410 protein-coding genes, 12 tRNA genes, 6 pseudogenes and 2 riboswitches (2 of these 430 only partly in view) are annotated in these 451,329 nt (G+C 72.6%); of the genes and pseudogenes, 264 read left to right on the top strand and 164 right to left on the bottom strand.

Features of this window, described 5'->3' with window-relative positions; genetic code table 11:
• Both BS75_RS34520 and BS75_RS34525 read left to right on the top strand, forming a co-directional pair.
• Positions 1 to 241: the 3' portion of a YciI family protein gene (locus BS75_RS34520; RefSeq protein WP_034091030.1), read on the top strand. 119 nt of this gene lie to the left of the window's left edge; 241 of the gene's 360 nt are visible here — the last part of the coding sequence; the start codon falls outside the window, past its left edge; it ends in the stop codon at positions 239 to 241.
• Positions 242 to 275: 34 nt separating this feature from the next.
• Positions 276 to 1,559, top strand: coding sequence for an RNA polymerase sigma factor (locus BS75_RS34525; RefSeq protein WP_034091031.1), 1,284 nt, complete (start codon positions 276 to 278; stop codon positions 1,557 to 1,559).
• On the opposite strand, the gene BS75_RS34530 is transcribed toward BS75_RS34525, so the two are convergent.
• Positions 1,556 to 1,945 (bottom strand): PIN domain-containing protein, encoded by a 390-nt coding sequence (locus tag BS75_RS34530; protein WP_034091032.1) that lies wholly within the window; start codon positions 1,943 to 1,945, stop codon positions 1,556 to 1,558. The two genes, BS75_RS34525 and BS75_RS34530, sit on opposite strands and share 4 nt — an antisense overlap.
• Complete coding sequence (locus BS75_RS34535) at positions 1,942 to 2,238, bottom strand: hypothetical protein (protein WP_034091033.1); 297 nt, start codon at positions 2,236 to 2,238, stop codon at positions 1,942 to 1,944. Before BS75_RS34535 ends, BS75_RS34530 begins: the two co-directional genes overlap by 4 nt.
• A gap of 161 nt (positions 2,239 to 2,399) precedes the next feature.
• On the opposite strand from BS75_RS34535, the gene nagB reads away from it, so the two are divergent.
• The gene (gene nagB / locus BS75_RS34540) at positions 2,400 to 3,182 is read left to right on the top strand and encodes a glucosamine-6-phosphate deaminase (protein ID WP_034091034.1); all 783 of its coding nucleotides are present in this window, start codon (positions 2,400 to 2,402) and stop codon (positions 3,180 to 3,182) included.
• A gap of 30 nt (positions 3,183 to 3,212) precedes the next feature.
• Here nagB and BS75_RS34545 read toward each other — a convergent pair whose 3' ends face one another.
• Positions 3,213 to 4,034 (bottom strand): universal stress protein, encoded by an 822-nt coding sequence (locus BS75_RS34545; RefSeq protein WP_034091035.1) that lies wholly within the window; start codon positions 4,032 to 4,034, stop codon positions 3,213 to 3,215.
• A gap of 245 nt (positions 4,035 to 4,279) precedes the next feature.
• Between BS75_RS34545 and BS75_RS34550 the strand changes: the two genes are divergently transcribed.
• The 3 genes from BS75_RS34550 (at position 4,280) to BS75_RS34560 (ending at position 5,803) form a co-directional block, all read left to right on the top strand.
• Complete coding sequence (locus BS75_RS34550) at positions 4,280 to 4,975, top strand: TIGR00266 family protein (protein WP_034091036.1); 696 nt, start codon at positions 4,280 to 4,282, stop codon at positions 4,973 to 4,975.
• Between the two features lie 109 nt (positions 4,976 to 5,084).
• The gene (locus BS75_RS34555) at positions 5,085 to 5,456 is read left to right on the top strand and encodes a hypothetical protein (RefSeq protein WP_034091037.1); all 372 of its coding nucleotides are present in this window, start codon (positions 5,085 to 5,087) and stop codon (positions 5,454 to 5,456) included.
• Positions 5,456 to 5,803: an ArsR/SmtB family transcription factor gene (locus tag BS75_RS34560; RefSeq protein ID WP_034091038.1), complete on the top strand. Its 348-nt coding sequence runs from the start codon at positions 5,456 to 5,458 to the stop codon at positions 5,801 to 5,803. The genes BS75_RS34555 and BS75_RS34560 overlap by 1 nt, the downstream gene beginning before the upstream one ends.
• A gap of 13 nt (positions 5,804 to 5,816) precedes the next feature.
• Here the strand turns inward: BS75_RS34560 and BS75_RS34565 are convergent, their stop codons facing one another.
• From BS75_RS34565 to BS75_RS34575, 3 genes are all read right to left on the bottom strand, one after another.
• Complete coding sequence (locus tag BS75_RS34565) at positions 5,817 to 6,098, bottom strand: DUF6295 family protein (RefSeq protein WP_034091039.1); 282 nt, start codon at positions 6,096 to 6,098, stop codon at positions 5,817 to 5,819.
• Positions 6,099 to 6,135: 37 nt separating this feature from the next.
• Positions 6,136 to 6,876 carry a dienelactone hydrolase family protein gene (locus tag BS75_RS34570; protein ID WP_034091040.1) on the bottom strand — a complete coding sequence of 247 codons (741 nt, stop codon included), beginning with the start codon at positions 6,874 to 6,876 and terminating at the stop codon, positions 6,136 to 6,138.
• 76 nt (positions 6,877 to 6,952) lie between these two features.
• Complete coding sequence (locus tag BS75_RS34575; protein ID WP_081982925.1) at positions 6,953 to 8,590, bottom strand: MDR family MFS transporter; 1,638 nt, start codon at positions 8,588 to 8,590, stop codon at positions 6,953 to 6,955.
• Positions 8,591 to 8,831: 241 nt separating this feature from the next.
• On the opposite strand from BS75_RS34575, the gene BS75_RS34580 reads away from it, so the two are divergent.
• The 7 genes from BS75_RS34580 (at position 8,832) to BS75_RS34610 (ending at position 20,852) form a co-directional block, all read left to right on the top strand.
• Positions 8,832 to 9,845 (top strand): LacI family DNA-binding transcriptional regulator, encoded by a 1,014-nt coding sequence (locus BS75_RS34580; RefSeq protein ID WP_034091041.1) that lies wholly within the window; start codon positions 8,832 to 8,834, stop codon positions 9,843 to 9,845.
• Positions 9,846 to 10,079: 234 nt separating this feature from the next.
• Positions 10,080 to 11,474: an ABC transporter substrate-binding protein gene (locus BS75_RS34585; RefSeq protein ID WP_034091042.1), complete on the top strand. Its 1,395-nt coding sequence runs from the start codon at positions 10,080 to 10,082 to the stop codon at positions 11,472 to 11,474.
• 96 nt (positions 11,475 to 11,570) lie between these two features.
• Positions 11,571 to 12,536 carry a carbohydrate ABC transporter permease gene (locus BS75_RS34590; RefSeq protein WP_034091043.1) on the top strand — a complete coding sequence of 322 codons (966 nt, stop codon included), beginning with the start codon at positions 11,571 to 11,573 and terminating at the stop codon, positions 12,534 to 12,536.
• 6 nt (positions 12,537 to 12,542) lie between these two features.
• The gene (locus BS75_RS34595; protein ID WP_034091044.1) at positions 12,543 to 13,436 is read left to right on the top strand and encodes a carbohydrate ABC transporter permease; all 894 of its coding nucleotides are present in this window, start codon (positions 12,543 to 12,545) and stop codon (positions 13,434 to 13,436) included.
• A gap of 72 nt (positions 13,437 to 13,508) precedes the next feature.
• Complete coding sequence (locus tag BS75_RS34600; protein ID WP_034091045.1) at positions 13,509 to 15,146, top strand: glycoside hydrolase family 13 protein; 1,638 nt, start codon at positions 13,509 to 13,511, stop codon at positions 15,144 to 15,146.
• A 112-nt stretch (positions 15,147 to 15,258) separates the two neighbouring features.
• Positions 15,259 to 18,948 (top strand): discoidin domain-containing protein, encoded by a 3,690-nt coding sequence (locus tag BS75_RS50990; RefSeq protein ID WP_042437106.1) that lies wholly within the window; start codon positions 15,259 to 15,261, stop codon positions 18,946 to 18,948.
• Positions 18,949 to 19,034: 86 nt separating this feature from the next.
• Positions 19,035 to 20,852, top strand: coding sequence for a glycosyl hydrolase family 28-related protein (locus BS75_RS34610; RefSeq protein WP_042437107.1), 1,818 nt, complete (start codon positions 19,035 to 19,037; stop codon positions 20,850 to 20,852).
• A gap of 76 nt (positions 20,853 to 20,928) precedes the next feature.
• Here BS75_RS34610 and BS75_RS34615 read toward each other — a convergent pair whose 3' ends face one another.
• Positions 20,929 to 21,345: a type II toxin-antitoxin system VapC family toxin gene (locus BS75_RS34615; protein WP_231607982.1), complete on the bottom strand. Its 417-nt coding sequence runs from the start codon at positions 21,343 to 21,345 to the stop codon at positions 20,929 to 20,931.
• A 523-nt stretch (positions 21,346 to 21,868) separates the two neighbouring features.
• Between BS75_RS34615 and BS75_RS34620 the strand changes: the two genes are divergently transcribed.
• The 10 genes from BS75_RS34620 (at position 21,869) to BS75_RS34665 (ending at position 33,276) form a co-directional block, all read left to right on the top strand.
• Positions 21,869 to 23,548 carry an ABC transporter substrate-binding protein gene (locus BS75_RS34620; RefSeq protein ID WP_034091048.1) on the top strand — a complete coding sequence of 560 codons (1,680 nt, stop codon included), beginning with the start codon at positions 21,869 to 21,871 and terminating at the stop codon, positions 23,546 to 23,548.
• 69 nt (positions 23,549 to 23,617) lie between these two features.
• A complete protein-coding gene (locus tag BS75_RS34625; protein WP_034091049.1) occupies positions 23,618 to 24,604 on the top strand; it encodes an ABC transporter permease in 987 nt (328 codons plus the stop codon).
• Between the two features lie 8 nt (positions 24,605 to 24,612).
• Positions 24,613 to 25,473: an ABC transporter permease gene (locus tag BS75_RS34630; protein ID WP_034091050.1), complete on the top strand. Its 861-nt coding sequence runs from the start codon at positions 24,613 to 24,615 to the stop codon at positions 25,471 to 25,473.
• A complete protein-coding gene (locus BS75_RS34635; RefSeq protein WP_042437108.1) occupies positions 25,460 to 26,482 on the top strand; it encodes an ABC transporter ATP-binding protein in 1,023 nt (340 codons plus the stop codon). Before BS75_RS34630 ends, BS75_RS34635 begins: the two co-directional genes overlap by 14 nt.
• Entirely contained in the window at positions 26,479 to 27,558 is a 1,080-nt protein-coding gene (locus BS75_RS34640; RefSeq protein ID WP_081982929.1) for an ABC transporter ATP-binding protein, read from the top strand. The genes BS75_RS34635 and BS75_RS34640 overlap by 4 nt, the downstream gene beginning before the upstream one ends.
• Positions 27,555 to 28,811 carry a 6-phospho-beta-glucosidase gene (locus BS75_RS34645; protein WP_034091051.1) on the top strand — a complete coding sequence of 419 codons (1,257 nt, stop codon included), beginning with the start codon at positions 27,555 to 27,557 and terminating at the stop codon, positions 28,809 to 28,811. Before BS75_RS34640 ends, BS75_RS34645 begins: the two co-directional genes overlap by 4 nt.
• Positions 28,802 to 29,779, top strand: coding sequence for an N-acetylglucosamine kinase (locus BS75_RS34650; RefSeq protein WP_034091052.1), 978 nt, complete (start codon positions 28,802 to 28,804; stop codon positions 29,777 to 29,779). Before BS75_RS34645 ends, BS75_RS34650 begins: the two co-directional genes overlap by 10 nt.
• Before the next feature lie 122 nt (positions 29,780 to 29,901).
• Complete coding sequence (locus BS75_RS34655) at positions 29,902 to 30,588, top strand: response regulator transcription factor (RefSeq protein WP_034091053.1); 687 nt, start codon at positions 29,902 to 29,904, stop codon at positions 30,586 to 30,588.
• A 110-nt stretch (positions 30,589 to 30,698) separates the two neighbouring features.
• Positions 30,699 to 32,804, top strand: a complete 2,106-nt coding sequence (locus BS75_RS34660; RefSeq protein WP_052070079.1) for a sensor histidine kinase — start codon at positions 30,699 to 30,701, stop codon at positions 32,802 to 32,804.
• A gap of 157 nt (positions 32,805 to 32,961) precedes the next feature.
• The gene (locus BS75_RS34665) at positions 32,962 to 33,276 is read left to right on the top strand and encodes a hypothetical protein (protein ID WP_034091054.1); all 315 of its coding nucleotides are present in this window, start codon (positions 32,962 to 32,964) and stop codon (positions 33,274 to 33,276) included.
• 88 nt (positions 33,277 to 33,364) lie between these two features.
• On the opposite strand, the gene BS75_RS34670 is transcribed toward BS75_RS34665, so the two are convergent.
• The 5 genes from BS75_RS34670 to asnB are packed head-to-tail and all read right to left on the bottom strand — an operon-like array spanning position 33,365 to position 40,691.
• Complete coding sequence (locus BS75_RS34670) at positions 33,365 to 35,206, bottom strand: multicopper oxidase family protein (RefSeq protein WP_042437109.1); 1,842 nt, start codon at positions 35,204 to 35,206, stop codon at positions 33,365 to 33,367.
• Positions 35,203 to 36,399: an MFS transporter gene (locus BS75_RS34675; protein ID WP_034094380.1), complete on the bottom strand. Its 1,197-nt coding sequence runs from the start codon at positions 36,397 to 36,399 to the stop codon at positions 35,203 to 35,205. The genes BS75_RS34670 and BS75_RS34675 overlap by 4 nt, the downstream gene beginning before the upstream one ends.
• Positions 36,396 to 37,826, bottom strand: coding sequence for a dihydroorotase (locus BS75_RS34680; RefSeq protein ID WP_034091055.1), 1,431 nt, complete (start codon positions 37,824 to 37,826; stop codon positions 36,396 to 36,398). The genes BS75_RS34675 and BS75_RS34680 overlap by 4 nt, the downstream gene beginning before the upstream one ends.
• Positions 37,816 to 38,850, bottom strand: coding sequence for a PrpF domain-containing protein (locus tag BS75_RS34685; protein WP_042437110.1), 1,035 nt, complete (start codon positions 38,848 to 38,850; stop codon positions 37,816 to 37,818). The genes BS75_RS34680 and BS75_RS34685 overlap by 11 nt, the downstream gene beginning before the upstream one ends.
• Positions 38,847 to 40,691 carry an asparagine synthase (glutamine-hydrolyzing) gene (asnB, locus tag BS75_RS34690; RefSeq protein ID WP_034091056.1) on the bottom strand — a complete coding sequence of 615 codons (1,845 nt, stop codon included), beginning with the start codon at positions 40,689 to 40,691 and terminating at the stop codon, positions 38,847 to 38,849. Before asnB ends, BS75_RS34685 begins: the two co-directional genes overlap by 4 nt.
• Before the next feature lie 328 nt (positions 40,692 to 41,019).
• On the opposite strand from asnB, the gene ppk2 reads away from it, so the two are divergent.
• The gene (ppk2, locus tag BS75_RS34695) at positions 41,020 to 41,802 is read left to right on the top strand and encodes a polyphosphate kinase 2 (protein ID WP_034094382.1); all 783 of its coding nucleotides are present in this window, start codon (positions 41,020 to 41,022) and stop codon (positions 41,800 to 41,802) included.
• Between the two features lie 16 nt (positions 41,803 to 41,818).
• Here ppk2 and BS75_RS34700 read toward each other — a convergent pair whose 3' ends face one another.
• The 3 genes from BS75_RS34700 to BS75_RS34710 form a co-directional block, all read right to left on the bottom strand.
• Complete coding sequence (locus BS75_RS34700; protein ID WP_034091057.1) at positions 41,819 to 42,421, bottom strand: DUF998 domain-containing protein; 603 nt, start codon at positions 42,419 to 42,421, stop codon at positions 41,819 to 41,821.
• A 63-nt stretch (positions 42,422 to 42,484) separates the two neighbouring features.
• Positions 42,485 to 43,180, bottom strand: coding sequence for a response regulator (locus BS75_RS34705; protein ID WP_034091058.1), 696 nt, complete (start codon positions 43,178 to 43,180; stop codon positions 42,485 to 42,487).
• Positions 43,177 to 44,472, bottom strand: a complete 1,296-nt coding sequence (locus BS75_RS34710) for a sensor histidine kinase (RefSeq protein WP_081982933.1) — start codon at positions 44,470 to 44,472, stop codon at positions 43,177 to 43,179. Before BS75_RS34710 ends, BS75_RS34705 begins: the two co-directional genes overlap by 4 nt.
• Before the next feature lie 343 nt (positions 44,473 to 44,815).
• On the opposite strand from BS75_RS34710, the gene BS75_RS34715 reads away from it, so the two are divergent.
• The 3 genes from BS75_RS34715 to BS75_RS51710 all read left to right on the top strand — a co-directional run bounded on the left by BS75_RS34715 (position 44,816) and on the right by BS75_RS51710 (position 47,486).
• A complete protein-coding gene (locus BS75_RS34715) occupies positions 44,816 to 46,165 on the top strand; it encodes an erythromycin esterase family protein (protein ID WP_231607983.1) in 1,350 nt (449 codons plus the stop codon).
• 265 nt (positions 46,166 to 46,430) lie between these two features.
• Positions 46,431 to 47,186, top strand: coding sequence for an SGNH/GDSL hydrolase family protein (locus tag BS75_RS34720; RefSeq protein ID WP_042437157.1), 756 nt, complete (start codon positions 46,431 to 46,433; stop codon positions 47,184 to 47,186).
• Positions 47,187 to 47,360: 174 nt separating this feature from the next.
• Positions 47,361 to 47,486, top strand: a complete 126-nt coding sequence (locus BS75_RS51710) for a hypothetical protein (protein ID WP_269330727.1) — start codon at positions 47,361 to 47,363, stop codon at positions 47,484 to 47,486.
• A gap of 19 nt (positions 47,487 to 47,505) precedes the next feature.
• On the opposite strand, the gene meaB is transcribed toward BS75_RS51710, so the two are convergent.
• The 5 genes from meaB to BS75_RS34745 all read right to left on the bottom strand — a co-directional run bounded on the left by meaB (position 47,506) and on the right by BS75_RS34745 (position 54,248).
• Positions 47,506 to 48,489, bottom strand: coding sequence for a methylmalonyl Co-A mutase-associated GTPase MeaB (meaB, locus tag BS75_RS34725; RefSeq protein ID WP_034091060.1), 984 nt, complete (start codon positions 48,487 to 48,489; stop codon positions 47,506 to 47,508).
• Positions 48,489 to 50,762, bottom strand: coding sequence for a methylmalonyl-CoA mutase (gene scpA / locus BS75_RS34730; protein WP_034091061.1), 2,274 nt, complete (start codon positions 50,760 to 50,762; stop codon positions 48,489 to 48,491). Before scpA ends, meaB begins: the two co-directional genes overlap by 1 nt.
• Complete coding sequence (locus BS75_RS34735) at positions 50,759 to 52,627, bottom strand: methylmalonyl-CoA mutase subunit beta (RefSeq protein ID WP_034091062.1); 1,869 nt, start codon at positions 52,625 to 52,627, stop codon at positions 50,759 to 50,761. The genes scpA and BS75_RS34735 overlap by 4 nt, the downstream gene beginning before the upstream one ends.
• A gap of 144 nt (positions 52,628 to 52,771) precedes the next feature.
• The gene (locus tag BS75_RS34740) at positions 52,772 to 53,443 is read right to left on the bottom strand and encodes a zinc ribbon domain-containing protein (protein ID WP_034091063.1); all 672 of its coding nucleotides are present in this window, start codon (positions 53,441 to 53,443) and stop codon (positions 52,772 to 52,774) included.
• A 268-nt stretch (positions 53,444 to 53,711) separates the two neighbouring features.
• Positions 53,712 to 54,248 carry a hypothetical protein gene (locus BS75_RS34745; RefSeq protein ID WP_042437111.1) on the bottom strand — a complete coding sequence of 179 codons (537 nt, stop codon included), beginning with the start codon at positions 54,246 to 54,248 and terminating at the stop codon, positions 53,712 to 53,714.
• Positions 54,249 to 54,430: 182 nt separating this feature from the next.
• On the opposite strand from BS75_RS34745, the gene BS75_RS34750 reads away from it, so the two are divergent.
• The 3 genes from BS75_RS34750 (at position 54,431) to BS75_RS34760 (ending at position 57,234) form a co-directional block, all read left to right on the top strand.
• On the top strand, positions 54,431 to 55,618 hold the full coding sequence (locus tag BS75_RS34750) for a sensor histidine kinase (RefSeq protein WP_152645642.1): 1,188 nt from the start codon (positions 54,431 to 54,433) through the stop codon (positions 55,616 to 55,618).
• Positions 55,615 to 56,325 (top strand): response regulator transcription factor, encoded by a 711-nt coding sequence (locus BS75_RS34755; RefSeq protein ID WP_034091064.1) that lies wholly within the window; start codon positions 55,615 to 55,617, stop codon positions 56,323 to 56,325. The genes BS75_RS34750 and BS75_RS34755 overlap by 4 nt, the downstream gene beginning before the upstream one ends.
• A gap of 96 nt (positions 56,326 to 56,421) precedes the next feature.
• Positions 56,422 to 57,234 (top strand): heavy metal-binding domain-containing protein, encoded by an 813-nt coding sequence (locus BS75_RS34760; RefSeq protein ID WP_034091065.1) that lies wholly within the window; start codon positions 56,422 to 56,424, stop codon positions 57,232 to 57,234.
• Between the two features lie 241 nt (positions 57,235 to 57,475).
• Here the strand turns inward: BS75_RS34760 and BS75_RS34765 are convergent, their stop codons facing one another.
• A complete protein-coding gene (locus BS75_RS34765) occupies positions 57,476 to 57,763 on the bottom strand; it encodes a hypothetical protein (RefSeq protein WP_034091066.1) in 288 nt (95 codons plus the stop codon).
• Positions 57,764 to 57,957: 194 nt separating this feature from the next.
• Between BS75_RS34765 and BS75_RS34770 the strand changes: the two genes are divergently transcribed.
• Positions 57,958 to 59,082, top strand: coding sequence for a Scr1 family TA system antitoxin-like transcriptional regulator (locus BS75_RS34770; protein WP_034091067.1), 1,125 nt, complete (start codon positions 57,958 to 57,960; stop codon positions 59,080 to 59,082).
• On the opposite strand, the gene BS75_RS47240 is transcribed toward BS75_RS34770, so the two are convergent.
• The 8 genes from BS75_RS47240 to BS75_RS45165 form a co-directional block, all read right to left on the bottom strand.
• The gene (locus BS75_RS47240; RefSeq protein WP_197091990.1) at positions 59,069 to 59,359 is read right to left on the bottom strand and encodes a hypothetical protein; all 291 of its coding nucleotides are present in this window, start codon (positions 59,357 to 59,359) and stop codon (positions 59,069 to 59,071) included. The two genes, BS75_RS34770 and BS75_RS47240, sit on opposite strands and share 14 nt — an antisense overlap.
• 135 nt (positions 59,360 to 59,494) lie before the next feature.
• A complete protein-coding gene (locus BS75_RS34775; RefSeq protein ID WP_231607984.1) occupies positions 59,495 to 60,334 on the bottom strand; it encodes a helix-turn-helix domain-containing protein in 840 nt (279 codons plus the stop codon).
• Positions 60,327 to 60,866, bottom strand: coding sequence for a DUF6879 family protein (locus tag BS75_RS34780; protein WP_034091069.1), 540 nt, complete (start codon positions 60,864 to 60,866; stop codon positions 60,327 to 60,329). The genes BS75_RS34775 and BS75_RS34780 overlap by 8 nt, the downstream gene beginning before the upstream one ends.
• Positions 60,863 to 60,988 (bottom strand): hypothetical protein, encoded by a 126-nt coding sequence (locus tag BS75_RS51715; RefSeq protein WP_267970414.1) that lies wholly within the window; start codon positions 60,986 to 60,988, stop codon positions 60,863 to 60,865. The genes BS75_RS34780 and BS75_RS51715 overlap by 4 nt, the downstream gene beginning before the upstream one ends.
• A gap of 411 nt (positions 60,989 to 61,399) precedes the next feature.
• Positions 61,400 to 61,984 carry a G/U mismatch-specific DNA glycosylase gene (gene mug / locus BS75_RS34790; protein ID WP_042437159.1) on the bottom strand — a complete coding sequence of 195 codons (585 nt, stop codon included), beginning with the start codon at positions 61,982 to 61,984 and terminating at the stop codon, positions 61,400 to 61,402.
• A gap of 101 nt (positions 61,985 to 62,085) precedes the next feature.
• Positions 62,086 to 62,862: a hypothetical protein gene (locus tag BS75_RS34795; RefSeq protein ID WP_034091070.1), complete on the bottom strand. Its 777-nt coding sequence runs from the start codon at positions 62,860 to 62,862 to the stop codon at positions 62,086 to 62,088.
• Positions 62,859 to 63,530 (bottom strand): RNA polymerase sigma factor, encoded by a 672-nt coding sequence (locus BS75_RS34800; RefSeq protein WP_081982939.1) that lies wholly within the window; start codon positions 63,528 to 63,530, stop codon positions 62,859 to 62,861. Before BS75_RS34800 ends, BS75_RS34795 begins: the two co-directional genes overlap by 4 nt.
• A gap of 112 nt (positions 63,531 to 63,642) precedes the next feature.
• A complete protein-coding gene (locus BS75_RS45165) occupies positions 63,643 to 64,737 on the bottom strand; it encodes a hypothetical protein (protein ID WP_052070082.1) in 1,095 nt (364 codons plus the stop codon).
• A gap of 270 nt (positions 64,738 to 65,007) precedes the next feature.
• Here BS75_RS45165 and BS75_RS34810 point away from each other — a divergent pair, with 270 nt between their 5' ends.
• The 5 genes from BS75_RS34810 (at position 65,008) to BS75_RS34830 (ending at position 69,791) form a co-directional block, all read left to right on the top strand.
• Entirely contained in the window at positions 65,008 to 65,856 is an 849-nt protein-coding gene (locus BS75_RS34810; RefSeq protein ID WP_034091071.1) for an ABC transporter ATP-binding protein, read from the top strand.
• On the top strand, positions 65,853 to 66,719 hold the full coding sequence (locus BS75_RS34815) for an ABC transporter permease (RefSeq protein WP_231607986.1): 867 nt from the start codon (positions 65,853 to 65,855) through the stop codon (positions 66,717 to 66,719). Before BS75_RS34810 ends, BS75_RS34815 begins: the two co-directional genes overlap by 4 nt.
• Positions 66,716 to 67,915, top strand: coding sequence for a sensor histidine kinase (locus BS75_RS45170; RefSeq protein ID WP_052070084.1), 1,200 nt, complete (start codon positions 66,716 to 66,718; stop codon positions 67,913 to 67,915). The genes BS75_RS34815 and BS75_RS45170 overlap by 4 nt, the downstream gene beginning before the upstream one ends.
• A complete protein-coding gene (locus BS75_RS34825; RefSeq protein ID WP_269330728.1) occupies positions 67,912 to 68,586 on the top strand; it encodes a response regulator transcription factor in 675 nt (224 codons plus the stop codon). The genes BS75_RS45170 and BS75_RS34825 overlap by 4 nt, the downstream gene beginning before the upstream one ends.
• A 176-nt stretch (positions 68,587 to 68,762) precedes the next feature.
• Positions 68,763 to 69,791 (top strand): LacI family DNA-binding transcriptional regulator, encoded by a 1,029-nt coding sequence (locus tag BS75_RS34830; RefSeq protein ID WP_034094393.1) that lies wholly within the window; start codon positions 68,763 to 68,765, stop codon positions 69,789 to 69,791.
• Positions 69,792 to 69,834: 43 nt separating this feature from the next.
• Here the strand turns inward: BS75_RS34830 and BS75_RS34835 are convergent, their stop codons facing one another.
• Positions 69,835 to 71,361, bottom strand: coding sequence for a carbohydrate-binding protein (locus BS75_RS34835; protein ID WP_034091072.1), 1,527 nt, complete (start codon positions 71,359 to 71,361; stop codon positions 69,835 to 69,837).
• Positions 71,362 to 71,780: 419 nt separating this feature from the next.
• On the opposite strand from BS75_RS34835, the gene BS75_RS45175 reads away from it, so the two are divergent.
• Positions 71,781 to 74,771, top strand: a complete 2,991-nt coding sequence (locus BS75_RS45175) for a glycoside hydrolase family 9 protein (RefSeq protein WP_081982942.1) — start codon at positions 71,781 to 71,783, stop codon at positions 74,769 to 74,771.
• A gap of 67 nt (positions 74,772 to 74,838) precedes the next feature.
• Here the strand turns inward: BS75_RS45175 and BS75_RS34850 are convergent, their stop codons facing one another.
• Entirely contained in the window at positions 74,839 to 75,696 is an 858-nt protein-coding gene (locus BS75_RS34850; RefSeq protein ID WP_042437112.1) for an ABC transporter ATP-binding protein, read from the bottom strand.
• Positions 75,693 to 76,391 carry a FadR/GntR family transcriptional regulator gene (locus BS75_RS34855; protein WP_034091073.1) on the bottom strand — a complete coding sequence of 233 codons (699 nt, stop codon included), beginning with the start codon at positions 76,389 to 76,391 and terminating at the stop codon, positions 75,693 to 75,695. Before BS75_RS34855 ends, BS75_RS34850 begins: the two co-directional genes overlap by 4 nt.
• Before the next feature lie 203 nt (positions 76,392 to 76,594).
• On the opposite strand from BS75_RS34855, the gene BS75_RS34860 reads away from it, so the two are divergent.
• From BS75_RS34860 to BS75_RS34870, 3 genes are all read left to right on the top strand, one after another.
• Positions 76,595 to 77,503 carry an alkaline phosphatase family protein gene (locus BS75_RS34860; protein ID WP_081982944.1) on the top strand — a complete coding sequence of 303 codons (909 nt, stop codon included), beginning with the start codon at positions 76,595 to 76,597 and terminating at the stop codon, positions 77,501 to 77,503.
• Between the two features lie 12 nt (positions 77,504 to 77,515).
• Positions 77,516 to 78,721, top strand: a complete 1,206-nt coding sequence (locus tag BS75_RS34865; RefSeq protein WP_052070088.1) for an EfeM/EfeO family lipoprotein — start codon at positions 77,516 to 77,518, stop codon at positions 78,719 to 78,721.
• A 93-nt stretch (positions 78,722 to 78,814) separates the two neighbouring features.
• Positions 78,815 to 80,044, top strand: a complete 1,230-nt coding sequence (locus BS75_RS34870; protein WP_034091074.1) for a Dyp-type peroxidase — start codon at positions 78,815 to 78,817, stop codon at positions 80,042 to 80,044.
• Between the two features lie 7 nt (positions 80,045 to 80,051).
• Here BS75_RS34870 and BS75_RS34875 read toward each other — a convergent pair whose 3' ends face one another.
• Entirely contained in the window at positions 80,052 to 81,206 is a 1,155-nt protein-coding gene (locus BS75_RS34875; RefSeq protein ID WP_052070090.1) for a glycoside hydrolase family 18 protein, read from the bottom strand.
• A 279-nt stretch (positions 81,207 to 81,485) separates the two neighbouring features.
• Between BS75_RS34875 and BS75_RS34880 the strand changes: the two genes are divergently transcribed.
• The 3 genes from BS75_RS34880 (at position 81,486) to BS75_RS47245 (ending at position 84,577) form a co-directional block, all read left to right on the top strand.
• A complete protein-coding gene (locus BS75_RS34880) occupies positions 81,486 to 82,979 on the top strand; it encodes an APC family permease (RefSeq protein ID WP_052070092.1) in 1,494 nt (497 codons plus the stop codon).
• A 33-nt stretch (positions 82,980 to 83,012) separates the two neighbouring features.
• On the top strand, positions 83,013 to 83,528 hold the full coding sequence (locus BS75_RS34885; RefSeq protein WP_034091075.1) for a GNAT family N-acetyltransferase: 516 nt from the start codon (positions 83,013 to 83,015) through the stop codon (positions 83,526 to 83,528).
• Between the two features lie 101 nt (positions 83,529 to 83,629).
• On the top strand, positions 83,630 to 84,577 hold the full coding sequence (locus BS75_RS47245) for a hypothetical protein (protein ID WP_081982946.1): 948 nt from the start codon (positions 83,630 to 83,632) through the stop codon (positions 84,575 to 84,577).
• On the opposite strand, the gene BS75_RS34895 is transcribed toward BS75_RS47245, so the two are convergent.
• Positions 84,548 to 84,620, bottom strand: a tRNA-Trp gene (locus tag BS75_RS34895). The genes BS75_RS47245 and BS75_RS34895 overlap by 30 nt on opposite strands.
• Before the next feature lie 81 nt (positions 84,621 to 84,701).
• Here BS75_RS34895 and BS75_RS34900 point away from each other — a divergent pair.
• Both BS75_RS34900 and BS75_RS34905 read left to right on the top strand, forming a co-directional pair.
• Complete coding sequence (locus BS75_RS34900; RefSeq protein ID WP_034091077.1) at positions 84,702 to 86,105, top strand: vWA domain-containing protein; 1,404 nt, start codon at positions 84,702 to 84,704, stop codon at positions 86,103 to 86,105.
• Between the two features lie 59 nt (positions 86,106 to 86,164).
• Positions 86,165 to 87,955: an AAA family ATPase gene (locus BS75_RS34905; protein WP_081983438.1), complete on the top strand. Its 1,791-nt coding sequence runs from the start codon at positions 86,165 to 86,167 to the stop codon at positions 87,953 to 87,955.
• Here the strand turns inward: BS75_RS34905 and BS75_RS34910 are convergent.
• The 5 genes and pseudogenes from BS75_RS34910 to BS75_RS50995 form a co-directional block, all read right to left on the bottom strand.
• Positions 87,927 to 89,327, bottom strand: a complete 1,401-nt coding sequence (locus BS75_RS34910) for an SDR family oxidoreductase (RefSeq protein WP_034091078.1) — start codon at positions 89,325 to 89,327, stop codon at positions 87,927 to 87,929. The two genes, BS75_RS34905 and BS75_RS34910, sit on opposite strands and share 29 nt — an antisense overlap.
• Positions 89,328 to 89,359: 32 nt before the next feature.
• A tRNA-Glu gene (locus BS75_RS34915) sits at positions 89,360 to 89,435 on the bottom strand.
• A gap of 34 nt (positions 89,436 to 89,469) precedes the next feature.
• Positions 89,470 to 89,542, bottom strand: a tRNA-Ala gene (locus BS75_RS34920).
• Positions 89,543 to 89,574: 32 nt separating this feature from the next.
• A tRNA-Gly gene (locus BS75_RS34925) sits at positions 89,575 to 89,654 on the bottom strand.
• A 172-nt stretch (positions 89,655 to 89,826) separates the two neighbouring features.
• A pseudogene (locus BS75_RS50995) lies at positions 89,827 to 90,048 on the bottom strand (P1 family peptidase); the annotation flags it as partial.
• A 108-nt stretch (positions 90,049 to 90,156) separates the two neighbouring features.
• Between BS75_RS50995 and BS75_RS34935 the strand changes: the two are divergent.
• Positions 90,157 to 90,657 carry a DinB family protein gene (locus BS75_RS34935; RefSeq protein WP_034091080.1) on the top strand — a complete coding sequence of 167 codons (501 nt, stop codon included), beginning with the start codon at positions 90,157 to 90,159 and terminating at the stop codon, positions 90,655 to 90,657.
• A 24-nt stretch (positions 90,658 to 90,681) separates the two neighbouring features.
• Here BS75_RS34935 and BS75_RS34940 read toward each other — a convergent pair whose 3' ends face one another.
• The 3 genes from BS75_RS34940 to BS75_RS34950 all read right to left on the bottom strand — a co-directional run bounded on the left by BS75_RS34940 (position 90,682) and on the right by BS75_RS34950 (position 93,014).
• On the bottom strand, positions 90,682 to 91,443 hold the full coding sequence (locus BS75_RS34940; RefSeq protein WP_052070094.1) for a class F sortase: 762 nt from the start codon (positions 91,441 to 91,443) through the stop codon (positions 90,682 to 90,684).
• Positions 91,444 to 91,447: 4 nt separating this feature from the next.
• Positions 91,448 to 91,774 carry a hypothetical protein gene (locus tag BS75_RS45695; RefSeq protein ID WP_042437115.1) on the bottom strand — a complete coding sequence of 109 codons (327 nt, stop codon included), beginning with the start codon at positions 91,772 to 91,774 and terminating at the stop codon, positions 91,448 to 91,450.
• Between the two features lie 283 nt (positions 91,775 to 92,057).
• On the bottom strand, positions 92,058 to 93,014 hold the full coding sequence (locus BS75_RS34950) for an esterase/lipase family protein (protein WP_042437116.1): 957 nt from the start codon (positions 93,012 to 93,014) through the stop codon (positions 92,058 to 92,060).
• A 368-nt stretch (positions 93,015 to 93,382) separates the two neighbouring features.
• Between BS75_RS34950 and BS75_RS34955 the strand changes: the two genes are divergently transcribed.
• The gene (locus tag BS75_RS34955; RefSeq protein ID WP_034091081.1) at positions 93,383 to 94,582 is read left to right on the top strand and encodes a helix-turn-helix domain-containing protein; all 1,200 of its coding nucleotides are present in this window, start codon (positions 93,383 to 93,385) and stop codon (positions 94,580 to 94,582) included.
• A gap of 64 nt (positions 94,583 to 94,646) precedes the next feature.
• Here BS75_RS34955 and BS75_RS34960 read toward each other — a convergent pair whose 3' ends face one another.
• Both BS75_RS34960 and BS75_RS34965 read right to left on the bottom strand, forming a co-directional pair.
• Positions 94,647 to 96,293 carry an AMP-binding protein gene (locus BS75_RS34960; protein ID WP_034091082.1) on the bottom strand — a complete coding sequence of 549 codons (1,647 nt, stop codon included), beginning with the start codon at positions 96,291 to 96,293 and terminating at the stop codon, positions 94,647 to 94,649.
• A 164-nt stretch (positions 96,294 to 96,457) separates the two neighbouring features.
• Positions 96,458 to 97,819, bottom strand: coding sequence for an alginate lyase family protein (locus BS75_RS34965; RefSeq protein WP_081982948.1), 1,362 nt, complete (start codon positions 97,817 to 97,819; stop codon positions 96,458 to 96,460).
• 241 nt (positions 97,820 to 98,060) lie between these two features.
• On the opposite strand from BS75_RS34965, the gene BS75_RS34970 reads away from it, so the two are divergent.
• The 5 genes from BS75_RS34970 to pgi all read left to right on the top strand — a co-directional run bounded on the left by BS75_RS34970 (position 98,061) and on the right by pgi (position 103,716).
• Positions 98,061 to 98,134, top strand: a tRNA-Met gene (locus BS75_RS34970).
• Positions 98,135 to 98,306: 172 nt separating this feature from the next.
• Entirely contained in the window at positions 98,307 to 99,857 is a 1,551-nt protein-coding gene (locus BS75_RS34975) for a DEAD/DEAH box helicase (RefSeq protein WP_042437118.1), read from the top strand.
• Between the two features lie 367 nt (positions 99,858 to 100,224).
• Positions 100,225 to 100,830: a response regulator gene (locus BS75_RS34980; protein WP_081983439.1), complete on the top strand. Its 606-nt coding sequence runs from the start codon at positions 100,225 to 100,227 to the stop codon at positions 100,828 to 100,830.
• Positions 100,827 to 101,984 (top strand): sensor histidine kinase, encoded by a 1,158-nt coding sequence (locus BS75_RS34985; protein WP_052070095.1) that lies wholly within the window; start codon positions 100,827 to 100,829, stop codon positions 101,982 to 101,984. The genes BS75_RS34980 and BS75_RS34985 overlap by 4 nt, the downstream gene beginning before the upstream one ends.
• A 70-nt stretch (positions 101,985 to 102,054) precedes the next feature.
• Positions 102,055 to 103,716, top strand: coding sequence for a glucose-6-phosphate isomerase (gene pgi, locus BS75_RS34990; RefSeq protein WP_034091083.1), 1,662 nt, complete (start codon positions 102,055 to 102,057; stop codon positions 103,714 to 103,716).
• 36 nt (positions 103,717 to 103,752) lie between these two features.
• Here the strand turns inward: pgi and BS75_RS34995 are convergent, their stop codons facing one another.
• The gene (locus tag BS75_RS34995) at positions 103,753 to 104,562 is read right to left on the bottom strand and encodes an SDR family NAD(P)-dependent oxidoreductase (protein ID WP_034091084.1); all 810 of its coding nucleotides are present in this window, start codon (positions 104,560 to 104,562) and stop codon (positions 103,753 to 103,755) included.
• Between the two features lie 128 nt (positions 104,563 to 104,690).
• Between BS75_RS34995 and BS75_RS35000 the strand changes: the two genes are divergently transcribed.
• Positions 104,691 to 105,578: a thioesterase family protein gene (locus BS75_RS35000; protein WP_034094409.1), complete on the top strand. Its 888-nt coding sequence runs from the start codon at positions 104,691 to 104,693 to the stop codon at positions 105,576 to 105,578.
• 38 nt (positions 105,579 to 105,616) lie between these two features.
• Here BS75_RS35000 and BS75_RS35005 read toward each other — a convergent pair whose 3' ends face one another.
• The 3 genes from BS75_RS35005 to BS75_RS35015 are packed head-to-tail and all read right to left on the bottom strand — an operon-like array spanning position 105,617 to position 106,750.
• A complete protein-coding gene (locus BS75_RS35005) occupies positions 105,617 to 105,838 on the bottom strand; it encodes a hypothetical protein (protein ID WP_034091085.1) in 222 nt (73 codons plus the stop codon).
• A 38-nt stretch (positions 105,839 to 105,876) separates the two neighbouring features.
• Positions 105,877 to 106,218, bottom strand: a complete 342-nt coding sequence (locus BS75_RS35010) for a hypothetical protein (RefSeq protein ID WP_034091086.1) — start codon at positions 106,216 to 106,218, stop codon at positions 105,877 to 105,879.
• A 40-nt stretch (positions 106,219 to 106,258) separates the two neighbouring features.
• Positions 106,259 to 106,750, bottom strand: coding sequence for a GNAT family N-acetyltransferase (locus tag BS75_RS35015; protein ID WP_034091087.1), 492 nt, complete (start codon positions 106,748 to 106,750; stop codon positions 106,259 to 106,261).
• Positions 106,751 to 106,938: 188 nt separating this feature from the next.
• On the opposite strand from BS75_RS35015, the gene BS75_RS35020 reads away from it, so the two are divergent.
• A complete protein-coding gene (locus tag BS75_RS35020; protein WP_034094410.1) occupies positions 106,939 to 109,404 on the top strand; it encodes a Tex family protein in 2,466 nt (821 codons plus the stop codon).
• A 207-nt stretch (positions 109,405 to 109,611) separates the two neighbouring features.
• Here the strand turns inward: BS75_RS35020 and BS75_RS35025 are convergent, their stop codons facing one another.
• The 6 genes and pseudogenes from BS75_RS35025 to BS75_RS35050 all read right to left on the bottom strand — a co-directional run bounded on the left by BS75_RS35025 (position 109,612) and on the right by BS75_RS35050 (position 119,668).
• Positions 109,612 to 110,718, bottom strand: a complete 1,107-nt coding sequence (locus BS75_RS35025; protein ID WP_052070097.1) for an alpha/beta hydrolase — start codon at positions 110,716 to 110,718, stop codon at positions 109,612 to 109,614.
• Between the two features lie 192 nt (positions 110,719 to 110,910).
• Complete coding sequence (locus tag BS75_RS35030) at positions 110,911 to 112,638, bottom strand: glycoside hydrolase family 13 protein (RefSeq protein WP_042437119.1); 1,728 nt, start codon at positions 112,636 to 112,638, stop codon at positions 110,911 to 110,913.
• 86 nt (positions 112,639 to 112,724) lie between these two features.
• Positions 112,725 to 115,762: pseudogene (locus tag BS75_RS43635) on the bottom strand (AAA family ATPase).
• Entirely contained in the window at positions 115,762 to 116,916 is a 1,155-nt protein-coding gene (locus BS75_RS35040; RefSeq protein WP_034094413.1) for an exonuclease SbcCD subunit D, read from the bottom strand. Before BS75_RS35040 ends, BS75_RS43635 begins: the two are co-directional and overlap by 1 nt.
• Before the next feature lie 218 nt (positions 116,917 to 117,134).
• Positions 117,135 to 118,676 carry an MFS transporter gene (locus BS75_RS35045; RefSeq protein WP_042437121.1) on the bottom strand — a complete coding sequence of 514 codons (1,542 nt, stop codon included), beginning with the start codon at positions 118,674 to 118,676 and terminating at the stop codon, positions 117,135 to 117,137.
• Between the two features lie 179 nt (positions 118,677 to 118,855).
• On the bottom strand, positions 118,856 to 119,668 hold the full coding sequence (locus tag BS75_RS35050; RefSeq protein WP_081982950.1) for a MerR family transcriptional regulator: 813 nt from the start codon (positions 119,666 to 119,668) through the stop codon (positions 118,856 to 118,858).
• 82 nt (positions 119,669 to 119,750) lie between these two features.
• Between BS75_RS35050 and BS75_RS35055 the strand changes: the two genes are divergently transcribed.
• Positions 119,751 to 120,041, top strand: coding sequence for a YiaA/YiaB family inner membrane protein (locus BS75_RS35055; protein ID WP_034091088.1), 291 nt, complete (start codon positions 119,751 to 119,753; stop codon positions 120,039 to 120,041).
• A gap of 64 nt (positions 120,042 to 120,105) precedes the next feature.
• On the opposite strand, the gene BS75_RS35060 is transcribed toward BS75_RS35055, so the two are convergent.
• Positions 120,106 to 120,912, bottom strand: a complete 807-nt coding sequence (locus BS75_RS35060) for a G1 family glutamic endopeptidase (protein WP_034091089.1) — start codon at positions 120,910 to 120,912, stop codon at positions 120,106 to 120,108.
• Positions 120,913 to 121,229: 317 nt separating this feature from the next.
• Between BS75_RS35060 and BS75_RS35065 the strand changes: the two genes are divergently transcribed.
• From BS75_RS35065 to BS75_RS35085, 5 genes are all read left to right on the top strand, one after another.
• A complete protein-coding gene (locus BS75_RS35065; RefSeq protein ID WP_231607987.1) occupies positions 121,230 to 122,189 on the top strand; it encodes a hypothetical protein in 960 nt (319 codons plus the stop codon).
• A gap of 174 nt (positions 122,190 to 122,363) precedes the next feature.
• The gene (locus tag BS75_RS35070; protein WP_052070099.1) at positions 122,364 to 124,961 is read left to right on the top strand and encodes a sensor histidine kinase; all 2,598 of its coding nucleotides are present in this window, start codon (positions 122,364 to 122,366) and stop codon (positions 124,959 to 124,961) included.
• Positions 124,945 to 125,364, top strand: coding sequence for a roadblock/LC7 domain-containing protein (locus BS75_RS35075; RefSeq protein WP_034091090.1), 420 nt, complete (start codon positions 124,945 to 124,947; stop codon positions 125,362 to 125,364). The genes BS75_RS35070 and BS75_RS35075 overlap by 17 nt, the downstream gene beginning before the upstream one ends.
• An 11-nt stretch (positions 125,365 to 125,375) precedes the next feature.
• Positions 125,376 to 125,822 carry a DUF742 domain-containing protein gene (locus BS75_RS35080; RefSeq protein ID WP_081982951.1) on the top strand — a complete coding sequence of 149 codons (447 nt, stop codon included), beginning with the start codon at positions 125,376 to 125,378 and terminating at the stop codon, positions 125,820 to 125,822.
• A complete protein-coding gene (locus tag BS75_RS35085) occupies positions 125,803 to 126,426 on the top strand; it encodes a GTP-binding protein (RefSeq protein WP_034091091.1) in 624 nt (207 codons plus the stop codon). Before BS75_RS35080 ends, BS75_RS35085 begins: the two co-directional genes overlap by 20 nt.
• Before the next feature lie 7 nt (positions 126,427 to 126,433).
• Here BS75_RS35085 and BS75_RS35090 read toward each other — a convergent pair whose 3' ends face one another.
• The 3 genes from BS75_RS35090 to BS75_RS35100 form a co-directional block, all read right to left on the bottom strand.
• Positions 126,434 to 127,174 (bottom strand): tyrosine-protein phosphatase, encoded by a 741-nt coding sequence (locus BS75_RS35090; RefSeq protein ID WP_034091092.1) that lies wholly within the window; start codon positions 127,172 to 127,174, stop codon positions 126,434 to 126,436.
• A 48-nt stretch (positions 127,175 to 127,222) separates the two neighbouring features.
• Positions 127,223 to 128,020 carry a lysophospholipid acyltransferase family protein gene (locus tag BS75_RS35095; RefSeq protein ID WP_034091093.1) on the bottom strand — a complete coding sequence of 266 codons (798 nt, stop codon included), beginning with the start codon at positions 128,018 to 128,020 and terminating at the stop codon, positions 127,223 to 127,225.
• Between the two features lie 134 nt (positions 128,021 to 128,154).
• Complete coding sequence (locus tag BS75_RS35100) at positions 128,155 to 128,634, bottom strand: DUF4395 domain-containing protein (protein ID WP_042437123.1); 480 nt, start codon at positions 128,632 to 128,634, stop codon at positions 128,155 to 128,157.
• A gap of 274 nt (positions 128,635 to 128,908) precedes the next feature.
• Between BS75_RS35100 and BS75_RS35105 the strand changes: the two genes are divergently transcribed.
• The 7 genes from BS75_RS35105 (at position 128,909) to BS75_RS35135 (ending at position 135,458) form a co-directional block, all read left to right on the top strand.
• Positions 128,909 to 129,328, top strand: coding sequence for a TlpA family protein disulfide reductase (locus BS75_RS35105; protein WP_034091094.1), 420 nt, complete (start codon positions 128,909 to 128,911; stop codon positions 129,326 to 129,328).
• Between the two features lie 322 nt (positions 129,329 to 129,650).
• Positions 129,651 to 130,436, top strand: a complete 786-nt coding sequence (locus tag BS75_RS35110) for an electron transfer flavoprotein subunit beta/FixA family protein (protein ID WP_081982953.1) — start codon at positions 129,651 to 129,653, stop codon at positions 130,434 to 130,436.
• Between the two features lie 52 nt (positions 130,437 to 130,488).
• The gene (locus BS75_RS35115; RefSeq protein WP_034091096.1) at positions 130,489 to 131,457 is read left to right on the top strand and encodes an electron transfer flavoprotein subunit alpha/FixB family protein; all 969 of its coding nucleotides are present in this window, start codon (positions 130,489 to 130,491) and stop codon (positions 131,455 to 131,457) included.
• A gap of 143 nt (positions 131,458 to 131,600) precedes the next feature.
• Positions 131,601 to 133,034 (top strand): acyl-CoA synthetase, encoded by a 1,434-nt coding sequence (locus BS75_RS35120; protein WP_042437124.1) that lies wholly within the window; start codon positions 131,601 to 131,603, stop codon positions 133,032 to 133,034.
• 89 nt (positions 133,035 to 133,123) lie between these two features.
• Positions 133,124 to 133,297, top strand: coding sequence for a hypothetical protein (locus BS75_RS35125; protein WP_197091991.1), 174 nt, complete (start codon positions 133,124 to 133,126; stop codon positions 133,295 to 133,297).
• A gap of 107 nt (positions 133,298 to 133,404) precedes the next feature.
• Positions 133,405 to 134,376 carry an ROK family protein gene (locus tag BS75_RS35130; protein WP_034091098.1) on the top strand — a complete coding sequence of 324 codons (972 nt, stop codon included), beginning with the start codon at positions 133,405 to 133,407 and terminating at the stop codon, positions 134,374 to 134,376.
• Positions 134,377 to 134,432: 56 nt separating this feature from the next.
• A complete protein-coding gene (locus BS75_RS35135; protein WP_034091099.1) occupies positions 134,433 to 135,458 on the top strand; it encodes an NUDIX hydrolase in 1,026 nt (341 codons plus the stop codon).
• 38 nt (positions 135,459 to 135,496) lie between these two features.
• Here the strand turns inward: BS75_RS35135 and BS75_RS35140 are convergent, their stop codons facing one another.
• Entirely contained in the window at positions 135,497 to 135,865 is a 369-nt protein-coding gene (locus tag BS75_RS35140; RefSeq protein ID WP_034094421.1) for a winged helix-turn-helix transcriptional regulator, read from the bottom strand.
• Positions 135,866 to 135,993: 128 nt separating this feature from the next.
• On the opposite strand from BS75_RS35140, the gene BS75_RS35145 reads away from it, so the two are divergent.
• Positions 135,994 to 136,347: a DoxX family protein gene (locus BS75_RS35145; RefSeq protein ID WP_034091100.1), complete on the top strand. Its 354-nt coding sequence runs from the start codon at positions 135,994 to 135,996 to the stop codon at positions 136,345 to 136,347.
• Here the strand turns inward: BS75_RS35145 and BS75_RS35150 are convergent.
• Positions 136,337 to 136,933 (bottom strand): DUF1990 family protein, encoded by a 597-nt coding sequence (locus BS75_RS35150; protein WP_063771409.1) that lies wholly within the window; start codon positions 136,931 to 136,933, stop codon positions 136,337 to 136,339. The genes BS75_RS35145 and BS75_RS35150 overlap by 11 nt on opposite strands.
• Positions 136,934 to 137,075: 142 nt before the next feature.
• Here BS75_RS35150 and BS75_RS35155 point away from each other — a divergent pair, with 142 nt between their 5' ends.
• The 7 genes from BS75_RS35155 (at position 137,076) to BS75_RS45185 (ending at position 143,981) form a co-directional block, all read left to right on the top strand.
• The gene (locus BS75_RS35155) at positions 137,076 to 137,909 is read left to right on the top strand and encodes a DUF4184 family protein (RefSeq protein WP_042437125.1); all 834 of its coding nucleotides are present in this window, start codon (positions 137,076 to 137,078) and stop codon (positions 137,907 to 137,909) included.
• A gap of 139 nt (positions 137,910 to 138,048) precedes the next feature.
• Positions 138,049 to 139,320: a geranylgeranyl reductase family protein gene (locus BS75_RS35160; protein WP_408022571.1), complete on the top strand. Its 1,272-nt coding sequence runs from the start codon at positions 138,049 to 138,051 to the stop codon at positions 139,318 to 139,320.
• 100 nt (positions 139,321 to 139,420) lie between these two features.
• Positions 139,421 to 140,695: a sensor histidine kinase gene (locus BS75_RS35165; RefSeq protein WP_081982958.1), complete on the top strand. Its 1,275-nt coding sequence runs from the start codon at positions 139,421 to 139,423 to the stop codon at positions 140,693 to 140,695.
• A complete protein-coding gene (locus BS75_RS35170; RefSeq protein WP_034091101.1) occupies positions 140,692 to 141,357 on the top strand; it encodes a response regulator transcription factor in 666 nt (221 codons plus the stop codon). Before BS75_RS35165 ends, BS75_RS35170 begins: the two co-directional genes overlap by 4 nt.
• A 116-nt stretch (positions 141,358 to 141,473) precedes the next feature.
• Entirely contained in the window at positions 141,474 to 142,415 is a 942-nt protein-coding gene (locus tag BS75_RS35175; protein WP_034091102.1) for a DUF389 domain-containing protein, read from the top strand.
• 193 nt (positions 142,416 to 142,608) lie between these two features.
• Positions 142,609 to 143,421, top strand: a complete 813-nt coding sequence (locus BS75_RS35180) for an enoyl-CoA hydratase family protein (protein ID WP_042437126.1) — start codon at positions 142,609 to 142,611, stop codon at positions 143,419 to 143,421.
• A gap of 29 nt (positions 143,422 to 143,450) precedes the next feature.
• Positions 143,451 to 143,981, top strand: a complete 531-nt coding sequence (locus tag BS75_RS45185) for an NUDIX hydrolase (protein WP_052070109.1) — start codon at positions 143,451 to 143,453, stop codon at positions 143,979 to 143,981.
• Positions 143,982 to 144,014: 33 nt separating this feature from the next.
• Here BS75_RS45185 and BS75_RS35190 read toward each other — a convergent pair whose 3' ends face one another.
• The 9 genes and pseudogenes from BS75_RS35190 to BS75_RS47255 form a co-directional block, all read right to left on the bottom strand.
• A complete protein-coding gene (locus tag BS75_RS35190) occupies positions 144,015 to 144,659 on the bottom strand; it encodes a LysE family translocator (RefSeq protein WP_034091103.1) in 645 nt (214 codons plus the stop codon).
• A 94-nt stretch (positions 144,660 to 144,753) separates the two neighbouring features.
• Entirely contained in the window at positions 144,754 to 145,698 is a 945-nt protein-coding gene (locus BS75_RS35195) for a ribose-phosphate diphosphokinase (RefSeq protein WP_034094428.1), read from the bottom strand.
• Between the two features lie 80 nt (positions 145,699 to 145,778).
• A complete protein-coding gene (locus tag BS75_RS35200) occupies positions 145,779 to 145,997 on the bottom strand; it encodes a hypothetical protein (RefSeq protein ID WP_034091104.1) in 219 nt (72 codons plus the stop codon).
• 509 nt (positions 145,998 to 146,506) lie between these two features.
• Complete coding sequence (locus tag BS75_RS35205; protein ID WP_152645643.1) at positions 146,507 to 147,202, bottom strand: phosphotransferase; 696 nt, start codon at positions 147,200 to 147,202, stop codon at positions 146,507 to 146,509.
• Positions 147,203 to 147,383: 181 nt separating this feature from the next.
• On the bottom strand, positions 147,384 to 147,860 hold the full coding sequence (locus BS75_RS35210) for a glycine-rich domain-containing protein (RefSeq protein WP_042437127.1): 477 nt from the start codon (positions 147,858 to 147,860) through the stop codon (positions 147,384 to 147,386).
• 385 nt (positions 147,861 to 148,245) lie between these two features.
• Positions 148,246 to 148,878, bottom strand: coding sequence for a DUF5753 domain-containing protein (locus tag BS75_RS35215; RefSeq protein WP_331281478.1), 633 nt, complete (start codon positions 148,876 to 148,878; stop codon positions 148,246 to 148,248).
• A 12-nt stretch (positions 148,879 to 148,890) separates the two neighbouring features.
• Positions 148,891 to 149,097, bottom strand: a pseudogene (locus BS75_RS52005) (helix-turn-helix domain-containing protein); the annotation flags it as partial.
• A 37-nt stretch (positions 149,098 to 149,134) separates the two neighbouring features.
• Positions 149,135 to 149,683: a DUF6879 family protein gene (locus tag BS75_RS35220; protein WP_034091106.1), complete on the bottom strand. Its 549-nt coding sequence runs from the start codon at positions 149,681 to 149,683 to the stop codon at positions 149,135 to 149,137.
• Complete coding sequence (locus BS75_RS47255; RefSeq protein WP_408022572.1) at positions 149,640 to 149,963, bottom strand: hypothetical protein; 324 nt, start codon at positions 149,961 to 149,963, stop codon at positions 149,640 to 149,642. The genes BS75_RS35220 and BS75_RS47255 overlap by 44 nt, the downstream gene beginning before the upstream one ends.
• A gap of 341 nt (positions 149,964 to 150,304) precedes the next feature.
• On the opposite strand from BS75_RS47255, the gene BS75_RS35225 reads away from it, so the two are divergent.
• Positions 150,305 to 151,159 carry an acyltransferase gene (locus BS75_RS35225; RefSeq protein WP_042437128.1) on the top strand — a complete coding sequence of 285 codons (855 nt, stop codon included), beginning with the start codon at positions 150,305 to 150,307 and terminating at the stop codon, positions 151,157 to 151,159.
• A gap of 16 nt (positions 151,160 to 151,175) precedes the next feature.
• On the opposite strand, the gene BS75_RS35230 is transcribed toward BS75_RS35225, so the two are convergent.
• The 4 genes from BS75_RS35230 to BS75_RS35245 all read right to left on the bottom strand — a co-directional run bounded on the left by BS75_RS35230 (position 151,176) and on the right by BS75_RS35245 (position 154,618).
• Positions 151,176 to 152,006 carry a (2Fe-2S)-binding protein gene (locus BS75_RS35230; RefSeq protein WP_052070115.1) on the bottom strand — a complete coding sequence of 277 codons (831 nt, stop codon included), beginning with the start codon at positions 152,004 to 152,006 and terminating at the stop codon, positions 151,176 to 151,178.
• Positions 152,003 to 152,908, bottom strand: a complete 906-nt coding sequence (locus BS75_RS35235) for a CbtA family protein (protein WP_042437129.1) — start codon at positions 152,906 to 152,908, stop codon at positions 152,003 to 152,005. The genes BS75_RS35230 and BS75_RS35235 overlap by 4 nt, the downstream gene beginning before the upstream one ends.
• A 43-nt stretch (positions 152,909 to 152,951) precedes the next feature.
• Positions 152,952 to 153,200, bottom strand: a complete 249-nt coding sequence (locus tag BS75_RS35240; RefSeq protein ID WP_081982959.1) for a CbtB-domain containing protein — start codon at positions 153,198 to 153,200, stop codon at positions 152,952 to 152,954.
• A 38-nt stretch (positions 153,201 to 153,238) separates the two neighbouring features.
• Positions 153,239 to 153,371: riboswitch (cobalamin riboswitch) on the bottom strand.
• 2 nt (positions 153,372 to 153,373) lie between these two features.
• On the bottom strand, positions 153,374 to 154,618 hold the full coding sequence (locus tag BS75_RS35245; protein WP_034091107.1) for an MFS transporter: 1,245 nt from the start codon (positions 154,616 to 154,618) through the stop codon (positions 153,374 to 153,376).
• 17 nt (positions 154,619 to 154,635) lie between these two features.
• On the opposite strand from BS75_RS35245, the gene BS75_RS35250 reads away from it, so the two are divergent.
• Positions 154,636 to 155,841, top strand: a complete 1,206-nt coding sequence (locus tag BS75_RS35250; RefSeq protein WP_034091108.1) for an ROK family protein — start codon at positions 154,636 to 154,638, stop codon at positions 155,839 to 155,841.
• A 494-nt stretch (positions 155,842 to 156,335) separates the two neighbouring features.
• On the opposite strand, the gene BS75_RS47265 is transcribed toward BS75_RS35250, so the two are convergent.
• Positions 156,336 to 156,956, bottom strand: coding sequence for an ATP-binding protein (locus BS75_RS47265; RefSeq protein ID WP_160312223.1), 621 nt, complete (start codon positions 156,954 to 156,956; stop codon positions 156,336 to 156,338).
• 182 nt (positions 156,957 to 157,138) lie between these two features.
• Here BS75_RS47265 and cds1 point away from each other — a divergent pair, with 182 nt between their 5' ends.
• The gene (gene cds1 / locus BS75_RS35265) at positions 157,139 to 158,236 is read left to right on the top strand and encodes an L-cysteine desulfhydrase Cds1 (protein WP_034091110.1); all 1,098 of its coding nucleotides are present in this window, start codon (positions 157,139 to 157,141) and stop codon (positions 158,234 to 158,236) included.
• A 61-nt stretch (positions 158,237 to 158,297) separates the two neighbouring features.
• Here cds1 and BS75_RS35270 read toward each other — a convergent pair whose 3' ends face one another.
• Together BS75_RS35270 and BS75_RS35275 are read right to left on the bottom strand one after the other, a co-directional pair.
• Complete coding sequence (locus BS75_RS35270; protein WP_042437131.1) at positions 158,298 to 158,792, bottom strand: SRPBCC family protein; 495 nt, start codon at positions 158,790 to 158,792, stop codon at positions 158,298 to 158,300.
• A gap of 47 nt (positions 158,793 to 158,839) precedes the next feature.
• A complete protein-coding gene (locus BS75_RS35275) occupies positions 158,840 to 159,655 on the bottom strand; it encodes a DeoR/GlpR family DNA-binding transcription regulator (RefSeq protein ID WP_034091111.1) in 816 nt (271 codons plus the stop codon).
• 156 nt (positions 159,656 to 159,811) lie between these two features.
• Between BS75_RS35275 and BS75_RS43640 the strand changes: the two genes are divergently transcribed.
• Entirely contained in the window at positions 159,812 to 162,220 is a 2,409-nt protein-coding gene (locus BS75_RS43640) for a hypothetical protein (protein ID WP_042437132.1), read from the top strand.
• Here BS75_RS43640 and BS75_RS35285 read toward each other — a convergent pair.
• From BS75_RS35285 to BS75_RS35305, 5 genes are all read right to left on the bottom strand, one after another.
• Complete coding sequence (locus BS75_RS35285) at positions 162,186 to 164,654, bottom strand: right-handed parallel beta-helix repeat-containing protein (RefSeq protein ID WP_042437133.1); 2,469 nt, start codon at positions 164,652 to 164,654, stop codon at positions 162,186 to 162,188. The genes BS75_RS43640 and BS75_RS35285 overlap by 35 nt on opposite strands.
• 252 nt (positions 164,655 to 164,906) lie before the next feature.
• Positions 164,907 to 165,755, bottom strand: a complete 849-nt coding sequence (locus tag BS75_RS35290; RefSeq protein WP_034091112.1) for an MOSC domain-containing protein — start codon at positions 165,753 to 165,755, stop codon at positions 164,907 to 164,909.
• Between the two features lie 136 nt (positions 165,756 to 165,891).
• Positions 165,892 to 166,437 carry a DUF6643 family protein gene (locus tag BS75_RS35295; RefSeq protein WP_034091113.1) on the bottom strand — a complete coding sequence of 182 codons (546 nt, stop codon included), beginning with the start codon at positions 166,435 to 166,437 and terminating at the stop codon, positions 165,892 to 165,894.
• 322 nt (positions 166,438 to 166,759) lie between these two features.
• A complete protein-coding gene (locus tag BS75_RS35300) occupies positions 166,760 to 167,641 on the bottom strand; it encodes a PAC2 family protein (RefSeq protein ID WP_034091114.1) in 882 nt (293 codons plus the stop codon).
• A 156-nt stretch (positions 167,642 to 167,797) separates the two neighbouring features.
• Entirely contained in the window at positions 167,798 to 168,841 is a 1,044-nt protein-coding gene (locus BS75_RS35305; RefSeq protein WP_034091115.1) for a glycoside hydrolase family 18 protein, read from the bottom strand.
• 102 nt (positions 168,842 to 168,943) lie between these two features.
• Between BS75_RS35305 and metH the strand changes: the two genes are divergently transcribed.
• The 3 genes from metH (at position 168,944) to BS75_RS35320 (ending at position 175,249) form a co-directional block, all read left to right on the top strand.
• Positions 168,944 to 172,501, top strand: coding sequence for a methionine synthase (gene metH, locus BS75_RS35310; protein WP_034091116.1), 3,558 nt, complete (start codon positions 168,944 to 168,946; stop codon positions 172,499 to 172,501).
• A gap of 50 nt (positions 172,502 to 172,551) precedes the next feature.
• On the top strand, positions 172,552 to 173,295 hold the full coding sequence (locus BS75_RS35315; protein ID WP_034091117.1) for an HAD family hydrolase: 744 nt from the start codon (positions 172,552 to 172,554) through the stop codon (positions 173,293 to 173,295).
• 292 nt (positions 173,296 to 173,587) lie between these two features.
• The gene (locus tag BS75_RS35320; RefSeq protein WP_052070120.1) at positions 173,588 to 175,249 is read left to right on the top strand and encodes an ABC transporter substrate-binding protein; all 1,662 of its coding nucleotides are present in this window, start codon (positions 173,588 to 173,590) and stop codon (positions 175,247 to 175,249) included.
• 106 nt (positions 175,250 to 175,355) lie between these two features.
• Here the strand turns inward: BS75_RS35320 and BS75_RS35325 are convergent, their stop codons facing one another.
• Together BS75_RS35325 and BS75_RS35330 are read right to left on the bottom strand one after the other, a co-directional pair.
• On the bottom strand, positions 175,356 to 176,027 hold the full coding sequence (locus BS75_RS35325; protein WP_034091118.1) for a response regulator: 672 nt from the start codon (positions 176,025 to 176,027) through the stop codon (positions 175,356 to 175,358).
• Positions 176,028 to 176,039: 12 nt separating this feature from the next.
• Entirely contained in the window at positions 176,040 to 176,978 is a 939-nt protein-coding gene (locus BS75_RS35330; RefSeq protein WP_034091119.1) for a RecB family exonuclease, read from the bottom strand.
• 192 nt (positions 176,979 to 177,170) lie between these two features.
• On the opposite strand from BS75_RS35330, the gene BS75_RS35335 reads away from it, so the two are divergent.
• The 3 genes from BS75_RS35335 to BS75_RS35345 all read left to right on the top strand — a co-directional run bounded on the left by BS75_RS35335 (position 177,171) and on the right by BS75_RS35345 (position 180,288).
• The gene (locus BS75_RS35335) at positions 177,171 to 178,346 is read left to right on the top strand and encodes a site-2 protease family protein (protein ID WP_331281459.1); all 1,176 of its coding nucleotides are present in this window, start codon (positions 177,171 to 177,173) and stop codon (positions 178,344 to 178,346) included.
• A 78-nt stretch (positions 178,347 to 178,424) separates the two neighbouring features.
• Entirely contained in the window at positions 178,425 to 179,387 is a 963-nt protein-coding gene (locus tag BS75_RS35340) for a tRNA (adenine-N1)-methyltransferase (protein ID WP_152645645.1), read from the top strand.
• A 283-nt stretch (positions 179,388 to 179,670) separates the two neighbouring features.
• On the top strand, positions 179,671 to 180,288 hold the full coding sequence (locus tag BS75_RS35345) for a hypothetical protein (protein ID WP_042437135.1): 618 nt from the start codon (positions 179,671 to 179,673) through the stop codon (positions 180,286 to 180,288).
• A gap of 133 nt (positions 180,289 to 180,421) precedes the next feature.
• Here BS75_RS35345 and BS75_RS35350 read toward each other — a convergent pair whose 3' ends face one another.
• Entirely contained in the window at positions 180,422 to 180,721 is a 300-nt protein-coding gene (locus tag BS75_RS35350; protein ID WP_034091120.1) for a ferredoxin, read from the bottom strand.
• A gap of 285 nt (positions 180,722 to 181,006) precedes the next feature.
• On the opposite strand from BS75_RS35350, the gene arc reads away from it, so the two are divergent.
• From arc to BS75_RS35445, 19 genes are all read left to right on the top strand, one after another.
• A complete protein-coding gene (gene arc / locus BS75_RS35355) occupies positions 181,007 to 182,773 on the top strand; it encodes a proteasome ATPase (protein ID WP_034091121.1) in 1,767 nt (588 codons plus the stop codon).
• 264 nt (positions 182,774 to 183,037) lie between these two features.
• The gene (dop, locus tag BS75_RS35360) at positions 183,038 to 184,549 is read left to right on the top strand and encodes a depupylase/deamidase Dop (protein ID WP_034091122.1); all 1,512 of its coding nucleotides are present in this window, start codon (positions 183,038 to 183,040) and stop codon (positions 184,547 to 184,549) included.
• 267 nt (positions 184,550 to 184,816) lie between these two features.
• Positions 184,817 to 185,035 carry a ubiquitin-like protein Pup gene (locus BS75_RS35365; RefSeq protein WP_030260902.1) on the top strand — a complete coding sequence of 73 codons (219 nt, stop codon included), beginning with the start codon at positions 184,817 to 184,819 and terminating at the stop codon, positions 185,033 to 185,035.
• Between the two features lie 328 nt (positions 185,036 to 185,363).
• Positions 185,364 to 185,684 carry an endonuclease VII domain-containing protein gene (locus tag BS75_RS51005; RefSeq protein ID WP_231607988.1) on the top strand — a complete coding sequence of 107 codons (321 nt, stop codon included), beginning with the start codon at positions 185,364 to 185,366 and terminating at the stop codon, positions 185,682 to 185,684.
• Positions 185,636 to 186,481 carry a proteasome subunit beta gene (gene prcB, locus BS75_RS35375; protein WP_034091124.1) on the top strand — a complete coding sequence of 282 codons (846 nt, stop codon included), beginning with the start codon at positions 185,636 to 185,638 and terminating at the stop codon, positions 186,479 to 186,481. Before BS75_RS51005 ends, prcB begins: the two co-directional genes overlap by 49 nt.
• Before the next feature lie 64 nt (positions 186,482 to 186,545).
• Positions 186,546 to 187,370: a proteasome subunit alpha gene (prcA, locus tag BS75_RS35380; protein ID WP_042437136.1), complete on the top strand. Its 825-nt coding sequence runs from the start codon at positions 186,546 to 186,548 to the stop codon at positions 187,368 to 187,370.
• 154 nt (positions 187,371 to 187,524) lie between these two features.
• The gene (pafA, locus tag BS75_RS35385) at positions 187,525 to 188,886 is read left to right on the top strand and encodes a Pup--protein ligase (protein WP_034091125.1); all 1,362 of its coding nucleotides are present in this window, start codon (positions 187,525 to 187,527) and stop codon (positions 188,884 to 188,886) included.
• 217 nt (positions 188,887 to 189,103) lie between these two features.
• The gene (locus BS75_RS35390; protein WP_042437137.1) at positions 189,104 to 190,093 is read left to right on the top strand and encodes an FKBP-type peptidyl-prolyl cis-trans isomerase; all 990 of its coding nucleotides are present in this window, start codon (positions 189,104 to 189,106) and stop codon (positions 190,091 to 190,093) included.
• Positions 190,094 to 190,150: 57 nt separating this feature from the next.
• The gene (locus BS75_RS35395) at positions 190,151 to 190,522 is read left to right on the top strand and encodes an FKBP-type peptidyl-prolyl cis-trans isomerase (RefSeq protein WP_034091126.1); all 372 of its coding nucleotides are present in this window, start codon (positions 190,151 to 190,153) and stop codon (positions 190,520 to 190,522) included.
• Positions 190,523 to 190,690: 168 nt separating this feature from the next.
• Complete coding sequence (locus BS75_RS35400) at positions 190,691 to 191,698, top strand: helix-turn-helix transcriptional regulator (protein WP_034091127.1); 1,008 nt, start codon at positions 190,691 to 190,693, stop codon at positions 191,696 to 191,698.
• A gap of 26 nt (positions 191,699 to 191,724) precedes the next feature.
• On the top strand, positions 191,725 to 192,651 hold the full coding sequence (locus tag BS75_RS35405; protein ID WP_034094444.1) for a helix-turn-helix transcriptional regulator: 927 nt from the start codon (positions 191,725 to 191,727) through the stop codon (positions 192,649 to 192,651).
• 47 nt (positions 192,652 to 192,698) lie between these two features.
• A complete protein-coding gene (locus tag BS75_RS35410; protein WP_408022573.1) occupies positions 192,699 to 192,890 on the top strand; it encodes a hypothetical protein in 192 nt (63 codons plus the stop codon).
• Positions 192,891 to 192,900: 10 nt separating this feature from the next.
• A complete protein-coding gene (locus BS75_RS35415) occupies positions 192,901 to 193,122 on the top strand; it encodes a hypothetical protein (protein ID WP_034091129.1) in 222 nt (73 codons plus the stop codon).
• A gap of 105 nt (positions 193,123 to 193,227) precedes the next feature.
• Entirely contained in the window at positions 193,228 to 193,512 is a 285-nt protein-coding gene (gene tatA / locus BS75_RS35420) for a Sec-independent protein translocase subunit TatA (RefSeq protein WP_034091130.1), read from the top strand.
• 85 nt (positions 193,513 to 193,597) lie between these two features.
• Positions 193,598 to 194,581, top strand: a complete 984-nt coding sequence (gene tatC / locus BS75_RS35425; protein ID WP_034091131.1) for a twin-arginine translocase subunit TatC — start codon at positions 193,598 to 193,600, stop codon at positions 194,579 to 194,581.
• Between the two features lie 228 nt (positions 194,582 to 194,809).
• A complete protein-coding gene (locus tag BS75_RS35430; RefSeq protein WP_081982962.1) occupies positions 194,810 to 197,755 on the top strand; it encodes a DEAD/DEAH box helicase in 2,946 nt (981 codons plus the stop codon).
• Between the two features lie 144 nt (positions 197,756 to 197,899).
• Positions 197,900 to 198,571: a PadR family transcriptional regulator gene (locus BS75_RS43645; RefSeq protein ID WP_042437170.1), complete on the top strand. Its 672-nt coding sequence runs from the start codon at positions 197,900 to 197,902 to the stop codon at positions 198,569 to 198,571.
• A 191-nt stretch (positions 198,572 to 198,762) separates the two neighbouring features.
• Positions 198,763 to 199,875: an ABC transporter ATP-binding protein gene (locus tag BS75_RS35440; RefSeq protein WP_081982963.1), complete on the top strand. Its 1,113-nt coding sequence runs from the start codon at positions 198,763 to 198,765 to the stop codon at positions 199,873 to 199,875.
• A gap of 80 nt (positions 199,876 to 199,955) precedes the next feature.
• Positions 199,956 to 200,702: an ABC transporter permease gene (locus BS75_RS35445; RefSeq protein WP_034094447.1), complete on the top strand. Its 747-nt coding sequence runs from the start codon at positions 199,956 to 199,958 to the stop codon at positions 200,700 to 200,702.
• Positions 200,703 to 200,764: 62 nt separating this feature from the next.
• Here BS75_RS35445 and BS75_RS35450 read toward each other — a convergent pair whose 3' ends face one another.
• The 3 genes from BS75_RS35450 to BS75_RS35460 all read right to left on the bottom strand — a co-directional run bounded on the left by BS75_RS35450 (position 200,765) and on the right by BS75_RS35460 (position 203,138).
• Positions 200,765 to 201,598: an aldo/keto reductase gene (locus tag BS75_RS35450; protein ID WP_034091132.1), complete on the bottom strand. Its 834-nt coding sequence runs from the start codon at positions 201,596 to 201,598 to the stop codon at positions 200,765 to 200,767.
• Between the two features lie 93 nt (positions 201,599 to 201,691).
• The gene (locus tag BS75_RS35455; RefSeq protein WP_152645658.1) at positions 201,692 to 202,150 is read right to left on the bottom strand and encodes a DUF5709 domain-containing protein; all 459 of its coding nucleotides are present in this window, start codon (positions 202,148 to 202,150) and stop codon (positions 201,692 to 201,694) included.
• Positions 202,151 to 202,319: 169 nt separating this feature from the next.
• Complete coding sequence (locus BS75_RS35460; RefSeq protein WP_081983441.1) at positions 202,320 to 203,138, bottom strand: COG4705 family protein; 819 nt, start codon at positions 203,136 to 203,138, stop codon at positions 202,320 to 202,322.
• 323 nt (positions 203,139 to 203,461) lie between these two features.
• Here BS75_RS35460 and BS75_RS35465 point away from each other — a divergent pair, with 323 nt between their 5' ends.
• From BS75_RS35465 to BS75_RS35475, 3 genes are all read left to right on the top strand, one after another.
• Positions 203,462 to 203,845: a hypothetical protein gene (locus BS75_RS35465; RefSeq protein WP_152645646.1), complete on the top strand. Its 384-nt coding sequence runs from the start codon at positions 203,462 to 203,464 to the stop codon at positions 203,843 to 203,845.
• Positions 203,839 to 204,948, top strand: a complete 1,110-nt coding sequence (locus BS75_RS35470) for a putative hexosyltransferase (protein WP_034091135.1) — start codon at positions 203,839 to 203,841, stop codon at positions 204,946 to 204,948. Before BS75_RS35465 ends, BS75_RS35470 begins: the two co-directional genes overlap by 7 nt.
• A gap of 396 nt (positions 204,949 to 205,344) precedes the next feature.
• Positions 205,345 to 205,554: a hypothetical protein gene (locus tag BS75_RS35475; protein ID WP_034091136.1), complete on the top strand. Its 210-nt coding sequence runs from the start codon at positions 205,345 to 205,347 to the stop codon at positions 205,552 to 205,554.
• Between the two features lie 82 nt (positions 205,555 to 205,636).
• On the opposite strand, the gene BS75_RS35480 is transcribed toward BS75_RS35475, so the two are convergent.
• From BS75_RS35480 to BS75_RS35500, 6 genes are all read right to left on the bottom strand, one after another.
• Positions 205,637 to 205,870, bottom strand: a complete 234-nt coding sequence (locus BS75_RS35480; protein WP_034091137.1) for a hypothetical protein — start codon at positions 205,868 to 205,870, stop codon at positions 205,637 to 205,639.
• Between the two features lie 53 nt (positions 205,871 to 205,923).
• Positions 205,924 to 206,142 carry a dodecin gene (locus tag BS75_RS35485; RefSeq protein ID WP_034091138.1) on the bottom strand — a complete coding sequence of 73 codons (219 nt, stop codon included), beginning with the start codon at positions 206,140 to 206,142 and terminating at the stop codon, positions 205,924 to 205,926.
• 164 nt (positions 206,143 to 206,306) lie between these two features.
• Positions 206,307 to 206,429, bottom strand: a complete 123-nt coding sequence (locus BS75_RS48775) for a phospholipase domain-containing protein (protein WP_156164323.1) — start codon at positions 206,427 to 206,429, stop codon at positions 206,307 to 206,309.
• A 1,057-nt stretch (positions 206,430 to 207,486) separates the two neighbouring features.
• On the bottom strand, positions 207,487 to 208,353 hold the full coding sequence (locus BS75_RS35490) for an SAM-dependent methyltransferase (RefSeq protein ID WP_197091992.1): 867 nt from the start codon (positions 208,351 to 208,353) through the stop codon (positions 207,487 to 207,489).
• A gap of 417 nt (positions 208,354 to 208,770) precedes the next feature.
• Positions 208,771 to 209,034, bottom strand: a complete 264-nt coding sequence (locus BS75_RS35495; RefSeq protein ID WP_034094449.1) for a DUF7848 domain-containing protein — start codon at positions 209,032 to 209,034, stop codon at positions 208,771 to 208,773.
• A gap of 294 nt (positions 209,035 to 209,328) precedes the next feature.
• The gene (locus BS75_RS35500) at positions 209,329 to 209,529 is read right to left on the bottom strand and encodes a hypothetical protein (protein WP_231607989.1); all 201 of its coding nucleotides are present in this window, start codon (positions 209,527 to 209,529) and stop codon (positions 209,329 to 209,331) included.
• Between the two features lie 338 nt (positions 209,530 to 209,867).
• On the opposite strand from BS75_RS35500, the gene BS75_RS35505 reads away from it, so the two are divergent.
• Positions 209,868 to 210,719 (top strand): helix-turn-helix domain-containing protein, encoded by an 852-nt coding sequence (locus BS75_RS35505; protein ID WP_034091141.1) that lies wholly within the window; start codon positions 209,868 to 209,870, stop codon positions 210,717 to 210,719.
• Positions 210,716 to 210,922 carry a DUF397 domain-containing protein gene (locus tag BS75_RS47280; RefSeq protein ID WP_081982966.1) on the top strand — a complete coding sequence of 69 codons (207 nt, stop codon included), beginning with the start codon at positions 210,716 to 210,718 and terminating at the stop codon, positions 210,920 to 210,922. Before BS75_RS35505 ends, BS75_RS47280 begins: the two co-directional genes overlap by 4 nt.
• Before the next feature lie 326 nt (positions 210,923 to 211,248).
• Here BS75_RS47280 and BS75_RS48785 read toward each other — a convergent pair.
• Positions 211,249 to 211,542 (bottom strand): annotated as a pseudogene (locus BS75_RS48785) (alkaline phosphatase family protein); the annotation flags it as partial.
• 31 nt (positions 211,543 to 211,573) lie between these two features.
• Here BS75_RS48785 and BS75_RS35515 point away from each other — a divergent pair.
• On the top strand, positions 211,574 to 212,404 hold the full coding sequence (locus BS75_RS35515) for an AraC family transcriptional regulator (protein WP_042437139.1): 831 nt from the start codon (positions 211,574 to 211,576) through the stop codon (positions 212,402 to 212,404).
• A 50-nt stretch (positions 212,405 to 212,454) separates the two neighbouring features.
• Here BS75_RS35515 and BS75_RS35520 read toward each other — a convergent pair whose 3' ends face one another.
• Positions 212,455 to 213,906 carry an MFS transporter gene (locus tag BS75_RS35520; RefSeq protein WP_081982968.1) on the bottom strand — a complete coding sequence of 484 codons (1,452 nt, stop codon included), beginning with the start codon at positions 213,904 to 213,906 and terminating at the stop codon, positions 212,455 to 212,457.
• Positions 213,907 to 214,155: 249 nt separating this feature from the next.
• On the opposite strand from BS75_RS35520, the gene BS75_RS35525 reads away from it, so the two are divergent.
• Positions 214,156 to 215,100: a helix-turn-helix domain-containing protein gene (locus tag BS75_RS35525; RefSeq protein WP_042437141.1), complete on the top strand. Its 945-nt coding sequence runs from the start codon at positions 214,156 to 214,158 to the stop codon at positions 215,098 to 215,100.
• Positions 215,101 to 215,121: 21 nt separating this feature from the next.
• Here BS75_RS35525 and BS75_RS35530 read toward each other — a convergent pair whose 3' ends face one another.
• A complete protein-coding gene (locus BS75_RS35530) occupies positions 215,122 to 215,901 on the bottom strand; it encodes a YhjD/YihY/BrkB family envelope integrity protein (protein ID WP_042437142.1) in 780 nt (259 codons plus the stop codon).
• A gap of 208 nt (positions 215,902 to 216,109) precedes the next feature.
• Positions 216,110 to 217,021, bottom strand: coding sequence for a DNA-3-methyladenine glycosylase family protein (locus tag BS75_RS35535; RefSeq protein WP_034091144.1), 912 nt, complete (start codon positions 217,019 to 217,021; stop codon positions 216,110 to 216,112).
• 90 nt (positions 217,022 to 217,111) lie between these two features.
• On the opposite strand from BS75_RS35535, the gene BS75_RS35540 reads away from it, so the two are divergent.
• Positions 217,112 to 218,080, top strand: coding sequence for a helix-turn-helix transcriptional regulator (locus BS75_RS35540; RefSeq protein WP_034091145.1), 969 nt, complete (start codon positions 217,112 to 217,114; stop codon positions 218,078 to 218,080).
• 147 nt (positions 218,081 to 218,227) lie between these two features.
• Here the strand turns inward: BS75_RS35540 and BS75_RS35545 are convergent, their stop codons facing one another.
• Positions 218,228 to 218,632 carry a nuclear transport factor 2 family protein gene (locus BS75_RS35545; protein WP_034091146.1) on the bottom strand — a complete coding sequence of 135 codons (405 nt, stop codon included), beginning with the start codon at positions 218,630 to 218,632 and terminating at the stop codon, positions 218,228 to 218,230.
• Between the two features lie 308 nt (positions 218,633 to 218,940).
• On the opposite strand from BS75_RS35545, the gene BS75_RS35550 reads away from it, so the two are divergent.
• The 3 genes from BS75_RS35550 (at position 218,941) to BS75_RS52445 (ending at position 223,293) form a co-directional block, all read left to right on the top strand.
• On the top strand, positions 218,941 to 220,614 hold the full coding sequence (locus BS75_RS35550; RefSeq protein ID WP_052070127.1) for an FAD-binding oxidoreductase: 1,674 nt from the start codon (positions 218,941 to 218,943) through the stop codon (positions 220,612 to 220,614).
• Between the two features lie 35 nt (positions 220,615 to 220,649).
• A complete protein-coding gene (locus BS75_RS35555; protein ID WP_231607990.1) occupies positions 220,650 to 221,189 on the top strand; it encodes an AAA family ATPase in 540 nt (179 codons plus the stop codon).
• A gap of 424 nt (positions 221,190 to 221,613) precedes the next feature.
• Complete coding sequence (locus BS75_RS52445; protein ID WP_034091147.1) at positions 221,614 to 223,293, top strand: carbohydrate binding domain-containing protein; 1,680 nt, start codon at positions 221,614 to 221,616, stop codon at positions 223,291 to 223,293.
• Between the two features lie 191 nt (positions 223,294 to 223,484).
• Here BS75_RS52445 and BS75_RS48790 read toward each other — a convergent pair whose 3' ends face one another.
• Positions 223,485 to 223,682: a hypothetical protein gene (locus BS75_RS48790; protein WP_034091148.1), complete on the bottom strand. Its 198-nt coding sequence runs from the start codon at positions 223,680 to 223,682 to the stop codon at positions 223,485 to 223,487.
• Between the two features lie 95 nt (positions 223,683 to 223,777).
• On the opposite strand from BS75_RS48790, the pseudogene BS75_RS47285 reads away from it, so the two are divergent.
• Both BS75_RS47285 and BS75_RS35570 read left to right on the top strand, forming a co-directional pair.
• A pseudogene (locus BS75_RS47285) lies at positions 223,778 to 223,909 on the top strand (SDR family oxidoreductase); the annotation flags it as partial.
• A gap of 360 nt (positions 223,910 to 224,269) precedes the next feature.
• Positions 224,270 to 225,700 (top strand): ATP-binding protein, encoded by a 1,431-nt coding sequence (locus BS75_RS35570; RefSeq protein WP_034091149.1) that lies wholly within the window; start codon positions 224,270 to 224,272, stop codon positions 225,698 to 225,700.
• 157 nt (positions 225,701 to 225,857) lie between these two features.
• On the opposite strand, the gene BS75_RS35575 is transcribed toward BS75_RS35570, so the two are convergent.
• Positions 225,858 to 226,811, bottom strand: coding sequence for a 5'-3' exonuclease (locus tag BS75_RS35575; protein WP_034091150.1), 954 nt, complete (start codon positions 226,809 to 226,811; stop codon positions 225,858 to 225,860).
• A gap of 65 nt (positions 226,812 to 226,876) precedes the next feature.
• On the opposite strand from BS75_RS35575, the gene BS75_RS35580 reads away from it, so the two are divergent.
• Positions 226,877 to 227,773: an oxidoreductase gene (locus BS75_RS35580; RefSeq protein ID WP_034091151.1), complete on the top strand. Its 897-nt coding sequence runs from the start codon at positions 226,877 to 226,879 to the stop codon at positions 227,771 to 227,773.
• On the opposite strand, the gene BS75_RS35585 is transcribed toward BS75_RS35580, so the two are convergent.
• A complete protein-coding gene (locus tag BS75_RS35585) occupies positions 227,764 to 228,480 on the bottom strand; it encodes a gamma-glutamyl-gamma-aminobutyrate hydrolase family protein (protein ID WP_034091152.1) in 717 nt (238 codons plus the stop codon). The genes BS75_RS35580 and BS75_RS35585 overlap by 10 nt on opposite strands.
• Positions 228,481 to 228,613: 133 nt before the next feature.
• Positions 228,614 to 229,390: a FadR/GntR family transcriptional regulator gene (locus BS75_RS35590; RefSeq protein ID WP_152645650.1), complete on the bottom strand. Its 777-nt coding sequence runs from the start codon at positions 229,388 to 229,390 to the stop codon at positions 228,614 to 228,616.
• Positions 229,391 to 229,471: 81 nt separating this feature from the next.
• Here BS75_RS35590 and BS75_RS35595 point away from each other — a divergent pair, with 81 nt between their 5' ends.
• From BS75_RS35595 to BS75_RS35615, 5 genes are all read left to right on the top strand, one after another.
• Positions 229,472 to 230,833: a glutamine synthetase family protein gene (locus BS75_RS35595; protein ID WP_034091153.1), complete on the top strand. Its 1,362-nt coding sequence runs from the start codon at positions 229,472 to 229,474 to the stop codon at positions 230,831 to 230,833.
• A 5-nt stretch (positions 230,834 to 230,838) separates the two neighbouring features.
• Positions 230,839 to 232,224, top strand: coding sequence for an aldehyde dehydrogenase family protein (locus BS75_RS35600; RefSeq protein ID WP_034091154.1), 1,386 nt, complete (start codon positions 230,839 to 230,841; stop codon positions 232,222 to 232,224).
• 9 nt (positions 232,225 to 232,233) lie between these two features.
• Positions 232,234 to 233,040: a 3-oxoacyl-ACP reductase gene (locus BS75_RS35605; protein ID WP_034091155.1), complete on the top strand. Its 807-nt coding sequence runs from the start codon at positions 232,234 to 232,236 to the stop codon at positions 233,038 to 233,040.
• A 102-nt stretch (positions 233,041 to 233,142) separates the two neighbouring features.
• Entirely contained in the window at positions 233,143 to 233,502 is a 360-nt protein-coding gene (locus tag BS75_RS35610; RefSeq protein ID WP_052070128.1) for a hypothetical protein, read from the top strand.
• A 5-nt stretch (positions 233,503 to 233,507) separates the two neighbouring features.
• On the top strand, positions 233,508 to 234,737 hold the full coding sequence (locus tag BS75_RS35615; protein WP_034091157.1) for a glutathionylspermidine synthase family protein: 1,230 nt from the start codon (positions 233,508 to 233,510) through the stop codon (positions 234,735 to 234,737).
• A 79-nt stretch (positions 234,738 to 234,816) separates the two neighbouring features.
• Here BS75_RS35615 and BS75_RS35620 read toward each other — a convergent pair whose 3' ends face one another.
• Complete coding sequence (locus tag BS75_RS35620; RefSeq protein ID WP_034091158.1) at positions 234,817 to 235,002, bottom strand: hypothetical protein; 186 nt, start codon at positions 235,000 to 235,002, stop codon at positions 234,817 to 234,819.
• A gap of 207 nt (positions 235,003 to 235,209) precedes the next feature.
• Between BS75_RS35620 and BS75_RS45195 the strand changes: the two genes are divergently transcribed.
• Entirely contained in the window at positions 235,210 to 236,163 is a 954-nt protein-coding gene (locus BS75_RS45195; protein ID WP_052070131.1) for a DUF2510 domain-containing protein, read from the top strand.
• 314 nt (positions 236,164 to 236,477) lie between these two features.
• Here the strand turns inward: BS75_RS45195 and BS75_RS35635 are convergent, their stop codons facing one another.
• Positions 236,478 to 237,683 (bottom strand): amino acid deaminase/aldolase, encoded by a 1,206-nt coding sequence (locus BS75_RS35635; protein WP_034094456.1) that lies wholly within the window; start codon positions 237,681 to 237,683, stop codon positions 236,478 to 236,480.
• Between the two features lie 61 nt (positions 237,684 to 237,744).
• The gene (locus BS75_RS35640) at positions 237,745 to 238,734 is read right to left on the bottom strand and encodes a serine hydrolase (RefSeq protein WP_034091161.1); all 990 of its coding nucleotides are present in this window, start codon (positions 238,732 to 238,734) and stop codon (positions 237,745 to 237,747) included.
• Positions 238,735 to 238,867: 133 nt separating this feature from the next.
• Between BS75_RS35640 and BS75_RS35645 the strand changes: the two genes are divergently transcribed.
• Positions 238,868 to 239,623: an SseB family protein gene (locus tag BS75_RS35645; protein ID WP_034091162.1), complete on the top strand. Its 756-nt coding sequence runs from the start codon at positions 238,868 to 238,870 to the stop codon at positions 239,621 to 239,623.
• On the opposite strand, the gene BS75_RS35650 is transcribed toward BS75_RS35645, so the two are convergent.
• On the bottom strand, positions 239,620 to 239,997 hold the full coding sequence (locus BS75_RS35650; protein WP_034091163.1) for a DUF1844 domain-containing protein: 378 nt from the start codon (positions 239,995 to 239,997) through the stop codon (positions 239,620 to 239,622). The genes BS75_RS35645 and BS75_RS35650 overlap by 4 nt on opposite strands.
• A 414-nt stretch (positions 239,998 to 240,411) precedes the next feature.
• Here BS75_RS35650 and infC point away from each other — a divergent pair, with 414 nt between their 5' ends.
• The 7 genes from infC to pheT all read left to right on the top strand — a co-directional run bounded on the left by infC (position 240,412) and on the right by pheT (position 248,152).
• Positions 240,412 to 241,230 carry a translation initiation factor IF-3 gene (infC, locus tag BS75_RS35655; protein ID WP_231607991.1) on the top strand — a complete coding sequence of 273 codons (819 nt, stop codon included), beginning with the start codon at positions 240,412 to 240,414 and terminating at the stop codon, positions 241,228 to 241,230.
• Between the two features lie 118 nt (positions 241,231 to 241,348).
• A complete protein-coding gene (rpmI, locus tag BS75_RS35660) occupies positions 241,349 to 241,543 on the top strand; it encodes a 50S ribosomal protein L35 (protein ID WP_034091165.1) in 195 nt (64 codons plus the stop codon).
• An 82-nt stretch (positions 241,544 to 241,625) separates the two neighbouring features.
• Positions 241,626 to 242,021, top strand: coding sequence for a 50S ribosomal protein L20 (gene rplT, locus BS75_RS35665; RefSeq protein ID WP_034091166.1), 396 nt, complete (start codon positions 241,626 to 241,628; stop codon positions 242,019 to 242,021).
• 164 nt (positions 242,022 to 242,185) lie between these two features.
• Positions 242,186 to 243,049 (top strand): TrmH family RNA methyltransferase, encoded by an 864-nt coding sequence (locus tag BS75_RS35670; protein ID WP_034091167.1) that lies wholly within the window; start codon positions 242,186 to 242,188, stop codon positions 243,047 to 243,049.
• A 37-nt stretch (positions 243,050 to 243,086) separates the two neighbouring features.
• Positions 243,087 to 244,241, top strand: coding sequence for a sensor histidine kinase (locus tag BS75_RS35675; protein ID WP_034091168.1), 1,155 nt, complete (start codon positions 243,087 to 243,089; stop codon positions 244,239 to 244,241).
• A 279-nt stretch (positions 244,242 to 244,520) separates the two neighbouring features.
• Positions 244,521 to 245,630: a phenylalanine--tRNA ligase subunit alpha gene (pheS, locus tag BS75_RS35680; protein ID WP_034091169.1), complete on the top strand. Its 1,110-nt coding sequence runs from the start codon at positions 244,521 to 244,523 to the stop codon at positions 245,628 to 245,630.
• Positions 245,630 to 248,152 carry a phenylalanine--tRNA ligase subunit beta gene (gene pheT / locus BS75_RS35685; protein ID WP_034091170.1) on the top strand — a complete coding sequence of 841 codons (2,523 nt, stop codon included), beginning with the start codon at positions 245,630 to 245,632 and terminating at the stop codon, positions 248,150 to 248,152. The genes pheS and pheT overlap by 1 nt, the downstream gene beginning before the upstream one ends.
• A 110-nt stretch (positions 248,153 to 248,262) precedes the next feature.
• Here the strand turns inward: pheT and BS75_RS35690 are convergent, their stop codons facing one another.
• A complete protein-coding gene (locus tag BS75_RS35690) occupies positions 248,263 to 248,676 on the bottom strand; it encodes an ArsR/SmtB family transcription factor (RefSeq protein ID WP_081982971.1) in 414 nt (137 codons plus the stop codon).
• Between the two features lie 43 nt (positions 248,677 to 248,719).
• Entirely contained in the window at positions 248,720 to 249,526 is an 807-nt protein-coding gene (locus BS75_RS35695; RefSeq protein WP_052070134.1) for a methyltransferase domain-containing protein, read from the bottom strand.
• 11 nt (positions 249,527 to 249,537) lie between these two features.
• Positions 249,538 to 249,617, bottom strand: a riboswitch (ZMP/ZTP riboswitch).
• 132 nt (positions 249,618 to 249,749) lie between these two features.
• On the opposite strand from BS75_RS35695, the gene BS75_RS35700 reads away from it, so the two are divergent.
• Positions 249,750 to 250,601, top strand: coding sequence for a HipA family kinase (locus BS75_RS35700; protein WP_034091171.1), 852 nt, complete (start codon positions 249,750 to 249,752; stop codon positions 250,599 to 250,601).
• 75 nt (positions 250,602 to 250,676) lie between these two features.
• Here the strand turns inward: BS75_RS35700 and BS75_RS49640 are convergent, their stop codons facing one another.
• Both BS75_RS49640 and BS75_RS35710 read right to left on the bottom strand, forming a co-directional pair.
• Positions 250,677 to 251,825, bottom strand: a complete 1,149-nt coding sequence (locus BS75_RS49640) for a hypothetical protein (RefSeq protein ID WP_034091172.1) — start codon at positions 251,823 to 251,825, stop codon at positions 250,677 to 250,679.
• A 188-nt stretch (positions 251,826 to 252,013) separates the two neighbouring features.
• The gene (locus BS75_RS35710; RefSeq protein WP_034091173.1) at positions 252,014 to 252,931 is read right to left on the bottom strand and encodes a S41 family peptidase; all 918 of its coding nucleotides are present in this window, start codon (positions 252,929 to 252,931) and stop codon (positions 252,014 to 252,016) included.
• Positions 252,932 to 252,988: 57 nt separating this feature from the next.
• On the opposite strand from BS75_RS35710, the gene BS75_RS35715 reads away from it, so the two are divergent.
• The 5 genes from BS75_RS35715 to hemC all read left to right on the top strand — a co-directional run bounded on the left by BS75_RS35715 (position 252,989) and on the right by hemC (position 259,827).
• A complete protein-coding gene (locus BS75_RS35715) occupies positions 252,989 to 253,546 on the top strand; it encodes an ArsR/SmtB family transcription factor (protein WP_042437144.1) in 558 nt (185 codons plus the stop codon).
• Positions 253,547 to 253,792: 246 nt separating this feature from the next.
• Entirely contained in the window at positions 253,793 to 257,473 is a 3,681-nt protein-coding gene (locus BS75_RS35720) for a DNA polymerase III subunit alpha (protein WP_034091174.1), read from the top strand.
• Positions 257,470 to 258,540, top strand: a complete 1,071-nt coding sequence (locus tag BS75_RS35725; RefSeq protein WP_081982973.1) for a DNA polymerase Y family protein — start codon at positions 257,470 to 257,472, stop codon at positions 258,538 to 258,540. Before BS75_RS35720 ends, BS75_RS35725 begins: the two co-directional genes overlap by 4 nt.
• Before the next feature lie 65 nt (positions 258,541 to 258,605).
• Entirely contained in the window at positions 258,606 to 258,821 is a 216-nt protein-coding gene (locus tag BS75_RS35730) for a hypothetical protein (protein WP_034091175.1), read from the top strand.
• Between the two features lie 70 nt (positions 258,822 to 258,891).
• On the top strand, positions 258,892 to 259,827 hold the full coding sequence (gene hemC / locus BS75_RS35735; RefSeq protein ID WP_034091176.1) for a hydroxymethylbilane synthase: 936 nt from the start codon (positions 258,892 to 258,894) through the stop codon (positions 259,825 to 259,827).
• A gap of 41 nt (positions 259,828 to 259,868) precedes the next feature.
• Here hemC and BS75_RS35740 read toward each other — a convergent pair whose 3' ends face one another.
• Positions 259,869 to 260,402, bottom strand: a complete 534-nt coding sequence (locus BS75_RS35740) for a hypothetical protein (RefSeq protein ID WP_063771410.1) — start codon at positions 260,400 to 260,402, stop codon at positions 259,869 to 259,871.
• Between the two features lie 77 nt (positions 260,403 to 260,479).
• Here BS75_RS35740 and BS75_RS35745 point away from each other — a divergent pair, with 77 nt between their 5' ends.
• Together BS75_RS35745 and BS75_RS35750 are read left to right on the top strand one after the other, a co-directional pair.
• Positions 260,480 to 260,671 carry a DUF6011 domain-containing protein gene (locus BS75_RS35745; protein WP_034091177.1) on the top strand — a complete coding sequence of 64 codons (192 nt, stop codon included), beginning with the start codon at positions 260,480 to 260,482 and terminating at the stop codon, positions 260,669 to 260,671.
• A gap of 80 nt (positions 260,672 to 260,751) precedes the next feature.
• Positions 260,752 to 260,979: a hypothetical protein gene (locus BS75_RS35750; RefSeq protein WP_034094462.1), complete on the top strand. Its 228-nt coding sequence runs from the start codon at positions 260,752 to 260,754 to the stop codon at positions 260,977 to 260,979.
• Positions 260,980 to 261,021: 42 nt separating this feature from the next.
• On the opposite strand, the gene BS75_RS35755 is transcribed toward BS75_RS35750, so the two are convergent.
• Positions 261,022 to 262,596 carry a TROVE domain-containing protein gene (locus BS75_RS35755; protein WP_034091178.1) on the bottom strand — a complete coding sequence of 525 codons (1,575 nt, stop codon included), beginning with the start codon at positions 262,594 to 262,596 and terminating at the stop codon, positions 261,022 to 261,024.
• 525 nt (positions 262,597 to 263,121) lie between these two features.
• Between BS75_RS35755 and BS75_RS35760 the strand changes: the two genes are divergently transcribed.
• A complete protein-coding gene (locus tag BS75_RS35760) occupies positions 263,122 to 263,391 on the top strand; it encodes a hypothetical protein (protein ID WP_034091179.1) in 270 nt (89 codons plus the stop codon).
• Positions 263,392 to 263,401: 10 nt separating this feature from the next.
• Entirely contained in the window at positions 263,402 to 263,944 is a 543-nt protein-coding gene (locus BS75_RS35765) for a GNAT family N-acetyltransferase (protein WP_052070136.1), read from the top strand.
• A 23-nt stretch (positions 263,945 to 263,967) separates the two neighbouring features.
• Here the strand turns inward: BS75_RS35765 and BS75_RS35770 are convergent, their stop codons facing one another.
• On the bottom strand, positions 263,968 to 264,291 hold the full coding sequence (locus tag BS75_RS35770; protein WP_034091180.1) for a nuclear transport factor 2 family protein: 324 nt from the start codon (positions 264,289 to 264,291) through the stop codon (positions 263,968 to 263,970).
• Positions 264,292 to 264,341: 50 nt separating this feature from the next.
• On the bottom strand, positions 264,342 to 264,665 hold the full coding sequence (cutA, locus tag BS75_RS35775) for a divalent-cation tolerance protein CutA (RefSeq protein ID WP_034091181.1): 324 nt from the start codon (positions 264,663 to 264,665) through the stop codon (positions 264,342 to 264,344).
• A gap of 178 nt (positions 264,666 to 264,843) precedes the next feature.
• Between cutA and BS75_RS48800 the strand changes: the two genes are divergently transcribed.
• Positions 264,844 to 264,984, top strand: a complete 141-nt coding sequence (locus BS75_RS48800) for a hypothetical protein (RefSeq protein WP_156164325.1) — start codon at positions 264,844 to 264,846, stop codon at positions 264,982 to 264,984.
• A 21-nt stretch (positions 264,985 to 265,005) separates the two neighbouring features.
• Here the strand turns inward: BS75_RS48800 and BS75_RS35780 are convergent, their stop codons facing one another.
• Positions 265,006 to 265,863: a 3-hydroxybutyryl-CoA dehydrogenase gene (locus BS75_RS35780; protein ID WP_034091182.1), complete on the bottom strand. Its 858-nt coding sequence runs from the start codon at positions 265,861 to 265,863 to the stop codon at positions 265,006 to 265,008.
• 130 nt (positions 265,864 to 265,993) lie between these two features.
• On the opposite strand from BS75_RS35780, the gene BS75_RS35785 reads away from it, so the two are divergent.
• From BS75_RS35785 to BS75_RS35865, 17 genes are all read left to right on the top strand, one after another.
• A complete protein-coding gene (locus tag BS75_RS35785; protein WP_034091183.1) occupies positions 265,994 to 266,821 on the top strand; it encodes an SDR family NAD(P)-dependent oxidoreductase in 828 nt (275 codons plus the stop codon).
• Between the two features lie 78 nt (positions 266,822 to 266,899).
• Positions 266,900 to 267,928 carry an N-acetyl-gamma-glutamyl-phosphate reductase gene (gene argC, locus BS75_RS35790; protein WP_034091184.1) on the top strand — a complete coding sequence of 343 codons (1,029 nt, stop codon included), beginning with the start codon at positions 266,900 to 266,902 and terminating at the stop codon, positions 267,926 to 267,928.
• On the top strand, positions 267,925 to 269,106 hold the full coding sequence (argJ, locus tag BS75_RS35795; RefSeq protein WP_034091185.1) for a bifunctional glutamate N-acetyltransferase/amino-acid acetyltransferase ArgJ: 1,182 nt from the start codon (positions 267,925 to 267,927) through the stop codon (positions 269,104 to 269,106). Before argC ends, argJ begins: the two co-directional genes overlap by 4 nt.
• 15 nt (positions 269,107 to 269,121) lie before the next feature.
• Positions 269,122 to 270,060 (top strand): acetylglutamate kinase, encoded by a 939-nt coding sequence (gene argB / locus BS75_RS35800; protein ID WP_034091186.1) that lies wholly within the window; start codon positions 269,122 to 269,124, stop codon positions 270,058 to 270,060.
• Positions 270,057 to 271,268, top strand: a complete 1,212-nt coding sequence (locus BS75_RS35805; protein WP_034091187.1) for an acetylornithine transaminase — start codon at positions 270,057 to 270,059, stop codon at positions 271,266 to 271,268. Before argB ends, BS75_RS35805 begins: the two co-directional genes overlap by 4 nt.
• 5 nt (positions 271,269 to 271,273) lie before the next feature.
• Positions 271,274 to 271,810: an arginine repressor gene (locus BS75_RS35810; RefSeq protein WP_042437145.1), complete on the top strand. Its 537-nt coding sequence runs from the start codon at positions 271,274 to 271,276 to the stop codon at positions 271,808 to 271,810.
• 95 nt (positions 271,811 to 271,905) lie between these two features.
• Positions 271,906 to 272,832 (top strand): class I SAM-dependent methyltransferase, encoded by a 927-nt coding sequence (locus tag BS75_RS35815; protein WP_052070138.1) that lies wholly within the window; start codon positions 271,906 to 271,908, stop codon positions 272,830 to 272,832.
• 222 nt (positions 272,833 to 273,054) lie between these two features.
• Complete coding sequence (locus BS75_RS35820) at positions 273,055 to 274,254, top strand: argininosuccinate synthase (RefSeq protein ID WP_034091188.1); 1,200 nt, start codon at positions 273,055 to 273,057, stop codon at positions 274,252 to 274,254.
• A gap of 6 nt (positions 274,255 to 274,260) precedes the next feature.
• Positions 274,261 to 275,688, top strand: a complete 1,428-nt coding sequence (gene argH / locus BS75_RS35825; RefSeq protein ID WP_034091189.1) for an argininosuccinate lyase — start codon at positions 274,261 to 274,263, stop codon at positions 275,686 to 275,688.
• Positions 275,689 to 275,858: 170 nt separating this feature from the next.
• The gene (locus BS75_RS35830; RefSeq protein WP_042437146.1) at positions 275,859 to 276,359 is read left to right on the top strand and encodes an RNA polymerase sigma factor; all 501 of its coding nucleotides are present in this window, start codon (positions 275,859 to 275,861) and stop codon (positions 276,357 to 276,359) included.
• A 359-nt stretch (positions 276,360 to 276,718) separates the two neighbouring features.
• Positions 276,719 to 277,219, top strand: coding sequence for a GNAT family N-acetyltransferase (locus BS75_RS35835; protein WP_034091190.1), 501 nt, complete (start codon positions 276,719 to 276,721; stop codon positions 277,217 to 277,219).
• A gap of 143 nt (positions 277,220 to 277,362) precedes the next feature.
• On the top strand, positions 277,363 to 277,992 hold the full coding sequence (locus BS75_RS35840) for a GNAT family N-acetyltransferase (RefSeq protein WP_034091191.1): 630 nt from the start codon (positions 277,363 to 277,365) through the stop codon (positions 277,990 to 277,992).
• A gap of 64 nt (positions 277,993 to 278,056) precedes the next feature.
• On the top strand, positions 278,057 to 279,367 hold the full coding sequence (gene cbiE / locus BS75_RS35845) for a precorrin-6y C5,15-methyltransferase (decarboxylating) subunit CbiE (RefSeq protein ID WP_063771411.1): 1,311 nt from the start codon (positions 278,057 to 278,059) through the stop codon (positions 279,365 to 279,367).
• 312 nt (positions 279,368 to 279,679) lie between these two features.
• On the top strand, positions 279,680 to 283,357 hold the full coding sequence (cobT, locus tag BS75_RS35850) for a nicotinate-nucleotide--dimethylbenzimidazole phosphoribosyltransferase (RefSeq protein WP_034091192.1): 3,678 nt from the start codon (positions 279,680 to 279,682) through the stop codon (positions 283,355 to 283,357).
• Between the two features lie 110 nt (positions 283,358 to 283,467).
• A complete protein-coding gene (cobA, locus tag BS75_RS35855; RefSeq protein WP_034091193.1) occupies positions 283,468 to 284,700 on the top strand; it encodes a uroporphyrinogen-III C-methyltransferase in 1,233 nt (410 codons plus the stop codon).
• A 23-nt stretch (positions 284,701 to 284,723) separates the two neighbouring features.
• The gene (locus BS75_RS35860) at positions 284,724 to 285,545 is read left to right on the top strand and encodes a TrmH family RNA methyltransferase (protein WP_034091194.1); all 822 of its coding nucleotides are present in this window, start codon (positions 284,724 to 284,726) and stop codon (positions 285,543 to 285,545) included.
• Between the two features lie 100 nt (positions 285,546 to 285,645).
• Positions 285,646 to 285,945, top strand: a complete 300-nt coding sequence (locus BS75_RS35865; protein WP_034091195.1) for a hypothetical protein — start codon at positions 285,646 to 285,648, stop codon at positions 285,943 to 285,945.
• A gap of 67 nt (positions 285,946 to 286,012) precedes the next feature.
• On the opposite strand, the gene BS75_RS47290 is transcribed toward BS75_RS35865, so the two are convergent.
• The 4 genes from BS75_RS47290 to BS75_RS35885 form a co-directional block, all read right to left on the bottom strand.
• A complete protein-coding gene (locus BS75_RS47290; protein WP_231607992.1) occupies positions 286,013 to 288,022 on the bottom strand; it encodes a protein kinase domain-containing protein in 2,010 nt (669 codons plus the stop codon).
• Between the two features lie 171 nt (positions 288,023 to 288,193).
• Complete coding sequence (locus BS75_RS35875) at positions 288,194 to 289,627, bottom strand: wax ester/triacylglycerol synthase family O-acyltransferase (protein WP_231607993.1); 1,434 nt, start codon at positions 289,625 to 289,627, stop codon at positions 288,194 to 288,196.
• A 59-nt stretch (positions 289,628 to 289,686) separates the two neighbouring features.
• Positions 289,687 to 290,928, bottom strand: a complete 1,242-nt coding sequence (locus BS75_RS35880) for a beta-ketoacyl-[acyl-carrier-protein] synthase family protein (RefSeq protein ID WP_034091196.1) — start codon at positions 290,926 to 290,928, stop codon at positions 289,687 to 289,689.
• Positions 290,925 to 291,158 carry an acyl carrier protein gene (locus tag BS75_RS35885; RefSeq protein WP_034091197.1) on the bottom strand — a complete coding sequence of 78 codons (234 nt, stop codon included), beginning with the start codon at positions 291,156 to 291,158 and terminating at the stop codon, positions 290,925 to 290,927. Before BS75_RS35885 ends, BS75_RS35880 begins: the two co-directional genes overlap by 4 nt.
• A 224-nt stretch (positions 291,159 to 291,382) precedes the next feature.
• On the opposite strand from BS75_RS35885, the gene BS75_RS35890 reads away from it, so the two are divergent.
• From BS75_RS35890 to BS75_RS35900, 3 genes are all read left to right on the top strand, one after another.
• Positions 291,383 to 291,904, top strand: a complete 522-nt coding sequence (locus tag BS75_RS35890; protein WP_034091198.1) for an NUDIX domain-containing protein — start codon at positions 291,383 to 291,385, stop codon at positions 291,902 to 291,904.
• A gap of 186 nt (positions 291,905 to 292,090) precedes the next feature.
• Complete coding sequence (locus BS75_RS35895; RefSeq protein WP_034091199.1) at positions 292,091 to 293,662, top strand: prenyltransferase/squalene oxidase repeat-containing protein; 1,572 nt, start codon at positions 292,091 to 292,093, stop codon at positions 293,660 to 293,662.
• 26 nt (positions 293,663 to 293,688) lie between these two features.
• Positions 293,689 to 295,149: a cytochrome P450 gene (locus tag BS75_RS35900; RefSeq protein ID WP_063771437.1), complete on the top strand. Its 1,461-nt coding sequence runs from the start codon at positions 293,689 to 293,691 to the stop codon at positions 295,147 to 295,149.
• 499 nt (positions 295,150 to 295,648) lie between these two features.
• Here BS75_RS35900 and BS75_RS35905 read toward each other — a convergent pair.
• The 5 genes from BS75_RS35905 to BS75_RS35925 form a co-directional block, all read right to left on the bottom strand.
• Positions 295,649 to 295,720: transfer RNA gene (locus BS75_RS35905), tRNA-Val, on the bottom strand.
• A 70-nt stretch (positions 295,721 to 295,790) separates the two neighbouring features.
• A tRNA-Val gene (locus BS75_RS35910) sits at positions 295,791 to 295,862 on the bottom strand.
• Positions 295,863 to 295,891: 29 nt separating this feature from the next.
• A tRNA-Val gene (locus BS75_RS35915) sits at positions 295,892 to 295,963 on the bottom strand.
• A 37-nt stretch (positions 295,964 to 296,000) separates the two neighbouring features.
• Positions 296,001 to 296,071, bottom strand: a tRNA-Cys gene (locus BS75_RS35920).
• Positions 296,072 to 296,106: 35 nt separating this feature from the next.
• Positions 296,107 to 296,178: transfer RNA gene (locus tag BS75_RS35925), tRNA-Gly, on the bottom strand.
• Between the two features lie 304 nt (positions 296,179 to 296,482).
• Here BS75_RS35925 and BS75_RS35930 point away from each other — a divergent pair.
• The 3 genes from BS75_RS35930 to BS75_RS35940 are packed head-to-tail and all read left to right on the top strand — an operon-like array spanning position 296,483 to position 299,246.
• Positions 296,483 to 297,544, top strand: coding sequence for a chorismate-binding protein (locus BS75_RS35930; protein ID WP_231607994.1), 1,062 nt, complete (start codon positions 296,483 to 296,485; stop codon positions 297,542 to 297,544).
• 26 nt (positions 297,545 to 297,570) lie between these two features.
• Positions 297,571 to 298,392 (top strand): aminotransferase class IV, encoded by an 822-nt coding sequence (locus tag BS75_RS35935; RefSeq protein ID WP_034091200.1) that lies wholly within the window; start codon positions 297,571 to 297,573, stop codon positions 298,390 to 298,392.
• A complete protein-coding gene (locus tag BS75_RS35940; protein ID WP_034091201.1) occupies positions 298,392 to 299,246 on the top strand; it encodes a GNAT family N-acetyltransferase in 855 nt (284 codons plus the stop codon). Before BS75_RS35935 ends, BS75_RS35940 begins: the two co-directional genes overlap by 1 nt.
• A 33-nt stretch (positions 299,247 to 299,279) precedes the next feature.
• On the opposite strand, the gene BS75_RS35945 is transcribed toward BS75_RS35940, so the two are convergent.
• Positions 299,280 to 299,771, bottom strand: a complete 492-nt coding sequence (locus BS75_RS35945) for a DsbA family protein (RefSeq protein ID WP_034091202.1) — start codon at positions 299,769 to 299,771, stop codon at positions 299,280 to 299,282.
• Between the two features lie 107 nt (positions 299,772 to 299,878).
• Between BS75_RS35945 and BS75_RS35950 the strand changes: the two genes are divergently transcribed.
• Positions 299,879 to 300,331, top strand: a complete 453-nt coding sequence (locus BS75_RS35950) for a hypothetical protein (RefSeq protein ID WP_152645726.1) — start codon at positions 299,879 to 299,881, stop codon at positions 300,329 to 300,331.
• Here BS75_RS35950 and BS75_RS35955 read toward each other — a convergent pair.
• Together BS75_RS35955 and BS75_RS35960 are read right to left on the bottom strand one after the other, a co-directional pair.
• Positions 300,312 to 300,926, bottom strand: a complete 615-nt coding sequence (locus tag BS75_RS35955) for a CGNR zinc finger domain-containing protein (RefSeq protein WP_042437394.1) — start codon at positions 300,924 to 300,926, stop codon at positions 300,312 to 300,314. The genes BS75_RS35950 and BS75_RS35955 overlap by 20 nt on opposite strands.
• A gap of 222 nt (positions 300,927 to 301,148) precedes the next feature.
• Entirely contained in the window at positions 301,149 to 301,562 is a 414-nt protein-coding gene (locus tag BS75_RS35960; protein ID WP_034091203.1) for an SsgA family sporulation/cell division regulator, read from the bottom strand.
• Positions 301,563 to 301,829: 267 nt separating this feature from the next.
• Between BS75_RS35960 and BS75_RS35965 the strand changes: the two genes are divergently transcribed.
• Together BS75_RS35965 and BS75_RS35970 are read left to right on the top strand one after the other, a co-directional pair.
• Positions 301,830 to 301,901: transfer RNA gene (locus tag BS75_RS35965), tRNA-Val, on the top strand.
• Between the two features lie 145 nt (positions 301,902 to 302,046).
• Positions 302,047 to 302,118, top strand: a tRNA-Val gene (locus BS75_RS35970).
• A gap of 77 nt (positions 302,119 to 302,195) precedes the next feature.
• Here BS75_RS35970 and BS75_RS35975 read toward each other — a convergent pair.
• Positions 302,196 to 302,921, bottom strand: coding sequence for an exonuclease domain-containing protein (locus BS75_RS35975; RefSeq protein WP_034091204.1), 726 nt, complete (start codon positions 302,919 to 302,921; stop codon positions 302,196 to 302,198).
• 180 nt (positions 302,922 to 303,101) lie between these two features.
• Here BS75_RS35975 and BS75_RS35980 point away from each other — a divergent pair, with 180 nt between their 5' ends.
• The 4 genes from BS75_RS35980 (at position 303,102) to BS75_RS35995 (ending at position 307,726) form a co-directional block, all read left to right on the top strand.
• Positions 303,102 to 303,683: a DUF4365 domain-containing protein gene (locus tag BS75_RS35980; protein WP_034091205.1), complete on the top strand. Its 582-nt coding sequence runs from the start codon at positions 303,102 to 303,104 to the stop codon at positions 303,681 to 303,683.
• 37 nt (positions 303,684 to 303,720) lie between these two features.
• Entirely contained in the window at positions 303,721 to 304,947 is a 1,227-nt protein-coding gene (locus BS75_RS35985) for a hypothetical protein (protein ID WP_034091206.1), read from the top strand.
• 92 nt (positions 304,948 to 305,039) lie between these two features.
• The gene (gene thrS / locus BS75_RS35990; RefSeq protein WP_034091207.1) at positions 305,040 to 307,013 is read left to right on the top strand and encodes a threonine--tRNA ligase; all 1,974 of its coding nucleotides are present in this window, start codon (positions 305,040 to 305,042) and stop codon (positions 307,011 to 307,013) included.
• Between the two features lie 143 nt (positions 307,014 to 307,156).
• Positions 307,157 to 307,726, top strand: coding sequence for an HIT family protein (locus BS75_RS35995; RefSeq protein ID WP_034091208.1), 570 nt, complete (start codon positions 307,157 to 307,159; stop codon positions 307,724 to 307,726).
• A gap of 18 nt (positions 307,727 to 307,744) precedes the next feature.
• Here the strand turns inward: BS75_RS35995 and BS75_RS36000 are convergent, their stop codons facing one another.
• On the bottom strand, positions 307,745 to 308,371 hold the full coding sequence (locus BS75_RS36000; protein WP_034091209.1) for a TetR family transcriptional regulator: 627 nt from the start codon (positions 308,369 to 308,371) through the stop codon (positions 307,745 to 307,747).
• A 107-nt stretch (positions 308,372 to 308,478) separates the two neighbouring features.
• On the opposite strand from BS75_RS36000, the gene BS75_RS49645 reads away from it, so the two are divergent.
• Both BS75_RS49645 and BS75_RS36005 read left to right on the top strand, forming a co-directional pair.
• A complete protein-coding gene (locus BS75_RS49645) occupies positions 308,479 to 308,652 on the top strand; it encodes a hypothetical protein (protein WP_169790767.1) in 174 nt (57 codons plus the stop codon).
• 3 nt (positions 308,653 to 308,655) lie between these two features.
• Positions 308,656 to 308,949: a hypothetical protein gene (locus BS75_RS36005; protein WP_034091210.1), complete on the top strand. Its 294-nt coding sequence runs from the start codon at positions 308,656 to 308,658 to the stop codon at positions 308,947 to 308,949.
• A gap of 36 nt (positions 308,950 to 308,985) precedes the next feature.
• On the opposite strand, the gene BS75_RS36010 is transcribed toward BS75_RS36005, so the two are convergent.
• Positions 308,986 to 310,617: a hypothetical protein gene (locus tag BS75_RS36010; RefSeq protein WP_034091211.1), complete on the bottom strand. Its 1,632-nt coding sequence runs from the start codon at positions 310,615 to 310,617 to the stop codon at positions 308,986 to 308,988.
• A gap of 228 nt (positions 310,618 to 310,845) precedes the next feature.
• Between BS75_RS36010 and BS75_RS36015 the strand changes: the two genes are divergently transcribed.
• Positions 310,846 to 311,337 (top strand): thiol-disulfide oxidoreductase DCC family protein, encoded by a 492-nt coding sequence (locus BS75_RS36015; protein WP_081982976.1) that lies wholly within the window; start codon positions 310,846 to 310,848, stop codon positions 311,335 to 311,337.
• Between the two features lie 63 nt (positions 311,338 to 311,400).
• Here the strand turns inward: BS75_RS36015 and BS75_RS43650 are convergent.
• Positions 311,401 to 313,576 (bottom strand): annotated as a pseudogene (locus BS75_RS43650) (elongation factor G-like protein EF-G2).
• A 317-nt stretch (positions 313,577 to 313,893) separates the two neighbouring features.
• Between BS75_RS43650 and pgsA the strand changes: the two are divergent.
• From pgsA to BS75_RS36095, 15 genes are all read left to right on the top strand, one after another.
• The gene (pgsA, locus tag BS75_RS36025) at positions 313,894 to 314,541 is read left to right on the top strand and encodes a phosphatidylinositol phosphate synthase (protein WP_034091212.1); all 648 of its coding nucleotides are present in this window, start codon (positions 313,894 to 313,896) and stop codon (positions 314,539 to 314,541) included.
• The gene (locus BS75_RS36030; protein WP_034091213.1) at positions 314,538 to 315,467 is read left to right on the top strand and encodes a phosphatidylinositol mannoside acyltransferase; all 930 of its coding nucleotides are present in this window, start codon (positions 314,538 to 314,540) and stop codon (positions 315,465 to 315,467) included. Before pgsA ends, BS75_RS36030 begins: the two co-directional genes overlap by 4 nt.
• Entirely contained in the window at positions 315,464 to 316,624 is a 1,161-nt protein-coding gene (locus BS75_RS36035) for a glycosyltransferase family 4 protein (RefSeq protein ID WP_034091214.1), read from the top strand. Before BS75_RS36030 ends, BS75_RS36035 begins: the two co-directional genes overlap by 4 nt.
• A gap of 36 nt (positions 316,625 to 316,660) precedes the next feature.
• Positions 316,661 to 317,185 carry a LemA family protein gene (locus tag BS75_RS36040; protein ID WP_034091215.1) on the top strand — a complete coding sequence of 175 codons (525 nt, stop codon included), beginning with the start codon at positions 316,661 to 316,663 and terminating at the stop codon, positions 317,183 to 317,185.
• Positions 317,186 to 317,357: 172 nt separating this feature from the next.
• Positions 317,358 to 318,272: a pyridoxal 5'-phosphate synthase lyase subunit PdxS gene (gene pdxS / locus BS75_RS36045; RefSeq protein WP_034091216.1), complete on the top strand. Its 915-nt coding sequence runs from the start codon at positions 317,358 to 317,360 to the stop codon at positions 318,270 to 318,272.
• 156 nt (positions 318,273 to 318,428) lie between these two features.
• A complete protein-coding gene (pdxT, locus tag BS75_RS36050; protein ID WP_034091217.1) occupies positions 318,429 to 319,040 on the top strand; it encodes a pyridoxal 5'-phosphate synthase glutaminase subunit PdxT in 612 nt (203 codons plus the stop codon).
• Between the two features lie 80 nt (positions 319,041 to 319,120).
• The gene (locus tag BS75_RS36055) at positions 319,121 to 319,882 is read left to right on the top strand and encodes a YebC/PmpR family DNA-binding transcriptional regulator (protein WP_034091218.1); all 762 of its coding nucleotides are present in this window, start codon (positions 319,121 to 319,123) and stop codon (positions 319,880 to 319,882) included.
• Between the two features lie 153 nt (positions 319,883 to 320,035).
• Positions 320,036 to 320,593 carry a crossover junction endodeoxyribonuclease RuvC gene (ruvC, locus tag BS75_RS36060; RefSeq protein WP_034091219.1) on the top strand — a complete coding sequence of 186 codons (558 nt, stop codon included), beginning with the start codon at positions 320,036 to 320,038 and terminating at the stop codon, positions 320,591 to 320,593.
• Entirely contained in the window at positions 320,590 to 321,204 is a 615-nt protein-coding gene (ruvA, locus tag BS75_RS36065; RefSeq protein ID WP_034091220.1) for a Holliday junction branch migration protein RuvA, read from the top strand. Before ruvC ends, ruvA begins: the two co-directional genes overlap by 4 nt.
• An 87-nt stretch (positions 321,205 to 321,291) precedes the next feature.
• Positions 321,292 to 322,353 carry a Holliday junction branch migration DNA helicase RuvB gene (gene ruvB, locus BS75_RS36070; RefSeq protein ID WP_034091221.1) on the top strand — a complete coding sequence of 354 codons (1,062 nt, stop codon included), beginning with the start codon at positions 321,292 to 321,294 and terminating at the stop codon, positions 322,351 to 322,353.
• A 171-nt stretch (positions 322,354 to 322,524) separates the two neighbouring features.
• Positions 322,525 to 322,983, top strand: coding sequence for a preprotein translocase subunit YajC (gene yajC, locus BS75_RS36075; protein ID WP_042437399.1), 459 nt, complete (start codon positions 322,525 to 322,527; stop codon positions 322,981 to 322,983).
• Between the two features lie 147 nt (positions 322,984 to 323,130).
• Entirely contained in the window at positions 323,131 to 324,951 is a 1,821-nt protein-coding gene (gene secD, locus BS75_RS36080) for a protein translocase subunit SecD (protein WP_034091222.1), read from the top strand.
• Positions 324,952 to 324,955: 4 nt separating this feature from the next.
• Entirely contained in the window at positions 324,956 to 326,110 is a 1,155-nt protein-coding gene (gene secF / locus BS75_RS36085; RefSeq protein ID WP_034091223.1) for a protein translocase subunit SecF, read from the top strand.
• A gap of 110 nt (positions 326,111 to 326,220) precedes the next feature.
• On the top strand, positions 326,221 to 326,766 hold the full coding sequence (locus BS75_RS36090; RefSeq protein WP_034094476.1) for an adenine phosphoribosyltransferase: 546 nt from the start codon (positions 326,221 to 326,223) through the stop codon (positions 326,764 to 326,766).
• 121 nt (positions 326,767 to 326,887) lie between these two features.
• A complete protein-coding gene (locus BS75_RS36095; RefSeq protein ID WP_034091224.1) occupies positions 326,888 to 329,389 on the top strand; it encodes a RelA/SpoT family protein in 2,502 nt (833 codons plus the stop codon).
• A gap of 65 nt (positions 329,390 to 329,454) precedes the next feature.
• Here BS75_RS36095 and BS75_RS36100 read toward each other — a convergent pair whose 3' ends face one another.
• Positions 329,455 to 330,684: a DUF349 domain-containing protein gene (locus tag BS75_RS36100; protein WP_034091225.1), complete on the bottom strand. Its 1,230-nt coding sequence runs from the start codon at positions 330,682 to 330,684 to the stop codon at positions 329,455 to 329,457.
• Positions 330,685 to 330,893: 209 nt separating this feature from the next.
• Entirely contained in the window at positions 330,894 to 331,796 is a 903-nt protein-coding gene (locus tag BS75_RS36105; protein WP_231607995.1) for a peptidylprolyl isomerase, read from the bottom strand.
• A gap of 247 nt (positions 331,797 to 332,043) precedes the next feature.
• Here BS75_RS36105 and BS75_RS36110 point away from each other — a divergent pair, with 247 nt between their 5' ends.
• Genes BS75_RS36110 through aspS form a run of 3 tightly spaced genes read left to right on the top strand, consistent with a single transcriptional unit; the run spans position 332,044 to position 335,788 of the window.
• Positions 332,044 to 332,751 (top strand): MBL fold metallo-hydrolase, encoded by a 708-nt coding sequence (locus tag BS75_RS36110; RefSeq protein ID WP_034091226.1) that lies wholly within the window; start codon positions 332,044 to 332,046, stop codon positions 332,749 to 332,751.
• Between the two features lie 11 nt (positions 332,752 to 332,762).
• The gene (gene hisS, locus BS75_RS36115; RefSeq protein WP_034091227.1) at positions 332,763 to 334,025 is read left to right on the top strand and encodes a histidine--tRNA ligase; all 1,263 of its coding nucleotides are present in this window, start codon (positions 332,763 to 332,765) and stop codon (positions 334,023 to 334,025) included.
• Entirely contained in the window at positions 334,022 to 335,788 is a 1,767-nt protein-coding gene (gene aspS / locus BS75_RS36120; protein ID WP_034091228.1) for an aspartate--tRNA ligase, read from the top strand. The genes hisS and aspS overlap by 4 nt, the downstream gene beginning before the upstream one ends.
• 85 nt (positions 335,789 to 335,873) lie before the next feature.
• Here aspS and BS75_RS36125 read toward each other — a convergent pair whose 3' ends face one another.
• Positions 335,874 to 337,640 (bottom strand): glycoside hydrolase family 35 protein, encoded by a 1,767-nt coding sequence (locus tag BS75_RS36125; RefSeq protein WP_034091229.1) that lies wholly within the window; start codon positions 337,638 to 337,640, stop codon positions 335,874 to 335,876.
• Positions 337,641 to 337,951: 311 nt separating this feature from the next.
• Between BS75_RS36125 and BS75_RS36130 the strand changes: the two genes are divergently transcribed.
• The 3 genes from BS75_RS36130 to BS75_RS36140 all read left to right on the top strand — a co-directional run bounded on the left by BS75_RS36130 (position 337,952) and on the right by BS75_RS36140 (position 341,242).
• Entirely contained in the window at positions 337,952 to 339,265 is a 1,314-nt protein-coding gene (locus tag BS75_RS36130) for an extracellular solute-binding protein (RefSeq protein ID WP_231607996.1), read from the top strand.
• A gap of 118 nt (positions 339,266 to 339,383) precedes the next feature.
• On the top strand, positions 339,384 to 340,331 hold the full coding sequence (locus tag BS75_RS36135) for a carbohydrate ABC transporter permease (protein ID WP_231607997.1): 948 nt from the start codon (positions 339,384 to 339,386) through the stop codon (positions 340,329 to 340,331).
• Entirely contained in the window at positions 340,328 to 341,242 is a 915-nt protein-coding gene (locus BS75_RS36140; protein WP_231607998.1) for a carbohydrate ABC transporter permease, read from the top strand. Before BS75_RS36135 ends, BS75_RS36140 begins: the two co-directional genes overlap by 4 nt.
• Positions 341,243 to 341,427: 185 nt before the next feature.
• Here BS75_RS36140 and BS75_RS36145 read toward each other — a convergent pair whose 3' ends face one another.
• Positions 341,428 to 342,126, bottom strand: coding sequence for a TNT domain-containing protein (locus BS75_RS36145; protein ID WP_197091993.1), 699 nt, complete (start codon positions 342,124 to 342,126; stop codon positions 341,428 to 341,430).
• Between the two features lie 135 nt (positions 342,127 to 342,261).
• On the opposite strand from BS75_RS36145, the gene BS75_RS36150 reads away from it, so the two are divergent.
• Both BS75_RS36150 and rpsD read left to right on the top strand, forming a co-directional pair.
• Positions 342,262 to 343,608, top strand: a complete 1,347-nt coding sequence (locus BS75_RS36150) for a replication-associated recombination protein A (protein WP_034091231.1) — start codon at positions 342,262 to 342,264, stop codon at positions 343,606 to 343,608.
• A gap of 371 nt (positions 343,609 to 343,979) precedes the next feature.
• Positions 343,980 to 344,594: a 30S ribosomal protein S4 gene (gene rpsD, locus BS75_RS36155; protein WP_034091232.1), complete on the top strand. Its 615-nt coding sequence runs from the start codon at positions 343,980 to 343,982 to the stop codon at positions 344,592 to 344,594.
• Positions 344,595 to 344,630: 36 nt separating this feature from the next.
• Here the strand turns inward: rpsD and BS75_RS43655 are convergent, their stop codons facing one another.
• The gene (locus BS75_RS43655; protein WP_052070141.1) at positions 344,631 to 346,799 is read right to left on the bottom strand and encodes an ATP-binding protein; all 2,169 of its coding nucleotides are present in this window, start codon (positions 346,797 to 346,799) and stop codon (positions 344,631 to 344,633) included.
• Positions 346,800 to 347,151: 352 nt separating this feature from the next.
• On the opposite strand from BS75_RS43655, the gene BS75_RS36165 reads away from it, so the two are divergent.
• The 14 genes from BS75_RS36165 (at position 347,152) to BS75_RS36230 (ending at position 361,715) form a co-directional block, all read left to right on the top strand.
• A complete protein-coding gene (locus BS75_RS36165) occupies positions 347,152 to 347,643 on the top strand; it encodes a DUF948 domain-containing protein (protein WP_034091233.1) in 492 nt (163 codons plus the stop codon).
• 405 nt (positions 347,644 to 348,048) lie between these two features.
• A complete protein-coding gene (gene alaS, locus BS75_RS36170; RefSeq protein ID WP_034094481.1) occupies positions 348,049 to 350,730 on the top strand; it encodes an alanine--tRNA ligase in 2,682 nt (893 codons plus the stop codon).
• On the top strand, positions 350,727 to 351,218 hold the full coding sequence (ruvX, locus tag BS75_RS36175; RefSeq protein WP_034091234.1) for a Holliday junction resolvase RuvX: 492 nt from the start codon (positions 350,727 to 350,729) through the stop codon (positions 351,216 to 351,218). Before alaS ends, ruvX begins: the two co-directional genes overlap by 4 nt.
• A 233-nt stretch (positions 351,219 to 351,451) precedes the next feature.
• Positions 351,452 to 353,209, top strand: coding sequence for an endolytic transglycosylase MltG (gene mltG / locus BS75_RS36180; RefSeq protein ID WP_042437400.1), 1,758 nt, complete (start codon positions 351,452 to 351,454; stop codon positions 353,207 to 353,209).
• The gene (locus tag BS75_RS36185) at positions 353,209 to 354,033 is read left to right on the top strand and encodes a shikimate dehydrogenase (protein ID WP_034094483.1); all 825 of its coding nucleotides are present in this window, start codon (positions 353,209 to 353,211) and stop codon (positions 354,031 to 354,033) included. Before mltG ends, BS75_RS36185 begins: the two co-directional genes overlap by 1 nt.
• 118 nt (positions 354,034 to 354,151) lie before the next feature.
• A complete protein-coding gene (gene aroC / locus BS75_RS36190) occupies positions 354,152 to 355,336 on the top strand; it encodes a chorismate synthase (RefSeq protein WP_152645728.1) in 1,185 nt (394 codons plus the stop codon).
• A complete protein-coding gene (locus BS75_RS36195) occupies positions 355,333 to 355,857 on the top strand; it encodes a shikimate kinase (RefSeq protein WP_034091235.1) in 525 nt (174 codons plus the stop codon). Before aroC ends, BS75_RS36195 begins: the two co-directional genes overlap by 4 nt.
• The gene (aroB, locus tag BS75_RS36200; RefSeq protein ID WP_034091236.1) at positions 355,854 to 356,951 is read left to right on the top strand and encodes a 3-dehydroquinate synthase; all 1,098 of its coding nucleotides are present in this window, start codon (positions 355,854 to 355,856) and stop codon (positions 356,949 to 356,951) included. The genes BS75_RS36195 and aroB overlap by 4 nt, the downstream gene beginning before the upstream one ends.
• A complete protein-coding gene (gene aroQ, locus BS75_RS36205) occupies positions 356,948 to 357,400 on the top strand; it encodes a type II 3-dehydroquinate dehydratase (protein WP_231607999.1) in 453 nt (150 codons plus the stop codon). The genes aroB and aroQ overlap by 4 nt, the downstream gene beginning before the upstream one ends.
• 107 nt (positions 357,401 to 357,507) lie before the next feature.
• The gene (locus tag BS75_RS36210) at positions 357,508 to 358,251 is read left to right on the top strand and encodes an AAA family ATPase (protein WP_231608000.1); all 744 of its coding nucleotides are present in this window, start codon (positions 357,508 to 357,510) and stop codon (positions 358,249 to 358,251) included.
• A 79-nt stretch (positions 358,252 to 358,330) separates the two neighbouring features.
• On the top strand, positions 358,331 to 359,389 hold the full coding sequence (locus tag BS75_RS36215) for a M24 family metallopeptidase (RefSeq protein WP_034091237.1): 1,059 nt from the start codon (positions 358,331 to 358,333) through the stop codon (positions 359,387 to 359,389).
• Positions 359,390 to 359,461: 72 nt separating this feature from the next.
• The gene (gene efp / locus BS75_RS36220) at positions 359,462 to 360,028 is read left to right on the top strand and encodes an elongation factor P (RefSeq protein ID WP_034091238.1); all 567 of its coding nucleotides are present in this window, start codon (positions 359,462 to 359,464) and stop codon (positions 360,026 to 360,028) included.
• A 2-nt stretch (positions 360,029 to 360,030) separates the two neighbouring features.
• Positions 360,031 to 360,480: a transcription antitermination factor NusB gene (gene nusB, locus BS75_RS36225; protein WP_034091239.1), complete on the top strand. Its 450-nt coding sequence runs from the start codon at positions 360,031 to 360,033 to the stop codon at positions 360,478 to 360,480.
• A 194-nt stretch (positions 360,481 to 360,674) separates the two neighbouring features.
• Positions 360,675 to 361,715: a hypothetical protein gene (locus tag BS75_RS36230; RefSeq protein WP_034091240.1), complete on the top strand. Its 1,041-nt coding sequence runs from the start codon at positions 360,675 to 360,677 to the stop codon at positions 361,713 to 361,715.
• 85 nt (positions 361,716 to 361,800) lie between these two features.
• Here the strand turns inward: BS75_RS36230 and BS75_RS36235 are convergent, their stop codons facing one another.
• On the bottom strand, positions 361,801 to 363,252 hold the full coding sequence (locus tag BS75_RS36235) for an MFS transporter (protein WP_034091241.1): 1,452 nt from the start codon (positions 363,250 to 363,252) through the stop codon (positions 361,801 to 361,803).
• Positions 363,253 to 363,370: 118 nt separating this feature from the next.
• On the bottom strand, positions 363,371 to 363,736 hold the full coding sequence (locus tag BS75_RS36240; RefSeq protein WP_034091242.1) for a nuclear transport factor 2 family protein: 366 nt from the start codon (positions 363,734 to 363,736) through the stop codon (positions 363,371 to 363,373).
• Positions 363,737 to 363,881: 145 nt separating this feature from the next.
• Between BS75_RS36240 and BS75_RS36245 the strand changes: the two genes are divergently transcribed.
• The gene (locus BS75_RS36245) at positions 363,882 to 366,716 is read left to right on the top strand and encodes a LuxR family transcriptional regulator (RefSeq protein WP_034091243.1); all 2,835 of its coding nucleotides are present in this window, start codon (positions 363,882 to 363,884) and stop codon (positions 366,714 to 366,716) included.
• 211 nt (positions 366,717 to 366,927) lie between these two features.
• Here the strand turns inward: BS75_RS36245 and BS75_RS36250 are convergent, their stop codons facing one another.
• The gene (locus tag BS75_RS36250) at positions 366,928 to 368,082 is read right to left on the bottom strand and encodes a winged helix DNA-binding domain-containing protein (RefSeq protein WP_034091244.1); all 1,155 of its coding nucleotides are present in this window, start codon (positions 368,080 to 368,082) and stop codon (positions 366,928 to 366,930) included.
• A 186-nt stretch (positions 368,083 to 368,268) separates the two neighbouring features.
• Here BS75_RS36250 and BS75_RS36255 point away from each other — a divergent pair, with 186 nt between their 5' ends.
• The 4 genes from BS75_RS36255 to BS75_RS36270 all read left to right on the top strand — a co-directional run bounded on the left by BS75_RS36255 (position 368,269) and on the right by BS75_RS36270 (position 370,412).
• Positions 368,269 to 368,697, top strand: a complete 429-nt coding sequence (locus tag BS75_RS36255) for a type II toxin-antitoxin system Rv0910 family toxin (RefSeq protein ID WP_034091245.1) — start codon at positions 368,269 to 368,271, stop codon at positions 368,695 to 368,697.
• Positions 368,698 to 368,727: 30 nt separating this feature from the next.
• Positions 368,728 to 369,501, top strand: coding sequence for an SDR family NAD(P)-dependent oxidoreductase (locus BS75_RS36260; RefSeq protein WP_034091246.1), 774 nt, complete (start codon positions 368,728 to 368,730; stop codon positions 369,499 to 369,501).
• Positions 369,502 to 369,593: 92 nt separating this feature from the next.
• Positions 369,594 to 369,809, top strand: coding sequence for a toxin-antitoxin system HicB family antitoxin (locus BS75_RS36265; RefSeq protein ID WP_034091247.1), 216 nt, complete (start codon positions 369,594 to 369,596; stop codon positions 369,807 to 369,809).
• Between the two features lie 222 nt (positions 369,810 to 370,031).
• Positions 370,032 to 370,412: a hypothetical protein gene (locus tag BS75_RS36270; RefSeq protein ID WP_034091248.1), complete on the top strand. Its 381-nt coding sequence runs from the start codon at positions 370,032 to 370,034 to the stop codon at positions 370,410 to 370,412.
• A gap of 19 nt (positions 370,413 to 370,431) precedes the next feature.
• Here BS75_RS36270 and BS75_RS36275 read toward each other — a convergent pair whose 3' ends face one another.
• Positions 370,432 to 371,091: a hypothetical protein gene (locus BS75_RS36275; protein ID WP_034091249.1), complete on the bottom strand. Its 660-nt coding sequence runs from the start codon at positions 371,089 to 371,091 to the stop codon at positions 370,432 to 370,434.
• Between the two features lie 795 nt (positions 371,092 to 371,886).
• Between BS75_RS36275 and BS75_RS36280 the strand changes: the two genes are divergently transcribed.
• Positions 371,887 to 373,170 (top strand): polysaccharide deacetylase family protein, encoded by a 1,284-nt coding sequence (locus BS75_RS36280; protein WP_034091250.1) that lies wholly within the window; start codon positions 371,887 to 371,889, stop codon positions 373,168 to 373,170.
• A 28-nt stretch (positions 373,171 to 373,198) separates the two neighbouring features.
• On the opposite strand, the gene BS75_RS36285 is transcribed toward BS75_RS36280, so the two are convergent.
• Positions 373,199 to 373,885, bottom strand: a complete 687-nt coding sequence (locus BS75_RS36285; protein ID WP_034091251.1) for a hypothetical protein — start codon at positions 373,883 to 373,885, stop codon at positions 373,199 to 373,201.
• 309 nt (positions 373,886 to 374,194) lie between these two features.
• Here BS75_RS36285 and BS75_RS36290 point away from each other — a divergent pair, with 309 nt between their 5' ends.
• A complete protein-coding gene (locus BS75_RS36290) occupies positions 374,195 to 375,964 on the top strand; it encodes a phosphatidylglycerol lysyltransferase domain-containing protein (RefSeq protein ID WP_042437403.1) in 1,770 nt (589 codons plus the stop codon).
• A gap of 43 nt (positions 375,965 to 376,007) precedes the next feature.
• Here BS75_RS36290 and BS75_RS36295 read toward each other — a convergent pair whose 3' ends face one another.
• Both BS75_RS36295 and BS75_RS36300 read right to left on the bottom strand, forming a co-directional pair.
• A complete protein-coding gene (locus tag BS75_RS36295) occupies positions 376,008 to 377,243 on the bottom strand; it encodes a sensor histidine kinase (protein ID WP_231608001.1) in 1,236 nt (411 codons plus the stop codon).
• On the bottom strand, positions 377,240 to 377,950 hold the full coding sequence (locus tag BS75_RS36300) for a response regulator (RefSeq protein ID WP_034091252.1): 711 nt from the start codon (positions 377,948 to 377,950) through the stop codon (positions 377,240 to 377,242). Before BS75_RS36300 ends, BS75_RS36295 begins: the two co-directional genes overlap by 4 nt.
• 168 nt (positions 377,951 to 378,118) lie before the next feature.
• Here BS75_RS36300 and BS75_RS36305 point away from each other — a divergent pair, with 168 nt between their 5' ends.
• The 5 genes from BS75_RS36305 (at position 378,119) to BS75_RS36325 (ending at position 383,150) form a co-directional block, all read left to right on the top strand.
• Positions 378,119 to 379,642, top strand: coding sequence for a DUF2079 domain-containing protein (locus BS75_RS36305; protein ID WP_052070144.1), 1,524 nt, complete (start codon positions 378,119 to 378,121; stop codon positions 379,640 to 379,642).
• Positions 379,643 to 379,750: 108 nt separating this feature from the next.
• On the top strand, positions 379,751 to 380,140 hold the full coding sequence (locus BS75_RS36310) for a GntR family transcriptional regulator (RefSeq protein WP_034091253.1): 390 nt from the start codon (positions 379,751 to 379,753) through the stop codon (positions 380,138 to 380,140).
• Positions 380,137 to 381,051, top strand: a complete 915-nt coding sequence (locus tag BS75_RS36315) for an ABC transporter ATP-binding protein (RefSeq protein ID WP_034091254.1) — start codon at positions 380,137 to 380,139, stop codon at positions 381,049 to 381,051. The genes BS75_RS36310 and BS75_RS36315 overlap by 4 nt, the downstream gene beginning before the upstream one ends.
• Positions 381,048 to 382,061, top strand: coding sequence for an ABC transporter permease (locus tag BS75_RS36320; protein WP_034091255.1), 1,014 nt, complete (start codon positions 381,048 to 381,050; stop codon positions 382,059 to 382,061). The genes BS75_RS36315 and BS75_RS36320 overlap by 4 nt, the downstream gene beginning before the upstream one ends.
• A 36-nt stretch (positions 382,062 to 382,097) precedes the next feature.
• The gene (locus tag BS75_RS36325; protein WP_042437405.1) at positions 382,098 to 383,150 is read left to right on the top strand and encodes an ABC transporter permease; all 1,053 of its coding nucleotides are present in this window, start codon (positions 382,098 to 382,100) and stop codon (positions 383,148 to 383,150) included.
• A gap of 9 nt (positions 383,151 to 383,159) precedes the next feature.
• Here BS75_RS36325 and BS75_RS36330 read toward each other — a convergent pair whose 3' ends face one another.
• Complete coding sequence (locus BS75_RS36330) at positions 383,160 to 383,792, bottom strand: pyridoxamine 5'-phosphate oxidase family protein (RefSeq protein ID WP_034091257.1); 633 nt, start codon at positions 383,790 to 383,792, stop codon at positions 383,160 to 383,162.
• 64 nt (positions 383,793 to 383,856) lie between these two features.
• Positions 383,857 to 386,373 carry a DEAD/DEAH box helicase gene (locus BS75_RS36335; RefSeq protein ID WP_034091258.1) on the bottom strand — a complete coding sequence of 839 codons (2,517 nt, stop codon included), beginning with the start codon at positions 386,371 to 386,373 and terminating at the stop codon, positions 383,857 to 383,859.
• 125 nt (positions 386,374 to 386,498) lie between these two features.
• Here BS75_RS36335 and BS75_RS36340 point away from each other — a divergent pair, with 125 nt between their 5' ends.
• The 3 genes from BS75_RS36340 (at position 386,499) to BS75_RS36350 (ending at position 389,475) form a co-directional block, all read left to right on the top strand.
• The gene (locus BS75_RS36340; RefSeq protein WP_063771438.1) at positions 386,499 to 387,902 is read left to right on the top strand and encodes a cytochrome P450 family protein; all 1,404 of its coding nucleotides are present in this window, start codon (positions 386,499 to 386,501) and stop codon (positions 387,900 to 387,902) included.
• A 168-nt stretch (positions 387,903 to 388,070) separates the two neighbouring features.
• Positions 388,071 to 388,838 carry a molybdopterin-dependent oxidoreductase gene (locus tag BS75_RS36345; RefSeq protein WP_034091259.1) on the top strand — a complete coding sequence of 256 codons (768 nt, stop codon included), beginning with the start codon at positions 388,071 to 388,073 and terminating at the stop codon, positions 388,836 to 388,838.
• On the top strand, positions 388,771 to 389,475 hold the full coding sequence (locus BS75_RS36350; protein ID WP_081982979.1) for a cytochrome b/b6 domain-containing protein: 705 nt from the start codon (positions 388,771 to 388,773) through the stop codon (positions 389,473 to 389,475). The genes BS75_RS36345 and BS75_RS36350 overlap by 68 nt, the downstream gene beginning before the upstream one ends.
• A 7-nt stretch (positions 389,476 to 389,482) precedes the next feature.
• Here BS75_RS36350 and BS75_RS36355 read toward each other — a convergent pair whose 3' ends face one another.
• On the bottom strand, positions 389,483 to 390,151 hold the full coding sequence (locus BS75_RS36355; RefSeq protein WP_052070146.1) for a TetR/AcrR family transcriptional regulator: 669 nt from the start codon (positions 390,149 to 390,151) through the stop codon (positions 389,483 to 389,485).
• A gap of 263 nt (positions 390,152 to 390,414) precedes the next feature.
• Here BS75_RS36355 and BS75_RS36360 point away from each other — a divergent pair, with 263 nt between their 5' ends.
• From BS75_RS36360 to BS75_RS36390, 7 genes are all read left to right on the top strand, one after another.
• Positions 390,415 to 392,079, top strand: a complete 1,665-nt coding sequence (locus BS75_RS36360; protein WP_034091262.1) for an amidohydrolase — start codon at positions 390,415 to 390,417, stop codon at positions 392,077 to 392,079.
• A gap of 40 nt (positions 392,080 to 392,119) precedes the next feature.
• Complete coding sequence (locus tag BS75_RS36365; protein ID WP_034091263.1) at positions 392,120 to 393,772, top strand: ABC transporter substrate-binding protein; 1,653 nt, start codon at positions 392,120 to 392,122, stop codon at positions 393,770 to 393,772.
• Positions 393,772 to 394,719, top strand: a complete 948-nt coding sequence (locus tag BS75_RS36370; RefSeq protein ID WP_034091264.1) for an ABC transporter permease — start codon at positions 393,772 to 393,774, stop codon at positions 394,717 to 394,719. Before BS75_RS36365 ends, BS75_RS36370 begins: the two co-directional genes overlap by 1 nt.
• Positions 394,716 to 395,612 carry an ABC transporter permease gene (locus BS75_RS36375; RefSeq protein ID WP_063771439.1) on the top strand — a complete coding sequence of 299 codons (897 nt, stop codon included), beginning with the start codon at positions 394,716 to 394,718 and terminating at the stop codon, positions 395,610 to 395,612. Before BS75_RS36370 ends, BS75_RS36375 begins: the two co-directional genes overlap by 4 nt.
• Positions 395,609 to 396,613 (top strand): ABC transporter ATP-binding protein, encoded by a 1,005-nt coding sequence (locus BS75_RS36380; protein WP_034091265.1) that lies wholly within the window; start codon positions 395,609 to 395,611, stop codon positions 396,611 to 396,613. Before BS75_RS36375 ends, BS75_RS36380 begins: the two co-directional genes overlap by 4 nt.
• Positions 396,610 to 397,449, top strand: coding sequence for an ABC transporter ATP-binding protein (locus BS75_RS36385; RefSeq protein ID WP_081982981.1), 840 nt, complete (start codon positions 396,610 to 396,612; stop codon positions 397,447 to 397,449). Before BS75_RS36380 ends, BS75_RS36385 begins: the two co-directional genes overlap by 4 nt.
• Before the next feature lie 265 nt (positions 397,450 to 397,714).
• Positions 397,715 to 397,987 carry a hypothetical protein gene (locus BS75_RS36390; protein WP_034094493.1) on the top strand — a complete coding sequence of 91 codons (273 nt, stop codon included), beginning with the start codon at positions 397,715 to 397,717 and terminating at the stop codon, positions 397,985 to 397,987.
• A gap of 87 nt (positions 397,988 to 398,074) precedes the next feature.
• On the opposite strand, the gene BS75_RS36395 is transcribed toward BS75_RS36390, so the two are convergent.
• Positions 398,075 to 398,515, bottom strand: a complete 441-nt coding sequence (locus BS75_RS36395; protein ID WP_034091266.1) for a nuclear transport factor 2 family protein — start codon at positions 398,513 to 398,515, stop codon at positions 398,075 to 398,077.
• Positions 398,516 to 398,720: 205 nt separating this feature from the next.
• Here BS75_RS36395 and BS75_RS45200 point away from each other — a divergent pair, with 205 nt between their 5' ends.
• Together BS75_RS45200 and BS75_RS36405 are read left to right on the top strand one after the other, a co-directional pair.
• Positions 398,721 to 399,224 (top strand): hypothetical protein, encoded by a 504-nt coding sequence (locus BS75_RS45200; RefSeq protein WP_052070148.1) that lies wholly within the window; start codon positions 398,721 to 398,723, stop codon positions 399,222 to 399,224.
• Between the two features lie 102 nt (positions 399,225 to 399,326).
• Positions 399,327 to 400,733: a glutamate decarboxylase gene (locus tag BS75_RS36405; RefSeq protein ID WP_034091267.1), complete on the top strand. Its 1,407-nt coding sequence runs from the start codon at positions 399,327 to 399,329 to the stop codon at positions 400,731 to 400,733.
• Between the two features lie 45 nt (positions 400,734 to 400,778).
• On the opposite strand, the gene BS75_RS36410 is transcribed toward BS75_RS36405, so the two are convergent.
• On the bottom strand, positions 400,779 to 401,414 hold the full coding sequence (locus BS75_RS36410) for a TetR/AcrR family transcriptional regulator (protein WP_034091268.1): 636 nt from the start codon (positions 401,412 to 401,414) through the stop codon (positions 400,779 to 400,781).
• 147 nt (positions 401,415 to 401,561) lie between these two features.
• Between BS75_RS36410 and BS75_RS36415 the strand changes: the two genes are divergently transcribed.
• From BS75_RS36415 to BS75_RS36465, 11 genes are all read left to right on the top strand, one after another.
• Complete coding sequence (locus BS75_RS36415) at positions 401,562 to 402,473, top strand: ABC transporter permease (RefSeq protein WP_231608002.1); 912 nt, start codon at positions 401,562 to 401,564, stop codon at positions 402,471 to 402,473.
• A 148-nt stretch (positions 402,474 to 402,621) separates the two neighbouring features.
• Positions 402,622 to 403,419 (top strand): ABC transporter ATP-binding protein, encoded by a 798-nt coding sequence (locus BS75_RS36420; RefSeq protein ID WP_034094496.1) that lies wholly within the window; start codon positions 402,622 to 402,624, stop codon positions 403,417 to 403,419.
• A gap of 261 nt (positions 403,420 to 403,680) precedes the next feature.
• On the top strand, positions 403,681 to 404,565 hold the full coding sequence (gene hpnC, locus BS75_RS36425; RefSeq protein ID WP_408022605.1) for a squalene synthase HpnC: 885 nt from the start codon (positions 403,681 to 403,683) through the stop codon (positions 404,563 to 404,565).
• Between the two features lie 8 nt (positions 404,566 to 404,573).
• Positions 404,574 to 405,485, top strand: coding sequence for a presqualene diphosphate synthase HpnD (gene hpnD / locus BS75_RS36430; RefSeq protein WP_034091270.1), 912 nt, complete (start codon positions 404,574 to 404,576; stop codon positions 405,483 to 405,485).
• A gap of 85 nt (positions 405,486 to 405,570) precedes the next feature.
• Positions 405,571 to 406,929 carry a hydroxysqualene dehydroxylase HpnE gene (gene hpnE, locus BS75_RS36435; RefSeq protein WP_042437406.1) on the top strand — a complete coding sequence of 453 codons (1,359 nt, stop codon included), beginning with the start codon at positions 405,571 to 405,573 and terminating at the stop codon, positions 406,927 to 406,929.
• 90 nt (positions 406,930 to 407,019) lie between these two features.
• Complete coding sequence (locus tag BS75_RS36440; protein ID WP_081982985.1) at positions 407,020 to 408,159, top strand: polyprenyl synthetase family protein; 1,140 nt, start codon at positions 407,020 to 407,022, stop codon at positions 408,157 to 408,159.
• A 4-nt stretch (positions 408,160 to 408,163) separates the two neighbouring features.
• Entirely contained in the window at positions 408,164 to 410,149 is a 1,986-nt protein-coding gene (gene shc / locus BS75_RS36445; protein ID WP_034091271.1) for a squalene--hopene cyclase, read from the top strand.
• The gene (locus tag BS75_RS36450) at positions 410,146 to 410,769 is read left to right on the top strand and encodes a 5'-methylthioadenosine/S-adenosylhomocysteine nucleosidase family protein (protein WP_042437408.1); all 624 of its coding nucleotides are present in this window, start codon (positions 410,146 to 410,148) and stop codon (positions 410,767 to 410,769) included. The genes shc and BS75_RS36450 overlap by 4 nt, the downstream gene beginning before the upstream one ends.
• A gap of 57 nt (positions 410,770 to 410,826) precedes the next feature.
• Positions 410,827 to 411,984, top strand: a complete 1,158-nt coding sequence (gene ispG, locus BS75_RS36455; RefSeq protein ID WP_034091272.1) for a flavodoxin-dependent (E)-4-hydroxy-3-methylbut-2-enyl-diphosphate synthase — start codon at positions 410,827 to 410,829, stop codon at positions 411,982 to 411,984.
• A 66-nt stretch (positions 411,985 to 412,050) separates the two neighbouring features.
• Positions 412,051 to 414,000 carry a 1-deoxy-D-xylulose-5-phosphate synthase gene (gene dxs / locus BS75_RS36460; protein WP_034091273.1) on the top strand — a complete coding sequence of 650 codons (1,950 nt, stop codon included), beginning with the start codon at positions 412,051 to 412,053 and terminating at the stop codon, positions 413,998 to 414,000.
• Positions 413,997 to 415,424 carry an aspartate aminotransferase family protein gene (locus BS75_RS36465; RefSeq protein ID WP_042437409.1) on the top strand — a complete coding sequence of 476 codons (1,428 nt, stop codon included), beginning with the start codon at positions 413,997 to 413,999 and terminating at the stop codon, positions 415,422 to 415,424. Before dxs ends, BS75_RS36465 begins: the two co-directional genes overlap by 4 nt.
• Positions 415,425 to 415,488: 64 nt before the next feature.
• On the opposite strand, the gene BS75_RS36470 is transcribed toward BS75_RS36465, so the two are convergent.
• From BS75_RS36470 to BS75_RS36495, 6 genes are all read right to left on the bottom strand, one after another.
• On the bottom strand, positions 415,489 to 415,863 hold the full coding sequence (locus tag BS75_RS36470) for a hypothetical protein (protein ID WP_034091274.1): 375 nt from the start codon (positions 415,861 to 415,863) through the stop codon (positions 415,489 to 415,491).
• A 436-nt stretch (positions 415,864 to 416,299) separates the two neighbouring features.
• Entirely contained in the window at positions 416,300 to 417,349 is a 1,050-nt protein-coding gene (locus BS75_RS36475) for a phosphatase PAP2 family protein (RefSeq protein WP_152645729.1), read from the bottom strand.
• 360 nt (positions 417,350 to 417,709) lie between these two features.
• The gene (locus BS75_RS36480) at positions 417,710 to 418,474 is read right to left on the bottom strand and encodes an SDR family oxidoreductase (RefSeq protein WP_034091275.1); all 765 of its coding nucleotides are present in this window, start codon (positions 418,472 to 418,474) and stop codon (positions 417,710 to 417,712) included.
• Positions 418,467 to 419,630: an acyl-CoA dehydrogenase family protein gene (locus tag BS75_RS36485; protein WP_042437410.1), complete on the bottom strand. Its 1,164-nt coding sequence runs from the start codon at positions 419,628 to 419,630 to the stop codon at positions 418,467 to 418,469. Before BS75_RS36485 ends, BS75_RS36480 begins: the two co-directional genes overlap by 8 nt.
• Complete coding sequence (locus tag BS75_RS36490) at positions 419,627 to 420,895, bottom strand: acyl-CoA dehydrogenase family protein (RefSeq protein ID WP_034091276.1); 1,269 nt, start codon at positions 420,893 to 420,895, stop codon at positions 419,627 to 419,629. Before BS75_RS36490 ends, BS75_RS36485 begins: the two co-directional genes overlap by 4 nt.
• 126 nt (positions 420,896 to 421,021) lie before the next feature.
• The gene (locus BS75_RS36495) at positions 421,022 to 421,411 is read right to left on the bottom strand and encodes an RNA-binding S4 domain-containing protein (protein ID WP_034091277.1); all 390 of its coding nucleotides are present in this window, start codon (positions 421,409 to 421,411) and stop codon (positions 421,022 to 421,024) included.
• Positions 421,412 to 421,588: 177 nt separating this feature from the next.
• Between BS75_RS36495 and BS75_RS36500 the strand changes: the two genes are divergently transcribed.
• From BS75_RS36500 to BS75_RS36520, 6 genes are all read left to right on the top strand, one after another.
• On the top strand, positions 421,589 to 422,977 hold the full coding sequence (locus BS75_RS36500; protein WP_034091278.1) for a S53 family peptidase: 1,389 nt from the start codon (positions 421,589 to 421,591) through the stop codon (positions 422,975 to 422,977).
• Between the two features lie 375 nt (positions 422,978 to 423,352).
• Positions 423,353 to 423,601 (top strand): DUF6879 family protein, encoded by a 249-nt coding sequence (locus tag BS75_RS36505; protein ID WP_052070153.1) that lies wholly within the window; start codon positions 423,353 to 423,355, stop codon positions 423,599 to 423,601.
• A 20-nt stretch (positions 423,602 to 423,621) separates the two neighbouring features.
• Positions 423,622 to 424,470 carry a helix-turn-helix domain-containing protein gene (locus tag BS75_RS36510; RefSeq protein WP_034091279.1) on the top strand — a complete coding sequence of 283 codons (849 nt, stop codon included), beginning with the start codon at positions 423,622 to 423,624 and terminating at the stop codon, positions 424,468 to 424,470.
• Between the two features lie 86 nt (positions 424,471 to 424,556).
• A complete protein-coding gene (locus BS75_RS36515) occupies positions 424,557 to 424,775 on the top strand; it encodes a hypothetical protein (RefSeq protein WP_034091280.1) in 219 nt (72 codons plus the stop codon).
• A gap of 94 nt (positions 424,776 to 424,869) precedes the next feature.
• Positions 424,870 to 425,004, top strand: a complete 135-nt coding sequence (locus BS75_RS51720; RefSeq protein ID WP_267970426.1) for a hypothetical protein — start codon at positions 424,870 to 424,872, stop codon at positions 425,002 to 425,004.
• 74 nt (positions 425,005 to 425,078) lie between these two features.
• Positions 425,079 to 426,188 (top strand): protein-L-isoaspartate O-methyltransferase family protein, encoded by a 1,110-nt coding sequence (locus BS75_RS36520; protein ID WP_231608003.1) that lies wholly within the window; start codon positions 425,079 to 425,081, stop codon positions 426,186 to 426,188.
• A 169-nt stretch (positions 426,189 to 426,357) separates the two neighbouring features.
• On the opposite strand, the gene fabG is transcribed toward BS75_RS36520, so the two are convergent.
• From fabG to BS75_RS36535, 3 genes are all read right to left on the bottom strand, one after another.
• On the bottom strand, positions 426,358 to 427,119 hold the full coding sequence (fabG, locus tag BS75_RS36525) for a 3-oxoacyl-ACP reductase FabG (RefSeq protein WP_034091282.1): 762 nt from the start codon (positions 427,117 to 427,119) through the stop codon (positions 426,358 to 426,360).
• Positions 427,120 to 427,181: 62 nt separating this feature from the next.
• Positions 427,182 to 428,405 (bottom strand): acyl-CoA dehydrogenase family protein, encoded by a 1,224-nt coding sequence (locus tag BS75_RS36530; RefSeq protein ID WP_034091283.1) that lies wholly within the window; start codon positions 428,403 to 428,405, stop codon positions 427,182 to 427,184.
• Complete coding sequence (locus BS75_RS36535; RefSeq protein WP_034091284.1) at positions 428,405 to 429,472, bottom strand: phosphotransferase family protein; 1,068 nt, start codon at positions 429,470 to 429,472, stop codon at positions 428,405 to 428,407. The genes BS75_RS36530 and BS75_RS36535 overlap by 1 nt, the downstream gene beginning before the upstream one ends.
• 285 nt (positions 429,473 to 429,757) lie before the next feature.
• Here BS75_RS36535 and BS75_RS36540 point away from each other — a divergent pair, with 285 nt between their 5' ends.
• Positions 429,758 to 430,321 (top strand): TetR/AcrR family transcriptional regulator, encoded by a 564-nt coding sequence (locus BS75_RS36540; RefSeq protein WP_042437426.1) that lies wholly within the window; start codon positions 429,758 to 429,760, stop codon positions 430,319 to 430,321.
• 428 nt (positions 430,322 to 430,749) lie between these two features.
• A complete protein-coding gene (locus tag BS75_RS47300) occupies positions 430,750 to 431,592 on the top strand; it encodes a MarR family winged helix-turn-helix transcriptional regulator (protein WP_160312237.1) in 843 nt (280 codons plus the stop codon).
• Between the two features lie 60 nt (positions 431,593 to 431,652).
• Here BS75_RS47300 and BS75_RS36555 read toward each other — a convergent pair whose 3' ends face one another.
• Entirely contained in the window at positions 431,653 to 432,837 is a 1,185-nt protein-coding gene (locus tag BS75_RS36555; RefSeq protein ID WP_034091286.1) for an ROK family transcriptional regulator, read from the bottom strand.
• 338 nt (positions 432,838 to 433,175) lie between these two features.
• On the opposite strand from BS75_RS36555, the gene BS75_RS36560 reads away from it, so the two are divergent.
• On the top strand, positions 433,176 to 434,597 hold the full coding sequence (locus tag BS75_RS36560) for an APC family permease (RefSeq protein ID WP_042437427.1): 1,422 nt from the start codon (positions 433,176 to 433,178) through the stop codon (positions 434,595 to 434,597).
• A gap of 69 nt (positions 434,598 to 434,666) precedes the next feature.
• Positions 434,667 to 434,912, top strand: coding sequence for a hypothetical protein (locus BS75_RS36565; protein WP_034091287.1), 246 nt, complete (start codon positions 434,667 to 434,669; stop codon positions 434,910 to 434,912).
• Between the two features lie 66 nt (positions 434,913 to 434,978).
• On the opposite strand, the gene BS75_RS36570 is transcribed toward BS75_RS36565, so the two are convergent.
• On the bottom strand, positions 434,979 to 435,848 hold the full coding sequence (locus tag BS75_RS36570) for a TrmB family transcriptional regulator (RefSeq protein ID WP_042437411.1): 870 nt from the start codon (positions 435,846 to 435,848) through the stop codon (positions 434,979 to 434,981).
• Positions 435,849 to 436,170: 322 nt separating this feature from the next.
• Between BS75_RS36570 and BS75_RS36575 the strand changes: the two genes are divergently transcribed.
• Both BS75_RS36575 and BS75_RS36580 read left to right on the top strand, forming a co-directional pair.
• Complete coding sequence (locus BS75_RS36575; protein ID WP_042437412.1) at positions 436,171 to 437,778, top strand: MDR family MFS transporter; 1,608 nt, start codon at positions 436,171 to 436,173, stop codon at positions 437,776 to 437,778.
• 164 nt (positions 437,779 to 437,942) lie between these two features.
• The gene (locus BS75_RS36580; RefSeq protein ID WP_160312238.1) at positions 437,943 to 440,222 is read left to right on the top strand and encodes a transglycosylase domain-containing protein; all 2,280 of its coding nucleotides are present in this window, start codon (positions 437,943 to 437,945) and stop codon (positions 440,220 to 440,222) included.
• A gap of 19 nt (positions 440,223 to 440,241) precedes the next feature.
• Here BS75_RS36580 and BS75_RS36585 read toward each other — a convergent pair whose 3' ends face one another.
• Both BS75_RS36585 and hpnH read right to left on the bottom strand, forming a co-directional pair.
• Complete coding sequence (locus tag BS75_RS36585) at positions 440,242 to 441,012, bottom strand: membrane protein (protein ID WP_034091288.1); 771 nt, start codon at positions 441,010 to 441,012, stop codon at positions 440,242 to 440,244.
• Positions 441,013 to 441,127: 115 nt separating this feature from the next.
• Positions 441,128 to 442,132, bottom strand: coding sequence for an adenosyl-hopene transferase HpnH (gene hpnH, locus BS75_RS36590; RefSeq protein WP_034091289.1), 1,005 nt, complete (start codon positions 442,130 to 442,132; stop codon positions 441,128 to 441,130).
• An 80-nt stretch (positions 442,133 to 442,212) separates the two neighbouring features.
• Here hpnH and BS75_RS36595 point away from each other — a divergent pair, with 80 nt between their 5' ends.
• From BS75_RS36595 to def, 4 genes are all read left to right on the top strand, one after another.
• Positions 442,213 to 442,872: a TetR/AcrR family transcriptional regulator gene (locus tag BS75_RS36595; protein ID WP_052070157.1), complete on the top strand. Its 660-nt coding sequence runs from the start codon at positions 442,213 to 442,215 to the stop codon at positions 442,870 to 442,872.
• Positions 442,873 to 442,985: 113 nt separating this feature from the next.
• Complete coding sequence (locus BS75_RS36600) at positions 442,986 to 444,569, top strand: flavin-containing monooxygenase (protein WP_081982990.1); 1,584 nt, start codon at positions 442,986 to 442,988, stop codon at positions 444,567 to 444,569.
• A gap of 65 nt (positions 444,570 to 444,634) precedes the next feature.
• Positions 444,635 to 445,540 (top strand): SDR family oxidoreductase, encoded by a 906-nt coding sequence (locus BS75_RS36605; RefSeq protein WP_034091290.1) that lies wholly within the window; start codon positions 444,635 to 444,637, stop codon positions 445,538 to 445,540.
• An 86-nt stretch (positions 445,541 to 445,626) separates the two neighbouring features.
• Entirely contained in the window at positions 445,627 to 446,295 is a 669-nt protein-coding gene (gene def, locus BS75_RS36610; protein ID WP_169790768.1) for a peptide deformylase, read from the top strand.
• Positions 446,296 to 446,322: 27 nt separating this feature from the next.
• On the opposite strand, the gene BS75_RS36615 is transcribed toward def, so the two are convergent.
• The 3 genes from BS75_RS36615 to BS75_RS36625 form a co-directional block, all read right to left on the bottom strand.
• The gene (locus tag BS75_RS36615; protein ID WP_034091291.1) at positions 446,323 to 448,434 is read right to left on the bottom strand and encodes an FUSC family protein; all 2,112 of its coding nucleotides are present in this window, start codon (positions 448,432 to 448,434) and stop codon (positions 446,323 to 446,325) included.
• Positions 448,435 to 448,502: 68 nt separating this feature from the next.
• Positions 448,503 to 450,536: a CocE/NonD family hydrolase gene (locus BS75_RS36620; protein WP_034091292.1), complete on the bottom strand. Its 2,034-nt coding sequence runs from the start codon at positions 450,534 to 450,536 to the stop codon at positions 448,503 to 448,505.
• Between the two features lie 34 nt (positions 450,537 to 450,570).
• Positions 450,571 to 451,329, bottom strand: partial view of a peptide MFS transporter gene (locus tag BS75_RS36625; protein WP_081982991.1) — the final stretch only. Its footprint extends 777 nt past the window's final position; 759 of the gene's 1,536 nt are visible here — the last part of the coding sequence; the start codon falls outside the window, past its right edge — the gene reads right to left on this strand; its stop codon occupies positions 450,571 to 450,573.

Raw genomic sequence — 451,329 nt, forward strand, 5'->3', positions numbered from 1 at the left:
GGTCATGCTGGACACGGCCGGGCTCACCCCCACCGCGCAGGGCACCAGGCTCACCTGGTCCGGCGGCGAGCTGTCGGTCGTCGACGGCCCCTTCACCGAGACCAAGGAGGTCGTCGGCGGCTACGCGATGATGCAGTGCAAGGACAGGGCCGAGGCCCTCGAATGGACCAAGCGCTTCCTGGAGATCCACCCGGACCACCTCCACATCACCGCGGAGCTGCGGGAGATCGCCGAGATGTAGCGTTGCCGTCCGCTCGGTGATCTGATGGGTGTTTGTGACGGGTACGGGCGGGGCCGCGGCGGCCACAGCGGACGCGGTGGAGGCGGTCTTCCGGATCGAGTCGGCCCGGATCATCGCCGGTGTCGCCCGGATCGTCCGGGACGTCGGCATCGCCGAGGAGCTGGCCCAGGACGCCCTGGTCGCCGCGCTGGAGCAGTGGCCGGTGACGGGCGTCCCGGACCGGCCGGGGGCCTGGCTGATGGCTACGGCCAAGCACCGCGCGATCGACCTGGTGCGCCGCCGGGAGACCTACGCCAGGAAGCTGGCCGAGGTCGGTCGGACGCTGGAGGACGTGCCGCCGCCCGAGCCGCCGGAGCCGGACGACATCGACGACGACCTGCTGCGGCTGATCTTCACCGCCTGCCACCCGGTGCTCTCCGCCGAGGCCCGGGTGGCGCTCACGCTGCGGCTGCTCGGCGGGCTGACCACCGGGGAGATCGCCCGCGCCTGCCTGGTCCCCGAGTCGACCGCGGCCCAGCGGATCGTCCGGGCGAAGCGCGCCCTGGCCCGCGCGGACGTCCCGTTCGAGGTGCCGTCCGGACCCGACCGCGCGGTCAGGCTGGCCTCGGTGCTGGAGGTCGTCTACCTGATCTTCAACGAGGGCTACGCGGCGACCGCCGGTGACGACTGGCTGCGCCCGGCGCTCTGCGAGGACGCGCTGCGGCTGGGCCGGGTGCTGGCCGGACTGATCCCCGAGGAGCCCGAAGTCCAGGGCCTGGTCGCACTGTTGGAGATCCAGGCGTCCCGGACGGCGGCCCGCACCGGCCCGGACGGCGCCCCGGTGCTGCTGGCCGAGCAGAACCGGACCCGCTGGAACCGGATGCTGATCGCCCGTGGCTTCGCGGCCCTGGAGCGGGCCAACGCGGCGGCCTCGGCGGCCGGGACGGCGCCTGGCCCGTACGCCCTGCAGGCCGCGATCGCGGCCTGCCACGCCCAGGCCCTGCGGTACCAGGAGACGGACTGGGCGATGATCGCCGCGCTCTACGGCCGGCTGGCGGCGGTCGCGCGCTCCCCGGTGGTGGAGCTGAACCGGGCGGTGGCGGTCTCGATGGCGGAGGGCCCGGAGGCCGGGCTGGCGCTGGTGGACGCGCTGGCGGCGGAGCCCGCGCTCCGGGGCTACCACCTGCTGCCGAGCGTCCGCGGCGACCTGCTGGCCCGGCTCGGCCGGAGGGCGGAGGCCCGCGCCGAGTTCGACCGCGCCGCGTCGCTGACCCGCAACGAACGCGAACGCGCCCTGCTGCGCGCCCGCGCCGAAGCCTGCGCCGGCCCCGGCGGCTAGGACAGCCCCGGATGGTCGATGCTGATCGCGATGATGCCGGGCGGGTAGTCGTCCTCGCGGTCGGTCAGGATGAATGCGCCGTCGGGGCGGGTGAGCGAGGGCGTGGAGCACTCGATGGCGTGGCAGGTGTCGGGGGAGCCGTGGCCCTCGCGGACGAGTTCGCCGACGGTCAGCGCGGCGACCTGGCCCAGGTCCTCGACGTGCAGGGCGGGCAGGGACAGGGCGTACCGTCCGGCTCCGGCATCGTCCGTCTCGGCCTGGAGCAGACTCAGGGCGGGGACGACGAAGTGCGGCACGGGCGAGGCCGCGGCCTGGTCGACCATCAGGGCCAGGTTGCGGTGGCCGCGGCGGAGGGCCAGCAGTGCGCTTGCGTCCAGGACGATCACGCGGCGTGATCCCCGGTGATCGGGAGCCGCTTGCGGGCCTCGGCGGCGGCGATCCGGTAGACGCGCTCCAGGAGCGGGGGAGCCTGGTCGAACTCCTCGTCGGTGAGGGCGCAGCCGGAGTTCGCGCGGAGGGCGGCCCGGGTGGCGGCGACGCGGGCTGCGAGCTGTTCGGCGGTGGGTTCACGGGCGCTCAGGGCGCCGACGAGCTGCCCGATGGTCATCCCCCGCTCGGCGGCGAGCACGGCAAGGTGGTCGCGGACCTCGGCGGGCACTTGGATCGTGGTGTTGGCCATGACTCGATGCTACAGCTCTGCTGTAGCGGTGGTATAGCGCAGATGTCCGGTGCGTCCCGCGTCGCTGGCGCCGGGGTCGGAGCGGGCGTGAGATGATCTCCGCTGAATGGTAAATTGGTCTATACCACAATGCGGACACTTCAGAACGGCGGGAACTCGGCATGGAAATTGTGATCGTTCCGGACGCGGCCGCCGGTGGCGAGCTCATCGCCTCGGCCATCGCCGGCCTGCTGACCCGCAAGCCCGACGCGCTGCTCGGCGTCGCCACGGGATCGACCCCGCTGCCGATCTACCAGGCGCTGGCCGCCAAGGCGAGCGCCGGTGACGTCGACGTCTCCCGGGCCCGGATCTGCCAGCTGGACGAGTACGTGGGCCTGCCGCCGGGCCACCCCGAGTCCTACCGCTCGGTGGTGCTGCGCGAGGTCGTCGAGCCGCTCGGGCTCTCGGCCTCCTCCTTCATGGGCCCGGACGGCTCCGCCGAGGACATCGCCGCCGCCTGCGCCGACTACGACCGGGCGCTGGCCGGGGCCGGCGGGGTGGACCTGCAGCTGCTGGGCATCGGCACCGACGGGCACATCGGCTTCAACGAGCCCTGCTCCTCGCTGTCCTCGCGCACCCGGATCAAGACCCTGACCGAGCAGACCCGGGTCGACAACGCCCGCTTCTTCGACAGCCTGGACGAGGTCCCGCACCACGTCATCACCCAGGGCATCGGCACCATCCTGGAGGCCCGCCACCTGGTGCTGCTGGCCACCGGAGAGGCCAAGGCCGAGGCCGTGGCGCTCACCGTCGAGGGCCCGCTGGCCGCGGTCGTCCCCGCCTCGGCGCTCCAACTGCACCCGCACGCCACGGTCGTGGTGGACGAGGCGGCGGCGTCCAAGCTCAAGCTGACCGACTACTTCCGGGCGACCTACGCGGCCAAGCCCGCCTGGCAGTCGATCTGACGGGCCCTCGGGGGGTGCCCCGGCAGGGCCTCAGAGGTTGCGGGTGGGGACCACCGCGACCGGGCAGTGGGCCTGGTCCAGCAGGGCGTCGGCCGCGCGGCCGAGCGGGTCGGTCAGCAGCACCCCGCTGAGCTCGCGGCCGACGATCACCAGCTCCGCCGTCCGGGAGAGCTCGACCAGCCACTCGGTCTCGTTCCGCGCCGAGTACTCGGCCTCCACGTCCAGGGCCGGGTGGTCGGCCCGGACGCCGGCCAGGGTCTCCTCCAGCAGCTCCCGGGCCCCGTCCGCGCGCTCGCCCGCGGGGGTGTCGCCGACGACCAGCCGCAGCGGCAGGGAGAGCTGCCGGGCGGCCCTGAGCGCGAAGGACAGCACCTCCGGGACCACGTCGAGCGGGTCGACCCCGGCCAGCACCGTGCCGCCGACCGGGTTCTCGGCCGGCTTGTGGACGACGACCGGGCAGCGGGCGTGGCCGGCCACGGCGCGGCTGACCGAGCCGGCCAGCCAGCCGCGCAGTCCGCTCAGCCCCCGGGTGCCGACCACCAGCAGCGCGGCGTTCCGGGTCTGCCCCGGCAGCACGTGCTTGGGGTCGCCGGCCAGCACCCTGGTGCTCACTTCGAGCTCCGGGGCCACCGCCCTGGCCCGGTGCAGGCCCTCCTCGGTGACCGGGTTGTCCTGCGAGGGCTCCGGGCCCGGTCCGAGCAGCACCCCGGCCAGTCCGGTGTTGTCCTGGACGACGTGCAGGACCTGGAGCGGCGCGCCGGCCCCGGCGGCGGCGCCGGCGGCCCACTCCAGGGCGGCCCAGCCGTCGTCCGAGCCGTCGACGGCGACCAGGAAGGGGTGGAGGGTGTCCATGGGCAGCTCCTGTGCGATCGGGGGCCCGACCGGGCCGACGCACAGCAATATATCGGCTATTGACGATTAATCAGGACATATCGCCTGTCGAATCCACACCCATTCTGTGGATCGAATGCGCGAGCGATACATGTGTGGCTGGAGTGACGGTTGTGACGATAATGTGCTCGGCGGAGGGGCGGCCAAGTCGCCCTTGACCGGGGGTGGTTCGCCCGTTGCGAACCGTTGTGAGAGGGATTTCTCCAATGCAGGTTGAGATCAAGGGCAGCACGCTGCCCGTGCTCGAAATACAGCTGGCCCACAAGGACGCCGTGGTCTCCATGCACGGCGAGCTGTCGTGGATGACCGCCAACGTCCACATGTCGCAGACCATGAAGGGCGGTTCGGGCGGCCTGATGGGCGCCCTCAAGCGGGTCGCCGGCGGCGGCGGGCTGCTGCTCACCAAGTACGAGGCCAAGGACGGCGACGGCCTCGTCGCCTTCGCCTCGAAGGTCCCCGGGCACATCGTGCCGGTGCAGGTCGGCGAGGGCCGGGGCTACCTGGTGCACCGTCACGGCTGGCTGGCCGGGACGCTCGGGGTCAGCGCCAGCGTCGGCCTCCAGCACTCCTTCCGCGGCGGGCTGTGGGGCGGCGACGGCTTCATCCTCCAGCGGCTGGAGGGCCAGGGCACGGCCTGGGTCGAGCTCTCCGGCGAGCTGAACGAGTACCAGCTGGCCCCCGGTCAGGTCATGCTCGCCCACCCCGGGCACGTCGGCATGTTCGAGGACACCGTCAAGTTCAAGATGACCAAGGTGCCCGGCATCGCCAACCGGCACTTCGGCGGCGACGGCTTCCACCTGGTCGCGCTGACCGGCCCGGGCCGGATCTGGCTGCAGAGCATGCCGCTGGCCAACCTGGCCCACGCGCTGGAGCCCTACCTCCCGCAGCCCGACAACGGCTGACGGTCCGTCGGGGCCGGGGCGCGGCAGCGTACACCTGCTGGCTCCGTGAATTGCAGGTATCCGCAATTCATCAGTGCGGTCACCGCGCCGTCGCCTAGCGTCACCGTCCATGGTGAACACAGACATCGCGCTCAAGGAAGTCATGACGATCGAGGGCTCCCTCGGGGCGGCCCTGGTGGACGTGAACAGCGGACTGGCGCTGGGCACCCTCGGCGGCGGCAAGGAGTTCGACCTCAACGCCGCCGCCGCGGGCAACACCGACGTGGTCCGGGCCAAGTACCGGACGATGGAGATGCTCGGGATAGCCGGGACCGTCGAGGACATCCTGATCACCCTCAGCGGCCAGTACCACCTGATCCGCCCGCTGGGCTCGCGCAGCGGCAGCGGCCTCTTCCTCTACCTGGTCCTGGACCGCAAGCGGTCCAACCTGGCCATGGCCCGGCGTCAGCTGGAGCAGGTCGAGGGCAGGCTGGAGGTCTGATGCAGCCTCCGCTCTACCAGCTGAAGGCCGACTTCTTCCGGATGCTGGGGCACCCGGTGCGGATCCGGGTGCTGGAACTGCTGCAGGAGGGCCCGCTGCCGGTGCGCGACCTGCTGGCCGACATCGGCGTCGAACCCTCCAACCTGTCACAGCAGTTGGCCCAGCTGCGGCGGGCCGGCATCGTGGTCTCGCTGCGGCAGGGCTCGACCGTGCGCTACGCGCTGGCCGGGCCCGACGTGGCGGACCTGCTGCGGGCGGCCCGCCGGATCCTGACCGTGCTGCTCGCCGACCGCGAGCAGATGCTGGACCAGCTCCGCCGGTCCGAGGTGGAGCTGGACGCCTCCTGAGCGGCGGCTGCCGCTACCGCTTGCCCTGGTCGACCGAGGCCAGTCCGGGCGGGGCGGAGGCGAGGGCGGCGCGCAGCGCCTCGATCAGCGCCAGTGCGCCCTCCTCGGTCAGTTCCACCGCGACCCGCGCGCCGGGGCCCAGCGCCGGGTTGAGGAAGTCGACGTTGACGGTGTGCTCGTAGGGGGCGTGCTGGGGGTGGTCGACGTAGACCATGGCCCGGGTGAGCGGGAAGTAGCCGTCGGCTCCCTTGCCGCTGCCGGTGATGTCGACCTGTTCGGTCAGATAGGTGCACATGGGGCGGGTCTCCGGGGTGCGGTCGGACGGAAGGGGCTCAGGCGAGGTTGCGGGCGAAGAAGTCCAGCGTCAGCTTCCAGCCCTCGGTGGCCGCGTCCGGGCGGTAGGAGGGGCGGTCCACGGCGAAGAAGGCGTGGCCGGCGCCGGCGAAGGTGTGGAACTCGAACTCCTTGCCGGCCTCGGTCAGCAGCCGCTCCAGCTCGGCCACGGCCTCGGGGGAGGGGTGCTTGTCCTCCTCGCCGAAGAGCCCGAGCAGCGGGCAGGAGAGGTCCTTGGCGAGGTGCCCGATCGGGCCGACCCGCAGCGGGAGGCCCTCCGGGACCGCCTCGGTGACGAAGGCTCCGTAGCAGTCCACCGCCGCCTGGAGGTCCAGGCTGCAGCCGGAGAGGAAGGCCTGGCGGCCGCCCGAGCAGTGGCCGATCACGCCGACCCGGCCGTTGGAGTTCTCCAGCCCGCGCAGGTACGCGGCGGCCCCGGCCACGTCGCCGACCAGCCGCTCGTCCGGGACGCCGCCCAGCGAGCGGGCGGTCGCGGCGGCGTCGTCGGGGGCCGCGCCGGGGGCCTCACGGGTGTAGAGGTTGGGGCAGACCGCGTTGTAGCCCTCGGCGGCGAAGCGGCGGACCATCTCCTTGGTGGCCTTGTCGTAGCCGGGCATGTGGTGGATCACGACGACGCCGCCGCGCGGGGTCCGGTCGAGCGGGGTGGCGCTGTAGGCCTCCAGCTGCGCACCCCCGTCCCCGGTGATGGTCACGGTCTCGGACAGTACCCGGTCGTCCATGGTGGTTCCTCAGGGTTCGTACGGGGAGGGCCCGCAGGGGGTCGGCGGCGCCGGAAGCGAGTATGCACCAGTCCGTTCAGGCCGGGGTGCCGGGGGCGGGCGCGTCGGCCGTGTCGCCGGCGGTGCTGACGACCCCCTCGCCCCCCTCGCCCCCCTCGCCGTCGGCCGGGGGCAGGGCGCCGGAGCGGAGCGGGATCTCCCGGATCAGCCAGGTGACCAGGAAGGTCAGCAGCGCCAGCACCGCGCCGCCGAGCAGCACGCCGTGCAGGCCGTCGGTGACGCCGACCTTGAAGGCGTGGGCGATGGCGGTCGGCATGCCCTTCAGCGCCGAGGGCGGGATGTGCGCCCCGTTGGAGGCCAGGGTGTGCCCGGACGGGCCGAGGCTCCTGGTCAGCGAGGACTGGAGCCGCTGGGTGTAGATGGAGCCGAAGAGCGCGACGCCGAGCGAGCCGCCGACGGTGCGGAACAGCGTCACCGAGCCGCTGGCCGCGCCCATGTTCCGCAGCGGGACGCTGTTCTGGGTGATCAGCATGGTGTTCTGCATCAGGAAGCCCATGCCGGCGCCCAGCGCCACGGTGAGCAGCGAGGCGGTCGCGGTGCCGGTGTCGACCTTCAGTTCGAGCAGCAGCGCCATGCCGATGGTCATCACCGCGCCGCCGACCAGCATCAGCGTGCGGTAGCGGCCGGTCCGGGAGACCGCCTGCCCGGTGGTGATCATCACCGCGAGCATGCCGAACATCAGCGGCAGCAGCAGCAGTCCGCTGGCGGTGGGGGAGGCCCCGCGCACGTACTGGAAGTACTGGGGGAGGAAGTTGATGGCGCCGAACATGGCCGCGCCGACGAGGAAGCTGATGACCTGGGAGACGGTGAAGTTGCGGTCGCGGAACATCGAGGGCGGCAGGATCGGTTCGGCGACCCGGACCTGCGAGCGGACGAAGGCGGCCAGCGAGACGACGCCGACGACGGCGAGGACGGCGATCTCGATCGAGGCCCAGGGGTACTGGGAGCCGCCCCAGGCGGCGATCAGGGTCACCGCGACCACGCCGATGCTGAGCAGGACGGCCCCGAGGTAGTCGATCTTCGCCTCGATCCGGCGCCGGGGCAGGTGCATCCCCAGCCAGGTGACCAGCAGCGCGGCGATGCCGAGCGGGATGTTGATGTAGAAGGCCCAGCGCCAGCTGAGGTGCTCGGTGAGCAGGCCGCCGATCAGCGGGCCGCCGACGAAGGCGACCGGCATCATCCCGCCGATCATGGCCTGGAACCGGCCGCGGTCGCGCGGCGGCACCAGGTCGCCGAGGGTGGCCATGGCGCCGACCATCAGGCCGCCCGCGCCCAGGCCCTGGAGCGCGCGGAAGGCGATCAGCTGGTCCATGTTCTGCGACAGGCCGGTCAGCGCCGAGCCGATCAGGAAGACCACGATGGCGACCATGAACATCGCCTTGCGCCCGTGCAGGTCGCCCAGCTTGCCCCAGACCGGGGTGGTCACCGCGGCGCCGAGGGCGTAGGCGGTGACCACCCAGGAGAGGTGGGCGAGTCCGCCGAGGTCGCCGACGATGGTGGGCAGCGCGGTGCTGACGATCAGGTTGTCGAGCATCGCCATCAGCATGCCGAGCATCAGCCCGATCACCGCGATGTAGACGGCGCGGTCGAGGACGACCGGCGCCTCGGCCGACTCGGCCTCCGTGGACGGGGGCAGCGGCCCGGCTTCGGACATCGAGCTGTTCCTCTCCTGCGGCGACGAGCGACTTACCTGCCGCCCGGCAAGCATTCTTGCCGGTTCGACGGTAGGCCCTATTCTGATCGTCCGTCAATTATCTTTTACTGGGGCTACGGTGTGTCGGGGCAAGGGCCGGATCCGGCCATCCGGGCACCCGCTTGACGGAGTGTGGTCATTTTCTGCTCCCATCTTGCGTCATCATGCAAGCATTTTGCAGACCATGCCGTAGGCTGCGCGTATGACGCGACGACTCGCCGAAGTGGCAAAGAAAGTCGGTGTGAGCGAGGCGACGGTCAGTCGCGTGCTCAACGGCAAACCGGGGGTCTCCCCGTCCACCAGGACGGCGGTGCTGACCGCCCTGGACGTACTCGGGTACGAGCGACCCACCCAGCTGCGCGGGGAGCGCTCGCGGCTGGTCGGGCTGGTCCTGCCCGAACTGCAGAACCCGATCTTCCCGGCCTTCGCCGAGGTGGTCGGCGGGGCGCTGGCCCAGCAGGGCTTCACCCCGGTGCTCTGCACCCAGACCGCCGGCGGGGTCTCCGAGGCGGACTACGTGGAGCTGCTGCTCCAGCAGCACGTCTCCGGCGTGGTCTTCTTCGGCGGCCTCTACGCCCAGGCGGAGTCCCCGCACGACCACTACGAGCGGCTGGCGCAGCGGGGGCTGCCGACGGTGCTGATGAACGCGGCCTTCGACGACCTGGACTTCCCGCAGGTGTCCTGTGACGACGCGGTGGCGGTGGAGCAGGCCATCGGCCACCTGCTCTCGCTCGGGCACCGCCGGATCGGGCTGGTGATGGGCCCGCCGGACCACGTCCCCTCGCGGCGGAAGCTGGGTGCGGCGCGGGCCTTCGCCGCGCGCGCCGGGCTCGACCTGCCGGACGAGTACGTCGAGCACGCGCTGTTCTCGCTGGAGGGCGGCCAGGCGGCCACCGCGCGGCTGCTGCAGCGGGGGGTCACCGGTGTGGTCTGCGCCAGCGACCCGCTGGCGCTGGGCGCGGTCCGGGCCGCGCGCCGGCGCGGCCTGGCGGTGCCGGGGGAGGTCTCGGTGATCGGCTACGACGACTCCTCCTTCATGGCCTGCACCGACCCGCCGCTGACCACCGTGCGGCAGCCGATCGAGGCGATGGGCCGGGCCGCGGTCGACCTGCTGGTCGGCGAGATCGAGGGCGCCCGGGTCACCCACGACGAGGTGCTGTTCGAGCCGGAACTGGTCGTACGCGGTTCCACCGGGCCGGTGGCCCAACAGAACTGACCCCCCGTCGCGCCTGCCGGTGCAGGTCGGCGGCGGTTTCTCCGCCCGCAGGGGCCGGACGGTGACGTCCGGCCCCTTTGTCATGCGGTATCGATCATCTGTAGAAGTTTTGCTGATTCTGGTTCATGTCTTGCGTAGCGCTTCCGCTGTTTGTACGTTGAGCGCCACAGACGACACCTCGGGCATGAGCCATGAGCCACGAGCCGCACTTCTTTCGAGGAAGAGGCCCACACGATGATCAGAAACCGCTACCGCACGCTCGCCGTCCTGACCCTGGCGGGGTGCGTCGGCATCGGCATGACTGCCTGCAGTTCCAGCTCGAACTCCGGCTCCGGGAAGGCCACCAGCGCCAACGGGGTGACCACCATCACCGTCGGCTGCGAGCCGCCCACCACCCAGCCGGCCCAGCGCGACTTCTTCCTCCAGGACATCGCGGACTTCGAGGCGGCCAACCCGAAGATCGTGGTCAAGGGCGACGACACCAACCCCTGCGACACGCCCGCCAAGTTCGACGCGGAGCTGGCCTCCGGCACCGAGGACAACGTCTTCTACACGTACTTCACCGACGTCTCGAACGTGCTGTCCGCCAACCAGGCCGCCGACATCGCGCCCTACGCCTCGCAGATCGCCAACTACAGCAGCATCCTGCCGCAGCTGCTGAACGTGTACCGCAAGGGCGAGAGCAGCAGCGGCGACCTCTACGGCGTCCCGGTGAACAACTACACCGAGGGCCTGGTCTACAACGCGACCCTGTTCAAGCAGGCCGGGATCACCACCCCGCCGAGCACCTGGGCCGAGGTCGAGGCCGACGCCAAGAAGATCAGCGCCCTCGGCAACGGCGACATCGGCTACGCCGACTACAGCGCCGGCGGCACCGGCGGCTGGCACTTCGCCGCCGAGCTGTTCTCCCAGGGCGGCCAGATGGTCAACTCGGCCGGCACCCAGGCCGCCTTCAACAACGCCCAGGGCCTGGCCGTGCTGCAGACGCTGCACCAGATGCGCTTCGTCGACAACGACATGGGCACCAAGCAGGGCTACGTCTGGGCCGACCTGCCGCAGCTGATGAGCACCGGCAAGCTCGGGATGTACGTCGGCGCGCCGGACACCATCACCAACATGCACGCCACGTACAACACGCCGTACACCAACATCGAGATGAGCCCGCTGCCCGGCACCAACGGCCCCTCCGGCACGCTGCTCGGCGGTGACGGCTACATGTTCAACAAGAAGGACACCCCGGCCCAGATCGAGGCCGGCATCAAGTTCCTCAACTTCGAGTTCATGACCCCGGGCGACGGCCAGTTCAACTACGTCCGCAACGCCGGTGCGGGGCAGCCGGTCGGCCTGCCCGAGCCGGACCTGTTCACCGCCGGGTCGGCGGCCGACACCCAGGTCACCACGGACGAGAAGGCCTCGGCCAACATCCCGGTCGGCAACTTCACCGCCTACACCCAGGGTCTGACCAACATGACCCTGAACATCGAGCCGCCGCAGGCGCAGGCCATCTACGCCCAGGGCGACAAGGCGATGTACGCCGTGCTGACCAACCCGAACGCCAACCTCCAGCAGCTGCTGACGACCTTCGCCAACGCCACCAACAGCATCCTCGCCAGCAACTCGAACGGCTGAGTGCTCCTCACCCAGGGCCGCAGTTCGGCACCGTAGCGCCCCGCCGGGAGCACCGGCCCCCGGCGGGGCACCCCGTCCAGCAGGAGAACAGGTCTGATGGCGACCATCGAGACACCCCACTCACCACCCCGCGGCGGCGCCCCGCTGCGCCGGCCGCGCACCGACCCGGACCGCGGCGGCACCCTCCTCCGGGGCCTGCGGCGCAACGGCAGCGCCTACCTCTTCCTGATCGGCGCGCTGCTCTGCTTCGCCGTCTTCTCCTGGTACCCGATGGTCCGGGAGTTCATCCTCAGCTTCCAGAAGGTCAACATCGCCGGGCAGAGCACCGGTTGGGTGGGTTTCGACAACTACCAGCGGATCCTCAAGGACCCCGACTTCCTGGCCGCCTGGAAGGCCACGGCGATCTTCGCCGGTTTCGCCCTGGTCTTCGGCTACGCGGTGCCCTTCGTCATCGCCGTGGTGCTGAACGAACTGCGGCACGCCAAGGCGTACTTCCGGCTGCTGGTGTACCTGCCGGTGATGATGCCGCCGGTGGCCGCGGCCTTCCTCTGGAAGTACTTCTACACCCCGGACAACTCCGGCCTGTTCAACGACCTGATGCACACCCTGCACCTGCCGACCTCGGCCTGGACCCAGTCCTCCTCGCCCACCTTCGCGGTGCTCTGCCTGGTGCTCTTCTCCACCTGGATCAACATGGGCGGCGGGGTGCTGATCTACCTGGCCTCGCTCCAGGGCATCCCCGGCGAGCTCTACGAGGCGGCCGAGATCGACGGGGCCGGCATCCTCAAGCGGGTCTGGCACGTCACCATCCCGCAGACCCGGCTGATCCTCTCGATGATGCTGCTGCTCCAACTGGTCGCCACGATGCAGGTGTTCCTGGAGCCCTTCATCCTCACCGGCGGTTCCAACAGCACCGTCACCGTCGTCTACCTGGTCTACGAGTACGCCTTCAGCTACGGGAACTTCGGGGGCGCCGCCGCGCTCGGGGTGATCCTCTTCGTGGTCCTGGGCATCTTCTCCGGCGCGTACATGTGGCTGTCCGGCCGCGGAAATGAGGACTGAACCGCCATGGCCGTCGCCGAACCGCAGATCCGGACCCTGATCTCGGCCACCCAGCTGGCCCGCCCGCGCAACAAGGTCGTCTACTGGACCGTGCTCTGGACCATGGTCGTGGTCTTCGCCCTGGTCTTCGTCTTCCCGCTGTACTGGATGTTCAGCAGCGGCCTGAAGACCGCCCCCGAGGTGCTGCAGAGCCCGCCCTCGCTGCTGCCGCACCACCCCGAGTTCTCGAACTACCGCACCGCCTGGAACGAGCTCGACATCGGCCGGCTGATGCTCAACACCCTGCTCTACGCCGGGGGAGCACTGGTCTTCCAGCTGATCTTCGACGTCGCCGCCGCCTACGCGCTGTCCAAGCTGCGCCCGGTGCTGGGCAACGTGGTGCTGTTCCTGATGCTGGCCACGCTGATGATCCCGTCGATGGTGCTGATCATCCCGCAGTACCTGACCGCCCTCAGCGTGCCGTTCGTCCACTGGGACCTGCTGAACACCCCGTGGGCGATCTGGCTGCCCTCGGTCGCCAGCGGCTTCAACATCTTCCTGCTGAAACGGTTCTTCGACTCGGTGCCGGAGGACCTGCTCTCCGCCGCGAAGATCGACGGCGCCGGACCGCTGCGGATCCTGTGGTCCATCGTCCTGCCGATCTCCCGGCCGATCCTCGGAGTGGTCGCCATCTTCGCCGGGGTCAACGCCTGGAAGGACTTCCTCTGGCCGTACCTGGTGCAGACCGACACCGCGAAGATGAGCATCAACGTCGGCCTGTTCACCCTCAGCGGCGACGGCATCCCGGAGAACGTCTTCATGGCCGCCCTGGCCATGGCCTGCGTCCCGACGGTCGTCTTCTTCCTGATCTTCCAGCGCAACATCATGTCCGGCCTCACCGCCGGCGGCCTCCGGGGCTGATCCGGCCCGCGCCCCGCAGAGACCGATGACGCAAGCCCCCACCGACGTGAAGTACAACGCCGAGGAGACACCATGTCCGAAATCCGGGCTGATCGCAGCACCGTCGAATGGTGGCGCGGCGCCGCCATCTACCAGGTGTACGTCCGCAGCTTCGCCGACGGCAACGGCGACGGGGTGGGAGACCTCGCCGGCGTCCGCGCCCGGCTCCGCCATCTCGCGGACCTGGGCGTCGACGCCCTGTGGTTCAACCCGTGGTACCCATCGCCGATGGCGGACGGCGGCTACGACGTCACCGACTACCGGAGCATCGACCCGGCCTTCGGCACCCTCGCCGAGGCCGAGAAGCTGATCGCCGAGGCGCTCGACCTGGGCATCCGCACCATCATCGACATCGTCCCGAACCATGTCTCGGACACCCACCGCTGGTTCCGGCAGGCCCTGGCGGCCGGTCCCGGATCGCCCGAGCGCGCCCGCTTCTGGTTCCGCGCCGGACGCGGCGAGCAGGGCGAGCTGCCGCCCAACGACTGGCCCTCCCAGTTCGGCGGCTCCGCCTGGACCCGGATCCCGGACGGGGAGTGGTACCTGCACCGGTTCGCCTCCCAGCAGCCCGACCTCAACTGGGAGCACCCCGAGGTCCGGCAGGAGCACGAGGACGTGCTGCGCTTCTGGTTCGACCGCGGCGCCGCCGGAGTCCGCATCGACTCCGCCGCCGAGGTGGTCAAGGACCCGGCCCTGCCCGACTTCGACCCGGCCACCGACCCGCACCCCTACGTCGACCGCGACGAACTGCACGACATCTACCGGGCCTGGCGCCGACTGGCCGACTCCTACCCGCAGCCGCGCGCGCTGATCGGCGAGGTCTGGCTGCCCGACCACGAGCGCTTCGCCCGCTACCTGCGCCCGGACGAACTGCACACCGCGTTCAACTTCGACTTCCTGGCCTGCCCCTGGGACGCCGACCGGCTCCGCGACTCGATCACCACCACCCTGGCCGTGCACGCCCCGGTCGGCGCCCCCGCCACCTGGGTGCTGGCCAACCACGACGTCACCCGCACCGTCACCCGCTACGGCCGGGCCGACACCGGCTTCGACTTCGCCACCAAGGGCCACGGCATCCCCACCGACCGGGCGCTCGGCACCCGCCGGGCCCGCGCCGCCGCGCTGCTCTCGCTCGCCCTGCCCGGCTCGGTCTACCTCTACCAGGGCGAGGAGCTGGGGCTGCCCGAGGTCGAGGACATCCCGGCCGAGCGGATCGAGGACCCGATGTACCACCGCACCGGCGGCGCCGACCCCGGGCGCGACGGCTGCCGGGTCCCGCTGCCCTGGTCCGGCGACCGGCCCCCCTACGGCTTCAGCCCGGAGGACGCGACCGGCGAGCCCTGGCTGCCGCAGCCGCCGGCCTGGGCCGACCTGTCCGTGGCCGCCGAGGACGGCGTCCCGGACTCGATGCTCACCCTCTACCGCCGCGCCCTCCGGCTGCGCCGGGCCGAACCCGGCCTCGGCGACGGGCCGATGAGCTGGCTGGACGCCGACCCCCGGGTGCTGGCCTTCGCCCGCGGCGCCGACGGCGACCCCGGCTTCGCCTGCGTCGTGAACCTCTCCGACGCCGCTGTGCCGCTGCCGGACCACCAGGACCTGCTGCTCGCCAGCGGTCCGCTGGACGGCGGCACCCTTCCCCCCGATACGGCGGTCTGGCTGCGGACGACCTGACGCGTCCCCAGCCGCACCGCTGACCGCGTCGCCCGCTCGTCATCGAGGGTTGCCGAGCCGGGCGGCGCGGCCCTTTCCCCCACCCAGCACCACCCGTACAGAGGAGTCACCCGTGTTACTCCACCGCGCTCGAACCGGAGCCGCCGGACGTGTCAGAAGAGCGGCGGCGGCCGTCACCGCCACCGCGCTGATGGCCGCAGCCCCACTGCTGGCCGGCCCACTCCTGGGCATACCGGCCACCCAGGCGGCAGCCGCCACCACCCCCGGCGCGGCCGTCCCGTTCACCGAGTACCTGGCGGCCAGTGCTGCGACCAACGGCACCGTGCTGGCCCCGGACTACACCGTCGGGACGCTGGCCTCCGAGGCCACCGGCCGCCAGGCGGTGCAGCTGATCGGCCAGGGCAAGTACCTCACCTTCACCCTCACCGCGCCGGCCAACGCGGTGGACTTCCACTACTCCGTCCCGGACTCCCTGGCCGGCGGCGGCATCACCGAGCCGCTCAGCATGTACGTCAACGGCGCGTTCAGCCAGACGCTGTCGCTGACCTCCCAGTACAGCTGGGAGTACGGCACCCAGGCCACCGAGACCAACACCCCCACGGTCGGCGCGCTCGGCGTGAGCACCCCGCACGACTTCTACAACGACGTCCGGACGATGTTCGGCTCGACCCTGCCGGCCGGGACCAAGGTCACGCTCCAGGTCGACGCGGCCGACACCTCGCCCTGGTACGTCATCAACACCGCCGACTTCGAGCAGGTCGCGGCCCCGATCACGGCCCCGGCCAACTCCATCGACGTCACCCAGGCGCCGTACAACGTGGACGACACCGGGGTCACCGACGTGACCTCGGAGCTCCAGTCCGCGATCAACGCGGCCGAGACCAGCGGCCAGACGGTCTGGCTCCCGCAGGGGACCTACCAGGTCAGCCAGCCGCTGAACGTCAACAAGGTCACCATCGAGGGCGCGGGTGAGTGGTACACCGAACTGACCGGCTCGAACGTCGAGTTCGCCGGCCAGATCGGCAATCCCAGCACCAACGTCAATGTCTCGAACCTCTCCGAGTTCGGCAACGTCAACGTCCGCAACGACGGCGACGGCTCGGTCAACGGGATCAACGGCGGGTTCAGCAACTCGACGTTCTCCAACATGTGGATCCAGAACACCAAGGTCGGTGCGTGGATCGTCGGTCCGTCCACCAACCTGACCATCAACAGCCTGCGGATCCAGGACACCACCGCCGACGGCGTCAACTTCGACGGCGGGGTCACCGACTCCACCGTGGAGAACACCTTCCTGCGCAACACCCAGGACGACGGCCTGGCGATCTGGTCGCAGAACACGGCCGACGCCGACGACACCTTCACCCAGAACACGGTGGACTCGCCCGGAGTGGCCAACAACATCGGCCTCTACGGCGGCACCGACAACACGGTGACCAACAACCTGCTCCAGGACACGGTCACCCGCGGCGGCGGCATCAACGTCGGCAACCGCTACAGCCCGACCCCGCTGGCCGGCACCACCACCATCAGCGGCAACGAGCTGGTGCGCACCGGCCAGTTCGACCCCGGATGGGACTACGGCGTCGGCGCGATCTGGTTCTGGCCGCAGAACGAGTCGCAGAGCGGCACCGTCAACATCTCGAACAACACCATCATCGACAGCCCCTACGAGGCCTTCCAGTTCCAGAACTCCGCCCCGCCGGTCGGCGCCGCGGTCAACACCCAGGGCAGCTCCGGCAACACCATCACCGGGGTCACCCTGACCGACAACACCGTCAACGGCGTCGGCAGCTACGTCCTCCAGGACCAGGCGCCGGGATCGGTCAGCATCTCCGGCCTGGTCGCCACCAATGTCGGCGTGGCCGGCGTGATGGACTGCGGCTCGGGGATGACCGTCACCCAGGGCAGCGGCAACTCCGGCTGGTCGACCACCGCCTGCGGGATGCCGGCCACCTGGCCGCTGATCGCGTACCCCAGCACCACCACCTTCGAGCAGGCGACCGTGGGCACGGCCACGCCGGTCCAGAAGGTCACCGTGATGAACGCGGGCAGCGCCGCCTCCACCCTGGGCGCGATCTCCGCGAGCAGCGGTTTCACCGTCACCAACGACCCGTCCCAGCCCTGCGGCAGCAGCCTGGACGCGACCACCCCCACCGACAGCGGCAACTGGTGCCAGGTCGACGTCTCCTTCACCGCCCCGGCGTCCGGGATCACCACCGGGACGCTGACCATCCCGACCAACCAGCCCGGCAGCCCGACCGTGCTGCAACTGGTCGGGAGCACCGGCGGCACCAATGTGATCACCCCGCCGACCCTCTCGCCCACCGCGCTCTCCTTCGGTGACGAGGCCGTCGGCTCCACCACCCCCGCCCAGACGGTCACCCTGACCAACCCGGGCGCGTCGGCCGTCACCATCGGCTCGATCGCGGTCAACAACTCCTCCTACACCCAGACCGACACCTGCGGCGGCTCGCTCGCCGCCGGGGCCTCCTGCACCATCGCGGTCACCTTCGCGCCGAGCGCCGGCGGCGCCCAGAACGGCACCCTGGCGATCACCAACAGCGGCACCAGCACCCCCATCGGCGCCACCCTCAGCGGCACCGGCGTCACCTCCACCACCAACCTGGCGCAGGGCGCGGCGATGACCGCGAGCAGCAGCACCGGCGGCTTCCCGCCGTCGAACGCCAACGACGGCAACACCAGCACCTACTGGGAGAGCGTCGACGGGACGTTCCCGCAGTGGCTGCAGGCCGACCTGGGCTCGGCCCAGTCGGTGGGCTCGATCACCATGGACCTGCCGCCGTCCACGTCCTGGGCCACCCGGACCCAGACCATGTCGGTCCTCGGCTCGACCGACGGCAGCACCTGGACCACGCTGGCCGGTTCGGCCAACTACACCTTCAACCCGGCGACCGGCAACACGGTCACCGTCCCGCTGCCCACCACGAAGCTGCGCTACCTGCGGCTGAACGTCACGGCGAACACCGGTTGGGACGCGGCGCAGCTCTCCGAGCTGCAGATCTTCCCGGGCGGCGGGAGCAGCGGCGGCGGTGGCGGCACGACCGCGCCCTCGCTGTCGGAGTCGGCCTCCTCGCTGACGTTCGCGGCGCAGACCGTGGGCAGCAGCAGTGCGGCGCAGAGCGTGACGGTCACCAACGGCGGCACCGCCGCCGCGGCGATCAGCTCGGTGGCGGCGACCGGTGACTACACCCAGACCGACACCTGCGGCAGCTCGCTGGCCGTGGGCGCGTCCTGCACGGTCAGCGTGGTCTTCACGCCGACCGCGGCCGGTACCCGTACCGGCACGGTGACGGTCGGCTCCAACGACCCGGCCGGGCCGCTGACCCTGGCGCTGACCGGCACCGGGACCGCGTCCTCGACCACCAACCTGGCGACCGGCGCGACCATGACCGCCTCCGGCTACACCCAGGGCTACGTGCCGTCGAACACCAACGACGGCAACACCAGCACCTACTGGGAGAGCACCGACAACGCGTTCCCGCAGTGGCTGCAGGCCGACCTGGGCTCCACCCAGACGCTCGGGTCGATCACCCTGGACCTCCCGCCGGCCACCGCCTGGGCCACCCGTACCCAGACGCTGTCCGTGCAGGGCTCCACGGACGGCAGCAACTGGACCACCCTGGTCGCCTCGGCCGGCTACACCTTCAACCCGGCGACCGGCAACACCGTCACCATCCAGCTGCCGGGCGGCACCAGCGACCGGTACCTGCGGCTGAACTTCACCGCCAACACCGGATGGCCCGCCGGACAGCTGTCCGAGTTCCAGATCTACAGCTGACCCCTCCCCTTCCCATCGGTCCGGCCGCCCGTCCTCCCCGGCGGGCGGCCGGACCCGTCCCCGTCCCCGAGAGAGGTTCCTTCGCCATGGATTCGTATCTGCTGCGGAGATCGTCCGCCGCACTGGTCTCGGCCGCGATGGCGGCCACCGGGCTCGCCCTGACGTCCCCGGGCGCCGACGCCGTACCCGCCCCGGCGCCGAGCGCGCCGGTCTCGGCCTTCAGCCCCTCCTTCGACGCCGGGGCGAGGATCCCCGGCTTCGCCGAGTACCTGGCGACCGGCCCGAACGCCGGCACCGACGGCTCCGTCATCGGCCCCGACTACACCCAGGGCGACCTGGCCACGGAGGCGGTCGGCCGGGAGGCGGTCCAGCTGACCGCGCCCGGCCAGTACGTCCAGTTCACGCTGGCCCGGAACGCGAACGCCCTCGACCTCGACTACGCGCTGGCCCAGGGCGCCTCCGGCACCCTCTCGGTCTACGTCGACGGCAAGCGGCTGCCCACCGAGCTCGCGCTGACCTCGACCTACAGCTACATCGACACGCCGGACATCTACGGCAGCAGGACCCACCACTTCTACAACGACGTCAGACTGCTGCTCGGCCGGGAGCTGCACGCCGGCGACACGGTGCGGTTCGAGGTCGGCGCACAGGACACCGCCGTGCCCTACACCATCGACCTGGCCGACTTCTACCAGGTCGCCGCCCCGCTCCGGCAGCCTGCGCACTCGCTCTCGGTGCTCAGCGAGGGCGCGGACCCGACCGGGGCCACCGACTCGACCGCGGCCTTCGCGGCGACCGTCGCCGCCGCCGCGGCCGCGCACGAGTCGGTGTGGATCCCGGCCGGGAACTTCGCGATCGACTCGCCGCTCCAGGTCGACCGGGCCACCATCGAGGGCGCGGGGGACTGGTACACCCAGATCCGGTCCGACGAGTTCATCGACAACGCCGCGGCGGTCCCGGGCCCGGTGAACCTGGCGGACTTCGCCATCCTCGGCAGCACGGTCGGCCGCCACGACGACAGCACCGAGAACGCGATCAACGGCTCGCTGGGCACCGGCGCGGTGGTCGACGGGCTGTGGATCCAGAACACCAACGTCGGCTTCTGGCTGCAGTACGGCAACACCGACGTGACCGTGAAGAACAGCGTGGTCCTCGACACCGACGCGGACGGCCTCAACCTCAACGGCAACGCCACCGGGGTCACCGTGAGCGACGACTTCGTCCGCAACACCGGCGACGACGGCCTGGCCATCTGGTCCTACCCGGCGGCCGACGCGCACGACACCTTCGCCTGGGACACGGTCGAGCAGACCAACCTGGCCAACGGCATCGCCGAGTACGGCGGCAGCGACAACACCATCACCCACGACGTGATCGCCGACACCAACGCCCTCGGCAGCGGGCTGACCATCTCCAACGAGCAGTTCGCCGCTCCCGGCTTCACCACGCTCGGCGGCACCATCACCGTCTCGCACAACACGGTGCTGCGGGCCGGCGCGATGAACCCCAACTGGGGGCACCCGATGAGCGCCGTCCAGATCGACGCCTACGACTACGCGATCAGCGGGGTGAAGATCGACTTCCATGACACCAATGTGATCGACAGCCCGTACAGCGCCTTCGAGCTGGTCTCCGGCGACGGCACCGGCCTGCCGGTCGACGGACTGACGATAGACGGCGCCGACGTCCAGAACGTCGGCACCGTGGTCTTCCAGGCCGAGACCGCCGGCACCGCCGGCGTCTCGAACGTCCACGCCACCGGCGTCGGCGTGGCCGGCACGGTCCAGGACCAGTACCCGCCGGCCACCCCGGCCTTCACCTTCGACCTCGGCCCCGGCAACACCGGCTGGGGCCCCACCCCGACCTTGAACTACTTCCCCAACCCGTCCCCGGCCGTCCCGTAGCCGGTCCATTGCTCCGAAGGGGAGGGTGACCGAGCGGAGGATGACCGGACCCCCATCCCGGTCACCCTCCGCTTCTTCATGCCCCGGGTGGGCGCGTTACTGTGATGATCTGGACGAGATCGGACAGCCCCTCGAAATCCTTGGGGTTGGCGGTGCAGAGCGGGAGCCCGTTGGCCGCTGCCGTGGCTGCGATCATCAGGTCGGCACAGCGGCCGCGTGGCTGCCGCCCAATCGCGATCACTGCTGCGCAGATCTGGCCGTACATTCGCGCCGCATCGCGGTCGTACGGGAGGACGTCGAAGGTCGCCTCGACATGTTGAAGGACGGCCATCCGCCTGGCCCGTTTGACGGGATCGTCCGTCGCGTGGGGGCCGTGGGACAGTTCACCGAGGGTGACGGCGGTGACGAGTAGCTCGTCCGGTAGCTCGGACGGGTCGAAGGCTGCCAGCGCGGCAACGATGTCGGTGTCCAGCACTCCCTCGGTGCGAGTCACAGGTCGGTTCCCTACCACGCCGTACCACGTGAATCGGGCTGCTCAAGTCCACCGGGTCGTAGCGGACGGTACGTCTCCGGTGGCGTAGCGCACCTGCTCGATTCGGCGATGCGGAACTGGATCTCGGCAGTGACGACCGGTCGGCGAAGGTGAATGCCGGTACCAGCCGTCGCCTGCGGGTTCGCGGCGCCGGTGGCTGGTTACCGGTGGGTTGGGGGTTCCGGGGGGAGGGTAGCCGGGGGCCTCCCGGTTCGGTGGAGGTCAGGTTCCGTACATGGCCAGGACATCCTCCAGTTGGTACCGACCAAGCCGTCAACACGTTTCTGGCCTGCGATTATGCCTGGATTCGCGGTCCTGGCGGGTGGTTCCCGCGACGCGGGCCGGTCACGTTCCGATACAGAAGCAGATTCCAGCCTCCAGAGCCCTTGACGTGCTGCTGATTTCTCGGGATTCTATGCCTCACCAATCGTTAGGAAACTTAACTATCTATAGGCACGGCACTCCAGGGAGAGGTAAGAGCGTCATGAAGCAAGGCTTCTACAGGAGAAGCGGCAAGATCCTGGGCGTCACCGCGGTCGCCGCATCGATGCTGTTCGTCAGTGCGTGCGGGGGGTCCAGCAGCGGTGCCAAGGGGGGCGGCAGCAACCCGAACGCCATCCTGACCGTCGACAACGAGAGCGGCGGCCTCTGGACGTGCGGGTTCAACCCGTTCAACAGCGCCGTCAGCTTCCTGTCGATGGGTGACATCTACGAGCCGCTGACCTTCGTCAACGCGCTCCAGAACGACAAGACCACGCCGTGGCTCGCCACCGACTACGCGTGGAGCAGCGACTCCAAGACGCTGACCTTCACCATCCGGAACGGGGTGAAGTGGAGCGACGGCACCCCGATGACCGCCGCCGACGTCCTCTTCACCTTCAACGAGCTGAAGAAGTTCCCGGCGCTCGACCTCAACTCGGTCTGGGCCGTGCTCAACTCGGTCACCCAGTCCGGTGACCAGGTCGTCTTCAACTTCAAGTCGGCCGCCACCACCTACTTCTACTACATCGCCGACCAGGTGCCGATCATCCCGCAGCACATCTGGGCCTCGATCAAGGACCCGGTCGGCTACGCCGACCCGAACCCGGTCGGCACCGGCCTGTACGTGGTCAAGCCCTGTACGCCGCAGAACGTGACGCTCAAGCCGAACACGTACTACTGGCAGCCCGGTCTGCCGAAGGTCAAGACCGTCGACTACCCGGCCTTCACCTCGAACGACGCGGCCAACAACTACCTGGCCACCGGCCAGGCCCAGTGGGGCGCCCAGTACATCCCGAACCTGAACAAGTTCTACCTGAGCAAGAGCAAGGACTACCAGTCCTTCCAGCCGCCCATGACTCAGGTCGCGATGTTCCCGAACCTGAAGGACCCGCTGCTCAGCAACGTCACCGTGCGCCAGGCCCTGGCCTACGCCACCGACCGGCAGAGCGCGTCCACGGTCGGCGAGAGCGGCGAGGAGCCCCCCGGCAGCCAGCTCGGCATCGTCACCCAGACCTACCCGCAGTGGATCGACCCCACCGCGCAGTCGAAGGACAACTACACGTACAACCCGGCCAAGGCCGACAGCCTGCTGGAGGGCCTGGGCGCCAAGAAGGGCTCCGACGGCATCTACGTGCTGAACGGCCAGAAGCTGAACTTCACCATCATCAACAACGGTGGGTACAGCGACTGGGTCGCCTCGCTGCAGGAGGTCTCGCAGGGGATGAAGGCGGCCGGCATCGGCCTGACCGTCGACAACCTCTCCCAGGCCGACTGGAACAGCAAGCTGCTGAACGGCCAGTTCCAGCTCGCGTACTACGGCGAGACCGGTGGTCCGAGCCCGTACTACGAGCTGCGCCAGTGGCTGTACTCCACCAACAGCGCCCCCATCGGGCAGCCGGCGGCGACCAACTACGAGCGGTACTCGGACCCGGCGACGGACAAGCTGTTCGACCAGTTCGCGGCCACGACCGACCTGGCCACCCAGAAGTCGATCATGGGTCAGCTCGAAGAGCTCATGCTGAACGACGTTCCGGTCATCCCGGTCACCAACGCGGCCGCCTGGTACCAGTACGACACCAAGAACTTCAGCGGCTGGGTCACCCCGCAGAACCAGTACGCGGTGCCCTCGGTCTGGCAGCTGCCCGACTGGGGCCAGGTGCTGATGCACCTCTCGCCGAAGTAGTCGGTCCGGTCACAGGCCGACCGCTCCGCGCACGCCGCACGTAGCCAAGAGAAGAGAGAGGTCCGCAGGGTGAGATTCCTGCTCCGCCGTCTGGGATTCTTCGTGCTCACCCTGTGGGCCGCCCTCACCGTCAACTTCGCCATCCCGCACCTGCTGCCGGGAAGCCCCGTTGACGCCATGATGGCCAAGTACAAGGGAAAGCTCCACGGAGCCTCCCTCCAGGCCATGGAGGCCGCGCTCGGCCTCAACAAGCACCAGAGCATCCTGGTGCAGTACGTCGACTACATCAAGAACTGCTTCAGTCTGAACTTCGGCGTCTCGTTCGCGCAGTACCCCGCCACCGTCACCAGCGTCGTCGGCCAGGCCATCCCCTGGACGCTCGCGCTGGTCGGGGTGACCACGGTGATCGCCTTCGTGCTGGGCACCGCCATCGGGGCGATGGCCGCGTGGAAGCGCGGCAGCAAGCTCGACAGCATCCTGCCGCCGCTGTTCGTGATCGGCACCGGGCTGCCCTACTTCTGGGTCGGCATCGTCCTGATCATGTTCTTCGCGGACATCCACCAGTGGCTGCCGGGCGCCTTCGGCTACGACAACAGCCTGACCGCGATCGGCTGGAACGGCGCCTTCATCGGCTCCGCCCTCCAGCACGCGATCCTGCCGGCCGTCTCGATCCTGGTGACCTCCGTCGGCGGCTGGGTGCTGACCATGCGCAACACCATGGTCACCACCCTGGCCGAGGACTACATCCGGATGGCCAGGGCCAAGGGCCTGTCCAACTGGCGGATCATGATCGACTACGCGGCCCGCAACTCGATCCTGCCCAACCTGACCGGCTTCGCCATGTCGATGGGCTTCGTGGTCAGCGGCGCCGTCCTGGTCGAGTACGTCTTCGCCTACCCGGGCGTCGGCTACCAGCTCGTCAACGCCGTCACCAATGAGGACTTCCCGGTCATGCAGTGCCTGTTCCTGGCGATCACTGTGGCCGTGCTGATCTCGGTGCTCGTCTCCGACATCGTGACCGCCCTGCTCGACCCCCGCACCCGGTCCGCGAGGTAATCCCACCCATGACATCTCTGCTCAGAGCAATCCGCTACAACGCCAAGGCCACCGTCGGCTGCGTCATCCTGCTGGTCTTCCTGGTCATGGCCGCCGTGCCGAACCTGATCAAGCCGGGCGACCCGGCCACCGACACCCGTGCGATCTCCCTCGGGATGTCGGGCCAGCACTGGCTCGGGACCACCGCCTTCGGTCAGGACATCTGGCTCCAGGTCGTGCACGGGGCCCGCCCCGCGCTGCTGATCGCGGTCATATCCGGCGCGCTGGCCACCGTCTTCTCGGTGCTGGTCGGCGTCTCCGCCGCCTACCTCGGCGGCGTCGCGGACGACATCCTGAACTTCTTCACCGACGTCGTCCTGGTGATGCCGACCCTGCCGCTGGTGATCGTGATCGCCGGCTACTTCAGCAGCCACAGCATCAGCGTCATGATCATCGTGCTGGTGATCACCGGCTGGTCCTTCGGCGCCCGACAACTACGGTCCCAGGCACTGTCGTTGCGCAACCGGGACTTCCTGGAGGCGGCCAAGGTCCGCGGCGAGCGCAGCTCCTACATCATCGTGTGCGAGCTGCTGCCCAACATGACCTCGCTGATCGTCGCCAACTTCCTCGGTGCGGCGCTCTACTCCATCCTGACCGCCTCCGGCCTGGAGTTCCTCGGCCTCGGCGACACCAACTCGTACGACTGGGGCACCATGCTCTACTGGGCGCAGAACAACTCCGCGCTCCAGACCGGCCAGTACGTCTGGGCCATCGCCCCCGGTCTCTGCATCGCCCTCCTCGCCGCCGCGTTCGCCCTGCTGAACAACGCCTTCGACGAGATCAGCAACCCCGCCCTGCGCCCCGTGAGGAGGCTCCGTGTCGCACAGTGACGTCACCGTCCCGTCCAGCGCCGGAAGCACCGAGACGCTCCTTGAGGTCCGCGACCTCACCGTGGAGTACGCCACCGCCACCGGATCCGTGCTCGCGGTCGACAAGGTCAGCTTCGACCTGCACCGGGGCGAGTTCCTCGGCATCGTCGGCGAGTCGGGCTGCGGCAAGTCCACCCTGCTCTTCGGCATCGCGCAGCTGCTCAGCGCGCCGGCCGGGGTCACCGGCGGCAGCGTGAACTTCATGGGCCAGGACCTGGTCAAGATGAACGACAAGCAGCTCCGGGCGGTCCGCTGGGCCCACCTCTCGGTGGTCATGCAGAGCGCGATGAACGCGCTCAACCCGGTCAAGACCATCGCCGCGCAGTTCCGCGACGTGCTGCGGGCGCACAGCTTCGACACCGACATCCCGCAGCGCTCCCGCGAGGTGCTGGAGCTGGTCGGCGTCGACCCGGTGCACCTCAACAGCTACCCGCACCAGCTCTCCGGCGGCATGCGGCAGCGCGCGATGATCGCCATGGCGCTGCTGTTCACCCCCGACCTGATCGTCATGGACGAGCCGACCTCCGCCCTGGACGTCGTCGCCCAGCGCTCGCTGATGGTGCAGATCAAGGAGCTCCAGCGCGAGCTGGGCTTCGCGATCATCTTCGTCACCCACGACATGTCGCTGGTCAGCCACTTCTCCGACCGGCTGATCGTGATGTACGGCGGGCAGATCGCCGAGCTCGGCGAGACCCGCACCGTGTTCGACACCCCGCGCCACCCCTACAGCCGGGGCCTGCTGGAGGCGTTCCCGTCGATCCGCGGCCCCAAGGTGCCGCTGCTCGGCATCCCGGGCACCCCGCCCAACCTGGAGACGCCGCCGCCCGGCTGCCGCTTCGCCCCCCGCTGCCCGGTCGCCATGGACTCCTGCACCGAGGCCGGGCCCGACCTGTACGACGTCGACCAGGTCCTCGTGCGCTGCCTGCTGCACGAGCCCGGGCGCACCAGCAAGGAGGAACTCCCGGCATGAGCGAGCAAGCGAACTCCGCGCGAGCGAACGCCGCCGAGTACGTCGACGGCATCCCGGCCGACCAGGTGCTGCTCCGCGCCAGCGGCCTGACCCGGCACTTCCAGCTCGGCGGCGCCTTCTCCCGGCGCACCCTGCACGCCGTCGACGACGCCGAACTGGTGATCGGCCGCAACGAGATCGTCGCCCTGGCCGGCGAGAGCGGCAGCGGCAAGTCCACCGTCGCCCGGCTGCTGGCCATGGTCTACAAGCCGACCTCCGGCGAGATCACCTTCGAGGGCAAGCCGCTGTCGTCGCTGCACTCCCGCAAGGACCAGCTCGGCTACCGCAGCCAGGCGCCGATGGTGTTCCAGGACCCCTTCAGCTCCATCAACCCGATCTACCGGGTCTCCCACGGCATCCTCCGCAGCCTCAAGCTGCACCGTCCGGAACTGGACAAGGATGCCCGCAACGCCGAGGCCGAGCGGCTGCTGACGATGGTCGGGCTCACCCCCGCCGCCACCTACATGCAGAAGTACCCGTACGAGATGAGCGGCGGGCAGCGCCAGCGCGTCGGCTTCGCCCAGGCGCTCGCCTCCAACCCGAAGCTGATCATCGCGGACGAGCCGGTCTCGATGCTCGACGCCTCGATCCGGATCGGGCTGCTCAACCTGATGGCCGAGCTGCGGGACAAGTCCAACGTCTCGTTCCTCTACATCACCCACGACCTGGCCAGCGCCCGCTACGCGGCCGACCGGCTGGTGGTCATGTACGCCGGGCACATCGTCGAGCAGGGTCCGATCGAGGACATCCTGGCCGAGCCCAAGCACCCCTACACCCAGCTGCTGCTGGCCACCGTGCCCGACCCGCGCGCGCCGCTGGCCGAGCTGGCCGGCGCCGACCGCGGCGAGCCGCCGCGCGTGGTGAACCCGAAGCCGGGCTGCCGCTTCCGCGCCCGCTGCCCGCTCGCCGTCGAGAAGTGCGAGACCGTCACCCCCGAACTGCGGCTGCTCGGCGACCGGCACCAGGTCGCCTGCCACGTCGCGGAGACCGTGACCGGGACCGTCTGGGACCAGAACACCTCCAAGGAATCGGCATGAAACTCACCGTTGTCGGCGGAGGCTCGACATACACCCCGGAACTCGTGGACGGCATCGCCCGGCTGCGCGACCGGCTGCCCGTCACCGAGCTGGTGCTGGTCGACCCGGACGCCTCGCGGCTGCCGCTGGTCGGCGGCGTCGCCACCCGGATCATGGCCGCCCACGGCCACCCGGCGAAGGTCCGCTGGACCACCGACCTGGACGACGGCGTGGCCGGCGCCGGAGCGGTCCTGCTCCAGCTCCGCGTCGGCGGCCAGGCGGCCCGCAACCGGGACGAGACCTGGCCGCTGGAGTGCGGCTGCGTCGGCCAGGAGACCACCGGCGCCGGCGGCCTGGCCAAGGCGCTGCGCACGGTCCCGGTGGTGCTGGACATCGCCGAGCGGGTCCGGGCGCTGGCCGCGCCCGACGCCTGGATCGTCGACTTCACCAACCCGGTCGGCATCGTCACCCGCGCCCTGCTGGACGCCGGCCACCGCGCCGTCGGCCTGTGCAACGTCGCGATCGGCTTCCAGCGGCGCTTCGCCAAGCAGTTCGGCGTCGCCCCCGAGAGCGTCACCATGGACCACTTCGGGCTGAACCACCTGACCTGGATCCGCGGCGTGCAGGTGGACGGCAGGGAGGTGCTGGCGCAGAGCCTGGCCGAGCACGTCGAGGAGATCTCCGAGGAGATCGAGATGCCGGTGCCGCTGATCAAGCAGCTCGGCATGATCCCCTCGTACTACCTGCGCTACTACTACCAGCACGACGTGGTGGTGGAGGAGCTCCGGCACAAGCCGAGCCGCGCCTCGGCCGTCGCCGACATGGAGCGGCAGCTGCTGGAGATGTACGCCGACCCGACCCTGGACCACAAGCCGGAGCTGCTGGCCAAGCGCGGCGGCGCCTTCTACTCCGAGGCCGCCGTCAACCTGCTCGCCTCGCTGGTGGCCGGGACCGGTGACGTCCAGGTCGCCAACGTCCGCAACAACGGCACCATGCCGTTCCTGGCGGACGACGCGGTCATCGAGGTGCCCGCGGTCATCGGCGCGGACGGGGCGGCGCCGCTGCCCATGGCGCCGGTCTCGCCGCTCCAGGCCGGACTGATCGCCCATGTCACGGCCTACGAGCAGCTCGCGCTGGAGGCCGCGGTCCACGGCGGTCGCGGCCGGGTCTTCGAGGCGATGCTCGCCCATCCGCTCATCGGCCAGTACGACCGGGCGGACCGCCTCACCGACCTGCTGCTCAGCGAGAACAAGGACTTCCTGGCGTGGATCTGAAGGAGCTGCCCGCAGTACTGGCCATCGACGGAGGGAACAGCAAGACCGACATCGCCCTGATCGCGGCGGACGGCACCGTCCTCGCGACCGTGCGCGGACCCGGCTCCGGTGCGCCGAACGCGGACACCCTGGCCCCGCTGGTGGCCGAGGTCGCCGCGGCGGCCGGCCTGGACGGGAGCGCTCCCCTCGCCCGGCACATATCGGCCTGCCTGGCCAATGTGGACCTGCCCGAGGAGGAGGAGGCGCTCTCCGCGCAGCTCGCCGAGCGGCCCTGGGCGGAGACCTCGCAGGTGCTCAACGACACCTTCGCGCTGCTCCGTTCGGGCACCCACCGGCCCTGGGGCGTCGCGGTGGTCTGCGGCGCCGGCGTGAACTGCGTCGGTGTCGGCCCGGACGGCCGGACCGCCCGCTTCCTGGCGCTGGGCCACCACACCGGCGACTGGGGCGGCGGGCGCTGGCTGGGCGACGAGATCATGTACTCGGCCATGCGCGCCGAGGACGGCCGGGGTCCGCAGACGCTGCTGCGCGAGCGGGTGCCGGCGTACTTCGGGCTGAAGACCGTCCACGACGTGGCCGTGGCGATCCACGTCGGCGAGGTGACGGACAGCCAGCGGACCACGCTCACCCGGGTGCTGCTGGAGGCCGCCGACCTCGGGGACGCGGTCGCGACCGCGCTGGTCGAGCGGCAGGCCGAGGAGGTGTTCCTGATGGCCAGGTCGGCGCTGGAGCGGCTGGACCTCGCCGGGACGGACGTGGAGGTCGTCCTCGGCGGTGGCATCCTGGCGACCCGGCACCCGCTGCTGACCCAGGGCGTGGAGGCCAGGCTGAAGCAGTACGCGCCGGCCGCGGTGCCCTGCTACGCCGACGTCCCGCCGGTCGCCGGCGCGGCGCTGCTCGGGCTGGACCACCTGGGCGCCCCCGGGGCGGCCCTGGCCCGGCTCCGGGAGTGCTACCGCACGGAGTGGTGACTGACGCCCCGTCCGCCGGCCCCGGTCCGACGCGCACCCGCGCGCCGGACCGGGGCCGGTCCGCGTTCCGGCGCCGAGCCGGTCGCGCACAGTAGTGGTTCGACTACGACTAGTATGGGGCCGTGGAACCCGACGGAGGTCAGCGCAGCGGTGCCGTCCGGGTGGTCATCGTCGACGACCACCCGCTCTTCCGGGAGGGCCTGCGGGCCGCCCTGGGCAGCGCCGCGGACATCGAGGTGGTCGCCGAGGCGGAGACGGTCGCGGCGGCGCTCGCCGTGGTCGCCGAACACCGGCCGGACGTCGTCATCATGGACCTCTCGCTGCCCGACGGCAGCGGCATCGAGGCCACCCGCAGGATCGCCGCGGACCGGCCCGAGCTGCCGGTGCTGATACTCACCATGTCCGACGACGACGCCAGCCTGCTCGGCGCGCTCCAGGAGGGCGCCCGCGGCTACCTGGTCAAGGGCGCGAGCCGGGACGAGGTGCTGCACGCGGTGCGCACCGTCGCCTACGGCGGCGCGGTCTTCGGCCGCGACATCGCGGCCCGGATCTCCGGCCTGGTCGCGGGCGGACGCCGGCTCGACGCGGAGCGGCTCTTCCCGGCGCTGACCGCGCGCGAGGTCGAGGTGCTGGAACTGGTCGCCCGCGGCCTGGACAACCGGCGGATCTCCCGCGAGCTGTACCTCGCCGAGAAGACCGTCCGCAACCACATCTCGCACATCTTCGACAAGCTGCACGTCGCCACCCGCGCCGAGGCGGTCGCCCGCGCCCGGGACGTCGGCCTCGGCGACCGGGACGAGCAGCCGTAACCGGCGACCGCTGCCCGGGACCGCTGCCCCATGCGCCCGGGACGCCGAGCGCGGCACCCTGGAGGGCTCACGAGGAAGCGGAATCCGGCCGATCGGAAGGCGGGGTGGCCATGAGCGCAGCCGAGACCGGGACCGTCCGGGTCGCCCGCTCGCGGGCGTCCGTCCGCGCGGCCTACGTCGCCTGTGCCCTCTCCCTCGCCTCGGTGATGGTCTGGATGGGCCTGGCCTTCGGCGACCTCGGCGGCCCCCGGCTCGCCCAGGTGGACTTCGTGCCCTTCAGCACCCGGATCCTCTTCTCCCTGGGCTGCACGGTCTGCGGGGCGGTCGTCTTCGCCCACCCCTCCGGCGGCCCGGCCGGCGGGCTGCTGCTGGTCGCCGGGACCGGGGACCTGATCGGCGACGCGGGCCCGCCCGCCGCCGTCGCCCTGGGCGCCGGACCCGACATCTGGACCGCCGTCGTCCTCGCCTCGGTGCTCGGCACCGTCCTCTACACCGTCGCGCTCTACGTGCTGCCGCTGCTGCTCCCCACCGGACGACTGCCCCGGGGCCGCCGGGGGCAGGTGCTGGCGGCCCTGATCGCGCTGTGGACGGTGGCCCAGGTCGGCTACGAGTACGGGAGCCTCCCGGAGTGGTACGGCCGCCCCAGCCCGCTGCTGCACGCACCCTGGAGCAGCATCCACGCCGCGATCGCGGTGCCGGTGGGGCCGGTGTTTGCCCAAGTGGCGGTCGGCATCTCGGTGCTGACCACGACGGTGATGCTGGTCCGCTGGCGGCAGGGGAGGGTGTCGCCGCAGCGGACCGGGTGGCTGGGCCGGCCGCTGGCGCCGCTGGCGCTGATGGCACCCTTCCTGGTCTGGGAGTACCTCAACTACGTCTCGTACTTCTTCGACGTCACCGTGCCCTACATCCTGGCCCTCGACTACGTCGCGGTGCTGCTCTGGCCGCTGGGCCTGGGGCTGGTCTTCGTCCGGGACCGCTCCGGGCACCTGGACCGGGCCGGGCGCCGGGCGCTGACGCTGCTGGCGGTGCTGGTGCTGCTGGTGCTCGGATTCACCGCGTTCGCCCTGCTGCTCTCCCGCACGGTGCCGGGCTCGCGCACGCCCGGCGCGCTGGTACTCGGGATCGTGGCGCTGCTGGCCGGGCTGCTGACCCGCACCGTCGGCGGACGGGCGGTCAGCCTGGTCGACCGCTTCTACTACGGCGACCGCGCCGAGCCCTACCGGGTGGTGCGGGAGCTCGCCGAACGGCTGAGCCGGGCGGTGGACCCCGCCGAGGCGCCCCGGCTGCTCTGCGAGACCGTGGTCGACACCCTCCGCTTCCCGGCCGCCCGGGTGCTGGTCAGCACCACCGGCGGCCCCCGGGAGACCGCCGCCCTCGGCAGCGCCCCGCACTACTCGGAGTGGCACCGGTTCGAGCTCTCCTACGAGGGCTCCCCGATCGGGCTGCTGGAGGCCGCCGCGCGGGCCGGCGAGGGCGAACTCGACCAGCAGGACCACGACGTCCTCCGCTTCCTCGCCGACCAGGCCGCCCCGGCCGTGGCCTCGCTCCGGCTCTACCAGGAGCTGCAGGCCAGCCGGGAGCGGATCGTGCTCGCCCGGGAGGAGACCCGCCGGCAGCTCCGCCGCGACCTGCACGACGGGCTGGCCCCCGCGCTCGCCGGGCTGCGGCTGCAGGTCGACACCGCGCAGGCCGGGCTGGGCGAGGAGACGCCCGCCGCCGGGCAGTTGGCCGCGGTCTCGCAGGGGATCGCGGACGCCATCACCGAGCTGCGCCGGATCAACGACGGCCTGGCCCCGGCGATGCTGGACCGGGGCGGGCTCGGCGACTCGCTGCGCCATCTGGCCGGGCAGCTGACCAGTCGGCGACTCGTGGTCGAGGCGGTCTGCGACCCCGACCCGCTGCCGCCGCTGCCGGCCGCGGTCGAGGTCGCGGTCTACCGGATCGCGGCCGAGGCGCTGCACAACGTGGTCCGGCACGCCGGGGCGCGGAACGCCCGGCTCCGGGTGCGGGTGGTCCGGGGCTCGGTGACCGCCGAGATCGGCGACGACGGCGGCGGGATGGGGTCGGGCCCGCCCTCCGGCGGCGGCCTGGGCCTGCGCTCGATGGCGGAGCGCGCGGCGGAGCTCGGCGGGACCCTCAGCGTCCTCGGCAACCCGCTGGCGCAGGGCGCGGGCGTGCTGGTCCGGGCGGTCATCCCGGTCCGCGAGCCGGACTGAGGCCGGAGCGCCGCCGGGCCGTCCGAGCTGCCCGGCCGGGACTGCTTCGGGACGATGTACTCATGTGCCCGGGACGGCGGTCGGCGCAGATTGTTCAGTGTCGGTGCACGACGGACCGCACCGGCAGCCAAGGCGTGCGAGAGACGGGAGCAAACTTATGCTCGGCAACGCCACGAACACATGGAACTGGAGCCGGATCAGTGGCCTCAGCGCCGTCGCCGCGCTCGGCGCGGGCGCGCTGGCCGCGCTCCGCGGCAGCCGGACCAGGCAGGGCGCGGCGGTCGCGACCGCCGGCCCGGAACCGGACATCTGCATCGACGGATCCTGTCCGCCCAGCATGCCGACTCCGCCGCCGGCCACCCTCGACGCCGCGACCGGGGTCCCGGACTCGCCGGACGGCTGCATCGACGGATGGTGCCCGCCCCACCTGCCGACTCCGGTGCCGTTCACCCCCGATGAAGGCAGCAGCTGACACCGGGCAGCGGCCGGCTCCGACGGCAAGGAAGAAGCGCCCCACCGACGGACCTCCCGTCGGTGGGGCGCCGCAGGTCGCCCGGCGGTCAGCCGCCGGCGCCCATGCCGTCCATCCCGCTCGTGTCGTCCATCCCGCTCATGCCGCCCATGCCGTTGTCGACGTCCATCACCACGCCCGGCATCACCGCGAACTCCCGCATCATCCCGGCGTCCTCGTGCTCCAGGATGTGGCAGTGGTACATGTACCGGCCGGAGGCGCCGCGGAACTGCCCGGCGATGGTCACCAGCTGACCGGGCGGGACCCGCATCACGTCCTTCCAGCCGGTGAGCGAGGGATCGATCGGCAGCGGCCCGGTGTGGGCGACGGGCTCGCCGCCGGCCGTGCCGCCGAGCGCGGGGTCGAAGGCGGTGGTGGTGTAGGCGTCGATCGACAGCGGCTGGAAGCGGGTCAGGTGGAGGTGGATCGGGTGCAGGATCCCGCTCAGGTTGAGGATCCGCCACACCTCCCAGCCGTCCTGCCGGATCCGCCAGTTGAGCTGGTCGTCGAAGTGCCGGGCCAGCCGCTTGTAGGTGGTGGTCTTCCCGTCCGCGTCGGTGACCTGGACGATGCCGTCCAGCACCTGCCCCTTGGCCGGGGCCTCCGAGTCCGGGACCACGCCCAGCTCCCAGAGGCCGAGCGTGCCGTCCGGGTCGGCCGCCAGCCCGAGCATCCGGTGCTCGTGGTCGGCCGGGAGCAGCGCGTGGGTGAGCCGGTAGTAGGACGCGGAGAGCTCGGTCGGCAGGGTGAACTCCGGTACCGGCGGCTCGCCGAGGACCCGGAACTGCATCACGTCCGGTTCCGGCAGCCGGCTGGCGGGCAGCGGGGTGCCGAGCACGTAGCCGGCCGGGACCGGGTCGCCCCGGAACGGCGCCGGGGCGGAGTTGACGACCCGCAGCGCCCGGCCCGCGAAGGCGCCGAAGTCGACCAGCAGGTCGGCGCGCTCGGCCGGGGCGAGGGTCAGCCCCTCGGCGGTGAGCGGCAGCGGCGCGCCCAGCAGCCCGCTGTCGGTGCCGATCTGCCAGGCCGCGCCGACGGTGACCTGCTGGTCCTGGTCGTCCAGCAGGTGCAGCCGGTAGGTACGGGAGTTGGAGGCGTTCAGCACCCGGAACCGGTACCAGCCGGGCCGGACCTCCAGGTACGGCCAGATCCGGCCGTTGACCAGGGTGTAGGGCCCGAGGAACGGCAGGGTGCCGGAGGTCTTGTGCAGCAGCTGCCCGGTCAGCCGGCCGAACTCGTCGGTGGCCAGGTTGCGGTCGCAGAGGATCAGCGGGACCTCCTGCCCGCCGGAGGGGAGGTGCAGCCGGTCCTCCTCCTCGTCCCGCAGCAGGTACATCCCGACCAGCCCGGAGAAGACGTTCAGGCTGGTGATGTTCATCGCGTGGTCGTGGTACCAGAGGGTCATCGCCGGCTGGTCGTTCGGGTACTCGGAGAGCTGGGCGTCGCCGTGGAACAGCGCGTTCTCCATCCAGCCGTCGTTGCCGCCGCCGGTCACCGCGCCGTGCAGGTGGGTGACCAGCCAGGCGGGCAGCCCGACCACGCCGGGCACCGGCTGCGCGGCGCCGACGCCGGGGTCGTTCATGGTCAGCGAGGGGTTGCCGGGCGCGTCCGGGAGGTAGGCGTCGACCGCCGGGTAGGGGGTGGTGACGCCGTTGGTCCAGGCCACCCGGATCCGTTGGCCGCGCCGGACCTCGAAGACCGGTCCGGGGAAGCCGCCCTCGTAGGTCCAGAGCGCCGTCGGCGGCAGCTCCGAGTGCAGCTGGCGCTCGGCGGCGAGGGTGCGGACGGTGAAGGTCGGCAGCGGGTCCGCCGGATCGGCGCGCAGCCGGGCCGGGAGCGGCATCGGGTCGGCGAACTTGGTGAGGGTGCTGGTGCCGGCGGTGACGGTCATGGGGTCTCCTCGGTGGTGGTGGGTGCGAGCCGGGACCGGAGCAGCGGCGCGGCGGCGAGCGCCGCGCCGAGCAGGCAGACGCCGGTCCATCCGGCCCGGGCGTAGAGGGCGGCGGAGAGCGCGGAGCCGGTCGCGCCCCCGGCGAAGTAGCAGGTCATGTAGGCGGTGGTGACCCGGCTGTGGGCGGCGGTCGGCAGCCGGGCGTAGATCTGCTGCTGGTTGGCGGTCTGGACGCCGCGCAGCCCGAGGTCGAGCAGCACGGCCCCGGCGGCCAGTGCCACCAGGCTGCCGCGTCCGAGCGCGAGCACCGCGAACGACACGGCCATCAGGGCGGTGGAGCCGGAGCTCGCCCGGCGCGCGTACCCCCGGTCGCACAACCGGCCCGCGGGTTGCGCGAAGACCACCCCGGCCAGCCCGGCCAGCCCGAACAGCCCGATCGCGGCCTCGCCGAAGCCGAACGGCGGGGCCGCCAGCAGGAAGGCGCAGGACGTCCAGAAGGCCGAGAAGGCGGCGAAGGCCAGGAAGCCGTGGGCGCAGCGCAGCCGCAGCGCGGGCTCGCGGAGCAGCAGGAGCAGCGGCCCGGCCAGCAGCGAGCGGTACCGGACCGGTGCGGCTGCGGCTGCGGGCGGGGGCGCCGGGCGCGGCAGTGCGCGGTGCACCAGCAGCGCCGTGCCGGCCAGCAGCACGGCCGCCGCCGCGTAGACCGCGCGCCAGCCGGCCGCCTCGGCCAGCGCCCCGGAGACCACCCGGGCCAGCAGGATGCCGGCGGTCAGCCCGCCCATCACCGTGCCCACCGCCCGGCCGCGTCGGCCGGGACCGGCGCCGGTCGCGGTCAGCGCCACCAGCACCTGGGCCGCCGTCCCGGCCAGCCCGAGCAGCACCACGGCCACCGCCAGCACCCAGAGCGCGGGCGCCAGCGCGGCCAGCGCCGCCGCCGGGGCGGCGAGCAGCAGCAGCGCGGTGGCCAGCCGCCGCCGGTCCCGCCCGTCGCCGAGCGGGACCACCAGCAGCAGCCCGGCGGTGTAGCCGAGCTGACCGGCCGTCACCACCACCGCGGCCGCGGCCGGGCTGGTGCCGAAGGCCGCCGCCAGCGCGGGCAGTAGTGGCTGGGCGTAGTAGATCCCGGCCACGCTCACCCCGCAGGCGACCGCCGTCGCCGCCAGGGCGCCGCGGGCCGAGCCGGTCGCGCTCACGTCCGGACCCGGGGCGCCACCGGTCCGTGCGCGTCGAGCCACTCGCCGTCCGGCGCGCCGAAGGCGGCACCGCCGCCGTCGCCGTGGAGGTCGTAGACGGTCTCGCCGCGACGGGCGGTGAGCAGTACCCGCCCGGTCATGGTCCAGCCCTCGTAGGCGGACCAGCCGCACTTGGAGCGGACGTCCTCCGGGCCGAACATCCAGCGGTGGTCGGCGTCGAAGAGGACGAAGTCGGCGTCCAGTCCCGGCCGCAGCCGGCCCTTGCGGCCGTCCAGGCCGAAGAGCTCGGCCGGCCGGGCCGCCAGCAGCCGGGCCAGGTGCCGGAGATGGGCGTCGGCGTGCTCCTCCGGGGCCCTCCGGCGCAGCCCGGTGTGGACGGCGGTGGCCATCTCCTGGACGCCCGGCAGTCCGGGCGGCGCGTCGGCGGGCGGGCGCAGCTTCTCGGCGCGGCTGTGCGGCGCGTGGTCGCTGCCCAGCGTCGCGGCGTGGCCGTCGAGCACCGCCTGCCACAGCCGGCTCCGGTCGGCGGGCTCCCGGATGGCCGGGCTGAGCCGCACCCTGGCCCCGAGCCGCTGCGTGTCCGCTGCGGTGAAGGAGAGGTGGTGCGGCGTCAGCTCGAAGGTGACCGGCATCCCGACGTGCGCGGCGGCGGTGAGCAGGTCCGCCTCCTCGGCGGTCGAGACGTGCAGCACGTGCACCGCCGTGCCGTGCCGCTCGACCAGCTCCAGCACCCGGGCCACGGCCGAGATCGCCCCGCTGCGGGGACGGTGCCGCTCGTACTCGGCGTAGCAGGTCGGCGCTCCGCGCCAGCGGTCCAGCAGGGCGAAGACCCCGTCGTCCTCGGCGTGCAGCAGCAGTCGCAGCCCGGCCTCGGCGGCGGTGCGGAACACCCGTTCCAGCGCCACCGGGTCGCGCACCACGTTCGGCGCGGTGTGGTGCCCGGCCAGGAAGACCTTGACGCTGGTCGCCTCGCGCGGGCCCACCTCCAGCAGCGGTGACGGGTCGTCACCGGCCACGCCCAGATGGAAGCGGAAGTCCACCAGCGAGGTCCCGGCGATCGACCCGGCCCGGCGGTGCGCCTCCGCGCCGGTGAGCAGCGGCGGCACGGTGTTCGGCATGTCGATCACCGTGGTCACCCCGCCGGCGACGGCGGCGCGGCTCGCGTGCGCCCAGTCCTCCTTGTGGGTCAGCCCCGGGGTGCGGAAGTGGACGTGGGAGTCGATCAGGCCGGGCAGCAGGTGCCGCCCGGCGCCGTCCAGGGTCCGCGCGGCGGGCGGGCACTCGCCCGGCTGCAGCAGCCGGGCGATCCGTCCGTCCGCGACCGCGATCCCGCCCGGGAGCACGCCCTCCGGGGTGACCAGCCGCACCCCGGAGACGACCAGGTCGTAGCGGGGCTCCGGCCGGGGCTCCGGCGTCTCAGCGGACATGGGTGGCCTCCAGGGCGTCGCGCTCCACACCGGCCGGGCCGAGCACCCGGACCTCCTTGTCGCCCAGGCTGACCCAGAGCAGTTCGTCGTCCGGGCCCTCGCCGGTCGCCGTGTACGCCGCCTCGACCCGGCCGGAGGGGGTGTCGACCACCACCCGGCCCGGGGTCGGCGGCTCGCCGTGGGCGCGGAGCAGCCGGTGGGGCACCGTGCCGCGCAGCGCCGACGCGGCGGCCAGGCAGACCGCCCCGGTCAGCGCCAGCGCCGGGTGCCAGCCGCCCACGGTCAGCGCCCGCGCCGCCAGCTGTCCCGGCGCCACCGGCACGATCGCGGCGACCTTGGGGAACGCCCCGTCCACCGGCCAGCCGAGCCGCGCCGCCTGGGTCCGGCGCATCCGCTCCAGCACCGCGTACAGCTCGGTCTGCCCGGCGCGGAACAGGTCCTCGCGGCTGCGCACGCCCAGCTTGGCGGCGTCGACGAACAGGTAGGGGTTGGCCATCCGCATCACCCGGCCGCCGTCGTGCAGCAGCTGGCCGAGCCGGGTGTGCGGCGGGGTGACGAAGTGGGCGGTGAAGACCGCCCGTCCGTCGGCGGCCTCGTCGACCTGGCAGACCACCTGGTCGCCGTTGTTGAGCACCCGGGCCCGGATCCGGTCGCCGACGGAGAGCGCGGGCAGCCGCCCGGCCGCCGCCGCCGCCGTGATCGCCGCGAGCAGCGAGTGCCCGCAGTTGCCGGTGGTGTCGAAGTGGTCCGGTGCGTCCGGCATCGCCTGGACGAACCGGTAGTCCACATCGAACAGCGGGTGTGCGGAGGGCGCCAGCAGCGCCCACTTCAGCACCTCCGCGCCGTCGCCGGCCGGTCCCGCCGTCCGCCGCAGCCGCAGCCGCAGCCGCAGCCGGGTCAGCGCCGCCTCCAGCGCCGCCTCGTCCGAGGGCAGCGCGTCGGCGTCCAGCACCAGCGTCGGTCCGGGCGCGTCCTTCGCCCGCGCGAGCAGCGCGAAGCCGCTCCGCACCATGGTCGTCGTCATGAGGACACCTCCATCAGTTCCCGTGCCTGCGCGGCGGTGCGTCGGCGCCCCACCGCGAACTCCTCGCGCCACAGCTCGAACATCAGCAGCGCCCAGACCGCCAGCGCCAGGCAGTCGGCCGGCCGGGCCCGCTGCGCGGCCAGCAGCCGGTGCACGGCGTTCGGGTCGAGCAGCCCGCCGGCCCGCAGCCGGGCCGGGGACAGCACCTCGGTCGCGTAGGCCGCCAGCGGCGAACCGTCCGCGAGCATCGCCGTGATCGGCAGGGTGAACGGCTGCTTGGGCCGCTCCAGCACGCTGCGCGGCAGCAGCCCGCGCGCCGCGTCGTAGAGCGCGGCCTTGCCCTGCCCGCCCCGCAGCCGCTGCCCGGCGGGCAGGGCGCGGGCGAGCCCGCTGACCGAGCGCTGGCAGAACGGCAGCCGGACCTCGACCGCGTGCGCCATGCTCAGGTGGTCGACCCGGCGCAGGTGGTAGGCGGGCAGCCGGACCTCGGTCTCGAAGTCGGTCAGCACGTCCAGCCGGGACCGGTTGACCGCGTCCTCGCGCAGCCGCTCGGCGATGGCGTCCGAGGCGCTGCCCCGGTCCGCGACGAACGCCCGGTACTCCCGGCTGTAGAGGCGTTCCCGCGCCTCGCGGGGGATCGCGGAGAGGGCGTCCAGGTAGGTCGGGATCCAGGCGTCCGGCGCGGACACGGCCGCGTGCACCCGGCTGTAGCCGGCGAACACCTCGTCCGCCGCGTCGCCGGTCAGCGCGACCTTGAACCCGGCCTGGTGGACCGCCTCGAACAGCCCGTAGGTGCTGAGCGTGATCGGGTCCGCGTTGGGCTGGCCCAGGTGCCAGGCGACCGAGGGCAGCAGCTCCGGGAAGGCGTCGATGTCCAGCTCCACCTGGTGGTGCACGGTGCCTGCCCGCTCCGCCACCTCGCGGGCGAAGTGCCGCTCGTCGTGCGGCCACTCGCCCTTGTAGGCGATGTTGAAGGAGTGGACGGTGTCCGGCTGCTCCCGCGCCATCAGCGCGGTCACCAGGCTGGAGTCGAGCCCGCCGCTGGTCACCGCGCAGACGGGGGCGTCGGCGTTGCGCAGCCGGTCCACCTCGCGGGTCAGCGCCGCCCGCACCCGCTCGCCGGCCGGCTCGCCCTCCCCGCCGGCGTCGTGGGCCCGGTCCGCACGGTCCGCCGTGGCGGGAGCGGTGCGGCGGATCAGCCGCAGGCCCCGGCTGCGCGAGCAGACCGCCGTCGAGCCGGGCGGCAGCACCCGCACCCCGGCGAAGAGGGTCTCCTCGCCGAAGGGGGTCTTGGTCGCGAGGTAGCTGTCCAGCCCCGGCTCCCACAGCTCCGGCCGCACCCGGGCCAGCGCCAGCAGCGCCGGCAGCTCCGAGGCGAAGTGCAGCCGCTTGCCGTCCCAGGTGTAGTAGAGCGGCTTCATCCCGGCGTCGTCGGTCGCCAGCACCAGCGTCGGCTCGGCCCGCAGGTCGATCAGCGCGACCGCGAACATCCCGTCCAGCTGCTCGGCGAAGGCGACCCCGTACTCCTCGTAGAGGGCGGGCAGCACCGCGCCGTCGCAGCGGTCGGCGAAGCGGTGGCCGCGTCCCTCCAGCCGGGTGCGCAGCGCGGCGTGGTTGTAGACCTCACCGTTGAAGACGGCCCTGACCTGCTCGTGGGCGGAGGAGTAGGGCTGGCGTCCGCCGGTCGGGTCGGTGATCGCCAGCCGTTGGCTGCCGAGGCCCCAGCGGGCCCCGAAGGCGACCCGGCTGTCGTCCGGTCCGCCGTGCCGTTGCAGGGCGCCGGCGGCCCGCAGCTCGTGCGGGGAGGCGTCGGCATCGAAATGACCGTGGATTCTGCACATGGTGGCGGACCTTCCGAGAAGTGTCGGCGGAGGTGGAACCCCTCCGATTCCGTAGTCACCAAGCTCCCCGGCCCGGTGTCCCGCCCGCCTGAGACCGCAGTCCCGGTTCCGTCTCGGCGTCGGCCCCCGCCCGTCCCGGGACCGGTGGCTCGGCGCGGGGTGCGCGCGGGGGCCGCTGCGCCTACGGTGGGAGCGGACGGATGATCAGAAACGGAGCCCAGCAGTGGCGGAGAAGCACGGGAAGCCGACGGGGAAGCCCACTGGGAAGCCGAGCGGGAAGCCGAGCGGGAAGAAGGCCGCCCGGGCCGAGGAGGCGCTCCCGCCCAGGTTGCCGAAGAAGCCCTACGAGAAGGAGCTGTTCCGGCTCCAGTCGGAGCTGGTGACCCTCCAGGAGTGGGTCAGGGTCACCGGGGCGCGGGTGGTCGTGGTCTTCGAGGGCCGGGACGCGGCCGGGAAGGGCGGGGCGATCAAGCGGGTCACCGAGTACCTCAGCCCCCGGATCGCCCGGATCGCCGCCCTGCCCGCCCCCACCGAGCGGCAGCGCGGCCAGTGGTACTTCCAGCGCTACGTGGAGCACCTGCCCGCCGCCGGGGAGATCGTGCTGTTCGACCGCAGCTGGTACAACCGGGCCGGGGTCGAGAAGGTCATGGGCTTCTGCAGCTCCGAGGAGTACTACCGGTTCCTCCAGCAGTGCCCGATCTTCGAGCGGATGCTGGTGGGCGACGGCGTCCACCTGCTGAAGTACTGGTTCTCGGTCAGCGACGTCGAGCAGGAGCGCCGCTTCCACGCCCGCCGGGACGACCCGATGCGCCGCTGGAAGCTCTCCCCGATGGACCTGGAGTCGATCACCCGTTGGGAGGACTACTCCCGGGCGAAGGACGAGATGTTCGTCCACACCGACATCCCCGAGGCCCGCTGGAACGTCGTCGAGAGCGAGGACAAGCGCCGGGCCCGGATCAACATGATCTCCCACCTGCTCTCGGCCGTCCCCTACACCGAGATGCCGGCCAAGAAGCTGGAGTTCCCCGAGCGCCCGCCGGCGACCGGCTACCGCCGCCCGCCCCGCGACACCCAGCTCTACGTCCCCGACCACGCGGCGACCCTGGGCTGACCTGCCGCCCGGTGCGTCACCTGCCGTCGGTCGTGGGCTCCGTGCCGAACCGCAGGCAGACGGTCACCACGACGAACGGCCACAGTGACTCCACCGCCGTCACCACGCGTTCGGCGGCCCCGGCGGCGCCGTTGCCGCGCAGTGCGAGCAGGAACCAGAGCGCGCAGAGCACCATCAGCGCACTGGCCAGGCTGGAGAGCCGGGGCCTGAGCACCACCGGCCCGGCCGGGTCCCCGTCGGCGGCCAGCCGTGGCCAGGCCGCTATGGCGACGACTCCCAGCACGGCTGCGACGGTGTGCCGGGTGGTGGTGCCATGGGTCGGCTCGGGGGACAGCGCCACCAGGATCGTGGCCGCTCCGCCGCAGGCCAGCGCGATGCGGCCGGCGAGCGCCACGGACCGCAGGGCGACGGCGGTGGCCGCGTAGCAGACCCCCACCGCGATCATCGCGCCGGTCATCAGCCAGCGGTCGTCGGCGCCGTGGGCGGCCAGGGCGCTGATGGTCTGCCGGGCCGGGTCGTAGCCGCGCTGCTGGAGCGCCCCGGCGATGGCCCAGCCGGCGACCAGCACGACCGGGGCGCATCCCGATGACAGCAGGGCCCACCGGGGAACTGGTTCCATCCCGCCAAGGTAGGCGCGCCTCGGCCGCCCCTGCGGCGTACACGCGGGCCGATCGGCCGAAGCTCACCCGCAGGCGTGCGGTGAGCCTGCGGTGACCAGGCCGGACTCGTAGGCGGCGATCACCGCCTGGGCGCGGTCGCGCACCCGGAGCTTGCCGAAGACGGCCGTGATGTGGTTCTTGACGGTGGAGACGCTGATCTCCATGGCCCGGGCGATCTCGGCGTTGTCCAGGCCGGCGGCGAGCAGGCGCCACACCTCGACCTCGCGGGCCGTCAGGTCGACCGGGCTCCGCACCGGCCCCGGCAGCTGTGGTGGGCGGGGCGCGGTGACGTAGGTGGAGAGCAGCCGGGTGAGCAGCCGGGGCGCCACGGCTGCCTCGCCGGTGTGCACCGTGCGGACCGCGGCGACGAGTTCTTCCGGGGAGACGTCCTTGGGCAGGAAGCCGTAGGCGCCGGCGCGCAGCGCGGCCACCACGTACTCGTCCAGGTCGAAGGTGCTCAGGGCCAGTACCCGGCAGTCGGGCAGCTCGCGGGCCAGGCGCTCGGTGGCCTGGACGCCGTCGAGGACCGGCATCCGGATGTCCATGACCACCACCGAGGGCCGGTGCTGACGGGCGAGTTCGACCGCCTGCTCGCCGTGCTCCGCCTCCGCCACCACGGCCATGCCCGGGGCGGGGGCCAGGATCAGGGCCAGGCCGCGTCGGATCAGCGGCTGGTCGTCGGCGATCAGCACCCTGATCGGTGCTGCGGTCGGTGTCATCCGGACAACTCCTTGCTTTCGAGGCCTTCGAGGCCGCCGACGCCTTCGACGCCTTCGGCCGGGGCCAGCGGCAGGCTGGCCGCGACGCGGAACCCGCCCGCCGGAAGCGGCCCGGCCACCAGGCTGCCGCTCTGCAGCGCGGCCCGCTCCCGCATCCCCAGCAGACCGTACCCGCGTGCCCGGTCCGATCCCGGCGCTGCGACGGCTCCGCCGTGGCCGTGCGCTCCGCCGTCGGCGCGGCCCGGCCGACCGGAACCGTTGTCGGTGACCTCCACGGTCACCGACAACGGCCGGTAGGTCAGTCGGACCCGGGCCCTGGCCGGGCCGGCGTGCTTGCGGGTGTTGGTGAGCGACTCCTGGACGATCCGGAAGACGGTCAGGTCGGTGGTCGGCGGCAGCGGGCGCGCCGGGCCGTGGACGGTGAGCTCGACGGGCAGGCCGGCCAGGCGCGACTCGTCGACGAGCCGTTCGAGGTCGGCGGTGCCGGGCTGCGGCGCGGCCGGGACGTCCTCGTGCTCGTCGTCGGCCCGCAGCACGTCGAGCAGCTGGCGCATCTCGCGCAGCGCCAGGCGTCCGGTGCTCTCCAGCGTCACCAGGGCCTCGCGCACCACCTCGGTGTCGCCGCCCAGGTTGGCCCGGGCGCCCCCGGCCAGCAACTGCATCGTGGTGATCCGGTGGGCCACGATGTCGTGCAACTCCCTTGCGATCCTGCGCCGTTCCTCCGCCACCGCACGCTCCGCCAGCAGCGCGCGCCGGATCTCCAGCTCGCGCTGCCAGCGGTTGAGCACCGCGCCCGTGCCGACCGCCAACGTGCTCGCCAGCAGGCCGCCCAGCAGGTCCTTCCCGTTCACGGGCAGGTGCGGCCCGCAGCCGGTCAGCACGACCAGCGAGGCGGCCAGCCCCGCCGACACGGCGACCGCGAGCGGACGGGACCGGCTGACGGCGAACAGCGCCACCATGACGGTGCAGGGGAAGCGGTCCGACAGCGGCGCGCTCAGGTTCAGCACCAGGCTCACCGCCAGCACCCCGGCCAGGACCGCGAGCGGATGACGGCGCCTGAGCAGCAGCGGCAGCGCCGCCGCCGCGCTGAGCACCAGCCCCGGGACGCTCAACGGCCGGCTGTCGTCCAGGCTGGTCATGGTGTAGCCGAAGAGGTCCATGACGGCGGAACCGGCAGCCACCAGTGCGTCGTTGCGGGTCCAGGGCAAGGAACGGGCGCCAGGCCGGGCGGGGGTCTGCGGTTGGTCGGGTGCCTGCGGTGCGTCCGGCGGCAGTGGTCGGCGCGTCGCCATGCTGGTGGTTCTCCTCTGCGGATCTCTGCGGCGGCCCGCGAACCGGTCCCGGCCCGGTGCGCCGCAGCCGGCGTACGCGAACCATTCTTCCACCGCTCCGCCGGCGGCCACCGGGCCCGCAGGCGGAGCCCGGGGTAGGACCAGGGTCCTGGGTCCGCCCGGCCGGCTGGGCCCGGGACCCCGCCGTGATCTCGTCCTGCGCCCGGACGAGGGGGCGCCGGCCGGGTGATGGACTGGGAACCGGCCGGGAGCCGACCGGGAAACCCCGGCAACTGCCCAGGCCCAGTACGAGATTGCGACCGGCGTCCGGAAGACGTCGGCGTTCGGGTTGAGGAGGATCGGCATGACCGAGAAGATGACCGTGGGGCGCCGCCCGTTGCTGATGGCCGCTGCGGCCACGATGGGTGTGCTGTTGGCTCCCACGGCGGCCTACGCGGCCCAGAAGGCCCCAGCGAAGCCTGGGGGCGAGGACCCGGTCCGCGCCCTCGACCGGGCGGCCCACCCGCTGCGGTCGACGGAACCGGGGCCGGACACGGCCGATCTGCGACCCCTGGGCGCGATGATCGGCGACGCCACGGTGGTGGGCCTGGGCGAGGCCACGCACGGTTCGCACGAGTTCTTCACCCTGAAGGAGCGGGTCTTCCGGTTCCTCGTCGAGGAGAAGGGCTTCACCACCTTCGCCCTGGAGATCGGCTGGCCGTCAGGAGTACTGATCGACGAGTACATCCGGAGCGGGCGGGGGAACGCGCTCCAGATCGTGCAGCAGGCCCTGGGCGGATCGCCGTTCGGGCGCGAGGAGTTCCTGCACCTGGTCGAGTGGATGCGGGAGTACAACCGACGCCGTCCCGGCCGCCCGGTCCGCTTCATGGGCGATGACATCGGCGCTCCCAGGGTGGGTGACGCCTTCTTCGCGCGGGTGACCGGCTACGTCGGCCAGCACTTCCCGAAGCTGCTGTCGCGCTTCAACGAGCTCTACACCGGCCTGCGCCCCCTCGACGACGCCATCGCCTACCTCGGCGGACCGCTGGCCACGCGGCAGCGGCTGGCGGTCAACGCCCAACGGGCGCTGGAGCTGTTGGAGGGCCAACGGGGCCAGGGCGGCGAGGAGTTCGAGTGGACGGTGCAGCACGCCCGGTCCCTCGCCCAGACCGCCGCGTTCCTCTCCCACGACTTCGACGACGCCAAGTCGGTGGATGCCGCCGAGCTCTTCCGCGACCAGCTGATGGCGGAGAACATCGTCTGGTGGCAGCGGCACACCGGTCAGCGGATGCTGCTGTCGGCGCACGACCAGCACGTGGCCTATGTGAGCGCCGACCCCGAGATGTACGCGAAGGTGCAGGGCGCGTTCCTGCGCGAGACGCTCGGCAAGTCCTACCTCGCCATCGGCACCACCTTCGGCCAGGGCTCCTTCCTGTCCGAGGCCACGAGCCTGCAGAGCCCGTGGACGAAGTTCACGGTGGGCGCGGCCGCTCCCGGCAGCAACGAGTACACCCTCGGCCGGGTCCGCCACCACGACTTCTTCCTGGACACCCGCAGCGCCCCGGCCCCGGCCCGTACCTGGCTGGACACCGGCCGTCCGACCCGTCAGATCGGCACCGCGTACCCCTGTCCGCTCGAAACCGTCGCGATCGGCCGGTCCTTCGACCTCCTCTTCCACCTCCACCGGGTCCAGGCGGCCGACATGCTGCCCTGACGCCCCGGATGTCCCGGTACGCGCGTGTCCGGGAGCCCAAGATCGGGTTGCGAATCGGCACCGGGGATGTTGAACATGTGCACGACAGATGAATGCTTTGGATTGGTGGATATGAAGTTGGTCCTACCTCTTTCCTCCACGCGCGGAGCACCCGCTACTTGTCAGTAGCAATCGCCACGAGCGAACGCCACGCCCTTCCCCCACTCCAGCGGAGGCATCCGTGCGCCCTCTTTCTGCCCTGGTGACCGCCGCGGTCGTCGTCACGATGACCGCGACGTCCGTGCTCACCCTCGCCCCCACCGCCAGCGCCGGCACCGGCGGATTCGCCGCGCTCGGCGACTCCTACTCGTCCGGGGTCGGCGCCGGCGACACGTCCGGTGACTGCGTCCAGAGCCCCGACGCCTACGGTCCACTGTGGGACTCGGCGAACAGCCCGTCCTCCTTCGACTTCGCGGCCTGCTCCGGTGCGACCACCAGCGACGTCATCAACAGCCAGGTGCCCACCCTCAGTTCCTCGACCTCGCTGGTCTCGCTCACGGTCGGCGGCGACGACGTCGGCTTCTCCTCGACCATGGAGACCTGCATCCTCGACGGCACCAGCGACTGCGTCAGCGCCGTGGACTCGGACGAGTCGACCGCGCAGTCCATCCTGCCCGGCAACCTCGACGCCACCATCCAGGCGATCAAGGCGGCCGCGCCCAACGCCCACATCGTGATGCTGGACTACCCGGACTTCTACGACCTCTCCGAGTCCTCCGGCTGCGTCGGCCTGAGCACCACCAGCCGCACCGCGATCGACGGCGGCATCAACCTGCTGGACAGCCTGATCCAGAAGGCCGCGAGCAACTACAGCAATGTCACCTTCGCCGATGTGCGCACCAAGTTCGCCGGGCACGAGATCTGTGACAGCAACCCCTGGCTGCACTCGACCAACTTCCTCGACATCGACGAGTCCTACCACCCGACCGCGGCCGGCCAGCAGGACGGCTACCTCCCGGCCCTGAACGCCGCCATCGGCTGACCGGTCCCGCTCCAACCCGGCGACGCGCGGCCCCCGGCACCCCCACCCGCGCGTCGCCGTCCGCGTCCCACCGCGGACGAGTCAGGCCCCTTCACCGGGGCCTGACTCGTTTTCCGCCGCGTCGGCAGGATTCCGAACCTGTCCTGATTCTCAGGACAGGTTCGGAATCCTGCCGTGCTCCTACTGGCCGAGCAGGGCCCGTGGCCCGGGACGGCCTCGTGCTGCAGGACCGCCAACGGCCTGAGCGTCTGCGTGGACGGCAACCCGGCCCGGTGGAGCGCCGACTTCCTCCCCGGCTGAACGCCCGCCCCCGGGGCGGTCAGCCGAACGCGGCCAGCAACTGCTCCGCGGCCAGGCTCGCCGTCAGCGTGCCGGCCCGGACCCGGCGTTCGAGCTCGGGTGCCAACTGCCGGACGTCGGGGTGCTGGTGGAGTCGGGCCAGTAGCTGGTCGTGGACCATCGCCCAGGTCCAGTCGACCTGCTGGTCGCGGCGCTTGGCGGCGAGCGAGCCGTCGGCGTCGAGCAGGGCGCGGTGCTGCTGGAGCCGCTCCCAGAGCACGTCCAGCCCCAGGCCCTCGCGTCCGCTGCAGGTCAGCACCGGGGGCGTCCAGGCGGCCTCGGGGGCGCGCAGCAGGCGCAGCGCGCCGGCGAGTTCGCGGGCGGCGGAGCGGGCGTCCAACTCGTGGGCGCCGTCGGCCTTGTTGACGGCGACCAGGTCGGCGAGTTCCAGCACGCCCTTCTTGATGCCCTGGAGCTGGTCGCCGGTGCGGGCGAGGGTCAGCAGCAGGAAGGAGTCGACCATGTTGGCGACCGTGGTCTCGGACTGGCCGACGCCGACGGTCTCCACCAGCACCACGTCGTAGCCGGCCGCCTCCATCACCACCATGCTCTCCCGGGTCGCCTTGGCGACGCCGCCGAGGGTGCCGGAGGTGGGGGAGGGGCGGACGAAGGCGGCGGGGTCGACGGCCAGCCGCTCCATCCGGGTCTTGTCGCCCAGGATGGAGCCGCCGGTCCGGGTGGAGGACGGGTCGACGGCGAGCACCGCGACCCGGTGGCCCTGCCCGGTGAGCATGGTGCCGAGGCTGTCGATGAAGGTCGACTTACCGACTCCGGGCACGCCGGTGATGCCGATCCGCACCGCGTTGCCGGCCTGCGGCAGCAGCCGGACCAGCAGCTGCTGGGCCAGCGCCCGGTGGTCGGCGCGGGTGGACTCGACCAGGGTGATCGCCCGCGCGATGGTCGCGCGGGAGCCGTCGAGCACCCCCTTCACGTACGCGTCGAGGTCGATGGCGCGCGGTGGCATCAGACCCCTTCGGTGCCGGGGCCCGACTGGCCGGGGTCCGGGTGGCCGAGCTGCGCGGCCAGCTTGCGCAGCAGGTCCCCGGCGGCCTCCGGGATCACCGTGCCCGGGGGGAAGACCGCGGCGGCGCCGGCCTCGTACAGGGCCTCGAAGTCCTGCGGGGGGATGACCCCGCCGACGACGATGGTGATGTCCTCGCGTCCGGCCTCGGCCAGCTCGTGCCGCAGCGCGGGCACCAGGGTGAGGTGACCGGCGGCGAGCGAGGAGACGCCGACGATGTGCACGTCGGCCTCCACCGCCTGCCGGGCGACCTCGGCCGGGGTCTGGAACAGCGGGCCGACGTCGACGTCGAAGCCCAGGTCGGCGAAGCCGGTGGCGATCACCTTCTGGCCCCGGTCGTGGCCGTCCTGGCCCATCTTGGCGACCAGGATGCGCGGACGCCGTCCCTCCGCCTCCTCGAACGCCTCGACCAGCGCGCGGGTCTGCTGCATGGCGCTGGACGCTCCTGCCTCGTCGCGGTACACACCGGTGATGGTACGGATCTGCCCGGCGTGGCGGCCGTAGACCTCCTCCAGGGCGTCCGAGATCTCGCCGACCGTGGCCATCGCGCGGGCCGCGTCGACGGCCAGCGCCAGCAGGTTGCCTTCGAGTCCCTCACCCGACGCGCCGGCGCGGGCGGAGGCGGTGAGCGCGCGCAGCGCGGCCTGGCAGGCCTCCTCGTCGCGCTCGGCCCGCAGCCGCTTCAGCTTCTCGACCTGCTGCGCCCGCACCGAGGAGTTGTCGACCTTGAGGACGTCGATCTGCTCGTCCGTCGCCACCCGGTACTTGTTGACGCCGATGACCGGCTGCCGGCCCGAGTCGATCCGGGCCTGGGTGCGGGCCGCCGCCTCCTCGATCCGCAGCTTGGGGATGCCCGCGTCGATGGCCTTGGCCATGCCGCCGGCCGCCTCGACCTCCTGGATGTGCTGCCAGGCGCGGGTCGCCAGGTCGTGGGTCAGCTTCTCCACGTAGGCGCTGCCGCCCCAGGGGTCGATCACCCGGCAGGTGCCGGACTCCTGCTGCAGCAGCAGCTGGGTGTTGCGGGCGATCCGGGCGGAGAAGTCGGTCGGCAGTGCCAGCGCCTCGTCCAGCGCGTTGGTGTGCAGCGACTGGGTGTGGCCCTGGGTCGCGGCCATCGCCTCGATGCAGGTGCGGGTGACGTTGTTGAAGACGTCCTGCGCCGTCAGCGACCAGCCCGAGGTCTGCGAATGGGTGCGCAGCGACAGCGACTTGGGATTCTTCGGGCCGAACTCCCGCACCAGCTTGGCCCAGAGCAGCCGGGCCGCGCGCAGCTTGGCGACCTCCATGAAGAAGTTCATCCCGATCGCCCAGAAGAACGACAGCCGGGGCGCGAAGGAGTCCACGTCCATCCCGGCCGCGAGCCCGGCCCGCAGGTACTCGACGCCGTCGGCCAGGGTGTAGGCCAGCTCCAGGTCGGCCGTGGCCCCGGCCTCCTGGATGTGGTAGCCGGAGATGGAGATCGAGTTGTAGCGCGGCATCTTCTTCGATGTGTACGCGAAGATGTCGGAGATGATCCGCATCGAGGGCTGCGGCGGGTAGATGTAGGTGTTGCGGACCATGAACTCCTTGAGGATGTCGTTCTGGATGGTCCCCGCCAGCTTCTCCGGGGGCACCCCCTGCTCCTCGGCCGCGACGATGTACAGCGCCAGGACCGGCAGCACCGCGCCGTTCATGGTCATCGACACCGACATCCGGTCCAGCGGGATGCCGTCGAAGAGCTGCCGCATGTCGTAGATGGAGTCGATGGCCACGCCCGCCATGCCGACGTCCCCGGTGACCCTGGGGTGGTCGCTGTCGTAGCCGCGGTGGGTCGGCAGGTCGAAGGCGACCGACAGGCCCTTCTGCCCGGCCGCCAGGTTGCGGCGGTAGAAGGCGTTGGACTCCTCCGCGGTGGAGAAACCGGCGTACTGCCGGACCGTCCACGGCTGGTTGACGTACATCGTCGGGTACGGCCCGCGCAGGTACGGGGCGATGCCGGGGTAGGTGGACAGGAAGTCCACGTCCGCCAGGTCCTCGGCGGTGTACAGCGGCTTGACCGCGATGCCCTCCGGGGTCTCCCAGACCTGCTCGGCGGCGTCCTTGCCGGTCTCCTGCCGCCAGGCCTGCCGCCACTGCCCTTCGGTCGCGGTGCCGCCCCGGCCCTCGTCGCCGTGGTCGCCCACCAGGGCGATCTCACTGAAGTCGGGGATCACGCTGGGATCCGTGTCCGGGGTCATCGCGCCACTCCGCTCTCGTCCAGGGCGGACGTCAGCACCTCGACGGCGTCGCACCCCATGAACACATACCCGTCGACACCGGCCCACGCACCCGGCCGGCCCGCCAGCAGCACCCGGGTCGCGCCCGCAGCGCGCAGCTCCGCCGCCGCGTCGTGCGCCTGCTCGGCGTAGAGCGCGTCGCTGGAGCAGAGGCAGGCGACGGTCGCGCCGCTCCCGGCGAAGCCCGCCGCGCCGCTGCCCGACACCGGCTCCAGGCCGCCCGCCGCGAACAGGTTCGCCGCGAAGGAGGAGCGCCCGGTGTGCGCGGCGGCCGGACCCAGCGTCGCCAGGTAGACCCTCGGCCGCTCGCCGGTCGCCGCCAGCTGCGCGTCCGAACGGGCCCGCAGCGCCTCGTACACCGCCGAGCTGCGCACCTGCGGCAGCCCGCCGCCGAGCGCGGCCGGAGCCGGCTCGCGCACCGGCAGCCGCTCGCCGAGGTTCGGGAACTCGCTCACGCCGGTGATCGGCTCCCGGCGGTGCGCCAGGTCGGCCTCGCGCTGCGCCCAGGTCCCGGCGATCCGGTCCCGGACCAACCCGGACTGCAGCGCCGCGAGTTGGCCGCCGGCCCGCTCGATCTCCTGGAACCAGCTCCAGGCGGCGTGCGCCAGCTCGTCCGTCAACTCCTCGACGTACCAGGAGCCGCCGGCCGGGTCGATCACCCGGGCCAGGTGGGACTCCTCCAGCAGCACCGACTGGGTGTTGCGGGCGATCCGCCGGGCGAAGGCGTCGGGCAGGCCGAGCTCCGCGTCGAAGGGCAGCACGGTCACCGCGTCCGCGCCGCCGACCCCGGCGGCCATGCAGGCCAGCGTGGTCCGCAGCATGTTCACCCACGGGTCGCGGGCGGTCATCATCACGGCCGAGCTCACCGCGTGCTGCCGCTGCGCGGCATTGGCGTCGGAGACGCCGCTGACCCGGGCGACCCGGGCCCACAGCCGGCGCGCCGCGCGCAGCTTGGCGATCGTCAGGAACTGGTCGGCGGTGGCCGCGTAGCGGAACTCCAGCTGGGCGGCGGCCGCGTCGGCGGACAGCCCCGAGGCGGTCAGCCGGCGCAGGTACGCCACCGCCGTCGCCAGCGCGCAGCCCAGCTCCTCGGCGGGCGAGGCGCCGGCCTCGTGGTAGATCGTGGCGTCCACCGTCAGCGCCCGGACGCCGGGCCAGTCGCGGTCGCAGCGCAGCGCCAGCGCGGCGGCCTCCGGCAGCAGTTCCTCGCCGCTGCCGGTACGGGCCAGCAGCCCCAGCGGGTCCGCGCCCAGGCCGCCCCGGGCGTCGCCGGCGGCGACCCCGCGCTCGGCGTACAGCGCGAACAACTCCTCGGCGGCGGCCGGGAACTCCGCCCCGGGGTCCAGCACGACCGAGGCCAGGTCCAGGTACACGCCGCGCAGGGCCTGCGGCAGGTCGGCGACCGGCAGCCCGGCCCGACCCAGGGTCAGCCAGAGGGAGGTGACGCCGTGCTCCAGGTCGGCGAGCACCGCCTCGTTGGCCCGCACCGGGTCCGGGTCGGCGTGCCGCTGCCGGACGTCCCACCCGTCCACGGACGAGCCCTGGGCCCGGCCGCCGCGCACGAACGGCGGCAGGCCCGGGTAGCCGGGGTCGACGCCGCGGCCGTCCCCGGCCGGCGCGTCCTCGGCCGTGTAGAGCGGACGGGCCCGGAGCCCGTCCTGGAGCGCGGTGCTCAGGGCGTCCTCGGCGCGCGCGCCGGTGACCTGCTCGTCGAGGACTCCGGAAGCGGACTTGCGGAGGACGCCTTCGACCAGGCGCTGCCATTGCTCGCGGCTCGCGTCCGGGAAGTCGGCGGCGAGCGGGAGCCCTTCGGGGGGTGCCGTCATGAAGGGAAAGTTAGCGCGCGCCGACGTAGATCAGCAGCATGGCACGACTGTGACCTTGGCCTCTTTGCACTCGGCGCCCTACGGAGTGTCACCGCAGGGCGCCCGTTGGCGTGCGGGAAGCCGGGACAAAGCCGGAGGAAAGCCTCAGCGGCGGGTGCCGCAGTCGGGGCAGAAGGCGGCGGACGGGGGCAGCTCGGCCTGGCAGCCCGTGCAGCTGTCCGGTGCCGCGAGCCGGTGGCCGCAGCCGGGGCAGAACCGGGAGCCGTGGGTCTCGGCCCGGCACTCGGGGCAGACCAGCTGCTGCGCCGACTCGACGTCCACCGCCTGCGCCCGGGTCTCGCCGACGGAGTAGGCCCGCTGGGCGGCCACGTCGTTCAGCCCGCGCTGCCGGGCCGCCGCGACCTCGGCCGCGGTGTCCGGGGCGCAGACCAGGCACAGGCCCTGGGCCGCGTTCCAGCAACTGCCGCAGACATGGCTGGTGCAGCGCGCGCAGCGGTTGAAGTGGCCGGAGGCCTCGGCTATCGCCCGCTTGAAGGCGGCGTCCCGGGACGGGCCCCAGTTGGCGCCGACCAGCCCGTTGATCGCGGTGCTGGCCTCGCTGCCGGTCCGGCCGAGCACGCCCCAGGCGGTCCCGGCCGCCTTGTCGAGCCAACCGGCCATCCGGCCGCTGGTGTACGGCTGGAAGGGGGAGCGCCAGGTGTCGTTGCACCGCTGGCAGGAGAACTCGAACTGGAAGCCGGCGCCGGTCCCGTACTGCTCGGACAGGTCGCGGTGGTTGTTGCTGAAGTGGATCTCGCTGCTGTTGCCGCTGTCCATGCTGTCCATGCTGCGCGTGCCCCCGGGGTGGTCCCAGCCGGTCGGAAAGGGAAGGGACGGTGTGGGTGTGCCAGATGGCGCCTCCGTCCGGGCATAGCGTGACACAGCGAAGTGACAGCTACGAGAGTTCCGCGATGGATCAATTCCGAACTGTTATGCCGGTTCCCGCAGGCCGCCGGGCCGGCGAAAGGGAAACCGCCCCCGGCAGTCGTACGGCCGGGGACGGTGCTTCGTCGGCGAATTGATGTTCTGTCATGTACGAGAGCCGTCACCGGCCGGTGGCGACCGGGGCGGGCGCCTGGGCCGGCTGCCGCTCGGTGACCCGACGCGCCTTGGCGGCGAGCGCCCCGGTGCGGGCCAGCAGCATCGCCACCGACAGGAAGATCAGGGCGTCGGTGAGCGCCCCCACGCCGATCTGGTTGTTCATCATCCAGCGCCCGAGCTGCGCGCTGAAGACGTGGTTCGCGCCGTAGGCGAAGTAGATGCGGGCGCCGATGACCGCCACCCAGATCAGCCCGTACGGCAGGCCGGCCGTCGAGACGGCCGTGCCCGTCTGCTCGTCGCGGCCGACCCGCATCAGCGCGGCGGCGACCACGCCCAGGACCAACCCCGCAGCGGAGGCCGCGACTTCGAGCGCCAGGCCGTTGCCCGACGTGGCCATGGACTTGAGGTAGAACGGGATGATCACCGCTGCCGCGATGAACGGCCGGGCCAGCCGCAGCAGGCCGACCTTGCGGCGGCCGAGGTCGGAGGCCAGCACCATGACGAGGATGACGAGGTTGGGGATCAGCACACTGGCGGTCATGACGAACTCCTGGACGAGGTGGGGCGGGCCGAGGCGGTGTCGCCTTCCTGGTCAAAGCTAGGGAGCGGGCCCCGGCCGGCACGTCCGTCCACGGCTTGACCCCGGGTTGACGCGCCCGTCTCCACCCGGGGTCAACCCGGCGGTCCTGCCCGGTCGGCGGGCGTGCCGGATACCGTGGGACCGTGTCCCCCTCACTCACTGCCCGCTGGGATTCCGTGGTCGTCGGCAATCCGGGCATGCCCGCAACGCTCTACTCCATCCGGATCCTGGTGCTGGTCGTCGTGCTCGGCACGGTTCCGCTCGCCGAACCGCACCTGGGGGTCGGCGCCCGCGGCACCGCCGTCGCCGTCACCCTCGCGGTGTCCGTCGTCAGCGGGATCGTCTGGCTGCTCGTCCAGGAACGCGAGCGGCCGATGATCGCGTCGCTGGCGGTGATGGGGGTGGCCTCGGGCGCCCTCGCCGGGCTGTCCCCGTTCAGCACCGCCGTCGCGGTCGGCTGCGTGGTCACCTCCTCCGCCGCCGTCCGGCTCCCGGCCGAGACCTCGATCGCCATCACGGCGGCGACCGTGGCCTCCTTCCTGTCGGCGGGCCTGGCGGTCGGAACGCCCACCATGGTGCTGCTCGGCTACCCGCTCGGCTTCGCCGGGCTGTGGGCATTCGGCCGGACCCGGCACGCCTACCTGCTCCGGGCGATGCAGGCCGAGCGGACGCTGGTGGAGGCCCGCCGGGCGCACGCGGCCGAGACGCAGGCGGCCGCGCTCGCCGAGCGGGCCAGGATCGCCCGGGAGATCCACGACGTGCTCGCCCATTCGCTCGCGGCGGTCTCGGTGAACCTCCAGGCCGCGGAGGGGCTGCTCGGCGAACTCCCGTCCGGGAGCCCCGAGCTGGCCAAGGCGATCGAGTGCGTCGGCCGGGCCGGGGCGTTCACCAGGCAGGGGCTGGTCGAGGCCCGGCAGGCGATCGTGGCACTGCGCGACGACGCCACCCCGCTCCTCGACCAGGTCTCGACGCTGGCCGAGGAGCGGCACGCGGACGGTGAGGCGGTCGACTTCGGCGTCACCGGCTCACCCCGGCCGGTCCCCACCGAGGCGGGGCTCGCCGCCTACCGGACCGCGCAGGAGGCGCTGACCAACGCCCGGAAGCACGCCCCCGGCCAGCCGGTGCGCCTGGAGCTCGAATTCACGCCGACCGCGATCGCGGTCCGGGTCGCCAACCCGCTACCGCCGGTCGGCGCCGGCGGACCGCTGTCCGCCAGCGGCGCCGGCTACGGGCTCACCGGCCTGCGGGAGCGCGCCGCGCTGGGCGGGGGCACGCTGGTGGCGGGGCCGGTCGACGGCGAGTGGCGGGTATGCCTCAGAATTCCGGCATGAGCAGCGAGAGCGTCGATGGTTCGGATCCGGTGGGCGTGATCGTCGTGGACGACCAGTCCGCCGTGCGCGAGGGGCTGGTGCTGCTGCTCGGCACGCTCTCCGGCATCACCGTGACCGGCCAGGCGGCCGACGGCGAGAGCGCGGTGGAGCTGGTCGCGGCGGTGCACCCGCAGGTCGTGCTCATGGACCTGAACATGCCCGGCTGCGGCGGGGCGGAGGCCACCCGGCGGATCACCGGGGCCCACCCCGACACCCGGGTCGTGGTGCTCACCACCTACGCCGACGACGAGTCCATCATCGGCGCGCTCCAGGCGGGGGCGCTCGGCTACCTGACCAAGGACGCCACCAGGGCGGAGATCGGACGGGCGGTGCTGGCCGCAGCGGCCGGGCAGGCCGTGCTGGACCCGGGCGTCCAGCAGCGGCTGCTGTCCGCCGCCGTACGCGGGGTCCCGTCCCCGGCGGTGCCCGGCCAAGCCGCCCAGGCCGCCGAGGCTGCGGGCGACACCGAGCTCACCCCGCGCGAGGCCGAGGTGCTGGTGCTGATCGCAGCCGGCCAGACCAACCGCGAGATCGCCAGGACCCTCTTCGTCAGCGAGGCGACGGTCAAGACGCACGTCAACCGGATCTTCATGAAGACCGGATCCCGCGACCGCGCCCAGGCCATGCGCTACGCCTTCACCCACGGCCTCGCCCGGCCGACGTCCTGAGCGGGATGCCCGCCGTCCACGGCGACCGGCGCCGGCGCTACGATCGCGCGGTCGTGTCGCCGGTTCGCCGGCTCGGTTCCCAGCAGGAGGCTCCCCATGAGCGCAAAGCCCGGCCCCGCTCCCGTCCAGGTCTCGGAGATCGCACGCGGACGGCTGGACGGCTCCCGGGCCGGCCGCCCCTGCTTCACCTCCGACCTGTCCGTCAACGAATTCGTCCTGGTGACCCAGGCCGGCTTCGAACCGCTGGGCATGGTGATGGGCACCAGCGTCTACCACGTCGGCATACAGACGGCCGGCTGGAAGGTCAGCCAGGAGCTGGGCGTGCTGACCCAGGCCATGTACAACGTGCGCGAACTGGCGATGAGCCGGATGGAGGCCGAGGCGGCGCAGCTCGGCGCGGACGGCGTGGTCGGCGTCGTGCTGCGGCCGATGAACTACGCCTTCCTCGGCGAGGTCATCGAGTACGTCGCCGTCGGCACGGCCGTCCGCGCCACCGACGGCCGGGGCTACCGCGCCCCGGACGGGCGGCCGTTCACCACCAACCTGTCCGGCCAGGACTTCTGGACCCTGTGGCAGCACGGCTGGCTGCCGCGCCGGCTGGTGCTGGGCAACTGCGTCTACCACGTCGCGCACCAGTCGCTCCGGCAGACCATGTCCCAGGTCGGCCAGAACGCCGAGCTGCCGATCTTCACCCAGGCCCTCTACGACGCACGGGAGTTGGCGATGGCCCGGATGCAGTACGAGGGCCAGCAGATGGGCGCGGACGGCATCGTCGGCACCCGGGTCGACGACTTCCAGTACTGGGGCGAGCACGGCATCGAGTTCTTCGCCACGGGCACGGCCGTCAGCCGGATCCGCCCCGACGCGGCCCCGGTCCAGCCCACGCTGACCATGCCCCTCAACGGCTAGCCATCAAGTTCCGCTGGAGATCGGGGCCTCGGGCCGTGGGCGGCGCTGCTGTCGGGACGGCAGGCGTCCGCAGCATCCGCGCAGCGGAGGCAGCGGCACGGGGGGAAGGCGGCACGCAGGCTGCGCGGGCTGCCTTCCGAGCGCGTGACCGGCAACTCCGTGCGTGCGCCCGTCGCCCGGTCCACGCGGTAGACCCGTAAGGTCATCCGCCCGGTCCTGCCCGTCGGGCCGTCGGCAGCGGTCATTCCGTCCGCCCCTGCTCGCCCGAGGCGGCAGCCACCGGCACGTCGTCGGCCGGGCGGCGGGCGCGGTGGTGCGTCTCCAGCAGCTGCGACACCTGGTCGAGCGCGGCCGGCTCGACCACCCCGATCCGAACCCCCCACTCGCCCCGCGCCGACCGCTGCACCGCGCCCGAGGGCACGTCGAACCCGAGCAGCCCCATCGCCGCGAGGAACCGGATCCGCGCCCCGTACGCCGACTGCTCGGGGTCCGTCTCCGACCGGCTGCTTCCTTCGGAATGCTGGGTCATGGTCTGAATTCTCCTTCTGCAAAAGGGAACTGAAAGGCAGGCGGAATCGGGCCCGGCAGGGCTTCAGCATGATTCGGCCGCCGGCGGGGCATCTCCTGAATACGCTCCCGATCGAGTGTCGCGCCGTGACAGGACGGCAACCAAGAAAGTCCTTATGGCAGTTGCAGGTAGGTCATAAGTCGTGGAGGCAGCGCATGGCACGTCGCAAGCCCGAGCAGGACGCCGGCCGCCGAGCTACTGAGCTCTGGGGCGAGGAACTGCGAACCTGGCGGAGGGCCGCCGGCCTCACCCAGGCCCAGTTGGCGGCGGCGATCCACTGCGACCAGTCCTGGATCAGCGACCTGGAGCGGGGAACGAAGGCCGCCGGCCCGCAGGTCGCGGTGCAGCTGGACGAAGTCCTGCACACGGGCGGGGTGCTGCTGCGCACCCTGGAATATCAACGGCGGGAGGTGACTGACTATCACCCGGACTGGTTCCGCTTCTACCGGGGAATGGAGGCCAAGGCCCTACGTATGTGTGAGTGGACTCCCTACATGCTGTCAGGCATGTTGCAGACAGAGGCAGTCATGAGGGACCAGTTCGAGCAGTGGGGTCATAGCCCTTCGCGGGTCTCCGAGCTGACGGAGGCGCGACTGGAGCGTCAGGAGCGACTGTTCGGGGCGGACCCGCTGCAGTTGCTGGTCATCATGGACGAGTCGGTGCTGCGTCGAATCGTGAGCAACCCCCTACTCGGCCCAGGTCAGCTGGCGCACCTCTTACAGCTTTCGCAGCGGCGCAACGTTGCGATCCAGGTGTTCCCCTTCGGTCGCGCGCATCCGGCGGCGACGTCGAGCCTTATGGCTTTCCTTGAACTCCCAAGGGGTGCACGCTGGTTCTACTCCGAGGCCCTGGATCGTGGCTATTGCACCGACGAGCGGGACGAAGTGCGCAAGCACAGCGGACGCTATGATCGGATGAGGTTCTTGTCGCTCTCCGTGACCGAGTCTCGAACTCTGTTTCGCCGCACCTTGGGAGAAATGGTCAACATGTCCAAGCCCGAACCAGTCGGTCACTACGCTGACATGAGCCCTCTCAAGTCCATCGCCTACGCGGACCTGAAGGTCTTCAAGTCCAGCCACTCCACTGACGGCAACGGTGGCTGCGTCGGGGCCTCGCGGACGCACCTCGGCTCCGGGCTGGTGCCGGTCGTCGACACCACGCTCGGCGCGTCCACCCCGATCCTGCCGTTCACCACGGCTGCGTTCGCCTCCTTCGTGGACGCGATCAAGTCCCACGACCCGGCCTTCGCCTTCGGCGAGCAGTACGTCACCCTTTGCTGATCGTTTCAGAACGAGTTGGACCGAACGGATCGGCTGCCCGGTTGAGCAACTGCACCGGCGTCACGTCCGGCTGTTCCTGAGCGTCGGTCATGAGTGCACGCGGTTGGCGCTGGTCCCACAGACCGTAGGTGTGCCGGATGCAGTAGGCGCAGTCCAGGGGGCATCCCTGGACGTGGTTCAGGCTGAGTCCGCTCTTGCGGTACTCGACCACTTCACGGGCTCGTTCGGGTAAGCGGGCAATCTGATCACTGCTGAGCAGCGGTACGAACGTGGGCACATAGTTCTCCCAAGATCCCGAGGGGATGGACGCGGTTTGCCGTCCTGAAAAGGAGAGTAGGGCCCATGGACGTATCAGGACAGAAAGTTTCTCGGTATTTCTAGCAACTCCACGATCGATACAAGGGAGTCGAAATCAGGAGTCATCCTCCGGCGCGAGATCATCGATCACGCGGGTGATGATCGTTCGAGCTGCCCGGCCATAGCTGGCGACGGCGGCGAGCTGGTCGAAGACGCTGCCGTACAGCTCGACCTCTTGCGGCTGGGCAAGGTTCAACTCCGCAGAGAAGGTCTCGACCATCACCAGGTCGTTGTCCAGGAGCCAGAATCCATGAGCGGGTGCAACCACGTATGCCGTCTCGAAACCGATGATGCCGAGCTTCACGTTCGGCAGTGCGGCAAATGAGATCAGCCGGTCAAGCTGACCGAGCATCACGTCTGGAGCGCAGAGCTTATAGCGCAGTGCGGCTTCCGTAAGAATGAAGTGGAACCGCTTGTCACTGCGGTACAAGACCTCCTGGCGTCGTACGCGCTCTGCGACTGCTTCGTTGATGTCGTTGCGCACCTTGAACACGGTGATGCTTTGGGCGAAGCGTGCTCGGGCGTAGTCGGCGGTCTGGAGAAGCCCGGGGATAAAGGTCGCCTCGAACGCACGGTAGAAACGGGTTTTTGCATCAAGCCCAATGAGGTCTTGCTGGTGCTTCTTGAGACCGGTTTTGATCTGCCGTTGCCACTCGGAGTGCTGGCTCTCAAGCGTGTGCAGCGAGGCCAGGAGGGCATCGGCCGTCGCCTCGCTGCCCGTCTCCCGAGTCCAGCCTCGGATGTCTTCATCGGTCGGCGTCTGGTGGCCGTTCTCCAACTTGGAGATCTTGGAGGCCGGCCATGCCAACGACTCCGCAAGCTGTCGCCCGGTCAGGTTGGCCTGCTGGCGTAGCTCGCGGAGTCGTTGACCGAGGGCGAGACGTGCCTCACGCACGCTCGCTACGTCCGTGGTTCTCATCGGTGGCAAAGTCATCCCGTCGTACAGCGTAGTGCCAGGCGGCATCACGCCAGTAGTTGTGCTCCACGATCACGGCGGGGTCTTCGATGATTTCACCGCCCAAGAAGTTCTCGTCATCATCGAAGTGCATCCGCACCAGCTTGCGCGAGTCGAACAGCCAGTAGTCATAGTCCGGCAGTTCGGCCACTTCACCACGGGGCAGGTACCGAATGTCTTCGCCCGCCGCGTTGGTGTGCTGGGAACAGTACAGACCGAAGCGGCTGTAGTCGGTCAGCGGCATACTCACCACGCGCACGCGGGAGATGCGACGCCCCTTGGACGACGCATCACGGATCATGTCCAACCAGTTCTGGAACCAACCCAGTTCTACGGGCTCGCCTGCGACGAACTGACGGAGAGCGGCCGACTCGTGGGGGGACTTGTATTGGTCCCGCGTTTCCAGCCGGAATGCCGTGTGCTCGAAGGTGCGAAAGAGCTGACCGAATTCAGCTCCGACGATGAGGCTCAGTGGTCTCCCTCCTGCTCCATGTAGCGGCGGGCGTAGAACTTGAGCACTTCTTCGGGGATCTCGACCAGCGTCTCGTGGTCCGGCACCGGGCCGACGTCGGCGAGCGCCTGCGGGTCAACCACCTTCCACCCCTGAGCGAGGATAGGTCTTGCGGTCGGTGCGGTCGGTGGCGAACAGGGTAGGCGAGTTGCCTTCCTGGGACTCCGGGTCCTTGCCAAGGATTCGTGCGCGCATGGGCACTCCCTGATTGAAGGTTCGAGAAAGATTCGCGCTCCGCATCGTGCTTGCGGCTGTTCCCAGGAGTCAAGGGCGCGTCCCCCCGGGTCTTCAAAAGCGATCCGAACCAGCCATGATCATATTTGGTCCGACGTGCTGCCTTCGGGGTGTCCCGGGGGCAGGCCAGACAGGCCGACGAGGAAGATCAATTCGTCACTGAGCTTACCGATGAGCTCGCTCGGCCCGCCATGTCTCCGAGGGGATAGTGGGGGGTGCCCAAATGGCCCTCTGATCTGCCAGATGACCCCCTGGAAAGATCAACTTTGGCTCGTGGCCTCCCGCAGCTTGCGGAACTCCTCGGCGATGCCGTCGAGGGTGTAGTGCGCGTTCAGGCCGCTCGGATTGGGCAGGACCCAGACCGCGACGTCGCCCAACGGCTCCTCCTGTCGGCCGACCGACGCGCGCGGCCGGCCGAAGGCGGTCCGGTAGGCGCCGATCCCCAGCACGGCCAGGGCCCTGGGGCGCAGCAGGGCGACCCGTTCGGCGAGTGCCCGGCCGCCCTCGCGGAACTCGTCGGCCGTCAGCTCGTCGGCCTTGGCAGTGGCGCGGGCGACGACATTGGTGATCCCCAGGCCGAGCGCGAGCAGTTCCCCCTGCTCCTCGGGGCGGAACTGCCGGGGGGTGAACCCGGACCTGTGCAGGGCCGGCCAGAAGCGGTTGCCGGGGCGGGCGAAGTGGTGGCCGGTCGCGCCGGACCACAGGCCGGGGTTGATGCCGCAGAAGAGCACCCGAAGCCCTGGCCCACTGACGTCCGCGATGGTCGTGTCATGCGCCAGGGCCAGTTGCTCGGCGCTCGGCCGGAGGCTGGGACCGGTGTTGGTGGTGTTGGTGGTTTTCCGCACCTGCCAAGTCTGGCAGTCCGGCGCCCCGGCGGCGTGACGCGAGGCTGACATGATCGCTCAAGCCCTGCCGCTCCGCCGATGGCAACGCCGGCTGCGGGGACTCAGCCCTGGTTCTCCTGGGCCGCAAGGGGGTTGGTGTAGCTCTGGGCCGGCAGGCAGGTGGGAACGGTGCCGCGCAGCAGTCCGGACTGCCAGTCGCGGAAGGTGTTGCCGGGGGAGGTCCGGGCGAGGGGGAAGTAGAGGTAGAGGGTGTCTCCGGCGGGGATCCCCTCGGGGTTGACCTCAAGCAGGGTGCTCCGGCCCCGGTCGGTGAAGGTCAGCCCGGCCTGCTTGTAGTCGGCGGCGGGGGCGTCGGGCAGGCCCTTGAGGGCGGGGCCGTTGTTGACGACGCTGATGCCGTTGCCGCAGCCGGGGTCGCCGGCGTAGACATGGGCGCGGATGCCCAGTCGGTCCAGGTTGTGCTGGAGGCCGGCGAGGTCGATCTTGCTCTCGGCGTTGACGACGGCCAGCGTCACCACATGGTTGCTGCTCTGCAGGGTGTAGCCGACGGCGGAGATGGTGCCGACCGTGGCGGCGGGGCCGGAGGCCTGGGGGGAGGCCTGTGGGGAGGCGCTGACGGAGTGGCCGGTCAGCGAGGCGATGGCGACGCCGACGGCGGCCAGACCGGCCGGGATCGCGATCCGCAGGGCCAGGGCGCGGCGGCTGCGCGGACGCTTCGCAGGGGCGGGCTGGTTGTGCTCGGCCACGGTCTTCATCAGGTGTTCCTTCAGCAGGAGGTGCCGGCTGGGGGAGAGGTCCGGGTCGGCCGCGGCCGGCAGCAGCCGGGCCAGTACCTCCCGCTCGGCCTGCTCGGACCGGGGCTGGGGGGTGGCGTTCATCGGTGGCTCTCCCTGAGCGTCGTGGCTGCGGAAGCGCAGTCATCCAGTACCTGTCCGCGGGCCGCGCGGCGTTGCAGGTCTCCCTGGGCGGCGGAGGAGGCAGCGGCAGAGGCAGAGGCGGTCGCCGCCAGTTGCTTCTCGGTGAGTGCCTGCAGCCGCTTGCGGGCGCGGGAGAGCCGGGAGCGGATGGTGCCGACCGGCTTGCCCAGGGCCTCGGCGACCGCCGCGTGGTCCAGGCCCTCCCAGACGCACAGCGCGAAGACCTCCCGCTCGGCCGGGCGCAGCTGCTCCAGCGCGGCCTTGGCGGCGGCGAGCTGCGCGGCGTCGGCGATGCGGCCGGCCAGTTCGTCGGCGAAGTCCGGCACCACCTCGGGCGGGGGCAGCTGCGCCACGGCATTGGCGTGGCGGCGGGCGGCGCGGCGGGTGTTGCGCAGGACGTTGGTGGCGATGCCCAGCAGCCACGGCCGCAGGCTCCCGCCTTCGGGCTCCACCCTCGCCCGCAGCCGCCAGGCCTCCAGGAAGGTCAGCGAGACCACGTCCTCGGCGGTGGCCCAGTCCCCGGTGACCCGCACCGCGTACCGGTGGACGGCGCGGCCGTGCTCCTCGAAGATCTGCCCGAACGCTGCCGGACTGCCGGCCCGTACCCCGGCGCGTATCGAAATGCTCATGCCTTGCCCTGTCCGACTCGGCACCGCCGTTGCCGTGACCTGCATCACAGGGGCACGGCAACGGCGTCGGTCAGGCGGTCTCGGTCAGGCGGTCTCGATCAGGGGGTCCCGGTCACGGGGTCTCGATCGCGGTCGGGCCGACGACCGCGCTGAGCGGTGAGGTGTTCCGGTAGATGTCCGTCTCGTCGACCCGATAGTAGTAGGCGACGGTCGGTGAGCCGCTGGCGTCGGTGTACCCGGCCATGTCCGTACTGGCGAGCAGGGTGAAGGGGCCGTTCGGGGAGGTCGAGCGGTAGACGTCGTACTCGCCGCTCCCGGCTCCGTCCCAGTCGATGGTCTCGTTCCCGGAGTAGCCGAACAGCTGGAAGTGGTTCGGCGCCCCCGGCGGGGTGTAGTTCACCGGCTTCAGCAGGGCCGGCGTCACCGGGCTGACATTGCCGCTGGTGTCGTACGCGACGATCGCGTACGAGCTGTTGGGCGCGTAGGTGAAGGCCCCGGACGCGTCGACCCAGCTGCGGGCCAGCGGACTCAGCGTGGCCACCAGGTTGGCCGGCGCGTAGGCGTTCCAGCTCTGGGTGCCCCGGTAGATGCGGTAACCCGCCAGGTCCATCTCGACGTTCGGGGTCCAGCTGAGGCCGACCCGGTTGTCCGCCTCCTCGGGGAAGTGTGCCGCCTTGAACCCGGCCACCGCGTTCGGGGCGACCGTGTCGTAGGCCGCAGGGGCGTAGCCGAGCCGGACGTCCGCTCGGCCCTGGTAGACGGAGTAGTCCAGTTGGACCGTGTGGACGCCCGGGGTGAGGTTCAGGGTGAACCCGGCGCCGTGGTCGCGCTTCACGTCGCTCCACAGGTTGACCCGGCGCACGCCGTCGACGTACAGCCGCAGGCCGTCCTCGCCGGAGACGTTGAAGGCGATCGGGCCGCCGCCGCCGAAGTCGCGCTTCATCGTCCAGCGCGCGGAGAAGTGCCCGTTCGACAGGGCGATCCCGGCCGGGTGGCCGGCGCCCCAGTTGTAGTTCAGCGAGGCGCCCTCGCAGCGGGTCTTCCGCGCGGTTCCCCCCAGCCAGGTGTTCGCGTAGTACTGCGCGAGCCAACTGCCGTTCGCACAGGTCACCGCCGCCGCGTTCGCCGGGGCGGCCGCCGTCATCGGCAGCACCGCCCCGAGGACCACCGATGCCGCCAGTGCGGCCGTACGTGCCTTGCCTGCCATGCCAGTTCCCCCAAGTGCCGGCGGTGATCGAGCCGATGTGCCCGATCATTCGTCATATCCTGATCTTCACAGGGGAGTCAGGGCAAGTCGGTGGTTCACCCACAGCCCGGCGGAACCCCTCGGTCCGCCGGTCTCTTGGTCCGCCGGTCCGTCGGTCCCCTGGTCCGCCGGTCCGCCGGTCCGCCGACCCGGCGTCCACCGTTCGGTTGACGCCGGGGTTCAACCGAACGCCGCTCATGCCGGACCCCTCCGCCGCCGCAGGCTTGAGACATGCCGAACGACACCGCCATCCGGGCCCGAGGGCTGCGGAAGACCTACCAGGACGTCATCGCCGTCGACCATGTCGACCTCGACATCCAGCACGGCGAGATCTTCGCCCTGCTCGGCCCCAACGGGGCCGGCAAGACCACCGTCACCGAGATCCTTGAGGGCTACCGCAACCGCGACGCCGGGGAGCTGAGCGTGCTCGGGACCGACCCGGACCGGGCCGGCGCCGACTGGCGGCAGCGGATCGGGATCGTGCTCCAGAAGAGCGGCGACTTCGACCTGGTGACGGTCGAGGAAGTGCTCCGTGAGTTCGCCCGCTACTACCGCGCCCCGCGCGACCTGGACCAGGTCATCGGCGCGGTCGGCCTCACCGACAAGCGCCACACCCGTACCGGCAAGCTCTCCGGCGGGCAGCGCCGCCGGCTCGACGTCGCCCTCGGCATCCTCGGCAACCCCGAGCTGCTGTTCCTGGACGAGCCCACCACCGGTTTCGACCCGGAGGTCCGCCGACAGTTCTGGGACCTGGTCGCGGGCCTGCGGGACGAGGGCACCACCGTGCTGCTCACCACCCACTACCTCGACGAGGCCGAGCACCTGGCGGACCGGGTCGGGGTGGTCAGCAAGGGCCGGCTGGTCGACGTCGACACCCCCGCCCGGCTGGGCGGACGGCAGGTCGCCATGGCCACCGTGGGCTGGACCGGCCCGGAGGGGCCGACCGAGGTCCGGGTCGCCGACCCGACCCGGACGGTGCTGGAGCTGTCGGCCCGCTTCGGCGGCGAGGTGCCGGGCCTGGTGGTCCGCCGCCCCAGCCTGGAGGACATCTACCTGACCATGATCGGAGAGCAGCCGTGACCATCACCACGACCACCGGCACCAGCACCGCCCCGGGACCGCGCCAGACCGCCGCACCCCGCGCCGCCGCGCCGTCCGTCCTGCGCCTCGGGCTCTCCCGGGGCCTGCTGGAGACCCGCCAGTTCTTCCGCAGCCGGGGCCAGATGTTCTTCACCTTCTCGATGCCGGTGGTGATGCTGCTCCTGCTGTCCGGCATCTACCACGGCAGCTACGGCGACGGGGGCGTCACCACCCAGCAGATCTTCACCACCGGGATGCTGGGCGTCGGGATCATGGGCAGCAGCCTGCAGAGCCTGTCGCTGCAGATCGCCGGCGAGCGGCAGAACGGCACGCTGAAGCGGCTGCGCGGCACGCCGCTGCCGAAGTCCGCGTACTTCATCGGCAAGATGCTGTGCGTGCTGGTGTCCAGCCTCGGCCAGGCGGCCGTGCTGCTGCTCGTCGGGCGGCTCTGCTTCGGGGTGCGGCTGCCGGTGGACGCCGGGCACTGGCTCACCTTCGCCTGGGTCTACGCCCTGGGCGTGGCCGGCTGCTCGATGCTCGGCATCGCCTACAGCAACCTGGTCCGCAGCGCGGACTCCGGCGCGGTGGTGATGCTGCCGATGATGGTGCTCCAGTTCATCTCCGGGGTGTTCGTGATCTTCAGCCAGCTGCCCAAGGGGCTGCAGGTCGCCGCCTCCTTCTTCCCACTGAAGTGGATCTGCCAGGGCATGCGCTCCGCGCTGCTGCCCGAGGCGTACGCCAGGATGGAGCCTGCGGGAAACTGGGAGCCCGGCCGGACCGCCCTGGTCCTGGGCCTGTGGGCGGTCGCGGGGCTGGTGCTGTGCCTGACCACGTTCCGCTGGAAGGGTCGGAACGACGGATGAGTGACGACGGCGCGGGAGACCGCAGCACCACCCGGGAGACCGGCGCGGGCTTCCGGGCGGAGGAGCGGCGCTGGGAGCGCAACCTCTGGTTCCTGTGGCACGGCTGCTTCGCCCTGATGGCCGCGGTCGTCCTGGCCTGCCTGGTCGCGGACCGGGCGCCGGTCCTCGCGTACGTCCTGCTCGCCGCCATCTGCGTGGCCTACGCGGGTCCCTTCCGGGCCGGTCTGTGGCAGGAGGGCGGCTACCACCGGATCGGCTACCTGGTGGTCGCCCTGCCGGCCACCCTGGGACTCGGCTATCTGGACCCGAACGGACTGCTGATCCTCTACGTGGTCTTCCCGCACGTCTTCGCGGTGACCCGGAACGGACGGACGCGGCTGCCGCTGCTGCTCGGCCTCGCGGCCGGCTCGATCGCGGTGGCGCTGCACCACGACAGCCTGGTCGGCGCGCTGGCCGCGGTCCTCTCGGCGCTGCTGATCAGCCTGATCATGGGGGTCTTCACCCAGCTGATGATGCGTGAGGCCGAGCGCCGGGGCGAGCTGATCCGGCAGCTGGAGGTGGTCAGTGCCGAGCGGGACGAGGCCCACCGGCAGGCCGGGGTGCTGGCGGAGCGGGAGCGGCTGTCGCACGAGATCCACGACACCCTCGCCCAGGGCTTCACCAGCCTGCTGATGATCATCCAGGCCGCCGACAGCACCGTCGAGAAGGACCCGGCGACCACCCACGAGCGGTTGGCGCTGGCCGAGCGCACCGCCAGGGAGAGCCTGGCGGAGGCCCGCTCGCTGGTCGCCGCGCTGGCCCCGGCCGCGCTCCAGGGGATGCCGCTGGACCAGGCGATCACCCGGGTCACGGCCCGGATCGGCGAGGAGCTGGGGATCGCCGCCGAGGCGCGGATCCTCGGCACCCCGCGCGAGCTTCCGGCCGACGTCCAGGTGGTGCTGGTGCGGGCGACCCAGGAGTCGCTGGCCAATGTCCGCAAGCACGCCGCCGCCGCGAGCGTGGACGTCCGGCTGCACTACCGCGAGCGCAGCGTGCTGCTGGAGGTCAGCGACGACGGAACGGGGTTCACGGCCGAGTCCGGCGACGGCTCGTTCGGGCTGCGCGGGATGCGCGCCCGGGTGGAGCAGGTGTCGGGCACCCTGGAGGTCCAGAGTGCCCCAGGGGCGGGCACCACCGTGCGAGTGGAGATCCCGTGAGTGCCGCAGAGCCGACCGCCGAAGAGTCGCCCGTGCGCCGGATCAGGCTGCTGCTGGCGGACGACCACCCCGTGGTCCGGGCCGGACTGGCCGGGATGCTGGCCGCCGAGGAGGACCTCGACATCGTCGGCGAGGCGGCGGACGGCGACGCCGCCGTGGTCCTGGCCCGCGAACTGCTGCCGGACGTGGTGCTGATGGACCTGCGGATGCCGGGGACGGACGGGGCGACCGCGACCGCCCGGATCAGCCGGGAGCTGCCGCAGGTCAGGGTGCTGGTGCTGACCACCTACGACACCGACGGCGACATCGTCCGCGCGGTCGAGGCCGGCGCCAGCGGCTACCTGCTCAAGGACACGCCCCGGCGCGAACTCGCGGACGCGGTACGGGCGGCGGCCCGCGGCGAGACGGTGCTGGCGCCCGCCGCCGCGGCCATCCTGCTGACCCGGATGCGGACGCCGGCTCCGGTGCAGCAGCCGCTGACGGCGCGGGAGACCCAGGTGCTGGCGCTGGTGGGGGAGGGGCGCACCAACGCCGACATCGGCCGGGAACTGTTCATCAGCGAGGCCACGGTGAAGACCCATCTGATCCGGATCTTCCAGAAGCTGGGCGTCGACGACCGGACCGCCGCCGTCACCGCCGCGATGCGCGGCGGGCTGCTGCCCCCGGCCTGACCGCGATCTCCGTCCCGCCGGGCCGGTTCCGCTGTGTACGCTGAGCCGGTTCCGTGGACGTGGAATCAGCCGCGAAGGAGGGGTGGGTGGCCGAACGCCGAGTCACCGACGACAGCCGGGCGGGCGGGAGCGCCTCCGTCCGGCGGGGCGGGAACGGGACGCCGGCCCGGCCGACGCTGCAACAGGTCGCCCAGCTGGCCGGGGTGTCCCGGGCGACGGTCTCGCGGGTGGTCAACGGCGGGACCGGGGTCAGGGCCGAGGTCCAGACCCGGGTCCGGCAGGCCGTCGACGAGCTCGGCTACGTGCCCAACCCGGCCGCGCGGACCCTGATGACCCGGCGTCACAACGCCGTGGCCGTGGTGGTGGCCGAGCCCGAGAGCCGGGTCTTCACCGACCCGTTCTTCGCCCGGCAGCTGCGCGGCATCAGCAAGGAGCTGTCCGCCGCCGGGGTGCAGCTGGTGCTGCTGCTGATCGCCGACACCGGCGACTACGCCCAGGTCGGCGCGTACCTCGCGGCCGGGCACGTGGACGGCTCGCTGATCTTCTCGCTGCACAACGACGACCCGCTGCCCGCGATCGTGGACCGGCTCGGACTGCCCACCGTCTTCGGCGGCCGCCCCGGCTGGGTCGGGACCGAGGAGCACCCCGACACCGACGGGGTGCTCTACGTCGACGCCGACAACTTCGGCGGCGCCCGCACCGCCGTCGGGCACCTGGTCGACCGGGGCCGGGAGCGGATCGCGGTGATCACCGGGCCGCTGGACCAGACCTCGGCGCTGGACCGGCTGCGCGGCTACCGCGCGGTGCTGCCCGGCGCCGATCCGCTGCTGGTCGCCGAGGGCGACTTCAGCGCGGTCGGCGGCCGGCGGGCGATGGAGGAGCTGCTCGCCCGCCGACCGGACCTGGACGGGGTCTTCGTCTGCTCGGACCTGATGGCCTCGGGCGCGCTCACCGCGCTGCGCGCCCACGGCCGACGGGTGCCGGAGGACGTCGCCCTGGTCGGCTTCGACGACGTGGAGACCCCGGAGCTCTGGGGCGGGCCCACGCTGACGACGGTCCGTCAGGACATCGAGGGGATGGGCAGCCTGATGGCCAGACTGCTGCTCACCCGGTTGGAGCTGGTGTTCACCGGGAGGTCGGCGGAGGCCGCCGCGATGCGCCCGGTGGTGACCCCGGCCCGGCTGGTCGTCCGCTCGTCCAGCTGAGCCGGGGCCTTCGCGGCCTGCGGGCCGCGGTCGCCCGAAACGGTCAGTTGGCCGGGAAGTCGAAGTAGTGGAGGCTCGCGTAGGGCGGGTTGCCGCCGGCCTGGGAGACGAACTCCAGGTAGACGGTGTGGGTGCCGCTGGTCGCGGCGATATTGGCGGGCACGGTCTCCCAGGACGACCAGCCGCCGGTGTTGCCGACGGCGAAGCTGCCGATGGGCGGGTTCGACGGGTTGTCCAGCACCACGTCGACCAGTCCGCTCACCCCGCCCGCGGCCCCGGAGGCCACTCTGGCGTCGAACTGGGTCGAGCCGCTGCCGAAGTCGATGCCGGGATAGGCGAGGGTGTCGCCGTTGGCCAGTTGGGCGACCTGGTCGCCGTCCACGCCGGCCGGGTTCACGTCCCCGGTGGCCGCCGAGACGGTGACCGAGCCGGTGGCGGAGGAGTAGCAGTCGGCCGAGATCTCCGAGACCGCACTGGTGGCGCAGGCGGTGCCGCCGCCGGGGCCGGAGCCGGTGGGGGAGCTGGTCGGTGAGCTGCTGGCCGTAGCGGTGGGCGTGGGCGTGGGCGTGGGCGTCGGGGTCGGTGTGGGTGTGGGTGTCGGGGACGCCGTGCTGCCGGCGGCCTGCTTCTCGTAGACGGCGAACCAGGCGACGCTCATCCCCGCGCCCGAACTGGTCGCCGCCGTGGGCGAGGTGCAGCCGCAGATCGCGTCCGGGTAGGCGCCGCCGACGGCGACGTTGAAGATGGCGAAGAAGCCGTGGTCCACGGCGGCCTGCCAGGTGGCGACCGGGACCTGGCTCTCGTTGACCGAGAAGGTCTCGTTGCCGTCGAGGTAGAACCGCAGCTGCTCGGCGGAGGTGTCGGTGCGGTCCAGGATCACCGAGTAGGTGTGGTAGCCGGTCTGGCAGCCGGAGCAGGGCAGCAGACCGCTGCCGATCCCGGTGGTCTCGTTGCAGGGGCCGCCCGGGTCCACCCCGCAGTGGAGGGTGGACGAGTGCTCGCTGAGGGCGTTGACGTCCTCCATGATGTCCAGCTCGCCGATGCCGGGCCAGTTGGTCGCGCCGACCGGACGGGCCGCCGCGCCCAGGGCCCAGAAGGCCGGCCAGTAGCCGACGCCGCCGGCCGGGTCCGGCTGCTCGATGGAGGCGCTGAGCTCGACCTCGCCGCCGGGAGGCGCGGCGAAGTCGGTGCGCTGGGTCTCGACCCGGCCCGAGGTCCAGTTGCCGTTGGCGTCCTCGACCGGCTTGATCACCAGGTGCCCGTTGCCGTCCAGGTAGACGTTGCTGGTGGAGGTGGTGTTGCTCTCGACCTCGCCGGTACCCCAGTTGGCGGCCCCGCCCGGGTAGCTGGTGCCGGTGTCGTAGAGCCAGTCGGTGGTGGACAGGGCGCTGCCGGCCGGGCCGCTGAAGTCGTCGCTGAATGCGGTGGTCCAGCCGCTGGGGGCGGCCGGGACGGTGTCGGCCTGGGCGGTGCCGGCGGTGACGGAGAGTCCGAGCAGCCCTGCCAGCGGCAGGGCGAAGGCAGTGATCAGGGCCAGGGTACGGCGGCGCGGAGGGGTGGTTCTGCGCATGGTGGGGGCCTTTCCGGTCCGTGGAATCGATTCGTGAAGTGAAGCCTCGGCCTCGACCGGGTGGCCCTTGGCGTCACTTCGGAGAGGGATGCGGGTGGTGCCGGCGGCGCGGTTCCTCGGAATGTGCGGCTTGAGAGCGCTCTCAAGCCGCACTCGTGGGGGGCTCGGGGGACTCCTTGGAGTTCTGAAGCAGTGTCAGTCCTGGTCGGTGCCAGGTCAATACGGCCGACCGGCTTCAGAGGGTGAAGGCAGGCGGCCGGGTCGGTCGTTTCGTTCGCGGTCCAAGGCGACGGCAAATTTTGTTAAGGAACATGACAAGGCTATTGACGCTGTGTCATGCCAGTCCCTACCGTCCCAAGGGCGAGAACAAGTAAGGAAGTTTAACTAAATCAGCTCGTCGAACCGGAGGAGCCACCCCCATGGATTCACCAACCCGCAGGCAGAGAACACACGGTGACAGCCGGCGCAGCCGGACCCTGTTGGCCGCGGCGCTCGGCGGCGGCCTCGTCCTGGCCTTCGTGCCGGTGGTGGGCGCCCAGGCCGCGACCGCCGGTCAGCTCCGGGTGGACCAGGTCGGCTACGGCACCGGCGACACCAAGATCGCCTACCTGATGGCCGGCTCCTCGCTGTCCGGGGAGACCTACTCGGTCGTCAACTCCTCGGGGGCGACGGTTGCCAGCGGCTCGGTGACCACGACCAGCCGGGGCTCGTGGAACTCGGCCTACCCCGACGTCTACCCGATCGACTTCTCCTCGGTGACCGCGGCCGGCACCTACCACGTCGTCACCAGCGGTTCGTTGAGCCTGACCTCGGACACCTTCCAGATCGAGGCCCCGGCCACGCTCTACACCGGGCTGGTCAATGCCGGGGTCAACTTCTTCCAGAACCAGCGCGACGGCGCCGACGTCATCACCGGCGGCGCGCTCAACCGGCAGCCCTCGCACCTGAACGACGAGAGCGCGACGGTCTACCAGACCCCGGCCTTCATCGCCAACAGCGACGGCGGCACCGGCGACCAGTTCAACGGCAGCCTGACGCCCATCTCCGGTGCGGCCAAGGTCAATGTCGAGGGCGGCTGGTTCGACGCCGGGGACTACCTGAAGTTCACCTTCACCGCCTCCTACGCCGACGACCTGCTCTACTCGGCCGCCCGCGCCCTGGGCGCCGACGCCCCGGCCTCGCTGACCGCCGAGGCGCAGTACGGCACCACCTGGCTGAACAAGATGTGGAACCCCGCCACCAAGACGCTGTTCCTCCAGGTCGGCGTCGGCGCCGGCAACGAGTCCACCACCTACGGCGACCACGACGTCTGGCGGCTCCCCCAGGCCGACGACACCGACTCCGCCTCCACCGACATCTACATCAAGAACCGCCCGGTCTTCGAGGCCGCCGCCCCCGGCGCCAAGATCGACCCGGACGTGGTCGGCCGGGTCGCCGCCGCCTTCGCCTTCGCCGCCCAGGCGGACGCGGCGGCGGGCAACACCAGCGGCGCGACCACCGAACTGGCGGACGCCACCTCGCTCTACGCGATGGCCAACACCAGCCCGAGCGGCACCCTGGAGAGCGCCGACCCCGCGGCCTACTACCCCGAGTCGATCTGGCACGACGCCATGGAGCTCGGCGCCACCGAGATCGCGCTGGCGCAGCAGGACCTCGGCGACGCCTCCTCGGTCTACACCCCGTACCTGACCCAGGCGGCGACCTGGGCCAAGGACTACATCGCCGGCGACTCCGGCCAGGACACGCTGAACCTGTACGACGTCAGCGCCATCGCCCATGCCGACCTGATCACCGCGATCGCCAAGGCGGGGACCCCGTCCGGGCTGGCGGTGACCTCCGCCCAGCTGATCGCCAACCTCAAGGCGCAGGTAGCCTCCGCCGCGACCGTCGCCGCGGCGGACATCTTCCACGAAGGCGGTGACTACACCAACTTCGACGTCGACTCGCACACCTTCGGCTTCATCTCCACCGAGGCGCTCTACCAGAAGGCCAGCGGCGACACCTCGTACGCGGCCTTCGCCGACGAGCAGCGGGACTGGCTGCTCGGCGACAACGCCTGGGGCACCAGCTTCATGGTCGGCGAGGGCACCACCTTCCCCGACTGCATGGGCTCGCAGATCCCCAACATCCTCGGCAACGCCAAGGGCACCGGCCCGATCGACACCGGCGCCGTGGTCAACGGCCCGAACGACCCCTCCAACTTCACCAGCAGCAACCTCGGCGACCTGATGACCGGCATGGTCGACTGCGAGAACGACTCCTTCACCGCCTTCACCGGCCACGGCGGCGAGTACATCGACGACGTCCGCTCCTGGGCCAGCAGCGAGCCCGCGCTCGACATGAGCGGCAGCGCGGTCCTGGCCGGCGCGCTCCAGGCGTCGCTCAGCGGCGGCACCGTGAGCAACGACTTCACCATCGCGGCGGCGCCCGGCTCGTCCACCGTCACGGCCGGCGGCACCGCCGTCACCACGGTGAGCACCGGCATCGCCTCCGGCAGCGCCGAGAACGTGGCGCTGACCGCCTCCGGCGTACCGAGCGGGGTCACCGCCTCCTTCTCGCCGACCTCGGTGGCCTCGGGCGGCTCGTCCACGCTGACCCTGGCCAGCAGCTCCTCGGTGACGGCCGGTTCCTACCCGATCACCATCACCGGGACCGCCGCCTCCGGCAGCCACACCGCGACCTACACCCTGACCGTCAGCAGCGGCACGGCCGGGAACGACTTCTCGATCGCGGCCACGCCGACCTCCGCCTCGGTCACGGCCGGGAGCTCGGCCACCACCACCGTCAGCACCGCCGTCGCCTCGGGCAGCGCCGAGACCGTCGCGCTGACCGCCTCCGGCGCGCCGAGCGGGGTGACCGCGACCTTCTCGCCGACCTCGGTCAGCTCCGGCGGCTCCGCCACGCTGACCCTGGCGACCACCGCCGCGACCACGCCGGGGACCTACCCGGTCACGGTCACCGGGACCGCCGCCTCCGGCAGCCACACCGCGACCTACACCCTGACCGTCACCGCCGCGGCCTCCGGCGGCAACACCTACCTGGCCGCCTCGGCGGCCCTGGCCAACGGCGCCGCCGTGACCAGCTGCACCGCCTGCACCGGCGGCGAGAAGGTCAGCAGCATCGGCGGCGGCAGCGACGGCACCGCGACCTTCACCGGCGTCTCCGAACCCTCCGCCGGCAGCTACACCATGACGGTGTACTACCTGGCGGTCGGCGAGGCCAAGCCGGCCACCGTCACCGTCGACGGCGTCGCCCAGACGGTGAGCTTCCCGGAGACCTCCTCCAGCAGCTACTCCGTCATCGGTAGCTACACCGTCACCGTCAAGCTCAACGCCGGCAGCTCCAACACCGTCGAGTTCTCGGCCGACGGCACCAAGGGCGCACCCGACCTGAGCAAGATCACAGTCTGACGCCCGTCGGAGACCACCGGGCCCGGTCCCGCCACCAGTACGTGGCGGGACCGGGCCCGGTCCGCGCTCAGGCGCCGGTCAGCACGGACCGGCCGGCGGCGGCGCGGGCGGACCAGCGGCCCTCGTCCCGGGTGATCCGGATCGGGTGGTCGAAGCAGGCGCTGACCAGCTCGGTGGTCATGATCTCGTCGACCGGGCCCAGGCCCAGGCACTCGCCCCCGCGCAGCAGCAGGGCATGGGTGGTGCTGGCCGGTAGCTCCTCCAGGTGGTGGGTGACCAGGACGGTGGCCAGGGACGGATGGGCCAGCCGCAACTCGTCCAGCGCGGTCAGCAGTTGCTCGCGGGCCGGAAGGTCGAGGCCGGTGGCGGGCTCGTCCAGCAGCAGCAGTTGCGGGCTGGGCATCAACGCCCGGGCGATCAGCGTCCGTCCGCGCTCGCCCTGGGAGAGGGTGGGCCAGGGGGAGTCGGCCCGGTGACCGATGCCGAGGGTGTCGATCAGCCGCTCCGCCTGGGCGACCTGCTCCGCCGTGGGCCGCCAGCGGGGCGGCAGCTCCACCGAGTTGGTGAGTCCGGTGAGCACCACGCTGCGGACCGGCAGCCGCGAGCGCAGCGGATGACGGGGGTTCACATGGCCTATCCGGGTCCGCAGTTCGCGCAGGTCCACCTGGCCCAGTCGGTGGCCGAGGACCTGCACCTCCCCCCGGCTGGGGTGGTTGGTCGCGCCGAGCAGCGCCAGCAGGGTGCTCTTGCCGGCCCCGTTGGTGCCGAGGACGGCCCAGTGCTCGCCGGGATCGATGGTCAGCGAGATCGAGCGGAGCAGGTGGCGGCCCTCGCGGACCACATCGACGTCGACGGTGCGGAGCAGCGGCGCGCCGGGTGCGGGTGCGGGTGCGGGTGCGGCGTCGCTGTCGGTGGTGGTGCTCAACGCGTGGCCTCCTGGGCGCGGATGTAGTGGATGACGACTTCGAGGTTGTCCAGGGTCGCGGCGGTGGCGGCCGCGGCGTCCCCGGCCTCCAGGGCGGCGAGCAGGTCGAGGTGGGCGCAGGAGGTGTCGGGGAGGCCGGGCTCGTTCTCGATCATCTCGACCAGGGCGGTCCTGAGGATCGGCAGCGCGGCGGTGAACAGGTCGAGCAGTACCGCGTTGCGTGAGAGCTCGACCACGGCGAGGTGGAAGGCGAGGTCGGTGTCGACGAACTCGGCCGCCGCCTGCGGGCTGCGGGCCTGGTGCTCGGCGAGCAGTCGGCCCAGCTCGGCGCGTTCCTCGGGCAGCGAGCGCTCGGCGGCGAGCCTGGCGGCCTCGACCTCCAGTGCCCGGCGGACCTCGTAGACCTCCAGCAGCCGGGCCCGGCGCAGCCGTTCGTCGACGGTGTCGCGGCCGGCGGGGGTCCGGGCCACGAAGGTGCCGACGCCGTGCCGGACGTCCAGCAGCCCGTCGCGGGCCAGCAGCCGGACCGCCTCGCGCACCGAGGAGCGGCCGACGCCCAGCTCCCGCGCCAGTTCGGCCTCGTTGGGCAGTCGGTGGCCGACCTCCCAGCGTCCGCCGGTCAGCGCGGTGCGCAGGGCGGCCTCCACTCGGGGCACCAGCGGCCCGCGGCGCAGCTGCTCCAGTGCGAGCTCCATGTCCACCTCCGGGTCCGAGGCTAGCACTGGTCCTCAGACGTCTGAGGACAGAAATGCCTCATGGGAATACCTCGTGACGATTGCATGACATGTGAAGTTCACCGTCGTATGGTCGACGGGTCGGATCGGCATCACCCGGCGTCACTACGCTCCGCACGTACCGGTGAGAGTTCCCCCCGCCCGCACCGTCCTCTGGAGTCCCCATGCGTCCGATCTCCCGCACGATCTGGTCCCTGGTGTCCGCCACCGCCGTAGCCGCGGTCGGCGTGGTCGCCCTGCAGCCCCACGCCGCGCCCGTCGCGAGCAGCGCACCGGCTGCGCGGATCGCGGCCGGGCTCGCCTCCAGCTCCGTGCCGACCCCCGCGCACGTGGTGATCGTGATGGAGGAGAACCACTCCTACAGCGACGTCATCGGCGACACCACCGACGCCCCGTACATCAACTCGCTGGCGTCCCAGGGTGCGCTGCTGACCTCGTCGTTCGGGGTCACCCACCCCAGCGAGCCCAACTACATGGCGCTGTTCTCCGGCAACACCGACGGGCTGACCGCCGACACCTGCCCGGTCAGCGAGAGCACCAAGGCCAACCTCGGCTCCGAGCTGCTGGCCGCCGGCGACACCTTCAAGGGCTACTCCGAGGGCCTGCCGAAGACCGGCTCCACCACCTGCACCTCCGGCAACTACGCCCGCAAGCACTCGCCGTGGATCAACTTCAGCGCGATCCCCACCTCGGACTCGCTGCCGTTCACCTCCTTCCCCAGCTCCTCGAACTACGCCAGCCTGCCGACGCTGTCGTTCGTGATCCCGAACCTGAACGACGACATGCACAACGGCACCATCGCCGAGGCCGACAGCTGGCTGAAGACCAACATGTCCGCCTACGCGACCTGGGCCAAGGCCAACAACAGCCTGCTCATCGTCACCTGGGACGAGGACGACTACACCGAGAACAACCAGATCCCGACGCTGTTCGTCGGCCAGTCGGTGAAGCCCGGCACGTACGACGAGACCGTCAACCACTACAACGTGCTGGCCACGCTGGAGCAGATGTACGGCCTCACCGAGGTCGGCTCGAGCGCCACCGCCACCCCGATCACCGACATCTGGAACTGAGCAGCCCGCACCATGTGGAACAGAACACTGAGTCGACTGCCCCGCGGGCGACGGCTGCCGCTGCGCACCGTCGCCGCGGCGGCCGTCGTCCTCCTCCTGCTCGGCGGCGGCGCCGTCGCCGCCGAGAGCAGCAGCGGGAGCAGCGCCGCGCCCGTGGTCACCATCGGTGAGCACGGGTGCGGCGCCGTGCTGCCCCGGCCGGTGGCCGGGCACCAGCTGATCGACATCGACGACACCGCGCGCGACCCCGCCCAGGTGTACCTGATCGACCCGCGCGGCGGCGCGGTCTACGCCGAGCTGACCGACCTGCTGCCGGGCGCCACCCGGTCGCTGTCGACCACGATCGGCGCCGGCAGCTACGCCCTGCGCTGCGTGTTCAGCAACGGGGTGGTGCTGACCTCGGGCAGCTGGACGGTCACCGGCAGCGCGGCCGGGGCGGTCCCCGGCATCCAGCCGATGCCGGACCTCGCCCTGGGCGCCCCGGTCGCCGCCTACCGCGCCTACGTCGGCCGCAGCCTGCCCGGACTGCTCGCCGACAGCCGCACCCTGGACGCCGACGTGGCCGCCGGCGACCTGGCCAGGGCCAGGACCGACTGGCTCACCGCCCACCTCGACTACGAGCGGCTCGGCGCGGCCTACAACAGCTTCGGCGACTTCGACGACGAGATCAACGGGATGGCGAGCGGCCTGCCGCTGGGCACCGCCGACCCCTCCTGGACCGGCTTCTTCCGGATCGAGTTCGGCCTCTGGCACGGCCAGTCGGCCGGCGAGTTGCTGCCGCTGACGAAGGGTCTGGTCTCCGCCGTGCAGGGGCTGATCGCCGACTTCCCCAGCGAGGAGGTCGATCCGGGCGACGTGCCGCTGCGCAGCCACGAGATCCTGGAGAACGCGCTGCAGTTCCAGCTCACCGGCATCGCCGACTACGGCAGCGGCACCACCCTGGCCACCCTGTACGCCAACACCCAGGGCACCCAGGCGGTACTGGCCACCATCACCGGACTGATCACGGCGCGCGACCCGCAGCTGCTCGCCTCGATCGACCGGGGGATCGCCACGGTCCAGGGCGAACTGCTCGCCGACCACGCCGACGACGGCGGCTGGGTCCCGCCGTCCGCGCTGCCCCGGGCCCAGCGGCAGCGGCTCGACGGGGACCTCGGCGCGCTGCTCGAAAACCTCTCCAGCATTCCTGACCTGCTCACCGGACGGACCTCCGCATGACCGCCGCCCCGCCCCCGCCGACGCCGCCCCGCCCGGGGCGGCTGCCCCTACGGCGGCGCCGCCGATGCCCCCGCCGCCTCCCGGGCCGCCGGCGTGGCCCGCCGCGCCTTCCTGCGCGGGGCCGCGCTCGGCACCGTCGGCGCGGCCGTGCTCGGAGCCGCCGGGGTCGCCGCCGACCGCGCGGTCGCCGACGGCGGCACCCCGGCCGGGTCGGACCGGAGGATCCCCTTCGAGGGACCGAACCAGGCCGGGATCACCACCCCGCAGCAGGCCGCCGCCACCTTCGTCTCCTTCGACGCCGTCGCCCCGGACCGGGCCGCGCTGACCGAGCTGTTCCAGACCCTGACCGACCGGATCCGCTTCCTGACCAGCGGCGGCACCCCGCCCGACGTCAGCATCGCCTCGGTGCCCTCGGACAGCGCGACGCTCGGCCCGGTCGTCCCCAGCGACGGCCTGACCGTCACCGTCGGCGTCGGGGCCTCGCTCTTCGACGCCCGGTACGGCCTCGCCGCCCGCAAGCCGGCCCGGCTGACCACCATGCCGGTCTTCCCCAACGACGACATGGTCGGCTCCACCGAACTGCACGGCGACATCTCGCTGCAGATCTGCGCGGACTCCAAGGACACGGTGATGCACGCGCTGCGCGACATCGCCAAGCACACCCGCGACGGGATGCAGCTCAACTGGAAGGCCGACGGCTTCCACGCCGCGCCCCGCCCCAGCGGCACCCAGCGCAACCAGCTCGGCTTCAAGGACGGCATCGCCAACCCGGACACCACCGACGCCGCCAGCAACGACGCGCTGATCTGGGCGCGCGGCGGCGTCGGCGGTGAGCCGGCCTGGGCCGAGGGCGGCTCCTACCAGGTGGTCCGGATCATCCGGATGCTGGTCGAGTTCTGGGACCGGGTCTCGCTGCACGAGCAGGAGACGATGATCGGCCGCCGCCGCGACACCGGCGCCCCGCTCGACGGCACCGTCGAGGGCGACATCCCGGACTACGCCAAGGACCCGAACGGCCTCGGCATCCCGCTGACCGCCCATATCCGGCTGGCCAACCCGCGCACCAAGGCCACCGACGACCAGCAGATCCTGCGCCGGGGCTACAACTACGACCGGGGTGTCGACGCCGACGGCAACCTCGACGTCGGGCTGGTCTTCTGCTGCTACCAGCAGGACGTGCTGCGGCAGTTCACCGCCGTGCAGACCCGGCTGATCGACGAGCCGCTGGTGGACTACATCTCGCCGACCGGCGGCGGCTACTTCTTCGCGCTGCCCGGCGTCAGCGGGCCGGAGGACCACCTGGCCTCCGGCCTGCTGGCCTGAGGCCCCGTCAGCCTTCGGCTCCGGGGGTGGGACTGCCGGAGCCGCTGCCGGGCGGCGGGTGCGGCGTCTCGCACTGGGTCGGGTGCGGGGTGGCGCTGACATTGGAGGTCGGCATCGGGACCGGGGGTGTGGTCGCCGCGAAGTCGGCCGCCACCTGGGTGAAGCCGTAGGCGGTCTGCGGGACGCCGCTGCAGTCCCCGGCCCTCCCGTGGCCGGGGTCGGCGGCGGTGCACGGCCGGTCCCGGTCGACCGACCAGAGGGTGAGCCGGTTCATCCCCTGGGCCTTGGCGAAGGCCTCCACGGTCGCGAAGCCGGCGGGGGTCAGTGAGCCCCCGTCCTCCCGGCCGGCCGTGGCGACCAGTCCCTCGTGGGCGTAGGTGACGGCGCGGTCCCAGGGGAAGTCGGCCTCCAACTGGGTGTTGAGGTCCTGCAGGGCGGTGATCTGGGCGGCGGGGCCGGTGAAGCCCGCACCGCCGGTCCGGATCGAGACATTGCCGGGGACCAGGCCGCCCTGCGGGATGTCGGCCAGCGCGGCCGTCCCGTCGCTGGAGAGCCCGGTCGGGCCGCCCGGCAGGGTCACGGTGAAGAAGAGGTCCGGGTACTCCCGCTGGAGGATCCCGGCGGCGTCGATGTCGTTCGCCACCGCGGTCGGGTCCTTCAGTTCGGCCGCGCTCAGGTCGAGGTCGACCGCCGAGGCGTGGACGTACTCGATGGCGTCGAGGTCGGCTGCGGCGGTCGCGGCGGGGGTGCCGCACTCCGCCCCCAGGCTGGTGTCGCCGGTGCTGCCGAAGCTGAGCGCGAGATCGCCGCCGGCCGCGGCGATCTGGTTCAGCGCGGCGCCCAGTGCGGGCGGCGGGGCCGAACCCGGGCCCTGGAGGATGTGGACGCCGTCCCAGCTCGGGTCGCACTGGTGCTGCTTCCTGATCCCCTGGACGGAGGCCAGGTCCACCACCTTCTCGCCGGTGGCGGCCAGCAGCGCGGTGAAGTCCGGGGGAGTGGGGTCCTGTACGTCGTAGTAGGGGGCGGAGGCGTACCAGTTGGCAGCGAACTCGCCCGGCGTGGTGGTGCTCGCCCGGCTGCTGCCGGCGTTGAGCAGCACGCCCCCGATCCCGAGGGCCAGGCAGGCCGCCGCGGCCGGGAAGAACACCGAAGTCTTGCGCATCGCTTCACTCCTGTGGCCCGGTGCGGGCAGTGGGACGGCGGGGCCGTCGGGGGTTCGGCGTGTACACATCCACGGTGGCCCAGGGCCGTTCCGGGGGTCAAGGGTCTAGACCAATGAGGGAGGCCGCCCTCCGCTCCGCCCGGCCCGGCCCGGTGGCCGACCGGGCCGCCGCGGAGGGCTCCTGCAGCGCGCCCCCTTACGGAGCGGCCCGGCTGCGACCACACTCGAAGCGCGTCACCGGACCGGAACCGCCAGGCCGCTCGCGGAAGGACCGCCGGAATGCCCGACTCGACCCCGACCACGACCCCCGTGCCCACCACCGAGGACCCGCCCGGACCAGGGCTGCGGCGGACCCTGACGGTCTGGCAGGCCGTCGGCCTCTCCATGGCGCTGATGGCGCCCAGCATGGCCGTCAACATCAACCCCCAGGCGGCCGAGCCCAGCGTCGGCCGCGCCGTTCCGCTCGCCTTCCTGATCGCCGCCGTCGGCGTGCTGCTGGTCACCTACGTCTTCGTCCGGCTCTGCCAGTACTACCGGCACTCCGGCTCGGTCTACGCCTTCGTCGGCGCGACCCTCGGCCCGCGCACCGGCGTGGTGGCCGGCTGGGGCCTGATCGGCACCTACGTCTTCTACGGCGTCACCACCTCCTCCGTGGTCGGCATCTTCGGCATCTCCTTCCTCCAGCGGATCGGCGCCTGGTCGCACCCGCCCACCGACGCCCCGTTCATCCTCACCGCGATCGTGCTGGTCCTCTCCTGCTGGCTGACCATCTCCTCGGTCCGGCGCGGCACCAATGTGCTGCTCACCGTCGAGGGCGCGACCGTGGCGCTGATCCTCACCGTCAGCGCCGTCGTACTGGTCCGGCTGCTGCTCGGCAACGCCCCGGCCGGGCACCGGTTCACCATGTCGGTCTTCGCGGTCCCGCACGGCACCGCGCCCTCCGCGCTCTTCCTCGGTGTGGTCTTCGGCTTCCTCTCCTTCGCCGGGTTCGAGGCCGCGTCCACCCTCGGCGAGGAGTCGGTCAACCCGAACCGGGACATCCCGCGTGCGATCCTCGGCACCACCCTCTTCGGCGGGGCGTTCTTCGTGGTCGTCACCGCCGTCGAGATGATGGGCTTCGGCACCAACACGGCCGGGACCGGCGCCTTCGGGGCCTCCACCTCGCTGGTCGGCGACCTCGGCGGCAGCTACCTCAGCCCCTGGGTCGGCAATGTGGTCACCCTCGGCGCGACCGTCAGCGCCTTCGGCTGCTGCCTGGCCTGCACCGTCGGCTCGGCCCGGCTGCTGTTCGCGATGAGCAGGGACGGCTTCGGCGAGCACGGCCTCGGCCGGGTCTCCGGGCGCGGCACCCCGGCCCGCGCGGCCGTCGTGATCAGCACCACCATGGCGGTGATCCTCGGCCTGTGCATCACCGCCTTCTCCGCCGTGCCGGAGTCCACCTTCGTCTGGGGCGGCACCATCGGCACGCTGATCCTGCTCGTCGCCTACGGCCTCACCACCATCGGCGCGATCCGGCTGATCTTCGTCCAGCGGCGGATGGCCGTCCCGATGTGGCAGGTGGTGATCCCGCTCGCGGCCCTGGCGCTGCTCGGCTACACCCTCTACCGCAACGTCATCCCCTACCCCTCGTCAGGTCCCGGGCACTGGTTCCCGATCGTCGCCGGCGGCTGGCTGCTGGCCGCGATCGTCGCCGTCCTGCTCGCCCCGGCCACCGCCCGCCGCCTCGGCGGACGCCTCACCGCCTCGGAGGGGCTGCCCGGCGGCCCTGACTGAGGGCCGCCGGTTCCCGTGGCATAGCGTCGGAGGATGGACGAGATCACTACCGAACGCCTCCGCCTCCGGCCGTTGACCAGCTCCGAAGCCGACGTGGACTGGTGGGTGCGGCTGCACGCGGACCCCGAGGTGAACCGCTTCGTCGGGAGCTACACCCGGGAGACGGCCGTCGCCCGGCTGGAGGGCATCGAGTCCCAGTGGGCCACGCGCGGCCACGGCCTGTGCGCGGTCGAACTGCGGGCGACCGGGGAGGCCGTCGGCCGCTGCGGACTGAACTGGTGGGAGCAGTTCGACGAGACCGAGGCCGGCTGGACGTTCGCGCGCGCCCACTGGGGCCACGGCTACGCCACCGAGGCCGCCCGCGCGGTCGTCGACCGGGGCTTCGCCGGGCTCGGCCTGGAGCGGATCACCGCGATGATCCACCACGGCAACAGCGGCTCGGTCGCGGTGGCGGAGCGCCTCGGCTTCACCCGGAGCCGTGAGGACGTGCTCCACGAACGCCCGGTCACGGTCTTCGCGCTGGACCGGGCCACCCACGCGGCGGGCTGACGCTCCGGCGAATCCCGGGTGCGGCCGGTCGGCGGTGATCGCTAGGCTGCGGTGGACAGCGCGGGGTGCGGCGCGGTGAACGGCTGGGGGAGGCACGGGCCATGTCGGTCATGAGGATGCAGGCGACCGGGGAACTGCTGACGCTGGTCGACCCGCGACAGGCGGCCCGCGTCCGGATTCGGCTGGCGGCGGCGGGACACACCCCCACGATGGCGGAGCAGCAGAGTACGTGGCAGCTGCAGTGCACCTTCCAGCAGTCGCCGCCGTCGACCCTGCTGTGGCTGCTGGAGTGCGACGACCCGGTGCTGAACACCGCCCTCTTCCACGTCCGGGCGCTCGGTGACGCCATCCGCCGGGACATCCTGGCCGGGGTGCCCTTCGACTCCGCCCGGACCGAGCCGGTCCCGGTCACCGACGAGCTCCGGGCGGTGGAGCACGGCCGGGGGCGGGACCAGCTGTTCGACCTGCCACCGCAGACCGCCGCCGAGCTGATCCCGAAGCTCCGGGCGGCCGGCGCGGCCCGTCGGCCGAAGACCTGCCGGTCGCTCGCGCGGGCCGTGCCGCGCGCCGAGTGGGGGCTGGTGGCCGAGGCCGACGCGCGGGAGCCGCTGCCCGGCTACGCCCGCTGGGCGCTGGCCTGCCACGTCAACTGCCCGCAGCCGCTGCGCTCCCGCTTCGGCGACCACCCCAAGTTCGCCCACCGGCTGCGGCAGGCCGGGGTCCTGGTCGACGTCGAGGACTACCTGACCGGGCAGTCGGCGGCACGGGCGCTGGTCTCGCTCGGCGCGCTGCTGCGCAGCGACTCCACCCGGGGTCGGCGGGTCCGGGAGGAGTTGACGCTGCTGGTGCGGGAGCAGCTCGGCGGCCACGTCGAGGCCTGGGCCGTGCTGGCCCAGCTGCAGCCGACCTTCAGCGGCACACTGCCCGAGCTGATCGTGACCGCCTCCGCCATCGCCGGTCCGCCGCCGGCGGACGAACTGGAGGAGGACGAAGCGGGGGAGACGTACGGGCGCGAACGGCGGGCCCCGGCGGGAATCGAACCCGCGTGATCCGGTTCTGGAGACCGGTGCGACTGCCTCTGCGCTACAGCCCCGCCGCTCGCGCGGGCGACTCTACCCGTACCCGCTGCACCCGCCGTACTCGCCTCACCCGATTCCGCAGGGGAGCGGTCCGATGACCTTCGACCCGCACCGGGCCCCGCGCCTCCACGTGGTGGACCCCACCGACCGCCGCGCGCTGGAGCGCTGGCAGCCCGCCGCGCCGGCGGTCATCGCCGAGGCGCGACGGCTCAAGGAGGCCGCGCTGCTGGACTTCGGGCTCACCCAGTCCGCCGTCGGCTCCTGGCTCTACGCCAAGTGCCGGCACCAACTGCCCACCACCGCCGTCGACACCGCCGCCGTGGTGGCCTCCGGCGACGGCACCTGCCTGCTGCTCTACAACCCGGACTTCTTCGTCGGCCTGGGCCTGGACGGGGTGAAGTTCGTCCTCTTCCACGAGGCCCGGCACCTGGTCCAGCGCCACCTCCAGTACGAGCCCGAGCTGCAGGCGGACCCGGTCTTCCGGCTGGCGGCCGAGGTGACCATCAACCACGTGGCGCTGCTGCGGCTGGGCCGGAGCGGGTTGCCGCTGCTGGACGGGCGACCGGTCGGGATCGACCCGCGCGAGGTGCACGCCGGCTATCAGCGGGACCTGGCCGCCCAGGGGTTGGAGTCGGTGCCCTACCCGCGCTTCGTGGAGACCGACCACGGCTGCTACGCCGAGCTCCGGCGGATGACCGACCCGCCGGTGGCGGAGCAGGGCTGCATCCACCAGGACGGGGAGGCGGTCCCCGCCGACCAGGAGACGGTGGACGGGGTGGTCTCCGCGGTGCTGCTGAACGCCCTGCTGGCGGGCGTGCGCGGGAACCGGGTGGCGGAGGCGGAGCTGGGCGAACTGATGCGCCGGAGCGAGGGCGGCTCCGAGCGGACCGCCCGGATCTGGGGGCGGCTGGGCGTGGGCGCGCTGCGCGGCGAGACCGCCCGCACCGGACGGGTGGACTGGTGGCAGCGCTGGCTGGTGGACGTCCTCGGGTCGCGGCTGCGCGAGGGCGAGCGGCTGGTCTACCCCAGGAAGCGCGGGGCGATCCTGACCGCGCTCGGCCACGACCCGATGCTCTCCCGGCGCGGGCCGCTCCGGGAGCGGGTGCTGGTGATCGCCCTGGACACCTCCGGCTCGATGCCGCAGTCGGTGGTCGGCTGGCTGACCGGGCTGGTCGGCTCCATCGACGGCGTCCGGGCGCACTGGCTGTCCTTCGACGGCGTGGTCATGCCCTTCCGCCCCGGTGAGCGGGTCCGCGGCGGCGGCGGGACCAGCTTCCAGGCGGTCGCCGACCACATCGAGGGCCGCACCGCCGTCCAGGGCGCCTTCTTCGAGGAGAAGCCGGACGCCGTGATCGTGCTCACCGACGGCTACGCCCCGCACATCACCCCCGCCGAGCCGGACAAGTGGATCTGGCTGATCACCGAGGGCGGCGACGACTGGCCCGAGGTCCACCGGCCGCCGATGGCCTGCCACCGTGTCATGACAGGAGAGCAGTGACCGCCAACCCTCCCGCCCCGGCCAGCGAGCACTCGCGGCTGGAGCGGTTCATCGACGCCATGATCGACCTCGGGCTGACCGGCCAGGTCTTCGGCGAGCACGGCATCGGCAAGACCGCGACCTTCTTCAGCCACATCCCGGCCGCCCGTCCGGACGCCGTCCTGGTCTTCGTCCCGGCGGCCAACCTCACCCCGGACGACCTGCTCGCCAACGCCCCGGTCCGCGACGCCTCCGGCGGGCTGGTGCTCCGTCAGCTGATCATGCGTCAGCTGAAGCCCGGCAGGCCGTTCGTGCTGCTGATCGACGACTCGCTGCAGGCCGGCGAGACCATCCAGTCGCAGCTGATGCAGATCGCCTGCAACTGGACGCTGGGCGAGTACGACCTGCGGGCGCTCGGCTGCATCGGGGTGTTCCTCACCGACAACGAGTCGCTGGCCGAGACCTCGGCCCGGCGCAGCGACCTGGCCATCCTGGACCGGATGACCACCGTCAGGATCGGCGCCAACGACACCTCCTGGCGGGCCGCGCTCGCGGACCGGTTCCCGCAGTGGGACCTGCGGCCGGTGTTCGGGATCTGGGCCGCGCTCACCCCCGCCCTGCGGCAGCTGCTGTCGCCGCGCACCCTGGAGCACGTCCTGGCCAATGCCCGCGAGGGCTTCCCGCTGGTCTGGGGCCTGCCGCTGGTCAACGGCGAGCGGCTGCGGCTGGCCGAGCCCGCCCCGGGCGGCCGGGGCGCGCCCGGGGCCGACCGCACCCACGAGATCCTGGACCGGATCGCCGCCGCGCTCGGCACCGACAACCCGGCCACCGTCGCCGACCCGGTCCGCCGGGTGGTCCGGGCCGCGCTGCGCAACCGCTGGACGGTGCTGCTCCAGGGCCCGCCCGGCTGCGGCAAGACCGAGATCGTCCGGCAGCTGGTCCGGGAGGAGCTCGGACGCGAGCCGCTGTACTACTCGATGCCGGTCACCAATGTCGAGGACCTGTGCGCGCCGGTGCCCACGGCGGACGGAACGCTGGACAACCTGCTCGCCGTCAACTTCACCGGCAGCGAGCCCAAGGCCATCGTCTGGGACGAGTACAACCGTCCCAAGGACAAGGCGGCCTTCGCCAAGCTGATGGAGATCACCCAGGAGTGGTCCCTGGCCGGGCAGCCGATCCAGGGCCTGCGGGGCCAGATCGCCCTGCAGAACCCGCCCTACCACCTGGGCCGCAAGCTCCAGGTGGCCCGCAACAACATCGCCCAGGCGACCAGGTTCACCGCCTCGCTGGTGGTCGACCCGGCGGACATCCCCGCCAACGAGTGGCTGATCGCCCGCTACGGCCCGGTCGCCGAGACCGTGCTGGAGTGGTGGAAGAACGACATCGACGAGGAGGGCCGGGCCTGGATCACCAAGCGGACCCTGGAACGGCTGATCAAGCTGCACGGCCACGGACTGCCACTGGAGATCGGCACCGTCTACCTCGGCGACGGCGAGTACGCCCCGGTCCCGCTCACCGCGCTGACCGACCGGCTCAGCCGGCGCACCGTCACCGGGCTGCGCGAGCTGGCCGCCGACGCGGCGGGCTGGGAGGCCAGGCTGGTGCGCGCGGGCGAGGACTCGACCGAGGGCGGCAACGACACCGACCTGGTGCACCAGGTGATCGCCAACGCCGAGCTGTCACAGCTGCGCAAGCACCGGGCGACCGTGGTCCGGCTGGTGGCCCGGCTGCCCCCGAAGCTGCGCTCGACCTACCTGGTCGGGGCGACCGAGCAGCAGCAGCGCTTCTGGATCGAGGTCTTCGCCGCCATGCCCCGGCACCCCCGGCCCGGTCGGTGGCGCCTCACCAGTCGGCGACCCGGTAGTCCTTGAGGAAGACCCCGGACAGCGGCTCGCCCGCCTCGCCGCGCACGATCGGGTCGTAGACCCGGGCGGCGCCGTCCACCACGTCCAGCGGGGTGCGGAAGCCCTCGTCGGCGATCCGGTCCCGCTTGGGCAGCGGGTTCTCGTCGGTGATCCAGCCGGTGTCCACGCTGGCGAGGTGGACGCCCTGGGCGGCCAGCTGCTCCGCGCTGGTCCGGGTCAGCATGTTCAGTGCGGCCTTGGCCATATTGGTGTGGGGGTGGCCGGCCGTCTTGTTGCGGACCGCGAACCGGCCCTCGACGGCAGTCACATTGACCAGGTAGCGGCGCGGGTACGGGGACGCCAGCAGCAGCGGCAGCAGCCGGTCGCAGAGCAGCGCCGGGGCGATGGCGTTGACCAGGTGGGTCTCCAGCAGCTCGGCCGGGTCGAGCTGCCCCAGCCGGGCCGACCAGGAGTTCTCCGAGGCGGTGTCGGGCAGCAGGCCGGACTCGTCCACGGCGGCCCCGGCCCCGGCCCCGCCCGCGCCGACGGCGGCCGGGAGCAGCAGCCGCCAGTCGCCGGGCGGCGGCAGGACGCGGCCGAGGCGGAAGCCGGGGGCCTCCAGCAGCGCCCGGACCGGGGCCCCGGCCGGCAGCGGCTCGTGCTCGGCCCGGGCCAGCGGCTCGTAGTTGCCGGGCGGACGGCGGACGGTCTGCGCCGCGTTGTTGACCACGATGTCCAGCGGCCTGCCCTCGGCCCGCAACTGCTCGCACAGGCCCAGGACCTGGCGCGGGTCGCGCAGGTCGATGCCGACCACGGTGATCCGGTCCAGCCACTCGGCGCTGCCCGGAGCGGCCCGGAACCGGCGGACGGTGTCCCGGGGGAAGCGGCTGGTGACCATCAGTTCGGCGCCGTCGCGCAGCAGCATCAGCGCCAGCTGGAAGCCGATCTTCACCCGGCCCCCGGTGAGCAGCGCCCGCCGTCCGCGCAGGTCGGTCCTGGCCTCCCGGCGGGCCAGGTTCTCGGCCGCGCAGTCGGGGCAGAGCAGGTGGTAGAAGGCGTCGACCCGGGTGAACGGGGACTTGCAGCTGTAGCAGAGCCGGGGCCTGCGGTAGCTGCCGACCGGCTCCGGCCGCTGGGCCGGCACCGTCAGCGGGGCGTCCATCCGCCGCAGTTCGGCGCCGGTCGCGGTGGCCCGGACCAGCTCGGCCTCGGCCGCGCGGACCGCCGCGCGCCGGTCCTGCCGACGGCGGTGCCGCCCGTCCCGGGCGAAGGAGGAGGCGACCTCCTCGGCCAGCAGCCGCTGCGGGTCGTCCGCAGGCAGCGCGCGCAGCTTGCCGACGGTGCGGTGGAAGGCCTCCCACTCCTCCGCGTCGATCGGACCCGCGTCGGGCTTGGTCACGCTACTGCCGTCCTCGCGCTGCTCTGCTTCGATGGTGAGCCGGGCCGGATTCGAACCGGCGTGGTCCTCGATGAAGTCGAGGTGCGTCTGCCTCTGCGCTACCGGCTCCCGGGGTGACGGTACGACGGGGTGTCCGTCGCTGCCCGGCCGACCGGATTCGAACCGGCGTGCTCCGCGATGCCGTCGCGGCGCGCCTGCCTCTGCGCTACGGCCGGACATTGCCGATGATCCTACCGCGCGGGCGGGGTGGTGCTCGGGCGGCCGGATTCGAACCGGCGTGACCCACTTTGGCAAAGTGGTACGACTGCCTCTGCGCCACACCCGAGCACGCCGCAGTCCATTCCTCGGCCTGCGCCAACGCGCCTCGCGCCGAGAGGAGTTCGCGGCGCCGCTGGTGCGGCGGCGCGGGGGAGCGGTGGCCGTCGCGGCGGCGTCGCCGGGCTATGTCGCCGGAGAAGTGGCCCCCGCTGGTGGTGCCGGTCCGCCCGAGGCCCAGCGGTACCCGGCGGGCCAGGGCCTTGCACTGGCCGGGCAGCAGCGGCGCGTCCGTGCCGACCACGACGATCACCGAGCCGGCCCCGCCGGGGGCGAACCGGTGGGTGTCCTCCATCGGGTCGTCCGCCCGCAGCTCCCGCCCCACCGGGACGCCGCCGACCACGAGTTCGCCATCGCGGTCGGGATGCCGGCCGTCGGCTGCGCCTGCTACTACGCCTACCTCCACCCGCGCCGCGCCGACCGCTGGACGATGCCCGACCCGGTCCGCGAGGAGGACCGGTCCCCGGTCGGGCTCGGGTGAGCCGGCTCGGGTGATCGGCTAGGGTCGCTCCCCGTGACCACCACCCCGCCCTCGTTCGCCAGCGAACGCGAGGCCCTCGGCGCCTTCCTGGACCGGCAGCGGTCCGCCCTGCTCCGCAAGGTGGAGGGGGTCTCCGACGCCGATGCCCGCAGGGTGCCGACGGCGAGCTCGCTGTCCCTGCTGGGACTGCTCAAGCACGCGGCCCTGTGGGAGCGCCGGTGGTTCCAGGTCATCTTCGCCGGGCGGGTCCTCCCCGGGGAGTGGCCCGAGGAGGGCGCGCCGGACCCGGACGAGGAGGACTTCCGGGTCGACGGGCGCGACACCGTGCGGCAGTGGGCGGTCTACTTCGAGGAGCAGGCCGCCCTCTCCCGGGAGATCGCGGCCGGTGCGGAGCTCGACGACTGCTGCGCCCGGCCGGCGCAGGCGCACCGCTCGCTCCGCTGGGTGCTGCTGCACCTGATCGAGGAGACCGCCCGGCACGCCGGCCACGCCGACATCATCCGGGAGACCCTGGACGGAAGCCGGGGCGTCTGACCGCGCCCCGCTCCGGGCGCGGTCTCAGTCCTTCGGCCGCAGGACCGGAGGCTGCACGGCCGGCGCCTGCGGTTCCGGTGCTGCCGCACTCTGTGGTGCCGCATTCTGCGGTGCGATCGCCGGCATCGGCTGGGCCGAGACGAGGTGCGCGAAGACCACGACGTTGCTGGTGTACTCCTGCGTCTTGCGGTCGAAGTGCCCGCCGCAGGTGATCAGGTGCAGCTCGGGCACGGACGCGTCGGAGTAGATCGAGTTGTCGAAACCGGAGCGCGCGATCACCCGGACCGAGTCGACGGTGAACTGCGCGGTGCTGTGGTCGGCCCGCTGGACATCGATGGTGTCCCCGCGCTTGACCGAGCTCAGCGGGTAGAACACGGCCGGGCCGGTGTGGGTGTCGACATGGCCCACGATCAGCGCGGTGCCGACCTCGCCGGGGGTCACCGAACCGTCGTACCAGCCGGCCGTGCCCGGCTTCGAGAACGGCGGGGTGTCGATGGTGCCGTCACTGCGCTGGTCCACCACCATCAGCGGGGCGTGCACGCCGAGACGGGGGATGTCGATGCGCTCCGGAGCGGACTCGGGCAGGCCGTCGACGGAGACGCCGCGGTAGGGACGGACCGCGGGGGAGGGCACGGCCGGCGCCTGGGCCGCGGAGTTCACGGGGGCCGGAGCCGCCGCCGGAGCCGAGTGCTGGCCGCAGCCACTCAGGCAGAGGATGGTCGTCGCTGCGAGCAGCGCGCAGGTGGCCGCGACCGGAGTGCGGTCACGACCACCTGCGCTGATCATGCTGTCAGCCACCGATGTGCGAGGTCAGCCGAGCGACCGAGTTCGCCATGGCGCCGCCACCGGCCCAGACGCCGCCGTGGGGGTGGCCCCAGCCGCGGTGGCCGTGGTGGTGGTGACGCCAGCCGTCGTGGCCCCAGCCGTCGTGGCCCCAACCGTCGTGGCCCCAGCCATCGTGGCCCCAGCCGCGGTCACCGCCACTCGGACCGTCGGCGGGTGCGACGGCAACGTGGGAGACGACGGCCGGCGCGGTCGCGGCGTAGACCGGCGCGGCAGCACCGAACGCGAGGGCGAGCACGGCGACAGTCGTACCGGCGGTGCGTAGAACGTTCATGCATTCCTCCGAGATGGGGACTGATGTGAAGGTCCGGGATGCTGGTGCATCCGCTGGACTGACTACATCGTGTGCACGAGGAATGACGATTCGTCACCTGGGCGCGGCCGAAAGGGCCGCAGATGCCCCGGTTGGCCGGATGGGGCGGGTCCAAGCGAGTGAACAGGGGCCTGCCACGGCCGGTCCCCACCGCCGCTGACGTGCGTCTTTCCGGGATCCGGGGCTCGTGCCCCGGCGAGCCGGGGCTGCTGATGGGCGGTCAGGCCAGTGGTCAGGCCGGCGGTCAGGTCAGCGGCCCGGTGACCGGCAGCACCACCTCGCAGGGGACCGGCAGCGGGGCCGCCGGGTCGAGGGCGTTGAGCATGTCGGTCAGCGCGATCGGGTCGTAGGCGATCTCCAGGTGGTCGGCGGCGTCGAGCAGGCACTGGTTCTGCAGGGTGATGTCCGTGACGTTCGGCGCGGCCGGCAGGAAGGCGTTGGTGTACGGGGTGACCACCTCGTCGTCGGTGGTCTCGATCACCGTGTACTGGACGCTCGGCACCGTCTCCCCACCGGAGTTGAGCGCGGTGAGGAACGCCGATCCCTGCTCCTGCTCCACGCAGGCGGGGCAGGCGCCGGAGCCGGTGAGGAAGCTGTTGGCCGGGTCGAGGATGCCCAACTGCTTTCCCAGTTCCGTGATTCCGTCCAGCGTGGTGCCGTTGTTGCTGGGGGCGAGCGCCACCAGCTTGTCGACGGTGGCCGCGCCGCCGAGGTTCTTGATGTAGTAGCGCGGCATCATCCCGCCCTGCGAGTGGCCCACGATGTCGACCTTCGCGGTGCCGGTGGCGGTCAGCACCTGGTTGACGAAGGTCGCCAGTTGGGCCGCCCCCGACTCGATCGTCCCGGTCCCCTGGATGTCGGAAGTGGCGCTCGCGCCGCCGTAGTTGAAGGCGAAGACGCAGTAGCCGGCATCGGCCAGCAGCGGGGAGGCGGCACCCCAGTTGTCGTTCATGTTCTCGAAGGTGCCGTGCACCAGCACCACCGGGTAGGGATGGGCCGCCGTCGGTCTGCAGGACCAGTCGTCGGCCCCGGCCGGAGCCGTGGTGGGACTGGCGAAGCCGGCCAGGAAGCCGGTGGAGAAGTGGTAGTTGACGGGGTAGTCGGCCGCCGCGGCGGGCTGGACCCCGGACAGGGCGAGCCCGGTGGCCGCGGCCGCCGTCGTCGCGAGCAGCCGCAGCGCGTTCCTGGTGCTGGTGTTCATATCCCTGACCGTCCCTTGTCGTGGATTTCCGGATCCGATTGGTTCGCCGTCGAGCGGGAAAGCAGCCCCGGTGAACAGGCGGTGACGCTAGAAGTGGAGAGCGGGCCCGTCAACGGTTTCCACAGGCTTCGGGAGAAGAGTACGAGCGGGTGCCAGAAATGCTGCGGCGACGCCTCCGGCTTCTGTCACCGGAGTGAGCGGATTCGCTCGGGCCACCCGTTCCCGGCCCGCCGCCGCCCGGTCGGCAGTCGGCCCCGGCCGCCAACGAACAGCCATGTCAGAACTATTGACTGACCAGTAACATCGCCGCATAATCGCGTCGGACGGTCCTGCCCGGGAGAGGGCGGGCCCCGAGGAGGGGGCGACGGGTGACCGGACGCCGGACGGTTCTGCCACGCCATTTCGCGGCCGAGATACGAAAAGAGCAGGAGAGCCTGGCGGCCGAGATCATCCGCGAGATCCGGCTCCATGTCCCCGAATTCTCCCGGCCATTGACCGGGAAATTCGGCGCCGGAATGCAGGGCGGTGTGGAGACCGCGCTCGCCGAGTTCGCCGACCTGGTCGCGGGCCGTGCCGCCGACGTGGCCTTCCCCTGCTCCTCCGACGCCCTCGGCGAGGAGCACCTACGGGTCTACCGCGCGCTGGGGCGCGGCGAGTTGGCGGAGGGGCGGAGCCTGGACGCGCTGCAGGCCGCCTACCGGCTGGGCGCCCGCGTCGCCTGGCGGCGCTACGCCGACGTCGCGCGCCGGGCCGGACTCGGACCCGAGCTGGTGGTGGTCCTCGCCGAGGCGGTCTTCGCCCATATCGACGAGATCGCCTCGGTCTCGGTCCAGGGGTACGCCGAGGCCAAGGCGGACCAGGCCGGATCACTCGGCCCGCGGCGGCACCGGCTGCTCGGACTGCTCGTCGGCGGCGCCCCGGCGGAGGAGGTCCGGCAGGCCGCCGCCGACGCCGACTGGCCGCTGCCGGAGCGGATCGCCGTCGTGCTGCTCGGGCCGGCCCCGGCCGCCGGGAAGGGCGAGCACCGCGCCCACCTGCCCCCGCTGGTCCTGGCCGACCTGCATGCGCCGGAGCCCTGCCTGCTGCTGCCCGAACCGCTGCGCTGCCTGCGCGACCGCGCGGTCCGGGCGCTGCTGCACGGCAGCGGCGCCGTCGTCGGACCGACGGTGCCGCCCGACCGGACGGCCGACTCGCTGCGCTGGGCGCGCGCGGCGCGGGCGGCGCTGCCCCCGGGGATCGGACCGGCGCCGCTGCTCTGCGACGACCGGCTGCCCGACCTGCTGCTGCTCGGTGACCCGCCCCTGGTGCGGCTGATGGCCGAGCGCCGACTCGCCCCGCTCGCCGAGCTGACGGCCAAGCAGAGCGAGCGGCTCGGCGCGACCCTGCTGGCCTGGCTGCAGACCGACCGGGGCAGCGCCCCCGAGGTCGCCGCCCGGCTCGGCATCCATCCGCAGACCGCCCGTCAGCGGCTGCACCGGGTGCAGGAGCTGTTCGGCGAGGCGCTGAGCGACCCCGACGCCCGGTTCGAGCTGGAGGTCGCGCTGCGCGGCCGACTGCTGCCGGGCTGAGCCGCCGGGGCCGTTCGGGCCGTCGGCGGCCGGGGGTCAGTGGCCGGGGTCAGCGGCCGGGGGGTCAGCGGCCGAGCAGCTTGGCCGACTCCGCGCGCATCTCGACCTTGCGGACCTTCCCGGTCACCGTCACCGGGAACGCGTCGACCAGGTGGACGTAGCGCGGGATCTTGTAGTGCGCCAGCCTGCCGGTGCAGAACTCCCGCACCGCCTCCGCCGTCAGCTCCGGCGCCCCCGGGCGCAGCCGGACCCAGGCCATCAGCTCCTCCCCGTAGACCGGGTCCGGCACGCCGACGACCTGGGCGTCCAGCACGTCCGGGTGGGTGTAGAGGAACTCCTCGATCTCGCGCGGGTAGATGTTCTCGCCGCCCCGGATCACCATGTCCTTGATCCGGCCGGTGATGGTCAGATAGCCGTCCTCGTCCATCGCGGCCAGGTCGCCGGTGTGCATCCAGCCGTCCGGGTCGACCGCCTCGGCGGTCTGCTCGGGCTGCTCCCAGTAGCCCAGCATCACCGAGTAGCCCCGGGTGCACAGCTCGCCGTCGGTGCCGCGCGGCAGGGTCTCGCCGGTCTCCGGATCGACGACCTTGGCCTCCAGGTGCGGGCCGACCCGGCCGACGGTGGACACCCGGTGCTCCAGCGAGTCGGTGGTCCGGGTCTGGGTGGACACCGGCGAGGTCTCGGTCATGCCGTAGCAGATCGACACGTCGCGCATCCCCATCCGTTCCACGACCTGCTTCATCACCTCGGCCGGGCAGGGGGAGCCGGCCATGATGCCGGTGCGCAGCGCGGACAGGTCGTGCGCCAGGAAGTCGGCGAAGGAGGGGTCGTTGAGCATGGCGATGAACATGGTCGGCACCCCGTAGAGAGAGGTGCAGCGCTCCCCGGCGACCGCGCGCAGCGTCGCCGCCGGGTCGAAGGCGGGGGCCGGGATCACCACGCACGCCCCGTGGCTGACGGCCGCGAGGTTGCCCATCACCATCCCGAAGCAGTGGTAGAAGGGGACGGGCACGCAGATCCGGTCGGCCTCGGTGTACTCGCACAGCTCGCCGACGAAGTAGCCGTTGTTCAGGATGTTGCGGTGGGAGAGGGTCGCGCCCTTGGGGAAGCCGGTGGTGCCCGAGGTGTACTGGATGTTGATCGGGTCGCCCGGCGCCAGCTCCGCCCCGAGGGCGTCCAGCCGGGCCCGGTCGCGCTCGCCGTCGCCGGACCGGCCGGAGGCGAGCAGCGCGGTCCACGGCTCCTCGCCGATCAGCAGCACGTTCCGCAGGGCGGAGCAGCGGGGCGCCGCCTCGGCGAGCATCCCGGCGTAGTCCGAGGTCTTGAACGAGGGCAGCGCCACCACCGTCCCGATCCCGGCCTGGTTGAGCACGTACTCCAGCTCGTGGGTCCGGTAGCCGGGGTTGACGGTGACCAGGACCGCGCCGATCCGGGCGGTGGCGTACTGGAGGAAGACCCACTCGGGGCAGTTGGGGGACCAGATGCCGACCCGGTCACCGCGTTCCACGCCCAGCGCCAGCAGTCCCAGCGCCACCGCGTCGACCTCCTCGGCCAGCTCGCGGTAGCTCCAGCGGCGTCCGGAGCCGACGTCGACCAGCGCCTCCCGCTCCGGGTGGGCGGCGACGGTGCGGGCGAGGCAGCCGCCGATGGTCTCGTCCAGCAGCGGGGGGTCGGCGGGACCGGCGGCGTGGCTGGGCGCGAGGGTGGCCATGGGCTGCTCCGAGAGGTGGGCGGGGCACAGGACGGGTACGGCTCAGCAGCACCCTAGAGCCGCGAGCCCGGCCGGGAAACAGGGTCGGCGCGGCGCCGCCCCGCCGCCCCGCCCCCGCCCGCCACCGGGCAGTACCGGTACGGGGGCGGCGGGCCGGTCCGGGCTCAGCCGGTGACGACCGGGTCGAGCTGTTCCGGCGCGGGCTCCAGCGCCCACAGGTCGCCGCCGGGCGGCGGGGTCAGCTTCGCCAGGGCGGCGGATGCCCCGGCGTCGCCGGCGACGGCCGCCGCGTGGATGTCGTCGTCGGCGGCGAACGCCTGGAAGTCCAGCTCCGGGTAGGGCCAGGCCGCGGCTCCGGTCGCGGCCGGGACCAGGTAGTCGATCGAGCCGAGCAGGGAGCCGCCGGCCGGCGTGGTGCAGCTCCAGAGGTCGACGCCGACCTTCTGGCCGATCTGCGCCAGCCGGGTCAGCGCGGTGAGGTTGAAGTTGGAGTAGTGCCAGCTGCGGGTGCGGGTGATCTCCAGCGGCTCGCTGCCGTCGGCCGCCAGCTGCCCGGGCAGCAGCCGGGTCTCCACCCCCTGCACCAGGCCCCTGGCGGTGGCCTGCTGACCGGTCGCCAGGGCCAGCGCGGCGTCCTCCATGGCGGCGAAGGAGCCGTGGTTGTTGGGCTGGGCGAACTCGGCCCTGCCGTCCGGGCTGGTCCGGTTCCAGCTCAGGAACCTGCCGTACCAGCTGTTCATGGCGGTGTGGTCGGCGCCGGTCCAGCCGGGCGCGCCGGCGTCCAGGATCGCGGTGGCGTCGATCACATCGGTGAACTGCTGGGAGAAGTCGATGCCGCCCTCGCCGCGGACGGCGCTGCTGCAGGGGATGAACTGGGCGTAGTTCAGGTCGGGGTTCATCGCGGTGGCGGGGTCGGTGAACCAGGTCCGGACGTCCAGCTCGGCCCGCCGGGCGTAGCCGGCGTTGCCGGTGTAGTACCAGGCCAGGGCCAGGTTGTAGACGGCGGTGAACATCTCGCCGCGCTCCAGGTGGTCGCTGATGCCGTCGACGGCGGGATTGACGTCGCCGTCCTTGTCGACATAGGGACAGCCCCAGGGGTTGGCGTCGGTGACCGGTTCGGTCGGCCACCAGTAGGGGGCCTCGCTGAGGTAGTCGTGCTTGCTGCCGCTCGGGGGAGTCTGCTTCTTGTCCATCACGGACCAGGGGCCCTGGGTCAGCTCGGCGTCGGCGCTCGCGGTGAGGACGGCCAGCTCGGACTTGAGCCGGGCGCTGCCGCCGGCCGCGAGTCGGGCCCGGGTGGCGGCGATGGTCGCCCCGTCCAGCACCACGGTCTTCGGCACCGGCAGCGGCGGCAGGGCGGTCGCGGGGGCGGTCACGGGGGCGGTCACGGGGGCGGGGGAGGCGGCGGTGGGGGCGGCCGTGGCGGCGGTGGTCGAACCGGCGGTGGCCACGGCGGCCGCGGTGGCCAGCGAGACCAGGAGCAGACGTCTGCGGGCGGGAGCGCGGTGCCGAGCTGTGGGGAGCATGGGCTTTCCTCCGGACGGAAGCAGCAGGACTTTGTTCATCTTCTTGAACGGTGACCACATATGAAGAACCGTCAGGGAACGCTAGCCCCGTCCGGGCCACTCGTCCAGAGGATTGGTTAAGCATGTTTACAAGAATCTTCGGCCGGGTCGGGGTCGGGGCGGAGCGTCCGGAACGCCACCCCGGGGGGCCCGTCGAGTGACGCCGGGTGATCGCGGCACTCTGCTAGAGTGGAGTCACCGACGCGGGGTGGAGCAGCTCGGTAGCTCGCTGGGCTCATAACCCAGAGGTCGCAGGTTCAAATCCTGTCCCCGCTACTTGAACTCTGTAGGCCCAGCGTTCGCACGCTGGGCCTACAGAGTTTTGCGCGCCAGGTCGGCGCCTCCCCTTGCGGAGATCCCCTCCGCCCCCCTGGCTCGTTCTTGTGAACCTCCGTGCGTCATCCTGCGGAGCCCTCCTCGAAGCGTGCCGCTACGAGGAAGGTTCTGCATGAACCACCGCACCAGCCGTTCCAACGACCCGCGCCCGGCGACCCGTTTCGGTCGACCCACCGGCGCCCCCCGTACCAACCCCGCCTCCTCGCGCAGCCGGGCCCCGCAGCAGGGCGCGCCGCGCCGCCGCCCGCTGGTCCAGTCGGGCGAGTTCGAGATGCCGGTGAGCACCACCCCCTCACTGCCCGCCGTCGAGACCTTCGCCGAGCTGGAGATGCCCGGCGCGCTGCTGGCGACGCTCACCCGCGAGGGTGTCACCCAGCCGTTCCCGATCCAGGGGGCGACCCTGCCCAACTCGCTGGCCGGCCGGGACGTCCTCGGCCGGGGCCGCACCGGCTCCGGCAAGACGCTGGCCTTCGGGCTGGCCGTGCTGGCCCGCACCGCGGGCCGCCGGGCCGAGCCCAAGTGCCCGCTGGCGCTGGTGCTGGTCCCGACCCGCGAGCTGGCCCAGCAGGTCGCCGACGCACTCACCCCGTACGCCACCTCGGTGAACCTCCGGCTGACCACGGTCGTCGGCGGGATGTCCATCACCCGGCAGTCCGCCGCGCTGCGCCGCGGCGTCGAGCTGCTGATCGCCACGCCCGGCCGGCTGAAGGACCTGATCGACCGTGGCGACGCCCGGCTCGACCGGGTCGCCATCACCGTCCTGGACGAGGCCGACCAGATGGCCGACATGGGCTTCCTGCCCCAGGTCACCAATCTGCTGGAGCAGGTCCAGCCGAACGGCCAGACGATGCTGTTCTCGGCCACCCTGGACCGCAATGTGGACCGACTGGTCCGCCGCTTCCTCTCCGACCCGGTCACCCATTCGGTCGACCCCTCGGCCGGCGCGGTCACCACCATGGACCACCACGTCCTCTATGTCGCCGACGCCGACAAGCGCGCCGTGACCGTCGAGATCGCCGCCCGCGAGGGCCGCGTGATCATGTTCATGGACACCAAGCACGCCACCGACAAGCTCGCCCGCGAGCTGCTGGCCAACGGCGTCCGGGCGGCCTCGCTGCACGGCGGCAAGTCCCAGCCGCAGCGCAACCGGGTGCTGGAGCAGTTCCGCGACGGCCACATCACCGCCCTGGTCGCCACCAACGTCGCCGCCCGCGGCATCCACGTCGACAACCTCGACCTGGTGGTCAACGTCGACCCGCCGACCGACCACAAGGACTACCTGCACCGCGGCGGCCGCACCGCCCGGGCCGGCGAGTCCGGCACCGTGGTCACCCTGGTCCTGGCCAACCAGCGCCGGGAGATGGCGCGGCTGATGGCCGACGCCGGGATCACCCCCAACAACGACCGGGTCCGCTCGGGCGACGCGGAGCTCTCCCGGATCACCGGCGCCCGCAAGCCCAGCGGCGTCCCCGTGGTCATCGCCGCCCCGGCGCCGGCCGTCCCGGCCCAGGGCTCCCGCCGCCCGCGCGGCGGCGGCTCCGGTGGCAACGGCGGTTCCGGCAGCGGTTCCGCCGGTGGCGCCGGACAGTCGCGCAGCCGTCGTCCCCGCCGCAGTGGCGGCACCGGCGGCGGCAGCGGCACCCGGCCGAGCCGTTCCGTCTGAGTCGGACACAGAAGTGGCGGGCACCCCCCCGTGGTGCCCGCCACCAGGCACGTTGCCGTGCCGAGGGCCCATCCTGGTCGTAATCGAACAGCAGGGATCACCCCCGGCCAGGGGTGATTCCGCCGCCGACCGGGGGTCGCTCGGTTCCCCGCAGCGATTCGTGCGGCTTGTACGGTCGTAGGGGGGAAGCGTCCCGGGGCAGGGGGCCCGGCCCAGGTATCGAGTCAGGAACATTCACGTGGTCCCAGTCACAGCAAACGGCTCCGAAGCCGCAGGCCAGGCCGGTCACGCCGGCCGGATCGGACACCTCGGCACGGTCCGGGTCGTCGTCGTGGACGACGAGGCGCTGATCCGCTCCGGGCTGGCGATGATCCTCGGCAGCGCACCCGACATCACCGTGGTCGCCACCTGTTCGGGCACCGAGGCCGTCTCCGTGGTGCGCACCCACCGGCCGAACGTGGTCCTGCTGGACATCCGGATGCCCGACATCGACGGGCTCACCCTGCTGCGCCGGCTGATGGCGCTGCCGGACGCCCCGCACGTGGCCATGCTCACCACCTTCGACACCGACGAGTACCTGGACCAGGCGCTGCGGCTGGGCGCCACCGGCTTCCTGCTCAAGGACACCGACCCGGAGGCCCTGGCCAACTCGGTGCGGGCGGTCGCGACCGGCGCGGGCTGCCTGTCCGCGCCGGTGCTCCGGCGGCTGCGCGAGGTCCAGGACCGGGTCAGGTCCGCCGCCGCCCCGGGCGTCGCCAAGGTGGACCTGCTCACCGCCCGTGAGTTGCAGGTCCTCGGCCACCTCGGCCACGGCCTGTCCAACGCCGAGGTCGGCGCCCGGATGCACCTGGGCGCGGCCACCGTCAAGGACTACGTCAGCGCCGTGCTCACCAAGCTCGGCGTGGCCAACCGGATCCAGGCGGCGGTGCTGGCCGAGCGGGCCGGGCTGCTGGACCGCCCGGAGACGCCGTGAGACGGCTCCGCCTCGGCGGCCCCCGGCTGCAGGCCGCCGCAGTAACGTTCTGCCTGGTCGGCGCGTCGATGCTGGACGCCTGGCTGAACTTCCCCAAGCCGCGCGACTGGACCTTCTACGCCTCGGTGCTCGCCGCCGCCTCGCTGCTGCTGCGCAAGCGCTTCCCCCGGACCGTGCTGCTGGTGACCCTGCCCGGCCTCTACGCCGGGACCGCCATGGTCGCCTCGATGGTCGCGCTCTACGAGGTCGCCCGAGCGGGCCGGGCCAACTGGCAGACCTGGTCCGCGGGCGTGGTGGTCGGGCTCGGACTGTTCATCACCTGGCCGCTCTCCGCCTTCAACAAGGAGTCCCTGGCCGACCACACCCTGGACCTGATCCACGCGGTGATGCTGGCCGGCGGCCCGGCCGCGCTGGGACTGCTGCTGCGCACCCGGGAGGCGCTGTCCGCTCGGGTGGCCGAGCTGGCCTCGCTGCGCGACCACGAGCGGGAGCTGCACGCGCAGACCATCCTGGCCCGGGAGCGGGCCAGGATCGCCCGGGAGATGCACGACGTGGTCTCGCACCAGGCCGGACTGATAGCGGTCCAGGCCGGGGCGCTGCAGGTGACCGCGCGCGACCCGGAGGTCCGGCAGACCGCGAAGATGCTGCGCGGTCTGGCGGTGGCCACCCTGGAGGAGCTGCGGACCATGATCCTGGTGCTCCGTGCCGCCGGGGCCGGCCCCACCGAGCTGGTGCCGCAGCCCCGGCTGACCGACCTGCCCCGGCTGGTCGCCGAGTCCGAGGTGGACGCCGCGCTGCAGCTGCTGGTGCCCGGGGACGCGGTGCTGCCCGAGCCGGTGGAGCGGGCCGCCTACCGGACCGTCCAGGAGGCGCTGACCAACGTCCGCAAGCACGCCCTGGGTGCGCCGACCGAGGTGGTGGTGCGGCTGGACGGGGACCGGCTGCTGGTCGCGGTCGACAACGGCCCGGCCGCCACGCCCGGCCGGCTCGACCTGCCCGGCGGCGGCCACGGCATAGTCGGCCTGCGCGAGCGGGCCACTCTGCTCGGCGGCACGCTGACCGCCGCCGAGGCGGTCGGCGGCGGCTTCGGCGTTCACCTCAGCGTGCCCGTGACGCCTCCTCCGGGGTCGGCCCGCGATCACCTTCGGGACTAGGCTCAGCTCCGTACCGAGTCGTCCGTACCGAAGTACCGTTCGTGCGGGAAATCAGGATGGAGTGAACGTGATGTCCGAGGGAACCCCTGTGCACCGGCTTCCGCTCGACCGCTCGCCGGAGTGGGCGGAGCTGGGCAAGCACCGGGCGCAGCTGGGCGAGGTGCATCTGCGCGAACTTTTCGCCGACGATCCGCGACGCGGCGAGAACTACACCCTCCAGGTCGGCGACCTCTACCTGGACTACTCGAAGCACCTGGTGACCGACGAGACGCTGGCCCTGCTGCGCCGGCTGGCGGCGGCGCGCGGGGTGTTCGAGCTGCGGGACGCGATGTTCCGCGGCGAGAAGATCAACATCACCGAGGACCGGGCGGTGCTCCACACCGCGCTGCGCGCCCCGCGCGAGGCCGTGATCGAGGTGGACGGCGTCAACGTGGTCCCCGAGGTGCACGCGGTCCTGGACAAGATGGCGGCCTTCGCCGACCGGATCCGCTCGGGGGAGTGGACCGGCTACACCGGCCGTCCGATCCGCAACGTGGTGAACATCGGCATCGGCGGCTCGGACCTCGGCCCGGCCATGGCCTACGAGGCGCTGAAGGCCTTCAGCGACCGGGGCATCGGCGTCCACTTCGTCTCCAATGTGGACGGCTCGGACCTGCACGAGGCGGTCCACGGCCTGGACGCCGCCGAGACGCTGTTCATCGTCGCCTCGAAGACCTTCACCACCATCGAGACCATCACCAACGCCACCTCGGCCCGCGACTGGCTGCTGGCGCAGCTCGGCGCCGGGCAGGAGGCGGTGGCCAAGCACTTCGTGGCGCTGTCGACCAACGCCGCCGCGGTGGCCGACTTCGGCATCGACGTCGACAACATGTTCGAGTTCTGGGACTGGGTGGGCGGTCGTTACTCCTACGACTCGGCCATCGGCCTGTCGCTGATGATCGCGATCGGCCCGGAGCGCTTCCGCGAGATGCTGGCCGGCTTCCGGCTGGTGGACGACCACTTCCGGACCGCTCCGCCGGAGCAGAACGTGCCGCTGCTGCTGGGCCTGCTCGGGGTCTGGTACGGGGCGTTCTTCGACGCCCAGTCGCACGCGGTGCTGCCCTACTCGCACTACCTGTCCAAGTTCACCGCCTACCTCCAGCAGCTGGACATGGAGTCCAACGGCAAGTCGGTGCAGCGCGACGGCGAGCCGGTGGACTGGCAGACCGGCCCGGTGGTCTGGGGCACCCCCGGCACCAACGGTCAGCACGCCTACTACCAGCTGATCCACCAGGGCACCAAGCTGATCCCGGCCGACCTGATCGGCTTCGCCCGGCCGCTGGCCGAGCTGGAGCCGGTGCTGGCCGCCCAGCACGACCTGCTGATGGCCAACCTCTTCGCCCAGGGCCAGGCGCTGGCCTTCGGCAAGACCCCGGACGAGGTGCGCGCCGAGGGCGTGGCGGAGGAGCTGGTCCCGCACAAGACCTTCAAGGGCAACCACCCGACCACCACCGTCCTGGCCCAGGAGCTCACCCCCTCGGTGCTGGGCCAGCTGATCGCGCTCTACGAGCACAAGGTCTTCGTCCAGGGCGCGATCTGGAACATCGACTCCTTCGACCAGTGGGGCGTGGAGCTCGGCAAGGTGCTGGCGAAGAAGATCGAGCCGGTGCTGGTCGAGGGCGTCGGCGGGGAGTCGCTGGACTCCTCCACGGCCACCCTGGCCACCCGCTACCGCGCGCTGCGCGGTCGCTGACCCCGGCCGGACCGGTCGCCGGCGGCGGGGCGGTGCCTACCAGGGCATCGCCACGCCGCCGTTGGGCCGCAGGATCTGCCCGGTGACGAACCGGGCGGCGTCGCTGACCAGGTAGTGGATCGCGTAGGCGATGTCCTCCGGGTCGCCGATCAGGCCCAGCGGCGACATCCGGCGCAGCGGCTTCTCGGCCGCCGCGCGGGCCTCCTCGTCCAGGCTGCCGTCGGGCAGCAGGTAGTGCCGGGCGGTCATCGCGGTCCGCACCAGGCCGGGGGCGACCGCGTTGACCCGGACGCCGTGCCGGCCGACCTCGGCCGCGAGGTTCCGGGTCAGCTGGACCACGGCGGCCTTGGAGACCGAGTAGCTCATGATCCCGGGGGTGGCCGAGTCCACCGCGCCGGAGGCGGTGTTCACGATGGAGCCGCCGCCGGCGGCGCACATGATGCGCGCGGCGGCCTGGCAGGCGTGGAAGGTCCCCTTGAAGTTGACGTCGAGGACCGCGTCCAGGTCGGCCTCCTCCACGTCGACCACCTCGCCGGTGCGGATGATCCCGGCGATGTTGCACAGCACGTCCAGCCGCCCGTACTCGGCCGCGACGCCCTCGACCAGGTCGAACACCGCTGCCCGGTCGGAGACGTCCAGGGCGGCGGAGGCGGCCCGGTGGCCGCCGGCGTGGATGCTCTTGGCGGTCGCCTCGGCGGCCCCGCCGTCGACGTCGGTGCAGACGGCCAGCGCGCCGGCGGCGGCCAGCACCTGGGCGGTGGCCCGCCCGATGCCGCTGCCCGCGCCGGTGACCACGGCCACCCGCTCGTCCAGCCGGTAGGGGAGGGGGAGCGGCGCTGCGGGCATCCGGGACTCCTGGGGGGCGGTGCGGCAAGAACTGATGGGGCATCAGGCGTATCACGTTCACCGTGGCGTAGGAAGCTCCGTTACGATGGTCTACTGATGAGTAACTTCTTGGAGGGTTGGACCGCACCATGACCACGACAGCGGCGGAACAGGCATCCGGCATCGACTCCGAGTTCGACCGGGGGACCGCCGTCGTCCGGCGCGCCGCCCCGGCCGCCGGCCCCGACCCGGTCGTCTACGACGCCGAGCTGGACGGCGGCTGGCGGATCGGCGGCGGCATCAACGGCGGGCTGCTGCTCGCCCTCGCCGGGCGCGCGCTCGCGGACCACCTCGGCACGGCCGCCGGCCACGCCGACCCGATCTCCGTGAGCGGCTACTACCTCAGTGCCTCCCGCCCCGGCCCGGCCGAGGTCCGCACCACCGCCGTCCGCACCGGCCGGACGCTCTCCACCGGCACCGCCGCGCTGTTCCAGCAGCGCGAGGACGGCACTCCCGTCGAGCGGCTCCGGGTCCTCGCCTCCTACGGCGACCTGAGCGGCGCCGAGCAGGACGTCCGCACCAGCGCCACCCCGCCGGAGCTGCCGCCGGTCGAGCAGTGCATCGGCACCGAGCACGCCCCGCCGGCCTTCCTGAAGAGCGCCGACCTGCTGAACCGGCTCGACCTGCGGCTCGACCCGGCCTGTGTCGGCTGGGCGCTCGGGAAGCCCAGCGGCGAGGGCCGGATCCAGGGCTGGCTGCGGCTCAAGGACGGGCGTCAGCCCGACCCGCTGATGCTGCTGCTGGCGGTCGACGCACTGCCGCCGACCACCTTCGACCTGGGCCTGCCCGGCTGGACGCCGACCGTCGAGCTCACCGTCCACGTCCGGGCCAGGCCCGTGCCCGGCTGGCTGCGCGTGGTCCACTCGACCCGCAACCTGGCCGGCGGCTTCCTGGAGGAGGACGCCGAGGTCTGGGACGAGTCCGGCCGGCTGGTCGCCCAGTCCCGCCAGCTCGCCGTGGTTCCGCGCCTGGGCTGAGCCGGGGCCTGCGGGCCCGGTCCTGCGGGCCGCGACCGTCAGTGCACGTGGTCGGTGAAGGGCGCCTCCGCGTGGGCGAGCAGCCAGCGGAGGCGCTCCCGGCTCGGCCCGTCGGCCGGGGTGTGGACGATCAGCTCGGTGTCGGGGGCGGAGGCCGGGACGAATCCGCTGATGGCGACGGAGACCTCGGGTGCCACCCGGGCCCGACGGCTGCGCAGGAACGCCGCGAGCTCGGCCCGGCGTGCGGTGCTGGTGGTCATGGCACCATCCTGCACCCCGGCACTGACAACCGGTCGGATCACGTGGTCGGCGGCGGGAAGGGACGGGACCGGCCGAAGCGGCTCTGCCGGGGCCCGGGTGCGAGCAACTGCTCCAGCGGCGGCGGGGGCGGCGCGGTGTGCTCGGCGGTGAGGCCGAGCCGCCCGGGATGGACGCAGACCGGGGTGCCGTCGGCCAGGTGGCGGTAGCCGTCGGCCGGGGAGAACGGCCAGTCCTGGTAGGGACGGTCGGCGGTGGTGAAGGCCGCCCTGGGCAGCCGCAGCGAGGGACAGACCCAGCAGGCCGCGCCGGCGTCCGGATCCGTCACGAACGGGGCGTCGGCGGGATCGCCGGGCCCTGCGGAGTCCCCTTCGGAGTCCATGGGAGCAAGCTAGCGGACGCGCCGCCGGGTCAGTGCCCGTTCAGAGCCGCTGGTACATGACGTGCAGTCCGACATAGCCCAGCGTCGGGTGCCGGAACGCCTCCGGCAGGGTCGCCATGACCTCGAAGCCCAGCGACTTCCACAGCGCCACCGCACCGGTGTTGGACTCCACCACGGCGTTGAACTGCATCGCCCGGTAGCCCTCCGCCCGGGCCCAGGCCAGGACGTGCTCGCCCAGCGCCCGGCCCACGCCGCGCCCGGCGCAGGCCGGGTCGACCATGAAGCTGGCGCCGGCGACGTGCGAGGCCGGACCCATGTGGTTGGGGTTCATCTTGGCGCTGCCGAGCACCGCCCCGGTCGTCCCGTCCACCGCCACCACCGTGCGTCCGGGCGCGGACAGCATCCAGATCGAGCGGGCCTGCTCCTCGCCCAGGTCGCGGGGGTAGGTGTAGGTCTCGCCCGCGGCGACGATGGTGTGCAGGAAGGGCCAGATGGCGGGCCAGTCGGCCCCGGTGGCTTCGCGGATCAGCATCCGGTCAGTCTAGGAAGGGCGACCCGCCCGAGCGCCAGTGGTTTTCCCCCCGGGGTCGGGCGCGGCACAATGCAGACGGAGTCCCTGCGAGAGAGCGGTAACTGAGCGTGACCCTTCAGAGTGCGTCCAACCCCGGTGCGGCCCCTTCGGCCACCGGTGAGCAGCCCACCGTCGACCAGGCCGGGGCGATCCGGCGGACCATCGCCGAGGAGCTCGGCGTACGGGCCGGCCAGGTGCAGGCGGCAGTCGACCTGCTCGACGGCGGGGCGACCGTGCCCTTCATCGCCCGCTACCGCAAGGAGGCGACCGGAGAGCTCGACGACGCCCAGCTGCGCACCCTGGAGGAGCGGCTGCGCTACCTGCGCGAGCTGGAGGACCGGCGGACCGCGATCCTGGAGTCGGTCCGCAGCCAGGGCAAGCTGGACGCGGCGCTGGAGGCGCAGATCCGCGCCGCCGACTCCAAGGCCCGGCTGGAGGACATCTACCTGCCGTTCAAGCCCAAGCGCCGGACCAAGGCCATGATCGCCCGCGAGGCCGGTCTGGAGCCGCTGGCCGACCTGCTGCTCGGCGACCCGGGCCGGGACCCGCAGGCCGAGGCCGCCGCCTTCGTCGGCGAGGGCGTCACCGACGCCGCCGCCGCGCTGGAGGGCGCGCGCTCGATCCTGGTCGAGCGCTTCGGCGAGGACGCCGACCTGATCGGCGCGTTGCGCGAGAAGATGTGGAGCCGGGGCCGGCTCTCCGCCAAGGTCCGCGAGGGCAAGGAGGCGGAGGGCGCGAAGTTCTCCGACTACTTCGACTTCGCCGAGCCCTTCACCCGGCTGCCCTCGCACCGGGTGCTGGCGATGCTGCGCGGTGAGAAGGAGGACGTCCTCGACCTCACCCTGGAGCCCTACGCCGACGAGGCCGACGCCGAGGCGCCCGGCAGCTACGAGTCGCGGATCGCCCAGCGCTTCGAGATCGCCGACCGGGGCCGGCCGGGCGACCGCTGGCTGCTGGACACCGTCCGCTGGGCCTGGCGCACCCGGATCCTGGTCCACCTCGGCATCGACCTGCGGCTGCGGCTGCGCACCGAGGCCGAGGACGAGGCGGTGCGGGTGTTCGCCGCCAACCTGCGCGACCTGCTGCTGGCCGCCCCCGCCGGGACCCGGGCCACCCTCGGCCTGGACCCGGGCTTCCGCACCGGCGTCAAGGTCGCCGTGGTCGACGCCACCGGCAAGGTCGTCGCCCACGACACCATCTACCCGCACGTCCCGGCCAACCGCTGGGACGAGTCGATCGCCACCCTGGCCAAGCTCTGCGCGGCGCACCGGGTCGACCTGATCGCCATCGGCAACGGCACCGCCTCCCGCGAGACCGACAAGCTGGCCGGGGACCTGATCAAGCTCCACCCGGAGCTCAAGCTCACCAAGGCCGTGGTCTCCGAGGCCGGCGCCTCGGTCTACTCGGCCTCCGCCTACGCCTCGCAGGAACTGCCCGAGCTCAATGTCTCGATCCGGGGCGCGGTCTCCATCGCCCGCCGGCTGCAGGACCCGCTGGCGGAGCTGGTCAAGATCGACCCCAAGTCCATCGGCGTCGGCCAGTACCAGCACGACCTCTCCGAGAGCAAGCTCTCCCGCTCGCTGGACGCGGTGGTCGAGGACTGCGTCAACGGCGTCGGCGTGGACGTGAACACCGCCTCCGCGCCGCTGCTCACCCGGGTCTCCGGGATCACCGCCGGGCTGGCCGAGAACATCGTCTCCCACCGCGACGCCAACGGCCCGTTCCGGACCCGCAAGGGGCTCAAGGACGTGGCCCGGCTCGGCCCCAAGGCGTTCGAGCAGTGCGCGGGCTTCCTCCGGATCCCCGGCGGCGAGGACCCGCTGGACGGCTCCAGCGTCCACCCGGAGGCCTACCCGGTGGTCCGGCGGATGCTGGTGAAGACCGGCGGTGAGCTGAAGTCGCTGATCGGCAACGGCGCGGTGCTGCGCGGGCTGCGGCCGGGCGAGTTCGCCGACGAGACCTTCGGGGTGCCGACGGTCACCGACATCCTGCGCGAGCTGGAGAAGCCGGGCCGCGACCCGCGTCCCGCCTTCCGCACGGCGGCCTTCAAGGAGGGCGTCGAGAAGCTCTCCGACCTGGAGCCCGGGATGCTGCTGGAGGGCACGGTCACCAATGTCGCCGCCTTCGGCGCCTTCGTGGACGTCGGCGTCCACCAGGACGGCCTGGTGCATGTCTCGGCGCTGTCGAAGAACTTCGTCAAGGACCCGCGCGAGGTGGTGAAGTCCGGCGACATCGTCCGGGTGAAGGTGCTGGAGGTCGACATCCCGCGCAAGCGGATCTCGCTGACGCTCCGTCTGGACGACGAGCTGCCGACGGCCGGGGGCGCGGGGCCGTCCGGGCAGCGCGGCGAGCGGCAGGAGCGCGGGCCGCGCCAGGGGCGGCCGGGCGGCCGGGCGGGGCAGCAGGGCCAGGGCCAGCAGCAGTCGGGGCAGCAGGGGCAGGGGCAGGGGCAGTCGGGCCAGTCCGGGCGGGGCCGGGGCGAGCAGGGGCGCGGGCAGCAGTCCTCGCGGGCCCCGCAGCCGCGCAGCGGCAACGGCGGCGGTTCCGGATCGGGCGGGGGCGGCGGGGCGATGGCCGACGCGCTGCGCCGGGCCGGCCTGACCGGACCGCGCTGACGCCAGGTCACCCCGGTAGCTTGCTGCCAGTAGCTGATGGCACAGTGGATCCTGTCGCCGATTCTGCTGGCAGCAAGTCCGGCATATCGTAGGATGATCAGCGGAAGCCCCGGTCGCTCCCCCGTGCGAACGGGGCTCCCTTCATCTCCAAACCCTCGCTGACCAGCGGTTCTGAGCCCAGCTCACCGGGTCGGCAGCCGCGCCGGGTCAGCGCAGATGGCGGGAGATCCAGCGGAAGGCCTCGGGCAGCATCGCCGCCCAGACATCCATGGTGTGGCCGCCGCGCGCCACCGTCAGCAGGTCGCCCTCGGCGGGCGGACGCAGCACGGCGACCATCGCCCGGGCGTCGGCCACCGTCCGGCCGTCCTCCATGCTTCCCGCCATCAGCAGGTCGACGTCCGGCTGCGGGGACGCGGCGCACATCACCAGCCTCGGGTTCTCCCTCCTGACCAGCGCGGGGTGGCTGAGCACGACGGCGGCCTCCGGATCGGTGTAGCCGGAGAGGCTGACCGCCGAGTGGAACACCCCCGGGAAGTGCACCACCAGGTCGGCCGAGCAGTAGCCGCCGGCCGAGTAGCCCATCACCGACCAGTCCGCCGGGTCGGCGGAGGCACGGAACTCGCTCCTGACGATCGCGGGCACGTCCGTGCCCAGCCAGGTCTGGGTGTGCGGTCCGCCGGGCAGGTCGGCGCAGCCCGCGTCACTGCGGCCCAGGGTGTTGGACATGGCCGCCACCAGGATCATCGGGCGGGCCTGACCGGCAGCCACCAGCCGCTGCAGGGTGCGCTGGCCCTGCAGCACCTGGAACCAGGCCAGCGGGGAGCCCGGCTGACCGGGCAGCAGCTCGACCACCGGGAAGCGCTCGCCCAGGTGGGCCGGATCCTGGTACTCCGGCGGCAGCCAGACGTAGAGGCTGCCGCGGAGCCCGGACCGGGCGCCGGTCAGCTGCGCCTCGAGCAGCCCGGCGCCGTCGGGGCGGAAGTCGGGGCGGAAGTCGGGGTGGGGGTCGGAGCGGCTGGGCGCGGCGTCGCTGTCGCTGGAGACGGTGGCCGCCGCCGACGTCTCCAGGGTGGTCGCGGTGCTCGGCCCGTCCGTCAGATCGCGCCAGGAGTCGTACAGCAGGTAGCTGTCGTTGATGCCGACCAGCACCACCAGCACCGCCGCCGCCTGGGCGGCCAGCAGCAGCGTCAGCCGGAGACCGGTCCGGAGCGGAGCCGGTCCGCGCATCCGGTTCCACAGGGCGAGCGTGCCCAGGGTCAGCGAGATCGCCAGGACGATGGTGAACGCGAGGAACGGGGTGCCGATGAGTGACATGGTCTGCGCCTCCGGGTCTGGGGAGTGCCCGGGGGCAGGCTGCCCGCAGCTCCGCGCGGTCACGCGGTCGGGACCGCCGCCGGCGCCCGTCGGCCGACCCGGTGACCGGTCCGGACGTGCACAGCAGCGGGGCCGGTCACGGGAGTTCGGGGGAGCGGTGGCGCGCGGGCGGGCCCGGCGGACGCCCGGAAATCATCCGTTCGGCGGAACGGCCGTCCAGGTCGATGCGGAGGCCGACACCGAAGCGGGTGCCGAACGCGAGGCCGGGCGCAGCCAGACGGCGGTGTCGGCCGGCAGCAGCGGACCGTCGGGGCCGTCCGTCAGCGCGCCGCTGGCCAGCAGCGGCTCGCCGTCCACCGGCAGCGGTACCGGCTCGGGGCCGAAGTTGACCAGGCAGCGGAAGTCCGCCGACCGGGTGAAGTCCAGCACCCGCGCGGGGGACGGCAGCCAGTGCACGGCCGAGTCGTCGGGACAGGGGTGGGCGCGCCGCAGCCGCAGGGCGGCCCGGTAGAGCTCCAGCTGGGAGCCGGCCGTTCCGGACTGCGCGGCGACGCTCAGGTCCTTCCAGGCCGCCGGTTGGACGTCGAGCCAGGGGACCGAGCCCTCGGGGCCGAAGCCGAACGGCGACCGGGAGCCGCCCCAGGGCAGCGGCACCCTGCAGCCGTCCCGGCCCCGGTCGGCGCCGCCGGTGCGCAGCCAGACCGGGTCCTGGCGCAGTTCGTCCGGGATGGACTCGACCTCCCACAGGCCCAACTCGTCGCCCTGGTAGACGTAGACGCCGCCGGGGAGGGCGAGCACCAGCAGCGCGGCGGCGCGGGCCCGGCGGGTGCCGAGCGCCAGGTCCACCGGCAGCCCGTGGCGCCGGGCCCGGTCGAAGCCGTAGCCGGTGTCGGCCCGGCCGAAGCGGGTGACCTGGCGGGTGGTGTCGTGGTTGGACAGCACCCAGGTCGGCGGCGCGCCCACCGGGGCGTGCGCGGCGAAGGTCGCGTCGATGACCTGCCGGTAGTCCTCGGCCGCCCACGGGGCGCGCAGCAGGGCGAAGTTGAAGGCCGCGTGCAGTTCGTCGGGACGCAGGTAGCGGCAGAAGCGACCCGGGTCGGTCTCCCACAGCTCGGCCACGAACATCCGCTCGCCGGGGTAGCCGTCGGTGATGGCCCGCCAGTCGCGGTAGACCGCGTGCACCCCGTCCTGGTCGCGCCAGGGGTCGGGGTGGCCGTGGTGCCCGGCCGAGTCGGGCAGCCCCGCCTCCTTCACCAGGTGGTCGGTGACGTCGATCCGGAAGCCGTCCACGCCCCGGTCCAGCCAGAACCGCAGCACCGAGGCGAACTCCGCGCGGACCTCCGGGTTCTCCCAGTTCCAGTCCGGCTGCTCGGGCGCGAACAGGTGCAGGTACCACTCGCCGGGGCGGCCGTCCGGCTCGGCCACCCGCTGCCAGGCCGGGCCGCCGAAGTGCGAGCGCCAGTCGTTGGGCGGCAGTTCGCCCTCCTCGCCGAGCCCGGGACGGAAGTGGAAGTGGGCCCGCTCCGGCGACCCGGGACCGGCGGCGAGGGCGGCCCGGAACCACGGGTGTCGGTCCGAGCAGTGGTTGGGCACCAGGTCGACCACGATCCGCAGGCCCGCGTCGTGGGCCTCGGCGATCAGCAGCTCGGCCTCGGCGAGGGTGCCGAACGCCGGGTCGATGTCGCGGTAGTCGGCGATGTCGTAGCCGCCGTCGGCGAGCGGCGAGACGTACCAGGGCGAGATCCACAGGGCGTCCACGCCCAGCTCCGCCAGGTAGGGCAGCCGGGCGCGGAGCCCGGCGAGGTCGCCGGTGCCGTCGCCGTCGCCGTCCGCGAAGCTGCGCGGATAGACCTGGTACAGCGCCGCCCCGCGCCACCACGCACACCGCTCGGACTGCTGCTCGGTCTGCTGCTGATCCATGGACGGACCTCCTGCCGTTCGTGCCGCCACCCCGCCGCTACCCAGTGGACCCCGCCCGGCCGCCCCGGCTCAAGGGGGCGCCCCGGCTACTCGGCCGTCGCCGCTGCCGTCGCCGTCGCCGCTGCCGGCGGCTCCGCACCGCGTCGGCGCAGCACCGAGCCGGTCCGGCCCTTGCGGACCTCCAACTGCGCCGGGATGCGCAGCCGCAGGTCGGCGACGTGGCTGACGATGCCGACCGCCCGGTCCCGCTCGCGCAGCCGGTCCAGGACGTCGAGGACCTTCTCCAGGGTGTCCTCGTCCAGCGAGCCGAAGCCCTCGTCGATGAAGAGGGTGTCCAGCGGCATGCCCCCGGCCTCGTCGGTGACGACGTCCGCCAGGCCCAGCGCCAGGGCCAGCGAGGCGAAGAAGCTCTCGCCGCCGGACAGGGTCGAGGTGTCGCGCTCCTGGCCGGTCCAGGCGTCGACGACGCTCAGGCCGAGACCCGAGCGGCCGGTGCCCTTCCCCCTGGCATCGTTGTGGACCAGGGTGTACCGGCCCTCGGACATGACCGCGAGCCTGACCCCGGCCGCCGCCGCGACCTGTTCCAGCCGCGCGGCGAGGACGAAGGTCTCCAGCGACATCTTCAGGGTGTTGCTCCTACTGGTCCCGGAGGCGAGCGCCGCCAGTCCGGCGACCGTGTCGTGGTCGGCCGCCAGCGGCGCGAGCCGCCGGAGGTCCTCCTCCAGCTCCCGGCCGAGCCGGTCCAGCGCCTCGCAGCGGTCCCCCGCCCGCCGCTCCGCCGCGAAGGCCTCCCGCAGGGCGGCCTCGGCGGCCCGGTGCTCCGCGAGTCCGGCCTGCGGATCGGCGAGCGGGGAGCTGGCGGCGGCCAGCAGTTCCGGGAGGTCGAGTTCGGCCCGCAGCCCGCGCAGCTCGTCGCCGTGGCGCCGGACGCCCTCGCGCAGCAGCGCGGTGCGCTCCGGCGGCAGCACCGCCCGCGCGGCGGCGGCCGGATCGGCGAAGCCCTCGCGCTCCGCCGCCGCCCGGGTGGCGGCCCCGGCCTCGGCCAGCGCCTGCGCGCCGGCCGCCGCCTCGCGGACGGCCGTCCCCGCCCGGGCCAACCGCTCGACCAGCCGGTCCAGTTCGGCGATCCGGACCGCCACCGACGGGGCCCCGGCCCGTCCCTGGGTCAACTCCGCGTCCAGCCGGGTCTGTCGGGTATCGAGCGCGTGCAGCTCGGCCCGGGCGGTGGCGACCGACCGGGCGGCGTCCTCGGACTCGGCGCTGCGGCGGCGCTGCTCGCGCTCCAGCCGGTCCAGCTCCTCCTGGGCGCGGACCCCGTCGGCGGCGGACCGCTGCGCCCGCGCGAGCTCGCCGTCCAGCCGCTCCACCTCGGCGCGGGACTCCTGCGCCGAGCGGTCGCCCGCGACGGCGCCCAGCCGCGCCACGTCCTGCCCGAGCTGCTGCACCCGACGGCCCACGGCCTCGCTGCGCCGCTCGGCCTCCTGGTGGGCCTGCTCGGCGCGCTGCTCCTGCTCCTGGGTGACCTGGTCGGGCCCGGCCGGGGCGGGGCGCGGATGCTCGGTCGACCCGCAGACCGGGCAGTCCGCGCCCGGTGACAGCCCGGCGGCGAGCTCGGCCGCCATCCCGTCCAACCGGCGCCGGCGCAGGTCGAGCCAGTCCCGGCCGGTGCGGACGGCCTCCTCGCGGAGCGTCAACTGCTCCGCCTCGGCCGACGTCAGCTCGGCCGCCAGCGACTCGGCCGTGGCGGCGGCCTCCAGCCGGGCCCGGGCGGCGGACAGCTGCTCCGCGAACTGCTCGGCGGCGACGGCGGAGCGGCCGGCCGCGGCCGAGCGCTCCTCGGCCGCGGCGCGCAGCTCGGGCCAGTCCGCCAGCCACTGCTCCGCATCCGTCCGGCGCTCCTCGGCCGCCCGGTGCTCGGCGGTCCACTGCTTCTGCAGCCGCCGATTGCCCTCGAACTCCGCCTCGGCCGGGACCAGGGCCCGCAGCCCGCCCAACGACTCGCGCGACTCGCCCTCGCGGGCCTGCAACCGCGCGCCGTCGGCCGCGCGCAGCGCCTCCGGCAGCCGCAGCCGGGCCTCCTGCTCCTCGGCGGCGAGCCGACGGCTGCGCTGCTCGGCCTCCTCGTGCAGCCGCAGCAGCGGCACCACCGCCTCGGCGCGCTGCGCCCGCTCCAGCGCATCCTCGGCGGCGCGCTGCTCCTCGGCCCCGGCCTCCAGCGCGCCGAGACGCTGCGCCGCCCGTCGGCGCCGCTGCTGACGCTCCGCCAGTACCTCGGCCCCCGCGCCCGTTCGGCCGCAGCCTGCTCCCGGAGGGCGGCCTGCTGCTGCCGCGCCCCGGCGAGCTCCAGCTCCTCCCGCGCCCGGACGCGCAGCTGCGCCGCCCAGCCGAGGGCGTCCGCGTCCGGGTCGTCGGCGGCGGGCGCGTCGGCGGGCTCGGCCAGACCGCTGCCCGCAGCCTCGCTGATCCGTTCCAGCCGTGCGGCGATGTCGCCCCGCACGGCCTGGCACGCCTTCTCCGAGCGCTGCCGCCGCTCCACCAGCCAGCCCTCGACCGCGCCGAAGCGCGCCGTGTCGAACAGCCGCCCCAGCAGGTCGGCCCGCTCCTGGGCGCCGGCCTGCAGGAACCGGGCGAACTCGCCCTGCGGCAGCAGCACCACCTGGCAGAACTGCTCCCGATTCATCCCCAGCAGCTGCTGGACCTCGGCGCCGATCTCCTGGTGCGACTTGCTGCTCGCCCGCCAGCCGCCGCTGCCGCCCTCCGTCGGCGACCACTCCCGGAGCAGGGTCTGCGCCCGCTCCGGCGTCGAGCCCGAGCCGCGCTTCTTCGGCCGCAGCTGCTCCGGAATCCGGGTGATCTCCAGCCGTCGGCCGCCGAGGGTGACCTCCAGCACGACCTCGGTCCTGACCTCCGGCCTGGCATGGTCGCTGCGCAGCCTGGTGCGCGGCCGGGCCCCCGGGACCATCCCGTAGAGGGCGTAGCAGACCGCGTCCAGGACGCTGGTCTTGCCCGCGCCGGTCGCGCCGCGCAGCAGGAACAGGCCGTCGGCGGCCAGGGCGTCGAAGTCCACCCGCTGGGTGTCGGGGAAGGGGCCGAACGCGGTCACGGTGAGCTGGTGCAGTCGCATCAGACCTCGCCCCTCGCCGCCGCGCCCGCGGCCTCCGTCGCCCGCTGCAGCAGCTCCCGCTCGGCCGGATCGGGGTCGGTGCCCCGGACGTGCCGGACGAAGCCGAGCGCGATCTCGGCGTCGCTGCGACCCCGGGTGCGCGAGCCGTAGCTGGGCAGCCCGTCGCCGACCACGCCCTCCGGCTCGAAGGCGAGCTGCAGGGTGTGCGGGAACCGTCCGCGCAGCTGCTCCATGGCCCGGTCGGGCCGGGCCGTGTCGGTGAGGGTGACCTGCAGCCAGTCCTCGGTGTGGCGTTCCAGCGACGGGTCGGCGAGCAGCCCGGCCAGGGTGCCGCGGAGCCGGTGCAGCCGACGCGGCACCGGGCAGTCGATCCGCCGGGCGTCGATCTCGCCGCCGGGGCCGAGGTCGACCAGCCACATCGTCTTCCGGTGCTCCGCCTCGGAGAAGGAGTACGCCAGCGGCGAGCCGCTGTAGCGCAGCCGTTCGGTGATGGTCTGACAGCCGTGGAGGTGGCCCAGGGCGACGTAGTCGACGCCGGCGAAGACCGGGGCGGGGACACTGGGCACGCCGCCGACGGTGATGTCCCGCTCGCTGTCGCTGGGCTCGCCGCCGACGACGAAGGCGTGGGCCAGCACCACCGAGCGGGTGCCCGGCGGGCGGGTGGCGAGGTCCGCCCTGACCCGGTCCATGGCCGCGCCCAGGACGGCGGCGTGGCCGACCCGGGCGGCGCCCAGCTCGGCCGCGGTCAGCGCCGGCTCCAGGTAGGGCAGCCCGTAGACCGCGACCGGGCCGTCGCCGTCCGGCAGCAGCACCGGTTCGTCGCAGCGGGCGACGTCCGTCCGCAGGTGCACCCCGGCCTGTTCGATCAGCCGGGCGGCGATCCCCAACCGCCGCGCCGAGTCGTGGTTCCCGCTGATCAGCACCACCGGCACGGCCAGCGCGGCGAGCCGGTGCAGCACCCGGTCGAACAGCTCGACCGCGCCGAGACCGGGGATGGCCCGGTCGTAGACGTCCCCGGCGACCAGCACGGCGTCCACCCGTTCGGTCCGGACCGTGGTGACCAGGTGGTCCAGGAAGGCGGCCTGGGCCGGCAGCAGGTCCTCCCGGTGGAGACCCCGTCCGAGGTGCCAGTCGGAGGTGTGCAGCAGCCTCATGACGGTGCCCCCGCCCGCATGTTCGCCATGGTCGCCCCTCCGCTCGGTGCCGGTCGGCACGGGAGCGGCCGACCGTCTCCGAGTATCACAGGTGCCACTGACAACGCCCGCGTCCCGCTGGTTGCGCGGCGCACCACGACGGCCACGGCCCGGACCCCCAGTGGGGCCCGGGCCGTGGCCGGCTCGGCGGGTCGACGGCCCGGTGGGCCCGCCGAGGGTCAGGTTGTGGTCCTGCTCACAGCGGTGGCCCCGGCCGGTGCGTCGGTGGTCCCGGCGACCACCGGGTCGGTCCCGGCCGCGTGGCCGACGGCCACCGGCTCGCCGTGGGGGCGGGAGTGGCGGGTGAGGCCGACGACGGCCACCACGGCGGTGAGCAGCAGGGCCCCGGCGGCGAGGGCGAAGCTGGTGGTGAACTGGCTCTCGGCGGGCAGCGGCGGGATCCCCTTCGGCAGGCCGGGGATCACCTTGGAGGCGAGCAGCGAGGTGATCACGGCCGAGGCGATGGAGCTGCCGACCGAGCGGGAGATCGAGTTGATGCCGTTGGCGATGCCGGTCTGCTCGACCGGGACGCTGGCCGCGATCAGGGCGGGCATGGAGGCGTAGCCGAAGGCGACGGCGATGCCGGCCAGGATCCCGGCCATGATCACGTTCGGGGTGCTGCCGTGGCCCCAGGCCAGCCAGGCGAAGCCGGCCACGCCGATCAGCGCACCGAGGCCGAGGGTGTAGCGGGCGGTGATCCGGCGGACCAGGATGCCGCCGAGGGGCGCGGCGATCAGCGCGACCAGGGTGCTGGGCAGCAGGTACTCGACCGAGGCGCGCAGCACCGAGGCGGTGAAGCCGTAACCGACGAGCTGACGGGGCATCTGCACCAGGTAGGAGATGCCGATGAACATCGCGAAGGAGGCGAAGCCGACGAACAGCCCGGCCACGTTGGTGAAGGCGACCTGCCGGTGGACGAACATCCGCATGTCGACCAGCGGGCTGGCGACCTTCAGCTCGACGACCACCCAGACCACGGCCATCACGACCGAGCCGATGAAGCAGCCGATCACCTTGTCCGAGGACCAGCCCCAGGTGTGGCCCTGCGAGATGGCGAGCAGCAGCAGGACCAGGAAGGCGGCGAGGGTGCCGGCGCCGAGGAAGTCGATCCGGCCGCCGCTGCGGTGGCCGCCGTCCGGGACGACGAAGAAGACCGCGACCAGGGCGAGCACCGAGACGGCCGTGGAGAACCAGAAGACCGAGTGGTAGTTCGGGTGGCTGCCCTGGGTGAGCAGGCCGGTGACCACCAGCGACAGCCCGCTGCCGAACGCCAGGGTGCTGCTGACCAGCGCCATGGCGCCGTGCATCTTCTTGGCCGGGACCTCGTCACGGATGATCGACAGGCCCAGCGGGAAGATCGCGGTGGCGGAGCCCTGGAGCGCCCGGGCGACGATCAGCAGGGTCAGCGAGGTGGTGCTCGCCGCGAGCACGGAGCCCGCGACCATCACCACCAGCACGGCGATCAGGGTGCGCTTCTTGCCGTACTGGTCGCCGACGCGGCCGAGCAGCGGGGTGAAGACGGCGGCGGACAGCAGGGTTGCGGTGGTGACCCAGCTCACGCCGGCCGAGCTGGCGTGGAGGTCGGAGCCGAGCAGCGCCAGGATCGGGATGACCTGGGTCTGCGCCATGGAGACGACCATGGCCGCGAGCCCCAGGGCGAGGATCAGTGGCGTGCTGCTGCGGCGGGCATGCGCTGACGTTTCGGACGGGTCATGGGCCATGGCGGTGATGGGATCCTTCGGCGCTTCGACGTTTCATGGTCTTGATGCTTTATGTAGTCAAGCAATAAGAAGCACGTTAGAGGCGAAGGTTTACGTAGTCAAGTTAAAAGGTTCAGCACGGGAAGCAATTTGGGTCCCGAGCTGGTCGGCCCCTGGCGGGACGCGCGCCCCGCAGGGACTCAGTCCTCGGCGTCGTCGGCGGCGGACGGGCGGTGGTGGCCCAGCTGGGTGAGGACCGCGCCGAGCTCGCCGTGCACCCGGCGGTCCATCGCCAGGGCGAACTCGACGTCCACCACCGTCCGGGCCACCGGGCGCAGCCGGGCCAGGCTGTCGGCCAGCCGGACGGTCTCCTCCGCCGAGAGCCGGGCGTCCAGGCCGCCGAGCAGTTGCTTGCCGACCAGCTCGACGAAGAGGTCGGCGAGCGCGTCGGCGCTGGCGCGGACGCCTCGGGCCGCCTCCAGCACGGCCGCCAGCGGCACGCCCTCCGCGACCAGCGCGGCGGAGGCGTCCAGCAGCCGTCGGCTGATGTGGCTCGCCGTCCCGCCGTCGAGCTGGACGTAGCCGAGGTCGACGGCCTCCGCCAGGTTGGACGGGTCCACCTGGCCGCCGTAGGCCGCGTCCAGCTCCGCGAGCGTCAGCGGGACGGGCGCCTCCTCCGACCAGGGGGCCGCGATCGCACCCTCCAGGCCGAGCAGGGCCGCGACGTCCCGGCCCTCCTCCCAGGCGGCGAGCAGCTCGGCGATCCCGCCGAGGGTGTGGCCGCGCTCCAGCAGGTCCGCGATGATCCGGAGCCGGGCCAGGTGGTCCTCGGTGTACCAGGCGAGCCGGCCCTCGCGCCGGGGCGGCGGCAGCAGCTGCCGCTCCCGGTAGAAGCGGAGCGTCCGGACGGTGATCCCGGCCTCCCGGGCGAGGTCCTCGGTGCGGAACTCGCGCAGGGCGCGGCGGGCCGCCGACCGGTCGGCGGCGGCGTCGGACTCCGGATTCTCGCTCATCTGACCGAGCCTATCCGTCCGTGACGTGCATCTGAGTATCCGTACTCAGGCGCGCGGCCCGCGCGGGCCCCATCCTGCCCTCATGACAACTCCCGTCAGGCGCCGCAATACGACGGCCTTCTACGCGCAGGCGGTGGCCTCCTTCGCGCTCGCGCTCACCGCGATGGCGGTCGGCATCGCCTACCTGTCCGCGTCGCCGTGGATCCGGGCCTTCCTCGCCCTCGGCCTGCTCTACGTCGTGACCTCGGCCTTCACCCTGGCCAAGGTGATCCGGGACCGGCAGGAGGAGGAGCAGGTCACCACCAGGGTCGACCAGGCCCGGCTGGACAAGCTGCTGGCCGAGCACGACCCCTTCCGGGTCGACGCACCCTAGAACTGCGACCGGCCGACGGAGGGACCGCCCGGCGCGAGGCCGGACGGTCCCTCCGTTGTGCAGGTCAGCTGGACTTCCAGACGTCGGCGAAGCTGCCGCCGGAGACCGCGCCGGGCTGGGCCCGGACCTTGCTCCCGCTGCTGTTGATCATGACGATCTCGGTCGGGGAGGTGCTGCCCAGCGCGGTGCCGCCGGCGGTGGCGCCGGTGAAGTCGACGGTGCCGAAGTCGGCCAGCTTGGCTATGGTGCCGTTGACCTCGGGGGCCTCGGCGATGACCTCGGCGGAGCTGTCCTGGTAGCCGGAGGAGCCGGCGCTGACCGTGGACTTGGTCCAGCCCTCGGTGCTGTCGACCAGCGTCATGGTGAAGTCGCCGTTCCCGTCGTCGGTGACGGTGGCGGTCAGTGCGTCGCCGGCCTTGACGGTGACGCCGGAGTAGGCGCTCTCGGAGGCCGGGAGCACCTCCCACCAGGCGCCGTAGGTGGCCCTGCCGCCGATGCAGTCGGCCTCGGTGCCGGTCTGCTCCAGCGCGGAGTTGCTGTAGCCGTCGAGGCCGACCCAGTAGGCGGAGTAGGTGGTGGTGCTGGTGCAGCTGACCGCGGGCTGGGTCCACGAGGAGGAGACGGACTTGTAGGCGCCGGCCGCGCCGGTGGCGGCGTAGCCGGACCAGTTGGTGGACTCCACGCTCGCGCTGGTCCCCGCACGGACTCCGTGCAGGCTGTGGCTCTCGTGGCCGGCGATGGCCTGGGTGAGCTGTGCCGGGGCGGCGGCCGCCGCGCTGTGGGGGGTGGCCGCGATCGCCGGGCCGGCGAACGCGGCGGTGGCCGCGCCGACAGCGGCGACGAGCAGGAAGGCAGAGGCTCTCTTGGACATCTGACGCTCCTTCGACGAACAGGGGGTGAAGGGACGGCGTCGGAGGCCCGCGTTGCAGCGGCCTCCTCCGAACGCCGAGCGACAGCCTGCATGACTGATCACGAACAAGAGAAGGCCCTCAAGAGCCTTTGGCGTTGAGAGAATTCACCCGGCGCTCGGCGGCCGCACAGGGCTGTGCGCGGCCTACGAAGCCGACGTCAGCGGCGGTTTCCAGCTGCGCCCGCCGCCCGGGGCAGGGGCTCTGGTGGAGGCGTCGGGATGCGACGTAGGGTCACCTTCTCGGGGGCGGACCTCTGCGCGAAAGGCGGAATGCCCGCATGGTGACCAGGCCGGAGCCGCCCGCCGGGGATCTCGACTCGCCCGTCCGGCCGCTGCCCGGGGCGCCGCTGCCCGGGGCGCCGTTCCACGAGGCGCTGCGCGGAGCCATCGCGGTGAGCGGGCTGAGCCTGGACCGGATCGAGGACCGGCTGCGGCGTCACGGCTGCCGGGTCTCGGTCGCCACCCTCAGTTCCTGGCAGTCGGGGCGGAACCAGCCGGAGCGCCCCCGTTCGCTGGCCGCGCTCGCGGTGCTGGAGAAGGTGCTGCGCCTCCCCCCGGGCGCGCTGTTGGACCTGCTCGGACCGCCGCGGCCGCGTGGACGCCGGCTCCCGGCCGGTTCCGGCCGACGTGGGCTCGCCGCGGTCTGGTCGGACCGCTACGACATCGGCAGCGCACTGCGCAGGGTGGACCACCAGTGGGACGACGTGCTGACGCGGATCAGCTGCCACCGGCGGTTCGAGGTGGACGCGCAGGGGCGCGAGCGCTCGATGTGGTGCCGTCAGGTGCTCCGCGCCGAGTGCGACGGCCCGGACCGCTGCATCGCGGTCTACCGGCGCACCGACCCCGGCCCGCTCCCGCAGGTGCGGACGTCCGCACCGGGCCGCACCGGCCGGGTGGCCGAGGTGCCCGAAGACCGGCTGCTGGTGGCCGAGGTGCTGTTCGACCACCCGCTGGTCCGCGGCGAGACCGTCATCGTGGAGTACACCCTCGACCACCTCGCGCCCCATTCGTACGCCACCCGGGCCGGCTGCATCCTGCACGCCCCGGTGCGCGAGTACGTCCTGGAGGTGCGCTTCGACCCGCTCGCGCTGCCGGCGGCCTGCTACTCATTCCGCAGTGCCGAGCTCGAATCCCGGGTCCAGGAACGGCAGTTGCGACCTGACTCGATCGGTTCGGTGCACGCGGTCGCCCTGGCCGCGCAACCCTGCCGGTTCGGCATCCACTGGCGCTGGGACTGACCGATCCGGTCCCGCGGCCGGTGGGCGGAGGACAGCAGCCAGTGGAGCACATCCCGCGCACCGTCGCGCCGTTTTCCCGGATCTCCGGGTAATCGGACGAACCCGCTCGGTAATGTCCGCTGCGCCCGGGGGAGTACAGCGCTCAACCGGCGTATGCCTGCGAGCGGAGGGCGCATGGGGATCGGAACCGACCACGGCCGTCGGCGCGCCCATGCCGGGCCGCCCGCGGACGAGCAGGGCGAGGAGCTGGCCGCGCTGCTCCCGGTCGGCCGTCCGCGCGGAGCCGGGCGGCGCTCCGTCCGCTTCCGGCTCGCCTCGCTGCTGGCGGTGCCCGTGCTGGCGCTGGCCCTGCTGTCCGTCGGCGCGGTCGCCAGCGTGGTGCAGACCGCGCAGGCGCAGCAGCGGTCGGACCGCGCCCGGACCGCGCTGCCGGCCCCGGTCGCCGCCGCCGTCACCGCGATGGAGGCGGAACGCACCGCCGCCGCCCAGTACCTGGCCGCACCCGACGCCGCCCGGGCCGCCGCGCTCACCACCCTGGCCGGGGCCACCGACCGGGCGGCATCCGTCCTCGGCGGAGAACTCGAAAGCTCGGTGCGGGAGTTCACTGCCCTGGCGCCCGAACTCCCGGCGCGGGTCGCGGACTGGACGGCGGCCGACGGCTCGCTGCCCGCCCTGCGCGGCCGGATCGCCGCCCGGACCGTCGGCTGGACCGACGCCGAACAGGACTACACCGCCGACATCGACGCGGCCCTGGCGGTGGACGGCGCGCTGAGCGGACTGCGCGGCCCGGCCACCGCCACCGACCCCCGCGTCCTGCTGGAACTGGCCCAGGGCCGCGACCTGTTGGCCCGCGAGGACGCCGCCGTCCGGTCCGCCGCGGCCGCCGGACGGATGGGCCCCGAGGAGTACCAGGAGTTCACCTCGGCGCTTGAAGCCCGCCGCGCCCTGGACGCCTTCGCCGCCCCCGACCTGCAGGGCCCCGACCTGACCAGCTATCAGCTGGTGGCGGGCGGACCGGCGGCGACCGTGCTCGGCAACCTGGAGACCGCCGTCCGGTCCGCCGGACCGGGAACCGCGTTCTCCCGCACCTCCGCCCGGGCGGACTGGACGCCGGCCGCGCAGGCCCTGGAGCAGCAGCTCGCCACCGTCGGCGCCGACAGCGGGAGCAGCGGCACCGCCGACGTCCCCGCCCTGGCGGCGACCCCGGCCGGTCTGGCCGCGCTCTTCGGCCTCACGGCGCTGCTGCTCGCGCTGGTGGTGGCCGCCCGGGTCGGCGGCAGCCTGGTGCAGGGCCTGTCCGCGCTCCGGGCCGGCGCCGTCGACCTGGCCGGCCGCCGACTGCCGGCCGCCCTCGGCCGGATGCGCGCGGGCGAGGTGATCGACCTCGACGCCGAGGCGCCGCTCGACCCCGTCGACGCCGGAGCCGACGAGATCGGCCAGATCGGTGCGGCACTGACCGCCGTCGAGCGGGTCGCGCTGCGGGCCGCCGCCGAGCGGACGGCGGCAGCCTCCGGCATCTCCGAGGTGTTCGTCGGACTCGCCCGCCGCAGCCAGGTCCTGGTCCACCGTCAACTGGGACTGCTGGACCTCATGGAGCGGCGCACCGAGGACCCGGCCGAGTTGGCGGACCTGTTCCGGCTGGACCACCTCACCACCCGGATGCGCCGCTACGCCGAGAGCCTGATCATCCTCTCCGGAGCGGCCCCCGGACGCGCCTGGCGGCAGGCGGTACCGCTGTCCGACGTCGTCCGCTCCGCCATCGCCGAGGTCGAGGACTACGCCCGGGTGGAACTGCGGGGCCTGCCGCAGAGCGCCGTCACCGGCGCGGCCGTCGCCGACCTCACCCACCTGCTGGCCGAGCTCGTCGAGAACGCCACCGGCTTCTCCCCGCCCGACACCAGGGTCGTGGTCAGCGGCCGACGCGTGGGCGCCGGCTATCTGCTGGAGGTCGAGGACCGGGGGCTCGGGATGGGCCCCGAAGGGGTGGCCGAGGCCAACCGGCGGATCGCCGACACCCGTCAGGGCGACCTGCCCGGCAGCGACCGGCTCGGCCTGTTCGTCGTCAACCGGCTCTCCCGCCGGCACGGCATCCGGGTCTCGCTGCGCCCCTCCCGGCACGGCGGGACGACGGCGGTGGTGCTGCTCCCGTCCGCGCTGCTGGAGCCCGCCGCCCGCCGCCCGGACGCGGCGCCCACCGGCGCGCCGACACCGCCGGCCGCCGCTGCGGCGCCGGCTGGGCCCGCGCCCGCCGCTGAGCCCGAGCCCGTGCCAGTCCCAGTCCCCGTCCCCGTCCCCGTCCCCGTCCCTGTGCCCGCGCCGGCCGCCGAGCCCGTACCCGTTCCGGGCCGACCCGTTGCGCGGGCGCGGTTCGCCGCCTCGGCCCACGGCGCGATCACGGACGCCGCCCCCGATCGCCCGGATGCGCCGACCGCCGCCACCGCCACCGCCCCGCCCGAGCCCGAGCCCGAGCCCGAGTCCGAGCCCCAGCCCGAGCCCGCCGCCGTACGCGTCGGCGAACTGCCGCGCCGGGTACGGCAGTCCAACCTCAAGGTGCAGCTCCGCGAGGCGCCCGCCGCCGAGGCGGTCCGGCCGACCTCGGACCGGGTCGCCCCCGCGCGCGACCCGGAGCTGGCCCGGGCACGGATGGCGGCCTTCCAGGAGGGCTGGACGCTCGGGCGGGGCCACCGCCGGAGGCCGCTCGGAGACAGCGGTGCGACGGCCAACCGGACGCACCGGACCAAGGAGGTCGGCAACGATGAATCGGCCCGGTGAGATCGACTGGCTCATGGACGAACTCGTCTCCCACGTGCAGCAGATCCGCCACGCCGTGGTGCTCTCGCGCGACGGCCTGCCGGTCGGGAGCTCCTCGGGCCTGGGGCGCGCCGACGGTGAGCACCTCGCCGCCGTGGCCTCCGGCTTCCACAGCCTCGCCCGGGGCGCGGGCGACCACTTCGGGGCCGGCGCGGTGCGGCAGACCATGGCCGAGTTCGACGAGGGCTTCCTCTTCGTGGTCGCCGCCGGCGACGGCACCTGCCTGGCCGTGTTCAGCGCCGCCGACGCCGATATCGGCCTGGTCGCCTACGAGATGGCGCGGATGGTCCAGCGCTTCGGCGAGCACCTGGTCAGCGCGCCCAGGGGCCTGCCGGACCGCCCGGACGGGCCGACGGCCGGATGAGGGCGCGCCCGATGGACCTCCGGCCTCCCGACCGCGATCCCGAGCCCGCGCCGCTGCTCGGTCCCGGCCGACGCCCGCGCGCCCTGCGGGAGGAGCCGGAGCACTGGTACGACGACGAGGCGGGTCCGCTGGTCCGGCTCTTCTCGCTGACCCGGGGGCGGGCCGGCCCGGTCAGCGAGGAGTTCGACCTGATCGCCATGATCAGGACGGTCTCCGCCGAGGGCGCCGAACCGGGCCTGGTGCCCGAGGCCGAGGCCGTCCTCGAACGCTGCCGCAGCCGTCCCTGCTCGGTCGCCGAGATCGCCGCCGACTCCGGACTCCCGCTCGGCCTGGTCCGGATCCTGCTCGGCGAACTGCTCGACGCGGGGCTGATCCGCGTCAACCGTCCCGTCCCACCCGCCCTGCTCCCCGACGAGCGCACCCTCCTGGACGTGATCAATGGCCTTCGCGCACTCTGACCAGCACCCCCCGCAGCAGCCCCGGCCCGACGACGGATCCGCCCCGCTCACCCTGAAGATCCTGGTCGCGGGCGGCTTCGGATCGGGCAAGACCACGCTGGTCGGCGCGGTCAGCGAGATCCGACCGCTGCGCACCGAGGAACGGATCACCGAGGCGAGCCGCGGGGTCGACGACCTGTCCGGGGTGGAGCGCAAGGCCACCACCACCGTGGCGATGGACTTCGGCCGGATCACCATCCACTCGGGCCTGGCCCTCTACCTCTTCGGCACGCCCGGGCAGGACCGCTTCTGGTTCCTCTGGGACGAGCTGGCCCACGGCGCGCTGGGAGCGGTCGTGCTGGTCGACACCCGCCGACTGCAGGACTGCTTCCCGGCCGTGGACTTCTTCGAGCGCCGGTCCATCCCCTTCGTGGTCGCGGTGAACTGCTTCGAGGGCTCCGATCCGCACTCGGCCGAGGCGGTGGCGACGGCGCTGGACCTGGAGCGCGGGACACCGGTGCTGCTCTGCGACGCCCGCGACCGCAACTCCTGCAAGAAGGTCCTGATCGCCCTGGTCGAGCACGCCAGCCGGATGCACTCCGCCCGGATGCTGGCCGCGATCTGACGTCCGCTCAGTCCGAGGTGAGCAGTCGCCGCCGCAGCGCCCCGGTCAGTTCCGGCTCCGGGCCGAGGCGTTCGGCGACGTACTGCCGGACCGATCCGTAGCGCTCGGTCAGGTCGCCGAGGGTAAGGCGCATGACCTCGGCCGGAGCCCGGCCGAAGGAGGGCCAGATCGACTCCTGCTCGGGGTGGTTGGCCCGCCAGTCGGCGAGCAGCCGCTCCGTGGCGAGCTCGGTCAGGGCGAAGTCGGCGAGGACCTCCTCCTCGGCGACGCCCAGCAGCGACAGCACCAGCGCGGCCACGATCCCGGTGCGGTCCTTGCCGGAGGCGCAGTGGAAGACCAGCGGGCGGTCGTCCTCGGCGGCGATGACCTCCAGCACCGTGCGGAGCTCCTTCACCCCGTCGTCCAGCACCTCGGCGAAGCGGTCCGCGAGATAGCGCCAGGGGTCGACGTCGGGGCTGATCGCGGACTGGTCGTAGGGGCGGTGCTCGATGCTGAGGTTGTGATAGGCCAGCCCGTCGACGGCGGGTACCCGGCCCCGCGCCTCGATCTCGAAGGGGTGGCGCAGGTCGACGACCGTGCCCACCCCCAGCGCGCGAAAGCGGTCCCAGTCGGCCGAGCCGGGCCGCAACTTGCCCAGCGAATCCGAACGGTAGAGCGTTCCCCAGCGGACGGTGCGGCCCGCGTCCGCTCGGTAGCCGCCCAGATCACGGAAGTTGTGCAGCCGGTCGAACTCGATGTGTCTGATCACCGGTGCATCCTATGATCACCCGGGCGGCGACCTGGCCGAGTCCGGCGGTCAGCCGTTGCGGGCCTGCTGCTCCGCCTCCGCGCGGGCGGCGCGGCGGGCGGCCTTCTCGGCGTTCTCCTTCTCGTCCTCGGCCTCGGCGACCTCCAGGGTCGGCGCGGAGCCGCCGAGGTGGGCCGGCTGCCACCAGGTGTCGTCCGGACCGCTGGGGGAGTCCGGGTAGGTGGTCTGGGCGCGGTCGATCAGTTCGGTCATGGCGGCGCGGAGCCGGCGGGTGACCATGACCGGACGGTCCGCCGCCGTGATGTGGATCGGCTCGCCGATGATGATGGTGACCGGGGTGTGCCGACGGGTCAGCTCCTTGGGGCGGCCCTTGGTCCAGAACCGCTGGGTGCCCCAGAGCGCCATCGGCAGCAGCGGGACGCCGGCGTCGGCCGCCATCCGGGCCGCGCCGGTCTTGAACTTCTTCAGGGTGAAGGAGCGGCTGATGGTCGCCTCGGGGAAGACGCCGACCACCTCGCCGGCCTTGAGCGCACGCACGGCCGCCTCGTAGGCGGGCTGCCCGTCGGAGCGGTCCACCGGGATGTGCTTCATGCCGCGCATCAGCGGACCGGAGATGCGGTGCCTGAAGACGTCGTCCTTGGCCATGAAGCGGGTCTTGCGCCCGCCGGCCTTGAGCGCGCCCCAGCCCGCGAAGATGAAGTCGAGGTAGCTGACGTGGTTGCTGACCAGAACGGCCCCGCCGCTGCGCGGTACGTTCTCGGCGCCGATGACCTCAAGCTTGATGTCGAGCGCCCGGAAGAGTGTCCGTGCCGCTCCGATGATCGGCGGGTACACAAGGTCAGCCACAGCGAGCCCTACTTCCTACGGGCGAGTGCCCGGTCCGGTGTTCTAACGATGCATGTTCCCTGAGCAGCGGCGCTATGTCACTCCGACTAGCACCGCCATCGCGGAGACTGCGGTCACACCGACCAGGTTCCAGCCTACTGTCCGGCCGGTCGCAGCCGGTCCTGGCCACGGCGCAGCAGGAGGTAGACCTCGCAGCCGAGGCAGTAGCCGAAGGCCGAGTTGAGGAAGGCGGCGGCCAGCGCGCAGCCGGTGGCGACGAGCCCGAGCCAGGTCGGCCCGACGAGGTAGCCGAGCGTTCCGACCAGTGCGAAGCCCAGGCCGACGCCCTGGGCGAAGCGCGGCGGGGCGGCGTCCTCCAACTCGGCGGGCGGCCCGAGCCGGGGGCGGACGAAGGTCCGGTAGAGCCAGCCGTAGGGCGAACGGCCGAGGCCGCCCAGCGCGCCGAGGGCGAACACCAGCGTCTGGAGGGCGAGCAGCCAGCCGTTCCCGCTGATCAGGACGGCGGCCAGGACCACCGTGGTGAGGGTTGCGGCGAAGCGCGGGCCTCTGGGGTCGACCCGTTCGCGGGCCTGGACCGGGGTGAGCACGGTGGCGGGAGGGATGACAGCAGACATGGGGGACTCCGGGTCTCCGGCAGAACGGAACGGACGGAAGGGGTGCGATGCGATGCCAAAGGGTGCGGCGCGGCGCGGCGCGGCGCTCAGCGACAGCGCATGGCGGCGGCCCGGCACAGGTCGATGACCAGGCGTCGGGTCAGCTGCACGGGCCTGAGCCCGGCGGAGGAGTCCATATGTGCGATGGTACGCGGAGGGTCTGCTTCCGGGAGGGGCCGTTCACCCCCTGGACCGGCCTTCCGGTTCGAACCGGTGACCGGGCATCCTGGGTCGTATGACAGGTTTGCTGGCGTGTGCCGCCGTCCTGGTGCTCTCCGGGGTGTTCGGGCTGTGGCGGATGCGCCGTGACGGAAGGCTGCGGATGCGCGGGCGGGACAGCGGGGTGCGGCTGACCGCCGAGGACCTGGGCGTCGAACTCGGGGAGCGGGCGACGCTGGTGCAGTTCTCCTCGGCGTTCTGTGCGCCCTGCCGGGCGACCAAGCGGGTGCTCGGCGAGGTCACCGCGATGGTCGAGGGCGTCGTCCAGGTGGAGATCGACGCCGAGTCGCAACTGGACCTGGTCCGGCGGCTGGAGATCCTGCGGACGCCCACCGTGCTGGTGCTGGACGCCAGGGGGCTGCTGGTGCAGCGGGCGGCCGGTCAGCCGCGCAGGGCCGATGTCATCGCGGCGCTGGGAACGGCCGTCGGGGCGTAGCGGCGGGGCGGCCGGGGCCGGTCCGTGGGCCGGCATGGGTCAATAGGTGCAATGTCACAGCGGCGCGCGCTTGCCGGGTGGCGTCGGATGCTCTTGCGTGGGGGAGTATGTGGCGATGGCGCTCCCCGTGTCGGGAGAGCGGCCGGAGCGGTGAGGGACCTGGGTCGGAGCCTAAGCTACCGGCGAGTAGCATTGCTTTAGTTACTCGCGAGTATGCTTCGGGGAACTCCGTCGGCAGGGCGGTGCGGCAGTGCCGCACCCGTACCCGAGCGGCAGTTGCCGGATGTGACCAGCCAATCAGTACCAGTTCAGGAGACAGGCCGTGAGCTTGAGGATCGTTGTCTGTGTGAAGTACGTGCCCGATGCGACCGGTGAGCGGCGTTTCGCGGACGACCTGACGACCGACCGGGATTCGGTGGACGGGCTCCTCTCGGAGTTGGACGAGTACGGGGTCGAGCAGGCGTTGCGGATCGCGGCGGCGAACGAGGGCGCGGAGGTGACGGTGCTGACGGTGGGCCCGGACGACGCGAAGGACGCGCTGCGCAAGGCGTTGTCGATGGGTGCGGACAGGGCCGTGCACGTGAACGACGACGACATCCACGGCAGTGACGCGGTGGGGACCTCGCTGGTGCTGGCGAAGGCGTTGGAGGCGACCGGGTTCGACCTGGTGGTGTGCGGGATGGCGTCGACCGACGGGACGATGGGCGTGGTGCCGGCGCTGCTGGCCGAGCGCCTGGGCGTGCCGCAGGCCACGCTGCTGTCCGAGGTGACGGTCGAGGGCGGCGTGGTGCGCGGCCGCCGGGACGGGGACGCGGCCACCGAGCTGGTGGAGGCGTCGCTGCCGGCGGTGGTGTCGGTGACCGACCAGTCCGGCGAGGCCCGCTACCCCTCGTTCAAGGGCATCATGGCCGCGAAGAAGAAGCCGGTGCAGTCGCTGGACCTGGACGACCTGGGCATCGACGCCGACGCGGTGGGCCTGGCCGGCGCGTGGACCGCCGTGGACTCCGCGACCGCGCGCCCCGCGCGCACGGCCGGCACGGTCGTCAAGGACGAGGGCGAGGGCGGCCTGCAGCTCGCCGGGTTCCTCGCCGCGCAGAAGTTCATCTGACACCCCCCTGCGCTTCCGCCCCCCATTCTTCTGTCTTCTGGAGCACTGAATCATGGCTGAGATCCTGGTCCTGGTGGACCACGCGGACGGTGCCGTCCGCAAGCCGACCCTGGAGCTGCTGACCGTGGCCCGCCGCCTGGGCGAGCCCTCCGCCGTCCTGCTCGGCGCCGGCGAGCACGCCCCCGCGCTGACGGCGAAGCTCGCCGAGTACGGCGCCGCCAAGGTCTACACCGCCGATGCTGCGGAGTTCGCGGACTTCCTGGTCGTGCCGAAGGTCGACGCGCTGGCGCAGGTCGCCGCCGCGGCGGCGCCGGGCGCGGTGCTGCTGACGTCCTCGGGCGAGGGCAAGGAGGTCGCCGCCCGGCTCGCGCTGCGCCTGGGCTCGGGCGTGATCACCGACGCGGTGGACGTGACCGCCGGCGAGCAGGGCCCGGTCGCGGTGCAGGCGGCGTTCGCGGCCTCGTTCACCACCCTGTCGCGGGTCTCGCGGGGCGTGCCGGTGATCACGGTCAAGCCCAACGCCGCCGCGCCCGAGGCCGTCGCGGGTGCGGGCGAGGTCGTGCCGGTGGCGGTGGCGTTCACGCCGGCCGCGTCCGGGACGCGGGTGCTGTCGCGCACGCCGCGGGTGTCCTCGGGACGCCCGGAGCTGACCGAGGCCGCGATCGTGGTCTCCGGTGGGCGCGGTGTGGGCGCGGCCGAGGGCTTCGGCGTGGTCGAGGAGCTCGCCGACTCGCTGGGCGCGGCCGTCGGCGCCTCGCGCGCGGCGGTCGACGCGGGCTGGTACCCGCACAGCAACCAGGTCGGCCAGACCGGCAAGCAGGTCTCCCCGCAGCTCTACATCGCCAACGGCATCTCCGGCGCGATCCAGCACCGGGCCGGCATGCAGACCTCCAAGACCATCGTCGCGGTCAACAAGGACCCCGAGGCCCCGATCTTCGAACTCGCCGACTACGGCGTCGTCGGCGACCTCTTCAACGTCCTGCCCCAACTCACCACCGAGATCAAGAACCGCAAGGGCTGACACCACCAGCCCAGCCCAACCCCGAGGGGCCCCGACCGCACACCCGGCCGGGGCCCCTCGACGTAACGGCATAGGGTCGATCGCGGCGGCATGGCCCGCCCCGGGGCAAGGCCGTCCCGGTCCGACCATGTGGAGGCACAACGGTGCTGCTCAGGGCGCTTGGTGAGGGATTCCCGGACGCGGCGGACGCCGCCGACGCGGTGACGGTGGACGGGCTGTCGCTCTCCCGGGAGCAACTGCGGGCCGCCGCCGGTGCGGTGGCCGCGCGAATCGGCGGCGCCTCCGCGCTCGCCGTGCTGGCCCGGCCGACGATGACCACCGTCGTCGCCACCGTCGCCGGGCTGCTGGCGGGCGTGCCGGTGGTGCCGGTGCCGCCGGACGCCGGGCCGAAGGAGCGCGAGCACATCCTGCGCGACTCCGGCGCGCCGCTGCTCGCGGTCGCGGCCCGCGACGCGGACACCGAGGCGTACGGGGCCGAGGTGCTGACGGTCGATCCGGCCGAGCGCGGCGACGCCCCGACCGAGCCGGAGACGGACAGCGGCACGGCCTTCGTCCTCTACACCTCCGGCACGACCGGTGCGCCCAAGGGTGTGGTGACCAGTCGCCGGGCGGTGGCCGCCGGACTGGACGGCCTCGCCGACGCCTGGGCCTGGACGCCCGAGGACACCCTCGTCCACGGCCTGCCGCTGTTCCACGTCCACGGGCTGATCCTGGGCGTGCTGGGGCCGCTGCGGGTCGGCGGGCGTTGCGTCCACACCGGACGCCCCACGCCGGAGGCGTACGCGGCGGCGGCCCGGTCCGGCGGCAGCCTGTACTTCGGCGTCCCCACGGTCTGGTCGCGGCTGGCGGCGGACGCGACCAGCGCGCGGGCGCTGTCCTCGGCCCGGCTGCTGGTCTCCGGCAGCGCGCCGCTGCCGGTGCCGGTGTTCGAGCGGCTCGCGGAACTGACCGGCCACGCGCCGATCGAGCGCTACGGCATGACCGAGACCCTGATCACGCTGAGCACCCGGGCGGACGGCGAGCGCCGACCGGGCAGCGTGGGCCTGCCCATCGGGGCCGTCCGCACCCGGCTGGTGGCGGAGGACGGCTCCCCGGCGCCGCACGACGGCGAGACCGTCGGCGAGCTGCAGGTGGCCGGTCCGACGCTGAGCGAGGGCTACCTGGGCCGCCCGGACGCGGACGCGGAGACCCGGACCGCCGACGGCTGGTTCCGGACCGGCGACGTGGCCGTGATCGGTGCGGACGGCTTCCACCGGATCGTCGGCCGGGCCTCGGTCGACCTGATCAAGAGCGGCGGCTTCCGGATCGGCGCGGGCGAGGTGGAGGCGGCGCTGCGCGACCACCCGCAGGTCGAGGACGCGGCGGTGGTGGGCGCGCCCGACGCCGACCTGGGGCAGGCGATCGTCGCCTATGTGGTGCCGGCCGGGCCGGTGACCGGCGGTCAGCTGACCGACTTCGTCGCCGAGCGGCTGTCCGTGCACAAGCGGCCGAGGCGGGTGGTGCTGGTGGCGGAGCTGCCGCGGAACGCCATGGGCAAGGTGCTCAAGAAGCAGCTGCTGGAGCGGGAGCCCGGGTAGACCGGGGCTCGATACCCTCTGGGGTATTCTGGTGGTACCGGGCGCCGCTCTGCCCGGTACGGCTGCCAGGAGGAACCATGTGTCGGCGAGTGACCTGCTCCACGTGCAAGGGGGCGAGCTACGCCGGGTGCGGGATGCACGTCGAGCAGGTCCTCGCGGGCGTGCCGCAGTCGCAGCGCTGCACCTGCGCGTCCGCGAAGCAGGGGAGCGGGTCCGCCGCCCCGGAGCAGCGCGGCTGGCGCCGGATCTTCGGCCGGGGCTGACGCCGGGGGCTGAAGCCCGGACCGAATCCGGCGCCGCAGCCGGGGCGGGACCGCTTCTCCGGCGGCGCACTGGACAAGAGCCGTCTCCAGCGGAGACGCTGGCGCCCATGACGAGCATGATCGCAGCTATCGACATCGGCGGGACGAAGGTCGCCGGCGCCCTGGTGGACCGGGACGGCGCCCTGCTCGCCGTCGCCCGGCGGCCGACCCCGGCCAAGCAGCCCGCCGCGCAGGTGCTCCGCGCGGTGACCGACGTCCTGGACGAGCTGCGCGCCGACCCCCGCTGGGCCGAGGTGCGGGTCATCGGCATCGGCTCCGCCGGACCGGTGGACGGGCCGAACGGCGCGGTCAGCCCCGTCAACATCCCCGACTGGCGCGACTTCCGACTGGTCGACGCCCTCCGCGCGCACCTGCGGGCGCAGCCCGGTGCGGTCGGCGGCCCGGGCGAGCCGTCGATCGTGCTCACCGGCGACGGTGTGGCCATCGCCGCCGCCGAGCACTGGAAGGGCGCGGCCCGGGGCCTGCGCAACGTCCTCTGCATGGTGGTCTCCACCGGCGTCGGCGGCGGCCTGGTCATCGGCGGCGTGCCCTACCCGGGGCCCACCGGCAATGCCGGCCACATCGGCCACATCAGCGTGGACCTGGACGGCGACCCCTGCCCCTGCGGCTCCCGGGGCTGCGTGGAGATCCTGGCCAGCGGCACCGCCATCTCCCGGCACGCGCTGCGGAACGGCTGGCAGCCGGTCGGCGAGGACTCCTCGGCGGTGGCGGTCGCCGAGGCCGCCCGGGCCGGCGACCCGGTCGCCCTGGCCGCCTTCGCCCGCTCGGCCCAGGCCCTGGCGGCCGGCATCGCGGCGACGGCGACCCTGGTCGAGCTGGAGCTGGTGGTGATCGGCGGCGGGGTCGCCGCCTCCGGCGAGCTGCTGTTCGCGCCGCTGCGCCGCGCCCTCCAGGACTACGCCACGCTGCCCTTCGTCCGGGGTCTTGAGGTCCGTCCGGCCGAGCTCGGCACCGACGCCGGCCTGGTCGGCGCGGCTGCGGCGGCGGCCCACGCGGTGCGGCTCGACGGCTGGCGCTGAGGTGGCGGAGCCTGCGTAGGATTCCCGGAGCGGTCGGCGACGAGGGGGACAGTACGGTGATTGTCTGGGTCAACGGCACGTTCGGGGTCGGCAAGACGAGCACGGTCCGGGAGCTGCAGGCGCTGCTGCCGGGCAGCGCGGTCTACGACCCGGAGGTCATCGGCGAGAGCCTGCGGCACCTGCTGCCCGCCGAGGTCTACGGCTCGGTCAGGGACTTCCAGGACCTGGCGGCCTGGCGCCGACTGGTCCCGGCGACGGCGGTGGCACTGCTGGCCGAGCTGCCGGGACCGCTGATCGTCCCGATGACGCTGCTGCGCCAGGACTACCGGGACGAGATCTTCGGGGCCCTGGCCGCCGACCGGGTGGCGATCCACCATGTCGTGCTGCATGCAGAGGAAACGATCCTGCGGAAGCGGATCGAGGCCGACGAGACCGAGTCGGCCCGGGCCCGGCAGTGGCGGCTGGACCACCTGGCCGCCTACCAGCAGGCCCGCCCCTGGCTGGAGGAGGACGCCGTGGTGGTCGACACCACCGCGCTGACGCCCCGCCGGGCCGCCGAGCTGATCGCCGCGATCGTCGACTCGGGCGCGGCCCGCTGCCCGATCGTGGACGACTCCGTCCACACCCGGGACACCCTGGCCGCCGCCGTCCTGCTCTTCGACGACGAGGACCGGGTGCTGCTGGTCGACCCCGTCTACAAGCCGGGCTGGGAGTTCCCCGGGGGCGTGGTCGAGGACGCCGAGCGCCCCTCGCTGGGAGCGACCCGGGAGATCGCCGAGGAGCTCGGGATCGACCTGGCCCCCGACCGGCTGCGGCTGCTGGTCGCCGACTGGGAGCCGCACCGGGGCCCGCGCTCCGGCGGTGTCCGACTGGTCTTCGACGGCGGCCGGCTGACGGCGGAGCAGCGCGCCGCGATCGTCCTTCCGGCCCGGGAGCTGCGCTCCTGTCGCTTCGTCAGCCAGCAGGAGTGGGAGCAGCTGCTCCCCGACAACAAGCGCCGCCGACTGGCCGCCGCGCTCCGCGCCCGCGCCGCCGGCGAGACCCGCTACCTGGAGGCCGGCCAGGACCCCGACGGGCGCTGAGCTCAGCCCCGATCGGCCGATGTCGCCGACGGCCGGGGTCAGGACGGCCGGTTCGCCTCGGGGCACTCGGTGGCGGCCGGGGGCACGCCGTCGGCGAGGTGTTCCTCGGCCCAGGCGCCGAGGGCGCCCATCGCCGGGCCGAGGGCGGTGCCGGCCGTGGTGAGGCGGTAGTTGACGCCCAGTGGGGGACCCGGCACGACCTCGCGGACCACCAGCCCGGCGGCGGCCAGCTCCGACAGCCGGTCCGACAGCATCCGCTCGCTGATGCCCGGGACCGACCGGCGCAGCTCCGCGAATCGGGCCTCGCCCTGCATGAGGACGGCCAGGACGATGCCGGTCCAGCGCTTCCCCAGAAGGGCGAAGACCCGTGTCATGGCCTCGCCCGCGCCGCTGCATTCCCGTGCCATGAGGAACATGGTACTTGCTGAGGAATGATTTGGAGCTATACATTCGTAAGTAGCTAATGCTGCTGTCGCGGACTGCGACGGCCCTGTCCGCTGCGCCCTCGCCGCACCCACCTCCACGGGAGCCCCACGTGTTCGTCGCCACCGCCGTCCTGTCCTCGTTGCTCGCCCTGGTCTTCCTCGGCGCCGGGTCGAGCAAGGTCGCCAAAGTCCAGATGCAGCGCGACAACGCCGAGCACCTCGGCTTCAGCATCGGCGCCTACCAGCGCATCGGCGCGCTGCAGATAGCCGGCGCGATCGGACTGGTGGCCGGCCTCTGGGTGGCCCCGCTCGGCGTCGCCGCCGCCCTCGGGCTGACCCTGATGATGGTCGGCGCGTTCGTCTACCACGTCCGGGCCCAGGACAAGCCCGCGATGTTCGCCCCCGCGCTGGTCCTCGCGGTGCTGGCGGCCCTCGCCCTGTCGCTGCGGCTGGTCACCGCCTGAGCCCGGCCCCGCTGCCCGCCCCGCTCCCGGCCCCGCTGTCCGCCCCGGTGTCCGCCCCGCTGTCCGCCTCGGTGTCCGCCCGGACGAGGCCGCGCAGCACCGATCCGCAGCGGCGGACATAGAGCCGCTGGAACACCGGGACCAGCGGACCGGCGGCGCGGGTGAACCAGCGGGCCGGACGGCTGAAGGCGACGACCGCGAACCAGACCCCGCCGTCGTCGTCCTGCTCCACGGTGAAGGACTCCTCGCCGCACTCCGGATGGCCCGGCAGGGTGCCGTAGGCGAAGCCGGTGCGGCGCGGTTCCGCCACCGTCCACACCACCTCGCACGGCGCGGCCAGGGCGAACGGCCCGGGGCCGAGCCGGACCAGGACGCGGGCGCCGGCCTCGGCGCGCGCGGACGCGGCGGTGATCCGCACCCCGGCGGCGCGGTGCATCCGCCAGGTCAGCACCGCTTCGCCGGCCGCCGCGAAGGCGGCCGGACCGCTGCCGACCCGGGTGCGGTGGCGCAACTGCGCGTAGCCGACCGGCAGTTCCGCACCGCCGTCGCGGGTCGCGCCGACCTCTGGATAGCTGAACCCGGGCATCCAAGCCTCCTCGCTGCCGGCGACCGGCGGCACACCGGAGCCAGTCTCGCAGTGCGCCCGGCCCTCCGCAGCGGATCGACCGCAGCGGACCCGTGGTCGGCACAGGCTGCGGGCGGCCGGGGCGACGGGCAGGATGGGCGCCGTGCCGTTCACCTTCAGTCACCCGGCAGCCGTGCTGCCCTTCCTGCCCGTGCTGCGCGACGGCAGCGGACGCGGTCCGCTGATCGCCTCCGCCATGGTCGCGGGCTCGCTGGCGCCCGACGTCCCCTTCTTCGTGGACTCCCTGCTGCCGGGGACCTACGGCCTCGGGGCCGCCACCCACCGGCCCTGGGCCGTCCCGACCCTGGACGTCGCCATCGCCGCCGCGCTGGTCGCCGGTTGGCACGGACTGCTGCGCGAGCCGCTGGTCGCCCTGCTGCCGGACCGCTGGGGGGACCGGGCCGAGGCGCTCACCGCGCCGCTCGGCAAGCCCGACCCCTACGACGCGGCCTGGTTCACCGCCTCCGCCGCGCTGGGGGCGCTGACCCATGTCGGCCTGGACGCCTTCACCCATACGGGCCGGACCGGCGAACGGCTGGTCCCGGTGCTGCGCGGGAAGGTCGCCGGGGTGGCGGTGCCGCTGGCCCTCCAGTGGGGCACCTCGGCGGTCGGCCTGGGCCTGCTCGCGTCCGCCGGCAACCGGCTGCTGGCCGAGGTGACGCCGGTCCCGCGCCGGATCACGCTGAGCCCGGCCGTGCGCCGGAGCGCGACCGCCTTCGTCGGCGCGGGGGCGGCGCTCGGGCTCGCCCATCGGCTGCTCCGGGACCTGCCGAAGGCGTCGGCGCGGCCCTCGCTGTCCGGCCTGGTGGCCGCCGGCACCTTCGGTGCGGGGACGGGCGCGGCGGTCGCCGCCGGCGTCTACGCGCTCGCGACGCGACTCGCCCTGCGCGCCGGAGGCGCGGCGGGGACCGATCGGGAGCAGTCGCCCCGCCGCTGACCACTCTTGTCATGATGGACACCGGTACCTACCGGTCTGCCCGGACTGTCCGCTCTGTTGGGCTCTTCCGGCGAACCCGCAGTTCGCCGGAGTCCGGTAATGACGGGCCCGGCGCCGACCGCCAGTAATATGAGGAAACGTGACGCAGAACCAGGGCCCGAGCGGCGAACAGAACCTGTCCAGCGAAGACTTCAGCGAGCCCTGTGATGCGGACGAACTGACCGGTGTGTGGGACGTGGTGGTCGTCGGCGCGGGCCCGGCCGGCTCCTCGGCGGCCTACGCGGCGGCCTCCGCAGCCACCGCCGGCTACGAGAGCCGACGGGTGCTGCTGCTCGACAAGGCCGCCCCGCCCCGCTACAAGACCTGCGGCGGCGGCATCATCGGCCCCTCCCGCGACGCGCTGCCGCCCGGCTTCCAGCTGCCGCTGAAGGACCGCGTCCATGCGATCACCTTCACCATGGACGGCAAGCTGGCCCGCACCCGACGCTCCAAGCAGATGCTGTTCGGGCTGGTCAACCGGGACGAGTTCGACCAGCGGCTGGTCCAGTGCGCCGAGAAGGCGGGCGCGGTGCTGGTCACCGGAGTGACCGTCACCGGCGTCCAGCAGGAGGAGGACGGGGGCCTGGCGACCGTCGTCCTGCAGGACGGCCGCACCGTCACCGCGCGCTGCGTGGTCGGCGCGGACGGCAGCGCCGGTCGCGTCGGCGCGCACGTCGGCGTCGTCTTCGACCAGGTCGACCTCGGCCTGGAGGCCGAGATCCCGGTGCCGCCGTCGGTCGCCGCCGCCTGGGCCGGCCGGGTGCTGCTGGACTGGGGCTCGCTGTCCGGCTCCTACGGCTGGGTCTTCCCCAAGGGCGACAGCCTCACCGTCGGCGTGATCGCCGCGCGCGGCAAGGGCGCCGAGACCCGGGCCTACCTCAGGGAGTTCATCGTCCGGCTGGGGCTGTCCGGTTTCACCCCCTCGATCGAGTCCGGCCACCTCACCCGGTGCCGTTCCGACGACTCCCCGCTCACCAGGGGCCGGGTGCTGGTCGCCGGTGACGCCGCCGGACTGCTGGAGCCGTGGACCCGCGAGGGCATCTCCTACGCGCTGCGCTCCGGACGGCTCGCGGGGGAGTGGGCCGCGCAGCTCGCCGATGCCCAGGACGCCACCGACGTCCGCCGGCAGGCGCTCAACTACACCTTCGCCATCAAGGCCGACCTGGGCGTGGAGATGCGGGTCGGACGCAAGCTGATGAAGGCCTTCGAGCGCCGCCCCCGGGCCTTCCACGTCGCCGCGATCGGGCTGCGCCCGGCGTGGCGGGCCTTCGCCCGGGTCACCCAGGGACACACCACGTTCGCCGGGCTCACCCGTTCGCACGGTCTCGGCCGGCAGACCATCGACCTGCTCACCCGGCGGCTCACCTCCTAGCCGCCGCCCCGGTCGACGTCCGGCGTACTACGCAGGGAGTACGCCGCCGCACCACGTGCGGTCGATGCCTCGGCCCTGCCGGATGACCTACGGTGCAGCCATGAACTGGCACCGAGACCGGCACGGGGACCGGCGCGGGGAGCGCCGCGAGCTGCGGCGGGAAGCGCACCGGGAGGAGCGGGCCGAGCGCTGGGCGGAGCGCTGGGCGCAGCGCGGGCACCGGCAGCGGAACCCGGTGTTCGTCCCGCTCTTCGTCGCCGTCGCCCAGGTGTTCGGCACGCATGTGGCGGCGCACGGCCAGACCTCCCGGCACGGGGTCGACGCCCTCTGCTACGTCCTGCTGCTGGCCGGGCCGGTCATGCTGGTGTTCCGGAGCCGTCGGCCGGTGGCCGTCTGCGCGGGGACGGCGGCGGTGACGGTGGTGTACCTGCTGCTGCGCTACCCCTACGGCCCGGTCTTCCTCAGCCTCTCCGTCGGCTTCGTCTGCGCGGTCGTCGCGGGCCACCGCCGGGCGGCCTGGCTCTCGGTGGGCGCCGCCTACCTCGCCCACCTCGGGGTCGTCCTGGGCACCCACCGGTTCGCCTGGCGCACGGAGACGGCGCTGCTGGTCTGGATCCTGCTGGTGGTGCTGGCCGTCGAGGTGATCCGCAGCCGGATCGAGCACCGCGACCAGTGGCGCCAGGCCCGCGCGGAACGCCAGCAGCGGATCGCCGACGAGCAGCGGATCGAGGTCGCCCGGGAGCTGCACGACGTGCTCGCCCACAGCATCTCGCTGATCAACATCCAGGCGGGGGTGGCGCTGGAACTGCTGGACGACGATCCGGAGCAGGCCCGCACCGCGCTCACCACCATCAAGCAGACCAGCAAGGACGCCCTGGGCGAGGTCCGCCAGGTGCTGGGCACGCTGCGCGCGCCGGGCAGCGCCGCGCCCCGGAGGCCGGCGCCGGGCCTGGACCGGCTCGGCGAGCTGGTCGAGCAGGCCTCGGCGGCCGGGCTGACGGTGCGGCAGCACACCGAGGGCGAGCCCCGGCCACTGCCGCAGGGGGTGGAACTGGCGGCGTTCCGCATCGTCCAGGAGGCGCTGACCAACATCATCCGGCACTCCTCGGCCCGCGAGGCGGAGGTGCTGGTGGCCTACCGGGCGGCCGAGCTGCTGGTCCGGGTGCGCGACCCGGGGCCGGTGTCGGCCACCGGCGGGCCCCGGGCCGGCGGCTCCGGCAGCGGCCTGGTGGGGATGCGGGAGCGGGTCGCGGCGCTCGGCGGCAGCGTCAGGGCGGAGCGCAGGGCGGCTGGCTTCGAGGTCGAGGCGCTGCTGCCGACCGGCCCGGACACACCGTCAGAACCTTCCGAACGAAAGCAAGGGGACCACCGATGATCCGGGTACTGCTCGCCGACGACCAGGCCCTGGTGCGGGCCGGCTTCCGGGCGCTGCTGGACGCCCAGCCCGACATCCAGGTCGTCGCCGAGGCGGACGACGGCCTCGCGGCCGTCCGGCTGGCCCGGGAACTGGTGCCGGACGTGGTGCTGATGGACATCCGGATGCCCCAGCAGGACGGGCTGGTCGCCACCCGGCTGATCTCGGCGGACCCGGCCCTGGCCGCCGTCCGGGTGGTCGTGCTGACCACCTTCGAGCTGGACGAGTACGTGTTCGAGGCGCTGCGGGCGGGGGCGGCGGGCTTCCTGGTGAAGGACACCGAGCCGGCCGAACTGGTCCGCGCGGTGCGGGCGGTGAACGGCGGCGACGGCCTGTTGTCGCCCGGGGTGACCCGGCGGCTGATCGCGGAGTTCGCCGCCCGCTCCAAGGAACCCGAGCAGTCCGAACCGCTGGCGCGGCTCACCGACCGGGAGCGCGAGGTGCTGGCCCTGGTCGGCCTGGGGCTGTCCAACGACGAGATCGCCGGACGGCTGGTGGTCAGCCCGCTCACCGCGAAGACCCATGTCAGCCGGACCATGGTGAAGCTGGGCGCCCGCGACCGGGCGCAGCTGGTCGTGCTGGCGTACGAGTCCGGCCTGGTCCGTCCCGGCTGGCTGGGCTGACGCGGCGACACGCTCCCCGCACGGGGCCCGACCGTCCGGCCCGGTCGCCCACCGCCCGGTTAGCCTCCAGGGGACCGGCGCCCGCCGGTCCCCGCGCACCCTGGAGCCCGCCGCCGATGATGCACCTGCGCCTGATCGTCCCGCCCGAGTCGGAGCAGCGGGTGCGCGAGCATCTGGACTCCTCCCCGGGCGTCGTGCACATCGCGGTCCTGGCCGGCAGCGCCAGCCGGCCGGAGGGCCGGGTGATCCTCTGCGACGTGGTGCGCGAGGCGGCGGAGGAACTGCTGGCCGAGCTGCGGGCGCTGGGGCTGGACCAGGGCGGCGTGATGGTGATGACCGACGCCGGCCTGGTGCTGTCCGAGCAGGCCGACCGGGCCGAGGCGGAGACACCCGGCGAGGGCGCGGACGCCGTGCTCTGGGAGTCGGTCGTCGGCATCACCCACGAGGAGTCGACCCTCAGCGGCACCTATCTGACCTTCATGTCCGTCGCCACCATGCTGGCCGCCTGCGGCGTGCTCCTGGACAACTCCATCCTGATCGTCGGGGCGATGGTGGTCGGACCGGACTTCGGCCCGCTGGCGGGGGTGTGCGTGGCGATCGTGCGGCGGCTGCCGCGGGCGATGCTCCGCTCGCTGACGGCGCTGGTGGCCGGCTTCCTGGCGGCGATGGCGACGACCTGGCTGTTCACCCTGCTGATGGACGGTCTGGGCCTGTTCACCCGGGCCCAGTTCGAGGCCCCGCGCCCGGCGACCGCGTTCATCTGGCAGCCCGACGCCTTCTCGGTGGTGGTGGCGGCGCTGGCGGGCATCGTCGGGATGCTCTCGCTGACCTCGGCGAAGTCCGCCGCCCTGGTCGGCGTCGCGATCTCGGTCACCACCGTCCCGGCGGCGGCCAACGCGGCCGTGGGGCTGGCCTACGGCGCGGTCGACCAGGCCTGGGGGTCCTTCGTCCAGCTCGGGATCAACCTGGCCGGGATCATGATCTCCGGCAGCGCCACCCTCTTCGTCCAGCAGCGGATGCAGGACCGGGTCCGGCGCCGCGCGCTGCGCACCGGCTGACCCCGCCGGTCGGCCGAACCCGCCGCCGGGGCAACTGCGGCGACGGCGGCGACGGCGGCAGCTGCGGCAGCTGCGGCGGCAGCGGTCGCTCACGGTGGCTTCCGGCTGAAGCGGGCAAGATCCTTACGGTGGGACGGCTCGGTGCAGTAGCGTCCTGTCTCAGCATGCGGACCCCAGGAGAGGAAACCCGCCCATGTCGGACCCGACGTCAAAGCCCGAGCCCACGCCCGTCCCCGAGACCGACGCCCCGCGCCTGGTCCGGTACCGGGTCGAGCAGGCCGTCGCCACGCTCACGCTGGACTCCCCGGCCAACCGCAACGCGCTCTCGGCCCGGCTGGTCGCCGAGCTGGAGCAGGGGCTGGCCGAGGCGGGCAAGGATCCGGAGGTGCGGGCCGTCGTGCTGGACCACTCCGGCGGGACCTTCTGCGCCGGCGCGGACCTCTCCGAGGCGACCAGCGGCGACCCGACCGCCAACCCGCGCCGCCTGGTCGGCCTGATGCGGGCGCTGGTGGAGTTCGCCAAGCCGGTGGTGGCCCGGGTGGACGGCCATGTCCGGGCCGGCGGCCTCGGCCTGCTCGGCGGCTGCGACCTGGTCATCGCCGGGCCCACGTCGACCTTCGCCTTCACCGAGGTCAGGCTCGGACTCGCGCCGGCCGCGATCTCGCTGCCACTGCTGCCCCGGCTGGACCCGCGCGGCGCGGCCCGCTGGTTCCTCACCGGCTCCGTCTTCGACGCCGCCGAGGCCCAGCGGATCGGCCTGGTCTCCGAGGCGGCGGCGGACACCGCGCCCGCGCTGGCGGCGGTCCTGGACGCCTTCCGCAAGTGCTCGCCGCAGGGCCTCGCCGAGACCAAGCGGCTGGTCACGGCCGAGGTGCTGCGCACCTTCGAACGCGACGGCGAGTCGATGGTCGCCCAGTCCGCGCTGCTCTTCGGCTCCGAGGAGGCCCGCGAGGGCATGCTCTCCTTCCTGGAGCGCCGCCCGCCCAGGTGGGTCCCCGGCGACTGACGGGCGAGGAGCTCTGCCATGATCGGCGCATGGCTGCGACCGTGCTCGACTCCCTGACCGTGCCCTGGGTCCGTCCGTCGCACCGGATGGACATCGTGCTCAGTCCGGACCTTCCGGAGGGCTACGAGGTCACCACGGCCTTCGTGATAGCCCTGGACGCCGCCGACCGGATGCTGCTGAGCCGGGTGGACCGCCCGGGACGCGGCTGGAGCGTCCCGGGCGGACACCTCGACGCGGGGGAGACGCCGGTGGTCGCCGCCGCTCGGGAACTCGCGGAGGAGGGCGGGCTGGAACTCCCGCCCGAGCGGCTGACCCTGATCGGCGGCCAGCAGATCACCCTGCTGGTGCCCAGGCCGGCCGACTACCACTACCCGGCGCGGGCGTACATGGCCTTCTACGCCGTCCGCCTCGACGGCCCCGGCGAGCCGACCAGCCCGGACCCCGACTCCGAGTGCGGCGCGGCCGAGTGGGTCGACCGGGACGAGGTCGTCCGGCGCACCTCGGGGGCCGACTGGCTGCCGCTGCTGACCGCGCTGCTCGACCGACCGACGACGGGCTGAGCGGCCGTCGGACCGGTCTGTCGGACCGATCCGTCAGACCGGGGCTGCCGTCGAACGCTCCGTCGCCAGCTTCACGGCCAGCAGGCCCAGGACGGTGCCCATCAGGTAGCGCTGGGCCCGCAACCAGCCGGGGCGGTCGGCCAGGAAGGCGGCGATGCTGCCCGCCGCCAGCACGATGCCGAGGTTGACGGCCAGGCTGACGGCGATCTGCACACCGCCCAGGGTGAAGCCCTGTACCAGCGCGCTGCCCGCACCGGGGCGGATGAACTGGGGGATCAGCGAGAGGTACATCACCGCGATCTTCGGGTTCAGCAGATTGGTCAGCAGCCCCATGGCGAACAGCCGTCGGGGCGGGTCGGGGGCGAGGGCCTGCGGCGCGAAGACCGAGAGGCCGCCCGGGCGCAGCGCCTTCCAGGCCAGCCAGACCAGGTAGCCGGCGCCCGCCAGCTTCACCGCCGCGTACAGTTCCGGGACGGCGAGGAAGACCACGGAGAGGCCCAGGTTGGCGGCGCTGAGGTAGGCCAGGAAGCCGACGGCGACCCCGGCCAGCGAGAGCAGCCCGGCCCGCCGCCCCTGGGTGATGCTCCGGGAGACCAGGTACATCATGTTGGGGCCGGGCGTGAGCACCATGCCGAGGGCCACGGCGGAGACACCGAGCAGCGCGTTGGTTCCGATCATGGGACCAGGATCGCGGCTGGACATGCTTCAGCAAAAGCGAAAGTTGCTACGGCCATCAAGTAAGCAATGCTTCACGAAGGTGTCCGACGGAGCGTCAGGAGGGGTCGAACAGGGCGCTCACCGACTCGCCGTTGTGGATCCGGCGGACGGCCTCGGCCAGCGCCGGGGCGATCGACAGCACCTGCAGCTTCGCGGTGCGCTCCCCGTCCGGGATCGGCACGGTGTTGGTGCAGACGATCTCCAGCACGTCGGGCTGGTCCGAGAGGCGCTTGAGCGCGCCGGCGGTGAACAGCCCGTGGGTGCAGGCGACCCGGATCGAACGGGCGCCCAGCTCCCGCAGCCGGTCCAGCAGTTCGATCACCGTGCTGCCCTTGGCGATCTCGTCGTCCAGGACGATGATGTCGCGGCCCGCGATCTCGCCGATGACCGCGCTGATGCTCACCCGGTCGTCGGCGAAGCGCTGCTTGGCCCCGGCGGCGACCTGGACGCCCAGCAGCCGGGCGAAGGCTGCCGCCTCCTTGGCGTTGCCCAGGTCGGGCGAGACGACGGTGGTCCGCGAGAGGTCGTAGCGGCGGAAGTGCTCGGCCAGCTCGCGCAGTGCGTGCAGGTGGTCCACCGGCACCGAGAAGAAGCCGTGCACCTGCGGCGAGTGCAGCGTCATCGCCAGCACCCGGCTCGCCCCCGAGGCGACCAGCAGGTCGGCCACCAGCCGGCCGCCGATGGAGATCCGCGGAGCGTCCTTCTTGTCCGAGCGGGCGTAGGCGTAGTGCGGCATGACCACGGTGATCCGGCCCGCCGACGCGCCGCGCGCGGCGTCGCACATCAGCAGCAGCTCGACCAGGTTCTCCTGGACCGGGGTGACCAGCGGTTGGACCAGGAAGACGTCCCGCTCACGGCAGTTGGCCTGCAGTTGGACCTCAAGGCAGTCGTTGGCGAACCGGTTCACCCGTACCGGGCTGAGCGGCACGCCCAGGTGCGCGCAGACCTCGGCCGCCAGCTCCGGGTGGGCACTGCCGCTGAAAACGGCGATGTCTCGCACGATCTGCTCCTTGTTCGGGCACACCCGCCTGTCGAACACATGGTAACGGGAGGGGCGGACCGCCGCCGGGCCGTCGGCGATCACGGTCGAACGGGCTCCAGCGCCGGGGCGGAGAACAGGTGCACGATGTGCGGCCAGAGCAGGGCCAGCAGCAGCCAGCCCAACGGGACGAGGGCCATGGCTAAGCCCTGGATGCAGCCGGAGGTGCGGAACTCCTCACGGGCGGGATCCGGCGGGGGCGGTGCCGGGAGGCGGCCCGGACTGTCGGTGGGGGCAGCGGGGGCGGGGGCCGCGCGCATGGGTTCTCCTCGGAGGACGGTCACTGAACGGTGGTCCCGCTCTCGCCGGGCGGGTAAGGACGGACGAGAACGTCGTCGGAACGGGGGCACGGGCCGGTCGGCGCTCGGCCGCCGGTCGCCGGATCGGGTCGGCGCCGCGCCACCTGCCGCTCCTCGGCGGTCGGCCGTTCCGGAGGCAGTGGGATTCCCTGATCGGGTCCGGTGATCACGGTAGCCGCCTTCGGGCCGCCGCGCGGGCGACAGGCGGGCGCGGCGGGGTGAGGACCTGTCGGCGGCGGGGCGAGGAGGCGCCAGACGACCGGTCCGGGAGGCGCCCGGCGGGGCGCGGCGCCACCCCCGAGGCGCTGACGCGGACCGGTCCGGCCAACGTGTCCGCATGCCGTTCGCCGAGAGCGCGTTCGTACAGCCTGCCGTCCGACCAGCGAAAGGCCCCGGATACTCCACGGGGGAGGGCAGCCGAGGGCGGCCTGAAGGAGCAGGCGGGGACACCCGGGCCACCCCCGGACGCGTCAGGGACGTACGCGGGTCAGCATCCACCGCTCCGCGGCCTCCGTGAGCCGTACGCGCTGGGGGAGGGGGGCGTCTGCCGTGCGGCTGGCCCAGAACGCATGGATGGTCCGGGCGAAGATGCTCATCCGGGCCGGGTCCGCGTCGCGGTAGGCCGGGACATGCCGGGCCACGTAGTCGGCTTGCTCCGGGGTGTGTCCCGCCGCGATCAGCCGGGGGACGAGCAGCGCCGCATCTGTCCATTCCGGCCCCGGGCAGGACAGTGCCCAGTCGATCAGCCGGACGCCGGAGCCAGTGACCAGGAGATTGAACTCGCCCGTATCGGTGTGGGCCAGCGTGCTGCCGTCGAGTGCCCCCTCGCTACCGGGGGGCATGAACCGGGCCAGGCGGTCACTGAGCGGCTTCTTGCTGACCTCGATCGGCCACGGGTGGCCCGACACGACCGTCAGCGCATAGACCACCGGTCGCAGGTCCGGGGAGTCAGGGGCGAAGCTCGGATGCCAGCCCGCGAGTGCGCCGTACCCGTAGAGCAGCCAGCCTCCGCCCTCGGCCTGCCAGAGCAGCGGCGGGGCCAGCGGCGCGGCAGCGGTCACGCGCGCTTCGTGCCGGTAGGTCCACGCTGTCGGACTGTCCGCCGGGGTGGCCTTGACGAAGACGGAGCCCGTTCGGGTGTCCAGCATGCTCGCAAAGGTGGACATGACTCCGGTCTCAGCGCTGCGTGCGCTGAGCACCTGGCCCGTGTGTTTCTGCACCGCCTCCCGTGCTTCGTCAGGGAGGTGGGTCCACTCGGTTCGCTGTGGCGACAACACTCATCGTTCCTTTGCCTGAACGGTGGGAAGCCGGTGCCCCGCAGCGCGGGGCACCGGTCGGGCTTGCTGATCAGCCCTTGTGGCCAGCGAACGGGCTGTCATGGCAGTTGGCGTGACACTGCGAGCAGTCCGCCAGTTCGATCTCCGGCCAGAAGTCCGGTTCGAGCAGGAACCCCAAACCAGCGATGGCGTCGATGGCGCGGGCCCGCAGCACCTTGCCGCCGCCGTGCTCCTCCGGGTCCAGGTAGCCCGGCTTGTGGTGCACCATCTTGCCGAACGACTCCGCGCACCAGTCCATGTACGCCTCGGTGTTGAGGACGAACGCGTGCCAGTAGTCGTCCACCTCGGGCGAGGGGCTGAGCGGCCGGTCGTTGGTGGCGCAGGCGGTCAGGAACGCCGCCATCTGCCCGACTCCCAGCTCTGCGCGCTCCTCGGCCACCTCCGGGTGCTGCGCCCGCATGGTGGTGATGACCAGGGTGCGGACCTCCGGGCGGATGAGCGTGCGCGGGTCAGCGCCCGCCGACACAAAGGATGTGCTCTCACTCATGGTGCTTGCCTCTCCTGGTGCGTCGATGTGCTCGAACCTTGCAGGCCCGTCCCAGCAAGGGACGGGAGCTTGTGGGGCACGGGGAGGGATTATCAGCAGTGCCCTGCGCGGCTGCGGGCGTTCTCGACCGCCACCCGCGCCCGCAAGTCCTCGGCGTCGTCGGTGTGCCGGACGTGCTGTGGTGACGCCTCCCATGGCTCCCCGCCGCCCGGAGGGCGCAGGTACAGCCGTCAGAGTTGCCGTCCCGCCGCACCCGCTGCACTCCTGCGGCGTCACAGTGAGGAACCACCCGAAGGACATCCGCCGTCCCCTTCCCTTGTCCTGTTCAAGACGGTAGGGAGCGACATCAGCCACCACCAACAGAGTTGCTAGTAGTTGCGCGGCATCACCCGATAGCGGCTATCGCTGTAGTGACCAGAGCGCGGGCACGCGCCCCGTATACCGCCAGGGCTTGCAGTTCGGCGAAGGTACGCACGTACTCCCCGATTTCTGCCGGGGTTGTCACGTTGACCGATGCGGACACCAGCTCGACCTGCACCCGCTGGTCGTCGTAGACCCGGAAGGACTCGACCGGCCACATGGGCCGTTCGACGGTGAACGGGATGACGCCCAGGCTGACGCGCGGCAGTGACATGACTGAGAGCAGGTGTCCAAGCTGGCCGGCCATGGCCTCAGCGTCGCCTATCCGGTAGCGAAGAACCGCTTCCTCCAGTACGAACACGAATCGGTGATTGCCGGAGTGGATGACTTCGGCCCGCTCCATCTTCGTCGCCACAGCTTGTTCCAGATCGTCCGGGGTACGGCTCGCTGTGGCGAACCGGGACATGATTGCCCGAACGTAAGCAGACGTTTGCAACACCCCCGGTACCACGTCGGACGTGTAGAAGCGGAACATCCGGGTCTGCTCGTACAGAGCTGTGTAGGACTCCTGTAGGTTCCTCAGCCCGGCGTGCCGCAGGCGCCGCCACTCGACGTACATCAACTCAACGGCACGGGCTGCCGCAATGAGGTCAGGCACCTGGTCTCCGGCACCGCAGGCCGCGCACCACGCGCGGATATCCGATTCGGAGGGGGCGGCCTTCGCATCCTGGAGGCGTGAGGTCTTCGCCGGATGCCACCCGCACCGTGCAGACAGCTCACGGCCGGTTATCCCGGCGTCCTTGCGGATGTTCTGGAGACGATCGGCAAGAGCCGCCCGTGCGGCTTGTGCGCTGGAGGACGGGGGAAGAGGGGGCATCGGCGGGCGGTCCGGTTGGTCGTAGCGGCAGTGGGCGTCACATGGTGAACTTCTCGTGGGGGATGGCCCGCTCCCACACCGCCTCAAAGGCGGAGGTGCACAGCTTCGCCACGGCCGGCTCAGCCCTCAGTTCCTTCGGTGGATCTGCCCAATCCCCCTCGCCTGTGAAGTGGTTGAACACCACGGTCTCGCCATCGAACACCCAGAAGTCGTTTCCGGGCAGTGCGATGTCCGACGCCAGGCGGCGTGGTAGCCATCGGACCTGCTCACCCGAAGCGAGGTTCACAACAGTGCCCTCATGCTCCCACCGGATGTAGTCGGTGACGGGCTCGGAGACGATCCGGGCGCGTCGGATCACGACGCCGCGGGCGACGTTGGCCGCGATGTTCTCGACCCACTCGCGCCAGTACTCCGAGGTGGGGTCGTTGTCCCTCTCGCCCGTCTTCAACCACCGGGAGAAGCCGGAAGACTCACCGCCGACACCGTAGGCGTCCCGCATCTCCAGGTGAACAGCCGACCGCTGCGCGCGGCTCAGCGACTCGTCAAAGCTCGGTACCTCGGGTTGCTGCCAGTCGTTCTGCTTCATCGCACGCCTTCCTGATGAACGGCACCATGCGGGCTGGCATCCTCATCACAAATTCGTGAGCCGGGATGCCCGCCGAGTGGCCGGGCGACCAGCTCCGGCCGCCGACCTCTGCCGTCAACTCCTCTTCTGCCATCGGTCCTTGGAACACCAGGTCTGCGGTCTCGCGCTCCGCCCACACCGTAGGAGATCCGTCCTTCTCGGTGGTGGGATCGATCCCGAAGAAATCTAGCGCCATGGTGATCTCCCGTGTCGAAATCGTTGCGGGTACTTGCAAAACCATCCTCCTTGAGGGTGGTGGCCGGCAAGGGCGCCACGGTCGACTCCGGTACCCGCTGCCTGCCCCGTCGCCCCCGGCTCGGAGGCGACCGGAGGAACGGGAGACAGGGGTTCATCGTCAGCCGGGTCTCATCAGTGGGATCGCTCAGGTTCCACGGGCTGTCGTGCCCGCAGGCGCCCCTGACACTTCCAGTCGTCGGCCCGTGCGATGGCGTGCCCGCCGACAGCGGCGACGGCGGCAGCACGTTCGCCTCCTGCCGTTCGGGTGAAGAAGTCGCATCGGACTTGCGCGACAGCCGCCGCACCCCAAGCAGGCACGCGCCGCAGCCGTCGTACCCTCTGATCATGCCGCCGATCACTACCCGCTCCCGTGCCTTTCGTACCGACCGTACGAAGGCACTCCTGCCGTTCGCCGAGAAGATCCGCACCGCCGTCCGGAAGCGGGCCGGTCGCGCCGCGACCTCGCTGGTCCACCGGGGCTGGGGGTGGGTGCAGGAGGCCGGCTCGGTCAGCGCCGACCGGCCCGGACGGCTGCGCTTCGGCGCGCTCGGCCCCTGTTCGCGGCTGACCTTCCCGCTCGGCTCGGTCTTCAACGAGCAGTGGATCCACATCGGCAGTTACTGCATCATCGGCGAGGGCGTCTCGATGTCGGCCGGCTTCCTGCCCGGCCTCGACCTCGGCCCCGAGCCTGTCGTCCGGATCGGCAACGGCTGCGTGATCGGCCGGGACAGCCATATCGTCGGGCACCACTCGATCACCTTCGGCGACGACGTCTGGACCGGCCCCGGGGTCTACGTCACCGACGAGAACCACTCCTACGACGACCCGGACCTGCCCATCGGCAAGCAGTGGCCGCGCAACGAGGCAGTGTCGATAGGCTCCGGCAGCTGGATCGGCACCGGCGCGGTGATCCTGCCCGGGGCGACCATCGGCCGGAACGTGGTGGTGGCCGCCAACGCGGTGGTGCGCGGCACCGTCCCCGACCACAGCGTGGTCGTCGGCGCGCCGGCCAGGGTGGTCCGCCGCTACACCCCCGAGGAGGGCTGGCAGCCACCGATCCGGACGGTCGCGCCCAAGCCGGTCCCGCCGGGCATCACCCACGAGGAACTGGTCGCGCTGATCGGCTGGGACTTGCACCCGCCCAAGGACGGCGCGGCGCCGGCGGCCCGGCAGGCTCCGGACGCGGACCCGGTGGGCTGACCGGCCGGTCGACCCGCTACCGGGCGGGGGCTCGGCCGCCGCCCAGGACGCAGTCCCCGCAGAGACCGCCGGCCCGTCCGGGCGCGGCCCGGTAGATCAGGCAGCAGTTGCGTCGCCGGAACCGGCCGGTACCGGCGTCGGCCGTGTGCGCGGCACGCAGCAGCGGATGGTCCAGCAGCAGGTCGGCGGTGGCCCGGAGTCGGGCGGCCCGCGCGGGGAGGGCCGCGCCGGCCACCCGGGCGGCGGCGTCGACGGCCGAGGCGACATTGCCCCACAGGATCTGCTCGGCGACCGAAAGCCGCGCCACCGCCCGGACCAGCTCCCGGACCGGGCCCGCCAGCAGGGCGTCGGCCCAGGCCTCCACCGTCCCGGCCGGGTCGGCCGTGCCGGCCGGGACGCCGGGTGCCGGGGCCGGGTCGGGGCCCGGGGCCAGGTCCGCGAGCGGCAGCGAGAGCGGGAAGGCGCCGCCGAGCTCCGGCTGCCAGCGCAGGGCGCCCGGATCCAGGCACGGGCGGGCGCCGTCGAGCGCGGCCAGGGCCAGGGCGGGCGACAGCAGCCGGGCGGTCAGCCCGAGTTGGGCCACGGACGCGGCGACCCGCAGCTCCACCGCCGCGACCGGCTGTCGGCCGGCCGAGGCCAGGTGGGCGCGGACCCGGTCGACCCGGTCCCGGAGCAGGGCCGGGTCGGCGGTCAGCTCGCCGAAGACCCGCCAGGGGGCGGGCGGAGCGGCGTCCGGGCGGACGGGCGGGGGATGCGCCGCCACGGCGAAGAACGGCCCGAGGGCCGCGAGCCGCCGCAGCGTCGCTTCCGTCCCGGCCGCGACCGGGCCCGGCTCCAGCGGCTTCACAGTGCGCCGACCGCCGGTGCGCCGACCGCTTGGGTGCCGACCGTCTGGACGCCGACCGCCTGCGGCGCGCGCCGGAGAGCGGCGCGTCCGGGGTCGAGCAGCCGCTCCGCCATCGGCCCGAACAGCAGCCCCAGGGTCGCCCAGAGCAGCAGTTGGGCGGCGACGGAGTACAGCCGGAAGGAGAAGAGCGTGTCGGCCGGGAAACCCGGGTAGACGATCACGCCCCGGGCGTCCCGCAGCGGCAGCGGGGTCTCGCTCGCCATGTGTCCGAACTCCTTCACGTTCGCCGGCAGTTCGCCCAGCGAGGGGAGCAGGGCCATGACCGTGCCGATGGCCACCGCGAAGGCGGCGCCGGCCAGCAGCGTGGCGTTCCAGTTGCCGAGGCGCGGCTGGAGCCGTCGGCCCAACCATACGGCGGCGACCAGTAGCAGCACCGAGCAGCCCACCATGCCCAGGTAGAGGTTGCCCCGGTCGTGGATGGTGTCCGGGTGCCCGATCGACGGCGGGTCGGCCGGGTACTTCAGGAACGGCACCAGGTAGATGCCGAGGAAGCCGCCCAGCGCCACCAGCAGCGCCAGGGTGCGGGGCCGCAGCCGGCCGACCCGGCCGACGCAGACCGCGTGGACGACGGCGAGGAGCGCGCCCATGGCCATGCCGAAGAGCACCATGCCGACGCCGATCCCCAGGTTGGCCTGGACGCCACGGCTGAAGAGCTCGGGCCCCTCGTCCGGGACCGCCGTCCCGGCGGCCCGGTCCAGCGCGGCGACGGCGGCGTCGCGTCCGCTCTCGTAGTCGATCGCCCGGCCGATCAGCGGCTCGGCGAAGATCCGCGCGAAGACGAAGGCGAGCAGCCCGGCCACCGCGCCGGCCAGCACCCCGCGCAGGATGAGTCTTTTCTCCATCACGTATTCCCTTGTCGACTTATCTATGACCTGTCAGCAGTGGTCAGTGGCAGGGGAAGCCGAGGAAGTGCCGGGCGTCGTGGACGAACTCGTGGACGTGCATGTCCTGGCCGAGGACCGAGTAGGCGCCCTGGTCCACGCCGATGAAGTAGTAGGCCGCGAGGGCGGCCAGAGCGGTGCCGGCGAGCCAGGCCGCCGCCCTGGCGGCGGGCAGGACGACCGGAGCGGTGGCGGTGGCGGGGCCGACGGCGGCACCGGCCGTGACACCGGTAAGGGGCAGACTGCTGCTCATCGATGAGCCTCCTTCGGGGATCGTGCGTCCCTCGGTTCGGTGGGGCATCGCGGCGGCGGAGTGTCTGACTCGCCGGTCCCCGGGAGGGGAGCGGCTCACAGTGGCGCGACCGTGCTGGAGTTCCACCAGCTTCCTCGTGCCGTCACGATCTGCCGATCGTAGGTAAGAGTCTGTCAAGAGTCAATCGTGCGGGCGGCGGCCCGGCGGACGGCCAGGGTGCAGCAGCCGGAGAGGGCCGCGAGCAGCGCCACCGAGAGCAGGGCGTGCGGGAGTCCGATGCCCTGGGCCAGGAAGCCGATCACCGGCGGGCCGAGGACCATGCCGCCGTAGCCCAGCATGGAGGCGGTGGCCACGCCCTTGGGTCCGTCGAGCGCCCCTGCCCGGTCGATCGCCAGCGGGAAGATGTTCGACAGGCCGAGCCCGACCAGCAGGAACCCGCCCAGGACCAGCGGCAGCGACGGGCTGAGCGCGCCGACCAGCATGCCTGCGGCGGCCAGGCCGCTGCCGCCGACCATGACCCGGGTGGCGCCGAAGCGCTCGACCAGCCGGGTGCCGCTGAACCGGCCGGTGGTCATCGCCAGCGAGTACGCGGCGAAGCCGGCGGCGGCGACCGAGGCGCTGGTGTGCAGGTCGGCGGTGAGGTGCAGGGTGCCCCAGTCGGCCAGTGCGCCCTCGCCGTAGGCGTCGCAGAGCGCGACCAGGCCGAGCAGCAGCACCAGCAAGAACGGTCCGGCGGCGGGGAGCCGGCCGTCGGCCGGCGCCGGAGCGGGGTCCTCGGGCTCCGCGGCCGCCACCGGCGCCGGGTGGGTGCGCAGCAGTACCGGCCCGGCGGCGGCGGTGACCAGCAGGCCGAAGGCCGCCATCAGGCCCAGGTGCTGAGCGGCCGTCAGGGAACGGGTCAGCACTCCGCCGAGCGCGGCGCCGATCAGCCCGCCGAGGCTGTAGGCGGCGTGGAAGGTCGGCATCACCGGCCGGCGGATGACGGCGACCAGGTCCACCGCCGCGCTGTTCAGGGCGACGTTCATGGTGCCGAAGCCGGCGCCGAACAGCAGCAGCGCCCCGCTCAGCCCGAGCACCGTGTGGACCTGCGGCGGCAGGGCCACGGAGCCGCACATCGTGACCGCGCCGACCAGGGTGACCCGCGCGGTGCCGTGGCGCAGGACCAGCCGGCCGACCGGGCCCATGGTCACGATGGCCCCGATCGACACGCAGAGCAGGGCCAGCCCCAGATCGGCCGGCGAGGCGTGGACGGCCGCCTTGACGGCCGGGATGCGGACCACCCAGCCGGCGAAGACCAGCCCGTCCAGGGCGAAGAAGGCGGTCAGGGCGATCCGGTTGGCCGACCACTCGGTGGGACGGCGGGTGTGTGGGGCGGCGGAGGCGACAGGAGTGACGGCTGTTTTGTTTATTTGCGGCACAAAGTCAGAATAGGAGGGTGCAGCGTACTCACACAAGTCCCGACCGGGGGCGTGCGGCCCTGGGGCCCGCGCTCTCGCTGATCCACACCGGAGCGGCGCCGACCCGCTCCGCGCTCACCGGTGCGCTGGGGGTCACCCGGGCCACCGCGGGCGCGATCACCGGCGAGTTGGAGGCGCTGCGGCTGATCACCGTTGACGCCCGGCCGGCCGGCGGCACCCGGGGCCGCCCCTCGCACCGGCTGGCTGTCGACGCGTCAGGGCCGGTCGTGGTCGCCGCGCAGGTCCACGCCGACGGCTTCACCGTCGCCCTGGCCGGCCTCGGCGGGCTGCTCGGCGAGCCGGTCGACCTGCCGCTGCCGGCCGACCCGACCCCCGAGCGGGTGATGCGCGCCGTCGTCGCCGAGGCCGCGCGGCAGATCGCCGCCGACCCGCGCCGCTGCGTCGGCCTCGGCCTCGCGGTGCCCACCCCGGTCGCCCTGCCCGAGCGCACCGCCGTCGCCGCCATGTACCTGGACTGGCCCTCCGGCACCCGCGTCGGCGACCTGCTCGAACAGGCCGTGGCCGAGGCCGGTCTGGGGCTGCCGGTGGACGTCGCCAACGATGCCAACCTCGCCGCGCTCGCCGAGCACCGGCACGGCGCGGGGCGCGGCGCCCGGCACCTGCTCTACATCGCCTCGGGCCACCGGGGCATCGGCGGGGCACTGGTGGTCGACGGCCGGTTGCACACCGGCAGCGCCGGACTGGCCCTGGAGGTCGGTCAGTTGACGGTCGACCCGAACGGCCGCCGCTGCCCCTGCGGCAACCGGGGCTGCCTGGACGTCGAGGCCGACCCGCCGGCCCTGCTCGCCGCCGCCGGCCGCACCCCCGACCCGGACCGCTCCATGGACGAGCAGACGGCCGAGGTGCTGGCCGACGCGGCCGCCGGGGACGCCGCCGCCAGGGCCGCCCTCGACCATGTCGTCGACCGGCTCGGCCTGGGCATCGCCGGGGTGATCAACATCCTCAACCCCGACCGGATCGTCCTCGGCACCTTCCTGGCGGCGCTGCTGGACGCCGCCCCGGAGCGGCTCCCGGACGTGGTCGCCGACCGCTCCCACTGGGGCCGCTGCGGCCGGGTCCCGATCGTCCCCGCCGCCCTGGACCGCTCCGAGCTGGCCGGCGCCGCCGAACTGGCCTGGGCCCCGGTCCTCGCCGACCCGCTCGGGGTGCTGTCCGGGGACTGAGCGGCAGGGGCCGCCCCGGGGGGAGCGCTCGCGGGAGTAGCGGGGGTGGGCCCGGCGTACTCCCGGGGGAGCAGGACAGGTGTCCGCCCGGGCACGACGACCCGGGGGCCCCGTCGGGGCGATGCTCGGGACGTGCCGCGAAACCGCGCGGCGCGCCCCCGAGAACGAAGTCCCTAGGAGCGCGAGATGGACACAACTCTGCTGGCGGACAGCTGGCACGGCGGGCCCGGCCCGTGGTTCCTGGTGTTCCCGCTGTTCTGGGTCGCGGTCGCGATCTTCATCCGCAAGGTGCTGCGCCGGCGCCACGGGCTGGCCGGCGGGCCGGGGCGCGGCTACGGTCCCGGTCCTGGCTTCGACCGCGGCCACGGCCACGGTCGGGACCACGGCCGCCGGTCCGGGTGGTCCGGACCGGAGTCGGCGCCGCCGACCCCGGTCGAGACCCTGAACCGCAAGTACGCCGACGGTGAGATCGACGAGTTCGAGTACCGCCAGCGCTACGACCTGCTCACCGAGACCAACGGCGGCTCGACCGGCGCCGACGCGGTGACCGACAAGGTCGCGGCGGCCGCGACCGGGACGGGTTCGGCCGACCGCCCCTCCGACAGCGCCCCGGGCGCCGGTGCCGGCTCCAACTCCTGAAGCACGGCCACCTGATCCACGACGGCCTGCAGCGGAGCACCGGTGTTCCGCCACCCCGCCCCTCCCCGGGCGGGGTCCAGTCGTGGTGCGGCCTGGAGGGTGAACCAGACGACCTTGCCCTCGCCCTCCGGGGCCGCCCCCCACTCCTTGCTCAGCGCCGTCACCATGCCGAGGCCGCGACCGCCGGCCGCGTCCAGGTCGGGGTGGAGCAGCCGGGGGAGCACCGGGCTGGAGTCGTGCACCTCCAGGCGCAGGACTTCATCGTCGGCGGTGAGCCGGAGCAGGCACTCCTGTCCGGGGCCGACATGCCGGTGGACGTTGCCCAGCAGTTCGGTGGCGCCCAGTTGGGCGGCGTCCACCAGCTCGGGCAGGTCCCAGTGGCGCAGGTGCGCCTGGATGATCCGCCGGATGGCGGCGAACCTCCGGGGTTCGACGACGAGCCTGAGCTCGTAGAGCGGGCTGCCGTGTTCTGACATCACCGTTCGACTCCTCCCGTGTCGGGGGACAGGGGCGTGCGACGTACGGACGGTCCAGGTCCATGCTGCACCTCCTGGCTTTCCATGCGTAACCACACAAACACAAAGAGTTCTGGAACATGCGATCCCGTATGGCATATTCCAAGGATTTGTGGGGCTGGGGCGAAAGCTACGATGCGCGCATGAAGACCCTTGACGTGGACCGCAGCGACGCCGAATACCGGGCCTGGCTGAAGGAGGCCGTCCGCAAGGTTCAGGCCGATGCCAACCGTTCGGCCGACACCCATCTGCTGCGGTTCCCGCTGCCCGAGGAATGGGGCGTGGACCTGTATCTGAAGGACGAGTCGACCCATCCCACCGGCAGCCTCAAGCACCGGCTGGCCAGGTCGCTCTTCCTGTACGCCCTGTGCAACGGCTGGATCAGGCCGGGCTGTCCGGTGGTCGAGGCGTCCAGTGGCTCGACGGCGGTCTCCGAGGCGTACTTCGCCAAGCTGATCGGGGTGCCGTTCATCGCGGTCATGCCGCGCACCACGAGTTGCGAGAAGATCAGCCTGATCGAGGCCCAGGGTGGCAGCTGTCACCTGGTCGACGACACCCGGACGCTGTACGAGGTCTCGGCACGACTCGCCGAGGAATCCGGCGGTCATTACATGGATCAGTTCACTTACGCCGAACGGGCGACGGACTGGCGCGGGAACAACAATATCGCCGAGTCGATCTACGCCCAGCTGCGGCTGGAGCGGCACCCGGTGCCGACCTGGATCGTGGCGACGGCCGGCACCGGCGGCACCTCGGCGACCCTGGCCCGCTACGTCCACTACACCCAGGCCGACACCCGGATCTGCGTGGCCGACCCGGAGAACTCCTGTTTCTTCGACGGCTGGGTCTCCGGCGACCCCACGGTGGCCTGCGAGCGCGGCTCGCGGATCGAGGGCATCGGCCGGCCCCGGATGGAGCCGAGCTTCATCCCCGGGGCGATCGACCGGATGATGAAGGTCCCGGACGCGGCCTCGATCGCGGCGATGCGGACCCTGGCCCGGGTGATGGGGCGGAAGCCGGGCGGCTCCACCGGGACCGGGCTGTGGAGCGCATTCAAGATCATTTCTGAGATGCGCGCGGCCGGGGAGCGCGGCAGCGTGGTCACCCTGATCTGCGACCCGGGCGACCGCTACCTGGACAAGTACTACGCCGACGAGTGGCTGGTGGAGCAGGGCATCGACATCGCCCCCGCCACGGCGGCGCTGGAGGGCTTCCTGGCGACCGGGGAGTGGACCGCCTGAGGGCCCGCCGGGGAACCCGGCCGAGACCCGCCGGGGCGCGGCGGCCCTGGGTGATGCTCCGTCAGCCAGTGGCCGTGCAGCGGGCGTCGAGCCGGCCGGCGGCCCGGCGGAGCGAGCGGACCACGGCGGGGCCCGACAGCCGCATCAGCGCGCACAGCGCCCAGTCGCCGTCCACGGCCATGGTGAACCGCAGCAGGGTGCCCCCGTCCTCGGCCGCTCGCAGCAGCCACTCCTCCATCCAGGCGTGGACGCCCGGCAGCCGGGTCTCCTCGACCCGGTAGACGAAGCGCTGCGACGGCTCGGCGACGATGACGCTCTCGACGAAGCGCACCCCGCCGCGCAGCACCACCGACCGCCCGGCGCCGGCCCCGTACGGGGGCTGCCCGACGTACGCGGCGGAGCGCACTTCGCGGAACCACAGCGGCCAGGTCGACGCGTCGTCGGCCAGCTCCCGGTACACCGCCTCGGGGGCACTGCGCAGCCGTGCCTCGCAGACGAGTCGGACCGGCGCGGCCGAGAGGAAGTCGGTCGTCACCGGATGCAGTCGGGTCACCATGACCAGCAGGGTAGTTGACGCCGCATCGGACGGACCACCAGGGGGGCTCAGCCCTGCGAGGTGGCGATGACGACCTCGCGCACCTGCTCCGCCACGGCCGAGCGGATCTCGGCCGGCAGGCCGACATCGGTGACCAGGGTGTCCACGTCGTTCAGTGCGGCGAAGGTGGACAGGCCGACCGTGCCCCACTTGGTGTGGTCCGCCACCGCCACCACCCGCCGGGCCGAGGCCACGAAGCTGCGGTTGGTCTCGGCCTCCGCCAGGTTGGGCGTGGACAGCCCGGCCTCCAGCGAGATCCCGTGGCAGCCCAGGAACAGCAGGTCGAAGTGGAGCGAGCGGATCGCCCGGTCCGCGATCGGACCGACCAGCGAGTCGGAGGGGGTGCGGACCCCGCCGGTCAGCACCACCGTCGCCGACCGCGCGCCGGTGCCGCCGTGCCGCAGCGCGTGCTCGAAGACGTCGGCGACCCGGACCGAGTTGGTCACCACGGTCAGCCCCTCGACCTGGACCAGGTGGTGCGCCAGGGCGTAGGTCGTGGTCCCGCCGGACAGGGCGACCGCGCTGCCCGGCGCCACCAGTCGGGCCGCCTCCCGGGCGATGTCCTCCTTGGCGGTCAGCTCCAGCGCCGACTTGGCCTCGAAGCCGGGCTCGTGGGTGCTGGCCTCCAGCACGGGCACCGCACCGCCGTGCACCTTCTCCACCATGCCCTGCCGGGCCAGCGCGTCCAGGTCCCGGCGCACCGTCATGTCGGAGACGTTCAGACGGCGAGTCAGCTCGTTGACCCGGACCCCGCCGCGGCGCCGCACCTCGTCCAGGATCACGGCCCGTCGCTGCTCGGCCAGAAGATTGCTGTTCTCAGCCACCCCGCCACTGCCCTCCGGTTCCCCACCGCATCCGACCTTGTGCGACCATCCTCGCACGCCCGGCTGAGCGCGGACCACGCCGCAACCGGTGCGCCCGGCCGCCGAACGCGAGAGCATGCGGCTGACCACGCAGCGGCACACACCCAGGGGACAGCCATGGCTGACAGTTCGGCACCGACCGAGGACACCGGCAGACCCGGTGGCGGGCTCGCCCTGGAACTACTGGTGCACGGAGTCGGCGGGACCACGCCCGAGGTGATGCTCGACGACCCGCACCTGGTCCGGATCACCGGGGACGGCGTGGCCGGAACCTACCGTCGCTGGGGCGACGGGAACGCCGAGGACGACCCCGACCGCTACCGCGGCGGCGCGGTCGAGGAGGCCTACTCCTGGGGCGGGCTGACCTCGGGCTCCGGCAGCCGCGCGCTGTGGCTGCTGCTGCTCCCGTTCATGCTGGCCAACCTGGCCCACTGGATGCGGCCCGCCGCCCCCCGCAGCGCCCCCGCGCAGCGGGCCTACGACCTGATCGTCCGGCTGCTGGCGCTCTGCCTCACCGTGCTGCTCACGGCGACCGCCGCCGAGGCCGCGCTCGACCTGCTCGGCTGGCAGTGCGCCGGGACCGCTGCCTGCGCCGCCCACCACAGCTGGCTCGGCTTCCTGGCCGCCGCGCACGGCGGCTGGTGGAGCCAGCCCGGACGCCGGCTGGCGCTCACCGCGCTGCTGCCGCTCGGGCTGGTCGCCGTCATGTGGTGGCTCTCCCACCTCACCTGGGCCGCCTACGAGACCCAGCGCCCCGCCACCGGCAGCCCCGCCACCGAGAGGCCCGCCGGCGGTGCCGCCCGCGCCGACGACACCCCGCCGATGCAGCTGCCCGGCTTCTGGTACGGCATGCGGCTGGTCCGCCGGCTGCGCGCGGTCCATGTCGCCGCCGGGCTGCTCACCGTCGCCCTCGGGGTGCTGCTGCCGGTGCTCGACCACGACCGGCGGCACAGCGGCGCGCTCTGCGTCCTCGGCTGGCTGCTGCTCGCGCTCCTGCTGCTGCTCACCGCCGGGGTGTTCACCGCGCTGGCACGCAGCAGCCGGCTGGAGAGCGAACAGGACGACCGGCCCGACTCGCTGCCGATGCGGGGCCTGCACTGGGCCTCGCTGGCGCTGCTCGCCCTGGTGCTGCTGGACGCCGCCTGGTCCAGGGCCGGCTGGGCGTCCACCGGCCGGCTCCCCGGCGCCTCCCCCTTCTTCGTCACCCTGTGCCTGTTCCAACTGCTGCTGGTGCTGCTGCTGGTCGGCGCCGCGCTGCTGCTGCGGCGGGCCGGCGCCCGGGGACCGGTGGCGGTGGCGCCGATGGTCACCGACCCGGCGGTGGCCGTCCCCGGACCCGGCTCCGGCGGTGAGGTCCCGGGCCTGGACGAGGCGTTCGGCGGCGGCGACGGCGCGGTGCTGCACGGGCTCGGCGGACCGGTCACCGCCATGCTCGGCGCCGGCCTGGGCAACCTGCTCACCGCCGGCAGTACCGTCTGGACCGCCCAGTGGCTGATGGGCCGGGGCACCCTCGGCGAGACCATCCCCGGGCCGCCGCCGCTGCTGACCTGGCACAGCACCGGAGTGCCGGTGCTGGCGCTGCTCCTCCTGGTCCCGGTGGGGGTGGTGGTGGCCCGGATGCTGCGGCAGAAGAAGGCACTGGCCCCGCAGGTGGAGACCGCCTACGCGGTCGGCCGCCGGGCCGCCGCGCCCCGCACCGGGCAGATCGCCGGGGCGCTGGCCAGGGCCAGGCTGCTGGAGGCCGCACCGCTGCTGGTCGGCAGCCTCGGCGGGCTGGCCTTCCTGCTGGCCGCGGCCTCGGTGGCCGGGGCGCTGGTCGGCGGCCGCACACCCGCGCTGGCCGCCGCGCACGCCCCCACCCTGGTCTCCTACACCGCCACCAGCCTCCAGTCCCTGGGCGGCTGGCTGGTCGGCGCCTTCCTGCTGGCCCTGGTCGCACTCGGCCGCCGGGCCTACAAGAACGTCGCCACCCGCCGCACCGTCGGCGTGCTCTGGGACATCGGCACCTTCTGGCCGCGCGCGGCCCACCCCTTCGCGCCGCCCTGCTACGCCGAGCGCGCCGTCCCCGACCTGGAGTGGCGGATCCGCGGCTGGCTCGCCGCCGGGGACGGGCGCCGGCTGGTGCTCTCCGCGCACTCCCAGGGGACGGTGCTCGCCGCCGCCGCCGTCTGGCAGCTCGACCCGGAGACCCGGGCCCGGGTCGCGCTGCTGACCTACGGCTGCCCGCTGCGCCGCCTCTACGGGCGCTTCTTCCCCGGCTACATGGCCCTGGACGAGCTGGAGACGCTGCGGGAGTCCACGCCCTACTGGCGCAACCTGTTCCGGGTCACCGACCCGATCGGCGGCCCGGTCCGGGTACCGGTCCCGGCGGGGGAGCGGCCGGTGGACGCGCCGCCCTTCGTCGACCCGCTGGCCTACGACCGGGACGCGCAGCACCCGCTGCCGGTCCCGATCCAGGGCCACTTCAACTACCGCCAGGACCCGCGCTTCGTCAGCGAACGGGACCAGCTGCTGCGGCAGTTGTGACGCCCCCGCCCGGCAGGTCGGCGGGCAGCAGCAGCTGCAGCTCCGCCGCGGTCGCGTCGGCCCGCTGGGCCAGCCGCACCGCGTGCCGCTCGACCATGGTCTCGAAGACCTGCCGGGCGGTGCGGCCGTTGCCGAAGGAGGGCCCCCGGGGCAGCCGGGCGAAGTGGTCGAGCAGGGCCTCCACGGCCGCCTCGGACAGCTCGTACTCCTGCTCGGACGCCTGCTGCCGGGTGATCTCGACCAGCTCCGGCGCGGAGTAGTCCGGGAAGGTGACGGTCCGGGAGAACCGGGAGGCCACACCGGGGTTGGAGGCCAGGAAGCGCTCCATCTCGGCGGTGTAGCCGGCCACGATGACCACCACGTCGTCGCGGTGGTCCTCCATCAGCTTGACCAGGGTGTCGACGGCCTCCCGGCCGAAGTCCCGGCCGCCGTCCTCCGGCGCCAGCGCGTACGCCTCGTCGATGAACAGCACGCCGCCCAGCGAGCGCTGGAACACCTCGGAGGTCCGCTGCGCGGTCGAGCCGATGTGCTCGCCGACCAGGTCGAGCCGGGCCACCTCGACCAGGTGGCCGCGCTGCAGCACCCCCAGCGCCGCCAGGATCTCGCCGTAGAGCCGGGCCACCGTGGTCTTGCCGGTACCGGGGGAGCCGGTGAAGACCAGGTGCCGGCGCAGCGAGGGCGCCTTGAGACCGGCCTGCTGCCGGCGGCGCCCCACCGAGATCAGGTCGATCAGGGTGCGCACCTCCTGCTTGACCGTGTCCAGGCCGATCAGCGAGTCCAGCTCGGCCAGCGACTCCTCGGCCGGCCGGCACTCCGGCAGCGGTGCGATCGAGGCCGGCTGCGGCGCGGGCTGCGCCCCGGCGTCGACCAGCGAGGCGGCGGAGCGCGCGGCCGGGAGCGCGGGCGCCGCGCCGCGCCAGGCCGAGGCGGTGGTCGCGGTCGCCCGCACCGGCTCCAGCGGCGGCGCGGTCTTGACGTCGTCGGAGACGCAGCCGTCGGTGACCGGGCCCAGCTCGGAGAACTCGAAGCCGCCCCGGGCGTTCTGCTCGGCCCGGCAGCGGGTCAGCACGGTGCGGCAGCCGTCGATCACGTGGAAGCCGAAGCCCTTGCCCTGGGCGGCCAGCACCTCCTCGAAGGTGCCCCGGCCGCCGGCCGAGACGTAGACCGCCGCCTCGACCGTGCCGCGCACGGTGCACCGGCGCAGCACCGGGTCGGCCCCCTTGGTGGCGATCACCCCGGTCGCCACGTCGCTGACCTCCACCCCGGTCAGCAGCCCGCCGCTGCCGTGGTCGCGGAACCACAGGCCGGTGTTGGCGTCCTGCACCCTGACCTGGTCCAGCCTGACGGTCGCCCCGTCGCTCACCGACACGGCGGTGTTCCTGACCTGGGTGAAGGAGCAGTCCGCGGCCTCGGCCGTGGATCCCCGGTCCAGCACGAACAGCGCGTCCGGGACGTCGTGGATCCGGCAGTCGGTGAGCAGCACGGCCGCGCCGTCGCTGACCCACACCGCCGGGTAGTCGCCGGTGCTGTCGCGGATCTCGCAGCCCACGGCCTCGACCCGGGTCTCCTGGTCCCAGACCGAGAGGCCGTTCCTGGCGAAGGCCCGGAAGCTGCTGCCCTGGATCCGGAGCACCGAGCGTCCGCGCAGGTCCGCGCCGTTCTCCGGGACCTCGTGCACCCGGCAGCCGGTGAGCTCCAGCACCGCCTCGGTGTCCAGCGCCAGCCCGTTGTCGGTGACCCGGTGCACGGTGCAGCCGGTGAGGTGCCCCACCGCCCGGTCCTCGGCCTGCACACCGTTGCCGTTGATCTCGTAGAACGCGCAGTCCAGCGCGTCGACCACGGTCCCCGGACCGGTCAGCACCAGCCCGGCGCCGGAGGCGTGGTGGACCTGGCAGCGCTCCAGCCGCGCGGTCGCCCCGGCCCGGACCACGATCCCGGCCTGGCCCGCGCCGAGCACCTCGCACTCCTCGACGTAGGCCGAGGCCGCCCCGGCCACCCTGATCCCCAGGCCGCCCGGGTTCTCCACGGTGCAGCGGCGGACGGACGGGCAGGCGTCGCCGCGGACCTCGATCCCGACCGAGGACCGGGTCGCGATCCGGCAGTCCTCCAGACCCGGTTCGCCAGCCTCGACCAGCACCGCCGGCGCCGAGCCGTCCTGCCCCTCCAGCACCAGCCCCAGGACCTGGGCCGAGGCCAGCAGGGTCAGCGCGGGACCGGTCACCGGCTCGATCCGCACCGACCCGGGGCCGTCGGCGGTGCGGACCGTCACCGCCTTCTCGACCACCACGTTCTCGCGGTAGACCCCGGCGCCTATGGTCACCGTGTCCCCGGTCTCGGCCGCGGCCAGTGCCTCGGCCAGCGTCCCGTACTCCCCGGAGCGCCGCCGCCAACGCGAGGCCCCGTCCAGCGTGACCCGCACTACGCCTGTTCCCATGGTGCTCCCACTTCCCGGGGGACAGCCCCCGGACCCCCGGGGCGCCGAGGCCCCCGAGCTCCTCGCCCCGCCCACGGTACTGCGTCCGGCGCAGCACCCGTCCCTCTTGGTCCTACAACGAGCCAGCGGGCGATCGGTCGCCCCCGCCCGGTGGCCGGACTGTCGGACTCCCGTGCGCCCGAGGCCCGTTCACCCCTGCTGAGCTGCCCGGCCGGGTCGGTCCGGCGACCGGGCCCGCCGGGGGACAGCCTGTCAGATCCTGGTCTCGGGCACCGGCGGCGGGCCCTCCTCCAGCACCGTCAGCGGGTCGCCCAGCCGCAGCTCGCCCAGCGGGCCGACCGGCGACAGGTGCATCCCGAAGCCCAGGGTCCGGCCGAACTTGCGGTGCCGCCCCAGGGCGAGCAGCGGCTCGGGGCCGCGCCGCTCGCCGGTGTCCGGATCCAGCGTGGTCATCACGCAACGCCCGCACTGCTGTGCGACGGTGAACTCGACCCGGCCGATCCGCACCCGCCGCCAGCCGGTCTCGGCCCAGGGCCCGGTGCCGTCCACGACCAGGTTGGGGCGGAACCGCCACATCGGCACCGGGGCGCCCTTGACCGGGTCGTCCGGGTGGTCGGCGGCTATCAGCCGGTTCAGCGCGGCCAGCGAGGCCGTGGTGGTGAGCAGCAGCGGGTACTGGTCGGCGAGGCTGGTCGGGGTCCCGTGGTCGCGGGCGGCGGCCACGTCCTGGTGGACCAGCCGCAGTTCCGTGCCGAGCAGGTCGCTGAGCCAGGCGGAGGCCTCGGGGGCGGCCTCGACGGCGGCCATCGGGTCGCCGAACATGGTGACCGGGCGGGCCTCGCCGCTGGGCCGGTCGACCCGCAGCGACTCCCCGCCCGGGGCGGTCAGCAGCAGCGCCCCGGCGGCTCCCGGTCCGGTCGCGGCGGCGCGGATCCCACCCAGCCGCGGGTCCTGGCGCTGGGAGACCATCTCGCCCCGGCCGTCGACCACCATCCACCGCCGGTCGTGCTCCAGCCCCCACGGTTCGACGACGGCATCGGCCAGCACCACGGGTGCGAACGACTTGACGGGGTAGATCCGCAGGGCGGTCAACTGGGCCATATGCCAATGATGCCAGTCGTTTCCGTGGTGCTGTGCGGCTCCGGGTGCGCGGAGGGGCCGATCAGCGCGTCGCTGATCGGCCCCCATGACCTCGTGCCGCTACGGCCCGGCGGCGCACATCCGCCCGGGCTGTGGGTCAGTAGCCCTGGTACCCCGTCCGGGGCTGCTGGGGGTGCTGGTACTGGTCCTGCGGGACCTGCCGCAGCGGCGGGACCGGCGCGACCGGGCGCTGGTAGGCGGGCGCGGGCTGCTGGTACTGCGGGGCGCCGCCCTGCTGCGGGACGTGCGGCTGCTGGGTGGCGTACTGGCCGGTGCCGCCGCCGAAGGTCTGCCCGCCGAAGGTCTGGCCGCCGAACTGCTGGCCCGGCTGCGGCTGGCCGCCGTACTGCGGGGCGGCGTACTGGGGCTGGGGCTGGCTCGGCATGCCGTAGCTGGGGCTGCTCGGGCCGGGGCCCAGGGCGAGCCTCGGGGCGGGCAGCGCGGGGAGGTTGCTGCCGTAGCCGCCGAAACTGCCGGCCGGACGGTACCCGGAGTCGTACGCCGGGGGGAGCGCCGCCGGGACGTTGATCGGGGCGATCTGGGGGACCCCTCGTTCAGCGACCAGGCTGTCGTAGATCGGGGTGTCCGAGGCGAAGGACGGAGCGTAGTAGCTGACTCCGTCGTAGGGGCGAGGGGAGGTCATGACGCATACGGTAAGCCCACAATGTGCCTGCTGAGGAGAGTGTCACGGCAGGGAGTTGAGGCGTTCTCAGGGACGGGTGATCGTTCACCCGGACGAAAGTGTGAAAAAAGGTCAGATCTCGGCATCTCCGGTCGCCGATCCTCGGAGGTTCTTCACAGAACGTTAACCAGACACCCATGAGGAGCGGACGGGTGTGCGACCCCCGGTGCAGTGATCGAATCGGCTGGTGGTTCACTCGATCCGGCAGGCGCGGAGTGGCGGTCCGCGCCCGCGCGCCCGCCGGACCGCTCACTCCGCGTGTTCGTCGCCCGCACGCCCCGGCTCAGTCGCCGAGGTCGCCCTCGCCGGCCTTGCCCGGCTGCTGCTTGTCCCGCCGCTTCAGGAAGCGCTCGAACTCGCGGGCGATCGCCTCGCCGGAGGCCTCCGGCAGTTCCGCCGTGTCCTTGGCCTCCTCCAACTGCTGGACGTACTCCGCCACCTCGCTGTCCTCCGCCGCCAGCTGGTCCACGCCCAGCTGCCAGGCCCGCGCGTCGTCCGGCAGCTCGCCCAGCGGCACCCGGACGTCCAGCAGGTCCTCCAGCTTGTTCAGCAGCGCCAGCGTCGCCTTGGGGTTCGGCGGCTGCGGCACGTAGTGCGGCACCGCCGCCCAGAAGGTCACCGTCGGGATGCCCGCGTGGGTGCAGGCCTCCTGCAGCACGCCGACGATCCCGGTCGGGCCCTCGTAGCGGCTCTCCTCCAGGCCGAGCGTCAGCGCCAGCTCGCCGTCCGAGGTCACCCCGCTCACCGGCACCGGGCGGGTGTGCGGGGTGTCGCCCAGCAGCGCGCCGAGGATCACCACCATCTCCACGCCCAGCTCGTGGGCCAGCCCCAGCAGCTCCTGGCAGAACGACCGCCAGCGCATGCTCGGCTCGATCCCCCGGATCAGCACCAGGTCCCGGGTGCGCGGCTCGGTCACCCGGACCACCGACAGCCGGGTCGTCGGCCAGGTGATGTGCCGGACGCCGCCGTCCATCCACACCGTCGGCCGGTTCACCTGGAAGTCGTAGTAGTCCTCCGCGTCCAGGGCCGCGAAGACCTTCCCGCCCCAGATCTCGTCCAGGTGCGCCACCGCGGACGACGCGGCGTCGCCGGCGTCGTTCCAGCCCTCGAACGCGGCCACCATGACCGGGTCGATGAGCTCTGGCACGTCCTCGAGCTCGACCACCCGGGCCTCCCTCCGCCTGCCGTGGAACCAGGTGCTCCACGGATTGTTAAGTGCCCAGCGTACGGCGAAGAATGCTCCCGGGCCCGGGAGTAAACGAGGGCCGGTCGGCGGGGCAGCCGGGCGGACGGAGGGACACGCCCGGCGCGCGGCGCCCGTTCAGCGCACCCAGCCCTCCCGGTAGGCGGCCCAGTCCTCGGGCGTCGCGGTGAAGTCCACGTACAGCGCCACGCCGAAGAGCCGCCGCCCGCTGTCGGCCAGCCGCACCCCCCGGACGGCCGCGGCCACCGTCTCCGCCGAGCCGTGGTGCGACATCGTGCTCTCGGTGTAGGCGGGCAGCCCGATCAGCAGGTCGACACCGGGCGGGACCGCCGCCAGCGCCAGCCGGGTCTGCTGCTCCACGTAGCCGGAGAACAGGCTCGGCAGCGGCAGGGCGGAGTCGTAGGCCATCACCGCCACCTGGTCGACCCGGAGCGCCACCTGGTGGAGGTAGTCGCTCGACCACCACTTCGGGTGGTTCGTCAGCAGCCCGGCGACCTCGTGCAGCCCCGGCAGCGGGTCGGTCTGCGGGACCGACACCGACAGCACCCGTCCCCGGGCCGAGGTCAGCGCGTGCACCTGCGCCAGCACCCGCAGGAAGCCCCGGTCGCCCGAGGGCACCGGCTCCAGGTCCAGGTGCACCCCGTCGAAGCCGTCGGCCAGCACCTGCTCGGAGGCCGGGACCAGGTCCACCCGGGACAGGTCCATCCCCGGGCCCTCCGGGGTGTCCACCACGTCCCCCAGCCAGGCCTGCACCCGCACCCCCGGTATCGCCCGGTGCAGCGCCCGCACCAGCCAGGCCGCGCGTGGGTCCAACGCGGGGTCGAGCCGGCCGTCGTTCGCCAGCGGCCCGGCGTGGACGAACAGGTCGTGGATGCCGGTGCCGCGCAGCTGCGCCGCCAGCGCCGCCACGTCCGCCTGCGACTTCCGGCCGTCCACCCAGGCGTGGCCCATCCACAGCGCGTCCCCGCCCCTGGTCACGGCCTCCGCCCGGGGCGTCCCGGCGTCGTTCGCCCAGAGCCCGCCGGCCGCGCCGAGGACCGTGCCGAGCAGGGCCAGGGCGGTCACCCCGGCCAGCCGGGCGACCCAGCGCCGGACCCTCCGCACCGCTGTGCCCATGGCCACCTCGTCCATCCCTTCGTCGTCGTCCGGCTGTGCGTCCAACCGGCAATACGGGCGAGCGGCCCGTGCAGGGCAACGACTACTCTGGCGGGGCGTGCGTGTACCGCGCGCAGTCGACAGCCGTCGCATCCAGGGAGCAGCAGCATGACCGTGACCGCCCGCCCGTCCCACCAGCAGAGGGCGGATGCCCTCCGCCACGCGCTCGCCACCCGCGTCGTCGTCGCCGACGGCGCGATGGGGACCATGCTGCAGGCCCAGGACCCTTCCTTGGACGACTTCCAGGGCCTGGAAGGTTGCAACGAGATCCTCTGCGTCACCCGTCCCGACATCGTCCGGGGCGTCCACCAGGCCTACTTCGAGGTCGGCGTGGACTGCGTGGAGACCAACACCTTCGGCGCCAACCTCTCCGCGCTGGGCGAGTACGACATCCCCGAGCGGATCTTCGAGCTGTCCGAGGCCGGGGCCCGGGTCGCCCGCGAGGTCGCGGACCAGTTCTGGACCGAGGACCGGCCGCGCTGGGTGCTCGGCTCGATCGGCCCCGGCACCAAGCTGCCCTCGCTGGGCCACCTGCCCTACGCCGCGCTGAAGGAGGGCTTCCGGCAGAACGCGGCCGGCCTGATCGCCGGCGGCGCGGACGCGCTGCTGGTGGAGACCAGCCAGGACCTGCTGCAGACCAAGGCCGCCACGCTGGGCGCCAAGCAGGCGCTGCGCGACGCCGGGCTCGACCTGCCGCTGATCGTCCAGGTCACCGTGGAGACCACCGGCACCATGCTGCTGGGCTCGGAGATCGGCGCTGCGCTGACCTCGCTGGAGCCGCTGGGCATCGACCTGATCGGGATGAACTGCGCCACCGGCCCGGCCGAGATGAGCGAGCACCTGCGCTACCTGGCGAAGAACGCCCGGGTCGGCCTCTCCTGCATGCCCAACGCCGGCCTGCCGGTCCTCGGCAAGAACGGCGCGCACTACGCGCTGACGCCGACCGAGCTCGCCGACGCCCACGAGGTCTTCGTCCGCGAGTACGGCCTGGGCCTGGTCGGCGGCTGCTGCGGGACCACCCCGGAGCACCTGCGGATGGTCGTGGACCGGGTCCGCGGCCTGGAGCTCACCGCCCGTGACCCGCACCCGGAGCCCGGCGCCTCCTCGCTCTACCAGACCGTGCCGTTCCGCCAGGACACCTCCTACCTGGCCATCGGCGAGCGCACCAACGCCAACGGCTCGAAGAAGTTCCGCGAGTCGATGCTGGCCGGCGACCTCCAGGCGTGCGTCGAGATCGCCCGCGAGCAGATCCGCGAGGGCGCGCACCTGCTCGACCTCTGCGTGGACTACGTCGGCCGCGACGGCGTCGAGGACATGAAGAAGCTCGCCTCGCTGCTGGCGACCGCCTCCACCCTGCCGATCGTGCTGGACTCCACCGAGCCGCAGGTGCTGGAGGCCGGGCTGCAGATGCTCGGCGGCCGGGCGCTGCTGAACTCGGTCAACTTCGAGGACGGCGACGCCGACGACTCCCGCTACGGCCGGATCGCCGCGCTGGCCCAGGAGTACGGCGCCGGGCTGATCGCGCTGACCATCGACGAGCAGGGCCAGGCCCGCACCGCCGGGACCAAGGTCGCCATCGCCGAGCGGCTGATCGAGGACCTGGGCCGGCGCTTCGGCATCGCCGAGTCCTCGATCCTGGTCGACTGCCTGGCCTTCACCCTGGGCACCGGGCAGGAGGAGTCCCGCCGCGACGGCATCGAGACCATCGAGGCCATCCGCGAGCTGAAGCGCCGCCACCCGGACGTGCAGACCACCCTCGGCCTGTCCAACATCTCCTTCGGCCTGAACCCGGCCGCCCGGATGGTGCTCAACTCGGTCTTCCTGAACGAGTGCGTGGAGGCCGGTCTCGACTCGGCCATCGTCCACGCCGCGAAGATCCTGCCGATGGCGCGGATCCCCGAGGAGCAGCGCGAGGTCGCCCTCGACCTGGTCTACGACCGTCGGCGGCCGGAGACCCCGGACAGCCCCGGCTACGACCCGCTGCAGCGCTTCCTGGAGCTGTTCGAGGGCGTCAGCGCCGCGTCGGTGCGGGCCGGCAAGGCCGAGGAGCTGGCGGCGCTGCCGCTGGAGGAGCGGCTCCAGCGCCGGATCGTCGACGGCGAGCGCAAGGGGCTGGAGGCCGACCTGGACGAGGCGCTCGCCGGGATGCCGGCCCTGGACATCGTCAACACCGTGCTGCTGGAGGGCATGAAGACGGTCGGCGAGCTGTTCGGCTCCGGCCAGATGCAGCTGCCGTTCGTGCTCCAGTCGGCCGAGGTGATGAAGAACGCGGTGGCCTACCTGGAGCCGCACATGGAGAAGTCCGACGCCGAGGGCAAGGGCACCATCGTGCTGGCCACGGTCAAGGGCGACGTCCACGACATCGGCAAGAACCTGGTCGACATCATCCTCACCAACAACGGCTACACCGTCGTCAACCTCGGCATCAAGCAGCCGGTCTCGGCGATCCTGGACGCCGCCCAGGAGCACCGCGCCGACGTCATCGGGATGTCCGGGCTGCTGGTGAAGTCCACGGTGATCATGAAGGAGAACCTCCAGGAGCTCAACCAGCGCAAGCTGGCGGCCGACTTCCCGGTCATCCTCGGCGGCGCCGCGCTCACCCGCGCCTATGTCGAGCAGGACCTGCACGAGATCTACGAGGGCGAGGTCCGCTACGCCCGCGACGCCTTCGAGGGCCTGCGGCTGATGGACGCGCTGATCGGGGTCAAGCGCGGGGTCCCCGGCGCGGTGCTGCCCGAGCTGAAGCAGCGGCGTTACGCCAAGGTCGAGGTCGAGGAGCCGGAGGAGAGCACCGAGCGCTCCGACGTCGCCCTGGACAACCCGGTCCCGGTCCCGCCGTTCTGGGGCGACCGGATGGTCACCGGGGTCCGGCTGGACGACTACGTCTCCTGGCTGGACGAGGACGCCCTGTTCAAGGGGCAGTGGGGGCTGAAGGCCGCCCGGGAGGGGAGCGGCGCGTACAGCGCCTCGAACAAGGGTGGTGGTGGGCGACGGGTGGGAGGACCGTCCTACGAGGAGCTGGTGGAGACCGAGGGCCGCCCCCGGCTGCGGATGTGGATGGACCGGCTGCAGACCGAGGGCCTGCTGGAGGCCGCCGTGGTCTACGGCTACTACCCGGCCGTCTCCCAGGACAACTCGCTGCTGGTGCTCGGCGAGGACGGCAAGGAGCGCACCCGCTTCACCTTCCCCCGGCAGCGCCGGGGCCGCCGGCTCTGCCTCGCCGACTTCTTCCGCCCGGAGGAGTCCGGCGAGAAGGACGTCGTCGCCTTCCAGGTGGTCACCATGGGCAACCGGATCGGCGAGGCCACCAAGGAGCTGTTCGACTCCAACTCCTACCGCGACTACCTGGAGCTGCACGGCCTCTCGGTCCAGCTCGCCGAGACCCTGGCCGAGTACTGGCACGCCCGGGTCCGGGCCGAGCTCGGCTTCTCCGGCGAGGACCCCAAGGAGATGCGCGACATGTTCGCGCTGAAGTACCGGGGCGCGCGCTTCTCCCTGGGCTACGGGGCCTGCCCCGACCTGGAGGACCGCGCCAAGATCACCGACCTGCTCCGGCCCGAGCGGATCGGCGTCCACCTCTCCGAGGAGTTCCAGCTCCACCCGGAGCAGTCCACCGACGCCATCGTGATCCACCACCCCGAGGCGAAGTACTTCAACGCGCGGTAACCGGTGACGGGCGGCCTATGCTGGTCAACCCTCCTGCAGGAAGGCCGCCCGTGACCAGCCGCACCGACGTCCCGGCGGACGAACCCGCCGCCCTCCCGCCCCGACCCGCGCCCGCCGTCGCCCCCGGCGGGCTGCAGGCCGTCCTGCTCGACATGGACGGCACCCTGGTCGACACCGAGGACTTCTGGTGGGAGGCCGAGTGCTCGGTGCTCGCCGACTTCGGCCACCGGCTCGGCCGCCGGGACCGGGAACTGGTCGTCGGCGGCCCGATGGCCAGGGTCGTGGCGCACCTGCTCGCCGTCAGCGGGGCGCCGCTGACCGCCGACCGGCTGGGCACGATGATCAACGACCGCTTCGCCGCGCTGCTCCGCGGCGGCGTCCCGCTGCGCCCGGGCGCGGCCGGCCTGCTGAAGGAGCTGCGGGCGGAGGGCATCCCGACGGCCCTGGTCTCCGCCTCGCACCGGCGGATCATCGACCTGGTGCTGGAGCCCCTGGGGGCCGAGAACTTCGCCTTCTCGGTGGCCGGGGACGAGGTGGAGCGGACCAAGCCGCACCCCGACCCCTACCTGCTGGCCGCCGCCCGGCTCGGGGCGGAGCCCGGCCGCTGCGTGGTGGTCGAGGACTCGCCGACCGGGGTGCGTTCGGGCGAGGCGGCGGGCTGCGCGGTGCTGGCGGTGCCCTCGGTGGGCCCGATCGCGGCGGCCCCGGGACGGACGGTGCTGGCGTCGCTGGAGGGGGTCGGCGTGGCCCTGCTGCGGAGCCTGGTCCCCGGGGCCGACGGGGCGTCAAGGTAACTACCTGCTAACGCCAAATCGGTCATCTCCTACCTTTGTTCCGCAAGTTGCCTGTACTCGGGGCACCCTGGGTCAAGGGGCCATCGGGCTTCGTGGAATCGTGTGGCACGCTACAAACCAGCGAATTCCTGCGCGCGCCACGCGTCACCCCGCCCGGTGGTGTCCTCGGTGCGAGCGGTCCCCCTCACGCTGTCGTCGCTGCCGCCCGCGGCAGATCCCGTCCAGGGGCAGAGGCGCGGTCGTACGACCTCCGGCCCGGTGTCCCGCCACCGGCCAGGAAACGAAGGAAGAGATGTCAGCAGCCAAACGACTGGCGACGCTCGGCTGCGTCAGCCTGCTCGCCTCCACGACCGCCTGTGGCTCTTCGGCTCCGGCCGTCGGAGCCGACGGGGCGCCGAAGACCACGATCTCCATGGGAACGGTCGAGTCCTTCTCCTCGCTCGACCCGGCCGGGGCCTACGACTACGGCTCCTGGCTGCTCTACTACAACATCTACCAAGGGCTGATGAGCTACCAGCCCGGTGCCACCGAGCCCACTCCGGACGCGGCGCAGAAGTGCGGCTTCGCCGATGCCGGGGACACCACCTACACCTGCACCCTGCGCTCGGGCCTGAAGTTCTCCAACGGGGACCCGCTCGACGCGGCCGCGGTGAAGTTCTCCTTCGACCGGGTGGTCGAGATAGGCAAGCTCGGCCACGACAACGGCTCCGGCGTCAGCACCCTGCTCTCCACGCTCACCTCGGTCACCACCGACGGGGACCTCGGCGTCACCTTCCACCTGAACACGGCGGACGCGACCTTCCCCGACCGCCTGGCCTCCGGCGTCGGCGAGATCGTCGACCCCAAGGTCTACCCGTCGAACAACCTGCTCCAGGGCACCGGCGTGGTCGGCTCCGGCGTCTACAAGGTCGACTCGGTGCAGTACGGCAAGCCGGCCAACGGCAAGCCCAACCCGCAGTCGGTCACCATGTCGCTCAACCCGTCCTACCAGGGCGCGGCCATCAGCTCCGGCAACAAGCCGGGCAACTCCGGCATCGTGATGAAGTACTACCCCGACGCCGCGGGCGTGATGTCGGCGCTGAACAGCGGGGCCATCGACCTCAACGCCAACAACGACCTGACCGCCGCCGACCTGGTCCGGCTGGAGGCCGGCCAGCAGCTCGGCACCGGTCTCCAGGTCAACACCGGGGCCGGCACCCAGACCCGGATGATGATCCTCAACACCAAGTACGGCCCGTTCAGCAACCAGCACGCGCGGCAGGCCGTCGCCGAACTGGTCAACCGGACCGCCATCGCCAACAACGTCTACCAGCGGACCGTCGTCCCGCTCTACTCGGTGATCCCGGCCGGGATCGGCGACGCGACCGCGGCCTACGCGGACAAGTACACCAGCGAGCCCACCGCCCCCGCCGTGGTGAAGAGCCAGCTGCTCAACGAGGGGATGAAGCTGCCGATCAGCTTCACCTACCAGTACGCGGCGGACTCCGGTGGCGCCGACGCCGAGGCCGCGCTCATCAAGACGGAGCTGGAGACCGACGGGATCTTCAAGGTCACCCTGCACCCGCTGACCAACCTGACCGCGCTGAGCGCCCAGTGGACCAACGGCAACGTCGAGGCCTCGGTCGTCGGCTGGTCCTCGGACTACCCGGACCCGGACGACTACGTGTCGCCGTTCATCAGCGCCCCGGGCACCGCGGGCACCTTCGGCAGCTACTACTCCGACCCGCTGATCACCAACACCTGGACCCCGGTGACGCTGAAGCAGACCGACCGCGGCAGCGCGGCCGCGATGGACGCCTTCAAGAAGATCCAGTACCAGATCGCGGTCGACGCGGCCTACGTCCCGCTCTGGCAGAACAAGCAGTACGTGGTGACCCAGGCCGACATCACCGGGGTGCCGCTGACCCTGGACACCGCCGGGATCATGCGCTTCTGGATGATCGGCAAGAGCTGACCGGCCGTCACCCCTGAAGCCGCCACCCCCGCAGCCGTCACCCCGCCACCGCCGCTGCCCCGCCGTCACCAGGACGGCGGGGCAGCGGCGGCTTCCGGGCCCCGGATCAGCCGTTGCCCGGCCGCACCAGGCCGCTCTCGTAGGCGAACACCGCCGCCTGGACCCGGTCCCGCAGCCCCAGCTTGGTCAGCACATGGCCGACATGGGTCTTCACCGTCGTCTCGCTGACGAACAGCTCCTTCGCCACCTCGGCGTTGGACAGCCCCCGGGCGACCAGCCGGAGCACCTCCAGCTCCCGCTCGGTGAGCGTCCCCAGCGCGGCCGGCGGGCTCTCCGAGCCCTGCGGCAGCCGCCCGGCGTACATGTCCAGCAGCCGCCGGGTGACGCTCGGCGCGAGCATCGCCGCGCCGTCCGCGACCACCCGGATCGCCTGCACCAGCTCCTCGGCCGGGACGTCCTTCAGCAGGAAGCCGCTGGCCCCCGCCCGCAGCGCCTCGACCACGTACTCGTCCAGGTCGAAGGTGGTCAGCACCAGGACCTTGGCCGGGCCGTCCCGGCCGGGGCCGGCGATCCGGCGGGTCGCCTCGACCCCGTCCATCCTCGGCATCCGGATGTCCATCAGCACCACGTCCGGCTGCAGCACCCGGACCTGCTCCAGCGCCTGCTGGCCGTCGCCGGCCTCGCCGATCACGGCGATGTCCGGTTCGGCCTCCAGGATCATCCGGAACCCCGTACGCAGCAGCGGCTGGTCATCGACCAGCAGCACTCGGATCGCCACAACTCGCTCCACTCATCGGTCCCCCGCACCAGGCGCGGTCGCCACGGTCGGCACAGTCAAAGGGTACGGCGGGGGAGTGCCGCCGAACGCCGGACAGAGCGGCTGGTGGGCGCACCAGTCGCAGAGCCGGCCGGGGCTGGGCGGCCACTCGCCGGTCTCCAGTGCCCGCTGGATCGCCTGCCACAGGGCCTCCAGCTTGCGCTCCACCGCCCGCAGGTCGGCCAGGTCCGGGTCGTAGCTGATCACCTGGCCGCCGCCGCCCAGGTAGACCAGCTGCAGCCGCTTCGGCAGCACCCCGCGCAGCCGCCACAGCACCAGCGCGTAGAAGGTCATCTGGAACATGGCCTTGCCCTCGTAGTCCCGGGCCGGGGCCTTGCCGGTCTTGTAGTCCACCACCCGGACCTCGCCGGTCGGCGCCACGTCGACCCGGTCGATGTAGCCGCGCAGCCGCAGCCCCGACTCCAGCTCGGTCTCGACGTAGAGCTCGCGCTCGGCCGGCTCCAGCCGGTTCGGGTCCTCCAGCCGGAAGTAGCCGTCCAGCAGCCGCTCGGCCTCGCCCAGCCACCGGGCCAGTTCCGCGCCGACGTCCGGGCCCGAGCCGTCGCCGTCGGCCCCCGCACCGGCCCCGGGGAAGAGCTCCGCCAGCTCCGGGCGCTTCTCCAGCAGCCGCTGCCACTCCGGGCGCAGCAGCGCCCGCGCCGCCTCCGGCGTGCGCTGCCCGGCCGGAGCGTCGAAGAGCCGTTCCAGCACGGCGTGGACCAGCGAGCCCTTGGTCGCCGCCGGGCTCGGCGGCTCGGGCAGCCGGTCGATCACCCGCAGCCGGTACAGCAGCGGGCACTGGAGGAAGTCGCCCGCCCGGGAGGGCGAGAGTGCGACCGGCACCCCGGCGGGACGCCGCTCGGCGGTGTCGGTCGCGGTGGCGGCGGAGGGGGAGGAGGCGGACTCGTGCATGACCGCGAGCCTAGAGCCCCGCACCGACAACCGGCCGCCACCCGGGGGACGGGAAGCAGGTACTCCGCGACCGGGGCGGGTAGACACAGAGGGAACGGCCCCACCGCGCCGCGACCCGCAGCGGAGATCGCGTAGGTTGGGCCCGGCGGCGCGCACCGGCGCACCGATCCACGGTACGAACAGGGGGCCGCAGTGAGCGACACCGGCAGCGACCGCCCGACCGGAGCCCTGCTGATGGGCCGACCCTTCGGCGTCCCCGTCTATGTCACGCCCACCTGGTTCCTCATCACCGGACTGATCACCTGGCTGTTCGGCGGCCAGATGAACGCGGTCCTGCCGGGCCTGGGCGCGGCCCGCTACCTGGTCGCGCTGTTCTTCGCGCTCGCCTTCTACGGCTCGGTGCTGATCCACGAGCTCGCCCACACCGTGGTCGCGCTGCGCTACCGGCTCCCGGTCCGGCGGATCCAGCTCCAGTTCTTCGGCGGGGTCTCCGAGATCGAGAAGGAGGCCGAGACCGCCGGGCGGGAGTTCTGGCTCGCCTTCTCCGGCCCGCTGCTCTCGCTGGCGCTCGGCGCGGTCTTCCTCGGCGGGATGCAGCTGGTGGAGCCCGGCACCGTGCCCGGCGTGCTGCTGGCCGCGCTGATGCTGAGCAACGTGGTGGTCGCGGCCTTCAACCTGCTGCCCGGACTGCCGCTGGACGGCGGCCGGATCCTCCGTGCGCTGGTCTGGAAGGTCACCGGCAACCCGATGGCCGGCACCCTGGCCGCCGCCTGGGCCGGCCGGCTGCTGGCGGTCGCGGTCCTGGTCGGCATGCCCACGGTGGCGCTCTACCAGGCCCCGCAGGCGAGCATGACCAGCACCCTGGTCGACGCGGTGCTGGGCGCCATCCTGGGCGCCATCATCTGGAACGGCGCCGGCGGCAGCATCCGCGCCGCCCGGCTGCGCGAGCGGCTCCCGGAGCTGCTGGCCCGCGCCCTGGCCCGGCCCGCCGTCTCGGTGGCCGCCGACACCCCGCTGGCCGAGGCGCTGCGCCAGGTCGAGGCCGCCGGGGCGCACGGGCTGATCGTGGTGGACGGCCACGGCGACCCGGTCGCCCTGGTCCGCGAGCAGGCGGTGCGGACCGTCCCGCTGCACCGCCGCCCGTGGACCGCGACCGGCGCCGTCTCCCGCGGCCTGGAGCCCGGGCTGCGGATCCCCGCCGACCTGGCCGGCGAGGACCTGCTCGACGCGCTCCGCTCCAGCCCCGCCGGCGAGTACCTGGTCCAGGAGCCGGACGGGGCGGTGCTCGGCATCCTGGCCGCCCGCGACGTGGAACTGGCCTTCGCCCGGGCGATGGCGGGTCAGGCACCGCTCCCCGCAGCCGTCTGAGGCGCTTTCGCACAGTCACGCCGTGGTCGAACGGGCGTGCGGCAGAACGGGCCCGTCCGGGGCACTAGACTGTTCCCCATGTCAGAACCGACCGGCGCCGCTCGCCGCCGCGGGCCCTTCCAGGTCGGGGACCAGGTCCAGCTCACCGACCCCAAGGGCCGCCACCACACCATCACGCTCGATCCCGGCAAGGCGTTCCACACCCACAAGGGCGCCTTCTCGCACGACGAGCTGATCGGAGCCCCCGAGGGATCCGTGGTGCGCACCACAGGGAACATCCAGTACCTCGCGCTGCGCCCCCTGCTCTCCGACTACGTCCTCTCCATGCCGCGCGGCGCCGCGGTGGTCTACCCCAAGGACGCGGGGCAGATCGTCACCATGGCCGACATCTTCCCCGGCGCCCGCGTCGTGGAGGCCGGCGTCGGCTCCGGAGCACTCAGCTGCTCCCTGCTGCGCGCCGTCGGCGACCACGGCTCGCTCTCCTCCTACGAGCGCCGCGAGGACTTCGCGGAGATCGCCAGGACCAACGTCGAGCGCTACTTCGGCAGCCCCCACCCCGCGTGGAAGCTCACCCTCGGCGACCTCCAGGACAACCTGGTCGAGACCGAGGTCGACCGGATGGTCCTGGACATGCTCGCCCCCTGGGAGTGCCTGGACGTCGCCGCCAAGGCACTCGTCCCCGGCGGCGTCATCTGCTGCTACGTGGCCACCACCACCCAGCTCTCGCGCACCGTCGAGGCGCTGCGCGAGCACGGCTCCTTCACCGAGCCGCAGTCCTGGGAGTCGATGGTCCGCAACTGGCACGTCGAGGGCCTCGCCGTCCGCCCGGACCACCGGATGATCGGCCACACCGGCTTCCTGCTCACCTCCCGTCGGCTCGCCGACGGGGTCGAGCCGCCGATGCGCCGCCGCCGCCCCGCCAAGGGCGCCTACGGCGACGTGGAGGCCCCGATCGCCCCGCAGCCCGGACGCTTCCTCAAGCTCGCCGAGGCGGCCCAGCAGGAGGACCCGGTCACCGACAGCCCGGCCGCGACCGACTGACGGACCCCGCTCCACCACACCCCGCCCCACCCGTCGCACCGACGAACCGGCCCGCGCAGCCCGCTGCGCGGGGCCGCCCGCGTCCGGCCCCGGCCGCGCGGCGGGAGCCGCCCGGCACCGGGAGCCGCCGCGCACCCACTGCCGGGCCGAGATCCCCGGTATGGGACGATGCTGCCCACCCCGGCGTGACGCCCGACTCCGCCGGGGACGACACAGGGCGCCCCGCGGCCGGTCCCACACCGCCGTGTGCGGGCGCCCGGCGCGGCAGCGGAGGGTTCGCCAGATGGCAGAGCAGACGGCAGGGACCGGACCGGACCACCCAGCACCCCCGGCAGCGGCCGCAGCGCCCCCTGAGCCGCTCGCGCACACCCGGACCCGCCCGTGGCAGTGGGCCGCCGTCGCGGCCGCCCTGGGCGGCGTCGTCGCGCTCGCGCTGACCCTGGCCCCGGCCGAGGCCGCGCCGGTCGCCGACGGCCCGCACGCCGTCCCCGCGGCCGGCGCCCCCGACCCCGCCCGGGCCGCCCTGCCGCTGCACTGCGACGGACTGCCGGTCGACGTCACCCAGCGGTTCAGTGCCGACCTCACCGGCAACGGCACCGTCGCCACCGTCGCCGCCGCCCACTGCCTCGCCGGCAACGGCACCCCGCCCGACGGGCTCTACCTGCTCGAAGCCGGTCCCGACGGCCGCCCCCGGATCGCCGGCACCCTGATCACCCCGCAGCAGGACCTGACCGTACGCAGCGTCACCTTCCGCAGCGACGGCAGCATCCAGGCCGCCGTCGACGGCTACTCCTCGCCCGACGTGCCGAGCTGCTGCCCCGACCTGCACGAGACCTACACCTGGACCCCGCACGCCGACGGCTGGACCCGGACCGTCTCGGTACCGCTGCTGCAGACCTGACGCAGCGCCCCCTGAACGGCCCTCAGGTCGGCCTGTGAGCTTGATCACAAACCGACCGCGGGCGGACGCCCGGCCGGGCGCCCGGAACCGGTCGCACCCGATCACAACCGATCGGGCCGAGCGGCCGCACAACTCAGTCCGCGTCCGGCCCGAACACCTCGACCAGGTCCCGGGTCCGCCGCACGTGGATGCAGTCGCCCGGGCACTCCTTGGCCGAGTCGACCACGTCCTGAAGCACCGTCAACGGGACCGGCACCGCTGCCCCGGGCTCCTGCCGCAGCTCCTCGTCGTCGCCCTTCACATAGGCCAGCCCGTCGATGTCGAGCTCGAAGACCTCGGGGGCGTACTGCACACAGATACCGTCGCCGGTGCACAGATCCTGGTCGATCCACACCTCAAGGGACTCGCCCGCACTGCCGTCCACGCTGGACATCCGCCCGCCGTTCCTGCTCACCGGGCCCCGTACGGAGTACCCGCTATTCCCGCCAACGGTCCAGAGATCGACCCCTGTCCGGTCAACCCGATCGCGATTGACCAACCGACTCTAACAAGTGGCCGCTTCCGGACGCCTTCGAGTGGGTATCCCAGTGACGAGGGGACGTGCGCAAGGGTGAAGATCGGACACACCCCCTTCCGACTTTCTGATCTAGGGGTTTCAACGCCACCAGGCACAGGTAGGGTCTGAAAGCGTTCAGCTCCCCCGGAGGAGGTGAGGACCGTGGCAGCCCACGATGACGACTACGCCCGCGGCGGCAGGCCCGCACGGGGTTCTGAGGAAGCCCTCAGCCAGGTTTCCTTTCTTGAGCAGGAGATTGCCGTCCTGCGCCGCAAACTCGCAGACTCGCCGCGCCACACGAGGATCCTCGAAGAGCGCATCAACGAGCTGCAGGCCAACCTGTCCGGAGTCACCGCGCAGAACGAGCGGCTCGCCTCCACCCTGAGGGAGGCCCGCGACCAGATCGTGGCCCTCAAGGAGGAGGTCGACCGGCTCGCGCAGCCGCCGGCCGGCTTCGGCACTTTCCTGACCGCCAACGAGGACGGCACCGCCGACATCTTCACCGGCGGTCGCAAGCTGCGGGTGAACGTCAGCCCCAGCGTCCCCCTGGACGAGCTGCGGCGCGGCCAGGAGGTCATGCTCAACGAGGCGCTCAATATCGTCGACGCGATGGAGTTCGAGTCCATCGGCGACATCGTCACCCTCAAGGAAGTCCTCGAGGACGGCGAACGGGCCCTCGTCACCGGGCACACCGACGAGGAAAGGGTGGTCCGGCTCGCCGAACCGCTCCGCGACGTCAAACTGCGACCCGGCGACGCCCTGCTGCTCGAACCCCGCTCCGGCTACGTCTACGAGGTCGTGCCCAAGAGCGAGGTCGAGGACCTGGTCCTCGAAGAAGTGCCAGACATCGACTACGACCGCATCGGCGGGCTCGGCCAGCAGATCGAGATGATCCGCGACGCCGTCGAGCTCCCGTACCTGCACGCCGAGCTCTTCAAGGAGTACGAGCTGCGCCCGCCCAAGGGCGTCCTGCTCTACGGCCCGCCCGGCTGCGGCAAGACGCTCATCGCCAAGGCGGTGGCGAACTCCCTGGCCAAGAAGGTGGCCGAGGTCACCGGACAGCCCCAGGGGAAGAGCTACTTCCTCAACATCAAGGGCCCCGAGCTGCTCAACAAGTACGTCGGCGAGACCGAGCGGCAGATCCGCCTGGTCTTCCAGCGGGCCCGGGAGAAGGCCAGCGAGGGCACGCCCGTCATCGTCTTCTTCGACGAGATGGAATCGCTGTTCCGCACCCGCGGCTCCGGCGTCAGCTCGGACGTGGAGAACACCATCGTCCCGCAGCTGCTCGCCGAGATCGACGGCGTGGAGGGGCTGGAGAACGTCATCGTCATCGGGGCATCCAACCGCGAGGACATGATCGACCCGGCGATCCTCAGGCCGGGCCGGCTCGACGTCAAGATCAAGATCGAGCGCCCGGACGCCGAGGCGGCGAAGGACATCTTCTCCAAGTACCTCAAGAACTCCCTGCCGCTGCACCCCGACGACGTCAAGGAGCACGGCTCCTCGGTGGAGAGCACCGTCGAGGCCATGATCCAGGCCGTCGTCGAGCGGATGTACACGGAGACCGAGGAGAACCGCTTCCTGGAGGTCACCTACGCCAATGGTGACAAGGAGGTCCTGTACTTCAAGGACTTCAACTCCGGCGCGATGATCCAGAACATCGTGGACCGGGCGAAGAAGATGGCCATCAAGGACTTCCTCGACCACGGCCAGCGCGGTCTCCGGGTCACCCACCTGCTCGCGGCCTGCGTCGACGAGTTCAAGGAGAACGAGGACCTGCCCAACACCACCAACCCGGACGACTGGGCCCGGATCTCCGGCAAGAAGGGCGAGCGGATCGTCTTCATCCGCACGCTGGTCACCGGGAAGCAGGGCGCCGAGTCCGGCCGCTCCATCGACACTGTCGCCAACACGGGGCAGTACCTGTAAGGCAGCACCTCCAAGGCAGTACCTGAAGGTCAGCAGTCCAGTTCCACCACCGTCCGGCTACGGGTGCCCGTGGGCCCCGTAGTCGGACGGTTCGTGTCCGGAGCCCGTTTTGACGGTCCGTCCGGTCATTCTGCTTCTGTCACGAAGTGAAGTAGCCGGGTCAGCGATCTCCCGGTTGTCAGTCCGCAGTTCTAGGCTCGGGTTACCGCACCGGGCCGACCGTCGTCGGACGGCTCGCCGGCGGCAGCTTTGAAGGAGGGCCGCATGTCCGTACGGCGCGTGATGGGAATCGAGACGGAGTACGGGATCTCCGTTCCTGGACATCCCAACGCCAATGCCATGCTCACCTCGTCGCAGGTGGTGAACGCCTACGCGGCGGCGATGCACCGGGCCCGGAGAGCCCGCTGGGACTTCGAGGAGGAGAACCCGCTCCGCGACGCACGGGGTTTCGACCTGGCCAGGGACACCGCCGACGCCAGCCAGCTGACGGACGAGGACATCGGCCTCGCCAACATCATCCTCACCAACGGCGCCCGCTTCTACGTGGACCACGCCCACCCCGAGTACAGCTCGCCCGAGGTCACCAACCCCCGGGACGCCGTGCTCTGGGACAAGGCCGGCGAACGGATCATGGAGGAGGCCGCCATCCGCGCCCTCCAGCTGCCGGGCGCCCAGCCGATCCACCTGTACAAGAACAACACCGACAACAAGGGCGCCTCCTACGGCACCCACGAGAACTACCTGATGAAGCGGTCGACCCCGTTCGCCGACATCGTCAAGCACCTGACCCCGTTCTTCGTCTCCCGACAGGTCGTCACCGGGGCCGGACGGGTGGGCATCAACCAGGACGGCTCGGTCCACGGCTTCCAGATCAGCCAGCGCGCCGACTACTTCGAGGTCGAGGTCGGCCTGGAGACCACCCTCAAACGGCCCATCATCAACACCCGCGACGAGCCCCACGCGGACGCCGAGAAGTACCGCCGGCTGCACGTCATCATCGGCGACGCCAACCTCTCCGAGGTCTCCACCTACCTCAAGCTCGGCACGACGGCGCTGGTGCTGTCCATGATCGAGGACGGCTTCATCACCACCGACCTGGTCGTCGACCAGCCGGTGCGCACCCTGCACCGGGTCTCGCACGACCCGGACCTGGGCTACCTGATGTCGCTGCGCAGCGGCCGGAAGCTGACCGCCGTCCAGCTCCAGATGGAGTACTGCGAGCTGGCCAGGAAGTACGTCGAGGACCGCTTCGGCGCCGACGCCGACGAGCAGACCCGGGACGTCCTGGACCGCTGGGAGGACGTCCTCGGCCGGCTGGAGCGCGACCCGATGAGCCTGGCCCAGCAGCTCGACTGGATCGCCAAGCGACAGATCCTGGAGGGCTACCGCAACCGGGACGGGCTGGGCTGGGACAACCCCAGGCTGCAGCTGGTCGACCTCCAGTACGCCGATGTGCGGGCCGAGAAGGGCCTCTACAACCGGCTGGCGGACCGCGGGCGGATGGAGCGCATCGTGTCCGAGGCGGACGTCCTGCGGGCCGCCCACAAGCCGCCGGAGGACACCCGGGCCTACTTCCGGGGCCGCTGCCTGGAGCAGTACGCCGACCACGTGGCGGCGGCCTCCTGGGACTCCGTCATCTTCGACCTGCCGGGGCGCGACTCGCTCCAGCGGGTCCCGACCCTGGAGCCGCTGCGCGGCACCAGGAAGCATGTCAAGGCGCTGCTGGACCGCTGCCGCACGGCCGAGGAGCTGGTCCGGGTGCTCTCGGGCGGCTGAGCGGCCCGAATGCCCGGAGCGGGCCCGGCGGACTTGAACATCCGTCCGCTTCGGGCGTAACCGGACAGTAGCCGCTGTTCACCATGGGTGAACCCGGCGCCGCTGGGCATCATCGGAACAGCATCGGACGTTGAGAGGATGCGGTAAAACACGAGCTGGTTGTCACTCCTCGTGTATAGGGTCTGACCAGCAGTACCGGGCGCGGCCGAGAACGGCTGGGCACCACCGGGCGCAGCGATGCGCCGTCTAGCGAGCGGGGTGAGGGTTATGGCGACCAAGGACACCGGCGGCGGCCAGCAGCGGGCGAACCGCTCCTCGGAAGAGGTCGAGGAGACCGAGGTCGAGGCGAACGAGGCCTCGGACCTCAAGGAGCGCAAGGCGAAGCTCGACGACGACGTGGACGCGGTGCTCGACGACATCGACGAAATCCTGGAGTCGGATGCCGAGTCGTTCGTAAGGTCATATGTGCAGAAAGGCGGCCAGTGACCATATGTCCGATTTGACCGAAAAGGTCTGTCGGGATTGTGGTGAGGTCAGGCCGACTTCTGATTTCTGGAAGCGGGAGAAATCGCCGGATGGTCTGGCTCCGTACTGCCGTGCCTGCTTCAAACGGCGTAATGCGGAGGCGGCCATGCGGAGGGCCTCCCGGGAAGGGCGCGAGCGGTCGTTTCCGAAGCAGCACGAGGAGTCTCCCGAGGGTTTCGGGCGATGTCCCGACTGTCAGGAGCTCAAGCCGCGCGCAGACTTTCCGCGACACAGGAGTTCAGTATCCGGATATGCGACCTACTGCAAGCCCTGCCACAACGCACGTGGCGTGGAGGGCAAGCGGCGACTCCATGGCGGAACCCGTGATTACCACCTCAAGCACCGCTACGGTCTGACCGGGGCCGAAGTCGACGCCATGCTGGAGGCCCAGCGGGGCGTCTGCGCAATCTGTCTCACTCCTGACCCCGAACACGTGGATCACGACCACAAAACGGGTAGGGTCCGAGCCATCCTCTGCTTCAACTGCAACGGCGGACTGGGGCAGTTCAAGGACCGCCCCGAGCTGCTCCGGCGTGGGGCCGACTATCTGGAAGGGAACGTGTGGAAGCCAACACTCGTGGCACCGGGCGTCTACCGGCTGCCTTCTTGACGCCGGGTTCGTCGTCCTTCGTCGAATTCCTGGCCGCCCACCAGCCGGAGCTGCTCCCCGGCGGACGCACCCTGCCCGCCGGGCTGCAGCCGCTGGAGGCCCCGCACGGCACCACCATCGTCTCCGTCACCTTCGACGGCGGGGTCATCCTCGCCGGTGACCGCCGCGCCACCATGGGTAACCTGATCGCCCAGCGGGACATCGAGAAGGTCTTCCCGGCCGACGAGTACTCCGCCGTCGGCATCGCCGGCACGGCCGGCCTCGCCGTCGAGATGGTGCGACTGTTCCAGCTGGAACTGGAGCACTACGAGAAGATCGAAGGCACCCAGCTCTCGCTGGAGGGCAAGGCCAACCGGCTGACCACCATGATCCGCGGCAACCTCGGCATGGCCATGCAGGGCCTGGCCGTGGTCCCGCTCTTCGCCGGCTACGACCTCGACCTCGGCCGGGGCCGGATCTTCAGCTACGACGTCACCGGCGGCCGTTCCGAGGAGCTCGGCTTCGCCGCCACCGGCTCGGGCTCGCTCTTCGCCAAGGGCTCGCTGAAGAAGCTCTACCGGGCCGACCTGACCGCCGAGCAGGCCGCCACCGCCGTCGTCCAGGCGCTCTACGACGCCGCCGACGACGACTCCGCGACCGGCGGGCCCGACCTGACCCGGAAGATCTTCCCGATCATCGGCGTCATCACCGAGGACGGCTTCCGCCGGCTCCCGGACGAGGAGGTCGGCGACATCGCCCGCAGCGTCCTCGACCACCGGCTGGACTTCCCGAACGGTCCCCGGGCCGGGCTGCTCTAGCCCGCGCCGACCACCACCCTCCTCCCACCTCACCTGACCGATCGACCAGAAGGGGCGACCGCCGGTGTCGACGCCGTTCTACGTCTCACCCCAGCAGGCCATGGCCGACCGCGCGGAGTACGCCCGCAAGGGCATCGCGCGCGGTCGCAGCGTGGTCGTGCTCACCTACACCGACGGCATCGTCTTCGTCGCGGAGAACACCTCGCGGGCGCTGCACAAGGTCTCCGAGATCTACGACCGGATCGCCTTCGCGGCGGTCGGCCGCTACAACGAGTTCGAGAACCTCCGGATCGGCGGCGTCCGCTACGCCGACCTCCGCGGGTACTCCTACGACCGGGCCGACGTCAATGCCCGCGGTCTGGCCAACGTCTATGCCCAGACCCTGGGCACGATCTTCTCCTCCACCGGCGAGAAGCCGTACGAGGTCGAACTGATCGTGGCCGAGGTCGGCAAGGCCCCGGCCGACGACCAGATCTACCGGCTCACCCCCGACGGCTCCGTCGTGGACGAGCACGGCACGGTCGCGGTCGGCGGCAACTCCGAGTCGATCAGCCACTACCTGGAGCAGCACCACGAGGAGGGCCTGTCCCTGCCCGGGGCGCTGAAGCTGGCGGTGGACGCCCTCGCCCGGGACCCCAACGGCGGTGCCGCCCGCACCCTGACCCAGGACCAGCTGGAGGTCGCGGTCCTGGACCGCAGCCGCTGGCAGCAGCGCAAGTTCAAGCGGCTGGTCGGCGCGCAGCTGGGCCGGCTGCTGGCCGGCGACGAGACCGCGACCGGCGACGTCGAGGACAGCGACGTGCCCGATGACGTGCCCGATGCCGTGCCCGGCGACGTGGACGTCCCGGAACCGCAGGAGGCGCAGCCGCCGGCCGGCGACGAGGGCTGACCCGGACCGGTCCGGACCGGTCCGGCCCGGGTTGTTGACGATCCGTGAGGGCGTGCTTCGGCACGTCCTCACGGATTTTCGGCGGTAATAACCGAAAGATCGAGATTTGGTCGCGGAGGGTTTCAGACACCGACCAAAAGCGTAAAGTCCAATCATGGACCGCCGAATCTTCGGGCTGGAGAACGAGTACGGCGTCACCTGTACGTTCCGGGGGCAGCGGCGACTCTCCCCGGACGAGGTGGCCAGGTACCTCTTCCGCCGTGTCGTGTCATGGGGCCGAAGCAGCAACGTGTTTCTGCGCAACGGCGCCCGTCTCTATCTCGACGTCGGATCACATCCGGAGTACGCCACTCCGGAGTGCGACGACGTCGCCGAACTCGTCACCCACGACAAGGCCGGGGAGCGCATCCTCGAAGGACTCCTGGTGGACGCCGAGAGGCGGCTGCACGAGGAGGGCATCGCCGGTGACGTCTACCTGTTCAAGAACAACACCGACTCCGCCGGGAACTCCTACGGCTGCCACGAGAACTACCTCGTGGCGCGCCACGGCGAGTTCTCCCGGCTGGCCGACATCCTGATCCCGTTCCTGGTGACCCGTCAGCTGATCTGCGGGGCCGGCAAGGTGCTGCAGACGCCGCGCGGCGCGGTGTTCTGCGTCAGTCAGCGGGCGGAGCACATCTGGGAGGGCGTCAGCTCGGCGACCACCCGGTCACGGCCGATCATCAACACCCGGGACGAGCCGCATGCCGACGCCGAGCGCTACCGGCGGCTGCACGTCATCGTCGGCGACTCCAACATGTCGGAGACGACCACCCTGCTGAAGGTCGGCGCCACCGACCTGGTGCTGCGGATGATCGAGGCCGGGGTGGTGCTGCGCGACCTCACGCTGGAGAACCCGATCCGGGCGATCCGTGAGGTCAGCCACGACCTCACCGGCTCACGCCAGGTGCGGCTGGCCAACGGCCGCGAGGCGAGCGCGCTGGAGATCCAGGAGGAGTACTTCACCAAGGCCAGCGACTTCGTCGACAGCCGGGGGATCCGGACCGGCACGGTGGCCAGGGTGCTGGACCTGTGGGGCCGGACGCTGGAGGCGGTCCGGGCGCAGGACCTCTCCAAGGTGGAGCGGGAGATCGACTGGGTGATGAAGTACCAGCTGATCGAGCGCTACCGGGAGAAGAACGGCATCAGCATGTCGCACCCCCGGGTGGCCCAGATCGATCTGGCGTACCACGACATCCACCGCCGTCGGGGCCTGTTCTACCTGCTGCAGAACCGGGGCCAGGCGGAGCGGGTGACCACCGACCTGAAGATCTTCGAGGCGAAGTCGGTGCCGCCGCAGACCACCCGGGCCCGGCTGCGCGGGGACTTCATCCGCCGGGCGCAGGAGCAGCGCCGGGACTTCACCGTCGACTGGGTGCACCTCAAGCTCAATGACCAGGCGCAGCGGACGGTGCTGTGCAAGGACCCGTTCCGTTCGGTGGACGAGCGGGTGGAGAAGCTCATCGCCGGCATGTAGCCCGGGTGCCGGCTGTGCGGCGGCGGTCGCTCCGCTGCCGCACAGCTGGCTCGTAGCTGAGAGGATTCTTAGTATCCTGGTCGCTCTGTCAAGTTTTCAGCCCTCGTGTCCGTATTGTGACGGTGCGGGGGCTGAGTTGTGTCTGGGGTCCTGGGAGACGAGGTCGTAGAGTGGCGCGGACCGATTCAGCTTCCGTTTTTCAGACCTAAGGACGACCGTGCGCCGAACCACCGCTGCTGCTGCGCTGCTCCTCGTGCCCGCGTTGTTCATCACCGGCTGCAGCAGCAGTTCCGGATCGAAGAGCGCCGACGCCAAGGCCACGGCGCTGCCCACCGTCACCGGCGTGTACGGGAAGAGCGCCACCATCAAGCTGCCGGACGTGAGCCAGGCCGGCACCACCCAGGTGGTCAAGACGCTGACCACGGGCACCGGTACCGCGGTCGGCGACGGCGACGTGGCCATCACCAAGGTGGTCATCGACGACTGGAACACCGGCAAGACGGTCAGCGACTCGTACGCCGCCGGGCAGCCGTTGGTGACCGATGTCAGCAACATGCTGCCGGCGCTGAAGAGCGCGGTCAGCGGCCACACCATCGGCAGCCGGGTGCTGGTCGTGGCTCCGCCGGCGGACGCGGCCTCGCAGATCGTCGCCTCGGAGCAGCAGGAGGCCCAGCAGGCCCAGCAGGAGGGCCAGCAGGCCCCGGCCGACCTGGGTGTGCGGGCTACGGACACCATGGTGATGGTCGTGGACATCACCGGTGCGGTGTCGACCAAGGGGCAGGCGTCGGGTGCGGCGCAGGCTCCGGTGGCGGGGATGCCGACCGTGGACGCCTCCGCCCCCAAGGCCGCGACGATCACCATTCCGAAGGGCGCCAAGGCGCCGACCTCGCTGCAGACCTCGGTGCTGGTCAAGGGCGCCGGGCCGAAGGTCGCCAGCGGCCAGTCGGTGATCGTCCAGTACACCGGGGTGACCTGGGCCGACGGCAAGGTGTTCGACTCCTCCTGGAACGACCAGGGCGCGTTCAACTACGTGGCCGGCGGCGGTAACGTGATCAAGGGCTGGGACCAGGCCATCCTGGGGCAGACCGTGGGCTCCCGGGTCGAGATCGTGATCCCGCCGGCGCTCGGCTACGGGGCCACGGCCCAGGGGTCGATCCCGGCCAACTCGACGCTGGTCTTCGTCGTGGACATCCTGGCCGCGGCGTAACGTTGCCCCTACGGCCGCCGACAACGGCGCGCCGCACCGACTGAGGAGATCAAGACCTTGAGCATCGAGAAGCCGGAAATCGACTTCCCGGGTGGCGAGCCGCCGGTCGAGCTGCAGATCCGTGACATCTGGGTGGGCGAAGGCGAAGAGGCCAAGCCCGGCCACAACGTCAGCGTCCACTACGTGGGTGTGGCGTTCAGCACGGGCGAGGAGTTCGACGCCAGCTGGAACCGCGGTTCGGCCTTCACGTTCGGCCTGGGCGCCGGCCAGGTCATCGCCGGCTGGGACCAGGGTGTGGCCGGGATGAAGGTCGGCGGTCGGCGCGAGCTGATCATTCCGCCGCGCCTCGGCTACGGCGACCGCGGCGCGGGCCGGGCGATCAAGCCCGGTGAGACGCTGATCTTCGTGGTGGACCTGCTGGCGGTCTGACGTCCCCCGGGACGCACGGCTGCTTCGGACGCTGCGGAGTCGAGGCCAACGGCCCCGTCGTACCACGAAAGTGGTGCGGCGGGGCCGCGCTTTTGCGGCTGGCCGCCGGACCGGTACGGTCGGGTTCGCCGGGCACACGGAGTGTTCGCGTGCAGGGAGGGGTGAGCAGTGCCCATCGCCAAGTCCGAGCGGTTGATGAACCTCGCGCTGTGTCTGATGAACACCAGGCGCCCGCTGAGCAAGCGGGATCTGCGGAACTCGATCGAGGCCTACCAGGAGGCCGCCGAGAACGGCACGGAGGACTCCTTCAACCGGATGTTCGAGCGGGACAAGGACGATCTGCGCGAGCTCGGGCTGGTCATCGACGTCGAGGAGAGCCCGCTCGACGGGGAGACCGGCTACCTGGCCCGGCGGGACCGCAACCGGCTGCCGTCGATCTCGCTGGACGCGGAGGAGGCCGCCGCGCTGAGCCTGGCGGCCGGGGTCTGGCAGCAGGTGCGGCTGGCCGGGGCGGCCAGCGGCGGGCTGCACAAGCTGCGGGCGGCCGGGGTGCTGGTGGACGGCGCGCCGACCGAGGCGACGGAGGGCCTGACCGCGTTGGAGCCGAGGATCCTGGCGCGCGAGGCGGCGTTCGAACCGCTGCTGAACGCCGCGCGGGACCGGCGTCCGGTGTCGTTCGGCTACCGCAAGTCGGGGGCCTCGGTGGCGGAGCCGCGCAGCGTCGAGCCCTGGGCGCTGGAGTGCTGGCACGGGCACTGGTACCTGGCAGGCTGGGACCGTGACCGCAAGGATGTGCGGGTGTTCCGGCTGAGCCGGATCACCGATCGGGTCAAGTCCCGGGGCGGGGCGTTCACCGCCGAGGTCCCGGACCACGTGGACGTCCGTCAGCACGTCTCCCGGTTCGCGGGGGAGGGCGCGACGGCGACGGCCCGGATCCGGCTGCGCCGGGGCGCGGCGTTCCCGCTCCGGACCAAGGCGCTGCAGGTGGTCGCGGTGGACGCGGACTGGGACGAGTTGGAGGTCCCCTACGGCCACGGCCTGGCGGCGGACCTGATGGAGTTCGGTGCGGCGGTGGTGGTGCTCGGCCCGGCGGAGCTGCGGACCGATGTGATCACCCGGCTGCGGGCGGTCGCCGGAGCCGGGGACGCCGGGGAAGAAGAAGGAGCAGCGCTGTGAGCACGGCGATCGACCAGACCCGACGGATGCTGTCACTGGTGACCTATCTGCGGGAGCGCCCCGGGGCGCGGGTGAGCGATGTGGCGCGCGCCTTCGGGATCACCGAGCGTGAGTTGGTGGGCGACCTGAACGTGCTGCCGATGTGCGGGACCAGCTTCCGGGGCGGGGACCTGCTGGACATCGACACCGACGGCGAGCGCATCTGGTGGCACAACCCGGACGACGTGGCCCAGCCGCTGCGGCTGGCCTCGGACGAGGCGATCTCGCTGCTGGTGGCGGCGCGGGCGGTGGCCGGGCTGCCGGGGCTGCGCGAGCGCGACCGGGCGGCGCTGACCAGGGCGGTGGCCAAGCTGGAGGCGGCGGCGGGGGACGCGGCCGAGGGCAGCGCGCGGGTCGGGGTGACCTTCGAGGCGGAGGGCAGCGTCTTCGCGGACGTGGACCGGGCGCTGACCGAGCGGCGGCGGCTGTGGATCAGCTACTACTCCTCGGGCCGCGGCGAGATGACCGAGCGGGAGGTGGACCCGATCCGACTGGTCACCGACGGTCACACCTATCTGGAGGGCTGGTGCCGGCTGTCCGAGGACCGGCGGATCTTCCGGCTGGACCGGATCGCGGACATCCGGGTGCTGGAGGTCGAGTCGGCGGCCCCGCCGCTGGAGCTGCGGGACCTGTCGGAGGGGCTGGTCCGGCCGGCCGCCGACGATCCGCAGGTGGTGCTGGAGGTCGGCCCGGCCGGGCGCTGGGTGGCCGAGTACTACACCTTCGAGGAGTCGGTGGAGCTGCCGGGCGGCGGGCTGCGGATCACCCTGCGGACGCCGGACCCGTCCGGGCTGCTGCGGCTGGCGCTGCGGCTGGGCGCGGACGGCCGGATCACCGCGCCGCCGGAACTGGCCGAGCTGGCGCGTGCGACGGCGGCCGACGCACTGGCGCTGTACGGGGGCGAGGGGGCATGACTGTTCCCACACGATTCAAGGCATCGTGTACGGAGTGCCAGGCCACCATGGAACTGGAGGCGGACGCTTTCCGGCTGACGCTCGGCCGCAGCCGGGAACGGACGTTCTACACCTTCACCTGTCCCGACTGCGGTTCGGCGGTCCGGAAGCAGGCGGGGGAGCGCATTGTGGAGGCGCTGACCGGGGCCGGGGTGCGCACCATGCGGCTGGTGGGCGTCCAGCCGCCGGCCGTGTCGTAGGCTGACGGCCATGCCTTGGTTGATCTTCTCGGTGGCCGTGCTGTCGACAGCGGGACTGCTGGTGCTGGGGGCGCTGGCGGTGCGGGTGTACCGGGAGGTGCTGCTGCTCTCCCGTGAGCTGGACGGCAGTGCCCGGCGGCTCTCGCGCTCCGCCGCAGCCCTGGAGTTCGCGGCGGAACCGGTGGCCCGGAGGGCCGGTCAGCTGGTTCTCAATGAACCGGAGCCAACGTAGGATCGAACATGCGGGGATATCACAAGATCTGCGCTCGGCTCTGGACTCTGCGGCTGCCTGAGTGCGTATCATCAGCGCAGAGACCAGAGACGAAGAGGGAATCCCATGCTCGAGAACCGCGGCCTTGAAATCATTATCCTGGCGGTCATCGTGCTGCTGCTCTTCGGAGCGAAGCGGCTGCCTGACACTGCACGTGCGCTCGGCAAGTCGCTGCGTATCCTCAAGTCCGAGGTCGGCGCGATGAAGACGGACGACAAGGCGGAGGCGACCGTCGCCGCCCCGGCCCCGGCCGAGCAGACCGTCGCGGCGCCGAAGACCATTCAGGCCGCCCCCGGCGAGTCGGCCACCGCCCGCCCGGTCGCCGATGCCCAGCCCCACGTCCAGAGCTGACGTCCGGCCCCGGCTGCGGGTCGGTTCCGACCCGCAGCGGTAAGCCCCCTCCATCCACCTTTACGCAGGGACTGAAAGCCGCACGGTGAGCGAGACCCAGGCGACTCGGCGTCAGAGCGCCGGCAGGCAGAAGCAGCCCAAGAGCAACGACGGCCGGATGCCGCTCGCGGACCACCTCCGCGAACTCCGCAACCGGCTGTGCATCGCGATCCTGGCGCTGCTGATCGGTACGGTGCTCGGCTTCGTGATCCACAGCTGGGTCCTGGACCAGATGACGCACTCGCTGTGCTCGATCAAGGGCCTGCACGGTGTGGCCCAGCCGACGAAGCAGTGCCCCAACGGCGTGCTGGTGGTCGACGGGCCGCTGGGCGGCCTGTCGCTGAGCTTCGACGTGTCGATGATGATCGGCGCGATCATCTCCAGCCCGGTGTGGTCCTACCAGCTCTGGGCGTTCGTCGCCCCCGGGCTGTACAAGAAGGAGCGCAAGTACGGGCTGAGCTTCGTCGGGGCGGCGGTGCCGCTCTTCCTCGGCGGCGCGGCCATCGCGTACTGGGTGTTCCCCAAGGCCATGCGGATCCTGCTCGGCTTCGTGCCGCCCGGCATGGGGCAGATGATCCAGGGCACCGACTTCCTGACCTTCTTCATCCGGATGGTGCTGGTCTTCGGGCTGTCCTTCGAGATCCCGCTGCTGATGGTCGGCCTGAACTTCATCGGCATCCTCAGCGCGGCGAAGCTGCGCAGCTGGTGGCGGGCGATCGTCTTCATCATCTTCGTGTTCGCGGCGGTGGCCACGCCCACCGGCGACCCGCTGACGATGACCGTGCTGGCCGTGCCGATCTGCCTGCTCTTCTTCGTCGCCCTCGCGGTCGCGACCATCCACGACCGCACCAAGGCCAAGCGCCGCGCGATCGAGGACCCGGACAGCCTGCTGGACGACGACCAGGCGTCCTCGCTGGACCTGGCGCCCTCCGAGCTGCCCTCGCAGTTCGACGGGGTGGAGCGGATCAGCCCCTCCGAGCTGGCCGCCAACGAGCCGATGAGGTACGACTCGGACGACGACATCACCTGACCGACCCCGGCCGACCGGCAGCCGGTCGACGCACTGCGGGCCGTTCGCGAGTTCCTCGCGGACGGCCCGCAGTGCGTCGGCGGCCGGGCCGAAAATCTTGGGTGGAGTGTCGGTGTCGGCGGGTAGCCTCTGGATGAGATGCACACCGTAGACGACGAAGACCCGCGCGCCGCTCAAGGCACCGCCCACCGCGCTCCCGTGCGCCCGAACCGGGAGGATGGTGCCGCGATGACCTCCGCCGCCCCCCAGGACAGCCAGAACACCCCGCTCGCCCCGCTCACTCCGCTCACTCCTGGGCAGGAGCAGGAGCAGGAGCAGGAGCAGGAGCAGGAGCAGGAGCTCAGCCCCGCCGAGCGCTATGCGGCCTCGCGCCGCCTCGCCAAGGAGCAGGCGACCCAGCTCTACGCCTTCCGCGAGCTGTACGACTTCCCGCTGGACGACTTCCAGATCGAGGCCTGCGAGGCGCTGGAGGGCGGCGAGGGGGTCCTGGTCGCCGCCCCGACCGGCTCCGGCAAGACCATCGTCGGCGAGTTCGCCGTCCACCTGGCCCTGGCCGAGGGCCGCAAGTGCTTCTACACCACGCCGATCAAGGCGCTGTCCAACCAGAAGTTCGCGGACCTGGTGAAGCGCTACGGCCCGGACAAGGTCGGCCTGCTGACCGGCGACAACACGGTCAACAGCGAGGCCCCGGTGGTGGTGATGACCACCGAGGTGCTGCGCAACATGCTCTACGCCGGCTCGCGGACGCTGAGCGGCCTGGGCTACGTGGTCATGGACGAGGTGCACTACCTGGCCGACCGCTTCCGCGGCGCGGTCTGGGAGGAGGTCATCATCCACCTCCCCGAGTCGGTCACCCTGGTCTCGCTGTCGGCGACCGTCTCCAACGCCGAGGAGTTCGGCGACTGGCTGGACACCGTGCGCGGCGGCACCAAGGTCATCGTCTCCGAGCACCGCCCGGTCCCGCTGTGGCAGCACGTGCTGGCCGGCAACCGGATGTACGACCTGTTCACGACCAGGGTGGCGGAGGAGCGCGCCTCCGGCCGCAAGCGCGACGGCGGCGGGCAGCGCGGCGGCGAGGCCGACGTCAACCCGGAGCTGGTCCGGCTGGCCCGCGCCGAGCAGGACCGCCGCTACGGCGGCCGGGACCGGTTCGAGAAGCGCGGCAAGGGCCGCTCCATGTCCAACGGCCGTCCGGGCCGCGCCTGGACGCCGAGCCGGCCCGAGGTCATCGGCCGGCTCGACGACGAGGGGCTGCTGCCCGCGATCACCTTCATCTTCAGCCGGGCCGGCTGCGAGGCCGCCGTCCAGCAGTGCCTCCACTCCGGGCTGCGGCTGAACAACGAGGCCGAACGGGCCGAGGTCCGGGCCCTGGTCGAGGCCCGCACCGCGGTCATCCCGGACGAGGACCTGCACGTCCTGGGCTACTACGAGTGGGTCGACGCGCTGGAGCGCGGTGTCGCCGCCCACCACGCCGGGATGCTGCCGGCCTTCAAGGAGGTCGTCGAGGAGCTGTTCCTGCGCGGCCTGGTCAAGGCGGTCTTCGCCACCGAGACCCTCGCCCTGGGCATCAACATGCCGGCCCGCTCGGTGGTGATGGAGAAGCTGGTCAAGTGGAACGGCGAGACCCACGCCGACGTCACCCCCGGCGAGTACACCCAGCTCACCGGGCGCGCCGGGCGGCGCGGCATCGACATCGAGGGCCACGCGGTGGTGCTCTGGCAGCCGGGCATGGACCCGGCCGCGCTGGCCGGGCTGGCCGGAACCCGCACCTATCCGCTGCGGTCCTCGTTCAAGCCCTCCTACAACATGGCCGTCAACCTGGTCCAGCAGTTCGGCCGGCACAAGTCCCGGGAGCTGCTGGAGACCTCCTTCGCCCAGTTCCAGGCGGACCGGTCGGTGGTCGGCATCGCCCGCCAGGTGCGCCGCAACGAGGAGGGCCTGGAGGGCTACCGCGAGGCGATCACCTGCCACCTCGGCGACTTCGAGGAGTACGCCGGGCTGCGCCGCGACCTCAAGGACCGGGAGAACCGGCTCGCCCGCGAGGGCGCCAACCAGCGCCGCGCCAGCGCCGCCGACTCGCTGGAGAAGCTCCGCCCCGGCGACGTGATCCACGTGCCGACCGGCCGTTTCGCCGGGCTGGCGCTGGTGCTCGACCCGGGACTGCCCCCGGTCGGCCGGCACGGCCACCGGCAGGAGCACTCCGACGGCCCGCGCCCGGTGGTGCTCACCGCCGAGCGGCAGGTCAAGCGGCTCGCGATGATCGACTTCCCGGTGCCGGTCGAGGCCGTCGAACGGGTCAGGATCCCGCGCAGCTTCAATCCGCGCTCGCCCCAGTCCCGCCGGGACCTGGCCTCCGCGCTCCGTTCCAAGGCCGGCCACCTGGAGCCGGAGCGGGTCCGCAAGGGCCGCGCGGCGGCGGCCGACGACCCCGAGATCGCCCGGCTGCGCACGGCCCTGCGGCAGCACCCCTGCCACGGCTGCGACGAGCGCGAGGACCACGCCCGCTGGGCCGAGCGCTACGACCGGCTGCACCGGGACACCCGGCAGCTCGAACAGCGGATGAAGTCCCGGACCCACACCATCGCCCGGACCTTCGACCGGGTCTGCGCGCTGCTGACCGACCTGAACTACCTGTCCGGCGACACCGTCACCGAGGACGGCCGACGGCTGGCCCGGCTCTACGGCGAGCTGGACCTGCTGGCCTCGGAATGCCTGCGCGAGCAGGTCTGGGAGGGACTGACCCCGGCCGAGCTCGCCGCCTGCGCCTCCGCCCTGGTCTTCGAGGCCCGGCGCGGGGACGACGAGAGCGGTGCGCCCAAGCTGCCCGAGGGCGGGGCCCGCGAGGCGCTGGGCGAGATGGTCCGGCTCTGGGGCCACCTCAACGCGCTGGAGGAGCAGCACAAGCTCTCCACCATGGACAACTGGGGGCAGCGCGAACCCGACCTGGGCTTCGCCTGGATCGCGTTCCGCTGGGCCTCGGGCCATCCGCTGGACGCGGTGCTGCGCGAGGCCGACATGCCGGCCGGCGACTTCGTCCGCTGGACCCGGCAGCTGATCGACGTGCTGGGGCAGATCGCCAACGCCGCCCCGGAGGACGGCACGGTCCGCGCCACTGCCCGCAAGGCGGTGGACGGGCTGCGGCGCGGCATCATCGCGTACTCCTCGGTGGGCTGACGGACTGATCGCAGGGCCCGCTCCGGACCGGTTCCGGGGCGGGCCTTGCGCGTTTCCATGACGCGATATAACGTGTTCCTGGAAGCAATATCCAGCTCCGTATACTCGGCTACGAATATACGGAGCACGGTGTGGAGGCGGGTGGTGGCCGTGGCCAAGCGCAAGCTGAGCAATCCGCTCGCCCTGGCGGTGCTGGTCCATGTCGCCGAGCAGCCCCGCCATCCGTACGAGATCGCCCAGGTGCTGCGGGAACGCGGCAAGGACGGCAGCATCAAGATCAACTATGGCTCGCTCTACACCGTCGTGCAGAGCCTGGAACGCCACGGCTTCATCGAGGCCGCCGGCACCGAACGCGACGGCCGCCGGCCGGAGCGGACGGTCTATGGCATCACCGCGAGCGGGCGGGTCGAGATGCGCGACTGGCTCTCCGAGCTGCTCGGCACTCCCGCCAAGGAGTACCCGCGCTTCGAGGCCGGCCTGTCGCTGATGGGCATCCTGTCGCCGGACGAGGTCGGGTCGCTGCTGGCGCAGCGGCTGGCCCGGCTGGACGCCACCCTCGCGGAGGGCAGGGCGGCCATGGCCGTCTACGGCACGCTGCTGCCCCGGATCTTCCTGGTGGAGTCCGAGTACAGCCTGGCCATGACGGAGGCCGAGGCGGCCTGGGTCCGGGGTCTGCTCGCGGACCTGGCCGACGGCTCGCTCAGCGGTGCCGCCGAGTGGCGGAGCTTCCACGAGACCGGACAGGCCCCGGCCGCGTGGGCCGATCTGCCCGAGCGGGTCCAGCGACTCCGGGAGCAGCAGCTCAAGGAGGAATGACCGAGGAGAAGGACCAGGAGCAGCAAAAACCCCGGCCCGGTGCGTCAACACCGGTCCGGGGCCAGGAACCTCACCACCGGTCTGCGTCAACAGGCCCGGGGCTCTACGAGGAACACGCACCCTCATCGTAGCCCGGATCCCTTGGCGTAGATCGGCACCGAACGATCAACGATCGAAGGGAATGCATCACCATGACCGTCCCCAGCAGCGGGGGAGCGGTGCGCACCGCCGCGCCCGCCCCGCCCGGCACGGCCGCCCGGCCCGCCGTCGAAGCCCGCGACCTGGTCAAGACGTACCAGGTCAAGGGCCGTCCGGAGGGCGTGCGCGCGCTCGACGGGCTCAGCATCGCGGTCGAGCCCGGCATCGTCTTCGGACTGCTCGGCCCCAACGGCGCGGGCAAGTCCACCACCGTCAAGATCCTCACCACCCTCGCCGCCGCCGACAGCGGCAGCGCCACCGTCGCCGGGGCCGACGTCCGGCGCGACCCGGCGGCGGTCCGCCGGGCCATCGGCGTCGTCGCCCAGCGCTCCGGCGCGGACCCGGTCGCCACCGGCCGGGAGAACCTGCGGCTCCAGGGCCGCCTCTACGGAATGCGCGGGGCCCAGCTGGACCGCCGCGCCGAGGAGCTGCTGGCCCGCTTCGACCTGGTCGAAGCGGCCGGACGGCAGGTCAAGACCTACTCCGGCGGGATGCAGCGGCGGCTGGACGTGGCGCTCGGCCTGGTCCACCGCCCGCAGGTGCTGTTCCTGGACGAGCCGACCACCGGGCTCGACCCGGAGGCCCGCACCGCCATGTGGGAGGAGATCGGCCGGCTCGCCGGCGAGGAGGGCCTGACCATCCTGCTGACCACCCACTACCTGGAGGAGGCCGACCGGCTGGCCGCCCGGCTGGCCATCGTCGACCGGGGCCGGGTGGTGATCGAGGGCACGCCCGACGGGCTCAAGGGCGAGCTGCACGGCGACGCCGTCCATGTCGAACTGCGGGAGGCCGCGCCACCGGAGGGGCTGGCCCTGTACGAGGCGCTGGGCCGGGTGCCCGGTGTCCGCGAGATCACCGTGGACGGGCGTCGGGTCAGCGCCCGCGCGGACGACGGCGCCGCCGCCGTCCCGGCGGTGCTGGCCGCGCTGGACGGGATCGGCCGCCCGGTCGCCTCGGTCACCGTCGCCCGGCCCTCGCTGGACGACGTCTACCTGCGCCACACCGGCCGGGTCTTCGCCGAGGCCGAGGCCGCCGGCCCGACCGGGACCGGCGGCTCCGCCGCGACCACCGCGACCACCGCGACCACCGAGGGAGGCTCCCGATGAGCACCGCGACCCCCGCCCGCGCCGGCGCCGTACCGGTCCGCAGGTCCGCGCTGGGCGAGGGCACCGCCCAGACCTGGTACATGACGCAGCGCCAGTTCATGGCCTTCGTCCGGCAGCCCGCCTACCTGATCATCACCCTGATCCAGCCGGTGATCTGGCTGTTCCTCTTCGGCGCGCTCTTCCGCAAGGTGGTCGACCTGCCCGGGTTCGGATCCGGCAGCTACCTGGACTACCTGGTCCCCGGGGTGATCGTGATGAGCGCGGTCTCGGCCAACATGTGGGCCGGGATGGGCACGTTGGAGGAGATCGAGCGCGGCACGCTCAACCGCTTCCTGATCACCCCGGTCCGCCGCAGCGCGCTGATGAACGCCAATGTCCTCGCCCAGTCGGTGACCACCGCGTTCCAGTCGCTGATCATCATCGCGCTGGGCTGGTCCGGCGGCGCCCACTACCGGGGCGGCCCGCTCGGACTGCTGATCCTGGTCGTGCTCTCCTCCGCGCTCGGCACCGTCTTCGGGGCCTTCTCCAACGCCCTGGGCATGCTGGTGCGGGAGCGTGAGTCGATCATCGGCATCAACACCTTCCTGCTGCTGCCGCTCACCTTCCTCTCCTCGGCCTTCATGGCCCCGGCCCTGATGCCGCACTGGATGCAGGTGGTGGCCAGGTTCAACCCGGTCAACTGGACGCTGGAGGCGGGCCGTGCGGCCATGGCCGCCGACCCCGACTGGTGGTCGGTGCTGAGCCACGGCGCCTGGACGCTGCTGCTGGCCGCCTTCGCGGTCTGGCTGTCGCTGCGGACCTTCCGCTCCTACCAGAAGTCGGTCTGACGGACCGTCGATCCGGCCGCCCCTCCCGCCGAACCGGATGCCCGGATCGGCGGGGCGGGCGGCTACGGCAGGTAGTTGAAGGTGTCCGGGTCCGGCCCGGTGCGCTCGTCGCGGTCGAGGGCGTCGATCGCCGCCAGGTCCTCGCCGGTCAGCTCGAAGTCGAAGATCGCGAAGTTCTCCTCGACCCGGGCCCGGGTGACCGACTTGGGGAAGACGATGTCGCCGCGCTGCAGGTGCCAGCGCAGGGTGACCTGGGCGGTGGTCCGGCCCAGCCGCTCGGCGATCCGGGTGATCACCGGGTCGTCCAGGACCTTGCCCTGGGCGATCGGCGACCAGGCCTCGGTGGCGATGCCGTGCTGGGCGTTGAAGGCCCGCAGCGGCTCCTGGGTCAGGTAGGGGTGGACCTCGATCTGGTTCACCGCCGGGACCAGCCCGGTCGCCTCGAACAGGCGCTGCAGGTGCTGCTGCTGGAAGTTGGACACCCCGACCGCCCGGGCCCGGCCGGAGCGCTGGATCTCCTCCATCGCCCGCCAGGTCTCGACGTAGTCGCCGACGTCCGGCAGCGGCCAGTGCACCAGGAACAGGTCCAGGTAGTCGAAGCCCAGGTCGTCCAGGCTCTGGTCGAAGGCCTTCAGCGCCTGGTCGTGGGCGTGGAAGCTGTTGCTCAGCTTGCTGGTGACGAAGACGTCCGCACGGGCCAGGCCCGAGTCGCGGACGGCTGCGCCGACCTCCTTCTCGTTGCCGTACATCTGGGCGGTGTCGATGTGCCGGTAGCCGGCCTCGAACGCGCCCAGGGTGGCCGCCCGGGTGTCGGCCGGCTTGATCTGGAAGGTGCCGAAGCCGAGCTGGGGGATCTTCACCCCGTTGTTCAGCGTGATCTGGGGAACAGAGGTCACCGTCAGTCCTTGTCTCGCGTGGATGCTTGCTGCAACAGGGCATCCCCCCGGTTCAGTCCCGCCGGACCGGCAGCCTGACCCGCGGCGCCCGGCTCAGTACTCGTCCGGTTCGGGGATCAGGTGCACGGCCGCCTCCTCGGCGGAGGCCGCCGCCCCGTCGATGCCGACATCGGACGCGATCATCCCGTCGCTCTCGTCGTGCGAGCCCTCGCCCGGCGCGACCAGTCGGCCCGCACGGGCTCCGCCGACCTCGTCGTCGAGCAGTTCGCCGTCGGTGTCCCAGGCGTCGCCCAGGCCGTCCCCCTCCGGGACGCCCTGGTCGGGCACCTCCTCGGCCAGCCGTTCGTCCAGGCTCTCGCCCTGCCCCTGCTCGCCGTCGACGACGCCGTGGCGGTAGACCTCCGGGGCGTACTCGGGCGGCGCGTAGCCGCCCTCGTCCAACGGGTCGTCGAGGTCCCGGAAGAGGAACGTGTCGCCCGAATCCAGCTGCACGACGTCGTCCTCCTGGACGTCGGCGCCCGGATCCGGCTGGTAGACCTCGTCGCCGGTCATGTCGTCGTTCACTCGTCCTCCTCCGGGGCCCGGCGGACACCTGCCCGTTGTGGACCATTGAAGCCCCTTCCACTGCTCCGGGCCCCCTGTTGCGGCGGAAACAGGCGCAAACGGGGCACGGAGGCGGGGATGCGCACCCTGCCGGGGGCTCGGTCCCGCTGCCGGGGGCTCAGTCCTGCCGGGCCGTGACCGTCCGGCGGTGTGCGGCGGCGACCACGGCGATCCCGCAGCCGACCAGGACCAGGCCGGCCAGGGCCACCGGCCCGTCGCCGAGGCCGACGCCGTGGGAGGAGCGCGGCATGTCCAGCCAGTCGGCGAAGGACGCTCCGAGCGGGCGGGTGATCACATAGGCGAACCAGAAGGCGAAGATCGCGTTCAGCCCGAGGAACCGGTGCGCCAGGGCCGGGACGGCGATGATCCCCGCGAACACCAGCCCGGAGTCCAGATAGCCCAGGTGCAGCGGGCCGGCGGTGAGGTCGCCGACGGCCGTGCCCAGGGCGAAGGTCGAGCTGACGGTCGCCCAGTAGAACAGCTCGCGGCGGGTGGTGGTGATGCTGTGGATCGAGAGCGTCCGCTCACTGGCGTACCAGAGGGCCAGGACGGCCGCCAGCACCACCGCGTAGAGGGCGGAGGTGACCGGGTAGGCGAGCCCCAGCTCGACGTGGAGCCCGTCGGCGGCCATGGTGCCGGTCACCGCGACCGCGCTGACCGCGGTCCAGTAGGCCCAGGGCCGGTAGCGCCTGCCCCGCAGCTGCACCACCAGCGGCACCAGCAGCACCACGACGCCGATCGCGGCGGCCGGGACCGGGCCGAAGCGATGGGCCAGGAAGTCCGACGACGCCTCGCCCATGCCGGTGCTCAGCACCTTGACGATCCAGAACGCCGCAGTGACCTGCGGGACGCGCACGGCGGCTGTCGTCAGGGCCGAGCGCGGCTCGCGGACCCGGGAGTGCGCGGGGGAGGCCGGTCGGGTCTGCTCGGTTTCCATCTCCACGGCGTGAATGATGGCACCGATTTCCGGGCCGGCGGCAGCGGGATGCCAACGGTGGCCGTCCTGGCGGGCGCGGTCAATCCGGTGTTACCCCAGTGTTAGGTCGGGGTGGCCACACTGGCGCCGTCGACGCCACGGACAGCACCGTCCGGGCGGTCGCCCCCCGGGCACGCCTCCGCCGCCCGGCCGGGCTCCGCCGTGCGCGTACACCGGAACGGCAGAGGGGTGCACGCAGTGACAGTCGACGGGACAGCAGTGACTTATCCCTCACCTCGACTGCCCCCCGCCGCTGCCCGGGCCCGCGGCGACCGGACCCGCCGATGATGACCAGGTCCGCCGCGACGTCGACCGGAGCGGTGGCAGGAGCGGTGGCGCAGCGCGTGTCCGTGCTGGAGCCGCCAGCCCCGGGCACCGCCGTCGACGGTGCCGCCGAGCCGCCGTCGGGGACGCCGCCCGCCCGCCGCCGACCGGTCCGGCAGGCCCGGGGGAGGCTGCGGGAGCGGCTCGCGGCCCCGGGGCCGGCCGTGGCGCTGTCCGTGCTCGGGGTGCTGCTGACGGCGCTGGTCGCCGCCGCCTCGCCGAACGACCACACCCTGGACCTGCGGATGCCGCTGGCGCTGCTCCCGGCGCTGCCCCGGGCTGCCTCCAGCTGTGTCGTCGGTGCGGCGGTCGCCGCCCAGGGGCTGGCCTGCTCGGGATGCTGACCGCGCTGGAGCGCGGCTGGCGTCCGGCGCCGCGCCGGCTGCTGGCCGCCGGGGCGGTCGCGGTGGCGCTGCTGGTCTGCCTGACGCCGGTGGGCTCGGCCGACACCGGCAGCTACGCGGCCTACGGCCGAATAGCCGCCCTGGGCGGCGACCCCTACCGGTCGACCCCCGCCGACCTCGGCGGCGGCTACGCCGCGCTGGTCGGCCGCAGTTGGCTGCACACACCCTCGGTCTACGGGCCGGTCGCCACCTGGATCGAGCAGGCGGCGGCGACGGTCGGCGGCGGGCGACCGTGGCTGACGGTCTGGCTGCTGATGCTCGCGAACGGCGCCGCCTTCCTGCTCACCGGCCTGCTGCTGGTGCGGATCGCCGGCGACCGCTCGCACGCCGCCCTGCTGTGGGCGGCCAACCCTTTGCTGATCGGCCAGTTGGTGGCGGGCGGCCATGTCGACACCTGGGTCGCGCTGCCGGCCGTCGCCGCGCTGGCCGTGCCGACCGGCGGCGCTCGGACGGGGGCCCCGGCCGGCGGCGTCCGGCCGTGGTCGGACCTGCTGGTCGGCGTCCTGCTCGGGCTGGCCTGCGGGGTCAAGGTCAGCGCACTGCTGCTGCTCGCGGGGCTGGTCCGGCCCGCGCTGCGGGCCGGCGACTGGCCTTCGGCACTGCGGCGGACGTCGGCCTGCCTGCTCACCGTGGCCGCGCTCTACTCCGGCTACGGCCTGCACGCCCTGGCGCCGTTGACCACGGCGGCGGGACTGGTGTCGGCGCCCTCGCTGTGGGAGGCGGCGCAGTGGGTGGGCCGGGCCACCGCCGGTCCGGCGGTGACGGCGGCGGTCATCGGTGCGGCCTGGCCGGTGCTGCTGCTGGTCTTCGCCGGGCTGCTGCACCGGCGGCTGCGTGACCGGGCCTCGGCGGCGGTCGCCGCGACCTTCGCGCTGGGCTTCGGCTGGCTGCTGGCGGCGCCCTGGGCGATGCCCTGGTACTCCGCCGCGGTCTGGCCGTCCGCTGCGCTGGCCCCGCGCAGCCGGATCACCCGTTGGCTGGTGCTGGTCACCATGGCGCTCGCGCTGGTCCACAACACCGGCGACCGGGGCTGGACGCTGTGAGCCCGCGTGCGAGCCCGCGACGGCGCTCGGCCCGACCCGATCTCCTACAGCGTGTAGTAGCTTGTTCGGGGCCCACCCGGAGCCCTGCCCGGAACCCCGGCCGGGCTCCGGTCCCGAGCTCACCCCGAGTCCCCCGACCCCTGCCCGAAGCCCTGCCCCCTGCGTACCGGAGTACCCCGATGACCCCTGACCATCCCGCATCCACCGGCCGGCGCCGAGGACCGCGCGCCGGCGTCCGCCCGGGAGCCTCCCGATGAGGCGCAGCTGGGACTGGCTCCGCGCCCAGGACGGGGTGGAGGTCATCGCGTTCGTGCTCCAGGCGATCGCCCTGTGGTACATGTCGACCTGGCCGTCCTAGCGGTTGCCGCTCCGGGCCGAAGATCGCCTAATGGAGGAATGAGAGCGTCCGACAACGCCATTCTCGAAGGCGGAGAGTTCGACGGAGACACGGTCACCATGGCCCTCGCCGACCGGCTGACCGTCGCGTCCCGTACCGCGCCCGACGTGACCCGGATCTACGGGGACGCGGGCTCCTACAAGGAGCACAAGGACCGGCTGCTCCGGGTCTACACCTACCGGGGGGACGGCGCCGAGCCGCGGTCCTGACCCGGGGCCCCAGCCGCGACGGGCCCGCCGCCGGGGGATCCCGGCGGCGGGCCCGGTTCGCGCTCCGGCCCTCGGCCCTCGGTCAGAGGTGCGCGTCCATGTGCCGGGTGAGCCGGCGCGCCCATTCGGTGCACTCGGCACGCTGGGCCGGATCCGCCCCGAAGAGGACGCTCAACTGCTCGTCGGTGATGCGCTCGGGGCCTTTCGCCTCCAGCATCGCCGACAGCCGCGCCAGCATCCCGGTCAGCCGCTCGGCATCGTCATGGCCGAGCGTCACCGACGGGTGGAAATGGCCGATCGTCACGGAACCAGGCATGGTCGCCTCCTCTTTGTTCGATCACCATCCACCATACGACCGCCCCCGGTCCGCTACCTCTCGTTGTCGTCCAGTCGGAAGCCGACCTTCAGTCCCACCTGGAACTGGCGGACGCCGCCGTCGGCGATGCTGCCGCGGACCTGCGTCACCTCGAACCAGTCCAGCCCGCGCAGGGTCTGCGAGGCCCGCCCGACGGCGTTGCGGATCGCGGCCTCGACGCTCTCCGGCGAGGTCCCGACGATCTCGGTGACCCGGTATGTGTGGTCGTTCATGATCGGCTCCGTTCTCGGTGGATCCCTGCCCAACCACCCTCGCGCACCCCCGGCCCGCCCGCGCGACGAAGAACGCCGCGCTGCCGGGCCGGGCGTGAGCAGGGCCGGAACCGAGCCTGATCGGTCCCGGATCAGTCCCGGATCAGTCCCGGATCAGGGCCGCGTCACGGCTGGAGGCGGCCGGCGAAGCGGCGGGCGAAGCCGTCCCCGGTGTCGGCCGTGACGGTGTAGTCGTAGCGGCCGGCAGCCGTCGCGGTGAGCAGGGCCGTCACGAGCAGGGGCACCATCACCACAGATGGGAGACCCGAACATCACGGTGACCACCAGCCAGAACCCGACTGGCATGCTTCGACGTCCTCCGGCTGATGCTGACAATCGGAGCACCTAGGCACTTCGCAAAGGGGATCCATGTGCAGCCAGTTCACTGACCCTCTCAGAAGCTCCCGTGGTGCCCAGTGCTGCCGCTGTCGCCGTGGTGGTGCCCAGTGCTGCCGCTGTCGCCGTGGTGGTGCCCAGTGCTGCCGCTGTCCCCGTGGTGGTGTGTCGAGTTGTGACCAGTCTGCTGCGAAGAGCCGTCGTTCGACGAGCTGTGCTGCTGCGGATACTGCGGTGAGCTAGAGGGCTTCGTCCTCTTCGACTTGATCTTCCGGCCAGGCCTCTGTGCTGATGGCTTGGTCGTCGGCTGCGGTGGGCTAGAGGCCTCCGACTTCTTCGACTTGATCTTCCGGCTGGTCTTCCGGACCGTTGGCTCCGCAGCTGACCGCCGAGAGGCCGTCGATTTGCGACGTGCAGGAGTCTCGGGCTTACGCCATACGGGCTTGCCTGTGGATTTGGACCGGCCGCGCACCTTCACGAGCGTCAACACGCCCACGAAGCCGAACGCCGCCCATGCCGCTCCGGTCATCGTGTCTCCAGGTCTGCCAGGGGTTTGATGTCAGGCACCCAGCGCAGTAGCTCCCTTCCATGATGCCCAACTCCACAAGTGCCAAAAGGGCCCCCGGTGATCGTTGACAGATCGCCAGACAGCCATCCAGGCCCGAGGCGTCGAAACTTCGCTTTACTTACTCAAGGGCGGCCCCGCCGCCCCGGCCGGGCATGCGGCCTTCGGCCGGTTCCGACCGTGTCGGCGGAACCACCCCCGCGCACAAGCCCACCAGAGCACGATCGCGCCCAACGACCCCTAGATGAGCGTCTCCCACAAGGCCAACCATGCCAAGTGGGGCAAGAGCATCGGGACCGGGTCGGGGACCGTGCTTACGATCACCGTCCCCACTGGCGGGGTCGTAGCGGGACAGACGCTCATCGTCAGGTCGGCCACCGGCTACATGTCCAACGGGCACACGATCACGGATACCCGGGGCAACGCCTACACCAGCCTCCGCAGCGCCGCAGGCGGGACCGCCCGGGCGAGCTCCACGCAGCCACGCTCACCACCGCATTGCAGGCCGGTGACGTGATCACCGTGACCACCTCGACAGCCGCCGCGAATCGAGCCGCTGCCGTCGACCAGTCCGGGGCCTGGTCGCGCAGAACCCCGGTCGCCTCGCGTCGGATGTCGCTCATGCTGCTGACCGGCTGACTGACCGCCAGCACACTGCCCGGCGCGAGCATCCCCGCCAGCCGCCCCACCCACCACGCCGCATCCGCCTGCACCCGGAACCGCCACGGCAGCGAGACCGCCAGCACACCCAACGGCTCCGACAGGTCCAGCACCCGACACACCCCCCGATCGGCGAACACCGCCCCCAGGTCCAGCGGGTCAACCACCCGCACCGCGACCCCGTCCCCCTCCGCCCGCAGCGCCCGGGCCGCAACCATCGCGTGGAGGTCGTCGTCCACGAACGCGACCCGCCCGCCCGGGTGCACCGCCCGCACGATCGCCGCCACATCCAGCGGGTTCCGACCCGGCCACAGCCCACCCCCGCTCCGGGCCCCGGCGCCCGACACCCACGGAGCCCGTAACCCGCAGCCCAGGTCGAGCACCTGCGACAGCCCGTGCACCCGCGCCATCTCCTGCGCCGCGTCCTGCCGGAACGCCAACGCCGCCCGCGCAGCCGCACCCGCGCCCGGAGCCACCTCCTCCAACTCCCGAGCGAACGTGCGGTGCAGCTCACAGTTGTCCCGCCCGCCCGCCAACGCGTTCACCACCCCGCCCAACGAGAAGTCCAGCATCCTCGCGACGAAGGACGAGGAGTCCTCACCAGGGTCCATCCGGGGATCGCCCACGAAGTCGAAATCCACTGCACACCACCGATCCGTCAAGCATAGGCCGACCAGCCGCAACAGCACGCCGGCGAAGAGAAAGAGGGGGAGAAGAGAGGGGACCCCGGCCCGGCCGCCACGAAGGGGAGGCCGCACGGGGGGCCGAGGTCCCCCGGGAACCCGCCCCGGGACGGCGCAGGGAGAAAGACACCGTCCGGAACGGGAGATCAACAACCGGGCACAGCCCGGATCACGAAGGCCGACGCCCGATCAAAGCCGGCTCGGCCACAGGAGGCACGTACCGAAGACCCTCACGCGGCAGCTTCCGCGCCAGGACCTCACGCACCCCGCGAGCGGGAGCGAACGCCGTAGCGATCTTTGCTGCCCGCAACCACAACTCCACCTCACGCGAGGACGGCTCACTGCTCACAGCCACTCACCCGGCACCGCGTTCACGTAGGAGCGCTGAATGTACTGGTAGTTGGCATGACCCGTGTCCCGCATGTGCTCCGCGATCCACTGGTTCGCCCTCGCCTCGGTGTCCCAGTCACCCGACAGCGCACCGCACTCCGGGGCATCGTCGTCAGCGGGATCCGAATGGGTCACGCACACCGCCCCCCACAACGGCGACGCCGTCGGATCGGGGTGCAGGTCGTACCGACGAAACCGAAACGTCCTCGTCAGCCCCATCCCGGACACCCCACTAATAACCGGCTCAAGATCCAATACCTCTCGCTACTCGGAGCCCACCAGGGCGAGTGACTACCTACTCGTGCGCGGCACGCAGATGACGCCGCATCAGCACTCGTACATCCGCAGCCCCCGACGCATCTCCGACGATTCCCGCCAAGGTCGCCGCCATGCCGGCACACACCTCACACCCGCGCACCGCCACCGGAGCCGGCAGCGGGAACCCGTAGTCGAACGAGTCCGAGAACCACGGAGGCCGATACGAGTCCCTGCGGCTCGGCACCCGCACCCCACTCACAGCCCTCCCCAAGAACGCCTGTTGGCCTCCGCCACCCGAGCACTCAGCACGGTCGCCGGGTCGGGCGGCTCCAGGTCTTCCGGCGTGGCTTTCCACTCGACGCCGCCGCCCAGCGGGCGCAGGTAGACGCTCCCGAACAGCAGATCCATCACGATGCCGACAAGCTTCAGCTTCTTGTCGTACGCCAGGGCTCCCACGGCCCATGCAATTTCAGCCGAGCGCACTTGCTTCGGCCCTGCGGGATGACTTGCTCGTAACTGGGACATGGCGGAGGTACCTCCGAGCACGCTACTTGATTTGATCGACTGGGCTAAAGGCCCTGGTGGCGGCCCATTTTGGACACAAGGATGCCAGGTGGCCGCACGTCAAGATCACTGCCTGTAGCCCGTCGGGCTACCTGTGGTAAGCATGCTCCCGTACTCTCGCCATGTGCAAGTTCCCCTGGCGAGCAATTGCTCGCCAGGGGAACTTGGTTGAGATCCAGAGAGGGGGTGGCAGACTGTGCATCAACGCAACCCACCAGGGAGACTGAGCCATGGACAGCCCGACTGTGCTCCGGCGTAGGATCGGCACGGAGTTGGGCAAGTTGCGCGCGTCACGCTCGATGCAGGCCAAGGAAGTTGCTCAGGCGCTTGGCTGGTCTGCGTCCAAGCTGAGCCGGATCGAGAGCGGCAACGTCACGCTTCAAGACAAGGACGCCAGGCGGCTGCTCGCCCACTACGGTGTCGACGACCCAGAGCAGGTGAAGCAGTTCATCAGCCTGACGCGGCAAAGCCGCCAGCAGGGCTGGTGGCACGCCTATGGTGATGCTCTGCCTGAATGGTTTCGTGCATACATCGGACTTGAGGCGGATGCGAAGAAAATCGTCACTGTCCAATGTGAACTAGTGCCGGGTCTTCTGCAGACCGAGCAGTACGCCCGCGCAGTTATCCGAGCCATGAATCCCATGGAAACGTCGGAGGAGATCGAGCGTCGCGTCGATCTTCGCATGGAGCGTCAGCAGATTCTTGACCGCACTGATCCACCTCAGCTGTGGGTAATCATCGGCGAAGCTGTCATAAGGCGACCGATTGGCAGCGCCAAAATCATGGGCGACCAGCTGGAGCATCTGGCAGACATGGCGGACAGGCATCCGAATATTACGGTCCAGGTGCTTCCGTTTTCTGCTGGTGCCCACGTCGCTATGGGCTCATCATTCTCGCTTCTCTCCTTCAGTGACATCCCTGGGAGCGTTGCCTACTCCGAGGCCATCACGAGCAGCATCTACACTGATCGGCCGACCGAGATCGCGCGTCATGAGGAAATCATTCAGCGTCTCATGGCGTCGTCAGTGCAACCGGAGAGATCCATCTCATGGTTGAGGGAAGTAAAAGAGGAGTTCAAATGAAGTCCGGAAATCCAGTCCTCAAGTGGCGCAAGAGCACCTACAGCAATGGTCAGGGCGACTGTGTTGAGGTAGCTGACGACTGTGCAGGCATTGTTCCTGTTCGTGACAGCAAAGACCCCGAGGGTCCGTCCCTCGTTTTCGCCTCCGCTGCCTTCGCTTCCTTCGTTGCTGCCATCAAGGCCGGAGAGTTCCCAGTGAGTTGATTCCCACCGGGAAACAGGGAGCCTCCTTATTCGTTCCGCAGGCAGGGACGGAGGAGGCTCTTTTGTGTTTGCGCAGATTCTCGAATGCGCAACTCCTCGCCTATTGACGCCTATCGCTGAATCGGTCCCACCGTGTTTAAGTGCGATTGCCTCCGGCGGGGGCGCTTCGGCACCGGGGGCGGGCGGCTGTGCCCGCGCGTGACCGTCTGGTGATGGCAGACGGGACGGCAGCCGGGGCGTGTTGTGGTACCTGCGGAGCCTGAGGCCGGCTGCGGGTCGTAGTGGTAGAAGACTCATACCAAACTACATTCGGCAAAGCATTGCAGCGGATTGTCGTCGAAGTTGTCGGGCTGCTGGTAGACCTTCCAGGAGATCCCGGCGGCCTGCAGTCGCTCGGGGTAGGTCGTCCAGCCGTAGCCCTTCTCGCTGTTGTCGGTGACCGGCCCGCCGGCCCGGCCGTTGGGGTCGATCATCCCGGACCACAGGTAGAGCCGGTTGGGGTTGGTCGGCGCCATGGTGGCCGCCCAGGCTTCCTTGGTATGTCCATGTCGCCTTGTAGGAAGGCGACCTTGCGCGACGGCCTTGTCGGGCCCACGGCCACAGGCGCAGGATGGCGCCATCGGACCGGTGGTCCACGGGGGTGGGAGCAGGATGCATTCGCAGACAGGCGTCGAGGACGACCGCGAACTGGTGAGCGCCGACCCCTGTCCCGGCCTGCGCGGACCGGTGATCGGGTACCAGGGTTTCCGCTACGGCCGGATGCCGCCGATCCAGCGGCTGCTGATGCCTTCGCCGATCGTGCGGGTGATGTTCGGGTTCGGTGCTCCGGTCCTGACCATGGACACGGTGGCGCGGGCGTCGGCCTCCGTGCTCTCACTGGCGTCGCCGCTGAAACTGACGGCCACCGTCGGCCACCACACCGGCCGGGTCCACGGACTCGTCGTGCAGATGACACCGATCGGGGCGTACCGGATCTTCGGCGTGCCGATGTCCGAGTGGAACGAGCCGTTCCTGGACCCGGTCCACCTCTTCGACCGCTCCCTGGCCGGGCTGCCGGAACGGCTGGCCGAATGTCCGAGCTGGGCCGGGCGCTTCGCCCTGCTCGACCGGCTGCTCACGGCCAGGCTGGTCGAAGCGCCCCGCTGCTCGCCGGAGGTGGCCTACGCCTGGCGCCAGCTGCGGGCCACACGGGGGCGGATGCCCGTGCGTGAGCTGGCCGCCGCCACCGGTTGGAGCAGGCGGCACCTGGAGCGGAAGTTCCGGGAACAGGTCGGCCGGCCGCCGAAGGCCGCCGCGCAGATCCTGCGGCTCTGGACGGCCCTGCAACTCCAGGAGCTGGGACTGCCGTTGGCCAGGGTCGCGGCGGACGCCGGGTTCCACGACCAGGCGCACTTCAACCATGTCTTCCGGGCCATGGTCGGCTCGCCGCCCACCCGCAGCCGGGTGGAGCGGGTGTTCTGGGACGGCGCGGCCGACCGCTGACGGAACCCCGACGGCCCCACCGCGGGCGGGTGGAGCCGGAGCGGCGGGGGTCAGCGACGGGGCAGGAGGAGGCGGGAGAGGACGGCGGTGGCGAGGAGGAGTGCGCCCACGGCCAGGAGGCCGAAGCGCATCCCCGAGAGGGAGAAGCCGCCGCCGGAGCCGGTGAGCAGGCTGCCGAAGAGCGCGACGGCGAGTGCACCGCCGGTCTGCCGGATGGAGTTGAGCAGCCCCGACGCGGTCCCGGCGCGTTCCCCGGGGACGGCGTCCATCAGCAGCGCGGTCAGCGCCGGCACCGCGAGCGCCCCGCCGATGCTCAACGGCAGCAGCAGGACCAGCACCAGCCACACCGGGGTGTGCGCCGCCAGCGGCAGCATGGCCAGCATCGCTGCCGCGAAGACCAGCTGCCCGGCGACGATCACCGGCCGCCGTCCTATCCGCTCCGCCAGCCGGGGCGAGACCAGGTTGGTCGCCGTCACCACCGCCGACATCGGGACGAACATCAGCCCGGCCGTGATCCCCGACATTCCGCGCAGCTGCTGGTAGTACAGCCCGAGGATGAAGATTCCGCCGTAGAAGGCGGCGTTGACGGCGAAGCCGACCGCCAGCGGGACCGAGACCTCACGGTTCGTCAGCAGGCCGAGCGGGACCATGGGTTGGCGGTGCCTGGCCTCGATCGTACGGAAGGCGCAGCCGGAGCCGATGGCGACTGCGGCGGCGGCCAGCACGGGACCGCTGGTCCAGCCCAGGTGGCCGCCCTCGATCACCGCGAAGGCCAGGCCGGCCAGGGCGAGTACCGCGGTGAGCTGGCCCCCGCCGTCCAGTGCGGCGGGACGGCGCGGGGATCGCGGCACCCGGACCAGCAGGCCCAGGATCACCGCGCCCACCGGGAGGTTGAGCAGGAAGACCGCCCGCCAGCTGACCTCCTGGGTGAGCAGCCCGCCCAGCACCGGGCCCGCGGCCATCGCCACCGAGCCGCCGACGGTCCACAGCGCGATGGCGCGGGCGCGGGCCCGGGCGTCGTCGTAGGCCTGCCGGATCAGCGACAGCGAGGCCGGCATCACGACCGCGGCGGCCCCGCCCTGCACCACGCGGGTGGCGACCAGGACGCCGATGCCGGGCGCGAGCGCGCAGCCGAGGGAGGCGAGGGTGAACAGGGCGACACCCCAGGCGTAGGCGCGGCGGGCGCCGGCACGGTCGGCGAGGGCGCCGGCGGAGAGCATCAGGGCCGCGAACATCAGGGTGTACGCGTCCACCACCCACTGCAGCCCGGCCATCCCGCCGCTGAGGGAGCCCTGGATCGCCGGCAGTGCGATGTTCACGGCCGAGACGTCGATGGTGATCACCGTGAACCCGAGCAGCGAGGCGACCAGCGCGACGCCGCTCCGCCGCCGGGGCACGGCTGGTCGGGCCCGATCCGGCGGGCGTCGCTGGACCGGCGGCGCCGAGCCCTCGGGGGCGTACCCGGGAGCGGCGACGGTGGACCGGGGCTGGCTGCTCGACATGGCGAATCCCTTGGGAGGAGGAGTGCGGTTGACGGTCGGTCAGAGATGGACGGGCGGGCGGCGACAGTTCGCCCGGGCTGCGGTCCGGTGTCCTGCACCCCCTGGGCCACGGCGATCGCGCCGCCCGCTCCGGATCAACTATGCGTCCGCACCGGGACCGTCCGGCAGACCGCGCTGTGCCGGTGGTGCGGCGTTCCAGGCCCTGGCACACCCCCCCAACGCTCCGCGGCCGCCTGCGACAATGGCGGGATGGCAGCAGCAGCGGACACGCGGGGCACTGAGCTCGGCAGGTATCTGAAGGCCCGCAGGGCGCAGGTGCGCCCGGAGGAGGCCGGCCTCCCGGCCGGTGCGGGCGTACGCCGCACTCCCGGGCTGCGCCGGGAGGAGTTGGCCGTGCTGGCCGGGGTGAGCGTCGACTATTACATCCGGCTGGAGCGCGGCCGGGAGACCAACCCCTCGCCGGCCGTGGTGGACGCCCTCGGCCGCGCCCTGCGGCTGCGCGGTGATGCCTACGAACGCCTGCACGAGCTCGCGGAGCTGGCCTCGGGCCGGTTCTCCGAGCTGTCGGCCTGCTCGGACCACACCGTCCGCGACTCGGTCCTGCGGATGCTGGAGTCGGTGCGCCCACTGCCCGCCTATGTGGTGAGCCGCTACAACCGGGTCCTGGCCGCGAACCCACCCGGCCGCCGACTGCTGCCCGGACTCTGGGACTGGCCGGAGGACCAGCGCAATCTGACCCGCTATCTCTTCCTCCACCCGCTCGGCCGGACGCTCTACGAGCCGTGGGCGGAGACGGTCGCGCTCTCGGTGGCGCATCTGCGCAAGGTGGCCGGCGCCGACCCGGACGACCCCGAGCTGACCGTGCTCGTCGGCGAACTGGTGCTGAAGTCACCGGAGTTCGCACGCCTCTGGGAGCGGTACGACGTCTGCGAGCGCGGCGGCGGGCAGAAGTCCTTCCAGCATCCGAAGGTCGGACCGATGACCCTGACCTACGAGGTCATGCAGCTGGCCCGGACGGGCGGCCAGCGGATGGTGGTCTACCAGGCAGCCCCCGGCACCCCGGACGAGGAGGCCATGCTCCGCCTGGAGTCCGTGGACGCCCACCCGCAGCCGACGCCGGTCGGCCACCCGGAACCGGCCGCCGGACCCGCACCCGCCGCCGCCCCGGCCCGGACCCACGCCCCCGTCGGCTGACCCCGTGCTGTCGCCGCTCCGCTACCCGCCGAGGCTGTCGCGGCGGCACTGCTCGCCCAGCAGTGCTCCACCGAAGAACACGAACCCCACGGCCACCATCCAGGTCACGACGGTGAGTACGGTGCCCACCGAGCCGTAGGTCGCGGCGGTGGACACCACCATGGAGGTGAACACCAGCTTGGAGAATCCGAGCAGGCCGATCATCCCGAGGGTGGTGAGGACGGCGCCGGGCAGGAGCGCACGCCAGGACACCCTTCTGCCGAGGAGAACCCACGGCCCCCACCAGAACAGCAGGGTCCAGAGCAGCGCGCGGACGACCCCCGTCCACGGCGCCGGGATGTGCGAGATGAAGGTCTCCGCGTAGAACACGCCGGTCAGAGCCGCGAGCCACAGCACCTGTTGCCACAGGCGATGCAGCATCCGCGGTGGCAGGTCCCAGATCTTCTCGTAGCCGGTCTGCACGCTGGAGGCGAAGGTCTGGCCGAACACGCACACGATCGCCAGGCCGAGCGCGTCGGTGCTGCTCAGCACCCGGAGCGACGGTGCGAACAGACGTTTCACGGTGCGTTCCGACTGTCCGGACAGACCCATGGCGCTGGAGACCCACTGTCCGAAGCCGCCGTACTCCACCGGAGAGACCGCAGCGATGACGATCAGCAGGGGCATCAGGGCCACGAAGCCGAGCGCGGCGAAGCCCAGCGCCCGGTGCATCAACTCGACCCGGGAGGAGCGTCGGTACAGCCGAACAAGGCGGGCACCGGCCGGACTCTCGACCCAGGCGCTCGCTTGTCGGGCCCTCATACCTGCTTGCCCTCCGGGACGACAGTGATGCCGCGATCGTACGCACGCCGGGCGCACAGGACCCGGTGGCGCGCGAGGGAGCTCGTGGAGTGTCGCGGCGCGGCCCACCCGTTCAGGTCAGGTCGGCCGCTGCGGCGCGCGCAGGCGCGTGAAGGTGCGCGAAGGTGCGTGCGGGCGCGTGAACCGAACCGGCCGGGCGGGGCGTGGCTCAGCCGGCGACCCGCAGGTAGTGCGCCCAGTAGCCCTGCAGCTCGCCGTAGCCGGAGGCGAGCCGGCGAAACTCCGGCTCGTCGACCGGGTGCCCGTACGTTCGGGAGGCGGCGCGGGCCAGCTCGCGGTCGTAACCGATGTGCTCCATCCGGCCGAGCCCACGGATCAGCAGGAAGGAGGCCGACCAGGGGCCGATGCCGGGCAGGTCGAGGATGCGTTCGCGGACCGCGCCGTGGTCGCCGCCGCGAAGGAAGCCCTCGTCCAGGTCCAGCCAGCGGCGGATCGATCCGTGGAGGAAGCCGGCCTTGCGCCGGTTGCCGATCAGGGCGGTCAGCTCGTCCTCGTCCAGGGCCGCCAACTGCTCGGCCTCCGGGAACGCCCACAGCACCCGGCCGTCCAGTTCCATCCGGTTGCCCACGGCCTCCACCAGCGACTGCTTCATGGCCCTGGCCACCGGCATCGGGACGCGCTGGCACAGGATCGCCCAGCACAGCAGCTCGAACGGCGAAGGGAACTTGACCTGGTGGTAGCCGTACAGCCGCTCGGCCACCCGCTGGAACGCCGGATCGCGCCGCGCGGCGGCGTACAGCGGCGACAGGTCGTCGTCCAGACCGAGATAGAAGCTCAGCCGGTCGGCGGCGGCGTCGGCGGTCGGCCCGTCGATCGGGACGTCCGCCGTCAGCTCGCAGTCCAGACCGGCGCCTCCGGCTGCGGCGGTGAGCCGTGCGGCCAGTGTGGTGGAGTTGCCGCGCAGGGCGAGCGTCAGCGCCGCACCCGAATGGCCCTGCTGCCCGGTCATCGCCGGAAAGGAACCGATGAAGGCGAGCGAGGCGCCGAAGTCGAAGGGGGCCCGCGCCGGGAGGTGCAGGCTGACGGCGGACCGGTGCCGAGTGGTGGCGGTGCTGCTCATGGGTCTGTCCTCCGGAGATCTCGATGCTTGTCCGGGACCACCGTCCCGCTGAAACCTGACATCGCCCGTCAGGTTTTATGCTGGGTTCCCATGAAGGCTGACCGGCTGCTCTCGATCATGCTGCTGCTGCAGACCCGGGGCCGGGTGACGGCCGTGGAACTGGCCGAGCGGCTGGAGGTCTCGGTCCGCACCGTCTACCGGGACGTCGAGGCGCTCTCCACGGCCGGCGTGCCGGTATGGACCGAACGCGGACGCAACGGCGGCATCCGGCTGCTGGTCGGCTACCGCACCGACGTGACCGGGCTGACCCACGACGAGGCACGGGCGCTGTTCGTGCTCACCGCCGACGGGACGCATGATGCGCTCGGCCTCGGCAACGCCATCGACTCCGCGCTGCGCAAGGTCATGGCGGCACTCCCGGCGCCCTACCGGGCGGACGCGGAACGCACCAGTGAACGCATCCTGGTCGACCCCGCCCGCTGGCGCGCGGCCCCGGCCGCGCCCACGGGCGTCGAGCCGGCCGAGCTCCAGCAGGCCGTCTTCACCGACCGCCGGCTGGAACTGGTGTACCGGCACAGCGGCAGTACCGAGCCGCGTGGCTACACCGTGGACCCTTACGGCCTGGTCAGCAAGGCCGGGGTCTGGTATCTGGTGGCCGACCGGGACGGCGGGCCGCAGCTGTTCCGGGCGGACCGGGTGCGGTCCGCGACGACCACCTCCGAACCGGTCCGCCGCCGCCCGGGCCAGGGCCTGGCCGAGGTCTGGTCCGAGCTGCGCGAACAGGTCGAGCGCAGCTCGGACGCGGTGCTGGTCCGCTGCCTGGTCCGGTGCACCCGGCTGGACATGTTCCTGCGGATCCAGTCGGCCAACCTGCTCGGCGCCCCCGAGCAGCCGACCCCCGGCGCCGACTGGACCGTGCTTCACCTGGGCTTTCCCGCCCTACCCGCCGTCCGCGCGCTGCTGGTCCACGGCACCGACGTCGAGGTCCTCGATCCGCCCGAGGCCCGGGCCGAGCTCGCCGCCGCAGCCGCCGGGGTGGCTGCCCTCTACGGCGGCTGAACCGTCTACGGCCGCTGAACCGTCTACGGCCGCTGAACCGTCTACGGCCGCTGAACCGTCTACGGCGGGTGAACCCTCGGCGGCCGCTGAACCCTCTGTGGCCGCTGAACGCCGGCGGACAGGAGGCGGGGTCGCCCGAAGCCCTGATCAGGTCCTGGCGATAGTCCTGCCGGGCATCGGCTCGGCGAGTGCCGCCCGCCATTCCGGCGCGCCGAAGGCGTCCGCGAAGTACTGGGTCTCGTGGACGAGCTGCCCGTGCGCGAATTCCATGGTGCTCACGGTGAAGGTCGGCACTCCGTCGTAGGTGATGACGCACTCGCTCACCCACAGGTCCCCGCCGCCGATGATCCGGCGGACGGTGAAATGCCGGCTGGCAGGGTGCCCGCCACGCTGCGCCGAGATCGTCTCGCGGCCCCGGAACCGTTCGCCCGACTGCGGGTAGTCGAGGATTGCGTCCGCCGCGTAGATGGCGTGCTCGGCCTCGATGTCACCGCGTTCCGAGGCCTGCCAGTGCTCCTCGATCGCGGTCCTGATCCGGATGTCGGGATCCATCGCGTCGTCCCTTCTGCAGGCGGCCGGAGGTTCGAGTGCCCCGCCCTCCATGTCGTCCCGCGCACACCGGCGCTCCGCGCTGCGCGATCTCCTGCATTTTCGCACCGGCCGGGCGGTCGTGGGCAGAACTTCAGCGGCGCCGCTGACTCGGAGTACGCGTGTCGGTCCGCCCTGATGTGTAGTTTCTGATGTGCTACCGACAGCATCCGCCGATCGGGAAGGGGCACGCCGCGATGACCGAGGAGACAGCGGGGGGACGCGCTGCTGACCGGGTGAGCCGCCGTCAGTTGCTCGGACGGGGAGGGGCTGTGGCAGTCGGCACGGTCGCGGCGACGGGTCTGCTCAGTGCGCTGGGCTCCCCGGTCACCGAGGCCGCGACGACGTCCGCAGCCGGCGCGGGTGCGGGTGCACGGACAGGGACAGGCGCCGCAACGGCTGCCGCCCCGGGGGCCGAGCCACAGCCCGTCGCGTTCGGGCCGTTCTCCATCAGGCCGGGGGACGTCCGCTACGAGAGCATGTTGAGCGGCGACAACTTCCGGTTCGTCGGTGCGCCGGACGAGGTGCGCGTGGTCTCCTCGGCGGAGGAGGTGGTGCGCGCGGTGCAGGACGCCGTGCGTGCCGGGCATTGGGTCGCGCCGCGCAGCGGAGGCCACTGCTTCGAGAACTTCACCGCCGATCCCGGCATCAGGATGCTGCTGGATCTCTCGCCGATGAACGCGGTCGGGTTCGACCCGCAGATGCGTGCGTTCCTGGTCGAGCCGGGCGCGCGGCTCGGCGAGGTGTACACGGCGCTGTTCAAGGGCTGGGGTGTGACGATCCCGGCCGGCGGCTGCCCGGATGTCGGCGCCGGAGGGCACTTCGCCGGCGGCGGGTACGGGCCGCTCTCGCGCAGGTACGGCTCGGTCGTCGACCACCTCTACGGCGTGGAGGTCGTGGTCGTGGACTCCGACGGCTCGGTCCGCGTCGTGCGTGCCACCCGTGAGGCCGACGACCCCAACCGCGAGCTGTGGTGGGCGCACACCGGTGGCGGCGGTGGCAACTTCGGCGTCGTGACCAAGTACTGGCTGCGCGACCCGGGAGCCACCGGCGACGAGCCGCCGGAGAAGATGCTGCCCCCGGCCCCGGGGAACATGTACTTCCAACTCGCCGGCTGGGACTGGGCCGATCCGAAGATGTCGCCCGAGGCGCTGATCAAGTTGCTCCGGAACTTCGGTACCTGGCACGAGAACAACAGCGCCCCCGGTGCGCCCGGTACCGGCCTGTACGCCATCCTCATCGCCACCTGCCCGGCGCAGGGCGGCTCGCTCGAAGTGGTCATCCAGGCCGACGCGGCCTGGCCCGACGTCGAGCGACTGAGCCAGGAACTGGTCGATGCGGTGAACGCGGGGACCGGGCTCACCGTCCAGGCCCCGGCGGGCGTGCTGCCCTGGCTCCACATGGTGACCTGGCCGGGCGACGGTGAGGGCGGTGACAAGTTCACCCGCAGGCAGAAGCTGAAGGCCGGGTATCTGCGCAAGGGCTACACGGACGCCCAACTCGCCGCTCTTGCCACCGCGTTGCAGGATCCGGCCGGGACCTCGGCGGACGGATTCCTGCTCATCGGCTACGGCGGCCAGGTACAGGCGGTGGCGTCGGACGCGACCGCCACCGCTCAGCGCGACGTGGTCATGAAGGCGGTGTTCACCACCGCATGGCTCTACGAGTCCGACGACGCGAGCCAGATCTCCTGGGTGCGCCGGGCCTACCGAGCCGTGTACGGCGCCACCGGCGGAGTCCCGGTCCCGGACGAGACCAGCAACGGCTCGTACATCAACTACCCGGACGTCGACCTCGCCGACCCGGCGTGGAACACCTCGGGTGTGCCCTGGTCCACGCTCTACTATCTCGACAACTACCCGAGACTGCAGGCCGTCAAGGCCCGGTGGGACCCGCGCGGGGTCTTCCACCACGCGATGTCGATCGAGGCGAGCACCGGCCACTGACGCCCGGCGCGAGACCGACGGCGGGCAGGCGCCACGTGGCACTGATCGGAGGGGAGTCGGTGGTGGCGGAGGAGCAGACCTCAGCAGTGCCCTTGGTGTATCTGCTGGTGGGACTGACCGGTTCGGGCAAGACCACCTACGCCGAGCGGCTTTTGGTGCCCGCAGGGGTGGTCCGGCTGGCGGTGGACGAGGTGGTCTTCGCGCGGCACGGCCGCTACGGCGTGGACTACCCCGAGCACGCCTACTTCGAGAAGGAGGCCCCCGCCGTCGCCGAGCTTCACCGGCAGCTCGCCGCATTGGTGGCAGCCGGCCGGGACGTGGTGTGGGACCACGGCCCGTGGCCGCGCAAGGACCGCGACGCGATGAAGGAACTGGTCGAGGCGGCCGGCGGCCGCTGGCGGCTGCTCTACTTCCCGCTGGGGCGGCAGGAGTTGCTGCGGCGGCTGGAGGAGCGCAACCGTCGCGGGGACGCGAACGCACTTCCGGTCACGCCGGAGGCGTTGGACGACTTCTTTGCCCGCTTCGAACCGCCTCGGGGCGAGGGCGAGGAGATCGTGGCACCGGACTCCTTCTGACGGTCCAGGGAGACGCTGGAGCAGCTCCCGACCGCCGGTACTGACTCGGCGTCAATCATTCTCCCGGTCCTGGGAATGCCGAATCGTCCTTGCTCGGATGTCGACGGCTGTGGGGCGCCCAGCACGATTGGTCCATGCCATTCCTGCTATTGGTCCAGACCTATTGACGGGCCTGGCCACCCCTCTTACGCTCCGGACCAGTACACCCCCACAAGTCCCCACCTCACCCAGAGCCGGGCGTTACGCCCCCACGCGTCGGTTGAGTCCAACGCGCTCGGCGGGAAGGGAGCACAGCATGTTCCGTCGGAGGTCACGTACGTTACGTCTTTCGGGTGGATTCCGCCCTCGTCCGGATGCCGGCCGCCCCGAAGGCGACCAGGCCGGGAGCGAGCCGCTCCGTGCCGTTCGTCCGCAGCGGGCGATCGTGGAACGCGCATCGCAGGTGAACCGCACCGGCCGCGCCACGCACGGGCAGACCGCCCTGAGGCGCTCCCTTGCCGGGGTGAGTGCCGCCGCCGTCATCAGTACCGGGCTCGTCATGGCCGGCACGGTCACGGCCGGGGCTGCCACCACCAACCTGGTGGCCAATCCCGGATTCGAAAGCGGACTCGCCGACTGGACCTGCTCCAGCGGCACCGCCACGACCGTCAGCAGCCCGGTCCACTCCGGCGTCTCCGCGCTCGAAGCCACGCCGACCGGCCAGGACGACGCCCAGTGCACCCAGACCATCAGCGTGCAGCCCAACTCCCAGTACACGCTGAGCGCTTACGTCGAGGGCAGCTACGTCTACCTGGGCGCCACCGGCACCGGCCTCACCGCTGCTGCCCCCTCCACCTGGACGGCGAGCAGCCCGTCGTACAGCCAGCTCAACGTCGGCTTCAGCACCGGGTCGGCCACCACCTCGGTGACCATCTACCTGCACGGCTGGTACGGGCAGCCCGCGTACTACGCGGACGATGTGTCGCTCACCGGCCCCGCCGGCAGCAGCCCCCCGCCGACCACGGCCCCGCCGACGACGGCCCCGCCCACTACGGCCCCGCCCACCACCGCTCCACCGACTACGGCCCCGCCGACCACCGCTCCACCGACCACGGCCCCGCCCACGACCGCCCCGCCCACGACCGCCCCGCCCACCACCACGCCGCCGGGCGGCGCCACCTGCCCCACCAAGCCCAAGCCGGCGGGCAAGGTCCTGCAGGGCTACTGGGAGAACTGGGACAACTCCAGCGTCCACCCCGGCATGGGCTGGATCCCCATCGAGGACGGTCGGATCGCCGCGAACGGCTACAACGTCATCAACGCCGCCTTCCCAGTGATCCTCTCGGACGGCACCGTCGAATGGCAGAACGGCATGGACACCGGCGTCCAGGTGCCGACCCCCGCCGAGATGTGCCAGGCCAAGGCGGCCGGGGAGACGATCCTGATGTCGCTCGGCGGTGCCAACGCAGGCATCGACCTGAGCTCCAGCGCCGTCGCCGACAAGGTCGTGGCGACCCTCGTCCCCATCCTCAAGGAGTACAACTTCGACGGAATCGACATCGACCTGGAGACCGGCCTGACCGACAGCGGCAACATCAACACGCTGTCCACCTCCCAGGCCAACCTGGAGACCATCATCGACGGCGTGATGTCCCAGATGCCCGCGGGCTTCGGCCTGACGTTCGCTCCCGAAACCGCCTACGTCACCGGCGGAAGCATCACCTACGGGTCGATCTGGGGCTCCTACCTGCCGATCATCAAGAAGTACGCCGACAACGGGCAAATGTGGTGGCTGAACATGCAGTACTACAACGGCAGCATGTACGGCTGCTCCGGCGACTCCTACGAGGCGGGCACCGTCCAGGGCTTCACCGCGCAGACCACCTGCCTGAACAACGGCCTGGTCGTCCAGGGCACCACGATCACGGTGCCCTACGACAAGCAGGTTCCCGGCCTGCCGGCCCAACCCGGCGCGGGCGGTGGCTACATGACACCGAGCCTGGTCAGCCAGTCGTGGAACGCCTTCGGTGGTTCGCTCAAGGGGCTCATGACCTGGTCGATCAACTGGGACGGCTCACTGGGCTGGACCTTCGGCGACAACGTCAAGTCCCTCCAGGGCCGTTGATGCCTCGCTGATGTTCCGCTGACGTCCCGCGCCCCGGTGCACAACCACCCCCGTGGGCGACCCGAGCCCGAACCGGCCTCGGATCGCCCACGGGGGCTGCACACGAGGGCTGCGCATGCTGTGCCTGGCGAGGGCCCTACTCGGGACCCGGAACCTCGGCGGCTGCTTCGAGCAGGTTGTCCGGCTCGTTGTCAGTCGGTGTGCTTGATGCCGGTGGCCAGCCACTGGTCGCGGGCCGCGACGGGTGTGGCGTTGATCGCGGCGAGCGCCTGTGCGCACACGTTCTTGAGGGTCTCGTCCGGTGCGCCGTTGTCCTTCAGCGCGTCGATCATCGCGTCCCAGGTCACCGGGTCCAGCTCGCACGCCTCGGTGCGCTCTGCCTCGTCCATGCATCCTCCTGACCACTCACGGCGGTGCGTACCAGGCTCGCTCACACGATCTCGACCGGCAACCGGTCCCGGGTGCGGCGGACGGTACAGGTGGCATCACCGCGAGCATCCTGCTCGGCCGGATGGCCGAGCCCCGCGAGGTCGCCGGGGCGGCCGCCTGGCTGCTCAGCGACCGGGCCTCGATGGTGACCGGCGCGATCGTGCCGGTGGACGGCGGCGCCGGAGCCCGAGAGGGGACCCCCGGGGAGCCGTCGCCGAAGCCCCGTCACCACACCGTCCGCAACCCTGCTCAACCGAGGAGCAGGGCGACTTGGCGACGCGGTTGGCCGTCCAGTCGAGGTTGTCCCCGCGCGCATCCTCAGCTGCCGCTGATCCGCTCGACCAACGGCGTCCTGTCGACCACGCTGCGGGTCACGTTCACCTGCGGCGTGCTCCCCGGGGTCGGGAACGTCGACCTCTGCAACCGCTGGACCGACGGCCCTGCTCGCAGAGTGCGACCGGCTCCCATGATAGTTCCGATAGAGATAGTATCTATTGCGATACCATCCTGATGGATACTATCTGAGTATTATCACTGGAGGCTGCTTATGCATCGGTTCATCGGCCGAGGCCGGGAGCTGCGAGTCCTGACGGGCGCGCTCGATGATGTACGCAGTGCTGTGGGCAGCGCCGCTCAGCCCGGACAGTGCCTGCTCATGCGCGGGCGGCGGCGGGTCGGGAAGTCCACCCTGGTCGAGGAGTTCCTGCGACAGGCAGAAGTCCCCCATCTGTTCTTCACCGCCGGGGGCGGCCCCGCCGCCGACGAACTGGCGGAACTGGGGGAGGCGGTCGCCACTTCCACCCTGCCGGACAAGTCCCTCTTCGCAGAGGAGGCACCGGATCAGTGGAACGCGGCCTTCCGGCTTCTGGCGGAAATCCTGCCGGACGACTCGCCCAGTGTGGTGGTCATCGATGAGGTGCCTTACCTCATGGAACGCATCGACGCCTTCGAGGGCATGCTCCAGCGGGCCTGGGACCGCCTGCTCAGTCGAAAGCCCGTCCTGCTGCTACTGGTCGGCTCGGACCTGTCCATGATGAAGGCGCTCAACAGCTACGACCGGCCGTTCCACCAGCGCGGACGGGAGATCGTCGTGGGACCGCTCAACCCGGCGGACCTCAGTGAGATGCTCGAACTGGAGCCGGCTGACGCTTTCGACGCCGCCCTCATCACCGGCGGCCTCCCGCTGATCTGCCGGGAGTGGCCGCCCGGGGCCACGATGTGGGAATTCCTCGGTACGGCGTTGGACAACCCGATCTCCGCTCTTCTGGTCTCCGCCGAGCGCTCGCTCGCTGCCGAGTTCCCCCCACAGGCCATGGGCGGGGAGGTACTGCGGGCCATCGGAACCGGCGAGCGGACCTTCACCAACATCGCCCGAGCGGCGGGCGGCATCGCCCACTCCACGCTCACCCGAGCGGCAGACCTTCTGATCGACAAGCATGTGGTGGCGGCCGAACTCCCGGTCTCGCTCCATCCCTCGAAGGAGCGCCGCTACCGGGTCGCGGACCCCTACCTCCGCTTCTGGCTGGCGTTCCTCGATCCGCACATGGCTGAGATCGAGCGCATGCGCGGCGACCTCACCTTGGCCCGGATCAGGGAACGATGGACGAGCTGGCGCGGACGCGCCATCGAGCCCCTGATCCGTGAAGCCCTCGCTCGTGTACTGCCGGACGGTGTGATGCCAGCCGCTCCTGTCGTCGGCGGCTACTGGACCCGGAGCAACGACGTCGAGATCGATCTCGTGGGCGCCGACCGCGAGCCCGTGGCCAAACAGCTGTTGTTCCTGGGCTCGATCAAATGGCTGGAGACGTCCCCCTTCGACGCACATGACCTGGCATCCCTGCACAAGCACCGCGCCGCCCTCACCGACGAGCCGATCCCGCTCGTCGCTGTGTCCCGAAGCGGCGTCAGCTGCTCCGGACTCCGGGCAACCTACGGACCCGAGGATCTCCTCAGCGCCTGGCGCCCCCGACGTGCATGACGCTGCGGAGGACGGGGCCGAACGCGAGGAGGGGACGTCGGTGGCGACCTGCTGGCCACGGCGAGGCATCGAGTCCGTGCCCGTCCCCTCCGAACTTCATCGGAGCCTCCGCCGTCGGACCTTCGCGCCCTCAAAGCGGCTCGATGTCGGAGTGGTCTCAGGCGTTCTTGCCGTTCTGGGTGAGGGTGTCGAGGAGGCGTTTGATCGGGCTCCCGAGGCCCCAGCGTTCGGAGAGCTCTTCGAGGGTGATGGGGTCGTGGGGTTCGTCGGGGAGGGCGGGGTCGAAGGCGGGGAGGGGGACGTCGGTGGCGACGCTGACGACCTTGGGGGCGACGGCGAGGTAGTCGGTGCCTTCGACGATGCGCTTGCGCTGGGCGGGGGTGAGCTTGGAGTCGGGGTCGATGGCGGCAGCCTGGATGTCGGCGAGGGTGCCGTACTGGGCGATGAGCTTGGCGGCGGTCTTCTCGCCGATGCCGACGACGCCCGGCAGGCCGTCGCTGGGGTCGCCGCGCAGCACGGCGAAGTCGACGTACTGGGCACCGGTGACCCCGTACTTCTCCACCAGGACGGCGTCGTCGGTGAGTTGGAGCGTGCCGACGCCCTTGACCGGGTAGAGCACCCGCGCCTTCCGGGCGTCGTCGACCAGCTGGAAGAGGTCCCGGTCGCCGGTGACGATGTCGACCGGGCCGGTCGCGCGGGTGGCGAGGGTGCCGATGACGTCGTCGGCCTCGTAGTCGGCGACGCCGACGCGGGCGATGCCGAGGGCGTCCAGGACCGCTTCGATCACCGGGACCTGCGGGGCGAGGGTGTCCGGGACCTCCTCCGCGCCGTCCGCCGCCACGTTGCCGTCGGCGGCGGTGGCGACCCGGTGGGTCTTGTACGTGGGGATCAGGTCCACCCGCCACTGCGGGCGCCAGTCGGCGTCCCAGCAGGCCACCAGCTGGTCGGGGGAGTGGTCGTGGACCAGACGGGTGATGAACTCCAGCAGTCCGCGGACGGCGTTCACCGGCCGGCCGTCCGGGGAGCGCAGCGAGTCGGGCACGCCGAAGTACGCGCGGTAGTACAGGCTGGCGGAGTCCAGCAGCATCAGCCGGGGGGCGGGAGCGGTCATAGGATTCATGATGCCGGACAGGTGCGACACCTCCGGACCGACACCGTCACCTCCGGAGGACAGCCATGCCGTGGACCACTGCCGACATGCCCGACCAGAGCGGCCGGGTGGCCGTCGTCACCGGCGCCAACAGCGGGCTCGGCCTGGCGACCGCGACCGGGCTCGCCCAGCGCGGCGCCACCGTCGTGCTGGCCTGCCGCAACCCGGCCAGGGCCGAGCAGGCCGCGGCCCGGATCGGCGGCCGGACCGAGCTGCTGCAACTCGACCTGGCCTCGCTGGACTCGGTCCGGGCGGCCGCCGCCGAGCTGCACCGGCGACACGAGCGGATCGACCTGCTGGTCAACAACGCCGGAGTGATGATTCCCCCGCACCAGCGCACCGCCGACGGCTTCGAGCTGCAGTTCGGCACCAACCACCTGGGCCACTTCGCCCTCACCGGCCTGGTGCTCGACCTGCTGCGGGAGGTCCCGGGCTCGCGGGTGGTGGTCCTCGGCAGCCTGGCGCACCGGATCGCCCGACATGGTGTCAACTTCGGCGACCTCCAGTCCGAGCGCCACTACAGCCGGAGCAGGGCCTACGGGCAGTCCAAGCTGGCCAACCTGATGTTCATGTACGCCCTGCAGCGCCGCCTCGCCGCCTCCGGCGCGGAGACCATCGCGCTCGGCGCCCATCCGGGATACTCCGCGACCGAGCTCTCCCGCCACCTCCCTGCCGCGCTGCAGTTGGCCAACCGGTACGCGGTCGCCCCGTTCGCCCAGCCGGCCGAGTTGGGCGCGCTGCCCACGCTGCGCGCCGCCACCGATCCCCGCGCCATGGGCGCGCACTACTACGGCCCGGACGGGCCGTTCGAGGTCCGCGGCTTCCCTGTGCTCAAGGCCACCGCCGTCCCGGCCCACGACGAGGTGGCCCAGGAACGGCTGTGGACCGTCTCCGAGGAGCTGACCGGCGTCCACTACGCCTGAGCCGCAGCCCCCGAGGCCGCCCGGACCAGGTGCTGGGCGAGCCGGATGTCACTGCCCTGCTCCGGATGCCACTGGACGCCGATGGCGGAGCCGTCGGCGAGTTCCAGCGCCTCGACGGTGCCGTCGAGGGCGTGGGCCGAAGGGGTGAGCCCGGTGCCGATGCGGTTGACGGCCTGGTGGTGGTAGGTGGGGACGTCCTGGGCGGTCTCGCCGAGGATGCCGGCCAGCCGGGTGCCAGGGACCGGGAGCACCGGGTGGCTGCCGTAGGAGCCGGGGGTGGGGGAGTGGACCTCGGTGCCGACCAGGTCCGGCAGGTGCTGGTCCAGGTCGCCGCCGAGGGCGACGTTGAGCAGCTGCATGCCCCGGCAGATGCAGAGCAGCGGCATCCGCCGCTCCAGCGCGGCGGTGATCAGCGCCAGTTCCCAGGCGTCGCGCTCGGTCGGCGGCAGGTCGGTGTGGACGCCGGGGGCCGCGCCGTAGCGGGCCGGGTCGACGTCCGGGCCGCCGCTGATGACCAGGGCGTCCAGCCGGTCCAGCAGCGCGGCGGCGACGTCCGGGTCGTCGGGCGGCAGCATCGCGGTGATCCCGCCGGCCGCCCGGACCAGCGCCGGGTACTGCACCGGCAGGAGCGCGGCCGGCTCCGCCTTCCAGACGCGCCAGCTGGCGTCGTTGAGATAGGTCGAGACACCGATCAGTGGACGGGGCACAGCGGCCTCCCAAGGGCATTGAGGATGCAGGGACGTCGGTAGGGGCGGGCGGGTCAGGTCGGGTCAGGTCGGGCCAGGCCAGGTCCGGCCACGCCAGCTCAGGTCGGGCCAGGCCAGGTCCGGCCACGCCAGCTCAGGTCGGCTCAGGTCGGGTCAGGAAGCCGCGCAGCAGTGCGGCCGTTCCGGCGAGGTGTTCGCGGACGACGGTGCGGGCGAGGTCGGACTCGCCGCCGAGGATCGCGGCGACCAGTTGGGCGTGCTGCTGCTCCGAGTGCTCCAGGTTGGGCGGCAGCAGGGGTATGCAGTCCAGGAGTTCGTTGACGGTCGCGCGGACCGTGGCGTACTGCGCGGCCACTGAGGGCGAGCCGCAGAGCTCGGCGACGGCGAGGTGCAGCCGGGTGTCCTGGCGGCGGTAGTCCTGGACGCCGGCGGCCCTGGTGGCGGCCAGGCAGTCGCGCAGCCGCTGGGCGTCCGCGCCGGTCGGCCGCCGGGCCGCGCAGAGCTCGGCGGCGCCGGTCTCCAGCACCTCGCGGAAGAGCAGGGTGTCCTCCAAGCGGTCGCCCAGCAGGGTGGCGCGGCGGCGCAGCTCGCTGCCGTTGGCGGCGCCGGCCTCCGGGGCGTGGCGGACGAAGGCCCCGCCGTAGCGTCCGCGCCGGACCTCGACCATGCCGGTGTCCTGGAGCACCTTCAGCGCCTCGCGCAGCGTCATCCGGCTGACCTGGAGCCGTTCGGCGAGGTCGCGCTCGGGCGGCAGCCGCTCACCGGCCGGGACCAGCCCGAGGTGGATGAGCTGGAGCAGGCGCTGCACCGTCTCCTCGTAGGTGTTGCCCGAGCGGACCGGCCGCAGCGCGGCGGCCAGCGGGTCGCCCAGTGGGTCGTTCAGCGGGTCGCTGTCCTCGATCTCCGTCATCGTCACCTCTTCCGCTTCAATGGTACAAGGACATACCTTTGGAACGCCCCACCAGGTCCGCACGTATCCGGAGGCCCCATTGTGACTGCTCGTCAAGCCCCGCTCGGCGTCGACGATCTTCGTCGGCTGGTCGCCGACGGGGAGATCCACACGGTCGCCCTCGCCTTCACCGACATGCAGGGCAGACTCCAGGGCAAGCGTTTCGCCGCCGGGTTCTTCCTGGACGAGGTGCTCGCCCACGGCAGCGAGGGCTGCGCCTACCTGCTGGCCGTGGACGTCGAACTGAACACCGTCGACGGCTACCCGATGGCGTCCTGGGACACCGGCTACGGCGACTTCGCGCTCGTCCCGGACCTCGGCACGCTCCGGCGCACCCCCTGGCAGCCCGGCACCGCGCTGGTCACTGCCGACCTCGCCTGGCTGGACGGCGCCCCCGTCCCGGCCTCGCCCCGGCAGATCCTCCGCCGGCAGCTGGAACGCCTGGCCGAGCACGGGCTGACCGCCTGGGCCGGCACCGAGCTGGAGTTCATCGTCTTCCGCGACAGCTACGAGCAGGCGTGGAACCGCGGCTACCGCGAGCTCACCCCGGCCAACCAGTACAACGCCGACTACTCGCTGCTGGCCACCGCCCGGGTCGAACCGCTGCTGGCCCGGATCCGCAACGAGATGGGCGCGGCGGGGATGACCGTCGAGTCGGCCAAGGGCGAGTGCAACCTCGGCCAGCACGAGATCGCCTTCCGCTACGACGACGCCCTCACCACCTGCGACCAGCACTCGGTCTACAAGACCGGGGCCAAGGAGATCGCCGCCCAGGAGGGCCTCTCGCTGACCTTCATGGCCAAGTACAACGAGCGCGAGGGCAACAGCTGCCACATCCACCTCTCGCTGCGCTCCACCGAGGGGACCCCGGTCTGCGCCGGACCGGACGGCGAGATGTCGCCGCTGATGCGGCACTTCATGGCCGGCCAGCTGGCCGCGATGCGCGAGTTCACCCTGCTCTACGCCCCCAACATCAACTCCTACAAGCGGTTCCGGCCCGGCTCCTTCGCCCCGACCGCCGTCGCCTGGGGACGGGACAACCGCACCTGTTCACTGCGGGTGGTCGGGCACGGCCCCTCGCTGCGGGTGGAGAACCGCTCGCCGGGCGGCGACGTCAACCCCTACCTCGCCGTGGCCGGCATGATCGCCGCCGGACTGCACGGCATCGAGCAGCAGCTCGAACTCACCGAGCCCTGCACCGGCAACGCCTACGCCGGCGACTACGACCACCTGCCGGCCACCCTGCGCGAGGCCGCCGAGCTCTGGTCCGGCAGCAAGCTGGCCGAGGACGCCTTCGGCGCCGACGTCGTCCAGCACTACCTGACCATGGCCCGGGTCGAGCAGGACGCCTACGACACCGCCGTCACCGACTGGGAGCGATTCCGCTCCTTCGAGCGAATGTGAGCCAGATGTCCGACCTGCCTCCGGTTGAGGACCACCTCACCGTCCTCAACCCCGCCACCGAGGCGGTGCTCGCCACCGTCCCGGCCACCACCCCGGCCCAGCTGGACGCCGCCGTCGCCCGCGCCGCCAAGGCGCAGCAGGGCTGGGCGGCACTCGCCCCCGGCGACCGCGCCCGGCTGCTCCGCCGTTTCGCCGACGCCGTGGACGCCCACACCGCCGAACTCGCCGCACTGGAGGTCGCCGAGGCCGGGCACACCGTCGGCAACGCCCAGTGGGAGGTCGGCAACGTCCGCGACCTGCTGGAGTACGCCGCCGCCGGGATCGAACGGCTGACCGGGCGTCAGATCCCGGTGGCCGGCGGGCTCGACGTCACCTTCCACGAGCCGCTCGGCGTGGTCGGCGTCATCGCACCCTGGAACTTCCCGATGCCGATCGCCGCCTGGGGCCTCGCGCCCGCGCTCGCGGCCGGCAACGCGGTGCTGCTCAAGCCCGCTGAGACCACCCCGCTCACCGCCCTGAAACTGGCCGAGCTGGCGCTCGCGGCCGGACTGCCGGAGGGGCTGTTCCAGGTCCTCCCCGGGTACGGACAGGTCACCGGACGGGCGCTGGTCGACCATCCCGGGGTCCGGAAGATCGTGTTCACCGGGTCCACCCCGGTCGGCAAGGAGATCATGGCCCGCTGCGCCACGCAGCTGAAGCGGGTCACCCTGGAGCTCGGCGGCAAGAGCCCGAACATCGTCTTCGCCGACGCCGACCTGGCCCGGGCCGCCGCCGCCGCGCCGATGTCCTTCCTGGACAACGCCGGACAGGACTGCTGCGCCCGTACCCGGATCCTGGTCCAGCGCGAGGTCTACGACGACTTCCTGGCCCTGGTCGCCCCGGCGATCGAGGCGGTCCGGGTCGGCGACCCGAGCGACCCGGCCACCGAGATGGGCCCGCTGATCTCCGCCCGCCAGCTGGAGCGGGTCACCGGCTACCTCACCCCGGAACTGCCGGTCGCCGCGCGCGGCACCGCGCCCACCGGCCCCGGCTTCTGGTGCCCGCCCACCCTGCTGGCCCCCGAGGACCCGGACTGCCGGGCCGCCACCGAGGAGATCTTCGGCCCGGTCGCGGTGGTCCTGCCGTTCACCGACGAGGCCGACGCGCTGCGCCTGGCCAACGCCACCCGCTACGGCCTGTCCGGCTCGATCTGGACCCGGGACCTGGGCCGCGCACTGCGGATGGCCCGGGGCGTGGAGTCGGGCAACCTGTCCGTCAACTCGCACAGCTCGGTCCGCTACTGGACCCCCTTCGGGGGCTTCGGCGAGTCCGGCCTCGGCCGCGAACTCGGTCCGGACGCGCTCGCACACTTCACCGAGACCAAGAACGTCTTCATCAGCACAGAGGAGTAGAGCCGCACGATGAGCACCGACAACGGGACCACCGCAGCTGAAGAGAGCGTCTGCCGCCGCCTGGTCGGCCGCACCGCCGTGATCACCGGCGCCGGCAGCGGCATCGGGCTGGCCACCGCCCGCCGCCTGGCGAGCGAGGGCGCGCACGTCGTCTGCGCCGACATCGACGAGACCTCCGGCAAGGCCGCCGCCGAGGAGGTCGGCGGGCTCTTCGTCCGCGTCGACGTCACCGACCAGGAGCAGGTCGAGGCGCTGTTCAAGACCGCCTTCGACACCTACGGCAGCGTCGACGTCGCCTTCAACAACGCCGGGATCTCCCCGCCCGACGACGACTCGATCCTCACCACCGGGCTCGACGCCTGGCGCCGGGTCCAGGAGGTCAACCTGACCTCCGTGTACCTGTGCTGCAAGGCGGCGCTGCCGTACATGCAGCGGCAGGGCAAGGGCTCGATCATCAACACCGCCAGCTTCGTCGCGGTGATGGGCGCGGCGACCTCGCAGATCTCCTACACCGCCTCCAAGGGCGGGGTGCTGGCCATGTCCCGCGAGCTGGGCGTCCAGTTCGCCCGCGAGGGCATCCGGGTCAACGCCCTCTGCCCCGGCCCGGTGGACACCCCGCTGCTGCGCGAGCTCTTCGCCAAGGACCCCGAGCGCGCCGCCCGCCGACTGGTCCACATCCCGCTCGGCCGCTTCGCCCGTCCGGAGGAGATCGCCGCCGCCGTGGCCTTCCTGGCGAGCGACGACTCCTCCTTCATGACCGCCAACGAGTTCCTGGTCGACGGCGGCATCGGCGGCGCGTACGTCACCCCGCTGTAGGCCCTGACGAGGTGATCCGTAGGCTTGGCCCCCGCAACTGAGAAACAGGTAAGAACGGGGGCCGGGCCGATGGACGGCACGAACGGAACGACAGGTCGAAGAATGCGCTCGGGGGCGGTCGCCCTCGGCCTGGTGAGCACCCTCGCCCTGGCGCTGACCTCCTGCGGCAGCGAGCCGGACCGGCGCTGCGTGGACACCACCAACTACCGGAACGTCGCCGACAAGCTGTGCAACAGCGAGCCGGACGGCGGCGTCGGCGACAGTGATCGCTACGAGTGGTACCAGCAGGGAGGCAACTCAAGCTACGTCAACGGCTACCACCGCTACTACGGCAGCGGCGGCAGCCGGCTCACCACCGGCAGGGGTTCCACCGGCGGCGAGGACGGCGGCGGGGACGGCGGCGGCGAGGGCATCACCAGGGGCGGCCTCGGCGGCCACAGCGGCAGCGGCCACGGGGGCTGAGCACGATGGAACGCCACCGGATCGAACCGCGCCGGGACTGGCAGCGGACCGTCGAGGAGCAGGGGCTGGTCTACCCGCTCACCCGCTACCCCGACGACAGCCTCCGCCCCTACTGGGACGAGTCCGCCTACTACCGCTTCAGCCTCGCCGAGATCGAGGCGCTGGAGGCGACCGTCGACGAGCTCCACGCCCTGTGCCTGGAGGCCGCCGCGCACATCGTCGCCCGGGACCGCTTCGCCGAACTCGGGATCACCGACCCCCGGGTGGTCGCCCTGATCCGCGAGTCCTGGCACCGCCGCAGCGAACAGCCGAGCCTCTACGGGCGCTTCGACCTGCGCTACGACGGTCGCGGACCGGCCCAGCTGCTGGAGTACAACGCCGACACCCCCACCAGCCTGGTCGAGGCGGCGAGCCCGCAGTGGTTCTGGATGGAGGAGCGGTTCCCCGGCGCGGACCAGTGGAACTCGCTGCACGAACGGCTGGTCGCCGCCTGGCGCCGACAGGCCCACCTCCTGCCGCCCGGTCCGGTGCACTTCGCCCACTCCGAGGTGGACGAGCTCGGCGAGGACCGGATGACCACCGCCTACCTGATGGAGACCGCCCGCCAGGCCGGTCTGGCGACGGCTCCGGTCCCGGTGGAGTCCATCGGCTGGGACGCGGCCGGCTGCCGCTTCGTCGACCTCGAACTGCGCCCGATCCGCAGCATCTTCAAGCTCTACCCCTGGGAATGGCTGGTCAGCGACGAGTTCGGCGGCCATGTCGTGGACAGCGCGAGCCTCGACGGCGCGGCCCTCGACGGTTCCCCGGCGGCCGGCCGCACCGACGGCTACCGCCGCGCCGCGCGCACCTGCTGGATCGAGCCCGCCTGGAAGATGCTGCTGTCCAACAAGGCGCTGCTGGCCGTGCTCTGGGAGCTCAATCCCGGCCACCCCAACCTGCTGCCCGCCCACCTCGACGGTCCCCGGCTGCTGAAGTCCTACGCCGCCAAGCCGCTGCTCGGCCGCGAGGGGGCGGGCATCAGCCTGGTCGGCGCGGGTGTACCCGCCGCCCCGCTCGACCCCGACCAGGCCTACTGCTGGCAGCAGCTCGCCCCGCTCCCGGTCTTCGACGGCAACCATGTCGTCCTCGGCGCCTGGACCGTGGACGGCGAGGCGGCCGGACTCGGCATCCGCGAGTCCGCCGGACCGGTCACCGACGAGTACGCCCGGTTCCTGCCGCACGTCATCATCGACTGATCGGCGACGGGCCTCCCGGAACGCGGAGCGAGGTGCGCATTCCGCACAGGATGCGCACCTCGCCGGTCACCGCGACGCGTCAGTTGTGGCCGTAGCGCTTCTGCTTCTTGTGCGCCACCGGCTCGGACGCGGACGGCATCCGCATCGGCTCGGCCGCCTTCATCTCCGGGTCCTGGGCGTACTCAGAGGAGTGCGCTCCGGCGGAGTGCGTACCGGCGTTGGCGAGGACGCGCTGCTTGCGTTCGCGGTTCTTGACCTTCGACATGAGATGTCTCCTGCTGGTCTAGGTTGCCGCACCCGCCTCCGTCGGCAGGTGCATTTCCACCGTCGCAGCCCGGGAGTTGGCCCGCATCTCGGAGCGCTACGGAGCGTGACCGGCGGTCGGCGGTGAGAGCATCCGGTGCCACATTCTCAGCGGATCCTCAGCCGGGATTGACCACTTGTTTATAGGACAAGCCATAGATTGCGGCCTGTGAGTACGACAACACCTGCCGGCTGGTACCCGGATCCCAAGCCGAGCGATCCCGTCAACCCCGGTCAGCGGTGGTGGAACGGCACCGACTGGACCGTCAGCACCAAGCCCGAGACGGTGCTGCCCGTCGCCGCGCCCAAGGTGCGCAAGCGCCGCCCGGCGCTGGTCGCCGGCGCGGTCGCCGCCATCCTCGGACTCGGGGTCGGATCGCTCGCCACGTACCTGATCATGGACGGCAACTCCTCCAGCAACAGCAGCAGCTCGGCCGCCCAGAGCCACGGCTTCGGCAGCGGCGGCAGCGGCGGTGCCGGCGGCCAGAATCCCTTCGGGGAGGGCGGCTCGGGCTCGGGCGGCTCCGGTTCCGGTGGTTCGGGCTCGGGTGGTTCGGGCGGCTCGGGCTCGGGCGGTTCCGGCGGCTCGTCCACGGGCAGCAATGTGGCGGTGGACATGGCGAACGGGATCACCCTGCCGGATCCCGGCAGCGGCTGGACCGGCGGCACTGTCACCGGCGGCTTTGCCGAGCTGAGCTACGGCTCCTACAAGTGCACCCAGGCCAGCGCCGGCTGCTCCCTGGCCGGAGTCTCGACCAGCACGCTGAAGATCCCCGCCAGCGGCGGGGTCCAGGCGGCGGCCGAGGCCGACATGCCCGGCGCGGTCAGCAGCGCCTACGGCACGGTCACCGGCCACAAGCAGCTGGAGGCACAGTCGGTGACCGTGGCCGGACAGTCCGGCTACCTGATCCGCTGGCAGGTCGACGCCAAGGTCGGCAACAACGGCACCGTCGAGGACGTGGTCTTCCCGAACGCGGCCGGCACCGCCTATGTCGCCGTCCACTTCGGGTTCGACATCGCCGCCAAGGCCCCGGCCGTCTCGCTGATGGACACCATCGTCGCCGGCATCCAGCAGTACAGCGGCAACACCGGCGGCAGCACGGGCCCGGGAACCACCTCCTGACCCGCCGCCCCTGGCACGCCGAGCAGCCGCCCACCGGAATCCTGGTCCGGTGGGCGGCTGCTCGGTCGTCCGGGGCCGGGCGCTCAGGAGCGGCGGTGCGCGCCCTTGCTGCGGTAGGAGAGGCCGCCGATCAAGAAGATCACTGTGCCGGCGAAGATGGCGATCACGGCCAGTGAGAACAGGATGATTTCCAGCACCTTCACGGGGGCCTCCTCCGGCCGGTGCACGGGTGGAGATCGGCGGTGCGCCGTGGGCCCAACCCTAGGTCGACCGCACCGGACCGGCCACTCGGCGCCGGCGCCGGAGGAGGAGGCTCAGAGGAAGGTCTTGCCCTCGCCGCGGTAGGTCGGCACGGTCTCCACCACCCGGTCGCCCTGGACCAGCTGCAACTCGGCGAAGCGCTCGCACAGTTCACCGGCCTTGGCGTGCCGGAACCAGACCCGGTCGCCGATCAGCAGGTCGTCCGCGGCCGGGCCCAGCAGCGGGGTCTGCACCTCGCCCGCGCCCTCCTGGGGGTCGTAGCGCAGGCCCTCCGGCAGGTGGGGGACGGGTGAGCGGTCCTGGCCGGCCGCACCCGAGGCGGGGTAGCCGCCGCCGAGCACCGTCACCACGCCGACCCCGGGCCGCCGGACCACCGGCTGGGCGAACAGCGCCGCCGGGCGCCCGTGGAACGAGCGGTAGTTGTCGAACAGCCGGGGGACGTAGAGGCCGGAGCCGGCCGCCACCTCGGTCACCGCGTCCTCCGCGACCGTGCTCTCCACACTGCCGGTGCCGCCGCCGTTGACGAACTCCAGGTCCACCACCCGGCGCAGGGCGCGTACCGTCCCGGCGCGCCGCTGGGCCAGCTCCGCGCGGGCCGTGCGCTGCATCAGCTGGACCATCCGCGAGCGGAACGGCCGTCCGGCGATGCTGTCGCCGACGCCCGCGACATGGCCCTCGTAGGCCATCAGCCCGACCACCCGGAAACCGGGACGCTGCTGCACCAGCTCGGCGAAGGCGGCCACCGCCTCCGGCGTCCGCAGCGGCGAGCGCCGGGCGCCGATCCGGACCCTGCCGCCGAGCAGCCGCAGCGCGGTGTCCAGCTCCAGGCAGACCCGGATCTCCTCGGTCCCGCCGTCCCTGGCCGCGTCCACCAGGTCGAGCTGGGCCGGGTCGTCCAGCAGCACCGAGATGGCGCCCGCCAGCTTGGGGTCGGCGGCCAGCTCGGCGTAGCCGGCCCGGTCCGCCGAGGGGTAGGCCAGCAGGATGTCCTCGAAGCCCGCCCGCGCCAGCCAGATGGACTCGGCCAGGGTGAAGCTCATGACGCCCTGGAAGCCGTCCGTCCGCAGCACCCGTTCCAGCAGTGCGCGGCAGCGGACCGACTTGCTGGCCACCCGGACCGGCTTGCCGTTCGCCCGGCGCACCAGGTCGGCGGCGTTGGCGTCGAAGGCGTCCAGGTCCACGATCGCCAGCGGCGCGTCGAGGTGGGCGGTGGCCCGGTCGTACCGAGCCCGGTCGGCGGAAGGCGTGGTGGTCACCATGGGCGAAGACTGCCACAGCACCCGTACCGACCGGTAGGTCCTGGCCGCAGCTGTCGAACCGTCAGCTGGTTCCCAGTGAACCGGCAGCCGCCTGGGCCACCGACTGCACCAGCGAGATGCCGCCCGACTCGGAGGTGTTTCCGTCGGAGACCACCGCGATCAGCAGCTGGTGCCCGTCGCGCTGGACCTCGCCGATGCTGTTGATCACCCACAGGCCGGTCGCGGACCGGGGCAGCCAGCCGTTCTTGACCGCGTAGTCGTTCCCGCTGGCGGCGGCGCTGACGCCCCAGCGCTGGTCGCTCTCGACCTGGGCCAGCAGCCCCTGGATGTAGGAGCGGGAGGCCGGGGAGAGCAGCGAGTCGCCGGTGAACACCTGCCGGAGCAGGGTCAGCTGGTCGGCGGCGGTGGTCGTGGTGAGCCCCCAGTTGCCCTCGGTGCCGCCGCTGGTCGAGGTCAGCCCGAAGCGCTGGTTGGCCGCGTTCAGGCCGCTCTCCTGGCCGATGTCGAGCCACAGCGCGCTGGCCGAGTCGTTGTCGCTGTTCTCGATCATCGTGGTGGCCAGTGACTCCTGCTCGGCGGTGAGCGTGGTGCCCTGGTCCTGGGCCTGGAGCAGCAGCGTCGAGAGGATGTCCACCTTGACGATGCTGGCGGTGGCGAAGGCGTGTCCGGCCGCGCCGTAGCTCAGCGTCCGGCCGGTGCTCAGGTCGGTGACGGCGACCGAGACCGCGGTCGGACTCTGGGCCTGGGCGACGGCGGCGAGCAGCGCGGCGTCCGGGGTCGGCGACGGCGTCGGCGTCGGCGTCGGCGCGGGGCTCGGGCTCGCGGAGGCGGTCGGTGTCGCGGCCTCGGACGGCGCGGCCGCCTCGGACGGCGCCGCGGACGAGGACTTGGCTGCTGCGGTGGGAACGGAGTGGGCCACGGAGGTCATTGTGTCGGTCCGCGTGGCCGAACGGGCACGCCCCTGCAGCAGCAGTACGGAGAGCAGGCCGACGAGGGCGACCAGGCTCACCGCGCCGAGCAGCCTCGCCCGGGAAACGCTTCGGATGGACATGACCGAGACGCTAGTAAGGGCCGCTTTGAGGAGACTGAAGAACTAATGGGTAGTTCCTGATACTTGCGACCGATCCTCGGAGCGGGCTCGGTGCGGGCTGGGCGCCCGCTGGGGATCGGCTACGCTGCACCGGGTGCAGCGCAAGAACATCCCTGACCCGGGGTTCGCGGGTGACGACGGCTCGGCCGACCCCCGGCTCGCGGAGGCCCTGGCCCGCCAAGCGGCCGACCCCTCGCCCGAGCACGAGAGCGAGCTGCTGGCCGCCCTGGTCGGGGCCCGGCTGATGGTGCCGATCGTGGCGGTCCTCGGCGAGGTCGAGACCGACGCCGACGGACTGAAGCACGACAAGTCCAGCGACATGGCGGTGCCCACCATCAACACGCCGGACGGGCGCAAGGGCCTGCCGGCGTTCACCTCGCTGGAGGCGCTGGCCCGCTGGCGGGCGGACGCCAGGCCCGCGCCGGTCCCGGCCGCGCAGGCGGTGCAGGCGGCCTGGTCGGAGCGGGCCGACGCGCTGCTGATCGACCTGGCCGGACCGGCCTTCTACGAGCTCTCCGGCGCCGCCATGCGCGCCGTGGCCGAGGGCAGGGCGATGGTCCCGCCGCTGCGCGACCCGGCGGTCGCGGAGGCGGTGCGGGCGCTGCTGGCCGGGTTCCCGCTGGTGCTCCGCGCCCACCTGCTGCCCAGCGAGCGCACCGATGCCATGCTGGCGCTGGTCCCGGACCCGGCGGCGGACCCCGCCGCGCTCGGCCCGGAGGCGCAGCGGCTGGCCGCGGCGCTGGCCGGGGACCAGCTGCTGCGGATCCGGCTGGACCGGGGGCTCGACCTGGCCGTGGTGCCGGCCTCTCCGGCCGAGCCCGCCGACCCGGTGTACGTCCGGCAGGTCTAGCCGTAGACGGGCCCGGTGAACTTCTCGCCCGGGCCGTTGCCCGGCTCGTCCGGGACCAGCGAGGCCTCGCGGAAGGCGAGCTGGAGCGACTTCAGACCGTCCCGGAGCGGGGCCGCGTGGAAGTTGCTGATCTCCGGGGCGCCGGCGGTGACCAGCCCGGCCAGGGCGGTGATCAGCTTGCGGGCCTCGTCGAGGTCCTTGTGCTGCTCGCCGTCCTCGGCGAGGCCGAGGTTGACGGCCGCCGCGCTCATCAGGTGCACCGCGACGGTGGTGATCACCTCAACCGCCGGGACGTCGGCGATGTCGCGGGTCAGGTCGTCGAAGTCGGAGCCCGCGGTGTCGGACGACTGGGGTGACTCGGGCTGGCTGCTCATGGGGAGACTCGCTTCGCTGCAGGTGACCGCGCCTCTCTGGGGCGCAGTATCTCTGGGTCGCCAGTCTGCCCGATGGGTCGGCCGGGGCGGAAAAGAGGGAGGAACGGGCGGATTCTGCACCACTCCCGGACGCTGCTATGCTTACTACTGACCGGCCGGGTACAGCCACGCCTCCGCAAGGGGAGCGAGGAGGACCCCGGCCCGCAAGTGGAGGCTCCCCTCCCACCCGCATCGACCCAAGGGTCGTCGGGTTCCGGTCGGACAGTCCGCACTCCGGTGCGTGATCGTCCTCGTGTGCGCTGCCGACTCTACCGTTGGCAGTGCCGTGCCCGGTCTGTGTGGAGCCCCGCCTGTGTGTCATGCGGGGCTTTTTTCGTGCCCGCGGTAGGCGCCTCGCGCGGCACCGCGGCACGAATGAAGCCCTGTGTGGCGGTAACCAGTCCGCTGTTCACGCGACTGCCGTCGGCAGTCGCGAGGTGCAACCGAGGAGGATCCATCAGCACCGAGCCCCGCATCAACGACCGGATTCGCGTCCCTGAGGTGCGACTCGTCGGTCCCAGTGGCGAGCAGGTCGGCATCGTGCCGCTGGCCAAGGCCCTGGAACTTGCGCAGGAGTACGACCTGGATCTGGTCGAGGTCGCGGCGACCGCCCGGCCGCCGGTGTGCAAGCTCATGGACTACGGCAAGTTCAAGTACGAGTCCGCCATGAAGGCCCGTGAGGCGCGCAAGAACCAGGCGCACACGGTCATCAAGGAGATGAAGCTCCGCCCCAAGATCGACCCGCACGACTACGACACCAAGAAGGGTCACGTCGTTCGGTTCCTCAAGCAGGGTGACAAGGTCAAGATCACGATCATGTTCCGTGGTCGTGAGCAGTCCCGCCCCGAGCTGGGCTTCCGGCTTCTGCAGCGACTTGCCTCGGACGTTGAGGAGTTGGGCTTCATCGAGTCCAACCCCAAGCAGGACGGCCGGAACATGATCATGGTTCTGGGCCCGCACAAGAAGAAGACCGAGGCGATGGCCGAGGCCCGCGAGGCAGCAGCCATCCGCAAGGCCGAGCGTCAGGGCCGCCCGGCCGAGGGCGACGAGGTCGACGACCTCGACGAGCAGGTGCTCGACGAGACCGTCGAGGCTGACGACGAGGTCGAGGCGGCCGACGAGGCAGCCGACGACGTCGTCGAGGCCGCCGAGGTCGTCGAGACCGAGGAGACCCCGGAGGCGGCAGCCAGCTAGGCTGCCGCGTCCACCCCGGTTCTCCGGCACCCGCCGGAGAACCCAGGAGATCCACAAGCGTTCCCGTCCGCGCCCCGGCGCTCGGACGGGAGCGGACCGACGAGGAGAGTACGGCGACATGCCGAAGAACAAGACGCACTCCGGTGCCAGCAAGCGCTTCAAGATCACTGGCTCCGGCAAGGTGCTGCGCCAGCGCGCCGGCCGTCGTCACCTGCTCGAGCACAAGTCGTCCACGCTGACCCGTCGCCTGGCCGGCACGGTCGAGGTGGCCCCGGCTGATGTCAAGAAGGTCAAGAAGCTTCTCGGCAAGTGATCTTGCGCCTCGCGCAGATCCCCTCGATCCATTCGTACCGGGCCATGTGAAACCGACCGTGGCCCTCACCAAGGAGTAACAAGTGGCACGCGTCAAGCGGGCAGTAAACGCCCACAAGAAGCGCCGGGTCGTCCTCGAGCGCGCCAGCGGTTACCGCGGCCAGCGTTCGCGTCTGTACCGTAAGGCGAAGGAGCAGCTGCTGCACTCCTTCACTTACAACTACAACGACCGGAAGAAGCGCAAGGGCGACTTCCGTCAGCTGTGGATCCAGCGCATCAACGCTGCGGCCCGTGCCAACGGCATGACCTACAACCGCCTGATCCAGGGCCTGAAGGTCGCCAACGTCGAGATCGACCGCAAGATGCTGGCCGAGCTGGCCGTGCACGATGCCACCGCGTTCTCCGCGCTGGTCGAGGTTGCGCAGAAGGCCCTCCCGGCCGACGTGAACGCGCCCCGCGTCGCCGCCGACGCCGCCTGATCCAGCTCCCCGAGCTGATCACGCGTCACGCAGCACCGCAGTACTTCCGGGCCCGCAGGGGGAACACCCCCTGCGGGCCCCTGCGTTGACCGCCTCCGCCCCCGCCTGCACCGCTCCCCGGTCCGCCCTCCGCTGCCCGCCTGCCCGTCGAAGCGAGAACCGCGATGCCCCTGCCGTACACCCCCGAGCTCACCTCGCTGCGCTCGCCGAGGGTCAGCGCCGCCCGCCGCCTCTCCCGCCGCGTCCAGCGGACCAAGGAGCGCCGCTTCGTCGCCGAGGGACCGCAGGCGGTCCGCGAGGCCGTGGCCTACGGGACGGTTCCGGGCAGCGGCGGCGAGCACGCGGTGGTCGAGATCTATGTCACCCGGGAGGCCGCCGAGCGCCACGCGGACCTGCTCGCGGAGGCCCACGGCGCCCGGGTGCCGGTGCTCACCGCCACCGACGAGGTGATCGCGGCCGTCTGCCAGACGGTGACCCCGCAGGGCATCGCCGCCGTCTGCCGCTTCGTCGACACGCCCTTCGCCACGGTGCTGGCCGCCCGGCCCAAGCTGGTCGCGGTGCTGGCGCACGTCCGCGACCCGGGGAACGCGGGGACGGTGCTGCGCACCGCCGACGCGGCCGGCGCGGACGCGGTGGTGCTCACCGACGCCTCGGTCGACCTCTACAACCCGAAGGCGGTCCGGGCCTCGGTCGGCAGCCTCTACCACCTGCCGGTCGCGGTCGGGGTGCCGGTCGAGGAGGCCGTCGCCGGGCTGCGCGCCGCCGGGGTGCGGATCCTCGCCGCGGACGGCGCGGGCGAGCGCGACCTGGACGCCGAACTCGACGACGGCACCCTGTCCACGCCCACCGCCTGGGTCTTCGGCAACGAGGCCTGGGGCCTGCCCGAGCCCACGCGTGCGCTGGCGGACGAGGTGGTGCGGGTGCCGATCCACGGTCACGCCGAGAGCCTCAACCTGGCCACGGCCGCCGCCGTCTGCCTCTACGCCTCCGCGCGCGCCCAGCGTGCCTCCGGCGGTTGCCGCGGCTGAGCCGATTTTCGCTAGGGTGGCCACCGGAGGGGTGGCGATGACGGTGACCGAGGACAGCGGCGAGGAGATCCTGCCGGCGCGGCCGGACGCACCCGTCCGGGCCGGCCCGGCGGGCGTTGCCGACGGGCTGCTGCTGCCCGCCGAGGAACACCCCGACGGCCTGGTCGTCGCCGACGCCGACGGCCGGGTGGTCTGCTTCAACGCCGCCGCCGTCCGGATCAGCGGGATACCCGCCGCCGCCGCCCTGGGCCGCAGTCTCGCCGAGGCGCTGCCGCTGGAGGACCTGGAGGGCCGGCGCTGGTGGCAGCTGACCGACCCGTACGGCGGACTGACGATCCGGACCCGGCAGCCCGAGCGCAACCTGCTGCTGCCCGGCGGCCGCGAGGTCCTGGTCTCCGCCCGGTTCCTGCGGGCCGACGGCCGGACCGGGGCGGTGCACCGGGTGGTGGTCGCGCTGCGTGGCACCGAGGCCAGACGGCGGACCGAGCGCAGCCACGCCGAGCTGATCGCCACCGTCGCCCATGAACTGCGCTCCCCGCTGACCAGCGTCAAGGGCTTCACCGCGACCCTGCTGCAGAAGTGGGAGCGGTTCACCGACGACCAGAAGCGGTCGATGCTGGAGACCGTGGACGCCGACGCCGGCCGGATCACCCGGCTGATCGCCGAACTGCTCGACATCTCCCGGATCGACGCCGGACGCCTTGAGGTGCACCGGCAGCAGGTGGACCTGCCGGCGGCGGTGCGCCGCCACGTCGAGGGCAAGAAGGCCGCCGGGGTGCCGGCCGAGCGCTTCAGCATCCAGGTCGACGAGCCGCTGCCGCCGCTCTGGGCCGACGCCGACAAGATCGACCAGGTGCTCGGCAACCTGCTGGAAAACGCGGTGCGCCACGGCGAGGGAACTGTCACCATCGAGGTCAGGCCCACCATGGCGGCACTCGCGCCGGGGCAGCGACGGGAAGGACTGGCGGTGACCGTGAGCGACCAGGGCCCGGGCATCCCCGAGGAGTCCATCCCGCGCGTCTTCACCCGCTTCTGGCGCGGCAGCAAGCGCGGCGGCACCGGCCTCGGCCTCTACATCGTCAAGGGCATCGTCGAGGCCCACGGCGGCGTGATCGCCGTCGACCGGGGCCCCGGCGGCGGCGCCAGGTTCCGATTTATCCTGCCTGCGGGCCTCCCCGAGTTCATGGTCTGAGCGGATCGCGGCCCCACCGGCCGTGACCCCCGCCGACCGGATCCCGGCCGGACCCCCGCAGGCCCGCCCCCACCGCACGCGTATCGAGGGCCGGGAGTGGCATCCGCCGATCCCGGTAGACTCGGCCCTTGGCGTTGTCCGACGCCACACGCGGCCCCGCCGCGGACACCCCGGCCCGTGTTCACGGGAGCAGGATGCCCGCCGCAGGACTGCGCGCGGGCCGGGTACCCCACCGCCAGCCACCCGAGCAGAACCATGCCGGAGCACGGGAAGAGAGAGATGTCCGCACCGAACAAGTCCTACGACCCGGTCGAGGTTGAGGCGTTGAAGCCCGAGGAGATCGAGCGCCTGCGCGACGAGGCCCTCGCGGCCTTCGCCGCCGCCGGCGACCTCGCCGCGCTGCAGGAGGCCAAGGTCGCCCACAGCGGCGACCGCTCCCCGCTGGCGCTGGCGAACCGCGAGATCGGCGCGCTGCCGCCGCAGGCCAAGGCCGAGGCCGGGAAGCGCGTCGGCGCCGCCCGAGGCGCCGTCAACAAGGCCTTCGCGGCCCGGCTGGTCGAGCTGGAGGCCGAGCGCGACGCCCGGGTCCTGGTCGAGGAGGCCGTGGACGTCACGCTGCCCTACGACCGCGCCCCGCGCGGCGGCCGGCACCCGCTGACCACGCTCTCCGAGCGCCTTGCCGACATCTTCACGGCCATGGGCTACGCCGTCGCCGAGGGCCCCGAGGTCGAGGCCGAGTGGCTCAACTTCGACGCCCTGAACATGGGCCCGGACCACCCCGCGCGCTCCACCCAGGACACCTTCTTCCTGCAGGACGCGGACTCTGTCGTGCTCCGCACCCACACCTCCGGCGTGCAGATCCGCACCATGCTGGCCAGCGCCGAGCCGCCGGTCTACGCGATCTGCCCCGGCCGGGTGTTCCGCTCCGACGAGCTGGACGCCACCCACACCCCGGTGTTCAACCAGATCGAACTGATCGCCGTGGACGAGGGCCTGACCATGGCCGACCTCAAGGGCACGCTCGACCACATGGTCGTCTCGCTCTTCGGCGAGGGCATGACCACCCGGCTGCGCCCCAACTACTTCCCCTTCACCGAGCCGTCCGCCGAGATGGACATGGTGTGCTTCAACTGCCGCGGCGAGTCCGTCGGCAACCCCGACCGGCCCTGCCGCACCTGCTCCTCCGAGGGCTGGATCGAGCTCGGCGGCTGCGGCATGGTCAACCCGCGGGTGCTCATCGCCTGCGGCATCGACCCCAACAAGTACAGCGGCTTCGCCTTCGGCTTCGGCATCGAGCGGCTGCTGATGTTCCGGCACAACGTCGAGGACATGCGAGACATCGTGGAGGGTGACGTCCGCTTCACCCTTCCGTTCGGGATGGAGATCTGATGCGCGTCCCGCTTTCCTGGCTGCGGGAGTACGTCGACCTGCCCGCCGGCACCACCGGCCGCGACCTGGCCGAGAAGCTGGTCCGGGCCGGCCTGGAGGTCGAGACCGTCGAGCAGCTCGGCGGCGACCTCAAGGGCCCGCTGGTGGTCGGCAAGGTCCTCGCGATCGAGGAGCTCACCGGCTTCAAGAAGCCGATCCGCTACTGCCAGGTCGACGTCGGCGACGCGAACGGCACCGGCGAGCCGCAGAACATCGTCTGCGGCGCCCGGAACTTCGCGGTCGGCGACAAGGTCGTCGTGGTGCTCCCCGGCGCGGTCCTGCCCGGACCGTTCCCGATCGCCGCGCGCGCCACCTACGGCCACACCTCCGAGGGCATGATCTGCTCGGCCCGCGAGCTGGGCATGGGCGACGACCACGACGGCATCATCGTGCTGCCGCCGGAGTTCGAGCCCGGCACCGATGCCATCGAGCTGCTGCAGCTGGTCGACGAGGTGCTGGACATCGCCGTCACCGCCGACCGCGGCTACTGCCTGTCGGTGCGCGGCGTCGCCCGCGAGGCCGCCATCGCCTACGGCCTGCCGCTCAGCGACCCGGCGCTGCTGGACACCCCGGCGCCCAACTCCTACGGCCCGCCCGTCGTGGTGCAGGACCCGGCCGGCTGCGACCGCTTCACCGCGCGCAGCGTGATCGGGCTCGACCCCGGCGCGCTGTCCCCGATCTGGATGCAGCGACGCATCCAGAAGGCCGGGATGCGGCCGATCTCGCTGACCGTCGACATCACCAACTACGTGATGCTGGAGCTCGGCCAGCCACTGCACGCCTACGACCGCAGCCGGATCGACGGCGCGATCACGGTCCGCCGCGCCCAGCCCGGCGAGAAGCTCACCACCCTGGACGACGTGGTCCGCACCCTCGACCCCGAGGACCTGCTGATCTGCGACAACTCCGGCCCGATCGGCATCGCCGGGGTGATGGGCGGTGAGGGCACCGAGATCGCCGCCCCGGTGTTCGACCCCGAGACCGGTCTGGCGAGCGGCACCACCGAGGTCGTCATCGAGGCCGCGCACTTCGCGCCGGTCTCCATCGCCCGCACCGCGCGCCGGCACAAGCTGCCCTCCGAGGCGGCCAAGCGCTTCGAGCGCGGGGTCGACCCGGAGGCCGGCCGGGCCGCCGCCCAGCGCGCCGTGGACCTGCTGGTCCTGGTCGCCGGCGGCACCGCCGAGGCCGGGGTCACCGAGGTCGTCGCCGAGTACCCGGCGCACACCATCGCCATCGCCGCCGACCACCCCGACCGGGTCGCCGGTCAGGAGTACGGCCGCGAGACCGTGGTCCGCCGGCTGCAGGAGGTCGGCTGCACCGTCGAGGGCGGCGACGTCCTGGTGGTCACCCCGCCGAGCTGGCGGCCCGACCTGACCGACCCCAACGACCTGGCGGAGGAGGTCATCCGGCTGGAGGGCTACGCCGAGCTGCCCTCCACCCTGCCCAGCGTCCCGGCCGGACGCGGGCTGACCGAGGCGCAGCGGCTGCGTCGGCGCACCGGCCTGGCCCTGGCCGGGGCCGGCTACGTCGAGGTGCTGAACTACCCGTTCCTCGGCGAGGCCGCCCTGGACGCCCTCGGCCTGGACGCGGACGACCCGCGCCGCGCCACCGTCGAGCTCGCCAACCCGATCTCGGACGAGGAGCCGGCGCTGCGCACCACGCTGCTGCCGGGCCTGCTGGCGGCGCTGCGCCGGAACACCGGCCGGGGGACGACCGACGTGGCGCTGTTCGAGCAGGGCCTGGTCTTCCGGACCGACGGGACCGACCGTGCGTCGCTGTTCCACGCCCCGCGGCTGCCGGTCGACCGCCGTCCCACGGACGAGGAGATCGCGCAGCTGAACGCGGCGCTGCCGCGTCAGCCGCACCGGGTCGCCACCGTCCTGGCCGGCCACCGCGAGCCGGAGGGCTGGTGGGGCAAGGGCCGCCCGGCGACCTGGGCCGACGCGGTCGAGTCGGCCCGCACGGTGGCCGAGGCCGCCGGGGTCGAGCTGACCGTCCGCCAGGCGCAGTACGCGCCCTGGCACCCGGGCCGCTGCGCCGCGCTGTACGCGGGGGACCGGCTGGTCGGCCACGCCGGCGAGCTGCACCCGCGCGTGGTCAAGGCGCTGCACCTGCCGGAGCGCACCTGCGCGATGGAGCTGGACGTCGACCTGCTCACCCAGGACGGTCCCCGCAAGGTCGAGGGCCCGAAGATCTCCGGGTTCCCGGTCGCCACCCAGGACGTCGCCCTGGTCGTGGCCGAGGACGTCCCGGCCGCCGAGGTCGAGGCGGCGCTGCGGGCCGGCGCCGGTCCGCTGCTGGAGTCGATCCGGCTGTTCGACGTCTACACCGGTGAGCAGCTGGGCGCGGGCCGCAAGTCCCTCGCCTACGCGCTGCGCTTCCGGGCGGCCGACCGCACGCTGACGGCGGACGAGGCGAGCGGGGCCCGTACGGCCGCGATCGCCGAGGCCGTGGCCCGTACCGGGGCCGCGCTGCGCGGCTGAGCCGCGCCGGACGACCGCGAAGGCCCGCCCCCCTCTCCGGAGGGGGGCGGGCCTTCGCGCTGTTCAGGGCCGCTGTCGTCGCAGGGCCGCTGTCGGTTCCGGCTGCCGTCTCACGCCCGCAGGTGGTTGACGTGGTAGACGGCCTGGTCGAGCAGTTCCGCGACATGGTGGTCGTAGAGGTCGTAGACCACCGAGCGGCCCCGGCGCTCGCCCACGACCAGGTCGAGGTTGCGCAGCAGCCGCAGCTGGTGCGAGCAGGCGGACTGCTCCATGGCCACGGCCGTGGCCAGTTCGTTCGCCGCGCAGGGGCCCTCGCGCAGCCGGGCCAGGATCAGCAGCCGGGAGGGCGTGGCCAGGGCCTGCATGGTCGCGGCGACCTTGGCGGCGTTGCCGGCGTCCAGCCGCGCGGGCGGGACGCTGTGGGCGGGGGCGTCGTGGATCGAGGTGTCGCGGACCGGGGTGTCGCGGACCGGGGCGTCGCCGTCGGGTGCTCGGTCAGGCGCGGTGGTCGTCTCGGGGCCCATACCCGTCATCATACAAGAGACACTTGGACAAATGAAGGACTGTTCATGTGTTCCTGTGTTGCGCCCGCTGCGCCCAGGCCATGACGGAACGATTCAACGTGGCGTGGAAGCCGCCGCCGTCGGACAGCCGCTGCTGCTCCAGCAGCCAGCCCTCGGCCCGCTGCTGACCGATCGCCCGCTCGGCGACCGCACGTTCGGCCGCCCGGCGCAGCGAGATCACCAGGTCGAGCTCGGTCAGCGACGCGTACACCGCGAGCTCCACCTCGATCCGGACGTCCACGAAGCCGGCAGCGTTCAGCAGCCGTCGCAGCCGCCGCCCCATGTCCCGCTGGGCGATGCCCGCGCCCACCCGGGCGCCGACCGCCGCGGCGGTCTCCGGGTCGGCCGAGTCGACCGTGAACGAGGCCCAGTCCGGCTCGGAGACGGCGATCCGGCCGCCGTCCGGCCGCAGCACCCGGTGCACCTCGGCGAGCACGGCGGCCGGGTCGGCGACATGCTGCAGCACCCGTTCGATCCGGCAGACGTCGAACGCGCCGTCCCGGAACGGCAGCCGCGCGCCGTCGGCCTGCGCCAGCCGGCACTCCAGGTCCTGGTCGGTCAGCCGGGCCCGGCTGGCCTGGAGCATCACCGCGCTGATGTCGACGCCGACCGCGGTCAGCCCGTCCTCCTCCAGCTGCGCCAGCTCGTGCCCCGCGCCGCAGCCCAGGTCGAGCACCCGCTCGCCGGGGCGCAGGCCGAGGCCCTCGCGCAGCCGGGCCCTCGGCCCGGCCAGCCCGCGCTGGGCGCGCTCCAGGTACTGGACCAGCCCCTGCGGGCGGGTGCTGCGGTCCACGTCGGAGAAGGTGCTCATGGCGGCTCCCGGGCGGGCGCCCAGGCGGTCGGCTCCCGCGAGGCTGCTTCCCGATGGTCTCTTCCATCCCGGTCCCGCCAGTCGCGTCGGTCGGCATTCTGCCGTACGGCCGGTCGGCCGCGCAGCCGCTCGGGGAACGGGAGCGGAGCGCCTCGTTTGTTAGGGTTCCTGCGGGCGTGATCGGGATCACGAAGGTGGTCGTGATCGGGAGGAGGACGGGGCGATGGCGGGACTGGCCGAGGTCACGGCGCTGCACTACCTGGTGCCGCTGCGTGCGGGCGGATCCGTGCCCGGGGTGGTCGAGACCGACGACCTGGGCACCTACGTCGTGAAGTTCACCGGCTCCGCGCAGGGACGCAAGGCGCTGGTGGCGGAGGTGATCGTCGGTGAGCTCGCCCGGCGGCTGGGGCTGCGCTTCCCCGACCTGGTGCTGGTCCACTTCGACCCGGAGGTGGCGAGCGCCGAGCCGGACCCCGAGGTCCAGGACATCCTCCGGGCCAGCGGCGGGCTCAACCTCGGCATGGACTACCTGCCGGGCGCGACCGACTTCACCCCTGAGTCGCTGACGGTGTCGTCGGCCGAGGCCGGCCGGGTGGTCTGGTTCGACGCCCTGGTCGGCAACGTCGACCGGACCGTGCACAGTCCCAACCTGATGGTCTGGCACGGGAAGCTCTGGCTGATCGACCACGGCGCGGCGCTGATCTTCCATCACCGCTGGTCGGGCGCGGAGGAGTCGGTGGCCAAGCCCTATCCGATGAGCGCCCACGCGCTGGGCGGCTTCGCCCCCGACGTCACGGCGGCGGACGCCGCGCTGGCCCCGCTGGTCACCCCGGAGCTCCTGCGCGAGGTGGTCGCGCTGGTCCCGGACGAGTGGCTGGTGGACGAGCCGGGATTCGACTCGCCGGAGCAGCTGCGCGAGGCCTATGTCGCCCACCTCGCCGCCCGCGCGGCCGGCTCCGCGACCTGGCTGCCGGAGGGCTTCGCCACTCCGGAGCAGCTCGCCCGGGCGGAGGCCGAACGCCAGGCGGCGACCCGCGCGGGCCGCCCGCCCTGGCTGCAGTACGTCCGGGGCTGAGCGGCCCGGGGCCGGTGCTGTGGGGTTCCGGCGTAGGTGGGGTGCCGGCGTAGGTGGGGTGCCGGTGTCGTGCCGTCAGTGCCGACGGCGGTCGCGGCGGCCGAAGCCGATCGCGGCGGTGATGGCGAGACCGCCGGCGAGCAGGGCCAGGGCGGCGGCCAGCACCGGCTCCAGGCTCGTCCCGGTGGGGGCGAGCGGTCCGCCGGAGCCCGAGGGCGAGGGCGAGGGCTCCGGCGGGGCGCCCGAGGAGTCGGTCGGGTGCGGGGTGGGGGTCCGGCTGTCGCTGGGTGAGGGCGAGGGTGAAGGGCTGGGGCTCTTGCTCTCGCTGGGGCTCGGGCTGGGACTGGGGCTGGGGCTCGGACTGGGGGAGCTCGACGAAGGGCTGGGGGAGGGCGTGATCGTCCTTTCGCAGTGGGCCTCGACCTCGCCGAGCCGGATGTCGGTGATCGGTCCGTCGTAGACCTCCTCGCCGGCCGGGTTCCGGAGGACCCCGGTGGCGACGATGTCGATCCAGGCGCGGGCCGTGTACACGCCGGGGGTCTGCCCGCCGCCGGCGGGCTCCTCGTGACGGGTGAACCGGACGGTGACGGTGTTGTTCGGGCCCAGGGTGGTCGGCTCGCCCAGCTCGGCCCCGGTCACGGTGAGGGTGGTGGTGCCGAGCGAGACGGGGTGGCCGAGGACGGCGATCAAGTTGGCCGCGGTCCGGGCGTAGGCCAGCGCGTAGGGGCCCACCGGCGGCGGGGTGCACTCGGCGTAGGTGTCCAGGGTGGCGACCGACCCCGAGGGCGGCAGGATGCTCACGAACTGGGCGTTGCCGATCCGCAGCGTCATCCCCGAGTTCTGGGACTGGGCGTAGACCTTGGCGCTGGTGTTGGAGGTGCGGCTGGTCTGGGCGCCGTCGATGGTGACGTAGGTGAGCACGTGGTCCGGGTCGGAGAAATCCCCGTTGTCGTCGGGGGCGTCGACGACATCGGACTCGGCGGTCCCGTAGGTCCCCTGGAACCCGACGGTCTTCAGCGCCGGGATGTCCGTGACCTGAAGCTGGATCAGTTTGGCGCTGGCGTACTGGCCGACGGCCGCCTCCGCTCCGTCGAGGCCGGCCAGCGACACCGCCAGGGCGGCCGCGACCGCGGCCGTCGCCGCGGCCAGCAGGGCGGCACGCGGGTGGCGGGGCGGGAGCGGGGCCGGGCGTACGACGGATCGACGGATGTGCTCTGCGGGCATTCGTGCAGTACAGGGCGGTGGCATCGGTGGCTGGGCCGAGCTGGCCCGGTCCGCCCTGGGACCCTCCTCCGGCTCGGCAGAGTATCCGTGTTGATCATGATGTATGACCCGTCGCGGCGGGACACGCGGCGGCATGCCCCGGATGGCCGTCCGCCCCTGGCTGCCCCTGGCTGCTGGGCCGGGGCCCGCTAGGCCGGAGGCTGCTCGGCGAGGGCCTTCTCGGCCAGGACGCGGGCGCGGTCGAGCGCCTCGGACGCGGGGCAGAGGACGTCCGGCAGGATGCCGGCGCCCTCCCAGTTGGTGCCGGAGACGGGGTTGACGGCGCGGCCGACCGGGATGGTGGCCTCCAGGTGCGGGTGCACGGTCCAGCCCTCGCGCGGGTGCGCGCCGCCGCCGGTCCGCTCGCCGACGACCACGGCCCGGCCGAGCTGCTGCAGGTCGTAGGTCAGCTCCTCGGCCCCGGAGAAGGTGCGGCTGCTGGTCAGGATGTAGAGCGGCTTGTCGGCGCCGTAGCGCGGGCCCGGGACGTACGGCAGGGTCCAGGACTGCTCCCGGCGCTCGTTCTCGCGCCAGTGCATGGTGTTGAGGTGGGTGCGCTCGTCGAACAGGTGGCTGCAGATGAAGGCGACGGTCTCCGGGTCGCCGCCCAGGTTCGCGCGGAGGTCGATGATCAGGGCCCGGGCCCGGGAGACCAGGGTGAGCGCGGCGCCGACCGGCTCGGCCGCCCACTCCAGCGGGAACAGGGTCGGCGCCAGCGTCAGCACGGCCGGGCCGTCGTCCAGCAGTTCCAGCTTGGGCACCCCGCCCAGCGAGGCGTCGAAGTCCCGGCGCATCCCCGCGAGCGCGGCGGCGCCCTGCTCCGGCGGCACCTGGATGGCGTGGTACTTCAGCCGGAGGTGCCGGTCGGCGTTGACGGACTGCAGGTCGGCGGTGACCAGCCGGCCCAACTCCTCGGCGCTGTCCACGTCGTAGCCGCCCTCGGCGAGGCGTCGGCGGAGCAGCTCGGCGAGCTGCTCGGCCACCTCGGGGAAGACGTAGTTCTCGGTGAGCAGTCGGGCGGTCTCTTCGACGATGGGGGCGGGGTGGAACTCTTCGGATGTCGTCATGAGTGAGAGTGAAGCACTGTGCTTGCGAAAGCGTCAAGAAAGTTAGACACTTGATCCATGGCCGATGAGCACCCTTCCGCCCCGCCCCTGCCCGCGCTGCCCCCCGCGCCGTCGGAGGAGGTCCAGCGGATTGACTCGCCCGAGCAGTACGCGGCGCTGGCCCATCCGCTGCGGCAGCGGCTGCTCTTCGTGCTGGGGCTCCAGTCGGCCACGATCAGCCAGCTCGCGGCGCAGCTCGACGCGAAGAAGGGCAATGTGGCCCACCACCTCAAGGTGCTGCGCGAGGCCGGGCTGGTCCATGTCGCCGAGACCCGGCAGGTCCGCGGCGGCACCGAGCAGTACTACCGGCGCTCGGCCCGCCGGATGATCGTCGCCGACCCGCAGGCGGCCGGCACCGCCGCGATGCTGGGCGCGGTCGCCCAGGAGCTGGACCGCTCGCCCCGCGAGCACAGCCTGGTCCTGCGCCACCTGCGGCTCGGGCCGGAGAAGGCCCGGCAGCTCGCCGAGCTCCTGACCCGACTGGTCGACGAGGCCGAGGAGGACGGCGAGGACCAGCCGGTCCACGGCGTGCTGGTGACGGTCTACCAGCAGTCGCCGCCGGAGGAGCGGGCCTAGCCTGCCCCGGAGGGTGTCGGCGGGGTCGTCCCCGGGCACCGCCTCCTGCGGCCCGGCCCGGCCCGGCTCCGCGCCGACCGCCCGCCGACCACCTGTCCCGCCGCCCGGATCCCCCGGGGCGCCGCCTGCCACCTGCAACGGCTGTTCGATTTTCCGTTCGATCAAACGTTCGAACATGGCCTATGGTGGAAGGGCGACCCGAGGGACGGGCCGGGGGAGGGGCAGGGTGAGCAGCGGGAGGAGCACGTGGTGTTTACCCACCTCCATGTGGCTTCCGGCTACTCCGCCCGCTACGGCGCGAGCCTGCCGCAGGAGCTGGCCCGGCGTGCCGCCGAGCGCGGTCTCGACGCGCTCGCACTGACCGACCGGGACACCGTCGCCGGGGTCGTCCGCTTCGCCAAGGCTTGCGCGGAGGCCGGGATCCGGCCGCTGTTCGGGGTGGACCTCGCCGTGCCCGAGTACGCCGGCTCCGGGTACGCGTCCGAACGCCGGGACCGGTCGGCCGAGCCGTCCGAGCCGGCCGTGCGGCGCCGTTCCCCGGCTCGGGGCGGGGCGTTCGTCGACGAGTCGGCCCCGCGTGCCCTGCTGCTGGCGCGCGACCGGGCCGGCTGGGCCGCGCTCTGCGGAGCCGTCACCGCCGCGCACGCCGGCCCCGGTCCGGCCGCGCTCGACTGGCCCGACCTGGCCCGCGCCGCTTCGGGCGCCACCGCTTCGAACACCGCTGCTCCGGGCGCCATCGCTTCGAACGCTGCCGCTTCGAACGCTGCCGCTTCGAACACCGCTGCGGGCGGTGCGGGCGCGGGGCTCTACGTCCTGCTCGGGCCCGGGTCGGAGGTCGGCCGGGCGCTGGCCGCCGGGCGTCCGGACCGGGCCGCGCGGCTGCTCCGGCCCTGGCGCGAGCTGTTCGGCGCGGCGCTGCGGCTGGAGGTCGTGCACCACGCCCGTCCGGGCACCGGCCCCGGCAGCCTGCGGCTCGCCGCGCGGACGCTCGGCTTCGCCGCCGAGCAGGGCGTCGCCGCCGTGCTCAGCAACGACGTCCGCTACGCCGACCCCGGCCGGGGTCGGATCGCCGACGTGCTGGACGCCGCCCGGCTGCTGGTGCCGATCGACGTGCGCCGGTCGACGGCGCTGGACGGCGGCGAGCGCTGGCTCAAGGACGGGACCGACATGGCCAGGCTCGCCGAGCAGGTCGCCGAGGCCGCGGGCCAGGGCCGCGACGGCGGACGCCGGCTGCTGGCGGCGACCGCCGCCGTGGCCGAGGGCTGTCGGCTCGACCCTGCCGACGACCTGGGGATCGGCCGGGTCCATTTCCCCGAGCCGGACCAGGTCGGCGCGGGCCACCGGGGCGCCGACCGGGTGCTCCGCTCGCGCGTCACCGCCGCGATGGTGGTGCGCGGGCACCACCGGGAGCGCCGCTACTGGGACCGGCTGGAGCAGGAGCTGGGCACCATCGCCCGGCTCGGCTACGCCGGTTACTTCCTGACGGTCGCTCAGGTGGTGGACGACGCACGGGCGCTGGGCATCCGGGTCGCGGCGCGCGGTTCGGCGGCCGGTTCGCTGGCGGTCCACCTGCTGGGGATCGCCGCCGCCGACCCGGTCGAGCACGGGCTGATCATGGAGCGCTTCCTGTCCGAGCGCCGGGCCGCGCTGCCCGACATCGACATCGACGTGGAGTCCGCGCGCCGGCTGGAGGTCTACCGGGCGGTCTTCGACCGCTTCGGCGCGGAGCGGACCGCGACCCTGGCCATGCCCGAGACCTACCGGGTCCGCCACGCCGTCCGCGACGTCGGTGCGGCCCTGGGCCTGGACCCGCAGACCGTCGACCGGCTGGCCAAGGCGTTCCCGCACATCCGGGCCCGCGACGCCCGCGCCGCACTGTCCGAGCTGCCGGAGCTGCGGGCGGTCGCCGCCGAGGACCACGGACCGCTGTGGGAGCTGGTCGAGGGCCTGGACGGGCTCAGCCGGGGCACCGCCATGCACCCCTGCGGCGTGATCATCTCCGATGCCACGCTGCTGTACCGCACCCCGGTCGTCCCCACGCCGGGCGAGGGCTTCGCCATGTCCCAGTTCGACAAGGAGGACGTGGAGGACCTCGGCCTGCTGAAGCTGGACGTCCTGGGCGTGCGGATGCAGTCCGCGATGGCCCACAGCGTCGCCGAGATCACCCGCGCCACCGGCGAGGAGCTGGACCTGGACGACCGGGCGCAGGTGCCGATGGACGACCCGGCCGTGTTCGAGCTGATCCGCTCGGCCGAGACCCTGGGCTGCTTCCAGGTCGAGTCGCCCGGCCAGCGCGACCTGGTCGGCCGGCTCCAGCCGCAGACCTTCCACGACCTGGTGGTGGACATCAGCCTGTTCCGTCCCGGGCCGGTCTCCGCCGACATGGTCCGGCCCTTCATCGAGGCCCGCCACGGCCGGAGCCCCGCCCACTACCCGCACCCCGACCTGGAGGAGGCCCTGCGCGAGACCTACGGCGTCGTCGTCTTCCACGAGCAGGTCATCGAGATCCTGCACGTCATGACCGGCTGCGACCGGGACGAGGCGGACGAGATGCGGCGCGCCCTGTCCAACCCCGACCGGCAGGGGCGGGTCCGGGCCTGGTTCGGCGAGCGGGCCCGCGAGCGCGGCTACGGTCCCGAGGTGCTGCGCCGGACCTGGGAGATCCTGGCCGCGTTCGGCGCCTACGGCTTCTGCAAGGCGCATGCGACCGCCTTCGCCGTGCCGACCTACCAGTCGGCCTGGCTGAAGGCGCACCGCGCCGCCGCCTTCTACGCCGGCGTGCTCACCCACGACCCCGGCATGTACCCGAAGCGACTGCTGCTCGCCGACGCCCGGCGACGCGGGGTTCCGGTGCTGCCGCTGGACGCGAACAGGTCGGCTGCCGATTTCAGAATCGAACTGGTGTCTGGATTGTGGGGGGTGCGGGTCGCCTTCTCCGAGGTCCAGGGCATCACCGAGGACGAGATCGCCCGCCTCACCGCCGGCCAGCCCTACACCTCGCTGCCCGACCTGTGGCAGCGCGCCCGCCCCTCCCGTCCGCTCGCCGAACGCCTGGTCCAGGTCGGCGCGCTGGACGCGCTGGCCGGCCGGGCGCACCGCCGTGACCTGCTGCTCCAGCTCACCGAGCTGCACCACCAGGACCGGGCCAGGGCCAGGGCCGGGGCGGCCGACGGCCAACTGCCGCTGCTCGGGGCCGCGACCGGCGACGCCGGGCACCCCCGCCCCAGCGGCCTGCCCGACCTCGACGCCGACGCCCGCCTCGGCGCGGAACTCGACATCCTCGGCCTGGACACCAGCCGCCACCTGATGACCAGCCACCACGCCTTCCTGGCCGAACTCGGCGTCACCCCGGCCGGCCGCCTCCGCAGCCTGCGGAACGGCGCCGGCGTCCTGGTCGCCGGGATCAAGGCCGCGACCCAGACGCCCCCGATCCGCTCCGGCCGCCGGGTCATCTTCACCACCCTCGACGACGGCAGCAGCGCCGGCCTGGTCGACCTCGCCTTCTTCGAGGACAGCCACGACCGCTGCGCCGCCACCGTCTTCCACAACGGGCTGCTGCTGGTCCGCGGCACCCTCCAGCGGCGCGGACCGCAGAGCCTCAGCGTGGTCGGCACCGCCGCCTGGAGCCTCGCCGAACTCGCCGAACTGCGCCGCACCGGCGGCCTGGCGGCCGTCGCCGCCCGCCTCGCCGAGGACGAGCGCGGACCCGAGCGAGGATCCGAGCGCGGACCCGAGCGCGGAGCCCGGACGCCGGGCGGGGGAGTGACCGGGGAAGCGGACCAGGGACGGGGACCGCTGCCGGAGAGCCGGCGGATCCACCTCGCCACCGGCTACGAGCTGCACCCCTGGGCCGACCTCCAGCCGCCCGGCCGCCGGACGGCCGACAGCCGTCGGCTGTGGCACTCCAGCCCGGGGAGCGCCGGATGAGCACCCCGAAACCCGCACGGCCCCGGCAGCCGCCGAAAGCGCCGGGCGCCTCGGCGCCTTCGGTCGCAGCAGCGCCCCCGCACGTCCTGTACCTGCACCTGCACGACCCCGCCGGGCGCGGTCGGCTGCTCGGGGCGGAGCCCTACGGCCGTGCGCTGGAACTGCTGCGCGGCATCACCCCCGCCGTCGAGCCGCTGCCGCCGGACGCCGCGCTGCTGGACGTGCGCGGCTCGCTGCGCTACTTCGACCTCGACGCCGCCGGGATCGCCCAGCTGGTCCGGGTCCGGGTGCTGGCCAACCTCGCCCTGGACTGCACCGTCGGCGTCGCCGCCAACCCGCTGCTGGCCCGGATGGCCGCCCACGGGGGACCGCCCGGCGCGGTGCGGGTCCTCGACGGGGACCGGGAGGTCGCCGCGTTCCTGGCCCCCTGTCCGCTGCTCGCGCTCCCCGGGGTCGGCCCGGCCACCGCCCGCAGCCTGGCCGGCTACGGCCTGCACACCGTCGGGGCGCTCGCCGCCACCCCGCTCGCCACCGTCCAGCGCATCCTCGGCGCGAGCGCCGGCCGACGGCTGCACGAACGCGCCCACGGCCTCGACCCGACCCCGGTCACGCCCGGCACCCCCAGCCGCTCCCTCGCCGCCGACCAGGACTTCGACCGGGACGAACTCGATCCGGAGCTCCACCGCCGGGCGCTGCGCGGCCTGGTCGAGGACCTCGGAGCCCGGCTGCGCACCCAGCGGCAGGCCGCAGGCGCGCTGACGCTCACCGTCCGCTACGCCGACCGCTCCACCACCGTCCGCAGCCGGACCCTGGCCGAGGCCACCGCCCACGGCGCGGCCCTGACGGCCTGCGCCTACCGGCTCTACGACGCGCTCGGCCTGCAGCGCGCCCGCGTGCGCGCCGTCACCCTGCGCGCGGAGGGCGTCCGCCCGGCGGAGCACACCACCCACCAGCTGACCTTCGACCCGGGCGACCACCGGGCCCGCCGGGTCGAGGACGTCACCGACCGCGCCCGCGCCCGCTACGGCGAGGACGCCCTGCGGCCCGCCGTCCTGCTGACCGCCTGAGTCGTTGCGGCAGGGGCTGTTGCCGCCGGGAGGCGCGCCCGGGCACGTCGTTGCACGCTGGAGGCATGAGCAGCACAGTTCCCGTCGTGGTCGGTCCGCTGGTGGCCGCCGATCCGCCCTACCGCCGGGTGGTGATCAACGGCCACGAGGCCGGCCGCGCCCACCAGCCGGCGGACGTCGACGAATTCTGCCGCCGGGCGGGCCTGGTCGACGCCGACCTGGACGACCCGGCGGTGGTGTCCTGGGACGGCGGCGGCCCGGAGGACTGGAGCCTGAGCTGAGGAGTACCACAACGGGGACCGTGCGCAGGGCGATGTCCGACAGTTCTATCTGACGGCCTATCATCCCCTCATGGCTCCCTCGCAACTGATCCGCATCGTCTCCCGCTCCTCGCCGATGGCACTGGCCCAGGTCGCCCGGGTCCAGGCCGAGCTGGCCGCCCTGCACCCCGGCATCACCACCGAGGTCGTGCCCGTCACGACCTCGGGTGACCGCTGGATGGGTGACCTGTCGCAGCTCGGTGGGAAGGGCGCGTTCACCAAGGAGGTCGACGCCGCGCTGCTCGCCGGGGAGGCCGACCTGGCCGTGCACTGCATCAAGGACGTCCCCGCCGACCGCCCGCTGCCCGCCGGTACGGTCTTCGCGGCGTTCCTGGCCCGCGACGACATCCGCGACGCGCTGATCCACCCGGACGGTCTCACCCTCGACCAGCTGCCCGAGGGGACCCGGATCGGGACCTCCTCGGTCCGCCGGATCGCCCAACTCGCGGTCTCCCACCCGCACCTGGACTGCGTGCCGATGCGCGGCAACGCCAACCGCCGGCTGGAGAAGCTCGCCGCCGGGGAGGCCGACGCGCTGCTGCTCGCCGTCTCCGGGATGGAGCGGATCGGGATGACCGGGCGGATCAGCGACATCCTGCCGGTGGAGACCATGTGCCCGCCGATCGGGGCCGGCGTCCTGGGCCTCCAGTGCCGCGAGGACGACGCCGCGACGATCGAGGCGGTCACCGGTCTCGGCGACGCCGACACCTGGCGCGAGACCACGGCGGAGCGGATGTTCCTCCACGTGCTCCAGGGCCACTGCAACTCGCCGATCGCCGGCTTCGCCAAGGCGGAGCGGGACGGCCGGCTGTCGCTGCGGGCACGGGTCTTCTCGCCGGACGGCAAGACCGTGCTGGACGCCCACGAGTGGGCCGGTCCGCTGGACCCGGCGACGCTGGGCACCTCGGTCGCGGTGGCGCTGCTGCGCCAGGGCGCGCGCGAGCTGATCGACACCATCCCGCACTGAGCCCGCGGAGGGCGGGGGCGGGGCAGCGGCCGACCCCGCCCTCAGCTCTTCCGGGGCGAACCGTTCAGCCCGCTGCGGAGCGCCGTCCGGCTCCGTCGGCTGCGCGCCAGCCGCTGCAGCATCGGGAGCGCGGCGAAGGCGGTGCCGCCGAGGGAGACCAGGCCGATGCCGAGGTCGAGCGACAGTCGGCCCTGCCGGCTCCAGTAGACGTCCTTCAGATCGAGCAGCAGCGCGAACTCGTCGACGATCAGCGCCAGGCCGACGCCGTAGCTGAGGGCGACCCCCGGATGCCGCCGGGTCCCGTCCGGCCCGTGCACCGCGACCGCGCCCACCCCGGTGAGCAGCCCGATGCCCCACATGTAGTGGTGCAGGTGCGCGTTGCCGACGCTGAGGTTCCGGAAAGGCCCCTTGCCCTCGCGGATGCTGTAGGTGATCACCCGAACCGTGGCGAAGGTTCCGGTGAACCCGGCCCAGGACATCAGCGCGGCCCGCTCCCGGGGCCCGAGCTCCTCCAGGTAGGCGGTGTGGACGTCCTGGATGCTCGGCGCGATCGCAACCGGCGAATGATTGCTCATGACTCCAAACTAGACCGAACCGGACCCGGCTGCCGAGGGCTCGTGCTGCCCGCACCGCTTCGGGCAGACTGCTGCCCATGGTCACTCAGCTGCCGCTACTGCTCGCCGAACCCGACGCCGCCGAGGTGCGGACGGTGCGCTGCCGCTCCTGCCACCGCCCGCTGCGGTCACCGGAGGCACGGGCGCACGGCCAGGGCGAGGGCTGCCGCGAGGAGGAGTACGCCGCCCGCCGCTTCGAGGTCGAGCAGGACCGCCTCCCCGGGCTGTGACCGCGGCCGCGCACCCGTCACTGGCCCGAACGGCTCCGCTCCGGCTGCGCGGGCCGGGGGCCGACAGCAGCGTGGAGTCCATGAGAGAGAGCTACCGCCTGGTCGTCCACCCGCCCGAGCTCGATGAGCGCCCGCCCTGGCGCCGGGTCGAGATCCGCGGCGTCATCGTCGGGAAGGCCTACCAACTGGCCGATGTCGTGGAGTTCGCCCGCCGGGCCGGCCTGGAGGAGATCGACCTCGCCAACGACCTCACCGTGCGCTGGGAGGGCGGCGGGCCCGGCTACTGGGGCGGCGACACCGGGCGCTGACCTGCGCCTGTCCCCTCCGGCGGAGGAGGGGACGGACGCGGGTCAGGCAGCGCGCTGCTCCCACGGCCAGACGGCGTCGGCCCCGGCCTCCAGCAGCGGGACCAGCCGGAAGGCCGCGTCGGTCAGTCCGCCGAAGGTGTGCCGGTTCCGTCCGCCGGACGGGCCGTGGCCGGGCCGGTAGCCCGCGAGGTTCCAGGTGTACACCGGGACGTGCTCCGGGACCTGGGCGGTCGGGGCGCCGTGACGGCTCGGCGCGTACTGCTCGTCGGTGACGATCAGCACCCGGTCGTGGCCGCGGTAGTGCTCCCGCACGGCCCCGGTGGTGTCGGTGCCGCCGAGGTTGCCGAACCGCTCCAGCACCTTGAGCACGGACTCGCCCGGGCGGAGCACGACCGGGTGGCTGCCGGTGCCGAACTGGACCAGGTCGGCCCGCTCGGCCCGGAGCGCGACCGCCGCCCCGAAGATCGCCGCACTGTCGGCGCGGTTCAGCTTGGTCTGCTGGCTGACCCCGCCGAACATGGAACCGGACCGGTCGACGAGCACCAGCGTCCGTCCCGGCAGCGCCGGGACGTTCCCCAGCGAGTGGCCGAGCGCCTGCTCCAGCGCCCAGGCCCAGCGCAGCGAGGGGGCGTGCCGGTAGGCGGCGAGGAACCGGAAGGGGAACTGCCGGGACCGCTCGACCTCCTCCTGCTGCGACAGCCGCTCGGCGACGGCTGCGGCGGTCCCGTCCGCGACACCGGCCTCGTCGAAGTTCCGCAGGTTCCGCAGCCGCGCCATGTACCCCATGGACGGGATCACGGCCTCCCAGGCCTGCGCGTCCATCGGGCCCTGGAGCCAGCCTGCCAGCGCCTCCCAGGTGACACCGGCGTCCGCCAGCCGCTGCACGCCCTGTGCCGATGCCAGCACGGCGCGGCGCTCCTCGACCGGCAGGTCGAACAGCTCCTCGCGGGAGCGGACGGTCCGCAGCCCCTCGGGGGCCGGGTTGCCGCGCTGGTGGCGGCGGTCGATGGCGTGCTTGAACAGCTCGTGCTGGTAGGGCGCGGCGGGACGGGCGTGGACCAGTTCGAGGACGTCGCCGAAGCGGTAGCCCTTGGAGCCGGTGTCGTACTTCAGCAGGCTGCGCTCGGTGTAGAGGCGGCCGACGGCGTCGGCGATGCCGCGCTTCACCGGCTTGGGCAGGCTCCGACCGTAGCGCGAGGTCCAGTAGGCGAGCAGCTCGCCGGGCTCGTCGGCACGCTGCAGCACGGAGCCGACGACCTGTCGGGACAGGCCGGGCAGCCCGGCGTCCAGCCGCGCCCGGGCGAACTCGGCCGCGCCGACCAGCGAGGCGGTACGCATGTTGCCGTCGCCGCGCAGCCACGCGAGCAGGCCGGCGGTCCAGGCCGGGTCCTCGACGGCGAGGCTGCGGACGAGCCGGGTGAAGCGGTCGTCGCGCTGTCCGCCGCGTTCGTAGTAGGTGTCCTGGCCGACGAGGTTGGCCACGGCGAGGAGGAACAGCTCGCTCCTGGCGTCGCGGAGGAACCCCGCGCCGCCTTCGAAGGTGGCCGTGGTCTGCCCGGTCGAGGTCACCGGCGAGGTACCGGCGGGCGCGGCGGTACGGGTGTTGAAACGAGACATGAGGTTCCCCCCTCACCTGGAGGGACGACATGCGGTGGGGTGCCCGAGATCAGGAGTCGGCGGCGGGCTTGTGTCTGCTGCTCTGTCCGCTGAGCTACCGGCCTCCCTGAGGGCAGCCGGGTGGGAGTCGAACCCACGACCTACAGATCCGGAGAAGTATCCGCTGCCTGCGCACCGGGCACCCCCCTGCATGTCCTCCCGAGATCAATGGTGGTCCGAGGCGGTGACTTCTAGCAGAAGCAGCCCCGAACGTTCGCACCGGGAGGTGCAGTTGAAGTTGTGCGTCCAGAGGTCGCGATCGTGGTCGGCGGCGAAAAACGAAACGCGTGCTGCTTACACCACCGCTGACAGGCTGCCAGCGGCCGGGATTCGCACCCGGACAACGTCTACCGGAAGAAGTATCCGCAGCCTGCGCACCTGGACGAAGCTCACGCTACCGACCCGGGCGGCGCGGTCGCACATGGTTTTCGCGCAGGGTTCCGGAAAGGCGTTGCCCGCGACCGGACCTGCCGTGATGCTGGGTCAGTGCCGGGACAGCAGAAGCGCAAACGACAGGAGCAGCAGCGACGGCAGCGGGCTGCGGCCCGTTTTGCCCCCGGGACCGGTGAGTGGGAGGTGCTCTTCGAGACGCAGGACGAGCGGGAGTGGCGCACCTACATCCGCCGCCTTCGGGAGCCCGGTCAGCAGATCGACCTGGAGTCGCTCAGGCTCGATGCCCTCTGCCGTCGCCCGCCGCAACCGTCCACCTTCCGTCTGAGTCGGTTCGTGCCGAATGCGGGGGAGCGGGCGGAATAGACTCGTCGGCATGCTGGTGGACGGTGAGTTGGACGGTCGGCGGTTCCGGATCCGGGACCTGGAACCGAGTGACGAGGCCGGCGCGCTCGCGCTGTTCGAGGCGTCGGAGGACTGGTTCACCGCGGCCTTCGGCCAGCCGGCCATGCCCGGTGACGTCCAGAGCCTCTACTACAGCCTGCCCGAAGGCGCGGCGTACGAGGACAAGGTGCTGCTGGTGGTCGAGGCCGACGATCGGATCGTCGGCCTGGTGGACGCCGTGCGGGAGCATCCCGCCGCCGGCGCGTGCACGGTCGGCCTGTTCCTGGTCCACCCCGACTGCCGCCGTTTCGGCCTCGGCCGGTCGGTGGCCGGGGCGCTGTTCGAGGCGCTGGCGGCGGACGGCGGCACCGAGGTCGTCGCCTCGGTCGCGGAGGGCTGGCAGCCCGGCCTGAGGTTCCTCGAAGCGCTCGGCTTCACCCGGGAGGCCGCGCGCGAGGCCGCGCACGCCAACCGGAACCCCGGCCCCGGCGAACGCCCCACCCTCCGCGCCCGGCTGGCCATCGCGACCCGCTAGCGGGCTCCGCACCGGGCCGGCGGTCAGCGGAGGAAGTCGACCCGGTCGATCAGGCCGTCGCGGACCCGGTAGGCGACCAGTACGCGGAGGGGTTCGTCGGTGATGCCGTGGGCGATCTCGTGGTCCACCACCCAGTCGCCCTCGGTGAGTCGGCCGACGATCTCGGCCCGGCAGCGGCCCTCGGCGAACATGTCGGCGTACGCCTCCCGCACGGCCTCGCGCCCGAGCAGGCGGTCGCTGCGGCGGTTGACGCAGACGTCGGGGGCGTATGTCGCCGCGAAGGCTTCGAGGTCATGGCTGTTGTAGGCGGTCAGCTGGCGTTCGACGACGTTCTCCGGAGTGGTCACCGGTTGATCATGCAGAAGGTTTCCCCGCCCGTCCAGGGAGGTCCCGCAGGTCAGCGAGGTGCGGTCGCGGCGTCCAGCCAGCCCAGGTACTCGGCGCTGCCGCGCGGAATGTCGGCGGAGATGATCTCCGGGGTGTCGTAGCTGTGGACGCGCTTGATGAGTGCTTCGAGGTCGGCGTACTTCTCGGCGGGCAGCTTGTAGCTGATGCGCCACTCCGACCCCTCCTGGACCGCGCCGTCCCACCAGTACACGGAGCGGACCGGCCCGTCGATCTGGGCGCAGGCGGCAATCCGGGCCTCGACTGCGGCGCGGGCCAGTTCGGCGGCGCCCTCGGCGGTGTCGGTCGTCGTCAGCACGATGATGTGCCCGGCCATGGTCCCTCCCGGGTTCGGCGTGCCCCGAGGCTACCGGCCCTGGCAGCCAGTGGTCGCGAACGCCGTTAGCAGGAGCCCCGGCGGGACCGCCGCTGAACGGCCTACGCCCGCTCGCGTCGACGGCTGCCGACTGATCCACTGCCCGGAGGAGCCACCCCGTACCAGCCTGGAGTCTGCGATGTCAGCATGGCCGGTCTCACTGATCTTCGTCGCCGCCGCGCTGCTCTTCGCGTACACGGTCTTCCACGGTGGAGGCGGCACACCTTTCCCGCCCTTTCCCGTCCCGACCACCACCGGCGTCCCGCCCTTCTCGCACTGACGGGCCGCCGGCGGCCGGCTGTCAGTACTGGTAGAAGCCCCGGCCGGACTTGCGGCCGAGGAGGCCGGCGTCGACCATCCGCTGGAGCAGCGGCGGAGCGGCGTACAGCGGCTCCTTGTACTCGTGGTACATCGAGTCGGCGATGGAGACGATGGTGTCCAGGCCGATCAGGTCGCACAGTCGCAGCGGGCCCATCGGGTGGGCGCAGCCTGCCTCCATGCCCTTGTCGATGTCCTCGGCCGTCGCCACGCCGGTCTCGAACATCCGGACGGCCGAGAGCAGGTAGGGCACCAGCAGGGCGTTGACCACGAAGCCGGCCCGGTCGCGGGCGCGGATCGGGTCCTTACCCAGCACCTCGCGGGTGAAGGTCTCGGCGCGGGCGACGGTGTCGGCCGAGGTGGTGAGCGTCGGGATGATCTCGACCAGCTTCTGCACCGGGGCCGGGTTGAAGAAGTGGACGCCGAGGACCTGCTCGGGGCGGGTGGTCGCCGAGGCCAGCTTCACGATCGGGATGGAGGAGGTGTTGGACGCCAGGATGGCGTCGCGCCGCTCCACGACCTGGTCCAGCTTCTGGAAGATCGCGGTCTTGATGTCCTCGCGCTCCGCGACCGCCTCGATGACCAGGTCGCGGTCGGCGAAGTCGGCGAGGTCGGTGGTGAAGGAGATCCGGGCCAGGGCGGCGTCCCGGTCGGGCTCGGTCAGCTTGCCGCGCCGCACCGCGGTGTCCAGGGAGCCGGTCAGCCGGGTCCGGCCGAGCTCCAGCGCCTCGCCGCTCGCCTCGGACACCCTGACGTCCAGGCCGGCCCGGGCGAAGACCTCCGCGATGCCCGACCCCATCAGGCCGCAGCCGACGACCCCTACCCGCGCGATGTCGTTCACTTGTCTATCGTCCTTCGTCCCATGGCCACGAGGTGCGCGGCCGCCGCCCCGACGTTACCTCCCCCGGCTCACCCGTTGGTAAGCGCGTGTCCTGGGACCGAACGGTTGAGCGCGGATCAACAATGGCCCCATGACCATGCGAACGCTGGAAGGGCAGGTGGCCCTGGTCACCGGGGCCGGTCGGGGTATCGGGCGGGAGATCGCACTCGGCCTGGCCGAGGAGGGGATGAACCTCGGCGTGCTGGGACGCCATCGGGAGACGCTGACCGACACTCTGCGGGCCTGCGTGCGGCACGGGGTGCGCTGCGTCGCGCTCTCCGCCGACGTCGCGCACCCCGGTGCGGTGCGGGAGGCGGTCCGCAGCGTCGAACGGGACCTGGGCCCGGTCGACCTGCTGATCAACAATGCCGGACAGGTCGACCGGGCCGAGGTCCCGATGTGGGAGGCCGACCCCACCCAGTGGTGGTCGGTGGTGGAGACCAACCTGCGCGGCCCCTTCAACCTGATGCGCTCGGTGCTGCCGGGCATGGTGCAGCGCCAGCGCGGCCGGGTGGTGAACCTGAACTCCGGGATGGCGCTGCGCCCCGAGTACCGCTACTCCGCCTACGCGACGTCCAAGGCCGCGCTGCTGCGGCTGAGCGACAACATCGCCGGGCCGCTGCGCCCGCACGGGGTGACCGTGCTGGACATCAGTCCCGGCGCGGTGGCCACCGACATGACGGCCGGGATGCCGATGTTCGCGGACATGGTCAACTGGGGCAGCATTCCCTACCTGGTGTCGACGGTGAAGGACGCCGCCCGGGGCCGGCTGGACCTGCTGCACGGGCGCTTCCTGCACCTGGGCCACGACAACATCGGCGAGCTGCTGGAGCAGGCCGGGACGATCGGCGAGCGCGACGCCCGGACGCTGCGGCTGCGGCCCTACGGTGTGGAGGACGTGCTGAGCTCGTACAACTGAACCGCTCCTCGACCCGCCATGGTCGATTGCATGAGTATGCATTACTCCGTATAGTTGTCGCGACACGGAGGAGGAGCCATGGCATTCCGCGCAGCAGTGGCGGGGGCGAGCGGGTACGCGGGCGGTGAGGTCCTGCGCCTCCTGCTCGCGCATCCGGAGATCGAGATCGGCGCGCTCACCGGCGGGTCCAACGCCGGCACCCGCCTGGGCGAGCTGCAGCCGCACCTGCGGCCGCTCGCGGACCGGGTCCTCGAACCCACCAGCGCCGAGACCCTCGCCGGGCACGACGTGGTCTTCCTCGGCCTGCCGCACGGCCAGTCCGCCGCCGTGGCCGAGCAGCTGGGCGAGGACGTGCTGGTCGTCGACTGCGGCGCCGACTTCCGGCTGCAGGACCCGGCCGACTGGGAGAAGTTCTACGGCTCCCCGCACGCCGGAACCTGGCCCTACGGGCTGCCCGAGCTCCCCGGCGCCCGCGCCGCGCTGAAGGGCGGCAGGCGGATCGCCGTCCCCGGCTGCTACCCGACCGCGGTCACCCTCGCGCTGATCCCCGCCTACGCCGCCGGGCTGGCCGAGCCCGAGGTGGTGGTGGTCGCCGCCTCCGGCACCTCCGGTGCGGGCAAGGCCGCCAAGACCCACCTGCTCGGCAGCGAGGTCATGGGCTCGATGAGCCCCTACGGCGTCGGCGGCGTCCACCGGCACACGCCGGAGATGACGCAGAACCTCTCCGCGGTCGCCGGCGAGCACGTCGCGGTCTCCTTCACCCCCACCCTCGCGCCGATGTCCCGGGGCATCCTCGCCACCTGCAGCGTCAAGGCGAAGCCCGGCGTCACCCGGCAGCAGCTGCGCGCCGCCTACACCGCCGCCTACGCCGACGAGCCCTTCGCGCACCTGCTGCCCGAGGGCCAGTGGCCGGCCACCGCCGCCGTCCTCGGCTCCAACCACGCGCTGGTCCAGGTCGCGCTGGACGAGTCGGTGCACCGGATCACCGTGGTCAGCGCCATCGACAACCTCGCCAAGGGCACCGCCGGCGGCGCGGTGCAGAGCATGAACATCGCCCTCGGGCTCCCCGAGGAGCTCGGCCTTCCCCAGACTGGAGTCGCACCGTGACCAGCCCAGAGTCCCACCCCGCCGGAGTTGGCGTCACCGCGGCCAAGGGCTTCCGCGCGGCCGGGATCACCGCCGGGATCAAGGCCAGCGGCACCCCCGACCTGGCCCTGGTCATCAACGACGGCCCGTCCCACGCCGCCGCCGGCGTCTTCACCTCCAACCGGGTCAAGGCCGCGCCGGTGCTCTGGTCGGAGCAGGTCCTGAAGGACGGCAAGGTCGCCGCGGTCGTGCTCAACTCCGGTGGCGCCAACGCCTGCACCGGGCCGCTGGGCTTCCAGGACACCCACGCCACCGCCGAGTTCACCGCCGAGGCGCTGGGCCTCAACGCCGCCGACGTGGCCGTGGCCTCGACCGGGCTGATCGGCGTCCGGCTGCCGATGGACCGGCTGCTGCCCGGCGTCGCCGCTGCCGCCGCCGAGCTCGCTGCGGACGGCGGCGAGTCCGCCGCCATCGCCATCAAGACCACCGACACCGTCCACAAGACCGCCACCGCCCACGGCGCGGGCTGGACCGTCGGCGGCATGGCCAAGGGCGCCGGCATGCTCGCCCCCGGCCTGGCCACCATGCTGGTGGTGCTCACCACCGACGCCGACGTGGACGCCGCCGGGCTGGACGCCGCGCTGCGCGCCGCCACCCGCACGACCTTCGACCGGGTCGATTCCGACGGCTGCATGTCCACCAACGACACCGTGCTGCTGCTGGCCTCCGCCGCCTCCCACGTCGCGCCGGAGCCGGCCGAGTTCGCCGAGGCGGTCCGTGCCGTCTGCGCCGACCTCGCCCGCCAGCTGGTCGGCGACGCCGAGGGCGCGAGCAAGGACATCCGGATCGACGTCGTCGGCGCCCACACCGAGGACGAGGCCGTCGACGTGGCCCGCACCATCGCCCGCAACAACCTGCTCAAGTGCGCCATCCACGGCGAGGACCCGAACTGGGGCCGGGTGCTCGCCGCGATCGGCACCACCAGCGCCGTCTTCGAGGCCGACGCGCTCGACGTCGCCATCAACGGGGTCTGGGTCTGCCAGGCCGGCAGCGTCGGCGAGGACCGCGACCTGGTCAGCATGAAGGACCGCGACGTCGTCATCACCGCGGACCTGCACGCGGGGGACGCCTCCGCCACCGTCTGGACCAACGACCTCACCGCCGACTACGTCCACGAGAACAGCGCCTACTCCAGCTGAGGGGGACCGAACGCCGTGCAGATCGCACCCAAGGGCGAGCAGGCCCGCAACAACACCGCACTGCCCAAGGCACTCACGCTGATCGAGGCGCTGCCCTGGCTGGAGCGCTTCCACGGCAAGACCGTCGTCATCAAGTTCGGCGGCAACGCCATGATCGACGAGGACCTGAAGGCCGCCTTCGCCCAGGACGTGGTCTTCCTGCGCTACGCCGGGCTGCGCCCGGTCATCGTCCACGGCGGCGGGCCGCAGATCAGCGCCCAGCTGGACCGGCTCGGCCTGGAGTCGAGCTTCACCGCCGGACTGCGGGTCACCACGCCGGAGACCATGGAGGTGGTCCGGATGGTGCTCGCCGGGCAGGTGCAGCGCGAACTGGTCGGGCTGCTCAACGAGCACGGGCCCTTCGCCGTCGGCATGACCGGCGAGGACGCCCACACCATGACCGCGGTCAAGCACTTCGCCAACGTCGACGGCGAGCAGGTCGACATCGGCCTGGTCGGCGACATCTCCCGGGTCGAGCCGGGAGCGGTCAACGCGCTGCTCGCGGACGGCCGGATCCCGGTCATCTCCTCGATCGCCCGCGGCCTCGACGGCCATGTCTACAACATCAACGCCGACACCGCCGCCGCCGCGATGGCGGTGGCGCTGGGCGCGGAGATGCTGGTGGTGCTGACCGACGTCGAGGGCCTCTACGCCGACTGGCCGCAGAGCGACGACGTGATCAGCCAGCTCAGCGCGAGCGAGCTGGACAAGATACTGCCCACCCTGGCCAGTGGGATGCTGCCGAAGATGGAGGGCTGCCTGCGCGCCGTGCGGGAGGGCGTCGGCACCGCGCGCGTGCTGGACGGGCGGGTCCAGCACAGCCTGCTGCTGGAGATCTTCACCGACGAGGGCATCGGCACCATGGTCGTGCCCGACGACACCACCGACACACCCATCACCGGGGGGCTCGCATGACGCACAACCAGGACCTCACCGCCCGCTGGCAGGGCACGATGATGGACAACTACGGCACCCCCCGCGTCCCGCTGGTCCGCGGCGAGGGCGTGCACCTGTGGGACGCCGACGGCAAGCGCTACACCGACCTGCTCGGCGGCATCGCGGTCAACGCCCTCGGCCACGCCCATCCGGCCGTCGTCGCCGCCGTCACCCGGCAGATCGGCACCCTCGGCCACGTCTCCAACCTCTTCGTGGCCGAGCAGCCGGTCGCCCTGGCCGAGCGGCTGGTCGCGCTGGCCGGGCGGACCGACCCGGCGACCGGGCGGCCGGACGGCCGGGTCTACTTCTCCAACTCCGGCGCCGAGGCCAACGAGGCCGCGTTCAAGATCAGCCGGTTGACCGGCCGGACCCGGCTGATCTCGGCGACCGGCGCCTTCCACGGCCGGACCATGGGCGCGCTGGCGCTCACCGCCCAGCCCGCCAAGCAGGAGCCGTTCCGCCCGCTGCCCGGCGACGTCAGCCATGTCCCGTTCGGCGACATCGAGGCGCTGCGCGCCGCTGTCACCACCGACACCGCCGCCGTCTTCCTGGAGCCCCTCCAGGGTGAGAACGGCGTGGTCGTCCCGCCCGCCGACTACCTCACCGCCGCCCGCGAGATCACCCGGGCCACCGGCACCCTGCTGATCCTGGACGAGATCCAGACCGGCATCGGCCGCACCGGCCACTGGTTCGCCCACCAGGCCTTCGAGGGCGTCGACCCGGACGTGGTCACCCTCGCCAAGGGCCTCGGCGGCGGGCTGCCGATCGGCGCCACCCTCGCCTTCGGCGAGGCCGCCGAGCTGCTGCACCCCGGCCACCACGGCTCCACCTTCTCCGGCAACCCGGTGGTCTGCGCGGCGGCCCTCGCCGTCCTCGACACCATCGCGGCGGACGGGCTGCTCGACCAGGTCACCAAGGTCGGCGCGCACCTGCGCGAGGGCATCGAGGCGATCGGCGACCCGCTGGTGGACCACGTCCGGGGCGCGGGCACGCTGCTCGGCATCGTGCTCACCCGGCCGCTCGCCGGGCAGGTCCAGGCCGCCGCCCAGCGGGCCGGGTTCCTGGTGAACGCGGCGGTCCCGGATGCCGTCCGGCTCGCCCCACCGCTTATCCTCACGGAACGCGACGCGGACCACTTCCTCGCCGTGCTGCCCGGCATCCTGCGATCCGTACGAGAGGCTGACTGACCCCCATGGCCGACGCCCCCCGCGACTCCTCCACGGGTCCTGTGCCCCAGCTGCCGCAGACGCGGACGGCCAGGCACCGGCGCATCGTGGACCTGCTGACCCGTCAGCCCATCCGCTCGCAGAGCCAGTTGGCGACGCTGCTCGCGGACGACGGACTCGCGGTCACCCAGGCCACGCTCTCCCGTGACCTGGACGAACTGGGCGCGGTCAAGATCCGCGACCGGGACGGCACGCTCATCTACGCCGTCCCGGCCGAGGGCGGGGACCGCACCCCGCAGGCCCCGCTGGGGGAGTCCGGCAACGAGGGCCGGCTCGCCCGACTGGCCTCCGAGCTGATGGTCTCGGCGACCGCCTCCGGCAACCTGGTGGTGCTGCGCACCCCGCCGGGCGCGGCCCAGTTCCTGGCCTCCGCCATCGACCAGTCCGGCATCCACGAGATAATCGGGACCATCGCCGGGGACGACACCGTCCTGCTGATCAGCCGCGACCCGGTCGGCGGACAGGTCCTGGCGGACCGGCTGATGGCCCTCGCGGAGTCCTGAGCCCGCCGCCGCTCGCGTGGCGGGGGGCTCGGGGTCCGTCCTAGGGTGGGCAGCAGGTTGGTGTCGCCGACTCGCCGGCCCCCTGGGAGTGCGGGATGAAGAAGCTGGTCACAGCCCTGGTCACGGCGGTCGAACGGTTCCGGATCTGGCTGCTGGCGCAGCCCTGGTTCACCAGTGTGCTGTTGCCGGCGCTGCCGCGCCGTCTGCGGTGGGCGCTGCGGCGGGTGTACCTGGCGCCGGTGGACCTGGCGGACCGCTGGCTGGGGCGGCGGGAGGAGTCGCTGCCGCCGAAGGCGAGCACGTTCACCGGCGCGGTGAGCGACTTCGCGGCGACCGGCGGGCTGCTGCTGGAGGCGCTCCGGGAGACTGCGGGGCTGACGCCCTCCTCGCAGCTGCTCGACGTGGGCTGCGGGCTCGGGCGGCTGGCCATCCCGGTGGCGGGGTTCCTGGACCCGGAGGGCGGCTACGAGGGGATCGACATCGTCCCGGACGGGATCGCCTGGTGCCGGGCCAATGTCTCCGGTCCCTACGGGAACGTGCACTTCACGCTGGCGGACGTCCACAACAAGGAGTACCACCCGAAGGGGCGGATGAAGGCGTCGGAGTACACCTTCCCGTTCGCGGACGACAGCTTCGACGTGGCGGTGCTGATCTCGGTCTTCACCCACATGCTGCCGGCCGAGGTGAACCGCTACCTCTCGGAGCTGGCGCGGGTGCTGAAGCCGGGCGGACGGGCCTTCATCTCCTACTTCCTGCTCTCGCCGGAGACCGAGGCGCTGATGGCGACGTCCTCGGTGCAGCGACGGTTCAGGCACCGGATCGGCGAGGCGTACGTGGCCTCGGTCAAGGTGCCGGAGCTGTCGGTGGGCTACCGGGAGTCGTACATCCGCGAGCTCTGCGCCGCGCACGGCTTCGCGGCCGACCCCGTGGTCCTCTACGGCGCGTGGTCGGGCCGTCGGGGCCACTGGCCGGCCGACTCCGGCCTCGGCGACCAGGACACCGTCATCGCCACCGTGCGCTGAGGTCATCGCCACCGTGCGCTGAGCGTGCCGCCACCACCGTGCACAGGGCCACGGTGGTGGCGGTCGAGGTGGTGCCGGTGAGGAGCGGCTGCAGTGTGCTCGCCGACAGGGGAGCCGTGGGGCGGCGGGGTCGGCTTTGAAATCCATACGGGCTCATGCATAATTATTCCAAGCACCGCATGAAGCCTGCCTGCACTGCATCGCACCTGAATGGAGATAGCCATGACCGAGCGCGTCGTACTTGCCTACTCGGGCGGCCTGGACACGTCCGTCTGCATCGGGTGGATCGCCGAGGAGACCGGCGCCGAGGTCATCGCCGTCGCCGTGGACGTCGGCCAGGGCGGCGAGGACCTGGACGCCATCCGCCAGCGGGCGCTGGACTGCGGTGCGGTGGAGGCCGAGGTCGCCGACGCCCGGCAGGAGTTCGCCGACGAGTACTGCCTCCCGGCGCTCAAGGCCAACGCGCTGTACCAGGGCCAGTACCCGCTGGTCTCCGCCCTCTCGCGGCCGGTCATCGTCAAGCACCTGGTCGCCGCCGCCAAGAAGCACGGCGCCGGCACCGTCGCCCACGGCTGCACCGGCAAGGGCAACGACCAGGTCCGCTTCGAGGTGGGCATCAACTCCCTCGCCCCCGGCCTCAAGTGCATCGCCCCGGTCCGCGACTACGCGATGACCCGGGACAAGGCCATCGCCTTCGCCGAGGCCAAGAACCTGCCGATCGCCACCACCAAGAAGAACCCCTACTCGATCGACCAGAACGTCTTCGGGCGCGCCGTCGAGACCGGCTTCCTGGAGGACATCTGGAACGCCCCGATCGAGGACGTCTACCAGTACACCCAGGACCCGGCCACCCCGCGTGAGGCCGACACCGTCGTCATCACCTTCGAGGCCGGCGTCCCGGTCGCCATCGACGGCCGCAAGGTGTCGGTGCTGCAGGCCATCGAGGAGCTGAACCAGCGGGCCGGCGCCCAGGGCATCGGTCGGCTGGACATGGTCGAGGACCGCCTCGTCGGCATCAAGTCCCGCGAGATCTACGAGGCCCCCGGTGCGATCGCGCTGATCACCGCCCACCAGGCGCTGGAGAACGTCACCGTCGAGCGCGAGCTGGCCCGGTACAAGCGGCAGGTCGAGCAGCGCTGGGCCGAGCTGGTCTACGACGGCCTGTGGTTCTCGCCGCTGAAGCGCGCCCTGGACGGCTTCGTCAACGAGGCCAACCAGCACGTCACCGGTGAGATCCGGATGGTCCTGCACGGCGGTCGCGCCGTGGTCGACGGCCGCAAGTCCTCGGAGTCGCTGTACGACTTCAACCTGGCCACCTACGACACCGGCGACACCTTCGACCAGTCGCTGTCCAAGGGCTTCATCGAGATCTTCGGCCTCTCCTCGAAGATCGCCGCCAAGCGCGACCTGCAGCAGGGCTGAGCCGATATGAGCAGCGGCAACAACGACGTGCGCCTCTGGGGCGCACGCTTCGCCGACGGCCCGTCGGAGGCGCTGGCCCGGCTCAGCGCCTCGGTCCACTTCGACTGGCGGCTGGCGCCCTACGACATCGCCGGCTCCCGGGCGCACGCCAAGGTCCTGCACAAGGCGGGACACCTGTCCGCCGACGAGTTGGCGCGGATGCTGGACGGCCTGGACACCCTCCTGACCGACGTCGAGTCGGGCGCCTTCACCGGCACCGTCGCCGACGAGGACGTCCACACCGCCCTCGAACGCGGACTGCTGGAGCGGCTCGGCGCCGACCTCGGCGGCAAGCTGCGGGCCGGACGCTCCCGCAACGACCAGATCGCCACCCTGGGCCGGATGTACCTGCGGGACCACGCCCGGATCATCGGCGGGCTGGTCCTGGACCTCCAGCAGGCCCTGGTCGGCCTGGCCGAGGCCCATCCGGACACGGCCATGCCCGGCCGCACCCACCTGCAGCACGCCCAGCCGGTGCTCTTCGCCCACCACGTGCTCGCCCATGTCCAGGCCCTCGGCCGGGACGCGGAGCGGCTGCGCCAGTGGGACACCCGCACCGCCGTGTCGGCCTACGGCTCGGGCGCGCTCGCGGGCTCCTCGCTGGGCCTGGACCCGCAGTTCGTGGCGGCCGAGCTCGGCTTCGAGGGCGGTTCCGCCGCCAACTCGATCGACGGCACGGCCTCGCGCGACTATGTCGCCGAGTTCGCCTTCGTCACCGCGATGATCGGGATCAACCTCTCCCGGATCGCGGAGGAGGTGATCATCTGGAACACCCGCGAGTTCGGCTTCATCACGCTGCACGACGCCTTCTCCACTGGCTCCTCGATCATGCCGCAGAAGAAGAACCCCGACATCGCCGAGCTGGCGCGCGGCAAGTCGGGTCGGCTGATCGGCAACCTCACCGGGCTGCTGGCCACGCTCAAGGCGCTGCCGCTGGCGTACAACCGGGACCTGCAGGAGGACAAGGAGCCGGTCTTCGACTCCTGCGACACCCTGGAGGTCCTGCTGCCGGCCTTCACCGGGATGATGGCCACCCTCACCGTCCACGACGAGCGGCTGGAGGAGCTGGCCCCGGCCGGGTTCTCGCTGGCCACGGACATCGCCGAGTGGCTGGTCAAGCAGGGCACGCCGTTCCGGGTGGCGCACGAGGTCGCCGGGGCCTGTGTCAAGTTCTGCGAGCCGCGCGGGCTGGAGCTCTCCGACCTGACGGACGAGCAGTTCGCGGAGATCTCGCCGCTGCTGACGCCGGAGGTGCGGAGCGTGCTGACCGTCCACGGGGCGATCGCGTCCCGCGACGGACGCGGCGGGACCGCGCCCTCGGCGGTGGCGGCGCAGCTCACCGAGGTGAAGGCGGACCTGGTCCGGCAGCAGGAGTGGGTCGACGCCAAGCGCTGAGGCGTCTGCGGCGGTCGGCCCTGTCCCTCCCGGGACAGGGCCGACCGCCGTTCGTGTCTCCCTCACTCGAACGGGTGATCCTGGGCGCGAACGGGAACGGGGGAGGCTGCCGTGCACTCTTCCCGGTCGAATGCCTCCGTCGAGAGAGGCACGGACGTCGGGAGCAGCCGATGACGCCGACCGCCGCCGATCCCGCCCTGCGGGACAGCTTTGTGGGCCTGGTCCGGGCCCTGGCCGGGGCCCACGGCCTCGACCCGGACGATCTGGAGCAGCAGGTCTGGCTGCGGGCCTCGGCCGAGCCCCGGGTGTCCCGGCCGACGGCCCGGCTGCGGGCGCTGACGGTGCAGGAGTTCCGCCGGGCGGCGGCGGAGCGGCGGACGGCGGCCGAGACCGAGACCGCCGCCGGTCTGCGTCCGCGGGCCGCACCGCCGGGGCCCGAGCAGCAGGCCCTCGCCGCCGAGCGCGAACGGGTGCTCCGGGCCGCGGTGGCCCGGCTGCCCGGCCGCTGCGCCGGGCTGGTCACCGCGCTGCTGGAGTCGCCCGGCTACAGCTACCGGGAGTTGGCGGAGGAGCTGTCGATGCCGCTCGGCAGCATCGGGCCGACCCGCGCCCGCTGCCTGGCCTGCCTGCGCCGGGCGTGGCAGGTCGGACGCGTGCTGCAGCCGGAGTAGCGCGGGCCGGGGCGCGGGGAGCGGTGTCACCCGATCGGCTGAACGGCGGGAACGGCTGTGGCGGCCGCACGGGGGTGGTCAGGGGCGTTCGCGGTGTGAGATTTGACTCGTGCGAGCACCTGCGGAGCGAGGGGTTCCGATCGGCTGGGTAGGCTCCGCGCAAGACCAAAGAGGTTCAGTTGTCATATCTGCTTACCATCCCGTCCATCCGTAGGTTGGAAAAGACGGACGGATGGGTAGTGGGCTTTGAAACGTACGCCCGGCCCCGCAAGGGGTCGACCTACCTCCGGTCAGGGCAACCCGGTCGCATCCCCTCATCCTCGCGGCCGGGGTGGAACAGGAAAGGGAGGAAAGCGCGCATGGGCATGAGTGTGACCACCTCGATCGCCACCGAGGACGACGCCGAGCGGATCCTCAAGCTTCAGTACCTCTGCTACCAGAGCGAGGCCGAGCTGTACGGGGACTGGGCGATAGAACCGCTGACCCAGACCCTGGACAGCCTCCGCGAGGAACTGAAGGAGCGTCACGTTCTGGTGGCCCGTCTCGGCGACGAGGTCGTCGGCAGCGTACGCGGCTGGGTCGACCAGGACGGCGTGGGCAGGATAGGCCGGCTCTGCGTGCACCCCCGGATGCAGCGCCACGGTCTCGGCACCCGCCTTGTGCGCCGAATGGAGGAACTCCTGGCCGAGGGCGAGCAGCAGGTACTCGCCTACCGGCTGTTCACCGGACACCGCAGTCTCGGCAACCTCCGGCTCTACCAGCGCCTCGGCTACCGGCAGACCCAGGTCGAGGAAGTCAACACCCGGCTCAGCTTCATCGGCCTGGAAAAGGCCGTCCCGGAACTCGCGGCAACAGCGTAGGGTCCGTGCCGTCAGCTCTCCTGGAGGCGCGGCGTGTTCACACCCGGCACGCCGCACCAAAGGGATGACGAGGCGACCCCCACAGGAGCATGATCGTTCCTGTAGCTCCGCCGAAGAGGCGGGGACAGGCAGGAGCAGTGGTGATGACGTCCAATTTCCCCGAGATCTCGATCAGCACCGATCGGCTGGTGCTGCGAGCCTTCGAGCCGGAGGACGTCCCCGCGTTGGCCGAGATGATGACCGACGAGCTCGTCCGGACCTGGACCACCGTGCCCCACTCGTACACCCTCGACGACGCCCGCGAGTGGGTCTCGCTGCGCGCACCCGCCGAACGCACCCGCGGCCGGGGCCTGGTCCTGGCCGTCCACGAGTTCCTCACCCAGCGCCTGGTCGGCAGCGTCCGGCTGCGCCGGACCGACTGGCGGCTGCGCGCCACCGAGGCCGAGGTCGTCACCGGACCGTGGGCCCGGGGCGAGGGTTATGCGGTGGAAGCCCTGCGCGGCGTCGCCCAGTGGCTCTTCGAGGACCAGAAGTTCGAACGGCTGGAACTGCGTACGGCGGCCGGGAACAGCGCCGCCCAGCAGGTGGCCCAGAAGGTCGGCTGCATCAGCGAGGGCGTGCTGCGCAACGCCTGGATCGTGCGCGACGGCGAGGCGGCGGGCCGGGCCCGCAGCGACCTGATCCTGTGGAGCCTGCTGCCCGAGGACCTGGACGGTCTGGACGCCCTCGACGATGCGGACCCGAACGGTCATCGTCATGACCCGCACTGGTGATCGCACCGGCTAGGCTGCCCCCGGGCGCAGTTCGGGCAACGACACAGCAGGGGGAGCAGCCGCGATGGCTGACCGGGTCACGGTGATCGGCTGGGACGGATCACCGCTGTCGCAGACCGCACAGTCAGCACTCGACGCGGCGACCCTGGTCGCCGGTGGCAGCTATCAGCTGCAGAATCTGCGACTGTCGGCCGGCGCCGAACGGATGGCCCTCGGCAGTGTGACCCTGGTCGCCAGGCGCATCGCCGACCATCGGGGCACGGCCGTGGTCGTGGCCGAGGGTGACCCCGGATTCTTCGGCGTCGTCCGCACCCTGCGCCGCCCCGAGTACGGCCTCGAACTGGAGGTCCTGCCGGCGGTCTCCTCCGTCGCCGCGGCCTTCGCCCGGGCCGGGATGCCCTGGGACGACGCCCAGGTGGTGAGCACCCACGGCCGGGGGCTGCGCCGGGCGGCCAATGTCTGCCGCGCGCACCCGAAGGTCGCGGTGCTGACCTCGCCCGGGGCCGGTCCGTCCGAACTGGCGCTGATGCTCCGCGATGTTCACCGAACGTTCGTGATCTGCGAGGCCCTCGGCACCCCGGACGAGGAGATCACCGTACTGACCTCGGACCGGGTGCCGGACCACCTGTGGCGCGACCCCAATGTGGTGATCGTCATCGGCGGCGGCCCGATGGGGTCCGACGCGTCCTCGGGCTGGCTGGCCGGACGGCCGCTGGGATTCCCGGGTACGGAGCGCGGCTGGGCGGCCGAATCGGTCTGGCGCCCGGGACCGACCGGCGGCCAGGCCTCGGCCGCGACGAGCCCGTCCGGCTCGGAGGCCCGCGCCGAGGTCCGCGCCGAGGCGGTCTCCGGTGGGGCGGTCGGCGCCGGTCTCCCCGCCGCGGTCCGCGCTCTGGTCATGGCCCGGCTCGGCCCGCGCCCCGGAGACCTGCTCTGGGACGTGGAAGCGGGCGACGGCGCGCTCTCGGTGGACGCGGCCCGGGCCGGGGCCGCAGTACTGGCCGTGGAGCGGGACGCCGACGCCTGCGCCCGGATCGACGTCAGCGCCCGGCACCACGGGGTGGACGTGCGGACGGTCCACGGCAGCGCCCCGGCGGTCCTCGCGGACCTGCCCGAGCCCGATGTCGTACTGGTGCGCGGGGACGTCGATGTGCTGCGGGCCTGCCTGGGACGGCGGCCGGAGCGGATCGTCGCGCTGCCGCGCACCCTCCGTCAGGTCGAGGCGGTACGACAGGCCATGGGCGAGGTCGGCTACACCGTCGACGGCGCGCTGATCCAGTCGTCCCCGCTGTCCGGGCTGGTCGGAGCGGGCGCGGCGGCGGACCGGACGAGCAGTCCAATCGCACCTGTGTTCGTCCTGTGGGGCGACCGCTGACGGTGATGTCGGCGGCGACAGGTAGGCTGACGCCCGGCTCTCGTCGCCCTCCGCCGATCGGCGAAGCGGTTGCCGAACGTGGCGCAGGCCACATGCCGAACGGACGTGGGCAGCCCGATCCGGGCCTGACGGACCGGAAGAATGCCAGTACGTCCGGGGCGATCGTGCCGGTTGCCACGGTCCAGTCGTTGTTGTTGGTAGCAGGCCGGTGCCCATCGCTTCGTCACCACGGGGCGAGGACTGGAACGTTGGGTGGACGCGGTCGGTGACCGTGCCATGCGGCGTCACGCGGCCCTGGAAGGAGCGAGTGACATGAGCGATACCGGCCACGTCCCGACCGGAGGACCCTCCTCGGTCGGGGAGCAGGCAAGCCATGACCCCTTCGGCGGCGAGGGCTCCCTGCAGCAGGGCGTTGTCCGGCCGCCGTACACCTTCCTCGACCAGCCGGACGGCCTGGACGAGGACGAGGACGAGCTGCTCATGCCCGGTCCGCAGGGGTCCTGGGGCGAGCCCGTGCTGCGTGAGCCGATCGCTCCGGTGCTCCCCGAGTACCAGTCGGACGCCTCCGGCCCGGCCCCGGTCTACGCGCCGGTCTTCGCGCCGGTGTTCGCTGCCGAGCCCGCCGCGGCTGCGCCCATGGCCGATCCGCTCACCGACCCGCTGCCTGTCACCTTCACCGACCCCGGCCCGGCGCCGGTGGCGGACGGGCTTGCGGCGGCCGCCCCCGCGCCGGAGCCCGCGCCCGCTGCCGCAGCGGTCTTCACGCCGGAGCCCGCAGCAGCCCCGGTCGAACCGGAGGCGCCGGGTGCGCAGGCCGAGCCGCCCGCGCCCTCCTGGCCGCCGCTCATGCCTCCGGGCGTTCCGCAGTCGTCGCAGCCCGTCGTCGAGCCCGTCGCCGCCGTCGAGCCCGCGCAGCCCGTCGTGGCCCCGCCGCGTCGACCGCTGCATGCCGGGCCGCCGATCCCCGACCCGTCGATGATGACCGGTCAGGTGCCGGTGCGCTCACTCGCCGACCGTGGTCCGTCCAGCCATGGCGAATCGGTCTTTCCCGCAGGTTCCGGCGCCGCCGGGGCCGGAACCCAGCACCAGGGGCCCGAGTACCTGGACCAGCCCGGCATGGACCCGGCGCAGCCCCAGCCCGAGGCCCGGACGGCCACGCAGACCGCGGTCCAGGTCGAGGCCCCGCCGACGGCCTCGGCCACCGAGCCGCTGCCGACGGTTCCCGCGCAGCTCCCGTCCCCGGCCAGCACGCTGGGCGGACGCTCCCTGCCCGAGCCGCCGCCGACCGTCGAGGACGCCGGCACGCTGGCCCTCAACGGCGTTCAGCCCGCCGCCGTGCAGCCCGCCGCCGTGCAGCCCACCCAGGCGGCAGCCGTCGAGCCGCAGGCCGTCGAGGTCCGGGTCGTCGAGCCGCAGGTCGCCGAGACGGTGGCCGCAGCGGCGCCGACGGCCGACGCACCCGCAGCCGACCCGCAGCCGGTCGAGCCCGTTGCGGCCGAGCCGGTGGTTCAGCCCCAGGCGGCGCCGGTGGTGGCCGAGCCGATCGCCTTCGCGCCGGTCGAGGCCGCCCCGGTGGCGGAGGCCGTGCCCGTCGCCGTCGCCGAGCCGGTGGTTCAGCCCGAGGCCCTGCCCGTCGCCGAGGCCCTGCCCGTCGCCGAGACCGTGCCCGTCGCCGAGACCATGCCCGCCAACCAGAGCGAGCCCGCCGCCGAGATCCCGGCCGCGAGCCCGGTCGAGGCCTCGGCTCCCGTGCAGGCCCCCGCGCCCAGGGGCGGCGGCAGCCGGATCGCCGCGTTCATGGCCACTCCCTCCGCCCAGCTCGCCGACGTGATCCCCGAGCCGGCCGCCGGACCCGAGCAGCCCGCTGCGGAACCCGTCGCCGTCGATGTCACGGCCGTCGGATCCGGTCTGCTGACGGACCAGGGCTTCGCCGGGGACGCCCAGCCCGGCTCCGCCGACCTGCCCGCCCAGGACCAGCAGCAGGAGCCCGCCCCGGTGGCCGAGGCCGTGCCCGGGGCCGACCCTGAGGCTCAGGCCGAGGTCGAGGCCACAGTGACCGGCACGGTGACGGAGCCTCAGCCCGAGGTCGAGGTCGAGGTCGACGCCGGGATCGAGCCCGAGGCCCAGTCCGGCGCCGAGGCCGAAGCCGAGCCTCTCGCCGCCGCGCCCGACACGGACACCGCCACCGACACCGACCCCGAGCATCAGGTCGAGCCGGAGGACCACGAGCCGCTGGGCCCCGCCGCCCCCGCGTACGACGACGACATGCGTGAGGCCGTGCACCGGGTGATGCGCGAGCGCCGCGACATCCGCAACGGCTTCCGGTCCGACCCGGTCCCGCACGAGGTGCTGATCCGGGTCTTGGAGGCCGCGCACACCGCGCCCAGCGTCGGCTACTCCCAGCCCTGGGACTTCGTGGTGATCCGCTCCGCGAAGACCCGGGCCCGGATGCACGAGCTGGCCGAGCGTCAGCGCGACGCCTACGCCGCGTCGCTGCCCAAGGGCCGCGCCAAGCAGTTCAAGGAACTGAAGATCGAGGCGATCCTGGAGACCCCGGTCAACATCGTGGTCACCGCCGATCGCACCAGGGGCGGCCGGCACACGCTCGGTCGGCACACCCAGCCGCAGATGGCCCCGTACTCGGCGGCCCTCGCGGTGGAGAACCTCTGGCTCGCCGCCCGTGCCGAGGGCCTCGGCGTCGGCTGGGTCAGCTTCTTCGACGAGCAGGAGATGGTCCGCGAGCTGGGCCTGCCCGAGCACCTGGACGTGGTGGCGTACCTCTGCGTCGGGTACGTCAACGAGTTCCCGTCCGAGCCCGAGCTGGCACAGGCCGGCTGGGCCAAGAAGCGCCCGCTGTCCTGGGTGGTCCACGAGGAGACCTACGGCCGCCGCGCGCTGCCCGGCGAGGAGCCGCACAGCGTGCTCCAGGAGACCCTGCGCGGGATCAGGCCGCTGGACGCCAAGGCGCTCGGCGAGGCCTGGGACCGGCAGAAGCGGATGACCAAGCCCGCAGGCTCGCTGGGCATGCTGGAGATAATCTCCGCGCAGCTCTGCGGCCTGTCGCGGAAGTGCCCCCCGCCGATCCCCGAGCCGGCCTGTGTCGCGGTCTTCGCCGGCGACCACGGCGTCCACGCCCAGGGGGTGACCCACTGGCCGCAGGAGGTCACCGCCCAGATGGTGGCGAACTTCCTGGCCGGCGGAGCGGTGGTGAACGCCTTCGCCACCCAGCTCGGCGCGGAGGTCTGCGTGGTCGACGTCGGCGTCGCCTCCGAGCTGCCCGCGGCGATCGAGTCCGGCCGCACCACCGGGCTGCTGCCGCGCAAGGTCCGGCCCGGCACCGACGACATGACCACCGGTCCGGCGATGAGCCGGGAGGACGCGCTCCGCGCCATCGAGGTCGGCATCGAGACCGCCCGCGACCTGGTCGCGGCCGGCAACAAGGCGCTGATCACCGGTGACATGGGGATCGCCAACACCACCCCGGCGGCCGCGCTGATCGCCGTGTTCACCGGCGAGGACCCGTCCGTGGTGACCGGCCGCGGCACGGGCATCGACGACGAGACCCACGCCCGCAAGGTCGCCGTGATCCGGGCGGCGCTGGAGCTGCACCGTCCCGACCCCTCCGACCCGATCGGCGTGCTGGCCGCGGTCGGCGGCCTTGAGCACGCCGCCCTGGCCGGGTTCATGCTCGGTGCGGCCAGCCTCCGGACGCCGGTCATCCTGGACGGCGTCATCGCCGGCGCGGCGGCGCTGGTCGCCAAGGCCATCGCCCCCGAGGTGCTGGCCGCCTGCATCGCCGGGCACCGCTCGGCCGAGCCCGGGCACAAGGCCGCGCTGGCCAAGCTCGGACTGCGCCCGCTGATCGACCTGGACCTGCGCCTGGGCGAGGGCAGCGGCGCCCTGCTGGCCCTTCCCCTGGTGCAGTCGGCGGCCCGCGCGATGCACGATGTAGCTACCTTCGACTCGGCCGGCGTCACCGAGAAGCACTGACGCTTCCCGGTCCGAACCCGAACGATCCACCCCGGCGCCGGGGCTCCCCGAGGACGGGAGCCCCGTGCCGCCGGAGCACGGGGACCGCCCCGGAGAATTGGAGCGCCACCATGCCCGTACCCGCAGCCCAGGACGACCGCTCGGCCGTCACGCCCTACCCGCTGGGGCTGCTGCTGGCCGGACGGCGCGTCGTCGTCCTCGGCGGCGGTCAGGTGGCCCAGCGCCGCCTGCCGGCCCTGCTCGCCGCGGGCGCCGACGTGCACCTGATATCCCCCAGCACCACCCCGGCCGTCCAGGCGATGGGCGACGCCGGCGAGCTGACCTGGCACGCCCGCGGCTACCGGCCCGGGGACCTGGCCGAGGCCTGGTACGTCCTCGCGGCCACCGGCGATCCCGCCGTCAACGCGGCCGCCGCGGCCGAGGCCGAGGCCGCCCGCACCTTCTGCTCCCGGGCCGACGACGCCTCCGGCGGCACCGCCTGGACCCCCGCGCAGGGACGCCAGGACGGCACCACCGTCGCGGTCCTCTCCGGCGACCCCCGCCGCTCCGCCGCCCTGCGGGACGCCGTCGTGGCCGGACTCCGCGACGGCAGCCTCGCCGCCGCCCACCACCGCACCCACCGCGCCGGGGTGGCGCTCGTCGGCGGCGGCCCCGGCGACCCGGACCTGATCACGGTGCGCGGGCGCCGACTGCTGGCCGAGGCCGACGTGGTCATCGCCGACCGGCTCGCCCCGCGCGAACTCCTGGACGAGCTCGGCCCGCAGGTCGAGGTCATCGACGCGTCCAAGATCCCCTATGGCCGCTTCATGGCCCAGGAGGCGATCAACGACGCCCTGATCCAGCACGCCAAGGCCGGGAAGTTCGTGGTCCGGCTGAAGGGCGGCGACCCCTATGTCTTCGGCCGGGGCATGGAGGAGCTGCTGGCCCTCACCGAGGCCGGCATCCCGGTCACCGTCGTCCCCGGCATCTCCAGCTCCATCAGCGTCCCCGCCGCCGCCGGGATCCCGGTCACCCACCGGGGCGTGACCCACTCCTTCACCGTCATCTCCGGCCATGTCGCGCCCGAGGACAAGCGCTCGCTGGTCGACTGGGACGCCGCCGCGAAGATGCGGGGCACCCTGGTGCTGCTGATGGCGGTGGAGCGGATCGCCGCCATCGCCGCCGCGCTGATCGCCGGCGGTCGCGATCCGGAGACCCCGGTCGCCGTCGTCCAGGAGGGCACCACCGCCAACCAGCGCCGGGTCGACGCGACGCTCGCCACCGTGGCCGAGGTCGTCGCGGCCGAGCAGGTCCGCCCGCCGGCCGTGGTCGTCATCGGCGAGGTCGTCGGCTTGGCAGGCTGAGCGGGAGCGGGCAGGATCGACCCGTGGCCGAACTCATCACCATCGAGGACCCGAACGACCCGCGCCTGAACGACTACGTCGCGCTCACCGACGTCGAACTGCGCCGCCGCCGCGAGCCGGAGGAGGGCCTGTTCATCGCCGAGGGCGAGAAGGTCATCCGCCGTGCCCGCACGGCCGGCTACCGGATGCGCTCGATGCTCCTCTCGTCGAAGTGGATCGACGTGATGCGGGACGTCATCGACGAGGTCCCGGCGCCGGTCTACGCGGTCGCGCCGGAACTGGCCGAGCAGGTGACCGGCTACCACGTGCACCGGGGCGCGCTCGCCTCGATGCAGCGCAAGCCGCTGAGTTCGGCGGCCGACCTGCTCGCCGGGACCCGCCCGGGTGAGCGGCGCCGGGTGGTGATCTTCGAGGACATCGTCGACCACGCCAACATGGGCGCCGCCTTCCGGAACGCGGCGGCGCTGGGCGTCGATGCCGTGTTCCTCACCCCGCGCTGCGCGGACCCGTTCTACCGGCGCTCGGTGAAGGTCTCGATGGGGGCGGTGTTCGCGGTCCCGCACGCCAGGCTGGAGTCCTGGCCGCAGGACGCCGACATCTTCCGCGAGCACGGCTTCGTGCTCGCGGCCCTCTGCCTCTCGGAGAACTCGATCACCCTGGACGAGCTCGCCGCCCGGCCGTACGACCGGCTGGCGCTGGTGCTCGGCACGGAGGGGGAGGGACTCTCCGCGGAGGCGCTGCGCGCCTCCGACGAGCACGTCCGGATCCCGATGGAGGCCGGCGTCGACTCGCTGAACGTGGCCGCCGCCTCGGCCGTCGCCTTCTACGCCACCCGGCGGGTCTGACCCGGCTCCGACCCTCGCCGACATGCGGGACCGCACGCCGCAGTGCACGATCAACGTGCACTCTCGGACGCGCCCCCGGCGCCGCAGCGAGGAGGAAGCCATGGCTCATCACCACAAGTCCAACAAGGCGGTCGAAGGCGACCCCGACACCGGGCACGGGGGCGGACTGCCCCAGCGTCCCGACGAGGCGGAGCTGGAAGAGCGCACCGAGGTGGAACGGGTAGAGGCGGGCCTGCCGGCCGATCCCGGGGCCACCGCGGCCGACACCGACCCCGAGGCCGAGTACTCGGAGGAGCAGGCCGAGGTCGACCGGCAGGCCGACAGCGGCGAGCTCGCCCAGGAGGCCCGGGTCCCGAAGAAGGACCGCGAGGCGTTCCCGCCGAGCAACTACAACGGCTGACCCGGCGACTGCCCCGGCTGACCCGGCGACTGCCTCGGCCGAACCGGCGACCGGAGCGCTGCCCGGCTCAGCCCTGCTGCTGGGCCAGGGTGCCCGAGCCCGGCCAGGTCTCGGTCATCGTCCCGTCGGCGTCGGGCGTGTAGCGGGTGGTGCTCACTGGGCTCGCCCCGGAGGCCGGGGTGTGCTCCTGGCGCAGGATCGAGCCGTCCACGATCTGCCAGCTGCCGACGCCCTGCGGGGTCCCGGTAGAGGCGTGGGAGGCCAGCAGAACCGGTTCTGCACCGCCGAGGCCGAACAGTTCCACCAGGTCCTCCGGGGCGCTGCCGCCCAGCCGGGTGAGGATCACCACGGCGGCGGGGGCGCCCCGGTAGCGCGCGGGCAGCACCGCCGTCAGCGACACCGGTGACCCGCCGTCGGTGGAGTGCCCGTTCCGGAGCAGGATCATCGAACCGTCGCTCGGGTCGGGGTAACGCCGGTTCGCCCAGTCCGCGGCCGCGGCCGCGGCCGGCGTCGTCGGCAGCGGCTGTCCCGCCGCCGTGGACTGCACCGCGGTCACCGCCGTCAGCTGCGCCGCGTTCTGCACGCCCGCCGACGGAGCCGCGCCCTGCGCGGCGACGACGGCCGGGACGGAGGACCGGCTCGTCGGCACGGCCGGTCCCAGCCCCTTGGTGGTCCGGCTCTCACAGCCCTGGGCGACGGCGATGGCGACCGCGACGGCGATGGTGACGGTGATGAAGACGACGATCCGCTGACGCAGCAGCCGGCGCGACGGCGAGGGCACCGGACGGCCCGGCGGCGGCGTCCGGCGTCCGGCCACCGCCGTCGGCGCCTCACGGACCGCCGGTCGCGCCATGTGCGGCACGGTCGCCGCCTCGTCGGAGGCGGAGGCCGGGGCGTGCGGCTGGGCGCGCTTCGGCGGGTGCGGGGCGCCCTGCGCGGTGCCGCGTGCCGCTCCGGCAGCCGGGCCGGCGGTCCGGGCGTGACCAGCCTGGTGGGCCGCGGCCGACGACTGGCCGGGGCCGGCGGCGGGCGCCGAGGAGGGCAGCCCCGGCGGCAGGGGCTCGCGCACGGTCGGCGGCATCGGCGGCCGCCGGGTCGAGGGACGGCTCACCGGCCGCTGGAGGGACTGCGCCCCCTGGCTCTGCCTGCTCTGCGGCTGCGGCACGCCGGCCGACCCGCCGGCGGACTGCCGCGCCGACGGCGACGGGTGGGGATCGCCCTCGGCGGTCGCCGCCGGGTGCGGCAACTGGCTGCGTCCGATCGCGGCCCCGCGCGCGGTCAGCTCCCGCAGCCGGTCGCGCAGCTGGGTGGTGGTGGGCCGGTCGACCGGCTCCTTGGCCAGGCAGGCCCGGATCACCGGGGCCAGGGTGCCGGGGACGTCGCCCAGCTCGGGCTCCTCGTGCACCACCCGGTACAGCATCACCTCGGAGCTGCCCTGGCCGAAGGGCGAGTCGCCGGTCGCGGCGTAGGCCAGGGTCGTGCCCAGGGCGAAGACGTCGGTGGCCCCGGTCACCGAGATGCCCCGGACCTGCTCGGGGGCGAGGAAGCCGGGGGAGCCGACGGCGGTGCCGACATGGGTGAGGGTGCTGGCGCCGGTCGACCAGGCGATGCCGAAGTCGATGATCCGCGGCCCCTTGGGGGAGAGCAGGATGTTCGAGGGCTTCAGGTCGCGGTGCACCACCCCGGCCTGGTGGACATGGACCAGGCCGTCGGCCAGGGCCGCGCCGATCGCCGCGACCTCCGGCCAGGGCAGCGGCCCCTCGTCGCCGACCCGCTTGTAGAGCGAGGGCCCGGGGACGTAGGAGGTGGCGAGCCACGGGCGCTCGGCGTCGATGTCGGAGGCCACCAGCCGGGCGATGCAGCCGCTGCGGATCCGGGCGGCGGCGGCGACCTCGCGGGCGAAGCGGGTGCGGAACTCCTGGTCCTCGGCCAGCTCGGAGCGGATCAGCTTGAGCGCGACCTTCTGCCCCCGGCGGTCCGAGCCGAGATAGACCACGCCCATCCCGCCGGTGCCCAGCCGCCGGTGCAGGCGGTAGGGGCCGACGACTCGCGGGTCCTCCCGCCGGAGCCGCATCATCGCCAATGTCCCGTCCCACCGTCAGGTCCCGGTGCCGGGACTTGCTCTGATTGCCAGGCGACAGCTTACGGACTGGGTCGGTCAGGGTGCTGGTTCGCAACACCTGTGCGGCCTGTCGGATTGTCAGATTCTGCTCGGCCCGGGCGGCGGCGGACTTCGGCTGACAGACCGTCAGGGTACGGTCGGCGGCGTGGCAGCCGCTTCCAGGGCGGTCAGGGCCCGGCGCCAGAGCCCGGGCAGCTCCGCGCCACCGGTCAGTGCGCCGTCCGTGAGGAAGGTCACCTGCAGCTGCCGCCGACCGACGGTCCAGGCGATGAACAGCGGCTGCCCGGGGACCGACACCGGCAGCGGGAAGACGAGCCGGACCGGCGTGTCCCCGAAGGCCAGCGGGCGGCGCAGCCGGACGTCGGCCAGGCTCAGCGGGGTGTAGCGGGGATCGAGGCTGTGGCGCAGCCCCAGCCTGCCGTACCAGTACGGCATGCGCTGGAACAGCGCGAGGTGGCGTCGGCCGAGGTCGGCGATCCGGGCCGGCGTCACCTGCTGCTGGAGCTGCCGCAGTTGGGCCAGGGGGGAGCTCTCGCCGCAGGGCAGGCCGATCCGCAGCACCCCGGCCCGGTTGCCCAGCAGCCGGTGCGGGTCGTCCGGCCCCCGGACGCTGACGCCGAGGTTGGCGTGCAGGGTCCCGGTCGGGAGGGCGTCGGCGGGCCGGTCCCCGGGGCGCCAGGACCGGAGGGTCCCGGTCGCGGCCGCCAGGCAGACCTGGTTCAGGCTGGCGCCGGTCGCGCGGCAGACGGCGTGCAGCCCGGCCAGATCGACCACGGCGGTGGAGACCGAGCGGCGCCCGGTCAGCGGCCGGTCAAGACCGGACCAGGAGGCGCTCCGCCGCAGCGGCGGCAGCAGCTCCCGGACGGTCACCGCCCGGAACCGCCCGGCCCCGCCACTACCGGCGGACGAGGAGGCGGACGAGCCGGAGGAGGCGCCGGTGGCCGTCCCGGCGGACGCGGTTCCGGGCGCGCCGGCGTGCGGGCCGACCGGACGGCGCGGCGGGACCGGCCAGCGCGCGCCGAAGAGCTCCTCCGCCGTCGCCATGGCGGCCGCACCGTCCTGGAAGGCGTGGTGCGCGCGGTAGCACAGCGCATAGCCGACTCCGTCGGCCGAGCCGCCGTCGGCCGAGCCGCCGTCGGCCGAGCCGCCGTCGGCCGAGCCGCCGTCGGCCGCCGACCGGAGCAGCCACACCCCCCAGCGCGGCCGGTCCTCCGGCAGCGGCAGGTCGAGCACGGCCGCCAGCAGCCGGTCCGGGTCCCCGGCGTCCGCACCGGGCAGCACCAGCTCGTGGACGTGCCGGGCCGGGTCGAAGGAGCGGTCGACCACCCAGCGCGGCCGGGTCGGCGGCCCGTCGATCCGGCAGCTCAGCTCCGGGACGGCCGGCAGCCGCGCGGCGAGGTGGGCGACCAGCTCCGCGCGGGTGGGCGCGGGGCCGTCCAGCAGCAGCACCAGGCCCAGGTGCATGGCGCTGTCGGCGCCCCTCCGCGCGAGGTCGAGGGTGATCCGGTCCTGGGTGGACAGCCGGGGGAGTGCCTCGGGAACGGACAGCAGCAGGGTCACGGGCAGCCTTCGACGTGGGAGCCGCACCGGAGCGGTGCGGCAGCGGGTGGAGCGCGGAGTCAGGCGGGGGCGAAGGCCAGCACGGCGTTGTGGCCGCCGAAGCCGACCGAGGTGGACAGCGCCAGGGCGGGGCGCTGCCGACGGCACTCGGTCACCACGTCCAGCTCGACCCCGGGGTCGAGCGCGACCAGGTTGGCGGTGGGCGGCACCAGCCCCTGTTCGACCGTCAGCACCGTCAGCGCCGCCTCCACCGCGCCGGCCGCGCCGAGCAGATGGCCGGTGACCCCCTTGGTCGAGGTCACCGAGGGGCCGTGCGGCAGCAGGGCGGAGAGCACGGCGGCCTCGATCGCGTCCCCGCGCCTGGTCCCGGTGCCGTGGGCGTTCACATGGGCCACCGCCTCCGGTCCGGCGCCCGCGTCGGCCAGCGCCGTCCGGACGGCGGCGGCGATCCCGGCGCCCTGCGGATGCGGCGAGACCACGTGGTGGGCGTCCGAGGAGGCGCCGTGGCCGACGATCCGGGCCCGGACCACGGCCCGGCGGGCGCCGGCGTCGGCCGGCCGCTCCAGCACCAGCACACCGGCCCCCTCGCCCATCACGAAGCCGTCCCGGTCCGCGTCGAAGGGGCGCAGCGCGCCGCCAGGGTCGTCGTAGCGCCGCGAGAGCGCGCCGAGCCGGTCGAAGCCGGCCAGGTAGAACGGGGTGACGGCGGCCTCGGCCCCGCCGACCACGGCGATGTCGCAGCGGTCCAGCAGCAGCAGGTCCCGGGCCGTGCCGAGGGCCGTCGCGCCGGACGCGCAGGCGGTGTTGACGGTGAAGCAGGATCCGGTGGCCCGGAACTCGATCGCCAGCTGCGCGGCCACCGAGTTGCCCAGCGAGCTGGGCACCGCGTACGGCGAGATGCCGGCCGGTCCGGTCTCCAGCAGGAAGCGGTGCTCGGCCTCCAGCGTGCCGGCGCCGCCGGTGCCGGTGCCGATGACCACGGCCACCCGGGCGCCGTCCCAGGAGCCCGGATCGAGTCCGGCGTCGGCCAGCGCCTCACGGGCGGCCAGCAGGGCGAGCTGTGCGCAGCGGTCGGGCCTGCGGGCGGCGGCCCGCCCCAGCCGCTCCGGCTCGAACGGCCCGACCCGGCAGGCCAGCTGGAACGATTCACCGTTCGAGCCGCCCTCCGGCGGCTGCCTGACCACGCGCTCCAGCACGGTGCTGGGCAGCCCCTTGCAGACCCGCTCCCAGCTGGCCGGACACCCGTCGCCCGCCGGTGTCACCAGGCCGATTCCGGTGACACACACGTCTGTTCGGGTCATCGGGCCGCGACCGGGGCGCCGTCGACGACGGTGACCAGGTCGGCCAGCGTGTCCGCGCCGGTGATCTCCTCCTCGGTGACCGCCAGACCGTGCTCCCGCCGCAGGACCAGGGCGAGTTCGGCGACGGCCAGGGAGTCGAGCCCGGCCTCCTCGCGGATCGCCTCGGGCACGATGTCCGCCTCCGGCAGGCCCATTGCGATGAGGATGCACTTGAGTTCGTCGAAGGTCATGGCACTCCTGACAGTTGGGAACGGACGGGGACGGCGGGCCGGTCCGGGGCCGATCGCCCCGCCGGGGCCGCTGTCGCCACCGGGGCGGTCGGGCAGCGACGTTGGCGGCCGGGGCCGTCGGCGCAGGTGATTCATCACGGAGAGTATGGCATAGGCTACGATGCGTGAGAGCTGATCTTGCCGCAGCCGGTCTTGCCGCAGAGGGACGGAGGTGATCGCGTTCCATGGCCCACGAGTTGATCGACTACGTCGATGCCCACGACCGCCCGGTCGGGTGCGGTCCCCGCGGCCTGGCCGCCGCCATGGGCCTGCTCTACCGGGTGTCCGCCACCGTCTGCGGCGACCGGGAGGGCCGGGTGCTGGTCTACCGGCGGCCGGAGGGCGCGGCCGTCTTCCCCGGCCACTACGACGTCCTGGTCGGCGGGTCCGTGCGGGCCGGAGAGAGCTATCTGCGGGCGGCCGTACGCGAACTGGACGAGGAGTGCGGGATCCGCCCGGCCACGCCGCCCCGCGAGATATTCCGGACCCGCCGGTCCTCGCCGGTCGGACCCTGTTGGCTCGCGGTCCATCGGGCCGAGGCCGAAGGGCCGTTGTGTCCGGACCTGCGCGAGATCGCCTGGCACGCGTTCCGCGACCCGCAGGACCTGCTCGACGGCGCGCTGCAGCCGTTCATCCCGGCCGGGGCCGAGGCGCTGCGCCGCCTGGCCGTCCCCGGGCCCGGCCCGGACCGGCCCGCCGCCGGCTGACCCGCCCGGCCGCCGCCCGCCGCCCCGCCCGCCGACAGCCCGCCCGCCGCCCGGCCGTCGACCCGTCGATCCGTCGGCCGGTCCCGGGCTCCGCTGCGGCGGCGCTGCCGCGTCGCCGTGCCGCTGCGGACCTGCGCCGGACCTGCGCCCGACCGTCCCCCTCCCGCCCCCCGGAAAGCCCTGACGATGACCTTCGCCCTGCTGCCGCATCCGATCCCCGGGCAGACCCGGTTCCCGACCGGTGAACTCCTGGCCTGCCGCGACCGGTTGGCCCGGCGCGTCCGGGCCCGGGTGGGCCCCGGCGGGCTGCTGCGCTCGCCCTGCGAGAGCCGGGTGCTGGAGTCGGCACTCGCCCTGCGGCTGCTGACCGCCGAGGAGGCCGCGCCGCAGGACTGCCGCCGACTGGCCGACTACCTCGGCGCCACCCTCGACAGCAGCCCGCCGGACGACGTCCAGTACGCCATCGGCCGGGCCGCGCTGGGCTGCGGGGCTCCCGACGGCGGCCCGGCCGCCTGGGCCCTGCACTCGCTCGACCACTTCACGGTCGACCGCAAGCGGCTGATGTTCCGGACCATCCTGGCCGAGCTCGGGCACGCCGACTTCCCGGCCGCACCGCCGGTCGCCTTCGACGCCGGCGGCCAACAGAGCTGGCTGCAGCTGGAGATGACCGCGCTCAAGGTGATGGCGGCCTTCGGCACCGACAGGCCGCAGCTGGTCACCGAGCGCGACTGGGCCGCGCTCGCGCCGGCCGTGCGGCCGGGAGCGGCCTGGGAGGGCAACCACCTGGCCCGGCTGCTCGGCCTGCTGGCGCTGCGCAAGCACCCCGGGCACCGCGAAGCCGTCCGCCGGGCGCTGCCCGACGTCACCGCCGCGCTGCGCCCCGACGGCGGGATGCCGTTCATCGCCGGCATGGACGTCTTCGCCACCGCCACCGCCGGGCTCGCGCTCACCCTGGCGGGTTACGCCGGGCCGCTGGTGCGAGTGATGACCGGGGCGCTCGCGGCCCGGCAGAACCCCGACGGCGGCTTCGGCTTCCACCCGGGCGTGGCGCAGAGCGACGTCGACGACACCTCCTACGCCATCGAGTTCCTGCGCGCCGCCGCCCCTGCCGAGCAGCACCGGACCGTCGCCTCGGCCGAGTCCTACCTGCTCGCGCAGCGCAACCCCGACGGCGGCTTCCCCACCTTCGTCCAGGGCACTCCCTCCGAGGTCGCGATGACCGCCGCCGCCGTCAACGCGCTGGCTCCCAACCCGGCCCACCGCCATGTGGTCGAGCGCGGGGTCCGCTTCATCGCCGCCCACCAGCAGCCCGACGGCAGCTTCGAGCGGAGCTGGAGCCGCAACGCCACCAACGCGGTCTTCCGGGCGGTGCTGGCCTGCGACACCGACCGGACCGGGGGCGGCGCGGCGCAGGGCAACGCCGCCTGCCGGCAGCGCGCCGTCCGGCACCTCGTCGACGCCCGCAACGGCGACGGCGGCTGGGGCCACCAGCACGGCGACGCCAGCGACCCGATCAGCACGGCCTACGCGGTGATCGCCCTCAGCCGCTCCGAGCAGCACCGCGGGACGCTCCGGGACGCTCTCGGCTACCTGGTCCGGCACCAGCGCCCGGACGGCGGCTACACCAGCCGTCCGGACCAGGCCGGTCCCCGGCCGCTGCTCTACGACGTCCCCGCGCTGGCCGACGTCTGCGTCCTGCTCGGCCTGGCCCACGCCACGGCCGTCCCGGCCGTCCCGGTCACCACCGCCCGCGGATGAACACCCCTCAGAAAGGACCAGCGGCCATGCCCGGCACCACCGTCCCACCCGCTCCCACCGCGCCGCCGATCGCCCCCGGCGGCCTGCCCGTCCTCGGCCACGCCCGACAACTGCTCAGCAACCGGCTGGGGTTCCTCCAGGAGCTGCGGGCCCACGGGGACGTCGTCACCGTCACCGTCGGCTCGCTGCGGCTCTACGTCGTCAACAGCCCGGCGCTGATGCGGGAGGTGCTGATCAGGCGTGCCGCCGAGTTCGGCAACAGCGAGCAGTACCTGCTGATGGCCCGGATCACCGGCAACGGCCTGCTGCTCTCCGAGGGCGCCTTCCACCGGCGCCAGCGCCGACTGATCCTGCCGGCCTTCAACCACGCCCGGATGAACGGCTACGCCGACGCGATGAGCGACATCGTCGACGCCTGGACCGACAGCTGGACCGACGGTCAGGAGCTGGCCGCCGCCGACGAGTTCGGCTCGCTGGCGACCGAGATCGTGGTCCGCTGCCTGTTCTCGCGCGGCATCGACCGGGCCGCCATGGACCAGGTCGTCCAGGGCATGCCGCACCTGATGACCTGGGTCGGCAGCCGCGGTCTGGACCCCACCGGCGTGCTCGCCAAGCTCCCGACGCCGATCAACCGCCGCTTCCGCAGCAGCCTGGACGCGCTGCGCACCATCGTCGACCGGGTCATCGCCGACCGCAGGGCCGGCGGCCAGGAGGCCGACGACCTGCTGGCGATGCTGCTCCGGGCCGAGGACGCCGAGACCGGCGAGCCGATGGCGGACCAGCAGGTCCACGACGAGGTGATGACCTTCCTCACGGCCGGCACCGAGACCACCTCGCGCGCCCTGGCCTGGAGCGCCTACCGCCTCGGCCGGCACCCGGAGGTGCTGGCCCGGCTCCAGGCCGAGGTGGACCGGGTGCTCGAAGGGGGCAGGACCGCCCGCTTCGAGGACCTGCCCAACCTGCCCTACACCCGCCGGGTGCTGACCGAGGTGCTGCGGCTCTACCCGCCGGGCTACCTGCTCTCCCGGGGAGCCCTCGCCGACACCGTCCTCGGCGGGCACCTGGTCCCGGCCGGCGGGACGGTCATGCTCTCGCCCTACGCCCTGCACCGCGACCCGGCGCTGTTCGGCGACCCGGAGAGCTTCGACCCGGACCGCTGGTCGCCCGAGCGCGCCGCCGACGTCACGCCCGAGGCCTACCTCGCCTTCGGCCTCGGCCCGCACGGCTGCCTGGGCGAGGGCTTCGCCTGGACCGAGATGACCATCGCGCTGGCCACCCTGGTCGCCCGCTGGGAGCTGGTCCCGGTCTCGCCGGACCCGGTCACCCCGATCCCCACCTTCTCCCTCGCCTGCGGCCGGATGCCGATGACGCTGGTCCGGCGCACCCCGGGCAGCGTCCGCCGGGCCGGGTCGACCCGGCTCGGGGCGACCCGGATCGGCGTCCAGGCCACCGGCGAACGCGACGCGCTGAGCCGCAGCCGGCCGTGACCCTCAGGGGCAACCCCCAGCTCCCCCGAGGCCGGGGGCCGGGGGAGTCCACCTCCGGTAGTAGGCCCCACCGGGCCGCCTCCTCCCTCGGTATGCCGTTCGGACGGTCCCCCCGCATGACGTGGCGGAGGGGGCCGCGCCCGTAGGTTGGTACCAGCGGTGGGCGGGGAGCTCGTCCCCCGAGGTGCCTCACCCGCCGCTGCCGATCCGAACGCGCACATCGCGGTGGACATGAGGAAGTTGGGGGCAGGGCTGTGTCCGTGCACACAGGAGCGTCAGTACGTCGCCGTCGCCGTGTCGACGGGACCAGGAACCCGCTGGTGGCCCTCGCCATCGCCGTGCCGGTCGCGGCCCTGCTCGCCTACGCCTTCGGCGACTGGTCGCAGTTCACGATCCACGCCACCGCGGTGGTCCACCTGATGCACCACTAGCAGGTGGCGGCAGCGCCGCCAACACGAAGGCCGCCCCGGTCAACTGCTCACCGGGGCGGCCTCTTCGGTGCGCGATACTGGGATTGAACCAGTGACCTCTTCCGTGTCAGGGAAGCGCTCTCCCGCTGAGCTAATCGCGCGGGACGGTACTGCTACCGCTTACTGCTGCTGCGGGTTGCTGCCGCTGCAAGCCCTGGCTGACCAGGACAGTGCGCGATACTGGGATTGAACCAGTGACCTCTTCCGTGTCAGGGAAGCGCTCTCCCGCTGAGCTAATCGCGCGGGGACGGTACTGCTACCGCTTACTGCAGTGCGCGATACTGGGATTGAACCAGTGACCTCTTCCGTGTCAGGGAAGCGCTCTCCCGCTGAGCTAATCGCGCGGGCGGCGACGATGACGCTGTCGCCGGTACTACTGTGAGGTGGAGACGGGATTTGAACCCGTGTAGACGGCTTTGCAGGCCGTTGCCTCGCCTCTCGGCCACTCCACCGAGTGAGTCGAGGACCAACCGACGGTCCTCTTCCGAGCGGATGACGGGATTCGAACCCGCGACCCTCACCTTGGCAAGGTGATGCTCTACCACTGAGCCACATCCGCATGATCTCCGATCGGCGTTCCGCTTGTTTCTTGCGGTCCGCGTCCTGGCGACGTGTTGAACTTTAGCGGATTCCGGGCCCAGCTCAAATTCCGTATCCCCGACGACCTGCGGCGAGCCGCCGGAGCACCCCTGGAAGCCTCCTCCCGGACACCTCCGGGACGCCTGCCGGCCGACCGCTCCCGGCCCCGCGCCGCCCTGCCCCCGAAGGCCGGGGAGCCCTCCGTACAGCCACTTCCGTCGGCGGGAACCTAGACTTCGGCAACGCGGAGACCCCGCAGCCCCACACAGAATCAAGAGCCGCCCGTGAACCGTCCCCCCGCCCCCTCGGCCGCGATAGCCCGATTCGCCGGGCGTGTCGCCACCGGACTGCTCGATGTCACCGACGACCCGGCCGCCCTCGACAGCAGCGGCTTCTGGGCCGTGGTCGCCGACTTCGAGGGCCGGCTCACCGCCGCCCGCTTCGCCGACGTCCGTCCGACCGGCTCCGCCGCCGCCCCCGCTCCCGCCGACCCCTCCGGCTGGCAGGGCCCGTCCCGGGACGCCTGGCACAGCTCGCTCGACCGGGACGGCTACACCGACGGCGTCCGCGCCATCCGCGAGCGGATCGCGGCCGGCGAGGTCTACCAGGCCAACCTCTGCCGGGTGCTCAGCGCCCCGCTGCCCGACCCCGCCCTGGCCGACGTGGACGCGCTCGGCACCCGCCTCGCGCACGGCAATCCCGCCCCCTACGCCGGGACCGTCCGGCTGCCGGCGCACGGGGTCGAGGTGGCCACCGCCTCGCCCGAACTCTTCCTGGAGCGGCGCGGGGACCTCGTCTCCTCCGGCCCGATCAAGGGCACCGGCCGGACCGAGGCCGACCTGCTGGACAAGGACTACGCCGAGAACGTGATGATCGTGGACCTGGTCCGCAACGACCTGGGCCGGGTCTGCCGGACCGGCAGCGTCACCGTGCCCGACCTCTGCGCGGTCGAGAAGCACCCGGGCCTGGTCCACCTGGTCTCCACGGTCGAGGGCAGGCTCAGGCCCGGGGCGGGCTGGCCCGCACTGCTGGACGCGACCTTCCCGCCCGGCTCGGTCACCGGCGCCCCCAAGTCCAGTGCCCTGCGCATCATCGAGGCGCTGGAGACCGCGCCGCGCGGCCCCTACTGCGGCGCCGTCGGCTGGGTCGACGCGGACCGGGGCGAGGCGGTGCTCGCGGTCGGCATCCGCACCTTCTGGCTGGACCGGACCGACGCGGCCGGTCCCACCGTCCGCTTCGGCACCGGTGCCGGCATCACCTGGGGCTCCGACCCCGAGCGGGAATGGGACGAGACGGAACTGAAGGCGGCCCGGCTGCTTGCGGTAGCGTCCGAGCCAACCAACTGACCGGCAGACGGGAAGGAAGCACCATCGTGCGGATCTGGGTCAATGGCGCCCTGCAGGACTCCGGGCAGGCCGCCGTCTCCGTCCTCGACCACGGGATCACCGTCGGGGACGGCATCTTCGAGACCGTGAAGGCCGTCGAAGGGCGTCCCTTCGCGCTCGGCCGCCACCTCGACCGGCTGGAGCGCTCCGCGCGCGGCCTCGGTCTGCCCGCGCCCGACCGGGAGTCGGTCCGGCGCGCCTGCGCCGAGGTGCTGGACGCCAACCCGGCGCCGCTCGGCCGACTGCGGATCACCTACACCGGCGGCCTCGGGCCGCTCGGCTCGGACCGGGGCGACCACGGCCCCACCCTGATCGTGGCCCTCGGCGAGGTCGCCCGCCGGCCCGACGCCGCGCCGGTGGTGACCGTGCCCTGGACCCGCAACGAGCACAGCGCCGTCGCCGGGCTGAAGACCACCTCCTACGCCGAGAACGTCGTCGCCCTGGCCCGCGCCCACGAGTACGGCGCCTCCGAGGCGATCCTCGGCAACACCGCCGGACGCCTCTGCGAGGGCACCGGATCCAATGTCTTCGTCGTCCTCGACGGCCGGATCGTCACCCCGCCGCTCAGCTCCGGCTGCCTGGCCGGCGTCACCCGCGCGCTGGTGCTCCAGTGGCTGGAGGCCGCCGAGGAGGACCTGCCGCTGTCGGTGCTGCAGCGGGCCGACGAGGTCTTCCTCACCGGCACCCTGCGCGACGTCCAGGGGGTGTCCCGGGTCGACGACCGCGAACTCCCCGGCGCCCCGGGCCCGGTGACCGCCAAGGTGATGGCCGTCTTCGCCGAGCGGGCCGCCGCCGAGATGGAACCCTGATGACAACCACGCTGCGCCCCGGCGCTCCTGAGCGGTCCATGCCCGACGGCGCGCTCGCCCGCGACTTCGCCGTCTGCGTCAACGGCCGCCCGGTCGGCACCGTCGCCGTCTCCGCCTCCCCGGCCGACGGGAACGGTCGACGCGAGGGCAGGGTCAATCAGTTGACGATCAATCAGGCCGAGCGCGGTCGCGGCCGGGGCACGGTCGCCGCACTCGCCGCCGAGGAGGTGCTGCGCGGCTGGAACTGCCACGGCGCCTACTTCGGCCTGGTCGAGGACGCCGACGCCCCGGCCGCGCTGCGCTTCGCCACCGCCCTCGGCTACACGGTCCGGGCCCGCAACATGGTGAAGGAGATGCCCGCCGAACCGCCCGCGCTGCCCGCCGGCGCGGTGGCCGCGAGCTTCGACGAGGCCGAGTACCCGGCCTGGGCGGTCTACCACACGGACGGCTACGCGGACTCGCTGGCCAGGTCCGGCATGCCCCCGGCGGCGGCCAGGACCAAGGCCGACCGGGACTTCGCCCAACTGCTCCCCGAGGGGCTGCACACCCCCGCCACCATCCTGCGCCGACTGGTGGTCGACGGTGCCACCGCGGGTACCGTCTGGGTGGCCCACAGCGGCCCGCCCGGCCCCGACGGCAAGCCCCTGCCCTGGGTGTTCGACGTCGAGGTCGAGCCGGGCCACCGGGGCCGGGGCCACGGCCGGACGCTGATGCTGCTCGCCGAGCGCGAGACCGTCGCCGCCGGACTGCCCCGGCTGGGCCTCAACGTCTTCGCCGACAACGTTCCGGCCAACGCCCTCTACCGCTCGCTCGGCTACGAGGTCTACCTCACCTCGCTGCTCAAGGACCTCTGAGCGGCGCCCGTGCGGCGGGGCAGCCGTGGTCCGCTACGGCTGCCCCAGCAGCTCCGTGATCTGTTCGCGGATCCCCGCCTGCGACTGCCCGGCGTCCAGCCGCCGACCCGCGACCACATAGGTCGGCGTCCCGGTCACCCCGATCGCCTTGCCCTCGGCCTGGTCGGCGTCGACCACCAGCATGTGCCGCCCGTCGATCAGCGCGGTGTCCATCTCCTCGGCGTCGAGGCCGAGCTCCCGGGCCACCTCCACCAGCAGTTCCTCACCCCGCTCGGCCAGCTCGGCGGTCCTGGCCAGCACCGCCTCCACGTACGGCCAGCCCTGGCCCTGGACGAAGGCCTCCTCGGCGGCCTGGGCCGCGGCGAAGGCGTGCTTGTGCCGCTCCAGCGGGAAGTGCCGCAGCTGGATCTCCAGCCGGTCGCCGTAGGCGGCGCGCAGCGCCCGGAGGTCGTCCAGGGCCGATGCGCAGTCGGGGCACTGGAGCTCGCACCAGTACTCGACGCGGAAAAGGGAACTATTGCTCATGGCCGTAAGTCTCCCATTCGGGGGCACCATGAATGGAGACGGTGTCGCCCAGCGTTCGACCGGGACGCACGGACGATGCGGGGCACCGACGAAGGAGACGTGGGCTGATGACTGCGATTGTGTGTTTGGTGCTCTCGGCTGTCGCGGTGGTGCTGGCGGTGACGTCGGGGACGGCGCGCCGGTGGCGCCGCGCGGTGCGGTGGGCCGCCCTCGCCCTGGTGCCCACCGGCCTCTACCTGACCGGGCTGCTGACCATGTTCGACCGGATCGGCCACGCCGTCGCCGACTGGGCCGCCAACCTGGTCTTCAACCCGGGCGTCTGGGCCGGTGCCGGGATGCTCGGCGCGGCCGCGGTGGTACTGCTGCTCACCGGCGTGGGCCGGAGCAGCGGCTCGGACAAGGCGGTCCCCAAGGCCGCCGACCGGCCCGCCGCCCCGACCGGCCGGAGCGGCAACCTGCCGGCCGTGACCGCCGCCAAGCCGGCCGGGAAGTCGGGCGCCGACGACGGCCTCGGCGACTTCGCCGACGTGGAGGAGATCCTCAAGCGCCGAGGGCTGTGACCCCGGCGGCCTGCCCGGTCGGCTCGGCCGGACCGGCCTGCTCCGGCATGGTCCGCTGCCGCGCCCGGTACGCGGCCACGTGCAGCCGGTTGCCGCAGGTCCGGCTGTCGCAGTAGCGCCGGGAGCGGTTGCGGGACAGGTCGACGAAGACCCGGGCGCAGTCGGGGGCCTCGCAGTAGCGGAGCCGCTCCCGCTCGCCGGCGACCACGATGAAGGCCAGCGCCATCCCCGACTCCGCCGCCAGGTGCTCGGCCAGCGCCGCCCGGGGGGCGAAGTAGTGCATGTGCCAGCCGTGGCCGTCGTGGTTGGTCAGCCGGGGGGTCGTGCCCGCCCGCGCCACCAGCGCGTTCACCTGCTGTGCCGCCGCCTCCGGAGTGCCGGCCCGGAAGATCGCGTGCAGTTCGGTGCGGACCCGCCGGACCGCCGCCAGATCGGCCTCGGTCAGCGCGGCCACCTCGACGATCTCGGACCGCGCCACGAAGCCGTGCAGTGCCGCCAGGTCCGCCAGTCCCTCGTGCCCGCACACGTCCGGCGCGGTGTTCAGCAGGTCCACCAGTGCGTCGAGTGCGCACTGGGTGTCATGGGTGACCAACACGTCGGGACCCCCTGGCCCGTCATGCCCGAGCCCTGTCCTGGCCGGGTCCTGGACGGGTGACTCTACCGTCGCGATGCCGCGTCCGGTGCAAGGCGCAGGCGGGCGGCGCGCCATGCCGAAACCGCCGTCGTCCGGGGGGAGTGGACGACGGCGGCACGGGACGGTGTGCGGTCCGTGCCCCCGAGTAGACACGGCGCCGCACGGTAGGAGGGAAGGACCGTTTCAGCTCTCCGCGAGGATGTGCGAGAGCTCCCGGTCCAGATCGAAGTGACGGTGCTCGGTACCGGGGGGAACCGCGGCATCCGTCCGCTTGAGGAAGGACTCCAGCGCACGCGCCGGGGCTTCCAGCAGGGCCTCTCCTTCCGGAGAGCTCAGGGCGATGCAGACGACGCCTTGTCCGTGGCTGCGGGAGGGCCAGACACGGACGTCGCCGGTCCCGGTCGGCCGGTGCAGCCCCTCCGCGAGGAGGTCTCGGGCGAAGACCCAGTCGACGGTTTCGTCGGCGCCCGTGTGGAAGGTGGCATGCACGGCATAGGGGTCGGCGGTGTCGTAGCGCAGGCCCGCGGGGACGGGCAGGGAAGACTCGCTAGACACGATGAGGCGCAGGTGCAGCTCGCAACTGACCGTGGTGTTCATAAGCGCCAGGGCCTTTCGCTCAGTGTGCGCTCGGGGATCGCACGTCGGCGAACGGACCATCCCACCAGTGGGACCGGTGTAAACCCCTCTGTCCCGATTAGTACGCACCTGGTACCCCTTCCGGAGCATCGGCCCCACCTGCACCGCAGTCCCCTCGGGGCTCCTCGGGCCCCGTGCGTCGGCCTGCGGCGGCGCCGGACGCAAGATCGACGGCGGTTTCGGAGCACTCCCGGGCATGCGGTAAGGTTTTCCTTGTCAGTCCAGCCCGCGCGATTAGCTCAGTGGGAGAGCGCTCCGTTCACACCGGAGAGGTCGCTGGTTCGAACCCAGCATTGCGCACATCTGTTCGAAGCCCCGTCGGCCCATGGCCGGCGGGGCTTGGTCGTTTCCGGCGGCGACGTCGCCGGGAAAGCGGCCGGGAAAGGGCAGGGGAATGGATTTAGTCCCCGAGCAGCAGCAATGCTAATGTTCTCTTCGTTGCCCCGCGCGATTAGCTCAGTGGGAGAGCGCTCCGTTCACACCGGAGAGGTCGCTGGTTCGAACCCAGCATTGCGCACCGTGAAACGCCGGAAGGCCCCTCGATCGAGGGGCCTTCCGGCGTTTCCGGGCGTCGCAACCGCGGCTGACGGCTGCTCAGGCCGCCTGGTCCAGCTGCCGCCGCAGCGGCCAGGCGGTGTCGACCAGCTCCGGCGAACCGCTGTCGGTGAACCACCGCTGCAGGCCCCGGGCCTGGGCCGCGTGCCAGAGCGCCTGCCGCAGGTGCAGCTCGGCCGGCGTCAGCCCGGCCAGCCGCTCCGCGTAGCGGCGGCCGATCGCCCGGGTCAGCTCCAGCGCGGCGGTCGCGTCCGCCGCCGCGTCGTGGGCGTCCTCCAGCGGGACGCCGTAGTGCTCGCACAGGTCGGCCAGCCGGCGGCGGCCCTTGCGGTAGCGGTCCAGGTGCTTGTCCAGCACCCGCGGGTCCAGCACCAGCAGCGGCGCGCCGGACAGGACGTCGGTCAGCGACACGCCCCGGTGCCGTCGCAACTCCCGGTCCAGCAGCGTCAGATCGTAGGGGGCGTTCATCACCACCAGCGGCAGCCCCTGCCGGGCGCATTCGGCCAGCGCCCGGGCCACCTCCGCGACCACCAGCCCCACCGGTCGCCCGTGGCTCCGCGCCCACTCGTCGGTCAGGCCGTTCACCGCCGTCGCTCCCGCCGGGATCGGCACTCCCGGATCGGCGGCCCAGTCCTGCCGCAGCACCCCGCCGCCGCCCGCCTGCTGCACCACCAGCGCGGCCGTCACGATCCGGTCCTGCTCCACATCGACACCGGTGGTCTCGGTGTCGAAGGAGGCGAGCGCCCCCTCGTACCAGTGAGTCATGGCGGCCTCCCCGCGACGACCACCACCGCCGGTGGTCACACTGTGCTGATACCCGATCACCTGGTGTTCTGAACCCTGCTGACGGCCAGGCAGTTTCGCCGCGCTTTCGGGCGGAGATGACTACAGGTGACGGCCCGTCCGGTCGGAACGGCCGGCCGTCGCTCACGGGGACGGCAGCCAATGGCGCTGACACAACCCGGCCCGGACGCCACGCCTCCGCAGTGGAGCGCAGCCGGATCGGGACAATCGATGCGGGGTCAACTCGCGGTCACCTCCTGCATGGAGACGCTCCAGGTGGGATATCTGCACGCGGTCGCCGCGGCGGCGGGCTGCGCGCTCGCCTCGCCCTTCCCGGACAACGGCATCGACTGGCACGTCAGCCACGGCAGTTCCGCGCACACGGTCGACGACGAGGCCACTATCAAGGTTCAACTGAAGTGCACCCACCAGATCCCGCCGAATCCACCCGGAAGCCACTTCAGCTTCACCCTGGACAACGACCACCTGCGGAAGCTCGCCCAGAGCCGGGTCGCCGTGCACAAGATCCTGGTGGTGATGCTGGTCCCGCGGGAGATCGACCAGTGGCTGGTGGCCGGTCCTGACCGGCTTGAGCTGCGGCACTGCTGCTACTGGGTCAACCTCGCCGGTCAACCCGTCACCGGCAGGCGCCGGACGAATGTCCGGATACCGACGGGCCAGGTCTTCGACGACCGCGCGCTGTGCGCCATCATGGCGCGTGTGGGGGCAGGTGAACGACCATGAGGCGACCGGCCCGCACGGGAGGGAAGGCGTGACGGCAATGCGGCGCGACACCCGACCAGAGGCAGTCGACCCGGTACGGGCACGGACGGCCCGGGCGCGCCGCGCCCCGGCGGGCGACCCACCCGAGGGACCGCCGCTGCCCGATCCCGCGCGCGTCGACCCGGACGTCCTGCTCACCCTGCTGGCCCGGCACGGCTGGTGCCGCCACGGCGGGGCCGGCGGCCGGTACAGCCGCTGGACGCCGCCGGACGACCGGGAGCCCGACACCAGCCTGCTGGTCCCGGCCGACCGCGCCTTCGACGACAGCGCCGACCTGCTGGAGGAGGCCCTGGCCGCGCTGGCGCGCTCCGGAGTCGCCTCCGCCCAGGCGATCCTGACCGCGCTGCTGGTACCCGGGGACGAGGTGCACTGGCGGCGCGAGGTTCCCGGCGTCGGCGGGGCCGTGCCCTGGGCCAGCGAGGCGGGACTGCGCGCCGCGGCGACCGCGATGCTGGCCGCCGCCGCCAAGGCCGGGCGCGCCCGCGCCGCCTACTTCGGCGCCCGCTTCGACAGCCACGCCGCCGAGTTCCTGGACCGGGTGCTGGTCGTCGCCCCGGGCACCGGGGCCGGGCTGCTGACCGCCTACACCGAGGCCCCCGAGGACCGCCCGGCCACCACCACCCTGGTCCGGGCGCTGGAGGCGATGCGCGACGCGGTCGACTACCAGCGCACCACCGGCCGGATCGACGCCTTTGACAACGGGGTGCGGCTCGGTGTCAGCTGCGAGCTGATCGGTTCCGTCGTCCAACTGGTGCGCGGCAGCGAGGGCGCGGAGATCGCGCTGTCCTGGGCCCCGAGCGTCGGCGTCCCGCACGGCTTCGGCAACCGGCGGCAGCTGCTGGAGTTCTCCCCGGGCGACCTGCCCGCGCTGGAGGCGGCGGGGGAGCGGCTGGAGCACATCGAACCGGCGGTCGAGGTCGAGGTCACCGGCGCGGTGGTCCGGCTGAAGCGGCAGCAGCTCTCCGGCAGCGGCGTGGTCCGGCTGCGGGTACTCTCCGGCGCCGACGTCGACGAGGTCAGGGTCAGGCTGGACGAGGACGGCTACCGGCTGGCGGTCGAGGCCCACCTGGCCGGCACCCCGGTCCGGCTGCGCGGGCGGCTGGAGCGCAAGGGCGGCTTCCGCCGGCTGAGCGAGCCCTCGGCGCCGGCCGTGGTCGAACTCGACGACGCGGAGCGCGAACGGATGCTCAAGGCCCTGCGGGTCGCGGACGCCGCCGAGGGGTGACGCGTGCGCGGGCGGGGGCGGGGGCTCGGTACCATCGTGACCGCAGCACCATCGCTGCCCATGCAGGTAAAGCCGAGAGTCAGGAGAGTCCGGTGTCGGACGTCCGTGTGATCATCAGCCGCGAACCCGATCGGGAAGAGCGCGTGGTGACCACGGGCACTACGGCGGCGGAGCTCTTTCCCGGTGAGCGCGCGGTCATCGCGGCCCGGGTCGGCGGCGAGCTGAAGGACCTGGCCCACGTCCTGGCCGACGGCGACGAGGTCGAGCCGGTCGCGATCGACAGCGCCGACGGCCTGTCGATCCTGCGCCACTCCACCGCCCACATCATGGCCCAGGCCGTGCAGGAGATCTTCCCCGAGGCCAAGCTCGGCATCGGCCCGCCGGTCAAGGACGGCTTCTACTACGACTTCGACGTCGCCAAGCCGTTCACCCCGGAGGACCTCAAGGCCGTCGAGAAGAAGATGACCGAGATCATCAAGCGCGGGCAGAAGTTCTCCCGCCGCGCGGTGACCGACGAGGCCGCCCGCGAGGAGCTGGCGAACGAGCCCTACAAGCTGGAGCTGATCGGCCTCAAGGGCGGCGCGACCAGCGACGACGGCGCGGACGTCGAGGTCGGCGGCGCCGAGCTCACCATCTACGACAACCTGGACCCGAAGAGCGGCGAGCTCTGCTGGAAGGACCTGTGCCGGGGCCCGCACCTGCCCAGCACCCGGATCCCGGCGTTCAAGCTGATGCGCAGCGCCGCCGCCTACTGGCGCGGCAGCGAGAAGAACCCGATGCTGCAGCGCATCTACGGGACCGCCTGGGCGACCAAGGACGACCTCAAGGCGCACCTGGACTTCCTGGAGGAGGCCGCCAAGCGCGACCACCGCAAGCTCGGCAACGAGCTCGACCTCTTCTCGATCCCGGACGAGATCGGCTCGGGCCTCGCGGTCTTCCACCCCAAGGGCGGCATCATGCGCCGCGCCATGGAGGACTACTCGCGGAAGCGGCACGAGGAGGCGGACTACGAGTTCGTCTACACCCCGCACGCGACCAAGGGCGCGCTCTTCGAGAAGTCCGGCCACCTGGACTGGTACGCCGACGGCATGTACCCGCCCATGCAGCTGGACGAGGGCGTGGACTACTACCTCAAGCCCATGAACTGCCCCATGCACAACCTGATCTTCGACGCCCGGGGCCGTTCCTACCGCGAACTGCCGCTGCGGCTCTTCGAGTTCGGCACGGTCTACCGCTACGAGAAGTCCGGCGTGGTGCACGGCCTGACCCGCGCCCGGGGCTTCACCCAGGACGACGCGCACATCTACTGCACCCGCGAGCAGATGGCCGAGGAGCTCGACTCCACTCTGACCTTCGTGCTCGACCTGCTCCGCGACTACGGCCTGACCGACTTCTACCTGGAGCTCTCCACCAAGGACGAGACCAAGTTCGTCGGCTCGGACGAGGCGTGGGAGGAGGCGACCGAGACCCTGCGCAAGGCCGCCGAGAAGCAGGGCCTGCCGCTGACCCCCGACCCGGGCGGCGCGGCCTTCTACGGCCCGAAGATCTCGGTCCAGGCCCGGGACGCCATCGGCCGCACCTGGCAGATGAGCACCATCCAGCTGGACTTCAACCTGCCGGAGCGCTTCGACCTGGAGTACACGGCGGCGGACGGCTCGCGGCAGCGGCCGGTCATGATCCACCGTGCGCTGTTCGGCTCGATCGAGCGCTTCTTCGCGGTGCTGCTGGAGCACTACGCCGGTGCGATGCCGCCGTGGCTCTCGCCGGTCCAGGCCGTCGGCATCCCGATCGGCGACGCCCACGTCTCCTACCTCCAGGAGTTCGCCGCCGAGGCGAAGGCCAAGGGGCTGCGGGTGGACGTGGACGCCTCCAACGACCGGATGCAGAAGAAGATCCGGAACAACCAGCGACTCAAGGTCCCGTTCATGCTGATCGTCGGCGACGAGGACATGGCGGCCGGCACGGTCTCCTTCCGCTACCGCAACGGTGAGCAGAAGAACGGCGTCCCCCGTGACGAAGCGCTGGCCGAGATCCTGGACGCGGTGGAGCGTCGCATTCAGGTCTGACGCTTTTCCCCGCCTGCGCGGGGGTGCTCCGAAGATGCGGAACCAGCACAAGTCGAAGGTTCCGTTTGCCCCGCCTGCGCGGGGGTGCCGGGTGGGGCGGGCTCAGCGCGAGTCCGCCCTACGGCTGCTCCAGCCCAACGCCTATGCTGATCTCCATGACGACGGAGCCGGAGCAGCAGAGCGGAGTTGGCGTCCCGGACGCTTTTCAGCGCCTTTGGACCCCGCACCGGATGGCCTACATCAAGGGCGAGAACAAGCCGACCGGCCCGGAGGCCAGTGACGGCTGTCCGTTCTGTTCGATCCCGGCCATGTCGGACGAGGACGGGCTGATCCTCCGTCGGGCGGAGCACGCCTACGCGGTGCTCAACCTCTACCCGTACAACTCCGGGCACCTGATGGCGGTCCCGTACCGGCACGTCGCGGACTACACCGAGCTGACGCCGGAGGAGACCGCCGACGTCGCCGAGCTGACCAAGCAGGCGATGACCGCGCTGCGGGCGGCCTCCGGGGCGCACGGCTTCAACATCGGCCTGAACCAGGGCGATGTGGCCGGGGCCGGGATCGCCGCACACCTGCACCAGCACGTGGTGCCCCGCTGGGGTGGGGACACCAACTTCATGCCGGTCATCGGCCACACCCGAGTGCTGCCGCAACTCCTGGCGGACACCCGGAAGATGCTCGCGGACGCCTGGCCGGAGGACGTGGCCCGGTAGGGCGGTTCCGGCTCGGCTTCAGGTGTCCAGCCAGTGGCGGCGGCCGATGCTGATCAGCCGCAGCTGCCGACGGGCGGTGGCGACGATGCGCCGCTCGTCCTCCGGGTCGCCCTCCGCCTCCAGCAGCGCGGCGACGGTGGTGACCGTGTGGTCCGCGTAGAGGTCGGCCAGGACCCGCAGGTCCTCCGGGTCCCAGCCCGCCGACTCGGGCTGGGCGGCGAGGTCGTCGGCGAGGTCGTCGGCGAACTGCCGGATCCGGGCGGCGATGGCCTGCCGCACCGGGCGCACGCCGCCGTGCCGCTCGCGGACCAGGAAGCGCAGGTTGGCGCGGTGCTCGTGGACGTACCGGGCGAGCAGGTCGATGCTGCGGTCGATCACCTCGTCGGGTCCGGCCTGCTCGGCGCGGATGGCCCGGACCAGTGTGCGCAGGCTGCCGAAGGACTCCTCGACCAGGGCCATGCCGAACGCGGGCAGGTCGGGGAAGTGCCGGTAGAAGCCGCTGGGGGTGAGGCCGGCCTCCCGGGTGACCTCGCGCAGGCCCAGGCTGCTGAGGCCTTGGTGGTCGAGCAGTCGCATCCCGGCGTCCAGGAGGGACTGCCGGGTCTGCTGCTTCTGGGACTGTCGCGGCCCGAGAGTGTGGCTCATCTCATGCAGTAAACAACTGTTCTCCGGTATTGGCGAGTGCGGGGCAGGGGTACCCTCGAATTATTCAGTGAACGACTGTGCTCTGAATTCTCGTGAAGGGAAGCACCATGGTCCTCCTCGTAGTCCTGCTCGCCCTGAGCGGCGCGCTCTGGGGCGCCGCCTCCTACCTGAGTTCGCCGGTGCTGGCCGTCGGCTGCGCCGTGGTCGGCTGCTGGCTGCTGGCCTTCGCCGTCCGTGAGCGGATCGCCCGGGCCGGCCGTCGCACCACCGTGGAGGGCTGACCCGTGACCGCAGTACGGACACAGGCCGTCCCGGCGCCGAGCGGATCGGCGCGCAGCCGGGAGGACGGCGACGACACTGCTGTCGCGTCCTTCGTCCTCGGCCTGCTGGGGGTGTTCTTCCTCAACATCGCCCTCGGCCCGCTGGCGATCGTCCTGGCCGGCGTCTCGCTGGCCCGGGGGACCGGGCGTCGCGGACGGGCCCTGCTCGGCCTGGCTCTCGGCGTCACCGACCTGGTGGTGCTGGGCGCGGCGGTCGCCGCGCACCACGGCGGGATCAGCTGGGGCCCCGTCGGCTGACCCGGCGCGGGAGGCGGCCGACGCCGGCGGCGCGGGTCACCAGGCGTCGAAGTCGTCCGGCTTGGACGGGCGGGTGCCCTGGACCTCCATGCCGAGCAGGCTGGCGCGGTTCTTGAAGCGCTCGACGTCCACGTCGTGGTCGACCAGGACCTCGACCGCCGCCGAGTGCACCGCCCGCAGCACCGCCAGGGCGCTCTGGGTCGCGTCGTCGGTCATGTTGCGGTTGCCCCAGGGCGGACCGGCCCAGGCCGAGCGCAGGCCGAAGGGCTCCGGCAGCTTGAAGGTGCCGCCGAGCCAGTTGAGCATGGACTGGTTCCAGGTGAAGGGCGCGCGCACGGTGAGTCGCACCACCTCCTGGTTGGTCACCAGCGGCGTCTTGACGGTGGTGGTCTCCCAGGGCTTGCCGGGCTTGGTGACGGTCTTCTCGGGCGGCTTCGGCTTGCTGGTGAAGCCCCCGGCCACCGGTCCCAGGGCGTACCCGGAGACCTCGATCCGCAGGGTCTCGTGCAGCACCGAGACCCGGATCAGCAGGGTCAGTACCAGGCCGCCGTCGAAGAGGACGAACTGCACGCCCAGGTAGTGGCGCGCCCCCGACCTGCCGAAGTTCTGCCGGTTGGCCAGGTCGGTGAGCGCGGAGGCGCGCATCCGCGAGCCGTCGAACTCCGGGCCGCTGGGCCGGGATATCTCGTCCGCGCCCTCGCCTATCGAGTCGATCGCCCAGTGCTCCACCTTCAACTGGGGGAAGCCGCCGGTCGCGAGCGGGCTGCGGTTCATCCGGCCGAGGTGGTCCTCGATCTTCCGGATCACGTCCCAGGGGTGGAAGGGCCTGATCTCGGCGATGCCCTCACGGGGGTCGAGCTGCTCGGCCAACTGCCAGACCGCCCACCGCCGTCCGAGGCCGAGCACGCCCTTGCGGTGCGCGACGTGGAGGTAGTTGGTCTCCTGCTCGGACGCCAGCCCCGTCAGCTGCTTGCGGAGGGTCTGCGCCTTGGTGTCCTCCGGGCCGATCGGCACGGCGTCGGGGACCCGGGCGCCGACCGTGCCGCCGTCGATCAGCGAACCCCAGCGGGCCCGGAGCTGGATCGCGAAGCGCAGGCAGATCTGCCGGGCGACCAGCCAGCCGATGGGCGCGCCCAGCATCACGATCCGCAGGTAGATCCCGAAGGCGCCGCCGACCGGCGGACGCCAGGCGAGCAGCACCGCGATCACCGCGCAGACCGCCAGGGCGAGTCCGCCGAAGAGCGACTGCTTGTCCGGGTGGCTGCGGCGGCGGAACTCGAAGGCGCCGAGCCAGAGCAGCGTGCCGGGCAGGAAGAGGAAGCCGAAGATCAGGGCCACCGCGGTCAGCTGCTTGTCGCGCCGGTGCCGCAGGGCCTCGGCCTCCAGGCAGTGCTCGACGACGATCCGCGGGTCGATGCCGAAGGAGCGGACCAGCGGCTTGCGGGAGGAGCCGAGGGTACGGGCGATCACCGCCTGGCAGAACGCCTCGCCGAAGTTGGGGGCGAACACCCGGTGCCGGCCCGCCTTGTGCGCGGTCTCCTCGTTGAGCTTGACCAGGTCTTCCAGCGGGTTGTCCCGGTAGGCTCCGGAGGAGAGGGCGGCGGTCGCGCCGGTGTGCGGGGTGCCGTCCAGCGGGATCTGTGCTCCGGGGCTGAAGTCAAACGTCATCGTCACCGCAGGTCCTCCCAATGGCCGCGCTCGCCCATACCGCCCCCCGCCGCGATGACCATCCGCTGAAACGATGTCATGAAGCCGGAGCAGTAAGCCTATCGTCGCCGATCAGCGCGCGTCAGTGCATGCTCCAACTTTCCGGGGCCGCCCCGGCGCCCGGGACGGGCGGAACGGGCAGGCGGGAGCGGGCCCGGAGCGCGCGGCGGGCTCTGCGATGATCGATTCATGGCCGAAAACCTGTCCTCACCACTGCCCCCGAGGCAGCCGTCCGGGTCGTCCCACCAGCTGCCGCCGCAGCCGGTCCTGCTCTTCGACGGTGACTGCGCCTTCTGCAGCTCCTCCGTCCGGTTCGCGGAGCGCCGTCTCGATGCCGATCGCTGGGAGGCCGTGCCCTTCCAGTTCGCCGACCTGGACGCGCTGGCCGCGTTCACCGGCGGCCTGGTCAGCCCGGAGCGGGCCGAGCACGAGGTGCTCTGGATCACGCCGACCGGCCGGGTCTACGGGGGTGCGCAGGCCGCGGCCAGGCTGCTGCTCCGCACCCGCCGACCGCTGTGGAGCGTGCTGGGCGCGTTGCTCACGCTGCCGCTGCTGCGCCAGGCCGCTGCCGGGGTGTACCGGGTGGTGGCGGTGAACCGGCACCGGATGCCCGGTGGCACGGCGGCCTGCGCGCTGCCGCCGGCCGCCCGCCGGGCCGCCGCCCAGCCGCCGGCGGCCTGAGCACCGCCGCCCCGCGACCGTCGCCGACGCACTCCCGGCCGGGGCCCGCCCCGGCGAGTCCGCCTAGCCGAGGATGTGCGCCGCGACGGCCGTCGGCATGGGTTCGTGCCGGACGTAGGCCCGGGTGAACGTCCCGGCGCCGTGGGAGAGCGAGCGGAGGTCCACCGCGTAGCGGACGATCTCCCACTCGGGCACCTCGGCGCGGACCAGCGTCCGCCCGGCCGCGCCCGCGCCGCTCGGCACCGGCTCGGTGCCGAGCACCCGGCCGCGCCGTCCGGACAGGTCGCCGAGGACCGCGCCGACGTAGTCGTCCGGGATCAGCACCCGGACCTCGGCCACCGGTTCCAGCAGCCGGACGCCGGCCTCGGCCGCCGCCTCGCGCAGTGCCAGCGCGCCCGCGGTCTGGAAGGCCGCGTCGGAGGAGTCCACCGAGTGGGCCTTGCCGTCGAGCAGGGTCACCCGCACGTCCACCACCGGGAACCCGGCGCTGACGCCCCGGCCGAGCTGCGCCCGGACGCCCTTCTCCACCGAGGGGATGAACTGGCGCGGGACCGTGCCGCCGACGACCCGGTCGACGAACTCGAAGCCGGCGCCGGTCGGCAGCGGCTCCACCTCGATCTCGCAGATCGCGAACTGGCCGTGCCCGCCGGACTGCTTGACGTGCCGTCCGCGCCCGCGCGCCGGTCCGCCGAAGGTCTCCCGCAGCGGCACCACGTAGGGCACCGGGTCGACGCTGACGCCGTAGCGGGTGCGCAGCCGGTCGACCAGGACGTCGGCGTGGGCCTCGCCGAGGCACCAGAGCACCAGCTGCCCGGTGTCCGGGTTCTGCTCCAGCCGCAGCGTCGGGTCCTCGGCGACCAGCCGGGCCAGGCCCTGGGAGAGCTTGTCCTCGTCGGTCTTGCTGTGCGCGGCGACGGCGACCGGCAGCAGCGGGTCGGGCAGCGCCCAGGCGGCGACCAGCAGCGGCTCGGAGCGGTCGGAGAGGGTGTCGCCGGTCTCGGCGCGGGCCAGCTTCGCCACGCAGACGATGTCCCCGGCGACGGCCTGGGCCACGTGCCGCAGGGTCTTGCCGAGCGGGCTGGAGAGCGCGCCGACCCGCTCGTCGATGTCGTGGTCCTGGTGGCCCCGGTCGCCGAGGCCGTGTCCGGAGACATGGACCGGGGCGTCGGGGCGCAGCGTCCCGGAGAAGACCCGGACCAGGCTGAGCCGGCCGACGTAGGGGTCGCCGCTGGTCTTGACGACCTCGGCGGCGAGCGGGCCCTCGGGGTCGCAGTCGAGCTCGGGGCGGGGGCGCCGTCGGGGCTGGTGACCGGCGGCCGGGGGCGGTCGGCGGGGGAGGGAAGCCGGTGGCGACCAGGTCGAGCAGGGCGGCGGCGCCGAGGCCGGTCCGGGAGCCGTCGGCGGGCGGCAGCACCGCCAGCACCGGGTGGAACGCGCCCCGGGCGACGGCCCGTTCCAGGTCCTTGGTGAGGTTCTTCGGGTCGAGTCCCTCGCCGGCGAGGTAGCGGTCCATCAGCGCCTCGTCCTCGCTCTCGGCGATCAGGGCCTCGATCAGCCGGTTGCGGGCCTCGGTGACGGCCGCCCCGTCGGCCGCCGACAGCTCGCCGGGTTCGGCCGGGTCGAGCAGGCCGACCAGCCGGGTCGGCCGGGGGGCTCCTTCGGCCGCGCCGAGCGGGAGGTGCAGCGGCAGGACCGACTCGGTGTTGCCGTCGCCGAAGGCCTCCCGGCAGAGCGCGACGGTGGCGGCGAAGTCGGCCTGCGGGTGGTCGAGTTTGGTCACCACCAGTGCCCGGGGGAGCGCCAGGTCCGCGCACTCGGACCAGAGGGCGCGGGTCGCGCCGTCGATGCCGTCGGTGGTGTCGGTGGCGGAGACCACGAACAGCGCGGCGTCGGCGGCGCGCAGGCCGGCCCGCAGCTCGCCGACGAAGTCGGCGTAGCCGGGGGTGTCCAGCAGGTTCACCTTCAGCCCGGCGTGGACCAGCGGCACCAGCGCCAGCTGGACCGAGCGCTGCTGGCGGTGCTCGATCTCGTCGTGGTCGGAGACGGTGGTGCCGTCCTCGACCCGGCCCGCCCGGTTCACCGCGCCGGTGGCCAGCGCCAGCGACTCGGCCAGGGTGGTCTTGCCCGCTCCGCTGTGGCCGACCAGGACCACGTTCCGTATCTGCTCGGGTCGCACGGGCTGGTCGGCCGCCGCATCCCTGCCGGCGGTCACCCCGCGTCCGGATGTCCTGTCACCCATGGTCCGATTCTCCTCCCGCGAGCGCGGGTGCGCCCAGGCGTGGGCGCGCCCTGCCGACGCCGCGGGGACCGCGCAGAGTGTTCCCGGGGTCACCCGCGGTGATGGTGAGCTTGGCACCGTGCCGCGCGCAGGTCCATATCCGCGGCAGGGGCGCTCGGGGCGGGACCGGGGCGGCGCGGTCGCGGGCGTGCCCGCGCCCGGCGGCGCCCCGGCGTCCGGATACGATGGCCCGGCGTTCTCCTACGCTTCCCGTACCCGCGGTCCCGGCCGATGCCGTGCCGTCAGCGGAGCCAGATTCGGAGCGGTCGGCAAAACCCATGCTCAACAAATACGCGCGGGCCTTCTTCACCCGGGTCCTCACCCCTTTCGCCTCGATGCTGCTGCGTGCCGGGATCAGCCCGGACGTGGTCACCCTCGTCGGCACGGCCGGCGTCTGCGCCGGCGCCCTGGTCTTCTTCCCCCGGGGCAGCTTCTTCTGGGGCACGATCGTGATCACCGCTTTCGTCTTCTCCGACCTGGTGGACGGCAACATGGCCCGCCAGGCCGGCACGTCGAGCGTGTGGGGCGCGTTCCTGGACTCCACGCTGGACCGGGTCGCCGACTCGGCGGTCTTCGGCGGCATCGCCCTCTGGTACGCGGGCGGCGGCAACAACGACCTGCTGTGCGCGGTCGCGGTCTTCTGCCTCGCCTGCGGCCAGGTGGTCTCCTACACCAAGGCGCGGGCCGAGAGCCTGGGCCTGAAGTGCGACGTGTCCGGGCTGGTGGAGCGGGCCGAGCGGCTGGTGGTGACGCTGGTCGCGGCCGGTCTCGCGGGGCTGCACGGCTTCGGCGTCCCGTACATCGAGTGGCTGCTGCCGATCGCGCTGTGGGCGATCGCCGCCGGTAGCCTGGTCACGGTCTTCCAAAGGATTCTGACGGTCCGTCGGGAGGCGGCCGAGGCCGCGGCGGGGGGAGTGCCCGAGTGAAGGAGAACCTCACCGACTCCGCGTACGCGGCAGGTTGGGCGCTGGTCAAGCGGCTGCCGGAGCCGGTCGCGACCCGACTCTTCGACGGCATCGCGGACTTCGTCTGGCGGCGGCGCGGCAAGAGCGTGCTCCGGCTGGAGTCCAATCTGCGCCGGGTCCGCCCGGAGGCGACCGATGCCGAGATCACCGCGCTGACCCGGGCCGGGATGCGCAGCTACATGCGCTACTGGTGCGAGTCCTTCCGGATGTCGACCTGGAGCCGGGAGCGGGTGCTCGCCTCCTTCGAGCCCGAGGACGTGCACCGGCTGGACGAGGCGATGGCCTCCGGTCGCGGCGCGGTCCTGGCGCTGCCGCACATGGGCAACTGGGACCTGGCCGGCGCCTGGGTGGTGGTCCGCGGCATGCCGTTCACCACCGTCGCCGAGCGGCTGAAGCCGGAGAAGCTGTTCGACCGCTTCGTGGCCTACCGCGAGGGCCTGGGCATGGAGGTGCTGCCGCTCACCGGCGGTGCCGGCACCCTGGGCAAGCTGGCGCAGCGGCTCCGGGCCGGGGGGCTGGTCTGCCTGGTCGGCGACCGGGACCTGTCGGCCTCGGGCGTCCCGGTGGAGTTCCTGGGCGAGGCGGCGCGGATGCCCGCCGGGCCCGCCGCGCTGGCCGCGCAGACCGGCGCGGCGCTGCTCCCGGTCACCCTCTGGTACGACGGCACCCCGGTGATGAAGGGCCGCGTCCACGAGGAGGTCCCGGCGCCGGCCGAGGGCTCGAAGCGGGAGAAGGTCGCGGCGATGACCCAGGCCATGGCGGACGTCTGGGGCGAGGGCGTGCGCGCCCACCCGGGCGACTGGCACATGCTGCAGCGCTTCTGGCTGGCCGACCTCGAACCCCGGCCGGAGGAATCCGTGCTGCCGGATCCGCAGGGGGTCCAGTGAGGATCGGGATCGTCTGCCCCTACGCCTGGGACGTCCCCGGCGGGGTGCAGTTCCACATCAGGGACCTGGCCGAGCACCTGATCCGGCTGGGCCACGAGGTCTCGGTGCTGGCGCCGGCCGACGACGACACCCCGCTGCCGCCCTACGTGGTGTCGGCGGGACGGGCCGTCCCGGTGCCTTACAACGGCTCGGTGGCCCGGCTGACCTTCGGCTTCGTCTCGGCGGCGCGGGTCCGCCGGTGGCTGCGCGAGGGCGGCTTCGACGTCCTGCACATCCATGAGCCGGTGACCCCGAGCCTGTCGATACTGGCCTGCTGGGCGGCGTCCGGGCCGATAGTCGCCACCTTCCACACCTCCAACCCGCGCTCCCGCGCGATGATCGCGGCCGAGCCGCTGATGCAGCCGGCGCTGGAGAAGATCAGCGCCCGGATAGCGGTCAGCGAGTACGCCCGCCGCACCCTGGTCGAGCACTTCGGCGGCGACGCGGTGGTCATCCCCAACGGGGTGGACGTCCGCTTCTTCGCCGACGCCGATCCGCGCCCGTCCTGGACCGGCTCCACCATCGGCTTCGTCGGCCGGATCAACGAGCCGCGCAAGGGGCTGCCGACGCTGCTGGAGGCGATGCCGAGGATCGTCGCGGAGCGCCCGGACGTCCGGCTGCTGGTGGCCGGCAAGGGTGACCCGGAGGAGGCGGTCAAGGACCTGCCGCCGGACGTCCGGTCGCGGATCGAGTTCCTCGGCATGGTCAGCGACGAGGAGAAGGCGAGCCTGCTGCGCAGCGTCGACCTCTACGTCGCCCCGAACACGGGCGGCGAGAGCTTCGGGATCATCCTGGTCGAGGCGATGTCGGCGGGCGCTCCGGTGCTGGCCAGCGACCTGGACGCGTTCCGGCAGGTGCTGGACGGCGGCGCGGCCGGGGAGCTGTTCCCGGTCGAGGACGCGGACGCCCTGGCCGGAGCCGCGCTGCGGCTGCTCGGCGACCCGGGGCGGCTCGCCGAGCTGAGCGACGCGGGCAGCATCCATGTGCGCCGCTTCGACTGGGAGACCGTGGGCGCGGACATCCTGTCCGTCTACGAGACGGTGACCACGGGCGCGGCGGCGGTGGTCGAGGAGGACCGCGGCGGCTGGCGCAGCCGGCTCGGACTGGCCCGCGACTGAACCGCGGTGACCGCAGAACCGCTAGGGTGACCGTCCGTGAGCATCTGGATCTGGGTCGCGGTCGCGGTCGTCCTCGTCGGCTGGTACCTGAGCTGGACGGCGGGCCGGCTGGACCGGCTGCATACCCGGATCGACGCCGCCCGGGCCGGCCTCGACGCCCAACTGCTGCGCCGCTCCTCGGCGGCGCAGGAACTGGCGACCTCGACGCTGCTGGATCCGGCCTCGTCGATCCTGCTCTACCAGGCGGCGCACGCGGCCCGCACGGTGGAGCCGGAGCGGCGGGAGGTCGCCGAGAGCGAGCTGAGCCAGGCGCTCCGGGCGCTGTTCGCCGAGCCGGAGCAGGCGGAGGAGCTGAACGCGCTCCCGGGCGGGGCGGAGGCGGTGGCGGACCTGACGGCCGCGACCCGGCGGGTGCCGATGGCCCGGCGCTTCCACAACGACTCGGTGCGGGCGGCCCGCGCCGTGCGTCGGCACCGGGTGGTGCGGCTGTTCCGGCTGGCCGGGCACGCGCCCTTCCCGCTGGCCTTCGAGATGGACGACGAGCCGCCGACCGGACTCTGACGCGGCTCCGACGCGGCTCTGACCGGCACGTTCGGCGTGAGCCTCGCCACTCCGTAGTGGCAGGGTGGCCGGGGGGTAGCTGGACTCCGCGGCGCATCGGTTAGGGTCGGACCGGGCCTACCATGGGCCTTGTAGCTCCTCTGCACTGTCCGTGTCTTCAGTGAGGTCTTTCGTGTCCACCAACACCCCTGTCTCCGTCGACCAGCCCGCGGTCGGCACCGCCCGTGTGAAGCGCGGCATGGCCGAGCAGCTCAAGGGCGGCGTGATCATGGACGTCGTCAACGCCGAGCAGGCAAAGATCGCCGAGGATGCCGGTGCCGTGGCCGTCATGGCCCTGGAGCGCGTCCCCGCCGACATCCGCAAGGACGGCGGCGTGGCCCGGATGTCCGACCCGGACATGATCGACGGCATCATCTCCGCGGTCTCCATCCCGGTCATGGCCAAGTCCCGGATCGGCCACTTCGTCGAGGCCCAGGTCCTCCAGTCGCTCGGCGTCGACTACATCGACGAGTCCGAGGTGCTGACCCCGGCCGACGAGGCCAACCACAGCGACAAGTGGGCGTTCACCACCCCCTTCGTCTGCGGTGCCACCAACCTGGGCGAGGCCCTGCGCCGCATCGCCGAGGGCGCGGCCATGATCCGCTCCAAGGGCGAGGCCGGCACCGGCAACGTCGTCGAGGCCGTGCGCCACCTGCGCCAGATCCGTGCCGAGATCGGCAAGCTGCGCGCCTGCGACAACAACGAGCTCTACGCCGCCGCGAAGGAGCTCCGCGCCCCCTACGAGCTGGTCAAGGAGGTCGCCGAGCTCGGCAAGCTCCCGGTCGTGCTGTTCTCGGCCGGCGGTGTGGCCACCCCGGCCGACGCCGCGCTGATGATGCAGCTCGGCGCCGAGGGCGTCTTCGTCGGCTCCGGCATCTTCAAGTCGGGCGACCCGGCCAAGCGCGCCGAGGCCATCGTCAAGGCGACCACCTTCTTCGACGACCCCAAGGTCGTCGCGGATGTCTCGCGCGGTCTGGGCGAGGCCATGGTCGGCATCAACTGCGACACCCTGCCCGAGTCCGAGCGCTACGCCAACCGCGGCTGGTAGTACCCGGCCCGCAGGACCCGGCCCACGGCTCCGGCCGGCGGCTCCGAGTGTGACCGGTGGGGAGTGCGGGCAGGTTCCGCGCTCCCCACCGGTTTTCGTTCCGGCGTTCCACGTTCCCATCACCGTTCTCCGACATCTCCGAAGAGGTCGACTCCCGTGTCCTTCAGCAATCCCGTCATCGGTGTCCTCGCGCTGCAGGGCGACGTCCGTGAGCACGCCTTCGCCCTGGTCGAGGCCGACGCCGTGGCCCGCCCGGTCCGCCGCCCGGAGGAGCTGGCCGAGGTCGACGCGCTGGTCATCCCCGGCGGCGAGTCCACCACCATGTCCAAGCTGGCGCTGATCTTCGGGATGATGGAGCCGCTGCGGGCCCGGGTCGCCGCCGGGATGCCGGTCTACGGCTCCTGCGCGGGCATGATCATGCTGGCGGACAAGATCCTTGAGGGCCGGGACGACCAGCAGACCGTCGGCGGCATAGACATGACGGTCCGCCGCAACGCCTTCGGCCGGCAGAACGACTCCTTCGAGCAGCCCGTGGACTTCCGCGGCCTGGAGGGCGGCCCGGTCCACGGCGTCTTCATCCGCGCGCCCTGGGTCGAGTCGGTCGGCGAGGGCGTCGAGGTGCTGGCGGACCTGGACGCGGCGACCGGCGGCGGGCGCATCGTGGCGGTGCGCCAGGGGAACCTGCTGGCCACGTCCTTCCACCCGGAGCTCAGTGCGGACCACCGGGTGCACTCCTACTTCGTCGACATGGTCCGCAACGCGGGCTGATCCACGAGCGACCGCCCGTCAGGGCGACGGTAGGATCTCCCTGTTCCGATTTCGTTGGTGCTGTATGAAGGAGTCATTCGATGTCCGGCCACTCCAAATGGGCTACCACCAAGCACAAGAAGGCCGCCATCGACGCGAAGCGCGGCAAGCTCTTCGCGAAGATGATCAAGAACATCGAGGTGGCTGCCCGTACCGGCGGCGGAGACCCCGCCGGTAACCCGACGCTCTACGACGCCATCCAGAAGGCCAAGAAGAGCTCGGTCCCGATCGACAACATCAACCGCGCGGTCAAGCGCGGTTCCGGAGCAGAGGCCGGCGGCGCCGACTACTCCACCATCATGTACGAGGGCTACGGCCCCAACGGTGTCGCAGTGCTGATCGAGTGCCTGACCGACAACCGCAACCGCGCCGCCTCCGACGTCCGGGTCGCGATGACCCGCAACGGCGGTTCGATGGCCGACCCCGGCTCGGTCTCGTACATGTTCACCCGCAAGGGTGTCATCGCCGTCGCCAAGGCCGAGAAGCTGGACGAGGACACGATCCTCGACGCCGTGCTCGACGCCGGCGCCGAGGAGGTCAACGACCTCGGCGACAGCTTCGAGGTGATCAGCGAGGCCACCGACCTGGTCGCGGTCCGCACCGCGCTGCAGGCCGCCGGCCTCGACTACGACTCGGCCGAGGCCAGCTTCGTGCCCAGCGTGCAGGTCGAGTTGGACGCCGAGGGCGCCCGCAAGATCTTCAAGCTGATCGACGCCCTGGAGGACAGCGACGACGTGCAGAACGTCTTCGCCAACTTCGACCTGCCGGCCAGCGTCGTCGCCGAGCTCGACGACGAGGACTAGCAGCCGCTGCCGGCACTCGCTGTCGGCGCAGCACCCGCGTTCCTACCGCCCGGTGGCCCCCAGGCCGCCGGGCGGCGGTGCGTCCGGCACCGGTTGTCGGTGCCGACCGGTAGCCTCACCAGGCAGCGAGAGTTCTACGAAAGGCGGGAGCGCGTGCGCGTCCTGGGGGTGGACCCTGGCCTGACCAGGTGCGGCGTCGGCGTGGTCGACGGCGCGCCGGGCCGGCCGCTGCACATGGTCGCCTGCGGCGTCGTGCGCACCCCGGCCGACGCCGACGTGGCCCACCGGCTGCTCCAGATCGAGCAGGGGCTGGAGCTCTGGTTCGACACCCACCAGCCCGAACTCGTGGCGGTGGAGCGGGTGTTCGCACAGCACAACGTCCGCACGGTGATGGGCACCGCGCAGGCCAGCGCGGTCGCCATGCTCTGCGCCACCCGGCGCGGCATCCCGGTCACCCTGCACACCCCCAGTGAGGTCAAGGCCGCCGTCACCGGCAGCGGGCGGGCCGACAAGGACCAGGTCGGGGCCATGGTCACCCGGCTGCTCCGGCTCGACGCCCCGCCCAAGCCCGCCGACGCCGCCGACGCCCTGGCCCTCGCCATCTGCCACATCTGGCGCGGCGCGGCCGTCGACCGGATCGCCGCCGCCGTCGCCGCCACCCGCGCCCCGCGCCCCTCCAGCCATGCCCGCCCCAAGGAGTACCGACGATGATCGCTTTCGTCAGCGGCCCGGTGGCCGCCGTCAGCCCCGGCTCGGCCGTGGTCGAGGTCGGCGGCGTGGGCATGCTCGTCCACTGCGCACCGGCCACCCTGGCCGCGCTGCGGATCGGCGAGCCGGCCAGGATCGCCACCTCGCTGGTGGTCAGGGAGGACTCGCTCACCCTCTACGGCTTCGCCGACGACGACGAGCGGCAGACCTTCGAACTGCTGCAGACCGCCAGCGGCGTCGGCCCCAAGGTCGCCCAGGCGATGCTGGCCGTGCACAGCCCCGAGGCGTTGCGGGTCGCCGTCGCCCGGGGTGACGCCAAGGCGCTCACCGCCGTCCCCGGGATCGGTCCCAAGGGCGCGCAGAAGCTGCTGATCGAGCTCAAGGACCGGCTCGGCCGTCCCACCGGCGCGGTCCCGGCCCAGCAGCACGCCGTCGCCGCCGGGCCCGCGCCCTGGACCGATCAGCTGCACGCGGCGCTGGTCGGCCTGGGCTTCGCCCCGCGCGAGGCCGAGGACGCCGTCACCGCAGTCACCCCCGAGGCCGAGGCCCAGGCGAAACCCGACATCTCCGCCCTGCTGCGGAGCGCGCTGCAGACCCGCAACCGCACCCGCTGAGCCCCTGCCCCTGCTGCTCCAGAACCCCGCCGCTCCAGAACCCCGCCGCTCCAGAACCCCGCTGCCCAGATCCGCCGAAGGAAGCCCGTGAGCCTGCACGACGACCCCGAAGCCGGCGACCGGCTGGTCACCTCCGCCGCCGACGGTGAGGACCGGGCCGTCGAGGCCGCGCTGCGCCCCAGGGACCTGGACGAGTTCATCGGCCAGGAGCGCGTCCGTGAGCAGCTGTCGCTGGTGCTCCAGGCCGCCCGGCACCGCGCCGCCACCCCGGACCACGTGCTGCTCAGCGGCCCGCCCGGGCTGGGCAAGACCACCCTGTCCATGATCATCGCGGCCGAGATGAACGCCCCGATCCGGATCACCTCCGGGCCGGCGATCCAGCACGCCGGGGACCTCGCCGCGATCCTCTCCTCGCTCACCGAGGGCGAGGTGCTGTTCCTGGACGAGATCCACCGGATGTCCCGGCCCGCCGAGGAGATGCTCTACATGGCGATGGAGGACTTCCGGGTCGACGTCATCGTCGGCAAGGGTCCCGGCGCCACCGCGATCCCGCTGGAGCTGCCGCCGTTCACCCTGGTCGGCGCGACCACCCGGGCCGGACTGCTGCCGCCGCCGCTGCGCGACCGCTTCGGTTTCACCGGTCACATGGAGTTCTACGCCCCGGGCGAACTGGAACGGGTGATACACCGTTCGGCCGGGCTGCTGGACGTCCGGATCGACACCGCCGGGGCCGCCGAGATCGCCGGCCGCTCCCGCGGCACGCCCCGGATCGCCAACCGGCTGCTGCGCCGGGTCCGCGACTTCGCGCAGGTCAGGCATGACGGCGTGGTGAACCGGGAGATCGCCAGGGCCGCGCTGGCGGTCTACGAGGTGGACGAGCGCGGGCTCGACCGGCTGGACCGCGCGGTGCTGCACGCGCTGCTCAAGCTCTTCGGCGGCGGACCGGTCGGCCTGTCCACGCTCGCCGTCGCCGTGGGCGAGGAGTCTGAGACAGTTGAAGAGGTCGCGGAGCCGTTCCTGGTGCGTGAGGGCCTGCTGGCCCGCACCCCCAGGGGCCGGATCGCGACCGCCGCGGCCTGGCAGCACCTGGGCCTCACGCCGCCGCGGATGCCCGGCCAGAGCCAACAGGAAACCCTCCCGGAGGGTTGAGTACAGACTGTTGTGGGTCGGGACTCGCTTTCGCCGGAACTGGGATGACATGCTTGACGTTGTTCCACCAAGGCGTGTGACTTAGACTCCGCCCGCCGCCCTTCCCCGGGGCGGACCGCCCCGAAGACCGGCCGCGACCCCCCTTGCGGCCCTGCAAAGGACCCGTCAGTCGTGAATCCCATCTTTCTCTTCCTCATTCTGGCCTTCGGTGGCCTGATGATCATGTCCACCCGCTCTGGCAAGAAGAAGCAGCAGGCTGCCATCGAGATGCGCAACAAGATGGAGCCGGGAGTCGGGGTTCGCACGATCGGCGGAATGTACGCGCTGGTGAAGTCCGTCACCGAGGAGGCCGTCGAGCTGGAGGTCGCCCCGGGCGTCTACGCGCTCTACGCCAAGAACGCCATCGCGGTGGTCATGGACGGGGTCGAGTACAACCGGATCGTTCACGGCGACGAGGACGAGGAGGACGCGGAGGGGGTCGAGGACGACGCGGACGTCGCGGCGGGCGAGGCCGAGGACGAGGCCGTGGTGCTCGACAAGGCCGAGCAGACCGACGCCGACAGCGCTGCCGACGAAGCCAAGGCCGACGAAGGCAAGGCCGACGGCGACAAGATCGCATTCAGCAAGTAGCGTGCTCCGTACGCCAGTCACAGGTGACTGTGCCTGCGGACGGCCCCACAGGACCGCTGCGTCGTTGCCGCGCCACACCCTGTCCACCGAACCCTCGGTGGTGGTGGCGCACCCCAACCCACGGCATGGACAGAGAGAATCGAGAAGGTGGCCTCACCCAAATCCCGTCCGCGTGACGGATACCCGGGGCGTGCTCTGAGCCTGATTCTGGCGATCGCGGTGGCCCTGGTGGCCATCATGTTCGCCACCGGGTACAAGACGCCGCACCTGGGCATCGACCTCGCCGGTGGCACCAGCGTCACGCTCCAGGCGAAGGCGCCCAAGGGCGACTCGGGAGCGATCAACTCCACGAGCATGAACGAAGCCGTCGCGATCCTGCAGGACCGGGTCAACGGCACCGGCGTGTCCGAGGCGGAGGTGCAGACCGAGGGCAGCAACACCATCGTGGTGACGATCCCGAAGGGGCAGAACTCCCAGCAGGTGCTCGACACCATCGGGACGACCGCCAAGCTGTACTTCCGGCCGGTGGTCGCCAGCGCCCTCTCGGGAGTGCCCGCCAGCGCCGTCACCACGGCCTCTCCGTCCGCCTCGGGTGCGGCCTCCGGCACGCCCGCGCCGTCGGCGTCCAGCACGGCCAAGGCCGTGGCGAACGCCCCGGCCAGCGCCGCGGCCTCGGCGACCAAGACCCAGGGCGACGCGGTCACCGGCGACCTGACCAAGGCCACCGCCTCGGCCAGTGCGAACGCCAGTGACAAGGCCTCGTCCCCGGCCACCAAGCCCGCGGCCGCGGGGGCCACGCCCTCGGCGAGCGCCAAGCCCGGTGCCACGGTGGCGACGACCAACCTCCAGGGCACCCCGCCGGCCGATGTCGCGACTGCCTTCGCGGCGCTGGACTGCTCCAAGCAGGACCAGCGCAATGACCACCAGACGAGCGACAGCGCCGACGCGATCGCCTGCTCGCAGGACACCCAGGCGGGCGGCGGCTACTACACCAAGTACGCGCTCGGCCCGGTGATGGTCGCCGGCACCGACGTCTCCAGCGCCTCGGCCGGGATCAGCACCAGCAACGGCGCCTGGCAGATCAACCTGAACTTCGACAGCAAGGGCACCTCGGAGTTCGCCAAGGCCACCACCACCCTGGTCAAGAACCCGGCCGGCAGCGTGACCAACCAGTTCGCGATCGTCCTCGACGGCCAGGTGGTCTCGGCTCCGGGCGTCAACTCGGCGATCACCGGCGGCCAGGCGCAGATCACCGGCAGCTTCACCCAGCAGCAGGCGGTCAGCCTCGCCAACGTGCTGAACTACGGCGCGCTGCCGCTGACCTTCACCACCCAGGACGTGACCACGGTCTCGCCGCAGCTCGGCGGCAACCAGCTGCAGGCCGGCCTGCTCGCGGGCGCCATCGGCCTCGCCCTGGTCGTGCTCTACTCGCTGGTCTACTACCGCGGCCTCGGCCTGGTCAGCATCGCCGGTCTGGGGATGTCGGCGGTGCTCACCTACTCGATCATGAGCCTGCTGGGCGGGACGATCCACTTCGCCCTGAACCTGCCGGCGGTCTGCGGTGCCATCGTCGCCATCGGTATCACGGCCGACTCGTTCGTCGTCTACTTCGAACGGATCCGGGACGAGGTGCGGACCGGCTCCTCGCTCCGCCCCGCGGTCCGCAACGCCTGGCCCCGCGCCCGGCGCACCATCCTGGTCTCGGACTTCGTGTCCTTCCTGGCCGCCGCGGTGCTGTACTTCTTCACCGTGGACAAGGTGCAGGGCTTCGCCTTCACCCTGGGTCTGACCACCCTGCTCGACGTGGTCGTGATCTTCCTCTTCACCAAGCCGCTGATCACGCTGCTGGCGCGACGGAAGTTCTTCGCCGACGGTCACCCCATGTCCGGGGTCGACCCGAAGCGGCTGGGAGCCCGTCCGCCCATCCGCGGCGGCCGCCGCCGTCCCGCCGAGACCAAGGAGGCCTGACCAGATGTCACGCTTCGGCAACATCGGGCACCGTCTCTACACCGGTGAGGTCAGCTTCGACTTCGTCGGTCGGCGCAAGCTGTGGATGATCATCTCCGGGGTCATCCTGCTCGCCGCCGTGGTCGGCCTGGGCGCCCGCGGCCTGAACCTGGGCATCGAGTTCAAGGGCGGCCAGATCTACACGGTCACCAAGCCCGGACTCACCGTCAGCCAGGCCCAGGACGTCGCCAACAAGATCACCGGTGACAACTCGGCCCTGGTCCAGTCGGCCACGACCAGCACCGGCAAGTCGATCACCATCCAGATCAACGCCGACTCCAACGTCGCGCCGGCCACCGCGATCTCGGACCTGTCCAAGGACCTGTCCATCAACGCCTCGGCGATCAACACCCAGTCGATCGGCGCCAGCTGGGGCAAGGACATCAGCCAGAAGGCGCTGGAAGGCCTGATCGTCTTCCTGATCCTGCTGACGCTGTACCTGGTCTTCGCCTTCGAGTGGCGGTTGGCGGTCGGCGCGCTGGTGGCGCTGCTGCACGACATGGTGATCACCGTCGGCGTGTACGCGCTGCTGGGCTTCACCGTGAGCTCCGGCACCGTGATCGGCTTCCTGACCATCCTCGGGTACTCGCTCTACGACACCGTCGTCGTCTTCGACGGTCTCAAGGACGCCACCAAGAAGCTGGACAGCCAGACCAAGATGACCTACAGCGAGGCGGCCAACCACTCGCTGAACGGCACCCTGGTCCGGTCGATCAACACCACCATCCTGGCGCTGCTGCCGGTCGCCGCGCTGCTGTTCATCGGTGGCGGGCTGCTCGGCGCGGGTCAGCTGAACGACATCTCGCTGGCGCTGTTCATCGGTCTGAGCGCCGGTGCGTACTCCTCGATCTGCGTCGCCACGCCGCTGGTGGCCTGGCTCAAGGAGAAGGAGCCGCAGAACATCGCCCTCGCCGAGCGGGTCGCCAAGCGTCGCGCCAGTGAGGCGAAGGCGCTGGCCGAGGGCCGTACGGTCGAGTCGCAGCCCGGCGACGTCGACGTGCCGCAGGACCGCCGCGGGGACGACGACGAGGCGGGCCACGCGGTCACGGCCGGCGGCCCGCGCCGCCAGCCGGTCAACCGCAGCCGCAGCGACCGTCGCTCGACGGGCAAGCGGAACTAGCAGGGCGGCAGTACCAAGGGGACCCGGTGGGGGCGGTGCCGATCTGGCTCGCCCCCACCGGCCTGTGCAGGGGCACGGACCGCCGTGGCCCGGGAATCTGGAGCAGCAGCATGAGCAGCACCGACCTCGCCGACCTCCTCTCGGCCCGGATCAGGGACGTCGCGGACTACCCCAAGCCCGGGGTGGTCTTCAAGGACATCACCCCGCTGCTGGCCGACCACGACGCCTTCTCCGCCCTGGTCGAGCATCTGGCGGAGCGGGCCAGGGAGCTGGGCGCGACCAAGGTGGTCGGCCTGGAGGCGCGCGGCTTCATCCTGGCGGCCCCGGCCGCCTACGCCGCCGGGGCGGGCTTCGTCCCGGTCCGCAAGCAGGGCAAGCTCCCCGGGGCCTGCTACTCCCAGGCCTACGAGCTGGAGTACGGCTCGGCCGTGCTTGAGGTGCAGCAGGACGCCCTCGCCGCCGGTGAGCGGGTGCTGGTCGTCGACGACGTGCTGGCGACCGGCGGCACCGTCGAGGCGGCACTGGAGCTGATCCACCGGGCCGGCGCGGAGCTGGCCGGGGTGGTGGTGCTGATGGAGCTGGGCTTCCTGGGCGGCCGGGAGCGCCTGGCCGGACACCTCGGCGCGGCCCCGCTGGAGACCGTGATCACGGTCTGAGCAGCACGGCCGGGGGCGGGTCGCCGGAACGTTCGGCGGCCCGCCCGCGGCGTCCCGGAGAACAGGCGTCCGCCGGGCTCGGTACCATGGGATATCCGCGACTCGCTCCTGAGGAGTGCACTTGCCCGAAGAGGTCGTGCCAACCGCTGCCAAGGCTGAGGCAGAGGAGAGCGCCCGCGCCGCAGCGCAGCCCGCCGTCCAGGCCGCCGCGCCGGCCGAGGCGCCGGCCTCCGCCGCGCCCGCGCCGTACGTGGCGGCCAAGCCGCCCGCCGTGCGCCGCGTTCCCACGACCGGCGCGCACGCCGTGGTCTCCCGCCCCAGCGCCGCCTCCCCGAGCCGCGTACGGGCCCGGCTGGCCCGTCTGGGCGGCCAGCGGGCCAACACCGTCAACCCGGTACTGGAGCCGCTGTTCCGGATCGTCCGCAGCAACGACCCCAAGGCCGACCTGCCGACGCTGGAGCGGGCCTACCAGATCGCCGAGCGCTGGCACCGGGGCCAGAAGCGCAAGAGCGGCGACCCGTACATCACCCACCCGCTGGCGGTCGCGACCATCCTGGCCGAGCTGGGCATGGACCTGCCGACGCTGATGGCCGGGCTGCTGCACGACACCGTCGAGGACACCGACTACGGCCTGGACACGCTGCGCCGGGACTTCGGCGACACCGTGGCCATGCTGGTCGACGGCGTGACCAAGCTGGACAAGGTCAAGTTCGGCGAGGCGGCGCAGGCCGAGACGGTCCGGAAGATGGTCGTCGCCATGGCGCGCGACCCCCGGGTGCTGGTGATCAAGCTGGCGGACCGGCTGCACAACATGCGCACCATGCGCTACCTGAAGCGGGAGAAGCAGGAGAAGAAGGCCCGCGAGACGCTGGAGATCTACGCCCCGCTGGCGCACCGGCTGGGCATGAACACCATCAAGTGGGAGCTGGAGGACCTCGCCTTCGCGATCCTCTACCCCAAGATGTACGACGAGATCGTCCGGCTGGTCGCCGAGCGCGCGCCCAAGCGCGACGAGTACCTGATGACCGTGACCGACCAGGTCATGGGCGACCTGCGGGCGGCGCGGATCAAGGCGACGGTCACCGGCCGGCCGAAGCACTACTACAGCGTCTACCAGAAGATGATCGTGCGCGGTCGCGACTTCGCCGAGATCTACGACCTGGTGGGCATCCGGGTCCTGGTCGACTCGGTCCGGGACTGCTACGCGGCGCTGGGCACCATCCACGCGCGCTGGAACCCGGTGCCGGGGCGGTTCAAGGACTACATCGCCATGCCCAAGTTCAACATGTACCAGTCGCTGCACACGACGGTGATAGGCCCCGGCGGCAAGCCGGTCGAGCTGCAGATCCGCACCTTCGACATGCACCGCCGGGCCGAGTACGGCATCGCCGCGCACTGGAAGTACAAGCAGCAGGCGGTGGCCGGGGCGTCCAAGGTGCGGACCGACACGCCCACCGGCAAGGGCGCCAAGGCCGACACCGTCAACGAGATGGCCTGGCTGCGGCAGCTGCTCGACTGGCAGAAGGAGACCGAGGACCCCAGCGAGTTCCTGGAGTCGCTCCGCTTCGACCTGTCCAACAGCGAGGTCTTCGTCTTCACGCCCAAGGGCGACGTGATCGCGCTACCGGCCGGGGCGACCCCGGTCGACTTCGCCTACGCCGTCCACACCGAGGTCGGCCACCGGACCATAGGGGCCCGGGTCAACGGCCGGCTGGTGCCGCTGGAGTCCACCCTGGACAACGGCGACCTGGTGGAGGTCTTCACCTCCAAGGCCGCCACCGCCGCGCCCTCGCGGGACTGGCTGGGCTTCGTCAAGTCGCCCCGGGCCCGCAACAAGATCCGCGCCTGGTTCTCCAAGGAGCGCCGCGAGGAGGCGATCGAGCAGGGCAAGGAGGCCATCACCCGGGCCATGCGGAAGCAGGGCCTGCCGCTGCAGCGCATCCTCACCGGCGACTCGCTGGTCACCCTGGCCCACGAGATGCGCTACCCGGACATCTCCTCGCTCTACGCCGCGATCGGCGAGGGCCATGTCTCGGCGCAGACCATCGTCCAGAAGCTGGTCCAGGCCCTCGGCGGCGAGGAGGGTGCGACCGAGGACATCGCCGAGACCACCACCCCCTCGTCCACCGGCGGCGGGCGGCGCGGCAGCCGCCGCAACGCGGCCGACCCGGGCGTCGTGGTCAAGGGCGTCGCGGACGTCTGGGTGAAGCTCTCGCGCTGCTGCACGCCGGTCCCCGGTGACCCGATCGTCGGCTTCATCACCCGGGGCAACGGCGTCTCGGTGCACCGGGCCGACTGCGTCAACGTGGACTCGCTGGCCCAGCAGCAGGAGCGGATGGTCGAGGTCGAGTGGGCGCCGACCCAGTCCTCGGTGTTCCTGGTCGCGATCCAGGTCGAGGCGCTGGACCGGTCCCGGCTGCTCTCGGACGTCACCCGGGTGCTGTCGGACCAGCACGTCAACATCCTGTCGGCGGCGGTGCAGACCTCCCGCGACCGGGTGGCGATGAGCCGGTTCACCTTCGAGATGGGCGACCCCAAGCACCTCGGCCACGTGCTGAAGGCGGTGCGCGGCGTCGAGGGCGTCTACGACGTCTACCGGGTCACCAGCTCGCGCCAGCGCTAGCGCCAGTACGCGCAGCGGGCCCCCACCGGCGTGGTGGGGGCCCGCTGCGCGTACTGCGGGGCTTGTCAGCCGCCGAACTCCTGGAGGCCCTTGAGGGCCTGGTCCAGCAGCTCGCGGCGGCCGGCCAGCTCGGACTCCAGCTTGGCGACCCGGCCGTTGTCACCCTTGGTCCGGGCGGCCTCGATCTGCTTCTCCAGCTTGTCCACGGCGGACTGGAGCAGCCCGGTCATGCCCTGGGCGCGGGCCCGGGCCTCCGGGTTGCTGCGCTGCCACTCGGCCTCCTCGGCCTCGCGGATGGCGCGGTCCACCACGTGCAGCCGGGCCTCCAGCTTGGGCCGGGCGTCGCGCGGGACGTGGCCGATCTCCTCCCAGCGCTCGCTGATCGAGCGGTAGGAGGCCTTGACGGCCTTGAGGTCGGAGATCGGCAGCAGCGCCTCGGCCTCGGTCAGCAGCGCCTCCTTGGCGACCTGGTTGACCCGCTCGTCGGCGTCGCGCTCGTCGAAGACCGCCGAGCGGGCCTGGAAGAAGACGTCCTGGGCGCCGCGGAAGCGGGCCCACAGCTCGTCCTCGGCCTCGCGCTGGGCGCGGCCGGCCGCCTTCCACTCGGTCATCAGGTCGCGGTAGCGGGCCGCGGTCGCGCCCCAGTCCGTGGACCCGGACAGCGACTCGGCCTCCTTGACCAGCCGCTCCTTGTGCTGCCTGGCCTCGTCGCGCTGCTGGTCCAGCGTCGCGAAGTGGGCCTTGCGGTGCTTGGAGAAGGTCGAGCGGGCGTGCGAGAAGCGGTGCCAGAGCTCGTCGTCGGCCTTCCGGTCCAGCCGGGGCAGGGCCTTCCAGGTGTCCACCAGGGCGCGCAGCCGGTCCCCGGCCTCCCGCCACTGGGTGGACTCCGCCAGCTGCTCGGACTCCGCGACCAGGGCCTCCTTGGCGGCCTTGGCCTCCTCCTGGGCCTTGGCGCGGGAGGCGCGGCGCTCCTCGCGCTTGGCGTCCACCTCGCCCACCAGGACGTCGAGCCGCTTGGCCAGGGCGGCCAGGTCGCCGACGGCGTGGCCCTCGGTCACCAGTCCGCGCAGGTGCTCGACGGCGGTCAGCGCGTCCTTGGCCGCCAGGTCGGTGGTCCGCACCCGGCGCTCCAGCAGGCCGATCTCGACGGCGATGCCCTCGTACTTCCGGGTGAAGTAGGCGAGTGCCTCGTCAGGGGATCCCGCCTGCCACGAGCCGACGACGCGTTCGCCCTCGGCCGTCCGCACGTAGACGGTCCCCTCGTCGTCGACACGGCCCCACGGGTCGCTGGTCACAGCGCCTCCTCCATATGGTGGCCCGCCTCTCGGGGGCGGGCCACCGTCCACAGTTCGTTGCCCGGCCTGGCTCAAACCGGCCACCGGGGTCAAGGCACCCTACAAGACGCCAACATAGGCGACCGGTGCCGGTGCTGTCCGTATCCGAGCGGCGAAAACTGTCGCGCGTGCCGCAGCGGACGGGCTTGCGGTGTTCCGGTGCCGCAGCTTCAGGACTTGACGGTCGTGACGCTGTTCATGGTGACCGCCTGGTACGGCTTGCCGTCGCCGTTCGGCGCACCGGCCGCGCCGATCGCCTGGAGTTCGCTCAGGCCGCCGGTGATGGTGCCGAACGGGGTGTAGCTCGGCGGCAGTTGGCTGTCCTTGTAGACCAGGAAGAACTGGCTGCCGTTGGTGTTGGGGCCGGAGTTGGCCATGGCCACGGTGCCGGCCGGGTAGGTCACCGAGCCGCTGGAGCCGGCCGCGCCGAGGCCGGTCAGGTTCTCGTCCTTGAAGGTGTAGCCGGGGCCGCCGGTGCCGCTGCCGGTCGGGTCGCCGCACTGGAGCACGTACAGGCCGGTCTCGTTGGTGAGCCGGTGGCAGATCACGTGGTCGAAGTAGTGCTGCCCGGCCAGGAAGACGAAGGAGTTGACCGTGTGCGGGGCCTTCGCGGCGTCCAGCTTCAGGGTGATCGGACCGCAGTTGGTGGCGATGGTCGCGGTGTAGGTCGCGTTGGTGTCGATGGTCATGGCCGGCTCGGTCTTCCACGACATGGTCGCGGGCTTGGCCGTGGGCGCCGCCGTGCAGCCGGCCACCGGCAGCTTCACCGAGGCGGGCGCGGCGGTGGAGGAGGCGCTGGCGGCGGCCGAGGGGGTGGCGGAGGCGGCGGCGTCCGCCGAGGCCGACTTCTTCTTGCTCCCGCCGGAGGTCAGCGCCCAGGTGCCGCCGGCGAGCAGGGCGACGGCCACCACGGCCGAGCCGATCTGCAGGGTCAGCCGCCGGGTGCGCCTCAGCGACTCCGCCCGGCGGGCCTGCTGGCGCTGGTACTTCAGCTGCGCCAACTGCCGCTGCCGCTTCTCCTTGTCCTTCGACAGCTTCGGCTGGGGCGTCTTCGACGTGTTGTTCGCGGCCACCGACGGTCTCTCCCTCTGCGCGTCCCCGCACCTCGTCGGTGGGGATGTTTCCACTCGTTGGGCGCTCAGTGTAGGGAGGAAATCTGAAAATCCGTGGCCAGGACCGGAATTTCCCGCATCGGATTCCGCAGCGCGCCCCGGGACAACGGGTTCGCGATCGTCCCCGCCCCGCCGGTAGGCTGCGTCCATACCTCCCGCGCCCGAGCGCGGACCCGCCGCCACCACCTCCGACGTGCAAAGGATCCACGTGTTCATCGCCGGCTTCCCCGCAGGGGCCTGGGGCACCAACTGCTACCTGGTCGCCCCCGCCCCCGGCGAGGAGTGCGTCATCGTCGACCCGGGCCACCAGGCCGCCGCCGGCGTCGAGGACGCGGTCCGCGAGCACGGGCTGAAGCCCGTCGCGGTGATCCTCACCCACGGACACATCGACCACGTCGCCTCGGTGATGCCGGTCTGCGGCGCCCGCGGCGTCCCGGCCTGGATCCACCCGGAGGACCGGTACATGCTCTCCGACCCGGAGAAGGCCCTCGGCCGCTCCCTCGGCGCGCAGCTGATGGGGGAGCTCACCCTCGGCGAACCGGACGACCTGCGGCTGCTCACCGACGGCAGCGTGCTCGACCTGGCCGGACTGCGGTTCACCGTCGACCATGCGCCCGGCCATACCAAGGGGTCGGTGACGTTCAGGACCCCCGAGGCACCGGAGCTTCCGCCGGTGCTGTTCTCGGGGGACCTGCTCTTCGCCGGCTCCGTAGGACGCTCCGACCTCCCCGGAGGAGACCCCGAGGCCCTCCTGCAGTCGCTGGCCCGCGTGTGCCTGCCGCTCCAGGACGAGACCGTGGTCCTCTCCGGACACGGCCCCCAGACCACCATCGGCCGCGAGCGCGCCACCAACCCGTACCTGCTCCAGGTCGCGGGCGGGGCAGGCAGCGCCGCCGCCGTGCGCCGAGGAATGTGACTGACGATCAGATGAACGCCTTCACCGCCCCCAAGGGCACCTACGACCTGCTCCCGCCCGACTCCGCCACCGTGCTGGCCGTCCGCGAGGCCATCGCCGCCCCGCTGCGCCGGGCCGGCTACGGCTACATCGAGACGCCCGTCTTCGAGGACGTCAAGCTGTTCTCGCGCGGCGTCGGCGAGTCCACCGACATCGTCTCCAAGGAGATGTACACCCTCACCACGCTCGGCGGCGACGAGCTCGCGCTGCGCCCCGAGGGCACCGCCTCGGTGCTCCGGGCCGCGCTGGAGGCCAACCTGCACCGGATCGGGAACCTCCCGGTGAAACTCTGGTACTCCGGCTCCCAGTACCGCTACGAGAAGCCGCAGAAGGGCCGCTACCGGCAGTTCTGGCAGGTCGGCGCCGAGGCGATCGGCGCCACCGACCCGGCGCTGGACGCCGAGCTGATCATCCTGGCCGACGACGCCTACCGCTCGCTCGGGCTGCGCGACTTCCGGATCCTGCTGAACAGCCTCGGCGACAAGCAGTGCCGCCCGGTCTACCGGGCCGCGCTCCAGGAGTTCCTGGCCGGCCTGGACCTGGACGAGGACACCGTCCGCCGGGCCGGGCTCAACCCGCTGCGGGTGCTGGACGACAAGCGCGAGTCGGTGCAGGCGCAGCTGGTCGGCGCGCCGATGCTGGTCGACTACCTGTGCGAGGACTGCAAGGCGTACCACGAGCAGGTGCGCGAGCTGCTGACCGCCGCCGGGGTCGCCTTCGAGGACGACCCCAAGCTGGTCCGCGGCCTCGACTACTACACCCGGACCACCTTCGAGTTCGTCCACGACGGCCTCGGCTCGCAGTCCGCCGTCGGCGGCGGCGGGCGCTACGACGGGCTGTCCGAGATGATCGGCGGCCCGGCGCTGCCCTCCGTCGGCTGGGCCCTCGGGGTGGACCGCACCGTGCTCGCGCTGGAGGCCGAGGGCGTACAGCTCCCGGTCGCGCCCGCCACCGACGTCTTCGCGGTGCCGCTGGGCGAGGAGGCCAAGCGGGTGCTGTTCGCCGCGGTCACCGCGCTCCGCCGGGAGGGCGTCAACGCCGACCTGGTCTACGGCGGCAAGGGGATGAAGGCCGCGATGAAGGCGGCCGACCGCTCCGGCGCCCGCTACGCGCTGGTCGCCGGCGAGCGGGACCTCGCCGAGGGGCTCGTCCAGCTCAAGGACCTCACCACCGGCGACCAGACCCCGGTCGCCCTCGACGCTCTCGTCGCCACCCTGAAGGAGAAGCTCAAGTGATCCGCAGCCATGAAGCCGGCACGCTCCGCCCGGAGCACGCCGGCACCACCGTGACCCTCGCTGGCTGGGTCGCCCGCCGCCGCGACCACGGCGGTGTCGCCTTCATCGACCTGCGGGACGCCTCCGGCACGGTCCAGGTCGTCGTGCGCGACCTGGACGCCGTGTCCGAGCTGCGCTCCGAGTGGTGCGTCAAGGTGGTCGGCGAGGTCCGGGTCCGTCCCGAGGGCAACGAGAACACCGAGATCCCGACCGGTGCGGTCGAGGTCGTGGTCAACGAGCTGACCGTGCTCTCCGAGTCCGCGCCGCTGCCGTTCCAGGTCGCCGAGTACGAGCCCGGATCGGTCAACGAGGAGGTCCGGCTCCGCTACCGCTACCTCGACCTGCGCCGTGAGGGCCCGGCCAAGGCGCTGCGGCTGCGCTCCCGGGCGACCCACATCATCCGCACGGTGATGGAGGAGAACGGCTACCTCGACATCGAGACCCCGTACCTCACCCGGTCCACCCCCGAGGGCGCCCGCGACTTCCTGGTCCCGGTCCGGCTCCAGCCGGGCCACTGGTACGCCCTGCCGCAGTCGCCGCAGCTGTTCAAGCAGCTGCTGATGGTGGCCGGCATGGAGCGCTACTACCAGATCGCCCGCTGCTTCCGGGACGAGGACTTCCGTGCCGACCGGCAGCCGGAGTTCACCCAGCTCGACGTCGAGGCCTCCTTCGTCGACCAGGAGGACGTGCTGGAGCTCGGCGAGAAGATCGTCTCCCGGGTCTGGGGCGAGGTCCTGGGCCACCAGGTCCAGCTGCCGCTGCCGCGGATGACCTACGCCGACGCCATGGCCCGCTACGGCTCGGACAAGCCCGACGTCCGCTTCGACAACGAGCTGACCGACCTCACCGGCTACTTCGCCGGCACCGAGTTCCGGGTCTTCCAGGCGCCCTACGTCGGCGCGGTGGTCATGCCCGGCGGCGCCTCGCAGCCGCGCAAGCAGCTCGACGCCTGGCAGGACTGGGCCAAGGCGCGCGGCGCCCGCGGCCTGGCCTACGTCCTGGTGGACGAGGAGACCGGCGAGCTGCGCGGCCCGGTCGCCAAGAACCTCTCCGCCGAGCACCTGGCCGGCCTGGCCGAGGCGGCCGGCGCCAAGCCCGGCGACGCCGTCTTCTTCGCGGCCGGCAAGAAGACCGCCTCGCAGGAGCTGCTGGGTGCGGCCCGGCTGGAGATCGGCCGTCGCTGCGGGCTGATCGACGAGTCCAAGTGGGCCTTCCTCTGGGTCGTCGACTTCCCGATGTTCGAGCCGATCGAGGACGACAAGGGCGAGTTCCAGGGCTGGCACGCGGTGCACCACCCCTTCACCGCGCCCACCGCCGAGTTCCTGGACACCTTCGACAAGGACCCGGGCAACGCCCTCTCCAACGCCTACGACCTGGTGCTCAACGGCTCCGAGCTGGGCGGCGGCTCGATCCGTATCCACCAGAAGGACGTGCAGAAGCGCGCCTTCGAGGCGATCGGGCTCTCCGAGGAGGAGGCCCAGTCGCAGTTCGGCTTCCTGCTCACCGCCTTCGACTTCGGCCCGCCGCCGCACGGCGGCATCGCCCTCGGCCTGGACCGGGTGGTGACCCTGCTCGGCGGCTACGACACCATCCGCGACGTGATGGCCTTCCCGAAGACCTCCACCGGCGGCGACCCGCTGACCGGCGCGCCGACGCCGATCACCGCGCAGCAGCGCAAGGAGGCCGGCGTGGATGCCAAGCCCAAGGAGCAGCAGGAGGGCTGACGCCGCTGCACTGACGGTGTGTCACTGACGGTGCCCCGCTGCTCTCCCCTCCGGGAGCAGCGGGGCACCGCTGTCCGAGGAGCCGTCAACCCAGGTCGGGCTCGGGACGGAGCTCGGCGGTGCGGCCGGTGGAGCCGTCCAGCTCCAGCAGGACCAGCTCGTTGCGGCCCGCGCGCAGCAGCGGCCAGGGCAGGTAGAGGGTGCGCTGCGGCCCCCGGTCCCAGTAGCGGCCGAGCAGCACCCCGTTGATCCAGGCGTAGCCCTTGGTCCAGCCGGGCAGCGCCAGGTAGGTGTCGGCGGGTTCGGCGAGGTCGAAGCAGGCGCGGTGGAAGGCGGGTCCGGTCAGCGCCTCCGGCGCGGCCGAGCCGGCCCAGGGCAGCAGCCCGGGGGTGCCGTCGCGCAGCGGCATCGGTTCCACCGTCCACCGGTGCAGCTGCTGCTGGGTGTGCAGGACCGCGCCGAGGCCCTTGCGGTCGCCGAGCCCGGCGCCGTAGTTGACCCGGCCCATGGACTCGACCAGCAGGGTCAGCTCGGACTCCGCCCCGGGGACGGCGAACTCGACCGGGGGGTGCTCGGCGTCGCGTTCGAGGACGGCCAGCAGCCGCCCGTCCAGTTCCACCCGGGCCCGGTCGGCCAGGCCCTGGACGGTGAGCGGGTAGGCCCGGCGCGGCCCCGGGACGGTGGTGCGGTACAGGGCCAGACCGTGCTCCAGGCCCAGTTCCTCGAATCGGGGCGGGGTGGGGGAGCGGACGGCGCCGGTGCTGAGCGCGCCGACCGCGTCGGCCAGCGGCAGTGACTCGGTGAGCTCCAGCCGGGTGAGCGGCAGCGGAGCGGGCAGCGGTTCCGGTTCCGGCAGCGGGCCGTCCGTGTGGGCGGCCAGGAGTTCGCGGAAGGCCCAGAACTTGGCGGTGGGCGCGCCGCGCTCGTCGATCGGGGCGTCGTAGTCGTACGAGGTGACGGTCGGCTGGTAGCCGGCGCCGGTGCGGGGGTCGGCGGTGTTGGCCCCGGCCCAGGTGCCGAAGTTGGTGCCGCCGTGGGCCATGTACAGGTTGACCGAGCCGCCCTGGTCCAGGATCTCGCGCAGCGCCCCGGCCGCGTCCTCGGCCGGGCGGACGGTGTGCCGCTCGCCCCAGTGGTCGAACCAGCCGTTCCAGAACTCCATGCAGAACGGCGGCGACTTCGGCTGGTGGGCGCGCAGCTCGCGGAAGGCCTCGGCGCCCCGGCTGCCGAAGTTGACGGTGGCCAGGTGTTCCGGGAGCGCGCCGCCGGTCAGGAAGAAGTCCTCGGGGCCGTCGCTGGTGAACAGCGGGACGTCGATGCCCCGGGCGCGCAGCCCCTCGGCCAGGTGGCGCAGGTAGTCGTGGTCGGTGCCGAAGGAGCCGTACTCGTTCTCGATCTGCACCATCAGCACATTGCCGCCGCGGCTGGTCTGCCGCTCGGCTATCAGCGGGATCAGCCGGTCGTACCAGCGGTCCACGTGGGCCAGGTAGCGCGGGTCGGCGGTGCGCAGCCGCAGCGCCGGGTCGGCCGACAGCCACCAGGGCAGGCCGCCGTTCTCCCACTCGGCGCAGATGTACGGGCTGGGGCGGACGATGGCGTGCAGGCCGGCCGCCGCGCTGAGGTCGAGGAAGGCGCCGAGGTCGGCGATCCCGTCGAAGTCGTAGCTGCCCGGTCGGGGCTCGTGCAGGTTCCACGGGACGTAGGTCTCGACGGTGTTCAGACCCAGGGCGCGGAGCATGCCGAGCCGCTGCGGCCACTGCTCGGGGCGGCTGCGGAAGTAGTGCAGGGCGCCGGAGAGCAGCCGCAGCGGGCGGCCGTCGAGGGTGAAGCCGTCGGGGGAGATGTCGAGCATGGGGTTCCTTGGGGCCTGGGCGACGTGCCGGGGGCAGGGCTGTGCGGGTCGTGCACGGGTGGAGCAGATGTATGCGCTTTTGTGCTCGTCGGGCTCTGGTGCCCCGGTCCGCCCTCGGCGAGGATTGGACCGGTCATACTGCTTGATTCTGCTGGCAAGGCCGTGGTTCGCTCAGTCAGCTGCGCCGGGCGAGGCCCATCCTGGGCGACCCTGCGTGGTTCTGCAAACTTTGACCGGTCAAACTGTTGACTGCTGTTCATTTTGCCTCAATGATGCGCAGAAACGAAAGCATGAATCACAAGGAGTTCACTGTGGAGACCCGATGGATGCGAGCTGCCGGGATCGCGGCGGCCACCCTCGTCGCACTCACCGCCTGCAGCAGTAGCTCGACGAGCGGCAGCTCCGCCTCGGGCGGCACGGCTGCCGGCCCCGTCAAGATCCAGTTCTGGGGCTGGGCCCCGGGCTACGCGCAGTCGGTGGCCCTGTTCAACAAGACCCACCCCGACATCCAGGTCAGCTTCGAGACCACGGCCTCGGGCTCCAAGGGCGGCTACACCAAGATGCTGACGGCGGTGAAGGCCGGCAACGCGCCCTGTCTGGCCCAGGTCGGCTACGAGACCCTGCCCAGCTTCGCCGCCGCCGGCGCCCTGCAGGACGTCTCCGCCGACGCCGACAGCGCCAAGTCGCAGTTCGCGGCCTGGACCTGGAACCAGGTGAGCATCGGCGGCCAGGTCTTCGGCATCCCGGTGGACACCGCGCCGATGGCGCTGCTCTACCGGAAGGACCTGTTCGCCAAGTACGGCATCACCACCCCGCCCGCCACCTGGGCCGACTACGCGGCCGACGCCGCCAAGGTGCACGCCGCCGACCCGAGCGTCTACCTCGGCGACTTCGGCAACGACGCCTACCAGTACGCCGGGCTCGACTGGCAGGCCGGCGCCGGCTGGTTCGGCACCAGCAACAACTCCTGGCAGGTCAGCATCGACAGCGCGGCCAACGCCAAGGTCGCCGACTACTGGCAGGGCCTGCTGGGCAAGCACCTGCTCAAGCCCGACCCCAGCTACGACGCCTCGCTCTACAAGGACATGAGCGACGGCAAGATCCTCTCCGACGTCAACGCCGTCTGGGACGCCCCGATCATCGCCACCAGCGTCGACAAGTCGACCTCCGGCAAGTGGGCCGTGGCCCCGATGCCGGTCTGGGACGCGAGCAACCCGGTCTACGGCAACGACGGCGGCTCGGCCACCGCCGTGCTCAAGGGCTGCAACGACGCCAAGGCCGCCACCGAGTTCGCGGTCTGGATGAGCACCAACGCCGACAGCGTCAGCAACCTGATCAAGGTCACCGGCATCTACCCGGCCGCCACCTCGGGCCTGACCAACGCCGCGCTCAGCACCCCCGACGCCTTCTACGGCAACCAGGTCATCTACGACGTCTTCAAGGCCGAGACGCCGAACATCTCCACCACCTGGCAGTGGGGTCCGACCATGACCCAGACCTCGACCGACCTCGGCACCGGCCTGGGCCAGGCCGGCAGCGGCAGCAGCACCCTGCCGTCTGTGCTGACCAGCGTCCAGAACTCGACCGTGGCCGAGCTGAAGAACCAGGGCCTCAGCGTCGGCTGACGGACCGGCCGGACGGTCGGGCCGCCCTCCCCACCCGTCCGTCCGGCCCCGCGCAGCACGCGCGCGAACCCGAAGACCCCGCGGTGCCCGCCCCGGTCCCGCACGTATGGAGAAGCCCGTGACCACCTCCCAGCCCCTGTCGGCACCGACAGGAACCCGCGGCGCGCCGCGCAGGCCCGCCCGGCGCAACCGGCCGGGCCGGACCGCCGCCGGATTCCTGCTGCCGTTCGCCCTGCTGTTCGTCTGCCTCTACCTGGCGCCGATCTGCTACTCCGTCTACCAGAGCCTGTTCACCATGCACCGGTCCGGGCTCGGACTGAGCGCGCCCACCCAGGTCTTCGGCGGACTGGCCAACTACACCCGGGCGCTGGGCGACGCCGCCTTCCGCTCCTCGCTGCTCCGGGTGCTGCTGATCGGCGTGGTGCAGGTGCCGCTGATGCTGGGCCTGGCGCTCGGCCTGGCACTGCTGCTGGACGCCCGGACCACGCTGTTCAAGCGCTTCTTCCGGCTGGCGTTCTTCCTGCCCTACGCCCTGCCCGGGGTCATCGGCGCGATCATGTGGGCCTTCCTCTACGCCCCCGGCCTCAGCCCGATCAGCTCGGCGCTGGCCCACCTCGGCCTGCACGTGGACTTCGTCTCCGGCGGGATGCTGGCCCCCTCGATCGGCAACATGATCACCTGGGGCTGGACCGGCTACAACATGCTGATCATCTACTCGGCGCTGCAGGCCGTCCCCGGTGAGCTGTCCGAGGCCGCCGTCATGGACGGCTGCGGGCCCTGGCGGATCGCCTGGCACATCAAGATCCCGGCGGTGCGTTCGGCCCTGGTGCTCACCACGGTCTTCTCCATCATCGGCACCGCCCAGCTCTACAACGAGCCGGCCGTGCTGCAGAACATCGCCCCGACCCTCAGCAGCAGCTACACCCCGATCTTCGCCGCCTACAACGCGGTCAACGACAACGACTTCGGCCGCGCCGCCGCCGACTCGGTGATCCTGGCCGTGCTGACCTTCGCGCTGTCGTTCGGACTGCTGCGCCTCGTCCAGCGCCGGGGAGACACCCAGTGAGCCTGCACCTGACCGACCGTCCGGACACCGGCACGGAGCGCACCGCCCGCACCGAGCCCCGGCGCGCCCGCTTCTCGCCCGCCCGCTGGATCATCCTCGCCGGGATGATCATGTCGGCGGTCTACTTCCTGCTGCCGGTCTGGTGGCTGCTGGTCAACTCCACCAAGGAGAACAACCAGCTCTACTCGACCAACGGCTTCTGGTTCGCCCACTTCAGCCTCTTCAGCAACGTCCAGTCCGTGTTCACCCGCAGCGGCGGCATCTACGGGCAGTGGCTGGCCAACAGCGCCCTCTACGCGGTGCTCGGCGCGGGCATCAGCACCCTGATCTCCGCCATGGCCGGCTACGCCCTGGCCAAGTACCGCTACCGGGGCCGCGAGGCGATCTTCAACGTCGTCCTCGGCGCGGTGCTGATCCCGCAGCCGCTGCTGGCCATTCCGCTCTACCTGATGTTCTCCCCGGTGCACATCGTCAACACCTACTGGAGCGTGCTGCTGCCGAGCATGGTCAGCCCGTTCGGGGTCTACCTGTCCCGGGTCTACGCCGCCGCCTCGGTACCGGACGAGCTGCTGGAGGCCGGGCGGATCGACGGCGCGGGCGAGTTCCGGATCTTCTCCACCATCGCGCTGCGGGTGATGTCGCCCGCCCTGGTCACGGTCTTCCTGTTCCAGTTCGTCGCGATCTGGACCAACTACCTGCTGCCGGCCCTGATGCTGGCCAACCAGAAGCTGCAGCCGGTCACCGTCGGAATCGTCGGCTGGCAGTCCCAGCGCGGGATCGGCTCCAGTTCGGTGCCGTTCAACATCATCATCACCGCGGCGATGGTCTCGGTCGTCCCGCTGGTCATCATGTTCCTCTTCCTCCAGCGCTTCTGGCGCTCGGGCCTGGCCGCGGGCAGCCTCAAGGGCTGAACCGGCGCGCCGGAAGCGGGGCGGTCGGAACCGGGGCGCTCCCACCACAGCTCCTGAGCACCCCTCAGGTACGGACCTCCGGGCGGCGCGCATCCCGCGCCGCCCGGCGGCCGCCCGGGCGGGCCTGCCGTAAACCTGGCGGCAGGCCCGCCCCCGCAGTCACCCTGACCCTGGCCCGGCCAGGGTCAGACCCGGGCCAGGTAGCCGTTGTCGACCAGCCACCCCACGTTCAGCTGGGCCGGCGCACCGGGCACCAGGGTGGAGTCCAGCTGGTACTGCCAGCCGTGGCCGGGCTGACCGAACCACGGGGCGATCGGACCCGAGTCCACCGTGAACGCCTTGACCACCCGGTAGTCGTGGTAGTTGCAGGTCGCCGCCGGGGTGCTGTCCAGGCTGGACGGCGGGATCGAACGGGAGGCGTAGGAGATCCCCTCGGGGGCGAGGAAGGAGCCGTACTCGCTGCCGTAGCGGTCGATGTCCTGGCCCGGCCGCAAGGTCTGGGTGCCCTCCTCCGGCTTGCCGTTCGGCGCGATCACATAGCCGTTGTCCGGCGGGTAGATCCAGCCCGGCGAGCCGGAGTTGGCGGTCGGGCTGTAGTACTGCGCCAGCAGCTGGGCGTTGGTGAGGTCGCCCGAGCGGTGGTAGCCGATGAGCTCCCAGCCGACCAGCCCGAACAGCGGCAGCTGCTGCGGACCGAGCCGGTAGTCGCTGTCGAAGTACGTCGCCGAGCACTGGTCGAGCGGCGTCGAGGCCGTGGCGGACACGGACGTACTGTCGGCCGCGGGCGTGGCCGCCTGTGCGGTGCCGGCGCCGGTGGCGACGACGGCGGACGCGAGCATGGCGGCGGCGGCGAGCAGTGACGCCAGGTTCCTACGGGTGCGCATGATCCCCCTACATAGTGATCCGTGACCATCCGTGTGCATACGGTGAACAGTGAATCGGGTGGGGCAGCGCGCCGTCAACGGTGCCTCGCGGCCGCCACCCGTCAGGAGCAGCGGCGGGTGGGTAGGGTCTGGGGGGTGGAACCCGATCTCTTCACCGCCGCCGCCGAGGAACGCCAGGCCAGGGAGCCGGGGCGGTCGCCGCTCGCGGTGCGGATGCGGCCGCGCACGCTGGACGAGGTGGCCGGGCAGCGCCGGCTGCTGGGGGAGGGGTCGCCGCTGCGGCGGCTGGTGGCCGGCGCCGCCGGGCCCGCCGCCACCTCGTCGGTGATCCTCTACGGGCCGCCCGGCACCGGCAAGACCACCCTCGCCTATGTGATCAGCCAGGCCACCGAGAAGCGCTTCGTCGAACTCTCCGCGATCACCGCCGGGGTCAAGGAGGTCCGCGCGGTCATCGAGTCCGCCCGCCGCGAGGTCGGTTCCTCCGGCCGGGAGACCACCCTCTTCCTGGACGAGATCCACCGCTTCTCCAAGGCCCAGCAGGACTCGCTGCTCCCCGCCGTCGAGAACCGCTGGGTCACCCTGATCGCCGCGACCACCGAGAACCCCTTCTTCTCGGTGATCTCGCCGCTGCTCTCCCGCTCGCTGCTGCTCACCCTGGAGTCGCTCACCGAGGATGACATCCGCGAGCTGCTGCGGCGCGCGGTCGCCGACGAGCGCGGCCTCGGCGGGACGCTGGCGCTGGCCGACGACGCCGAGGACCACCTGGTCCGGATCGCCGGCGGGGACGCCCGGAAGGCGCTCACCGCGCTGGAGGCGGCGGCCGGCACCGCGCTGGCGCTGGGCGGCGCGGAGATCCGGCTGGCCGACGTCGAGCAGGCGGTGGACAAGGCCGCCGTCCGCTACGACCGGGACGGTGACCAGCACTACGACGTGGCCAGTGCGCTGATCAAGTCGATCCGCGGCAGCGACGTGGACGCGGCGCTGCACTACCTGGCGCGGATGATCGAGGCGGGGGAGGACCCGCGCTTCATCGCCCGCCGGCTGATGATCTCGGCCAGCGAGGACATCGGGCTGGCCGACCCCAACGCGCTGCCGCTGGCGGTCGCGGCGGCGCAGGCGGTGGCGATGATCGGCTTCCCGGAGGCCTCGCTCACCCTCTCCCACGCGGTGATCGCGCTGGCGCTGGCGCCCAAGTCCAACTCGGCGACGGTGGCCATCGGCGCGGCCCTGGCCGACGTCCGCAAGGGGCTGGCCGGTCCGGTGCCGGCGCATCTGCGGGACGGCCACTACGCCGGGGCGAAGAAACTGGGGCACGCCCAGGGCTACGTCTACCCGCACGACCTGCCCGAGGGGGTCGCCGCCCAGCAGTACGCCCCGGACGCGGTCCACGGCACCCGCTACTACGAGCCGACCCGGCGCGGGGGCGAGGCCCGCTACGCCGATATCGCGGAGTGGGTGCGCGGGCGGCTGGCCGGGCAGTAGCGGCGGCCGCCCCGGCCGTGGTCAGGGGTTCACGGTCAGGGGTTCGTGGTCAAGCGCTCGGCCGGGATCCGATAGACTTCCCGGAGCGAGACGTACCGTGCCCCGGCGCGAGCCAGGGCGTCACCAGCGGAGCGTCATACAGGGAGCCCCCGCCCCGCGGGGTGTTCCAGGAGCGTCGCGCACCCTCGGGTGTCGCGTGCAGCCCACCACCTTCACGGCGGTGGGCCTGTCGTGTGCTGCACATTGTGCCCGGTACCGGAGAACGGCAGACTGCCCCGTCGGCGTGTCCGACACGGCGGTTTCCCCGGACCGCGTAAGGCGACCTCCTTCAACACCGGTGAGCCAGTCACAAGTTAAGGATGGTTTGGTTCATGGCGAACCAGAAGCGCCCCAAGGTCAAGATTGCCCGTGCCCTGGGCATTCCGCTGACCCCGAAGTCCGTCAAGTACTTCGAGGCCCGCCCGTACCCGCCCGGCCAGCACGGCCGCGGTCGCAAGCAGAACTCGGACTACAAGGTCCGTCTGGTCGAGAAGCAGCGTCTGCGCGCGCAGTACGACCTGAGCGAGACCCAGATGGCCCGCGCGTTCGACCGTGCCCGCAAGGTCGAGGGCAAGACCGGTGAGGCGCTGATCAGCGAGCTCGAGACCCGTCTCGACTCCCTGGTGCTGCGTTCGGGCATCGCCCGCACCATCTACCAGGCCCGCCAGATGGTCGTTCACGGCCACATCGAGGTCAACGGTTCGAAGGTCAACCGTCCCTCGTTCCAGCTCAAGCCCGGCTTCGTGGTGACGGTCCGTGACCGTTCCAAGGAGAAGACCCCGTTCCAGGTCGCCCGTGAGGGTGGCAACGCGGGTGAGGGTCAGACCCCGAAGTACCTCGAGGTCAACCTGAAGGCCCTGGCCTTCCGTCTGGACCGCGCGCCCCAGCGTCGCGAGGTTCCGGTCATCTGCGACGAGCAGCTCGTCGTCGAGTACTACTCGCGCTGACCCGCGAGCAGTTCCTCGCACCGCGCCCCGGCCGCCTCACGGCAGCCGGGGCGCGGTGCGTTCCTCGTGGTTCCGCCCGGAGCCGGAGAGGGCGCGTCGGACCGCGGCCTCCAGATCCAGCCCGGCGCCCCGCCGGAACCACTCGTCGGCCTCGTCCCGGGGGAGCCCGGCCAGCACCCTGGCCTCGCACTCGGCATGGTTGGCCAGCAGGTAGTCCGAGTCCAGCAGCGGGAATCCCATCGACTGCCACAGGGTGTCCGCCGCGCCCTGGAGCAGCCGGGCCTCGCGCAGGTCGCCGGGCCCGCCGTCCGGACCGGCCTCGGTGGTCAGCAGCGCCAGCATCTCCAGGCCCAGCACGATCCCGGTGAGGTCCCGGAACAGGTGGTTGACCCGGATCGCCTCGACCACCGTCGCCCGGGCCGAGTCGACGTCGCCGCCGGTGTCGTGCCACTGCATGTAGGCCAGGGTGAACAGCCCGTAGGTGTAGGCCCACTGCTCGCCGTGCCGCTCGCAGACACCGCGGAATCGTTCCAGCAGTGCCTCGCCCTGCGGCCGCTCGCCGCTGGAGAGCAGCGCCACGGCCAGTTCGTACATGGCCATCAGCACATTGCTGTTGAGCTCGCCGAGCTTCTCGTAGCGCTGCAGCGCCTCGCCGAACAGCTCGACCGCGCGCGGCAGGTCGTCCTGGAACAGGGCGGCGCAGCCCTGCCGGTGGACGGCGTAGGCGTAGGCCAGTTCGTCACCGGTGGCCACGGCCTGGGCCCGGCAATCGGCCAGGGCCTCCTCGGCGTGGTCCAGGTCGCCCTGGAGGGTGGAGACGTAGCCGACCACCCAGAGCGCCTTGGCCCGCGGGTCGGTCGGCTCCGGCGCCCGGGCCAGCGCCAGGTCGAGCCAGTGCCGGCCCTCGCCGAGGTGCCCGCAGCCGACCCAGTAGTACCAGAGCGTCCCGGCCAGGACCAGCGCGTACTGCTCCTCGCCCGGGGTGGTGGTGCAGTACTCCAGCGCCGCGCGGAGGTTGGCGTAGCAGCGCTGGGTGCGCCCGCCGGTCTCCAGCTGCCGGGGGCTGAACCACTCCAGCTCGCCCCAGCAGGCCACGCCGAGGAACCAGTCGCGGTGCCGCCGCTGCAGCGCCGCGGCCTCCCCGGAGACCCGGAGCCAGCCGAGGCCGTACTCCCGCAGGGTGTCCAGCATCCGGTAGCCGATGCTGTGCGGGTCGTCGGACTCGCCCCCGGACCGGAGCAGCACGGACTTGGTGACCAGTCCGTCCAGCAGGCCGTGGATCTCGTCGGCCGCCAGCCCGGTGCCGGCGCAGACGTACTCGGCGGCGTCCAGGTCGAAGGGGCCGGCGAAGACCGAGATCCGGGCCCAGAGCAGCCGCTCCTTCGGCGGGCAGAGCTCGTGGCTCCAGCCGACGGCGGTGCGCAGCGTCCGGTGCCGGGGCAGGCCGCCGCCGGTGTCGCGACCGGGGGTGTCACGAGCGTCGGCCTCGCGGCCGTCGGCGAGCAGCCGGAAGCGGTCGTCCAGGCGCTCGGACAGCTGCTCCACGGTGAGGGTGCGCAGCTGCACCGCGGCGAGCTCCAGGGCCAGCGGGATGCCGTCGAGCCGACGGCAGAGGGCGGTCACGGCCTCCTGGTTGGCGGGGGTGAGCCGGAACCCGGGCCGGACCTCGGCGGCGCGCTCGGCGAACAGCGCGACCCCGGCGGTCCGGGGGCCGTCGGCGGGCAACGGGGCCAACGGCAGCAGCAGTTCGCCGGGGAGACCGAGCGGCTGACGGCTGGTCACCAGCAGCCGCAGCCCGGGCGCGGACGCCAGCAGCTCGGCGCAGAGCAGGGCGCAGCTGTCGGCGAGCTGTTCGCAGCCGTCCAGCACCAGCAGCTGTCGGCGCCGGCCCAGCCGCTCGGTGAGCACGGCGGTCGGGCCCTGGAAGTTGCTGTCGGTCAGCCGCAGCGCGGCGACCAGGGTGTGGCCGAGCAGCGCGGCATCGGTGACCAGCGAGCAGTCCACCAGCCGGGCGCCGTCGGCGAAGCCGGGCGCGGCCTCGGCGGCGGCGCGCAGGGCCAGCCGGCTCTTGCCGACACCCCCGGGACCGACCACGGTGACCAGCCGGCCCCGGGTCAACAGCCGCGCCGCGGTCCCCAGTTCCTCGGACCGGCCGACCAGGCTGGTGGCCTCCGACGGGAGGTCGCTGTGCGAACGATGGTTCATTGAGTCCCCCTGTCGATACGAAGAGGAGGCTCCCCCGTACGGAGAAACGAGGGGAGCCGCAATCGGTCACGGGTGCGTTTCCGCGGAAATTCACGCCCGGGTTCCGAAGAGGTCCGGCTCGCGTCGGGCCCGGGTCCGGCTCGCGGCCGGGCCCGGGGGGATGCGGTCGGGAAAGCGGGCCCGGTCGCGATAGGGTCTGGTAGTGCGTCGCTGCCCCGCAGGACCGGGAACACCCGGCCCGGCCGGTGTCAGGCTGCGCAACCCCAGGCGATTCCGGTCCCGTCACCGGTGTGCCGTCCGTGGACCGCTGTGAAGAAGATCGCTGCGAAGAAGTGAGCGAGGGAGCGCCAAGGTGTCCGGTGGAGAGGTCGCGGGCCTCGTCGTCGCCGTCTTCTGGGCCGTGCTGGTGACGCTGCTCTCGGTGGTGCTGGTCCGGCTGGCCGGCGCACTGCGCCAGGCCACCGCGCTGGTCGCCGCCGTCACCGAGCGGACCGTCCCGCTGCTGGACGAGGCCGCCGAGACCCTGCGCGCAGCCAACGACCAACTGGTGCGGGTGGACGCCATCACCGCCGACGTCCAGGACGCGGCGGCCAACGCCCAGGCGCTGTCCTCGACCATGGCGGCGACCCTCGGCGGCCCGCTGGTGAAGCTCTCCGCATTCAGCTACGGCGTGCGCAGCGCGGTCGCCCGGCAGCGCTCGTCCGGGGTGCCCGAGCGCTACGCTCCGCAGCAGACCGAGCGCGAGCTCATCGAACGCATGGTCAGAACCCAGGTCAAGGCCGAGGTCAGGGCCGCCACCGCGCCCCGCGGGGTGCTGGCCCGGCTGTTCGCGAAGAAGGGCTGAACGAGGGTGCGCCGAATCTTCTGGATGGCCGTGGGCGCGGGTGCGACCGTGTGGACCCTGAACAAGGCCAACCAGCTCGCCCGCAGCATCACCCCGGGCAGCCTGGCCGACGCCGCGGCGCGCGGCGCGGTCGACGCCGGCTCGGCCGTACGCTCCTTCGCGGGCGAGGTCCGCGCCGGGATGCTCCAGCGCGAACTGGAGCTCAACCGCGAACTGGGCCTGGACGGCAGCGTCCTGGCCGCGCCCGGCAGCACCGGCCGACCCGTGCTGCGCGGCACCGCCGCGCCGCGCCGGGGGCGGTCCCGCCGGCCCCGCGAAAAGGGTTCGAGATTTCCGCCGCCACCACGTCTACTACTGACATCACCACCACCGACATCGACCCGAACGACCGGAATGAGGACATCAATGGAGTCGGCTGAGATCCGCCGCCGCTGGCTGCGATTCTTCGAGGAGCGCGGCCACACCGTCGTCCCCTCGGCGTCGCTGATCGCAGACGACCCGACGCTGCTGCTGGTCCCGGCCGGCATGGTGCCCTTCAAGCCCTACTTCCTGGGCGAGGTCAAGCCGCCGTTCAGCCGCGCCACCAGCGTGCAGAAGTGCGTCCGGACGCCGGACATCGAGGAGGTCGGGAAGACCACCCGGCACGGCACCTTCTTCCAGATGTGCGGCAACTTCTCCTTCGGCGACTACTTCAAGGAGGGGGCGATCCAGTACGCGTGGGAGCTGCTCACCTCCCCGCTGGACAAGGGCGGCTACGGGCTCGACCCGGAGCGCCTCTGGATCACCGTCTACCTGGACGACGACGAGGCCGAGACCATCTGGCGGGAGAAGGTCGGCGTCCCGGCCGAGCGGATCCAGCGCCTCGGCAAGAAGGAGAACTACTGGTCGATGGGCGTCCCCGGACCCTGCGGCCCCTGCTCGGAGATCAACTACGACCGGGGCCCGGAGTTCGGCGTCGAGGGCGGTCCGGCCGTCAACGACGAGCGCTACGTGGAGATCTGGAACCTGGTCTTCATGCAGTACGAGCGCGGCGCCGGCGACGGCAAGGAGGACTTCCCGATCCTGGGCGACCTCCCGGCCCGGAACATCGACACCGGCCTCGGCCTGGAACGCCTCGCGATGATCCTGCAGGGCGTGCAGAACATGTACGAGACCGACACCCTGCGCGTGGTCATCGACAAGGCCACCGAGCTCAGCGGCGTGGCCTACGGCGCGGCCAAGGACTCCGACGTCGCGCTGCGCGTCGTCGCCGACCACATGCGCACCTCGGTGATGCTGATCGGCGACGGGGTCACCCCCGGCAACGAGGGCCGCGGCTACGTGCTGCGCCGGATCATGCGCCGCGCCATCCGCAACATGCGGCTGCTGGGCGCTCCCGGCCTGGTCGTCGGCGAGCTGGTCGACACGGTCATCTCCACCATGGGGCAGCAGTACCCGGAGCTGGAGACCGACCGGAAGCGGATCACCGCCGTCGCCCTCGGCGAGGAGGGCAGCTTCAACGAGACCCTCAAGGCCGGCACCGGCATCCTGGACACCGCCATCGGCGAGACCAGGGCGGCCGGCTCCACCGTGCTGGCCGGGGACAAGGCCTTCCAGCTGCACGACACCTACGGCTTCCCGATCGACCTCACCCTGGAGATGGCCGCCGAGCAGGGCCTCTCGGTGGACGAGGACGGCTTCCGGCGGCTGATGAAGGAGCAGCGGGACCTGGCCAAGGCCGACGCCAGGGCCAAGAAGATGGGCCACGCCGACGTCTCCGCCTACCGCGAGGTCGCCGACCGCTCCGGCATCACCGACTTCATCGGCTACACCGGCGTGATGGGCGAGGCCACCGTGGTCGGCCTGCTGGTGGACGGCGTGCCGGCCCCGGCCGCGCGCGAGGGCGACGACGTCGAGGTCATCCTGGACCGCACCCCCTTCTACGCCGAGGGCGGCGGCCAGCTGGCCGACCACGGCCGGATCCGCTTCGACTCGGGCACGGTCGTCGAGGTCCACGACGTCCAGCAGCCGGTCAAGGGGCTGACCGTGCACAAGGGCACGGTGCTGGTCGGCGAGGTCGTCCTCGGCGGCTCCGCCTACGCCCAGGTCGACGCCGAGCGCCGGCGCGCGGTCTCCCGCGCCCACTCGGCCACCCACCTGACCCACCAGGCGCTGCGCGACGCGCTCGGCCCGACGGCGGCCCAGGCCGGCTCGGAGAACGCCCCCGGCCGCTTCCGCTTCGACTTCGGCTCCCCGGCGGCCATCCCCGGCAGCGTGCTGACCGACGTCGAGCAGAAGATCAACGAGGTGCTGGCCCGCGAGCTCGACGTCACCGCCGAGATCCTGACCATGGACGAGGCCCGCAAGCAGGGCGCCATCGCCATGTTCGGCGAGAAGTACGGCGACGCGGTGCGGGTGGTCACCATCGGCGACTACTCCAAGGAGCTGTGCGGCGGCACCCACGTCGCCAACACCGCCCAGCTGGGTCTGGTCAAGCTGCTCGGCGAGTCCTCGATCGGCGCCGGCGTGCGCCGGGTCGAGGCGCTGGTCGGCGTGGACGCCTACCAGTTCCTGGCCCGCGAGCACACGGTCGTCGCCCAGCTCACCGAGCTGGTGAAGGGCCGTCCCGAGGAACTTCCGGAGAAGATCTCGGGCATGCTGGGCAAGCTCAAGGAGGCCGAGAAGGAGATCGAGCGCTTCCGCGCCGAGAAGGTCCTCCAGGCCGCCGCCGGGCTGGCCGCCGGGGCCGAGGAGGTCGCGGGCACGGCGCTGGTCGCCGCCCGGGTGCCGGACGGCACCTCCGCCGACGACCTGCGCAAGCTGGTGCTGGACGTCCGGCAGCGACTCGCCTCGATCAACGGCGCCGGCGACCGTCCGGTCGTGGTCGCGGCCTTCACCGTCGCGGGCGGCCGTCCGCTCGCGGTGATCGCCACCAACGAGGCCGCCCGCGAGCGCGGCATCAAGGCCGGGGCGCTGGTCCGCACCGCGGCGAAGACCCTCGGTGGGGGCGGCGGCGGCAAGGACGACGTGGCCCAGGGCGGCGGCACCGACCCGCAGGCCGTGGACGCGGCCATCGCCGCGGTGCGCGCCCAGGTCGGCCAGGCGTGACCGACAGCGGCGCAGCCGGGTTCCGGCGGGGACGGCGGATCGGCGTGGACGTGGGCGACGCCCGGATCGGGGTCGCGTCCAGCGACCCCGACGGGATGCTGGCCACCCCCGTCGAGACCGTCCCGGCCGGGCCGGGATCCCAGGCGCGGCTGCTGGCCCTGGTCGAGGAGTACGAGGCCGTGGAGGTGGTGGTCGGGCTCCCGCGTTCGCTGAACGGCGGCGAGGGCCCGGCCGCCGCCAAGGTCCGCGGCTACGCCGCCGAACTGGCGGCGCTGCTGGCCCCGGCCTCGGTGCCGGTGCGGCTGGTCGACGAGCGGATGTCCACGGTGACGGCGGCCCAGGGCATGCGCGCCTCCGGAATGAAGGCCAAGAAGGGCCGGGCGTTCATCGACCAGGCGGCGGCGGTGGTCATCCTGCAGAGCGCGCTGGAGGGCGAGAAGACCAGCGGCCGGCCGCCCGGTCAGCTGGTGGAGGTGGCGGGCGGCTGAGGCCGCCGACCCCTTGACCCGTACGGGTGAACTCGCCGCGACCGGCGGTGTGCACCGATGGCCGGAGGCGTCGGGAGCGGATTATTTCGAGCAGTCGAAGTGCCGCTCGATCAGCGCCTTAGGGTAACGTTCCGCATCACGACGCGCCGATGGCACGTCGGTTCGAACAAAACCGCGGGGATGTCCCGTACGGCCGGAACGGGTGCCGGTCTCCACGTCGTCCAAGGGGAAGCATGACCGACCAGGGCCGGGGCTACGGCTCCGAACCGTGGACCCAGGGGGATCCGTACCAGGGTGGTCCCTACGGGACGCCGGTGCCGACCGTGCAGCCGCAGCCGCAGCAGCCGGTGCACCCGCAGTCCGGGCAGCAGCAGTGGGGGCAGCCCCAGCCGGCCGGCTGGGGCGCCCCCGGCCAGCCGCAGGGCCCCTACCAGGGCGGACCGGTCCCCGGCGACCCCTACGGCACCGGCCAGTACCCGGTGCAGCCGCAGCCGCCGATGCATCCCCAGCAGCCGGTGCAACCGATGCAACCGATGCAACCGGTGCAGCCGCAGCAGCAGTACCCGATGCAGCAGCCCGTGCAGCCGCAGCCGGTCCGGCCGCACCCGGTGCAGCCGGAACCGGCCGCTCCGCTGCTGGGACCCGACGGCATAGACTGGGAGGCCGAGGCCGCCGCGCTGGAAGCCGGGGCCGAGGTCACCGCCGACGGCATCGCCGCGGACGACCCGCGCTACGACGAGCCCGGCTACGACGATCCGGTGGACGGCGAGCCGCAGGAGACGTACCCGGAGCAGGACGACGACCCCCGGCACGACAGCTACGACGAGGACGAGGACGGCTACACCCCCTTCCTCCGCGAGCCGGACACCAGCCGCAGCGGCGAGCGCCGCCGCAAGCAGACCGGTCGCTCCGAGCGCAAGCGCAGCGGGGTGGCCTGCCTCGGCGTCTCGCTGCTGATGGTCGCCGTCGTCGGGACCGGCGGCTACTACGGCTACAACCTCTACCAGAAGCACTTCGGCCCGCCGCCGGACTATGTCGGCAGCGGCACCGGCAAGGTCACCGTCACCATCCCGGACGGCGCCTCCGGCACCGACATGGGCAACGCCCTCTACGGCGCCGGCGTGGTGGAGAGCGTGAAGGCGTTCATCTCCGCCTTCAACAAGAACCCCAACTCCGGGTCGATCCAGTCGGGCATGTACACCATGCCGATGCACATGTCGTCGGCGTCCGCGGTGACCTACCTGCTGAGCCAGAACGGCGGCGACACCCTGATCATCCCCGAGGGGCTGCGGGCGTCGGTGATATACCAGATGATCGACAAGAAGCTCGGCGTCGCGGCCGGCACCACGGCCGCCACCGCCAAGGCCGACGTGGCCCAACTGGGGCTGCCCGCCTACGCCAAGGGCAATGTCGAGGGCTTCCTCTGGCCCACCCGCTACCCGGTCGCCACCGGGATGAAGCCGCTGGACCTGCTGAAGGCGATGGTCGCCAACGCCACCCAGGAGTTCCAGACCCTCGGCATGGACCAGGGCGCCTCGGCGGTGTCGCTCACCTCCGGCTACCAGGTGCTGGTCGAGGCGAGCATCCTGCAGGCCGAGGCCAACAACCCGCAGGACTTCGGCAAGGTCGCCCGGGTGCTCTACAACCGGCTGAACAACCAGAGCCTGACCAACGGCAAGCTCGGGCTCGACTCCACGCTGGCGTACTACCTGAACGCCACCCACTTCACCAACGCCCAGATGCAGGCCCCCGACGGCGGCTACAACACCTATGTGAACGTGGGCCTGCCGCCGGGGCCGATCGGCAACCCGGGCACGGAGGCGATCAACGCGGTGCTCCACCCGACGCCCGGGTCCTGGGTGTACTTCATCGCGATGACGCCCACCAACACCCAGTTCGCGGACACCTTCGCCGACTTCAAGGTGCTGGTGAAGCAGTACTGCACCGCGCACGGCCAGGGCTTCAACGACGCTGCCGGGCAGTGCGACTGATGCGCGCCGCCGTGCTCGGGTCCCCGATCGCCCACTCGCTCTCCCCGGTGCTGCACCGGGCCGCGTACCGGGCGCTCGGGCTGGCCGGCCACCGCTACGACCGCTTCGAGGTGGACGAGGCGGGCCTGCCCGGCTTCCTCGCTGACCTCGACGTGGCCGGCGGTCACTGGTCGGGACTGTCGCTGACGATGCCGCTCAAGCGAGCGGTGATCCCGCTGCTGGACGAGGTCAGTCCGCGGGCCCTGGCGGTGGACGCCGTGAACACCGTGCTGTTCCACCGCGACGGCCGCCGGACCGGCGACAACACCGACGTCCCCGGCCTGGTCGCGGCGCTGGCCGAGCGCGGGGTGACCGAGGTGGAGTCGGCGGCGGTGCTGGGCGCCGGGGCCACCGCCTCCTCGGCGCTGGCCGCGCTGGCCGAGGTCTGCACCGGAGCGGTGACCGCCTACGTTCGCGGTCCCGAGCGGGCCGCGCAGATGGCCGCCCTCGGCGAGCGGCTCGGGATCGAGGTGACCGCCGTGCCCTGGGAGCGCGCGGCGGAGGCCTTCGCCACCCCGTTGGTGATCTCCACTACCCCGGTCGGTGCGACCGACGCGCTGGCCGGCCTGGTCCCCGACGCGCCCGGGGCACTGTTCGACGTGCTGTACCACCCCTGGCCAACCGAGCTGGCCGCCGCCTGGTCGGCGCGCGGCGGGGTGGTGCTGGGCGGGCTCGACCTGCTGGTGCACCAGGCGGTGCTGCAGTGCGAGATGTTCACCGGCATCGGCCCGGCTCCGCTGGCCGCGATGCGGGCGGCCGGCGAGGCCGCGCTCGCGGTCGGCTGAGCGCCCGCGGCGCCGTCCGCGGACGGCGCTCGACGGGTCCGCACGCTGGACGGATTCCCGGCTGCGCGGCCGGTCGTGGGAGGATCGAGCCCCTAGGACAGAACTATGAGGAGCTCCGTTGGGTACCTTGCGCTGGCTGACGGCGGGTGAGTCGCACGGCCCCGCACTCGTGGCGACACTGGAGGGCCTGCCGGCCGGTGTTCCGATCACCTCGCAGGTGGTCGCGGACGCGCTGGCGCGGCGGCGGCTCGGCTACGGGCGCGGCGCCCGGATGAAGTTCGAGCAGGACCAGGTCACCTTCCTCGGCGGGGTGCGGCACGGCCTGACGCTGGGCAGCCCGGTCGCGGTCATGGTCGGCAACACCGAGTGGCCCAAGTGGGAGCAGGTCATGTCGGCCGACCCGGTCGACCCGGAGATCCTGGCGGGCCTGGCCCGCAACGAGGCGCTGACCCGTCCGCGCCCCGGCCACGCCGACCTGGCCGGCATGCAGAAGTACTCGCTGGACGAGGCCCGGCCGATCCTGGAGCGCGCCAGCGCCCGGGAGACCGCGGCCCGGGTGGCGCTGGGCGCGGTCGCCCGCGCCTACCTCAAGGAGACCTGCGGGATCGAGTTGGTCTCGCACGTGGTCGAGATCGGCGCGGCCAAGGCCCCGGCCGGGCAGCTGCCGGTCCCGGCCGACGAGGCCCGGCTGGACGAGGTGCCGGTCCGCTGCCTGGACGAGGCCGCGGCCAAGGAGATGATCGCCGAGATCGACCAGGCCCACAAGGACGGCGACACCCTCGGCGGCGTGGTCGAGGTGCTGGCCTACGGCGTGCCGGTCGGCCTGGGCTCGCACGTCCACTGGGACCGCCGGCTGGACGCCCGGCTCGCCGCCGCGCTGATGGGCATCCAGGCGATCAAGGGCGTCGAGGTCGGCGACGGCTTCGAGCTGGCCCGGATCCCCGGTTCGCAGGCCCACGACGAGATCGTCCCCGGCCCGGACGGCGTCCGCCGGGCGACCGGCCGCTCCGGCGGCACCGAGGGCGGGCTGTCCACCGGCGAGCTGCTCCGGGTCCGCGCCGCGATGAAGCCGATCGCGACCATCCCGCGCGCCATGGCCACCATCGACACCCGTACCGGCGAGGTCGCCAAGGCCCACCACCAGCGTTCGGACGTGTGCGCGGTGCCGGCCGCCGGGATCGTCGCCGAGGCGATGGTCGCACTGGTGCTCGCCGACGCGGTCAACGAGAAGTTCGGCGGCGACAACGTCAGCGAGACCCGCCGCAATGTCCAGGGCTACCTCGACCACCTCGTGGTGCGATGAGCGGCGCCGAGGGCCCGCTGGTGGTGCTGGTCGGGCCGCCCGGCTGCGGCAAGACCACGGTCGGCACGGTGCTGGCCGCCCGGCTGGGCGCGGAGCTGCGCGACACCGACGCCGACGTGGTCGCCACGGCCGGCAAGCCGGTCGCGGACGTCTTCGTCGACGAGGGCGAGGCGCACTTCCGCGAGCTGGAGGCGGCGGCGGTGCGCACCGCGCTGGCCGAGCACCGGGGCGTGCTCGCGCTCGGCGGCGGCGCGGTCATGCGCCCGGAGACCCGGGCGCTGCTGGCCGGGCACGCGGTGGTCTTCCTGGAGGTCGGCCAGCACGACGCGGTCAAGCGGGTCGGTCTGGACGCCCCGCGTCCGCTGCTGATCGGCAACCCCCGCGCCCGCTGGCGCGAACTGATGGAGCAGCGCCGCCCGCTGTACAACGAGGTGGCCCGAGTGGTGGTCGCCACCGACGGGCTGACGCCGGAACAGGTCGCGGACGCGGTCCTGACCGGCCTTGATCTGGAGAAGGAATGACGGACAGTCGGAACATCGAGCGGATCGCGGTCGGCGGCAGCGCCGGCACCGCGCCGTACCAGGTGCTGGTCGGCCGCAACCTGCTGGGCGAGCTGCCGGAGCTGCTCGGGATCGCCGCCCGCAAGGTCGCTGTGATCCACCCCGAGGCGCTGGCCGCGACCGGCGAGGCGATCCGGGACGACCTGGCGGCGCAGGGCTACGAGGCGATCGCGCTGCAGGTGCCCAACGCCGAGGAGGCGAAGAGCGCCGAGGTGGCCGCCTACTGCTGGTCGGTGCTGGGGCAGACCGGTTTCACCCGTACCGACGCCATCGTCGGCGTCGGCGGCGGGGCCACCACCGACCTGGCCGGCTTCGTGGCCGCGACCTGGCTGCGCGGGGTGCGCTGGATCGCCATGCCGACCACGCTGCTGGGCATGGTCGACGCGGCCGTGGGCGGCAAGACCGGGCTGAACATCGCCGAGGGCAAGAACCTGGTCGGCGCGTTCCACCCGCCGGCCGGGGTGCTGGCGGACCTGGCGACGCTGGACTCGCTGCCCCGCAACGACTACATCAGCGGGCTGGCCGAGGTCATCAAGACCGGCTTCATCGCCGACCCGGTGATCCTGGACCTGATCGAGGCCGACCCGCAGGCCGCGACCTCCCCGGAGGGCCGCGACACCGCCGAGCTGATCGTCCGCTCGATCAAGGTCAAGGCCGAGGTGGTCTCCGGCGACCTCAAGGAGTCCGGCCGCCGGGAGATCCTGAACTACGGCCACACCCTGGCGCACGCGATCGAGCGCAACGAGCGCTACAAGTGGCGGCACGGCGCGGCGGTCAGCGTGGGCATGGTCTACGCCGCCGAACTCGGGCGGCTGGCCGGGCGGTTGGACGACGCCACGGCGGACCGGCACCGCGCGGTGCTGGCCTCGGTCGGCCTGCCGCTGACCTACCAGGCGGACGCCTGGCCGAAGTTGCTGGACACCATGCGGCTGGACAAGAAGTCCCGGGCCGACATGCTGCGCTTCATCGTGCTGGACGGCCTGGCCAAGCCGACCGTGCTGGAGGCCCCGGACCCCTCGCTGCTGGTCGCCGCCTACGCCGAGGTGGCGAAGTGACGGACGGTCAGGAGCTGCTCCGGCAGCGGGTGCTGGTGATCAACGGCCCCAACCTGGGGCGGCTCGGCAGCCGTGAGCCGGACGTCTACGGCTCCACCTCCTACGCCGGTCTGGTGCAGCGCTGCACCGAGCTCGGCGCGGAGCTGGGACTGGCGGTCGAGGTCCGGGAGACCAACGACGAGGGCGAGCTGATCCGCTGGCTGCACGAGGCCGCCGACGGGCGGCTGCCGGTGGTGATCAACCCCGGCGCGTTCACCCACTACTCGTACGCGATGCGGGACGCGGCCTCGCAGCGGACCGCGCCGCTGATCGAGGTGCACATCTCCAACCCGCACGCCCGCGAGCAGTTCCGGCACAACTCGGTCATCTCGGCCGTCGCCTCCGGGACCATCGCCGGCTTCGGCATCGGCTCCTACGAGCTGGCGCTGCGGGCGCTGAGCGAGGGCTGAGGGCGGGCCGACCGGGGCCGACGCGACGCGGGGCAGCTTCGGGGGCTGCCACCGCGCGGTATTGTCGGTTTGTCAGCCGGATCGTCACCCGGCAGGAGGAGTGTGCGGTGAGCGGCGGACAGTACCCGTCGAGCCTGCCGGACCCGGCCCCCGGCCCGCCCCGGGCCACGCTGCAGCTGCGTGCCGTCCCGGAGGGCGCCGCCCGGCCGCACCCGGCCGGAGCGAACCCGGCCGGAGCGAACCACCCGGTGCCGCCGCTGCCGACCGGACAGTTCCTGCTGCCCCCGCCCGGCGCACTGCCGTCCGGCCCGGTCGCGGTGCTGCTGATCGGCCCGGCCGGGGCCGGCAAGACCTCGGTCGCCCGTTACTGGGCCGACCACCGGTCCGCGCCCACGGCGCACATCAGCCTGGACGACGTCCGCGAGTGGGTCCGCGCGGGCTTCGCCGACCCGCAGGCCGGCTGGAACGACCAGTGCGAGGCGCAGTACCGGCTGGCCCGGCGGACCTGCGGTTTCGCGGCCCGGAACCACCTCGCCAACGGCATCTCCTGCATCATCGACGACGCCGTCTTCCCGGACCGCCCGGCGATCGGCCTCGGCGGCTGGAAGCGCCACGTCGGCCCCGGGCTGCTGCCGGTGGTGCTGCTGCCCGGCCTCGACGTGGTGCTGGCGCGCAATGCCGAGCGCAGCGGCGGCCGCCGGCTCACCGACGAGATGGTGGCCCACATCCACGGCCGGATGGCCGGCTGGTACGGCTCCGGGCTGCCGATCATCGACAACTCCCGGCTCGACGTCCCGGCCACCGCCGCGGCGCTGGACGGCGTGCTGGCGCGGCTCCGCGGCCGGACCTAGCCCCAGAGGTACGGACCTGGCCCAGCCGTCCGGACCTCTCCGGCGGCGGCCGCCTGCGGCGGAACCTAGGCTCGGACGCATGGCCGACGTGCACAGGGATCGACGGGACCGGCTGCGGGCGCGCTGCAGTGCCCAGGGGATCGACGCGGCCCTGGTGACCAGGCCGGTGAACGTCCGCTGGCTGACCGGCTCGGAGGCCGCGCGGGCGCTGCTGGTCACCCGGGACGCCGCCAGCGCGGTGCTGCCCGAGGGGGCGGTGCCGGAGGAGGGGGTCGAGCCGCTGCCCGCCGCCGCCGGCGTCGATCCGGCGGCACTGCTCGCGGCCACCGCCGGGACGGCCACCCTCGGGGTCGAGGAGCACGACCTCACCGTGGCCCGGCACCGGGAGGTCACCGCCGCCACCGGGGCCCGGCTGGTCGACCTGGGCAGCGCCGTCGAACGGCTGCGCGAGGTCAAGGACGAGGACGAGATCTCCTACCTGCGGATCGCCGGGGAGATGGGCGACCAGGCCCTGGGCGAGCTGCTGGAGTCGATCCTGGTCGGCCGCAGCGAACGGCACATCGCGCTGGAGCTGGAGCGCCGCATGATCGACCACGGGGCCGACGGCGCGGCCTTCCCGGTCCGGGTCGGCGCCGGCGACCACTCCGGGCTGCCGGCCCACAGGTCCGGCGACCGGCGGGTCGAGGACGGCGACTTCGTCACGGTCGCCCTGGGCGGCTGCTACCGGGGCTACCGCACGTCCGCGACCAGGACCTTCGTGGTCGGACTCGCCCCGGCGGAGTGGCAGATCGAGCTGCACCGGCAGGTGTTCGAGGCCCAGCGGGCGGCCCGTGAGCACCTGGTCGCGGGCGCCACGCCGGACGACGCGGCCCGCGCCGCGCGGCGGGTACTGGACGCTGCCGGACAGCTGGGCGAGGTGGACGGCGAGGGCGTCGGACTGGAGATCGCGGAGGCTCCGCACCTGGGACTCCAGGAGTTGGGTAAGCTGGACAACCGTGTGCCGGTCACCGTTGCCGTGGGAGTCCATCTCCCGGGTCGCGGCGGGGTCCGGATCGAGGACACGCTCGTGGTCCGCCCGTCCGAGGATGGCGGTCCCGAGCTGCTCACCATCACGACCAAGGAGCTCCTCGCCCTGTGATCCCGGTCCGCCGGGCTCCGTGGACACCGCATCTTGGTTCCTTGACAGCGATATGCAGGAGTTAGTGCGACCGTGGCTTCTACCAACGACCTCAAGAACGGCATGGTGCTCAAGCTCGACAACGGCCAGCTGTGGACCGTCGTCGAGTTCCAGCACGTCAAGCCCGGCAAGGGCCCGGCCTTCGTGCGCACCAAGCTGAAGCACGTGCTCTCCGGCAAGGTCGTCGACAAGACCTTCAACGCCGGCGTCAAGGTCGAGACTGCCAGCGTCGACAAGCGCAGCATGCAGTTCTCGTACAAGGACGGCGCGGACTTCGTCTTCATGGACCTGGACACCTACGACCAGATCCAGATCCCCCCGGCGGTCCTCGGCGACGCGGCCAACTTCCTGCTGGAGGGCTTCGAGGCCACCGTCGCGATGTACGAGGGCGCGCCGCTCTACGTCGAGCTGCCCGCCTCGGTCGAGCTGGTCATCGAGTACACCGAGCCCGGCGTCCAGGGCGACCGCTCCACCGGCGGCTCCAAGCCCGCCCGCCTGGAGACCGGTCACGAGATCGGCGTCCCGCTGTTCATCACCACCGGCGAGAAGATCAAGGTCGACACCCGTACGGGCGACTACCTCGGCCGGGTGAACTCCTAACCGTGTCCACCGCACGCAACAAGGCCCGCACGCGCGCCTTCCAGATCCTCTTCGAGGCGGACCACCGGGGTGTGACCCCGGTCTCCGTGCTCGCCGACTGGGTGCGCCGCTCCCGGACCCCGGACGAGGGCACGCCGCAGGTCAGCGAGTACACGATGGAACTGGTCGAGGGTTACAGCCAGTACGCCGCCCGGATCGACGACCTGCTCGCCACCTACGCGGTGGGCTGGACGCTGGACCGGATGCCCATCGTGGACCGCAATGTGCTGCGCCTGGGCGCGTACGAGCTGATCTGGGAGGACGGCGTCCCGGACGCGGTCGTCCTGGACGAGGCCGTGGAGATCGCCAAGGAGTTCTCCACCGACGAGTCGCCGGCGTTCGTCAACGGACTGCTGGCCCGTCTGAAGGATCTCAAGCCCACCCTGCGCGCGACCCGCGACGAGCGCGCCTGAGGCGTCCGCCGCAGCGCGCACGGAGCTCCGGAGCCCGGTCTGCCCCCTCGGGGGCGGCCGGGCTCCCTGCCGTCGGCGGTCGATCACCTATGGTGACAATCCTGTGACACAAGGTGAGCATGGGTCGGGCGGGGCCGGGGAGGAGGTCAGTGACGGCCCCCGGGCCGGACGCCCCACCGCACCGAGGAGATCCCATGGCCAGGCACGCACGCAACCGCTCGACGGCCCGCCCCGGCAGCAACCCCTGCCGCGACCGGAAGGCCGCCCGCCGCGGCCGCTGCGCCCCGGCGCAGCGCGTCCCGGTGCCGACCCTGATCGGAGTGGTCACCTGCGCCGCGGACTTCGAGGCGCTGCGCTCCGACGGCGGCACCGAGTACCAGGCCTACGCCGACTACCTGCGCGACCTGGAGCTGCTGCTCGGCGCGCTGCGCGGCAAGGGCGGCCAGGTGCGCGGGCGCTGCTTCCATCCGGCCGACCTGGCCGACTACTGCGAGCGCCACGGCCTTCCGGCCGCCGACCCGGACAGCCACGCCGCCTACATCGCCGACCCGGACGGCGAGGCCGAATGGGTGGACCACGAGGGCGAGCCGCTGCCGGACTTCCTGGAGCAGCTGACCCGGGCCCGCGAGCGCGGCCTGGCCCGGCGGGCGCTGGACCGGCTGCTGGCCGAGACCGCCGAGGCCGCCGCGACCGGCGCCTTCCCCGAGGAGCCGCTGCGCGAGGCGTACCAGCAGGGGGCGGCGGAGCTGCGGCAGATGCTGGCCGGCGCCCGGCCCGGCCGCTACCTGCTGGTCGGCGAGCTGCACCCGGGGGAGCAGCGGATCGAGGTCTGCACGGAGCTGCGGCTCGACCCGGGCCAGGTGCTGCGGATCGACGACGCCGACCTGGAGCTGCTGTGCACGCTGCTGTGCACCGGCCTCGCCCTCGACCTGCCCGGCAGCGTGCTGCTGGCCGGCCGCAGCGGCGCGGCGGGCGGCGCCACCGGCCGACCGGTGGCCTGGGGCTGGCAGTCCGAGGGCGGCGGCTACCGCCGGGGCAACGCCGCCGACGTGCTCCAGGGCCTCTCCGCCCCGGTCGCGGTACGGGTCGCGCTGGCCGGCGCGGGGACGTCGGCGGCCGGAGTCGTCACCGGTGACGGCGTACTGGCGGAGAGGCTGCCGGCGGACGGCCGCGGGGGCGGGACGCCGGCGCTCCGGCGTCCCGCCCCCGGCGGGTCTGCTGCCGCGCGCCGCTGACGGCGGCGCGCGGACTGCTCGGGTGGATCCGTGGCACTCGGATCCAGGGCGCTCGGATCCGTGGCGCACGGACACCGGCGCACGGTCAGCCGGCCTTCGCCGTCTGCCGGGGGAGCAGCTGGACCAGGGCGGCCAGCAGCAGCTCACAGCCGATCAGGACGACCAGGCTGAGCCGGAAGGCGTGGCCGAATCCGGTCGCGCCGCCGTCGCCGAGGGCGCCGTAGAAGACGTTGCCGATCAGCGCGACGCCGATGGCGCTGCCGACCTGCTGTCCGGTGGCCAGCAGCCCGGAGGCCGATCCGGCCAGCTCGGGGCTGACCCGGCCGAGGATGGTGCCGGTCAGCGGGGCGATCACCATGCCCATGCCGATGCCGTCCACCAGCAGACCGGGGAGCAGCCAGCCGATGCCGCTGCCGGAGCTGTCGGCGGCGGCCCGGAGCAGGCCCAGGCCGACCACCATGACCAGGGCGCCGACGGCGATCACCTGTCGGCCCAGCCGGGCGGAGAGCAGGTGGGCGTACATCGAGGTGGCCAGGTAGCCGCCGCCGATGACCATGAAGATCAGCCCGGAGGCCAGGGCGTCCAGTCCGCGTCCCTGCTGCAGGTAGAGCGCCAGGACCAGGAAGAAGGACGCCTGTCCGGCCCAGAAGGCGAGCTGGGCGACCATGCCGGCGCTGAACGGCCGCTCCCGGAAGAGGGTGGGCTCGACCACCGGGTGTCCCCCGGCCCGGCCGTGCCGGTACTGGTGCACGCCCAGGACCGCGAGCAGCACCGGGGTGGCGGCCAGGCAGAGCAGCGTCCACAGCGGCCAGCCCTCGGAGCGGCCCTCGATCAGCGGCAGCACCAGCGTCACCAGGGCGGCGGTGACCAGTGCCACGCCGATGTTGTCGAGCCGGGGGCGCTGCGGCGCGGTGGACTCCGGGACCGAGCGCCCGACCAGCAGCAGGGTGACCAGGCCGACCGGGACGTTGATCAGGAAGCAGGTGCGCCAGTCCAGGCCGAAGAGGTCGAGCCGGATCAGTACGCCGCCGATCAGCTGTCCGAAGACGGCGCCGATCCCCATCGTCAGCCCGTACATGGCGAAGGCCTTGGCCTGGGCCTTGCCCTGGAAGGCGGTGCGCAGGATCACCAGCACCTGGGGCGCCATCAGCGCGCAGGCCAGCCCCTGGACGGCCCGGGCGGCGATCAGCAGGCCGACGGTGGGGGCGAGCCCGCAGGCCGCCGAGGAGGCGGTGAACAGGGCCAGGCCGAGCGCGAAGATCCGTCGGCGACCGGCGATGTCGCCGATCCGTCCGGCGCTGACCAGCCCGGCCGCGAGGGCGAGGCTGAAGGCCGCCATGATCCACTGGATGCCCGCCGGTCCGGCCCCCAACTGCTGTTGCATGGACGGGATGGCGACGTTGACGATGAAGAAGTCGAGCGAGGTCATGAAGGTCGAGATCAGCACGACCGGCAGCAGGCCCCTGGGCGGGGCGGCCGGCGCGGTCGGCTCCGCCGCCGGGGCGGCGGACCGGGTGGGAGGGGCGGTGGTTGCCATTGTGGGCTCCAGGTTCGGCGGTCGGGCGGCGAGGAGTGGGGGAGGGGACCCGCCCGGGGCTGTGGGAGCAGCCCCGAGCGGGGGCAGGGGGCCGGCAGACGCCGGCCGGTGGGCCGGGTCAGGCGGAGGGGACCTTGTCCAGGAAGCCCTGGACGTCGGTGATCCGGCCCTCCGCGTCCGTGCTCAGCACGTCGAAGCCGATCACCAGTGCCTCGCCGCCCGCAGGGCCGAGCTCCCAGGTGAAGCGGGCGATGTGGTGGTGGGCGTCGACCGGGCCGCCGAGGCTGAACACCAGCCCGGGGAACTGGGTCAGCACCGCGCCGATCGTGGCGTCGATCGCGTCCCGGCCCTCGGCGTCGACCAGCGGGTCGGTGTAGCGGCCGTCCTCGGCCCAGAGCTCGTCGACCAGCAGTCGGCGGGCGGCCGGGTCGGCCTCGTTCCAGGTGGCGAGGTAGCGCTCGACGAGTTCCTGGGCCCTGTCCATGACGGTCTCCGTAACTTTCGTTTCCTGCTGGGGACTTGTTGTCCTCGCAGGTCAAGAAGTTACGCAGGTCCGGCGACGGCCGAATCAGTCGCGCTTAGGTACTTTCGACAGGGCCGCGACCGGCCGTCCAGGTAGGCTCCCGGTCATGGGCTGGTACGGGGAGCTGCACGGGCGCGCGCAGGAACAGGCGGTGATCGCCGGGCTGCTGGCCGATGCCCGGGACGGTCGCAGCGGGGCCCTGGTGCTGCGCGGCGAGCCGGGGATCGGCAAGACCGCGCTGTTGGAGCACGCCGCCGCGACGGCTGCCGGGGCCGGGTTCCGCACCGTCCGCGCGAGCGGCGTCGAGTACGAGGCCGAACTGCCCTTCGCCGTGCTGAGCCTGCTGCTGGCACCGGCGCTGGACCGGCTGCCCGCCCTGCCGGGGCCGCAGCGCCGGGCCCTCGAACACGTCTTCGGGCTGGCCGACGACGGCGGCGGTCCGCCGGACCGGCTGCTGACCGGGCTGGCCGTGCTCACCCTGCTCGCCGAACTGGCCGACGAGCAGCCGCTGCTGTGCCTGGTGGACGACGCCCAGTGGCTGGACCGGGAGTCCGCCGCCGCGTTGCTGCTGGCCGCGCGCCGGCTCCAGGCCGAGGGCGTGGTGCTGCTGCTGGCCGCCCGCGAGGGGGAGGGGCACTGGTCCGCCCCCGGCCTGCCGGAGCTGCGGCTCGGCGGGCTGGACGCGGCGGCCGCCGCCGCGCTGCTCGCCGACCGCTCCACCGGTCTCGGCCTGGGCCCCGCCGCGCGCGGACGGGTGCTCGCCGAGGCGCACGGCAACCCGCTCGCGCTGGTCGAACTGCCGCAGTCGGAGTCGCACGCGGAGTCGGCGACGGTGGCCGGGGCGGACGCCGTGCCGCTCACCGGGCGGCTCCAACTCGCCTACCACGGACAGGTCACCCGGCTGCCCGCAGCGACCCAGACGCTGCTGCTGGTCGCCGCCGCCGAGGAGAGCGGAGACCTGGCCCTGGTGCTCAGGGCCGGCGCGCTGCTCGGCGCCGGACCGGGCGACCTCGGGCCCGCCGAGGACGCCGGGCTGGTCCGGGTCGCGGACACCCGGCTGGCCTTCCGGCACCCGCTGCTGCGCTCCGCCGTGCACCGGCGGGCGCCGCTCGCCCAGCGGCTGGCCGCGCACCGGGCCCTGGCCGAGGCGCTGACCGCGACTCCGACGGCGACTCCGACCGCGGCGGCGGGTGGGGCGACGGGTGCGGGCGAGGGCGCCGACGCGGGCCGCCGGGCCTGGCACCTGGCGCTGGCCGCGACCGGTCCCGACGAGCCGACCGCCGCCGCGCTGGAACGCGCCGCCGAGCAGGCCGCGCACCGCGGCGGCCACGCCGGCGCCGCCACCGCCTACGAGCGCGCGGCCCGGCTCAGCCCCGCGCGCGGGGACGCCACCCGCCGGGCCACCTGCGCCGCCGAGGCGGCGGTGGAGGCCGGTGAACTCGACCGGGCCGCCGCGCTCGCCGAGGAGACGCTGCGCCGGGCTCCGGAGGACCCGCTGACGCTGGCTCAGCTGCACCTGGTGCAGGGCGTCGAGCGGTTCTGGCGCGGCTCCCACGAGCACGCGCTGGAACTGCTGCTGCGCTCGGCCGGGCTGGCCGCCGAGGAGCACCCGGGACCGGCCGCGCGGGTGCTGATCCAGGCCTTCCACGCGGCCTGGTACCTGGGCGAGGCGCAGCTGTCGCGGGTGCTGGCCGAGCTCTCCGCGCTGCGGCTGACCGACGCGGACCCGGCGGCCCCGCTGATCGGCTACCTGCTGGACGTCACCCGGCCGCTGCTCGGCGCCGGGGCGGTGCCGGTGGAGCCGGTGGCCGTCGCGGTCGCGGAGTCGGTCGCCCGCGCCCGCGCCGGTCGGACCGGGGCCGGGCGGAGCGCGCCGGGCCTCGACCTGATGACGGTCTGCGGTGCCACCCTGATCATCGGCCGGGACGACGAGACCGTCCGGCTGGCCGAGGAACTGGTGGCCGAGGCCCGTGCGCTGGGCGCGGTCGGGGCGCTGCCGACGCTGCTGTTCTTCCTGGCCGAGGGCGAGCTGTTCGCCGGGCGTCGGCAGGAGGCGCTGGCCCACGCCACCGAGTCGCTGCGGATCGCCGAGGACATCGGCCAGACCCAGTGGGCGGCCCAGATGCACAGCTTCCTGGCCTGGACATCCGCCGTCGACGGGGACGAGGAGGCGGTCGCCGCCGCCGTCGGCCGCTCGCTGGCCGCCGGGGTGGCGGGCAGGCCCTGGTCCGAGTGGGCGCTGGCCGTGCTCGACCTCGGCCGGGGCCGGGCCGAGGAGTGCCTGTCCCGGCTGGAGGCGCTGACCTCCGGACGGCAGTGGTTCCATGTCTCCGCCATGCGGTCCGTCCCCGACCTGGTCGAGGCGGCGGTGCGGCTGCGTGAACCGGAGCGGGCCGCCGCGCCCTTCGCCCGGTTCCGGGGCTGGGCCGAGCGGGTCGACCGGCCCTGGGCGGCGGCGCTGGTGCTGCGCTGCGAGGCGCTGCTGGGCGGCGAGACCGGGGCCGAGGAGCGCTACCTCGCCGCGCTGAAGCTGCACGCGGAGCAGCCGCGCCCCTGGGAGCAGGCCAGGACCGAGCTGCTGTACGGGGAGTGGCTGCGCCGGGGACGCCGCCGCGGCGAGGCCAGGACCCCGCTGCGCTCCGCGCTGCGGACCTTCGAGCAGTCGGACGCCGCGCCCTGGGCCCGGCGGGCCAGGACCGAACTGGGCGCCAGCGGCTCCGCCGCTCCGGAGCGGGAGGCGCCGGGCCCGCTGGCGCAGCTGACCCCGCAGGAGTCGCAGATCGTCCGGCTGGCCGCGCAGGGCCTGTCCAACCGGGACATCGCCGCGCAGTTGTTCCTCAGCTCGCGGACGGTCGGCTACCACCTCTACAAGGCCTACCCGAAGCTGGGCGTGGCCGCCCGGGGCGAACTGCCCGAACTGCTGCTGCGCGGACCGGGGTAGCGCCGGCGGACCAGGACGGGAACCTCCGGGGGCGGGGTCGGTGCCGCCCGTGCTGCCGCCGGGCCGCCGCCCCCTGACACGCCGTCATCGGGCCCGGCGGCCACCCGCACGGGCCAAGCGGCGGTCGGCCCGGCATTGACGGAGGCACGGCGCGCTGAGCAGCCGCGGTCCGGGCCCGGTCCGGGCGCCCCGGGTCCGGGCCCGGTCCCGTTCAGTCCGCCGTCAGCGCCCGCTCCAGCGGGGTGCGGAACCGGGGGGTGACCCGGGCCGGGCCGAGGAACGCCGTCAGCCGCTCGGCCTCCGCCCCGATCGCGGTCGCGGCTGCCCGGCCGACCTCGTCCAGCAGCCGCCAGACCACCTCGCCGGAGGGCCGCTGGGCCCAGCCGCCGACGACGCGGCCGTCCCACCACACGGTCGGACCGATGTTGCCGGTGCGGTCGAAGAGCTCCGCCGTGTGCTCCGGCGGCAGGTACCAGTCGCGTCCGCGCCAGCCCATCGCGCTCGGGTCCAGGGCCGGCAGCAGCGCGGCGAAGGGCTCCGGCGCGGCGGTGGGGGCGGTGTCGCCGGGGAGCACGTAACCGGTGCCCGAGTCCAGGGCGACCTCCTCCGCCCCGACCGCCGTCAGGGCCCGGCGGACCTGTCCCAGCGGCCAGCCGGTCCACCAGGCCAGGTCCGCCTCGGTGCCCGGGCCATAGCCGGCCAGCCAGCGGCGGGTCAGCTCGGTCCGGGCGTCGGTGGCCGGCTGCTCCGGCCACGGCTCGCCCGGCACCCAGCGGAACTGGCTGGAGGTCCAGGAGCCGCGCGGGCGGTCCCGGCGGATCCGGTTCTCCGCCGCCAGCACCCGCAGCACCCGGGCCGAGACGGCCTGCGTCGCCTCGTAGGGCTTGCCCACGGCCACGGTCACCCGGTGCTGCAGCGCGGGCACGGCCGCACCGAGCTCCGTGCCGGAGCGCGGGACGCCGTCCGCCAGCACCGCGAGCACCTGCTGCTCGGTCCGGGCGAGCCAGGCCGCGTCCAGGCCGGCGTCGGCGAGGTGGCCCAGCAGTCCCTTCCGCTCCCTGGCGGCCACCGGGCGGGCGGAGGAGGAGTCCACCACCGGCGCCAGCTCCCGGCCGACCACGAACATGGTCCGGCGCATCGCCAGCAGCCGGACCAGCGTCAGATCGCCGTAGAGGGCCTGCTCCACGGCGGCCGGGGTGGGCGCGGTCAGCCGGGCGGCGACGGCCAGGAAGACCGTGGCGGGGTCGGTGGCGTGCAGGCCGACCAGGGCGTCGGCGGCCTGCTCGGGGGTGGTCGCGCGGTGGGCGGGCGCCAGCAGGTGACGGCTCGCCAGCCGTGCCCGCCGGTCCGCCGGGGTGAACTGCATGCTGCTGCGGCCTCCATGGCTCGGTCCGGGGACGACGCTCCGGCCCCGTCGGTCCGGTTCGGCACGATGCTAGGCCCAGGCGCCGACGGGAACGGGCTGCGACTTTTATTGATGGTTCGTCAGATTCTGGTTAGCCTGCCCGGAGCGGGGCCCGTTCGACCCGTCCAATCCCCTTACGGAGCAGCCATGGCCGAGGTATCCGTCAGTGCGATCCTGCCCGCGCCCACCGACAAGGTCTGGGCGGTGCTCACCGACTTCGACCGCTTCGGCGAGTGGAACACCATCCACACCGCCTTCCCCGGCGGCGGCCCGGCCGAACTGGTGGTCGGTGCGGTCTACAGCGAGAAGATGACCCTGATGGGCATGCCCTCGGAGGCTGCCTGGACCGTCACCGAGCTTGAGCCGGGCCGGAGTTGGAAGCTGGCGGGCAAGGGCCCGATGGGCATCGAGCTGCACCAGCACTACCGGCTGGAGCCCGCGGGCGAGTCCACCTCGCTCACCGTGGCCAGCGAGTTCAAGGGCGCGGCGGTCAGCGTGATGGCGGCCCGGATCAAGGACGCCACCACCCTCGCCCTCACCGACTCGCTGCAGCGGCTCGCGGTACTGGTCGGCTGAGCGGCCGCCCGGCGGACTATTCTGCTGGGCATGCCAACTGCACTCATCACCGGCGCCAGCGCCGGTATCGGCGCGGCCTTCGCCCGCCGCCTCGCCGGGGACGGCCTCGGCCTGGTCCTGGTCGCCCGCGACGCCGCCCGGCTGGACGAGGAGGCCGCCGTGCTCGTCGCGCAGTACGGCGTCACGGTCGAGGTCCTGGCCGCCGACCTGGCCACCGACGAGGGGATCGCCGCCGTCGAGGCCCGGCTGGGCGACCCGGACCGCCCGGTCGACCTGCTGGTCAACAACGCCGGATTCGGCCTGCGCGAGGGCTTTCCGACGGTTCCGGTCGCGGACGAGCTGACCATGGTCAAGCTGCACATCGAGGCGGTGCTGCGGCTCACCCATGCCGCGGTGCCCGGGATGCGCGGGCGCGGGCGCGGCTATGTCGTCAACGTCGCCTCGGTCGCCGCCTTCCTGCCCCGGGGCACCTACGGGGCCAGCAAGTCCTGGGTCGTCAACTTCAGTCAGAGCGCGGCCCGCGGCCTGGCCGGCACCGGCGTCCGGGTGCTGGCGCTGTGCCCCGGCTTCACCCGCACCGAGTTCCACGACCGGGGCGGGATCGACATGACCGAGGTGCGCCCCTGGATGTGGCTCTCCGCCGAGCAGGTCGTCGACGAGTGCCTGCGCGACCTGGCCCGGGGCCGGTCGGTGAGCGTCCCCTCGCTGCGCTACAAGGCGCTGGTCGCGGCCGCCCGCAAGGCCCCGCTGGCCGCGCTGGTCGGGATCACCTCCGGGGTCTCGGGGCGGATCGACCACCGCTGACGCCGCCGACGCCGTGGGCCGCGGCCCGCCCGCCGTCCGGGTATTGCCGCGAAGCGTGCTCCCGTACAGCGGGTTGGCTGTACGCTGCTGCCATGTCGAAGCACATCACCATCCGGGTGGACGAGGAATTCCACGCTCGGTTGGCTGCGAGGGCGGCGGCCGAGGGCACGACCATCACGGCGCTGGTGACCGAGGTCGCCAAGCGTGAGCTCGACGCCGACCGGCAGCGGTTCCTGGACGCCGCGGCCGAGTTCAACACGGCCGAGAACTGGGCCTACTTCCAGGAGCGGTTCGGAAAGAGCGCTTGACTTCCTCCACCCGCCCGAAAGCGGGGGATTCCTCACTTCGCAGTGAGGGTTTCCTGCTTCGCAGGCGGTCGCCCCGTCCGAGAGTTCTCCCTTTTCCTGTGAGGCTAATGGGTTGGCTGACCGTCAGAGCATCCGAGTGGGCTCCGTCGCTGCGCGGTTCCGTGCTCGGGGGTGCATTTCCTCCCCTGTCAGAAGGCGGGGGTATCCAGGCAAGGAGTCAGGATGAAGGCGGACGAGGCGTGGGCCTGGAACGTACTGGCGCACCACCTGCCGTCGGACCCGACGGTCTGGGACCCCTCGGGCATCAGTGCGGCGATAGCCCGGCACGCCAGTGACGTGGTGCTGGTGGCCGACGAGGAGCCGCGCGACATCTGCTGGCGCGCTGCGGCGCTGCTGCACACCCTCGCCGTGTGCCCACCGCTGGACAGCCCGATGAACGAGTTCTACGCGGCCACCCTCACCCGCTCCTACCTGGTGATGGCAGGCGTGCCCCAGCCGCCCAACAGCTTCGCCCTGGCCGACCTGGTCGAGCACGCCAAGGAGCGCCGGTCGGACCTCTTCGCGACCGCCGAGGCGCTGCGCAAACTGACCGACCTGGTCTGATCCCTGAGGAACGGTCGGGTCAGCGCGGCTGCGGCCGGTCGATGTTCCAGTGCCGGACGACCTGGCAGAACCAGTGCGACTGGGCCGCCTCGCCGTGCGCCGCGAGATCGCGCGGCACCAGCGAGAACCGGCTCAGGGTGCGCTGGCCGCCCTCGTAGTCCCCGTAGAGCAGCTCCAGCACTATTCGCTCCCGGTTCTTGATCGGCAGCAGCAGCGGCTCGTGGTCCGGGTCCTCCGCGTCGCGGACGGCGGCGTGCCAGAAGCCGGTGTCGCTCGGGGCTATGTAGAGGTCGCGGGTCTGCCGGCGGAAGGAGTCGAGGTCGGGATGCCCGAGGTCGGCGCCGACCTCGCCGGTCCGGAACCGCCAGCCGTGGATGACGCCGATCCCGGGGCCGATGTTGCGGATCGACATCCCCAGGTAGATCCGGCCGTCCTCGGCGACGTGGACGTAACCCATGCTGCCGTCCAGCCTGGTCCAGTGGCCGTCGATCCAGTGCAGCTTCTGCACCGGGTCCTCCAGCCGGGAGGCGACCAGCAGTGGCCGCAGCGAGGCCTGCACCGCCCGCTCGGCGGACCGGGCGGCCCGGTCGGCGGAGCGGATGGATGCGAACGAGGCCGCGGCCAGCACCAGCGTGCCGCCGGCGGTGGCCAGCGCCGAGACAGTCCCCCAGTCGGTCATGGGCGCCAGGATAGTGGTGATCCGGCGTCAGCCACGTCCGGGGGGACGGGCGAAGGGCGTTCGGGCGGCGGCTCGCCGCTCGCCGCCCGGCAGGAGGCACCCTGCCGGGCAGCGGTGGAGTTCGCCGGCGCCCCCACCCGGGGCGGGGGTCGTGCACCGGGCACCGGACGAGCGCGGGGCCGCGGCCGGCGCGACCGTGCAGCATGCTACGGGGTCGGCCCCGGCCGTGGAGCGCCAACCCCTGCGCCGACCCCTGCGCCGACCGCTGGTCGTGGCGGCGGTGCGGACTCCCCGGCCGTCGGCGACCGCCGGGCGGTGTCCGTGCGGCCGTCGAAGTCGGCGGCCAGGATCCGCCCTTCGACGACCGCACGGGGTTCGGGTGCCGGGCCCGTGGCGGGCAGGCCGAACCCGACGATACGCCGCTCCCCGGGCCCGAGGGCGGGCTTGCCGAAGTCCGCCGCACCGCCACCCGTTCGGACCAGGCCCCGAACGGAATCTGACGACCCGTCCGGAGCCTCGGCCGGGCCCTGCCGCCGGGTGCGGTCGACCTGTTCGACAACGCACCACACTTGCGCGCGGTGGTGTCGCCGTGCCTGGCGGGCGGTCAGGGGGGATGCTGGGCTGACCGCCGCCGCATCCGGGCCGCTCGGGACCGTGGCCGAGGGTCCACCGGGAACCGGACACGAGGTGGGCACGTCACAGCCAGGACACAGTCCTATCGCCCGATGGGCATACAGTCGAACCGACAAGACGGTCATAGACGGTCATACCGAGCAGGAAGCAGGGTGACAGCGGATGGGTTCGCTCTCGCGTAGGAACGTCCTGGCCACCGGAGCCGCCGCCACTGCGGCGGCGCTGGGCCTGTCCGGCTGCGGGGACGGCCGGAGCGCGAGCGCCGCCGGGGCCGGCCGGGCGGGCGACGCCGTCAGCAGCCGCCCCGCCGCCCCGCCCGTCCCGGCCCAGGCGGCCCGGCTGATCGGCGACGGCTCGACCTCCGACACCGGCCCGCAGCCGCACCAGCCGGTGCCCCAGCGGCTGGAGCCGGGCCAGCGCCCGCCGCAGTTCGTGGTCTTCTCCTGGGACGGCGCCGGCGAGGACAGCAAGCAGCTCTTCTCGCACTTCCGCCAGGTCGCCCAGGAGACGAAGGCCACCATGACCTTCTTCCTCTCCGGGATCTACACCCTGCCCGAGGGCAGGAAGGACCAGTACCTGCCGCCGGGGCACCGGCCGGGCGCGTCCGACATCGGCTACCTCAAGGACGAGCACATCCGGGCCACGCTCCAGCAGGTCGGGCCGGCCTGGCTGGAGGGCCACGAGATCGGCACCCACTTCAACGGCCACTTCTGCTCGCCGGCCACCGGCGTCGGCAACTGGACGCCGTCCCAGTGGCACAGCGAGATCGAGCAGGCGGTCGGCTTCGTCACCAACTGGAAGACCAACACCGGCTTCCACGACCTGCCCGCCCTGCCCTTCGACTACCGCAAGGAGCTGATCGGCAGCCGCACCCCCTGCCTGCTCGGCCAGGACCGGCTGCTGCCCGCCGCCCGCGCCCTCGGCTGGCAGTACGACGCCAGCTCGCCCGGCGGCAACCAGGTCTGGCCGAGCAAGCGGCTGGGCCTGTGGGACTTCCCGCTCCAGGCGATGCCCTTCCCCGGGCACAGCTTCGAGGTGCTCTCGATGGACTACAACATCCTGGCAAACCAGTCCAACGCCAACATCAACGGCGACCCGTCGATGCGCCCGACCTGGCAGGACCAGGCCTACCGGTCGTACATGGCGGGGTTCAACCGCGCCTACACCACCAACCGCGCGCCGATGTACATCGGGAACCACTTCGAGAGCTGGAACGGCGGCATCTACATGCGGGCCGTGGAGCAGGCGCTGCGCGAGATCGCGTCCAAGCCCGACGTGCGGCTGGTGTCGTTCCGTCAGCTGGTGCAGTGGCTGGAGGTGCAGGACCCGGCGGTGCTGGCCAAGCTGCGGACCCTGGACGTCGGACAGACCCCGGGCGACTGGCGGGAGTACACCGGCGGCACCCCGGCGACCACCCGGGCGACCAGCCAGGCGGCGACCGCCTGAGCCCCGGTGAGGACGGGGCGGGGCGCGGTCACTTGGTGAGGACCGCCCCGCCCTGGCTGACCTCGACCAGCCCCGCGCCGTAGCGGGCGTCGAAGGCCCGCTGCTGCGCCTGGCTGCCGGTGTTGGTGGTCACGATCACGGCGCAGTGGACGCCGTTGGTGGCGCCCAGGGAGTTGACCACGATGCCGTGCCTGCGCCAGTACCCCCGGTCGGCGCCGATCCTGGCCAGCAGTTGGTGCTGCCGCAGGTACGAGTAGCGGGCGTTCACGAACACCACCCGGGTCCGTCCGGCCATCGCGCACACCGTGGCGTCCAGGTGCGGGTCGGGCAGCCGGAACACCACGAGCTGCCCGTGCGGGTCGTCGACCAGGACCGAGGCGAAGTACCCGGCGAAGTGCGCCTCCAGGTACGGGGCCAGCCGCTGCGCGGTGCTGTCCAGCGAGACCTGACCGGCCGGCGGCTGCGAGTACGACGGCGACGTGCTGCCGGCCCCGGCGGAGGAGCCCGGGTGCGGCCGGGCGCTCGACGAGGCGTCGACCGGCACCGGTCGGCCGCTCGTCGTCCCGACGCCGCCGGTCACCGCGGTCACCGCGCCGGACGGGCCGGGCGCGGCCGTGGTGGCGCCGTGGTCGGAGCAGGCCGTCGTGGCCAGCAGCAGTGCCAGGCCGGCCAGAGCCGTCGCCGCCGGTCTGCTCGCACGCGAACCGCGTTTCATCGTTCCCCCCGTATCCAGGTCCACAGGCTCCGCGTCCGCCCCGGTTCGCACCGGGCCCGACGTTCCCTTCCGAGGAACAGTGTGACGCTCCGGAGGCCCGCCGGGTTCCCGGTTCGGCGTCCGACTGCCTACCAGCATCCTTTCAGCCCCCTCCCACCCGCCGATCGGCGGGGGCGTTCCCCGACCCTGGGCGGACGCGCGTGCGGACGGCCACCGCCAAGCTGGTATTCGTGCCGCTGCTGCCCTCTCCCACGGGGTACGCCGCCACCGACTTCCCGCCGTGCCGCACTCGTCCCGGAGCCGTAGCAGATGTCCCAAGCCGCAGCCGTTCCCCTGCCCCAGCGGGCCGCAGCCCGCACCCTCGTCTGGTACCTGCGACTCGTCGGCTGCCTGAACCTCCTCGGCGGGGTCTCGGCCTCCTTCCGCAGCCAGGTCCAGCAGCACAACAGCGGCGACTTCTACACCCCCTACCTGCTCACCGCGGGCTTCACCTCCGGCGCCTTCGCGCTGTTCATGTCGGTCATGATGAACCGTCACAAGCGGGCGGCCTGGATCACCAACCTGGTCGGCTGCGGAGTGCTCGGCGCGGGCCTGGTCGCCTCCCTGATCCACCGGCCCTCGGTGCGGGAGCACCCCTTCAACTGGATGACCATGGCGGTCATCGTGCTCTTCCTGGTCGCACTGCTGGTCGGCCGCAAGGAGTTCCGGGCCCGGGGCGACCGGACCAACCCGCGACTGGCGCTCGCGGTGCTGGTCGGCGGCGGCGCGCTCACCCTGGGACTGGGCGCGGGCCTGATCGGCCTGACCAACACCGAGACCGGCTCCAGCCTGGCCGACCGGCTCCACTACGTGGTGCTCCGGGTGATCACCCTCGGCTTCAACAGCACCCAGAACCTCTATGTCTCCGTGCCGCGCTGGGTCGACGTGTCGATCAACGTGGTCAGCGTCGGGGTGCTGCTGGTGGTGCTGTACGCGCTGTTCCGGGCGCCGAAGGGCAAGGAGTACCTGGCCCCGGCGGACGAGACCCGGCTGCGCGAGCTGCTCGCCCGGCACGGCGAGCGGGACTCGCTGGGCTACTTCGCGCTGCGCCGGGACAAGTCCGTGGTCTTCTCGCCCTCGGGCAAGGCGGCGGTCACCTACCGCGTCCTCGGCGGCGTCTCACTGGCCTCCGGCGACCCCATCGGCGACGTCGAGGCCTGGCCCGGCGCCATCGACGTGTGGCTGCAGCAGGCCCGGGAGAACGCCTGGGTGCCCGCCGTCACCGGCGCCAGCGAGGAGGGCGGCATCGTCTACGCCCGGCACGGTCTCGACGCCCTGGAACTGGGCGACGAGGCGATCGTCGAGGTCTCCGAGTTCAGCCTGGAGGGCCGGGCGATGCGCACCGTCCGCCAGGCCCACAACAAGGTCAAGCGGGCCGGGTACAGCGTCACCCTGCGCCGCCACGCCGAGATCGGCGAGGAGGAGATGGAGACCCTGCTGCTCCGCGCCGACCAGTGGCGCGACGGCCAGACCGAGCGCGGCTTCTCGATGGCGCTCGGCCGGCTCGGCGACCCCGGCGACGGCCAGTGCGCGATGCTGGAGTGCCGGGACGCCCAGGGCGAGCTGCGGGCGCTGCTGAGCTTCGTGCCCTGGGGCGCACAGGGACTCTCGCTGGACCTGATGCGGCGTGACCGGGACTCCGACAACGGGCTGCTGGAGTTCATGGTCATCGAACTGCTGCTGGCCGCCGGGCAGCACGGCGTCAAGCGGGTCTCGCTGAACTTCGCGGTCTTCCGCGCGGTCTTCGAGCGCGGCTCCCGGCTCGGCGCCGGACCGTTCCTGCGGGCCTGGCGCTCGGTGCTGATGTTCGTCTCGCGCTGGTGGCAGATCGAGTCGCTCTACCGGGCCAACGCCAAGTACCGGCCGCGCTGGGAGCCCCGCTACGTGCTCTTCGAGCGCAGCCGCGACCTGCCCAGGATCGCCCTGGTGAACGCCTGCGCCGAGGGCTTCATCACCGCACCCCGGCTGCCCTCGCTCTTCGGCCGCCGCCGCCCGCACGCCCCGCTGGCCGCGGTCCCCGACCTGGAGCGCGTGGCCTAGCGCGTGGCCTAGCGCGAGGGCGGTCGTCCGGCCGGCCCGCAGGTCAGCCGGACGTCCCGCGCGGCAGTTCGGCCTGGACGACGAAGCCGCCGTCCCAGGTGTGCCGGGACTCCAGGGTGCCGCCGAGCTGCTGCGCCCGCTCCCGCAGGCCGATCAGCCCGTGCCCGCCGCCGGGCAGCAGCAGCGGCTCCGCCCCGGGCGCGGGCGGCCCGTTGCGCACCTGGACCACCAGCGAGTCGCCCCGGGTCCGCAGCCGCACACTCACCTCGGACCCGGGCGCGTGCTTCCGGACGTTGGTCAGCGCCTCCTGAACGGTGCGGTAGGCGGCCCGCTGCACCGGCTCCGGCCAGTCGGTCACCGGCCAGTCCCGGACCGGCTGATCGGCGCCGGCGTCGAGGTCGAGGTCGGTGTCGGTGTCGGCATCCTCGCCGGCGGCCGGGGCGTCGCCGTCCACCGGGCCGCCGCCCAGCGTCCCGGCGTCCAGCCGGGCGTTGACGCCGCTCGCGCCGACCAGCCGGGGCAGGTCGGCCAGGGTCGGCTGCGGGGTCAGCTCCCGGCCGTCGCCGCCGGCCGCCCGCAGCACGCCGACCATCTGCCGCAGCTCCTCCAGCGTCTTCACCGACAGCAGCCTTATGGTCCGGGCGGTCTCGGCGGTGGCGACCGGGTCGCCCGCCCGTACCTGCAGTGCCCCGGCCTGGATGGATATCAGGCTCACCTGGTGCGAGACCACGTCGTGCATCTCCCGGGCCAGCCGGGCCCGCTCCATCGACAGCACGCTCTGCGCCAGCAGCGCCTGCTCCCGCTCCTGGCCCCGGGTCAGCTCGTCGATCCGGACCGCGAGTTCGCGCCGGGTCTGGACCAGCAGCCCGAGCGCGACCGGGGCCGCGGCGGTGAGCAGCGAGTACAGCGCGGACAGCACCGTGGTCCGGTCCCAGCCGAGGGTGTAGCCGTACTCCGGCCAGGGGACGAACTGCACCACGGCCACCAGCAGCGCGCACAGCCCCACCACCCAGCGGCGGCGGTTGCAGGTCGCGACGGTGTAGAGGGCGAGCATCGGGGCCAGCCAGATGTAGCTGAGCTGCATCCCCGGCATGGTCAGCAGCAGCACCACGACCGGCCACCGGCGACGCAGCAGCAGCGCGGCGGCGGCCAGCAGCGAGGTCCCCATCTGCTCGGCCGAGCCGAGGTCGTTGGCCAGCAGGGCGTCCGCGACCGCCAGGGCGGCCGGGACCAGCGTGGTCACCCAGGGGTGCAGCAGCCAGCGGGTGGACACGCTCACGGTCGGCTGCCCCGCGTCCCGGTGTCGCCACCGGGCCGGTCGCCGGCGGGCCCGCCGCCCGGTCCGCCGCCCAGCAGCCCGGCCTGGTGCGCGAAGACGGCGGCCTGGACCCGGTTGGAGGTGCCCAGCTTGGCCAGGATCGCGCTGATGTGGTCCTTGACCGTGCCGGTGCTCAGGAACAGCCGCGCGGCGATGTCCGCGTTGGACAGGCCCTCGCCGAGCAGCGCCAGCACGTCCAGCTCGCGGGTGGTCATGCTGCGCAGCCGGTCGGTGGTCTGCCGGTCGGGGCCGGAGTCGAGGTAGCCGGCGATGACGGTGTCGGTGACGGCGGGCGACAGCACCCGGCGTCCGCCGGCCAGCGTCCGCACGGCCTGGGTCAGCTGCTCCGGGTCGGTGTCCTTGAGCAGGAAGCCGGCCGCCCCGCTGCGCAGCGCGGTGCCGATGTACTCGTCGGTGTCGAAGGTGGTCAGCATGGCCACCGCCGGGGGGCGGGCCAGCGCCCGCAGCGCGCGGAGCACGGTGAGCCCGTCGACGTCGGGCATCCGGATGTCCAGCAGCACCACGTCCGGCTGGTACCTGCCGACGGTCTCCAGGGCCTCCCCGCCGGAGCAGGTCGCGACGACCTCGATGTCCGGTGCCGAGCCGACGATCAGGCTGAGGCCCGACCGTACGAGAGTCTCGTCGTCGACGACGACCACGCGGATCAACGTGCCGGCTCCTTTGTCGCAGATGTCACTGCTTGCTGATGTCGCTGCTGCCGATCCGAGGGTACGGGAGCGGCGGCACTCCCAGGGAGCGCAGGGACCGGCGGCCGACCGCACCCCTCGGTCAATTAGGCTGCTCGGAGCAGTCGTATAAACGGAAGATAGAGGACGTTGATCTCCACCAGCGCGGTACCGCAGCCCGACACCGCCTCCGGCCCGCAGCGTCCGGCCCTGCCGATGTCGCTGCTGCGCACGCTGCGCCGGGGGCTGGACCGGGTCCCGCCCCGGGTCCTGGCCTGGTCGATCGCGGCGCTCTTCGCCGTCCTCTACTCGGCGATGTCGATACGCCGGCACGAGCGGATGCTCAGCGCCGGCTACGACCTCGGCATATTCGAGGAGGAGATCCGCGCCTACGCGCACTTCCGGGCGCCGATCGTGGCGCTGAAGGGCCCCGGCTACAACATCCTCGGCGACCACTTCAGCCCGATCCTGGCCCTGCTCGGGCCGGTCTACCGGGTCTTCCCGAGCCCGCTGACCCTGCTCGTCGCCCAGGCCGTGCTGATGTCCCTGGCCTGCGTCCCGCTGGCGCTCTGGGCGCACCGGGTGCGCGGCCCCCTCGCGGCGCTGGTCGTCGGCTGCGGGGTCGGCGCCTCCTGGGGCATCGTCAAAGCCGCCTCCTTCGACTTCCACGAGGTCGCCGTCGCGGTCCCGCTGATCGCCTTCAGCGCCACCGCGCTCGGCAACCGCCGCTGGACGGCCGCCGCGCTCTGGGCGCTGCCGCTGGTCCTGGTCAAGGAGGACCTGGGGCTGACCGCCGCCGTGGTCGGCGGCTACATCGCCTGGTTCGGACGGGCCGAAGGACGGCGGACCCGGCTGCTCGGCATCGGCCTGGCGGTCTTCGGCACCGTCGCCTCGTCGGTCGAGATGCTGGTCATCCTGCCCGCGATGAACCCGCACGACGGCTACGCCTACCTGGCCCAGATGCCCGGCGCCGGGGCCGGGCACGGGGGAGCGGCGCACCAGCTGCTCCACGCGCTGCTCCACCTCGGCTGGCCGCCGGTGAAGTGGCTGCTGCTGCTGATGCTGCTGCTGCCCAGCGCCTTCGCCGGGCTGCGCTCCCCGCTCACCTTGCTCTGCCTGCCCACCCTGGCCTGGCGGCTGCTCTCCGACAACCCGCACTACTGGGGGGTCAGCTACCACTACAGCGCGGTGCTGATGCCGGTGGTCTTCGCCGGGCTGGTCGACGCGATCCGCCCGGAGCGGGGCGGGCTGCGCGGCCGGCCGCCGCTGACCCGGCGCCAGGTCCGCCGGGTGCTGGCCGGCAGTGCCGCCTTCACCGCCATCACGATCCCGGTCTACCCGCTGCACGAGCCGCTGAGCCCGTCGGTGTGGACGGAGTCGGCCCATGTGCGGGCCGCGCGGCAGATCCTCGCGCTGATACCCAGCGGCACCACCGTCGCCTCCTCCAACCACCTCGCGGCGCAGCTCACCGACCGGACCACGGTCAGCCTGGTCTGCGCGCCGGTCCTGCCGGGGCAGCCGCTGCCGCAGTGGGTGGTCTCGGACACCACCGACCCGACCCATGTCCCCTGCGAGCCGGCCCTCAGCGCCCGGCTGGTGGCCCAGTACCGGGCCGACGGCTACCGCACGGTCGCCGACCGCGACGGCATCGTCCTGCTCCAGCGCCCCTCGTAGCCGCACGGCCCCCCGTAGCCGCACGGCCCCGTTGATCAGCAACGCTTGACGCCGGGGCGGGCTTCCATCACCATTCCACTAACACATTAGTGAAAGGGTGATGCGGGCATGATCGAGTACCGCATCGAGCGGCGCAGCGGCGTCGCGACGTACCTCCAGATCGTCCAGCAGACCAAGCAGGCGCTGCGGCTGGGACTGCTGCAGCCGGGGGACAAGCTCCCGACCGCGCGGGAGGTGGTCGAGGCCACGGCGATCAATCCGAACACCGTGCTCAAGGCCTACCGCGAGCTCGACCGGGAGGGGCTGGTCGAACCGCGCCCCGGCCTCGGCACCTTCGTCCGGCGCTCGTTGGCCCGGGCCGAGGCCGGGGCGGACGGGGAGCTGCGGGCCGAGCTGAGCGCCTGGGCCGACCGGGCCCGGCAGGCCGGACTGGAGTACGAGGACGCCACCGCGCTGGTCGCGTCCGTGCTGGCACAGACCTTCGAGGGGAACCGATGAACAGCGATTCGACCGACCGACCGGCCGCTCTGGAGGCGGTCGGTCTCGGCAAGAAGTACCGCCGGGGCTGGGCCCTCCGGGACTGCTCCTTCCGGGTGCCGGCGGGGCGGGTGTGCGGGATGGTCGGGCCGAACGGCGCCGGCAAGAGCACCCTGCTGGCCCTCGCCGCCAACCTGCTCACCCCGTCCGAGGGCGGGATCCGGGTCCTCGGCGGCCCGCTGGACGACCCCGAGCTGCGCCGGCGCTTCGCCTTCGTCGCCCAGGACAAGCCGCTCTACAGCGGCTTCACCGTCGCCGAGATGCTGCGCTTCGGCCGCGAGCTCAACCCGGGATGGGACGAGGACACCGCGCAGCGCGTGGTCGCCCAGGGCGACCTGCCGGCCGACGCCCGGATCGGCACGCTCTCCGGCGGCCAGCGCACCCGGGTCGCCCTCGCCCTGGCCCTCGGCAAGCACCCGGAACTGCTGCTGCTGGACGAGCCCATGTCCGACATGGACCCGCTGGCCCGGCACCAGCTGATGGGCACGCTGATGGCCGAGGCCGCCGAGCACGGCACCACCATCGTCATGTCCAGCCACATCCTGGCCGAGCTGGACGGCGTCATCGACTACCTGCTGCTGGTCGACGGCGGCCGGATCCGGCTGGCCGGCGAGGTGGACGAGATCCTGAGCGCCCATCACCTCCTCTTCGGCGCCGGAGAGCCGGCCGACCTGTCCGGGCACACCGTGGTGGAGACCCGGCAGAGCGGACGCCAGCTCTCCGCCCTGATCCGTCCCCGGGGGCCGGTCACCGGCCCCTGGGAGGCGGCCCCGCCCACCCTGGAGGAGCTGCTGCTCGCCTACCTCCGCTCGCCGCAGGCCCCGTCGCTGCTCACCGCCGAGGCCCGCACCGAAGCGGAGGTGGCCGCATGACCACCGTGCTGGCCGCCGCCGACGCCCGGACCGCCGCACCCGCCCCGCGCCGCCGGGAGCGGCTGCACGGGCTGCTCTGGCTGAACTGGCGTCAGAACCGGACGCTGGTCCGGGTGCTGCTGGGCTTCGTGCTGTTGGTGGCGGCCCTGGTGGGCTGGTGCGTCCACGGGCTGGACGCCGCCGCCGGGCCGCAGCACCTGACCCGGGCCTGCGCCGGCGGGGGCGCCCCGACCATGAGCAGCCCCGCCTGCGGCAACTTCCTGATCCAGCAGGAGGACTACGTCTCCGTCTACCAGAGCATCGTGCAGCGCCTGCTGCTGGTGTTCCCGGTGCTGGTCGGGATGTTCGTCGGCGCGCCGCTGCTGTCCCGGGAGTTCGAGCGGCGCACCCAGCTGCTGGCCTGGGGGCAGTCGGTCTCGCCGAGGCGCTGGCTCGCCGCCCGGCTCGGCTGCACGGCGGCCCTGGTCCTGGTGGCCGGTGCGGCGGTCGCCGCGCTCAGCGAGTGGTTCTGGCAGCAGTACGTGGTCCCCTCGGGCCTCGACTCCTACGCCTTCCACCCGACGACCTACGCCGCCATCGGTGCGGTCCCGGCCGCCTACGCCCTCTACGCCCTCGTGCTGGGCGCCGTCGTGGGGCTGGTGCTGCGCTCGGCCGTGGTCTCGGTGCTGGTCACCGGGGTGCTCACCGGAGCCTCGACGGCCGCCGGGTACCTGCTCCGTCCCCATCTCCTGCCGCTGACCCGGCAGGTGCAGTCGGGTGTCGGCAGCTACGTCGCCCCGGCCAACGCCTGGGTGGTCGACCACGGCGTGATCCTGGCCAACGGCAGCCGGGTGTCCGTCTCCGCCGACTGCGACAGCACCGCCTGCCTGAACTCGCACACCTTCTACGGCGTCTACCAGCCGGCCTCGCACTTCTGGCCGCTGCAGCTGGTCGAGTCCGGGGTGCTGCTGGTACTGGCCGCCGCACTGGCCGGCTTCGCCTTCGCGTGGTTGCGCAGCGGCCGTGACTGACCCTGATCCCCATGTGAGCGAAAGGGAGTTCCACGCATGAGCGCTGTGAGTTCCGCCGTTGCGACCGCCGGAACCGGCTCGCGCCGGAGCGAGCGGCTGCACGGGCTGCTCTGGCTGAGCTGGCGTCAGAACCGGTCACTGGTCTGGGTGCTGCTGGCCCTCGTGCTGCTGCTGGCCGGGGCGATCGGCTGGTGCGTCCACGGGCTGGACGCCGCTGCCGGGCCGCAGCACCTGACGGCGGCGTCCTGCACCGGCTCGCCGCCGGCAACCTCGGCGAACGGCCTCACCGTCGGCACCGTGCCGACCGGTCTGACCCCGGCCTGCAACGCCTTCCTCGGCAAGCAGGGCGACTACGTCAACTTCTACCAGGGCGTCGTTCAGCTCGGGCTGCTGCTGGCGCCGATCGCGATCGGGATGTTCGTCGGCGCGCCGCTGCTGTCCCGGGAGTTCGAGCGGCGCACCCAGCTGCTGGCCTGGGCGCAGTCGGTGTCGCCGGGGCGCTGGCTCGCCGCCCGCCTCGGCTCCACGGCGGCGGTGGTGCTGGCGGCCTTCGCGGCGGCGGCCGGCCTCTCCTACTGGTTCTGGCGGCAGTACGTCGTCCCGGGCGGCGGCGAATACGCGTTCGATGCGAAGACCTACGACACCGTCGGTACGGTCCTGGTCGGCTACGCCCTCTTCGCCCTCGCCCTGGGCGTCGCGGTCGGGCTGCTGCTGCGGTCCGTGCTTGCCTCGGTGCTGGTCACCGGGGTGCTCGGCGGGGCCTCGACGGTCCTCATGTACCTGGTCCGGCCGTATCTCTACCCGCTGGTCGACCAGGTGCAGGTGGGGAGGAACGCCTTCGACGGCTTCGTCCCCCCGCCCAACGCCTGGATGGTCGACAGCGGTGTGGTGCTGCCCGACGGCTCCAGGCTGTCGGCCTCCGCCGACTGCGCAAGCACCGCCTGCCAGAATTCGCAGACCTTCTACGGCGTCTACCAGCCGGCCTCGCACTTCTGGCCGCTGCAGCTGGTCGAGTCCGGGGTGCTGCTGGTGCTGGCCGCGGCACTGGTCGCCTTCGCCTTCCACCGGGTGCGCCGCGGCCGGCGGTGACGGCAGGGGTCAGCCGTAGAGGCGGCCCTCGCCGTACTGCGGACCGTAGTACTGCTCCAGCTCCGCCAGGTCCGCCTCGGGCCGCTCCAGGCTCTTGACGATCCGGGCGCGGGACGGCGCCGCCTCCGGCTGCCAGCCCTCCGGCTTCCACAGGGCGGACCGGAGGAAGGACATCGAGCAGTGGTAGAAGACCTCCTCGACGTCGACCAGCAGGGCGAGCTGCGGCCGATGCCCCTTGACCGCCATCCGGTCGAAGAAGGGGGCGTCGCGCAGCAGCCGGGCCCGGCCGTTGATCCGGAGCGTGTCGCCCCGGCCGGGGATCAGGAACAGCAGCCCGACATGGGGATTGCTGAGCACGTTCCGGTAGCCGTCGCCCCTGCGGTTGCCGGGGCGCTCCGGCAGGGCGATCGTGGTGTCGTCCAGCACCAGGGTGAAGCCGGCCGGATCGCCCTTCGGCGAGGTGTCGCAACTGCCGTCCGCCGCCGAGGTGGAGACGACGACGAAGGGCGAGGCCGCCAGCCAGGCCCGGTCGTGCTGGTGCAGCCGGGTGCGGACCTTGCCCGCGACCCGCGCCGTCGGCGGGCCGAGCAGCTCCCGCAGCTCGGCCTCCGAGGTGACCTCCACCAGTCCTGCGTCCCCCACGGCGGCATCCTTCCGATCGTCCCGGGTCGTGCGGCAGCCCCGATCCTAGTCAGCACCGGTCCGCTCAGAGCCGGTTGACGCCGGTGACCCGCAGCACCGCGCGGCCCTCCTCGTCGGAGGAGGCCAGGTCGACCTCGGCGCTGATGCCCCAGTCGTGGTCGCCGTCCGGGTCGTCGAAGATCTGCCGGACCAGCCAGGCGCCCTGGACCGAGTCCTCGTCGATCAGCAGCATCTTCGGCCCGCGCGCGTTCGGGCCGGTGCCCAGGTCGTCGTGCTCGTCCCAGTACGCGTCCATCGCGTCGGCCCAGCGGTCCTGGTCCCAGCCGCCGTCCTCGGCGTCCAACTCGCCCAGGTCGTAGTGGCGTTCCAGCGCCGCCAGCTCCACCCGGCGGAACATCGCGTTGCGCACCAGCACCCGGAAGGCGCGGACATTGGTGGTGACCGGCGTGGTCTTCTCGTCCAGCAGCTCCAGTTCGCGCTCCTCCTCGTCCTCCGGGTTGGCCAGCTTCTCCCACTCGTCCAGCAGGCTGGAGTCGACCTGGCGGACCAGCTCGCCCAGCCAGGAGATCAGGTCCCGCAGGTCCTCGGACTTCAGGTCGTCCGGGACGGTGTGCTCCAGCGCCTTGTAGGCGCCGGCCAGGTAGCGCAGCACCAGGCCCTCGGTCCGGGCCAGCTCGTAGAAGCCGACGTAGTCGGCGAAGGTCATCGCCCGCTCGTAGAGGTCGCGGGCGACGGTCTTCGGCCGCAGCGGGTGGTCGCCGATCCACGGGTGCGCCCGGCGGTACACCTCGTAGGCGTGGCCAAGCAGTTCCTCCAGCGGCTTGGGGTAGGTGATCTCCTGGAGCCGCTCCATCCGCTCCTCGTACTCGATCCCCTCCCGCTTCATCTCCGCGACCGCCTCGCCGCGCGCCTTGTTCTCCTGCGCGCCGATGATCTGGCGCGGGTCGTCCAGCGTCGACTCGACCACGCTGAGCACGTCCAGCGCATAGCTGGGGGACTCCACGTCGAGCAGCTCGAAGGCGGCGAGGGCGAAGGTCGACAGCGGCTGGGTCAGCGAGAAGTCGGACTGGAGGTCGACCGTCAGCCGGACGATCCGGCCGGTCTCGTCCGGCGTCTCCAGCCGCTCCACCACGCCGCCGGCCAGCAGCGAGCGGTAGATCGCGATGGCCTCGCCGATGTGCCGGCGGCGGGCCTTCGGGTCGTCGTCGTTGTCCAGCAGCAGGTGCTTCATCGCCTCGAAGGCGTTGCCCGGGCGGTTGATCACCGACAGCAGCATCAGGTGGCTGACCCGGAACCGGGAGACCAGCGGCTCCGGCTGGGCGTCGATCAGCTTGGTGAAGGTCTCCTCGCCCCAGGAGATGAAGCCGTCCGGGGCCTTCTTGCGGACCACCTTGCGCTTCTTCTTCGGGTCGTCCCCGGCCTTGGCCAGGGCCTTGTCGTTCTCGGTGACGTGTTCCGGGGCCTGGGCGACGACCGTGCCGACGGTGTCGAACCCGGCCCGGCCGGCCCGCCCGGCGATCTGGTGGAACTCGCGGGCGCGCAGCAGCCGCACCCGCTGCCCGTCGTACTTGGACAGCGCGGTGAACAGCACCGTGCGGATCGGCACGTTGACGCCGACGCCGAGGGTGTCGGTGCCGCAGATGACCTTCAGCAGCCCGGCCTGCGCCAGCCGCTCCACCAGCCGCCGGTACTTGGGCAGCATCCCGGCGTGGTGCACGCCGATGCCGTGCCGGACGAAGCGCGAGAGGTTGCGGCCGAACTTGGTGGTGAAGCGGAAGTTGCCGATCAGCGCGGCGATCGCGTCCTTCTCGGCCTTGGAGCACATGTTGATGCTCATCAGCGCCTGGGCCCGCTCCACGGCGGCGGCCTGGGTGAAGTGCACCACGTAGACCGGCGCCTGGCCGGTCGACAGCAGCTGCTCCAGGGTGTCGTGGATGGGGGTCCGCTGGTACTCGTAGAAGAGCGGCACCGGACGCTCCGACGAGGCGACGGTGGTCGTCGGCCGCCCGGTGCGGCGCTTGAGGTCCGCCTCGAACCGGCGGACGTCGCCGAGCGTCGCCGACATCAGCAGGAACTGCGCCCGGGGCAGCTCGATCAGCGGCACCTGCCAGGCCCAGCCCCGGTCCGGTTCGGCGTAGAAGTGGAACTCGTCCATGACCACCTGGCCGACGTCGGCGTCCGCGCCGTCCCGCAGCGCGATGCTGGCCAGGATCTCGGCGGTGCAGCAGATGATCGGGGCCTGCGGGTTGACGCTGGCGTCGCCGGTCATCATCCCGACGTTGGCGGTGCCGAACATCTTCACCAGGTCGAAGAACTTCTCCGAGACCAGTGCCTTGATCGGCGCGGTGTAGAAGGTCCGCTCGCCGCGCGCCAGCGCCGCGAAGTGCGCTCCGGCCGCCACCAGGCTCTTGCCCGAGCCGGTGGGGGTGTTCAGGATGACGTTGGACCCGGAGACGATCTCGATCAGCGCCTCCTCCTGCGCGGGGTAGAGGGTGATCCCCCGCTCCTCCGCCCAGCCCGCGAACGCGGTGAAGAGGTCGTCGGGCAGCGGTTCGGCGGGGATGAGATCAGTCAGGGTCACGCCACCATCTTGCCCTACCTGGGCGTTCCGCCCCTCGGCCGCTCCGCCGCACCGCCGCACCGCCGGTGCGGGCCGGGCAGAATGTGCGGGCGCACAGAACGGGCGCAGGTGTCCAGGGGAGTCCCGTGTCCGGTGTACCGCTGATCAACGACCTGGAGTTCAAGCTCCACGCCCACGAGCGCTTCGCGGAGCTGCGGGCCCGGGGCCCGATCCACCGGGTCCGGCAGCCCAACGGACTCGGGCTCTACGTCGTGGTCGACTACGAGCTGGCCCGGATCGCGCTGGCCCACCCCGACCTCGGCAAGGATCCGGAGATCGGCGCCGAGGCGCTGGACGCCGCCAGGATCACCAGCTACCGGGGCGAGGGCTCGGGGCTGGGCGGCAACATGCTGCTGACCGACCCGCCGGACCACACCCGGCTGCGCACCCCGGTGGCCAGGGCCTTCACCCCGCGCCGGGTCGAGGCCCTCGCCCCGAGGATCCAGCAGATCGCGGACGGGCTGGTCGACGCCATCGAGGCCAAGGCCGCCGCCGGCGGGGCCGTCGACCTGGTCGCGGACTTCACCGGGCCGCTGCCCACCACCGTCATCTGCGAACTGCTCGGGGTGCCGCTGGCCCGGCAGGAGGACTTCCGGCAGTGGACCGCGACGGCCCTGGCCGGCGGTGCCAGCACCCCCAGGGAGGTGCAGCGGGCCGCGGTGGCCTCGCTCTACGGCTTCCTCACCGAGCTGATCGCGGAGAAGCGCCGCGAGCCCGGCGAGGACCTGCTCTCCGCGCTGGTCTCGATCCGCGAGCAGGACGGCGACCAGCTGTCCGAGCTGGAGCTGTGCGGCACCGCCGTGCTGCTGGTCATCGCCGGCCGGGAGACCACCGTCAACCTGCTCGGCAACGCCCTCGCCGCCCTGCTCGACCACCCCGACCAGGCCCGGCTGCTGCGGGAGCGGCCGGAGCTGATGCCGGGCGCGGTCGAGGAGTTCCTGCGCTACGACGCCCCGGTCGAGCAGGCCCCGCTGCGCTTCGCCCGCCGCGACGTCGAACTCGGCGGCACGGTGGTCCCCAGGGGGACGCCGGTGATGGTCGCCCTCGCCTCCGCCGGACGCGACCCGCAGGCGGCCGCCGATCCGGAGACGCTGGACGTCTCCCGCACCGACGGCCGCCACCTGGCCTTCGGCCACGGCATCCACTACTGCCTGGGCGCCCCGCTGGCCAGGCTGGAGGGCGTGATCGCGCTCTCCACGCTGCTGCGCCGACTGCCGGTGCTGCGCCCGGTGCTGGACCACCGCGAGCTCGCCTGGACGCCGTCCGGCATCATGCGCGGACCGCTCTCGCTGCCGGTCACCCTGGGCGACCAGCCGCTACGGCGGGGCCTCCACCCAGCGCAGATGGCCGTCGACGCCGGCCAGCACCAGTCGGTGCACCGCCCCGAAGAAGAGGCAGGTGGGGCACTGGCCGGGACGTCCGAGCGAGGTCAGGTCGAGCAGGCCGGGCCCGGCCGCCACGGTGCGACTCCGCGCCCGGTAGAGCGGTGAGGTGGTGAATTCGTCCGGTCCGAGGAGGGCCCGGCGGACCCGTTCGCGGTGGGGGTGACCGCCATCGGCATCCCGCCTCGGGGTCCCGAACGGGGATGGAGATTACCGAACCCTGACAGAAAGCCGTCGTTGCTGGTCACTCACAGGTTGCGGTGGTGCAATCGAGGTATGGACAAGGACGGCGGGGCCACCGGCGCGGACCCCGGGGACGAGCACGGCAAGCTCCCCGGCAAGCCGGTGGGGCGACGGGTCGTGCTCGGGGTGACCGCGCTCGGCGCGCTCGGGGTGGCCTTCGGGGCGCAGATCGAGAACGGCCTGAACGGTGTGCTGGCCTCGATCAGCAGCAAGGACCCGACCGGCCTGACCGGGCTGCTCCCCGGCGGCGACGGGTTCCAGTTCTACAACGTTGCCTCCTCGCTGCCGTACCGCAGCGACACCGACTACCGCCTCACCGTGGACGGCCTGGTCGACCGCCCGGCCACCTACACCCTGGCCGACCTGCAGGCCCTGCCGCAGACGCGGCTGGTCAAGGACGTCCAGTGCGTGACCGGTTGGCGGGTGCCGAACACCGAGTTCGGCGGGGTGCTGCTGTCGCAGCTGCTGGACGCGGCCGGGGTGAAGCCGGAGGGGAAGGCGCTGCGCTTCACCTGCTTCGACGGCGTCTACAGCGAGAGCCTGACCCTGGACGAGGCCCGGCGGCCGGACGTGATGGTGGCGCACCAGATGGACAACGCCCCGGTCACCCGCGACCACGGCGGACCGGTCCGGCTCTACGTCGCGCCGATGTACTTCTACAAGTCGGCCAAGTGGCTGTCCGGGATCACCGTCACCGACCGGGTCATCACCGGCTACTGGGAGAACTACGGCTATGACGTCGAAGCCTGGGTCGGCAAGTCCAACGGGCGCTCCGGCGACGTCCCGATCGACGGTGAGTGACGTGGCGGGCAGCGGAGCCCCGGGCGACGTGTACCGCTTCACCACCGCCGAGCGCTGGGTGCACCGCTGCACCTCGACGCTGATGCTGACCGCGATCGCCAGCGCCGCCTTCCTCTACGTCCCGGAGCTGGCCGAGATGGTCGGCCGCCGACTGCTGCTGGTGACCGTCCACGAGTGGTCGGGCATCCTGCTGCCGGTGCCGCTGGCGCTCGGGCTGTTCTTCAAGGGCGTCCGGGCCGACCTGACCGAGCTCAACCGCTTCGGCCCGCAGGACAAGGGCTGGGTCTGGCGCGCGATCCGCCGGGGGACCGGGTTCGCCGGTCCGGCGGGCAAGTTCAACGCCGGGCAGAAGCTGTACGCGGCGGTGATCGCCGGGCTGGTGGTGGTGATGGTCGGCACCGGGCTGATGATGTGGTTCACCTCGCTGGCGCCGCTGAACCTGCGCACCGGCGCCAGCTACGTCCACGACTGGCTGGCGCTGGTGATCGGCATCCTGGTGATCGGGCACATCCGGATGGCGGTCAGGGACCCGGAGTCGCGGCACGGGATGCGCACCGGCCGGGTCTCCCGCACCTGGGCCCGCCGCGAGCACCCGCTCTGGGAGGCGGAGCTGCCGAAGCGGGAACCGGAGGACTGACCGGAGGTCAGCCGCCGGACCGGGCCCGCTCGATCTTCAGCCCGACCCCGTCCAGGAAGGTCTCCAGCACCAGCTCGAAGACCTCGTCGTCGTTGCGGAACAGCTCGGTCAGCCGGGCCGAGCCGGCCTGCAGCAGCGGGAACTGCTCGGCCGGCAGCAGTCCGTACTTCACCGCCCAGGCGGCGTCGTCCTTGGCCTGCACCTCCGGCTCCAGGATCAGGAACGCCGCCGTCGACTGGACGAAGGCCAGGGTCAGGTCGAGCAGCATCCGGTAGCACTCGGCGGCCTCGACCGGCGGCAGCCCGGCCCGGTGCAGCACGCCGATGATCTCCTCGACGCTCTCGGTCTCGGCCGGGCTGGCGGTGGTGCGGTTGGCCGCGAGCACCGCCAGCGCGGGCCGGGCCAGATGGACCGCCCGTACCGTGCGGGCGGTGGCGGTGAGCCACTCCCGCCACTGGTCGTGGCTGAGCGCGGCCCGGTCGACCTGCGCCTCGGCCTCCTCGATCAGCATCGCGGTCAGCGCCAGGACCAGGTCGTCCTTGTCGCGGAAGTGCCGGTAGACGGCGGTCGGGTCGGCGCCCAGCTCCTTGCCGAGCCGGCTGAAGGTCAGCACCCCGCCGCCCTCGGGCGAGCACAGACGCATGGCCGCTTCCAGGATCGCCTCGCGGCTGAGCACGACCCTGCGCCTGGCCGTCGGCCTGCCCGTCGTCGAATCCTGCGCCGTCACTGGGTTCCCTCCGCTCCGGGCCGGAGCGCGCCGCGCCGGCCGAGTTGATCAGATCGTAACGGCTGGCTCATGTCAATGCCATTGACAGGGGCGCTGTCATCGAGTGTGATGCTCACTCATCCGGCCGCGCCGCATCCGGTCGGAGGCTCCGGCCCCGGCCGCTGCCCCGCCGCTGCCCGCTTCCGCCGTCTCCTCTCGCCCTCGGAGGGCCCGTGCCCCGCGACCACCACTTCGCCGACCTCGTCTTCACCGGCGGTCCCGTCTTCACCGTCGACCCGGCCCGCTCCTGGGCCACCGCCGTCGCCGTCCGCGACGGGCGGATCGTCGTCGTCGGCGACGACCACGACGTCAGCCACCTGATCGGGTCCGGCACCGAGGTCGTCGACCTGGCCGGCCGACTGCTCGTCCCCGGCTTCCAGGACGCGCACGTCCACCCCGTCCTCGGCGGCGCCACCATGCGCAGCTGCGACCTGCACCACCTGGAGGAGGCCGGGGCCTACGCCGAGGCCGTCGCCGCCTACGCCGCCGCCAACCCCGACCGGGCCTGGATCACCGGCGGCGGCTGGAGCATGGAGGCCTTCCCCGGCGGCACCCCGCACCGCTCCGTGCTGGACGCGGTCGTCCCGGACCGGCCGGTCGCCCTGCCCAACCGCGACGGCCACGGCCTCTGGGCCAACAGCCGGGCGCTGGAGCTGGCCGGGATCACCCGGGACACCCCCGACCCGGCCGACGGCCGGATCGAGCGCGACGCCGACGGCGAGCCCACCGGGATGCTCCAGGAGGGCGCCGCCGAACTGGTCCTCCGTCAGATCCCGGCCACCACCGAGGCGGAGTTCTACCAGGGCCTGCTGGAGGGCCAGCGCTACCTGCACGGCTTCGGGATCACCGGCTGGCAGGACGCCGCCGTCGGCACCGGTTTCGGCCCCGGCGACGTCTACGGCGCCTACCTGGCCGCCGCCGAGGCCGGCACCCTCACCGCCCGGGTCCGCGCCGCCCAGTGGTGGGACCGCGAGGGCGGGCTGGAGCAGCTGCCGCTCTTCGCCGCCCGCCGTGCCGAGGCCGCCCACGCCGCCGGGGGCCAGGGCCGGTTCCGGGCCGGCAGCGTCAAGATGATGCTGGACGGCGTCGCCGAGAACCACACCGCCGCCATGCTGGAGCCCTACCTCGACGGCTGCGGCTGCTCCACCGGCGCCTCCGGTCTCGACTTCATCGACCCGGAGAAGCTCGGCGGCTACGTCAGCGAGCTGGACGCCGAGGGCTTCCAGGTCCACTTCCACGCCCTGGGGGACCGTGCGGTCCGCACCGCGCTGGACGCGATCGAGGAGGCCCTGCGCCGCAACGGCCAGCGCGGGAACCGGCACCACCTGGCGCACCTCCAGGTGGTGCACCCCGAGGACGTGCCGCGCTTCCGCGCGCTCGGCGCGACCGCCAACATCCAGCCGCTCTGGGCCTGCCACGAACCGCAGATGGACGAGCTCACCATCCCGTTCCTGGGCGAGCGCCGGGCCGCCTGGCAGTACCCCTTCGGCTCGCTGGCCCGCTCCGGCGCGATGCTCGCGGCCGGCAGCGACTGGTCGGTGAGCACCCCCGACGTGATGCTCGGCATCCATGTCGCCGTCAACCGCTTCGGCGAGGAGGACCCCCGGGTGCTCGGTCCCGCGGAGCGGATCGACCTCGGCACCGCGATCGCCGCCTACACCGCCGGTACCGCCCGGGTGAACCACCTCGACGCCGACACCGGCTCGGTCCAGACCGGCAAGTACGCCGACCTGGTCGTGCTCGACCGCGACCCGTTCGCCGAACCGGCCGAGGCCATCGGTGCGACCCGGGTGCTGCGCACCTACGTCGAGGGCGCGCTGGTCCACGCCGCGCAGTAGCCCACCGTCCAGCCCCCCACACCAGACGAGAGGCATTCCCGTGCACAGACGCACTCTCCGTACCGCGCTCCCGCTCGCGGCCCTGGCCCTGCTCACCAGCGCCTGCAGCAGCTCCGGCAGCCCCCTCGCCAAGAGCGGCTCCAAGAGCAACTTCAGCACCGCGCAGGCCACCACCGCGCCCGGCCAGGGGCCGCTGTCCGCCCTCACCTGGTACGGCGACTACCGCGCCCCCTACTCCGAGGACCCGCTGAAGACCGCCGACTACCCCGAGGAGACCATCCTCGGCAACGTCTGCCCGCCGCTGCTGACCACCAACGCCGACTACAGCCTCAGCCCCGGCATCGCCTCCTCGTGGAACCAGCCGGACGCCGAGCACCTGGTGTTCGACCTGAACCCGAAGGCGACCTTCAGCGACGGCCACCCGGTCACCCCGGCCGACGTGGTCTACAGCCTGCTGCGCAACCAGGACCCCAACGAGGCCAGCAACTACTCCGACTCCTACACCGACGTCACCTCGGTCAAGGCCACCGGCGCCGAGCAGGTCACGGTCACCTTCAGCAAGCCCGACTACCTGTTCGTCCGCAACATGGGCATCCTCGCCGGGTCGATCGTGGAGAAGGCGTTCGCGGTGAAGGAGGGCGCGAACTTCGGCAACGCCAACGTGGGCGTGGTCTGCGCCGGTCCCTACACCGTCGCGTCGTTCGACGGCACCAACACCATGGTGCTGAAGCGCAACCCGGACTACTGGGACCCGGCGCACGCGGCCAAGGCCGCGACGGTCACCTTCACCTTCATGTCCGACCCCTCGGCGATAGCCAACGCGCTGTCCTCCGGCAGCCTGGACGGTGCGTTCGACCTGCCCCCCTCCACCATCAGCCAGCTGAACAAGGCCACCGACGGCAAGCTGTACGTCGGCGCGGCCGGCTCCACCACCCAGAACATCGACCTGATCGTCTCCCAGCTCACCGGCACCCTCGGTGATGTGCGGGTCCGTCAGGCGCTGTCGATGGCGATCGACCGCACCGGGATCGCGCAGACCCTGTTCAACGGCGCGGCCGACCCGCTCTACGCCGTCGCCGGACCCGGGTTCTGGCAGAGCAGCCCCGCCAAGTCCGTGTACCAGGCGGCCTACCAGAAGCTGGAGCAGAGCGCCGACATCGCCGGCGCCACCAAGCTCGTCCAGCAGGCCGGGGCCACCGGTAAGTCGGTCAGCATCGGGTACGCCGCCAGCAGCCCCACCGACGCCCAGCTCGCCGAGGTGCTGCAGCAGACCGGGGACGCCATCGGCCTCAAGGTGAAGATCATCGGACTGCCGGACCAGCAGTACGGCGACCTCTTCATCGACCCCAAGGCCCGCGCGGCCTACGACTCCTTCATCACCATCAACTACCTGGAGTACCCCGAGGCCGCGGACATGTACACCAGCTACGCCACCAAGGCCGGGGCGCAGAACTTCAACGGCTGGAGCGACCCCGCGGTCGAGGCCGACCTGCTCAAGGCCCAGGGGGCGGCGGACCCGGTGCAGCGGGCCGAGGCCGTCGTCGCCGCGCAGGCCGTCATCGCCAAGGCCCTGCCCTGGATCCCGATCGTCGCCCCGCGCGCCCTGCTGTTCCAGAACAAGGCCGTCACCGGCGCTCCGCTCACCTTCTCCTACATGGACAACGCCTGGGCCGCCGCGATGGGAGCCCCCTGATGGGGCGGCTGGTGCTGCACCGCCTCGGCGGGCTGGTCACCACGCTGCTGCTGTCCAGCGTGGTGATCTTCGGCAGCCTCTACCTCGCCCCCGGCAGCCCCGAGGACGTGCTCTTCGGGAGCCGGCAGCCCACGGCGGCGGCCCGCGCCGCCGTGGCCCACCGGCTGCACCTCGACCAGCCGCTGCCGGTCCGCTACTGGGACTGGCTCACCGGCGTCCTCCACGGCGACCTGGGGACCTCCATGGTCACCGGCCAGTCCGTGGCCGACCGGGTCGGCGGCCACCTCGGCACCAGTCTGCTGCTGGTCACCCTGACCATGGTGATCGTCGTCGTGCTCGGGATCGGCATGGGCGCGGTCGCGGCCATGCGCCCCGGCGCCGTGGACGCCGCCGCCAACGCCGCCACCTCGGTGTCGGTCACCGTGCCCTCCTTCGTCGCCGCCTCGCTGCTGATCTCGGTGTTCGCGGTGCACCTCGGCTGGTTCCCGGAGTCCGGCATCGGCAGCGGGTTCGGCGGGGAACTGCACGGGCTGGTCCTGCCCGCGATCGCCATGGCGATCATGAGCATCGGCTTCCTCGCCCGGATCTCCCGCAACGCCCTGCGCGAGGAACTCCAGAAGGAGCACGTGCAGACCGCGCTGGTGCGCGGCCTGCCCCGGTGGGCGGTGCTCCGCGACCACGTGTTCCGCAACGCCCTGCCCCCGATCATCACCGCCGTCGCGCTGCTGACCTCCGGCACCTTCGCCTCCACCCTGATCGTGGAGACCGCCTTCGCCGTCCCCGGCATCGGGCAGCTCACCATCTCGTCCGTGGGCCAGAAGGACTTCCCGGTGGTGCAGGCCGTCTCACTGCTGCTGGTCGCGGCATTCGTGATCTGCAATGCCGTCAGCGACCTGATCCAGGCGCTGATCGACCCGCGGCTGCGCACCACCAGGAGGACCGCATGAACCCCATCCCGAGGCTGCGCCGGGTCCGCGCCGCGCTCGGCCCCTCCGGCACCGTCGCCGCGGTCTTCATGATCGTGGTGCTGGTGACGGCGGTCGCCGCCCCGCTGCTCGCGCCCTACGGCCCCAACACCGCCTCCCTGCTCGACTCCTTCGCCCAGCCCTCCGCCTCGCACCTGCTCGGGGCCGACGGCATCGGCCGCGACATCCTGTCCCGGCTGATGTTCGGCGCCCGCACCAGCCTGCTTGGACCGGCCTTCATCGTCTGCATCGCGCTGCTCATCGGCATCCCGCTGGCGCTGGCCGCCTGCTGGTACGGCGGCATCGTGGACAGCGTCATCGCCCGGGTCTTCGACATCGTCTACGCGATGCCGGGCCTGCTGCTCGCGGTCCTCGCGGTGTCCCTGTTCGGCCCGGGGCTGATGCCGGCCGTGGCCGCGCTGTCCATCGCCTACATCCCCTTCCTGGCCCGGATCGTCCTCGCCGCGGCCCGGCAGCAGCGGGTCAGCCCGTACGTCGACGCCCTGTCGGTGCAGGGCTTCGGTGCGATCCGGATCACCACCCGGCACATCCTGCGCAACATCGTGCCGGTGGTCGTCGGACAGGCCGCGATCGCCTTCGGCTACGCCCTGCTGGACCTGGCCTCGCTGTCCTACCTGGGGCTCGCGGTCCAGGCGCCGACCGCCGACTGGGGCGTCATGGTCAGCGACGAGACCGCGCTGCAGCAGGGCTACTGGCTGCCGATCCTCGCCCCCGGCGTCCTCATCGTGCTGTGCGTGCTCTCCCTCACCGTCATCGGTGCGCGGATCAGCGGCGAGCGCCCGCAGCCCTACCTGCTGCGGCGCAGCCGGAAGCGCACCGTCGCGAGCCCCGCACTCACTGGAGCCGCCGTATGACCGCCACCCCGCTGCTGGAACTCAGCGGCGTCACCGTGCACCTGGCGGACCGCAGTGCCGCCGGGGCCGGGGCCCGCAGGCCGGTCCTGGACGGGATCGACCTGACCCTCGCCCCCGGCGAGGCCCTCGGCCTGGTCGGCGAGTCCGGCTCCGGCAAGTCCATGACCGTCCGTGCCGTCACCCGGCTGCTGCCGGGCGGCGCCGAGGTCGAGGGCAGCATCCGCTTCGACGGCCAGGACATCGCCGCCATGGACGCCGGCGCGCTGCGCGGCTACCGCGACAACGGCGTCGGCATGATCTTCCAGGACCCCCGGGCCCACATCAACCCGACCCGGCGCATCGGCGCGTTCCTGGTCGAGGCGCTGGTCAGGAACCGGGGCATGGGCCGCCGCGAGGCCGAGGCCCGGGCCGTCCGGGTGCTCACCGAGGTGGGCATCGACGACCCGGCGCGGCGGCTGCGGCAGTACCCCCACGAGCTGTCCGGCGGGATGCTGCAACGCGTCATGATCGCCTCGGTGCTGCTCGCCGAGCCCCGGCTGGTGCTCGCCGACGAACCCACCACGGCCCTGGACGTCACCATCCAGGCCGAGGTCGTCGGCATCCTCGACCGGCTGCGCCGGGAGCGCGGCCTGGGCATGGTCTTCATCACCCACGACCTGGACCTGGCCCTCGCGGTCTGCGGCCGGGTCGCGGTGATGTACGCCGGGCGGATCGTCGAACTCCGCGAGGCCGACGAACTGCACCAGCGCGCGGCCCACCCCTACACCCTGGGCCTGCTCGGCTCGCGCCCCTCGATCGACGAGCGGTCCGAACGCCTCCAGGCGATTCCGGGGCGTCCGGTCTCGGCCTTCGAGGCCGGTCCGGGCTGCGCCTTCGCCGACCGCTGCGGCCACGTCCAGCCGGTCTGCCGCGAGGTCCGCCCCGAACTGGAGCCCTTCCGGGGCGGACTGGTGCGCTGTCACCGGGTCGCCGAGATCACCCTCCAGGAGGCGACGGCATGAGCGCAGCGGACAACGGACCCGCCGCGGCGGCGGTCGCCGTCTCCGGCCTCACCAAGGTCTTTCGGGTCCCTGGCGGATCGAGTCCCGGCGGCCAGGGCAGCCGCAGGCACACCGCCGTGGCCGACGTGGCCTTCAGCGTCCCGGCCGGCGGCTCGCTGGGCATCGTGGGGGAGTCGGGGTCCGGGAAGACCACCATCGCCCGGATGCTGGTCGGACTCGAACGCCCGAGCGGCGGCAGCATCGCGGTCCTCGGCCGGGACCGCTCCGCCCCGGCCCGGAGCGCGGCCGAGCGCAACCGCAGGGCCCGCGAGCTGCAGATCGTCTTCCAGGACCCGTACACCTCGCTCGACCCGAGCCAGAGCGTCCGGGCGGCGGTCGAGGAGGTGCTCCGGCACCACACCCGGCTGACGGCGGAGCAGCGGGCCGCCCGGCTGGCCGAGCTGGTGGACCAGGTCGGCCTGACCGATCGCCAGGCCGGGGCGCTGCCCCGGGACCTCTCCGGCGGCCAGCGGCAACGGGTGGCCATCGCACGGGCGTTGGCGGCCCAGCCGCAGGTGCTGCTGCTGGACGAGGCGGTGTCGGCGCTCGACGTCTCGATCCAGGCGCAGATCCTCAACCTGCTCGCCGACATCCGCGCCGCCACCGGCATCGCCTACCTGCTGATCTCGCACGACCTGGCGGTGGTCCGACAGCTCTGCGACACGGTGCTGGTGCTGCGGCGCGGGCAGGTGGTCGAACAGGGCGACTGCGCCCGGGTGCTGGACGCCCCGGCCGAGGAGTACACCAGGGCGCTGCGCGCGGCCGTGCCGGTCCCCGGCTGGCGTCCGGGCGTGTGAGCGGGCGGCCGAGGGCGCTCGCCCGGCGGCGGACCGGCGCTCCGTGCGCCCCCGGGGCGTCCGTGCGCCCCGGGATCGGCCCGATTCCCGGGGCCCGCCCGGTTTCCCGGCGCCCGCGCGGGTGCAGGACCGTACTGTGGGGACCTGCTGGGACGACGGTCGATCCGTGGGAGTACGGTGAGCTGGTGGACGGACAGTTGCACACCGACCTCTCATGGCCGATAGTCTTCGCTCCACGGCCCTGGTGCCTTCCAAGGGGTGGGATATGAATCAGATGCAGCATGTGCGCAGCAGGCCGCGGGTTCCCGCGGTCCAGTGCGGCACGGGAGCGGCGAGCCGACGGCTCGACCGTCACCTCGCCGTGCTCGGCGCACCTGCGCTCCCGCAGGTGGATGTGGCAGACGCGGTCGGCCTCATAAGGGAGTTGACGCCCCGTGGGCTCAACTCGACGGAGGCGCGCCCCAATCGCGGGGCGCGTATGGTGCTGCTCGCGCCGCTCAAGCGTCTCACCCGCTCGCTGTTCGGCGGCCGCAGGTAGGTCGCCGGGAACCCGGCCGTGACCAGGAGGTCCCGGCCGGGTCTGGCATGCCCGCAGTCGGCTCGGGCGCGGTCAGCTCGGCTGCGGTCAGCCCAGGGCGATCTGGTAGGCCCGGTCCTCGGCGCGCTCGCTCAGCCGCCAGCCCTCCGGGGTGCGGACCACGGTGTCGCGGTACCAGAGGCCGCAGACCAGCACCCCCGGCTCCTTGCCCGCTTCTGCCGGCAGCGCCATCGGGTTGTGGCACATGGTCCGCACCGTGGCCCGGTCGCCGCCCTCCCGCTCCAGTTCGATCGCGCAGTTGGCGACCAGGTGCTGGGTGGCGGTGAACAGCGGCAGTACCGACGACAGGAAGGCGACCACCTCGTCCACCGTGCCGACCGGCCCGCCGAAGGCGGTGTAGTCGACGGTGGCGTCCTCGGTGAAGACCGCCCGGAACAGCGGCCAGTCGCGGGTGTCCACGGCATGGGCGTAACGGACCATCAGGTCCTGGATCTCCAGCCGGTCCGAGATCTCCTGCAAGCTCAGCATCGGCCCAGTGTGGGCAGGCCGGCCCGAGAAGAGAAGGCCCGTGCACCGCACGCTCCCCGGACCGGCACGCCCCCGGACCGGCACGTCCCCGGATCGGCGTAGCAGCGCGCGCGGCCGCCGCCGTCGCTGCCTACCGTCGGAAGTGCTTCTGCCCGGGGCGCGGACCTGCGCCTGACGGGCACTCCGCCACGAGAGGGCAGATCCGATGGCCACGTCCCGCCGTTCCACCGCCGTCCTGGCCGCCGCTCTCGGTGCGCTGCTGCTGACCGGCACCGCCGCCTGCTCCTCCGGGTCGAGCGCCGCCAAGGCGGTCGGCTCCGCCGCCGCCAAGGCCGCCGGGGCGGCGTCCTCGCTGGGCGCCTCGGCGGTGGCCGCCGCCTCGGGCAAGGCCGTGGCGGCTGCCGGTGCGGCCGGTTCGGCGGTGTCCGCCGCGGCCTCCTCGGCGAAGGCCGCGGTGACCAGCAATGTCACGGTCGGTCAGTTCTGCGCGTCCAAGGGCAGCAGCGGTAGGACCGGCAAGGGCGAGACGGTCACCTGCGCCGCCGACTCCAGCGGGCGGAACCGCTGGACGGCGGTCACCGCCTCCACCGCCACCGGCACGAACGGCGCCTTCTGCTCCTCGGTCGGTTCGACCGCGACCGGGTCCAACAACGTGAGCCTGGTCTGCACCCGGGACTCCGACGGCCGCAGCCGCTGGACCACCAAGTAGCCCTCGGCGCGGGGAACGGTCCGTCGGATTGCCCGGAGTCGGGCGCGGGCAGGAGAGCGACGACATCCGGACGACGCACCATCCGAGAAGGGCCACCCCAGCATGGCGTTGCACAGCGGAAACCAGAACGCGCACGGCGGACGCCGGCTCTCGGTGAACCCCTTCCTGGGGGCGGCCAACCCCGTCCCCGGGATGGAGATCGCCCCGCCCCGGCACCGGCTCCCGCAGGGGCCGATGGCGCCGGACACCGCCTACCAGTTCATCCACGACGAGCTGATGCTCGACGGCAACGCCCGGCTCAACCTGGCGACCTTCGTCACCACCTGGATGGAGCCGCAGGCGGCGGCGCTGATGTCGGAGTGCCTCGACAAGAACATGATCGACAAGGACGAGTACCCGCAGACCGCCGAGCTGGAGAACCGCTGCGTGGCGATGCTGGCCGACCTCTGGCACGCCCCCGTGCCCGAGCAGGCCATCGGCTGCTCCACCACCGGCTCCAGCGAGGCGTGCATGCTGGCCGCGCTCGCCCTCAAGCGCCGCTGGATGCGCCGCAACGCCGACCGCTACGCCGCCGGGGCCCGGCCCAACCTGGTCATGGGCGTCAACGTCCAGGTCTGCTGGGACAAGTTCTGCAACTTCTGGGAGGTCGAGGCGCGCACCGTCCCGATGGAGGGTGACCGCTACCACCTGGACGCCGCCTCCGCCGCCGCCCACTGCGACGAGGACACCATCGGCGTGGTCGCCATCCTCGGCTCCACCTTCGACGGCTCCTACGAGCCGGTCGAGGAGATCTGCGCGGCCCTGGACGAGCTCCAGCGCAGCACCGGCCTGGACATCCCGGTGCATGTCGACGGCGCCTCCGGCGCCATGGTCGCGCCCTTCCTGGACGAGGACCTGGTCTGGGACTTCCGGCTGCCCCGGGTCGCCTCGATCAACACCTCGGGGCACAAGTTCGGCCTGGTCTACCCGGGCGTCGGCTGGGCGCTCTGGCGCGACCGCGAGGCGCTGCCGGAGGAGCTGGTGTTCCGGGTGAACTACCTCGGCGGCGACATGCCCACCTTCGCGCTGAACTTCTCCCGCCCCGGCGCCGAGGTGGTCGCGCAGTACTACACCTTCCTGCGGCTCGGCCGGGAGGGCTACCGCGCCGTCCAGCAGGCCAGCCGGGACGTCGCCACCGGGCTGGCGGCCAGGATCGAGGAGCTGGGCCCGTTCCGGCTGCTGAGCCGGGGCGACGAGCTGCCGGTCTTCGCGTTCACCACCAAGGACGAGGTGACCGCCTTCAACGTGTTCGACGTCTCACGCCGGCTCCGGGAGCGCGGCTGGCTGGTTCCCGCCTATACGTTCCCTGAGAATCGCACGGACCTGGCCGCGGCCCGGATCGTCTGCCGCAACGGCTTCTCGGACGACCTCGCCGACCTGCTGGTCGCCGACCTGACCAGGCTGATCCCGGAGCTGGAGGGCCAGTCGGGCCCGCTGCACCCGTCTGCGTGCACCCCGTTCCACCACTGAGCGTTCCACCACTGAGCGTTCCACCACTGACCGGAACCGCCGCGCTCAGCGCCGCCCGGCGGTGAGCGCGGCGCCGATGGCGAGTGCCAGCCGGTCCAGGTAGTCGCGGGTGATCGGGGTCCTGGCCACCAGCAGCCGCCAGTAGAGCGGCCCCGCGATCAGGTCGAGCGCCAGGTCGGGGTCGGTGTCGGCGGGCAGCTCGCCGCGCGCGACGGCCTTGCGGACCAGGGCGGCGCTGCTGTCCCGCTGCGCCTCGCGCAGGGCCACCGCCAGGGTCTCGGCGATCTCCGGGTTGCGCGCGGCCTCCGCCAGCAGGTCGGGCACGATCTGCGCGGCCATGGGGTGCCGCAGCACCCGGGCGACGACGTGCACGAACATCTGCAGGTCGTTCTGGAGCGAACCGGTGTCCGGCAGCACCAGCCCCAGCGAGGCGACCTCCGAGACCACCTCGATGACCATGGGAAGCTTGGAGCGCCAGCGCCGGTAGACGGCGGTCTTGCCGACGCCCGCCCGGCGGGCGACGGCCTCGATGGAGAGTCGCCCGTAGCCGACGGCGGCCAGCTCCTGGAAGACGGCGAGGCGGATGGCCTCGGTCACATCGTCGCGCAGGACGGCGGCGCCGGCGGGCGCGCGCTTGGTCTCGGTGGACCCCTTGGCTGCCGTTGTCCGCTCCGTTCGCATGGGATCCCCTGTCAGCATCTCAGCAGTATAGCGTCAGGACGAAACGGTTGCGTTGCGTCGTCGGACCCCTTAACGTCTCCTCACGACGAGACGATAGCGTTCCGTTGTGTCAGTCGGGGGCGGAGGCTTGGGAGTAGCGTGTCCACGGTGTACGAGCAACGGGTGACCGGCATCGCCGGGGCAAACCCGGATGCGGGTTTGAGTCCCGCCGAGTTGGCGGCGAAGTACGGCCTGTCCGTGAGCGGGCAGCGGCCGTCGCTGCCCAGCTACACGCGACAGTTGTGGTCGCGGCGGCACTTCATCGTGTCCTTTGCGACCGCGCGGCTGGTGGCCATGTACACCGCCGCGAAGCTGGGCCAGATCTGGCAGGTGATGACGCCGCTGCTGAACGCGGCCGTCTACTACCTGATCTTCGGCCTGCTGCTGGGCACCAACCGGGGCATCCCCAACTTCATCGCGTACCTGTGCACTGGTGTCTTCGTCTTCCAGTTCACCCAGTCCGCGGTGCTGGCCGGAACCCGGTCGATCACCGACAGCCTGGGGCTGATCCGGGCGCTGCACTTCCCCCGCGCCTGCCTGCCGATCGCCTTCACGGTGATCCAGCTCCAGCAGCTGCTGTTCTCCATGGGCGTCCTCGGTGTGATCATCCTGGCCACCGGCGAGCCGCTCACCCTGCGCTGGCTGCTGGTCGTCCCGGTGCTGCTGCTGCAGTCGGTCTTCAACGCCGGCCTGGCCCTGTTCATGGCCCGGATCGGTTCGAAGACCACGGACATGGCGCAGCTGATGCCCTTCGTGATCCGCACCTGGATGTACCTGTCGGGCGTCTTCTGGGCGGTCACCACGTTCACCGCCAAGGCCCCGCACTGGGTCGCGACGATCCTGAACATGAACCCGGCGCTGATCTTCAACGACCTCATGCGCTACGCGATGATGACCTCGGTCCCGGCCAGCAGCCTGCCGCACCACGTCTGGCTGATCATCGCGGGCTGGGCCGTGCTCTTCGGCCTCGGCGGGTATGTGTTCTTCTGGCGTGCAGAGGAGGAGTACGGCCGTGGCTGAGACTTCGACGAGTGAGACGGGCGGGCAGGTCGTCGTGCCCGAGGCGGCCCTCGCGGTGGCCGCCAAGTCCGGTGCGGAGCGGGTGGCGGCCGTCCTGGCCGGCGCCCCGCTGACCGACGCCGAGCGGATCGCCGGCGAGCGGGCGGAGCTGGAGCGGGCGGCCCGGCCGAGCGCGACCGGCGAACGGGTGCCGACGGTGATCGTGGACGACATCCACATCATCTACAAGATCTACGGGGCCGGGGCCGGCAAGGGCTCGGCGACCTCCGCGCTGTCGCGGATCGTCAGCCGGCGGACCTCGCCGGCGCTGACCGAGGTGCACGCGGTCAAGGGGATCAGCTTCACCGCGTACAAGGGCGAGGCGATCGGGCTGATCGGCTCCAACGGCTCGGGCAAGTCGACCACGCTGTCGGCCGTGGCCGGACTGCTGCCGGTGGCCTCGGGCGCGATCTACACCGACGGCCAGCCCTCGCTGCTGGGCGTGAACGCGGCCATGATGAACGACCTCACCGGCGAGCGGAACGTGGTGCTGGGCTGCCTGGCCATGGGCATGTCCAAGACCGAGGTCCGCGAGCGGTACCAGGGCATCGTGGACTTCTCCGGCATCAACGAGCGGGACGACTTCATCTCGCTGCCGATGCGCACCTACTCCTCCGGCATGGCGGCGCGACTGCGGTTCTCCATCGCCGCGGCCAAGACCCACGACGTGCTGCTCATCGACGAGGCGCTGGCCACCGGTGACACGGCCTTCCAGAAGCGCAGCGAGGACCGGATCCGCGAGCTCCGCAAGGAGGCCGGCACGGTCTTCCTGGTCTCGCACAACAACCAGTCGATCCGCGACACCTGCGACCGGACCATCTGGCTGGAGCAGGGCCTGATCCGCGCCGACGGTCCGACCGAGGACGTGGTCCGGGAATATGAGGCCTATATGAAGGGCCGAAAGTAGCAGCGAACGGCCGACCGGCCGCCGGTGGGGCCGGGAAGGCCCACCGGCGGCCACCCCCCTGCGTGGCGTTGTCACACTGAAGTCCTAAGCTAAGCGCAAGATCCGCGCCGTTGTTCGGCGCGGCCCGGGCGTGTCCGCTGTGGGCAGGTCGTCAAGATCGGTGTAGAACGGGGGGGTGGCGGTCATGACAGTTCGTCGGTGCGCAGGAGCGGGCTCCTGCGCCGCACTGCTCTGTACCCTGACGGGTCGGCAGCGGTGAGCCTGGAGCAGAGCACCGTGCTGGACAAGGCAGGTGCGGAGAACTTCCCGGTCGCCCCCTTCTTCATGCCCGGCGCCATGCGCGAGGGGCTGATGGCGGTCTACGGCTTCGCCCGGCTGGTGGACGACGCCGGCGACGGCGACCTGGCCGACCCGGAGGCCACCGCCCGGCTGCTGGGTTGCGAGCCCGCGCGGTCGGCGCTGCTGGACGGCATCGAACAGGACCTCGACCGGGCCTTCGAGACGGCGCTGGGCACCGCGGGCGCCGAACCGCCCCGGCATCCGCTGCTGGCCTCGCTGTGCCCGGTGATCCGGCGGCACACGCTCACCCCCGAGCCGTTCCGGGCGCTGATCCAGGCCAACCGGGTGGACCAGGTCACCAGCCGCTACGCCGGCTTCGACGAGCTGATGGGCTACTGCGAGCTCTCCGCCAACCCGGTCGGGCGGCTGGTGCTCCAGCTGGCCGGCCTGGCCACGCCGGAGCGGATCCGGCAGTCGGACGCGATCTGCAGCGCCCTCCAGGTGATCGAACACCTCCAGGACACGGCCGAGGACCGCGCGGCCGGCCGGATCTACCTTCCGGCCGAGGACATGGCCCGGTTCGGGGTCGCCGAGACGGACCTCGACGCGGCCACCGCGGGCCCCGCGCTGCGCGCCCTGATCGGGTTCGAGGCGCAGCGGGCCAAGGGGCTGCTGGAGGAGGGCGCGCCGCTGGTCGGCAGCGTCCGGGGCAGGCTTCGGCTGCTGCTGGCCGGTTTCGTGGCCGGCGGCGCCGCCGCGCTGCGGGCCGTGGCGGACGCCGACAACGATGTGCTGGCCGGGACGCCGAAGCCCCGGAAGAGCCGGCTCCTGCGGGAGGCGGCAGTGACGCTGGTGAGAGGAAGGTGAGTCGGCGAATGGAGGGGCTTTCCGGGGTTTCCCCGCAGGTCATCGCGGCGTACACGTACTGCGAGGCGGTCACCGGCACCCAGGCGCGGAACTTCTCCTACGGGATCAGGCTGCTGCCCGCGTCCAAGCGCCGGGCGATGTCCGCGGTCTACGCGCTGGCCCGGCGGATCGACGACATCGGCGACGGCGACTGGTCGCTCGAACGCAAGGCCGAGCACCTGGGCCGGACCAGGGCGCTGCTGGACGAGATCCGCGAGGGCTCGGTCGAGGCCGACGACACCGACCCGGTGAAGGTCGCGCTGGCCCATGCCGCCGTCCTCTTCCCGATCCCGCTGGACGCCTTCGACGAACTGATCGACGGCGTGGAGATGGACGTCCGGGGGACCGAGTACGAGACGTTCGAACAGCTGCGGGTCTACTGCCGCTGCGTCGCGGGCACCATCGGCCGGATCTCGCTGGGCGTCTTCGGCTGCACCGACCCCAAGCGGGGCGCGGAGTACGCGGACACCCTCGGCCTCGGGCTGCAGCTCACCAACATCCTCCGCGACGTCCGCGAGGACGCCGGCAACGGCCGGATCTACCTGCCCGCCGAGGACCTGGCCCGGTTCGGCTGCGAGGCGGCCTTCTCCACGCTCGGGACGAGCCGCGACCCGGCGCAGGCCGCCGGCGCGGACTTCCGCGGCCTGGTGCTGTTCGAGGCCAGGCGGGCGCAGGGCTACTTCGACGAGGGGCTGCGGCTGCTGCCGATGCTCGACCGGCGCAGCCGGGCCTGCGTCGCCGCCATGTCCGGCATCTACCACCGGCTGCTGGAACGGATCGTGGCGGAGCCCGAGGCGGTGCTCCGTGGCCGGATGTCGCTGCCCGCGTGGGAGAAGGCCTATGTCGCCCTGTCCGGACTGGCCGGAGGGCGTGCTTCTTGAACGCAGGGCTGATCCCGCCCTTCCCGTTTGTCGCGGAGGGTAGCTGGGGAACCACAGGGAGCAGTAACGGTTCGGGGAGGGAAGGATGAGCGCGGGATCAAGGGCGGTCGTGGTCGGCGGGGGGCTGGCCGGGATCACGGCTGCGCTGCGACTGGCCGACGCGGGCGTCGAGGTGACCCTGGTCGAGGCCCGGCCCCGGCTGGGCGGTCTCGCCTCCTCGTTCCGACGCGGCGAGCTGTGGGTCGACAACGGCCAGCACGTCTTCCTGCGCTGCTGCACCGCCTACCGCGGGCTGCTGCAGCGCCTCGGCGTCACCGACCAGGTGGAGATCCAGCCCCGGCTGGACGTCCCGGTCCGCGACGTCGCCACCGGCCGGCTCGGCACCCTGCGGCGCGATCCGCTGCCGGTGCCGCTGCACCTCGGCCGCAGCCTGGCCACCTACCCGCACCTGAACACCCGGGAGCGACTGGCCACCGGGCGGGCCGCGCTCGCCCTGCGCGGCCTTGACCTGGACGACCCGGCGCTGGACCGGGAGTCCTTCGGCGACTGGCTGCGCCGGTACGGGCAGTCGGCGCGGGCGGTCGAGGCGCTCTGGGACCTGGTCGGCGTGGCGACCCTGAACGCCACCGCCGACGAGTCCTCGCTGGCGCTGGCGGCGATGGTCTTCAAGACCGGGCTGCTCTCCGATCCGGGGGCCTCGGACATCGGCTTCGCCCGGGTACCCCTGGGCGCGCTGCACGACGAGGCGGCGCGCGCCGCGCTTGAACGCGCGGGCGTGCGGGTGCTGCTGCGGGCGCGGGTGCGCGGGATCAAGCCCGCCGGTTCCGGCCGCCACAGCGTGCTGCTGGAGGGCGAGCGGCTGGAGGGCGGCGGCGAGCAGCTGGACCAGGTCGACCACCTGGTGCTGGCGGTCGCCCAGGACGCGGCCCACGACCTGCTGCCGGCCGGCAGCCTGGCCGAGCCCGAACGGCTGCTGGAGCTGGCGTACGCCCCGATCCTCAACGTCCATGTGATCTACGACCGGCCGGTGCTGGACCGGCCGTTCCTGGCCGCCCTCGGCTCGCCGGTGCAGTGGGTCTTCGACCGCACCCGGCACTCGGGGCTGCGCGGATCCGGCCAGTACCTCGCGCTGTCGCAGTCGGCGGCGCAGGCCGAGATCGACCTCCCGGTGGCCGAGCTGAGACGGCGTTACCTGCCGGAGCTGGAACGGCTGCTGCCCGCCGCGCGCACGGCGGAGGTCACCGACTTCTTCGTCACCCGCGAGCGGACGGCCACCTTCGCCCCGGCGCCCGGCACCGCCGGGCTGCGGCCGCCGGCCCGGACCCGCACGCCCGGCGTGTACCTGGCCGGCGCGTGGACCGCCACCGGCTGGCCCGCGACCATGGAGAGCGCCGTCCGCAGCGGCACCGCCGCAGCCGCCGCGGCCCTGGCGGCCACCCCATGACGTCGCGGCGCAGGCGTACCTGACGCGGGACGTCACGGCGCGGACGAGTTGACACGGATGTGTGCGAAAGCTACGGCAGGCAGGTGGGACATGACAGCGACAGCAGCAGCCCGGCAGACGAGCAGCCAGCAGACGAACGGAGAGGGAACGAGCGTGGTTTCGCGCCCCGAGGAGGACCTGACGGTGGACCAGGTGGATGTGCTGTCCCTGCTCGAACGAGGGAGAACCCTCTGCACCCCGGTGCTGAAGGAGGCGGTGGCCCGCCTCGCGCCGCCGATGGACCGGGTGTCGGCCTACCACTTCGGCTGGACGGACGCCGAGGGGCGGCCGACCGAGGGCGACGGCGGCAAGGCCGTCCGCCCGGCGCTGGCGCTGCTCTCCGCCCGTGCTGCCGGGGCGCCGGCCGAGACCGGCATCCCCGGCGGGGTCGCGGTCGAGCTGGTGCACAACTTCTCGCTGCTGCACGACGACCTGATGGACGGCGACGAGCAGCGGCGGCACCGGGCCACGGTCTGGACGGTCTTCGGCCCGGCGCAGGCGATCCTGGTCGGCGACGCGATGTTCGCCCTGGCCACCGAGGTGCTGCTGGAGGCGGCCGACCTCGGCCTGGCCGGCGCGGTCGACGCCGGGCGCGCCGTCCAGCGACTCACCCTCGCCACCCGTAAGCTGATCGACGGTCAGGCGCAGGATCTCTCCTTCGAGCAGCGTGACCGGGTCACCGTCGAGGAGTGCCTGGAGATGGAGGGGAACAAGACCGGAGCACTGCTCGCCGCGTCCGCCTCCGTCGGCGCGGTGCTGGCCGGCATCGACAACGCCTCGGCCGACGCCCTGGAGCGCTACGGCTACCACCTGGGCCTCGCCTTCCAGGCGGTCGACGACCTGCTCGGCATCTGGGGCGCGACCGAGGTCACCGGGAAGCCCAACTTCGGTGACCTGCGCCAGCGCAAGAAGTCCCTCCCGGTCGCCGCGGCGCTGGCCGCCGACGGCCCCGCCTCCCGGCGGCTGGCCGAACTGCTGGCCGATCCGGAGGGCCGGGGCCACGAGGACGAGGAACAACTCGCCGTTCGCGCGGCTTTGATCGAAGAGGCGGGCGGACGAGCCTGGACCGCAGACGAGGCACGGCGGCAGCACAAGACGGCGCTCGCGGCGCTGGACGAGGTGCCGATGCCGGCCGGGGTCCGGGAGGAGTTCGCCGCGCTCGCTGAATTCGTCGTGGTCAGAGAGAGGTGACGCAATGACAGCAACCGCGGACGGCAGGCTCGAACCACAGTACGATCCTGAGCCCGCCGCGGATGGCAGTGACAACGAGGTCGAAGCGGAGGTCCTCGCTCCGTCGGAGGACACCGCCGACCTCGCCGCTGCGGTACTGCAACGTGCCGTCGACCACCTGCTGGGGCTGCAGGACGAGTCGGGGTGGTGGAAGGGGGACCTGGAGACCAACGTCACCATGGACGCCGAGGACCTGCTGCTGCGTCAGTTCCTCGGTATCCGGACCGAGGAGCAGACCCGCGCCACCGGGGACTGGATCCGCTCGCAGCAGCAGCCGGACGGCACCTGGGCCACCTTCTACGGCGGCCCGCCGGAGCTGTCCACCACGGTGGAGGCGTACGTCGCGCTGAAGCTGGTGGGGGACGACCCGGAGGCCCCGCACATGCGGCGGGCCTCCGCCTACATCCGGGAGCACGGCGGCATCGCCGCCTCGCGGGTGTTCACCCGGATCTGGCTGGCGCTGTTCGGCTGGTGGTCCTGGGAGAAGCTGCCGGAGCTGCCACCGGAGATCATCTTCCTGCCCCGGCACGTGCCGCTGAACATCTACTCCTTCGGCTGCTGGGCCCGGCAGACGATCGTGCCGCTGACCGTGGTCTCGGCCCACCGGCCGGTCCGCGAGGCCCCGTTCGACCTGTCCGAGCTGCACGTCGACCCGGACGCCCCGTACCCACCCCGCTCCTTCGCCGCCCCCTACACCTGGGACGGCATCTTCGAGCGCCTGGACCGGGTACTGCACCTCTACCACCGGCTGCCGCTGAAGCCGGGCCGGAAACAGGCCCTCCAGCAGGCCGCCCGCTGGATCATCGACCGGCAGGAGGCCGACGGCTGCTGGGGCGGCATCCAGCCCCCCGCCGTCTACTCGCTCATCGCCCTGCACCTGCTTGGCTACGAGCTGGACCACCCGGTGATGAAGGCCGGCCTCGACGCCTTCGACCGCTTCACCGTCCACACCGAGGAGGGCCACCGCTGGATCGAGGCCTGCCAGTCCCCGGTCTGGGACACCTGTCTGGCCGCCATCGCCCTGAGCGACGCCGGACTCCCGGCCGACCACCCGGCGCTGCTCCGGGCCGCCGACTGGATGCTCGGCGAGGAGATCGCGATCCGCGGCGACTGGGGCGTCCAGCGCCCGGGACTCGCCCCCGGCGGCTGGGCCTTCGAGTTCGAGAACGACACCTACCCCGACATCGACGACACCGCCGAGGTGGTGCTCGCCCTGCGGCGGATCGCCCACCCCGAACCCGCACGGCTGAACGCCGCCGTCGAACGCGGCATCGAGTGGACGCTCGGCATGCAGTCCAAGAAGGGCGCCTGGGCCGCCTTCGACGCCGACAACACCAGCACCCTGCCCAATAAGCTCCCCTTCTGCGACTTCGGCGAGGTCATCGACCCGCCGTCGGCCGACGTCACCGCCCATGTGGTGGAGATGCTGGCCGGATCCGGCCTCACCGCCGACCCCAGGGTGCGGCGCGGCATCGACTGGCTGCTGCGCGAGCAGGAGGAGGACGGCTCCTGGTTCGGCCGCTGGGGCACCAACTACATCTACGGGGTGGGCTCGGTGCTGCCGGCCCTGGCCGCGGCCGGCATCCCTTCCGGCCACCAGTCGGTGCGGCGCGCCGTGCGCTGGCTGGAGCAGCACCAGAACGCCGACGGCGGCTGGGGCGAGGACATGCGCTCCTACACCGACCGGAGCTGGGCCGGGCGCGGCACCTCCACCGCCTCGCAGACCGCCTGGGCGCTGATGGCGCTGCTCGCGGCCGGCGAGTCCGGGGGGGCGGTCGACCGCGGCGTGCGCTGGCTGGCCGCCACCCAGCTCCCCGAAGGCACCTGGGACGAGCCGGAGTTCACCGGCACGGGCTTCCCCTGGGACTTCTCCATCAACTACAACCTGTACCGGCTGGTCTTCCCGGTCACCGCCCTCGGCCGCTACCTGGCCGCGCGGTCGGCGACATGAGCACCCCCGGGACGGGCCCGCTGCTCCTGGCCTGCGCCCTGCCGGCCGAGCGGTGGGCCCTGTCCCGGGGACTGCCCCGCACCCCGTCGGCCGGGGGAGGGGCGGACGCCCGGGTGCTGTGCACCGGCATGGGCCCGGAGCGCTCCGGACGCTCCGTCAGCAGGGCCTGGGCGCAGGGGGCGTGCGCCCCCGGCGCGCTGCTGTTCACGGGCTTCGGGGCCGCCGCCGGACCGGGAATAAGCCCCGGCGACGTCGTGGTTGCGACGGAGGTGCGCGATGCGGAGGGCGAACCAACCGCGCTGCCGCCCGGCGGCGCGCTGATCGACGCCCTCGTCCGGCTCGGCCTGACCGTGCACACCGGGCCGCTGCACACCTCCGCACGCGTCGTCACCGGCGCGCAGCGCGCCGCCCTCCACAGGGACGGCGTCCTCTGCGTCGACATGGAGACCGCCTCCGCGCTGCGGAGCCTGCCGCCAGGAACCCCGGCCGCCGCGGTCCGGGTCGTCGTCGACACACCCGAACGCGAGCTGCTCCGCCCGAGCACCCTGGTCCACGGCCTCCGGGCCTGGCGGGTGCTGCGCGCCGCCGCTCCGGTGCTCGCGGCCTGGAAGCCGCAGTAGTGCAGTAACGATCGATCACGCTCGCAGCCCCACCTCAGAAAGGACCGGTGCCCGACCATGACCGCGATCTCGCTGGGAATGCCGTCCGCTCCGCTCAAGCCGCTCGCCGTGCGGCGGAGGAGCCGTCAGATCATGGTCGGCAGTGTGCCGGTCGGCGGCGACGCACCGATCTCGGTGCAGTCGATGACCACGACGGTGACCTCGGACGTCAACGCGACGCTGCAGCAGATCGCGGAGCTGACCGCGTCCGGCTGCCAGATCGTGCGGGTGGCCTGCCCCTCGCAGGACGACGCGGACGCGCTGGCCACCATCGCCCGCAAGTCGCAGATCCCGGTGATCGCGGACATCCACTTCCAGCCCAAGTACGTCTTCGCGGCCATCGACGCGGGCTGCGCCGCGGTGCGGGTCAACCCCGGCAACATCCGGCAGTTCGACGACAAGGTCAAGGAGATCGCGAAGGCGGCCTCGGCGGCCGGGGTGCCGATCCGGATCGGCGTCAACGCCGGCTCGCTGGACGCCCGGCTGCTGGCCAAGTACGGCAAGGCCACCCCCGAGGCGCTGGTGGAGTCCGCGCTGTGGGAGTGCTCGCTGTTCGAGGAGCACGGCTTCCAGGACATCAAGATCTCCGTCAAGCACAACGACCCGGTCGTCATGATCGCCGCCTACCGGCTGCTGGCCGCCTCCTGCGACTACCCGCTGCACCTGGGCGTGACCGAGGCCGGCCCCTCCTTCCAGGGCACCATCAAGTCCGCCGTGGCCTTCGGCGCGCTGCTCTCCGAGGGCATCGGCGACACCATCCGGGTCTCGCTCTCGGCCCCGCCGGCCGAGGAGGTCAAGGTCGGGAACCAGATCCTGGAGTCGCTGAACCTGCGCCGGCGCGGCCTGGAGATCGTCTCCTGCCCCTCCTGCGGGCGCGCCCAGGTCGACGTCTACAAGCTGGCCGAGGAGGTCACCGCCGGCCTGGAGGGCATGGAGGTGCCGCTGCGGGTGGCGGTCATGGGCTGCGTGGTGAACGGCCCCGGCGAGGCCCGCGAGGCCGACCTGGGCGTGGCCTCGGGCAACGGCAAGGGCCAGATCTTCGTCAAGGGCGAGGTCATCAAGACCGTGCCCGAGTCGAAGATCGTTGAGACGCTGATCGAGGAGGCGTTGAAGCTGGCAGAGACGATGCAGGCGACGGGGGCCGAGCCCGGCGCCCCGACCGTCGCCGTCGGCTGATCCGCCGTCGCCCGCCGCGCCGCCGCCCGCCCGCCAACTGCCCCACCCCGGAACGAAGGTGATCCCATGTCCCTCCTGGAGTCCATCCACACCCCGGCAGACCTGCGCGAACTTCCCGCCGCCGAGCTCCCCCGCCTGGCCGAGGAGATCCGCGCGTTCCTGATCGAAGCCGTCACCCGAACGGGTGGACACCTCGGACCGAACCTGGGTGTGGTCGAACTGACGATCGCGCTGCACCGGGTGTTCGACTCCCCGAAGGACCGGATCCTCTTCGACACCGGCCACCAGAGCTACGTCCACAAGCTGCTCACCGGCCGCCAGGACTTCAGCCGGCTCAAGGCGGAGGGCGGGCTCTCCGGCTACCCCTCGCGCGCCGAGTCGGAGCACGACGTCATCGAGAACTCCCACGCCTCCACCGTCCTCGGCTGGGCCGACGGCCTGGCCAAGGCCAACGAGCTCCGGCAGCTGACCGACCGGCACGTGGTCGCCGTGATCGGCGACGGCGCGCTGACCGGCGGCATGGCCTGGGAGGCGCTGAACAACATCGCCGAGGCCAAGGACCGCCCGGTGATCATCGTGGTCAACGACAACGAGCGCTCCTACGCCCCCACCATCGGCGGTCTCGCCAACCACCTGGCCACCCTCCGCACCACCCAGGGCTACGAGCGCTTCCTCAGCTGGGGCAAGGAGGCCCTGCAGCGCACCCCCGGGGTTGGCGCACCGATCTACGACGCCCTCCACGGCGCCAAGAAGGGCTTCAAGGACGCCGTCGCCCCGCAGGGCATGTTCGAGGACCTCGGCATGAAGTACGTCGGACCGATCGACGGTCACGACCTCGCTGCCGTCGAGTCCGCGCTGCGCCGGGCGGCCGGCTTCGGCGGGCCGGTCATCGTCCACTGCCTCACCGAGAAGGGCCGTGGCTACCGCCCCGCCGAACTCGACGAGGCCGACCACTTCCACCAGGTCGGCGCGATCGACCCGGTCACCTGTGAGCCGCTGCGGCCCGCCGGCGGCACCTCCTGGACCTCGGTCTTCGGCAGCGAACTGGTGGAGCTCGCCCGGCTCCGCCCCGAGGTCGTCGCGGTCACCGCCGCCATGCTCCAGCCGGTCGGCCTCGGCGCCTTCGCCCGCGAGTTCCCCGACCGCATCTACGACGTCGGCATCGCCGAGCAGCACGCCGCCGTCAGCGCGGCCGGGCTGGCCACCGGCGGCATGCACCCGGTGGTCGCGGTCTACGCGACCTTCCTCAACCGGGCCTTCGACCAGGTCCTGATGGACGTCGCGCTGCACCACTGCGGCGTCACCTTCGTGCTCGACCGGGCCGGGGTCACCGGCACCGACGGCGCCAGCCACAACGGCATGTGGGACATGTCGATCCTCCAGGTCGTCCCCGGGCTGCGGCTGGCCGCCCCGCGCGACGCCGACCAGCTCCGGGCCCAGCTCCGGGAGGCGCTGGACGTCGACGACGCCCCCACCGTGCTCCGCTTCCCCAAGGCCGAGGCCGGACCGCCGATCCCGGCCGTCGAGAGCATCGACGGCATCGACGTGCTGCTCCGCACCGCCGAGGCCGGCACCGCTCCCGACCTGCTGCTGGTCGCCGTCGGCACGATGGCCCCGGCCTGCCTGGACGCCGCCGCGCTGCTCACCGCGCACGGGCTGAGCGCCACCGTGGTCGACCCGCGCTGGGTCAAGCCGGTGCCGGTCGCGCTGACCGAGCTCGCCGCCCGGCACCGGCTGGTGGTCACGGTCGAGGACAACGGCCGGGTCGGCGGCGTCGGCTCGGCCGTGGCCCAGGCGCTCCGGGACGCGGAGATCGACGTGCCGACGCGCGAGCTGGGCATTCCGCAGGAGTTCCTGGCGCACGCGGCCCGCGGTGAGATCCTGGACCGGATCGGCCTCACCGGCCCCGGGATCGCCGCCCAGACTGCCGGCTTCGCCAAGGCCGTGGGCCTGGGCACCGGGACGGACGGAGCTTCAGCCGTGCACAGCGGCATCGGAGGAGGGGAACCAACGTGACCACAGAGACCGGCACCGGGGCCGGCACCGAGAGCGTCCCGGGCGCGGAGTTCGACCTGGAGGCGCTGCTCGCCGAGCGCGGCGCCGAGCGCTACCGGCTGCACAGCGAGTACCTGAACCACCAGCTGCCGAGGATGCTGCACACCATCGGCTTCGACAAGGTCTACGAGCACGCCAAGGGCGCCTACTTCTACGACGCCGAGGGCAACGACTACCTGGACATGCTGGCCGGCTTCGGCATCTTCGCCCTGGGCCGGCACCATCCGGTGGTCCGCCGGGCGGTGCACCAGGTGATGGACCTGGAGCTGGCCGACCTCACCCGCTTCGACTGCCAGCCGCTGCCCGGCCTGCTCGCCGAGAAGCTGCTCTCCCACACCCCGCACCTGGACCGGGTCTTCTTCGGCAACAGCGGCACCGAGGCGGTCGAGACCGCGCTGAAGTTCGCCCGCTACGCCACCGGCCGGGGCCGGGTCCTCTACGCCGACCACGCCTTCCACGGGCTGACCACGGGATCGCTGTCGGTCAACGGCGAGGGCGGCTTCCGTGAGGGCTTCGGACCGATGCTGCCGGACACCGCCGTGCCGCTGGGCGACCTGGAGGCACTGGCGCGCGAGCTGAAGCGAGGCGACGTCGCCGCGCTGATCGTGGAGCCGATCCAGGGCAAGGGCGTGCTCGCCGCCCCGCCCGGCTACCTGCGCGCCGCGCAGGAGCTGCTGCACCGGCACAAGGCGCTGCTGATCGCGGACGAGGTGCAGACCGGCATCGGCCGGACCGGCGACTTCTTCGCCTACCAGCACGAGGCGGGGGTGGAGCCGGACCTGGTCTGTGCGGCCAAGGCCCTGTCCGGCGGCTACGTCCCGGTCGGCGCGACCCTGGGCAAGGAGTGGATCTTCGAGAAGGTCTACTCCTCGATGGACCGGGTGCTGGTCCACTCCGCCAGCTTCGGCTCCAACGCCCAGGCGATGGCGGCCGGGCTGGCCACCCTGCACGTGATGGAGGACGAGCAGGTGGTCGCGAACGCCCGCCGGGTGGGCGACCTGTTCCGGGAGCGGCTGACCGAGCTGAAGCCCAAGTACGAGATGCTGGCCGACGTCCGCGGGCGCGGGCTGATGATCGGCATCGAGTTCGGCCGACCGCAGTCGCTCAAGCTGCGCACCGGCTGGATGGCGCTGCAGGCCGCCCGCAAGGGCCTGTTCGCGCAGATGGTGGTGGTCCCGCTGATGCAGCGGCACAGGATCCTGACCCAGGTCTCCGGGGACCACCTGGAGGTCATCAAGCTGATTCCGCCGCTGACCATCGGCGAGGCGGAGGTCGACCGTTTCGTGGACGCCTTCACCGAGGTGATGGACGAGGCGCACAGCGGCACCGGGCTGATGCGGGACTTCGGCCGCACGCTGATCAAGCAGGCGGTGGCCAACCGCTGACCTCCGGCGGCGGTCCGGGCCGTCGGTCCCGGCCGTCGGCCCCGGGGCCGGTCCTGGAGGCCGGTCAGATCTCCAGGTTCTCCTCGATGCGCCGGATCTGGTGCCGGGCCATGGCCAGGTTGGCCCGGCCCCGGTCCAGCGCCAGGTAGAGGAAGATCCCCTTGCTGCCCTGGTGGGTCAGCGGGCGGATCAGGTGGTACTGGGTGTTCAGCGTGATCAGGATGTCCTCGATGGTCTCGTTGTGCAGGTTGAGCATCTCCATGGTCCGCATCTTGGCGCGGACCACGTCGGTGTTCCCGGCCGCGGCGACGTTGAGGTCGAGCTCGTGGCTCACCCCGAGCGTGCCCAGCGCCAGGCCGCTGCTGTAGTCGACCAGAGCGACGCCCAGGGCCCCCTCGATGCTCATGGCGTCCTTGAGCGCGGTTTCCATGTTTCCCATGTACGGGCATCCTCTCGGGCCTGTTTCGGCTGCGGGAACCGCCGTGGTTCCCGCACTGGTGCCGACAGTAGGTTCCGGGACGGAGAGGCCAGGCGCGATGCAGGGAAATGACCGGAGGGAGAGTAGGGGCGCAAGTGATTCGATCGAAAGTGATCGCGCTGCGTAGGATTAATGATCGCTTTAACTATGAAAGTGACATCAGGTCGCTCCGGCAAAGTCGCCGCAGGCCGTCGCGGCAGCAGAACGCGGTGGCCGGACGGCGGATCCGGGGCTTTCTGACGCTTCGACGGCTGGCCGGAAACGACCGGATCGTAGTGAACCCGTGTCCTAAACCTGGGAGTTCCTGATTTTTCATGACTGCCAGTCAGGATGGTGTGGCGGATTCACAGCAGAGTGAAATGTGAGAAAGGTTACAGGCCGCGCGGACCGACCGGGATCAGCCGGCCGCACCGCGCGGCTGCGGCGTCCGCGCCCCGGCACGGCTCGGCCCGCCCTTGGCCGAGGGCTTCACCGAGACCTTCGTCGAGGCCTTCGCCGAGACCTTCACCGCCGTCTTCGCGGACGCCTTGGCCTTCGGCGGCAGGCCCTTGGGCTTCCCCGCCGACGAGCCCTTCCGCCGGGCCTTGGCGGGCTGCCGGCGGTCCGCCGCAGCGGGCGCCGGGACCGTGGCGCGGACCACGCTCGGGGTGCCCGGACGCGCGGCCCCGGCCGGACCGCGTCCCCGGAGCCTGGCCCAGATGGCGGCCCGGTCGGCCCAGGCGGCCTGCATCCGGTCGTCCGCGCTGACGATGACCGGCTCGAACAGCGGCAGGGCCAGCAGCACCAGGGCCCCGGCGGCCCAGCCGGCCAGGACGTCGCTCACCCAGTGGGTGCCGAGGTACAGCGTGGTCAGCCCGATGGTGATGCCCATGAAACCGGCGGCGACGGCGCCGAAACGACGCCAACGGGTGGCCAGGTAGGCGAGGATGCCCCAGGTCACGACGGCGTTGGCGGTGTGCCCCGAGGGAAATATGCCGCCGCCGAGGAAGAGTTCGTTCGATCCCGCGACGTGCGCGTAGTGCGGGCCGAGCCGCCCCATGCCGATCTTGACCGCGCCGACCGACATGTTCAGCAGTACCAGCGAGACCGCCAGCACCAGCAGCGGCCGCCAGCTCCTCGTCCGCCAGCAGCGCCAGGTCAGCCAGATCGAGACCACGATCGCGGAGGGGCCGCGCTGTCCGGCGATGACGTAGATGTTGAGGAAGGGCAGCAGTCCGGGCCAGTGCTGGTAGGGCTTGAACATCATCACCCACCAGTCCAGGGCGACCAGTCGCGAGGTGGTGACGACGGCCAGCAGGACGGCGAGGTAGAACGCGGCGGTCGAGAGGATGAGCACCAAGTGGGTACGGCTGAGCGGCAGCCAGCGCCATCCCCGCTCGGCGGGGCGTTGCTTCCGTGTCGTCTGCGGGCGCTCTAGTAGGGCGACCTCATTCCTCTGGTTACGCACCCCTTCGACGTTACAGGGTGGCTCCGTGGTGACTGTCCCGTAGTGCCTCTTCGTAATGACGATGTGACCTGGCTGATTGTAAGCACGGTATAAGGGGCCGCGCCGGGCCCGCGGATTCCCGCTTATTGCCCGGCGAAGGCCGCCCGGAGCGGGCCAAATGGGCTCCCATACCCCGCTGACTGGCCGTGATGTGCCGGGTTGTCATGTCTTGTCCGAATCACCGATACGGTAAGAATCAGATGAGGGAAATACCCTCCCGGCGGAATCGAATACCCCCGCGAGTGGTCCCCCAAACGGCTGTCGAATTACCGGCCGCAGATTGACCGCTCGCAGGGGTATTCCATTTCCTGCGGCGGGAATTCAGGCGATGCCGCCGCCGAGGGTCAGCCCGCCGTCGAGCACCAGGGTCTGCCCGGTGATCCACGAGGCCTCCGCCGAGAGCAGGAACGCCACCGCCGAGCCGACGTCCTCGGGGACGCCGAGGCGCTTCAGCGGGTAGTGCCGGACGACCTCCTCCTCGCGCCCGGCGAACAGCGCCTCGGCGAACCTGGTCCGCACCACCGCCGGGGCGACCGCGTTCACCCGCACCGTCGGGGCCAGCTCGAAGGCCAGCTGCTCGGTCATCTGGATCAGCGCGGCCTTGCTCGCCCCGTACATCCCGATCCCGGGGGCCGGGCCGAGCGCGCTCACCGAGGAGACGTTGACGATCGCCCCGCCGTGCTCGGCCAGCGCCGCCCGGTGCACCAGCTGGACCCAGGCCAGGGTCGACACCAGGTTGATGTCGACGATCTTCCGGGCCGCGTCCAGGTCCAGGTCCACCAGGTTCCCGTAGACCGGGTTGGTGCCGACGTTGTTCACCAGGTTGTCGAGCCGTCCGAAGCGCTCCAGGGTCCGCTCCACCACCTCGCCGCGGTGGGCGGCGTCGTGGCTCTTGCCGGCGATGCCGAGCGCGGACTCCTCGCCCAGCTGCTTCACCGCCTGCTCCAGGCTCTCCACGTCCCGGCCGGTGATCACCACCCGCTCGCCGCGGGCGACCAGCGCCTGGGCGACGGCGAAGCCGATGCCCCGGCTCGCGCCGGTGACCAGGGTGACCGTGGCGGAGGCGGCGGTGGGGGACTCACTCATGCGGTTGCTCCTGTGCGGGGTAGGGGAGGTCGACCAGGCGCGCCAGCAGGGCGCGGTGCCGGTCCGCGGTGCCGAGCGCGATCGACGCGCTCTTGGCCCGCTTGAGATAGAGGTGGGCCGGGTGCTCCCAGGTGAAGCCGATGCCGCCGTGGAGCTGCACCGCCTCCTCGGCGGCGGTGACCGCCACCTGCGAGGCGAAGGCCTGGGCGACCGCGGCGGCGACCGGGGCGTCCGGCGAGCCCGAGGCAACCGCGTCCGCCGCGTTCCGGGCCACCGCGCGCAGCTGCGCCACCGCGACCCACAGGTCGGCCAGCCGGTGCTTGACCGCCTGGAAGGAGCCGACCGGCCGGCCGAACTGGTGCCGGACCTTCACATAGGCGAGCGTGGTCTCCAGCGCCCACTCGGCGACGCCCAGCTGCTCGGAGGCGAGCAGCGCCGCGCCGGTGGTGAGCGCCGCTTCCAGGGCGCGCTCCGCCGCCGGGCCCGAGGCGAGCAGCCGTCCCGGCGCGGCCGTCAGCCGCAGGTCCGCCAGCGGCCGGGTCATGTCGAGCGAGACCACGTCCGTGACCTCGGCCGCGGCCGCGTCGACGGCGTAGAGCGCGGGGACGCCCCCGGCGTCGCGGGCCGGGACCAGCAGCAGGTCGGCGGTGCGGGCGTCGGCGATCCGGCCGACCGCCCCGTCCAGCCGTCCGCCGTGCGCCGCGACCGCGGCGGGGAAGGCGCTGCCGGGCGCGGTGGCGAAGGAGACCACGAGCGCCGCGACCCGCTCGCCGGCGGCGACCGGCGGCAGCAGTTCGCCGTCGCCGAGGGCCAGCAGCGCGGCGGTCGCCAGCACGGAGCTGCCGAAGTAGGGGACGGGAGCGACGGCGCGTCCCAGCTCCTCCAGCACCACGGCGGTCTCCCGCCAGCCGGCCCCGGCGCCGCCCCACTTCTCCGGCACGGCCAGCCCGGTGACGCCCAGTTCCTCGGCCAGGGCGCGCCACAGCCCGGTGTCCACCGGCTGCTCGCTCTCGGTCCTGGCCAGCACCTCGGACTGCGGGGAGCGGGCGGCGAGCAGCGCCCGGACGTTGGCCCGGAGCTCCTGTTCCACCTCGGAGTACAGCAGGTCGGCGGTGTGCTCGGCGGCCCGCCCGGCCGTTGCTTCGGTGCCGTTCATCGGGGCAGGTCCTTCCATGCGACGTCCTTGTCGACCCGGATCTCCTGGGGCAGGCCGAGGACCCGCTCGGCGATGATGCCGCGCAGGATCTCCGAGGTGCCGCCCTCGATCGAGTTGCCCTTGGCCCGCAGGTAGCGGTAGGTCGGGGTGCCGCCGGTCATCGAGGGTGCGGTCGGCCGGCGGAACGACCAGTCGTCGTGGACCAGGCCCTCCTCGCCGAGGAGCTCCAGCTCCAGACCGGAGATCTGCTGGTTCAGCCGGGCGAAGGCGAGCTTGGCGGCGGAGCCCTCGGGGCCGGGCGCGCCGCTCGCCAGCTGCTGGCGCAGCCGTTCGCCGGTGAGCCGGGCCGCCTCGGCGTCCACCCAGAGCCGCAGCAGCGCGTCGTGCAGTCCGGGGGTGCGCAGCTCGGGCCGCTCCCGCCACTCCGTCGCGAGCAGCCCGATCAACCCTCCCACCCGTCGCCCGCCGCCACCCTTGTCCGAGTCGCTGCGCGACGCACCCTCCCTGGGTTCGGCCTGGCCGCCGATGGCGACCCGCTCGTTCATCAGGGTGGTGGTGGCCACCCGCCAGCCGTCGCCGACCGCGCCGAGCCGGTGCCGGTCGGGGATCCGGACGCCGGTGAGGAAGACCTCGTTGAACTCGGCCTCGCCGGTGGCCTGCCGCAGCGGCCGGACCTCGACGCCGGGGGCGTGCATGTCGCAGAGGAAGTAGGTCATGCCCCGGTGCTTGGGCACGGCCGGGTCGGAGCGGGTGACCAGGATCGCCCAGTCGGCCTCGTGCGCCAGCGAGGTCCAGACCTTCTGCCCGTCGACGATCCAGTCGGCGTCCTCGGCCCCGTCACCGGAGCCGTCGCGGACGGCGCGGGTGCCGAGCGCGGCGAGGTCGGAGCCGGCGCCGGGCTCGCTGAAGAGCTGGCACCACACCTCCTCGCCGGTCCAGAGCGGGCGCAGGAAGCGGCGGCGGATCTCCTCGTCGCCGAAGGCGAGGATGGTGGGGGCGGCCATGCCCAGGCCGATGCCGTGCCGGCCCGGGTCCAGCACCGGCGCGCCGGCCGCGGCGAACTCCTCGTTCACCAGCTGCTGGAGGGCGCGGGGCGCACCGAGCCCGCCGAAGCCGGCGGGGAAGTGGATCCAGGCGAGCCCGGCGTCGTAGCGGGCTCCGAGGAACTCGGCGACGGGGGTGGTCGCGGGGTCGTGCGTGGCGAGCAGTGCCTGGACGGCGTCGCGCAGCTGCTCTGCGGTTCCGGGGGGTGGTGCCGTGCTCATGCGTTGGCCCTCTCGGCAGTGAGTGGGGGCGGGCGCACGCGGACCGTCGAGCGGTCCGGCGCTCGCACGCACGATCTTCCCACTAACTGCTACTGGGGGGTAGGGCTCGGCTCCGGCGTCGCCGTGTCACCGCTCACGTTGACTGTGGAGCCTTTCCAGGTCACGCCGGTCGCGCTTGGTCGGGCGGCCGGCGCCGCGGTCGCGCAGCGCGACCGGGGCGACCTCCGCGCGGGAGGGCGGCGGAGGGCTGTTGTCGACGAAGCACTCGGCGGCGACCGGGGCGCCGACGCGCTTGCGGATGATCCGGGAGACCACCACGATCCGCTCGTACCCGGACTCGCGGAGCCTGACCTCGTCCCCCACCCGGAGCACATAGGCGGGTTTCACCCGTTCGCCGTTGACCCGCACATGGCCGCCCCGGCAGGCGGCGGCCGCCAGCGACCTGGTCTTGGTGAGCCGGACCGACCAGATCCAGCTGTCGACCCGGGCGGTCGTGGTCTCCTCGTCAGCTGCCATGGGACGACCCTAACGCCCCATGCGGCGGCCGTTGCCCTGGCCGCCCGGGGCAAAGCCAGGTATATACATGACAAAGAATGGTCTAACGAACAGTCAAGCTTCCTATATGCCACCCCAATTCAGGGTGGCATATGGGTGCACGTCGTCAGATCGACCCGGCCACAGTCAGGGGATCCCATGCGACACACCGCTCGTGCAGGTCTCACCACGGCGGCGCTCGGCGCCGCCGTCGCGCTCACCGCCTCGGCCTTCGTGCCGGGAGCGGCCGCCACCGCCGCTGTCGCAGCCGCCGCCCGTCCGGCGGCCCTGCCACAGCCGGTCGCCGCCGCGATCGGGCACCGGATGACGGCGGGACAGATTCCGGCGCCGCTCACCCTGGCCCAGTGCCAGGCCCAGTACCAGGCCTCCTGCTACGGCGCCGACCTGCTGGAGGACGCCTACAACGAGCATCCGCTGTTCCAGCACGGCATCACCGGGGCCGGCCGGACCATTGTGATCGTCGACTCCTTCGGCTCACCCACGATCCAGCACGACCTCGACGTCTACAGCAAGCAGTTCGGCATTCCCAGCACCAAGGTCGACGTGGAGCGCTGGGGCAACGTCCCGCCGTTCGACCCCACCAACACCGACATGACCGGCTGGGCCGAGGAGACCACCATCGACGTGGACATGGCCCACGCGATCGCCCCCGGCGCGCACATCGTGCTGGTGGAGACCGGGGTCTCGGAGGACGAGGGCACCAGCGGCTTCCCGGAGATGATGGCCGCCGAGGACTCACTGATCAAGCACGGCGTCGGCGACGTGATCTCGCAGAGCTTCGGTGCCACCGAGAACACCTTCCCCGGCTTCGACCAGGGCAACTTCTCCAGCCTGCTCAACCTGCGCTACGCCTTCCAGGACGCGTCCCAGCACGGCGTCACCGTGCTGGCGGCCTCGGGCGACAACGGCGCGACCGACTCCGAGAGCGACGGCTCCACCCTCTACCCCTACCCGGTGACCTCCTGGCCGCCGTCCGACCCGCTGGTCACCGCGGTCGGCGGGACCAGCGTCTACCTCAACGCCCAGGGGCAGCGGGTCAGCCCCGACACGGTCTGGGACGGCAACGGCGCCAGCGGCGGCGGGCTGTCCAAGGTCTTCTCGCGGCCGAACTTCCAGAACGGCGTGAGCCAGGTCGTCGGCAACTCCCGCGGGGTCCCGGACATCAGCATGCTGGGCGACCCGCAGACCGGTGTCTGGACCTACAACAGCTTCGGACCGCAGGACGACGGCTGGGAACTGTGGGGCGGCACCAGCGTCGCCACCCCGCTCTTCTCCGGCGTCGTCGCCCTCGCCGACCAGGTCGCCGGACACCGGCTCGGCGACCTCAACCCGGCGATCTACCGCCTCGGCGGGCTGATGCAGGCGGGGCTGCCGATCACCGGGATCCAGAACATCTTCGGCGGCAGCAACACCTACGGCGGCGTCACCGGCTGGCCCGCGACCAAGGGCTACAACCTGGTGACCGGCTGGGGCACGGTCGACGTGTCCCGGTTCGCCCCGGCCCTGGCCCTGGCCGCCACCCGCTGAGCGAGCGCCACCGCCCGACCGACGACCCGCGCCCCGCACCGGAACCCGGTGCGGGGCGCGGGTCGTCGCCGCGGCGGTGCACTCTGGCAGCGCGGCCCGCCGGCCACTCGCAGGATGCGAACTCGAGCACGGCCCGTACGTCAGCGTCTCCGCCGGACAGCTGGTGATCAACCCGGCGATCCCCGAGAGACGACAGCACCGGGCCGACCTTGCGCGACTGCTCGACCGTCCCGGGGTCGATGACGACGGCACGCCGTGCCCCAACGCCCCGGCCCCTGACGGGGGCCTCCTGCGCCGTGCGCGCCCTTGACGACCGTCATCCCCCGGGACGATGGTCGTAGAAGGTGGCGCAAGGCACCCACAAGAGGAGGCATCATGCAGCTACGGTTCATCGGCAAGGATGAGAAGTCGGGCAACACGGGGTCACCCACGGTCCCGCTGCCCGGTAACGACTTCTGGCTGTTCGATGAGACGGCCCTGATCGTGAACCACTTTGACGGGCAGGGGGATTGGGCATCTCCTGGAATGGAGCTGGACGATGACCCGGACGCCGTGAAGCTGTGCGCGTCGGCGTTCGAGCTGGTATGGGAACGCGCCGTCCCGCACGCTGATTTCACGGTCTGAGGGGTCCGGACAGCGCGACCATGCCCGCTTCTCCGCTCTCCAGTGCCCAAGAGGCACGTAAGGCCCTTGCCGACCGCTTGGGGGAGATCCGGAAGGACGCCGAGCTGACCGGCCTTGAGCTTGCTCGCCGCTGCGGTTGGAACCCTTCCAAGTCCTCTCGGATCGAGAACGCCCGTACACCGCCGTCGGATGCTGATATCCGGGTGTGGTGTGCGGCGTGTGGCGTGCCCGAGCGCGCCGCTGATCTGATCGCGGCGTCCCGGTCGGCTGATTCGATGTACACGGAGTGGCGTCGGCTGCATCGGTCCGGCATGCGCCGGAACCAAGAGGCCGACGTGCCGATCTATGAGCGGACCCGTTCGTTTCGGGTGTACTGCTCCAATGTGGTCCCTGGCGTGGTGCAGACGCACGCCTACGCCACTGCCCTGCTGGCGTTGATCACGGGGTTTCAGGGCACCCCGGACGACTCGGCCGAGGCCGCCGCCGCTCGGGTGGACCGGGGGCAGGTGATCCGCGAATCGGACCGCCGTACGGCGCTGCTGGTCGAGGAGCAGGTGTTGTATCACCGCTACGGGGATGCGGCAGTGATGGCCGGACAGTTGGGCTACCTGCTTACCGTGATGGCGCTGCCGAACGTCTCCCTCGGCGTGGTGCCTCGGACGGCGCAGCGGCGGATGTGGGGGCTGGAGACGTTCACCGTGTTCGGGGACGAGTTGGTTCAGGTCGAGCCGCTGACGGCCCGTATCCACATCACCTCTCCTGGGGAGATCGAGACGTACACGCGGGCGTTCGCCGAGCTGTCCAAGACTGCGGTCTACGGATCGCGTGCGCGTGCACTGATCACGGCGGCGATCGATGCTCTCGGGTGATCCTTTGCAATCCCCTGCAATCGGGTAGCGGCTGGTTCCTGACGGTCCCTAGCGTCTTGGCAGAGCGAGAGACGCGGGGAGGTCCCATGTGGTTCTACACGGCGACGCCGCAGGAGTGCAGCGGGTGCGGTCGTACGGACGAGATGGTGCGGGCCACCACCCGGCGGTGCATGGGCTGCGACGGCATGGACATGGACTGGCTCCGGAGCCTGCGGGAGCCGCCCGGCCTGCCGCCCTCCGTCGAAGCCGTGGCCGTCGAGGCTGACGAACAGTGGGCAACGCTGCTCCGTCCGTCTGAGGTATGAACGTCGGCCTGTTCACCGCAGCCCCCACAGCTTCCCGTGCGGCGCTCGGCTGTCCGGGAACCCTGCACCATACGATCTGAAGGAGGTTCCGAGCATGCTTGGCATTCTCTGCGACAGCGGCGACAGCGGCGGCGGCGACGGGCACCCCGGTACGCCGTGGACTCCGCCGGAGGAGCCTCCGTCCCCTGACGGCTCCACCCCGGACGGCGACGGAGAGCACCGCAAGTAATGGCCGGTGCTCCGCAGCAGGAGGGCCGCACCAGCGCTGATCCGCTGGTGCGGGCCCTTCTCGAAGACGGTTCCATGTCGGCTGATTGGGCCGACTCCTTCGAGGCGGTACCGCGCCGCGAGTTCCTGCCGGGTGAGTTCTGGGCCTTCGACATGAAGGCGGGCAGGAGCGTCTACGTCAGCCGGAACGACGAGCCGGACGTGTGGGAGCGGTACGCGGCGGCGACGAACTTCCCGCTGGTCACGCAGTGGGACGACGGGGCTCACGCCGGCCGCGAGCCGGGCCGGGTGTCCACCAGTTCATCGTCCGAGCCGCGCGTCGTCGCCGGGTACCTGCGGGATGCCCGGATCAGCCCGCCCATGCGGGTGCTGCTGGTGGGTACCGGGACGGGCTGGGACACCGGGCTGCTGAGCTATCGGCTCGGCGGGGGCAACGTGTTCTCGGTCGAGGTGGACGCGGCCGTGACCGCTGCGGCGCGAACGCGCCTTACCGCTCTGGGCCTGCATCCGACTGTGGTGTGCGGTGACGGCTCGCTCGGCTGCTCGGCCGGGGCGCCGTTCGATCGGGTGATCGTGACTGCGGGGGTGCGGCAGGTTGCTCCGGCACTGCTTGAGCAGACCAGGGAGGGCGGGTTGATCCTGTGCCCCTGGGGGACGCACTACGACAACGGCGACGCGCTGCTCCGGCTCACGGTCGGCGCGGACGGGAGCGCGTCCGGTCGGTTCCTGCGGATGGTCGAGTTCATGAAGCTGCGCGATCAGCGCTTGGACTGGGACCGGTTCGGCGGGCACGTGAAGGAGTTCCCCGGCGACGCTGCCGTGTCGTCCACGGTGCTGACTCCCTCGGACCTGGGGGAGCGCTGGACCTCGGCCCGCTTCGTGACCGGTCTCGCGGTACCCGACTGCGCCCATGTCTGCAACAGGGCCGGCGGGCACACCCGGGTGTGGTTCTTCGGCCTGTCGGATCAGTCGTGGGCGTGTGCGGAGTTCCAGCCGGGCGAGCCGACCGGCACGGTCCACCAGTCCGGCCCCCGGCGGCTCTGGGACGAGGTGGAGCGGGCCCTGCGCTGGTGGGACGGCCAGGGCCGCCCGCTGCTGGACTCCTTCGGGCTCACGGTGACCCTCGACGGGGCACAGCGCCCCTGGCTGGGCCGACCGGTCCGACCTCTGCCGTCGTTCGTCTGACAGCCCCGTGAGCGGCCCCGGCCCGTCGTGTCCCCACGGACGGGGCGGCGCCGGGGCACGGAGGAACCCCCTGCGGCCTGTACGGGCTGTCAGGGGGCTTCTCCGTCGTCCCCGGGCGGTCAGGCCCGGAGACAACGCACGTCAGGGGCCTTGGCCGAGGTCGTATCTCCTAGCAGAGCGGGCCGCCGGCCACGTAGACGACCTGGCCGGAGACGAAGCCCGCGCCCTCGCTGACGAAGTAGGACACGGTGTGGGCGATGTCCTCCGGGACGCCGACCCGGCGGACCGGGATCTGGCTCGCGGCGGCCTCCTTGAACGCCTCGAACTCCATGCCGACCCGGGCCGCGGTGGCGGCGGTCATGTCGGTGGCGATGAAGCCCGGGGCGACGGCGTTGGCGGTGATGCCGAACTTGCCGAGCTCCTTGGCCAGGGTCTTGGTGAAGCCCTGGAGACCGGCCTTGGCGGCCGCGTAGTTGGCCTGGCCCCGGTTGCCCAGCGCGGAGGAGGAGGACAGGTTGACGATGCGTCCGTAGCCGGCGTCCACCATGTGCTTCTGCACCGCCCGGGACATCAGGAACGCGCCCTTGAGGTGGACGCCCATGACCGTGTCCCAGTCCAGCTCGGACATCTTGAACAGCAGGTTGTCGCGCAGCACGCCGGCGTTGTTGACCAGCACGGTGGGCGCGCCCAGCTCGGCGGCGACCCGCTCGACGGCGGCGGTGACCTGCTCGGCGTCGCTGACGTCGGCGCCGATCGCCAGGGCCCGGCCGCCGGCGGCGGTGATCTTCTCGACGGTGTCCTTGCCCGCCGACTCCTCCAGGTCGACCACGGCGACGGCGAAGCCGTCGGCGGCGAGGCGGATCGCGGTCGCGGCGCCGATGCCGCGGGCCGCGCCGGTGACGATGGCGACGCGGGGGGTCTGCTCAGTCATGACTGTGTTGGTTCCTTCGCTTGAGGGAGCGTGAGGGGCGTGAAACTGGTAGCGAGCGTAGATCAGCGGTGCTGCGTCAGGTAGGGCTTGAGTTCGCGGTGGGCCAGTGAGCGGCGGTGGACCTCGTCCGGGCCGTCGGCGAAGCGCAGCGTCCGGGCGCTGGCCCAGAGCTGGGCCAGCGGGAAGTCCTGGGAGACTCCGCCGCCGCCGTGGGTCTGGATCGCCTTGTCCAGGATCCACTCCACCGTCGCCGGGGTCGCGATCTTGATGGCCTGGATCTCGGTGTGCGCGCCCTTGTTGCCGACGGTGTCCATCAGCCAGGCGGTCTTCAGCACCAGCAGCCGCAGCTGCTCGATCCGCACCCGGGACTCGGCGATCCACTCCTGGACCACGCCCTGCTCGGCCAGCGGCTTGCCGAAGGCGGTGCGCGCCACGGCGCGCCGGCACATCAGCTCGACGCCGCGCTCGGCCATGCCGATCAGCCGCATGCAGTGGTGGATCCGGCCGGGCCCGAGCCGCGCCTGGGCGATGGCGAAGCCCTCGCCCGCGCCGGCGATCAGGTTCTCGGCCGGCACCCGGACGTCCTCGAAGAGGACCTCGGCGTGGCCGCCGTGGGCGCCGTCGGTGTAGCCGAAGACGTGCATCCCGCGCAGCACGGTGACGCCGGGGGTGTCCCGGGGGACCAGGATCATGCTCTGCCGGCGGTGCTTGGGCGCGTCCGGGTCGGTCCGGCCCATGACGATGAGGATCTCGCAGTCCGGGCTCATCGCGCCGGAGGACCACCACTTGCGCCCGTTGATCACGTAGTGGTCGCCGTCGCGCTCGATCCGGGTGGCGATGTTGGCCGCGTCGGAGGAGGCCACCTCGGGCTCGGTCATGCAGAACGCGGAGCGGATCTCGCCCGCCAGCAGCGGGGTCAGCCAGCGCCGCTGCTGCTCGGGGGTGCCGAACTCGGCCAGCACCTCCATGTTGCCGGTGTCCGGGGCGGCGCAGTTCAGCGCCTCCGGGGCGAGGAAGGGGCTGCGCCCGGTGATCTCGGCCAGCGGGGCGTACTGGAGGTTGGTCAGCCCGGCGCCGTGCTCCTGATTGGGCAGGAACAGGTTCCACAGCCCGCGCCGCTTGGCCTCGGCCTTCAGCTCCGCCATGACCGGCGGGCGGGCCCACTCGTCCTTCGCCGTCGCGTGCTGCTCGGCGGCGACCGCCTCGGCGGGGTAGATGACCTCGTCCATGAAGGCGAGCAGCTGCTGCTGCAGCTCACGGGTGCGGTCGTCGTACAGGAAGTCCATCAGCGGGTTCCTTCCAGGGTGAGCAGGGTGTCCAGGGAGGAGGCGACCAGCAGCGGGACCATGGCGCCGAGGTGGGAGAAGCCCTCGCCGACGGTCTTGCCCTGGGTGTAGCGGAAGTGGATGCCCTCGGCGATCACCGCGAGCTTGTAGCCGGCGAAGGCCGTGTACCAGGGGAGCGGGGCGAGGTCGAGGCCGGTGCGGGCGGCGTAGTGCTCCGCCAGTTCGTCCATCCCGGGGAAGCCGGCCTCGCGGCCGACCGCCTGGGCGACCGGGTTGCCCGGAATGTCGGCCGCGATCTCCCAGTAGACCTTGAGCAGGCCGAGGTCGGCGAGCGGGTCGCCGAGCGTCGCCATCTCCCAGTCCAGCACGGCGGCGACGCTGTCGTCCGCCGCGATGATCGCGTTGTCGAGCCGGTAGTCGCCGTGGACCACCGTGTCGCGCTGGGTCGTCGGCTGGTGCACCGCGAGCCGCCGCTGGAGCTCGTCCATCCCGGCGATCTCGCGGCTGCGGGAGGCGTCGAACTGCTTGAACCAGCGGGTGACCTGGCGCTGGAGGTAGCCGTCGGGGCGGCCGAAGTCACCCAGGCCGACCGCGCCGGGGTCGACCCCGTGCAGCTCGGCCAGCACGTCGACCAGCCGGAAGGAGATCGCCCTGGCCCGCTCGCGGCCGAGTCCGGCGGAGTCCGCGGCGCTGCGGTAGACGGTGCCGCGGACCTCGTCCATCACGTAGAACGGCGCGCCCAGCACCTCCGCGTCGGTGCAGAGCAGCTGCGTCCCCGGGACCGGGACGGCGGTGCCGGCCAGCGCGGAGATCACCCGGTACTCGCGGGACATGTCGTGCGCCGTGGCCAGCACATGGCCCAGCGGCGGACGGCGCAGCACCCAGTGGTGGGTGTCGTCGTGCAGCCGGTAGGTCAGGTTCGACTTGCCGCCGGAGATCAGCTCGGCCGCCAGCGGTCCCACGGCCAGGCCGGGGTGGGCCAGGTCGAGGTACTCCCGCAGCCGGTCCAGGTCCAGCCCGGGCGGATGGGGTGCACCGGACGGCTGTGACCCGGCTTGCTGGGACATGCAGACCTCCTGGCTCTGGGTACGGCGGAACGGCGGATGCGGCAGACTCGGGAGCGAGCATGGCGCGGGGTCGTCATCGTCACCATACCGACTGGTAGGTATGGCGGCTAGAGTGGTGTGCAGCACACGGCCGTGTCGCGGCGTGTGCGGGGCAGGGAAGGAAAGAGGGAGTCCGTGGCCGCAGCAGCGCGCAGGGCAGTCAGCAACAGACGCGGTCGCCCGGCGGCCGCGCCCGGATCGGACGCGGCCGCGTCCGCCGCCCCGGCCGGTGCGGCGGACGCGCCGGTGCAGGAGCGGATCCTCGCCGCCGCCAGCCGGCTGTTCGCCCGGCAGGGCTTCGCGCTGACCACCGTCCAGGAGATCGTCGAGCAGGCCGGCGTGACCAAGGGCGCCATGTACCACTACTACGCCTCCAAGGACGACCTGCTCCAGCAGATCTACACCCGGCTGCTCAGCCTCCAGTCCGAGCGGCTCGCGGCCATCGCCGACAGTGACCGGCCGGTCCGCGACCGGCTGCACGAGGCCGCCGCCGACGTCGTCGTCAGCACCCTCGCCCACCTGGACGACGCCATGGTCTCCTGGCGCTCGATGCACATGCTGCCCCCCGAGCGGCTCGCCCAGGTGCGCGCCGACCGGCGGCGCTACCACGAGCGGTTCCGGGCGCTGATCGAGCAGGGGCAGCGCGAGGGGGTGCTCCGCACCGACCTCTCGCCCGATCTGGCGACCCATCAGTTCTTCGGGGGCGTCCACCACCTGGGCAGCTGGTACCACGTCGACGGCGAGCTGACAGCCGAATCGATCGGCGGGACGTTCGCCGAACTTCTGTTGCGCGGCCTCGCGCCGGCCTGATCCGGTCCGCACCCGCTCCGTCCGCGGCCCGGCGCATCCTGGGGCAACTCCCCTGAAAACCCCCATGACCTGCGGTGGGGGCGTGCGCCCGGGCGGAGTTCCGCACCAATTCTGAACGAAACCTGGGAACCGGCTGACGTGGCAGCAGCGTCTTTTCCAGGATCACGAATAGGCCGCAGGTCCGATCGACGTATCTAGTTGAAGCCCACACTTTGTATAGTGTGCGCCAGCAGTCGTCGGCTGCTCGGCGGATTCGCCCTGTGGACGCGGCCTCACCGAGGACGCGCAGGTAGTGGGCGCGCCGTAGACCTCAGCCGTGCCATCCCTCCCGCAAGGGCAGCGCGAGGGCCAGACAGGACGGTTCCATGATGCTGGGAGAGATCGACATGATGGGTGCGCCAATCCGCCTCTCCCCATCCCCGGGACAGTTGATTCGCATTGCCCAGCAGGTCCACACCCGTCTGTGGACCGAGCATGTCGGGGGCGAACTCACCGCCCCGCAGTACGCCGCGCTGGTCGCGCTCGCCGTGGAACCCGGCGCCGACCAGCGCACCGTGGGGGAGCGGGCCTCGCTGGACAAGGCCACGATGGCGGAGATGGTCGGCCGGCTGGTCCGGCGCGGCCTGGTGCTGCGCCGCCGCGACCCCGCCGACGGCCGCCGCAAGCTGCTGACGCTCTCACCTGCCGGAACGGTACTGCTGCAGCAGGTCTCGCCGAGCGTGGCCCGGGTGCAGCGGGAGCTGCTCGAACCACTGGACGAGACCCAGGGCAGCGAACTGATGTCCGCCCTCGGCCGGCTGGCCAGGATGGACGAGCTGGCGCTGGAGACCATGCACGACGCGCGCCCGATCCTGGACGCGCCGCGGGTGGTCGGCTACCTGATCCGGGTCGCCCAGCAGGTGCACACCCGGCTCTGGACCGAACTGGTCCCGGGCGAGCTGACGGCGCCTCAGTACGCGGTGCTGGAGGTGCTGTCGGTCGAGCCCGGTATAGACCAGCGCACGGTGGGCGAGCGGGCCTCGCTGGACAAGGCCACCATGGCCGAGCTGATCAGCCGGCTGGTCCGGCGCGGCCTGGTGCTGCGGCGCCGCGACCCCGCCGACGGCCGCCGCAACCTGCTCGCCCTCTCCCCGGCCGGCACCGAGCTGCTGGCCCAGGTCCAGGGCGGCGTCGACGAGGTCCAGCGGCAGCTGCTGGAGCCGCTGGCGCCCGCCGAGCGCGAGACCGTGGTCACGCTGCTCGCGGTCACGGCCCGGCTCATCGAGAGCTGACCCGGCCCGCGGGGCCCGGGCCCGGACCCGGGCCCGGCCCGCGGCGCTCCGCCGCCGCCGTCAGCTCTCCGTCGTCCTCCGGTCGAAGACCAGCGGGCGGGCGCTGCGGACGGCGGTGGTGATCGCGCCGAGCAGCACCGCGTCCTCGCCGAGCGCGCTGGGGACCACCTCGGGACGCAGCGGCGAGATCCGGTGCAGCGTCTGCCGCACGGTGTCGAGCAGCAGGTCGGCGCTGTGGCCGACGCCGCCGCCGAGGACCACCAGGTCGGGGTCGATCACCGCGGACACGGCGGCGACCACGTGGGCGACCCGCTCGCCCTCCTGCCGGACCGCCGAGACGGCCGCCGGATGCCCGCGCCGGGCGGCCTCGAACACCTTCTTGGCATTGAGCGGCCCGGTCATGCCCAGGTCGCGCGCGGCCTGGACGACGGCGTCGCCGGAGACCGCGGCCTCGGCCAGGTCGGCCGGGCTGGCGGCGGTCGGCCCCGAGGGCAGCGGCAGGAAGCCGATCTCGCCGGCCGCGCCGCCGGCCCCCCGGAACAGCTCGCCGTCGACCACGATCCCCATGCCGAGGCCGGTGCCGATCAGCACGTAGACGAACAGCCGGCTGTCGGCGCCGCGGCCCTCGGCGTACTCGCCGAGGGCGGCGAGGTTGGCGTCGTTGTGCACGCTGAGCGCGGTGCCGAGTCCCGCGCGCATGTCGGCGAACAGGCCAGGACGGCCCCAGCCGGGCAGGTTGCCGGCGTAGCGGACCCGTCCCGAGTCGCTGTCGAAGACGCCGGGAGTGCCGACCGCGGCGTGGACGATGTCGCCGCGCCCCAGACCGGCCTCGGCGGTGAGCCGCTCGGCGGTCTCCACCACGGTCCTGGCGACGGCGGCCCCGGTGCGCCCCCGGTTGGGGACGTCGGCGCGGGCGATCACCGCGCCGGCCAGATCGGCCACGGCCAGCCGCAGCCAGGCCCGGCCGATGTCGATGCCGAGGACGTGCCCGGCGGTCGGGTCGGGCTCGTAGAGCAGGGCGGTCCGGCCCCGGTCGGGGGCCAGCGTCCCGGCCTCGCGGACCAGTCCGGCCTGTTCCAGGGCGGCCAGCGCGGCGGAGACGGTGGGCTTGGACAGCCCGGTGTCACGGGCCAGTTGGGCCCGTGACACCGGGCCGATCGCGCGCAGCCGCTCCAGCAGGAGCCATTCGTTGTTGCTGCGCAGCCGCTGCCGGTTCCACGGCTGTTCGGCAGGGTGCTCGGCCATCGTGCCTCTCGTGTCGTGGAGCGCTCGTGTCGGTTGGGTGCTGCCCGGCGGGTGACGCGCAGACTGGGGGACCACTGACTGGGGGACCACTGTAGGGGCTGCGGCCGGGCTTGTATCCGGCCAGGCCACAGCTCCGTTGCGATCTCCGGGCAGGGGGTTCGACCCCTTGACGTCTAAAGTTAAGTTATTTAACTTAACAATGTCCCTGTCTCTCGAAAACCCTCCCGGAGGTAGCGGTGTCCGGAACCCCCGCACCCAGCGCCCCGTCCGCTCCCGGTTCCCCGGTCGGCTCGGCAGCCGACGCGGCGGCCACGGCCACCGTCGGACTCTCGCGCCGCATCGGCCTCTTCCAGGCGACCGCCATCAACATGAGCCAGATGGTCGGGGTCGGCCCCTTCATCACCATCCCGGTCATGGTGGTGGCCTTCGGCGGCCCGCAGGCGATCATCGGCTGGATCGCCGGTGCACTGCTCGCCCTGGTCGACGGCCTGGTCTGGGCCGAGCTCGGCGCCTCGCTGCCGGGCTCCGGCGGCACCTATGTCTACCTCCGTGAGGCGTTCCAGTACCGCTCGGGCCGGCTGATGCCGTTCCTGTTCGTCTGGACCGCGATGATCTTCATTCCGCTGATCATGTCCACCGGCGTCGTCGGCCTGGTCTCCTACCTGCAGTTCCTCTGGCCGAGCATGACCTCGCTCCAGGGCGACTTCGTCGGCGTCGGCGTGGTCGTGCTGGTGGTGGTGCTGCTCTGGCGCAAGGTCGAGAGCATCGGCAAGCTCTCGGTGGTGATGTGGGCCGTGATGCTGGTGGCCGTCGCCGCCCTGATCATCGCCTCCTACACCCACTTCCACGCCGGGCAGGCGTTCGACTGGCCGGCCCACGCCATCCAGCTGACCCACGGACAGTTCTGGATCGGCTTCGCCTCCGGTCTGACCATCGGCATCTACGACTACCTCGGCTACAACACCGCCTCCTACATGGGCGCCGAGATCAAGCAGCCGGGCCGGACCATGCCCCGGGCGATCATCTTCTCGATCGTCTCGGTCATGTGCATCTACCTGGTGATGCAGATCGGCGTGCTCGGGGTGGTCAACTGGCACGACATGCTCGACACCCACTCCCCGGCCTTCAGCTCGGTCGCCTCGGTGGTGCTGGAGAAGGCCTGGGGCCACTCGGTCGCCGAGGTGATCACCGTGCTGATCCTGATCACGGCCTTCGCCTCGGTCTTCGCCGGACTGCTCGGCGGCTCCCGGGTCCCCTACGACGCGGCCCGCGACCGGGTGTTCTTCAAGGAGTTCGGAAAGCTGCACCCCAAGCACCGCTTCCCGGTCCTCGGGCTGCTCACCATGGGCGTGATCACCGCGGCCGGCTTCCTGCTCGGCCGGCTGACCAACCTCAGCACCCTGATCGACCTGCTGACCACGGTGATGGTGATCGTCCAGTCGCTGGCCCAGGTGGTGGCGGTGACCGTGCTGCGCAAGCGGCAGCCGAACCTCAGGCGCCCCTACAAGATGTTCCTGTACCCGGCGCCCAGCATCCTGGCCGGTGTCGGCTGGCTGGTCATCTACGGCTACGCGGACAAGGCCGCGCCCGGCATCCACCCCATCGAGTGGTCGCTGGCCTGGGTCGCCGCGGGCTGCCTGGCCTTCCTGCTCTGGTCCAAGGTGGAGCGGGTCTGGCCGTTCGGCCCCAAGGAGATCCGCGAGGAGTACCTGGAGGAGCAGCGGCAGGCCGGGGCGGCCGGCGCCGCGGTCGCCGGCTGAGCCACCGCTCGACCCCGCGCCGCCGTTCCCCGGGATGCCGGGGAACGGCGGCGTGTCCAGAATGGGTCTATGGCCAAGAACAAGGACGGCGCGTCCCAGCACACGATCGCTGGTCGGACGGTGAGCACCCGCATGATCGTGCTGGTGGTGGCCGCGATCCTGGCGATCTGGTTCATTCTGATGAACACCGCCTCGGTGAAGATCCACCTCTGGGGGCTGTCCACCGTCAGCACGCCGATGTGGGTGATGACGGCGGTCATCTTCCTCGTCGGGATACTGATCGGGAAGTTCCTCTGGCGCAGCCGGGACAGGTGACCCGAGCGCCCGCCGACCCGGCCCGGCCCCCCGATTCGCGGGGTGCCGGGCCGGGTCGCGTCGCGGCTACGGCTGCTCGGGCGCCGCGGCCGCGGCCGCCTGCTCGGCCTCGGCGCGGGCCTTCATGGCCTCCTCCAGCGTCGGCGACTCGTCCCAGACCGACTGGAAGCCCAGCCGCAGCGCCTCCGCGAGCGAGGCGTGACGGATCGCCAGCGAGGTGGTCGCGCCGGTCCGGGCGACCGGGTCGGGCATGTCGAAGAGCACGGTCGAGCGGTCCGCGATGATCAGCTTCAGCGGCAGGGTGTCGGCGATCCGGACCTCCTCGCCGACCTCCACGAACTGCCGGACGACCGCCAGCACCTCCGGGTCGTCGAGCATGTCCCTGGTGTAGAGCGAGCGGGTCGTGCGGCCTGCCGCCTGCAGTCTGGCGGAGGCCTCCAGGCCGGCCACGTTCTCGGCCGGTGGGGTGACGTAGGGCGGCCGGGAGAAGCTGAGCAGCTCGCGCTCGGCCTCGGACTGGATCCGGGCGAAGCGCTCGCTGGTGTCGGCGGCGTCGCGCAGCACCTCGACGTAGTCCAGCGGGTCGGTGTGGGTGCGACCGCTGTCCCAGGTCGGCAGCAGCTCCTGGGCGAGCTCGTCGGACAGTCGCTCCAGCCGGCCGAGCGAGCGGCGCTGCTGCTCCATCAGCCGGTTGACCGCGGTCTCCGGGGCGACGGCCGAGTAGCCGGCGACCTTTCCCGGGTGCAGTATCGCGAGTTGACGCCTGGTCAGCCCCTCCAGGACGTCGTAGACCCGCTGCCGGGGGACCTGTGCCTCGCGGGCGACCTCTGCCGCAGTGAACACATCGCGGCGGATCAGGGCGAGGTAGACCCGCGCCTCGTAGTTGGTGAGTCCGAGCTCTTCTAGGTCTGCCGCGCGCCTGTCGTCCGTATGCATAAGGGAACCGTAGTGGCGGGGGTCCCTGCTTTGGCAAGAGCTCTTCGAAACCTGTCTGTTCCGGGGTCGAATCGCAGGCGGGAGGCGTCGGGGGGATGTTCGACAGCATGCACCACTGAGCGTGGTGTCTCGGTATCAGACTGTCATGTTCATGGCAGTACTTGCGACGGGAATCCACCGTTAAGGCCTGGTTCGATCGCGGTGCCCGACCACTTACCTGCCGTAAGGCTAGCCCCGGCTGAGGAATTGTCGGTGCCGCACGGTACGGTGCCCCTCTCGAATCCGAGAACCGTGTGCAGAGCCATCCTGGAGCCCTACCGTCATGTCCGAAACCCCGGTCGACACCGCGACCGACCCCACTGGTCCAGAGCCGACGCCGGCGCCGGCGTCCGACGCCGCGGCCGGACCCAGCTACCTGAGCCACAAGCAGATCATGGTGGTCATGGGCGGCCTGATGGCCGGCATGCTGCTCGCCGCCCTCGACCAGAGCATCGTCGGCACCGCACTGCCGACGATCGTCAGTCAGCTCGGCGGCATCGACAAGCTGTCCTGGGTGGTCACCGCCTACCTGCTGACCTCCACCGCGGCCACCCCGCTCTGGGGGAAGATCTCCGACCTCTACGGCCGCCGGATCATCTTCCAGACCGCCATCGTGGTCTTCCTGGTCGGCTCCGCCCTCGCCGGGCTCAGCCAGAACATGGGCGAGCTGATCGGGTTCCGCGCCCTCCAGGGCATCGGCGGCGGCGGTCTGATGTCGCTGGCCTTCGCCATCATCGGCGACGTCATACCCCCGCGCGAGCGCGGTCGCTACCAGGGCCTGATGGGCGCGGTCTTCGGCCTCGCCAGCGTCGCCGGACCGCTGCTCGGCGGCTGGTTCACCGACAGCATCGGCTGGCGCTGGATCTTCTACATCAACCTGCCGATCGGCATCGGCGCCTTCGTCGTCTGCTCCTTCGCGCTGAAGCTGCCGGTCAACCGCCGCGAGCACGCCATCGACTACCTCGGCGCGACCGCCATCGTCGCCGCCGTCACCAGCCTGCTGCTCTACCTGAACTGGGCCGGCACCTCCTACGGATGGGCCTCCTGGCAGGGCCTGGCGCTGCTGTTCGGCTCGATCCTGCTGACCGTCGGCTTCGTGCTGATCGAGATGCGCGTCGCCGAGCCGATCCTGCCGATGCGGCTGTTCCGCAACTCCATCTTCTCGGTCGGCAACTCCTACGGCTTCTTCGCCGGCTTCGCCATGTTCGGCGGCATCATCTACCTGCCGCTGTACCTCCAGGCGGTGCAGGGCATGTCGGCCATGATGTCGGGCCTGGGGATGCTGCCCGCCATCGCCGGGATCATGGCCACCTCGGTCAGCTCCGGCCGGATGATCGCCAGGACCGGCAAGTACAAGATCTTCCCGATCATCGGCGCGATCGTGATCATCACCTCGCTGCTGCTGCTCAGCACCATCACCAACACCACGGCCTACTGGCAGATCGCCGTCTACGCCTTCATCTTCGGCGCCGGCCTCGGGCTCACCATGCAGACGCTGGTGACCGCCATCCAGAACTCGGTCCACTTCACCGACATGGGCGTGGCCACCGCCTCGGCCACGTTCTTCCGGCAGATCGGCGCCTCCATCGGCACCGCGATCTTCGGCACCGTGATGACCACCCGGACGGCGCACTACCTGGCCCAGGAGTTCAAGGACCGGCCCGGCGCCGCCGCCGGTGCGAGCGGGATCGACACCAACAACATCCAGGCCATCCACCACCTGCCGGCCCCGGTCAAGGAACTGGTCACGTCCGCCTTCGCGCACGCGATCGGTGACCTGTTCCTGGCCGGCGTGCCCTTCATCGCCATCGCCCTGGTGCTCGGCTTCTTCCTGAAGGAGAAGCCGCTGGCCACCATGGACGGCGCGGAGATGGCGGCCCCCGCGCACTGACGGTGGATCGGCCCGGTCGCGGGCCGGGGGCGCGGGGCGCGGGCCGGGGGTCGGGGCGCGGGTCGGGGGTCGGCGGGGAGGTTCCGCCGGCCCCCGGCGCTCGCGGATCACCACTATCGGCCTAATAGCCACATATGCGTCAAATCGGCACGTATCGTGCTGGCATGGCAATCAAGTCCCCGGGGGCTCTTCGGAAGGCCGGGCTCGGCGTGCGGCTGCTCGGTGCCAGCGTGCTCGCGGGCGTGCTCGTGGCCGGTCTCTGCGCGCCGCTGGTCGGCCTGGCCGGGATGAGCGCCAGGTCCGCGGTCGACGACTTCAACCAGCTCCCCGACGACCTGGCCGCCCCGGCGCTGGCCCAGGCGTCGACCGTCTACGACGCCGGGGGCGGGGTGATCGCCTCGGTCTACTCGCGGAACCGCACCGTCGTCCCGCTCGGCCAGATCGCGCCGATCATGCGCAGCGCGCTGATCGACATCGAGGACCACCGCTTCTACCAGCACGGCGCCCTGGACCTGGCGGGCACGCTGCGCGCGCTGACCAGCAACGCCGACTCCGGGGGCGTGAGCCAGGGCGGATCGACGCTGACCCAGCAGTACGTCAAGAACATCTTCGTGGAGGCGGCGGGCGACGACCAGGCCAAGGTGCTGGAGGCCCAGCGGCAGACCACCGGGCGCAAGATCAAGGAGCTCCGGTACGCCATGAAGCTGGAGCAGACCCTGACCAAGGACCAGATCCTGGCCGACTACCTGAACATCACCTTCTTCGGTGAGCAGGCCTACGGCGTGGAGGCGGCGGCCGAGCGCTACTTCAGCGTCCACGCCTCCCAGTTGACGGCCCCGCAGGCGGCGCTGCTGGCCGGGCTGGTGCAGTCGCCCTCGGCCTACGACCCGGTCAACCGGCCGGGCCTGGCCCTGCAGCGGCGCAACCAGGTGCTGGAGGCGATGGCCGGCTACGGCACGATCTCCCGGGCCCAGGCGGCGGCGTACGAGGCGTCGGATCTGGGGCTGAACGTCAGCCAGCCGAAGGAGGGGTGCATCACCGCCCGCCTGGGCGAGGCGTTCTTCTGCGACTACGTGGAGCGCGCCATCCTGCAGGACCCGACCTTCGGACCGACTCCGGCCGCGCGGCAGGCGCTCTGGGACCGGGGCGGGCTGCAGATCCACAGCACCCTCGACCCCAGGAGCGAGCAGGCGGCGACGGCCTCGGTGACCCGGCACGCCTATCCCGGCGACCGGGCCGCCGCCGCCATCTCCATGGTCCAGCCGGGCACCGGCAGGATCCTCGCCATGGCGCAGAGCCGCCCCTACGGCAACGCGGACAACCAGACCGAGCTGAACTACAACTCCGACCGGCTGACCGGCGGCGGCAGCGGCTTCCCCACCGGCTCCACCTTCAAGGCGGTGACCGCGGCGGCGGCCCTGGAGAAGGGCATCCCGATGTCCACCGTCGCCGACGTGCCCTACCAGGCGAACTACCCGGCCATGGTGGACTGCACCGGCGCGGTCCACCCGGAGACCCCGGGCGACCAGAACGACAGCCCGGACCTCAAGGGCCGGTTCAACATGAAGACCGCCATGGCCAAGTCGGTCAACACCTACTTCGTCCCGCTGGAGGCGGTGACCGGGCTGTGCAACGTGGTCCACATGGCGCAGAAGCTGGGGCTCGGTTACCAGGCGGCGCTGGACCCGAACGACCCGGACCGGCTCTACCCGCTGGAGCAGGTCCAGTCGCTGACGCTGGGGGTCAACTCCTACACCCCGCTGCAGATCGCCGAGGCGTACGCGGCCTTCGCCGCCGACGGCGAGTACTGCAAGCCGATGGCGATCGCCTCGGTCAGCGACAACACCGGGCGGGTCCTCAGCGTGCCGCGGCCGCAGTGCAGCCAGGTGATGTCGCCGACCACGGCCGAGTCCGTCAACACCCTGCTCGCCAGCGTCGTCGCCGACGGCGGCACGGCCTCCAGCATCGGCAACATCGGCTGGCAGGACGCCGGCAAGACCGGCACCACCAACAGCAGCCTCCAGGTCTGGTTCACCGGCTACACCCGGCAGATCTCCGCGTCCACCGTCATCAGCGACACCACGGCGCCGCTGGCCTCGCTCAACGGGATCAACCTCGGCCCGGACTACTTCCCCACCGCCTACGGCTTCTCGATGGCCGGCCCGATCTGGGCGCAGGCGATGACCGGCGCGATGGCCGGACTGCCGCAGGCGCCGCTGGACGAGACCCCGTTCACCGACCCCGACCCGGCGCTGCCCCCGGGCGCCTCGCCCGCGCCCGCCGCCACCAGCGGCTCGGTGAGCACCACCGGCTACCTCCGCCACCCCGCCCACCGCCGGCGCGGACCGTCCCACGGCCGGGGTCCCGAGGTCCTCGCCGCCCACCCGAACGCCGGCCCGAGCGGCCACGCCGCCTCCGCCGCCCCCGCCGCCCACGGGCAGTGAGCGGGCGGCCCGAGCGGGGTCAGCCGGAGGCGCGGGCCATCCGGTCCAGGGCGTGCAGCAGGGCCGGGAGCTCCGGGCCGCGCCCGATCGGGAGGACTTCGCGCGGCTGGTCGTCCAGGAGCAGCAGGGCGATGTCGTCGGTGCGGGCGGCCAGGCTCCAGCCGGGGCCGTCGGCGCGGACCAGCCGGGCGCCGTCGGCGGCGGGGGCGGAGCGGACGCGTCCGGCCGGTGGGGGAGTGCGGGTGTACTCGCGCGCCTCGGCCAGCACCTTGGCGACGTGCTCGGAGGGCGCCCGGCCGTCGTCGTTGCGGTTCACCGAGTCGGGGACCTGGCTGCGCCACTGGTCCCACTGCTTGCTGATCTCGTCGGCGCCGAGCCGGCGCTGCGCGGGGCCCCAGCCCTCCGGGTCCGGCGGGCTCAGCAGCGGGTGGTCGTCGTCGGTGGCGGCCGGGTCGTGCGGCTCGGGCAGCCCGGGCGCGCTCACGGCCAGCGGCAGCGGCCAGCCGGGGAAGGAGTCCACCACGGTCCGCTCGGGCGGGGTGAGGTCGTAGGGCATGCCGCAGTCCCAGGCGGCGATGGCGCAGCCGACCAGCGCGGCGTCGTCGGAGACCACCGTCCACCGCGCGCCGGCGGCGTCCTGGCCGAAGAGCAGGCCGTAGCCGTCGGCCCACGGTTCGAGGCCGAGGGTGTCGCAGGCGTCGGGGTAGTCGTCCCCGAGCACGCTGGGAAACTGGCCCGGCGTCAGCAGTACCGCGCTGAGCACGTAGAACTCGCCGTCGTCCTCGCCCATCCAGCCCCACTCCTTCGTGAGTCGGTCCTCCGGGGGCGCTGTGGCAGGCCCTCGGAGGTCGACACATGGTAGTGACGGGGAAGGGAGCAGTTCCAGTGGTGGACGAACGGTTCGGTCAGCCCGCGGTGATGGCGCGGATGCTCTCCTTGAGCGATCCCATGGTCGCCAGCACCGCCGTCGGCTCGTAGCCGCAGTGCGCCATGCAGTTGTCGCAGCGCGGGTCCTTGCCCCGGCCGTAGTTCTCCCAGTCGGTGGTCTCCAGGAGCTCCTTGTAGGTCTCCGTGTAGCCGTCCGCCATCAGGTAGCAGGGCTTCTGCCAGCCCTTGAGCGAGTAGGAGGGGATCGCCCACGGGGTGCACTCGAAGTCGGTCTTCCCCTCCAGGAAGTCCAGGTAGAGCGCCGAGTGGTTGAGCCGCCAGCTCTTGCGGCGGCCGTCCGCGAAGGCCTTCTTGAACAGCTGCCTGGTCTGCTCGACGCCGAGGAAGCGGTCCTGGTCGGGGGCCTTCTCGTAGGCGTAGCCGGGGGAGATCTGCATCCGGTCGACCTTGAGGTCGTCGTTGAGGTACTGCAGCACCTCGATGACGTCCTGCGCGCTGTCGTTCTGGAAGAAGGTGGAGTTGGTGTAGACGGCGAACCCGGCCGCCTTGGCCTGCCGGATCGCCTCGATGGCCTGGTCGAACACGCCGTCCTTGCTCACCGACTCGTCGTGCCGCTCGCGCAGCCCGTCGATGTGGACCATCCAGGCGAAGTTCCGGTGCGGCTTGAACTTGTGCAGGTGCTTCGGCAGCAGGACCGCGTTGGTGCAGAGCACCACGAACTTGCCCTTGCCGAGCAGCGCCCTGGTCATCTCGTCGATCTGCGGATGCATCAGCGGTTCCCCGCCGGCCAGGGACACCATGGGCGCCCCGGCCTCCTCGACGGCGTCGACGACCTGCTGCACGGGCATGCGCTGCTTGAGCACGCTCGCCGGGTGCTGGATCTTTCCGCAGCCGGCACAGGCCAGGTTGCAGGCGAAGAGGGGTTCGACCTCCACGATCAGCGGGAACTTGTCCCGACGAAGGATCTTCTGCTTGAGGAGGTACGTGCCCATTTTGATGGTCAGGTTAAGTGGGAGTCCCATGATCCGTGTCTCCGTTCCCCCGGGCCCCGGGATCGGGGCCCTGCCACTAACATACAGACTGTATGGAAGAGGATGAAGGTATGTCGGTACCCCGGATAAGGCGGAGTCGGAGCGCGGAGCACGTCGCCGACACCCGCCGCGCGCTGGTGCGCGCGGCGCGTGAGCTGTTCGCCGAGCGTGGCTACGCGGCCACCGGTACCGAGGACATCGTGGCCGCCGCGCACGTCACCCGCGGTGCGCTCTACCACCACTTCAAGGACAAGGCCGACCTCTTCCGGTCGGTGATGGCCGAGTGCGCCGGTGAGATGGCCGAGCGGCTGGTCGCCCAGGAGACCGCGCGCGCCGAGCGGGAGCCCGGCGACGCCTGGCAGCTGCTGCGCACCGGCTTCCAGTCCTTCCTGGACGCCTGCAACGACCGGGACTTCCAGCAGATCGTGCTGATCGAGGGCCCGGCCGTGCTCGGCCACAGCGCCTGGGACGCGCTGGTGGAGGAGCACGGTTACCTGCTGCTCGCCGAGGCGCTGAGCGAGGCCATCGCCGAGGGCAATATCGAGCCGCTGCCGGTGGCGCCGCTCACCCGGATGCTGGCCGCGCTGATCTCCGAGGCGAGCCTCTACATCGCCCGGGCGGAGGACCATGCGGCGGCCCGCGAGGAGGCGGGTCTGGTGCTGGAGCGACTGCTCGCAGGACTGGGCAGCGGCCCGGGCGTGTCGCTGGGCCGGATGGAGTCCGCCCGCTGACGCTGCGGCGGAGCCGCAGCCCTTCCCGTGCCGGGCCCGGTGCCCTAGTCTCCTGACTGTGCCACTGATTACTGGCACAATCAGCGATGTCGAATCCGGCAGGAGGCAGCCTGATGGCGCGCAGCGAGACGCCCGGCAAGGACACGTCAGCGGGACGGAGTGCCGTCCCGGAGGAGGGCGGGGCGGACCCCGGGATCGTCCAGCACGTCCGGGTCGCCGTCGTCGGCTCCGGCTTCGGCGGCCTCGGCGCGGCCGTCCGGCTGCGGCAGGAGGGCGTCACCGACTTCGTGGTGCTGGAGCGGGCCGACTCCGTCGGCGGCACCTGGCGCGACAACAGCTACCCGGGCTGCGCCTGCGACGTCCCCTCCCACCTGTACTCCTTCTCCTTCGCGCCGAACCCGGACTGGCCGCGCACCTTCTCCGGGCAGCCCGAGATCCGGGCCTACCTGGAGCGCGTCACCGACCGCTTCGGGCTGCGCCCGCACCTGCGGTTCGGCCACGAGGTGCTGGCCGCCCGCTGGGACGCCGACAGCACCCGCTGGGAGCTGGAGACCAGCCAGGGCCGGTACACCGCCGACGTGCTGGTCGCCGCCTGCGGACCGCTCTCCGACCCCGCCGTCCCCGACCTGCCGGGCATCGCCGAGTTCCCCGGCGAGGTCTTCCACTCGGCCCGCTGGAACCACGACTACGACCTGACCGGCAAGCGGGTCGCGGTCGTCGGCACCGGGGCATCCGCCATCCAGATCGTCCCGAAGATCCAGCCACAGGTCGGCAAGCTGGTGCTGCTGCAGCGCACGCCGCCGTGGGTGATGCCGAGGATGGACCGCGACATCACCGCGCCCGAGCGCTGGCTCTACCGGCGCGTCCCCGCGGTCCAGCGCGGGCTCAGGGCGGCGCTCTGGTCCATCAGGGAGTCGCAGGTCAGTGCGTTCGTCAAGCGTCCCGGGATGCTCCGGGCGGCCGAGCGGCTGGCGCTGCGCAACCTGCGGAGCCACGTCGAGGACCCGGCGCTGCGCGCCGCGCTCACCCCCGACTACCGCTTCGGCTGCAAGCGGGTGCTGCTGTCCACCACCTACTACCCGGCGCTGACCCGGCCGAACGTGGAGGTGGTCGCCTCCGGGCTCAAGGAGGTGCGCGGCAGCACCGTGGTCGCCGCCGACGGCAGCGAGCACGAGGTCGACGCCATCGTCTTCGGCACCGGCTTCCACGTCACCGACATGCCGATCGGCTCGCGGATCACCGGTGCGGGCGGCCGCACCCTGGCCGAGGAGTGGCAGGGCGGCATGGCCGCGCTGCGCGGCACCACGGTCAGCGGCTTCCCCAACCTGCTGATGGTGATCGGCCCCAACACCGGGCTCGGCAACAGCTCGATGGTGCTGATGATCGAGTCGCAGCTGAACTACCTCGCCGACTACCTGCGCCGGCTGGACGCGCCCGGAGTCCGGGCGCTGGACGCCACCACCGCCGCCCAGCGGCGCTGGAACGACGTGGTGCAGCGGCGGATGACCCGCACGGTGTGGAACACCGGCGGCTGCCGCAGCTGGTACCTGGACGCCAACGGCCGCAACACCGTGCTCTGGCCCGGCACCACCGCGGACTTCCGCCGGGCCACCAGGCAGCTGGACCCCGCCGAGTACGACCGGGTCACCGCTCCGGCCGCGGCGCCGAGCGCGCCCGCGGCCCCCGCCCGCGTCTGACCGCCCGCGTCTGACCGCCCGCCCGGATCCGCACCCTCCAACGCAACTGAGAGAGGCAGCACCCCATGTCGCAGAAACGCCCGCTCACCGGTCAGGTCGCCGTCGTCACCGGCGCGGCGCGCGGCGTCGGCGCGGAGCTCGCCCGCGCGCTCGCCGCGCGCGGGGCCAAGGTCGCGCTGGTCGGCCTGGAACCGAAGGAGCTCGCCGCCACCGCCGACAGCTGCGGCCCCGACGCCGCCTGGTGGGAGGGCGACGTGACCGACCTGGCCGGGCTCACCACGACCGCCGCCGCGATCACCGCGCACTTCGGCCGGATCGACATCGTGGTCGCCAACGCCGGCATCGCGGCCGGCGGGACCTTCCTCGACTCCGACCCGGACACCTTCCGCCGGGTGATCGAGGTCAACCTGCTGGGCAGCACCACCACCGCCCGGGCCTTCCTGCCCGCGCTCACCGAGGCGCGCGGCTACCTGCTGCAGATCGCCTCCTTCGCGGCGATGGCCCCGGCTCCGCTGATGACCGCCTACTGCGCCAGCAAGTCCGGGGTCGAGGCCTTCGCGCACGCGCTGCGCAGCGAGGTCGCCAACCAGGGCGTCGGCGTCGGCGTGGCCTACCTCAGCTGGACCGACACCGACATGGTGCGCGGTGCGGACGAGGACCCGGTGATGCGCGACATGCGGGCCGGCCTGCCCTGGCCGACCAACCGCACCGGCGCGCTCGGCCCGGCCGTGGAGCGGATCGCCGACGGCATCGTCCGCCGCTCGGTCCATGTCTACGCCCAGGGCTGGCTGCGCGGCTACCAGCTGATCCGGGGTCAGATCCCGCTGGTCCTGGCCCGGGTCGCGCCCCGGCGGCTGCGGGCGCTGGAGCCCCGGCTGCGGGCCACCGCCGCCGGGCGCCAAGGGCTGGTCGGACGCGGCGGCGCGGCGGACGAGGCGGCCAGGGCCGCCCGTACCCGGGTGGGCGGCTGACGGGAGATCACAACTCTCCTCCTCCGGGGCCGGGGCTTTGCAATGATGGAGCCCGCTTGCCGCGACCGACGAGGAGGAGGCCGACCGTGGCCGGACGACCGGGCCGTGCCCGTACCGAGGCGGTGGACCGCCGGGTCCGGGTGCAGGGCGTACCCGTCGACTCCTACCCGACCGTGCCGCCCGAGGCGGAGCGCGGCCGGGTGCTGCGGGTGACCGTGGTGGGGGAGGACATCCTCCACCACCCCTGCCGGGAGGCGACCGACTTCGGCACGCCGGAGCTGGCCCGGCTGATCGACGACATGTTCCTGACCATGCAGGTCGCCGAGGGTGCGGGGCTGGCGGCCAACCAGGTCGACGTCGACCTGCGGCTGTTCGTCTACGACTGCCGGGACGAGGACGGCGTCCGCCACGTCGGGCACATCCTCAACCCGGTGCTGGACGAACTCGACCCGGCCGAGCGCCGGTTGGTCGAGGACGGCGAGGGCTGCCTCTCGGTGCCCGGCGCCGGGACCGACGTGCCGCGCCCCGACCGGGCCGTGGTGCGCGGGGTCGACCAGCACGGGCAGCCGCTGGTGATCGAGGGCCGGGGCTACTTCGCCCGCTGCCTCCAGCACGAGACCGACCACCTCAACGGCCGGCTGTACCTGGAACGGCTGTCGCGACGGGAGCGGCGGGACGTGCTGCGGCAGATGGAGGAGAACCGCGAGCGGGTCCTGGCCCAGCGCGCCGCCCGGGCGGCGGCCCTGGCGGGGTAGCGGTCGGCCCCCGGCGTTCCCGGGGGCTCAGTCGTCCAGCGCCTGCTCCAGCCCCTCCAGCGCCTCGACCATCAGCCCGGCGTCCAGCTGGACCAGCCGGGCCGGAGCGGTGTGCCCGGCCGTGTCCTCGCGGGCCGGCGCCTCGTCGGCGAGCGGCTGCTCCCGGCCCCACCGCGCGTAGCTCTCGCGGAGGCCGGAGAAGTCGACCGGCTGCTCGGCCCGGAGCGCGTCGGCCGCCCGTGCCGTCTGCTCGGCCAGGGCGTCCGCGAAGCGGGTCGCGCCGGGGACCGGGGCCGCGTCCCGGCCCGGCAGATGGGCCTCCATCAGCATCGCGGTGCGGCCCAGCGCCGCCATCGCGGACCGGACGTCGGCCAACTGCCCGGCGTGCAGCCCATGGTGGCGGACCGGCTCGGCCGCCGCCTGCTCGCTGGCGGTCACCAGCGCGGCCCGGGCCTGCCGGTGGTCCAGCAGGGCCTCGCGCACCGCCGCCGCGCTCTCGGGACCCGGCTCGCCGAAGGCCCGGACGGCGGCCGCCGCGTAGCCGCCCCCGGCCCGGACGTAGGCGCCTAGCCGGTCCGGCAGGGTGACGGTCTGCCAGGTCGGGAAGAGCGCGTAGGCGGCCAGCGCCAGCAGCCCGCCCAGGAGGGTCAGCAGCACCCGCTCCTCGACCGTGCCGGTGATCGCACCGCCGGCCATCGCCAGCAGGAAGACCACGTAGCCGGAGATGAAGGTGGACAGCGCCACGTAGCCGCTGCGCATGGTCAGGTAGCCGCTGCCGATGCACAGCACCGCCAGCCCGGCGCAGACCCAGGGCCCGGGATGGGCCAGCACCACCACCGCCGTGGCCAGGGCCACCCCGAACACGGTGCCGACCAGCCGGGCCACCCCCCGGGTGTAGGTCTGCGAGAAGTCGGGCCGCATCACCATCACCGCCGTCATCGGCGCCCAGTAGCCGTGGTGGACCGGCAGCGACCGGCCGATGACCACGCCCAGCGCCGCCACCACGGCGAGCCGCACCGCGTGCCGGAGCACCGGCGAGGACCAGTTCCAGTGCCGCCGCAGCCCGTGCAGCACCAGCGGGGCCAGCTGGGTCGGCGACGGCCGGGCCAGGTGCCCGGGCGCGGAGGGCCGTCCGGAGACCGGGTCGCCCTGGTCGACCGACTCGACCGCGTCCGCGGCCTCGGCCAGCAGCCCGATCAGCCGGCGGGCGGACTGCCGGCCCGCCCCGTGCAGCACCGGTCCGGTGGTCGGCATCGCCAGCGACTGGTAGGCCCGTTCGGGAACCGGCTGCGGCCGGCCGGTCCGGATCGAGCGGGCGACGGCGTCCAGCATCACCGCGGCCGTGGCCAGCAGCTCCCGGGCCCGGTCCCGTTCCGGCCCCTCCTCGGCGGCGCCGACCCGGGGGTCGGCCATGGCGGCCAGGACCGGCCGCATCCGCTCCGCGTAGGAGCGCATCCCGGCCAGGTCGGCCGGCCGCTTCCGGGCCTGGCCGGCCGAGAGCACCGCGGCCTGACGGGCCGTCATCAGCGCGCCCGGGTCGAAGGGGGCGAAGGGGTCGTGCCGCAGCCGCCGGGCGTAGTCGGCGAGCGAGGCGTAGGCGTAGGCGAGGGCGTCCCGCTGCGCGGCCCAGCGCCGCCACGGCCAGACGGCGGCGAGCAGCGCCTGGACGATGCCGCCCAGCGCGATCACGGTGGCGTGGACGGCCGCCCCGCCGACGTCCTCCGGCAGGGTGACGATGATCAGCATCACCGAGAGGGTCTGGCTGGCCACGATGCCCGGGGTCTGCCCCAGCGCCCAGAGCAGCCCGGCCGCGAACGCCCAGCCGCCGACCACCAGGACGAACAGCCACGGCCAGGGGGAGACCAGGTAGCCCACGAAGGCGCTGAGCGAGAGCCCGGCGGCGGCCCACAGCGCCAGGAAAGGGCGTGGCCGGAAGCTGCGCTGGAAGGTCGCGGTCCCGGCGATGAAGCTGCCGAGCGCGGCCGAGGTGGCGAGCTGCGGATAGCCCAGCGCGAGGGTGCCGAACAGCATGACCGCGACCCCGAGCACCGCCCGCAGCACCTGGACCGGCTCGTTGACCGAGGGTTCGACGTGCAGTCCGGAACGGGCGGCGGACTTCAGGGCCGGTGACCAGGGCATGGCACGAGCCTAGTACCGACCTCCGCAGGTGGGCGGCATGCGAGCGCCGGTCAGCGTGGACGGGTCGGCTACCCCTGGCTGCGGGGGATGCGGCGTTCCCAGCGGCGGTGGAAGAGGACGGCTCCGCCCTCCTCGGCGGTGACCTGGTTGTCGGTCAGGAAGTGGGTGGCGTCGGCGGCGATGGTGGAGCTGGTGGTGACCCGGACGTCCCAGGCGGGCTCCGTGCGGCGCAGCCCGACCGTCCAGCGGGAGGCGGTGCGGGCGCTCAGCGGGTCCTGGTCCACGACGGTGTAGCTCTCCCGGGCGTCCTCGCTGAACTCCAGGCCGTCCGGGTAGACCCGGGTGCCGCCGTAGCGGGGGTCGACGTCGAGGGTCCAGGTGCCGGTGGCCACGTCGCGGGTGACGGTGCGTTCGGGGCCGAGGTCGGCCGGGTCGGCGTACTCGACCGCGAGCGGCGGAGCCTGCTCGGGTTCCGCGAAGGTGATCGGGGCGCGGTCGGCGTCGTGGACCGGGGCCCGGTCCGGGTGGCGGACCGGCAGGACCAGGGCGCTGCCGTCGGGGTCGACGGTGAAGCCGGCGGCGGAGCCCGGGTGCGGCCAGACCCACGGCCAGTAGGCGGAGGAGACGGCGAGCCGCAGCCGGTGGCCGAGCGGGAAGGCGTGGGCGATGCCGACCAGGTCGAAGCGGACGTCCTCGGTGGCGCCCGGCGTCCAGGGCGCGGTGCGGTCGCGGCCGTGCCGGCTGAGCAGGTTGAGCACGCCCCGGGTGACCAGGGTGGAGGAGCCGTCGGGGGCGACGTCGCAGAGCCGGGCGATCACCTGGCCCCGGGTGCCGAGGCTGCTGAGCCGGAGCCGGACCCGGGCGTTGCCGAGGATCTCGATCCGGCGGGCCAGCGGGGCGGAGTCGAAGCAGACCGAGCGGCCGTCCTCCTCGCGCTGGTCCGGCGGCAGGTCGGCGTCGTTGCCGAAGGGGAAGAAGCGTCCGGCGTCGACGCCGGTGTGCTGCGGCGAGGCCACCTGCACCGGCCCCGGCTGGGAACTGCGCAGGGTTCCGTCGAGTCGATAAGTCGTCATGGCGACGGCGGGGGAGGGCCAGGCGTCCTCGCCCAGCCAGCGCCCGGGGCGCTCGGGGTAGCTGGTGGCCGGCGGCACCGACTCGTTCATCCAGGTCCGGAGCAGCGGCTCGGCCATCACCCCGGTGTCCTCGTCCTTGAGCCACTGGTCCCACCAGCGCAGCGTCTCCTGGAGGAAGCCGATGGCCGGGCCGGGCGGCAGGCCCCGGTCGGGGTACTGGTGCGACCAGGGGCCGATGATGCCGCGCATCGGCGCGTCCAGGTGCTGGGCCAGCCGCAGCACGGTGTCCCGGTAGGGGTCGGCCCAGCCGCCGACGGCCAGCACCGCCGCCCTGATGGCGGAGTAGTCCTCGCAGACGCTGCCGTGCTGCCAGTAGCCGTCGCGGGCCTGGTGGTCGAGCCAGGTGTGGATCAGCGGGTCGAGGTGGTCCAGCCGTTGTAGCCACAGCTCCCGCCAGCCGGGACCGGCGTACTCGGGGTCCGGCGGGCGGGCGGCGAAGGCCAGCATGGTGGCCGACCAGGCGTGCATGTCCACGGCCAGCACCGAGCCGCCCAGGTAGTGCACGTCGTTGTCGTAGCGGTCGTCGGTGGAGCAGACGGTGACGACCGCCTTCAGCGGCTCCGGGGCGAGCGCGGCGATCTGCAGGCTGTTGAAGCCGCCCCAGGAGATGCCGAACATTCCCACCCGTCCGCTGCACCAGGGCTGGGCGGCCAGCCAGTCGACCACCGCGACGCCGTCGGCGAGCTCGGTGGCGTCGTACTCGTCGCCGGGCAGGCCGCCGGAGTTGCCGTGGCCGCGCACGTCCACCCGGACCGACGCGTAGCCGTGCCCGGCGTACCAGGGGTGGCGCTGGGCGTCGCGCGGCGCGGTCCAGTCGCTCAGCCGGTACGGCAGGTACTCCAGCAGCGCCGGGAACCGACCGGTGCCGACGGGCCGCCAGATCCGGGCGTAGAGCTCGGTTCCGTCGGGCAGCGGGATCCGGGTGTCCGCGCAGGTCGTCCGGTACGGCAGGTCCTCGCGGTGGCGCACGGCAGGTTCCTTCGCAGCGGTGGGAGTTCGGGAGTCAGTGGACCGGGGCCATGGTGCGGCGCAGCCAGGGCCCGGCGGCGATCACGGCGAGGCCGACCAGGACCACGAAGGCCCCGTTCAGACCGAAGTACAGCGGATAGGACAGCACCCCGTAGAGCTTCACCACCTGCGCCTGCAGCCCGTTGGCCAGGGCCAGCGAGAGGAACCAGAGCGCCATGGCCTGACTGCTGAAGGCGGCCGGGGCGAGCTTGGTGGTGGCGGACATGCCGGTGGTCTCCAGCAGGATGTCGCCGAGGCCCAGCACCAGGTAGCAGAGGATCAGCCAGACGCCGGACATGGTCCAGTCGCCGGTGCGGCCGAGCGTGGCCGGGACCATGATCAGGAACGACAGCCCGCCGAGGACCACCCCGTAGGCGATCTTGTTGGAGGCGTGCGGCTGCCGGGAGCCCAGCCGGATCCAGGTGGCGGCGACCACCGGGGCGAGCACCACCTCGGCCACCCCCAGCACCGAGCCGTACCAGGAGGAGGGGAACTCCCAGCCCCAGAAGTTGGTGTCCGCGTGGTTGAGCGCCAGCAGGTTCATCGTCGAGTAGGACTGGAACAGCACCAGGTTGAAGGCGACCGAGGCGCCGAACAGCACCAGGTAGGGGCGCAGTCGACCGCGTTCCTCGGCGGTGACCTGCGGGCTGCGGAAGAGGAAGGCGAAGTAGCCGATCGGCGCCAGCACCGAGACCGCCGAGATGATGTCGACGGTGAGGTCGAGGTCCAGCACGCCGGTCAGCGCCAGGACGGC

This window comes from Streptacidiphilus albus JL83, assembly GCF_000744705.1.
Lineage (GTDB): Bacteria > Actinomycetota > Actinomycetes > Streptomycetales > Streptomycetaceae > Streptacidiphilus > Streptacidiphilus albus.

What these genes read in the sequence shown, in the direction of transcription:
- argH (WP_034091189.1), top strand. Translation starts at nt 274,261, where the DNA reads ATGAGCAGCGGCAACAACGACGTGCGCCTCTGGGGCGCACGCTTCGCC.
- pheS (WP_034091169.1), top strand. Translation starts at nt 244,521, where the DNA reads ATGTCCGCACCGAACAAGTCCTACGACCCGGTCGAGGTTGAGGCGTTG.
- BS75_RS45185 (WP_052070109.1), top strand. Translation starts at nt 143,451, where the DNA reads ATGGCTGCGACCGTGCTCGACTCCCTGACCGTGCCCTGGGTCCGTCCG.
- BS75_RS34795 (WP_034091070.1), bottom strand. Translation starts at nt 62,862, where the DNA reads ATGAACGCCACCCCCCAGCCCCGGTCCGAGCAGGCCGAGCGGGAGGTA.
- BS75_RS51720 (WP_267970426.1), top strand. Translation starts at nt 424,870, where the DNA reads ATGCTTGGCATTCTCTGCGACAGCGGCGACAGCGGCGGCGGCGACGGG.
- ispG (WP_034091272.1), top strand. Translation starts at nt 410,827, where the DNA reads ATGACCGCGATCTCGCTGGGAATGCCGTCCGCTCCGCTCAAGCCGCTC.
- BS75_RS36570 (WP_042437411.1), bottom strand. Translation starts at nt 435,848, where the DNA reads ATGCATACGGACGACAGGCGCGCGGCAGACCTAGAAGAGCTCGGACTC.
- BS75_RS34745 (WP_042437111.1), bottom strand. Translation starts at nt 54,248, where the DNA reads ATGACCGCCAGTGTGCTGATCCCCAACCTCGTCATCCTCGTCATGGTG.
- BS75_RS35900 (WP_063771437.1), top strand. Translation starts at nt 293,689, where the DNA reads ATGCCCGGCACCACCGTCCCACCCGCTCCCACCGCGCCGCCGATCGCC.
- BS75_RS45695 (WP_042437115.1), bottom strand. Translation starts at nt 91,774, where the DNA reads ATGAACGTTCTACGCACCGCCGGTACGACTGTCGCCGTGCTCGCCCTC.
- BS75_RS34595 (WP_034091044.1), top strand. Translation starts at nt 12,543, where the DNA reads ATGGCCGTCGCCGAACCGCAGATCCGGACCCTGATCTCGGCCACCCAG.
- BS75_RS36615 (WP_034091291.1), bottom strand. Translation starts at nt 448,434, where the DNA reads ATGCCCTGGTCACCGGCCCTGAAGTCCGCCGCCCGTTCCGGACTGCAC.
- BS75_RS34810 (WP_034091071.1), top strand. Translation starts at nt 65,008, where the DNA reads ATGCCGAACGACACCGCCATCCGGGCCCGAGGGCTGCGGAAGACCTAC.
- BS75_RS34755 (WP_034091064.1), top strand. Translation starts at nt 55,615, where the DNA reads ATGAGCAGCGAGAGCGTCGATGGTTCGGATCCGGTGGGCGTGATCGTC.
- meaB (WP_034091060.1), bottom strand. Translation starts at nt 48,489, where the DNA reads ATGCCACCGCGCGCCATCGACCTCGACGCGTACGTGAAGGGGGTGCTC.
- BS75_RS35015 (WP_034091087.1), bottom strand. Translation starts at nt 106,750, where the DNA reads ATGCTGATCCGCGAAGCCACCGGGGCCGACTGGCCCGCCATCTGGCCC.
- rpmI (WP_034091165.1), top strand. Translation starts at nt 241,349, where the DNA reads ATGCCGAAGAACAAGACGCACTCCGGTGCCAGCAAGCGCTTCAAGATC.
- BS75_RS36055 (WP_034091218.1), top strand. Translation starts at nt 319,121, where the DNA reads ATGTCCGGCCACTCCAAATGGGCTACCACCAAGCACAAGAAGGCCGCC.
- BS75_RS34760 (WP_034091065.1), top strand. Translation starts at nt 56,422, where the DNA reads ATGAGCGCAAAGCCCGGCCCCGCTCCCGTCCAGGTCTCGGAGATCGCA.
- BS75_RS35950 (WP_152645726.1), top strand. Translation starts at nt 299,879, where the DNA reads ATGACTGCGATTGTGTGTTTGGTGCTCTCGGCTGTCGCGGTGGTGCTG.
- cbiE (WP_063771411.1), top strand. Translation starts at nt 278,057, where the DNA reads ATGGCTGACCGGGTCACGGTGATCGGCTGGGACGGATCACCGCTGTCG.
- BS75_RS36255 (WP_034091245.1), top strand. Translation starts at nt 368,269, where the DNA reads ATGGCCGAGGTATCCGTCAGTGCGATCCTGCCCGCGCCCACCGACAAG.
- BS75_RS45170 (WP_052070084.1), top strand. Translation starts at nt 66,716, where the DNA reads ATGAGTGACGACGGCGCGGGAGACCGCAGCACCACCCGGGAGACCGGC.
- BS75_RS34940 (WP_052070094.1), bottom strand. Translation starts at nt 91,443, where the DNA reads ATGATCAGCGCAGGTGGTCGTGACCGCACTCCGGTCGCGGCCACCTGC.
- BS75_RS35620 (WP_034091158.1), bottom strand. Translation starts at nt 235,002, where the DNA reads ATGTCGAAGGTCAAGAACCGCGAACGCAAGCAGCGCGTCCTCGCCAAC.
- BS75_RS36505 (WP_052070153.1), top strand. Translation starts at nt 423,353, where the DNA reads ATGCAGCTACGGTTCATCGGCAAGGATGAGAAGTCGGGCAACACGGGG.
- BS75_RS34735 (WP_034091062.1), bottom strand. Translation starts at nt 52,627, where the DNA reads ATGACGGCACCCCCCGAAGGGCTCCCGCTCGCCGCCGACTTCCCGGAC.
- BS75_RS35745 (WP_034091177.1), top strand. Translation starts at nt 260,480, where the DNA reads ATGGTCACTCAGCTGCCGCTACTGCTCGCCGAACCCGACGCCGCCGAG.
- BS75_RS36450 (WP_042437408.1), top strand. Translation starts at nt 410,146, where the DNA reads ATGAGCACCCCCGGGACGGGCCCGCTGCTCCTGGCCTGCGCCCTGCCG.
- BS75_RS36595 (WP_052070157.1), top strand. Translation starts at nt 442,213, where the DNA reads ATGTCGGTACCCCGGATAAGGCGGAGTCGGAGCGCGGAGCACGTCGCC.
- BS75_RS35975 (WP_034091204.1), bottom strand. Translation starts at nt 302,921, where the DNA reads ATGACTCACTGGTACGAGGGGGCGCTCGCCTCCTTCGACACCGAGACC.
- BS75_RS35600 (WP_034091154.1), top strand. Translation starts at nt 230,839, where the DNA reads ATGTCCGACCTGCCTCCGGTTGAGGACCACCTCACCGTCCTCAACCCC.
- BS75_RS34995 (WP_034091084.1), bottom strand. Translation starts at nt 104,562, where the DNA reads ATGCCCGCAGCGCCGCTCCCCCTCCCCTACCGGCTGGACGAGCGGGTG.
- BS75_RS35440 (WP_081982963.1), top strand. Translation starts at nt 198,763, where the DNA reads ATGACCGTCCCCAGCAGCGGGGGAGCGGTGCGCACCGCCGCGCCCGCC.
- BS75_RS34965 (WP_081982948.1), bottom strand. Translation starts at nt 97,819, where the DNA reads ATGCTCCCCACAGCTCGGCACCGCGCTCCCGCCCGCAGACGTCTGCTC.
- BS75_RS35960 (WP_034091203.1), bottom strand. Translation starts at nt 301,562, where the DNA reads ATGAACACCACGGTCAGTTGCGAGCTGCACCTGCGCCTCATCGTGTCT.
- BS75_RS35235 (WP_042437129.1), bottom strand. Translation starts at nt 152,908, where the DNA reads ATGGAGAAAAGACTCATCCTGCGCGGGGTGCTGGCCGGCGCGGTGGCC.
- secF (WP_034091223.1), top strand. Translation starts at nt 324,956, where the DNA reads ATGTCACGCTTCGGCAACATCGGGCACCGTCTCTACACCGGTGAGGTC.
- BS75_RS35750 (WP_034094462.1), top strand. Translation starts at nt 260,752, where the DNA reads ATGAGAGAGAGCTACCGCCTGGTCGTCCACCCGCCCGAGCTCGATGAG.
- BS75_RS36370 (WP_034091264.1), top strand. Translation starts at nt 393,772, where the DNA reads ATGGGGCGGCTGGTGCTGCACCGCCTCGGCGGGCTGGTCACCACGCTG.
- BS75_RS35165 (WP_081982958.1), top strand. Translation starts at nt 139,421, where the DNA reads ATGAACTGGCACCGAGACCGGCACGGGGACCGGCGCGGGGAGCGCCGC.
- BS75_RS34960 (WP_034091082.1), bottom strand. Translation starts at nt 96,293, where the DNA reads ATGGCCACCCTCGCGCCCAGCCACGCCGCCGGTCCCGCCGACCCCCCG.
- BS75_RS35455 (WP_152645658.1), bottom strand. Translation starts at nt 202,150, where the DNA reads ATGACCGGCGACGAGGTCTACCAGCCGGATCCGGGCGCCGACGTCCAG.
- BS75_RS35590 (WP_152645650.1), bottom strand. Translation starts at nt 229,390, where the DNA reads ATGACGGAGATCGAGGACAGCGACCCGCTGAACGACCCACTGGGCGAC.
- BS75_RS36580 (WP_160312238.1), top strand. Translation starts at nt 437,943, where the DNA reads ATGGCAATCAAGTCCCCGGGGGCTCTTCGGAAGGCCGGGCTCGGCGTG.
- BS75_RS35505 (WP_034091141.1), top strand. Translation starts at nt 209,868, where the DNA reads ATGGACAGCCCGACTGTGCTCCGGCGTAGGATCGGCACGGAGTTGGGC.
- BS75_RS35700 (WP_034091171.1), top strand. Translation starts at nt 249,750, where the DNA reads ATGGCGGGACTGGCCGAGGTCACGGCGCTGCACTACCTGGTGCCGCTG.
- BS75_RS36605 (WP_034091290.1), top strand. Translation starts at nt 444,635, where the DNA reads ATGTCGCAGAAACGCCCGCTCACCGGTCAGGTCGCCGTCGTCACCGGC.
- BS75_RS35070 (WP_052070099.1), top strand. Translation starts at nt 122,364, where the DNA reads ATGGGGATCGGAACCGACCACGGCCGTCGGCGCGCCCATGCCGGGCCG.
- BS75_RS35765 (WP_052070136.1), top strand. Translation starts at nt 263,402, where the DNA reads ATGCTGGTGGACGGTGAGTTGGACGGTCGGCGGTTCCGGATCCGGGAC.
- BS75_RS35060 (WP_034091089.1), bottom strand. Translation starts at nt 120,912, where the DNA reads ATGTCCAAGAGAGCCTCTGCCTTCCTGCTCGTCGCCGCTGTCGGCGCG.
- BS75_RS36440 (WP_081982985.1), top strand. Translation starts at nt 407,020, where the DNA reads ATGACAGCGACAGCAGCAGCCCGGCAGACGAGCAGCCAGCAGACGAAC.
- BS75_RS34575 (WP_081982925.1), bottom strand. Translation starts at nt 8,590, where the DNA reads ATGTCCGAAGCCGGGCCGCTGCCCCCGTCCACGGAGGCCGAGTCGGCC.
- hpnE (WP_042437406.1), top strand. Translation starts at nt 405,571, where the DNA reads ATGAGCGCGGGATCAAGGGCGGTCGTGGTCGGCGGGGGGCTGGCCGGG.
- BS75_RS35295 (WP_034091113.1), bottom strand. Translation starts at nt 166,437, where the DNA reads ATGACCTCCCCTCGCCCCTACGACGGAGTCAGCTACTACGCTCCGTCC.
- BS75_RS36015 (WP_081982976.1), top strand. Translation starts at nt 310,846, where the DNA reads ATGGCCGAAAACCTGTCCTCACCACTGCCCCCGAGGCAGCCGTCCGGG.
- BS75_RS35285 (WP_042437133.1), bottom strand. Translation starts at nt 164,654, where the DNA reads ATGGGAACAGGCGTAGTGCGGGTCACGCTGGACGGGGCCTCGCGTTGG.
- BS75_RS34645 (WP_034091051.1), top strand. Translation starts at nt 27,555, where the DNA reads ATGAAACTCACCGTTGTCGGCGGAGGCTCGACATACACCCCGGAACTC.
- BS75_RS35810 (WP_042437145.1), top strand. Translation starts at nt 271,274, where the DNA reads ATGGCCGACGCCCCCCGCGACTCCTCCACGGGTCCTGTGCCCCAGCTG.
- BS75_RS36395 (WP_034091266.1), bottom strand. Translation starts at nt 398,515, where the DNA reads ATGCTGAGCTTGCAGGAGATCTCGGACCGGCTGGAGATCCAGGACCTG.
- BS75_RS45165 (WP_052070082.1), bottom strand. Translation starts at nt 64,737, where the DNA reads ATGGCAGGCAAGGCACGTACGGCCGCACTGGCGGCATCGGTGGTCCTC.
- BS75_RS35815 (WP_052070138.1), top strand. Translation starts at nt 271,906, where the DNA reads ATGAAGAAGCTGGTCACAGCCCTGGTCACGGCGGTCGAACGGTTCCGG.
- BS75_RS35540 (WP_034091145.1), top strand. Translation starts at nt 217,112, where the DNA reads ATGAAGGCTGACCGGCTGCTCTCGATCATGCTGCTGCTGCAGACCCGG.
- BS75_RS35240 (WP_081982959.1), bottom strand. Translation starts at nt 153,200, where the DNA reads ATGAGCAGCAGTCTGCCCCTTACCGGTGTCACGGCCGGTGCCGCCGTC.
- BS75_RS47245 (WP_081982946.1), top strand. Translation starts at nt 83,630, where the DNA reads ATGTCGGTCATGAGGATGCAGGCGACCGGGGAACTGCTGACGCTGGTC.
- BS75_RS36010 (WP_034091211.1), bottom strand. Translation starts at nt 310,617, where the DNA reads ATGACGTTTGACTTCAGCCCCGGAGCACAGATCCCGCTGGACGGCACC.
- BS75_RS36375 (WP_063771439.1), top strand. Translation starts at nt 394,716, where the DNA reads ATGAACCCCATCCCGAGGCTGCGCCGGGTCCGCGCCGCGCTCGGCCCC.
- BS75_RS48775 (WP_156164323.1), bottom strand. Translation starts at nt 206,429, where the DNA reads ATGGTGCCCCTGCTCGTGACGGCCCTGCTCACCGCGACGGCTGCCGGC.
- pafA (WP_034091125.1), top strand. Translation starts at nt 187,525, where the DNA reads ATGGACCGCCGAATCTTCGGGCTGGAGAACGAGTACGGCGTCACCTGT.
- cobT (WP_034091192.1), top strand. Translation starts at nt 279,680, where the DNA reads ATGAGCGATACCGGCCACGTCCCGACCGGAGGACCCTCCTCGGTCGGG.
- BS75_RS47265 (WP_160312223.1), bottom strand. Translation starts at nt 156,956, where the DNA reads ATGTCAGAACACGGCAGCCCGCTCTACGAGCTCAGGCTCGTCGTCGAA.
- BS75_RS36245 (WP_034091243.1), top strand. Translation starts at nt 363,882, where the DNA reads ATGGGCTGGTACGGGGAGCTGCACGGGCGCGCGCAGGAACAGGCGGTG.
- BS75_RS48790 (WP_034091148.1), bottom strand. Translation starts at nt 223,682, where the DNA reads ATGGACGAGGCAGAGCGCACCGAGGCGTGCGAGCTGGACCCGGTGACC.
- BS75_RS34630 (WP_034091050.1), top strand. Translation starts at nt 24,613, where the DNA reads ATGACATCTCTGCTCAGAGCAATCCGCTACAACGCCAAGGCCACCGTC.
- BS75_RS35610 (WP_052070128.1), top strand. Translation starts at nt 233,143, where the DNA reads ATGCGCTCGGGGGCGGTCGCCCTCGGCCTGGTGAGCACCCTCGCCCTG.
- BS75_RS36250 (WP_034091244.1), bottom strand. Translation starts at nt 368,082, where the DNA reads ATGCAGTTCACCCCGGCGGACCGGCGGGCACGGCTGGCGAGCCGTCAC.
- BS75_RS34900 (WP_034091077.1), top strand. Translation starts at nt 84,702, where the DNA reads ATGACCTTCGACCCGCACCGGGCCCCGCGCCTCCACGTGGTGGACCCC.
- BS75_RS35130 (WP_034091098.1), top strand. Translation starts at nt 133,405, where the DNA reads ATGACGAGCATGATCGCAGCTATCGACATCGGCGGGACGAAGGTCGCC.
- BS75_RS35100 (WP_042437123.1), bottom strand. Translation starts at nt 128,634, where the DNA reads ATGTCTGCTGTCATCCCTCCCGCCACCGTGCTCACCCCGGTCCAGGCC.
- pgsA (WP_034091212.1), top strand. Translation starts at nt 313,894, where the DNA reads ATGCTCAACAAATACGCGCGGGCCTTCTTCACCCGGGTCCTCACCCCT.
- BS75_RS35000 (WP_034094409.1), top strand. Translation starts at nt 104,691, where the DNA reads ATGACCACGACAGCGGCGGAACAGGCATCCGGCATCGACTCCGAGTTC.
- BS75_RS35480 (WP_034091137.1), bottom strand. Translation starts at nt 205,870, where the DNA reads ATGCCTGGTTCCGTGACGATCGGCCATTTCCACCCGTCGGTGACGCTC.
- BS75_RS35330 (WP_034091119.1), bottom strand. Translation starts at nt 176,978, where the DNA reads ATGCACGAGTCCGCCTCCTCCCCCTCCGCCGCCACCGCGACCGACACC.
- infC (WP_231607991.1), top strand. Translation starts at nt 240,412, where the DNA reads ATGAAGCCCTGTGTGGCGGTAACCAGTCCGCTGTTCACGCGACTGCCG.
- BS75_RS36480 (WP_034091275.1), bottom strand. Translation starts at nt 418,474, where the DNA reads ATGAGTGAGTCCCCCACCGCCGCCTCCGCCACGGTCACCCTGGTCACC.
- aroB (WP_034091236.1), top strand. Translation starts at nt 355,854, where the DNA reads ATGACGGACAGTCGGAACATCGAGCGGATCGCGGTCGGCGGCAGCGCC.
- BS75_RS36195 (WP_034091235.1), top strand. Translation starts at nt 355,333, where the DNA reads ATGAGCGGCGCCGAGGGCCCGCTGGTGGTGCTGGTCGGGCCGCCCGGC.
- BS75_RS34865 (WP_052070088.1), top strand. Translation starts at nt 77,516, where the DNA reads ATGTGGAACAGAACACTGAGTCGACTGCCCCGCGGGCGACGGCTGCCG.
- BS75_RS35730 (WP_034091175.1), top strand. Translation starts at nt 258,606, where the DNA reads ATGAGCAGCACAGTTCCCGTCGTGGTCGGTCCGCTGGTGGCCGCCGAT.
- asnB (WP_034091056.1), bottom strand. Translation starts at nt 40,691, where the DNA reads ATGTGCAGAATCCACGGTCATTTCGATGCCGACGCCTCCCCGCACGAG.
- scpA (WP_034091061.1), bottom strand. Translation starts at nt 50,762, where the DNA reads ATGACCCCGGACACGGATCCCAGCGTGATCCCCGACTTCAGTGAGATC.
- BS75_RS35695 (WP_052070134.1), bottom strand. Translation starts at nt 249,526, where the DNA reads ATGAGCACCTTCTCCGACGTGGACCGCAGCACCCGCCCGCAGGGGCTG.
- BS75_RS34640 (WP_081982929.1), top strand. Translation starts at nt 26,479, where the DNA reads ATGAGCGAGCAAGCGAACTCCGCGCGAGCGAACGCCGCCGAGTACGTC.
- fabG (WP_034091282.1), bottom strand. Translation starts at nt 427,119, where the DNA reads ATGACTGAGCAGACCCCCCGCGTCGCCATCGTCACCGGCGCGGCCCGC.
- BS75_RS35350 (WP_034091120.1), bottom strand. Translation starts at nt 180,721, where the DNA reads ATGTCCAGCGTGGACGGCAGTGCGGGCGAGTCCCTTGAGGTGTGGATC.
- BS75_RS34600 (WP_034091045.1), top strand. Translation starts at nt 13,509, where the DNA reads ATGTCCGAAATCCGGGCTGATCGCAGCACCGTCGAATGGTGGCGCGGC.
- BS75_RS35190 (WP_034091103.1), bottom strand. Translation starts at nt 144,659, where the DNA reads ATGATCGGAACCAACGCGCTGCTCGGTGTCTCCGCCGTGGCCCTCGGC.
- BS75_RS36230 (WP_034091240.1), top strand. Translation starts at nt 360,675, where the DNA reads ATGGCCAGGCACGCACGCAACCGCTCGACGGCCCGCCCCGGCAGCAAC.
- BS75_RS36485 (WP_042437410.1), bottom strand. Translation starts at nt 419,630, where the DNA reads ATGAACGGCACCGAAGCAACGGCCGGGCGGGCCGCCGAGCACACCGCC.
- BS75_RS35725 (WP_081982973.1), top strand. Translation starts at nt 257,470, where the DNA reads ATGAGCACCCCGAAACCCGCACGGCCCCGGCAGCCGCCGAAAGCGCCG.
- BS75_RS35840 (WP_034091191.1), top strand. Translation starts at nt 277,363, where the DNA reads ATGACGTCCAATTTCCCCGAGATCTCGATCAGCACCGATCGGCTGGTG.
- hemC (WP_034091176.1), top strand. Translation starts at nt 258,892, where the DNA reads ATGGCTCCCTCGCAACTGATCCGCATCGTCTCCCGCTCCTCGCCGATG.
- BS75_RS36520 (WP_231608003.1), top strand. Translation starts at nt 425,079, where the DNA reads ATGTCGGCTGATTGGGCCGACTCCTTCGAGGCGGTACCGCGCCGCGAG.
- BS75_RS34545 (WP_034091035.1), bottom strand. Translation starts at nt 4,034, where the DNA reads ATGGACACCCTCCACCCCTTCCTGGTCGCCGTCGACGGCTCGGACGAC.
- BS75_RS35365 (WP_030260902.1), top strand. Translation starts at nt 184,817, where the DNA reads ATGGCGACCAAGGACACCGGCGGCGGCCAGCAGCGGGCGAACCGCTCC.
- BS75_RS34535 (WP_034091033.1), bottom strand. Translation starts at nt 2,238, where the DNA reads ATGGCCAACACCACGATCCAAGTGCCCGCCGAGGTCCGCGACCACCTT.
- BS75_RS36290 (WP_042437403.1), top strand. Translation starts at nt 374,195, where the DNA reads ATGTCCCAAGCCGCAGCCGTTCCCCTGCCCCAGCGGGCCGCAGCCCGC.
- hpnD (WP_034091270.1), top strand. Translation starts at nt 404,574, where the DNA reads ATGGAGGGGCTTTCCGGGGTTTCCCCGCAGGTCATCGCGGCGTACACG.
- BS75_RS47280 (WP_081982966.1), top strand. Translation starts at nt 210,716, where the DNA reads ATGAAGTCCGGAAATCCAGTCCTCAAGTGGCGCAAGAGCACCTACAGC.
- BS75_RS36215 (WP_034091237.1), top strand. Translation starts at nt 358,331, where the DNA reads ATGGCCGACGTGCACAGGGATCGACGGGACCGGCTGCGGGCGCGCTGC.
- BS75_RS35105 (WP_034091094.1), top strand. Translation starts at nt 128,909, where the DNA reads ATGACAGGTTTGCTGGCGTGTGCCGCCGTCCTGGTGCTCTCCGGGGTG.
- BS75_RS34860 (WP_081982944.1), top strand. Translation starts at nt 76,595, where the DNA reads ATGCGTCCGATCTCCCGCACGATCTGGTCCCTGGTGTCCGCCACCGCC.
- BS75_RS35545 (WP_034091146.1), bottom strand. Translation starts at nt 218,632, where the DNA reads ATGGATCCCGACATCCGGATCAGGACCGCGATCGAGGAGCACTGGCAG.
- nagB (WP_034091034.1), top strand. Translation starts at nt 2,400, where the DNA reads ATGGAAATTGTGATCGTTCCGGACGCGGCCGCCGGTGGCGAGCTCATC.
- BS75_RS36585 (WP_034091288.1), bottom strand. Translation starts at nt 441,012, where the DNA reads ATGGGCGAGGACGACGGCGAGTTCTACGTGCTCAGCGCGGTACTGCTG.
- BS75_RS35690 (WP_081982971.1), bottom strand. Translation starts at nt 248,676, where the DNA reads ATGGGCCCCGAGACGACCACCGCGCCTGACCGAGCACCCGACGGCGAC.
- BS75_RS36535 (WP_034091284.1), bottom strand. Translation starts at nt 429,472, where the DNA reads ATGTCCCAGCAAGCCGGGTCACAGCCGTCCGGTGCACCCCATCCGCCC.
- BS75_RS35885 (WP_034091197.1), bottom strand. Translation starts at nt 291,158, where the DNA reads ATGACCTTCGACGAACTCAAGTGCATCCTCATCGCAATGGGCCTGCCG.
- BS75_RS36275 (WP_034091249.1), bottom strand. Translation starts at nt 371,091, where the DNA reads ATGACCGACTGGGGGACTGTCTCGGCGCTGGCCACCGCCGGCGGCACG.
- BS75_RS35055 (WP_034091088.1), top strand. Translation starts at nt 119,751, where the DNA reads ATGACAACTCCCGTCAGGCGCCGCAATACGACGGCCTTCTACGCGCAG.
- BS75_RS34565 (WP_034091039.1), bottom strand. Translation starts at nt 6,098, where the DNA reads ATGTGCACCTATCTGACCGAACAGGTCGACATCACCGGCAGCGGCAAG.
- BS75_RS35530 (WP_042437142.1), bottom strand. Translation starts at nt 215,901, where the DNA reads ATGAGGGCCCGACAAGCGAGCGCCTGGGTCGAGAGTCCGGCCGGTGCC.
- BS75_RS35075 (WP_034091090.1), top strand. Translation starts at nt 124,945, where the DNA reads ATGAATCGGCCCGGTGAGATCGACTGGCTCATGGACGAACTCGTCTCC.
- BS75_RS43640 (WP_042437132.1), top strand. Translation starts at nt 159,812, where the DNA reads ATGGCTGACAGTTCGGCACCGACCGAGGACACCGGCAGACCCGGTGGC.
- BS75_RS35010 (WP_034091086.1), bottom strand. Translation starts at nt 106,218, where the DNA reads ATGGACTCCGAAGGGGACTCCGCAGGGCCCGGCGATCCCGCCGACGCC.
- BS75_RS34740 (WP_034091063.1), bottom strand. Translation starts at nt 53,443, where the DNA reads ATGGACAGCGGCAACAGCAGCGAGATCCACTTCAGCAACAACCACCGC.
- BS75_RS34585 (WP_034091042.1), top strand. Translation starts at nt 10,080, where the DNA reads ATGATCAGAAACCGCTACCGCACGCTCGCCGTCCTGACCCTGGCGGGG.
- BS75_RS34885 (WP_034091075.1), top strand. Translation starts at nt 83,013, where the DNA reads ATGGACGAGATCACTACCGAACGCCTCCGCCTCCGGCCGTTGACCAGC.
- BS75_RS36405 (WP_034091267.1), top strand. Translation starts at nt 399,327, where the DNA reads ATGGCGTTGCACAGCGGAAACCAGAACGCGCACGGCGGACGCCGGCTC.
- BS75_RS35525 (WP_042437141.1), top strand. Translation starts at nt 214,156, where the DNA reads ATGGCAGCAGCAGCGGACACGCGGGGCACTGAGCTCGGCAGGTATCTG.
- BS75_RS34720 (WP_042437157.1), top strand. Translation starts at nt 46,431, where the DNA reads ATGACCGCGACGTCCGTGCTCACCCTCGCCCCCACCGCCAGCGCCGGC.
- BS75_RS36350 (WP_081982979.1), top strand. Translation starts at nt 388,771, where the DNA reads ATGACGTCGAAGCCTGGGTCGGCAAGTCCAACGGGCGCTCCGGCGACG.
- pheT (WP_034091170.1), top strand. Translation starts at nt 245,630, where the DNA reads ATGCGCGTCCCGCTTTCCTGGCTGCGGGAGTACGTCGACCTGCCCGCC.
- BS75_RS34710 (WP_081982933.1), bottom strand. Translation starts at nt 44,472, where the DNA reads ATGGCGACGCGCCGACCACTGCCGCCGGACGCACCGCAGGCACCCGAC.
- BS75_RS34800 (WP_081982939.1), bottom strand. Translation starts at nt 63,530, where the DNA reads ATGAGCATTTCGATACGCGCCGGGGTACGGGCCGGCAGTCCGGCAGCG.
- BS75_RS35290 (WP_034091112.1), bottom strand. Translation starts at nt 165,755, where the DNA reads ATGGCCCAGTTGACCGCCCTGCGGATCTACCCCGTCAAGTCGTTCGCA.
- BS75_RS36565 (WP_034091287.1), top strand. Translation starts at nt 434,667, where the DNA reads ATGGCCAAGAACAAGGACGGCGCGTCCCAGCACACGATCGCTGGTCGG.
- BS75_RS35835 (WP_034091190.1), top strand. Translation starts at nt 276,719, where the DNA reads ATGGGCATGAGTGTGACCACCTCGATCGCCACCGAGGACGACGCCGAG.
- BS75_RS36285 (WP_034091251.1), bottom strand. Translation starts at nt 373,885, where the DNA reads ATGAAACGCGGTTCGCGTGCGAGCAGACCGGCGGCGACGGCTCTGGCC.
- BS75_RS36185 (WP_034094483.1), top strand. Translation starts at nt 353,209, where the DNA reads ATGCGCGCCGCCGTGCTCGGGTCCCCGATCGCCCACTCGCTCTCCCCG.
- BS75_RS35405 (WP_034094444.1), top strand. Translation starts at nt 191,725, where the DNA reads ATGCTGTCACTGGTGACCTATCTGCGGGAGCGCCCCGGGGCGCGGGTG.
- BS75_RS34555 (WP_034091037.1), top strand. Translation starts at nt 5,085, where the DNA reads ATGGTGAACACAGACATCGCGCTCAAGGAAGTCATGACGATCGAGGGC.
- BS75_RS35410 (WP_408022573.1), top strand. Translation starts at nt 192,699, where the DNA reads ATGGAACTGGAGGCGGACGCTTTCCGGCTGACGCTCGGCCGCAGCCGG.
- BS75_RS35785 (WP_034091183.1), top strand. Translation starts at nt 265,994, where the DNA reads ATGACCATGCGAACGCTGGAAGGGCAGGTGGCCCTGGTCACCGGGGCC.
- BS75_RS35220 (WP_034091106.1), bottom strand. Translation starts at nt 149,683, where the DNA reads ATGAAGCAGAACGACTGGCAGCAACCCGAGGTACCGAGCTTTGACGAG.
- BS75_RS34550 (WP_034091036.1), top strand. Translation starts at nt 4,280, where the DNA reads ATGCAGGTTGAGATCAAGGGCAGCACGCTGCCCGTGCTCGAAATACAG.
- BS75_RS35995 (WP_034091208.1), top strand. Translation starts at nt 307,157, where the DNA reads ATGCTGATCTCCATGACGACGGAGCCGGAGCAGCAGAGCGGAGTTGGC.
- BS75_RS36385 (WP_081982981.1), top strand. Translation starts at nt 396,610, where the DNA reads ATGAGCGCAGCGGACAACGGACCCGCCGCGGCGGCGGTCGCCGTCTCC.
- BS75_RS35605 (WP_034091155.1), top strand. Translation starts at nt 232,234, where the DNA reads ATGAGCACCGACAACGGGACCACCGCAGCTGAAGAGAGCGTCTGCCGC.
- BS75_RS36555 (WP_034091286.1), bottom strand. Translation starts at nt 432,837, where the DNA reads ATGGCCGAGCACCCTGCCGAACAGCCGTGGAACCGGCAGCGGCTGCGC.
- BS75_RS34975 (WP_042437118.1), top strand. Translation starts at nt 98,307, where the DNA reads ATGAACCACCGCACCAGCCGTTCCAACGACCCGCGCCCGGCGACCCGT.
- BS75_RS35080 (WP_081982951.1), top strand. Translation starts at nt 125,376, where the DNA reads ATGGACCTCCGGCCTCCCGACCGCGATCCCGAGCCCGCGCCGCTGCTC.
- BS75_RS43655 (WP_052070141.1), bottom strand. Translation starts at nt 346,799, where the DNA reads ATGAACCATCGTTCGCACAGCGACCTCCCGTCGGAGGCCACCAGCCTG.
- BS75_RS35880 (WP_034091196.1), bottom strand. Translation starts at nt 290,928, where the DNA reads ATGACCCGAACAGACGTGTGTGTCACCGGAATCGGCCTGGTGACACCG.
- BS75_RS36470 (WP_034091274.1), bottom strand. Translation starts at nt 415,863, where the DNA reads ATGGGAAACATGGAAACCGCGCTCAAGGACGCCATGAGCATCGAGGGG.
- BS75_RS35980 (WP_034091205.1), top strand. Translation starts at nt 303,102, where the DNA reads ATGGCGCTGACACAACCCGGCCCGGACGCCACGCCTCCGCAGTGGAGC.
- BS75_RS36410 (WP_034091268.1), bottom strand. Translation starts at nt 401,414, where the DNA reads ATGCGAACGGAGCGGACAACGGCAGCCAAGGGGTCCACCGAGACCAAG.
- BS75_RS34705 (WP_034091058.1), bottom strand. Translation starts at nt 43,180, where the DNA reads ATGACACCGACCGCAGCACCGATCAGGGTGCTGATCGCCGACGACCAG.
- BS75_RS36090 (WP_034094476.1), top strand. Translation starts at nt 326,221, where the DNA reads ATGAGCAGCACCGACCTCGCCGACCTCCTCTCGGCCCGGATCAGGGAC.
- BS75_RS34855 (WP_034091073.1), bottom strand. Translation starts at nt 76,391, where the DNA reads ATGGAGCTCGCACTGGAGCAGCTGCGCCGCGGGCCGCTGGTGCCCCGA.
- BS75_RS36280 (WP_034091250.1), top strand. Translation starts at nt 371,887, where the DNA reads ATGGGTTCGCTCTCGCGTAGGAACGTCCTGGCCACCGGAGCCGCCGCC.
- BS75_RS47290 (WP_231607992.1), bottom strand. Translation starts at nt 288,022, where the DNA reads ATGATGCGGCTCCGGCGGGAGGACCCGCGAGTCGTCGGCCCCTACCGC.
- BS75_RS47255 (WP_408022572.1), bottom strand. Translation starts at nt 149,963, where the DNA reads ATGGTTTTGCAAGTACCCGCAACGATTTCGACACGGGAGATCACCATG.
- BS75_RS36260 (WP_034091246.1), top strand. Translation starts at nt 368,728, where the DNA reads ATGCCAACTGCACTCATCACCGGCGCCAGCGCCGGTATCGGCGCGGCC.
- BS75_RS35940 (WP_034091201.1), top strand. Translation starts at nt 298,392, where the DNA reads ATGACAACCACGCTGCGCCCCGGCGCTCCTGAGCGGTCCATGCCCGAC.
- BS75_RS35575 (WP_034091150.1), bottom strand. Translation starts at nt 226,811, where the DNA reads ATGACCGCTCCCGCCCCCCGGCTGATGCTGCTGGACTCCGCCAGCCTG.
- BS75_RS35515 (WP_042437139.1), top strand. Translation starts at nt 211,574, where the DNA reads ATGCATTCGCAGACAGGCGTCGAGGACGACCGCGAACTGGTGAGCGCC.
- BS75_RS35635 (WP_034094456.1), bottom strand. Translation starts at nt 237,683, where the DNA reads ATGGTGACCACCACGCCTTCCGCCGACCGGGCTCGGTACGACCGGGCC.
- BS75_RS35030 (WP_042437119.1), bottom strand. Translation starts at nt 112,638, where the DNA reads ATGGATCAGCAGCAGACCGAGCAGCAGTCCGAGCGGTGTGCGTGGTGG.
- BS75_RS35430 (WP_081982962.1), top strand. Translation starts at nt 194,810, where the DNA reads ATGACCTCCGCCGCCCCCCAGGACAGCCAGAACACCCCGCTCGCCCCG.
- BS75_RS35670 (WP_034091167.1), top strand. Translation starts at nt 242,186, where the DNA reads ATGCCCCTGCCGTACACCCCCGAGCTCACCTCGCTGCGCTCGCCGAGG.
- BS75_RS36600 (WP_081982990.1), top strand. Translation starts at nt 442,986, where the DNA reads ATGGCGCGCAGCGAGACGCCCGGCAAGGACACGTCAGCGGGACGGAGT.
- BS75_RS45200 (WP_052070148.1), top strand. Translation starts at nt 398,721, where the DNA reads ATGGCCACGTCCCGCCGTTCCACCGCCGTCCTGGCCGCCGCTCTCGGT.
- BS75_RS35465 (WP_152645646.1), top strand. Translation starts at nt 203,462, where the DNA reads ATGATGACCAGGTCCGCCGCGACGTCGACCGGAGCGGTGGCAGGAGCG.
- BS75_RS35270 (WP_042437131.1), bottom strand. Translation starts at nt 158,792, where the DNA reads ATGGTGACCCGACTGCATCCGGTGACGACCGACTTCCTCTCGGCCGCG.
- tatA (WP_034091130.1), top strand. Translation starts at nt 193,228, where the DNA reads ATGCTCGAGAACCGCGGCCTTGAAATCATTATCCTGGCGGTCATCGTG.
- BS75_RS34835 (WP_034091072.1), bottom strand. Translation starts at nt 71,361, where the DNA reads ATGCGCAGAACCACCCCTCCGCGCCGCCGTACCCTGGCCCTGATCACT.
- rpsD (WP_034091232.1), top strand. Translation starts at nt 343,980, where the DNA reads ATGGCGAACCAGAAGCGCCCCAAGGTCAAGATTGCCCGTGCCCTGGGC.
- BS75_RS35640 (WP_034091161.1), bottom strand. Translation starts at nt 238,734, where the DNA reads ATGTCCATCCGAAGCGTTTCCCGGGCGAGGCTGCTCGGCGCGGTGAGC.
- BS75_RS36500 (WP_034091278.1), top strand. Translation starts at nt 421,589, where the DNA reads ATGCGACACACCGCTCGTGCAGGTCTCACCACGGCGGCGCTCGGCGCC.
- BS75_RS35475 (WP_034091136.1), top strand. Translation starts at nt 205,345, where the DNA reads ATGAGAGCGTCCGACAACGCCATTCTCGAAGGCGGAGAGTTCGACGGA.
- shc (WP_034091271.1), top strand. Translation starts at nt 408,164, where the DNA reads ATGACAGCAACCGCGGACGGCAGGCTCGAACCACAGTACGATCCTGAG.
- BS75_RS36490 (WP_034091276.1), bottom strand. Translation starts at nt 420,895, where the DNA reads ATGAGCACGGCACCACCCCCCGGAACCGCAGAGCAGCTGCGCGACGCC.
- BS75_RS35710 (WP_034091173.1), bottom strand. Translation starts at nt 252,931, where the DNA reads ATGACGACATCCGAAGAGTTCCACCCCGCCCCCATCGTCGAAGAGACC.
- BS75_RS35025 (WP_052070097.1), bottom strand. Translation starts at nt 110,718, where the DNA reads ATGTCACTCATCGGCACCCCGTTCCTCGCGTTCACCATCGTCCTGGCG.
- BS75_RS49645 (WP_169790767.1), top strand. Translation starts at nt 308,479, where the DNA reads ATGGTCCTCCTCGTAGTCCTGCTCGCCCTGAGCGGCGCGCTCTGGGGC.
- BS75_RS35065 (WP_231607987.1), top strand. Translation starts at nt 121,230, where the DNA reads ATGGTGACCAGGCCGGAGCCGCCCGCCGGGGATCTCGACTCGCCCGTC.
- BS75_RS35830 (WP_042437146.1), top strand. Translation starts at nt 275,859, where the DNA reads ATGACGCCGACCGCCGCCGATCCCGCCCTGCGGGACAGCTTTGTGGGC.
- BS75_RS35490 (WP_197091992.1), bottom strand. Translation starts at nt 208,353, where the DNA reads ATGGACCCTGGTGAGGACTCCTCGTCCTTCGTCGCGAGGATGCTGGAC.
- BS75_RS36310 (WP_034091253.1), top strand. Translation starts at nt 379,751, where the DNA reads ATGATCGAGTACCGCATCGAGCGGCGCAGCGGCGTCGCGACGTACCTC.
- mltG (WP_042437400.1), top strand. Translation starts at nt 351,452, where the DNA reads ATGACCGACCAGGGCCGGGGCTACGGCTCCGAACCGTGGACCCAGGGG.
- BS75_RS35345 (WP_042437135.1), top strand. Translation starts at nt 179,671, where the DNA reads ATGGCAGAGCAGACGGCAGGGACCGGACCGGACCACCCAGCACCCCCG.
- BS75_RS48800 (WP_156164325.1), top strand. Translation starts at nt 264,844, where the DNA reads ATGTCAGCATGGCCGGTCTCACTGATCTTCGTCGCCGCCGCGCTGCTC.
- BS75_RS35045 (WP_042437121.1), bottom strand. Translation starts at nt 118,676, where the DNA reads ATGGCCCATGACCCGTCCGAAACGTCAGCGCATGCCCGCCGCAGCAGC.
- BS75_RS35740 (WP_063771410.1), bottom strand. Translation starts at nt 260,402, where the DNA reads ATGAGCAATCATTCGCCGGTTGCGATCGCGCCGAGCATCCAGGACGTC.
- alaS (WP_034094481.1), top strand. Translation starts at nt 348,049, where the DNA reads ATGGAGTCGGCTGAGATCCGCCGCCGCTGGCTGCGATTCTTCGAGGAG.
- BS75_RS35615 (WP_034091157.1), top strand. Translation starts at nt 233,508, where the DNA reads ATGGAACGCCACCGGATCGAACCGCGCCGGGACTGGCAGCGGACCGTC.
- BS75_RS35200 (WP_034091104.1), bottom strand. Translation starts at nt 145,997, where the DNA reads ATGCGCGCGGCCCCCGCCCCCGCTGCCCCCACCGACAGTCCGGGCCGC.
- BS75_RS35445 (WP_034094447.1), top strand. Translation starts at nt 199,956, where the DNA reads ATGACGCAGCGCCAGTTCATGGCCTTCGTCCGGCAGCCCGCCTACCTG.
- BS75_RS35320 (WP_052070120.1), top strand. Translation starts at nt 173,588, where the DNA reads ATGTCAGCAGCCAAACGACTGGCGACGCTCGGCTGCGTCAGCCTGCTC.
- BS75_RS34660 (WP_052070079.1), top strand. Translation starts at nt 30,699, where the DNA reads ATGAGCGCAGCCGAGACCGGGACCGTCCGGGTCGCCCGCTCGCGGGCG.
- BS75_RS36000 (WP_034091209.1), bottom strand. Translation starts at nt 308,371, where the DNA reads ATGAGCCACACTCTCGGGCCGCGACAGTCCCAGAAGCAGCAGACCCGG.
- BS75_RS34670 (WP_042437109.1), bottom strand. Translation starts at nt 35,206, where the DNA reads ATGACCGTCACCGCCGGCACCAGCACCCTCACCAAGTTCGCCGACCCG.
- BS75_RS35115 (WP_034091096.1), top strand. Translation starts at nt 130,489, where the DNA reads ATGGCTGAGATCCTGGTCCTGGTGGACCACGCGGACGGTGCCGTCCGC.
- dxs (WP_034091273.1), top strand. Translation starts at nt 412,051, where the DNA reads ATGTCCCTCCTGGAGTCCATCCACACCCCGGCAGACCTGCGCGAACTT.
- hisS (WP_034091227.1), top strand. Translation starts at nt 332,763, where the DNA reads ATGAACGCCTTCACCGCCCCCAAGGGCACCTACGACCTGCTCCCGCCC.
- BS75_RS35140 (WP_034094421.1), bottom strand. Translation starts at nt 135,865, where the DNA reads ATGGCACGGGAATGCAGCGGCGCGGGCGAGGCCATGACACGGGTCTTC.
- BS75_RS34680 (WP_034091055.1), bottom strand. Translation starts at nt 37,826, where the DNA reads ATGTCCGCTGAGACGCCGGAGCCCCGGCCGGAGCCCCGCTACGACCTG.
- BS75_RS34580 (WP_034091041.1), top strand. Translation starts at nt 8,832, where the DNA reads ATGACGCGACGACTCGCCGAAGTGGCAAAGAAAGTCGGTGTGAGCGAG.
- BS75_RS36325 (WP_042437405.1), top strand. Translation starts at nt 382,098, where the DNA reads ATGAGCGCTGTGAGTTCCGCCGTTGCGACCGCCGGAACCGGCTCGCGC.
- BS75_RS35570 (WP_034091149.1), top strand. Translation starts at nt 224,270, where the DNA reads ATGCATCGGTTCATCGGCCGAGGCCGGGAGCTGCGAGTCCTGACGGGC.
- pgi (WP_034091083.1), top strand. Translation starts at nt 102,055, where the DNA reads ATGTCCGAGGGAACCCCTGTGCACCGGCTTCCGCTCGACCGCTCGCCG.
- metH (WP_034091116.1), top strand. Translation starts at nt 168,944, where the DNA reads ATGACCGTGACCGCCCGCCCGTCCCACCAGCAGAGGGCGGATGCCCTC.
- BS75_RS36145 (WP_197091993.1), bottom strand. Translation starts at nt 342,126, where the DNA reads ATGCGCACCCGTAGGAACCTGGCGTCACTGCTCGCCGCCGCCGCCATG.
- BS75_RS35805 (WP_034091187.1), top strand. Translation starts at nt 270,057, where the DNA reads ATGACGCACAACCAGGACCTCACCGCCCGCTGGCAGGGCACGATGATG.
- BS75_RS35210 (WP_042437127.1), bottom strand. Translation starts at nt 147,860, where the DNA reads ATGAGTGAGAGCACATCCTTTGTGTCGGCGGGCGCTGACCCGCGCACG.
- BS75_RS36235 (WP_034091241.1), bottom strand. Translation starts at nt 363,252, where the DNA reads ATGGCAACCACCGCCCCTCCCACCCGGTCCGCCGCCCCGGCGGCGGAG.
- BS75_RS35675 (WP_034091168.1), top strand. Translation starts at nt 243,087, where the DNA reads ATGACGGTGACCGAGGACAGCGGCGAGGAGATCCTGCCGGCGCGGCCG.
- BS75_RS34715 (WP_231607983.1), top strand. Translation starts at nt 44,816, where the DNA reads ATGACCGAGAAGATGACCGTGGGGCGCCGCCCGTTGCTGATGGCCGCT.
- cutA (WP_034091181.1), bottom strand. Translation starts at nt 264,665, where the DNA reads ATGGCCGGGCACATCATCGTGCTGACGACGACCGACACCGCCGAGGGC.
- BS75_RS35890 (WP_034091198.1), top strand. Translation starts at nt 291,383, where the DNA reads ATGGCCCACGAGTTGATCGACTACGTCGATGCCCACGACCGCCCGGTC.
- BS75_RS35650 (WP_034091163.1), bottom strand. Translation starts at nt 239,997, where the DNA reads ATGAGCAGCCAGCCCGAGTCACCCCAGTCGTCCGACACCGCGGGCTCC.
- BS75_RS45175 (WP_081982942.1), top strand. Translation starts at nt 71,781, where the DNA reads ATGGATTCACCAACCCGCAGGCAGAGAACACACGGTGACAGCCGGCGC.
- BS75_RS35495 (WP_034094449.1), bottom strand. Translation starts at nt 209,034, where the DNA reads ATGGGGCTGACGAGGACGTTTCGGTTTCGTCGGTACGACCTGCACCCC.
- BS75_RS35415 (WP_034091129.1), top strand. Translation starts at nt 192,901, where the DNA reads ATGCCTTGGTTGATCTTCTCGGTGGCCGTGCTGTCGACAGCGGGACTG.
- BS75_RS34685 (WP_042437110.1), bottom strand. Translation starts at nt 38,850, where the DNA reads ATGACGACGACCATGGTGCGGAGCGGCTTCGCGCTGCTCGCGCGGGCG.
- BS75_RS35580 (WP_034091151.1), top strand. Translation starts at nt 226,877, where the DNA reads ATGCCGTGGACCACTGCCGACATGCCCGACCAGAGCGGCCGGGTGGCC.
- BS75_RS36240 (WP_034091242.1), bottom strand. Translation starts at nt 363,736, where the DNA reads ATGGACAGGGCCCAGGAACTCGTCGAGCGCTACCTCGCCACCTGGAAC.
- ruvA (WP_034091220.1), top strand. Translation starts at nt 320,590, where the DNA reads ATGATCGCTTTCGTCAGCGGCCCGGTGGCCGCCGTCAGCCCCGGCTCG.
- hpnH (WP_034091289.1), bottom strand. Translation starts at nt 442,132, where the DNA reads ATGGGACTCCCACTTAACCTGACCATCAAAATGGGCACGTACCTCCTC.
- BS75_RS35175 (WP_034091102.1), top strand. Translation starts at nt 141,474, where the DNA reads ATGATGCACCTGCGCCTGATCGTCCCGCCCGAGTCGGAGCAGCGGGTG.
- BS75_RS35485 (WP_034091138.1), bottom strand. Translation starts at nt 206,142, where the DNA reads ATGAACGACCACACATACCGGGTCACCGAGATCGTCGGGACCTCGCCG.
- BS75_RS35040 (WP_034094413.1), bottom strand. Translation starts at nt 116,916, where the DNA reads ATGAGGCTGCTGCACACCTCCGACTGGCACCTCGGACGGGGTCTCCAC.
- BS75_RS36270 (WP_034091248.1), top strand. Translation starts at nt 370,032, where the DNA reads ATGAAGGCGGACGAGGCGTGGGCCTGGAACGTACTGGCGCACCACCTG.
- BS75_RS35985 (WP_034091206.1), top strand. Translation starts at nt 303,721, where the DNA reads ATGCGGCGCGACACCCGACCAGAGGCAGTCGACCCGGTACGGGCACGG.
- BS75_RS34700 (WP_034091057.1), bottom strand. Translation starts at nt 42,421, where the DNA reads ATGGAACCAGTTCCCCGGTGGGCCCTGCTGTCATCGGGATGCGCCCCG.
- cobA (WP_034091193.1), top strand. Translation starts at nt 283,468, where the DNA reads ATGCCCGTACCCGCAGCCCAGGACGACCGCTCGGCCGTCACGCCCTAC.
- argC (WP_034091184.1), top strand. Translation starts at nt 266,900, where the DNA reads ATGGCATTCCGCGCAGCAGTGGCGGGGGCGAGCGGGTACGCGGGCGGT.
- BS75_RS34950 (WP_042437116.1), bottom strand. Translation starts at nt 93,014, where the DNA reads ATGAACACCAGCACCAGGAACGCGCTGCGGCTGCTCGCGACGACGGCG.
- BS75_RS34610 (WP_042437107.1), top strand. Translation starts at nt 19,035, where the DNA reads ATGGATTCGTATCTGCTGCGGAGATCGTCCGCCGCACTGGTCTCGGCC.
- BS75_RS36575 (WP_042437412.1), top strand. Translation starts at nt 436,171, where the DNA reads ATGTCCGAAACCCCGGTCGACACCGCGACCGACCCCACTGGTCCAGAG.
- BS75_RS35865 (WP_034091195.1), top strand. Translation starts at nt 285,646, where the DNA reads ATGGCTCATCACCACAAGTCCAACAAGGCGGTCGAAGGCGACCCCGAC.
- BS75_RS35895 (WP_034091199.1), top strand. Translation starts at nt 292,091, where the DNA reads ATGACCTTCGCCCTGCTGCCGCATCCGATCCCCGGGCAGACCCGGTTC.
- BS75_RS36345 (WP_034091259.1), top strand. Translation starts at nt 388,071, where the DNA reads ATGGACAAGGACGGCGGGGCCACCGGCGCGGACCCCGGGGACGAGCAC.
- BS75_RS35535 (WP_034091144.1), bottom strand. Translation starts at nt 217,021, where the DNA reads ATGAGCAGCACCGCCACCACTCGGCACCGGTCCGCCGTCAGCCTGCAC.
- BS75_RS36125 (WP_034091229.1), bottom strand. Translation starts at nt 337,640, where the DNA reads ATGCTCGACATCTCCCCCGACGGCTTCACCCTCGACGGCCGCCCGCTG.
- BS75_RS34980 (WP_081983439.1), top strand. Translation starts at nt 100,225, where the DNA reads ATGATCCTCGGCAGCGCACCCGACATCACCGTGGTCGCCACCTGTTCG.
- BS75_RS34570 (WP_034091040.1), bottom strand. Translation starts at nt 6,876, where the DNA reads ATGGACGACCGGGTACTGTCCGAGACCGTGACCATCACCGGGGACGGG.
- BS75_RS35520 (WP_081982968.1), bottom strand. Translation starts at nt 213,906, where the DNA reads ATGTCGAGCAGCCAGCCCCGGTCCACCGTCGCCGCTCCCGGGTACGCC.
- BS75_RS35205 (WP_152645643.1), bottom strand. Translation starts at nt 147,202, where the DNA reads ATGTCCACCTTTGCGAGCATGCTGGACACCCGAACGGGCTCCGTCTTC.
- BS75_RS35150 (WP_063771409.1), bottom strand. Translation starts at nt 136,933, where the DNA reads ATGCCCGGGTTCAGCTATCCAGAGGTCGGCGCGACCCGCGACGGCGGT.
- BS75_RS35050 (WP_081982950.1), bottom strand. Translation starts at nt 119,668, where the DNA reads ATGAGCGAGAATCCGGAGTCCGACGCCGCCGCCGACCGGTCGGCGGCC.
- BS75_RS34770 (WP_034091067.1), top strand. Translation starts at nt 57,958, where the DNA reads ATGGCACGTCGCAAGCCCGAGCAGGACGCCGGCCGCCGAGCTACTGAG.
- BS75_RS35470 (WP_034091135.1), top strand. Translation starts at nt 203,839, where the DNA reads ATGCTGACCGCGCTGGAGCGCGGCTGGCGTCCGGCGCCGCGCCGGCTG.
- BS75_RS35340 (WP_152645645.1), top strand. Translation starts at nt 178,425, where the DNA reads ATGTCAGAACCGACCGGCGCCGCTCGCCGCCGCGGGCCCTTCCAGGTC.
- BS75_RS34875 (WP_052070090.1), bottom strand. Translation starts at nt 81,206, where the DNA reads ATGCGCAAGACTTCGGTGTTCTTCCCGGCCGCGGCGGCCTGCCTGGCC.
- BS75_RS35225 (WP_042437128.1), top strand. Translation starts at nt 150,305, where the DNA reads ATGCCGCCGATCACTACCCGCTCCCGTGCCTTTCGTACCGACCGTACG.
- BS75_RS35945 (WP_034091202.1), bottom strand. Translation starts at nt 299,771, where the DNA reads ATGAGCAATAGTTCCCTTTTCCGCGTCGAGTACTGGTGCGAGCTCCAG.
- BS75_RS34590 (WP_034091043.1), top strand. Translation starts at nt 11,571, where the DNA reads ATGGCGACCATCGAGACACCCCACTCACCACCCCGCGGCGGCGCCCCG.
- BS75_RS36315 (WP_034091254.1), top strand. Translation starts at nt 380,137, where the DNA reads ATGAACAGCGATTCGACCGACCGACCGGCCGCTCTGGAGGCGGTCGGT.
- BS75_RS34880 (WP_052070092.1), top strand. Translation starts at nt 81,486, where the DNA reads ATGCCCGACTCGACCCCGACCACGACCCCCGTGCCCACCACCGAGGAC.
- BS75_RS34905 (WP_081983438.1), top strand. Translation starts at nt 86,165, where the DNA reads ATGATCGACCTCGGGCTGACCGGCCAGGTCTTCGGCGAGCACGGCATC.
- BS75_RS36265 (WP_034091247.1), top strand. Translation starts at nt 369,594, where the DNA reads ATGTCGAAGCACATCACCATCCGGGTGGACGAGGAATTCCACGCTCGG.
- BS75_RS36530 (WP_034091283.1), bottom strand. Translation starts at nt 428,405, where the DNA reads ATGGACTTCCTGTACGACGACCGCACCCGTGAGCTGCAGCAGCAGCTG.
- BS75_RS35180 (WP_042437126.1), top strand. Translation starts at nt 142,609, where the DNA reads ATGTCGGACCCGACGTCAAAGCCCGAGCCCACGCCCGTCCCCGAGACC.
- BS75_RS35005 (WP_034091085.1), bottom strand. Translation starts at nt 105,838, where the DNA reads ATGACCACCAGCACCGCACGCCGGGCCGAGCTCGCGGCGTTCCTGCGC.
- BS75_RS36495 (WP_034091277.1), bottom strand. Translation starts at nt 421,411, where the DNA reads ATGGCAGCTGACGAGGAGACCACGACCGCCCGGGTCGACAGCTGGATC.
- BS75_RS35170 (WP_034091101.1), top strand. Translation starts at nt 140,692, where the DNA reads ATGATCCGGGTACTGCTCGCCGACGACCAGGCCCTGGTGCGGGCCGGC.
- BS75_RS35715 (WP_042437144.1), top strand. Translation starts at nt 252,989, where the DNA reads ATGGCCGATGAGCACCCTTCCGCCCCGCCCCTGCCCGCGCTGCCCCCC.
- cds1 (WP_034091110.1), top strand. Translation starts at nt 157,139, where the DNA reads ATGAAGACCCTTGACGTGGACCGCAGCGACGCCGAATACCGGGCCTGG.
- BS75_RS36380 (WP_034091265.1), top strand. Translation starts at nt 395,609, where the DNA reads ATGACCGCCACCCCGCTGCTGGAACTCAGCGGCGTCACCGTGCACCTG.
- BS75_RS35755 (WP_034091178.1), bottom strand. Translation starts at nt 262,596, where the DNA reads ATGTCTCGTTTCAACACCCGTACCGCCGCGCCCGCCGGTACCTCGCCG.
- BS75_RS35820 (WP_034091188.1), top strand. Translation starts at nt 273,055, where the DNA reads ATGACCGAGCGCGTCGTACTTGCCTACTCGGGCGGCCTGGACACGTCC.
- BS75_RS34560 (WP_034091038.1), top strand. Translation starts at nt 5,456, where the DNA reads ATGCAGCCTCCGCTCTACCAGCTGAAGGCCGACTTCTTCCGGATGCTG.
- BS75_RS36390 (WP_034094493.1), top strand. Translation starts at nt 397,715, where the DNA reads ATGAATCAGATGCAGCATGTGCGCAGCAGGCCGCGGGTTCCCGCGGTC.
- dop (WP_034091122.1), top strand. Translation starts at nt 183,038, where the DNA reads ATGTCCGTACGGCGCGTGATGGGAATCGAGACGGAGTACGGGATCTCC.
- BS75_RS36320 (WP_034091255.1), top strand. Translation starts at nt 381,048, where the DNA reads ATGACCACCGTGCTGGCCGCCGCCGACGCCCGGACCGCCGCACCCGCC.
- BS75_RS35460 (WP_081983441.1), bottom strand. Translation starts at nt 203,138, where the DNA reads ATGGAAACCGAGCAGACCCGACCGGCCTCCCCCGCGCACTCCCGGGTC.
- BS75_RS49640 (WP_034091172.1), bottom strand. Translation starts at nt 251,825, where the DNA reads ATGCCCGCAGAGCACATCCGTCGATCCGTCGTACGCCCGGCCCCGCTC.
- BS75_RS34765 (WP_034091066.1), bottom strand. Translation starts at nt 57,763, where the DNA reads ATGACCCAGCATTCCGAAGGAAGCAGCCGGTCGGAGACGGACCCCGAG.
- BS75_RS36510 (WP_034091279.1), top strand. Translation starts at nt 423,622, where the DNA reads ATGCCCGCTTCTCCGCTCTCCAGTGCCCAAGAGGCACGTAAGGCCCTT.
- BS75_RS34620 (WP_034091048.1), top strand. Translation starts at nt 21,869, where the DNA reads ATGAAGCAAGGCTTCTACAGGAGAAGCGGCAAGATCCTGGGCGTCACC.
- BS75_RS34665 (WP_034091054.1), top strand. Translation starts at nt 32,962, where the DNA reads ATGCTCGGCAACGCCACGAACACATGGAACTGGAGCCGGATCAGTGGC.
- BS75_RS36515 (WP_034091280.1), top strand. Translation starts at nt 424,557, where the DNA reads ATGTGGTTCTACACGGCGACGCCGCAGGAGTGCAGCGGGTGCGGTCGT.
- BS75_RS35085 (WP_034091091.1), top strand. Translation starts at nt 125,803, where the DNA reads ATGGCCTTCGCGCACTCTGACCAGCACCCCCCGCAGCAGCCCCGGCCC.